Raw genomic sequence first — 448,160 nt, 5'->3', positions numbered from 1 at the left:
CTGACCGACGATCAGGTGTCCCAGCTGCGCGATTACATCGAAGGCAACCTCAAGGTTGAGGGTGACCTGCGCCGCGAGGTGCAGGCCGACATTCGCCGCAAGATCGAGATCGGCTGCTACCAGGGCCTGCGGCACCGCCGCGGTCTGCCGGTGCGTGGCCAGCGGACCAAGACCAACGCGCGCACCCGTAAGGGCCCGAAGCGCACCATCGCCGGCAAGAAGAAGGCTAGGTAACCCCGATGGCACCACCGAAGAAGGCCGCGGGCGCCAAGCGCGGCAAGACCACCCGTCGCCGGGAAAAGAAGAACGTCCCGCACGGCGCCGCGCACATCAAGAGCACGTTCAACAACACGATCGTCTCGATCACCGATCCCCAGGGCAACGTCATCGCCTGGGCATCCTCGGGTCATGTCGGCTTCAAGGGTTCGCGTAAGTCGACCCCGTTCGCCGCGCAGCTGGCCGCCGAGAACGCCGCCCGCAAGGCGCAGGAGCACGGCGTGAAGAAGGTCGACGTGTTCGTCAAGGGCCCGGGTTCGGGCCGTGAGACCGCCATCCGCTCGCTGCAGGCCGCAGGCCTCGAGGTGGGCGCGATTTCCGACGTCACTCCGCAGCCGCACAACGGCTGCCGTCCGCCCAAGCGGCGCCGGGTCTAGGGAGGATCTGAACAATGGCTCGTTATACCGGACCCGCCACTCGCAAGTCGCGCCGTCTCGGCGTCGACCTCATCGGCGGAGATCAGTCGTTCGAGAAGCGCCCCTACCCGCCCGGCCAGCACGGCCGCGCGCGGATCAAGGAGAGCGAATACCGCACGCAGCTGCAGGAGAAGCAGAAGGCTCGCTTCACCTACGGCGTGATGGAGAAGCAGTTCCGCAAGTACTACGAAGAGGCCAACCGCAAGGCCGGCAAGACGGGTGAGAACCTGCTCCAGATCCTGGAGAGCCGCCTGGACAACGTGGTGTACCGCGCCGGCCTGGCGCGTACCCGCCGGATGGCCCGTCAGCTGGTCAGCCACGGCCACTTCACCGTCAACGGTGTCAAGGTGAACGTCCCGAGCTTCCGGGTGTCGCAGTACGACATCATCGACGTCAAGGAGAAGTCGCTCAACACCCTGCCGTTCGAGGTTTCTCGGCAGACCGCGGGTGAGCGTCCGATCCCGTCGTGGCTGCAGGTCGTCGGCGAGCGTCAGCGCATCCTGGTGCACCAGCTGCCCGAGCGCGCGCAGATCCAGGTGCCGCTCGCCGAACAGCTCATCGTCGAGTTCTACTCGAAGTAATGACTTACCGGCCACCCGGCCGGTAAGTACCCAGACGGCATCAAATAGCGGGTGCCGAGAAGGAGAAGAACACAATGCTGATCTCTCAGCGACCCACACTGGCCGAGGAAACCCTCGCCGACAACCGCTCCAAGTTCGTCATCGAGCCGCTGGAGCCCGGTTTCGGTTACACGTTGGGTAACTCGCTGCGGCGCACGCTGCTGTCGTCCATCCCGGGCGCGGCGGTCACGAGCATCCGCATCGACGGTGTGCTGCACGAGTTCACCACCGTCCCCGGGGTGAAGGAAGATGTCACCGACATCATCCTGAACCTCAAGGGCCTGGTCGTGTCCTCCGAGGAGGACGAGCCGGTCACCATGTACCTGCGCAAGCAGGGCCCGGGTGCGGTCACCGCCGGTGACATCGTCCCGCCGGCCGGTGTCACGGTGCACAACCCGGACATGCACATCGCCACCCTCAACGACAAGGGCAAGCTGGAGGTCGAGCTCGTCGTCGAGCGCGGTCGCGGCTATGTCCCGGCCGTGCAGAACAAGGCGTCGGGCGCCGAGATCGGCCGTATCCCGGTCGATTCCATCTACTCGCCGGTCCTCAAGGTCACCTACAAGGTGGAGGCCACCCGTGTCGAGCAGCGCACCGACTTCGACAAGCTGATCCTGGACGTCGAGACCAAGAACTCGATCAGCCCGCGTGACGCCCTGGCGTCGGCCGGCAAGACCCTGGTCGAACTGTTCGGTCTGGCACGGGAACTCAACGTCGAGGCCGAGGGCATCGAGATCGGGCCGTCGCCGGCCGAGGCAGACCACATCGCCAGCTTCGCGCTGCCGATCGACGATCTGGACCTGACCGTCCGTTCGTACAACTGCCTCAAGCGCGAGGGTGTGCACACCGTGGGCGAGCTCGTCGCCCGCACGGAGTCCGACCTGCTGGACATCCGTAACTTCGGCCAGAAGTCCATCGACGAGGTGAAGATCAAGCTGCACCAGCTGGGTCTCTCGCTCAAGGACAGCCCGGCCACGTTCGATCCGTCCGAGGTCGCAGGTTACGACGCCGCTACCGGCACCTGGACCAGCGACGCCGGCTACGACCTGGACGACACCCAGGACTACGCCGAGACCGAGCAGCTCTAAAGAATTCCGTCCCGGTCCTACCTGATACGGGGACCGGCCCCAATTAGGAGATAGTCGCAATGCCCAAACCCACTAAGGGGCCCCGCCTCGGCGGGTCGTCCTCGCACCAGCAGGCGCTCCTGGCCAACCTGGCCACGTCGCTGTTCGAGCACGGCCGGATCAAGACGACCGAGCCCAAGGCCCGGGCGTTGCGTCCGTACGCCGAGAAGCTGATCACCCACGCCAGGAAGGGTGAACTGCACAACCGGCGCGAGGTCATGAAGAAGATCCGCGACAAGGACGTCGTGCACGCCCTGTTCGCCGAGATCGGTCCCTTCTTCGCAGATCGCGAGGGTGGCTACACCCGCATCATCAAGGTCGAGAACCGTAAGGGCGACAACGCCCCCATGGCGGTCATCGAGCTGGTGCGGGAGAAGACCGTGACCTCCGAGGCGGACCGCGCTCGTCGCGCCGCCGCCGCGCAGGCCAAGGCTGCCGAGGCCGAGGCTCCCAAGGCTGAAGAGGCCGAGGAAGCCGCCGAGGAGACCCCGGTTGCCGAGGTCGAGGCCGAGGACGCCGCCATCGCGGATGCCGAGACCGCTGAGGCTGCGGCTGAGGATGACTCTGCCAAGTCGTAGTGACAACATGAACATGCCCGCCACCGATTCCGGTGGCGGGCATGTTCGTTTGCGCCTGGACATCGCCTACGACGGCACGGATTTCGCGGGCTGGGCGGTGCAGGCGGGTCAGCGCACGGTTGCCGGCGTGATCGACGACGCGCTGTCGACGGTGTTCCGGACGCCGGTGGTGACGCGCACCGCGGGCCGTACCGACACCGGGGTGCATGCAACCGGCCAGGTCGCCCACGTCGACATCCCCACCGACGCACTTCCACACGTCTATCCGCGGACCACCCATGCGGGCGATGCCGAATTCACGCCGCTGGTTCGGCGATTGGCGCGGCTGCTGCCGACCGATGTCCGGGTCCGCGACATCGTGCGGGCGCCCGCGGGTTTCGATGCCAGATTCTCGGCACTGCGCCGGCACTACACCTACCGGCTGAGTCTGGCCCCCTACGGGGTCGAGCCGGCCGAAGCCCGGTTCATCACACCGTGGTCGAAACCCCTGGACCTCGACGCGATGGCGGCCGCATCGCGGGAGCTGGTGGGGCTCAACGATTTCGCGGCGTTCTGTCGCCACCGTCCCGGGGCCACGACGATTCGCGACCTACAGCGGTTGGAGTGGGTGCGCGACGGTTTCTACGTGACGGCGCACGTCACCTCGGATGCGTTCTGCTGGAACATGGTTCGCTCGCTGGTCGGCGCAATGCTGGCGGTGGGGGAGGGCAGGCGGTCAGCTGAGTGGACGGCCGGGCTGTTGAGTGAGACGAGCCGGTCCAGTGATTTCGCCGCCGCTCCTGCCCGCGGGCTCACGCTGGTGCAGGTCGATTACCCGGCCGATGACGAGCTTGAGGCCCGCAACTTGATTACCCGTGACGTGCGGACTGCCGACTGAGCGCTACAGCGCACGGTTTTCTACTCCTGGGTCGTAGGTGACGTGGTTTGGCGACCACAGGGTAGAAAGCGGTGCGCCGCCGCCAGGTTGGACTTCCGTTTGAGCCGTGGTGGTGCCCCGCAGGCCGTCTGGAGCCCCCGAAGGTTGTCCACTAGCCCTCAGAGTCGGGCGGAGACGAACCTGGCCGCCTGGGCCACCATGCCCGAGCGGATATAGCCGGGCGCCAGGTGATCCTGCCATCCGGCTTGCCATTTGTACGGGCTGCTCGGATTGCAGATCGGATCATCGGAGTGGCACAGGTCGATGGTGCGGTTCTGATAGGCCGGGTTCAACAGGGTGATCGGTGCGGCCCAGTTGGCGCCGTTACCGAACAGTGCCACCGCGGCGACGTGCCGGTCGGTGCCCTTGGGAAGCGGACTGTTGAAGGTGAACGCCGAGATCGGCATCGCCAGAATCAGATCGGTCGCAACGGCGCCGAGCGAGTATCCGCCCAGGACAAGCCGGGTGTTCGGACAGTTGCGGGTCATCCACTGCACGTGGCGGCTCATGTCGTTGGCGGCTACGTCGGCCTGGGTGTCGGCCGGGTACTTCACCGAATAGAGGGCGACATTCGGGCCGCGCAGGGCACGCAGTGCGTTGACGAAGGCGGCACCGACTTGTCCGGGTCCTTGGGGCTCCATACGGCCGCGGGCGAACACCACCTCCGCCGGTGGGCACGTGGCGGCCTTCGCGGCGCCAATCATGCTGGGCGCCACCGTCATTGGTACCACAACGGCAGTCAGAGCGGTGATCAGTGCGGCCGACATTCGACGGCCAATCACGCGTTAGATGGTATTTACGGTGCCGTCGAGAATAGGTGCCGGTCCGGCAACGATCCGGCGACGAAGTTGATCTCGGTGGTTGGTCAGGGCCAACTCAGAGGCGACCCGCGACGAAATCCGCGGCCTGGTTGACCATCCCGCCGTCGATGTAGGCGCCCGCCAGGTGATCTGGCCAGTTGTTCTTCCAGGTGTCCGGGTCGGCCGGGTTGCAGATCGGGTCGGCGCCGTGGCACAACTCGATGGTGCGGTCGGCATAGACCGGGCTGAAGCGCGTGATCGGACCGACCCACGCGGCGCCGTTGCCGAACAGGGCTACGGCGGCGATGTGCCCGTCGGCGCCCGCGGGAAGCGGAGTCTTGAAGCCGAAGCCGGTGAAGGGGACGGCCAGCACCACGTCGGCGACTGCCGCGCCCAGCGAGTACCCGCCGATCACCAACCGGGTATCCGGGCAGTTGTCCATCATGTACTGGATGTGGCCGCTCATGTCGTTGGCGCCGATGTCGACTTCGGTATCAGCGGGGTACTTGACGGCGTACGCGCCGATGTTCTTGTTGACCTTGGAGCGCAGGGAACTCACGAACGCGTTCCCGAGGGTGCCGACGCCGGCGGGTTCGGTGCGGCCGCGGGCAAAGACGACCTCGACCGGAGGACACGAAGCGGCGTTGGCCACCGCCGGCGAACCGGGCAGGACAGCCGAAGCGACCGGCAGGACAGCTACGGTTGCCGCGATGACGGCAGCCACCCCGATCCAGCGCCGGAGCAGCCGGGTTACACGGTTACCGCTAGGAAGTTCGACCACCTCAGCGATCGTAGCGGACAACGGCTACAACAGTCCGGCTACGAAGTTCGCGGCATCGTTGGCCGGGCCTTCGTATGCCCGGTGTGCCTGCACGCTGTCACCGTCGCCGCAGATCGGATCGCCCGGGTTGCACAGGTCGATGGCGCGGCCCCCGTACACCGGGCTGGAGGTCAGCGGCAAACCGAGCTTGGCTGACGGGTTGCCGAAGACCGCGACCGCGGCGACGTGCTCGGGGACATTCGGCGGCAGCGGTGCGTTGAAGCCGACGGCCGGGAACGGGACGGCGGCGATCACGTCGATCACCGCGGCACCCTGGGAGTACCCGCCGAGCACCAGGCGGGTGCCGGGGCAGTTGTCCACCATCCACTGGATGTGGCCGGAGGCGTCGTTGGCGCCGCCCGCCGCGGCCAGGAAGTCGAAGCTGGCCGGGTAGTTCACCGCATAGGCGCCGACCGAACGGCCGCCGACCTTGTTGCGCAGCGAACTGACGAACGCATTGCCGATCCGGCCGAGGCCGGCGGTGTCATTGGTGCCGCGGGCGAAGACCACCTCGATGTCGGGGCAGTCGGCCGCCGCCACCGGAAGTCCCGAGGAGGCGGCGGGCACCACAACCGGTGCGACGACGGCGGCGGCAGCGGTCAGCGCTGCCGCCACGAACAGGGTGCCGCGACGAACAAGATCAAAGGCCACACCAAATCCTAACGTCTGTGGTCGACTAAACGATTCCGGCGACGAAGTTGGCGGCCTGATCTGCCATACCCACGTAGTCGCTGTGCGCGAACGGGTTCCGGCCGCGAGAGCAGATCGGGTCCCCGTCCTTGCAGAGGTCGATCGCCTTGCCGCCGAAGATCGACGAGGTGAGCGGGATTCCGAATTTGGTCGAGGGGTTTCCGAAGACGACCGCTGCGGCGACCTGGGGGACCAGCTCGCCGGCCAGGGGCGGTGCCGATCCGACTTCCCCGACCTTGTTGCCGAGCGGCGGGATGCCGGCCAACATGTCCACGACCGCGGCGCCCTGTGAGTAGCCACCGAGCACGACCCGGGTTGACGGGCAGGAGGACGCGAGCGTGGCGATGCGGTTGGCGGCGTCGTTGGCGCCGTCGGCTGCGGCCAGGAAGTCATAGCTGGCGGGATAGTTCACCCCGTACGTGGACACTGTGCGGCCGCCGACCTGGGAACGCAGCGCGTCGGCGAAGGCCTGCCCGGGACGTCCCAGATCTGGGAGATCGTTGGTGCCACGGGCGAAGATGACCTCGATGTCGGAGCACGGTGCGGCCGCGGCGGGCGCGGCGAGCGCCAGCGGAAAAGCCGCGCTGGCCAGGGTTGAGACGATCGCGGCCACCCGGGCCGACTTCCGGAGGAGACTCACGGGGGACATAGTCACACAAATTGCTTAGCCGCGGCTAATCGATTGCGCGTTCGGACGTCTCCTGTATGGCCATGTCGGGCCAGGTCGCCAGCTCGACCTGAGTGGCTGTGTCGGGGTCCGCCTGCTCGCTGCGATCGCCCTGTCGGGCCACGGCCAGACCGACCAGTACGACTGCGCCGCCGATGGCCTGGCTCACCGACATGGCCTCGCCGAGCATGATCCAGGCGATCAGGACCGCGAAGAGTACTTCTGACAGCCCGACCAGGGAGGCGAAGCGCGGCTTGAGCCGGGCGATCCCGACGATGCCGAGGGTGTAGGCCAGGGCGGTGGGGATCAGGCCCAAGGCGATCACCGGCACCAGCCACGCGGTGGTGTGCCCCGCGATGGTGACGGCGTTGGTGGTGAAGATCAGCGGCATGACGCCGGTGACGCCGAGGAGCGTCACGGCCGCGGTGCCGACGACCAAGCCGCCGGCGGCCAGGCTGATCGGGCTCAGCCCCTCGCCGTCGGTGCTGGCCTGGTTGGACATCATGAAGTAGCAGGCGGCACACACGGCGGCCGCCAGGCCCCAGCTGACCCCGGCGAGGTTGATCTGGGCGCCGCTGAACACGTCGAGCACCAGGATGATGCCGGCGATGGCGACTGCCACGCCTGCGAAGGTCATCGCGCTGGGGCGGTGTCGCGTGGTGGCCCATACCCAGCCGACGACGAGGATCGGCGCGGTGTACTCCAGGAGTAGGGCCACGCCGACGGACAGGTGTGCGACGGCGTTGTAGTAGCAGAGTTGCGCGCCGGCGATCGGGATCAGGCCGTAGCCGACGACGGTCTTGGCGTGGCCGAGCACCTCACGGACCCAGCCGGGCCGGACGATGCTGGCGAAGACGGCCATCATGAGCGCGCCGCCGGCGAGCCGGGCCGTGACGGCCGCGGTCGGGCTCCAGCCGGATTCCATCAGGGCTTTGGCGAAGGGGCCCGATGAGCCGAACGCGAGCGCGGAGCTGACGGCGAACATTAGGCCGAGCCGGAAGTGGTTATCGGCGGTCGTGCGGTCGAGCTGGGCTTCGGCAGTCATCGGTACACCTCCCCTGGGGCATGTCATGAGTAAAGTTGACTATGGTAATGACAACGAGGTCGACGCTACGGTGACAAGGGGTCATGAGTCAAATGCTTTTTACCTATGACACGGAGCTCACGCTCCGGGCCGCGATGGTGCTGGTGAACACCGATCGGGTAGAAGGCGAACAACTGTCTGACCAGGCCGATTTGAACGCCTACCTGGACGGCTTCGGCTGGACCGGACGACGAGACCGCAACGACGCCGAACTGGAGGCCGTGCGCGCGCTGCGCGGGCGGCTCGGGGAGATCTGGGCGGTGGCCGATGACGAGGAGGAGACGGTCCGCCGAGTCAATGCCCTACTGAGCGATACCAAGGCATCGCCGTGGCTGACCCGGCATCCGGAGATGCCGGAATGGCACCTGCATCTGGCCTCGGTCGACGACCCGCTGGCACAGCGGATGGGCGCCGAGATGGCGATGGCGTTGGCCGACCTCATCCGCGGCGGCGAACTCCGCCGTCTCAAGAGCTGTGCGGCCCCGGACTGTGAGGCCGTCCTGACCGACCTGTCGCGCAACCGCTCGCGGATCTTCTGCGACACAGGCAATTGCGGTAACCGCCAGCACGTCGCGGCTTACCGGCAGCGCCAGCGCGAGGACTGAGGCGTTTCGGGCAAAGTCTTGGTCCCGTCGATGACCGCCCGTGCTCGATACAGTGCTCGGATGCTCATTTCCGCTGACGTGATCGACGTCCTGGACCCGATGTCGGGTCTTGTTGTTGCCGGCGAGGCGGGCGGGCGTCTTACTTTCGCGCTGTGGCGAGACGGTGCAGTGCGTCTTCTCGACGACAGACTCGCCGAGAATTCGCAGCGAGAGCTCCCTCTGGAGGACGACGTTCGCGTCCTTGCGGCGTCCGGCATCGATCTGGTGATACTCGCGTCCACCGGCGGGCTCGTCATCGTCGGAGACGAAGTGGTCACGGTGCCCGGAATACCCGCCGACGCGGCTGCGCTCCTGGGCGGTCTACTTGTCGTCGCTGCCCCGGACGGCGAGAGGCACCGGCTGCTGGTGCTCGATTCCGCGACTGGGGCGATCCTCGACGACCAGGCGATCGACGCGGATGATGCGCGCGCCTTCCTGCATCCTCATCCTGCCGAAGACACGGCGATTCTTGAGCTCGCCATGGGGCAGGATGGCGTTCTGGCCTTCCGCGTCGACGTCGAGGGAACGCGCCTACATCTGACCGAGATCCTCGCTGGAGATGATCCCGTGATCGCGGGCTTCAGTCCGTCGGGCGCGAGGCTACTTGTCGCCCCATATCCAAGCGATCCGGAGACCGTACGGGTGCTGTCGTGGCCGGATCTGAAGGAGATCTCACGGCTCGACGCGAGTGACGTCGACGCCGAGTACGGTTTCGGGCTGGCCGGATGCTGGATCAACGACGACCGGGCCGCCGTGTACGCGACTGAGGACGCATTGATCGTCGCCGACGAGAACTTCGAATCGTCCGAACGCGTCGTACTGCCGATCGACTTCGGTGACGAGGGAGAGATCGAGAGGCTCACGTATTTGGGTTCGGGGAACGTCGCCGTCGGCGCGTGGACGCCAGCCGGTCGACTCACCCTCGTCGTGCGCCTCATCGAAGGAGAGGGCTGTGACTGACAACGCCATAGTCCCGGCCGGCGACCAACAGGTGCGGTCACCGTCCCCGGTCCCGGGTTAGGGTTCTGCCCGGGGGATATATGGCACGGCGAACGGCCACTCGATTACAGCTCAACGGGCATCGATTTCTGTTGCGGCGCATGGCACACGCGCTGGTTCGCGGTGATGCCCGCATGCTCGACGATCCATTGCGCGCGCAAGCCGTGGCGTACGGAGCGGGCTGTGTGCTGGCGGCCATCGCGATCGCGGTGTGCGCGGTGCTTGCTCTCGTGCGTCCCGGCTCGGTGCCCGGCGACGCGCCGATCCTGGTGGCGCGCGACGCCGGTGCGCTGTACGTACGCATCGACGACACAGTGCATCCGGTGCCCAATCTCGCCTCGGCCCGACTCATCATCGGCGCCCCGGCGAATCCGGTTGTGGTCAACGATGCGGTGATTGCGAAGTTCCGGCGCGGGCCACTGGTCGGCATACCGGGCGCCCCGGCCCAGATCGGCCGGCCACTCAGTCTCGACGAGTCGGGCTGGGCGACCTGCGATGTCGCCGAACCCGCCGAGACGGTACTGCTGGCGGGCCGGGCCGACCGTGAGATCTCACCGTTGCGCGGCGGTCAAGCCCTGTTGGTGTCGGCGCGCGCAGTGGGAGCTCCGACCTATCTGCTCGCCGACGGCTGGCGCGCCCGGGTGGACCTTCGTGACATCGCCGTTGTTCGCGCGCTACATCTGGAAGGCATATCGGCCCAACCGGTTTCGCAGGCCCTGTTGGACTCGGTGCCCGAGGCTCCCGCGCTGCAGGCGCCTTTGATCGCCGGCGCGGGCCGTCCTGGACCGGCCGCGCTGGGAGGGCTCGCCGTAGGAACCGTGGTACGCGTGATGCGTGCCGGTCCCGCCGAGTTCTATGTGGTGCTTGCCGATGGGCTGCAACGCATCGGCAGGGTGGCGGCCGACGTCATCCGCTTCAGCGTGAAGCAGTCCGATGACGAACCTCCTGTCGTTCCCGCCGATGTGGTGGCCGACGTACCGGTCGCCGCCGGACTCGCGGTGGCCCGGTTCCCGGAGCGGGTACTGCCTCGTGGGCGGGCGGTGGTGTGCGCTCGCTGGGACCCGAGACAGTCCGGTCCTGATACGAATACGACTGTGGCGATTGCTGATTCACTCCCCGGCGACTCCGTGTCGTTGGCTCAGGCCGACGGTGCCGGGTCGGGTATCGACCGTGTGCACATCCCGGCAGGCCGCAGCGTTCTGCTACAGGCCGGCAGTGTCGTCCGCGGGGCGACGGTCGGTGGACCGCTGTATCTGTTGAACGATCTCGGTGTGCTGTTCGGGATCCGCGACGGGGCGACTGCTGAACACCTGGGACTGGGGACGAGCACTGTCCCCGCACCATGGCCCATGCTGGCCATGTTGCCGCGCGGGCCCGAACTCGACAGCGATGCGGCGTCAGTCGTGCGAGACGTGGTGGCCGCGCCGGCGTAACCGGTTGGCCGCCAGTGCCAACGCGGTCACCACCGTCATGGCGACACACACGGCTGCCCCGCCGAAGGCGATGCGCCGGGGCATGGGGTCGGTCGGCGTGGGGACCGTAGCTGCCACCGAAACCGGGGCCGCGGTCGCGGCTGCGGGCGCCGGGGTGCTGCCGCTGACCGCGGCCAGGGCGTCGATCACACCGTGTCCGACGTACGGATTCCAGCCGCCGGCCGGGTTGTGTGCGGTGTCTTCGATGCGGCGCATCACCTCGCGCGCGCTCATCTGCGGGAATCGGGAGCGTACGAGTGCAGCGACTCCGGCCACCACTGGTGCGGCATAGCTGGTTCCCGATATCGGGGCATCCCGTCCGATCGTGTCGATCAACTGCTCGCCGTCGGGATGCAGCGACACGAGGTTCTCCCCGGGTGCGGCTACATCCACCCAGGGGCCTGCCAAGCTGAAAACCGATGGGGTGCCGTCTGATCCGACCGACCCCACAGACAGCACCAGGTCGTCGTACCAGGCGGGGCTGGACACCGTGCGCACGCTGTTCCAGTCGGGTTCGCCGGATCGTCCGACAGGGCCGTCCTGCTGGGTGCAGCCCGCTCCGACGTTGCCGGCCGCGACGACCACCACGACGTTGCGCACGTCGACGGCGTAGCTCAACGCTGCGCCGAGGGTACGGTCGTCGGGTGCGGCGGCGACCGGCACGCAGGCTACCGACGAGATGTTGATGACGGTCGCACCGAGGTCGGCCGCGGTGCGCACCGCCGTGGCGAGGGTGTCGACGTCGCCGACACCGATCGCGCCACCGTCGACGGCGAACTTGTTGCTCGACTGCCGGATGGCCAGGACCGCGGCATCGGGGGCGACCCCCCTGAAGCCGGCGTTCGGTGCGGCAGCGGCGATTCCGGCGACGATGGTGCCGTGCCCGTCGCAATCTGCGGTGCCGTCACCGTGTGACACATAGTCGCCGCCGCCGATCAGGCGTGGCAGTAGCCGGTGCCGGGCCACCCCGGTGTCGATCACCGCGATCTTCTGGCCGTCGCCACGGGTGAGCGGCCACACGGCATCCAGACTCAGTGGCGTACCCGTCGCGCCGGTCGCACCGCTTGCGGACTGGTAGCAGGGCTGACGTTGCTCTGTGCGCGCGACGGGCGCAGGCGGCGCCGGGCGGGGCAGCAAGGTGGAATCCACCGCGGGCGGTACGACGACCGGTGGCACGACGGCCGGGGCCGGCGCGATGGCCAATAGCGGAAGCCCGGCGATCAGCGTCGCGGCCATCCGGCCTGACCGGTTCACCGCAGTCCCAGGTCCCGAAACAGATCGAAGGCACCGGCGAGCCAACATGCCAGCGGCACCACGGCGGCCAGCGCGAGGTACTCGATGGCGTCGGCGAGCCGCGCCGCCACCGGACTCTGGACGGTGACCGGCCAGATCACGGCGATCCCGGTCCCCACGGCGAGGATGCCGGTCCAGCTGCCGTGCGCGGGATTCCATGCCACCACGAGGATGAAAGTCGCTGTGAGCGAGAGAAATCCACAGACGGCGGGAACGGTCCGGCAGCGTCCGGGTGCGTAGGTACGTGAGCGGAACAGCAGCGCCACCCCGACGGCGGCGGCAAATGCGACCTCGATGACCGTGACCTGTCGAAGACCGGCGAGGGCGAGTACTGCGGTTCCCAGTGCGGCCGCGACCGCACCACCGGCCACCAGGCCGACCAGGTTCTGATGCCCGAGAAGCGCACGTGTGTCGGCGTCGAATGCGTTGTCGTCCAGAATCTCTTCGTCGCTATCGGGATACCCCGGTACCGCAGGTGTCAGGCCTGCCAGAGCGATGGACAACCGGGGGGTCAGCGGTAGCAATGCCATCCCGACCGCGCTCACCACCGCTCCCAATGCCGGTGTGGCCAAAGGCCACAGCACTGAGAACCCGGTCGCCACGGCCAGCACCCCGGCAACGGTCACGATCGCGAGCAGGACCTGTCTGCCGCACCCGGATGCCCGGATCAGCACCGCGCCCAACGAGCCCGTCGCGGTCACGGCCAGGAAGAAGTTCGCCGGTGCGGGTCCGGCCGGAACCACCAGGAATCCGAGAACCCCCGCGAATGCCACGGCGGCGACGTTGAGAGTGGCGATCACGGTCGGACCCAGACCCAGACGCGGCGCGGACACTGCGACAGCGGTGACGGTGACAGCCACCGCTCCGGCGGCGGCGATGCGGTCCCATCCGGCACTGCCCAGCCCGGCCCACGCCAATGCCACCAGGCCCAGCGCGCAGGCCCACAAGCAGGCGGCGACCCGCAGTCCGGTGGGGATGCCGTCATCGGGCGAGTCGACCGTCAGCGCGTCCATCAGCGCCCGCTCGGGTGTCGGCCGATCACAGGACCGGGTCAGGATCAGGAGATCGCCGTCACGAATATCGTTCTGCACCAGGGTTGCCGACTCATCCAGGCCGCGACCACCGAGGTGGGCGAGCTGCCACCGGCGTGGTGTGCCGTCCCCGGCGCCGAGCGCATCGATGATCCACGGCAACAACTCGCCCACGGTCATCGCAGCGGGCAAGGACAGATCGACCGTGGCACCGTGTCCCACCTCGGTCGGCGGTCCGCAGTGAACCGATACATGGCGTAAGGAATCCGGCATCGCATCACCCCCCGGTAGACGCCGACACATGTCACGCTAGCCGACCCGTCATGCACCCCCGCGCACCAAAATTCCGCTGCGGAACGGGAACCCGAAGGGCTCGGCGTGCGTCCAAATGTCGATGGAAACCCTCCGTACACCACACGTCACCCGTGGGCTCCCGACTGCGGAGCCGCCGCCCGGGGAGATGGTGATCGATGCGCCGCCCGCACTGCCTCGCCATATCCCGGGCGGCTCGCTGACCAGGTTGTTGCCGCTGGTGCTTGTGGTGGCGATGATCGGCATGATCGCGGTGTACGTCACCTCGGGCGCGGCTGCCACCCGCGGCCCGGCGTCGACGATGTTCCCGATCATGATGGCGATGTCGGCGATCGGCACGGCCGCTTACAGTTTGAAGAGCAACGGCCGGGCTCAGCAGCTCCACCGGGACCGCTGCGAGTACCTGCGCTATCTCGACGGGATCGACGCCGCGACCGGTGAAACGGGCCGCTCGCAGTGGTTGGGGCTGCACGCGGAACATCCCGCACCCGCACGATTGTGGACACTTGCCGGTAGCGCGCAGATGTGGAAGCTCCGCCCCGGTGACCCCGACTTCTGTGAGGTGCGGATCGGAGTGGGGGAGCGACCACTGTCCACGCGGCTGGTCGCCGGCGACACCGGCCAGGGACGCGATGTTGATCCGGTGACGGCATCGGCGCTGGCGCAACTGATCCGGCGTCGGTCGACGGTGGCCGACGTGCCGCTGACGCTGAACCTGGGCGGGCTCGACCATGTGACTGTGGGTGGGCCGGCCGATGCGGCCCGAGCGTTGCTGCGTGCCATGATCTGCCAGCTGGCCACGGCACACAGCCCGCGACATGTCCGCATCGCCGCCGTCGTCGACGGGTCGACCGGGCGTCACTGGGAGTGGCTGAAATGGCTTGCCCACCATGGGACTCCCGATGGCCGTGGCGGGGTCACCGCGTTGCGGTTGCGCACTCTGGCAGAGTTGCCGACCGCGACGCCTCCGATGCACACCGTGGTCATCGTCGACTCTGCTTCTGCCGCACTACCTGTGCCCGGCGCCGCTGTCACGCTGCTGGTCGTTGCCGGTCCGGGTGACATCGACACAACCGGAGCCGATCTGCATCTGGACCTGGGCCCTGAGGTGGTGCGCTGCGGTGGTGCCCCGATGCAACCCGACCAGATGAGCCAGGAGCAGGCCATCACCTGTGCCCGCAGGCTGGCGCGCTACCGTCCGGCGCGAGAACCCGATGACTGCGGCTGGCCGGCGCTGATCGGTATCGACGATCCGGCCGCGTTGGATCCGCTCGACACCTGGTCGGCAGCGGATCCGCAGCGGTTCCTTCGGGTTCCGGTCGGCCGGTGTGCCGACGGCACCCCGCTGCACCTCGACCTCAAGGAGGCCGCGCATGACGGGATGGGACCGCATGGGTTGTGCGTCGGGGCGACCGGGTCAGGGAAATCGGAGTTCCTGCGTACGTTGGTGCTGGGCCTGATCGCCACGCATCCGCCCGAGGCGCTCAACCTGGTCCTCGTCGACTTCAAAGGCGGGGCAACATTTCTCGGCCTGCACAAGGCGCATCACATCAGCGCGCTGATCACCAACCTCGCTGAGGAGGCGCCGCTGGTGGCCAGGATGGCCGATGCGCTGGCCGGGGAGATGACCCGTCGTCAGGAGTTGCTCCGGGCGGCCGGGAATCTGGCCGGCATCGCCGAGTACCGGTGCCGGGGCGATCTGCCTGCGTTGCCGGCCCTGCTGATCGTGGTGGACGAGTTCTCCGAACTGCTGCAGCAGCACCCGGATTTCGCCGAATTGTTCGTGGCGATCGGCCGGCTCGGGCGATCACTGGGCATGCACCTGCTGTTGGCCAGCCAGCGCCTCGACGAGGGCAGACTGCGCGGACTGGAGAGCCACCTGTCGTATCGGGTGTGCCTCAAGACGTTCTCGCCCAGCGAATCCCGATCAGTGCTCGGTATAGCCGATGCATACGAGCTGCCCAGCACCCCGGGCGCGGCCTATCTCAAGACTCCGTCCGGCGAGATCATCAGGTTTCAGACCGCATTCGTCTCAGCTGCGTGCCCAGTGCCGGAGCGGCTGCCGCGCATTACGCAGGAGGAGCTGCGGCCGCGACGATTCACCGGGGTCGGTGTGGAGACCGATCGCCGCCCGGCCGCACCGGCCACCACCACTGTGCTGCACGAGGTTGTCGGCCGGCTGGCCGGGTACGGCACCCCGGCACATCGGGTATGGCTGCCGCCGCTGCCGCCGGCCGTCCCGCTCAGCGACGTGTTGTTGTCCGATTCCGCGCCGCTGGCGGTAGCGATCGGGCTTGTCGACTGTCCGTTCGAGCAGCGTCGGGATCGACTGATGCTCGTCCTGGGCGCCGCTCAGGGCAACGTGGCGATCGTGGGCGGTCCCCAGTCTGGAAAGACCACGGCTGCCAAGACTTTGGCGGTGGCACTGGCTGCCACGCATCATCCCCGCGACGTGACGATCTACTGTCTGGACTTCGGCGGCGGAGCGTTGAGCGCACTACAGGTGCTGCCGCATGTCGGCGTGGTCGCCGGCCGCGCTGACACCGACCTGGTCCGGCGCACCGTGGCCGAGTTGCATGCCCTGGTCAACGCCCGCGACGCACGTTTCACCGCCCTCGGCATCGGTTCCGTGGCCGAATACCGGGAACGTCGTCGTGCGGGGGACATCGACGATCCGTTCGGCGATGTGTTCCTGATCATCGACGGCTGGTCGACATTCCGCGGAGAATTCGAATCTCTGGAGCCTTCGATCACCGCCCTTGCGGTGCAGGGGCTTTCGCTCGGTGTCCATGTGGTCGCGACGGCGTCGCGGTGGGCGGAGTTCCGGCCGGCGCTCAAGGACCAGCTCGGAACCCGCATCGAGTTGCGGCTCGGTGATCCGGCCGAATCCGAGATGGATCGCAAACGCGCCAGGCAACTTGCCCAGCAGGCACCGGGGCGGGGTCTGACCCGTGAGGGGCGCGAGCTGTTGATCGCACTGCCCCGGTTGGATGGCACCCCGAGCGATAGCGGGATCGGCACGGCGCTGGCAAGGATCGGGGACACCCTGCGCATCCAGTACGGGGATGCCCGAGCGCCGGCGGTCCGGCTGTTGCCCGCATGCGTGCGCGGGCACGAGCTGGCCCGGGCCCCGCGGGCCCGGGCCGCGACCGACGTACTGCTGGGCCTCGGTGAACGCGAACTGGCACCGGTGTTGGTCGATTTCGCCGCCCAGCCGGATCTACTGATCCTCGGTGACACCGGCTGCGGCAAGTCCACGGCGCTGCGCACCCTGTGCAGCGATCTGGTCGCCGGTAACGATCCGTCATGCGTGCAAGTGCTCATCGTGGACTTCCGGCGCGCCCTGCTGGGAGTCGTCGAATCGGAGCATCTGGCCGGGTACGCGCCCTCGACAGGGGCGCTGGACGCCGCGCTGCCGAGAGTCCTTGAGACACTGCGCGCTCGGTTGCCCGGTCCCGAGGTCACGCAGCGGCAGCTCCGCGACCGTTCGTGGTGGAGCGGCCCGGAACTCTACGTCGTGGTCGACGACTACGACCTGGTGGCCGGTGGCGCGACGAATCCGCTTTCGCCGCTGTTGCCTTACCTGCCCCATGCCCGAGACCTCGGACTGCACCTACTGCTGGCCCGGCGTTCCGGCGGCGCAGCGCGGGCGATGTTCGATCCGGTCCTGGCCGCCGTGAAGGACCTCGGCTGCATGGGCCTGATGATGAGTGCGAACCCGGACGACGGCGTGCTGCTGGGATCGGTACGCCCGGTTCGACTTCCGCCCGGGCGGGGCACTCTGATCACCCGTGGGGCACCCGACCAGCTGGTGCAGGTCGTGCTGTCCGGCGCGGCGGACGCGTGGTGACATCGACCATCGTCGAGGTGGGTCCGGTGACCGTGCGCGGACCCGGGCCGCGCTCGGACCTGGCCGGGGTCGCAGTGGCCGCCGTCGACGACGAGATCACCCTGGTGGACGACGAACCGGTTGCGGTGTCGGATCTGTGGGCCGATGTGCTTGCCGCCGCAGCGGCGGGGGCGCGGAACCTCACCCTGGTGTGCCCGACCTGGTGGACCGCCGATCGTTGTGACCGGGTGCGGGGGGCTGCCGCCGCTTCCGGTGCAGAAGTTGTTGTGATGCAGCGGGTTCAGGCCGTGAGCGCGACGCTGACAGGTGCATCTTGGGTCGTCGTGGAGATCGCCGACGAGGTCATCGTGGTGTCGGGCGCCCCTGCCGGAGGCGTGACACTCGCCCGCCACGCCGAGGGTGACGTGGATCCGGAGGCGGTGGTACGCGCAGTGATTGCGATCGCCGGGGCATCGGTTGAGGTTGCCGTCGATGCACCGGTGGATGTCGCCGGAGCGGTGACATTGGGTAACGCGGTGATGTCCGGACTACGCCGTCGCGGTGCGTTGGTCACCCTGGCCGACAGCCGGACGTGGCGTGACGCCCTCGTCGTCCCGGATCCCCCGGCCGCCGCCGTTTCGGTCGGCACGCGGGTGCGGCCGGGCCGGGTCGCGATCGGCGCGGCAGCGGTTCTGGCGGCGGTGCTGGGCGCAATCTCGTTCGTCGCTCGCGGCGGGCCGGCGGACGACGTGGCGTTGACGGTCCTCGCCGAGGGCCGGGTTGGCGTGCAGATCCCCACCGGATGGGATGTACAGCGGGTCACCGATGGGCCGGGATCGGCTCGGGTTCAGGTGGTTTCGCCGACCGACCCGCAGCTGATGATTCACCTGACCCAGTCCGGCATCGGGGACGGCGCGGTGGCGGACACTCTGCAGCGGGCTCTGCAGGAGCAGCCTGCAGGGATCTTCGTCGACTTCGATCCGTCAGCGGTCGTCGCGGCGCGTCCGGCGGTCAGCTACCGAGAGATCCGTGACGGCCGGGAGATCCGGTGGGCGGTGTTCGTCGACGGTGGGGTACGGATCGCGATCGGGTGCCAGAGTGCACCGGGGCAGGCCGAGGCCGTGCGGCCGGCGTGCGAGGCAGCCGTCCGTTCGGCGCACGCGGCGTTCTAGAAATCGGGTGGAACCGAACCGGCCCGTGCTGCGTCGAATTGTTATATCCCGCAAGACAAGACCGGAGGGGCAGGGAACATGTCACCAGGACTGACGGGGCCGTTGGGCACCGACTTCGAGGTAATGACGAGAGTTGCCGGCCGGATCGACGTCCTCAACGACGACGTCCGGGCCATGCTGCAGACGTTCATCGGGAAGATGGGCAGTGTGCCACCGTCGGTATGGGGCGGGGTGGCTGCTGTGCGCTTTCGCGACGTCGTTGACCGCTGGAACGGCGAATCGCTGACCCTGTACTCCACACTGGGCCGCATCGCCGAGACCATCAGGACCAATGAGCGCGCGTTGCGCGGCGCCGCCGACGCACACGCCCAGCGGCTCGGCACCATCGGCGACGGAATCTGATCGGCGTCGACGATGGATCACGTGCTGTCCTACGACTTCGGCGAGATCGAGTACTCGGTGCGCCAGGAGATCCACACCACCTCGAGCCGGTTCAACGCCGCCCTCGACGAATTGCGCTCGCAGATCGCGCCTCTGCAGCAGGTCTGGACCCGTGAGGCGGCGCAGGCCTATGCGGTTGAGCAGGCCCGGTGGAACCGGGCGGCTGCGGCACTCAACGAGATCCTGTTCTCCCTGGGCAATGCGGTGCGTGACGGTGCCGACGACGTGGCCGCGACCGACCGCAGTGCGGCCAACGCGTGGGGAGCCTGAGGCCGGCCACCCCAGAAGACATGTGCGGCCCCGCCCGGTGGAGAGGACCGGGCGGGGCCGCACACTTTCGTCTGGTTCGGGCTAGCGACTCGAGCCCGAGTCGCGACGGGGACGCCGGGGTCCGCCACCGCGCTGCTGTCCGCCGGCACCGGACCCGGCACCGGACCCGGACCGCGCCGACGGGGCACCGCCATTGCGGGAAGCGGAACCGTTGGGGCGGCTGCGGCGCTGCTGCTGACCCGTCTTGCCCGGCTGTCCGGACCTGTTGCCCTGGCGCCGCGGCGCCGGAGCGGCCTGGGCGACCGGCTCGGGACGGATCGGGTCACCGAAAACGCGGTCGCCGGGGGCGATCTCGCGAAGCACCGGATGATCGGTGCTGTTCACGCGGGTGATCGTGGGCTTGACCCCGGCCTTTTTGGTCAGGGTGCGTACATCGGAAACCTGCGCGTCGTGCATGAGGGTCACCACGGTGCCCTCGTTCCCGGCGCGGGCCGTGCGACCGGACCGGTGCAGGTAAGCCTTGTGCTCGACCGGCGGGTCGGCGTGCACCACGAGGCTGACGTCATCGACGTGGATGCCGCGGGCGGCGATGTCGGTGGCCACCAGAACTGCCGCCGATCCGTCGGAGAACGCCGTCAGGTTGCGGGTGCGGGCATTCTGAGACAGGTTGCCGTGCAGCTCAACTGCCGACACGCCACGCGAATTGAGCTGACGGGTCAGGTTTTTCGCGCCGTGCTTGGTGCGGGCGAAGACGATGGTGCGGCCCGGGGCGGCAGCCAGATCGGCAACCACGTTGACCCGTGCGGCGTTGTCCACGTGCAGCACGTGGTGCACCATCGCGGTCACCGGTGACTGTGCCGAATCGACACTGTGCACCACGGGGTCGTGCAGGTAGCGCTTGACCAGCACGTCGACCCCGGCATCGAGGGTGGCCGAGAACAGCAGGCGCTGGCAGTTTTTCGGGGTGCGGTCCAGCAGTCGCTTCACGCCGGGCAGGAAGCCGAGGTCGGCCATGTGGTCGGCCTCGTCGAGCACGGTGATCTCGACCGCGGACAGGTCGGCGTGGCCGGACCGCATGTGGTCTTCGAGCCGGCCCGGGCAGGCGATCACGATGTCCACGCCGCCCCGCAGCGCGGAGATCTGCGGGTTGGCGCCCACGCCACCGAAGATGTTGACCGACCGCAGACCGGTGGCCTTGGCCAGCGGGGCCAGCGAGGCTTCGATCTGGGTGACCAGTTCGCGGGTGGGAGCCAGGATCAGCGCGCGAGGCCGGTTCGGTGCCCGGCGGGTGCCGCTGGTCGCCAACCGTGCCACCAGGGGCAACAGGAACGCGTAGGTCTTGCCGGAGCCGGTCCGGCCGCGGCCGAGGACGTCACGGCCTTTGAGTGAATCAGGCAGGGTCGCGGCCTGGATCGGGAACGGGGTCTGGACCCCGCTCGAGGCCAGGGTCGCGACGATCTCGGCGGGCAGGCCGAGTTCGGCGAATGTGGGCACAGCGGTGCCAGGGGTTTCTTGGACAGACAAAATGAAAGCTCCGAAAATAGAGGGCGGTCGTCCTGCCCGGCGCGAGTGATATCTCGCGGCGCTCGGTGTGACGATCGAGAAGGCGGCAAAGGCAGAACAGACAAGCCGCCGTGCCCCAACTATACGGGTAGCGGGGTGGATTCCCCGATTTCTGCTGGTGGACCTACCGGTGGTATCCATCACAGGTCGGGCTGGTCAACTATCCTGGCGGTTACGCGTGAATGCCATGTCAATGGCCCGACGCCGGGAGAGATGATCGCCGTGGCCGCATCGAGGAACGCGGGAGGCCGGATGTCTGCCCGGGCACTGCCCGCGAAGGTGCGCGCTATCCATGACCTGTTCATCGAGGGCCAGGTGGACGCGGATTCCCTGGATTCCACCCCGGTGCGCCGCGTCATCATGGAGAGCTGGCAACGCAGCCTGGCCACTGGCGTCGACCCCGATCTGGGCACCCGGGCGGCCGCCGCGGCGGCGGCACTGACCGAATTGCGCAACACGCATCCGCTCGCGCCCACCCTGCCGCTGATCCGTCGCCTGCTGGTCGACGACGCCGTCGGTGCCGGGGTGGTGGTGGCGATCACCGCGGCCGACGGCACCCTGCTGTGGGTCGAGGGAGATCCGGGCGTACGCCGCAAGGCCGAGGCGATGAACTTCGTGCCCGGCTCGGACTGGAGCGAGCGGGCGGCCGGGACCAACGCGCCGGGCACCGCGCTGGCGCTGGACCGTGAACTGCAGATCCTCGGGTCCGAACACTTTTCCCGCACCGTGCACTCGTGGAGTTGCACCGCGGTGCCCGTCCACGACCCGGCGACCGGGGTGCTGCTGGGCGCCATCGACCTGACCGGCGGGTCCGCGGTCGCGACGCCGCAGACATTGGCGCTGGTCAGGGCTACCGCCGTCGCGGTCGAGAACCAGCTGGCCCTGCTGCGGCTGACCGGGCCCGTCGCACCGGCCGCCCCCGAGGGGGCACGGTTGACGGTGCTGGGCGCCGACCGCCCGCGCTGGCAGGTGACCGACGCGGCGGGCCGGCCCGAATCCAGCGGGCTGACCGGGCGGCACGCCGACATTCTGGTCCTGCTGATCCGGCACCCCGAGGGGCTCAGCGCCGATCACCTGGCCATGCTGCTCGACGACAAGGACCTCGATGTGGTCACCGTGCGGGCCGAGGTGTCACGGCTGCGCCGGGTCATCGGCAGCAGCTACCTCGAGTCGCGGCCGTACCGGCTGATGGCCCCGGTGGCCAGCGACATGGGCGACGTTTTCGACGCGCTGGAGGCCGGGAACGTCTCGGCCGCCCTGGACGCGTACACCGGGGCGCTGTTGCCGCAATCGGTCTCACCTGCCATCGCGCGGCTGCGCACCGAGCTGAGCGCCAGCCTGCGCGAAGCGGTGCTGGCCGGGGGCAGCCTGAGCCTGCTGCGGCGCTGGTTGGGGCTGCCCGACGGCCGTGACGACCGGCAGGGTTGGCGGGTGCTGCACGACCATGCCGAGGCCGACCCGCTGGCGCGGGCGCAGGCCCGCGGTCACCTGGCGGGAATCGACTCCGAACTGGCCTGATCCGGTCCACGGACGTGCTGAATTGTCGGCCCGCCGACGTGTGCAACGTTGCTTTTGATCAGTGCAACTGTGCTGCAACCTACTGCTGACTACCTTTAGTGATGACCGACACATCTGGTGTCCGATGCAGGAGATTGCCATGACTGTTTATGCACGTCCGGGCGCCGAAGGCGCCCTGATGTCGTTCGAGGCCCGCTACGACAACTACATCGGTGGCGAGTGGGTCGCACCCGCCGAGGGCCGCTACTTCGAGAACCCGACGCCGGTCACCGGTCAGGTGTTCTGCGAGGTGGCCCGCTCTTCTGCGGCCGACGTCGAGAAGGCGCTGGACGCCGCCCACGCCGCCGCGCCGGCATGGGGCAAGACCTCGCCGGCCGAGCGTGCCGTCGTCCTCAACAAGATCGCCGACCGGATCGAGGAGAACCTCGAATCCATCGCTCTGGCCGAGTCGTGGGACAACGGCAAGCCGATCCGCGAGACGCTGAACGCCGACATCCCGCTGGCGGTCGACCACTTCCGGTACTTCGCGGGTGTGCTGCGCGCCCAGGAAGGCTCGCTCTCGCAGATCGACGAGGACACCGTCGCCTACCACTTCCACGAGCCGCTCGGCGTGGTCGGCCAGATCATCCCCTGGAACTTCCCGATCCTCATGGCGGTGTGGAAGTTGGCCCCGGCGCTGGCCGCCGGCAACGCGGTGGTGCTCAAACCTGCTGAGCAGACCCCGGTTTCGGTGCTCTACCTGATGTCGTTGATCGGTGACCTGTTGCCCGCCGGTGTGATCAACGTCGTCAACGGCTTCGGTGTCGAGTGCGGCAAGCCGCTGGCTTCGAGCAACCGGATCGCCAAGATCGCCTTCACCGGTGAGACCACCACGGGCCGGCTGATCATGCAGTACGCCAGCCAGAACCTGATCCCGGTGACGCTCGAGCTGGGTGGCAAGAGCCCGAACATCTTCTTCTCCGATGTGTTGGCCGCTGCCGACGATTTCCAGGACAAGGCCCTGGAAGGGTTCACCATGTTCGCCCTGAACCAGGGTGAAGTGTGCACCTGCCCGTCGCGGTCGCTGATCCAGGCCGACATCTACGACGAGTTCCTCGAATTGGCCGCCATCCGCACCAAGGCGGTGCGTCAGGGTGACCCGCTGGACACCGAGACGATGATCGGCGCGCAGGCCTCCAACGATCAGCTGGAGAAGATCCTGTCCTACATCGAGATCGGGAAAACCGAAGGCGCCCAGCTGATCACCGGTGGTGAGCGGGCCGATCTGGGTGGCGACCTCAACGGCGGTTTCTATGTGGCGCCGACGATCTTCACCGGGCACAACAAGATGCGCCTGTTCCAGGAGGAGATCTTCGGTCCGGTCGTTGCGGTGACCTCGTTCAAGGACTACGACGACGCCATCTCGATCGCCAACGACACCCTCTACGGCCTGGGTGCCGGCGTGTGGAGCCGCAACGGCAACACCGCCTACCGGGCCGGCCGGGACATCAAGGCCGGCCGGGTGTGGACCAACTGCTACCACGCCTACCCCGCGCATGCGGCGTTCGGCGGCTACAAGCAGTCCGGTATCGGCCGGGAGAACCACAAGATGATGCTCGACCACTACCAGCAGACCAAGAACCTGCTGGTGAGCTACGCCAACAAGGCCCAGGGCTTCTTCTAGGCCGTCAGGTCGACGGGTCCGGCCCGGAAAGGTCGTCATGCTGCCGCGCTGGCAGCGCCGGTACGTGCCGGTGCTGCCAGCGGATCGGATAACCGAATAACAACAAAAAACGGCTGCCAGCAACACCTTTCAACGATGGGACCGACTCATGACCCAGACTCTCGACGACAGCGTCGGCGCCAACAGTGCCGGCCGGATGCGCGCGGCGGTGGTCACCGAATTCGGTGCACCGCTGCAGGTTTCCGAGCTCGACCTGCCGACGCCCGGACCGGGTGAGGCATTGGTCAAGCTGGAGACCTCCGGCGTGTGTCACACCGACCTCCATGCCGCACACGGCGATTGGCCGGTGAAGCCGAGCCCGCCGTTCGTACCGGGCCACGAAGGCTACGGCACCGTGGTGGCGCTGGGGCCCGGTGTGGCCGACCTGAAGGTCGGCGACAAGGTCGGCAACGCCTGGCTGTGGTCGGCCTGCGGTACCTGTGAGTACTGCCGCACCGGCTGGGAGACGCTGTGTGAGCAGCAGCGCAACGGCGGCTACAGCGTCGACGGCAGCTTCGGCTCCTACATGTTGGTCAACGCCGCCTACGCCGCCCGGATCCCGGACGGCGCCGACCCGGTCGAGGTGGCGCCCGTCCTGTGTGCCGGGGTGACGGTCTACAAGGGCCTGAAGGTGACCGACACCCGGCCCGGCCAATGGGTGGCGATCTCCGGGGTCGGGGGACTGGGGCACGTCGCGGTGCAGTATGCCCGCGCGATGGGTCTGCGGGTGGTCGCGATCGACATCGACGACGCCAAGCTGGAACTGGCCGGTCGCCTCGGCGCGGAGGTGACGGTGAACGCCCGGACGTCCGACGCCGTGGCCGAGGTGCAGAAAGCCACCGGCGGCGTGCACGGCGTGCTGGTGACGGCGGTCCATCCGCAGGCGTTCGGCCAGGCCATCGGGCTGGCCCGCCGCGGTGGCACGATCGTGTTCGTCGGGCTGCCGCCGGGAGACTTCCCGGCACCGATCTTCGACATCGTGCTCAAAGGGCTGACGATCCGCGGCTCGATCGTGGGTTCGCGGCAAGACATGGTGGAAGCCCTCGACTTCTACCACCGCGGCCTGATCCATCCGATCGTGGAGACAACCTCACTCGATCAGATCAACGACGTATTCGACCGGATGGAACGTGGGCAGATCGACGGTCGGATCGTCATCGACTATCGGTAGCCGATGACAGACGGACGATGGCGCGAGTGGCCGGACGGCCTCCTCGCGGCGTCGTCGTGTCGCCCTGTTTGTTAATAGCATTGGCGGACAACGTGATTCGGTCCAGCTGTGACGCTGGACAAATTTCGTCCGCAGGGTGATACTTCTTACTCAAAGGTTGGTTTACAGACCTTTAACGCGATTGGCCCGGCACGGAAGGCCGGCGTCGCCCAAGATAAAAGCGTTGCAAATGAAGGAGTTTGAAATGGCGGGTGTGGAAGAACACCTGGAGAGCGCTGACTACCTACAGAAACGTCAGCTCAAATCCGGAAGCGCGGGCTGGCTGCTGCTGGCCGGTCTGGGCGTCAGTTACGTGGTGTCGGGCGACTTTTCGGGCTGGAACTTCGGCCTCGAGCAGGGCGGCTTCGGCGGTCTGCTGATCGCCGTGGTGGTCATCGCCGCGATGTACTTCTGCATGGTGCTGGGTTTGGCCGAGCTGTCCTCGGCACTGCCCGCGGCCGGCGGCGGCTACACGTTCGCCCGTCGCGCGTTGGGCCCCTGGGGCGGTTTCGCCACCGGCACCGCGATCCTGATCGAGTACTCGATCGCGCCGGCCGCGATCGCCACCTTCATCGGCGGCTACGTCGAATCCCTTGGTCTGTTCGGCATTCACAAGGGCTGGTGGGTCTACCTGGCGGCGTTCGTCATCTTCATCGGCATCCACCTCGCCGGCGTCGGTGAGGCGTTGCGGCTGATGTTCGTCATCACCGCGATCGCGCTGCTGGGCCTGGTCATCTTCGCCGTGAGCGCCATCGGGAGCTTCGACGTCGCCAACCTGACCAACATCGCCCCCGACGCCGCCGCGGCCGGTGCTTCGAGCTTCCTGCCGCACGGCTACCTGGGCATCTGGGCGGCGATCCCGTTCGCCATCTGGTTCTTCCTGGCCGTCGAGGGCGTCCCGCTGGCCGCTGAGGAGACCGCCAACCCGGAGCGCAACGTGCCGCGCGGAATCATCGCCGCGATGACGGTCCTGATCCTCACCTGCGTCACGGTGCTGTTCCTGACCACGGGAGCCGGTGGCGTCGAAGCGATGTCGACTGTGGACGATCCGCTGGTGCAGGCCCTCGGCGGTACCGGTTTCGCCGCCAAGGCGGTCAACTACATCGGTCTGTTCGGGCTGATCGCGAGCTTCTTCTCGATCATCTACGCCTACTCGCGGCAGACCTTCGCGCTGTCGCGGGCCGGTTACCTGCCCACGAGGCTGTCGGTGACCAACAAGCGCAAGGCCCCGACGCTGGCGTTGATCGTCCCGGGTGTCGTCGCCTTCCTGCTGTCGCTGACCGGTCACGGTGATCTGATCCTGAACATGGCGGTCTTCGGTGCGGCCCTGAGCTACGTGCTGATGATGATCAGCCACATCGTGCTGCGGGTGCGCGAGCCCAACATGCCGCGGCCGTACCGCACCCCGGGCGGGATCGTCACCACGGGCTTCGCCCTGGTCATCGCGGTCGTGGCGCTGATCGCGACCTTCGTGGTCAGCCCGGTGGCCGCGGGTCTGTGCCTGGCTGTGTTCTGCGCGTTCATGCTCTACTTCGCGCTCTACAGCCGCCATCGTCTGGTGGCCAACTCGCCCGACGAGGAGTTCGCGATGCTCGCAGAAGCGGAGAGTGCCCTGAAATGAAGTACCACCAGCAGGTTTCGGGGGTGACCTACAGCTTCGACGGTCTGGTCGAGGTGATGGCCAAGGCCACCCCGCTGCGCTCCGGCGATCAGCTCGCCGGCTGCGCGGCCGAGCACGACGGTGAACGCGCCGCGGCCGCCTGGGTGCTCGCGGACCTGCCGCTGGAGGTTTTCCTCAACGAGGAACTGGTGCCCTACGACACCGACGAGGTCACCCGACTGATCATGGACAGCCATGACCGGCAAGCCTTTTCGGAGATCTCGCATCTGACCGTCGGCGGGCTCCGGGACTGGCTGATGGACACCGCGGCGCATGATCACAGCGCCGAGCGGCTGGCCGCCGTCGCACCGGGACTGACCCCGGAAATGGTTGCGGCGGTCAGCAAGATCATGCGCAACCAGGATCTGATCGCGGTGTCGGCCGCCGCGGAGGTGACCGCGGCGTTCCGGACCACCGTCGGTGCGCGCGGCACCCTGGCCACCCGGCTGCAGCCCAACCACCCGACCGATGACCCCCGCGGGATCGCCGCGGCGGTGCTCGACGGGCTGCTGCTGGGCTGCGGTGATGCGGTGATCGGGATCAACCCGGCCACCGACTCGCCGCAGGCCACCGCGGATCTGCTGTATCTGCTCGATTCGATCCGCACGCGCTACGACATTCCCGCCCAGTCCTGCGTGTTGTCCCATGTCACCACCACGATCGGGTTGGTCGAGGCCGGGGCGCCGGTGGACCTGATGTTCCAGTCCGTGGCGGGCACCGAGGGCGCCAACTCCGCATTCGGGGTGAACCTGCAGTTGCTCCGGGAGGGCAATGAGGCGGCGCGTAGTCTGCGCCGCGGAACCGTCGGCGACAACGTCATGTACCTCGAGACCGGGCAGGGCTCGGTGCTCAGTTCCGGCGCACATCTGGGTGTCGGCGGCAAGCCGGTGGATCAGCAGACGCTGGAGGCCCGTGCCTACGCGGTGGCCCGGGATCTGCAGCCGCTCCTGGTCAACACGGTTGTGGGGTTCATCGGGCCGGAGTACCTCTACGACGGCAAGCAGATCATCCGGGCGGGCCTGGAAGATCACTTCTGCGGCAAGTTGCTCGGCCTGCCGATGGGTGTCGACGTCTGCTACACCAACCACGCTGAGGCCGACCAGAACGACATGGACAACCTGCTGACGTTGTTGGCCGCGGCCGGAGTGGCCTTCGTCATTACCGTGCCGGGCGCCGACGACGTGATGCTCGGCTACCAGAGCTTGTCGTTCCATGACGTGCTGACCACCCGGCGCACCCTGGGGCTGCGGCCGGCCGCCGAGTTCGAGGCATGGCTGCGCAGCGTCGGGATGGTCGACGACTCCGGCAAGCTGACCCCGTTCGACCTGGAGCGTTCGGTGCTGCGGTCCCTGACTTCCGCGGAGACGTCATGAGTCCCAATGAGATTGCGGTTCAAGAGTTCTGGGACGAGCTGCGCAAGACCACCCAAGCCAGGATCGGGCTGGGCCGGGCCGGCAACGCACTGCCGACGCGCCGGGTGCTCGAACTGGCCGCGGCGCATGCCGCGGCCCGTGATGCCGTGCACGTGCCGTTGGACGTCGACAAACTCTCCGGCGAGGTCCGGGCGGTGGGGATCGGTGAGCCGACCGTGGTGACCAGCAAGGCCACCTCACGCGACGAGTATCTGCGCCGGCCCGATCTGGGCCGGGAACCCGCCGAGGACATGCAGGTGCCCGACACCCCGGCCGACATCGGCTTCGTCCTGGCCGACGGGTTGTCGCCGACCGCACTGGATCGTCACGGTGCGACGCTGCTGGCGGCGTTGGTTGCCGAGCTGCAGGATCGCTACACGCTGGCCCCGCCGGTGATCGCGACGCAGGCCCGCGTCGCCCTCGGTGACCATGTCGCGGCCCGGGCCCACATGCGGACGGTGCTCGTCGTGATCGGGGAGCGGCCCGGTCTGAGTGTGGCCGACAGCCTCGGCATCTACCTCACTCACCTGCCGATGCCCGGCCGTACCGACGCCGACCGCAACTGCATCTCCAACATCCACCCGCCCGACGGCCTGGGATATGCCGAAGCCGCGCGGGTGGCAGCCGGATTGGTCGACGGTGCGCTGGCGCTGGGCCGCTCCGGCGTCGACCTGAAGGACACCTCACGGACCTCGGCGCTCGGCACCCCGGGCCTCGCCGAATTGACCTAGTCGAACTCACCTGACAGGAACCCCCTTGATGACCTCACGCGCACCACTGTCCCTCCTTGTCGCTGCCGTGACGGCGGCGCTGACCGTCGCCGGGTGCGGCTCCGGCACCGAGTCGGCGCAGTCGTCGGGCACGTCCGAGATGGACCCGGCGACTCCCGCCGCCTCCTGTCGCACGCTGGCCGAGAACCCCGGTTGGTACGGCGACAACCGGGACCGGATCGACGCGATGCTCGCGGAGCTGGGGACCTGCGGGGCCAACGGCTCGGTGGCCGACGGTGCACCGCTAGCGCTGTTCGACTGGGACAACACGCTGGTCAAGAACGACATCGGCGACGCGACATTCTTCTGGATGGTGCGCAACGGCAAGGTGCGGGCACCGGCAGGCGGTGACTGGTCGACCACCAGTGAATTTCTGACCCCGCAGGCCACCGCGGCGCTGTCCAAGGCGTGCGCCGCGGCCACACCGGGCCAGCCGATGCCGACCAACACCGACCTCGGGTGTGCCGATGAACTGCTGTCGGTCTACACCGAGGCGAAGACGCGGGCGGATGAGCCGGCGTTCGCCGGGTTCAACGCCCGCCGGTTCGAACCGGCGTATGCATGGAACGCGCAGATGCTGGCCGGCTGGTCGGAGTCCGAGCTGACCGGTTTCGCCGAGGCCGCGCGCAAGGAGAACCTGGATGCGCCCGAGGGCACCGAGCAGAAGGTGGGCAGCGGCGAGGAGACCGGCTGGGTGCGCTACTACCCACAGATGCGGGATCTGGTGGAAACGTTGCGCGCCAACGGCTTCGACGTGCGAGTGATCTCGGCATCGCCGGAGCAGGTGGTCCGGGTGTGGGCGGCCGACCTCGGTTTCACCCCCGACAAGGTGATGGGGGTGCGGACCGAACTCGACGGCGGGGTGCTCACCTCGAAGATGGTGCCCTGCGGCGGCGAGACGGCCATCCCGTACATCGAGGGCAAGCGCTGCCGGGTCAATGAGGACGTTTTCGGAGTCAAGGGGCCCGCCGCGTTCGAGCAGCTGGCCGAGCCCAAGCGCGCGGCGTTCGGTGCCGGGGACTCCGACACCGACGTCACGTTCCTCACCGATGCCACCGCCCTGCGCCTGGTGCTCAACCGCAACAAGACCGAGTTGATGTGCTCGGCCTATGACAACGCCGACGGTCGCTGGTTGGTGAATCCGATGTTCATCGATCCGAAGAAGAAACAGGGCGACGCGTACGAGTGCGCGACCGAGGGCTACATCGAGCCCAGCGGTAAGGAAGCCCCGCTGCACCGTCCGGACGGAAGCGTGGTGCCCGACCAGCAGGACCGGGTGTCCTGACGCCGTGAGAATGCCGGCGTAAAGCTCGGAATTTCCCTCAGCAATTACACAGCCCGGTGACGGGGTGCCCTACAGAATTCGGGCGTCACATATGTGCCATGAGCGCAGATGAGGGGCAGTTGAAACTCAAGGGGCACAGCCGGATACAGGTAACAAGTCTGTTACTTGGCGTCGCCGCCATCTCGGCGATGGCGGCGTTCGCGTTCGGGCATCCCGAGGGATTGCCTGCGGGGCAGAGCACCCCGCTCGCCGGATCTGGTGATGCGCCGACGAATACCGTGTTCACCCAACCCGTGGTCGGCCCGATGAAACTCGGCAGCACGGTCACGGCGACCATCCCTCCGGTTGCGAAATAGGTTGTGGTGGAACGTATGTCAGCGCGCACTCGCGGAGTGGCGGTAGCCTTCGCGGCTCCGCTGGCGGCTCTCGCCATGAGCGGCGTCGCACACGCATCGTCGCCCGACGTCGTCGGCCAGAAGTACAGCGACGCATCGGGCGCTCTCAGCGGAGCCGGGTACTCACCGGTGGTGGAAACGACGGTCGGCGACCGCGAATCCTGGTCAGACTGCGTCGTCACCCGTCAACAGGACCGCACGGTGCAGCCGCCGCCCAACACCTCGGGCTCGGCGACCAAGCAGACGCTGGTGTCCCTCAACTGCGACAAGACAGTGGCATCGGCCACCGGACCTGGTAGCTCGGCGGCCAGCCCGGAGGGCCGCGCGGCGATCCAGGCTGCCCAACAGCAGGCCGCGCAGGACCAGGCGCAGGCCGAGAAGAAGCACTAGACCGGCCTCGGTGACGGCCGCCCCTCAGGGCAGGGCGGCCTCCTCTGACGGCAATGCCGCCGGGCCGGTGATGTTCGGATGCGCCTTCGCCGTCGCCATGGCCAGCGGCGCCCGTACACCCGTTGTCGTTGTGGCGCCCAATGTCATGGACGCCGAGGCCACGGTGGGGGGAGGCGGGGGCGAGTGGAAGGCCACCGGGGCGCTGTGGTCGGCCGGCGTCGCGCTCAACCACGCCAGCGTCGCCACGGCGCCTCCGCCGGCAATTGCTGCAATCCTTCGGATGCTGAAGTTCATTTCGGCAGTCACGGTGCTGAGCCCTTCGTTCCTCCAGTTGGGTGTTGTCAATGCCATCGGCCACCCCAGTGCACGCCTGGAATCTGGGAGTTGCGATGCGGCTGTGGTGTGAGTTCTCTAGGAGCGGCGTTGAACGCCGGGTGGCCTGAGGCGGGGCTTTGCGGCCCAGCCCTCGCGCGAGGCCTGCAAGGGCGTTTTGACCTGCCCCGACGCCGACCGGTAAGCTGCTCCGTTGGTGTGTGCTGCCCTTTGGGCGGTTCTCCCGGGTCAACGTCGGTCGCCGGGAGGGCTGAATGCATGCGCCGCGACCGGCACCCCGGGTCAGCCTGGGAATCAACCCGAGATAGAAGAGGTATGCGCTGTGCCTACGTACACGCCGAAGGCGGGTGACACCACGCATCAGTGGTACGTCATCGACGCCCAGGACGTGGTGCTCGGCCGGCTCGCCGTCGAAGCAGCCAAGTTGCTCCGCGGCAAGCACAAGCCGACATTCACGCCGAATGTCGATGGTGGCGATTTCGTCATCGTCATCAACGCCGAGAAGATCGCCGTCAGCGGCGACAAGCTCACCAAGAAGTTCGCTTACAGCCACTCGGGTTACCCGGGCGGTCTGCGCAAGCGCACCATCGGCCAGCTGCTGGAGAAGCACCCGACCCGCGTCGTCGAGAACGCGATCATCGGCATGTTGCCCCACACCAAGCTCGGTCGGCAGATTCAGAAGAAGCTCAAGGTCTACGCCGGTCCGGATCATCCGCACGCCGCGCAGCAGCCGGTTCCGTACGAGATCAAGCAGGTGGCCCAGTGACCGAAACGATTGAGAACGGCGACGTCGTCGAAGCCGTGACCGAAAGCGTCGAGGTGGTGGAGCAGGAGCACCGCGAGCCGGTCATCATCGACCGCCCGATCCAGACCGTCGGCCGCCGCAAGGAGGCCGTGGTGCGGGTTCGCCTGGTGCCCGGCACCGGCCAGTTCAACCTGGACGGCCGCACCCTGGAGAACTACTTCCCGAACAAGGTGCACCAGCAGCTGATCAAGGCCCCGCTGGTGACCGTCGACCGCCTCGAGCAGTTCGACATCTTCGCCCACCTCGATGGTGGCGGCCCCTCGGGCCAGGCAGGCGCCCTGCGCCTGGCGATCGCCCGTGCGCTGATCCTGGTGCAGCCGGAGGACCGGCCCGCCCTCAAGCGCGCCGGCTTCCTGACGCGTGACCCGCGTGCCATCGAGCGCAAGAAGTACGGCCTCAAGAAGGCCCGCAAGGCGCCTCAGTACAGCAAGCGCTGATCTGTCGCCTTACGGCCGAACGAACCCGCCGGGTGTGTCCTGTACACACCCGGCGGGTTTGTTTTGTGTGCCCCCGGGCCGTCGCCGGTTCGGGCGCCGCCGCTTTCTACGCCAGGGCTGTTCTCCTCGCTCTGCACGACCCTGAGGTAGAAACCGGCGTCATCGTCCGTGTGCCTGGCGACGAATTTCGGGCCGGTGACCTCGGCAGATGCTCACCTGAGGCAACTTTCTCGCAGATTCCGGTTTGAGGACCGCCGCGGAGTGGAAGACCACTGGGTGGAGAGCAGGGGGCTGCTTTGTGTCAGCAGGGTTGTGCCCGCAGGACCTTCCTGCCACCGGTAGACGTCGTACCGACGTCGGGGGACCGGATGCCGCTTTCCCACCGGAAGGAGTAATTGTGGGGAACTTCGTGAAGACGGCGACTGCGGGCGCGATGCTCGGCGGGTCGCTGCTGTTTACCGTCGGGCTGGGTATCGCGCACGCGGCGCCGAACACGGCCGGCGACGGCAAGGTGAATCTCACGCTCGGCACCGTCTCGGTTCTGGAGAATATCGACGACGCCGCAGCCGCCCAGATCGCGGCGGGGGTGTGTGAGAACACCGACACCGCATCGCTGACCACCGCCGTTCAGGGGGTCGACGCGAACGGTACCGACCATGTCGTCTGCACCAACAACCTCGGGACCATCTCGTTCAGCCAGAACGGCACCGCTGAGCTGCCGGGTAACGCCCCGCAGGGGACCGCGCCGCACAGCCTCGCGCCGACGACGGCACCCCCGATGGCGCCGGGAGGCACCCACTCGTCGTCAGGCACTGACGGCAGCTAACGATTTGTCGCCGATCCCCGCCCGCGAATCAGCCCGCGGGTGGGGACGCGGTGATGACACAGTCGAGTATCACGATGGCGTATCAATTGAGCCCCGGGATGGTCGCTGACCTCGTCGGTTGTGTTTCAGACAGCCAATTATGAGAAGTTTGAGGGCATGGGTCGACTGTTCGGCACCGATGGGGTGCGCGGAGTCGCCAATCGCGATCTGACTGCTGAACTGGCAGTTGCACTCGGTTCGGCGGCGGCACGGCGTCTCGGCAATTCGGCGGGACGCAGCCGGCGGGTCGCCGTGGTGGGTCGTGATCCGCGGGCCAGCGGCGAGATGCTGGAAGCCGCGGTGATCGCCGGTATCACCAGCGAGGGTGTCGATGTGCTTCGGGCCGGCGTGCTGCCGACACCTGCCGTGGCCTACCTGACCAGTGCGTATGACGCTGATTTCGGTGTGATGATCTCTGCGTCGCACAACCCGATGCCCGATAACGGCATCAAGATCTTCGGTCCCGGCGGGCACAAGCTCGACGACGCCGCAGAGGACCGCATCGAGGAACTCGTCAACGGTGGCCCGGGCCTGCGTCCGACGGGGGCAGGCATCGGCCGGGTACTCGACGCCGAGGACGCGATGGACCGCTACCTGCGCCACGCCGCCAAGGCCGTCACCACCCGGTTGGAAGGCCTCACCGTGGTCGTCGACTGCGCCCACGGTGCCGCCTCGACGGCCGGTCCGCGCGCCTACCGGGCCGCTGGAGCCAACGTCATCGCGATCAACGCCGAACCCAACGGGCTCAACATCAACGACGGCTGCGGATCGACCCACATGGAGGTCCTGCAGGCCGCCGTCGTCGAGCACGGCGCCGATCTGGGGCTGGCCCACGACGGCGATGCCGACCGGTGCCTGGCGGTGGACGCCGGAGGCCGGGTCATCGACGGCGACGCGATCATGGTCGTGCTCGCGCTGGCCATGCGGGAAGCCGGCGAGTTGGCCTCCGACACGTTGGTGGCCACGGTGATGAGCAATCTGGGATTGCACCTGGCCATGCGGGCGGCCGGTATCGAGGTCCGCACCACCGGTGTGGGGGACCGCTACGTGCTGGAGGAACTGCGGGCCGGCGAGTTCTCGCTCGGTGGTGAACAGTCCGGCCACATCGTGTTGCCCGGCCTGGGCACGACCGGTGACGGCATCGTCACCGGCCTGCGGCTGATGTCGCGGATGGCGCAGACCCGCACCACCTTGGCCGGCCTTGCCGAGCCGATGCGCACGCTGCCGCAGGTTCTGATCAACGTTGCGGTCGACGACAAGGCCGCGGTGGCAAAGGCACCGTCCGTGCAGTCCGCGGTCGCCCAGGCCGAGGCCGAACTCGGCGACACCGGCCGAATCCTGTTGCGGCCCTCGGGCACCGAGCAGGTGGTCCGGGTGATGGTCGAGGCCGCCGACGAGAACACGGCCCGACTGGTCGCGGTGCGGGTGGCCGAGTCGGTCAGCGGCCACTCAGCCTGAGGGAACCGAACAGCGCCCGGTTGCGTCTAAACCGGGCATGGGAGATGTAACTGCCGCGCGCGTCGACGCCGAGGCGCTTCTGCAGGTGGCACGACAATTCGGTGCTGCCGCCGAGATCATCGAGGCCGGCGCCCAGGTGCGGCTGCGGTTCGACGGCGCGACGGCCGGCCGGGTGCACACCGCGTCGGGTGAGTCGCTGCGGGCCGCGCTCGAAGCGCGGATCGCGCCACTTCTCCAGTGGGCCCGGGCGGCAGGCGAGGTTGCTGCGGTACTGCGGAACACCACTGACCGTTACCTCGCTGCAGATGCCGGCGCGGCCGCCCGGGTGGGCTGAGACGTGGCCCAAATCGGTGATGTCGCACGACGTTTGGATCAGGGGCAGCCTGCGGTCGAGACTTTTGCCGAGTTCGTGTCGGCCTGCGGCCTTGTGGGCTACCAGCATCCGGACCTCACCGCGCACGTCGGCCAGGTGCAGGACTGGTACGGCACGGAGGACGGCCTGGACCTGCGGACGCTGGACGCCGACTGCACGGCGCTGGCGGCGGTCGCGGAGTCGGCCGAACAGGCACTGCGGCTGCAGGACGATCAGCTGACCGCACTCGAGCAGGCATGGCAGGGACGCGGCGCACAGGCCGCGCGGGAGTTTCTGCACCGCCAGGGCGGCGCGGCCCAGCAGGCGGTCGCCGCCGTGCGCAGGGCCGCCGACACCCTGGCCGCACTGCATGAGCAGTTGTGGCGGGCAGTCGACACCAAGGTTGCCGTGACCGAGCGGATCGAGGCACGATGCGCGGCACAACGCCAGGACTGGTTGGCCGCGGCGCGCATCGTGCGGGCGGGGCTCGGAGATCGCGACGCAGCCAGTGAACTGATCGACGCGCAGGTGAAACCGTTTGTCGCCAACGACATCGGCGCCGACTGGGTGCCGGCGATGCGCTCGGCGACCGCCGCGGTGGCCGACGCCTACGCCGCGGCGATCGCGGCTCTCGCCGATGGCCCGGCTCCGGTGTTCGAGATACCCGGCGATCTCGGACCGTCGTTGACACCGCGGATCGGCGCGGTGGCTCTGGCGGATCCGCGGGTGGGCAGTGCCGGGTCGGTTCCCGCGGGATTCGTACCGTCGGCCGGTTCCGGCCCGACGTCGTGGACATCCCCGGCCGGCGCGGCGAGCCTGCCGCCGCCGGCCCCTCAGATGGCCTCTACGGCACCAACTCTCGCACCGCCGGCGACCGATCCGGTGACCCCTGCGATACCGCCGGCGACCAATCCCGCCGCAGCCGATCCGGCCGCCGGATGGGGCTCGCCGCCGGGTGGCGGACTGCCCGGGGCCGGGTTGTCAGGCATGGGATCCGGGGTGTCCGGCCTCGGTCAACAACTCGCCGACTTGTTCGGCGGGCTGATCGGATCAACCGCCCACGGATCGCTGGGGTCGAGCGCCGACACCTCGCTGCCCGGGCAGCTCGACACACCGGAGATCGCTGACCCGGCCGATGATGCCGATGATGCGGACAGCCTCGACGAAGCGAGCGACGAGGACGAAGACCGCGATGACGAGACCGCCGAAGATCCTGCTGAGGACACTGGCTCGGACGCGGCTGCTGATGATCAGACGGTCGAGGCGGATTCGACCGCCGTACCGGCGCCTGCCGACACCGCCGTCGAACCGCAGTCCGAACCGCGACCCGCCGCCGCGGTTGCTGCGCCCGGGGTCCCGACCCCGCCGGCCGCACAGACGGCGGCACCTGCAGGCGAGAGTCCGTGTGAGATCGCCGCCGACGAGCTACCGCAGGTCGGCGGCTAGATGTCTGCGTCAAAACGGATTTTGATCCCTGCCAGTGGGACTTTTGGCACCAGTGGGCCATCTCGGTGTTAGACCGTATTGAGACGTGAGTAACGGTCGCCGCGAAATTTCGGAGGGGGTCCCCGATGACGATGGAATCCGAGTGCGAGGTGCGCCAGATCGAAGCCGAAGCACCGCCGGGACGCTTCGCGCGGGGCTGGCACTGCCTCGGTTTGACCCGCGACCTCGGCGACGGGAAACCCCACGGAATCAACGTGTTCGGCAAGAAGCTCGTCATCTTCCGCGGCGGCGACGGCAAGATCAACGTGCTCGACGGATACTGCCGGCATATGGGCGGTGACCTGTCGCAAGGCCAGGTCAAGGGCGATGCGATCGCCTGTCCCTTCCATGACTGGCGGTGGGGCGGTGACGGTCGCTGCAAGAACGTGCCGTACGGCAGGCGCGCTCCGCGACTGGCCCGCACCGCGACCTGGACGACCCTTGAGCAGGACGGGATGCTGTTCGTCTGGAACGACCCGGAAGGCAATCCGCCGCCGGCCGACGTGACGATTCCGCGCATCGAAGGTGCCACCAGCGATCAGTGGACCGATTGGCATTGGTACACAACGGTCGTCAACGCCAACTGCCGTGAGCTCGTGGACAACGTGGTGGACATGGCGCACTTCTTCTACGTGCACGGATCACTGCCCACGCACTTCAAGAACATCTTCGAAGGCCACATCGCAACGCAGTACATGAATGCCAACACCCGTGCCGACCGCCACGATGTCGGGGGCGCGACGATGCTCGGCACCACCTCGGTGGCGTCGTACTACGGACCGGCCTTCATGATCGATGACCTGACGTACCACTACGTCGAGGCCGATCATCACAGCGTGCTGATCAATTGCCACTATCCGATCGACGCGAATTCGTTTGTCCTGCAATACGGCATCATCGTCAAGAAGGCCGAAGGGGTGTCCGACGAGCTGGCCATGCAGAGCGCCGTCGCGCTGGGAGACTGGGTCAAGATCGGTTTCGAACAAGACGTGGCGATCTGGAAAACCAAGGCCCGCATCGACAACCCGTTGCTGTGCGAGGAAGACGGGCCGGTGTACCAGCTGCGTCGATGGTACGAACAGTTCTACGTCGACGCTGCCGATGTGGCCGCCGACATGGTCGACCGGTTCGAATACGAGATCGACACCACGAGCGCCCAGCATGCCTGGACTCAGGAGATCGAAGAAAACATCGCTGCCGCCGCCACCACCCAGCCGGCACGATGACCGTCCGTCTCGACCCTCGGCTCGAAGAATTCCCGATGATGCCGGTGTCGTGTCGCAACTGCGGCGCGGTCGTCCTGGCGCGGAAGAGCAGTTGGCAGCAGACGAGCGTGCAATGGAATGCCACGGCGACCGGACTGTGCCGGCAGCGTCGCGACGCCGAGGCGCTCGCCGGCCACAGCGATCGTGGTCTGTTCCTTGGCTGCGATGCGATGGCTGCTTCGGTCGTGGTGGCCACCATCGACGGCGTGGCAGACGCGGATAGCAGGTCTGACGCCCCGTCGATCAGGTGAGGATCGACGCGAGCCGGCTGATGCTGTCGCGGATGGCGGTCTCGCCCAGTGCGCCGTATCCGATTACCAGGGCCGGCGGCGCTGAATCGGGGTCGGCCCAATTCCAGCGGGCGCCGTCCAGGCGCAGTCCCTGGTCCCGGGCGGTGGCGACGACGGTGTCCTCGTCCGAGTTGCCCGGCAGCCGAAGGCAGACGTGTAGGCCGGCGTCGATTCCCGTCGGCTGCGTCTGAGGCATCGACGCGCTGATCGCCGCGAGCATGGCATCGCGTCGCCGGCGATATATCGGGCGCACCCGCCGCAGGTGGCGAGTCAACCCGCCGGTGCCGATGAACCGGGACAGGGCCAGTTGCTCGAGCGCGGAGTTGCCCATGTCGTCGTACAGTTTTTCGGCCGCCACGGACTCCACCAGCCAGGGCGGCAGTGCCATCCAACCGAGTCGCAGGGCGGGAGTCAGCGTTTTGCTCACGCAGCCCGCATAGGCTACGTGATCCGGGTCGAGTCCCTGCAGGGCGCCGACAGGACTTCTGTCGTAACGGAATTCGGCGTCGTAGTCGTCTTCGATGATCAGCGTGTTCCGGTCGCGGGACCATTCGATCAGCGCTGCCCTGCGGTCCGCGGCGAGGACGACACCGGTCGGATACGAGTGGGCGGGAGTCACCAGCACGCCGTCGACGTCGAGTTCGGCCAATCTCGCGACCTCGAGCCCGTTCTCGTCGACCGGTACCGGCACTGCGCGCAGCCCGGCGCGTGCGATGGCGTCGCGGTGAAATCCGAAACATGGGTCCTCGACGGCAAGGGTGTGGCATCCCCGCGCCCGCAGTGCCCGGGCCAGCAGCACGATCCCCTGTGTGAGACCCGATGTGACGATCATCCGGTCGGGCGTGGTCGCAACTCCGCGTACCCGGGCCAGGTAATCGGAGAGGGCTTCGCGCAGCGGGCGAGTTCCGAGCGGGCCGGGGTAGCCGAGCTGGGCGTTGGGTACCTCGGTGAGAGCGTTGCGGTAGTGCCGCAGCCATTCGGTACGCGGAAACAATGCGGCGTCCGGCAGGCCGCCGCCCAACGGCGCGACCGGATCCCGCGCGCGACGTACGTGCGGAGATGGTTGTGGGGCAACCTGTTTGACCCTGGTTCCGGAACCTTGGCGTCCGGTCAGGTAGCCATCGGCGACCAGATGTTCGTAGGCGGCGACGACGACGCTGCGGGCCACGCCGAGCTGTGCTGCCAGCGCGCGGGACGGCGGTAGGAGTGACCCTGCCGCGAGCCGGCCCTGCTGTATTCCCACGCGGAGTTGATGTTGCAACTGCACCGCGAGCCCGTCGCGCGACGTCCGATCCAAGGCGACCAGAAGATCCGGGGGAAATCCGGCATCAGCAAAATTGGTCTGCTGAATGCCTCCACTATTGGACCCTGACATATACCAATACTAGGAGCGATCGTGATGGCATGTCTTCGATCAACAACCTCGCCTCAGCCGTCGTCCGACCGCTGATCGTCTCCTGGATGCCCGGGCCCGTCGCCGACGACGGGCCGGTCGTCGTAAGCGTGACTGAATATGCCGCGCATTCTCTGAGGCATCTGCCGGGTGTCGCCTACAACGGGATGCGGATGCGGGAAGGCTGGTATGCCATGCCGGGCGCGGTCGGGCTGTGGTTGTGGAGCCTGCCCGCTTCGGGTCTCAGCGGGTCGATCTCGGTCTGGACGAGCCGAGAAGCACTGCAACGGTTTATCGGTCTGCCGCACCACGTCGACATCATGCGCCGCTACGGAGACCGCGGCGACGTCCGGTCCACCACTTGGGAGGCCGACACGTTTGATCGGGCGGGCACCCTCGCGCGGGCCCGGGAGTGGATCGGGCAGTAGGCGCGGCGGTTGGTCGGGAGCGCGGTTGACAACTGACGTGGTCACCCCGGACCCCGTGTCTCTGCGTCAAGATGGTTCGATGAGCGCGCCCAAGACTGCCAGAACCGGACCGGGACGGCCCGCGGGCATCGACAGCGGCGACACCCGCCAACGGGTCATCGACGCCGCCTGCCACTGCTTCGCCGAGTTCGGCTACGGACCGGCCACCAACAACCAGATCGCCGAGGTGGCCGGCGTGACGGCGGGCTCGGTCTACTACCACTTCGGCACGAAAAACAAGTTGTTCGAAGCGGTTTGCGACGACGTTTACGGCAAGATCCTGGCCAGTGCCGCACCGGCGATGGCCGGGCCGCGTTCGATGCACGAACTGCTGCGTGCGGCGCTGGCCGAATCGATCCGGATCAACCGCGAGTATCCCGAACTCGCCGGTTTCGTCGCGACTGCACCGATCGACGCGCGTCGGCACCAGGAGCTGAGCGCGGGCTACGCGCGTCAGGGTGCCCGGATGACGGACGCGCTCGCGCGTTCGGTCGTCGAGGGGCAGCGGGGCGGGTTGATCTCCGCGGAGTACGACCCGGTTCAGGTGGCGCGGGTGATCGGCGCGATTGTCGACGGTTTCGCGCACGCGGCGGCTGTCACCGAACCAGAAGAGATGGACGGCGTTAATCGGCTGTTCGAATCACTGCTGCTGAATGCCGCACTCGGCAAACGTTCAGCTGCCAAGACACCTGGCTGATATCGGTCCGGCTGCCGCCCGCCCACCTCTTGAGGTTGTCTTCGTCAACCCGTTCTCAGGACGTCTGCGGTTTCCAGCCTTCGGGTATGGATCACCGGATACACCGCGGCGGCCAGCACCGACACCATCAGCGCTGTCAAGGCTGTGAGCAGCGGCGGACCCAGAACTGCCCAGTCGACCTTGATGCCGTAGTACACAGGCGATCCCAATGTCCACAGGTAGGTCATGCCGATGCCCCCGACCGTGCCGCACACGGCGAGGCCCCGGCTCTAGCTGGTGAGTGAGACGAGCTCCTCGCAGAACTTCACGGTCTCGGCGGTATCGGTGGCCAGCGGGTGCACCAGCATGGTCGTCACCCCGGCTTCGGCGTAGGCGGCGAGCCGCTCCTTGACGAATCCCTTCGGCCCGACCAGCGACACGTTGCGCACCAGGTCGTCGGGCACGGCCGCGATGGCCTCGGCCTTCTTGCCCGCCAGGAACAGGTCCTGGATGTGGTCGGCCACCTCGCCGTAGCCGTACCGGGTGGCCAGCTTGTGGTAGAAGTTCTGCCCGCGTGCGCCCATGCCACCGATATACAGCGCCAGTTGGGGTTTCGCCCAGGCGAGTCGGTCCTCGACGTCGTCGCCGATGGCCAGGCTGGCGCTGACCATGACGTCCAGTGGCCCGAGTGCCGGATCACGCTTGGCGGCCCCGGCCCGCAGGGCGTCGCCCCACACGTCGTCGGCCTTCTCCGGGAGGTAGAACACCGGTTGCCAGCCCTCGGCGATCTCGGCGGTCAGCTCGACGTTCTTGGGTCCCAGGGCCGCGATGGTGATCGGAATGCGCTCACGGACAGGGTGATTGATCAAATGCAGCGACTTGCCCAAGCCGGTGCCGCGGTCGGCGGGCAGCGGCAGCTGGTAGTACTTGCCGTCGTAATCCAGGTTCTCGCGGCGCCACACCTTGCGGCAGATCTCGACCACCTCACGGGTGCGGCCCAGCGGCGCGTCGAACGGTACGCCGTGGAAGCCTTCCATGACCTGCGGGCCGGAGGTGCCGATGCCGAGGCGGAACCGGCCGTCGGACACGTAGTCGACACCGGCCGCGCTCATGGCCATCAGGGCCGGCGTGCGGGTGTAGATCGGCACCACGCCGGTGCCGAGCTCCATGGTGGAGGTCTTGGCGGCCAGGTAGCCGAGCTGGCTGATCGCATCGTAGGAGTACGCCTCGGCGACCAGGGCGATGTCGATGCCCACCTTCTCCAGTTCGACGACTTGGTCGGCAGCCTCTTTGAAGCCGCCTGCATAACTCAGGAAGATGCCAGTGCGCATCGCAGGAGTGTAGCAACCCAACTGGTTGGTTGGGTCGTTGACTGGCACTTGTGGATCGGGATGAAGGGCCGTCGCGGTTGATGGCGGCGCGATGATTCACAAGCCGCCGCGCGATGGTTCAAATGATCATTTCAGCGGTTCTCACGTCCGTCTCGTCGATCAGATGGTTCTCAGCGCTGCGAGAGACGATTTCCGGGACCACCCGGGGCATCTCGCCTGTGACCACTGAGATGTCAGTTCGACGTAGCAGCAGGAAGTGTCACTTGCAGCCGTGCTCCGCCGGTGGGCGCGTCGCAGACCTCCACGGTGCCGGCATGTGCGCGGGCAATCTCGGCGACGATCGCCAAACCGAGTCCGGTGCCGCCGGCTGCGCGGGTGCGTGCATCGTCTAGGCGAAGAAACCGGTCGAACACACGCGTTCTCTGATCGGTTGGTATGCCGGGGCCGTCGTCGTCGACGTTCAGGCACACCTACCCGGACGATTCGCAGACGGTGAGCGTGACCGATTCCCGCGCGTGCCGCGCGGCGTTGTCTACGAGGTTTTGCAGCAGTCGGGTGAGTTGTATGGCCGAGCCCGCGATCTGAGCATTGGTGGCTGCGATGGCCACTGCTGATATTGACGGCCGAACCGACTGTTCGCCACGAGGCGACTACCCAGGATTCGTCAAGGTCCTCGACGAGCACACGCTGGCGATTCCGGACCGCCCCGGCAACAAGCTTGCCGACTCGTTGACCAACCTCGCCGGCAACGACGGTGTCGGGTTGTTGTTCGTTATACCGGGCATGCGAGGGGCGCTGCGCATCAACGCAAGTGGATACGTCACAGTCGACCAGAGCGTGCTGGTTCGAATGCGCACCGAAGCCAAGCAACCCGCTCTGGCGATTATCGTCGACGTTGTAGAGGCATACTTCCACTGTGGACGCGCTTTGATCCGTTCCCGGCCTGAGAAGCAATCTTTCGCCGTCACCGCAAGCCATTCCGCGTACTTGTTGGGTTCGGCGGCGATCACGAGTTCGTTTGGACGCTTGCCCAAGCACTACCCCGCTGCGCCGATGCGGCACTCTATCGCTGCGGTGACGACCTCGGATCAACGAGGCGAGCACCGCCAACGTGATCCTGCTGGCCCACTTTTCAACCTTCACTTGCATCGTCGGCGCGGGCCGGCCGACTGGCTGGGCGCTGTGGCCGAGTGGCGGGTTCTCATTGGGCCAAAACCGCGAGATCCTTGGCGGCATAACCGGTCAACCGTGGAGGGGATCGTGACGCCATGTGCCGTTTCCGTCGCGTCCAGCTGCTATCCGCGCTAACCCATCCACCAGCGCAGCCATGATAGGGGAGAAGATAGTGGTAGGCAGGCACGAAGTGCGGCGTTCAAACGTTGGCCGATTCGGCACGGGAGTTGCTTCGAGGAGAGGCATCGTCTACCGGGAGTCTAGCTTGCAAGACTGGCTGACAGCCGTTGTCTCGGTGTATGTGAAGGCTCTCATTGGTGTCGGTCTCGCTCTCGTGGTGGTATTCGCGAGTCCGCCTGTTGCACAGGCGGAGCTAGCACAGCAAATGATCGTCGTCAGCGCGCCGTCCGCAACTTCCACGACTGCCAGCCTTACTGCATATGAGCGCGCAGGTGAGGACTGGAGAACGGTGCTCGGTCCGACACCGGCGCAGCTCGGTGAACTCGGCGTGGGAGCGCCCCAGGACGACGTCTTTCGCACGCCCGTGGGCACCTTCCTCCTCGGGCAGGCTTTTGGGCGTGAACCCAACCCGGGCACACAAATGCCGTATTTCCAAGCGACCGAGGAGGACTGGTGGGACGAGGACGTCGACTCGCCGGCCTACAACACGCACGTCCACGCTGCCACGATCAACTCAGATGCTCATTCTTCTTGCCCACCAACGGTCCCGGACGCATCTGCTGGCTGAGCACGACGCATTCGGCCCACGGGAGCTTGTCGCCTACTGTAGTGCTGACGATCAGGTGAGGCCAGCTTGCTCCAACTGTTCTTTTGCGTCGGCGTAGGTCTGGCCCGATGAATCGGGAGTTGAGTCGGCAGCTGCAGTGGGTGCACACCCGAGCATCCGCCCAGGGTTATTCCGGTGAATACTGCTGCGGCAGTGAGTATTTTGATCATCAAGCGGCCTCCGCGGTTTGTGGTGTCGCGGTGCGATCATGCAATGTGGTGAAGGTACAGGGCTATCGGTCGCGTGGCTATTGGCCGCAGTCGGCTCGCCTGTTCAGCCAACCAACCGGCTGGCTGATGAGGTCAATGGACTGCCAAAATCACTTACGCCTGTAGAGGCAATTCGATGGACAGTTGGAATCCTCCGACCGCCGTGTTGCCGGTGTATAGCGAGCCGCCGAGAAGCTCTGCGCGTTCTCGTAAACCAAGTAGTCCGTTGTGATCGCTGGGTAAGGGATGGGCTGCTCGCGTGGATGTGGAGTTGGTCAGCGTAAGTCGGACCGCTCGCGCCTCGACGTGCAGCTGCAAGGTTGCTGTGGCTCCGGGCGCATGTTTCGCGATGTTCGTCAAACCCTCTTGCGCCGTGCGGTAGATGGCGCGCTGCACGGCGGCAGGTAGCTTTGACGTATCTACTGGGTCGTCGGACGTTGTCTCGATCGTCGTGATGATCCCCGATGCTGCCACCAGCGCGGGCAGATCCTCGATACCGCATTGTGGGGCGAGTGCGGCGGGGCCACTGCCTGATGCACGCAACACCGCAACCATAATGCGAAGCTCATCGAGGGTCTGCACGCTCAGCATTCGGATTACCCGTGCCTTATGCGCACTGGCGTCGTCGCTGGCCGTCACCTGAAGAGCGCCGGCCTGCACCGCGATCAGGCTGACCTGGTGCGATACCACATCGTGCATCTCCCTGGCCAGGTCGGCACGCTCGCGGGCCAACGCTTTGTCTATCAACAGTTCCTGCTCGTGACGGCGGGCCTGGTCGATTTCGGTGAGCTTGGTGGCCAAGTCGCCGCGGGTTCGCACGAGCAGGCCGAGGAGGACCGGGGCGCCGGCGAACATGATCGCGTATATCGCGTCGAGTACCGCACTGGCCTTCGACTCGGGCGTGTGCCAGTAGCCGGTGTAGAAAGCAAATACCGTAATGGCGCAGAGAACCAGCCGCACGCGGGCCGGGCGTAGCTCGGCGACGGTGTAGAGCGCAATCAGGGAGGGCAGGACCGCAGAACCGACCTCGAGTGATGGAAGCGTGGCAAGAAGCGCGAGGTAGGGCGCGCGGCGCCGAACGCACACTGCGGCCACCGCGATAACGGCAAGGGCAGTGTCCCGATGCGTCAACTCGTCGCTGGTGATCTCAAATACCGCATCAACGGTCGCCAGCGTGATCAGCGCTGCGTCCAGCAAATGGCTGCGGACCAGAGCGGTCATGCGCTTCGTCACGGCGTGGCTCCGTTGTCGAGCGCGCCTGCTCGCTGAGCAGTGATCGCCGCCTCCACTCGCGTTTTCACCCCCAGTTTCGCAAGGATTGAGCTGACCTGATCTTTGACGGTGCCGACACTCGAATACAACGCAGCGGCGATCTCACCATTGGAACGGCCTTGTGCAAGCAGCCGCAGCACCTGCGTCTCACGGTCACTCAGCGACTGAATCCGCGATTTGGCGGCCAGATCCACTCGGTCGTCGAGGTAGCCCGAAATAACCTTGCGGCTGACGGTGTTGGACAACACCAGCCCTCCGGCCGCCAACGTGCGCACGATATGGGGAAGCTGCACTGGATCGGTGTCTTTGAGCAGAAATCCGCAGGCGCCGAGCCGAAGCGCTGAGGCAACGTATTCATCGATGTCGAACGTGGTGAGCATGGCTACCGCTGGCGGTGAGGGCAACTGTTGTATCTCGGCCAACACTGCGAGGCCGTCTTTGCCGGGCATGCGCACATCGAGCAGGACCACGTCGGGTTGGCGTGCGCGGATCACCTCGGTGGCATGCGCACCGTCAGCCGTGGCGACCACGGCGATATCGTCGGCGGCGGACAAGATGAGCTCGAACCCAGACCGAATGAGTGCTTCGTCATCAACGATGACCACAGATGGCATGTTCTGACGGTAGCTAATCGTACCCATGAGGCAACCAATTCGTTTCGAGTGTGGTCCTGTGGCAATCCGAAACGGTCGCCTGCCCGCTCCTCCCGAACGAGCCAGTTGGTTTCGCCGCGATACCTCCGCCCGCATACCAGTTCGTGGAAAGGATCTCGCTGAGATGCAGCCAATTGGCTGGTGGATATCACCGATTGGCTGATAGCGCATAGGCGCGGACGGCGGCAACGATCGTCCGGTGAGTACACACCCGCGGGTTTCTCGGATCGCATGCAGGCTAACGGTCGTGATGACGGCAGTGGCCGCGATGCTGGCGCACCCCGCGTCGTCTCACGCAAGCTTGGACAACCAACTGTCGCTAGTCGACGGCAAGGATCGCACCTTGACGGTCCAACAATGGGACACTTTCCTCAATGGCGTTGCGCCTCTAGACCGCAACCGACTGACCCGCGAGTGGTACCACTCCGGCCGGGCCAAGTACCTCGTTGCAGGACCTGGCGCCGACGACTTCACCGGCACCTTGGAATTGGGCTATCAGATCGGCTTCCCTTGGTCGCTGGGCGTTGCCATCAAGTTCAGTTACACAACTCCGAACATCTTGCTCGACGATGCGAACATCAATCCGTTGAGCACCGGGTTCAACCCGCTGGGTAAAGTCATCACACCGAATTTGTTCCCGGGTGTGTCGATCGCCGCTGACCTGGGCAATGGCCCCGGCATTCAGGAAGTTGCGACCTTTAGCGTTGATGCCACCGGTCCTTCGGGTGGCGTAGCGGTCTCGAACGCGCACGGGACCGTCACGGGTGCGGCTGGCGGTGTGCTGCTGCGGCCGTTCGCCCGACTCGTCTCAAAGGACGGAGACAGCGTCACCACCTACGGTGAGCCATGGAACATGCAGTAGTCGCTCTCAATAGCGAACGAGCCGAGAAATTGCATCGAAGCGATTGACGCGTACCTGCTCGACCCGTTGCGGCCGTGGGCATATCGAGTTGACATATTAGTAGCAACGCGCTCACATCGGTACTTTGGCGGTCGGTCGACTGGAAGGGCCCCAGCACGGGCGACCTCCTGGATTCGCCTGACGGGTAGTGCAAGTCCTACCCTGCGCACTTCGCGCCGGTGATGAGGTCGGCGGTAATCGCACTCCTGAACGCATCTACTTCTGGTGTTGCATCGGTGTTCATCAGTACGGCGACGGCGTGGTGCTGATCTTGGGTCAGCACCACCATGTTGGTGGCGCCGGTATCGACGCCAGAATGGCCGATGAGAGCTGTTCCGTCGATCGTCTCTTCGGTCCAGCCGAGACCCTGATAGTGCGCGATGGATGGCTCGACCTGCCGGCGCAGCATTGCGGTCACGGCGCGTGGCGACAAGATTGCCGACCCGTCGCCACCTTGCATGGCGCGCAGCGACGTCGCAAGATCGTCCACCGAGCAGCGAAGCATTCCAGCGGGAACATCTCGATACCCTTCCTGCGGTAGCTCGACGAATTTGCCCTTGTCGAGGGCGTATGGCTTCGCAAGCACATCCGGTGCGAAATCCTTGAGGTACCAATGGGCATCGTGGATTCCGAGGGGGTTGAGCATGTGATGGTGGACGTACGACGAGAAGGGCTGTTCACTGACGCGCTCGACCACGTGGCCTGCCAACGCTATGGCGACGTTGCTGTAGGACCATTGGGTCCCCGGCTTCGCGCGGAGAAACGTGCCGGTAGGCGAATAGGTGACTCCATCTTCTGGCAGATAGTCACGCAAGAAGCTCGACAGGCTTTGTGTGGGATCTCCAGCTCCGGTTGTCTCGTACTGCTCCTCGTACCCGTCGTCGGAAATACTGGATGTGTGGGTGAGTAACTGGCGCGGGGTGATCGGGTCGCGTGGATGATGAGGGTTTCTCACGGAGAAGTCGATGAATTCGTTGACGTTGCTGTCCAGATTGTGGCCGCGCTCGTCGAACAACTGCACTAGGGCCGTGGCGGTGAACAGCTTGCTGACCGAGGCGAGATGCATGGGTGTGTCGACGGTCAATCGCCGGCCCTGATGCACGTCGGCGAAGCCAAATGCTGCCGAGTAGCGCGCGGTCGCGTCGTTGGGCACGATGGCCACCGCTACTCCGGCCACACCCGCTTGCTTCATGCGGGCCGATACGCCGGCTTCGAAATCACGGCGCCAGTCATCGAATGACCGGTTCGGCTGTTTGATGGTGCATGCCGACAAAGCTGCGGGGACGAGGAGCCCGGCCGGTAGCATTTTGAACATCGAGCGTCGCGTGAGATTCATGATCGAACATTCCTCGTGCGTAACGAATTTGACGGTATGTCGACTAGGTCACCAGTCGACGCGCAGACGGAAACGCCACGAGGTCGAATACGACTCCGCGGCGCAAGGCGCACGCTCAACGGTGCTCCACGGCGGTGCCGTCCACCATCGGCCGTATGGCGGCAATCTTCCGCCGACTAGATGCAATTTTCAGTCAGTCGGAGGATGAGTGTCTGTGGTGGTAATGATCGTCGCGGGGGGCGGGGATGGTCGTGATTCATCGGATGAAAACGGCGTACTTTACTGGTAACCCTGCATATTCGATCGCTGCATATTCACTGAACCTGAGTCGCCGCTGCCAGCCGCAACATGGCGGTGAACCAGGTGATCTCGGGTTGTTCGGCTAGTGGTGCAAGGACCAGCATGCTGCACGTCACGGCATCGACCTCAACCGGAAGGTCGAACAGTCCGAGTGAGCGGTGCTGAGCAATGCGCCGTGCGAGCCGTTCGGGTAGAACTCCGATGAGGTCGGACTCCTCGACGACATAGGGGAGTGCGTGAAAGCTGGGCACTGTCACCGCGATGCGTCGTTCGAGGCCCAGCGCGGAGAGCGCTTGATCCACGTCGCCGCGGGCAGGACCGCCGGCCGACATCAGCACGTGCGGCAGTGTCGTGAAGTCATCAAGTGACATCCGCCCGGCATGTACGCGTGGATGGTCGCGGCGTGCCACACCGACGAACCGATCCGAGAACAGCAGGGTCCGCGCCACCCGTTCGACGACGACATCGATGAAACCGCCTAGAGCGAAGTCGATCTCACCGCGGTCCAAGCCGTCGACAATTGCGGACGGACCGACACTGATGCACCGCAGATCGACCCCGGGAGCCTGCGCGCGGACGTCGGCGACCAGCGTGGGTGCGAGCACGGCGAGGGCGTAGTCATGCGCGGCTATCGTAAATGTGCGACGAAGTGTCTTCGGATCGAAGGGAGTCTGCGGACCGAGGATCTGGCGCACCTGCGCCAAGGCATCCGAGACGAGCGGTGCCAGCTCGCGCCCGCGTGGCGTGGGTTCGATGCCCCGGGGGTGTCGAACGAAGAGCGGATCGTCGAACATGGTGCGGAGGCGGCCCAGCGAATGACTGGTCGCAGACTGCGACAACGACAATCGCACCGCGGCTCGCCCGACGTGCCGCTCCCGCATCAGCGCGTCGAAGACCACGAGCAAGTTGAGGTCCAGCCGCGTCAAATCGATCTCATGCATCGACATGTTGCATGCATACCATTGGATCGATCGACACTGTCGGCGATACGTTGCCATCATGATTCATGACGTTGTGATCGTCGGCGCAGGGCCAGTCGGGTTGTTCCTGGCGTGCGAACTGCGATTGAGTGGCGTCTCCGTGCTTGTCCTCGAACGCGCGGACAACCCACGCTCGCCGCTCAAGGGCTTGCCGTTCGGGTTGCGCGGGCTGTCGGTCGCCACCGTCGAGTCTCTCTATCGGCGTGGGCTGCTGACTGATGTCCAAGCGGGAAGTCAGCCATCTCACGGAGTTGGACACTTCGCGGGGATCTCATGGGATGCGGCTCAGGTCGAAAACGGCTCCTGGTCGTATCGACTGGCCAGTCCAGCAGATGCCACCGTGGCGATCACGATGGAAGACCTCGAGACTGTGCTGACGGAGCGTGCGATTGAGCTCGGCGTCGAGATCCTCCGGGGCATAGCGGTCAAGGACGTGCGGCAGTCGGACGACGATGTCTGCGTCGATGCGGGGGACCGGTCATTTCGTGCGGGCTGGCTCGTCGGATGCGACGGTGGCCGCAGTGTTGTCCGCAAGGCAGTCGGATTCGAGTTCGTCGGCACCGAGCCCAGATTCACCGGTTACTCGGTTCAGGTTGACCTGGCCGAGGGAGAGTCAGTGCCGCTGGGGCGCCACTACACGCCGACGGGTATGTACGTGCAATCTCAACGCGGGACGTTTGCGCTGGCGGACTTCGACGGAGGCGCGTCGCATCGCGGCGCGCCGATCACCGTCGAACACATGCAGTCCGTGCTGCGACGCGTCGCCGGTGTCGAAGTCACCGTGACGTCGCTTCATGCGGCGACTACGTGGACCGATCGTGCGTATCAGGCCACGACGTACCGACGGGGACGCGTACTCCTGGCCGGTGATGCCGCGCACGTTCATTCGCCACTGGGAGGGCAGGGCCTCAATCTGGGTATCGGGGATGCAATGAACCTCGGCTGGAAGTTGGGCGCCGTCATCAGGGATGCAGCGCCGAGCGACCTGCTCGACGGGTACTGCAGGGAGCGGCATCCCGTGGGTGCCGAGGTGCTGAACTGGTCTCGTGCGCAGGTCGCACTCCTGGAGCCGGCTGCCAACGCACGTGCCATGGCAGGCATCGTGCGCGATCTCATCGCCACGCGCGACGGCGCTACGTACTTCGCGGAGCGCGCCCAGGGTCTGTCCGTGCGCTACGACCTCGGAGGTCGGCACCCGTTGATCGGTCGCAGCGCACCGGATTTCGAACTGCCCGATGGCACTCGGCTCGGTGTGCTTCTACGGGAGGGGGTCGGTGTCCTGATCGACTTCCAGCACGATGCCGGGCTCCGGTCGATCGGCGACCGATTTCGCAAGGGGCTGCGATACGTCGAAGGCGAGGTCAAGGATCCCCTGAGGCTGGGTGTGGTAATCGTCAGGCCCGACGGCGTGGTGGCGTGGGCGTGCGACGGCACGCCCGATACCGCGGACGTCATTGCGGTGCTCTCGCAGTGGATTTGGGCGCCATGAGCAAGCTCCTGCGCGCCATGTTCAACGCGGGGCGGCTAGAAGCGGTCGCCTTCGGTGCAGCGCCAACCGTGAGGGGCGCATGAAGCGCGAGTCCGGTTGATAGAGAACTTGATAGATACTTCCGTGGCACAACTGCTCAGACGGTCATCGGGGAGCTAGTTCAGTCAATAAGGCTGCCTTTGCCGCAGGTTTTCACCGGCGGCAGGGCGCTTCATTTAGGCGTCGTGTCGGTGTGTCCTGGACCGCCAGCTTGATCCCACGATGCTGACCGTGAGCACGCCGAGGATGCGGAGAGTCATCACTCACCCCCGGCGACGTTCCCCTTGTGCGACCGCGCTTCTCGGCACGCGACTGACAGTGTACGGACAAGCGCCAAAGAGCGAGCGGTCAGATACCGCCCAGGCCCTGGATCAGAAGTGACACTCCAGCCACAATGCACATGACTACCAGGATCTTTCGCCGGTGCGTCAACGCCCAGTCGTGCAGACGTTGTACGACGGCCTGGGTTCTCATCGGCGCGACGAGGTAGCTGATCAGGGTGAGTTCGACTATCGCGAGTACGCCGACGATGAATACGACGGCGACGAGGATTTGAGCCCCGATCGTGGCACCTGAGGTCACGATTATGGCGATCAGAAATAGGCCCGCATCGGGTTCAATCCCGCCGAGTAACAACCCGATCAGAAACGCGACCCACAGGGATCCGCTTTCCCACGCCTTTGCAGCGGGGCGGGCGAGACGGCCTACCACGGACCTGTCGGATCGGTGTCCGGCCCGATCCTCGTCGATGTTGCCGAACAGACGGGAGAGGGGATCCGGTGGATTTGGATCTGATGCCACGGTCGACGAGTTGCCAGCTGGGGCGGAAAGCGCCGTCCGCTGGCGCCGGCGCATCAGGGAATACACCATTGTCAGCGCTGCGATCGACAGCGCTACAATGCCCATGCCCAGCTGGATGTGCCGAATCGTAGGACTGCCGGCGAAGCCTTCGGCGAAGGAGCTGACCATCGGTGTGACATGCAGCAATGTCAAGGGAAGCAACACGGCCGGGATACAACCTATGAGACATCCTGTCCAGTAGACGAACAGATTTTGCACAGGCCTTGTTCTGGAGATCACCAGAAGCGTGATGCCCAGGCGTATCGGATTGAGAGCCACCAATACCACGAGAGCTAGTACTGATCCCCACATTTCGGCGTTGATCCTCTCGACAGATCTCGGTCAGACGCTTAGGAATCTCGGGTCAAGCGACTGAAAGTGGGGAATGCCAGGCATTTTCGGGAATAAGCGAGAAATCCTTGACGCTGACCTACGGAACATCTATGCCGCCCGCGCCCGAGTTCGTCACGCGTATGACCAAGCCGGCCCGAAAGCGTGATGGTCACCGCCGACCTTGTGGAGAGGTTCCGGGCCTCGGCAGGCGGTGACACTGCGGGGGTCATCGTTGCGGGCCGCATTCGGGCGAGTTGGGCGACCTGTGAACAGTGGCGGGGCACTGGGGACCTATTGACTCGACCGAGGGAGGCGCAGCTTCCCGGATCGCGCGAACATGGATCATCCCGCCTTTGTGCGGCACGAAGGTGACGTGCTTCGGCCTCTGCTTCTCGTCGGCTGCAGTGGTAGTGCCCAATTCGACCCTGCGCAGGATCTCACGTAGAACGAGTCGCATCTCGACCATGGCGAAGGTGGCACCGAGGCAACGGCGGTTTCCGCCGCCGAACGGCAGCCAGGTCGTCGGACTCACGGTGGTGCCGAGCATGCGTTCCGGGTCGAACCTATCCGGATCTGGGTACACCGTGGGGCTGGCATGCACGAGCCCGATCGCCGGGTCGACCATGATGCCGGACGGAAGCCGATATCCGCCAATTTCGGTCGGCTTCTTGAGGACCCGGCCCGAGCTGAACAGCACCGGACGGATCCGAAGCGTCTCCTTGATCACCGCGTCGAGGTATTCATCTCCGGCCGGATCGCCTGCCGCGCTGGCATCGGCGGCCTGCACGGCCTTTGCCAGCGAGTCGGGGTGGCGCGTCAGCCGCTCCAGAACCCAGGACAGTGCCGTCGCGGTGGTCTCATGTCCGGCTGCGATCGCAGTCAGCAGCTGGTCGCGCAGTTCGCTGTCGGACATGGTGCGTCCGTCGTCGTCGGTGGCGCGGACCAGCATGGCCAGCACGTCGGTGCGCTCGGCCAGGTTCGGGTCGGCGCGACGGTCGGCGATCTCGGCGTAGAGCAGGGCATCGGTTTCGGCGAATCGTCGTCCGACTCCGCGCCACGGCCGGTAGCGTCGCAGGCTCGGCTTCGTAATCGCCGGTGTTTCCCACGATTTCATGTAGAGCAGCCGTGGCACCACCTTACGCAGCGCGGCCAGCCGCGCCGGGTCGCTGGCGCCGATCACGGTCCGCAGGATCACCTCGAGCGTGATCTCTGTCGTCATGGGCGCTACCGGGAAGGTCTTGCCGACAGGCCAGCCCGCGATATTCGCGGCAGCGATCTCGGCCATCTGAGCAGACTGTTGTGCGACGGCGTCGCGGTGGAACGCCGGCATCGTCAGGCGACGCAAGGAGTGGTGTGCGTCCTCGTCGAGCACGAAGAGTGAGCTGTCTCCGAGAAGTCCACGAAAAAACCAATGTGCTTCACCGGAGTGAAAGACGCGGGGGTCACCGGCGTATACGGTCTTGATGTCGGCCGGGTCGGCAAGGTACACGACTGTGCCTGAGAGTGGAATACGCAACGTGAACATGTTTCCGTAGCGGCTCTGGCACCACCTCAGAAAGCGTAGACCGAAGCCCGCCATCAACGCGGACTGCACCACCATGGGAAGCGGAGGTCCAGGCGGCAGTGCAGTTTTCGCGGTGTCGCTCACTAATGATCCTGAGCTAATGGTCGGTGCGTGTGTTGGCATGACGGTCTCGGGCTGCCGCCGACACTGATCGTCGATCTCGGGAAGCACCTGCTCCGTTCCATCCACGGTCGTATCTCAGGGCTCTGTCGATAGTTCTCCACGGTACGAGTGTGGGTTGGATACGGGGAGCTTTCGGCGGGGACGACGCCCGCTCCGGGCGGCCTTGGCGCGCTGTGGCCCCTGTCGACGACGACAGCCGGGATCGACCCGGCGGCGCCGAACGGAGGCGGGATGCTGTGCTGGCGCTCAGCGCCTCTTGATCGGTTGAATTCGTTTCGCCGAAGTTTCGTAGGTCGACCCGGTCCTTGCCACTATATGCGGCCGAACGAGAGCCGCACTCCATCGGTTCGCTGGCGTCGGCGTAGTTCTGGCCCGATGAATCGAGGGGTGAGTCGGCAGCTGCAACAAGTAGACAGTCGAGTGTCCCTCCCAGGGATGATCCGGTGAATACTGCTGCTGCAGTGAGCATTTTGATCATTGATCGGCCTCCGCAGTAGGGGTGTCGCGGTGCGATCATGCAAGGTGATGAAGAAACTGCGCCATCGGTCGTGTGGCTATTGGTCCCCAGTCGACTGGCCTCATCAGCCAGCCATGTGGCTGGCTGATGAGGCCAACAGGCTGCCAGCACCACTCGCATTTGCAAAGGCAATTGGATGGACCTCCCTGACGATGGGGTTGGCTGACTCCTTTGATGTGCTGCCGGACGGCAAGTGCGCCGGTCGATCTGACAACCGCGGGATGAGTGATGGTGCACGGGTGCAACTTCGGAGCGACACCGACGGCGGCGCTGTCTGGTCGATTCTTCGGCGCAACTCGTGCATCACCCGGCACCGATGCGCAAGGGTGGACCGCTGTATGACGATGACGTCCTCTATTGCGTCGTCAAGGCGGTGTTTGCACCCACGAGGCCGGATCCAAACGGAAGCTACTCGATCAAGTTTGTCTGCGGCGATTGGCGAAGCGTTCCCAAGGTGGGCCGTGCGCCGTTTGGTCAGCGAGACAGACCTGGTTACGGCTCGGTGACCACCACCGTCATGACGTGTGACAGCCTTGCCGATCCCCCCCCGAAAAAGACTGCCCAGAGCGAGGTAACTGAGAGCATGACCGAAGTTGGTCCGTGCTACTCGGTCGGGCATGGCCATACTCAGGTATTTAGGCATCGCGACGCGTTTCGAGATCTCGAGCGGCGGTGGTTGTTTCAGATTGCCTACGGCCTGCACGACGAGCAGTTGGCAACGTTTGCCGCCGGGTCCGGCTGCCAGTTGCAGCTGATCGTTGTGGATCCTGATCTGGCTCACTGAACGAGAGCCGGTTCCTGGCCGGGCGTGAAGGAGTTACTGGCCGAACAGTCCGAAAGCAGGGCCGAGTCTCGGAGTGGAATCCGGGCTGAACTGGGATTTTGCAGCGAGTATTAACAAGCCTTCGCGACACGCCGAAGTTGTGTCAAAGTAGCCAGGCGCGTCTTGTCAATCTTCGTTGCATCTCGACATTGATCGATGTGGGGCTCACCTGAACACGCCACGCAGTCGTGAACGCGAAAGGCCTCCGGCCAACAGAATGGCCGGATCCTTGCGATATTGGGCAGAATGGCCACTGTTCATGCGGGTGCTGGTAGTCCAGGGTCAGTCATTGATGGATATGCACCGTATTGCAGTTGTGGCCCTTGACGGTGTCACGGCGTTGGACCTGGCGATTCCGCTGGATGTTTTCACGATCGACCCTGATGTCCCGTATGACTTGAGGATCTGTGGGATGTCGGATCGCGTCAGTACTGCATCGGGTCTGGTCTTGGCGGTCGGTCACGATCTTGATGTAGTGGGCGAGGCCGATACCGTGATTGTTCCTGGATATCAGCCGGTGGATCGGCCGGTTCCTGCCCCGGTGGTCGACGCGCTAGTAGCGAGTGTGGCGCGGGGTGCCAGGGTGGCGTCGATTTGCACCGGGGCGTTTGCTTTGGCGGCCGCTGGCGTCCTCGACGGTCGACGAGCCACCACACATTGGCAGCATCTCGAGGAGTTCGAGGCGCTGTTTCCGTCAGTGCAAATCGACCGGGACGTCCTTTACGTCGACAACGGCAATGTCCTTACTTCCGCCGGCATGTGCTGCGGGATAGACATGTGCCTACACATGGTGATGCGGGATCTCGGCGCCGCCACCGCGAATCGAGTGGCTCGCGCGTTGGTTGCCCCACCTCATCGCGATGGGGGGCAGGCGCAGTATGTTCCCGCAGCGGTTGCGATTGCCGGTGATGCTTCGTTGGCGGCTACGCGGGCCTGGGTATTGGGTCGTCTTGCCGATCCGATCACCGTCGCGGAGATGGCGCGGCACGCACGGATGTCGGTGCGGACCTTCATGCGCCGCTTCACCGACGAGACGGGTACGACTCCGTTGCAGTGGCTGGTGAACGCACGTATTACTTCTGCACGCGAAATACTTGAAACTACTGACTATTCGATCGACCGTGTCGCTCAGGACTCCGGGTTGGGGTCGGCTGCCAATCTCCGTCTTCATTTTCGTCGTAGTCTGGCCACAACTCCGACCGCGTACCGTCAAACCTTCTCGTGCAACTACCCCACGGCGACGGCCGTCTGAGCGGTCGAACCCAGCCGTCCAAAGTCGGTCCGACTGGTATCGGATCGCGGATTGGAAACTCAACTCAGAAGCGAGACCGCGGATCGTGTGGACGCCCATGCGTGAGAAGCAGGTGTGCTCAGGATCCGTCGGGATAGGCTGCGGTAGCGCGGATTTCGACAAGCAGCCCGGGGCTGGCGAGCCCGCTGACGCCGATCAGTGACCAAGTCGGGTAAGGAGGCTTGATCAGGCGTGCCTTAGCCTTGGTAAAGCCGGTCAGGTGCTGGTGGATGTCGACGTGGTAGCTGGTGACATCGACGAGCGCAGACAGATCGAGTCCTTCCAGACGGAGAATCTCCTGCAGCTTCCGGATGGCGATCTCGGTCTGTTCCTCAATGTCCTCAGGGATGGTGCTGTCGGGGCGCCGACCGATGGTGCCGGCAATGAATAGGTGCCCGTGTGAGCGCACTGCTGCGGAATAGCCAAAGCTCGCGAAAGCGCTCACGGTCTTGCCGAAGATCTCAGAGTCTTTGGGGACTTCAACAGTGTGGATGGTCATTGCGGTTTCCTTTCGTTGTGAGTGATGCGGGTCAGTTGTTCCAGCGAGACGAACGGCCGACGTGCTCCATCCTGGTGTGGCCGTAAGCCTCGCGTTCGCTGAGGAATTCGCCGGGAATCGTGTAGCGGGGCGCGTTCTTCGGGTTTTTCGCGGCGTGCGCGACGATGGCGTCGGTGAGCGACCGGATCATGTCTAATCGCGGGTACACGCGGTGGACGGCATCGGCTTGTTCATCGGTAACCGCTTCGATGTGGACCGATGGCATCGGGCCACCGAAGTCGACGGCGATGCCCTCCCGGACAAGCATGCACAAAGTGCCGCGACGCTCCGCAATCCCCGGCGAGGTGTGCAAAGCAATCGCCTCCCACACCTGGTCGGCGTCGGATGCGGATACCCCGTGCCCGACAAGGAATTCGGCGGCACGATCGGCGCCCTCAACTTCGAATCGTTGACTGTGCGGACCATCCCACGCAACACCGAGGTCGTGCATTGCGCACGCGAAGAACAACAGCCCGTCGTCGTAGTCGCTATTTGCTGACAGGCTGAGGCGCCTGGCCACCAGTCGGGCGAAAAGATAGCTCCGGAGGCTGTGGTTGAACACCGATGGTGTCTCCACTGGGCGGATGAAGCTGACCACGGCCTGGGCCAGCGTTGTGTCGGGCAGCGCGATCAGATCGACCGAGTCTTCGTATGCCGCTTTGTGGGTAGTTTCGGTCATGTCGTCAAGCTTGCCTGGAGCGGCCGTGAACATGCGATGGGCAAAAGTGAACGACTTCGACAGGATGCTGCCATGGCCGTTCATCGGATCGCCATCGTGGCGCTGGACGGAGTCATGCCTCTTGATCTGGCGTCACATCGGAATTCGATGAATCAACTGCCGCCGTGATCCCGGACTGATGATCCAGGATCGAACAGCTGGCCAAATGCTTTCGGACCCTGTCAATTACGCCACTCGTGTGATGTTTATCGGAAGGGCACTCTGGTCAGAGAAACATCAATCGTTCGAGAGGAAACGATGTCGGATCTGACGGGAAAGCGGGCTCTGGTCACCGGCGCCGCACGAGGGATAGGCGCGGCTATCGCCGTGGAGCTGGCCACTCGTGGCGCCGATGTGGCCATCACGTACCAGCGGTCGGCTGATTCAGCGGCGACGGTCACTGACAAGATCCGGTCGCTCGGGAGACGGGCCGCGGCGATTCAAGCTGACAGTGCCGACGCAGCCGCGGTGACGTGGTCGATCGGTGAAACCGTCTCGCAAATCGGGGGGCTGGACATCTTGGTCAACAACGCTGGTGTGTTGCATTCGGCGCCGCTGGCCGAGACCACACTTGAGCAGATCGACCACATGATCGCAGTGAACATTCGCTCGGTCGTGCTAGCTTCACAGGCTGCGATTGCCTATCTGCCCGACGGAGGCAGAATTGTCTCACTGGGATCCTGTCTGGCTGAGCGGGTCGCGATAAACTACGCAACAGTTTATTCGATGTCGAAATCTGCGTTGCTGTCGTTCACTCGCGGCCTGGCACGCGAACTCGGACCGCGCGGTATCACCGTCAACCTCGTTCATCCGGGACCGACGGATACCGATATGAATCCTGCAGACGGTGCGGGTGCCGACGGGTTGAAGGAGCTCATGGCACTCGGACGTTTTGCAGATGTGGCCGACATCGCATCCGCAGTTGGGTTTCTGGCGAGCCCGGCTGCCCGGAATATCACCGGCACTGGCATCACCGTTGACGGCGGAATGAACGCCTGAACCCGTGGGCTATCTGCCACGCCCAACAACCCAGCTGCGTTACCCCGGCCGCACGCCATGGATGGCCCTGCTTGCTCACCGCGCTGGTCAGATCACATCCAGTTCGACGGAAATCATCTCAACACCAACAACATTGAAGATTGAAGACCGAGGCTAGGTCCATGTAGCCGCGCGGAATGGCAGCGGCTCCATGTTGGTGTGCCCACTCAGTGCCACTAGCACACGGCGCGCAAAGGACCTCCGCCGACGCACTCTGTTCGGCGGAGGTTCCTTGTCCTACCGGCCTTTCAGGGCAGATCGACCACCTCGAACTCGAGCAGGTCGGCCCCGGTAGCGACCGGTTTGCGCCCCTCGGCGACGGGCCCGTGCTCAGCGGTCTTCGCCCGCCAGGCATCAAAAGACTCCTGGTTCTCCCATACCGTCATCACGAAGTACCGGTCGTCACCTTTGACCGGACGCAACAAGGTGAAACCTTCGAATCCCGGTTCGCCATCAACCATTCGCGCCCGGGCAGCAAAGCGACCTTCCAATTCACCGCCCTGGCCTGCCGGAACGTGCAGTGCATTGATCTTGACTACAGACATCGATCTCCTTGTGTCATTGATTGTCAGCGGCGGCACTGAGACAGCGGATGTCGCCGATCTTCGGTGAGGGCCCACGCGCGGACCAACGCTGTTCACCGAATGCCTTCTAACTATACTGAAGCTCCGCCGCCCGGGCGTGGCCACTCTCAGGCTTATCGCGACGAAAAGCGCTGTCGCACAGCGGTTAACGCGATGGCAGTAAACTGATGAAGGCTGGCACGATCACAGCTGGCGACGCAGTCAAGTGCCGACGATGATGAGCAAGCATGTCTCTGCGCGAGCGCGGGAAAGCTCGACTCCGCCCACGTCATCGCCCGATCGCGGGAGATGTGTCATGAATGACTATGTGGTCAGATGCTTTTCATCGAGTCCGAAAGGGGACCTCCCGTGACTACCCCGTCAGTGGCAGCGCCCGGCAGCGAAGTCAGCGTCAACACGTGACGACGCCACAGTCGCGACACGACGATCTGTCCCGCGCTGGGTTACCGCTGGAAGGCCGCCGGATCGGAGTGACTGCAGCCCGCAAGGCTCAAGAACAGATCGAGATGTTCCAGCGGCGTGGGGCCGATGTCGCTTGGGCGCCGGCGCTTTCATCTGCCCCGACCGTGATCGACGAACGCGAGCTGCGCCGCACCACAGAGGCTGTTTTGTCTGGGCCGGTGGATCTGTTTCTGGCGACAACCGGGACCGGTATCAACTGCTGGTTCGAAGCTGCCGACTCATGGGGGATGGGTCACGATCTGGCCCGAATCGTCTCCGGCGCCGAAGTATTGGCTCGGGGACCGAAGTCGACCGGGGCACTGGTTGGGCGAGGCGTGCGTGTGGACTGGTCACCGCAGGGTGAGTGCTTCGCAGATGTCTTGGCCCACCTTGGCCACAGAGACTTGGCAGGCAAGCACATTGTCTTGCAGGAGCATGGTCAGTCGCTGGATCACGCAGCCCAGGTCCTGCGCGAGCGGGGTGCCGAGGTGGTCGTCGCCTCGATCTACCGCGTTGATGGACCTGAATCGCCGGCCCTGCTTGGGGAGCTTCTCGATCTGGTCGTCGGTCACGCCCTCGATGCACTCACCTTTACCTCCGCGCCTGCCGTAGCCTCGCTCATGCGCGCGGCTGCGCTCACCGGTCGCGAATCGGCCGTCGTTAGTGCGTTACACGGCGACATCGTCGTCGCGTGCGTGGGGCCGGTGGCTGCAGACGCATTCTCGTCCTGGGATATTCCCGTCATCGTGCCTCGTCGCTATCGGCTGGGCGCTCTCGTCAAGCTCGTCGAGTCTCGCCTAGTGCAGCGCTTTGCGTGAGGCCAGACGGTCGGGGTGCGAGGAGCGCTCAGTTCTTTCCGTTGTCCCAGCACAGCAGTTAGTCGACTAAGTGAGAGTGAGGTCGCGGTATGAGCGGATCTTCATGAGCCAGGTAGGTACGCAGCACGCGCACTTGATTGAGTTGAAGCGCCCCCAAGTATCGAAGGTTGCTCTTTTTGTGAGCTTGGGAGCCCTCTGCGCGATGCTTGGCTCGGCCTGTGCGTCACCCATAGCTCCGCGTTCTGCGGCGCCATGGCCCGCGTCAGGTAGTGGCTCGCATATAGCACGTGATGTTGTTGATGCACTGAAGCGCAACGGGTTACAGCCAGGACGGCCTGTTGACACCAGCGCCACGAACTGTCCAACGATCGGGTGCGTTCAGTCGATCACAACCGAGCGCATGCAGGTCCTCTCATTTCGGACAAGTGGTGCTGCGCAGATATACGCAGCAGATCACAGCATGCGCCAGGTTATGACCGTGGTAGTCGCTTTCGCCCAGACCCTGCGCGCCGAGGAGTGTCAAACATACTGGGCCGCTATCACCCGGCTGATGAGCTGAGCGGGTCCGTGACGATGGATCTGACAGCCACACCCTTCAGAGTCTGATTGGTGATGTCGCCGGTCCCGAGTCGAGCGACCCCATCCACCCAGGGCCCGTTATGACAGACGTTCGAGGATCATCGCCATGCCCTGGCCACCCCCGACGCACATGGTCTCCAACCCGAATTGCTTGTCATGGAACACCATCGAGTTGATGAGGGTGCTGGTGATCCGGGCACCTGTCATGCCGAATGGGTGGCCGAGTGCAATGGCGCCGCCATTGATGTTGACCTTGTCTTCGTCGACGCGTAGCTCCCGCATGGAGGGGATGACCTGGGCGGCGAAGGCTTCGTTGATCTCGACCAGGTCGATGTCGTCGATGTCGAGGTTGGCTCGTTGCAGGGCCTGCTTGCTCGCCTCTACGGGCCCCAGGCCCATGATTTCTGGTGACAATCCGGTGACGCCGGTGCTGACGATGCGCGCCAGAGGAGTGATGCCGAGTGCGGCGGCCTTGGTGTCAGACATCACCACGAGTGCGGCGGCGCCATCGTTGAGTGGGCAACTGTTGCCGGCGGTGACTGTTCCATTTGTCCTGAACACGGGTTGCAGCGCGGAGACGGCTTCGAGGGTGACATCAGTGCGCGGACAGTCGTCGGTGCTTACATAGCTGCCATCGGGTAGGCGCACGGGAGCGATGTCGCGGGCCCAAAAGCCGTACTCGGTGGCGGCTTCGGCCCGATTTTGGCTGCGCACAGCGAAGGCATCCTGATCGGCACGGCTGACTCCCTTGAAGTGAGCCACGTTCTCCGCGGTCTGTCCCATCGCGATGTAGAGATCTGGTAGCAGATCGCCGGCTCGTGGATCAGTCCAACCGTAATTGTCCTGCGCGCGGGCGGCGGTGCGGGCCTGAGCTTCGGCGAAGACCGGGTTCTGCCCTTCGGGGTTGTCGGAGGCGCCGTTGAAGTATCGGCTGACTGTTTCTACGCCGGCGGAGATGAAGACGTCGCCTTCGCCAGCTCGGATGGCGTGCAGTGCCATTCGAGTTGTCTGCAGGCTGCTTGAGCAGTATCGATTGACGGTGACACCGGGGAGGTGGTCGAGGCCGGCCAATACGGCTGCTGCTCGCCCCAGGTTGTTTCCGGATTCACCGGCGGGTTGCCCTACGCCGAGCATCAGGTCGTCAATCTGGGTGGGATCGAGTTCGGGAACTTTGGCCAGTGCGGCGAGCACGGCATGTGCGGCGAGGTCGTCGGCACGTAGGTCTTTCAGGGATCCTTTGTTTGCGCGGCCGATCGGGGTTCGCGCAGTGGACACGATGACGGCTTCGGGCATGCGGGTACTCCTGTGATGTTGTTTGTGGCGGGTAGTGATACTCGTTGTTGGGGTTGGGGATTCAGTTCGCAGCGCCGCTGAATCCCCCGTCGACGGGTAGCACGGCTGCGGTGACGAACGCGCCGGCCGTTGAGGAGAGGAATCTGACTGCGCCGACGATGTCGTCGGGTTGGCCGTAGCGGCCGAGGGGAACGGTGTTGAGCAGTTCGTCTTCCTGCGCCGCATCGGCGGCGACGTGGCTGAGCATGTCGGTGAGGAACGGCCCGGGAGCGATGGCGTTGACTGTGATGCTTTCAGGTGCCAGGCGGCCGGCGAGATGGCGAGTGAGCATGTGCAGGCCCGCCTTGCTGGCGCTGTATGAGTAGTTCTCCCACCGCGGTGCGACCAGCCCGTCGACACTGCCGATGTTGATGATGCGGGCGGGACGCTGTGGGCTGGCGCCGGTTCGAAGTAGCGGGAGCAATCCGACGATGATGCCGAAAGGGGATACAAGGTTGGTGTTGAGGACCTTGCTCCAACCGGCGATCGGGTACTCCTCTAGTGGTGCTCCCCACGTGGTGCCGGCATTGTTGACCAGGATGTCGATGTGCTCGTGGCGATCTTTGACCGAGTTGACGAGATGTTCGATTCCGGTAGGCGTTGATAGATCGGCGCTGATGTAGCTGCAGCGGCCTGAGCTATCGAGAGTCTCTGCCTCGCTGTTGATCTGGTGGGCTGTGGCGCGGCATTGTTCGACTTTTCTGCTCGTGATGATCACATCGGCGCCGTCGGTGACCAGCCCGCGGGCGATCATGGCGCCGATACCTCGAGATCCTCCGGTTACTACGGCTATCCGACCGCTGACAGAGAATAGGGTGTCGTGGTCGGCGAGTGGGCGGGTGCCAAGTTCCATGCTTCGACGGTAAGAGATGTTCGGTCGTCCAGGCTTGGAGCCTTACGCACGTATGTTGTTGTGCGCGCCGTAGTTAACGGATACTGGCAGTGGATGTCAGCGGGGTGTGCGGGTGTCTGATGGTCGTTCGCCGAAGCTGCGGTGATACGCGTTGCTGAAGGTGCTCAGGTCGCCGAAACCTGAGGAGTAGGCGATCTGGGTGATGCTCTGTGTCCGCCAACCAGGATCTTGCAGGCGTAGTCGTGCCAGTGCGAGCCGTTCCTCGCGGATCAGATCTGACGGTGTCGTGCCCACCCGTTGCAGTTGGTTCTGGATGTGGCGCAGTGACCAACCCAGGCCGGCGGCGATGCCTGAGCCGGTCAGTGCCGGATCGTGAGCATTGCTGCGGACGTAGCGGCGGATCGATTCCACCAGTGCGTCGCCGGGAACACTGTCCAGTGGCGCGGTGAAGTCGTTGTATGCGATGGCGATGAGGTCGACGATCCGGTCCATGACTGCGTCGAACTCGAAACCGTCAAGCTGGTCGCGCTCGCCGCGGACGGTACGCAGCTGATCGACGACGATACGACCGAGCCCGCGTCTCCCGTCAAGGGAGACGGGGCGATTGTTGGTCGGTCGGGCCAGCCGAGAATCGAGGTGCTCTCGTGGAATGACCAGGGCGACCGCAGAAACGTTGTCGCCGTGTCGCATATCCATGGCGGCGTCCAGGGAGGTCAGGGTCATCGTGTGTGGAACGGCGACGATGTCGCGGTCGCCTTGTGCGAGCTGCAGGTGCCCATGGACTGGGATGAGCAGCTCGTAGGATTCATGCGGAGAGCGACGTATCTGGGTGGAATCTCGGGTAAGTGCTTCGGCGTCACCCCACCAGCGGACCAGTCGATAGCGACCTGACTGCTGATACTCGATCCGCCCGCAGTAGTCATCGGCCAGCGCGAACGACATCGGACAGTGAATCTCGGATACACGGTCTCGCCACCAGTCGCTGCGTTCCTGAGCGCCCAGATCCTGGGTGCTCAGAGTGTGCACGATGTAACTCACGTCGGAACGTCGCTTCCTGGTTTTGGCTGGCCGTGGTCTGTGATCGAGTGGGCTGCGCCGCATGTTGACGGCGCAGCGTTCACTGTAGAAATGTGATCTGAGACACGTCTTGGCTATATGCGCAGTGTACCTTTCACCGTGCGTAGGGCTTACGCTGCGACGGCTGTATTCGTGCAGGTGGGCGAGCTGGGTACGCCGTTGAACCGGTCGGCGATCCAGCCCATGCTTCGCTCACCGTCGACGAAGACGGGCAGCATGGAATTGATGTCCAGTTTGTTGAACAGCGGTGGCTGTTCGTTGGTCCACAGTGTGACGTCGGCGCCCATGGCGCACCAGTCGGCCGCGGTTTGTTCTACGGCGGAGTACGGATCGAAGGGATCCCACCGGTTGTGCGTCAGATAGACAGGGCCGGCGGGTTTGACGTTGCCGATCCGTTGGGCCCACAGGAGGGATTTGAAGGGTTCCGCGGCGGCGGTGGCGAAGATGTCCTGTTTGAACCAAAACTGGATATGGCGAAACATGTAGTCGATACCGGTCTGCAGGAGGCATTGACGTCCGGTGTTGGTCAGCATTTCCACTCCGCGCGGGGTGAGCGCGTCCCAGATGGGTTGCTCGGTAGCAGGATAGGACGCCATGATCCCTCGCAGGACATATCCGAGAATACCGGCCAGGAAGTTGCCGTCCATGGCGGGCAGGACTGCGGCGATATCCGTTGGTGCCGCGGCAGCGTAGGTGCCGACCACGTGCAACTCGGGACCGTAGCTTGCGGCTAATTCGGCCGCTGACAGCGCCGCGTGTGCTCCTGCGAGCCACCCCCAGAATGCGACAGGGCCGTGCGGATCCAGGGATGTGCCCGGTAAGTTCATCGCAGCGCGTGCGGCGTCGATGAGTGCAGCTCCGCCGGCGTTGCGGTTGAGGAACTGCGGAGACTCAGAGTCATGGATACCCATCCCGACACCGTCGGTGATGACGATGGCGAAGCCACGCGCCAGCAGGGTCGCGATCCAGCCCTCCTCCAGGTTGAACATGACATCAAAACCGGTGTCCAGAGAGGCGTGGATGCCCTGATTGAACAGGCGCGACGGTGCACACTGCTCACCCATGCCAAAGCCCATGACCGCATACGCGAGGAGGGGCCGTGGGCCGTTTCCCGGCCATGGGACGTGGGGCTCGATGTATGTGCCGGTCACTGCCACGGTTTGCCCTTGGGCGTCGGTGCTGCGGTACATGATCCGGGTTCCGGTGCCGACAAACGCTCCCAGTTGTCCGGAGGGCTCGAGCACCAGTCGCGACGGTTCGGTGCGGATGAGGTCGCCCGGCCGGCCGGGGGGAAGCGGATTGGGCGGGGTGTAGAACGGCAGATAGGCAGTCTCGTCGGCGTGCGCGAGAGGCGGCATTGCCGATCCGCTGGCGGCGAGCACCAATGCCGCGACGACCAACCCGAGCGCGCGCGTAAGCCGACTTGTCACGCGAGTGTGCTCGGAACCTGACGCCACGCAGGTCTGGGATCTGGAAAGGCATTTGGTGTTGCGTTCAGGAATGAGCTGAGTCATGTTGGCTGCTCCGACGATTGAGGTCTGGTCACGAAATTTGAGAAGAAGAACAGCCTGCTGTCGCATCTCTCGCCCTGCGGCGACAGCATCTGCTGCGATGGCAGGCGTGAATGAGTGATGCGGCGACACTTGTGAAAACCGCTGTGGCACAGAAATGTATAAGCGATTTCCGCCTAGGAGATGGCGGTGTTGCTCGTGTCTTTCAGCTGTTGCTTGAGGACCTTCCCCGTGGCGTTGAGTGGAAGCTCGTGGCAAAACTCAACTGCGCGTGGGCATTTATATACAGCCAGGCGGTCACGGCACCATGCGAGTACTTCCGATTCGGTAAGCGTCGTTCCTGGTCGCGTGATGACGAAAGCTTTGATCTCTTCACCGACCCGCTCGTCCGGAATCCCTACCACCGCAGCGAGACTGATATCGAAATGAGTCATCAGAGTCTCCTCGACCTCGCGGGGGTAGACGTTGAACCCGCCGCGCACGATGAGATCTTTGGCACGATCGACGATGTAGTAAAAGTTGTCCTCGTCACGAGTGGCGATATCACCGGTGTGAAACCAGCCGCCGGAATCGATGGCCTCATTCGTCGCGTCGGGGCGGCCGATGTATCCCTTCATGACGTTGTGCCCCCGGACGACGAGTTCACCGCGTTCGCCGGGGCCGCAGTGCTGGCCGTCGGCGCCGAGCAGGTCGAGTTCGACTCCCCAGACCGGCATCCCGATGGAGCCGGGTCGGCTCGGCCGGTCGAGACGATTGAAGGCCACCACCGGGCTCGTCTCGGACAAGCCGTATCCTTCGCGGATCCCCACACCGAAGACCGTTTCGAATCGCTTGAGAAGCTCTACCGGTAGCGCGGCGCCGCCCGACATGGCCACCTTGAGCTGCCTGCCGAGTTCGGTGATGTCATCGCGGTTGGCGGCTGCGCCTAGAAGTGCCCAATACATGGTGGGCACGCCGGCGAACACCGTGACCTGATGATCGCGCATGAGGTCCAATGCGATGCGGGCATCGAATCGGGGCAACAGCACCAGCGTTCCGCCTTGACTGAAACCGGCGTTCATCTGGACGGTTTGGGCGAACGAGTGAAACAGCGGCAATGTCACCAACTGCGACTCATCGACTATGTCGAAAAGGCGGTGACACGTCAGCGCATTCATCACAAGGTTGGCGTGTGTGAGTTCGGCACCCTTGGGTTTACCTGTGGTGCCGCTGGTGTAAAGGATGACCGCGGTATCGGACGCGTCGGTCGGGACCAACACGTCCTCGCGAGGGTGCTCGCCGAGGAGTTCGGCCAGATCACTGATGGCGATGGAAAATTCGCATGTGGGGACGTCGTCGAAGCCGCGCCATGCGTCCTCCGGCAGGTGGTCACCGGCGAAGAAGTAGGCGCGAGCGCCCGAGTCATGAAGATGGTAGGCGACTTCGGCGCGTTTCAGCATGGTGTTCATCGGAACCACCACTGCACCCGCCTTCAGGATCCCGTAATAGACGATGGGGAATTCGAGAACATTCGGGATACTCATAGCCACCCGATCGCCGGGGTTCACCCCACGACGAATCAACAGCGCTGCAATCTGGTTGGCCGCAGTGTTGACCTCGTGGTAAGTCATCCGGCGGGCACCTTCGAGCACCGCTGTCGTCGAGGGCTGTTCCCGGGCGGTGTCAGTGAGCATGACAGAGAGATTGAGCACGAGTTACTTTCTCTTTCTTATGTTCTGATGGCTTCGACGCAGCGTCTGTGCTATTTCCAGTCCCATAGATAGGGCGATCCCACCCGCTCAGCGATCGGCTTGAGGACCTTCTCGTCGTAGTACTGGAGGGTGTCCATCCCGTTGACCGGGCACTTGAACAGGATCTCGCCGAAAAGCTCATCAGAGAGGTCGGGTTTCGCGATGCCCGCGGCCACCGCATAGCGCTGCAGATGATTGCTGAATCCGTCTTGTACTGGCGGCATGCTGAAGTTCACCGGATGCTGCATAGCCTTCTCGAGACTGACGAACTGCACACCTCGCTGCTTATATGCCTCGACAATGCGCCCGATGGTGCGTGCAGCCAGGGGAGTGCCGTGCACCATCCAGATGTGTGGAACGTTGGCGCCGAACATGGCGCGGGCAGATGCGGCATGCTTCTCCAGGCCCTCGATGGCGCCCTGGACGTGGAGGTCCTCCAGCCTGGCTTGTGCCTCACCGTCGCCGGTAATGAGGGACCGCTGATACGGCACGATGTAGACGAAGTCACCGAACCAGCACGTGATGGGCGCGTTTCGGTATCCGTTGTCGCGCAGGAAGTCCTCGACGCGTCCGCGCTTGCTCTCCGAGCCTGAAGACATGTCCATCGGGTAGCGGAAGTAGCGTTCGGGGGCCAGGTCGACAAGCCGGCCGATGAGCTGCTCGGCCTGGTCGACATCACGGCAGAAGTCATCAGCGCTCATCCAGCGCAGTGGGGCGTGTTGATGGGTGTGGTTGCCCAGGTGGTGGCCGGCGTCCAGCCACGCGTCCCAGCACGCCAAGCTGGTCGGGTCCTTGGCGATGCTGTAGGTGTGTGCGAACCCGTAGATACCGTTCTGGCCGGAATCGGTAAGCGCCTTCGCGAGCGCGCGGGTCACATCGAGTGAGCTGTGTCCTTCGGGAAGTGGCGTACCGTCCCACAACACGAAATCATCGACAGTGATGGCCACTTGGACGTTGCTGAGCGAAGACTGGCCGACCATGGCAAAGTTCCTTCTGGCGATGTGGCGCTCCGACTGAACGCCGTGCGACATCGAACGTACGAATGTGATGGGGAGCACGTCTTGGGCTGAGGCGCACTTCCCCTTTCGCTCTGCGCAAGCTGTATCGATCTCATCGGCAGCGACATTCGACGCAGCGCTGAGATCGAACATGGTGCGCATCTGGCCAAGCCGCTGCGGTTCGGCGGGTTCTAGCGTGGCCGCAGACGGTCGCGATAGTCGGCCATGAGAGGAAGGTGCGCATGACGACAACCCTGCAATATGTGCTGGCCCGGCGCCCGAAAGGTCCTGTCGCAGAAAGCGATTTTCGCCTCGTGGAGACCGTGCTCCCAGACCTTGAAGATGGCGACGTAGCGTTCGAAACGCTCCTTGTCTCAATAGATCCGGCGATCCGCGGCTGGCTCGACGATCGCCCGAGCTACCTGCCACCGGTGCAGATCGGCGCTCCGGTTCGAGCGCTGGGCATTGCCCGCGTGGTCGCCACGCGCCACCCGAGCTTCTCGCCAGGAGATCTCGTGCGAGGGTTCGTCGGATGGCAAGAACGATTCGTGGTTACCGCTCCAGGATCTGATTGGGAACGCATCACCCAGAACTCGGCGGTACCACTGCAGCGTTGGCTCGGAATCCTTGGAATGACAGGCCTCACCGCCTGGGCCGGTGTGCGCGACATACTCAAACCGGAAGCGGGACATACGGTCCTGGTCTCAGGGGCCTCAGGCGCTGTCGGCAGCGTCGCGGTGCAGCTCGCCAAGCATGCGGGCGCCCGCGTTGTCGGCATCGCCGGCGGCCCAGAGAAGTGCCGCATGCTCGTCGAAGACCTTGGCGTGGATGACGTCGTCGACCGCAAAGCGAAGAACTGGGCAGAACAACTGGTTGAGGCCACACCGCAGGGGATCGACCGAGTCTTCGAGAACTCCGGAGGCCCAATGTTCGAAGCGACAATCGATCGACTCAACAACCACGCCCGCATCGCTTTATGCGGCCTGATCGACGGATACAACCTGGATCAAAGGCCCGCGGGACCCCGAAACTTCGGGCTGCTGCTTAGTAAGCGCACCCTTCTGCAGGGATTGATCGTTCTTGACTACTTCGACCGCGCGGCGGAGGCCCAGCGGGAACTCTCAGGGTTACTGCGAGCGGGGACTCTCAAGGAGATCGACACCGTGGTCCACGGTTTTCATGAGTTGCCGCATGCTTTCATCCGATCGTTCGATTCTGGAGCTCCAGGAAAGTTGGTCGTCGAGACCGTGCACGTGTAGGTACCGCGATACGTCGGACTTTCGAACAAGTGGCGTGAGATGCGCGAGGCCTGATGTGGTGGGTGTCCAGCCTCAGCTGTTGGTCACGATACGTCGAGCAGTCTGGAGCCGACGCTCGAGTAACGGCTTGCCTCGGGCGGTGACGGCTTGCAGGACATGCGGGGGCGCAGTTTCGGGGGTGCCGCTAGAGAACGGTGGCTGGGGTGCGTACTGGATGGAGAGTTGGACCGCTTGGGCTTCGTCGAGTCCTCGCAGTTCGGCCGCGACCATCAGGGCTGCGTCGATACCAGCGGTGACACCCGCGGCAAACACGAAGCGGCCGTCGGTGACCACACGCTCGGTGACGGAGGTTGCACCGAAGATCGGAAGGACTTCGAGCGATGCCCAGTGCGTGGTTGCGCGCCGTCCGTGCAGCAACCCTGCGGCACCCAGCAGCAGTGCGCCGGTACACACCGACAAAACACATCGAGCTCCAGATGCCTGCTGTTGCAGCCAATTCAAGAGCCGTTGGTTTTCCATGTGGGCTTGCTGACCGGGCCCACCAGGAACGTGTAGAACATCCAACTGGGGTGCGTCTTCAAGTATCGCTTCGGGTAGGAGTCTCAGTCCGCGCCAATCACGGACGGACTGTAGTGAAAGGCCGTATGTGGTGTACGTGACGTTGCTCAGCGATGCAAGCACCTCGTAGGGGCCGGTGAAATCGATCTGATCCATATCATCGAAGATGACGGATCCAATCTTCAGATTCTGCTGGTGATGCTTGGCCTCATCGAGATCGCGCATGCCCCCATTGTTGCTTCAAAAGAGATCCCTCGCGTCGCTCATTGCGGCCAGTTTCCGTCTGAATTCGGCCATATGGCGCTAGGCCGTCGGCCGTCTGATTGTGACCGGTTGATGCGGCCCCGTTGTGACGGTTCGAGTTGGCTCCATCTGCGACTCGTCGGGGTGGTTGCGGCGGTTTGATCTGGCCCCAGCCGAGGCTCGCTGTGAACAGCAGGTTTACGAGCCGGATCGGTGGTGGTCGGAGATGGAGTCACGGGTGGAGTTGTTCGCGCAGATCCGTCGGGATGCTCGGGTGGAGGGCCTGAGCATCCGAGCGTTGGCGCGCAAATATGGGTGCATCGACGGACGGTGCGGCAGGCCCTGGCTTCGGCGACACCGCCGCCGCGGAAGACCCCCATCCGTGCGTCCCGGCCCCCACTCCTATCGACTTGCCCACAGCCGACAGACGGTCAACCACTAAACCAGCTCCCGCCACGCCGCCACATCAGCGATGGAACTCGTAGGGAACCGTGTCCGTGACGTGTGCGAAACCATACCGCTCCAGGATTCGTCGAGAGTCCTGGGTCGAATCGCTATGGATGAGGGTCTTCCCACCTCGCAGAGCCGAACGCGCGCGCGCTGCAGTCAGGGCACGATAGATGCCCTTCCCACGCCAGGCCGGACGCGTCGCGCCACCCCAGATCCCGGCGAACACGGTGCCGGGGACCGGATTCAACCGTCCAGCGCTGATCACCTCTCCGGCGGCCTCCGCGATCCAATACTCCGCCCCGTGGTCGCCGGCGACCTCCGCAAGCAGCTCATCAAGGTGCGACGGTTCACCGAAGACCTCCGACTGCATCTGAGCCATGCGCCGTACGTCACACTCAGCAATGATCCGGCGCAGGAGAACTCCCTCGGGAACCGGAACCTCCACCGCCAGTGACTCCGCTGTGCCCACCATCACCGACTCCAGCACGCCGGACACGAAGCCGTGCTCAACCAGCGCCCCCTCCAGGCCGGGGGCGTCGTCATGACTTCTCGTCTTCCACTCCACCACCGCGACGTCAGGGTCGGATTCGAAGTGGGTGACCGCACGCGCTACCAGCGATCTGACCGAAGCGCTGTCGGCGCCGGAAAGATCACGATAGGAGACGAATCCACGTCCCCCAGCGAAAGTCGCCAACCACAACGGCCCGATCCGGGTCACCGTGTGGGCACCGAGCATCTCCGCCTCGGTACGCAGCGAGTCGTCATAGGCCAGGAGCAAGTCACCCGTCACCCACCGCAACCTACGGGCACGTCACTGGCATCACCAGACATTTACCGAGCTGCACATCCGGGGCCAACACAAACCGTCAGGGTGGCGCCAGCGGAGGTTGACACAACCAGCCGTCTGTGTGCGCGGCGGTGGCGTACTCAAAGATCCACCTGCAGCGAACCGCTCGGGATGGTGCCGGGCAGCGCTCCACACGGTGGGCGCACCCCAATCGTGGCCGACCCACGTGGCCTGATCAATTTCGAGCGCGTCTACCAATGCGATCAGGTCGCACGTGATGCCGCAACGCGTAGTCATCGAAGCGTTTGAAGACCGTTGATCCACCCGTCCCACGCAGGTCCGGTGCGATCACACGGTAGCCACGCGCCCCCAGTTCCGCGAGTTGGTGTCGCCAAGCCCATGACGTCTGCGGCCAACCATGTACCAACACGACAGGCTGTCCATCCAGCGGCCCAGATTCGCGATACGCGATCACCTGCGTGTCCACCTGAATCTGTTGCAGCGGAAAGTCTTCACTCATTCGTCTTTGCTTCCAGTCGTCGGTTTCAGTCGTGGATTCACCCGTCACTGGGCTGCGGGAGTGGTCCAGGCGGGACCAGAGGGACTCAGCCGCGATACGCGATCGCCGGTATCTCGAGGACTTGACCCGGCAGCAAGAAGCCCGGGACCTTGACAATGGACATGTTGGGAGCGTGGTCGCCGACCCACGGAACGTAGACCTGGGGGATGGCCTCCGCCAGTGCGGGCAGGTCCGATGCGTAGATCGTCAGGGACACGAGATTCGTTCGGTCCAGACCTTCAGTTTTCAAGAGGTCTTCGATCACCCGAAGGATGAATTCCAGCTGCTTGGCCGTGTCATCTGGATGGACAATCTGTAGATCCTCCAGGCCGCCGACATTCGCGACAACGCCAGCGAGATGGACGGTGTCACCGGCGCTCACGATCTGATTGAACCCGAAGCCCTTGAAGACTTCAGGGGTGATGAAGTGATCCACCTGCGGGGAGGTCCTGCGAATCATGATGTCCTTTCAATTAACGTGTCGCAATCCATCTGCAGGGGCGCCTGCCGACCGGCCAGCCCGTAATAAGGTTCTCGCCGACGAATCCGGAGGGATCGAAAGTCCTTGCGCGTAGTCGCGGTCGGTTCGCCGCGAACGAGATCTACTGAGGCAGAGCATGATCCGCACTATGGTGATCGCATGGTGGGCGCCGTGGCGATTACGCCAAGGCTGTTCCCGGCGCCGTCTCGCGCCGGGAACAGCCTTGGCGTGCGCGAGCTATTCGCTGTCAGATCCGATCAGAGCTACAGCCTCGACCTCGATATGCATCTCGGGCAGACCCAGCGCTTTCACACCCAGCGCGGTCCACAGTGGCAGGTGTTCTCCGGCTCGCTTGCGGAACTGATCAACGACCGCTGTCAGGTGATCCTCGCCGATGGAATCCTCACGGATGGGCTTGTGATACGTGTAAACCTTCACGACGTCATGCCACGTGGCCCCTGCCGCCGCGAGAGTCTTTTCGACATTGTCAAAGGCTTTCTCGATCTCTGCTTCCAGCGAGTCGACCGAGAAAGTCAGGTCATCGTCCCATCCGCCCTGACCGGAGATTTCCACGCGATCACCGATCCGAACGGCCTGACCGTAGCTGTACTGCGTGCGAAAAATCTCTCCGTATCCGGGGGTGTCGAAGAACTCAGGGTTAGACATGCGGGTACGTCCTTTCGTTGTCATTTCGTATCCACTTCGGCAAGTCGGCCGTCACGGAGTCTCGGTTCGATGGGTGTCTTGCGGTGCCTAGTTGTCCCACCGCGAACCGCCGTCCGCGATGAGTTGCTCGCCGTAGGTGACACCGAATTCGCGTCGCTCCCGCAGGACTTCGCCCGGAGGGCTATAGCGCGGGGCGTTGTTCGGATCACTTGCAGCGTGATCGGCGACCGCGTCGATGACTGACGTAGCCATATTGAAGCGAGGGTAGGCGGAGTGGATTACGGCTCCGATTTGTGCGGTTACCGCGTTCAGGTGTGTCTCCGGCAGGCCAAGAACGCCGCCGAAGTCGATGGCGACACCCTGGTAAGTCAGCGAGGTCAGCCCGCCCATTCGCTCGGGGATTACCGCAGTGTTGTGTAGCGCAATGGCTTCCCAGACGGCATCGACCTTATGAGCCCCCAGACCGTGGCCGCTCAGAAATTCGGCGGCGCGATCCGCGCCGTCGACCTCGAAGCGAGTGTTTCTCTTGGCGAGCGGTGACAGTCCAACGTCATGCAGGACGCACGCAAGATAAAGCAGCTCGTCGTCGAAATCCCGGCCAGGTACGAGCCCGATGTGCGGGGCGAGTAGCCGAGCGAACAAATAGCTGCGCACACTGTGATTCGCGATCGCCGGCGACTCTGCGCCTTGCACCAATTCGAGTGCGGCCACTGCTAGTGGTGTGCTCGGCAAGGTGACCAAATCGGCGTCGGCGTGGGGCTGTTCCTTCTCGGACAGTGAAGCTTCCGGCAATGTCATATGACGAGTGTGCGGTCATCTCACCGGGTCGGGCCAGAGGCAGAATTGCCGGTTGCCGTAAGGTTCCAGCCATTTTTTGAGCGTGATCGTGCTACCTCGACGATCTCGGTGACCTCTACGCCGCGACGTCCAGGCCGCCTTGGCTTCGACGTGATGTTGATCACGAGTCGAGTGGTTGAAATCCACAGGGCAGCAACTGAGTCCGCGGGATGCGACTGCGCGCAGCGGTACTTTCCTGAATACCCAGGATCGATGTCGTCGCGGCAAGGTCACCGCGTGATCGTCCTCGGTAGATGGCACCCAAGGTGCGAGACGACGAGTCCCGAGGCGGCCCAGCTCGACCAGTCGAACGGCTGCAGCGGACGGCGGCAGGATCCTTTTCGCCCTTGGTATCTCGGATGTCCCGTTGGCCACTGCTTGTGTGTTTAGTCGGGTGAACCGAATTGCTTGACGGTGCGGATCAGCTTCTTGTTCACGAACTCTCCGATGCCGAGCGTGCCGAGCTCGCGGCCGAAGCCGGACCGCTTGATACCGCCGAAGGGCAGTTCCACGCCATCGGCCTGAACTCCGTTGATGAACACCATGCCGGCATCGATCCTCGCGGCGACCCGCCTGGCTTGATCCGCGTCGGTGGTGAAGACATAGGAGCCCAGCCCGAATGGGGTGTCGTTGGCCAGCGCCAGCGCTTCATCCTCGGATCCGGCCCGGAATACCATCGCAATCGGCCCGAACAGTTCTTGGTAGTAGACGTCGTTGTCGGGCTTCACGTTGGTCAGCACGCCCGTCGGGAAGAACGCGCCGTCACGCTTTCCGGCGCTGGTCAGTGTCGCGCCCTGTTCGACGGCGCTGTCGACCTGCTCCTGCAACCGATCGGCGGCCAGGACCGAGGACAGCGGCGTGATGTCTTCGGCGGCGGCGAGCATTGCCGCGGTGAACTTCTCCAGGAACGCGTCGTAGAGTTCGTCGGCCACGATGAACCGCTTCGCCGCATTGCACGCCTGTCCGGTGTTGTCGAGGCGTGCCGCCGCGGCCTTGGTGACGGTGTCGTCGAGATCGTCGGTGGAAAGCAGGATGAACGGATCGGAACCGCCGAGCTCAAGGACGACCTTCTTCAGGTTGCGCCCCGCGATTTCCGCGACGGCCGCGCCGGCGCGCTCGGAACCGGTCAGCGAAACCCCGGCCACCCGTGGGTGTTCGATGAGCCTGGCCACCTGCTCGTTGGTGGCGTAGATGTTGACGTAGGCCCCGGCGGGGAAGCCGGCGTCGTCGAAGATCTGCTGGATCGCCGCGGCCGACTCCGGGCATTGCGGGGCGTGCTTGAGCAGGATCGTATTGCCGACACACAGGTTGGGCCCGGCGAACCTGGCGACCTGGTAGGCCGGGAAGTTCCACGGCATGATCCCGAGAAGGACGCCGTAGGGGCTGCTCGTGATCAGCGCTTCGCCAGTGCCGTCGAGCAAGTCGATCGGCTGGTCGCGCAGGAGCGCTTCGGCATTGTCGGCGTAGTACTCATAGATCGAGGCACTGAACTTGACTTCGCCGATCGCCGCGGCGAGCGGTTTACCCATCTCGCGCACGATGATCGCGCCGAGTTCATCTGCGCGCTCGGCGTGCAGCTCACCGACGCGACGGATCAGCGCCGCGCGCTCGGCGACTGTTGTCTCCTTGGCCCACGTCTTGGCCGCCGTCACGGCAGCAGACAGGGCATCGTCGATCTCGCCGTCGGTGTCCGTCGGGTACGTGCTGACGACCTCGCCGGTGGCCGGGTCGGTCACGAGGTACAGGTTCATTGTGTTCTCCAGTCCTGGTGTGATCAGTACAGTTCGATGACGAGTTTGTCGCTGAGAGAGCGGGATACGCAGAGCGCCATTTCCTCGTTGTTGGCCTTGACCGTTGCCGACAGGCAGTTGTCGCGGTGATCCGGAATGCCCTCGACGACACCGGAGACGCAGGAACCGCAGATGCCTTCCCCGCACGATCTGAACACGTCGCAACCGGCTTCCTCGAGCACGTCGAGAATCGAGCGGTCGGCCGGGATCTCGAACACCTCGCCACTGGCCAGCTCGACGGTGAACGCCGTGTCGCCGGATGTGTCGACTTCCTTCGGTGTGAACGCCTCGAGGTGGATATGGTCCGCGCCGACGGCGGGTGTGAATGCGGTAACCACTTGGTTCATGAATCCTTCTGGACCACAGGTGTATACGTGTGTGTCGGCCGAGATTTTCGCCGCCATCTGCTCGAACAGCGCGAGGTGCTCCGTGCGCGGCACGCCGACGTGCAGGGTGACGAAGTCGCGGTATTCGACTCGTTCCGTGAGGAAGTCGTCGAATGCCATCTCCTCCCGTGACCGAGCGAAATAGTGCAGCTCGAAATCGGCGCCCCAGCTGTACAGCTCGAATGCCATGCTCATCAACGGCGTGAGACCGATACCGCCGGCGATCAGAATGTGCTTGGCGGCCGCTGGGACGATACCGAGCATGTTTCGCGGCTTGCTGATCTTCAGGTGGTCGCCGACCTTTAGTTCGTGTATCGCGGCTGAACTGCCGTTGGGCCCTTCCTTTTTCACTGCGACCCACATCGACGAATCGTCTTTGGGCGAGCCGGCCAGCGAGTACTGGCGAAGCACCCCAGTGGGGCCGGTCACGTCGATGTGGGCGCCGGAACGCCACTCGCCGAAGGGGGAGCCGTCGAGCTGCTCCAGCCGGAGACCCCGGATCTCCGGTGTCTCCACCTGGATCTCGACGATGCGGACAACGATGGTGTTTTCCATCATTGGGCTCCCAGGCCAGGCTGGTTGGTTGGTGCTGAAGGCTGAACGGCGGCCGCAAGGAATTCGGCGAACAGCTTGTACAGCGGGTCCAGGGGCCCGTCGTCGTCCTCCGGGTGGAATTGCACGCCCAGCACCCAGTCCGTCGGATGTTCCACGCTTTCGACGATGCCGTCGAGGGCTCGGGCAGCGGCGACGAGCTCATCCGCCACGTGATCGACGGCCTGGTGGTGACCCGACCGCACGACGAGTGGCCCCGCGCCGAGGATCGCAGACAGCCGGGTCTCGGGTGCCACCTCGATCTTTTCGTCGATGAAGATCGGTTCGCCCGGCCCGCCGCGATGGAGCTGATAGTCGGTGATGTCAGCGATGATCGTGCCGCCGTAGCAGACGTTGATCAGCTGCGAACCGCGACAGATGCCCAGCACCGGCCGGTTGGCGTCGATGTAGGCCCGGATCATCCTCAGGCTGACGCGGTCCGCCTGCTCGTCGACACCGTAGGAGTTCGGCACCGGCCCGTCCGGTCCGCCGTAGCAGACCGCCGCGATGTCGCCGCCGCCGAGTACCAGCAGACCGTCGGCATCGACAACCACATCGACGGCACCGGGGTCGGAGGTGTCCACCAGCTCAAAGCTGGCGTCGAGGTCCGCGAGCGCGGTCAGCGCGGTGCGGGTGAAGCGCCGTTGCAGTGCCGCGACCGGCTCGGTGAGATCGGGGAAGTTGAGTGACAGCAACACCGCAATGTGCGGCCGTCCTGGCTCGCGGCTCCGCGCGTTGGATGGTTCGACTTCTGTGCGCAGGATGACGGGGTTGTTCATACAAGGGCCTCCACCCTGGACTTGGCGGCTCGTTCGGAAAGGTCGGCGAAGAGGGCCGCGTCGCTGGACGAGGATGCGTGGAGATCCTCGGGATGCCATTGCACGGCCAGCAGCGTCCCGGCAGTGTGTTCGAGAGCTTCGACGCAGCCGTCGTCGGCGGTTCCGACGACCCGCAGGTCCGCACCGATCACACCGACCGCCTGGTGGTGATACGACGACACCGGGATCCGCGTCGAGCCGACGACTTCGAAGAGTCGGCTGTCCTCGAGCACCTCCACACCGTGTACGCCGTTGCGGTGTGCGACGTTGCTCGACGGCAGATGCTGGACCAGATCGCCCCCCTGGATCACGTTGAGGATTTGCAGGCCGCGGCAGATCGCGAGGGTCGGGATGCCGGATTCGACGGCACAGGACATCACCGCCATGTCGAACGCATCCTGGTGGGCGACCGGATCCTCGGTCTCGGCTGCGGGCTCCTGGCCATAGTGCCGCGGGTCCATATCGGCGCCTCCCGGCATGCAGATGCCGTCGAACCGGGTGAGCCGGTCGGCCAGCTCATCGGCTGGATAGTCATCGGGACCATGCAGGACAACAGGTTCGCCGCCGCCGGCCCACACCGCCTCGCAGATGGCCTCTGCCGCCAGCGTCGCGCTGAAGCGCAGGATCGGTACGCGGGCGGCACGCCGGCCCGGCACCGCGATCAGTGGTCGCAAGTCAGCTCACCTCAAAGGGGTAGTTGAGCGTCGGCAGCCACTGCGCCCACGCGGACTTCAGCCGTCCGTCGGCGATGATCCGCTCCAGTGCACCATCAAGGGCCGCAAGGGTTTCGGGACGATCCTTGGCGACCGCGATACCCCACGGGTTGTTGGTCTTGACGACGAACGCGAGCTCGAAGTCCGGGTCGGAGTCGCCGAGCGGAACGAACACGACGTCGTCGTCACAGACGGCGTCGACCTCGCCCGAGCGCAAAGCGGCGAGCATGTCCTCGTAAACGTGTTCCGATTCGAACTCGATCACCTCAGCACCGGTGAACGAAGAGGCCAGGTTGTAGTTCGCTGATGCGCGGATGGCGGCGATCCGTTTGCCGGCCAGGCCCGCCGGGTCGGGAACAGCCTCGCCGCGGCGCATCAGGATGCCTTCGTGGAAGATCCCGTACGGGCGGGTGAAATCGGTCTGCTCCAGGCGGGCGGGAATGATGCCCTGGCCGCACAGGACGCCGTCCACCCGATGGTCGCGGGCGGCGGGCAGCATGTCGCCCCATGCCATGATGACCCACTCGAGTTCCCGGTCCAGTTCGGCCGCAAGGAGTTCGGCGACGGCCGGCTCGTATCCGGCCCGGCCGCCGGGGGACGACGCGAGCCCGAACAGCGGTGGTGCGTCGGCGTCGATGCAGGCGAGTCGCAGTGGCTCGGTCACGGGGTGTCCTCCCAGTACATCGTGCGTTCCCAGTCGGTGATCGAGCTGTTGAAGCGCGCCCACTCGTCGGTCTTGTACTCCAGCAACAGGTTCCCCAGCGGAGCGCCCAGCGCATTGATCAGATAGTCGTCGGCCTTGAACGCGGCCAGCGCATCGCCGAGGGTAAGCGGCAGTTCTCCGAACAACTCGGGTTCCGTGGACTCATAGCTCGAGCCGACAGTGGGTGCGCCGGGACTGATCTGGTTCTTCAGGCCGTCGTCGATGGAGGCCAGCATCGCCGCGTGGGTCAGGTACGGGTTGCATGCGGCATCGGGAAGCTTGTACTCGAGCCGGCCATTGGCCGACAGGCGCACCGTGCAGGTCTTGTTGTCCAGGCCCCAGTTGATCTTCGACGGGGCGAACTGACCTGCGTCCCAGTATCGCTTGTAGGAGTTGACCGTTGACCCCATGATCAGCATCGCGCCCGGGGTATGGGTGAGCAGCCCGCCGAGGGCGTACTGCCCCTCCTCGGTGAGGTGCAGGTCGTGGCGGCCGTCGTCGGCCAGGATGTTGACGTCGCCCCGCCACAGGCTGAAGTTGTGGTGGCAGCCGTTACCCATGTAACCCTGACCGGGTTTGGGCATGAAGCTCGCCTCGATGCCGAGCTCCCGGGCGACCTGCTTGCAGATCTGCCGGTAGGTCATCAGCCGGTCGGCCGTTGCGTCGCTGTGGTCGTACATCCAGTTCAGTTCGACCTGACCGGCGTCCTCGAAGTCACCTTCGACCATCTGGAAGCCCATGAACTTCGCGTAGGCGATCACCTTCTGGTAGATCGCGCGATATCGCTCGAGGTGCTCGATGTGGTAGGCGGGACTTGAGTCGGGGCGCGAAGTGGTGATGAAACCCGGCCCCTCCCAGGTCATCTCGGGCTCGGTCCCGGTGCGCAGCTCCAGCCCGGTGCGATCGTTGAACGCGGCGTGCAGTCGTTTCATCAGGCCGCGCGTGTCGGTCGGAAGAGGAGCGCCGGGATCGACCATAACGTGGTCGGGTTCGTAGAGACTGCAGAAGACGCGCGCGGTCTTGTGGTCCCAGGGCAGCACCGAGAAGGTGTCGAGGTCGGGCACCGCGCAGTACTCGGGTGCTCCCACGCCGCCGCCGAGCAATACACCCTCACGGGTCGTCTGCAGGTTGGCGATGGCGGTGCGGTGCTGCATGACGCCACGTGTCGCCAACCGCGCGAATTGGTCTGCGGGAACGACTTTTCCGACGACTCTTGCGGTGATCGTCACCGCCTGGAAGTAGACGAACTCCACACCGTATTCCTCGATCGCCGCGAGCGCGGCATCGAGGGCTCCGGGTGTGGAATTGGCGTCACGGTGTTGGTCGAGCGCTGATGTGCTCATGGACGCGGACCTTTCGGGATGAGTTTGGTGGGTGAGTAGTTGGTGGGGTGGATGGCCTGCTCAGGCCGGGGTGAAGCTGATCGGAAGCTTGTTCGCGCCGGTGTTGCCCGAGTCGGGCATCCACTCGGCGCCGTCGAGCATCTTCGGGTCCCGAAGCCGGCGGGCCAGCAGAGGTAGCGCCTCGGACATGTCGGCCCGGGCGACGAAGTGGCCCAGGCAGTGGTGCGCTCCACCACCGAAACCGAAGTGCGGCTTGCGTTCGGCGGCGATGTCGAAGCTGGGTTGCCCGAACGCCCGTGGATCGGTACCGGAGGACTCGCTGAACAGGTGGATGGTGGTTCCGGCGCTGATGGCCAGTCCCTTGTGTTCGAAGTCCTCGGTCGCCTCGCGGGTGACCCAGCGGACCGTCGGGTTGGTCCGCATCACCTCCTCGACCGCCTTGCCGCCCAGGGCCGGGTTCTCCGCGAGTAGATCCCACTGTGCGGGGTTGTCGATGAAGCTCTGCATCGCCAGGCCCAGTTGGTTGCGGGTGGTGTCATAGCCGCCGAAGATCATCAGGACGATGGCATCGCGCAGTTCGTCGGCGGACAGTCCGCCGTCGTTCTTCGCCTGCACGAGGGTCGTCGTGAAATCATCGCGAGGGTTGGCCTCACGGTCGGCGATCGCGGCGTCGGCGTACTCGAAAAGCGTGGCCAGGGCGGCCTCGATCCGCGGCAGCTCCTGTTTGAAGGTGATGCCCATCGCCAGTCCGATGGTGGCGGACTCCCGGGCGATGGTCCGCCACTCGGATTCGGGCAGGCCCAGCATGATGGCGATGACGCGAGCGGCATATGGGTCGGCGAACTCGGCGATGAACTCGCACTCACCCTTGTCGGCGAAGGCGTCGATGAGTTCGCTTGCCAGCGCCTGGAACCGGGGTACGAGGCCTTTGATCAGCCGCTTGGAGAACGCCGGGTTGAGCAGGGTACGCAGCCGTCGGTGCTCTTGGCCTTCTTTGTTCAGGATCCAGCTGTTCCACCAGTCCAGGAACGGGCCGTCTGTCACCCCGTTGTGGGCCGGCCAGTGCACACTGCCCTGACGCAGGCTCGGATGGTGCATGAGCTCGCTGACCTCGTCGTAACGCAGGACGGCGATCCCGTACTCGGTATGGGCGAACCAGCTGGCTTCCCGGGCCTCGTGGACCACGGCCGAGGTGATCGAGAACGAGGGATCGGTCACGTTCAGGCGCGGGGCCTCGGTGCCAGTGTTGGCGGTGATGGTGTTCGGAGTCATGGTGACTCTCCTTTGGAGATCGTAATCTGGCTGGTCGGCTAAACAGGCTGCGCCACAACGGGTTTATCCGGTGAGGTAGCCGGCCCCGGGATCGCATCGGCGTGCGGCGTGTTGCCGTTGGAATGGGAGCGGACGATGGCCATGTAGAGCAGACCCAGCCCGATGACGATGCCTGACATCAGCAACACGATGTAGTTGTCGTACCAAGGCGCTTCGGGCGTCCGGGGCCAACAGATGTTGATGATGGCTGCCACTCCGTAGACCAGGGCGCCAACGTTGACCAGCATTCCCCATCGGCCGAGGCGGTACTTCCCACTCGGGTTCCATCCTTTGATGCGTGCCCGCAAGGCGGCGAACACGACCATCTGGAAAGCGATGTAGATGCCGACCGAACCGAAGCTGATGAGCTTGGTCAGCGCGTCGGTGGAGACGATCGATCCGATGATGAGTGCAGCGGGGACGACCGCCGCGGCGAGCAACGCATACGGGGGCACGTGGCGTTTCTTGTCGAACCGGGCCCACAGCTTGGAGCCGACGATCATGCCGTCACGGCCGTACGAGTAGAGCAGTCGGCTGGCTGCGGCCTGCAGGCTCAGGGCGCAGGACACGAACGAAATCAGCACGATGCAGAGCACGATCTTGGATCCGACCGGGCCGAAGGCCGTGGCCAGCACGGTCGAGATCGGATCGACGTCCTCGCCGCGGATCACGGCGCCGATGTCCACGACCGACAGAACCAGGCTGAGGCAGACGAAAGTGGCTGCGGCGCCGCCGATGTAGATCGTTCGTCGCATCGACTTCGGGATCTGCACTCCGGGGTTGCGGACCTCCTCGGCGACGTCACCGCAGGCCTCGAATCCGTAGTACTGGAAGACGCCGATCAGGCTGGCCGCGAGAAACGCGTAGAGGAAGCTGTGCTCGCCCTGTGCTCCGAAGCTGTCGAACAGCACGCCCAACCCGTGGTGGCGTTGCGTGAGCAACAGCCACCCGCCGACGATCAGCGCGCCGATCAGCTCGGCGGTGAAGCCGAAGATCGCGAAGTAGCTCAGCATCTTGGTGCCGGTGAGATTGATGACGGTGGCCAGCAGCAGCACGATCAGTGCGCATACGACGGTGGTGTAAACCGTTGAGGTGAAACCGAAAACGGTCGCCACGAACGGGCCGGCGCCGTAGGCCACGCCGGCGATGGTGGCCAGCAGCGCGAAGATGTACACCCACCCGGTCATCCATGCCCATTTGCGGCCCCACAGTCTGCGGGCCCACGGGTACACGCCGCCGGCGACCGGGAATTGGGCGACGATCTCGCTGAACACCAGCGCGACCAGCAGCTGGCCGACGCCGGCGATCAACAGACTCCAGATCATCGGCGGGCCGGCCGCGGCGAGCGCGAATGCGAAGACGGTGTAGATGCCGACGACCGGCGAGAGATAGGTGAAGCCGAGCGAGAAGTTGGCCCAAAGGCTCATGTCTCGCTTGAACTCGGACTGGAAGCCGAGCGCGGCGAGTTGCGCGTGGTCCTCGTCGTGCGGGTCGGGAGATGTCGACATAGGCGGCCGGCTTTCTGTGTCAGGGGCCATGTTCAGGGGCGGGCTGTGAGGCAAGCCATAGAATTAAAACATAAAGGACCATAGTTCATAGTTCAAGACTTATCGCGTACTATCGTCGAAATTGCCCTGGCAGGAGGAACAGTGGCGGTCGAACAGTTGCGCGGCCTGACCGCGGTGGGGGCTGTGTTGTCGCCGCTGGCGGGCGGCGGCCCACGCACGGATGCCGTGGTGGCGCGGATCTCTGCCGCGATCGGCCTCGGGGTGATCTCGGACGGAGAACAACTTCCGAGCGAGATCGATCTGGCCACCCAACTGGGCGTATCGACCATGACTTTGCGGGAAGCGCTGGCCATCTTGCGGGAGCAGGGGCTGGTTGTGACGAAGCGAGGTCGCGGCGGCGGAAGCTTCGTGCGTGCCTCAGCTGAAGACGTGCACACTCGATCATTGGCACTGCTGCAGGAGCTGACCGTCGAGGGGTTGCGTGATCTCGGGGACGAGCACTTCGCGGTCGCCGGTGCCACTGCGGTTCTCGCGACGCGCCGTGCCGTCGCAGCCGATATCGCCCGCCTTCGGACGCTGGCCGATCGCCTGGCGAACAGCGAGGACGCGATCTCCAGCCGTCGTGCCGACAGTCGCTTCCAGATCGAGATCGCGGTGTGTTCGCAGTCCGCTCGCCTCACCCGCGCGGAGGTGAACATTCAGGCTGAGCTGGCGGCGATGGTCTGGTTGCCGCGGCTGGGGTTGGACCCCGCGGTTGAGGCGGCCACGCATCACCGTCTCGTCGACGCGATCGAGGCCGGGGATGAGGCCGCCGCGCGATCATTGGCAGAGGAGTACGGCGCGCTGACCATCCGACGGCTCATCGGCCTGCGGATGGAGCTCGCCAGAGCATGAGTCCGCAGATCGATCCGGCATCCTGCCGGGCGCCGGTGCCGAGGCTGACGCCGATACAGACGGAAGGGCATTCGAGATGATGGCGAACGGAACGGACAGGTCGTTTCGCGCCGAGAACGGCGATGCGGCGCTCGAGTTGGTGTCCGCGGCGGTGACCTCACTCGTCGAGGACATCTTCGCCTCGCTGAGCACGGTCGCAGTCGCAACCCGTGCACTGTGGGACCGCATCGAAGACTCGGGTGCCAGGCCGACCTCGACTGACCTCGCGGCGCTCCGCGACCCGGTGATCGCCGAATTGCATCGGCAAGCACATTTGGTGAATGGGGTCGGATTCGTCGTCGCAGACAGCGCGTTGGCCGACGTCCCTCGGTACCTCGAGTGGTGGCAGCCAAATCCCAAAACCGGTGGAGAGGCACAACGCCTCGAACTGGATCTCAATCCGGGCAGCGAGTACTTCTACGACTACTCCACGATGGAGTGGTATTCCGTGCCCCGCGATCGCGGCACCCGGTGGGTGTACGGGCCGTATCTCGACTACACCGGCGTCGATCTCTACGTTTGTACGTTTGCCGTCCCGGTGACCGCTGGGCGAGGGGAGTTCATCGGCGTCGCGGGGGCCGATGTGCCGGTAGCTCGGCTGGATGCCGCCCTGTTGCCGACATTCGCGGCGCACCGCACGCCGCTGGCGCTCACCAACTCGGAGGGCCGGGTGATCGTCGCCAACGACGCCGAGCACGTCGCTGGATCGAAGCTGGAGAACCCGAGTTCTGCCACGGCGCTGCCGGTTTCGGCGACGCCATGGTCGTTGGTGTCGCTGAGCGGCCACCAATAACTGGCCGGCTGATCGGTTGTGCCGGCTCAGTGGACCAGGCAGTCCGTATGGCGAAGGAGTAGCGCGAGTTCGGCGAGTACGGCCGCCCCTCGGGCAACGTCGATGACGCTGTCGCGGCCCAGTTCGGCGCGCATCTGGTCGAACCGCGCCAGCGCTGTCGCCGCGCCGTGACGCCACACGCGCAGTGCTTCCTCGGGGTCGGCGGCCAGACTCAGAACCGTGGCCGTCAGCTCGTGATGGGTATCGGCGAACTGGTCGCGTATGGCGCTGGCGCCCATGGCATCCCACCAGGTCGATGTGGTGTGGGCCTGCAGTCCGCGTTCGATCCAGTCCAGGTCGAGTTGGTCATCGATCGCCAGGAACACACCAGCCACCACAGTGATATCTACGCCCATTCTGGTGGCTGTGCGGCTGAGGTCGAATGAGTCCGGGCGCAGTCGCGGCCAACGGTCGTCGAAGTCATGGCGGTGGTGGTGCAGGGTGTCGACATGTCGCCGGTAGTCCTCGATGGTGGTGCCGATGTCGAGGTTCCCTCTGTGGCGGCGCAGCAAGCGTCCCGCGGTGTGCTCGATGAAGTGCTGCACCGAGTGAAGTGCAATCGTGCGCTGCCCGGCGCCACCGGCGGTCTGTTCCAGCGCCTCGCGCCACATCTCATCGACCCGGAAGAGATGCCGCACCACGGTGTAGGCCGCTGCAACCGTCGGTGTAGGTACCCCGAGGCGTTCGTCGAGTTGATAGATCAGGCCGGGACCGACGTGGTTGATCAGGTCGTCGGCGATCTGGGTGGCCACGATCTCCCGGGCAAGCCGATGGCAAGCGATGTCGGAGTCGAGGTTGATGCGGAACGGTGTGGGGAAGTAGTCGCGCAAGGCGGTGGAGAAGATCGGGTCGTCGGGTACCGCGGAGTCCAGCAGTTCGTCGCGCACGACATTCTTGGAATGAGCCAGCAGCACCGCGATCTCCGGACGCGTCAATCCACGGCCCGCGCGAGTACGTGAGACGAGTTCGGCTCTGGTGGGCAGCATTTCGGCGGTACGGCTGATACCGGAGACCTGCTCGAGATTCTCGATCAGGCGTTCGTGGCGGTTGAGCAGCTGAGCTGCCTGCGCTTCGGCCAGACTGATGGCCAGAACCTGGTTCTCGCAGCCGCTGAGGACCGCGGCGGCGACCTCGTCCTGGCAGTCGGCCAACAACTCGTCGCGCGCGGCAGCGCTGATGCGCTCCGAGCGTAGGGCCGACTGCAGTGCGACCTTGAGGTTGACCTCGCGGTCGGAGGAGGCCACTCCCGCGGCGTTGTCGATGAAATCGGCGTTGATGCGGCCCCCGGCCAAAGCGTATTCAATGCGGGCACGTTGCGTCAGCCCGAGGTTTCCGCCCTCGCCGATCACGGTCACCCGCAGCTGGTCGGCATTGATACGGATGGCGTCGTTCGCCGGATCTGCTGCATCGGTGTTGTTTTCGCGCGCGGACTTCACGTACGTGCCGATGCCGCCGTTCCACAGCAGATCCGCATCGGCGGTGAGGATGGCCCGGATGACTTCGTTGGGGGCGACGGTTTCGGCAGTGATGTCGAGTACCGCGCGGGCCGACGCGGGCAGATCGATTCGTTTGGCGTTGCGCGACCAGACCCCACCGCCCGGGGACAGGGCGGTGCGGTCGTAGTCGTCCCAGCTGCTCACTGGCATCGCGGCCAATCGTGTTCGCTCGGCGTAGCCGGCCCGTGGGTCGGGATCCGGGTCGATGAAGATGTGGCGGTGATCGAAGGCCGCCACCAGTTTGAGGTTGGGCGACAACAGCATTCCGTTGCCGAAGACGTCACCTGACATGTCGCCGATACCTACGACGGTGATGGGATCGACGTTGGCATCGCGGCCGAGGTCGGCGAAGTGCGCGCGGACCGACACCCATGCTCCGCGGGCGGTGATGCCCATCTTCTTGTGGTCGTATCCCGTAGAACCACCAGATGCGAACGCGTCTCCCAACCAGAATCCGCGGTTTACCGCCAGCTCGTTGGCGACATCAGAGAATCGGGCGGTGCCCTTGTCGGCAGCCACCACCAGGTAGGTGTCGTTTCCGCCGTAGGTGACGGTGTGTTCGGGCGGGCAGACACGATCCCCGAGGAGGTTGTCGGTGAGGTCGAGCAGGCCGGCGACGAAGGTGCGGTAGCACTGTTCGGCGCTGACCATCGGGTTCTTGCGCACGAATGCGCCCTTGGCGCCGACCGGCACGATCGGTGAATTTTTCACGGTCTGGGTCTTCATCAGCCCGAGGACTTCGGTGCGGTAGTCCTCAGGTCTGTCAGAGAGTCGAAGCCCTCCACGCGCGACCGGTCCACTGCGGGCGTGGATCCCTTCGACGTCCTCGCTGTCGACGAAGATCTCTCGGAACGGAACGATTGGTCCGCGCGGATGGAGCATCGAGGAGTCGATCAGAAACGAGGCGTAGCGTTTGGGCAGGCTATCGGGGCCACGCTGAAACCAGTTGGTGCGCAACGTCGCTGACACGAACGAGGCGAATGCCCGCAGAATCCGGTCCTCGTCCACCGACGTGGTCGCCTCGATCAGGCTTTCCAAGCGACGCTGCACGTCGGCCACCTGCGATTCCCGATCGCACAACTGCGGGTCGAACCGTGCCGCGAACAGGTCGACCAGGGTCGCAACGAAGTCGGTGTGATCCGTCAAGGTGTCGAGGACGTAGCTGTCCGACATGGCCAGCCCTGCTTGGCGCATGAACCGGCTGGCCGAGCGCACCAGGACGACCTCGCGCCACGTGATGCCCGCCGAAATGACCAGGCGCGCATAGTCATCGATCGGGAAACCATGGGCGCTGCGGGCAGCGAACGCGTCGGCCACCTTGTTCTCGGTACTGGCGCGCCACTTGTCCGGGGCAACGAAATCGAACACCGACACAGTCAACGGATAACCGGGGGCACCGACTGAATGCTGAGCCGCTACCTGCAGACCGAAATGCTCGAACAGTGCGCAGGCCTCGGTCAGCAACGGCGCCGGGTCCGCCCAGGCCACCACCGCGCGGGTTGTCTCTGCCACGCCAGAGTCGACGAAGAGCATCTGTTCGCGCGGCGGCATGCCCGACGACTGCATCCGGTTGAGCGCATCGGCGATCGCGTCGGTATCAAGTCGCCCGGCGGTGGCGACGTCACAACCCATCACAGTCTCTCCATTCGGCGTCCCGCTATTCGAGGCTCACAGTGTCGAGGACCCCGCCGGCGATCTGGAATCTCCAATATGGACAACCAGCCGCATGAATTTGTCCAAGCCGGCGATGGGTGCTCGCGCGAGGTGATTCATAGGCTGACGCCCACATCGACGGAAGGAACGAGCGAGATGACGATGCTCGACACGGTGGTCGGCGGTCCGGAACTGCGCCAGGAACGCCGACTGGTTACTGAGGTGCCCGGGCCGCGCTCCCGCGAACTGGCTGCGCGCCGCGCCGGCGCCCTGCCCGCGGGACTGGCCAGCAGCGCGCCGATCTACGCGGCCGGCGCCGGCGGCGGGGTGATCGTCGACGTTGACGGCAACTCGTTCATCGACATGGGCAGCGGCATTGCCGTCACCACCGTGGGCAACGCCGCGCCGGCTGTCGTCGCGCGCGCCGCCGATCAGCTGGCCCGCTATACCCACACCTGTTTCCTGGCCACCCCGTATGAGCCGTACATCGAGGTCGCCGAAAGGCTCAACCAACTCGCCCCCGGAGCGCACGAGAAGCGCACCGCACTGTTCAACACGGGCAGCGAAGCGGTGGAGAACGCCGTCAAGTACGCGCGCGCCGCCACGGGCAGGTCGGCGGTCGTGGTGTTCGACCACGCCTTCCATGGCCGTTCGCTGCTGACGATGACCATGACCGCGAAGAACCAGCCCTACAAGCACAGCTTCGGGCCGTTCGCCCCCGAGGTGTATCGCGCGCCGATGGCCTACCCGTACCGCTGGCCGTCCGGTCCGGACAATTGCGCCGCCGAGGCGTTCGGCCAGTTCGCCCAACTGATCGACGCCCAGATCGGCGCCGATGCGGTGGCCTGCGTCGTGGTGGAACCCATCCAGGGCGAAGGTGGATTCATCGTTCCCGCCGAGGGGTTCCTGCCCGCGGTGGCCGACTTCTGCCGCGACCGCGGCATCTTGTTGGTCGCCGACGAGGTGCAGACCGGAATCGCCCGCACCGGAACGTGGTTCGCCAGTGAGCATGACGGTTTGGTGCCCGACATGATCGTCACCGCCAAAGGCCTGGCCGGTGGCATGCCGCTGGCGGCGGTAACCGGGCGCGCCGACGTCATGGACGCCGCGCATCCCGGCGGGATCGGAGGCACTTACAGCGGCAATCCGGTGGCCTGCGCAGCCGCCCTGGGCGTCTTTGACGAGATCGAGGACCATCGATTGCTCGACCGCGCGCAAGCCATCGGCGACATTCTGGTGCGCGAACTGCGCGGAATCGCGGGCACGACAGACGTTCTCGGCGACATCCGCGGCCGCGGCGCCATGATCGCCGCCGAACTCGTCGTTTCCGGCACCCGCACCCCCAATCGCGATGCCGTGGCCGCGGTCAGCCGCCACTGCCTGGACAACGGCGTGCTCACGCTGACCGCCGGAACGTTCGGCAATGTACTGCGCTTCCTGCCGCCACTGTCGATCTCCGATGACCTGCTCATCGAGGCAATGGGGGTCGTACGCGACGCCTTTGCCGCGCTTTAACCTCACCCACCGAATCTCGCCTAGGAGTTCCCTCATGACGCTGACCGCCACCGCCGCTCCGGCTGCCAAGAAGTCCACCTACCGGCCGCTGGAGTTGTTCGACACCGACCGGCTGCTCGATGACGACGAGCGCGAGATCGCTGCGACGGTGCGCAAGTTTGTCGATACCCGGCTGCGGCCCGACGTCGGGCAGTGGTTCGAATCGGCCACCCTGCCCCGCGAGCTGGCCAAGGAGTTCGGCAAGCTCGGCGTGCTGGGCATGCATCTGCAGGGTTACGGCTGCGCGGGCACCAACGCGGTCAGCTACGGCCTGGCGTGTATGGAGCTGGAGGCCGGTGACAGCGGGTTCCGCAGTTTCGTCTCGGTGCAGGGCTCGTTGTCGATGTTCTCGATCTACCGCTATGGATCGGAGGAACAGAAGAACGAATGGCTGCCCCGGCTGGCCGCCGGTGAGGCGATCGGCTGCTTCGGCCTGACCGAGCCCGACTTCGGTTCCAACCCCGCGGGCATGCGCACCCGGGCACGCCGTGACGGCGCCGGAGAAAACGCCGACTGGGTGCTCAACGGCACCAAGATGTGGATCACCAACGGCAACCTCGCCGACGTGGCCACGGTGTGGGCGCAGACCGATGACGGCATCCGCGGGTTCCTGGTGCCCACCGACACCCCGGGATTCACCGCCAACGAGATTCATCGCAAGCTCTCCCTGCGCGCCTCGGTGACCTCCGAGCTGGTGCTCGACAATGTGCGGCTGCCGGCCTCGGCGCAACTGCCGCTGGCCCAGGGGCTGTCGGCTCCGCTGTCCTGCCTCAACGAGGCCCGGTTCGGCATCGTGTTCGGCTCGCTCGGTGCGGCCCGCGACAGCCTGGAGACCGCTATCGACTACGCGGGCTCACGCGAGGTGTTCGACAAGCCGCTGACCGGCTATCAGCTCACCCAGGAGAAGCTGGCCAACATGACCGTCGAGCTCGGCAAGGGAATGCTGCTGGCGATCCAGCTGGGCCGCATCAAGGACGCCGAGGGCGTTCGTCCCGAGCAGATCAGCCTGGGCAAGCTCAACAACGTCCGCGAAGCACTGGCCATCGCCCGGGAATGCCGGACCCTGTTGGGCGGCAGCGGAATCACCCTCGAATACTCACCGTTGCGCCACGCCAACAACCTCGAATCGGTCCTCACCTACGAAGGCACCTCCGAAATGCACCTGCTGTCCATCGGCAAGGCGCTGACCGGCCAGGCCGCATTCCGCTGAACCGCCGCAACCTGATTGGAGCAATCGGATGACCACGCACACACCTGCACGACTGCAGCACCTCGTTGCCGGGCAATGGATTGCCGGCGAGGGCGACGGGGTCCGTAGTGTCGATCCTTCGCGGCCAGAGTCGGTCGTCGCCGAAGGTGGCGCCGCGAGCGCGGACCATCTCGAGTCGGCGGTGGCCGCGGCCGGCGACTCGGTTCGCGCGTGGGCGGCCACCCCGATGGCCGCGCGCGGTGGCGTGCTGCTGGCCGCGGCCGAGATCCTCGACGACAACGCCGGCGAGTGGGGGCGCGACCTGTCGATAGAAGAAGGCAAGACGCTGGCCGAAGGCGTCGGTGAAGTGCGCCGTGCTGCCCAGATTCTCCGCTACTACGGCAACGAGGGGGATCGTCAGGCCGGCGAGATCTATGCGTCCCCGCGTGCCGGTGAACAGATCCTGGTCACCCGCAAGCCGGTTGGCGTCGTCGGGGTCATCACCCCGTTCAACTTCCCAATTGCCATCCCGGCGTGGAAGATCGCGCCCGCGCTGATCTACGGCAACACCGTGGTGTGGAAGCCCGCCAGCACCGTGCCGCTGCTCGCGATGCACCTGGCAAGTGCGCTCGACACCGCAGGTCTGCCGGCGGGTGTGCTCAATTTGCTCATCGGCGGCTCGGCCATCGGCGACGGGATCGTCAACCATCCCGACGTCGATGCTGTCACTTTCACCGGATCGACCGGCATCGGGCGGCGTATCGCGAGCATGGCTGCCGCCCGCGGGGTGCCGGCACAAGCCGAGATGGGCGGTAAGAACGCCGCCGTAGTGCTCGACGATGCAGATCTGGACCTGGCGGTCGAGCAGGTGATGCTGGGTGCGTTCCGTTCGACCGGTCAAAAGTGCACGGCCACATCCCGATTGATCCTCACTGAGAAGATCGCCGACCGCTTCCTGGACATGCTCGCTGACCGTGCCGGGGCACTCGTCGTGGGCGACCCGGTTGATGAGGCCACCCAGATGGGGCCGGTCGTCAGCGAGTCGGCGTACAAGACGATCACGACCGGTATCGAAACCGCGCGGACCCAGGGAGCGACAGTCCTGGCCGGCGGGCGGGCCTATGCCGACGAAATGCGGGCTCGCGGCTACTTCATCGCACCGACCATCATCGAACTCGGCGACCAGCCTGCCGACCTGTGGACCGATGAGTTGTTCGGCCCAGTTCTCGCGGTGCGCCGCGCCGACGACGCCGAGGAAGCGTTCGCGCTCGCCAATGACAGCGAATTCGGCCTCTCGGCAGCCGTTTTCACCCAGGACCTGACCCGGGCGCTGCAGGCGGTCGAACACGTCGACGTCGGGGTCCTGCACGTCAACTCCGAATCGGCCGGGGCTGATCCGCACGTGCCGTTCGGTGGTGCCAAGAAGAGCGGACTGGGCCCCAAAGAGCAGGGCGGCGCGGCCCGGGAATTCTTCACCCACACCACAACGGTGTACCTGCGCGGCGGAGCGCCGCGCTCATGATCGCCGGTGCGCTCGACGGAATCGCCGTCGTCGACTTCAGTCGCGTACTCGCCGGCCCGTACGCGACCATGATGCTCGGCGACTTCGGTGCGGACGTCATCAAAATTGAGCGGCCCGGCGTCGGGGACGACACCCGCGAGTGGGGACCGCCTTACGATGCCGACGGCGTCGCCACCTACTTCAATGCCGTCAACCGCAACAAGCGTTCTCTGGTGCTCGATCTCACCGATCCCGACGACGTCGCCCGTGCCCGCGAGTTGGTCAGCCGCGCCGACATCGTCGTCGAGAATTTCCGGCCCGGAACCATGGACAAACTCGGTCTCGGCTATGACACCCTCCGCGAGATCAAACCGGACCTGATCTACTGCGCCATCACCGGATTCGGCCGTGACGGCGGCGCCGAGTTGCCGGGCTATGACCTGCTGGTGCAGGCGGTCGGCGGGTTGATGAGCGTCACGGGAACCGAACCGGGCGATCCGACCAAGGCCGGCGTGGCACTGGTCGACGTACTGGCCGGCCTGCATGCCATCACGGGCATCCTGGTGGCACTGGCCCACCGCGACCGCACCGGGCAGGGGCAACGCGTCGACACCAACCTGCTGTCAGTGCTGTTGTCCTCCATGGTCAACCAGGCCTCGGGATTCCTGGGCGCCGGCAGCGTCCCGACGATCATGGGAAATCGCCACCCGAGCATCGCGCCCTATCAAACCTTCAACACCGCGGATCGGCCCATCGCGCTGGCAGTCGGCAACGACAAGCAGTTCCGGCTATTGGTCACGGCCCTCGGGCTCGACGCGCTCGCCGACGACGAACGATTCACCTCGAACGCGCTACGCGTGCGTCACCGAGATGAGCTGTGTGCTCTGTTGGAGGCCGAATTCAGCAATCACGGCGCCGATCACTGGTACGGCGTCCTCACTGCTGTGGGGGTGCCCGCCGGGCCCATCAACGACATGGCCGAGGCGTTCACCTTCGCCGAGAAGCTGGGCTTGGCCGTGACCGTCCCGGTTCCCGGGAGCAGCGCCCCTCAGGTCGCCAACCCCGTGTCGCTGTCGGCGACGCCGGTGCAATACCGCAGTGCACCGCCCCGACTGGGAGAGGACCTGCTCGGCGACCCCGCCGGCATCACGGCTTGAGCAGCGCGACGACCTTGTCCTCAAGGGCGACCGGATCGGCGTTCGGGTCGGCCGGTTCCGTGTGCGGCAGGTGGCCCTCGGGATCCGCGAAGTCGCGGTAGGTCTTGTCGCCGGCCAACGTGGCCAGCAGATACCCGGTGAGCAGGCCGCGAACGATCTTCTGGGTGTCCCGGTCGGCGCCGGGCAGCCCGATGAACCGGGCCAGTCGACGACCCTCGACCAGGCCACCGGCCTGCGCCTTGCTCACTGTCCGCAGCGTCGCGCCCTCCCAGGCCCGCGCCAGCTCCACGGCGTTCGAGCGCAGCGTCATCGGGTCGCCGGGGGCGGTCAGGACCAGGCCGGGCACCTTCAGCGTCGACGCCGGTTGCTCGGCCGGCGGCTTGGTCACCGTCGGGAACAGCGACACCACGGCCTTCGGGCGGTGCGGGTCGCCTCCCATGCCCGCGGCGGCGAACACGGCGGCCGACCCGCCGAAACCGTGCCCGACCACACCGCGCTTGCCCGGGTGCACGCTGATCTTGCCCGTCCCCAGCCGCACCCCGGTGATGATTTCGAGGGCCGCGCCCAGGTCGAAGGCGAAATTGAGCACCGACGGAGCCAACCCCGTCTCGGTGTTGGGTGCCGCCGCCACGATGCCCCAGGAGGCCAGGTGCTCCAACGTGCGCGTGTAGTTGTCCGCCTGAGTCATCCATTCGTGGCCGAACACCACACCGGGCAGATTCAGGCCGGACTCCGGCGTGTACACCACGCCCGGCATGCCGGCGAACGCCAGGTCACCGCGCAGAACCCGATGCGGTCCGCGGCGGGTCAACCCTGCGAAGAGCTTCTTTGTGCTGGCCACGCGTTGACCGTAGCGCAGGGCGCCGCGGCGCGTGAGCGCGCCAATTGAGCCTGAGGCGCGCCCGTGCTTTCGCGGTGATATGCGTCAAACGCCGTCGCGCAGAATCGGGCCACGGCTCCGTCTGCACTACCCTGGGACCTTATGTGTGGAATCGTCGGCTACGTCGGGGCGCGCCCGGCCCTCGGCATCGTGGTCGACGCGCTGCGCCGGATGGAATACCGGGGTTACGACTCCGCGGGAATCGCGCTGATCGACGGCAACGGCGGGTTGACGGTGCGTCGCCGCGCCGGCCGGCTGGCCAACCTGGAGTCCACCCTCGCCGAGACCGATGATGGCGTGCTGACCGGCACGACCGGACTCGGTCACACCCGGTGGGCCACCCACGGGCGGCCTACCGACCGCAACGCGCACCCGCACCGCGACGCGGCAGGCAAGATCGCCGTCGTCCACAACGGCATCATCGAGAACTTCGCCGGCCTGCGCGCCGAGCTGGAAGCCGACGGGGTCGAGTTCGCCAGCGACACCGACTCCGAGGTGGCCGTGCATCTGGTGGCCCGGCAGTACGCGAACGGCGACACCGCCGGAGATTTCCCGGCCTCCGTGCTGGCCGTGCTGCAGCGCCTGGAAGGCCACTTCACCCTGGTGTTCGCCAGCGCCGACGATCCGGGCACGATCGTGGCCGCTCGCCGGTCCACCCCGCTCGTCGTCGGCGTCGGTGAGGGCGAGATGTTCGTCGGCTCCGACGTGGCGGCGTTCATCGAGCACACCCGACAAGCTGTGGAGCTCGGCCAGGACCAGGCCGTGGTGCTGACCGCCGACGGCTACCGGATCACCGACTTCTTCGGCCGGGACGATCTGCAGGCCGGCCGGGACTACCGCGAATTCCACATCGACTGGGATCTCGACGCCGCCGAAAAGGGTGGCTACGACTACTTCATGCTCAAGGAGATCGCCGAGCAACCCGCCGCGGTCGCCGACACCCTGCTGGGGCATTTCGTCGACGGTCGCATCGTGCTCGACGAGCAGCGCCTCTCCGATCAGGAACTGCGCGAGATCGACAAGGTCTTCATCGTCGCGTGCGGCACCGCGTACCACTCCGGCCTGCTGGCCAAGTACGCCATCGAGCACTGGACCCGGCTGCCGGTCGAGGTCGAGCTCGCCAGCGAGTTCCGGTACCGCGACCCGGTGCTGGACCGCAGCACGTTGGTGATCGCCATCTCGCAGTCCGGCGAGACCGCCGACACGCTGGAGGCGGTGCGGCACGCCAAGACGCAGAAGGCCAAGGTGCTGGCGATCTGCAACACCAACGGCAGCCAGATCCCGCGCGAGGCCGACGCGGTGCTCTACACCCGGGCCGGGCCGGAGATCGGCGTGGCCGCCACCAAGACGTTCCTGGCCCAGATCGCAGCGAACTACCTGGTGGGGCTGGCCCTGGCGCAGGCCCGCGGGACCAAGTACCCCGATGAGGTCGAGCGCGAGTACCACGAGCTGGAGGCCATGCCGGAAATGGTCAGCCGGGTGCTGGCCGGCATCGAGCCGGTGGGGCAGTTGGCGCAGCGGTTCGCGAAGTCGCCCACGGTGTTGTTCCTGGGCCGGCACGTGGGCTACCCGGTGGCGCTGGAGGGTGCGCTCAAGCTCAAGGAGCTGGCCTACATGCACGCCGAGGGCTTCGCCGCCGGTGAGCTCAAGCACGGTCCGATCGCGCTGATCGACGAGGACCTGCCGGTGATCGTGGTGATGCCGTCACCCAAGAACGCGCAGATGCTGCACGCCAAGCTGCTGTCCAACATCCGCGAGATCCAGGCCCGCGGCGCGGTGACCATCGTGATCGCCGAGGAGGGTGACGACACGGTGCGGCCGTACGCCGACCACCTGATCGAGATCCCGGCGGTGTCAACGCTTTTCCAGCCGTTGCTGTCGACCATCCCACTGCAGGTGTTCGCGGCCGGGGTGGCCCGGGCACGTGGGTACGACGTCGACAAGCCCCGTAACCTGGCCAAGTCGGTCACCGTCGAGTAGTGGATCTGCGGGTTCCCAAGGTCAACGTCGCCCGACGCTGGGCCCGGGACGGGTTGGGTGCCTTCGTCTCCGACGCGGCGTTCAAGCACTTCCTGGGCACCTACCGGGCCGGGATGGCGGCCCTGCCGCCGTTCGAATTGTTCGACGTGCCAACCTCGTTCGGAACGGTACGGGCCTACCGGTTCGCGGGGCCGGACTCAGGTGCGCCGGTGGTGCTGCTGCCGGGCCGCAACGCGTCGACGCCGATGTACCAGGCCAACCTCGGGCCGTTGCTGCAACGGCGCACGGTGTATGGCATCGACCTGTTGGGCGAGGCAGGCCTCTCGGTGCAGCACAAGGCGATTCGTGGCGCCGCCGATCAGGCGCAGTGGCTCGATGAGGCGCTGGCGGGTCTCGGGCTGGATCTGGCGCATCTGCTCGGGGTGTCGATAGGCGGCTGGACGGCCGCGAACTCTGCAGTGCACCGGCCTCGGCGGATCGCGTCGCTGACGCTGCTCGATCCGGTGTTCACCTTCACCGGCATTCCGGCCAAGGCGATGCTCGCCTCGGTGGCACTCTTCGCGCCGGGTGTTCCGGAGAGCTGGCGCCGGCGGGTGCACAGCTGGATAGCCGGCGGCTCCGACATGGAGGCCGCCGAGCTCGAATCCGCGCTGATCGATGCCGGGGCAAAGGATTTCACGCTGCGCACACCGATGCCGAGACTGTTCAGCGATGAGCAACTGCGGAGTCTCGACGTGCCGGTGCTGGCGTTGATCGCGGGCCGCAGTGTCATGCTCGACCCGGAGCGCGCCGTCACCCGGGCGCGAGAGCTGCTGGCGCGCGGGGAAGTTGAGCTCTGGGTCGATGCATCTCATGCCGTCAACGGTGAATACCCGGACGAGATCGCACAACGTGCGGGGCGGTTCTGGGACGAGGTGTGAACCTCTGGGTCCTCAGGCCCGGATCACCGACGGCCCCAGGGCTTCATAGCGCTGTGCTTCCTCAGCGGGCAGCTCGGTGCCGGTGACGATCGACTCAATATCGGAGACGTGCGCGAACCGGCAGAAACTCGTCTCCCCGAACTTGGAATGCGCCGCCACCAGTACACACCGTTGCGCGACCTTCACCGCCGTCTGCTTCACCGCTGCCACCGCAGGATCCGGTGTGGTGAGGCCATGCTCGACAGTGATCCCGTTGGTGCCCAGGAAGGCGATATCGATTACCAGGCTGCTCAGTCGCTCTACCGCCCACTGGTCGACGGTGGCCAGGGTGCGTCCCCGCATTCGCCCGCCGATCATCAGGACGGTGACGGTCTCGCTGTGCGCCAGCGCTTCGGCGGCCAGCAGCGATGATGTCACCACGGTCAGTTCTTGATCGGCGAGCTGTTCGGCGATCAGCCGTGGCGTGAAACCCTCATCCAGGTAGACGGTTTCGGCGCCGTGCAACAGGCGTGCCGCCGCGGCAGCGATGCGGTGCTTCTGGGCCAGATCCACCTGGCTGCGGTATTCGACGGTGGATTCGAACGCTGCGGTCTCCAGTGGGATCGCGCCGCCGTGCACACGTTTGAGCAGTCGTCTCCCGGCCAGCGCCTTGAGGTCGCGGCGAATGGTCTCGGCCGCGACGTCGAGTTCCTCGGCCAGCGTCAGTACATCGACGCGGCCCCGGCTGCGCGCGAACTCGACGATGCGACTCTGGCGGGTATCTGAATCCACGCTTGCCATTCTGGGGCACCCGGGTGTGGCGTCGGTTATTTGCTGTCGGAAAGCACTGCGCGCACGTCGTCGGCGCTGGTCGCCGCCCGCAGCCGGGCCACCTCGTCCTTGTCGAGGAAGACGTGCGCGATCTTGGTCAGCAGTGCCATGTGGTCGTTGCCCAATCCCGCGATGCCGACGACGAACTCAGCGGGCTTGCCGTTCCAGTCGATCGGTTCGGGGTAGCGCACGAACGAGATCCCCGTGCGGCGGATCGCGGTCTTGGCCTCGTTGGTGCCGTGCGGGATGGCCAGACCGTTGCCCATGTAGGTCGACACCGACTTCTCACGCTCATGCATGGCATCCACGTAGGCCGGCTCGACGGCATCCGCCGCGACCAACAGGGCACCGGCCTCGTCGATGGCGGCGTCCGCCGAAGTGGCGGTGCCGGCCAGCACGATCGAATCGAGGGGCAACACGTCGTCTGCTTTGCTCACGCGCTGTTCCTCGGCAACCGCTGCGCCGCCGGCAGAGTTCGTGTCACCGAGCATCTCGACGATCTCGTCGTAGCGGGGTGAACTCATGAAGTCCTCCACCGAGACATGGACGGCCGAACCGGTTTTCAGGCGGGCGCGGTCGGTCAGGTCGCGGTGAGTGACCACCAGGTCGTAGGTGTCGGTGAGGTTCGCGATCGACTGATTGGTCACGGCAATGTCGCCGAAACCTGCGGAACGGATCTTCTTGCGCAGCACCGACGCTCCCATCGCCGAGGACCCCATACCGGCGTCGCATGCGAACACGATGCTGCGCACCGGACCCCGGGGTGCGCCGACCAGGGCGGAGGCCACGCTGGACTTCTTGCCCTTGAGTGCCTCCATCTCGGCGGTCGCCGCAGCCAGATCAGGTTCGTCGCCGGCACGGTCGGTCTTGAGCAGCAGTGAGGCGACGGCGAACGAGACGGCCGTGGCCCCGAGCACCGACAACGTCACTCCGAGGAAGCTGCCGCCGGCGGTCTGCGCGTAGATCGCGATGATCGAACCGGGCGCGGCCGGCGCGCGCAACCCGGAACCGAACAGCACGTTGATGAAGACGCCGGTCATGCCGCCGAGGACGGTGGCGGCGATCAGCTTGGGCTTCATCAGCACGTACGGGAAGTAGATCTCGTGGATACCGCCGAAGAACTGGATGATCGCGGCGCCCGGCGCCGAGGCGCGGGCGACGCCGCGGCCGAACACCATGAACGCCAACAGGACTCCCAGCCCGGGACCGGGATTGGTCTCGAGCAGGAACAGGATCGACTTGCCGGTCTCCAGCGCCTGGGTGGTGCCCAGCGGTGTCAGTACCCCGTGGTTGATGGCGTTGTTGAGGAACAGCACCTTCGCCGGTTCGATGAGCAGTGAGGTCAGGGGCAGCAGGTCGTTGCTGACCAGGAAGTCCACCGCGTTTCCGGCGGCACGGGTGAACGATGACACGATCGGTCCCACCCCGAAGAAGCCGAGGATGGCCAGCAGCATGCCGAGGATGCCCGCGGAGAAGTTGTCGACGAGCATCTCGAAGCCGGGCCGGATCTTGCCTTCCCAGAGCGCGTCGGCCTTCTTCATCGCCCAGCCGCCCAGTGGCCCCATGATCATCGCGCCCATGAACATCGGGACATCCGCGCCGGCGACCACCCCCATGGTGGCGATCGCCCCGACGACGGCGCCGCGGTTGCCGTGGATCATCCGGCCACCGGTGTACCCGATCAGGACCGGGAGCAGGTAGGTGATCATCGGGCCGACGATGCCGGCGCCGTCGTAGCTGCCCCAGCCGCCGATTCTGGCCACCCATCCGTCGGGGTCCTTGAGTCCGGAGAAGATGGCCTGCAGCCAGCCCTGCTCGATGAAAAGGGCCGTGATCAGGCCCCAGGCGATGAAGGCGCCGATGTTCGGCATCACCATGTTCGACAGCGAGGTGCCCAGCTTCTGCACGTGCACCCGGACTCCGGTGCGTGGCGCTTCGACAGTGGACATCTGACGACCTCCGATCTTGCCGGCTGCTGGGTGACGCCGGTCACATGCACCTCAGTACACCGCACAAGTGGGCATTAGTGCAAGCAATCGGGCGTAAATGGGCGCACAAAAATGTGGTTTTATGACCGCATCGGAGTTAGGGTGCTGATACCGAACCGGTTATCGCCAGTCCCTGTGTGAGTCGAGAGGACCGCCATGAAAGCCCTGCGTTACTACGCCCCCGAGGACGTCCGGTTGGAGGATGTGCCCGAGCCCCAATGCGGCCCAGATGAGGTGAAGATCCGGGTTCGCAACTGCTCCACCTGCGGCACCGACGTCAAGATCCTGCACAACGGGCACCAGAACCTGACCCCACCGCGCACCATCGGCCATGAGATCGCCGGTGACATCGTGGAGGTGGGTGCCGACGTGAATTCCACCTATGGCACCGATTGGGCCGAGGGGGACCGGGTTCAGGTGATCGCGGCGGTCCCGTGCGGGGAATGCCACGAGTGCCGCAAGGGCTGGATGGCTGTGTGCCAGAACCAGACATCGATGGGCTACCAGTACGACGGTGGGTTCGCCGAGTACATGATCGTTCCGCACCAGGTACTCAAAGTCGATGGGCTGAACCGGATTCCGGACAACGTCGGTTACGACGAGGCGTCGGCGGCCGAACCGTTCGCGTGCGCGATCAACGCGCAGGATCTGCTCGGTATCGAAGAAGGCGACACCGTCGTGGTGTTCGGCGCCGGCCCCATCGGCTGTATGCACATCCGCATCGCGCGCGGTGTGCACAGCTGCGGCCCGGTCTATCTCGTCGACGTGAACGAAGGCCGGCTCAAGATCTCGGCCGACGCCGTGCGTCCCGATGAGGTGATCAACGCGGCGGAGGTCGACGTCGTCGAGAAGGTGATGGAACTGACCGGCGGCCGCGGCGCGGACATCGTCATCACCGCCACCGCGGCCAACATCACCCAGGAGCAGGCCATCGCCATGGCGGCCCGCAACGGGCGCATCTCTTTCTTCGGTGGACTGCCCAAGACCAACCCGACCATCACCTGTGATTCGAATGTGGTGCACTACCGGCAGTTACACATCCACGGCGCCAACGGTTCCGCGCCGGAGCACAACAAGCGTGCGCTGCAGTACATCTCGACCGGTCAGGTGCCGGTGAAGGACCTCATCACGCGCCACATCCCGCTCGACGATGTGCTCGACGCGTTCTCGATCGTGCAGAACGGTGAGGCCATCAAGGTGACGGTCGAGCCTGCCGCTGCGACGGCAGCGGTCTGACGGCGCGGTCCTCGCTGAAGCCCAGCGCCAGCCCGCACGCGATCAGGCCGATCCCGGCCCAAACCGCCGTGCCGGGAATCGCCCCGGTGACGGGCATCCCGATCACGGCGGCGGCCACCGGCGCCACTCCCGTGAGCAGGCCGGCCCGCCCGGCGCCCAGCTGCCGCACGCAGGTGTACCAGAGGATGAAGGCGACCGCCGTCACGCAGACGGCCAGATAACCGATGGCCAGAATCTGGCCCGTGTCGAAATTGCTTGCTGCTCTCCACTCTTCGGCGCTCAGCGCGAGCACGCCGAACATCGCGGCGGCCATCCAGGTGGTGTGCACCGATATTCCCGCAGGCCCGTGTGAGCCGAGTACGGGCACCGCCAGCAGTGTGAAGCCGGCTTCACAGCCGAAAACGACTACGGCCCAGAGGAGTCCGATGGTATCGGCGCGGCCTAGTCCTTCGACGGCGACCGCCCCGATGCTGACCACGACAGCCGCGGCCAACACCCGCCTTCGCGGCTGGTGGCCTTCCAGCAGTGGCCCCATCGTCGCCAGTGCCACCGGTACACACGCCACTGCCACTGCCAGTACTGCCGGTTCGGCGTGCTGAGATCCACGCACCAGGGCGAGGTTGAACAGCACCAGGCCGGTGACGGTGACCCCCATCAGCCAGAGCCACTCGGTGCCTCGGGGGCGGCGCAGGGGTTGGCCGGTGAATCGGACCCATGCGAGCAGCAGCGCGCAGGCAATGGCGTAGCGCAGTGCCTGCGCGGTGTGCAGAGGCGCATCGGCGAGTGCACCTGAGACCGCCACGCTGCCGCCGACGAACGTCATGCCGAGTGCGCCGGACGGGCCGGCGCGGGTGGAGCTGGACATGCTCCCATGCTGGCGCCAATATGGTCCAACAAGTAGAACCAAGTTTGGATATCTGTCATGGACCAAGTTGCAGGCGCAGACTTTCTGCAGCTCGACCCGGCGTCCGCCCCGACCCGCGGACTCACCGACTGGCTCGCGGATGCGCTGCGCACCGCGATCGCAGACGGGAGGCTCGTCCCAGGCACCCGGTTCCCGGCGACCCGGGTGCTGGCCGGCGAACTCGCGGTGTCACGCGGTGTGGTTGTCGAGGCCTATCGGCGCCTTGCCGACGAAGGTCTGGTCAGCGGGCATGCGGGCGGTGGCACCCACGTACTCACGCAGCCGGTCCGGCCGCCCCGGGCAGGCGTTGGGGCGCCGGCGGTGGCACGGCTGCCGCGGCCCCGTTTGCCGGTCGGCGAAGGAATCGATCTCTCGCCGGGGGTGCCCGACCTGTCGGCATTCCCGCGCGGCACCTGGTTGCGCGCCGAGCGCGCGGTGCTGGCCGAGACCTCGCCGGAAGACCTCGGCTACGGAGATCCGCACGGCCATCCGCGGTTGCGGGCGGCGCTCGCCCCGTGGCTGGGCCGGGCCCGTGGGCTGCGGATCGAACCCGACGACATCCTGGTGGTCGCGGGTGTCGCCCAGGCCGTCGCATTGCTCGCGCAGCAGTTGCATGGCGAAGGCCTCGACACGATCGCCGTCGAAGATCCCGGTTCGCGCGGAGCCGTCGACGAACTCGAGTACTGGGGTCTGCGCCCGGTTCCCGTCCCCGTCGACGACGACGGCATCGTCGTCACGGAGCTGGCCGCCACCGGCGCACCCACCGTCTTCCTGACCCCGGCGCATCAGTTCCCGACGGGCGTGGTGCTCGGCCCGCATCGGCGCCGGGAGCTGCTCGAGTGGGACGGGGAGCTGATCATCGAAGACGACTACGACGCCGAATATCGCTATGACCGGGCACCCGTGCCGGCCTTGCACCCGTCGGCGCCCGATCGCATCGCGTATGCCGGCAGCACCTCGAAGAGCCTGGCACCCGCGCTGCGTCTGGGCTGGGTGGTCGCGCCCCCGCGGCGCCATCCGGACCTGGTGGCCGCCAAGCATGCCACCGACCTCGGCAGCCCGACCCTGCCGCAGCTGGTGCTCGCCCGGCTACTGGAATCAGGTGAGTACGACCGGCATGTCCGGCTGGTGCGCGCACGGCACCGGGCCCGGCGCGATGCGCTGCTGGACGTGTTGTCGGTCGCGATGCCCACCGCGAAGGTGAGCGGTGTCGCCGCCGGCCTGCACCTGCTCGTCACGCTGCCCGAGGGCATCGATGACGTCGCACTGGCCGACGATCTGCGTGCAGCCGGTGTCCTCGCGCATCCCGTGTCCTGGCACCGGCGGCTGCCCGGACCGCCCGGGCTGGTGCTCGGGTACGCCTCGCATCCACCGGACCGGTTACGCGAAGCCGCAGCCACCATCGCGCGGATCGCGCGAAAGTGACGCAACGGTCGTTCCTGCGCGTCGGCAGCAGCCATAGCGTCACTTTCGGTGACGTCCCGAGCAAACACACGTAACCTGTTGGCGCGCGGCAAAGTCGAACACATCTCGAGTGGAACGGGAGCTGATGCGGTACTACTACTCGGCCGATGCGATCCGTGCCGCCGAGGCCCCACTGCTGGCATCGCTGCCCGACGGTGTGCTGATGAGCCGTGCCGCCTATGGGCTGGCGACGGCGATCGCCACCGAACTGAAGCTGCGGACCGGTGGTGTTGCGGGCCGGCGGATCTGTGCGGTGGTGGGCTCCGGCGACAACGGCGGTGACGCCCTGTGGGCGGCGACGTACCTGCGCCGTCGCGGAGCGGCCGCCGATGCCGTCCTGCTCAATCCGGACAAAACTCACGCGAAAGCCTTGGCGGCGTTCCGGCGGGCCGGCGGCCGCGTGGTTTCCCGCATCGCCGCAGCAACCGATCTGGTGATCGACGGAGTAGTCGGCATCTCCGGGCGCGGCCCATTGCGCCCCAACGCCGCGGCGGTATTCGAGGCCAACACCGCCCCCGTCGTCGCCGTCGACATCCCCAGCGGGCTCGACGTACAGACCGGAGCCGCCGAAGGCCCACATGTGCGTGCCGCGCTGACCGTCACGTTCGGCGGTCTCAAACCCGTACACGCACTTGGGGAATGCGGCCGCGTCGAACTCATCGACATCGGCCTGGACCTGGCGCCGACCGACCTGGCCGGGTTCGAGGTGGCCGATGTACGGGCCCACTGGCCGATCCCGGGCCCGCACGACGACAAGTACACCCAAGGGGTGACGGGTGTGCTGTCCGGTTCGGCGACCTATCCCGGTGCAGCCGTTCTGAGCACCGGCGCCGCGGTGGCCGCGACCTCCGGTATGGTCCGCTATGCGGGAAGTGCTGCACCGCAGGTGCTTTCACATTGGCCCGAGGTGATCGCCGCGCCCAGCCCGCAGGAGACCGGCCGGGTCCAGGCGTGGGTGGTCGGGCCCGGGCTGGGCACCGATGACACGGCGAAGGCTGCGCTGCGGTTCGCGCTCGAATCCGACCTGCCGGTGATCGTCGACGCCGACGCTCTCACGCTGCTGGCCGCCGATCCCGGCCCGCTCGCCGGGCGCGGCGCACCCACTGTGCTCACCCCGCACGCCGGCGAATTCCAGCGGTTGGCCGGTGATCCACCCGGCGCCGATCGTGTCGCCGCCACCCGCGCCCTGGCCGAGCGACTCGGCGCCACCGTGCTGCTCAAGGGCAACGTCACCGTCATCGCCTCGCCTGGGGGAACGACATATCTCAACCCGGCGGGCCAATCCTGGGCCGCCACAGCCGGATCCGGCGATGTGCTGTCCGGAATCATCGGCGCCCTGCTGGCCGCCGGACTGCCCGCCGGCGAGGCCGCAGCCGCGGCAGCCTTCGTCCATGCCCGTGCCGCCAACCTGTCGGCGGCCGATCCCGGTCCCAACCCGGCGCCGACGTCGGCGTCACGCATCCTCGCCCATGTCCGCGCCGCAATCGCGGCGCTGTAACGAAAAGGATCTCCATGCCGCACAAGCACCCTCGCACCCCGCACATCTCACCGGCGTATACCGGCAGGTTGGCGATGGCCCCGGTTCCGTCGTTGCGTCTGCCCGATGACGCGATGGAACCCGGTGCGGCGTACCGCTTCATCCACGACGAGCTGATGCTCGACGGCAGCTCCCGGTTGAACCTCGCGACGTTCGTCACGACCTGGATGGACCCCGAGGCCGAGAAGCTCATGGCCGAGACGTTCGACAAGAACATGATCGACAAGGACGAGTACCCGGCCACCGCCGCGATCGAAGCGCGCTGCGTGAGCATGGTCGCCGAACTGTTCCACGCCGAAGACCTGAGCGACGAGGATTCGTCGGCCGCGTGCGGCGTCTCCACCATCGGCTCCAGCGAGGCGGTGATGCTGGGCGGCCTGGCCATGAAATGGCGGTGGCGCGAGAAGGTCGGTAAGGATTGGAAGGGGCGCACCCCGAACCTGGTGATGGGCTCCAATGTCCAGGTGGTGTGGGAGAAGTTCTGCCGCTACTTCGACGTCGAGCCTCGCTACCTGCCGATGGAGGAGGGGCGCTACGTGATCACCCCGGAGCAGGTGCTCGACGCGGTCGACGAGGACACCATCGGCGTCATCGGGATCCTGGGCACCACTTACACCGGGGAGTTGGAGCCGATCGCGGAGATCTGCGCGGCGCTGGACCAGCTCGCTCAAGACAAGGGCCTGGACATCCCCGTCCACGTCGACGCCGCGAGCGGCGGATTCGTCGTCCCGTTCCTGCACCCCGACCTGGAGTGGGATTTCCGGTTGCCGCGCGTGGTGTCGATCAACGTCAGCGGCCACAAGTACGGGCTGACCTACCCGGGCATCGGCTTCGTGGTGTGGCGCAGCAAGGAGTACCTGCCGGAGGACCTGGTGTTCCGGGTCAACTACCTCGGCGGCGACATGCCGACGTTCACCCTCAACTTCTCGCGGCCCGGCAATCAGGTGGTGGGCCAGTACTACAACTTCCTTCGGCTCGGCCGGGCCGGATACACCCAGGTGATGCAATGCCTGTCGCAGACGGCGCGCTGGCTGGGGGACGAACTGCGTGACAGTGAGCACTTCGAGCTGATCACCGATGGATCGGCCATCCCCGTCGTCAGCTTCCGCCTCAAAGGCAAACCGGGCTACACCGAGTTCGACGTGTCCGAGGGATTGCGCTCCTTCGGCTGGCAGGTGCCGGCCTACACCATGCCCGAGGGGGCCACCGACGTCGTGGTGCTGCGGGTCGTGGTGCGTGAGGGGTTCTCCGCGGACCTGGCCCGGGCGCTCAAGGACGACATGATCACGGTGCTTCAGCGACTCGACAAGCTGAAGCCGAGCGGAGCATTCAACGACCTGCAGCCGTTTGCGCACTAAACGGGGCCTATCGGTCCGCTGATCTGCCCCGATGAGTGCCTCTGGGACAATGGTCGGCGGTGATATGACATGCAGACGACTGAACTCCAGACATCGCTGACCCCGCACGCATCCCCGCAGGCAGTTGTGGACCTCGCCGCGATCGACCACAACGTCCGCCTGCTGCGTGAACACGCCGGCAGCGCCCGGGTGATGGCTGTGGTCAAGGCCGACGGCTACGGGCACGGTGCCGTCGAGGTGGGCCGGGCCGCCCTGGCGGCCGGGGCCGCCGAACTCGGGGTGGTGACGATCGCCGAGGCGTTGGCACTGCGGGCCGGCGGGATCACCGCTCCGGTGCTGTGCTGGCTGCACCCGCCGGGTACCGACTTCGCCCCCGCGCTCGAGGCGGATGTGCAGATCGCGGTGTCCTCGGTACGCCAGATCGACGATGTGGTGGCGGCCGTGCATCAGACCGGGCGAACGGCGACCGTCACGGTGAAGGTCGACACCGGCCTGAGCCGAAACGGTGTCAGCCCGGCTGATTTCCCCGAGGTGATCGCCGGGCTGGGCCGTGCCCAGGCCGCCGGGGCGATCCAGGTGCGCGGCATCATGAGTCACCTGGTGCACGGCGACGAGCCCGACAATCCGTTCAATGATCTGCAGGCCAAGCGGCTCACCACGATGCGGGAGCAGGCCGCGGCCCAAGGTGTGGTGTTCGAGCTGGCCCACCTGGCCAATTCGCCGGCGGCGATGACCCGTCCGGACCTGGCGTTCGACATGGTGCGGCCCGGGATCGCGGTCTACGGACTGAGCCCCATCCCGGAGCGTGGCGACATGGGGCTGATTCCTGCTATGACATTGAAATGCCCTGTCGCGCTGGTGCGTTCGGTGCATGCCGGCGACGGAGTGTCCTACGGTCACCGATGGATCGCCGACCGGGACACCACCCTGGCCCTGCTGCCGGTGGGCTACGCCGACGGCATCTTCCGCTCGTTGAGCGGGAAGATCGAGGTGCTGATCAATGGCCGGCGCTGCCCGGCCGTCGGGCGGATCTGTATGGACCAGTTCGTCGTCGACCTCGGCCCGGGCGCCACCGACGTCACCGAAGGCGATGACGCGATCCTGTTCGGCCCCGGTACGCAGGGGGAACAGACCGCCCAGGACTGGGCCGAACTGCTGGGCACCATCAACTATGAGGTGGTGACCAGCCCGCGCGGCCGGATCACCCGCACGTATCTGCAGGCGGGTCGCGCGCGTTGAGCCGCAATGCGCAGTGGCTGGCCGGCGCCGCCGGGCTGACCGCTGTGGGTACGGTCGCGGGCAGATCGGTGGCGCGGTCGCTGACCCGGCGCAGAGCCGGCGAGGATCCCTACCTGGGCGAGGATTTCGAACGCCTCGATGCTGACCGCAGCTCCGTGGTGACGACCGACGACGGGGTGCCGCTGGCGGTACGCGAAGTCGGCCCCAACGACGCACCGCTGACGGTGGTATTCGCTCATGGTTTCTGCCTGCGCATGGGGGCCTTCTACTTTCAGCGCACCCGGCTGGCCGAACAGTGGGGTCCGCAGGTGCGGATGGTGTTCTACGACCAGCGGGGCCACGGTCAGTCCGGGGCCGCGTCACCGGACACCTACACCGTTGAGCAACTCGGGCGTGATCTGGAAGCCGTTCTGGCCGTGACGGTTCCACGCGGACCCGCGGTTCTGGTCGGTCATTCGATGGGTGGCATGACGGTGTTGTCGCATGCGCGGCAGTTCCCGCACCGCTATCCAAAACAGATCGTCGGCGCCGCGGTGATCTCTTCGGCGGTCGAAGGTGTGTCCCGCTCGCCGTTGGGGGAGATTCTGCGTAACCCGGCCCTGGAGGCGGTGCGGTTCGTGGCCCGCTATGCCCCCGGCGCGGTGCACCGCACCCGCGGTGCGGCCCGGTCGGTGATCGGGCCGGTTCTGCGCGCGGCGTCCTACGGCGACGAGGCGGTCAGCCCCAGCGTGGTCGAGTTCTCCCAGCGGATGATGCACGGCACCTCGATCACCACGCTGGTCGAGTTCCTGCATGCCCTCGAGGTCCACGACGAGGCCGGGGCCCTGCAGGTGCTGGCGAAAGTGCCGACACTGATCGCCTGCGGTGACCGTGACCTGCTCACCCCAATGGAATACTCAAAGGCCATGGCCGCACAGCTACCCCGCTCCGAACTGGTGATCGTCGGGGGAGCGGGTCATCTGGTCCAGCTTGAGGAGCCCGTGGTGATCGACGACGCACTGGTCCGTCTGGTGGAGCGGGCCACGCCCTCCAAACTGGTCACCCTGACCCGCCGGGTCCGCGACCGGGTCCGGTTCCGTGGCTGAGCGCAGTGCCGGCACAGCCCAGCTGACCACCGCCGAGGACACGATTGCCCTGGGCGCGACGCTGGGCGCGGGGCTCAAGGCCGGTGACGTGGTGGTGTTGTCGGGCCCGCTGGGTGCGGGCAAGACGGTGATGGCCAAGGGCATCGCGCAGGCCATGGATGTGGACGGGCCGGTGGTCTCGCCGACGTTCGTGCTGGCCCGCGTGCATCGCGCCCGTCAGCCCGGCCGTCCGGCGATGGTGCACGTGGACATGTACCGCTTGCTCGACCACCCCGGCGTCGACCTGCTGGGGGAACTCGACGCACTCGACCTCGACACGGACCTGGACGACGCCGTGGTGGTCGTCGAATGGGGCGAGGGTCTGGCTGAACGTCTTTCCGAACATCACCTGGACATCCGGATCGAGCGGGACACCGAAACCGAGACGCGCACGGTGATCTGGCAGTGGAGCGCCCCATGAACGTGTTGACCATCGACACCGCGACCCCGGCGGTCAGCGCCGGCGTGGTCCGTCGCGCCGAGGACGGCACGGTGGAGGCCCTTGCCGAACGTGTGACCGTGGACGCCCGCGCCCACGCCGAACAGCTCACGCCGAACGTGCTGGGCGCCGTGTCCGATGCCGGGATCACGGTTGCCGATCTCGACGCCGTCGTCGTCGGGTGCGGACCCGGCCCGTTCACCGGGCTGCGGGTGGGGATGGCCAGCGCCGCGGCATTCGGTCATGCGCTCGGCGTCCCGGTGCACGGGGTGTGCAGCCTGGACGCCATCGGAATCCACACCGACGGCGACGTATTGGTGGTCACCGATGCGCGGCGGCGTGAGGTGTACTGGGCGCACTACCGCGACGGGGTCCGGGTCGACGGCCCCGCCGTCAACGCGCCCGGCGATGTCGCGGCCGTACTGCAGAGCTCAGTGGCCACCGTGGCCGGATCACCCGAGCACGCCGCAATGTTCACCCTGCCCCGGCTCGACGTGGTGTATCCGACGCCTGCGGGCCTGGTGCGCGCCGTCACCGATTGGGATGACCCGCAGCCGCTGGTTCCGCTGTATCTGCGCAGGCCGGACGCCAAACCCTCTGTGGCGGTGCGGAAATGACCGTATTCGACGCGCTGACCAGTGCCGATGCCACGCGGTGCGCGGAGCTGGAGGCCAAGCTGTTCGTCGGTGACGATCCCTGGCCGGCCCGGGCGTTCCTGGCCGAACTCGATGCCAAGCACAATCGCTACATCGCGGCCCGCAGCGACGGGCAGCTGGTCGGCTATGCCGGTATCTCCCGACTGGGCCGAATGCGCCCGTACGAGTACGAGATCCACACCATCGGCGTCGACCCCGACTTCCAGGGGCAGGGGATCGGGCGGCGGCTGCTCCACGATCTGCTCGACTTCGCCTCGGGCGGCACGGTTTTCCTGGAAGTGCGCACCGACAACGAAGCGGCCATCGCGCTGTATGAGAGCGCCGGATTCGTCAACATCGGCCTACGCAAGCGGTATTACCGCGTCAGCGGGGCCGACGCCTACACCATGCAACGCCTTCCCCAGGGGGACCCGACGTGATCATCCTGGCCATCGAAAGTTCTTGTGACGAAACCGGAGTCGGCATCGCCGACCTGGCGCAGGACGGGACCGTACGGCTGCTCGCCGACGAAGTCGCCTCCAGCGTCGACGAGCACGCCCGCTACGGTGGCGTCGTTCCCGAGATCGCCTCGCGCGCGCACCTGGAGGCATTGGGGCCGACCATGCGCCGGGCTCTCGACGTCGCCGGCATCGAGCGGCCCGACGTCGTCGCCGCGACCATCGGGCCCGGGCTGGCCGGAGCCTTGCTGGTCGGGGTGGCCGCCGCCAAGGCGTACGCGGCCGGCTGGAACGTCCCGTTCTACGGGGTCAACCACCTTGGCGGACACCTGGCCGCCGACGTGTACGACCACGGGCCGCTGCCCGAGAGCGTGGGCCTGCTCGTCTCGGGTGGGCACACCCACCTGCTGCACGTCCGGTCGCTGGGGGAGCCGATCATCGAGCTGGGCAGCACCGTCGACGACGCCGCCGGGGAGGCCTACGACAAGGTGGCCCGGCTGCTCGGGCTGGGCTATCCGGGCGGGCGGGTGCTCGATGAGCTGGCCCGCACCGGGGACCGTGACGCCATCGTGTTCCCCCGGGGGATGACCGGACCGCGGGACGACCCGTACGTGTTCAGCTTCTCCGGCCTCAAGACCGCGGTGGCCCGCTACGTCGAGGCCCACCCGGATGCCTCGCAGGCCAACGTGGCGGCCGGTTTCCAGGAGGCGGTCGCCGACGTGCTGACCGCCAAAGCCGTGCGTGCGGCCACCGACCTCGGAGTGTCCACCCTGCTGATCGCGGGCGGGGTGGCGGCCAACTCGCGGCTCCGTGAACTCGCCGAGGAACGCTGTGCGGCGGCCGGCCTGACGCTGCGGGTACCGCGGCCACGGTTGTGCACCGACAACGGCGCGATGATCGCCTCGTTCGCCGCGCACCTGATCGCGGCCGGCGCGGCGCCGTCGCCGCTGGATGTGGCCAGCGATCCGGGGCTGCCGGTGGTGAAGGGGCAGGTGGCATGAGCGTCGCTGACAAGCTTGAGGTCACCGAGCTGCTGTACCGCTATGCCGAGCTGATCGACGCCGGCGACTTCGACGGGGTCGGGGAGCTGCTCGGCCGCGGCGAGTTCATGGGGGTTGCGGGTGCGCCGGCCATCGCCAAGTTGTTCGCCGCCAGCACCCGGCGCTTTCCGGACCACGGCAACACCCCGCGGACCAGGCATTTGGTGCTCAACCCGATCGTCGACATCGACGGCGAGCGCGCAGCCGCTCGCTCGACGTTCTGCGTCGTGCAGAACACCGACACCGTGCCGCTGCAACCGATCGTGGTCGGCCGCTACGCCGACGTGTTCGCCCGTGACGAAAACGGCTGGTATTTCATCGAGCGCAAAGTCGACGTCGAGATGGTCGGGAATGTGTCTGACCACCTCATGATGGATCCGAGCGCTTTCAGCCGGTAATCAGAGGCCACCCTTGAGTGCTAGCACTCGCATGTATAGAGTGCTAGGTGGCATGCGGCCTAACCCAGCGCCGGCACCCGCGACGACGGAGCAAGGGCACGGACGCTTGCCGAACACCTGGTAACCGGCATCTGGGGATCCCCCCGGATCCACACCCCGAAAAGTGGAGGGCTTCCATCGTGGCAGTCAACATCAAGCCACTCGAGGACAAGATCCTCGTTCAGGCCAACGCGGCCGAGACCACGACCGCTTCCGGTCTGGTCATCCCGGACACCGCCAAGGAAAAGCCGCAGGAAGGCACCGTCGTCGCAGTTGGCCCCGGCCGCTGGGATGAGGATGGCGAGAAGCGGATCCCCCTGGACGTTGCCGAGGGCGACACCGTCATCTACAGCAAGTACGGCGGCACCGAGATCAAGTACAACGGCGAGGAGTACCTGATCCTGTCGGCACGCGACGTGCTGGCTGTCGTTGCAAAGTAGTTCCGTAAAGGACCTCGTGTAACCGCCCCGGAGATCCCCGTGTTCAGCACGGGCGGTTTCCGGGGCGGTATGCGTTAGGAGTCATGAAAGAGACTTATGAGCAAGCAGATTGAGTTCAACGAGACTGCGCGCCGGGCCATGGAGGCCGGCGTCGACAAGCTCGCCGATGCGGTCAAGGTGACGCTGGGTCCGCGCGGTCGGAACGTGGTGCTGGCCAAGGCCTTCGGTGGCCCGCAGGTCACCAACGACGGTGTCACGATCGCCCGGGAGATCGACCTGGAAGATCCGTTCGAGAACCTCGGCGCCCAGCTGGTGAAGTCGGTGGCCACCAAGACCAACGACGTCGCAGGCGACGGCACCACCACCGCCACCGTGCTGGCACAGGCCCTGGTCAAGGCCGGCCTGCGCAACGTGGCCGCCGGTGCCAACCCGATCGAGCTGGGCCTGGGTATCGGCAAGGCCGCCGACGCGGTGTCCGAGGCCCTGCTGGCCGCCGCCACCCCGGTGTCGGACAAGACCGCCATCGCCCAGGTCGCCACGGTGTCCTCGCGCGACGAGCAGATCGGTGAGCTGGTCGGCGAGGCCATGACCAAGGTCGGTCACGACGGTGTGGTCACCATCGAGGAGTCCTCGACGCTGAACACCGAGCTCGAGGTCACCGAGGGCGTCGGCTTCGACAAGGGCTTCATCTCGGCCTACTTCGTCAACGACTTCGACGCCCAGGAAGCGGTGCTCGAGGATGCCGTGGTGCTGCTGCACCGCGACAAGGTCAGCTCGCTGCCCGACCTGCTGCCGCTGCTGGAGAAGGTCGCCGAGGCCGGCAAGCCGCTGCTGATCATCGCCGAAGACGTCGAGGGCGAGGCCCTGTCCACACTGGTCGTCAACGCCATCCGTAAGACGCTCAAGGCCGTCGCCGTCAAGGCGCCGTTCTTCGGCGATCGTCGCAAGGCGTTCCTGGACGATCTCGCGATCGTCACCGGTGGCCAGGTCATCAACCCCGACGTGGGCCTCGTGCTGCGTGAGGCCGGCCTGGACGTGCTGGGCTCTGCCCGCCGCGTGGTGGTGTCCAAGGACAGCACCGTGATCGTCGACGGTGGCGGTTCCGCCGAGGCGGTCGCCGACCGGGTCAAGCAGCTCAAAGCCGAGATCGAGACCACCGATTCCGACTGGGATCGGGAGAAGCTGCAGGAGCGGCTGGCCAAGCTGTCCGGCGGTGTCGCGGTGATCAAGGTCGGCGCGGCCACCGAGACCGACCTGAAGAAGCGCAAGGAAGCAGTCGAGGACGCCGTCGCGGCGGCCAAGGCTGCCGTCGAGGAGGGCATCGTCACCGGTGGTGGCGCCGCACTCGTGCAGGCTCGTTCGGCTCTCGACAAGCTGCGCGGCGAGCTCAAGGGCGACGAGGCCCTCGGCGTCGACGTGTTCTCCTCCGCGCTGTCGGCCCCGCTGTACTGGATCGCCACCAACGCCGGCCTGGACGGCTCGGTCGTGGTGAACAAGGTCAGCGAGCAGTCCAACGGGCATGGCTTCAACGCCGCCACCCTGACCTACGGTGACCTGGTCGCCGAGGGCATCGTGGATCCGGTCAAGGTGACCCGCTCCGCGGTGCTCAACGCCGCATCCGTGGCACGCATGATCCTGACGACCGAGACGGCCGTCGTGGACAAGCCTGCCGAGGAAGAAGATCACGGGCACGGCCATCACGGCCACGCTCACTAGGTAGTCACGTGGAACACCCCCGGTCCTATTGGGCCGGGGGTGTTTTCGTCTCGCTGTAGGTGGGACGACGCGGCTAGCCCGTCAGACCGAATGCGAGCCGCCTCCGCACCGCTAGGCGGCGGGTTTGAGGTGACGCCGTTGGGTCGTGCGGCCGGAGGGAGGTGTAGTGCGTGAGTGAATGGAAACGAGTGAGCCGGTACGTACGACACCGATCGGACCGGGTCGAAGGAAACGTGCCACTTCAGTTGTGTGCAAGGCGAGCCCGGCGTTGGCTTGACGGTAACCGATCCGTACGCCGGCTGCCCCGAAGGAGAGTAAACCGCCGAGGCCGGGCAATGCCGCATAGAAGATCGACCATAGCGACAGCGCCACCACAATCGCCGCGACGGTGTCCTTGATAACCGTGGGCGCCGAGCGGTGCGGGGGCGCAGGAGCCGCGAGTGGTGCAGGCTCCAGTTGCTGCCGCTGTGCGGTCAGCAGTGTGATCCCCCCGTCCGCCTCGATACCGCTGCCATGGACCGCAAGGGGGCTGCTGCCGGGACCCGAAGCAGCCTGTGAGAGTGAGACCACCAACAGGTTCAAGAGCGCGACGTTTGGGGTGGACATCAGTGCGTGGTAATCGCCGACACTTGGTGTATTCCACGGAATGCCAAGCGCAGCACGGATTTCCGCCGGAAGGTGCATGATCGCGTCGACGAAATCTCTGGCCGATGCCAGTACCCGCAGGAAGTAGACAACGGCCTCTCGGAACGTCGGTGCCGCGACGGGAGCCTCCGGCGACGTCGCGGCTGGGGCCGCGGTGCTGGTGGTCCCGACGGATGGTGTCGACGTGTCCTCTGCCGTGGCTGTCGCCGAGGCGGTCACTGAAGAAGTCGCCGAGGAAGTCGCTGAGGTAGTCGCTGCGGAAGTCGAAGCCAGCGGGTGCGCAGATTCGGCGGTGTCCGTACTGCTCGTTGTCGCATCGGAGGCAGCCGAGTTGGCGGTCGAGTTGGCGGCAGATTCGCTCGGGGCGTCGGTGCCGGCCAGGATCTCGTCTACTAAAGGAGTCTGGATCTGCGAGCCGGCCGTGGGGGACGGATCCGCAATCACGGCTACCGCCGCTGTCGGTTCGGCTGCGGCCGTGCGGGACGTTTCGGGTGACGCCGGCAGTTTGGCGTCCGCGGTGCCTGCAGTGCCTGCGGTGCTCGCGGTGCCTGCGGTGCCTGCGGTGCCTGCGGTGCCTGCGGTGCCCGCGGTGCTCGCCGCTTCCGCGGTGCCCGAGGATGTGTTCGTCTGAGCGGAGACGGTCGAAGTGGGTTTGTCGGCGCCGGCCCCTGAAACTCCCGTGTTCTTGAGGGCACGTTCTGCGGCGGCCACCGGATCATCTGCAGAAGTACCGGTCTTCGCTGTCGAGGTGGTCGACAGGATCGAGGTCCTACCGCCCTCACTGGTGGAGCTATTGGTGCCCGGACTCGAATCCGACTTGGCATTGTTCTCGGAATCCGCGGATGCAATCGCCCCGCTCATGCAGCTCATCAGGAGTCCGGTCGTCAATAGGCACACGCCTGCTAGTTGGTGAATACGTGTGGCCATGGCATCTCCTCGCAGCGGAGCATTGTGTTTGCCACTGACACGAGGATCGAGCGTGACGTAACTAACAGCTGTGCTCAATATCCTGATGGGGGACAGATTTTGTCAAGACCCGGATAGGGCCATTTTCGGTTCGAAATTTGCGAAAACAACCAAGCGCCGCGCGGGCGAGTTGGCGCCCGCCTCCGCCCGCTTCGAGGAAGCGAGGTGCCGGGAAGGCAGTCGGTGTGTGGCTCTCGGTGTCCTTGGTCTCGCGGCGCTCGGATCGCTGGGTAATGACAAGGAAAAGTCGACTCGGGCGCACAGCTGGCTACGTTGTGCTCGGCGCCGGCCACAGCTGAAGCCGCCGCAGCGAAAGGTAGCCAGGCATCGACGCCCGGGTCACTCGGCGCCACCTTCCACCTACGCGCGGAAGGCCACGATCTGAACGCTCGCGACCGATGTGATGTGGGCACCTCTGCTCGGGGTCGTTGTCGGTGGGATCGCCGGGGCGACCGGCTGGCGACTGGTCCAGTACGCGATCGTCGGTGCCGCGTACGGCGCTGCCATCGGGGTGATCAATATGCACAGTTTCGTGGAGGGAGCGATACGGCCGGTGCGGACCGCCGTCGCCGGTGACAGCTGCCCGTGGTCCAGGACGTCGACCTCGGTGCGCTGTCGGCTTCGTTCAACCGGATGCAGGTGGGTTTGGCTGAGCGGCAACGGCTTCACGCCGTTTTGGCTTTGTGGACGTGCGCCCCGTGGCTAGCCCTCCGTCGGAGCATTGGGACGCGCTGCGGGTGAACGTGATTCGCAACGATGCAGAACGCTTGCTTGGTTGGATGTCGATCGACTCCTGGTTGGAGTACAGCCCTTGGGAATTCAGGTAGCGGACTACTCACGCCAATTCTTGGAGAAAGCTCAATAGTTGCTGTGGGGGTCACGGAACGGGTGAAGAGGATGAGTTAGCGGATGCTTCGGCCGCTCACCGACCTGCCTAAAACCAGTCGAGGTACAACCGGCAACGTTGGGAGCGCGAAATGTCCAAGAACGTCATCGTGACGCTGCACAGCATCAGGAATGTGCATAACGGATCCGATCCAGGGAACGCCCTTGAGATCTTCGGTCGATTTGATGTCTCACACAATATGTTCAACCCCGACATCGGGGAGATCGTGACGCTAGGCGCGGTCACTCTGTTCGACCACAACGGCGACAACGCCCTGGAGATCAGTCAGGGCACCGAATTCGTTCTCAACACCAGAGCCGAATTCCGGGTCAATGAAGGGGAATTCCTCAAGATCACAGGTCATCTGGGTGAGCAGGACGACTTCGGTCCGAATGATCAACTCGGCAGCTATGAGGAGCAGTTCTCGTTTGGCCAGCTCAGCACACGGCCACACGAGATCACGGATTTCGAGGACGACGGCCAGAACTGTTCAGTGAAGATGTCTTTCGTCGTCACCTAGGACGGCCGATACCCGGCAGCACCGAGGCGGCGAGCATCGCCAGGGCCACGCCCACGAGGTAGTCACGTGGAGCATCCCCGGTCCTTTTGGGCCGGGGGTGTTTTCGCTTTCTGCGAACTTGGTGGGCTGATGGCGTCTACCGTCGCGCCATGGACCGAATCTGGCAATGGGCGTGGGATCGGTACGGAGCACGGTACTTGTGGGCGGCTTGCGTGATTTCGCTTCTCGCGGTGCTGCTGCTGTACAGCTTTTCGGGCTCAACCCATAGTCCCACCGCGCCGAGACTGCGGTGAGATCGCGATTTTCGGCGACAAAGCGATCTGAGCGCAGGCTCGATGATCCACGCGCAGTCTCGATGAGTTTGTGACCCGTCGTCGGTCGGTAAGGGTATGACTGACGACATCATGAGCACCGCGTGCACCATCAACGCGCCGGCCGAAACCGTGTTCGCGGTGCTGGCCGACCCGACCACCCATCAGGCGATCGACGGCACCGGTTGGGTGCGGGAGTCGCTCGACGGCAAGCGGCTGACCGAAGCCGGCCAGATCTTCCGGATGGCGATGTACCACGACAACTACGGGGGCATGCATTACGAGATGGCCAACCGGATCGAGGTATTCGATCCGCCGCACGCGATCGCGTGGCTGCCGGGCCAAGGCACGGACGACGCCACCCTCGACTTCGGCGGCTGGATCTGGCGCTACGACCTCAAGCCACTCGGCGACGACCGGACGGACGTCACCCTGACGTATGACTGGTCGGCGGTGCCGGCGGCCACTCGCGAACACATCGAATTCCCGCCGTTCGACCGGCAGCATCTGGACAACTCGCTCAAACACCTGGCCGGGCTGGCGCAGGATCGGGCATAGCCCGTTTCGCCCTAGGCCGTCGGCTGAATCGACACCAGCCGGAACGTATCCGGCCGAGCGTCGTCCGGCGTGAACCGGACGACGAGGACGTCGGCGGGAAGCTTGGTCGCCAGGTCATTCAAGGTCCTGGGCAGGAACACCCTGGCCTTGGCGTTGCCGTACCAATTGGGGTCGGAGGGGGAGGTGTCGAGGTCACTGACCTTGTCGATCGAGGTGTCCCATTGTTGAACCGCATCTGGCGGTGTGTCGCCGAATCCCGTTGATTTCTGGTACGCATCTGCTGGTCCCGCAAGGGTAATCGCGGCACCGCCGCCAACCGGCGTCCCGGTGATTGTCCCGTCGACGACATCGGCTGTCACCGACGTCAGGCGCGCGCTGCAGACGTTGTCGACAACACTGGGCGGCACGCAAAAGCCAGGCAGCGGGTTCGCCTGGGCCGGGGCAACGTTCAGGACGGTCGGAATCACGAGTGCCGCTACTGCAGCACCGACGGCGGCCATCACACGGCGGCGATTGTTCGGCATCGGGCTTACCCCCTTCGGACGCGCTGAACTATATGTCGGCGCGTCCGCCACGGAAGTTACAGATCGTCAGCTGTCGATCGGGGCGTACCAGTCGGCGTTGGTGAGCAGCACCCGGGTGCCGAGGTCGCGGTTCCACTCCGGTTCGATGCCGTGGCGCCGCACGATGGGGAAGACGACCTCCTCGAGCATCCGGGCCACGTCGCTGAAGTACAGGTCCTCCTTCGCCTGATCGCTGAGCCGGTTGTACGCCTCCTCGTCGAAGTTCTCCGGCTCGAACGCTCCGTAGCCGACGTAGGTGGAGCCGTCCTCGACCAGGCGGTCGGTGTCCTGGCTGTGGAAGTAGATGAAGCCGCTCCAGTGGCGGCTGTCGTCGCGCTCGTCGCCGATTTCGGCCGAAGCGCAGGTACCGCAGCAGGAGAAGTCGGCACGGGCGATCACGCCGTTGGCGTTCAACTCGTCGAACGCCGCCCGGGTCCGTGACTGGTAGTCGCCGATCTCGGTCTGCTGGCGCAGTCTCGCCTCGCGCAGAGCGGCGAAGGCGTCGGTGAGCTGCTCCTCGGTGAGTTCGTAGTCCTCGGCGTAGATCTCGAGGAACTCTTCGACGTCGTCGTTGCCGGTGACCAGCATGCCCCAGATCTCGGAGGTGAGGGTGGCGCGGTCCTCATCGTCCAGTGGGAGGTTCGGGAGCGTGGCTTGGGTCGGGATCGCGTTCGGGTTCGACGGTGCGCTCACGCGCTGGCCTCCAGGTCTGCAGTCGGAGCCGGGCGGATCACCCGGCGGTGGCGATCGTAGCTTTGGACGGCGCTGATCTCATCGCCCCGGGGGCAGACGCCGAATCGGTATCGGACCGATACCTCGACACATCGCACGGTGCGGCGGATTTCGCCCCAGGTACCTCAAAATTCGGGCATGACGGAACCGCGGGAGTCACCGCGTGGTATCTCACGTCAGACGTTTCTGCGGGGTGCCGCTGGGGCGTTGGCCGTCGGGGCGGTGTTCGGAACGACCCGGGCCAGTGCCGATCCGGCAACCTCTGGCTGGGGCGATCTGGCTGCCGCCATCAGGGGGCAGGTGATACTGCCGGACAGCGGTGGGCAATTCGCCTCGGCCAAGGCGGTTTTCAACACCAACTTCAACGGCCTGGCTCCTGCGGCGGTCGTCGCCCCGAGTTCGACGGCGGACGTACAGAGGGCAATGGCCTTCGCTGCCAATCACAATCTCAAAGTCGCTCCGCGCGGCGGTGGGCACTCCTATGTGGGCGCATCGACGGCGAACGGCACCATGGTCCTTGACCTGCGCCAATTGCCCGGTGACATCAACTACGACGCCGGCACCGGGTATGTCACGGTGACCCCTGCCACCGGTCTGTATGCGATTCACCAGACGCTGGCCGGAGCCGGCCGGGGGATCCCGACAGGTACCTGTCCGTCGGTCGGCGCTGCCGGACACGCTCTGGGAGGCGGGTTGGGCGCCCAATCGCGGCATGCGGGCCTGATGTCCGATCAATTGGTGTCGGCGACGGTGGTGTTACCCGGCGGCGCGGCGGTCAACGCTTCGGCCAATGAGAACCCAGATCTGTTCTGGGCGTTGCGCGGCGGGGGCGGCGGCAACTTCGGGGTGACGACGGCGCTGACCTTCGCCACCTTCCCGACCAGCGATGTGGATGCGGTGAGTCTTCACTTCCCGCTGCAGTCATTCGCGCAGGTTCTGGTCGGTTGGCAGAACTGGCTGCGTACCGCCGACCGCAACAGTTGGGCGCTGGCGGACACGGTCACCGACCCGGGAGGCGCGCACTGTCGCATCCTTGCGACCTGCCCGGCAGGCTCAGGTGACGCAGTGGCGGCCGCGGTCTCCCAAGCGGTCGGGCTGCAACCGACCGGGGTGGACAAGCACACGTTCAATTACTTGGACCTGGTGCAATTCCTGGCCGTCAACAACCTCAACCCGTCGCCGCTCGGCTATGTCGGCGGATCCGATGTCTTCCAGTCGATCACCCCGGCTGTCGCCCAGGGGATCGCCGCGGCGTTCAACGCCTTTCCCAGTGGAGCCGGCCGTCCGTTGGTGATCATGCACGCGCTCGACGGCGCCCTCGCCACCGTGGGCCCGGGGGACACCGCCTTCCCGTGGCGGCGGCAGTCCGCACTGGTGCAGTGGTACGTCGAGAACTCCGGCTCTCCGGCGGCGGCGGCCCAGTGGCTCAACACCGCCCACCAAGCGGTGGCGGCGTATTCGGTGGGTGGTTACGTGAACTATCTCGAGGCGAACCAGCCGGCCTCGCGGTATTTCGGCGCCAACCTCGCCCGGCTGGCCGCCACCCGGCAGAAGTATGACCCCGGTCGGATCATGTTCTCGGGCTTGAACTTTTGACGGAGTACTGACAGCCGTCCAGATCGTGCGCGCGCAGCGTTATGTTGGTCATCAGCTCTTTGAGAGAAGGTGCGATGGACGAGATGGTTCCGCAGACACCGGCGGCTGCAGCAGCCCTTGCCGTCGCAACGCACTTCTATTCGCCTGCGTTGCTCAATCACTGCATCCGTTCGTATCTGTGGGGTTCGACGTACGCAGCGGCACACGGCATCACCTTCGACAACGAGCTCTACTACGTCTCGGCACTGCTGCACGACATCGGTCTGACCGGCCCGTTCGACAGTCACCGGGTGTCGTTCGAGGAGGCGGGTGGGGACCTGGCCTGGGTGTTCGGCGTGGCCGCCGGCTGGCCTGCCGACCGGGCAGCCAGGGCGACGGAGATCATCGTGCTGCACATGCGCGACGACGTTTCGGCGGCGGTCGATCCCGAGTCCCACCTCTTGCAGGTGGCCACCGGCTGGGACGTCGTCGGACGCCGGCCAGAGGAGTTCCCCACCGCGACGCGAGCCGACATACTCGCGCGCTATCCCAGGCAAGGGTTCGGCAGCGAATTCATTGCCTGCTTCGAGGATCAGGCGCGACGCAAACCGGGTGGCGCCGCTGCTGCGTCGGTGGCCAACAATGGTGCCGAACGCATCAGAGCCAATCCGTTGGACGCCTAGGCGAAGTCGCTTCAAGCCCGAGACGGAGCGCTCGAATTGCTTTCCGAGTCAAGAAGAGTGGCGACGAAATACCCGGCATGAGCGTCAATACTCCACATTGTCGCTGGTAGTGCGATATACATCCGTGCATAGACCCCGGCCGAACTGACAAAAGGGGGCGGGCGTGCGAACACCACAGCGCTACCTGATTTTGGGACTGCTACCGGCGATGCTCCCGTTCGGAGCCGTCACCACGATGGCACCTCCGGCGAGGGCGGACTGCACAAGTTCGGGCTATGCCACGGTCTGTGCGCAGGGCGACGTGCGCGGCGCAGATGGAGTGCCACGGGCAGCCACACCGGTAGTTCCCTATCCCTGTGCCAACGACTGGTACTGCGATACCGGATGGGATCTCGATGTCATCTGGGATCCGGGCCGCCCCGGCGGGCCCGGTGGTCCAGGAGGTCCTGGTGGTCCGGGAGGCCCCGGCCGTCCGGGTGGCGGTGGCGGCATCAGACCGCGTTGAGGAACTACGTCATGAACCGTGGACAACTTGCTGAAGGAGCCAACATGTCGTCCTCTCGTCTCACACACCGCGCCGCCGGCGCAGCGATCGGCGCCGGCGTGTTCGTCGGCCTGACACTTCTGAGTGCCGCGGCGGCCGCGGCGGATCCACCTGTCCCGCCCCCGTGCACGGCCGCCGAGATGGCGCGCGTGATGTCCGGCGTCTCTTTCGAGACCTCGAATTATCTGACCGCCCACCCCGACGTCAACGACTTCTTCACCAGCCTCAAGGGCCAGCCCAAGGACCAGATCGGGGAGAAGGTTCGCGGTTATCTCGATGCCAATCCCGCCGTTCGCGGGGATCTCGACCGCATCAGGCAACCGTCTTCTGACTTCCGGGAGCGCTGCGGACTTCCCGCGACTCCCTGATGGTTTGATGTCCATCGACCCAGAGCAGAGGTGAGCGATGGGCGGCTTGAGCCTGGCGGGCTTGGGGTTGTTTCTAGCGGGGGTCCTCGCAGCGTCAGCCTTGCTGGCTGTCGGGAGCGTGTGGATCGCCAACAAAACGGTGTACCGGTCCGGCGCCGAGAAACAAACGGGGACTCTGTCACCGTTTCTGACCACCGTGGCTCTCGTCTACGGCGCGCTGCTGGGTTTCACGGTCGTTGTCGCGTGGGAGCAGTTCTCCTCGGCTGAGGAGAACGTCACCAATGAGTCATCGACGCTGGCGACGATGTACCGGCAGACTGTGAGCCTGCCGGGGCCTGAGCAGGCGCGAATGCGGGAACTGCTGCGTACCTACACTGTCGCCGCACAGGCCGAGTGGGATGCGCGGCAACGCGATGTCGCGAGTGATTCGGCGCGAGGGGCGATCACCGACATGTACCGGGTACTGGGTCAGGAAGCGCCCACCGCCCACCCGGTCAACGCCGAGATCCGCGATCAGCTCAATGTCCTTACATCGCAACGGAACACGAGAGTCCTCGACGCGAAGCCCCGGATACCGGGTCTGCTGTGGAGCGGCCTGCTGTTCGGGGCTGTCCTTCTCATCGGGCTCATCGGCTTCACACATCTCAGCAATGTGGTGAGTCACATGATCCTGTCGAGCGCGATCGCCATCCTGCTCGGCCTTCTGCTGTTCCTCATCTTCTGGCTCGACCATCCGTTCGGGCAGCAGCTCGGCGTCACGCCGACATTGCTCGACTACGCCGTGCAGGTCTTCGACGGGGTCGATCAAGGAAAGTAGGCGGTGAGGTCACCACGTGACGGGCACTTCCTCAACGCCATAGATTTCCTGCTGGTTCTGAAACGGCAGCTCGTCGACAGGGACAGTCAGGGACAGTCCTGGCAGTCGACGGGCCAGCGTGGACAGTGCGACCTGCATTTCGACTCTGGCGAGGTTCTGCCCGATGCACTGATGCACGCCGAATCCGAAACCCAAATGCCCACGGGTGTTCCGGTCGATGTCGAGGAGGGTGGGATCGTCGACGAACGTGGGATCCCAGTTCCCGGCAGGCAGGTTCATCAACAGGAATTCCCCGGCGCGGACCAACTCGCCGCCGAGGGTGAGATCCTCGGTCGCCACCCGGTCCACCTGGCTGTGCACGATCGTGAGGTAGCGCATCAACTCTTCGACGATGTTGGCGACGACGGCGGTGTCGTCGGTCCGGCTGAGCACCTCGAAGACATCGGGATGTTGCAGCAGTGCAACGGTTCCCAGGGAGATCATGCTGGCTGTGGTCTCGTGTCCGGCCTGCAGGAGGATCAGTCCGTTCATGGCGGCCGTCTCACGGCTCAGTTCACCGGATGCGACGTGGTCGGTGATGAGCCGGCTCATCAGGTCATCACCGGGCTCGCGTTCCTTGCGTGCGACCAGGTCGAACATGTAGCCGAAGAGTGCCCCGATCGCCTGGGCCTTCTCGTCCTCGGACGACCGGGCATCCAGCCCGACCGTGCTGTGGTGTTGGAAGAACGCGTGATCGCTGTAGGGCACGCCCAGCAACAGCGAGATGACGAGCGACGGCACCGGCAACGCGAAGCCCCGTACGAGATCTGCCGGCGGTCCGGCCTCGATCACGGTGTCCAGGAATTGATCGACCAGTTCCTGGATCTGCGGCCGCATCGCCTCGGCCCGCCGCCAGGTGAAATCGCGAGTCATCATGCGGCGCAGCCGATTGTGTTCGGGATCGTCGATGCGTGCGAAGATCACCGGCAAGGCGTCGCCGGCGCCGACCTCGCGCAGACGCGGCTTGATCGTGTCCGCGCTGAGGCGAGGATCGACCAACGAAGCCCGGATGTCCTCGTACCGGCTGACCACCCACGTCGGCCGGCCCTGCCATATCACTCGTTGTGGTGCAGCCGATTCGCGCCACTCGGAGAATTCGGGTGGTGGTGCCAGCGGGCATCGTGCGGATCGCGGCCTCGGGATGGTGGGCAGGTCGACGTCGTCGCCGACGGTCCGGGTCATGAGTACGAACCTATCGGCCCTGTAGAACAAATGTTAGGTTTTCTCGCGATGCGGGTTCGCGCCCATGGGGGAGTCAACTCGAGTCGCACTTCACTCCCCAGGCCACGCACACCGGCCTAGCCTCGAGGCGTTGGGTCTCACCTGCCACCCGGACGAGTGAAGGAACTGAGCATGCGAGCAACCGTGATGTACGGCGCCGGCGACGTGCGTGTCGAGAATGTGCCCGACCCCATCGTGAAGGAGCCGACTGACGCCATCGTGCGCGTCACCCGTGCCTGTATCTGCGGCAGCGACCTGTGGCCGTACCAGTCGATGCCGCACAAGGATGGCGGCCGCCGGATGGGTCATGAGTTCATCGGCGTCGTCGAGGACGTCGGCTCGGATGTGTCCGGATTCCGGCGCGGCGATCTGGTGGTGGCCCCCTTCGTCTGGGCGGACAACACGTGTGACTTCTGCAAGGAGGGGCTGCAGACGTCGTGCCGCCATGGTGGCGGCTGGGGTGAGCGGGGTGTCGATGCCGGCCAGGGCGAGGCCGTGCGTGTCCCGCAGGCGCAGGGCACCTTGGTGAAGCTTCCGGTGGCCGAGGATTCTGCGCTCATGCCCTCCCTGCTGACCTTGTCGGACGTCTTCTGCACCGGCCATCACGGCGTGGTGACCGCCGGGGTGGGGCTGGGATCGTCGGTGACCGTCATCGGGGACGGCGCGGTGGGACTGTGCGCGGTGCTGGCCGCCAAGCGGCTGGGTGCCGAGCAGATCATCCTCAATGGACGGCACACCGTCCGGACCGACCTGGGTCGCGAGTTCGGCGCCACCGACGTCGTCGCCGAACGCGGCGACGAAGCCGTCGAGAAGATCCGCCAACTGACCGGCGGCGACGGTACCCACGCGGTGATCGAATGCGTCGGGACCGAGCCCTCGGTCGCCACCGCTCTCGACGCGGTACGCGCCGGCGGCCGCGTCAGCCGGCTCGGGGTATCTCAATACACTGAGGTGCCAATGGGTTTCGGCACGTTTTTCCGCAACGTCACCCTCACCGGCGGAGTCGCGCCGGCCCGCGCCTACATCGAGGAACTCATGCCCGACGTTCTCGACGGCGCCATCGAACCCGGACGGGTCTTCGACCGCACCATCGGTCTCGACGAAACCCCCGACGGCTACCGCGCGATGGCCGACCGCGAGGCCCTCAAGGTGTTGATCGAGCCATGACACTGCTGCTGCAAGATCGCGACGACCGTGGCGTCGTCACCTTGACACTGAACCGCCCGCAGGCGTTCAACGCGTTGTCCGAGGCGATGCTGACCGCGCTCGGTGACGCCTTCGACGCTCTGGCGCAGGACGACACGGTGCGTGCCGTCGTGCTCGGGGCATCCGGCAAGGCGTTCTGCGCCGGCCATGATCTCAAAGAGATGCGGGCTGAGCCGTCCCTGGAGTACTACCAGCGGTTGTTCGCCCAGTGCACCGCGATGATGCTGTCGGTCCAGCGGCTGCCGGTACCGGTGATCGCGCGGGTTCAAGGCCTCGCGACGGCGGCGGGCTGCCAGCTCGTCGCGATGTGCGATCTTGCGGTGGCCAGTGATGACGCGCGCTTCGCGGTCAGCGGCGTCAACGTCGGGTTGTTCTGTGCCACTCCGGGTGTGGCGCTGTCGCGCAACGTGCCCCGCAAGGCTGCCTTCGAGATGCTCGTGACCGGTGAATTCGTCTCTGCCGAGCAGGCCCGGGTCCTGGGTCTTCTCAACCGGGTAGTGGCAGCGGACGCCCTCGACGCCGAGGTCGAGGCGGTGGTCGCGAGCATCGTGGCGAAACCCCGCGTCGCCGTCGCGATGGGTAAGGCGTTGTTCTACCGGCAGATCGACGTCGACATCGAGTCCGCCTACGCGGACGCGGGCGCGACGATGGCCTGCAACATGATGGATCCGAGTGCACTCGAAGGAGTGCAGGCTTTCATCGACAAGCGCCCGCCGCGTTGGTCGGTGCCGCCGACATAGCAGCCGAGTCGTCCCGCATCAGGCGGCGCGGCGGTGGCCTGCCTGCGCTGATGACACTTCGACGGCATTCGATTCGTCGCCGCGAACCACGGCCATTGCCCGGTCCGCGGTGGCACCTTCTTCACTGTCACCGCGGTAGTTCCGCAGGTACCGGTCCATTTCATCCCGGCGCAGCGGCGTGGAGAAAATGCTCACGTTGTTGGTCGGGGCATCGGGTTGCCGGTCTCGGGCCAGATTGCGGGCGCCGGTGCGGAAGCCGGCAACGGCGCCGACCAGGCATGCGATCAGCGCGATGCCGGCGACCACCGCCAGGTCACTGCCCGATGCCAGGGCTGCGACGAAAAGCCCGAGCGAGACGAACCCGACCAGCAGCAGAACGTACGCAATGCCGGGAACCGGAATACGGCCCACGCCTTTGAACATGTGATCACCTCACGAGAACTCGAACCTACCGAATAACTACGCTACGCGTAGCGTATCGATTGCTACGTATAGCGTAGCGCATGGCGGGGCCGAAGTATTCCCGTCGACTGACGGACAGACCGGGTAGGGGACCGATGGCACAAGGGCGGATCGAAGACGGCATCGCTGAGTCGACGCTGTACCTGTTGCGCGCCGGAGGACCTCGGGCGGTGACCGTCGAAGCTGTTGCCGCGCACTCGGGAATTGCGAAGACGACGATCTACCGACGGCATCCCAACCGGCGGGACATGTTGGCCGGCGCGCTGTCGCGACTCGCCTCACCGGGGCCACTCGATCCCCGCGCCGGCGCCCCGGAACGGCTCCGGTGGCTCATCACCCACGCGATCGCAACGGTCGAGGGCGGCATCGGACTCGGCGGGCTCGCGGCATTGCTCACCGAGGATGACCCCGAATTCACCACGGTGTTCCGGCGGATCCTGATCGACCAGCGCGCGGCGCTGGCCGCCGTGATCGACGACGCCAAGGCCGATGGTTCGATCCGCGCGGACGTTGATTCCGAGACGCTGATAGACGGGGTGGTCGGTGCGTACATCGCCGAGAATGCCCGCATCGGTGACATCGAAGACGGTTGGGAGGAACGCTTGTTCAAGCTTTTCTGGCCCGCGGTGCGGGCGGGAAAATAGCCTGCTCCACGAAGCAGACAGGGGTTGAAGCAGTGCCGTTGATCGATGTGACGTGCGGGGCGTGGGCCACCGATGCCGTGCGATTGCGGCTGGCGGAAGTGCTACCGGCGGCGGTCTCGATCGCCGTCGAATGCGGCGACGAACCCTACGATGGCAACCTCCAGCCGGGGGATGTGCTGATCCGGTTCCACGACGTCGGACCGTTCGATCGGTTCGACCTCGATGTGCTGATCGAGGTCAAGTCGAAGTTCTTTCCAGATCGGGCTGAGGATCGGCAGGCCGGTGCCGACGCCATACTTGCCGCCGCGCAGACCGCGACCGGTGCGGGCTGCCGGATCGGTGTCTATCTGACCCTGCCTGTGGCGGCTTGGTCCCAGACGGAGGTCAGCTGACCGTGTCTGCTGAGCTCACCGGCGCTGCAGCTCGATGATCGGGATGACGCGGTCGGTCTTGGTTTGGTATTCGCCGAATCCCGGGGCCTGCTCGACGATGCGCGGATAAGCGGCGTCGCGCTCGGCCAGCGGCATCTCCCGCGCGTGCACGTCATAGGCGTCGGTGCCGATCTCGATGTGGGCATCGGGATGCGCGCGCAGGTTGTGTAACCACGCGGGGTCCACGTCGGCGCCCGCGTACGAACCGACGATGGCGAGCTTGCCGTCGAGGTCGAACGCCATCACCGGGTTGACGCGCTCCTTGCCGCTCTTGGCCCCGGTGGTGTGCAGCAGAAGCAGCGTCGCGCCCTCGAACGGTCCGCCGACCTTGCCGCCGTTGGCGCGGAACTCGGCGATGATGTTGTCATTCCAGTTGTCTGCCATGACTTCCTTCCTATCACCGCTCGGTAGTGGTGATGTGGACCGACGACGTCAGAGTCTCATGTACCGGGCAGCGTTCGGCGATGTCCATGAGCCGCTGCCGCTGAGTGTCGTCGAGTTCGCCGATCAACTCGATCTCGCGGTCGATATGGTCGATCATGCCTTTGGTGGTCTCGCAGTCGGCACAGTCTTTCGCATGAATGCGTGAGTGCCGCAACATCACTCGCACCTTATCGAGGGGCCAGCCCTTGCGGTTGGCGTACATCCGCACCGTCATCGACGTGCATGCGCCCAGACCGGCCAACACCAGGTCATAGGGATTCGGGCCGGCATCGTCGCCCACCGGGAGGGGTTCGTCAGCGATGAGTTGGTGGCGCCCGGCGGTGATCTGCTGGGTGTAGGTCCCTGCGCCTGTCTCGGCGACCGTCACGTCAGTGGTCATATTCACGAGTTTCCGCGAGCAGACGCAAAACTGCCTCGAAATGCTGATCTTTGGGCAGTTTTGTGACTGCTCGCCGAGCCTGTTGGTCGTTCATGTCGTCACCTTTCACGCGCGGCAATCGTCAACAAGGTGAACCCCTTGGCGGCCGGACATCGGAGGCGACAACCATGACCCTACAACTCGGCGTGATCGCGACGCTGATCGTCGCGATCACCATCGCGGCCAATGCGGCAATGGCGCTCGGGGACCTTGTCGGGGCCAGCTTCGTGCTGGCCAACTCGGCGGAGGTCGGCGTCCCGCGGACCTGGGTACCGGTGCTCGGGTTACTCAAGGGCGCGGCAGCCGTCGGACTGCTCGTGGGCCTGCTCGCGTTCCCACCGCTCGGCGTCGCGGCCGCGATCGGACTGATCGCGTTCTTCATCGGTGCCGTCATCACCCACATCCGCGCACAGGTGTTCTACAACATCGCTTTTCCCGCTACGTTCCTCGTGCTCGCGGTGTTGTCGCTGGGGGCCTTTGTCGCGGGTTGACGCAACTGGACCCAACTGGACACAACTGAAAAGGCTCCATCCCTTGCGGGATGGAGCCTTTCAACTCGGCGTGACGCTCAGGCGCTACAGCCGACGCCCTGCTTGAGCAAGAGCTCGCGCTCGGACTCGCCCAGGCCGCCCCAGATGCCGTACGACTCACCGATAGCCAGTGCGTGTGAACGGCATTGGGTGATCACCGGGCACCTGTGGCACATCTCCTTGGCGCGCACCTCACGTTGAGCCCGGGCCCGTCCGCGTTCACCATCGGGGTGGAAGAACATCGACGAATCGACACCACGGCAAAGTCCCTGCATCTGCCAATCCCAGATATCCGTATTGGATCCGGGAAGCTGTTGCGGATGTTGCATTTGGAAAACCGCCTCTCTGCTCGCCCATCTCGCCAAAGCGGGCGGGGTTTGAATTCGGTTGAACCCAACTGAGGATGTCGATGGGTTCGGTGGGCCCGATCAACTCAGGACAGCTCAGTCGAGGTCGTAGCAGGCCTCCAGGAATTCCATTTCCAGGTGGAGGATCTCGGACACCAGGGCGCCGAGGTGCTCGATCTCGTCGTCACTCACGACGAGGTTGTCGACCTCATGGGTGAGGAAGTCGACGGTGTCGATGTAGGGCAGCTCCGCATGCGAGGTAATCCATTCCTGCAGGGCCTCCGACCGCTGGGCCGGCACGGCGGCCGCTCGCGAACACCACAGCGCGTAGAGCCGTTCCGACGGGTACATGCAGGCGACGATCTCCGCATAGGTTCCGGTGTCGCAGATCTCCAGCACGCGTTCGCCGAGTTGCTCGGCGCGACGCCGGGCGTTCGGTCCGGGTTCGGCCGCGCCGCCCGCCGCCGATACCTGGTCGAAGAAGTCGTGCTGGTCACCGATGAACGAGGCCATGGTGGCCGCGTGTCCGCGAATCGCCGGCAGTCCCGGCGCTCGCAGGATGGCCGACCCGAGGGCGCGTGCCGCCACGGTGACGAACTCGGCCTCCAGCAGCATGTAGCGCGCCAGGACGTCTTCGGAGAGCGTGCCGTCGGTCGCCTCCCTGATGAACCGCGAGTCGAGCTTCGCCTCCCACGCCGAGGCGGCCGCCCCGATCAGGCGCTCGCTCACCGGGCTCACTGCCGTCGACTGCGAAGTCGTTCCGGTCTGCTGCACTGACATTGTCAGTTTTCCTTTCCGTTGATCAACCAGGTCACCAAGCCGCCCCAGAGCCGTGAGTAGTCCTGCGAATCGAGGTACTGCCGTGAAGCCCAGTGCTCGCTGCAGTCGCTGGCGTAGGCCAACGCCCTGCCCTCGCCGTACGGCCAGGTGACAAGAATCGGATCCGCCCCGACGTTGAGGAGCACGTCGCCGCCGTCGCGGGCCATCAGCCGGTTGTAGCCGAGAAGCGGGCCGAAAGTCTGGGCACCACCCAGGGCCGCGTGGTCCGGATGCGCGGTTGTCGGATCGACCCCCTGAGGCAGCTCGACGCGGTCATCGGCCGCGGCGATGGTCACCGGAAGGACCTCCGCGATCGGCGTATTCGCATAGGCGGCACGGTTTTCCAAGCCGGCAAACGAGAGGTACCCGCCGATCATGGCGAACCCGCCTCCGGCGCGCACGTAGTCGACGATCTGAGTCAACGGGTTGATGGTCGGGGTCGCCCGCTCCCAACACTGCGCGGTCAACATGAACGTGTTGGCGCCCACGTCACTGAGGAGCACGGCGTCGTACTTGTCCAGCTCCGGCCACTGGGTGTCCACCAAATGCGCCGGGAGGTGATGGAAGCGGTGTCCGGCCGAGGTGACCGCCCGCTCGATCCATTCGGTACCCACGCCGTACGAGCTGTAGGTGAAGGAGTCAAATCCTTTGACGTCCGTGGTGTTTCGGATCCAACTCTCTCCAATTAGCAGTATATCGCTCATGCGTTTTCTCCTTGTGTAGACATTGGTGCGAAAAGTCGAAGCGGTCAGATGCGAATGCGTGGGTCTGCCGCCGCCTGAAGTACGTCGATGATCGCGTTCACGGTCACGTATCCGACACCGACCACCAGCGTCACACCCGCGATCCCGGGGAAGTCGCCGGACGGAATGCTCTGGGCCACATACGCGCCCACTCCCGGCCAGCCGAAGATGACCTCGACCACCGCCAGGCTGGCGAAGATGCCGCCTACCTGAAGCCCGATCATCGAGAGCGTCGAGCCGATCGAGTTCCGAATGCCGTGCCGCGACAGGACTCTCCACTCGCCGAGGCCCTTTGACCGCGCGGTGCGGATGTAGTCCGAGTCCATCGTGTTGGTCAAGCTGCTGCGAAAGACGCGGGCGACGGCAACCGCGGGAGTCAGCGCAAGGACGGTGACCGGGAGAACCAGATGCAGGGCGGCATCTCCGGCCAGTGCGAAGTCGCCGGCAAGCAGAGAGTCGATGAAGACGACCCCGGTGGGGCTCTGGGGGACATCGAACGCCGCGGTCTGACCACTGGCCGGAAGCCACGCAAGTTGGGCGTAGAACACCACGACGGCGATCAGCCCCAGCAGAAACGGTGGGACCGAGGCCAGACCGATGAGTGTGTTGTTCAGCACCGAGGTGCCGCGGACACCGCGCCCGGCGAGCGCGCCCACCGTCAATCCGACGACAACAGCCAGCGTCAGCGCCAACGCGAGCAGGGTGAGACTGGCCGGCAGGTACTGGAGCACGTCCTCGCTGACCGGTCGCCGGGTGCGGATGGAGATACCCAGATCGCCGTGGAGCAGCCGATCGATGTAGTGGATGTACTGGGAGGGCAGCGATCGATCCAGCCACAACTCGTGACGCTTGGCCGCCAACGCCTCCGGCGATGCGCTGGCGCCGAGAATCTGCTTGGCGGGATCTCCCGGCGTGGCCTGGCGAAGCAGGAACAGGGTGCCGGTGAGGACGAGCAACACGGCGACGAGCGCGAGCAGTCGATTGACGACAAATCGAATCATTGAACTACCTCCTATCGATTGCCGAGCATGATGCGGAGGGCGTCCCCGGCCTTGTTGGCGATGAAGGCGGCCAGAAGAACCGTCATTGCAGGCGCGACGGAGATCCAGGCGGCGTTGAGCAGCATGGGAATACCGGCGGCGGCCATGCTTCCGAGCTCCGGTGCCGGTTGGGGTGCGCCCAGGCCGATGAACGACAACCCGGCCAGGGTGACGATCAGGCCGCCGACGTCCAGGCTCGCAGCGACCAGGATTGTGGGGATCGCACCGGGGAGCAGGTGCCGCCCCCAGAGCCGGAGTACTCCGACCCCAGCCACCCGAGCCGCCTCGACGTGAGGCCGCGCGGCGAGCTGGCGGATCTCCCCGCGGACGATCCGGGAGTAGTAGGGCCACCACACGACGGCGACGCCGATCAGGGTGTGGGTCAGCGAAGGCCCGAGGGCGGAGACGACCGCGATGGCGAGCACCGGCGCCGGCAAGGCAAGGAAGAGATCGGTCAGGCGCATGAGAAGCGTGTCGACCCAGCCGCCCACCGCTCCGGCAACCAGACCGATTCCGCCGCCGATGAGCAGGCCGGAGGCGATCACCGCCAAGGCAGCGAACCAACTCGTCCGCAGGCCCAACAGGCACCGGCTGAGGACATCCCGGCCGGCATCGTCCGTGCCGAACAGGAATGCGGAATCCGGTGGGGTGAGGGGAGTTCCGGCCGGAATCAGGGCACTGTGCGGCGCCAGCAATGGCGCGGCCAGCGCAACCAGGGTGAGCGCGATCAGGGCCCCCACCCAGAACCGCTCGGACCAGCCCGCGTGCGCGCCAGTGCGGATCGCCCGGCGGGGGATCAACCAACGGCCGGGGCGGACAGCGACCTCGGTCATTGCGGGGCCTCCTGATTGAAGCAAGCGACGCGCTGCCCGACCACGGGCGTGGCTGTCAACGTGGGTACTGCCGTGCACTCCGGCAGTGCGCGATCGCACCGCAGGCGGTAGGCACATCCGTCCTGGGGGAGTCCGGATTCATCGGTGGCAGCGGCGGTGACTTGCGGGTGGGGTTCCAACTTCGGTATCGCATCGAGCAGTGCCCTCGTGTAGGGATGCCGGGGCGCGGAGATGACTTCCTCGACCGGTCCTTCTTCCACGATCCGGCCCATGTACATGACGACGAGCCGATCGGCGACGATGCGCGCTGCGGCGATGTCGTGAGTGACGAAGAGCATTGCCATGTCGAGGTTCCGGCGCAGGTCGCCCAGCAGATTGAGTACCCCGGCGGCGCGCGAGACATCGAGCGCGCTCGTCGGTTCGTCCGCGAGAAGTAGGGCCGGGGGTTCGACGATCGCGCGAGCGAGCGCAAGGCGTTGCCGCTGACCGCCGGACAGCTGGCGGGGCTTGAGCGGCAGAGCGGACTGCGGCAACCCGACATTGGTACAGGCGACCCGGACCTTCTCCAGCCGGCTCGCCCGATCGAGTCCGGTACCCCGCAATCGCTCACCGATGAGTTCGGCGGCGGTCATCCACGGCGTCAGAGACGCGCCGGCATCCTGAAACACCATCTGAGGTCGTACCGAGCCGCCGAAGTTCAACTGGCCGGCCGACACCGACTGGAGCCCGGCCACCGCCCGCAGCAATGTCGACTTGCCCGAACCGCTCTCTCCGACGATGGCGACGCACTCCGTGTTCCCGACGGTGAGGTTCACTCCGTCCAGGGCGTGCAGGACGTGGCGGCGGCCCCAACCCGACCGCGACGTGAACGTGACGCTGACGTCGCGGACCTCGAGGGGGACGGTTGTCGCCGCCGCGGCGGCGATGACCTGCGAGTCGATCAGCTGCCCGACCGCCCCGGTGTCGGCGGTTGGCGCCGGCACGTCATCGAGGACACAGGCGGCCAGGTGCTCGGGCACGGGTCCACGGAACTGCGGGGTTCCGGCATCGCACGCGTCGTGGTGGTACTCGCACCGGGAGCTGAAGATGCACCCGCCCGGCTCACTCGTCGGCGCGGGAAGATCACCAGGCATCTGGGGGAGGCGGTGGGTGCGGTCGGTGGACAGACTCAGGCGTGACTGCAGAAGAGCCCGCGTGTAGGGATGCCGGGGCGTGTGGATGACCTCAGAAGTCGGCCCCACCTCAAGGAGGCGCCCGGCGTACATGACGGCGATCCGATCGGCGATCTGTGCTGCCACCCCGAGGTCGTGGGTGATGAAGAGCATGGACGCATCGGACTGGCCCCGCAGGTCATGCAGGAGCCGGAGGACACGCGCCTGAACCGTGACGTCGAGGGCCGTCGTCGGTTCGTCCAGAACGATCAGGCGCGGCCGCCGGACGATGGCCATCGCCAGCATGACGCGCTGTCTCTGGCCGCCGGACATCTGGTGCGGGTACCAGCTCATCCGCTCTTCCGGCTGGGGCACGCCGACTTCGGAGAGGATGCGGATCGCCTCGGCCCGATCGGCCGCAACCTCCAGGATCTGGTTGCCGATCGTCATCGTGGGGTTGAGCGAGGTCATCGGATCCTGGAAGACGGCTCCCAGCGAATTCCGTCGCAGCTCACGCATCTGCCCCGGCGAGGCCGAGATGACAGGTACACCGCACACTGCCATCTCGCCCTCGATGACGGGCCCGGCCTCGTCGGGCAGCAGGCCCAGCAGGCTCAGCCCCAGGACGGTCTTGCCCGACCCGGATTCGCCGACGAGACACACCACCTCGCCCGGCTGGATGTCCAGAGACACCCCACGCACGGCGCGGACTGTTCCGTCCCCGGTCGGGAAGGACACCCGCACGTCCTTCAGACCGGCGACCGGAGCCGGGGTCGCTTCTTCCGATCGATCCGCCTTCGCGGGCGACGGGCTCAGCATGGCTTGATCGATGGGAGGCGCAACGCCCACATCGTCGTGAAGTCGTGCTCCCACCCGCACAGACCGGAGCGCGCCACGATGACCGCCCGCTGATCCGCCAAGGGCAGGTAGTTCCCGCTGGTGGTGTAGAGGTCTGCCGCCGCCGCGTACTTCTGTGCAGCTGCTGCCTCGGACTCCGCCCGCAAGCCATCGACGATGAGCTGATCAGCGGCAGCCACGTTCGTCGGGGCGAAATAGCTCAGTCCGCCTGTGCGGGAGTAGAAGACCGTCGGAAACGCCGAGGGGTCCGCGTCGTCAGAGTTGGCCGGCAGGATGAGCATGTTGGGACGACCCTGATCCTGCGTCGGCCAGGCCCAGGTCGTCTCCTGAGTGACTCCGCGGGTGGTGACCTCGAGCCCGGCAGCGCTCAACTGGGTCTGCAGCAGCTGGGCGACCTGGGCGTTCAGCGCGTCGTCGGTGGTGTAGGCCAGATCGACTTTCTTCGAGGGCAGCGTCGCGACCAGAGCCTTCAGCTTGCTCGGATCGTAGGTCGGGTTGAAGACGCCCTTGCCCTCGGGGAGCACGCCGGCCGGGAGGATGCTCGTCGCCACCGAAGCGGTGTCTCCGTACACCTGATCGACGATGGCCTTGCGGTCCACTGCCTGCGCGATCGCCTGGCGTACCGGCTCGGAGTTGAACGGCTCCATGTCCGGGTTGATCCAGGCGTTGAGCCGAACGATGGACGGCAACATCTGGGTCTGGAATTTCGGCTCGGCGAACCGCTGCAGGTCGCGGAACGGCACCCCGTGGTAGATCAGGTCGAGTTGCCCCTGTTCGAGCATGAGCTGCTGGGTGGTGAAGTTCGGGACCATCGAGAACTGCATCGTCGGGAAGCCGGCCTTCTCACCCCAGTACCCGTCGAAGCGCTTGAGTTGATAGCTCTGCCCGGGGCTTACCGCCCCGAGTTGGTAGGCACCCGTGCCCGCCGAGTGTGTCGCAAGCCATTTCTGTGCGTGGTCCCCGTCGACAGTGTTGTCCGCCACCGCTTTTGAGCTCACAGCGCGAATTCCGTAGGGGGACGCGAGATAGTGCAGGAAGGCCGAATTGGGTTGTGACAGTTTCAGCACGAGAGTAAGCGGATCGGGCGTCTCGATGGTCTCGACATCCTTGACGAGGTACACCGTCGCGAGGTCGAGAGCCTTACGGCGTTCGATCTCGGCCTTCCAGGACGCGGAATCCATTGCCGTGCCGTCGTGGAACTTGACCCCGTCACGCAAGTGGAAGGTGTACGTCAGCCGGTCGGGTGAGACGTCCCAGGAGGTGGCCAGCAGCGGATCGATCTCCGTCGAGGAGTCCCCGCGGTACCGGACCAGGCCTTCGTAGGCCGCCTGGACCACACTCATCCCTTCGCCGTCCATGAAGACGTCCGGGTCCAGCGACCCGGGGTCGTACGAGAAGGCCAGGCGCAAGGCATCGCCGGGAGGCTGGCCGGCGACGTTGGAGCCACCGCAGCTGGCGACCGTGAATGCCAGGGCGATTGTGGCGAGCACCGTGGGAACGAGTCGTCGATTCATGGTCAGGGCACCATCCGATCGGGTGTGGGCGGTTGAGATTGTTCGATGAGGGAGGCAAGGGTTGGGCGACGTGCGGTTGTCGCCGGGTGTTGTCAGGCTTCGGTGAGGTAGCGGCGCACGACCGCAGCACCCGCTGGGTCGTGGTTGTCGAGAAATTGCACGACGTCGCCGACGGGCCCGATCCCGGCCTGAGGGCCGAACTCGGTGACGGTTCTGGCGGCAGCCGCATTGGCGAATACCAGTGCGGCCTGCAGGTCCCAGCCGGCAGTGAGGCCGTACATCAGCGAGCTGCCGAAGGCGTCGCCGGCGCCGGTGACATCCACGGCCGAGACGGGGATGCCGGCGATCGCGATCCGGGTGCCGTCGTCGGTGTGGGCCGTGGCGCCGCCGGCACCAAGGGTGACGACGACGGTCCTGATCCCCTTCGCGAGCAGAGCCTCGACTCCACTCCCTCCGGGTGAACGCGCATCGAGCCGGGCCATGCCCACCTCATTGACGAGAACGATGTCGACCGCGCTCAGCAAGTCGTCGTGTTCTTCACCTTCGGCGCAGACATCGAGGTCCACCGCCACGGTGACTCCCGCCGCGCGCACGTCCTGCAGCAGCTCGCGGCCCGAGACGTCACCGGGCGGCCGGAGCCGGTGCAGTTCCATCGGCGTGGAGTAGATGAACGGTGCCGTCGCGAGATCTCGCCCCAACTCAGGCGTTACGGGGACCTGGTATTCCCCGACCTCGGGAATGAACACCACATGCTCGTCCCCGACGAGGTAGATCATCGTCCGTGAGTCGTTCAATGCCGGATCGGTGAGCACGTGGCTCACCCCGACGCCGTTGTCCCCGAGACGGTGCAGCAACTGCTCTGCCACCGCCCCACCGTTGAGCGCCGTCACCAGTTCGCAGGAACCGGAATACCCGGCATACCGGCAGGCCGCGTTTGCGATCATCCCGCCCGTAACCGGAGGGAGCATCTGCACCATCGCCTTGTCGGGTGGAGTCGGCCACTTCTCCATGCGGTAGTACTCGTCGAGGGCAACATCGCCGATGAAGACGGCGGTGCGCCCGGCGGCAGGGACCGGCGCGCTCATCCGATCACCACGGGGCCGTCGAGCAGGTCCACCCACGCCGCGTCCGATTCGGGGACGCGGCCGGCGATCCACAGGTAGCTCGTCGCCGAGTCCCGGCCGCGGCAGGCGTCGTGCCAGACACCCGGCTCGAGAATGACGACATCACCACGTTCGAGAGTGAAAGCCTCGACCTGCGCGGCCATGGGCGCAGGCCCCTGGGTGGGCGGCGCGACAGCGAGCACGATCGGGGCGTTCGTGCACACGAGGACCTCTGTCGTGGTGCGGTGCCGCTCCATCTGCTTGCATTCCCACGGGCCTTGGGCGCATGACGTCATGCCCAATTGGGCTGAGCCCAAGGTCAATTCGCTTCGGGTGTGTACGTCGCTCCAACCGATACCCGCACCCCGCCCGACATCGTCTGAGTCCTCGGACAGGCGGAAGTGGGAACCGTAGGCCGCGAAGCCGGCCGAGGACACCGGCCGAGCGTCACACCGCATGGCTGACCTGTCGCCGTGCCGCCTCGAAGGCTGTCGCGAGTCTGGCGACGTGCTCGGTCTCCACCGGCTGGTCATCGCGGTGGAAGCGCTTGAAGTAGCTTCCGACGATCGCGCCATCAGTATCTGCGAGTTGCAGTGCCACGTTCTGCTCCGTCACCCCGGCACCCACGATCAGCGGGAAGTCGGGTCCGAGCAGATCCCGGAAACGTCCGATCTTGTTCATGTCCGTCACGCGTCCGGTCCCCGTACCCGTGACGACCACCGCATCGCACCGCTGTTCGGCCAGGGCGAGGTCGTCCCGCAGGGGCAATCCGGACAAGTACGGCTGGTACTTGAAGCGCACTCCGCCGAGTACGACGACGCCGGTGGATGAGCGCAACTCGGCCAGCCGGCTGCCCAATTCGGCGTCCTGGTCGGGGGGAAGGTGTCCGGCCACCGAGTCGAGCTGGACGAATCGCGCGTAATACTGGCTTGCCAGACGGAATCCCGCTTCCATGTCGCGCAGCGCATTGACGCCGTACACGACATCTGACCGGTGCGAGGCCAGGTAATCCAGGACTTCCTCGACGACCGGGAGGGTCGCGAAGTAGTCCTCGACGATGACAGCGTCAACCCCGTTGTCCAGGTACTGGTCGAGTTCCTCTTTCGCGATGGCGACCTTCTCGGCGTTGTCGTCTCCGCGAAGGTGCAGCATGCCGATCAGCGGTTGGTCGACGCCAAAGCACTCGCGAAATCTCACACGAGCAGTTCTCACTGTGGTTCTCCTGTTCTGACACCGGCGATGGCGCCGGCAAACTTGCTGGTCGTGACACGCCGACGACAGGCGTCGGGCGTCGGGTTCGAGGTGGGTGGCGGGTCTGTGCGCTCGCAGGCCTACGTATCGGTCCCGCCCACGGTGACCATGACCCGCACGGCGGCGGCCTGTGGTGAGTACTGGACCGTCGTGCGTTCCACGATCTCTCCGGCGGCGTCGTGCACCACGCCATTGACCTGGGTGAGGCAGCACACGGAGGGCTGCAGGTCGAGCCACTCCCGCGCCAGATCGGTCGGTGGCACCGCGCAGATTTCCAGTTCGGTGTGGTGCGGGGAGACGCCGTACTCCTCGCGGAGAACCTGATACAGCGATTCGACGGAGAAGTCGTGCTGGTCCAGGTTCGGGAAACGTTCCAGTGACAGTCGGGATTCGTCGATGTTGACGAAGACGGTTTTGGAGTCGGTCTTCAATCCTCGGACACGCACCAGATGCAGCATCGGCTCGCCGGTGCGGTGATCGACCTCGCACTTGATGACTTTGGTCGTCGGCCGTTGCTGCTGGCTGCGGGCGAATTCGGTGAAGCTGCCGAAGTTCCAGATGCTGTGGCGCACCGGCGCCATCCGGACGTAGGTCCCTTTACCCCGGACCTGCTGGACCATTCCCTCACTGACCAGGATGGCCAGGGCGTTGCGGATCGTCCCACGCGTGGTCCCGAACATGCGCTGCAGTTCGGACTCCGACGGGAGGAGGCTGTCGTCGGGGTACGCGCCCGACACGATCATGCGCTTGAGATAGGCGCCGATCTGGACGTACAGCGGTGAGCGATCCTGCTCGTCCAGCAGCGGTGAGCGATCCTGCTCGTCGTCCAACAGCGTCATCGGCGTCCTCTCCGGGGTAGTTGTCTACCTGTCTATACATCTATCCCAGTGAGCTCGATCACGTCAAGGGTTCAGTGGGACCGGAGTCACGTCCCACTGAAAAAGGCCCCATCCCTTGCGGGATGGGGCCTTGTCAGCTCGGCGTATGAAGTTTGCTGTGAAGCTCAGGCGCTGCGGCGGATGCCCCGCTTGAGCAAGAGCTCGCGCTCGGACTCGCTCAGGCCGCCCCAGATGCCGTACGGCTCGCCGACGGCCAGTGCGTGTGAACGGCATTGGGTGATCACCGGGCAGCTGCGGCACATCTCCTTGGCGCGCACCTCACGTTGAGCCCGGGCCCGTCCGCGTTCACCATCGGGGTGGAAGAACATCGATGAATCGACACCACGGCAAAGTCCTTGCATTTGCCAATCCCAGATATCCGCATTGGGTCCGGGAAGCTGCTGCGGCTGCGGCATTTGGAAAACCCCTCTCTGCTCGCCCATTTCGCCAACGCGGGCGGGTTTGAGTCGGTGGAACCGAACTGAGCTCATGTCGCCGATGACCGCTCGTGCACACAAACTAGGGGGACTGAATAAACCGCGTCAATAGCCTGCCGGTGTGCTAAAGGGCATAATCGCAGGTCGAGAATTTACATCACGTTCATCGTTGCGATGCCTTGACGGAGACATGAGTGTTAGGGCAGTGGCAACGGTCTTCAGGTTTCCCCTGTTCGGGCAGGCGGGAGCGTTGTGTGCAATTCCGGGCGGGCGATAGTTAGTTGACATGCCATTAACATTTGAGTCATTAATTGTTAACTAATGACCGGGGAGCAAAGTGAATTTCGGAGTATCCGCCGGCCCCGCGTTGCCCGGGGGTTTGCAAGGGCCTCGGGATTGATAGCGTCGCGAACCGATGACTGCAATCGCAGCGGCCGCTCCGGCCCTGGCTGACGCCGCCTTCGGGGCCGACCCCGGCCGGTGGCCGTTGCCCCCTGCAACCACCCCGCACGAGCGGTGGCTGCGGGCGGTCGCCGCCGGAGGGCAGGGGCGTTACGGCTGTGCCCTCACCGAACTCGACGCGATCCTGCGGTGCCGGGAGTCCGGTCCGCTGGTGTCGCTGGCGCACAGCACCCGGGCCTCGTTCCTTCGCCAGCTGGGTGGGCATGAGCGCGCTCGCGGCGCCGACGGTCAGGCGTGGGCTCACTGCGGCGACGATGACGAGGCTGCCGCCGACGCGCTCGTCGGGCTGGCCGCCGATGCCCTCGGGGTCGGGCGCTTCGGTGTATCGGCCCGGCTGCTCGACCGGGCGCGCGCCGTCGACACGCCCGGCGACTCACGTCAGCGGATCCGGCTGGCATGGGTGAGCGCCGAACTGGCGATGGTGCAGGGCGACGGTGCCACGGCGGTCGAACACGCCCGCCGCGGTGTGGCGGCGTCGGCCGGTCACCGTTCGACGCGCCACGCCGTGAAATCTGATGTCGTGCTCGCCGCAGCGCTGTGTAGTGCCGGCGAGGTGGACGCGGCGCGGGAGGTCGCCGACGCGGCACTGCCGGCCACCGAGAAATCTGGGTTGATCCCGCTGCGGTGGGCGGTGGCCTGCGTGCTGGCCGATATCGGGAGTGCCTCGCACGACGCCGCGCAAATCGGCCGGATCCGTGACCTCAGCGCCGATACAGTGCGTCGCAGAGGCGGGGTATGGGCCGGCGCCTAGAACCGGCACCGTCACGGTTCCGCCTGATTTGATCGTTATTGTTTAGCTGAGCCAATCGCCGCGAGTGTCGGTGCAACGTAACGCTGGAGAGATCGCCCACGATGACAAGTTCGGGAGACCGTCTCGACATTGTCGTTGCTGAGGCAGTGGCAGGTGATCGGAACGCGCTCTCGGAAGTGCTGGAGATCATTCGGCCGATCGTCGTTCGGTATGTCCGGGCGAGGGTGGGGGCGACCGAGCGCAGTGGTCTGTCAGCTGATGACGTTGCGCAGGAGGTGTGCTTGGCCGCCATAACGGCGCTGCCGCGCTACAAAGATCAGGGACGCCCGTTCCTGGCCTTTGTGTATGGCATCGCTGCGCACAAGGTTGCTGACGCGCACCGCGCGGCGGCCAGGAATCGTGCCGAGCCCACCGATGTGGTGCCCGAGCGGTTCTCCCTTGACGCGGGGCCCGAGCAGTCTGCGCTCGACACCGAATCTTCTGAACGGATGGCCAGGCTGCTGTCCGTGCTGCCCGAAAAGCAGCGCGAGATCCTGATCCTGCGTGTCGTGGTCGGCATGAGTGCCGAGGAGACCGCCGAGGCGGTCGGCAGCACCGCCGGTGCGGTGCGCGTCGCTCAGCACCGTGCCTTGGCCCGGCTGAAGAACGAGATCATGGCGACGGGGCGGGATCATGCCTGACTTCGGCCGCTGGACCTCAAACGGTGGTGATCCGTCCCTCAACGAGATCAACCGGTCCGAGAAATTCATCGAGGCCTTGTCCCTCGAGCGCCAGGTCTATGCCACCGACCGGGAGGAGGCCGAACTGGCCGTCCTGCTGGCCGGGTGGCGTGACGACGCACGGCGCACCCCGATGTCGGGCATCGCGACGCCCCGCGAGGCGGTGGCGGCGCTCGACAAGGCCACCGGGCAGGGGCGTGTGCGCATGCCGATGGCGCTGGTGGGGTCGATGGCCGCCGCGCTGCTGTGCCTCGGCGGGTTCGGCGCGGCCGTGTACGGCTCGGGCCCCGGCGACGCGCTCTACGGCGTGCGCGGACTGGTCTTCGGGTCGGCGCCGGTGACGCGCGATGTGGGCGTCGAGTTGGCGTCCAGTGAGCTCAAACAGGTTCAGCAGCTGATCGACGAAGGGCAGTGGGAGCAGGCGCAGCAGAAGCTGCAGACCCTCACCACCACGGTCGCCACCGTCGGTGACGAGCAGCGCAAGCAGGAACTCGTCGACCAGTGGCAGCAGCTGTCGGTGAAGGTGGAGAACCGCGATCCGAACGCGACCGTGCCGCCTGATGCGCCGCCGGTGGTGTTGCCTGAGGTGACCGTGACGACGACACCGTCGTCCCCGGCTGAGAGCACGTCCGAGCAGACCCCGACGACGACGCCGACAACCGGACCCTCGACTTCACCGACCGAGACCACACCCGGTTCGGAGACATCGAACCCGTCGGCGACATCGACGCCGTCGGAGACCTCGCAACCGACGACCACTGCGCCGTCGACGCCGCCGTCCTCGTCCGCGACACCGTCGCCGACGACCAGTGCCGAGCCAACGACGAGCGCGTCGGCCCCGGCGACCGCTCCGTCGTCGGCGACCTCACAGCCTTCGGCGACGCACACGACATCGGTACCGACCACCTCGGCCGCTCCGGCAGCTGAGCCACCGCCGGTGACCACCACGACCGTCGCGCCTGCGGTGGAACCCACGTCTGTGCCGTCGGCACCGCCGGTACGCGCCACGACGCCTGCGCCTGCCGAGAACGGCAGTGGCGCAGATCACGAGGGCCCGGCGGGCGGGCGAGGTGGGGGGTCGGCGTTGCCGACGGTCGAACTGCCCCTGTTGCCGGGGCTAGGCGGCAATCAGCGGTAGCCGTCGGTGTCCGAGGTGGCCTCGTTGAGGGAGGCGTCGGCGTAACCGCGGCAGTAGTCCCACGTCACGTAGGCATCAGGCTCGGGATCATAGGCCGGCTCGTGCGGGCGTACCGTGCCGTCGACAAGTAGCTGCAGCAGGTTGGCCCGCAGCATGTCCCAGTCGTGGTAGTGGTCCTGCTGGCATTCGTCGCAGCAGACGACGAGGCCACGAATTCCCTTGTGCGCCAACAACGCTTCGTACACCGCGAGATCGGCTAGATCAGCCTCGACAGCCGTCCGTTCCTGGGGGTCCAGAGGCTGGCCCGGCTCGATCGCGTCCAGCGCAGCCGACGGATCGCAAGGATCGTCGGCAAACGGATCGGGCGGCAAACCAGGGGGGAGGTGGTCACGCACGAGTCCCACACTACGCAGCCGTACTCCCATCGCGCCAGCCGTCCTGATGTGCGCCGTGAGGTGCAAGGAACGGCAACATCACTGTCAATATCCGAGCCGATAGAATCGGGTTACAAGCCCCACGCCTGCCACTGGAGGCCCCACCCATGTCGATCGCTGAAAGCAGCGTTCCCATTGCCGTACCCGTGCCGACCGGCGGCGATGATCCCACCAAGATCGCAATGCTCGGTCTCACCTTTGATGATGTGCTGCTGCTCCCGGCAGCCTCCGATGTGGTCCCGGCCACCGCTGACACCTCGAGCCAGCTGACCCGCAACATCCGTCTGCGGGTGCCGATGGTCAGCTCCGCGATGGACACTGTGACCGAATCGCGGATGGCCATCGCGATGGCCCGTGCAGGTGGCATGGGCGTACTGCACCGCAACCTGCCGGCGGCCGAACAGGCCGCCCAGGTGGAGACGGTGAAGCGGTCGGAGGCCGGCATGGTCACCGACCCGGTCACCTGTTCGCCGACCAACACCCTGGCCGAGGTCGACGCGATGTGCGCCCGGTTCCGGATCTCCGGCCTGCCGGTCGTCGACGATGCCGGCTCGCTCGTGGGGATCATCACCAACCGCGACATGCGCTTCGAGGTGGACGAGAACAAGCCCGTCGCGGAGGTGATGACCAAGCCGCCGCTGATCACCGCGCAGGAAGGCGTCTCGGCAGAGGCCGCGCTGGGCCTGCTGCGCCGTCACAAGATCGAGAAGCTGCCGATCGTCGACGGGCACGGAAAGCTGACCGGCCTGATCACGGTCAAGGATTTCGTCAAGACCGAGCAGTTCCCGTTGGCCACCAAGGACAGCGACGGCCGGCTGCTGGTCGGCGCCGCTGTCGGCGTCGGTGACGATGCGTGGGCCCGGGCCATGACGCTGGTCGACGCGGGGGTCGACGTGCTTGTCGTCGACACCGCCCACGCCCACAACCGGGGCGTGCTCGACATGGTGGCGCGCGTGAAGAAGACGGTGGGCGACCGCGTCGAGGTGATCGGCGGCAACGTCGCGACCCGCGCCGCGGCGGCCGCTCTGGTGCAGGCCGGTGCCGATGCGGTCAAGGTCGGTGTCGGCCCCGGCTCGATCTGCACCACCCGCGTGGTCGCCGGTGTCGGCGCCCCGCAGATCACCGCCATCCTGGAGGCCGTCGCGGCCTGCAAGCCCTACGGGGTTCCGGTGATCGCCGACGGCGGTCTGCAGTACTCCGGCGATATCGCCAAGGCGCTGGCCGCCGGCGCTTCGACGGCCATGCTGGGGTCGCTGCTGGCCGGCACTGCGGAGTCGCCCGGTGACCTGATCTTCGTCAACGGCAAGCAGTTCAAGAGTTACCGCGGCATGGGCTCACTGGGCGCCATGCAGGGACGCGGCGGTGGCAAGTCCTACTCCAAGGACCGCTACTTCCAGGACGATGTGCTCTCCGAGGACAAGTTGGTGCCGGAGGGTATCGAGGGCCGGGTGCCGTTCCGCGGTCCGCTGGGTTCGGTGATCCACCAGCTGACCGGCGGGTTGCGGGCAGCCATGGGCTACACCGGCTCGGGCACCATCGAGCAGCTGCAGCAGGCGCAGTTCGTCCAGATCACGGCGGCCGGGTTGAAGGAAAGCCACCCGCACGACATCACCATGACTGTCGAGGCCCCCAACTACTACACCCGCTGAATCGGTGGGGCAGGAGACTAAGAACAGTCATGCGCGACATGGTTGAGATCGGCATGGGCAGAACCGCCCGCCGTACCTATGAGCTCGACGACGTCACGATCGTGCCGTCGCGGCGCACCCGTTCGTCCAAGGACGTCTCGACGACCTGGCAACTCGATGCCTACCGCTTCGAGGTTCCGGTCGTCGCGCATCCCACCGACTCCCTGGTGTCGGTGGAGTTCGCGATCGAGATGGGTCGGCTCGGCGGGCTCGGCGTGCTCAACGGCGAGGGGCTGATCGGCCGGCACGCCGATGTCGAGGACAAGATCGCCCAGGTCCTGGACGTCGCGGCGACAGCCGACGATGATTCGGCCGCCATCCGGATGCTGCAGCAGCTGCATGCCGCACCCCTGGACCCCGAGCTCCTCGGTGCGGCGGTGACCCGCATCCGTGAGGCCGGCGTGACCACGGCCGTCCGCGTCAGCCCGCAGAACGCCCAGGCACTGACGCCGACACTGGTGGCTGCCGGGATCGACCTGCTGGTCATCCAGGGCACCATCATCTCGGCCGAACGTGTCGCATCCGACGGTGAGCCGCTGAACCTGAAGACGTTCATCTCCGAGCTCGACGTGCCCGTGGTGGCAGGCGGTGTACTCGACCATCGCACCGCACTGCACCTGATGCGTACCGGCGCGGCCGGCGTGATCGTCGGCTACGGCTCCACGGCCGGGGTCACCACGAGCGACGAGGTTCTGGGCATCAGCGTGCCGATGGCCACGGCGATCGCCGACGCGGCCGCCGCGCGCCGCGAGTACCTCGACGAGACCGGCGGACGCTACGTGCACGTGCTGGCCGACGGCGACATTCACTCCTCCGGAGACCTGGCCAAGGCGATCGCCTGCGGCGCCGACGCCGTCGTGTTGGGCACGCCGCTGGCGGTGGCCGCCGAGGCCCAGGGCGGGGGCTGGTTCTGGCCGACCGCGGCCGCGCACCCGTCGTTGCCGCGCGGTGCCCTGCTGCAGGTGGCGGTCGGGGAGCGGCCGGGCCTGGAGCAGGTGCTGACCGGGCCGTCCGATGATCCGTTCGGTTCGCTGAACCTGGTCGGTGGCCTGCGCCGGTCGATGGCCAAGGCCGGGTACTGCGATCTCAAGGAGTTCCAGAAGGTCGGCCTGACGGTCGGGTCTTAGCGCCGAGCGGGGGATCGCCTCGCCGATTTCTACACCACGGTAGTGATGGGCTCAGATCGCGACCCAGACGTAGAAATCGCCGCGGCATGACGGGACCCTTCTTTACAAGTTAGGGCTTCCTGTCTAGAAGTTACCTGGCGGTAGCGTCATACTGATCACATGAAGCCTGACTACGACGTCTTGGTGATCGGTTCGGGGTTCGGCGGCAGCGTCAGTGCGCTGCGGCTGACGGAGAAGGGCTATCGGGTCGGCGTACTCGAAGCCGGCCAGAGGTTCGCGGACGCGGACTTCGCCAAGACCTCGTGGGATCTGCGGAAGTTCCTGTGGGCTCCGCAGTTGGGCATGTACGGCATCCAGCGCATCCACCTGTTGCGCAACGTGATGATCCTGGCCGGTGCGGGTGTGGGCGGCGGATCGCTGAACTACGCCAACACCCTTTACGTGCCGCCGGCGCCGTTCTTCAACGACCCGCAGTGGAAGGACATCACCGACTGGCGGGCCGAGCTGATGCCGCATTACGACCAGGCCCAGCGGATGCTCGGCGTCGTGAAGAACCCGACCTTCACCGACGCGGACCGCATCGTCAAAGAGGTCGCCGACGATATGGGCTGCGGAGACACCTTCGTCGCCACGCCGGTGGGGGTGTTCTTCGGCCTCGATGGCGAGATGACACCGGGCAAGACCGTGCCCGACCCGTTCTTCGGCGGTGTCGGACCGGCCCGCACCGGGTGTATCGAGTGCGGGGAATGCATGACCGGTTGTCGCCACGGCGCCAAGAACACGCTCGTCAAGAACTACCTCGGGCTGGCGGAATCGGCTGGGGCGCAAGTGCATCCGATGACCACGGTGACGAGTTTCGAGCAGCGTGCCGACGGTCTGTGGGAGGTCAGCACCGTGCGTACCGGCAGCAAGCTGCGGCGCGGGCGCAAGACCTTCACCGCGACACACCTGATCCTGGCGGCCGGGACGTACAACACCCAGAAGCTGCTGTTCAAGATGCGCGATACCGGCAAGCTGAACAAGCTCTCGGCCAAACTCGGCGTGCTGACCCGCACCAACTCCGAGTCCATCGTCGGCGCCCAGACCCTCACGGTGAAACCCGGCATGGATCTGACCCACGGCGTGGCCATCACCTCCTCGGTGCATCCCACCGCCGACACTCACGTCGAGCCGGTGCGCTACGGCAAGGGCTCCAACGCGATGGGGCTGCTGCAGACGCTGATGACCGACGGCACCGGGCCGCAGGGCACCGACGTGCCCCGCTGGCGGCAGTTCCTCGAACAGGGTCGCCAGGATCCGGCCAAGCTGATCCGTCTGCTCAACCCGCAGCGGTGGAGTGAGCGCACGGTCATCGCCCTCGTGATGCAGCATCTGGACAACTCGATCACCACATTCACCAAGCGTGGGCCCGGCGGCAAGCGGGTCATGACGTCCAAACAGGGCCACGGCGAGCCGAACCCGACGTGGATCCCGGTTGGGAACGAGTTCACCAGGCGGATGGCGGAGAAGGTCGACGGGGTTGCGGGCGGCACCTGGGGCGAGCTGTTCAACATCCCGCTCACCGCGCATTTCCTGGGTGGGGCGGCCATCGGCGACAGCGCCGACCACGGTGTCATCGACCCGTATCAGCGCGTGTACAACTACCCCACGCTCTATGTCATGGACGGCGCCGCGATCTCGGCGAACCTCGGGGTGAACCCGTCGTTGTCGATCACGGCCCAAGCCGAACGCGCTGCGTCGTTGTGGCCGAACAAGGGCCAGGACGACCAGCGTCCGGAGCAGAATGAGCCGTACCGGAAACTGGCGCCGATCGCGCCCGAGCATCCCGTGGTGCCGGCCGAGGCGCCTGCCGGACTGCGGCGGCTGCCGATCGAACCCGTCAACTCGGGCGGTTAGTTCCCGCCCCGTTCCGGGTACCTAACCGTCGCCGGGCGGCGAGGTCCGGCCGGAAGGGGTGTGGCGCATGCGGAAGGCGTTCCACGACGAGTTGGCGGCACTGTCCACTCAACTCGCCGAGATGTGCGCGCTGGCGGTGAGTGCGATGCAGCGCGCCAATGCGGCCCTGCTCGACTCCGACCTGTCGTTGGCCGAGCAGGTCATCGCCGACTACGAACACATCGCCGCCTACGACTGTCGTATCGAGGAGTCGGCGTTTCGGCTGCTGGTCCTGCAGCAGCCGGTCGCCGGCGAACTGCGCGCGATCGTCGGTTCGATGCACATCGCCGCCGACCTCGACCGCATGGGAGCGCTTGCGGTGCACGTCGCCGACATCTCCCGGCTGCGCCATCCGGACTGCGCCCTGCCGGGGGAGGTGCGCGCCTGTTTTGCCGACATGGGAGACCAGGCGGTGGGCCTGGCGCGGGCCGCAGAAGAGGTGCTGGTTTCCCGCGACCCCGATGCCGCCGCACGTCTGCGCGACGAGGACGATGCCGTCGACGCCGCGCATCGACATCTATTTACTTTGCTGCTGGACCGCCCCTGGGATGACGGGGTGTGCTCGGCGGTCGACGTCGCACTGCTGGGCCGCTACTACGAGCGATTCGCCGATCATGCCGTCGAGATCGGCAAGCGGGTGATCTTCGAGGCGACCGGCGGGCGGCCGGTGCACAAGAAGCTGGCCTGAGCCGCTACCGGCCGGGAGCCGGGCTGGATTCGAGCAGCGCGGTGAACAGCTTGGTGAGCGTGTCGACATCGACAGTCCCGGGTTGCAGCACCTCCTCGGTGGCGATGCCGGAGATGATGGTGACCACCAGTTGGGCCAGTGCTGACAGTTGGTGACCGGGCAGGGCGGTACCGGCTTGTTCGACGATGTGCAGCGCTTGATCGGCGGCCGCGCGGCGGCGGGCCACCAGACGTTCGCGCAGCTCGGGATCTCGGACCGCGCGTAGCCAGTACTCGGTCAGCACGATCTGGTACTCGGTCTGATCGTGTATCGAATCCAGCGTTGACCGGCTCAATGCCGCGGCGATCGCGGCGGTGTCGCCGTGCCCACTGTCCAGAGCGGTCGCGATGAGGGCGCCGCGACTCTCGAACTGCCGGTCCAGCAGGGCCAGGAACAGCTCGTCCTTGGACTCGAAGTTGGAGTACACCGCGCCCTTGGTGAATCCCGCGGCGTGACCGATGGCGTCGATGGTGGCGCCGGCGAACCCTTCGGCCGCGAAAACCGTGAGTGCTGCATCCAGGATCCGGTCCCGCACCTCGTCGCGGGTGGGGCGGGTGCGGGTGGGTTTGACAGCCGTCATGACCAACACAATACTCGCTAGTATCGTATGGATACCGATGAGTATCGAAAGGTCGGAGATGGAAGACAACGACGACGCCGAGGACACCCGGGCGCCCGAAGCGGACGACGGGACGCCTGAGGTGGCTGAGACCGGCGACGCCCAGGACGCGCCGCAGATCATCGCGGCCGGACTGAGGGTCGACGGCGAGCACGGCCCGCTGTTCTCCGGCATCGACCTCGAGCTCACCCCGGGATTTCACGCCATCCAGATGCCCGGTGGTTGGGGCCAGACCGCGCTGCTGCTGACGCTGGCCGGACGGCTCAAACCCACCCGCGGCACCGTGACCGTCTGCGGCGAAACGGACCCACGGGCGATCCGACAACACTGCGCGATCGCGGCGTTCGCCGACATCGACGAGTTGGAGGACTCGGTCACCGTGCGGACGGTGCTCGCCGAGCAGCGCCGCTGGCTGGCCCCGTGGTATCGACGGGTTCCGATCGAGGCCGGCGAATCCGAACTGCGCGAGGTCTTCGGAGAGTTGACGCCGCCTGCAGCCGGGGCCTACATCAGCGAACTGTCCGATCTCGACCTGTTCCTGCTGAAGGTCACCCTGGCGCTTTTCTCAAATCGCCCGATCCTGGTGGTCGGCGACCTCGAACAGGTGAGGGACAACACGCGGCGGGCGATAGCGGTCGAACGACTCGGTGCCATCGCCACACAGCGCAGTGTCGTTGTCGGCGTGACCAATCCGCTCGGTGTTGAAGCCCCTGACCACGGTCTGCACGACCACCGCATCTTGACCGAAAAGGACGCATGATGCTGAATCGTCTTCGCGCAAGCGGCTCATCGGGGCTGAAGGGTCTTCGCGCAAGCGGCTCATCCCCACTCGCGGCCCTTGCCTTCGGCTCCGAGATCAAACGCTTCGGCCGCAGCCGGATGACCCGCGCCGCGATCGTGGTGCTTATGCTGCTGCCGCTGGTCTACGGCGCGTTGTACCTCTGGGCGTACTGGGACCCCTTCGGCCAGGTCGACAAGATGCCGGTGGCACTCGTCAATGCCGATCGGGGCGCGGTGGTTTCGGGACAGCACATCGATGTCGGTGCTGAGATCGCCAAGAGCCTGACCGACGATGCGAGCCTGAACTGGCACGTGGTGGATGACGACGAGGCGCGTAAAGGCGTTGACCACGGCAAGTACTACTTCATGTTGGAGCTTCCACCCGATTTCAGCGAGGCGATCGCATCGCCGCTGACCGGGAATCCCAAGCAGGCCAACCTGAATGCGGTCTATAACGACGCCAACAACTACATTTCGTCGAACATCGGCCGCACCGCGATCGATCAGGTGCTCAATGCGGTGTCGACGCGGATCTCGGGCCAGGCGGTCAACCAGGTGCTCTCGGTCGTGGTCAGCTCGGGAGCCGGGATCAAACAGGCCGCCGACGGTGCGGCCCAACTCGCCGACGGGGCAGTGAAAGTCGACGACGGCGCCGGCCAGTTGGCGGCCGGGCTGCACACGGCGCGGTCCGGTTCGGCCCAGCTTGCCACCGGTGCCAAGCAGCTGTCCGACGGGATCACCAAGGCCACCGATCCACTGGTGGCGGTGACCTCGGCGCTGTCGAAGGTCGGCGGCGACACTCAGAAACTGGAAGACGGCACCACCGCGTTGCGGCAGGCCAATGACCAGATCGGTGCCATCACCGGGGCGCAGGATTCCGCCGCGACGGCGCTGACCTCGGTGATCGATCAGCTCTCGGCCAGCCCGGATCCGATCGCCAACAATGCCGCCGGAACCCTGCGCGGGGTGGCGGATGATCTTCGGGCCCACCAATTCACCCCGCAGATCCGTCAACAGCTCACCGATGCGGAGAATGCGGCGATCTCGATGACGACGTCGCTGCGCAACCCCGGCAGCCCGCTGAACTCCGCGCTCGATCAGGTCGGCAGCAAGAACTCCGATCTCAACGCCAAGCTGAACCAGCTGCGCAGCGGAGCTCAGCAGCTGGCCTCGGGCAACGCCGAATTGGCGAGTGGCATAGCCAAACTCGACACCGGCGCCGGGCAGCTGAAATCCGGTACCACGCAGTTGCGGTCCGGATCGGCCGAGTTGGCGACCAAGCTCGCCGACGGCGCCGGCCAGGTACCCGATTGGACACCCGCGCAGAAGGAGGCGATCGCCGACACCATCGGCGGCCCGGTCCACCTGCAGAACTCGGCCGAGAACGCCGCGCCCAATTTCGGCACCGGGATGGCGCCGTTCTTCATCACCCTCGCCCTGTTCTTCGGCGCCCTCGTGCTGTGGATGGTCTTGCGGCCGTTGCAGAACCGCCCGATCGCCGCGGAGGTACTGGCGATCCGAGTGGCATTCGCCAGCTACCTGCCCGCCGCGGTGATCGGGATATTCCAGGCGATCATCCTGTATTGCGTGGTGCGGTTCGCCCTGGGCATGCAGGTGGCGCATCCGGTCGCGATGCTGGGCTTCATGATTCTGGTCTCGTGTACCTTCGTCGCCGCGACGCAGGCGATCAACGCATTCGTCGGCCCCGCGGTGGGTCGGGTGCTGCTGATGGCCCTGCTCATGCTTCAGTTGGTCAGCGCAGGCGGGATGTATCCGGTGGAAACCACGTCTCGGCCGTTCCAGGCATTCCACAACTACGATCCGATGACCTACGGCGTCAACGGATTACGTCAGCTCATCCTCGGTGGGATCGACCAGCGGCTCTGGCAGGCGATCATCACGCTGCTGGCGATCTGGGCGGGTGCCCTGACGATCTCCGCGTTGTCGGCCCGACGCAACCGGCTGTGGAACATGACCAGGCTGATGCCGGCGATCAAGATGTGAATCAGACCGCCTGGAGCAGAGCGGCATCCGCGAGCGGCCGGCTGGGCTGCCCGTGGATGTCGACGGGCACGTCACCGGAAAGCGTCACGCGGTGCATCACCCGGCGCTGGTTGTCGTAGTCGTCGACAGCGCGGTGCTGGGTGGCCCGGTTGTCCCAGATCGCGACGTCGCCGGGTGCCCAGTTCCAACGAATGGTGTTCTCCGGGACGGTGATCCGTCGCTGCAGCAACTCCAGTAGCGTCGCGGATTCGTGGCTGTCCAGGCCGAGGAAGCCGCGGGTGAAGTCGCCGGCCACCAGGGTGCGCTCGCCGGTCTCCGGATGCACCCGCACCACCGGGTGTTCGGTACGGAAATCGGGCTTCTCGAACGCGGCGCGCATCTGCTGTTGTTCGTCGGTGAGCGTGGCAACGGGTGCCGCTGCGTAATCGAAGCGGTTGCTGTGTAGGGCCCAGAGATTTTCGGTGAGGCGCTTGAGTGGCTCGGGCAGCGCGTCGTAGGCCGCCGCGGTCGATGCCCACAGGGTGGATCCGCCGTATTCGGGCAGTGTCACCGCGCGCAGGATCGAGATGGCGGGGTAGTCGGGGACGAACGTGACGTCGGTGTGCCAGCGGGTGGCCTTGGCGTACTCGGAGTCGAGCGGGGTGATGATCGGGGCATCCGCCTGCTTGAGTGCGTGGTGGCCGACAGGCTTGCCCAGCAGCCGTGCGAAGGCGTGGTGCTCCTCATCGGTGAGGTGGTGCTGGCCGCCGAAGAAGATCACCTTGTGCTCCAGCAGCGCGCGCCGGATCTCGGCGACCGTGCTCTTGTCTAGATCCCCGCCCAGCTGGACCCCGTCGATACGGGCGCCGATACGGCTGCCGAGCTTCTTGACGGTGAGGGGAGTGGTGGTGGAAGCGGTCATCGGATCAGTCCTTTGCGCTGGTGGGAACAACTGTAGTCAAGTGACTACACCTGCATGTGAGCTAGTGTAACCACGTGACTACACCGACGCCACCGGCGAAAGATCCGGCGAGCCCGGTGGGCCGTGACGAGGTGGTGGCCGCGGCGCTGTCCGCGGCGGCCGAACTGTTCGCCGAACACGGCCCGGCGGCCACGTCCATCCGTGACATCGCGGCCAGGTCCAAGGTCAACCACGGACTGATCTACCGGCACTTCGGTACCAAGGAGCAGTTGGTCGGCGCCGTACTCGATCATCTCGGTGGCCGGCTCACCATGCTGTTGGACGACGGGGGCCCAGCCGACGAGATCGACCGGACCATGGACCAACACATGCGGTTGATGGCCAGGGCGCTGCTCGACGGCTACCCCGTGGGCCGGCTGCAGACCCAGTTTCCGGGGGTCACGAGGCTGCTCGGACAGGTGCTGCCGCGTTTCGAGGATGAGCGCACCGGGCGGCTGGCCGTCGCCAACGCCGTTGCGCTGCAACTGGGGTGGCGCTTGTTCGAACCGTTCCTGAAGTCGGCGACCGGCCTGGACTCGATCAGCGACGACGACGTGCGCGCCACGGTGAGCGCGGAGATCGCACAGATCCTCACACCCGACGACTCTTCTGCGGGCTAGTCAGCCGCCGCTGCTGACCGCGGCTTCGACCTTCTCGCCGAGCTGTTTGTCGACGTTCTTCCAGTATTCGAAGGCCCGTTCCAGGACATGGTCGGAGACGCCCTTCGACAGGTGGCCGGCGATGTTGGAAACCAGCCGGGCCCGCGCCGCATCGTCGAGCACGTCGCGGACCATGGTTCCGGCCTGGCCCCAGTCGTCGTCCTCGGCGTGCAGCGTGTAGGCGGCGCGAACCATGTCACCGTCGGCACGCCACAGCGATTCACCCGTGCGGGCCGGATCGGCCTGCGGGCCGCCGTACGAATTCGGGGCGTACACCGGATCGGTCACATTCTCGATCCGCATCGAGCCGTCTTTCGAATAGCTGTTGACCTCGACCTTCGGCGCGTTCACCGGGATCTGCTTGTAGTTGGTCCCCAACCGGTGGCGATGGGCATCGGCATACGAGAAGTCGCGGGCCAACAGCATCTTGTCCGGGCTCAGCCCGGTGCCGGGCACGCGGTTGTTCGGTTCGAAGGCGGCCTGCTCGATCTCGGTGTGGTAATCGGTGACGTTGCGGTCCAGCCGCAGAGTGCCGACGTCGATCAGCGGATAGTCGCCGTGCGGCCACACCTTGGTCAGATCGAACGGGTTGAAGCGATAGTCCTTGGCCTCCTCGAACGGCATGATCTGGACCTTCAATGACCAGGTCGGGAACTCGCCGCGCTTTAGCGCCGAGTAGAGGTCGCGCTGGTGGGCGTCGCCGTCGATGCCGGCCATCTCGTCGCCTTCCTCCTGGGTGAGGAACTCGACGCCCTGGTCGGTCTTGAAGTGGTATTTGACCCAGAAGATCTCCCCGGCGGCATTGATCCAGCTGTAGGTGTGGCTGGAGTAGCCGTTCATGTGGCGCCAGTCGCGGGGGATGCCGCGATCGCCCATCAACCACGTCACCTGATGGGCCGATTCGGGGGACAGGGTCCAGAAATCCCACTGCATGTCGTGGTCGCGCAGATTGTCGGCCGCTCGCCGCTTCTGGGACCGGATGAAGTGCTGGAACTTCAACGGGTCGCGCATGAAGAACACCGGGGTGTTGTTGCCGACCATGTCGAAGTTGCCGTCGGTCGTGTAGAACTTCGTGGCGAACCCGCGTGGATCACGCCAGGTGTCTGGGCTGCCGCGCTCGCCGGCCACGGTCGAAAACCGGGTCAGGGTCTCGGTTTTGACGCCCGGCTGGAACAGCGCGGCCTTGGTGTAGGCGCTGACGTCGTTGGTCACCTCGAAGTGACCGAATGCGCCGCCGCCCTTGGCGTGCGGCTGGCGCTCCGGGATCCGCTCCCGGTTGAACATCGCCATCTGCTCGATCAGGTAGTGGTCCTGCAGCAGGATCGGTCCGTCCGGACCGATCGTCAGCGAATGTTCGTCGCTGTACACCGGAATTCCGGCGTCGGTGGTTGTCGGCTTGGGCTGGGTACCGGTCACCCCGTCGCTCCTCTCGCTGTGCAGCGGAAAGCGCCGCACAATGCGACGCCATCGCTGTGACGTACGAGCGCTGAGTACCCGGTGGCTTTCGAATCCACACCCGGCGAGCCGGGTCGTTACTGTTCGGCGTGGCCGGCGCGACGGCGCACCGGTTCCCGGCCGGGTGGCTGAGGCGGGGGTGGCAGTAGCGGATGGCGGGGAACGATCGCGACGGTGGTCGGTTCACTGGTGCTGAGCACCACGTCGCCCCCGGCGTGACGGATGGTCAGCGACCCGCCCGGCCCGTCGCGCAAGGTGTAGGTGACGGCGTCGTGATGCGTATCGACCGTCACCCGGAATCCTTTCCAGCGCAACCGGAAACGTAGGCACGAGATGCCGTCGGGCAGATGCGGGTCCAACGACAGGGCGCCCTCGTCGTCGCGCAGTCCGCCGAACCCGGCCACCAGCGCTGTCCAGGCACCGGCCAGCGAGGCCATGTGCAGGCCGTCGCGCGTGTTCTGCTGCAGATCACGCAGATCGATCAGCGCGGCCTCATAGGCGTAGTCGTGGGCCAGCTCGAGGTGGCCGACTTCGGCGCACATCACCGCCTGGGTACATGCCGACAGTGACGAGTCGCGGGTGGTGCGCCGCTCGTAGTAATCGACGTTGTGGGCCTTCTGTTCCGGGGTGAACGCGTGGCTCTGCCACTGCATGGCCAGCACCAGATCCGCCTGCTTGAGCACCTGGGCCGGGTAGAGCCGGACATACGGCTCGTTCAGCAACAGCGGATAGGTGGTGTTGGACGTGAAGTCCCATTCGGCCAGCGTGGTGAAGCCCTGGCACTGCGGGTGCACGCCCAGCTCGTCGTCGTACGGGATGTGGGCGGCGTCGGCGGCGTCTCGCCAGGCCGCGGTCTCCTCGGTGGTCACGCCCATCGAGTAGGACGCGTCCGGATGGCGGGTGCAGGCGTCGACGGCCACCCGTAGGTTGTGTGCGGCCATCAGGTTGGTGAAGACGTTGTCGCGCACCACCGCGGTGTATTCGTCGGGTCCGGTCACGCCGTCCAGGTGCCAGATCCCGTGGCGGTCATGGTGACCCAGCGACATCCACAGCCGGGCGGTGTCCACCAGGACCTCCAGGCCGCATTCCTGCTCCAGCGAATCATCGCCGGTGACAACGCGATAGCGCTCGAACGCGGCGGCGATGTCGGCGTTGATGTGCCATGCGGCGGTGCCCGCCGGCCAGTACGCCGAGCATTCTTCACCCCGGATCGTGCGCCACGGGAAACTGGCGCCCTTCAGATCGAGCTGTTGCGCACGGTCGCGGGCGAGGTCCAGCGTGGAGGCCCGCCACCGCAGTGCGTCGGCGGCCGCCTGGGGCTGGGTGTACGTCAGCACCGGCAGCACGAAACCCTCGGTGTCCCAGAAGGCATGACCGTCGTAACCCGTGCCGGTCAGCCCCTTGCCGGCGATGGCACGTCGCTCTGCACGGGCACTGGCCTGCAGCACGTGGAACAACCCGAATCGCACCGCCTGCTGGCAATCCGGGTCGCCTTCGACCTCGACGTCCGCGGAGTCCCAGAACTCGTCGAGGTAGGCGCGCTGGGAGTCCAGGAGCCCCTGCCACCCGCTGTAGCGGGCGCCGGTGATGGCGCCGGCAGCCTGATCGCGCAGAGCGGGGCGCGAACGCAGGCTGGACCATCCGTAGCCGAGATATTTGACGATGCGCAGCTTCTGTCCGGCCCTCAGCCCGCAGATGACGGTGGTCCGGGCCAGGTCGTCACGGGAGTCGGTGTTCACCTCTACCCGCCCCGGCACCTCGACGTCATGGTCCATCGCGGCCGCCATCATCAGTCCACTGCTTCTGGTGCGGTGCACCAGAAGCGCACCGCTGTAGGTGTTTTCGTGGTGCACGGCGTGCAGCGGGTGTTTGAGCACCGCCGATACCCGCGGGTCGCCGGCGGTCTCGGGTTGATCTTCGTTGGTGACGAGCTCGGATTGCACTGTCACCCGGGTGAATTCGCCGATCGCCTCCACTGTGTACTCGATGGCGGCCACGCCGCGGTGCGCGAAGGACACCAGCCGGGTGGAGACCACCCGGACCTGCTTTCCCGCCGGGGAGCGCCAGTGCGCGAGGCGTGTCAGGGTGCCGGCGCGCAGATCCAGAGTGCGCTCATGGTCGATCAGATCGCCGTAGCGCACGTCGAAGGGCTCGTCATCGACCAACAGCCGCAGCAGCTTGCCGTTGGTGACGTCGACGACGGTCTGCCCGGCCTCGGGGTAGCCGAATCCGGCTTCGGCGTAGGGCAGCGGGCGCACCTCGAAGAACCCGGCCAGGTACGTCCCGGGCAGGCCGTACGGCTCGCCCTCATCGAGGTTGCCGCGCAGGCCGATGTGACCGTTGGACAGCGCGAACAGCGATTCGGACTGAGCCAGCAGGTCGAGGTCCAAACGGGTTTCGCGCACCTGCCACGGTTCCACCGGGTACGCGTCGTGGGTGATCATCATGGCGCTACATCAATTCCGCGAGGTCGGTGACGACGATGTCGGCGCCGTCGCGGCGCAACTGCTCGGCTTGCCCGACCCGGTCCACGCCCACCACGAAACCGAACTTTCCGGCCCGGCCGGCTGCGACCCCGGCCAGCGCGTCCTCGAACACGGCGGCCTGCGCGGGGGAGACGCCGAGAAGTTCGGCGGCGCGCAGGAAGCTGTCCGGCGCCGGTTTGCCCGGCAGGTTCTCGTCGCGCATCGTCACCCCGTCCACCCGCTGCTCGATGAATGTGTCCAATCTCGTCAGCTTGAGTACTTCTTCGGTGTTGGCGCTGGAGGACACCACGGCCCGGCGCAGGCCGGCCTGCGCCACGGCCTGCAGGTAGCGCCGCGATCCTTCGAACACCTCGACTCCGTCGGACTGCAGGGTCTCGTGGAACATCGCGTTCTTGCGGTTGCCCAGACCCTCGACGGTATCGGCGTCGGTGCCGTCGTCCGGTGAGCCCTCGGGCAGCTCGATGCCGCGGCTGGCCAAGAACGACCGGACACCGTCCTGCCGGCGCTTGCCGTCGACGTAGTTCAGATAGTCGGCGTCGATGTCGAAGGCGACGAACGGTTCACCGGTGCGTTCGGCCCGTGCCTTCAGGTACTCGTCGAACATCGCCTTCCATGCCTTCTTGTGCACGCTGGCGGTATCGGTGAGCACGCCGTCGAGGTCGAACAGGCAGGCGGCGATCTGCTCGGGAAGACCCAGCACAGGCAACCTCGCTTCCGGATGCGTACAGGTACTACTTCAGCATGCCGAGTTCGGTGCGCGGGGGTACTTCGCGACGTTCCCAGCGTGGGACGTAGCGCCCTATGCTGAGCTGGTCGAGCGTTCCCTGTCCTGCGGGAAGGACGCGAATGACCCCAGCGCGAGTTGTCTGCACATCGTGCGGCTCGGCACCGTCCCGGGCCGGTGCCAAGTATTGCGACGCCTGCGGCGGCGCTCTGCCAGGGCTGGACGGCCACGCCGAGTACAAGCAAGTGACGGTGTTGTTCGCCGATGTGGTGCGGTCGATGGACATCGCGGCCACCGTGGATATGGAGAGACTTCGCGAGATCATCACCGAGTTGGTGGAGTGCTCGGCGGCGGTGGTGCGCCGATACGGGGGCACGGCGGAATACACCGGCGACGGGGTGATGGCGGTGTTCGGCGCCCCGGTTGCGTTGGAGGATCACGCTTTTCGGGCATGTTTGGCCGCGTTGTCGATTCAGGGCGAGGCTAGGCGTCTGGCTGCAGAGGTGGCCCACCGCGACGGTGTGGTGCTGCGGTTGCGGGTGGGCCTGAACTCAGGTCAGGTGATCGCCGGGGATATCGGTTCGGGGGCGTTGGGCTATGCCGCGATCGGCGCACAAGTGGGATTGGCGCAGCGGATGGAATCGGCGGCCCCGCCGGGCGGAGTGCTGCTGTCGGAGGCGACCGCGCGGCTGGTCGAGTACCTCGCGGTGCTGGGCGAACCGGAGTGGGTGCACATCAAGGGGGCCGACGAACCAGTTTCCGCGCGGCGGCTGGTCGCGCTCGGCCCGCGAGATGCCCTGGTTAGGAGCGCAGAAGCGAGCCTGGTCGGGCGGCGCTGGGAGATGGCTGCCATCGACGCCCTGCTGGACCGCATGATCGGTGGCAACGGTGGTGTGGTGAATGTGGCGGGACCGCCGGGCATCGGCAAGTCCCGGGTGGCCCGGGAGGCCGCCGCGGCCGCGGCGGGTCGTGGGGTCGAGGTGTTTTGGGCGTTTTGCGAGTCGCATGCTCGTGACGTCCCGTTCTATGCCGTGGCGCGGCTACTGCGGGCGGGCAGCGGCGTGGCCGGCCTTGACGGCGAAGCCGCTCGCGCTGGGTTGCGGGCGTATGTGACCGAGGTCGACCCGCAGGATCTGCTGCTACTCGATGATCTACTGGGAATCGCCGACCCCGAGGTGCCACTGCCCCAGATCGACCCGGATGCGCGACGGCGCCGGTTGACCGCGTTGGTGAACGCGACAACGCTGGCGCGCACCGAGCCGGCGCTGTTCATCATCGAGGATGTGCACTGGATCGACGCGGTCAGCGAGTCGCTGTTGGCCGACTTCCTCACCGTGGTTCCGCGCACCCCCACGATGGTGCTGATCACCTTCCGCCCCGAGTATGAGGGGGCGTTGTCGCGGGTGCGCGGCGCGCAGACGATAGCGCTTGGGCCGCTGGGGGATTCGGACACCGCAGCGCTAATGGGTGAGCTGCTGGGTTCGGATCCCTCGGTCGGTGAGTTGGCGGTGGTCGTCGCCGAGCGGGCCGCGGGGAATCCGTTTTTCGCCGAGGAGATGGTGCGCGATCTCGCCGAGCGCGGCGTGCTGGCCGGAGAGCGCGGTCGCTACGCCTGCCGTGCCGACGCGGCCGAGGTGGCAGTACCCGCAACTGTGCAGGCGGCCATCGAGGCGCGCATCGATCGGCTGAGCATCCCGGCCAAGCGAACGTTGAACGCGGCGTCGGTAATCGGAGCCCGCTTCGGGGCGGAGTTGCTCGCCACGCTTGAGGCAGATCCCGAGCTTGACGATCTGCTCGAGGCCGAGCTGATCGATGAGGTGCGGTTTACCCCCGAGTACGCATTCCGTCACCCGCTGATCCGCGCGGTCGCCTACGAATCACAGCTCAAATCGGATCGCGCCGAGCTGCATCGGCGCGTCGCGGCCGCAATCGAATCACGTGGCCCGGCAGCGGCTGATGAGAATGCCGCCATGATTGCCGAACACCTGGAGGCCGCCGGTGATCTGCACCCCGCATATCAGTGGCATATGCGCGCAGCGACCTGGGCGACCTACCGCGACATCGCCGCGGCGCGACAGAGTTGGGAGCGCGCCCGAGCGATCGCCGACGCAGTGCCTGCCGAGGACTCGAACCGGACAGCGATGCGCATCGCCCCTCGCACCATGTTGTGCGGGATCGCCTGGCGAACCCATATGAATGTTGCCGGTGACCGCTTTGAGGAATTACGGGAGTTGTGCACCGCCGCCGGGGACACGGCGTCGCTGGCCATCGCCATGGCCGGGCTGGTGCTGGATCACGGGTTCCGGGGCCAGATCCGCGAGGCGTCGCGGTTGGCATCGGAAGCCTGGGCGCTCATCGAGTCGATCGGCGATCCGACGTTGACCGTGGGGCTGTCCTTCCCGGTGATCTACGCCAGGGCTCATAACGGCGAGTGGGGTGACGTGCTGCAGTGGTCGCAGCGGACCATCGACTTGGCCGACGGTGATCCGTCGAAAGGCAACTTCATCATCGGGTCTCCGTTAGCGCTCGCCTTTACGACGCGGGCACTGGCCCGGTATTGCCTGGGTCGTCCCGGCTGGCGCGACGACCTGCGCCACGGCGTGGCCATGGCCCGCACCGCCGACCCGTTGTCCTACGCCGCGGTCGTCGCCTATGTCTACTTCCCGGGAATACCGTTTGGGGTGCTGTGGCCCGATGATTCGGTGATGCGCGAGATCGACGATGCGCTGCGGATTGCCGAACGATCCGGTGACGATATGGCGTTGGTATTCGCCCGGGCCATACTGGGCCTGGCGCTGGTGCACCGCTACACGGATGCGGAGCGTGACCGCGGGCAGAAGCTGCTGGGGGAGGTCGGCGATGTATTTGTGCGTCGCGGACACAACCTGAGCGAGTTACGGCTCATCAACGCGTACTCGGCACGTGAGAGGGCTCGACGTGGAGATCGCGATGAGGCGATACCGCTCATGTTCGCCGTCGTGGACCAACTGGTTCGCGAGGGACAGCTGCTGTCGTGGGGCATTCCTGCGACGGGTGTTCTGGTAGAGACACTGCTGGATCGCGGGGCCGAGGGTGACGTGGCCGAAGCCGAGGCCGCGATCGAGCGGTTGGCAGCGGAGCCTGTCCACGATGGTTTGGCGGTACGAGAGATCTGGCTGCTACGAATGCGTGCCCGACTGGCCCGAACCCACGGTGACGACGTGACCTACCGGGACTTGGTGGGGCGCTATCGCGCGATGGCGGAATCGCTTGGCTTCGAAGGACACATCGCCTGAGCCGTGGCGATGTGAGGGTCGGGTGGACAGCGCTACGCCCAGTTCAAGACCGTAGCCTAGGTAACCCCGCCCGCGTCCAGGCGAGATTGCAATGGCGCGCTACTGCGCTGGTCGCAACACACGGCAGCCGCCATTTCCGTTGTGGAGAGCCTCGGGAGTGGATACACGCAGGCGAGAATTTCGGTTTCCCGGTCGTATCCCTCGAGATGCCACATCACGGATGATCTACTCGCTGTAGCAACCGAGTTGATAGGTGAATGTCGGATCGAGGGTAACGGGCGCTTCGGCGAATTCGGCCAGCGCGTGTAGCGACCTGTCGTCCGGTATGTCGAAACAAAAGGGTTCGATCGGAATGCCTTCGGGCACATTCAAGATCTGGCGTATTGCTGCGGGAGTCAAGCGGGGCAGCGGGTAGTCGTGAACCAGTTGTTCGGTATCGGGGTGGAACCCTTCGAGAACCCACTGCAGTGACACTTGCTCTACCTCCCCCCCGGAAGATCGTCGACCCGAAGTATAGGACCCGCTCACAGGTGCCATCTGCCGAGATTTCCGGCGCCGCGAGCACGCTCTGACCTGCCCACTAGACTGTTGCGGTGACGTCTGCATCTCCCCGTCCTGTCCTCGTCGTCGACTTCGGCGCTCAGTACGCACAGCTGATCGCTCGCCGGGTCCGTGAGGCGCGGGTGTTTTCTGAGGTCATCCCGCACACCACCACGGTCGAGGAGATCAAGGCCAAGGATCCACGGGCCATCGTGCTGTCGGGCGGCCCGGCCAGTGTGTACGCCGAGGGCGCCCCTCGCCTGGACCCGGCGTTGTTCGATCTCGACGTTCCGGTGTTCGGCATCTGCTACGGCTTCCAGGCCATGGCCCAGGCGCTCGGCGGCACCGTCGAACACACCGGGACCAGCGAGTATGGACGCACCGAGCTGAATGTGTCGGGCGGTGACCTGCATGCCGAACTGCCGGGTACCCAGCCGGTGTGGATGAGCCACGGCGACGCGGTCACCGCGGCGCCGGATGGGTTCAACGTGATCGCCTCCAGCGCCGGCGCCCCTGTCGCCGGCTTCGAGAACCGGGCCCGTCGGCTTGCCGGCGTGCAGTACCACCCCGAGGTGCTGCATTCCCCGCACGGCCAGCAGGTGCTGAGCCGGTTCCTGCACGAATTCGCCGGCATCGGTGCGACGTGGACCGCCGCCAATATCGCCGATCAGCTGATCGAGGCAGTGCGGGAGCAGATCGGCGACGGCCAGGCCATCTGCGCACTGTCCGGTGGCGTCGACTCCGCGGTGGCGGCCGCGTTGGTGCAGCGTGCCATCGGGGATCGATTGACATGTGTGTTCGTCGACCACGGCCTGCTGCGGGCGGGAGAGCGCGCGCAGGTCGAGCGCGACTTCGTTGCGGCGACCGGTGCGAAACTGGTCACCCTCGACGTCGCCGATCGCTTCCTCGAGGCACTGTCCGGGGTGACCAACCCCGAGGGCAAGCGCAAGATCATCGGCCGTGAGTTCATCCGCGCGTTCGAGCGGGTGGTTCGCGACACCTTGGGCGCGAGCGAGGGCGAGATCGAGTTCCTGGTGCAGGGCACCCTGTACCCCGACGTCGTGGAATCCGGTGGCGGCACCGGCACGGCCAACATCAAGAGCCACCACAATGTCGGTGGGCTGCCCGACGATCTGAAGTTCAAGCTCGTCGAGCCGCTGCGGCTGTTGTTCAAGGACGAGGTGCGCGCGGTCGGCCGGGAACTGGGCCTGCCGGAGGAAATCGTTGGCCGCCAACCCTTCCCGGGCCCGGGTCTGGGCATCCGGATCGTGGGCGAGGTGACGGCCGACCGGCTCGACACGCTGCGCCGTGCCGATGCGATCGCCCGCGAGGAACTCACCGCGGCCGGCCTGGACCAGCAGATCTGGCAGTGCCCGGTGGTGCTGCTGGCCGACGTGCGATCGGTCGGTGTGCAGGGCGACGGGCGCACCTACGGTCACCCGATCGTGCTGCGCCCGGTGTCCAGTGAGGACGCCATGACCGCGGACTGGACCCGCGTGCCTTACGAAGTGCTGGAACGGATTTCGACCCGGATCACCAATGAGGTGCCCGAAGTCAACCGGGTGGTGCTGGATGTCACCAGCAAGCCGCCGGGCACCATCGAGTGGGAATGACGGGGCGCGCCGGGCATTGGTTAGCAACCCTTTGTCTGAGAACAACACCATCCCCGCGAAGATCAGAAAGAACCTCGAGGAAATACGCCTTGTCAAAGACGTGATCCGGTCTTGGCGGAGCCTGAATGACCAGGAATTGGCGACAGCTGTTGCAAAATATGACAGAGCGGTAAGAGCGGAAAGCTCGCAGTATTATCGCGAACTGTTCGAGGATGGCGAATTTGCGCGGTTGCTTCTGAGCATTCAGGAGGCTCGCCCGAATGACGACAAGCTGACGATTCTGGTCATCTCTGCGATCGGTAACATGCTTCAACGGTATGGCCTGCAGGAAACCTCCGAAATCTATGACTTGATGTTGTCGAATGCTCGCAGAAATAACGTCGGGCCGTACGTTGCGATCTTCCTTCCTCGCATGCGCACGTTTATGGCCAGTGAAGAGAATAAGTGGGATTACTTTATCGGCATAAAGAGCTTGTCTCCGAAGAAGGTTGCCGAACGATCATTCGAGGTGGTGCTTGACTTATATGGCGACGATATTCCGGAACAACACCGAGGCGCGGTGGTGCAGTATCTGGAAAAGAAGATGCAGTCCGCGAACAATGAGTACGGTCGTCAGTACTATGCGGACTTCAGGAACAAGGTGCGGCAAAACAACTGACAGGCCATAGGGCGTCATCCGCACGGCGGGCGTTTGATTTCCGCGGGTTTCGGGCTGCGGTCACGTCTGCTCGCCGGGGTTGGTGGCAGCGTTCTCGACGTACTCGGTCAGCATCTGACTGACGACCGATTCGATGGTCGACTCGATCGAGGCGGCCAGTGTCGCGCTGACCGCGGACACCGCCTGGGTCCGGAACTGGATCAGCATCGTGATCAGTTCGGCCACTTCGGTATCCGCCGGCAGCGACTCGCCGGGCTTGATCTTCTCGGACACCTGATCCACCCCGGCCCGCACCAGGATCGAGCTGATCTGGTCGAGGAGCGGCACCACCTGCTCGTGCACGTTGATCAATGTGTCGATCGGGACACCGTACTGCCGCACCTCGTTGAATGCCTCGATCAGCTTGGGCCGCACGATGATTGCCTCACCCGATGACTTCTCGAGCTTGATCACGCCGTTGCCGATCAGCCGGTCGAAGGCAGCGTCGTCATCGACCAGACGTTTCGCATCGGCGAGCGGCATGCGTTCGGGCTTCTCGGTCGCCCAGTTGCCGGCGATGGCGTCCTCCAGCCCGAGGACGTCCCCGATGTCCTTGCCCTGCTCCCACGCGCTGAGCATCTCGTGGACGTGCGCGATGTTGTAGCCCCGATCCAGCATCGAGGTGATCAGCCGCAGCCGGGTCAGGTGGGTGTCGTTGAACAACGCGATCCGGCCGACCCGCAGCGGTGGGTGCAGCAGTCCCCGGTCGCGGTACACCCGAATGTTTCGGGTGGTGGTGTCGGCCAGCCGCGCGAGTTCGTCGATCCGGTATTCGCCGGACGCCGCGACGCCGTGCGGCTGCACGGCGGCGTCGAAGAGCTGGGCCACCGCCGTTTCGATGACGTCGCGCGATCCGCGCCGGATCTGCCGTGGGGCCCGGCGCAGACCTGTGAGGATCGTCGAGATGGCACCCGCCGACTGCCGGGGCTGCTTGGCCGCCATCAGGCCGAGGAGCTGATCGCGACACGTGCGTCGCGTGCCACGTCGTAGTCACCGAGCCGGAATTCCCGCATCTGTCGAAGATACTGGGTGGCGGTTCCGGGATACATCGACGCGTTGAATCCGTCCGCGGTCAGGTACCAGCTGGTGCACCCTGACATCCAGGTGGTTTTCGTCAGTCGCCGCTGCAACCGGGTGTTGTGCCGCTCCTGGACGTCGGCGCGCACGTCGAGATATCGCAGATTCTTGCGCAGGATCGTGCGGATACCGGCGACGGCGTAGTCGATCTGGCCCTCGACGTAGACGAGCAGTGAGTTGTGGCCCGGCCCCGAGTTGGGGCCGGTCATCAGGAACAGGTTCGGGTACCCGTGGACGTTGATGCTCTTGTAGGCCTGGGCGCCGCCTGTCCATTCATCGGCCAGCGACCGGCCGCCGAGACCGGTGACGGGATACGGCGGACCGGTGAGATGGACGTCGAAGCCGGTGGCGAACACGATCGCGTCGAGGTGGTGTTCGATGCCGTCGCTGGTACGGATACCCACCGGGCTCATCGTGGCGATCGGCCAGTCGATCAGCTTGCAGTTGTCGCGCTGCAGCGCCGGGTAGTAATCGCTGGAGACCAGCATGCGTTTACAGCCGGGGGTGAAATCCGGGGTGAGCTGCCTGCGCAGCCACGGGTCGGAAACCTGCCGGCGTAGATGCGCCTTGCCGAGCCGCGCGACCAGGCCCGTCAGCGGGGTGTCCCACACCATCGCCGTCGCGCTCGCCTCATGACCCCAGAACAGGATCTGGCGGGCGAGCTGTTGTACGGCAGGTACTTTCGTGAACAATGTGCGCGCGGCCGGGGGAGTGGCGATGTCCAGACGCGGGATCACCCACCCCGGAGTGCGTTGGAACACCTTGACGAAGCCTGCGGTCTTCACCAGCTCCGGGATGATCTGTACGGCGCTGGCTCCGGTGCCGATGACGGCGACGCGCTTGCCGGTGAAGTCGTAGTCGTGATCCCAGTTCGCGCTGTGGATCTTGTGGCCCTGATAGGTGTCCAGTCCGCGGATGTCGGGCCACTTGTGGTCGGGCAGGGGACCGGAGGCCAGTACCACTGTCCGGGCCCGAAAACGCTTGCGGCCAGTTGTCTTGACCGTCCAGACGCCTTCGGCTTCATCGAACGACAGACCGTCGACCTCGATACCGAACTGGATCCGCCGGCGCAGGTCGAACGCGTCGACCATGTCCTCGATGTGCTGACGAATCTCGCCGGCCGGGGAGTAGGCCCGCGACCAGTCCGGGTTCTTGACGAACGAGAACGAGTACAGCAGCGACGGAATATCGCATGCCGCACCGGGATAGGTGTTGTCGCGCCACGTCCCGCCGACGCGGTCCGAACGGTCCAGGATGACGAAGTCGTCGACTCCGGCCTCGATGAGCTTGATCGCGGTGCCGATGCCGGTGAACCCGGCGCCGACGATCAGCGTGTCGTAAGTCCGATTCGCCATGTCAGGCCGCCGGCTCGTGGGTCAGTTCTTTGAACCAAGAGGGGATCGGCCGCAGCAGCGTCTTCGGATAGCGGTCGGAGGCCCACACCATGGGATTGGCGATCCAGTGATAGGGGTGGCGTGGGTTGGTGACCATCCGGCCGTGCAGCTTGAGCAGCTGGTAGGTCGGGACCCGCCTGGTGTACTCACCGCGGCCTCCGATCTCCTTGAAGCGCATCATCGCCTTGTACAGCTTCTCCGGTTGCAGGCCCATGTCGACGATGTTGTTGCGCATCCGGTTGAGCAGCGGCACGTACATCAACGTGCCGATGATCACCCCGGGAGATGCCACGTTGCCGACGAATTCGACCGCCAGTCTCCGCGCGGTGGAGTTGCCGATCATGTCGAGCACCTCGAAATCAACCGCGATATGGCGGGATTCGTCGTTGTTGATCTTCTCGAAGACCTGGTGACACACGGGGTCGTCGACCTCTTCGAGCAGGAACTTCAGCAGTGCTCCGTCGAGAGCCACTTCGAGCATCGGGATGACGGTACCGAGGACCGACAGAGACATGTTGTCCGAGAAGGTGTCCAGCCACTCGATGGCCAACCGGATGTTGACGTTCGGTTCGGGCATCTCGCCGTCCTCGAGCATGCCCCAGCGCTTCATCAGGGCTAGCTCGGCATTGGCGTGCCGCTGCTCCTCGGCGTGGAAGTAGCGGTAGATCTCGGCGATGGTCGGGGTCGGCGCCTTCTTGGCCAGCGCGGCGAACCCACGCGCACCGACATTCTCGATCCAGCACAGATCGGCCATGAAAGCCTTGAGTTTCGGCCGCATCTCGTCGGTGATGGTCTCGGCCCCCGGTGCATCCCAGTCGATGTCGGCCAGGGCCCACTGGCGGTCCTTGATCTTCGCCAGCATTCGTTCCATGTCCATCGTCATTACGAAACCTCCTCAGAACTGCTGATGCGGGTGGCAAGGCCGACCGTGCGGGTGTACACCGTCGGGGTGAGTCGTTTTATGCCCCAACCGATCCGGGCGTCCGGTTGCGGCATGCAGTACAGGCCGCCACGGTCGTTGGTGTCCAGGCACATGCGGGCGACGCGCTCGGGGGAGAACCCGGTCCAGCGCATCAGCCGGTCGGCCAGCTGCGTCGATTGGGCTGTGATCCGGCCGGCTTCGACGATGTTGGTCTTGACGAACGTCGGACACAGCACTGTGACGTTGATGCCGGTGCCGGACAGTTCTGCGGCCAGGGTCTCCGACAGCGACAGCGTCCCGGCCTTGCTGACGTTGTAGGCGGCCATTCCCGGGGCAGCGCCGAATGCCGCGGCGGAGGCGACATTGATGATGCCGCGTGGTTGGTCCGTGTCCGCGGCACGCAGGATCGGCGTGAACACGTGGCAACCGTGGATCGGCCCCCACAGGTTGATGCCGAGCACCCAGTTCCAGTCGTCGATGCTGGTGTCGCCGATGGGTTGTCCGCCGGCCCCGACGCCGGCGTTGTTGACGACGAGGGAGGGTGGTCCGCCGAACCAGGCTTGCGCGGCGTCGGCAAGGTGGGTGACTTCCTCGATCCGCGAGACGTCGCAGCGCACCGCGGTGGCCTGCCCTCCCTCGGCGGTGATGGCCTCGGCGGTGGCGCGGGCGGCGGCCTCGTCGATGTCGCTGCACACCACCCGACCACCGCGCGTAGCCAGTTCGCGTGCGAAGGCGGCGCCGATCCCGCTGCCCGCACCGGTGACAACCGCGTCGGCGTACCGGCTGCGCTTGCGGCTCGATCCGAAGATGTTCACCCGGCGACCTCGATGTTGTTCTCGATGGTGTTGCAGCGCAGGGATTCCGAGATGAATCCTGCGGCTTGTTGCACGGCTGGGGCGGCCTCCGGACTGAGCCGGGGTAGGGCCTGGAAGACGTGCACCTGGTCGGGCCACACCTGCAGTTCGGCATCGCCCCCGGCAGCGCGGATGTCCGCGTCGAGCGAGCGGGCGTCGGCAAGCAGCATCTCGGCGCCGCCGGCCTGGATCAGGGCTCGCGGTAACTGTCGCCCGCCCGCGACGTCCAATTTCAGTCTCGGATGGCTGACATCAACTCTCCCGCAATACAACTCGACCAGGCGGGCAGCATCGGCGACGCGAATCGCGGGGTCCGGGCGCAGGCTCTCGCGGCCACGCGCGAGGGCGAACGTCAGATCGATCAGCGGGGAGAGCAGCACCAGCCCGGCGGGGTGGACGACATCGGGTTGCAGCAGCAGATCCACGGCGAGGTGTCCGCCCGCGGAATCGCCCGCCATCACGATGCGGCCGGGATGGAGCCCGCGTTCGGTGCAGAGCCAGTCCCAGCCCGCGCGAACGTCGTTGGCGGCGGCGGGGAACCGGTGTTCGGGAGCCAGCCGGTAGTCGATACAGAACACGGGCAGTCCGGTCAGGCGCGACAGCCAGGCGGTGAGCCGACGGTGGGTCCGCGGCGAGCACAGCGCGAATCCGCTGCCGTGGAGGTAGTAGATGGCACGTTCACCTTCGGTCACTCCGGGGCCGCGCACCCATTCACCCACGACGCGTCGACCGTCGGCCATGCGTACGTCGACGTGTTCGACGCGGGTGCCCGACAGTGACGGCCCGAAGGTGGCCATGATCCGGGCGATCAGTCTGCGGGAAGTCCACAGGCCCCAGCCGGTGTCCGGCGGCAGGGCGGCGCTGACCTGGCGCAGGGTGAGGCTGCTCACTGTGGACGCGCTGCGGGATCGCAAGGATCCGCGTTGGGCCGGGGGAATTCCGGTGGTTCCGGACATGGGGCCTCCTCGTCGAAGCGTGCGAGGAGTACATCAGCAATTGATGACATTTGTCAATGTCACCAATTGGCGATGGTGATGTTTGATTCGGCTCAGCGGGCCGGGTCGCCGCGCCACCGAAAACTGTTGACGTACTTGCCCATATCTTGCGCCAGGTCCAAATCGGCACCGGACGGAATGCCGGGGCCGAAATCGGGGCCGAAGGCGTGATAGGGGCCGGTGGCGACGGCGATCAGTGCCAGGTCGTTCTTGACCGCGGCCACGATGACAACCCGTATCCGCATGTAGTCACCGGTGGCGTTTTGCGGCCAGTTGTCGAGGACCATCCCGTATCCGGGCTGATAGCCGACCATGGCATTCGGGATCTCGTAGTCGACGTCGGAATCGGGATACGTGTCATCGACCAGAGCGGTGGCGATCTCCTTCGGCGTTCGCCCGGTCGCGGGCTTGCCGATGAGTTGCATCGTGCCGCCGTCTCCGGCCAGGAAATCCGCCGTGACACCGTCGTCGGCGGTGGTGACCGAGTAGGCCGCACCGGCGGCCGGATACGCGACGGAGAACGCGCCGTCCGAGGCGGTGAAGCGGGGATTGGCCGCCACCGGTTCGGCCGTCGGCGGAGTGCCGCAGTCCGGCGGGCATGCGTAGAGCGCGGGTGCGTGGCTGACCAATGCCGACACCCCGACGAGGCCCGCTGCCACTGTTGCGACCCCGGCACCCCAGGCCCCCAGTAACCGGCGGTCGCCGGCCCCGTACACCGGTCGCGACAACGCCCGGACCGCGGACCCGCAGTTCGGGCAGAACGCCATGGCGGAATCGGGGTGGTCGCATTGTGGGCACGACAGGGGTCCGTCATCGGGAACGGCGTCGTGCGCTCCGTGGAGCAATGCGAGCTGCAGACCGACTCGCAGTGCCAGCATTGCCAACGCCATCACGACCAAATGCACTGCCAGCACCAAGATCTGTGACACCGGCGCGATGTCGATCAGACCGAGAATCGCATAGCAGGCTGGGACGGATGCGGCCGTCAGCAGCACGGCCGTGCGGACCCGCGCTTTGTCCGGCGCCGGACTGAACCACAGGGCGATGCCGACGAGGGCACCGGCGGCCGCGGCGGTCAACGGCACCGCCACCGCCTGGATGCCGGCCTGTACCAACAGCCCGCTGAGCGGCCGGTCGTGGTCCACCATCCCGTCGTCGAATTGCGGAGCCAATCGGCTCAGCGTGGCAGCCGCGGTGAACGCAAGGGCGCCGAGCGCACCGATGGCAAAGCCGCCCAACGGGTCTCGTGTTCGCCGCCCGAGCAGGCGGATCGCCACCACCGGGGTGAGCATCAACAGCATGGCGCCGAGCGGGATACCCAGACCGTCGCGCATGATCCGCAACTGCGGCACATCGACGCCCATCGGCATGTCGTACTCCCGGGCCACTGCGGCTCCGGTCGTCAATGTCCAGGCGGCGCCCAGCGCGGCTCCCAGGACGGCGGTCAGCAGCAGTGTGCGTATCGGAACATCCGGAGAGACAACGGATCTCCGTAGATACGCGACGAACAGCAGCGGCACGCCGAATGCGGCGAACGCGTTCATCGCCGCCGGCAGTCGTAGCAGTGCGCAAGCGACCACTGCGATCACCAGCGCACCCACTGCCAGCCGGAACGGTGCGCGCGAATGTTGCGGTAGCTGTGGGAACAGCGAACTGACCGCCGACGGCCGCAGCAGATGCTCGCGGCCCGCACAGTACGCCCGGATTCGTAACCACCCGGGTCTACCCCGTGACGGGTCCAGGTATGCACCGCACCGTCCGCAGAATGTGCCCGCCGGAACATCGGTTCGGCATGCTCGGCAATCGACGGTGCTCATGGCGTGAGTGGCCGCAGGGTCAGCGGCCGATTTCCGACGGTGCTACTGCCGGTGGGGGCTGCCGATCCCGTGACGCCCGGTGGGTGGCCCGGGCGGTTCCACGTGGGTGGGCGTGAAGCTGTTGGCGCCACCGGGGGTGACCTGCTTCTCGGTGGGGGCCACGGGCGGTGGGGCCGACGGCGTGGTCGTCGTCGTTGTCGTGGTGGTCGGGGTGGGGCTCGTGGTCTCGGGTGCTTTCTCGCCGGTACCGCAAGCACTGAGTCCGACCATCCCGATGATCGCGGCGGAGGCTGCGGCGACTGCGAGGCGACGAGTTGATGGGCGTGACCTCATGATTAGTCCTCACTGTCCCCCGCGGACGATACAGAAACAGGCCCCGAACAGGGTCTGCCAGCAAACCCTAGCCCAGTGCGCTCCGGCGCGGACGTCAATTGCGAGGTTTTCTGGTCGCGGCAGCGGGCGCGTCTACCGCGGGGGTCAGCGGTTGGGGTCCCCGCGCCAGCGGAAACTGTTGACGTATTTGCCCATGTCCAGGGCCAGCTGCAGGTTGGCGCCCGAGGGCTTGCTGGCCCCTGAGCCAGGGCCGAATTCCCGGTAGGGTCCTACGGCCGATGCGATCAGGGCGAGGTCGTCTTTGACCGCGACCAACACCAGCACCCGCATCCGCATGTAGTTACTCGTGGCGCCCTGTGGCCAGCAGTCGGCGACCAGGCCGAACCCGGGGTGGTAACCGACCATCGCGTTGGGGATGTCGTAGGCCGTCTTGGTATCCGGAAATGTCTTTTTGACAAGAGAATTGGCGATGTCCTCGGCGTTGCGTCCACCGGCCGGCTCACTGAACAACTGGAGCATGCCACCGTCACCGGCCTGGAATTCCGCGGTGACACCGGTGGGGTTGGTGGTGACCTTGTAGGCCGAGGACGCCACCGGGTAGGACACCGAAAAGCTGCCGTCGGGGGCGGTGAACACCGGATTGATCGCCACCGCCTGCCCGGTCGGGGGTTGTCCGCACTCGGGCGGGCACATGTATCGCACCGGTGGCTTGCTCGTCGCATGGGAGACCCAGGCCAGCGCGCCGGCAACCAGGGCGATTCCCGTACCCAGGACCGCCAGCACTTTCAGGGCCGACGTCTTGCGGATGGCCCGGGTGCGGCCGGTGGAAATAGGTACCGCATAGCCGGGAAAGAACGTGCTCATCCCGGGTCACGCACCGGCCGGTGCTCACGACGCTCTTCTCTGGACGTGCGTGACGAGGCATGGGTAGCCGCACCGCAGTGCGGGCAGAACGACATGTCGGGCACGACGTGGCCGCAGCGCGGGCAGAAGATGGGTTGGTCGGAGGCGATCTCGTCCTGTGCTTCGTGCAGCAGCGCCAGATGCAGACCGACGCGCAGCGCCAGTAGCGCAATCATCGCCACCGTGATGTGCACCGCCAGCTGGATCCACTGGGGGATACGGGCAACATCGACCAGACCCAGCCCGGTGTAGATGATCAGCACCGCAAACGCGCAGGAGAACATCACCAGCCGGACATAGCCGACATGTTTGTCGATCTTGGTGGCGGGGCGGGTGAACCACAGCGCCGCACCGATCAGACCGCCGATGGATGCTGCGGTCAAAGGCACGGCAACACCGCGTATCCCGGCCTCGACGATCAGGCCGGACATCGGGCGGTTACGCGCCACCATGCCGGCGGTGAGCTGCGGTGCCAGCCGGGTCAGGGTGGCGGCCGCGGTGAAGGCTGTCGCACCGAGCGCGCCGATCATGAAGCCGTCCAACGATTCCCGGCTGGCCGGTCGAGTGATCCGGACCACGACAGCGGGCACCAGCATCAGGACCGCACCGCCCAGCGGAATCCCCAAGCCGTTGCGCATGATCCGGAAACCGGTCACCCCGGCACCGAGCGGGACGCCGTAGGACTTGGCCATGACATGGCCGGTGAGAAGCACCCATCCGACTCCCAGTGCGATTCCCAGCACGATGGTCAGCACCAGATTGGCGCGGCGCAGGTCGCGGAAGGCGTCGGACTCATAGAGATAGATCAGGAACAGCAGTGGAAGGCCGAGCGCAGCGACCGCGATCAGGGCTGCGGGCAGCCGCAGCAGCGCGCACGCCACCAACCCGGCCAACAGGACCAGCATCGCGACGCGGAACGGGGTGCGGGATTGGTGCGACAGGTGGGGGAACAGCGAGCTGGTGATCGACGGGCGCAGCAGATGCTCGTCGGGGGCGACGCAGGATGCACTGAGGCGCAACCATTCCGGTCCGTCTCCTCGCTCCTTGTCGATCGGTACCCCGCACAGCCCACAGAATTTGCCGTCGGGCACGTCGACCTTGCAGACGCGGCACTCGGTGGTGGGGACGTCGGTGTCGTCAGGCGTGTCGGTCATCGGTTCGCCTTCTGCAGGACGAGCAGGTTCTTGACGAGGTTCTCCACGTCAGGCGAGCCCAGCCCGGTCACCAGGTCGTAGCCGGGTGCGGCGGTGGCCACCGCATTGCCGCCGAGATCGACATCACGGAAAGCCGGCAGCGGAGCTCCTTTGGCGATCTTGTACAGCTGGGGATTGAGATCGCCGAGGGCGCGGCCGCCGTTGGCGATCAGGTACTGATTCATCACCGCGGCCATCCCGGCCCACAACGGGGCGGACTGCGATGTGCCTCCGCCGACCAGAACCTGGCCGTTCAGAACGATTTTCACGCCCGTGAACGGGTCGGCCACGGCGGCCACATCCGGGGTCAGTCGCCGTTGCTCCCCGCGATCGCCGGGTGCGGACAGTCCGTGCTGCCACTCGGGGCGGTCGAACAGTGAGGACACCCCGCCGCCGGTGCCCTGCGACAGCGGGACGTCGAACCAGGCCTGCTCGGCCAGCCAGCCGCCGTCGGCGTCGGTGGACAGCGTCGTGCCGCCGACATCGGTGATCTCCGGCAGGGAGGCCACTGAGTCCAGGCCGATGTCATCTTCTTCGGGTGCGGACGACCAGTCTTGTCCGCCTTTGCATTCCAGGCCGGCCAGGTCACCGCTGGCGTTGAATGCCGTGGTGCCGTGGGTGTGTGCGGTGACCAGTGCCGAGCGGACGGGGGCGAGATCGGCTGCGGTGATCAACTTGTCGCAGCCCCAGCCGATCGAGAAACTCCACACTGCGCCGGGGAACTGCTGGTCCGCGGACTCCAGCATCTTCCCGATCTTTTCGTAGGCGCCGTCCCCCTGAACGGTCGGCCGGGCGTTGACCACGACCTTCTGCGCATCAGGGGCGATGGCGTGGGCGACCTGCAGGTCCATCGTGGTCTCACCGTGCGGGGCACTCGGTTGCCCGCCGACCACGGTGGGAGTGAACCTGGGCAGGCCGAAGGTGGTGGCGAACGTGTCCAGATCGGCCTGATCGAAACCGTCGAATGCGAAGAACACGATGGTGGTGCCCTTGCCGGTGAACCCCTGTTTCGCCAGGTTGGTGAGGTTGTAGGTGTTGAGCACCGCCTGCGGCGTCAACCCCTGGTCCGGAACATCGATAGGCAGGTTCCGCAGGTCCGGCAGCGACATCCGGTACGGCGTGTAGCCCAGGATGCGGCCGACTCCGGAGACCTCCCCGGTCAGTGGTTCGGGTACCGACGGCTGCTGCGGTGAGGCGTAGAACTCCTGACCGCGTAGGCCGCGGTAGTCGTGGATGTCCACGCCGAAAGCGGTTGCCATCGCGGCGGATCGGCCTTCGGCGATCGCCCAGGCATCACCGGGTCGCCACCGGACCGACAGCGAATGCTCCTCGGCCCACCCGAACAGCGCAGCCGGTCGGGTGATGCCGTGCAGCGTCATGGTCAGCTGTGCCGAGCCGCTCTCGGCGGGTCCGAGATCCGTTGAGGCAGAAAGCAGTTGGGCGTACGGTCCCGTAATTTGCGTGGGACCGTACGCCCGATCGCCTGTGGCGGGGCCGGCTCGCAGGTCGGAGACCAGCAGGGCGCTGAACAGGATCAGCGCCAGTAACGCCCGTCCGGGGGCGATGTTCATCCCCGCCATGGGCGAACGACCGACTTTCTGCGCTCCCGCGACCTAGCGGTGGGTGCCGGGGATGCCGGTCGGCGCCGGCGGTGCCTTCACGTCAGGCGTGAACAGATTGCCGCCGGTGGGGTTGATCGACTTCTCGGTCGGCTCGACCGAAGGCGGCGGGGCGGGAGCGGCCGGCGTGGTGGTGGTGGTCGTCGTCGTGGTGGTGGTTGGCGTGGTGGTCTCGGGACCCTTCTTCTCCTCGGTACCGCACGCCGCGGTGAACGAGATCATCCCGATGACTGCCGCACCGCCCACAATGACGGTGAGCCGACGAGTCAACTGCCCAGACTTCATGATGCTGTCCTCACTGTCCCCCGTGCTGTTACAGAACTTGGCCTTCGGCGAATCGCAGTGGATTCCCACTACCTGCAACGCAAGTTGTGGCCAGTCCCATCCCGAAGCGGGTTCTGGTGAACGGAACTCTAACTCAAGGTCCGCGCGGGTGCAGAGCCATTACGGGGGGCCTTGTCCTGGGGGGGTCGGTGGCCGGCTCTCGCAGCTTGACGCTGTCGGGGGGTGGGTGTTTACTCGAGCGATCGAACATATATTCGAAAATGGTGATGGGCAGATGGTGCGGGAGGTGTTGTTGTGACTGCTGCGGCAGAGCTCGATTTACGCCTGCTTACCCGCTCCGAACAGGTAGAACACCTCCGGCGCAAGATTGCCTCCGTGTCCGGGAAGGTCGGCCCGGTACATCGCGGTGTGCCCAGGTCGTCGGCGGTGGTCCCGGCTCCAGAATCTTTGCTGGAGCCGCCTGAGGCGCTGGTTGAGACGCTGCCCGAGGGCCTGCCGACGATGCTGCCACGCGGGTCCGTCGCGGTGGCCGCGGGTGCCCGGTCGCTGTCGCTGGGGATGGTGGCGGCGGTGACGGCTGCAGGTGGGCACGCGGTGATCATCGGTCAACCCGATGTCGGCCTGCTGGCCGCAGTGGAGATGGGCGCCGATCTGAGCCGGCTCGCGGTGATCCCCGACCCGGGCGCCGATCCCGTCGAGGTGGCCGCGGTGCTGATGGACGGGATGGATCTGGTGGTGCTCGGGTTGGGTGGGCGTTCGGTGCCGCCGAGCCGGGCCCGGGTGATGGTGGCGCGGGCCCGGCAGAAGGGCTGCACCCTGCTGGTCACCGATGGTGACTGGCAGGGCGCGTCGGCTCGGCTGGAGGCCCGGGTGTCCGGCTATGAGGTGGTCGGTGCCGGCCGGGGTGTCCCGGTGCCCGGGCGCGGTCGGATCAGCCGGGTCCGGCTGGCCATGCGGGCCCGTGGTCGAGGCGTCGGACCGGCTTGCGCGGCAGGCGGATAGCTCATGCCCGCGGATTCCAGGGTGCTGGCCCTCTGGTGTATGGACTGGCCCGCGGTGGCCGCGGCGACGGCGGCAGGCCTGACGTCGACGGTGCCGGTCGCGGTCACTTTGGCCAACCGGGTGATCGCCTGCTCGGCGTCGGCGCGTGCGGCCGGGGTCCGACGCGGGCTGCGCCGCCGCGAGGCGCAGGCCCGGTGCCCACAACTGCATGTCGTCACCGCCGACCCGGCCAGGGATGCCCGCCATTTCGAGAACGTGACGCTTGCCGTCGACGATCTGGTGCCGCGCGCCGAGGTGCTGCGTCCGGGACTGCTGGTGCTCTCGGTACGCGGCGCGGCACGGTACTTCGGGTCCGAACCGGTGGCGGCCGAACGATTGATCGACGCCGTCGCCGCGGCGGGGGCCGAATGCCAGGTCGGTATCGCCGATCAACTTTCCACCGCGGTCTTCGCCGCCCGGGCGGGTTGCATCGTCGAACCCGGTAACGACGCGCTGTTTCTTTCTGGCCTGTCGATCCGGCAGTTGGCCACCGAACCGGCCCTGGCCGCTCCCGGCCGTGAGGACTTGGCAGACCTGTTGTGGCGGATGGGTATCCGAACCCTTGGGCAGTTCGCCGAGTTGTCCCGTACCGATGTCGCCTCCCGGTTCGGCGCGGATGCGGTGACGGCGCACCGGTTCGCCTGTGGGGAGCCGGACCGTGGCCCCTCCGGACGGGATCCGGCCATCGAACTCGATGCGGTGATGAACTGTGACCCGCCGATCGAACGGGTGGATGCCGCAGCCTTCGCGGGACGGTCACTGGCCAGTGATCTGCATCGCCATCTGGAGGCGGCCGGGGTCGGCTGTACCCGGTTGGCCATCCATGCCGTCACCGCCAATGGTGAAGAGCTGGAACGGGTCTGGCGGTGCGCTGAACCGTTGACCGAGGATGCCACCGCCGACCGGGTGCGCTGGCAGCTGGACGGCTGGCTGAACCGCCGCACTTCCGAGCGGCCCACGGCCCCGGTCACGGTGCTGCGCCTGCGCCCGGTGGAGGTGGTGTCCGCCGCGGCGCTGCAGTTGCCGCTGTGGGGCGGGATCGGGGAGGAAGACCGGTTGCGGGCCCGGCGTGCGCTGCTGCGGGTCCAGGGTCTGCTCGGGCCGGAAGCGGTAAAGGTGCCGGTGCTCAGCGGCGGCCGCGGGCCTGCCGAGCGCATCACCTTCACGCCGTTGGGGGATGAGCAGGTACCGCGAGCCGATCCGCGGCAGCCCTGGCCCGGCCAGCTTCCCGAGCCCTCACCGACCGTACTGCTCGATGATCCAGTGGAACTTCTTGACGTACAAGGAAACCCGGTCCGGGTCACCAGCCGCGGGTTGTTCTCGTCCGACCCGGCGCAGCTGGCCGGCGCCGGCCAGCGTGACGGCAGGCTGCGCTGGTGGGCGGGGCCGTGGCCGGTCGACGAGCGGTGGTGGGATCCGGAGAACCGAGGGGCCGGGCGCACCGCGCGGGTCCAGGTGCTGCTGGGGGGTCACGAGGGGGCCGGCGAAGGAGACCTGGCTCTGCTGCTGTGTTACCGGCAGCGCCGGTGGTATCTGGAGGGTGCCTATGAATGAGGGTCTGGGCCGGATCAGCTCAGGCGTTGCGCGAACTCCCCGACCCGGCTGATGAACCGGTCGAAGAACACCGTCGGGTCGACCTCCGTGCCGACGAGCGCATTGGGCGGACGGCCCCAGTGTCCGCGCCAGTCGGCCACCGTCATACCGCGGGTCAGGGTGCCGCTCAGCTCTACATCGACCGTGGTTTCCCGGCAGCTCACCAATTCCGGATCCAGCGCGACCGCGGCGGCCAGGGGATCGTGCAGGTGCGCCAGGTACCCGTCGCCGGTGTCGAAGTGGAACTCGAAGTAGAACCGCATGGCGTCTTCGAGCACGCGGATCAACGGGTTGTCCGCCGTGGACCGGGTGCCCCGCTCGTCGAGCACACTCATCAGTGCCGACGGCGAGCCGGACGCGGCCGCCAGTCGGTTCAGCAGCGCGGGAGTCAACGCGATGTTCTCGGTGAGGTTGAGGCCCAGCACGATAGGGACATGTGTCGCCTCATCCAGACCCCAGGCGGCATTCCAACCGCGGAACACCTCGGCGGCGGACTCGGGATCCACGCTGATGTTCCACTCCGACACCGGCGTGGTGTTGCCTCGGTAGTCGAAGGCCCCGCCCATGATGACCAGCCGGCGCAGCAGCTTGGGCAGGGTGGGTTCGGCGCGCATGGCCAGGGCCAGGTTGGTCAGGGGGCCTGTGGCCAGCCCGATCAATTCACCCGGGTATGCACGTGCAGCGCGTACCCAGGCCTCGGCGGCGTCGTGTGCGGTCAGCAGCCGGTCGGTGTTCGGCAATTGCGCGTATCCCAGACCCTGTGGCCCGTGGGTGTCCTCGGCGGTGCGCAACGGTGCGCTCAACGGCTGCTCGGCTCCCTTGGAGACCGGTATCCCCGCCACCCCGCACAGTTCCAGCAGGCCCAGATTGTTGGCGCATACCTGTTGCACCGGAACATTTCCCGCGGTCGAGGCGATACCGACCAACTCGGCTTCAGGGCTGGCGAGCAGATATGCCAGCGCCATGGCGTCATCGACACCGGTATCGACATCGGCGAATACGGGTAGCGACGTCACGTCGCCAACCTTAAGCGTGGGCGGGCTCACTGCTCAACAAATCGCAGGCCGACCAGGCCCACCACGATCAACGCGATGAACGTCATCCGCAGCGGTGTCAGCGCATCACCGAACAGCACCACGCCCGCGATGGTGACCCCGACCGCGCCGATTCCGGCCCACACCGCGTACGCCGTGCCGACCGGAAGGTGTTTGACCACCAGGGCCAGGATCACGAAGCTGACCACCGCGGCGATCACGCACACCACGCTCGGCCACAGTCGGGTGAAGCCCTCGGACTGTTTGATGGCCAGCGCCCAGACGATCTCCAGCAGTCCGGCGAAGGCCAGCAGAACCCACGACATCGTTGCCTCCCGGGCGTCAGGCGTTGTAGCCGCCGTCGACGGTCAGGGTCGTGCCGTTCACGTATTGCGCATCCGGACCGGCGAGGTAGGCGACAGCGGCGGCGATTTCGTCGGCCTGCGCGAAGCGTCCCAGCGGAATGTTCGGGAGGTCGGCGATGGCCTCGGGACTGTCGGCCGGATTCATCTCAGTGTCGGTATTGCCCGGCTGTACCACGTTGGCGGTGATGCCACGTGGCCCGAGATCACGGGCCAGTCCCCGGGCGAGCGCGCCGACGGCCGCCTTGGTCGTCGAATACAGCGTCACGCCGGGAAAGGGGGTGCGGTCGGCCAGGTTGCTGCCGATCGTGATGATCCGGCCGCCCTCGCCCATGGCCGCCGCGGCAGCCTGACTGAACAGGAACGGCGCGCGGATGTGCAGGTTGATGGCCTGGTCGATATCGCCGGCGCTCACCCGGTCCAGCGGACCGTTGGGGAAGACTCCGGCGTTGTTCACCAGGATGTCCAGCCGGCCGAACGCGTCGAGGACGGCATCGACCGCGTGCGGTGCCGCGTCTGGCGCAGCACTGTCGAGTTGTAGTGCAAGGGCTTTCGCGCCGAACCCGGTGATCGCGTCGACCACTTCGGCCGCTCGCTCGGGCGATGAGTGGTAGGTGAAGGCCACGTCGGCGCCTTCGGCCGCGAGGCGGCGCGCGATTGCCGCACCGATTCCGCGGCTGCCACCGGTGATGAGTGCGGCCTTGGATGTCAATGCCTTCAACGCCATACGTGGCTCCAATCAATTTTGTAATAGACACTACAAATATAGACTGTCCGTATGCCCCGTCAACCCACCGCACGTCGCGGCCGGCCACGCGCGTTCGATCGAGACACCGCGCTGCAGGCCGCAACTGACGTGTTCTGGGAGCGTGGGTACGAAGGCACCCGGGTGAGTGACCTGACCGAGGCGATGGGACTCAACGCGCCGAGCCTGTATGCGACATTCGGCTCCAAGGAGGACCTGTTCCGCGAGGCGGTCGCGTACTACGGCGCCCCGGAACGCTCCCCGCTCATGATCGCGCTGCAACGCCCGGTTCCGATTCGAGACGCGGTCGAGGCCATGTTGCGCGACAGCGTGCACCAGTACGCTGACCCCGACAGCCCGCCTGGTTGCCTGATCGTGCTCGCCGGGATCGCCTATTCGACCGAGACCGAGGCGTTGCGGGATCTGCTCAAGGCGTACCGGGACGAGGACCGCGCGCAGTTGCAGGCCCGGATCCGGGCGGCCATCGCCGACGGTGAACTACCGGCTGATCTGGACTCGCAACGGCTCGCGTCGTTCCTGATCACCGTGCTCCACGGGTTGTCGATCCAGGCAAGAGACGGCGCGCCCCGGGCTGACATGGATGCCACCGTGGACCTGGCAATGCTGGCCTGGGACAGCGCGGCCGGAGGCGCCGGTACGAAAGCGGTTGGTACGCCGTGACTTACCAGTGCACCCCGGGCACCAATCGCACTGCCCGTTTGACCGGGCGCGACACCGCACGCGGGACCCGGATGTTTCGGGTGCTGCGGACCGGTCGCTTCGGCCGTCGTTGCGCCTCACCACCGGTCGTAACGTCGGTGCCGTCGCCGGCCTGCCCACGTGCGGCCGCCGAGTCCGGGTAGCCCAGATACAGCTGATGCAGAACGCGGCGAGACAGTTTCGGGGTCAGGTAGGTACCGAAATCCGCCACGGTGCCCAGTGGGGTGTCGATCCGGGCCGGCTTTTCCACCAGACCGCGCACCACCATGGCCGCGGCGTGCTCGGCGGAGATCGGGGGCACCGGGTTCAGCTTGCGCGACGGTGCGATCATCGGCGTCTTCACCAGCGGCATATGGATATTGGTGAAGGTGATGTGATCCGAGAGGGTCTCGGTGCCGACCACCTCGGAGAACGCGTCCAGCGCGGCCTTGGTCGGTAGGTAGGCGCTGTACTTCGGGCTGTTGGCCTGCACGCCGGCGCTCGACACGTTGACCACATGGCCGAACCGGCGTTCGCGCCAGTGCGGCAGCAGCGCCAGCACCATCCGGACCGAGCCGAAGTAGTTGACCGCCATCACCCGCTCGTAGTCGTGGAGGCGGTCCGTCGAATTCACCACGGATCGCCGGATGGACCGGCCGGCGTTGTTCACCAGGTAGTCGACGTGGCCGAACCGGCCGAGGATGTCCTTGACCGTGTGCTCGACCGACGCCGAATCGGTGACGTCACAAGTGAACGCATAGGCCTGACCTCCGGCCGAGCGGATCTCGTCGACCAGGTCGTCGAGTGCGTCGCCGTTGCGCGCCAGGGCGAAGACGCAGCCGCCGCGTTCGGCGACGGCGACTGCCGAGGCCCGGCCGATGCCGCTGGAAGCGCCGGTGATGATGACGTTCCTGCCGACCAGAGGGCCGGACGGGTCGTCGCGCCGCGCCCGGTCCGGATCGAGGTGCTGCGCCCAGTATCGCCAGAGTTTCGGTGCGTAAGAAGAGAATTCGGGAACCGCGATCCCGGTACCGCGTAGCGCGGCGGTGGCGTTGTCCGCGGTGAAGGTCGGCCGCAACTCGACGACGTCGAGCACCTCGCCCGGGATGCCCAGCTGGGTGGCGACGATGTTGCGCACTGCCTTGACCCGTCCCCGGGCCCGCAACACCGGAGCCGCGGTGGCCCGCGGCAGCGATCCGCGTAGTGGAGGCAGCCCCGCCTCGGCGGCGACCCCGCGGTAGATCTCGCGCAGCCCGATGGTCTTCGGCGCGGTGAGATGGAACGTCTCACCGTCCTTGCCTTCGACATGCATGAGCGCGACCATCGCGTCGACCACGTAGTCCACCGGCACGACGTTGGTCCGGCCGGAGTCGGGCAGCATCATCGGCGTGAACTTGGGAAGCGCGGCGAGACGTGCCAGTACACCGAAGAAGTAGTACGGGCCGTCGATCTTGTCCATCTCACCGGTCTGCGAATCGCCGACCACGACCGCCGGGCGGTACACCCGGTAGCGCAGGCCCGGTGTCGAGCGCACGAGCAGTTCCGCCTCGAACTTGGTCTGGTGATACGGCGTGGGCAGGTCCTGGGCGACGTCGAAATCGTCCTCGGTGAACACGCCCCGATGGTTTCCGGCCACCGCGATCGAGGACACGTGGTGCAACGTGGCGTCCAGGCGCCGGGCCAGCTCGATCACCGCACGGGTGCCGTCCACATTGGCGGCCCGTTGCTCGGACTCACCAACGGTCATGTCGTAGATGGCCGCACAGTGCACCACGTGCGAGATGTCGCCCAGCTCGGCGATATCGGTGTCGGTCAAGCCGAGGTCGGCCGCCGTCAGGTCGCCGACCAGCGGTTTCGCCCGCTCGTCCCAGCCTTGGGCGAGCCGCTCGAACCGGGTCAGCGACTCGCGGCGCACCAGCACCCACACCTCGGCGCCGGGCTCGCGGGACAGAATCCGGGTGATCACTCGGCGGCCAATAAACCCGGTACCGCCGGTAACGACATAACGCATGCGAGCCATCGTGGCCCCAGATCGGGCAAACGTCAACAAGGGCGGTCGACTCAACTATCGTCGGCACGCATGCCCCTCAACCCGGACGCCATTGGCGAGACGACCGATCCGATTCCGTTCGACTGGACCGACCGCGACACCCTGCTGTACGCCCTCGGCGTCGGCGCAGGCACCGATGACCTTGCCTTCACCACCGAGAACAGCCACGAGATCGAACAGCAGGTACTCCCGACGTATGCGGTGATCGCGTGCTCGCCCTTCCCGGCAGCGCTCAAGATCGGCACCTTCAACTTCGGCATGCTGCTGCACGGTTCCCAGGAGATCCGGCTGCATCGGCCGCTGCCCCCGTCCGGAAAGCTGACCGTGGTCTCCGAGGTCGCCGACATCCAGGACAAGGGCGAAGGCAAGAACGCGGTGGTCATGCTCAAGGGCATCGGTTCCGATCCGGCCAGCGGTGAGGTCGTCGCGGAAACCCTTACCACCGTGGTGATTCGGGGTGAAGGCGGATTCGGCGGGCAGCCCGGGCAGCGTCCGGTGGCGCCGCAGATCCCCGACCGTGAACCCGACGCTCAGGTGGTGCTGCCCACCCGCGAGGACCAGGCGCTGATCTACCGGCTCTCCGGGGACCGCAACCCGCTGCACAGCGATCCCTGGTTCGCGCAGAATCTCGCCGGTTTCCCGAAGCCGATCCTGCACGGGCTGTGCACCTACGGCGTGGCCGGACGGGCGCTGGTCGCCGCGCTCGGCGGCGGAGATGCCACGAAGGTTCATGCGGTGGCGGCGCGGTTCAGTTCGCCGGTGTTCCCGGGCGAGACGCTGACGACGTCGATCTGGCGTACCGAACCGGGACGCGCGGTGTTCCGCACCGAGGCCGCCGGGCCCGACGGTGCCGATGCCCGGCTCGTACTCGAGGACGGCGCCGCCGAGTATTCCGAGTGATCCAGCCGATCCGGCAATTTCGTAGAAGCCCTGCACACCGCGTGGTGGGTTGACAGGATCGACCCACTACGGTCGGACGGCGCGGTGCCGGGATGGGTGGTGGCAGATGACGCAGGTGAACCTGGTCGTTGGATATCTGGCCACTCCCGGTGGCGCCGATGCGTTGGCCCTGGCGGTCCGGTTCGCCCGAACACTGGGTGCCGAGGTCAACATCTGCATCGTGCTACCGCCCGACACCGCGCCGCCGGGTACCGTGCCCAAAGGCGGCGGCTACGAGGAAGTGCTGGCCGAGCAGGCGCAGGGCTGGTTGGACGACGCCCTGGCCTTGGTGCCCGACGACGTTGTGGCACACCCGCATCTGAGCTTCGACGAGTCGTTCACCGACGGCCTGATCCGCCAGGCGCTGCGGTTCGAGGCGATCGCCATCGTGGTCGGCGGTGCCGGCGGGGGACTGGTCGGCAGCTACTCGCTGGGGTCGGTGGTCAACGAGCTGTTGCACTCCTCGCCGGTTCCGGTCGCGGTGGCGCCGCGCGGAACCCGCGATTCGACGATCGAGCGGGTACACGAAATCACCTGTGCCATCGGTCAACGCCAGGGTTCGGATCTGTTGCTCGCCACCGCGGTACGGGCCAGTCGGGCCGCGGGCATCCCACTGCGGCTGGTGTCGCTGGTGGCGCTCGATCCGACCTTCGGCTCGCTGCGAGGTGACGCCGAGGCGGTCCGAGCACACGCACTCGCGCACGCGGAGCGGACGCTGGAAGCCGCCAAAGATGAACTGCCGGCCGATTTTCCGGTGACCTCCACGATCGTGAACGGTCCCAGCGTCGAGGCCGCCGTCGAACAGTTGGGCTGGGATGAAGGCGACATCATCATGGTCGGATCCAGTCGGCTCAGTGCACCGCGGCGGATCTTCCTCGGTTCCACCGCGGCCAAGATGTTGCGGGTGTTGGACGTGCCGATGGTGGTTGTGCCCCGGGACGAACTGAAAGACGGCGAGGACGCTCATGGCTGAGTCCGCATCGGAACACGAGTCCCACCAGAAGCTCGAGGACGCCGAACACTCCGCGGGGCTGGTGTCCAAGGGGCTGGCCGCAGGCAAGGTCGGCACGTTCTCGGGTGCGATCCTCGGGATCTCGTGTGTGGCACCGGGGTACACGCTGACGGCGAGCATCGGGTTGATCGTCGCGGCCGTCGGACTGAAGATGCCGGCGATCTTCATCGCCGGGTTCATCCCGATGTTCCTGACTGCCTACGCCTACCGCGAATTGAACTCGCGGGCGCCGGACTGCGGCGCGTCGTTCACGTGGTCCACCAAGGCATTTGGCCCGTATGTCGGCTGGATGTGCGGGTGGGGCATGGTGATGGCCTCGATCATCGTCCTGTCCAACCTCGCCGCGATCGCCGTCGAGTTCTTCTACCTGTTCATCGCCCGGGTCACCAACCACCACCCGATCGCCGAGCTCGCCGGCAACAAGGTCATCAACATCGCCACCACGCTGGTGTTCCTGGCCATTGCCACCGCCATTGCCAGTCGCGGTATCACCACCAGTGAACGGGTGCAGTACGTGCTGGTCGGGTTCCAGATGGTGGTGCTGCTGGCGTTCGCGGTGATGGCGCTGGTGCATGTGGGTCGCGGTGACGCGCCGGCCGGGCTGTCCTTCGACCTGGACTGGTTCAACCCACTCACCGGACTTACCTTCGGCGTCTTCGCCGTTGGTGTGACCGGGTCGATATTCGCGTTCTGGGGCTGGGACACCTGCCTGACGCTGGGGGAGGAGTCCAAGGACCCGACGAAGGTGCCGGGCCGCGCCGGGCTGTTGTGCGTGCTGTCCATCCTGGCGACGTATCTGCTCATCGCCGTCGCGGTGATGATGTACGCCGGGGTCGGTGAAACCGATCTGGGCCTGGGCAATCCCGACAATGCGGAGAACGTGTTCGCTGCGTTGGCCGACCCTGTGCTGGGCACCTATGCCGGGCCGCTGCTGTTCCTGGCGATCCTGGCCTCGTCGGTGGCGAGCCTGCAGACCACGTTCCTGCCCGCGGCGCGGGCCATGCTCGCCATGGGGGCCTACAAGGCTTTCCCGCCCAGATTCGCCGAGGTCAGCCCGCGTTATCTGGTGCCCACCTTCGCCACTGTCGTCGCCGGCGTGGTCACCGGGGTGTTCTATACCGTGGTGAGTCTGCTGTCCGAGAGTGCGCTACTGGATACCATTGCCGCCCTTGGCATCATGATCTGCTGGTACTACGGCATCACGGCGTTCGCCTGCGTCTGGTATTTCCGTCGGGAGTTGTTCACCAGCGCCCACAACGTGCTGTTCAAGTTCCTGTTCCCGTTGATCGGCGGCCTGGTGCTGGCCTGGGTGTTCGTCCTCGCGATCAAGGAGAGCATGGATCCGGAGAGCGGCAGCGGCGCCGCGATCGGCGGTATCGGACTGGTGTTCTTCATGGGCTTCGGCATCCTGCTGCTCGGCGTCGTGCTCATGTTCGTCTGGCGGTCGGTCAGCCCGGCATTCTTCAGGGGCGAGACATTGCGGCACGACACACCGTCGCTCGTGGAGTAGGCATACTCTCCTGTTCGGCGAATTCAGTGAAATAAGCGACAGTGCACGTCATTTAGATCCACATCGCGCTGTTTGCGCGGCACAGTGGCGGGGCCACGCTCACTTTCCGCGTACGTAACGTGGTGGCGCAATAAGACAACTCAAGAATCGCCACCACGCTACGTGCGCGAACTATCCGGCCGCGCCGCCGAGTCCGGAGTTGCCTTTGTTGTGCGCCAGCTCGAACGGATCGAGCAGATCCCACACCGTGGTGACGGCCTGCACCTTGAGGTCGGCGCCTTGGTCTTCCACGTTGAGCAGGTCGACGGCAATGTCGTACCCGTAGTACAGGAGCGATCCCGGCGGGGTGGTCTTGATCAGCTCGTTGATGATCGTCTGCCGTGCATCGCGGGCTGCGGCATCATCGCCGAGGGCGGGCGCCAGGCTTGGCAGAATCTTGCTGATCGGAATCACCGCGTTCACCCACGGCACGATTTGACTGCCCCGGTAGATCTGCTCGGTGGCTTCCCTGATGAACGGGTCGAGTTCGTCGGGAAGTGCGGTGTTCATCAATGCGTTCCGGAGATTCAGGATCGGCTCGGGGATGTCCGTCGGCTCCGGATCGTCGTCGCGGAACGGGTTGGGGTTCCACGGTGTATCCGCCCGTGCCTCAGCGGTATCGGCCTGGGTCCGCACCGCGCCGAGCTTCGGGGTGGCCAAGGTCCCGCTCTTCGGCTGCGCGACGGACTCGGTCTCCGGCTGGTCTGCCACCACGGGCGAAGGCTTGGGAGTCGCGGCCTGCTTGGGGTTGAACAGGTCCTTGAGCTTGGCGACCTGGCCGGCCTCGAACTCGTCGGCACTGAGCTTCGGCTTGGGCTTGACGGACACGGGCTTGGCGGGCTTGGCGGCCTGAACGGCCTTGTTGACGTGTGCCGCCGCTTTCTCGATCTTGTCGGCCTGCTTGTCGATGTTGTCCTTGAACGTGGACAGGGGCTTGGCCCGCTTGGTGTCACCAGCCTTGGCCTCACCGCGCTTGGGCCCGGCGTTGACGTGCTGCGATGTACTGCTGTTGGTCGATTCCTTGGACGCACCGTCCGTCGAATCAGCGTGTGCGGTGCCCTGGCCGGCCACGGCGATCGCCGCCCCGACTCCCGCCGCGACCGCGACACCACCGACATAGCCGATGTACTTCGTTGACGCCATTACCGTCCTTTCACAGCGGATCCCCAGCCCACGGGCATCGTAGGGGGCGGCGGCGTGATCGGCATCACGAGGTGACCTACATGTTCGGGCAGGATGGAAACACCCCACTGGATCTCGAACAAATGTTCGATACACTGACGTGGTGGGCTGGCATAACGGACCGCCGAGCTGGTCGGAGATGGAGCGGGTACTTACCGGCAAGCCCCGCCGTTCCGGACTGCCGTTGGAGCCCGCGGGCGACGGCGGGGACAGCCCGGCCTGGTCGCGTAAGCGCGGTAGTTATCAGCCGCCGGAACTCGACCGGCCGCGGACATCGGTCCGTTACGCCGAACTGCACGCACATTCGGCGTACAGCTTCCTCGACGGCGCGAGCACGCCGGAGGAGCTGGTCGAGGAGGCGGCCCGGCTGAACCTGCGGGCGATCGCGCTGACCGATCACGACGGGCTCTACGGCGTGGTCCGGTTCGCCGAGGCGGCCAGGGAGTTGGACGTGGCCACCGTCTTCGGCGCCGAGTTGTCGTTGGGGAACATTCCCCGCACCGAGGATCCCGACCCGCCCGGCCCGCATCTGCTGGTACTGGCCCGTGGGCCGGAGGGCTACCGGAGGTTGTCCCGCGAGATCGCAAAGGCGCACCTGGCCGGTGGTGAGAAGGGTAAGCCCCGCTATGACTTCGACGGGCTCACCGAGGCTGCCGGTGGGCACTGGCACATTCTCACCGGATGCCGTAAAGGCCATGTCCGCCAGGCACTTTCTCGCGGTGGGCCGGAAGCCGCCGCGGCCGCCCTGGCCGACCTGGTGGACCGATTCGGGGCCGGCCGGGTCAGTATCGAGCTCGCGCATCACGGCCATCCGTGTGACGACGAACGCAATGCCGTCCTGGCCGGGCTGGCCCCGCGGTTCGGCCTCGATGTGGTTGCCACCACGGGTGCGCACTTCGCCGCCCCTGACCGGGGCCGGCTGGCAATGGCGATGGCGGCGATCCGGGCCAGGAACTCGATGGACACCGCGGCGGGCTGGCTGGCCCCGCTGGGCGGGTCCCACCTGCGGTCGGGGGAGGAGATGGCCCGGCTGTTCGGTACCGAAATCGTGACGGCCGCAGCCGATCTCGGTGAGCAGTGCGCCTTCGGGCTGGCGCTCATCGCCCCGCAGCTGCCACCGTTCGACGTCCCGGCCGGGCATACCGAGGACAGCTGGCTGCGCGAGTTGGTGATGGCCGGGGCGGCCGAGCGGTACGGGCCCGTGGACAACGCGAGAAAGGCCTATGCGCAGATCGAACACGAGCTGTGCATCATCGAGCAGCTGAAGTTCCCCGGCTATTTCCTTGTGGTGCACGACATCACTCGGTTCTGCCGGGACAACGACATCCTGTGCCAGGGCAGGGGATCGGCGGCCAACTCGGCGGTCTGCTACGCACTGAAGGTCACCAACGTCGACCCGATCGCCAACGAGCTGTTGTTCGAACGGTTCCTGTCTCCGGCCCGCGACGGGCCGCCGGACATCGACATCGACATCGAATCGGACTTGCGCGAGAACGTCATTCAGTACGTCTACGAGCGTTACGGGCGTGACTACGCCGCACAGGTGGCCAACGTCATCACCTATCGCGGCCGCAGCGCGGTCCGCGACATGGCCCGGGCGCTGGGTTTCTCCCAGGGACAGCAGGACGCCTGGAGCAAGCAGCTCAGCCGGTGGAACGGTCGCCCGGACTCGCCGGAGGCCGAGGACATTCCGCAGCCGGTGATCGAGTTGGCCACCCAGATCGCCAACCTGCCGCGCCACCTCGGTATCCACTCGGGCGGCATGGTGATCTGTGACCGCCCGATCGCCGACGTGTGCCCGGTGGAGTGGGCCCGCATGGCCAACCGCAGCGTGCTGCAGTGGGACAAAGATGACTGTGCGGCAATCGGTTTGGTCAAGTTCGACCTGCTGGGCCTCGGTATGCTCTCGGCGCTGCACTATGCGATCGATCTGCTGGCCGAGCACAAGGGCATCACCGTCGACCTGGCCAAGCTGGATCTGTCCGAACCGGCGGTCTACGAGATGCTGCAGAAGGCCGACTCGGTCGGGGTGTTCCAGGTGGAGTCCCGCGCGCAGATGGCCACCCTGCCCCGGCTCAAGCCGAGGGAGTTCTACGACCTGGTGGTGGAGGTGGCGCTGATCCGGCCCGGCCCGATCCAGGGTGGCTCGGTGCATCCCTATATTCGTCGCCGCAACGGTCTGGAGGACGTCACCTACGACCATCCGTCCATGGAATCCGCACTGCGCAAGACGCTGGGCATCCCGCTGTTCCAGGAACAGCTCATGCAATTGGCGGTCGACTGTGCGGGTTTCACCGCGGCCGAGGCCGACCAGCTGCGCCGGGCGATGGGCTCCAAACGCTCCACCGAGAAGATGCGCAGGCTGCGCAGCCGGTTCTACGCCGGCATGGCCGAACTTCACGGCATCACCGGCGAGGTGGCCGAGCGGATTTACGAGAAGCTGGAGGCGTTCGCCAATTTCGGTTTCCCGGAAAGTCATTCGCTGAGTTTCGCGTCGCTCGTCTTCTATTCGTCGTGGTTCAAACTGCACCATCCGGCGGCGTTCTGCGCGGCACTGCTGCGGGCCCAGCCGATGGGGTTCTACTCGCCGCAGTCGCTGGTCGCAGACGCGCGCAGGCACGGGGTGGTGGTACACGGCCCCGATGTCAACGCCAGCCTGGCCTACGCGACATGCGAGAACCACGGCATGGACGTGCGGCTGGGGTTGGGCAGTGTCCGCCACATCGGTGACGAGTTGGCGGGGCGTCTGGTCGACGAACGAAATGCCAACGGGCCGTTCACCACCCTGATCGACCTGACCAACCGGGTGCAGCTGTCGGTATCCCAGACCGAGGCGCTGGCCACCGCCGGTGCGCTGGGTTGTTTCGGGGTAAGCCGGCGCGAGGCGCTGTGGGCCGCGGGTGCGGCGGCCACCCAGCGGCCGGACCGGCTGCCGGGGGTGGGCTCGTCCTCACATGTCCCGCCGCTGCCGGGGATGAGCGCGCTGGAGCTGTCGGCCGCCGACGTGTGGGCTACCGGTGTCTCGCCGGACAGCTATCCCACCCAGTACCTGCGCGCCGACCTCGACGCGCTGGGCGTGATCCCCGCCGACAGGTTGCTGGATGTCGTCGACGGAACCCGGATCCTGGTTGCCGGGGCGGTAACTCACCGGCAGCGTCCGGCGACCGCACAGGGGGTGACGTTCATGAACCTGGAAGACGAGACCGGGATGGTCAACGTGCTGTGTGCGCCCGGGGTGTGGGCGCGTTACCGCAAGCTGGCGCAGACGGCGCCGGCACTGGTGGTCCGCGGCATCGTGCAGAACGCCAGCGGTGCGGTCACCGTGATCGCCGACCGGATGAGCCCGGTCGAGCTGAGGGTCGGCTCCCGGTCGCGAGACTTCCGCTGAGGCCCCGGCGGTCAGCTCGGATCGGCGCTGGAGGCGATGGAGACGGTGGAGACGCTGGGCGGGCTCGCGCTGGTGCTGTCCTCAAGCCCGGTCCGCAGCAGCGACCACGCCAGCCGCCGCGCGGCGGTGGCCCGCTCGTGCAGCAGGCGTTGGACTGCCGGGATGGGGTTGGTTTCCGGGGCCCGTCCCTCGACCACGTCGGCGTGCAGGTCCTCGGCGACCTGGATGGCCAACAGCACCGCGTCGTTGACCCGGTTCAGCGCATCCTGCAGACGGTCGTCCTGGCTGAGCAGGTGGGCGTTGTCCAGCTCGACCGAAACGTCGCTGACGACTTGGCTGATCTGCTCGAAGAGCGCGTTCATCGCGGTTTCCCGCTCGTCGCGGTCCGGGTTGCGCAGTTGCGTCGCGCCTTCGGTCCACAACGTGGCGAGCATCCGGGTGTGTGCGCCGATCGCACGCGACACCTCGATCATCGCCTGCTTCTGAAGTTGTTCGAGCAGGTTGTTGCGCTCGATCCGGGCCAGTTCCCGCTGGGCCACCAGTTCGGCATCGTGCAGCTTCTGCTGCGACTCCATCTGGGCCCGATGCCATTTCTGGGTCAGGGCGAGTTCCAGCGCCGAGCGTTCGTCGGCGGCCGCGAGCTCGCGGCGCAGACGCTCGTCGGCCTGGGCGATGTCGTATTTGGCCTGACGCTGGACGGTGAGGGTCAGCCACATCGTCACCATCACGACGACGAAGACGACGGCACCGAAGAACCACTCGGCCTTGCTGCCGAGCTCGCCCGGGCTGAACAGCAGGTACCAGATGACGGCCAGGCTGCCCAGGCCGCCGCACACCAGCCAACCGATGCCGGCCTTGGTGTCGATCGACATGGCTTTGGGAGCCGGGTCTTGATCCACCGCAGCCACCCGCATCGGCTCGGTCGTTTCACCGCTCTGGCCGTAGTTCAACGGGGCACCCCCTGAAGACTCAGCGACCCTTGTCGATTCAGTTAGTCCGGCCATGTCGACCTCCCATCGGCCAAGCCTGCCACCGGGCCGGCGTTCAGAGTAGGGCCATCCTCGGCGGCAGGTGCTACCGGCCGGCGGCACCCGTGTTCGCATACCCTGTTTTTCGTCATTCTTCAAGTGCCCCTAGCGATGACGGGCCGCTCGGAAACCGCTAGTGTCATCGGCGTGCTCACCGCGAGCGGCGGTGAATCGGACCTACGGGGCCGGCAACCGGCCGCTCACTTTCTGTTGATCTTTTCGCTGGAGAATTGAGGGCCCATGGGACAAAACGCGACGCTGGAAGGTGATTCGGCGGTCATCGTCAGTCTGTCGGAGGCGGCGATGCACATGTATTCCGCCGCTATCGACGCACTGCCTTTCCCCGAGGACAAGAAGTTCCACAAGCGCGCCGACGTCGTCCTGTCCGGCCTGCGCAAGCTGCGTGCCTCCCTGGCTGAGGCGGCCAGCAGCAACCGGCCTTCTCCCGCGGTCATCGTGGCGCTCAGCGGAGTTCGTCAGCGGTACGACTCGCTGATGGCGCATGCCGCCGCGGCGCCGGGATCCTCTCTGGGGCAGCAGATCTACGTCACCCGAGTCCACGCGAAGCTGTCGGCCCAGGAAGTGGCCAACGGCGCCGGTCTGCGTGACGGACTGCTCGACGAGCTCGAGGCCGGCGCAACGCCGACCGACGCCGAGGCAACGAAGATCCGCGACACCATTGCCGCTCTGGGCGGGTTGCCGGGCGACGATCACGGCATCCATGCCGTGCCGAACGCGGTCGACTTCGGGTCGGCCGAAGAGTCGCAGGGCACCGGCTGGGACCCCGTGCTGGTCTCCGATAACGTCGGCTGATCGACCCGCGCGCCGTCGCCGATGAGGCGGCGGCCCGCAACCCTCATCTGTTAGCTGAGTTCCACTGCGGCGCACGATGATTGGCAGCTCCCCAGCAAACCGCTGGGGAGCTGCTCTGGTTTCGGTCCGCGGTTGTACTCTCGCGGGATGACAGCCGAACCAGCCCTGAATTTGACCGTCGATGAGCTCCTCACCACCACCCGCTCGGTGCGCAAACGTCTCGACTTCGATAAGCCGGTGCCGCGTGAGGTCATCACGGAGTGTCTCGACCTGGCACTACAGGCCCCCACGGGGTCGAATGCACAAGGCTGGCAATGGGTTTTCGTCGAGGACCCGGCAAAGAAGAAGGCCCTGGCCGACATCTACCGGGCCAACGCCTACCCGTACCTCGACCTGCCCGCGCCCGAGCGTGGCGACATCCGCGATCACCAGGCGGATGCCGTGATGAGCTCCGCCAGGTACCTCACCGACAACTTCGAGAAGGCGCCGGTGCTGATGGTGCCGTGCCTTGAGGGCCGCCCCGACGGCGCACCCGCCGGTATCGGTGCGTCCTACTGGGGGTCACTGCTGCCCGCGGTGTGGAGCTTCATGCTGGCGCTGCGGTCCCGCGGCCTGGGATCGGCCTGGACGACGTTGCACCTGCTCGGTGACGGCGAGAAGCAGGCCGCCGAACTGCTGGGCATTCCGTTCGATCGGTACGCGCAGGCGGGCCTGTTCCCGATCGCCTACACCTTGGGCACCGATTTCAAGAAGGCCAAGCGCCTTCCGGCCGAGCAGTTCTCGCACTGGGACAGTTGGTGAGCCCAGGGCGTCCTGGGGCGCCTGTTGCCCACCGGTGCAATTGTGAAGCCGCTGTATGAACTCTCTGTGAGATTCGGGCGTGGGTCGCGTGGCGGCCCACGCCCGCGGCGTAACTAGACGCCGCCGGCGAACCCGTGTTGGCGCCACGCCTCATAGGCGGCGACTGCCGCGGCATTGGACAGATTCAATGAGCGCCTGCCGGCGAGCATCGGAATGCGTACCTGTGCGGTGATATTCGGGTCGGCCAGAGTTTCTGCATCCAGTCCGGTGGGTTCCGGGCCGAACATCAACACGTCTCCCGGCTGGTAGGCGACATCGGTGAACGAGGTCGACGCGTGGGCGGTGAACGCGTACACGCGGGCCGGCATCAACGCCCGCCACGCGGCCGCCAGATCGGCATGCACGGTCACCGATGCCAGGTCGTGGTAGTCGAGGCCGGCCCGCCGCAGCTTGGGCTCGGACAGATCGAAGCCCAAGGGCTCGACCAGGTGCAGCTCGCACCCGGTGCCTGCCACCATCCGGATCGCATTGCCGGTGTTGGGTGCGATGCGGGGAGAAAAGAACAACACCCGGAACATCCGACGATGATCGTACGAATGCCCACCCGTGGGCGAATCGGGATGTAATTGAGGTCCGAATCGGCGCCCGGAATAGGGAGTGGAAATCGGCACGCGATTCGGCAAGGACAGCGCTGTTTGCTCGATTACCACACAACTGCGCTACGGCTCGGTCACGAACTCTGTCTGTTCAGTAAGAATTGTGGAAACGCTCGCGAGCTGCTGTCATACTCGTGCAATTGCCAAGGCGTTTGACGCCCGCCCGAGCGTGGGCGGAAACAGCAGGAAGTCCTATGAATCACGCCCCACGAGTTAATTGCGGCCACGCAGCCGGTACTACGGTTGGGCGCCGATGACTGCCTTTACGCAGCTGAAACAGGCTGACGGCACCCTCGTCGAATTCTCCCCAGCACCATCGGCTCCGGCCAAGCGCCCCTCGCGCTGGTCGCCGGCCAACTGGCCGGTCAATCGAAAAGTCCTTGCCATCGTCCTCGTGCCACTCATCCTGGCGGCGACGTTCGGTGGCCTGCGCATCTATGCCAGCGCCAGTGCGGCCGGAGATCTGCGGTTGGCGGCCGACCGGGCCGAAGTGATTCCCGACGTCGACAGGTACATGGCTGCGATGGAGGGCGTCCTCATCGCGGCTACCGAAGGCGGCGACGGTCAGTCGGCCGTGTCCACGTTCAATGAGCGCAAATCCGACTTGCAGCAACGAGTCGATGCCACCGATGTGTCTGAGGATGTCGGTCAGGCAGTGGCCGGCCTTCTCGGTAAGGGGCAGCAGCTTGTCGACGCGGTGATGTCCGAGTCGATCGATCTGCGTCAGCGCATCCTCGATTACGGCCCGCTGCTGCTGACCGGGGAAGCCGCCATCACGGGCTCGGTGCACAGCAACCAGCAGTCGGTTCAGGCTCAGGTTGAGGCGCTGGCCCGCGCGGTCGGCGCCCGCGGCCAGATGGCGATCCAGCGGATGCTGGTCAACCGGGGCGGGGACGAGCCGGAGCCGTTGTTGCGCACGTCGATGATCACGATGGCCGGTACCGAGCCGTCCACGGTCGCGGCACTGACGAAGGTGCTCGGCGGCGGTTCTGAGGCGGCGGCGACGCTTCGCGCCGAGATGGTCAAGCGCATGGCGATGATGTCGAATCCCGGCATCCCACTCGTCGGCAATCCGGACATGTTGGCCTCGCTGGAAGCGACCGACAAGATCGCCGGGCAGATCATCGAGGACACCACCACGGGCATTCCGGCCGCGGTGGAGGCCCAGGCCAACGATGCCCGCAACGACGCGATCCGCGACGCGATCCTGGTGGCGACCGCGATCGTCAGCGCCATGGTCATCGTGTTGCTGGTGGCCCGCTCACTGGTGCGCCCGTTGCGGATGCTTCGTGACAGCGCGCTCAAGGTCGCGCACCAGGACCTGGCCAAGGAGATCGAACGGGTCCGTGCGGGCGGAGAGTTGGTGCCGGTCACCCCGATCCCGGTGCAGACCACCGAAGAGGTCGGTCAGGTGGCCCATGCCGTCGACGAGCTGCACGAGCAGGCTGTGTTCCTCGCCGGGGAACAGGCTCAGCTGCAGTTGCAGGTCTCGGACATGTTCGAGACGCTGTCTCGCCGCAGCCGCTCGCTCGTCGACCAGCAGTTGTCGCTCATCGATCAGCTGGAGCGCAACGAGGACGACCCGGAACGTCTGGAGAGTCTGTTCCGGCTCGACCATCTGGCCGCCCGTATGCGCCGGAACGGCGCGAACCTGTTGGTGCTGTCCGGGTCCAAGCTGGCGCGCGAGCACAGCCGTCCGGTGCCGCTGGCCACCGTGATCAATGCCGCCGCCTCCGAAGTCGAGGACTACGCCCGCGTGGTCACCGCGTCGGTGGCCGACGTCGAGATCACCGGTTCGGCGGCCGGCGACCTGATTCACCTCCTGGCCGAGCTGCTCGACAACGCGCTGCGCTACTCGCCGCCGATCTCGCAGGTGCGGGTGTCTGCCGTGCACGCGGCCAAGGGCGCGTTGGTGATCGAGGTGAGCGATGTCGGCCTGGGCATGACCGAGGCCGATCTGCGGGTCGCGAACACCCGCCTGCAGTCCGGCGGTGAGGTCAACCCCTACACCGCGCGTCACATGGGTCTGTTCGTGGTCGGGCGACTGGCCACCCAGCACGGTCTGGTGGTGCGGCTGCGCAGCACCGTTGCCGAAGAGCCGAGTTCGGGTACCACGGCAGGGGTGTACATCCCGGCCACGCTTCTGGCCCGCGACGGCGGAGACTCGGTCGACGACCTTCCTTATGGCAGGCCCGTCGATGCCCACGCCGGGATCGCCACGGCCCTGTCGCTGGACGGCGATCCTGCCGATGCGTCGGCCTTGGGGTCCGGAGCCGAGCCTCATCTCAACGGTGCCGAGATGCCGTTCGACCTGCTGCCGCAGCGCAGTCCCGGGGCCAGTGGCATCTCGGAGCTGCCGGGCACGCTTGCCCCGCAACCGGAACCGGCTGCCGAGGCGCCGGTCGAGGAGCCCGCAGACGAGCCGGTTGGCGAGTGGCCCCAGCAGTGGCCGGTGCACACCGAAGAGAGTGCGGCCCTGGCCAAGGGAGCGGCCAAGGGTGACGTCGCGGGTGCGGCCGACCCGGCGGCTGCCGAAGAGGACGACGTGGAGGCCGGGCGTCAGGCACCGACCAACACCTCGTCGTTCTTCGCCTCCCGAGGGCAGGCCGCCACGAACGGTGTCAACGGAGCCGGCGCCCTCAACGGTCACAACGGCCTGAACGGCCACAGCGGCCTCAATGGCGTAAACGGCCTCAATGGCGTCAACGGTGCGGCTCACCAAGCCGAGCCCGCACCCGAGGAGCCGGTCGGATCCACCGCGGCCGAGGCCGAGAGCCCCGAGGTCCAGGGCGACTCGATCTATCAGTCGATGGTCTCGGAATTCGAGATCGACCCGACGACCCACGTGCGCAGCGCCGACCTGGACTGGAAGACGGTCTGGGAGAAGGGCTGGACGGTGGCGGCCGCGGCGCAGGATGCGCCCGTCGAGCAGCACACCGAGGAAGGCCTGCCCATGCGTACGCCGGGTGCCCGCCTGGTGCCGGGTGGCGTGGCCGCAGCCGTGGGCGCGGCCGGCGAGTCCAACGGCCGTCACCGCAACGGTGGAGTGCACCGTAACGACGACGGCTCGGAGACGGTAGCATCGGCAGACGAACCTGACAGCGGCATGTTCGCGGCGTTCAAACCGCGTGACCCCGAGGCTGTCCGTACGAGCACCAGCAACCTTTTCGGAGGCGTGCACGCCGGACGATCGCATGCCCGTGAGACCAGAGGAACCGATAACGAATGACCCGCCCGACGCAGCGCGACTCCCTGGACTGGCTCGTGTCCAAGTTCGCCCGCGAGGTATCCGGGGTGTCCCACGCGGTGCTGGTTTCGGCCGACGGACTGCTGATGGCTGCCAGCGAACACATGCCGGTCGAGCGGGCCGACCAGCTCGCCGCGGTCTCCTCCGGCCTGGCCAGCCTGGCCACCGGGGCGTCCCAGTTGTTCAACGGCGGCCACGTGATGCAGTCGGTGGTCGAGATGGAGAACGGGTACCTGCTGCTGATGCGGGTGGGTGACGGCTCCAACCTGGCCACGCTGACCGCCCCGTCATGTGACATCGGGCAGGTCGGCTACGAGATGGCGATCTTGGTCGAGCGGGTCGGCGCGGTGGTTCAGTCTTCGCGCCGTACCCCGCAGCCGTCCTGAGTCCTCTGTCCCCTTCTGCCTTCGCGAGGTGCCTGTGGGCGAACCAGAACCCACCGATCGACCGAGTTTGGTGCGGCCGTACACCCTGACGGCCGGTCGTACCGACTCGCGCGTCCACCTTCCGCTGGAAGCGCCGGTACAAAAAACCGACACGACACGTGAACCGCGCTGGACTGGGCACGATGTGCGCGCACAGATCGTAGAGTTGTGCACCGGCAGTCCTTCGGTTGCCGAAATTGCCGCTCATTTATCTCTCCCGCTCGGCGTGGCGCGCGTGCTGATCGGGGACTTGGTGACGCAGGGTTATCTACGGGTGGAAGCCACCCTTGATGATTCGGCTAGCTTCGACGAACGCCGCGAATTGATTGGAAGGACCCTGCGTGGCCTACGAGCACTCTGAACCCCGCTCGGCCTCCGCCGGTGGCGCCCCCCGACGTGGGGCCGCATCGACGAAGATCGTCATATCTGGCGGGTTCGGGGCAGGGAAGACAACATTCGTGGGCGCGGTCTCCGAGATCATGCCGCTGCGCACAGAAGCGTTGGTCACCAACGTGTCTGAGGGCGTCGACGCCCTGGACGGCACTCCGGACAAGCGCACCACCACGGTCGCGATGGACTTCGGCCGGATCACGCTGGACGAGGATCTGGTGCTGTACCTGTTCGGCACCCCCGGGCAGCGCCGGTTCTGGTTCATGTGGGACGACCTGGTGCGCGGCGCGATCGGTGCGATCATCCTGGTCGACGTGCGTCGCCTGCAGGACAGCTTCGCCGCGGTCGACTTCTTCGAGGCCCGCAAGCTGCCGTTCATCGTCGCGGTCAACGAGTTCGACGACGCGCCAAAGCATCCCACCCAGTCAGTGCGCAAGGCCCTGGCGCTGCCGGAACACATCCCGGTGGTGGCCGTGGACGCCCGCGACCGCAACTCGGCCAAGGCCGCGTTGATCGCGGTCACCGAGTACTCGCTGAGCACGCTTTCCGCGTTGCCTGGCTGAGGCGTGGTAGCTGACGAAACCGCCTGGGCGGACAGGGAATTCACCGGTCACGATTTCCGCGAGGAAGACCTGAGCCGGTTGCGCACCGAGCGCGTGGTGTTCACCGAGTGCGACTTCAGCGGTGTGGACATGTCCGAGTCGGAGCATTTCGGCTCGGCGTTCCGCAACTGCACGTTTCGTCGTGCCACGCTCTGGCACAGCACGTTCACCAACTGCAGTCTGTTGGGCTCGGTGTTCACCGAGTGCCGGCTGCGGCCCATCAAGATCGTGGAGTCGGATCTGACCCTGGCCGTTCTCGGCGGCTGCGACCTGCGCAGCGTTGACCTGTCGGGCTGCCGGTTGCGTGAGGCCAGCCTGGTCGGGGTGGACCTGCGCAAGGCGGTGCTACGGCAGGCGGACCTGACCGGCGCACGGGTGCAGGATGCCAAGTTCGACGAGGCCGATCTGCGCGGCGCCCGCGTCGACCCCACCTTCTGGACCACCGCGAAGCTGCGCGGCGCCAAGATCGACATCGCCCAGGCGCTGGCCTACTCAGCCGCCCATGGTCTCGACGTCCACGGCGGCTGACCCTTCCCGCCCAGCAGACACAAAACTGCCCCTTTTCCTGCGAAAAGGGGCAGTTTTCTTGAGGGCCCTCCCCTTGCGGGGGACTGCTCGTGGGAGGACTCAGCCGGCCTTGAGCCGGATCCGCCAGCGAACGAACCCCGTGTAGACGATGCACAGCAGCAACAGGATGCCGATGTTGATCAGCCACACCGTCGGGGTGTGCTTCCAGTGCGAATCGGCGGGCAGCAGCGGCGGCGGCACCAGGCGGGTCAGGTCGACGGTGGATGCGGAGGCCGCGAAGCCCCAGCGGGCCGGGGTGATCCAGGACAACTGATCGAGCACCACGCGGCCGGTCACCGGGATCATGCCGCCGGAGAACACCAGCTGACTCATCACGGTCACCACCAGCAGCGGCATGATCTGTTCGGCCGAGCGGGCCAGCGCCGACAGGGCCAGGCCCACCATCGCCGAGGCCACACACGTCATGGAGATGTCGATGAACAACTCCAGGTTGCGGCCGCCGATGAAGGCCCCGCTGTCGACTGAGCCCGGGCCCCAGCCCTTTCCGAGGATCGTGATCACCGTGACGATGGCCGACTGGATTACCGCGAACACCGCGAACACCGCGATCTTGGCCAGCAGGTAGGCCGTCGTCGACAGGCCGACCGCCTGCTCGCGGCGGAAGATCGCCTGCTCGCCGATCAGCGCCCGGATGGTCAGCGCGGTGCCCATGAAGATGGCGCCCACGTTGAGCATCACCAGGATCTGGCCCGGTTCATTGGGGGCCTCGCCGCCTTGGACGGCCGGGACCGGCAGGCCGAACCCGACGGTACCGGGCACCGACAGCGACAGCACTCCCATGATGAACGGCAGCATCAGCAGGAACGCGGTGTAACCGCGGTCGGACACGATCAGCCGGACTTGCCGGCGGGCGATCGTGGACAGCTGCCGGAACAGGCTGGTCTTGGCCGGCTCGCCCAGGTCGCCGGGCTGTGCCGACGACGGTTCGGCTGCCGGTGCCGGGCCGGTACGGGCCAGGTAGCGCCGGTTGGCCTCGACCGGATCGCCCGCGACGGTGCTGAAGATGTCGGCCCAGTTGGTGGTGCCGAGTTCGGGGCCGATCTGGTCGGGCGAGCCGCAGAACGCGGTCTTGCCGCCGGGGGCCAGCAGCAGCACCTGATCACACACGTCGAGGTAGGTCAGCGAGTGGGTGACGACCAGCACCACGCGGCCTGCGTCGGCCAGCTGGCGCAGCATCGTCATGACCTGGCGGTCGAGTGCCGGGTCCAGGCCTGAGGTGGGCTCGTCGAGGATCAGCAGTGACGGGCCGGTCAGCAGTTCGAGCGCGACCGAGGCACGCTTGCGCTGCCCGCCGGACAGCTTGTCGACGCGGGTGTCGAGGTGCTTGGTCATCTCGAGTTCCTCGAGCACCTGCATGACGACCTGTTCGCGGTCTTCCTTGGTGGTGTCCGGCGGCAGCCGCAGTTCGGCGGCGTACATCAGCGCCTGCCGGACGGTGAGCTGGCCGTGCACCACGTCGTCCTGCGGGACCATGCCGATCCGGGAACGCAGCGAGGCGTACTCGGCGTGGACGTCGTGGCCCTCGAAGGTGATGGTGCCGGTGGTCGGATGTGTGTAGCCGGCGACCTGTTTGGCGAACGTCGACTTGCCCGCACCCGACGGGCCGATCACCGCGGTGAGCGTGCCGGGCCGGGCGTCGACGGAGATGTTGTCGAGCAGCGTCTTGTTGCCCTCGATGGTCCACGTCAGACCGCGCACCTCAAGGCCGCCGGTGCGGGTGTCGGCCTCGGTCTCGCTGCGGCGGACCAGGGTGCCGCCGCTGAACACCAGGTCGACGTTGCCGATGGTGACCACGTCGCCGTCGTGCAATATCGCGCTGTCCACCCGCGCGCCGTTGACGAAGGTGCCGTTGATGCTGCGCTCGTCGCGGATCTCGGTGCCGCCGGTCAACGGGATCAACGTGGCGTGATGGCGTGAGGCCAGCACGTCGGGGATGACGATGTCGTTGTCGGTCGCGCGGCCGATCTTCACCGCACCTGCCGGCGCCGCGGCGGTGCGCCCGGGCCGCAGGATTTTCATCATGCTGGTCGCGATGTTGCCGCCGGCCTCGCTGCCGCCGCGGTCCGAGGCGGCGGCCGGCGCCATCGATGTCGCTGCCTGGGACGGGTTCGCCGGGGCCGGGGAGCGAACCGGTTGCGACTGGTACGCCTGGGGGCCGCTGGGATATCCCGACTGCGGTCCGCTCGGATAACCACCCTGGGGGCCGCTCGGATATCCGGTCGGCGGGGTCGGGTAGCGCGGCTGCGGGCCGGACGAGTATCCGGGGCGCTGGGGCGCCGGCGGCTGCCCGTACTGCTGACGCCCGGGGGCCGACGCCTGAGTGGGCCACGCCCCGCTGGGCCGGTTCCCGATGGGTACCGCCGCGGTCGGTGTCCGGCCGACGGAGCCCTGGTGCCGTCCGACCTCGAAGGTCACCTGGGGTCCGTCCGGGTTGCCGATGTTGACGACCTGGCCGTCGTGGATGTCGATCGAGGGCACCCGGCGGCCGTTGGCATACATGCCGTTGAGGCTGCCGTTGTCGATCGCGATCCACCGACCTTGGTCGAAACGCAGCACCAGGTGGGCGCGCGAGATCAGCGGGTGGGCGATGCGGACGTCGGCACGGAGGTCTCGGCCGATGACGACATCGTTGCCCGGGGCAAAGGTACGGGTCGATCCGTCGTAACGAACAGTCAGCGCAGGGCTCATCGCGCTCAACTCTATCGGTACTTTTCGCCGGGGCTGGGCCGTTGCGGAGGTGTCGCGGCGTGTGACTATGGCTCACATGGTTTCTGAAGGGGCGCAGAAGACGGCCGGCCGCGTGCTGAGCCTGCTGAGGGCGGTCGGCACGATGCTGGCCGGCGCGGCGGTGGTGTTGTTGGTGTGGGCCGCGGCGCTGGGTGCATGGGCGCGGTTGGTCGCACCGCGCAGCGCCGGGGAGAGTTCCTGGTACGTGCTGGGCCTGCACCGGTGGGGCGACGCCCTGCCGAACCGGATGGCGTTGGTGGTGGCGGTGATCGCGGTGGTGCTGATCGCGGCGATGGCCTACGGCGTCTGGCGCGGCCACACCGGCCGTGACCTGGCGGCCACCCCGGCCGGGGCGGCAGGCGTGGCGGCGCTGCTGGTCATCGCGTACATCACCCAGGGGATCCCGGCGTTCTACCGGACGGCGATGGACAACGCGCCGGTTACCGCGGCACTGCCCGCCGGGATGGCGTCGTGGTGGTTGTGTCTGGCCGGGGCGGCGGCGACTTTCCTGGCGGCACGGGCCTTCCCGCGGTTGGAGCGCGGCGCGGTGAAGTTGCTGGCAGTCGGTGCAGCGATCGCCGTCGTGGTTGCCGCGGTGGTGACCGTGGGTGCGTTGCGCGCCGGTGATGACGGGCGCTTCGTCGATGCGACGACGGCGGCAGCTAGTGATGTTCCGGCGATGCCCGGTGCGCTCGGGCAGCGAACGTTCACGGTGTCGGCGCCCGACGCGTTCACCGACAAAGATGTGCCGTTGTACGACATCGCTGCCGCCGGAGCCGGTTTCGCCGTCTATCAGAAGGGCCGCATCACGGCCTATGGCGCCGACGGCAAGGAGCGCTGGTACTACTCACGGACCGGGCCCGGGGAAGTGCGCGTCAACGGGATGCGCGTGGTCGACGATGGCGCCACGGTGCTGGCCTTCATCGACGCCGGGCTCGTCGGCCTCGACGCCGTCACCGGCGACCGGCTGTGGACCAGTGGCGATCCGGATCTGCTCGAGGCGGCCCGTGGGCGCTACCGATTCGCCACCGGACCGTTGGTGGTGGGCTGGAACGACGAGCAAATGTGGACCCGGTACGACAGCCGGACCGGCCGGCCGATGTGGAACGTACGTGCGCCGCATCCCGATTGCGGCATCGTCGAACCAACCGTGACCTCGTCGGGTGTGGTGTCCGCGGTGCAATGCCGGGACGGCAAAGTCTGGTTGACTGTGCTCGATCCCCAAACCGGGGAAATCGGTTGGGACACCACGCTGTTCGAGAGCCACATCGACCCGGCGGCGCCGATCGAACAGCGCTACCTCAAGCTCGGGGTGAGCGTCGGCAACCGCGTCGGAGTCTTCGTGTCGGCCGTCGGACCCGGTGCACCGGCCGGAGCGATGTACGCCAATATCGTCGACCGCACCGTCAGTACCCTGCCGCCTCGCGGACGCCCCAGTGAATCATCGGGCCTCAACGACGACTTCCTGGTGTGGTACCTCGAGGACGTGTCGACCCGCCTGACCCTGTTCGGCCCCGACGGACGCGAACGATGTGGCCTCCCCGGCGATATCGAGCCGGTCCGGTCGAACGTGCCGAGTCAGCCGGTCGATCAACCGGCCTACTTCACGGCGTCCGGTTCCCTCGTCGTCGCCGACCGCGGTCCGCGCGGCGGCGCGGCATCGTTGCGCACGTTCGATGCGAAGACATGCGCTCAGACCGCAGCGGTGCCCGTGAAATCGGTCGAAGGATTCGTCCCGGCGCCGGGCGCGGTGCTGGTGCTGTGGCGTGACGGGCAGACGCTGCAGATCGACGGGTACACGGACTAAGTGGGACTGTTGGCCAGCGTGGGCACGGCCTCTTCCGGGTAGCGGTCCTGGGCGTCCCAGACGTCCCAGGTCTGCACCGCCCAGAACACGGCGAACAGCACGATGAGGATGAGTTCGACGGTGAGCACACCGAAGTGCCATCCCAGGATCAGCAGCACGACGCCGGCCACGACCGTGATCAGCATCAGCCCGGCGATCGTCGCATAGAACCGGGCCAGGTGCGGGCGCACCGCGGCCCTGGCGTAGCACGCGTGGTAGACCGCCACGAGCGTGATGGCCAGGAACATCGCGACCGCCGCGATGGCGTGTGCGTGATCGGCAAACCAGTCCCAGAGCATGAGCGGCGCCCCGGCGATCGCGAGGATCACCAACACTGTGGGAAGCCATTTCTCGGATCGCAGCAACGCGGTGGCGACGGTCTTCCACAGGGAGGCGGCCTCGGCGCACGACAGCGGGGACGGCACGGGTGCATCCCTGGGGCGGCGCCAGTGGTCCAGCGTGTAGTACATGGTGGCGCCGACGGCCACGGCCACGAACAGCGCGGCGACGTTGTTGGCGACGCCGCCGAACGGGTCGGCCACGCTGGGAAGCCACGGCTGACACAGGTCGGCGGGACCGGTGGGCACCAGGGCGACGATGAAGGCCAGGAATCCGGCATAGTTCAGCAGCGCCTCTTCGCCCACCCGGCTGCCCTTGTAGGCGATCAGGCAGATGCCGATGGCGCACAGGGAGGCAAGGAACACCGCGTGGGTGCGGGTGTAGAAGAACGCGCTGATGGAACCCTGAGGGCAAGTGTGCGCCCAGGTCAACGCGAGAGAACACAACAGGAACACCACCAGCGCCACCAGACCGACCCGCACGTAGCGGTAGGTCACCATGGTGTCGCTGGGGTTGCCGACCATGGAGCTATTAGCTCACGAGTGAGTCCGGGGCTCCCGTCACCACGCAGTGAGTGTGGCTGTAGATCGTCGGCATGCACATGTTGCAATGCGTACACTTGGACAAGACACGGCCTTGACCGTCGTTGTCTTCCTCGGCCTTGATCCGGTTGAGCAGGTCCGGCTCGGCGAGCAGCGCGCGCCCCATCGCGACGAACTCGAAGCCCGCTGCCATCGCCCGGTCCATCGTCTCGCGGTTGGTGATGCCGCCCAGCAGGATGATCGGCATGCTCAGCTCGGCGCGGAACTTCTCGGCGTCGCGCATCAGATACGCCTCGTGGTACGGATACTCGCGGAAGAACTTGTTGCCGCTCATCCGGATGCCCCAGCTGATCGGGGGTTTGAAGTTCGCGGCGAACTCCTTGACCGGCGCGCCGCCGCGGAACAGGTACATCGGGTTGACCAAAGAGCTGCCCGCGGTGAGCTCGATGGCGTCCAGGCCGCCGTCCTCTTCGAGCCACTTCGCCGTCTGCAGGGACTCGTCGATCGGGATGCCGCCGCGGACACCGTCGCTCATGTTGAGTTTGGCGATGACGGCGATCTTCCGGTCGCCGTGCTTGTCGACGGCGTCGCGCACCGCGCGCACGACTCCACGGGCGACCTTGGCCCGGTTCTCCAGCGATCCGCCGAACTCGTCGGTGCGCCGGTTGATCAGCGGGGACAGGAACGAGCTGGCCAGGTAGTTGTGGCCGAGGTGAACCTCGACCGCGTCGAAGCCGGAGTCGATGGCCAGCCGTGCGGCGTTGGCATGCGCTTCGGTGACGTCGCGGATGTCGTCGATCGATGCCTTCTTGGCAAACCGCATCGACAGCGGGTTGAAGAACCGCACCGGCGCCAGCGCCTTGGCTTTGTTGGTCCGGGAGTTGGCCACCGGGCCGGCGTGGCCGATCTGGGCGCTGATTGCCGCGCCCTCGGCATGGATGGTCTCGGTCAGTTTGGTCAGTCCGGGTACGGCCTCGGGCCGCATCCAGATCTGCCAGCCGTCGGTACGGCCGCCGGGGGCCACCGCGCAGTAGGCGACGGTGGTCATGCCGACGCCGCCGGCCGCGGGCAACCGGTGATAGTTGATCAAATCCTCCGTGACCAGCGCATCAGGCGTGGACGCTTCGAAGGTGGCGGCCTTGATGATGCGGTTGCGCAGTGTCACCGGGCCGAGCTTGGCCTCACTGAAAACATCAGTGAACACATTGGGCTGGGTGTTCATATGCTGAGCCTGCCACGCGGCTGACACAATGGGGAGCGTGGGTTCCATTGTGTTGGACGGTAAGGCGACGCGCGACGAGATCTTCGTCGACCTCAAGCAGCGCGTAGCGAAGTTGACCGAAGCGGGACGGACGCCCGGCCTCGGAACCGTGCTGGTCGGTGACGACCCTGGCTCTCAGGCCTATGTGCGCGGCAAGCATGCTGACTGCGCAAAGGTCGGGATCAACTCGATCCGCCGCGACCTGCCCGCCGACATCACGCAGGCCCAGCTCGATGAGACGATCGACGAGCTCAACGCCAACCCGGACTGCACGGGCTACATCGTGCAGCTGCCGCTGCCCAAGCATCTGGATGAGAACGCCGCGCTGGAGCGCATCGACCCGGCCAAGGACGCCGACGGTCTGCATCCGACCAACCTGGGCCGACTTGTTCTCGGAAAAGATGCGCCGCTGCCGTGCACGCCGCGCGGCATCGTGCACCTGCTGCGCCGGTTCGATGTGCCGATCGCCGGCGCCCATGTCGTGGTGATCGGCCGTGGCGTCACCGTCGGCCGGCCGATGGGCCTGCTGCTGACCCGGCGCTCGGAGAATGCCACCGTGACGTTGTGCCACACCGGGACGCGGGATCTGCCCGCGCTGACCCGGCAGGCCGACATCATCATCGCCGCGGTCGGCGTGCCGCACATGGTCACCGCGGACATGGTCAAGCCGGGTGCGGCCGTCGTCGACGTCGGCGTGAGCCGGGTGGACGGCAAGCTGACCGGAGATGTGGCGCCGGACGTGTGGGACGTCGCCGGGCACGTGTCGCCCAACCCGGGCGGGGTGGGGCCGCTGACGCGGGCGTTCCTGCTGACCAACGTCGTCGAGCTCGAAGAGTCGAAACTGGCGTGACGGCAAAGGAGTTCGTCCAGAAGGTGGTCGCCGGGCAGTGGCCGATCCTCGTGGTCGGGCTGATCTTTATCGCGGCCTTCGCCTTGGTGGTGGCGGGCTATTGGCGCCGCGGCGCACTGGTGATCGGGATCGGCGTCGGTGCGGCGGCTGCGCTGCGGCTCGCGCTCACCGACGACCGGGCCGGCCTGCTTGTGGTGCGAAGCCGGACGATCGACTTCGCGACCACCGCGACCGTGAGCGCGGTGGTGCTCTACATCGCCTGGACCATCGACCCGCTGGGCACCAGCTAGTCCACCGCGGCGAACAGGGCCGCCCACTGCTGTGCGGACAAGTCCCGCGGCAGTGCCGATGGTTGAATTCCGTTGGCCTGCAACCACCGCCGATCTACGTGAGGTCGCAGGATCTGCGCCAGGCCGCGGCCCCGCGCGGTGAACACCTCGTGTGCCAGGGCCTGATATCGGCGCCGGTCGGCCGACGGGATCAGGGGTTCACCGCGGCGTTTGATGGTCAGCAGCCCGGCGTCCACACCGGGTCGTGGTCGAAACGCGTCCGCGGAAACCTTTCGTGCCAAACCGAATTCGAACCACGGCCACCACTGCGCCGTCATCATGGTGGCGCCGCCGACCGCGGCCCGCCGCCGGGCCACCTCCCACTGCATCAGCAGTACGGCGTCGGTCCAGCCCGGGCCGTGTAGCAGCCGCCGTAGGATCGCGGTGGTCAGGTGAAAGGGCAGGTTGCCCACCACCACGTGCGGCATTGCGGGTAGTCGGTACTGCAGAAAATCTGCACTTACCACCTCGGCCGAGGTTCGGTCCGCCAATCGTCGAGCCCGCCGCCGGTCGATCTCGATGGCGGTCAGCGGCCGGTCCAGCCGTTGCAGCGGCAGGGTGAGCGCGCCGTCGCCGGCGCCGATCTCGACGATGGGACCTGTTGTGTGCGAGACGATTCTGACGATGTCGGCGACCACGCGTCGGTCGCACAGGAAATTCTGGCCGTACTCGTGCCGGCCGTGATGAGTTGAAGACACGAATGCTCCGCGCTCGCAGGGACAAAGCTGCTGCGGCGGACGTTCCTGGAAAGTGAAGATCCGCCGGTTATGTGGTGCGCAAGCGGATGTAGGTCACTGACATGCCTGCCACGGTAGGCAGAGTGGCGGCCTGGCCTCAACTGATTTTCACAGGAAATGCCCAGGGGGCAATATTGCCCAACGGGCAGTATTTGGTCTACCGTGCAGACATGGCACCCGGACTGCGAGAACGCAAGAAGCTCGATACCCGCAGGGCGCTGAGCGATGCCGCGCTGAGCCTGGCGTTCGAACGTGGGTTGGAGAACGTCACCCGCGAGGACATCGCCAACCTGGCAGGCGTTTCGCTGCGCACGTTCACCAACTACTTCGCCGGCAAGTACGACGCGCTCGGATACCGGCAGCAGGAACGCATGCGCTGCAGCATCGACATGCTGCGCGAGCGCCCCGCCGACGAGCCGTTGTGGACCGCCATCACCGAATCGGTGATTAAACCGTTGGACGCCGACATGTCCGACGTCTACGGTGCGGAGAGCGCGCTGCCGACCCGTCAGCAGCTGGCCGAGGTTCGAAAACTGCTGATGATCCCGGAGATTCGCGACGCCACCTTTCGGGGGATGAACGACGAGTGGGTCGCGGCGATCGCCGAGCGGACCGGCACGGATGCCGAGCGCGATATGTACCCGCGGCTCGTGGCCGCCGTCGTCCGGGCGGTCGGCGATGTCGCGATGGACGAGTACGGGAACTCTGATCCGCCGGTGGCATTCACGTCACTGCTGCGCAAAGGGTTCGCGGCGGTGGCCGCGGGCCTGCCGGAACCGGGAGGGAAGAAATGAAACACACAACAGATCGGGTAGATGTCGTCATCTCGGGCGCGGGGCCCAACGGCCTGCTGGTGGCGGGGGAGTTGGCCCTGGCCGGTTTGCGGCCGGTGGTGCTCGAGCAGCTGGCTGAGCCCAGCCCGGAACTCAAGGCCAATGGCATTGTCGGACAGGCCAATCGCGTGCTCGACCTTCGCGGCTTGTATCAGACGCTGAGCGGGTCGGATGCGCCTCCGCAACCAATGGACGGCTACATCTTCGCGGGCATGCAGGTGCCGTTCACCGACGTCGTGGACAACCCCATGTACGGCATGCTGATTCAACAGCCCCGAGTGGTGCGCGAACTGGCGGACTGGGTTCGGGGCCTGGGGGCTGAGATCCGGTGGGGACATGAACTCACCGATTTCGAGCAGGGATCCGACGGCGTGGTTCTCGATGTCTCTTCGTCTGAGGGGAACTACCGGTTGCCGGCGACCTACCTCGTCGGGGCTGACGGTGGCCGCAGTCCGGTCAGGAAGAAGGCGGGCATCGACTTTCCCGGGCTGACCACCGATGTCATAGCGCGGGTGGCCCACATCAGCCTGCCGGACGAGTTGCGCACCGGTTACGGTGCGCTGAACGTCCCGGGTGTCGGGCAAATCCCGTTCGGTCACAACCGGTTCGAAGGCGGTGTGCTGATCTATGCCGAGTTCCAGGCGGGCCGCTCGATGCTCGGGACCATCGAATACGGTTCGGTCCTGCCCGACGACGCCCCTGAGTTGACCATCGACGAACTGCGCGAGAGCGTGAAGCGGGTGGTCGGCGCCGACCTGCCGATCCAACCACCGAGCGGGCCGGGGCCGCACGCCCTGCGGCGGATCAATGGTCAGAACACCCGTCAGGCCGCGCAGTACCGCGCCGGCAATGTCTTCCTGGTGGGCGATGCCGCCCATGTCCATTCGGCGATGGGCGGGCCCGGCCTGAACCTGGGCATGCAGGATGCGATGAACCTGGGCTGGAAACTCGCCGCCGCCGTGCAGGGGTGGGCGCCGGACGGTTTGCTGGACAGCTATCACAGTGAGCGCTGGCCGGCCGGGCAGCGGGTGATGATGCATTCGATGGCTCAGGCCGCCCTGATGGCTGCCGGTCCCGAAGTCACGGCGCTCCGAACGCTTTTCGGTGAGCTGCTGGCGACGCCGGACGGCTCATCCCATATCGCCGGCGTGCTTGCCGGTTCCGATGTCCGCTACGACGTCGGCGATGAGCACAGGCTGTCCGGGCGCTTCGTCCCGGCGTTGACGTTGTCCGACGGCCGCCGGATCGCGCAACTGTTGCACCGCGGACGTCCCGTACTGCTCGACCTGTCCGGCGGCGGCTGTGCCGACGCGGTCTCGGGCTGGCAGGATCGGGTGGACGTCGTCGAGGCGACCGTTGCCGATCGGCCTGCCGCGGCGTTGTTGATCCGACCCGATGGCTACGTCGCCTGGGCCACAGACGAATTCGACGGGGAAGGGCTGCGTGCGGCGCTGGAGCGCTGGTTCGGTGCGGAGACCGAGATGGCCGCGCTCAGCGCCTGAGAGCGCGGCGCAGGACGCCGGGATGGCGGACGAGTTTCGGTCCGAGCCGCATGGCGAACACCGTGGTCGCAAGCCACGGCCGCAGGTGCGGACGCAGGCGTCGGATCCGCCCGCTTCCATCGAGTTCGAACACCAGCGCATCGGTGATGGTGACGCCGCCAACCCGGCCCTCGCTTATCGCGACGCGGGTCGGGCCATCGCCGATCACTTCGTCCCAGGTGAGGTCTCGCAGGCCGCCGTACACCGCGCCGAGGAGCTGCCGAAGGTCGTCGTGTCCCCGGAACACCATTCGGCCGGAGAGCGGTGAGACCAGCTCTGCGTCGGGCGCGAGGGTCGCGACGAGCGCGTCGAGGTCGTTGGTGCGGGTGGCGTCGCAGAACGCGGTGACCGAATCGGTAGTCGTTGTCATGCCCTGTCCTCACCTCGATTGCGATTTGCAATCTACTCAACCGTAGTTCATTGCGAATTGCAATGGGCTACGGTTGAGGGGTGCCGAAACAGTCCTTCAGCGACATCTCGTGCTCGATCGCACGTGCTGTCGAGGTGGTGGGGCAGCGGTGGACGCCGCTGGTCCTGCGTGACCTGTTCGCAGGGATGACGCGGTTCGAGGACATCCGGCGCGATCTCGGTATCGCCTCGAACATCCTGGCCGCGCGTCTGGACGAACTCGAACGCCACGGGGTGGTGGAACGACGCCGGTACCAGAGTGCACCACCGCGCTACGAGTACCTGCTCACCGACAAAGGACGCGATCTGTACCCGGTGATCGCGACACTGCTCGCCTGGGGAGACAAATGGCTGGGTGACGCGGACGGACCACCGGCGCTGATCGTCCACAGCGAATGCGGTCGCGTCACTACGGCCAAGACCGTGTGTGCACAGTGCGGCGGCGAACTCGACGCGGCGACGGCAACGGCCGCCCCGGGCCCCGGGGCCCGCCCCGGCCCCGGCACCGCCGTCATTGGCGAGTTCATCCTCGGCCGCTCAACGGGCTAGGCCAGACTGGCCCGGATACCCACGGTGACGTAGGGCAGCGCCAGCCCCGAAGAGTTGGCCAGCGCGGGGTGAGTGGCGAGCAGCTCGCGAACCTGGTCCAGCGTCCTGGTGCGCACCTTCTCCGGTGAGGTGATGCAGTAGCTGCGGGAGGCCACCAGATCGATGAGGGCCTGGGGCGTCAGGTAACTCGTCCACTCCACCTGATGCCGTTCGATCTCGCCGAATGGCGCGGCCAGTGTCACCTCACTGTTGAACGGATCGTGCTCGGGGCCGATGATGCGGCCCAGATCCTTGACCCAGCCCAGCCGTTCGTCGCGGGTGTTCCAGACCAGGCCCAGCCGGCCGCCGGGGCGCAGCACCCGGCTGACCTCCTTGACGGCCCGCTCGGGGTCGAACCAGTGCCAGGCCTGGGCCACCAGAACCGCGTCGACGCTGTTGTCGGCCAACGGGATCTCCTCGGCCGTGCCCAGCAGTGCCGGCGTATCCGGCAGTGAGTTCGATAGCAGCTCAAGCATTTCCGGGATGGGATCGACGGCGATCACGTCCAGCCCGCGCTCGACGAGCCGGGTCGTCAACTTGCCGGTGCCTGCGCCCAGGTCCAGCACGTCGTGGGCTCCCTCGGGGAGCAGCCAGTCGATCGCTTCCGGCGGATACGACGGCCGGCCGCGTTCATATGCCGCGGCTTCTGAGCCGAAGGACAGGGAACGCTGTTTGGGCGAGCTCACCGCTGTGCCAACTCCAGTGTGCGGCGGATCAGCTTGCCCACCACTTCCGTCTCGACCAGGAAGCCGTCGTGACCGTACGCCGAGTCGACGACGTCCAGGCCGTTGCAGCCGGGCAGTAGCTCGGCCAGTTCCTGCTGTAGCCGGATGGGGTAGAGCCGGTCGGAGGTGATCCCGCCGACGATGACGGGCACCGGACAACTCCGCAGCGCACTGGAAACTCCGCCGCGGCCGCGGCCCACATCGTGGGTCGACAGCGCATCCGAGAGGGCCACATAGGTGCCCGGGTCGAATCGGCGGGCCAATTTACCGCCCTGGTATTCCAGGTAGCTCTGCACCCCGTAGCGCCCTCCGTTGGTCGGGTCCTCGTCACCCTGGGCGTCATTGGCGAACCGCTCGTCGAGTTCTTCCTCGCCGCGGTAGGTCAGGTGCGCGAAGCGCCGGGCGATCTCCATGCCGGCCAGCGGGGTCCGGCCGGTGTCGTGGTAGTCCCCGCCCTGCCAGTCCGGATCGGCCTTTATCGCGGCCACCTGGGCGCTCTGGGTGCCGATCTGATCGGCGGTGGCACGGGCGCCGACGGCCAGGACAAGGCCGGCCCGGACTTCCTCGGGATGCCCGACGAGCCATTCCAGCGCGCGGGCTCCACCCATCGACCCGCCGACCACCGCGGCCACCTCGGTGATGCCGAAGGCTGCCAGTGCGGCCCGGTCGGCCTCGACCTGGTCGCGGATCGTGATCTGGGGAAACCTTGAGCCCCAGGGCTTTCCGTCGGGGGCGATCGAGCCGGGGCCGGTGGACCCGCGGCAGCCGCCGAGCACGTTGGTCGAAATCGCGCACCACTGATCGGTGTCGATCGGGGCGCCCGGTCCGGCCACCCCGTCCCACCAGCCTGCGGTCGGGTGACCGTCGCCGGCCGGTCCCGTGACGTGGGAGTCGCCGGTCAGCGCGTGCAGCACCATCACCACGTTGTCGCGTGCGGGTGACAGCTCACCCCAGCGCTGCACGGCGATCGACACGTCGGGCAGGACGGTGCCGTTCTCGAGCGTGAGCGCACCGATGTGCACCACGCTGATCTCGCCTTCGGTAGGCAAAGGGAGGGTGGACACGGCTGGTTCTTCGGTGATCGTCATGCCGGTCTTCTCTCGCCGTCCTACACCGTCGCCGCAGTCTGCGGCACGCCGCTGAACGGACGGGCGGCGGCGAACCCCTGCTCCAGGTCGGCCAGGATGTCGTCGATTCCCTCGATGCCGACGGCCAACCGGACCAGGCCGGGCGTGACGCCGGTAGACAGCTGCTCCTCGGGGGAGAGCTGCGCGTGTGTGGTCGAGGCGGGGTGGATCACCAGGGAACGCACGTCACCGATGTTGGCGACGTGGCTGTGGAGGGTCAGGGCGTTGACGAACGCCTTTCCGGCCTCGATCCCGCCCTCCAGCTCGAACGCCAGCACCGCGCCCGTGCCCTTCGGGGCGATGGTCCGGCCCAGCTCGTACCAGGGTGAGGTGGGGAGTCCGGCGTAGTTCACCGAGGTGACGCCGGAGTGCCCGGCCAGGTACTCGGCGACTTTCTGCGCATTGGCCACGTGGCGTTCAACACGCAGGGACAGCGTTTCCAATCCCTGCGAGATCAAAAAGGCATTGAAGGGGGAGATGGAGCTGCCCAGGTCGCGCAGCAGCTGCACCCGGGCCTTCAGGGCGTAGGCGGGCGCACCGAGCTCGGCGAAGACCACGCCGTGGTAGCTGGGATCCGGTGTGGTGAAGCCGGGGTGGCGGCCCTGCGTCCAGTCGAAGTTGCCGCTGTCGACGATCACGCCGGCGATCGCCGAGCCGTGGCCGCCCAGGTATTTGGTCGCCGAGTGCACCACGATGTCGGCGCCGAGCGCGATCGGCTGGATCAGGTACGGGGTGGCGATGGTGTTGTCGACGATCAGCGGGACACCGTTCTCGTGTGCCACGGCGGACACATTCGGGATGTCGAGGATGTCGATTTGAGGGTTGGAGATGGTCTCGCCGAAGAAGGCCTTGGTGTTCGGCCGTACCGCAGCCCGCCAGCTGTCCAGGCTGTCGGGGTCGTCGACGAAGCTGACCTCGATGCCCAGCTTGGGCAGCGTGTAGTGGAACAGGTTGTATGTGCCGCCGTACAGGCGCGGGCTGGACACGATGTGGTCACCGGCGCCGGCCAGGTTGAGGATCGCGAACGTTTCGGCGGCCTGGCCCGAGGACAGGAGCAGGGCGGCGACGCCGCCTTCGAGTGCGGCGATGCGCTGCTCGACGACGTCGGTGGTGGGGTTCATGATCCGGGTGTAGATGTTGCCCGGCTCGGCCAGCCCGAACAGGGCGGCGGCGTGGTCGGTGCTGTCGAAGGTGTAGGACGTGGTCTGGTAGATCGGCAGGGCCCGGGCCTTCGTGGCGGTGTCAGGGCTCTGGCCGGCATGGACCTGCTTGGTCTCGAACGACCAGTTCGCGACGTTGTCTGGGGTTGTCATGGCTAGGTGTCTCCTCCGGTGACGGGATGAGGGTCACGAGATCGGGAAGGTAGAAATGTGGTCGGCTACTGGGAGTCGCGCCTGTCGTCAGCGACGACAGGCAGCAGACACCAACAATTCACGGACACATACATATGGGTGGCCTCCATCAGGTTTCCCTGTCTGTCTGGGGCCCGTACCTTCGGACCCGCGCTTGCCTTACAGCCGCGAACGACTGCTCAACCTGGTCATCACCCGGGGCACCCCACCGCGGTTGGAGGGTTGCCGGCCAGCAAGCCGGGGCTTGATGCTGACACTCATGACCGGTCTGCAGCTTATCGCAACGCGCTGAGGCCATGCCAGTCGGTTGTCCGGGGTGTTTGCCGGTTCTGCACGGGCGGGACTGAAACACGTTCAGTTCGGGGGGCGTGTGGGGCTGTTTGATGCCTGGACGCAAGCCGAAGTTACTGGTCAGTAATGAAAGCTGCTCCTTCGAGGTGCTGCCCGCCCTTGTAGTCTGGCCGCGATACAGAGCAGCGAATAACCACGAGTGACAACGAGTGATCCTCGTCGAACCGAGACTGACGCCGGGAGAGCAACCATGACTGCCCAGCAGCCGACCATCATCTACACGCTGACCGACGAGGCGCCGCTGCTTGCGACGTACTCCTTCTTGCCGATCGTCCGCGCCTTTGCAGAGCCGGCGGGTATCGATATCCAGACCAGTGACATCTCGGTGGCGGCCCGCATCCTGGCCGAATTCGGTGACTACCTGACCGACGACCAGAAGGTGCCCGACAACCTCGGCGAACTCGGTCGTCTCACCCAGCTGCCCGAGACCAACATCATCAAGCTGCCCAACATCAGCGCCTCGGTCCCGCAGCTCATGGCCGCGGTCAAGGAGCTGCAGGGGAAGGGCTACGCCATCCCGGACTACCCGGGTGACCCGAAGACCGACGAAGAGAAGGCGATCCGCGATCGCTACTCGAAGATCCTCGGCAGCGCGGTGAACCCCGTTCTGCGCGAAGGCAACTCGGACCGTCGTGCCCCGAAGGCGGTCAAGGAGTACGCGCGCAAGCACCCGCACAGCATGGGCAAGTGGTCGCAGGCCTCGCGGACCCACGTGGCCACCATGAAGGACGGCGACTTCTACCACGGTGAGAAGTCGATGACGCTGGACAAGGCGCGCAAGGTACGCATGGAGCTGGAGACCACCTCTGGCGAGACCATCGTCTTGAAGCCCGAGGTGAAGCTCGACGCGGGCGACGTCATCGACTCCATGTACATGAGCAAGAAGGCGCTGATCGAGTTCTACGAGGAGCAGATCGAGGACGCCTACAAGACCGGCGTGATGTTCTCGCTGCACGTCAAGGCGACCATGATGAAGGTCAGCCACCCGATCGTGTTCGGCCACGCCGTCAAGGTCTTCTACAAGGACGCCTTCGCCAAGCACGAGAAGCTCTTCGACGAGCTCGGCGTCAACGTGAACAACGGTCTGTCGGATCTCTACAGCAAGATCGAGGCCCTGCCCGCCTCGCAGCGTGAGGAGATCATCGAGGACCTGCACCGCTGCCACGAGCACCGGCCCGAGCTGGCCATGGTGGACTCGGCCAAGGGCATCTCGAACTTCCACTCGCCCAGCGATGTCATCGTCGATGCGTCGATGCCGGCGATGATCCGCCTCGGCGGCAAGATGTATGGCGCCGACGGCCGCACCAAGGACACCAAGGCCGTCAACCCCGAGTCGACGTTCTCCCGGATGTACCAGGAGATGATCAACTTCTGTAAGACCAACGGCCAGTTCGATCCGACCACGATGGGCACCGTTCCCAACGTCGGCCTGATGGCGCAGAAGGCCGAGGAGTACGGCAGCCACGACAAGACCTTCGAGATTCCCGAGGCAGGTGTCGCCAAGATCGTCGACATCGACTCCGGTGAGGTGCTGCTGAGCCAGGAGGTCGAAGAGGGCGACATCTGGCGGATGCCGATCGTCAAGGACGCCCCGATCCGCGACTGGGTCAAGCTGGCCGTCAACCGGGCCCGGTTATCCGGCATGACGTGTGTGTTCTGGCTCGACGACGAGCGCCCGCACGAGAACGAGCTGCGCAAGAAGGTCAAGGCGTACCTCAAGGAAGAGGACACCGAGGGCCTGGACATCACGATCCTGCCGCAGGTGTGGGCCATGCGGTACACGCTTGAGCGCGTGATTCGCGGGCAGGACACCATCGCCGCGACCGGCAACATCCTGCGTGACTACCTGACCGACCTGTTCCCGATCCTGGAGCTGGGCACCAGCGCCAAGATGCTCTCGATCGTGCCGCTGATGGCCGGCGGTGGTCTGTACGAGACCGGTGCCGGTGGTTCGGCGCCCAAGCACGTTCATCAGCTCGTCGAGGAGAACCACCTGCGCTGGGATTCGCTGGGCGAGTTCCTCGCGCTGGGTGCCAGCCTCGAGGACCTGGGCAACAAGCTGGACAACGACAAGGCCAAGGTGCTGGCCACCGCGCTGGACACCGCGACCGGGGAGTTGTTGGACGAGAACAAGTCCCCGTCGCGCAAGACCGGTGAGCTCGACAACCGCGGCAGCCAGTTCTACCTCGCGCTGTACTGGGCGCAGGCGCTGGCCGAGCAGACCGAGGACAAGGAGCTGGCCGCGCACTTCGCACCGCTGGCCAAGGCGCTCGGCGAGCAGGAGCAGGCCATCGTCGCCGAACTCAATGCGGCGCAGGGCAAGCCGGCCGACATCGGCGGCTACTACTACCCGGACCCCGAGAAGACCGCCGCCGTGATGCGTCCGAGCAAGACGCTCAACGACGTGCTGGCGGCTTCCGAGAAGGTCTAACCGCTGGGGCTCGGCGCGGCCATCATCCGCGCCGAGCCTGTACTCAGATCCCCGAGCCTGCGCTCAGATCGTCAAAACGCCCGAATTCTGGATCTGTACGCAGACTGGATGTCCTACGCGCATGGTCGATCACCCCGTCGCGCGCGTTTGACCGATGTTCCGGTCGACGAATTCGGTGATCACCCGGGTGATGGTGTCGGGCGCCTCGAACATCGGGACGTGCCCCACTCCCTTGAGTGTGGTCACCACCGCGTCCGGCGCCAGGCTCTTGGTGAAGTGCCGGGTGAATCGTGGTGCCGGCAGCACGCGGTCCTTCTCGCAGATCACCAGTTGGGTCGGAGTATGGGAATCCCCGATCTCCATCAGTCCGGCGGTGGTCAGTGCCTTGATCATGAGCTTGAAATACGCCGGGCAGTGCGCGACGTCGTCAATCAGATCGTGTCGGTCGCCGGCGTTGAGGACCTCGGGTGTCGCGCTGACCGCCAGGTATGAGATCTGCTTGGACAGAGGCAGTTTCAGCACCTGCTGGCGCAGCGCCGCGGTGGCGAGGACCACCGGCAGGGCCGCCAGGAACTTGCCGATGATCTCGTACTTGGCGGGCGTGAACATCGACCAGCCGCCCGCGGGGGCGATGCCGGTCAGCGTGCGGGCCCGGCCGCGCCGTTCCAGTTCGAAGGCCACCCAGCCGCCAAGCGAGTTCCCGACGATGTGTGCCGTGGTCCAGCCGAGCTCGTCGAGCCGGCGTTCGACGTCGTCGGCCAGCGTCGCGACGTCGAGGAGCATGGGTGCGTGCGCGCCGCCGTGGTGGCCGGCCATCGTCGGGGCGAACACGTCGTAGCGGCCGGTCTGCGCGAGTTGCGGTGCGACGTACTTCCACACGCTCTGCGACAACAGGAACGGATGCAGCAGCAGGATCGGATCACCGTCGGGGCTGCCGAGGTGGATGGGAGCACGTTCAGCCATGTCGCCCGACATTAAGGTGATACCGCCGGTACCGCAAGAGGGTGTCGGTGGGTGTCGGCGGGGGTCGGTAGGGTCTGGGCCGTGGCATCTCCGGGACCTCTGACCGTCAGCACCATCAACGTCAACGGCATTCGCGCAGCCGTCAAGCAGCGGTCCACCGACAACCTCGGCCTGCTGCCCTGGCTCAAGGAAACCGAGGCCGACGTGGTGTGTCTGCAGGAGACCCGGGCCGATGACGAGCAGCTCAACGATGCCTTGGCGCCGGCTTTGGCCGATGGCTGGAACTTGGCCTCAGCCGAACCGCATGTCAAGGGCCGCAACGGGGTTGCGGTGTTGTCCCGGCATCCCATCGAGGCGGCCCGGCTGCTGGTCTCCGACGAGTTCGAGGCCCACGGGCGCTACCTCGAGGCGGATACCGCGGGGGTGACGGTGGCCAGCTTGTATGTCCCGACCGGGGAGGCCGAGACGGACCGTCAGCTGGAGAAGGAACGGTTCATGGCCACCATCGCGGCGCGGATGGCGGAACTGCACGGCCGCGACGCGGTGCTGTGCGGTGACTGGAACATCGCGCACACCGAGAACGACATCAAGAACTGGAAGGGCAACGTCAAGAAGGCCGGCTTCCTGCCCAGCGAGCGGGCCTGGCTCACCGAGCTGTTGGGTACGGGTTGGGTAGACGTGGTGCGGGTGCTGCATCCCGATGTGGCCGGGCCGTACAGCTGGTGGTCCTGGCGCGGCAAGGCTTTCGACAACGACGCCGGCTGGCGCATCGACTATCACCTGGCCAGTCCCACGTTGGCGGTCAGGGCCACGTCGGCACAGGTGGACCGGGCCGAGCTGTACGCACTGCGGTGGTCGGATCACTCGCCGGTGACGGTCAGCTACAGCTGACGCCAGTTCGGGCGACGGCCCAGGTGGGCCAGAATCTTCTCGAAATCCGTTGTGGCCGAGGCGTTGACCGCCCGGTCGAACGGTGAGGCCGAACTGTCGCGGAAGTCGCCGTCCGGGATCGCCATGACCAGTGGCAGGACGGCGGCGACGACGTCGTCCGGCAGTTCGTAGGCCGCACCGAGGGCGGCCGCGACATCCCAGCCGTGCACGGCGTAGTCCACGAAATGGAATCCGATCGCCAGCGCGCCCGGGAACGTCGCATTCGGGCCGAACTCGGGTAAAGCGAACGTCGCCTCGGTGACCCCGTCGGCGGCGAAGGCGTCGAGCACGTCGTGCGCGGCCGCCGTGTATGCGCCGACCGGGTCGGCACGCACGGCATCGGCCACCGTCTCCACATTCCAGAGCGCTTCATCGGAGCCGTGTCCGCTGGCGGCCGCGGCGAACCCGCGATGCTGCACGGTCATGTGGGCCAGAAGATCGCCCAGGGTCCAGTCCGCACATGGGGTGGGACGGTCCAGGTCGGATGTGCGGACAGCATCGACGGCTTCGACGGAGCGCAGGACCGCGACGCGGTGCAACGGGCGCAGGTCGGTTTCAGTAGTAGGCATACGCATACGATAGGCGTAAGCGCATCATATGACAACGCCTACAGTGCTCGAATATCTACGATGAGCGAATGCCGAAGCGCCCCGACCTGGCGGCCATGCTCGCCCCGTTGTTGCGGGAGATGATCGCCGCCGAGCAGCCGGTGCTCGACGCTCACGGCCTGTCGATGTGGGGCTACGTCGTCCTGCTCGCGCTGGACCGGTCCTCGGTGCGGACGCAGGCTGCACTGGCCGACGCGATCGGCGCCGACAAGACCCGCATCATCCGCACCCTCGATGACCTGCAGCAGCAGGGCTTCATCGAGCGCGAGGCCGACCCTGACGACCGCCGGGTGCGGCTGCTGGCCATCACCGAGGCGGGCCGCGCGATCAAGGATGCGGTCCAACGGGACATCCAGCGCGGGGAGGAGCGCTGGCTGGGTGAACTGGCGGCCGATGATCGGAAAGTGTTCCTGCGGGTGCTGCAGCAGCTGACCCGCGAAGAATCCGGATGACGCCAGTGCGAAAATCAGATCATCATGAGTAGCGGAAGCAAACAGGTCGTATTCTCGGGCGCCCAGCCCACCTCTGACTCCCTGCACCTCGGCAATGCCCTGGGTGCCGTCACGCACTGGGCGCAGCTGCAGGACGGTTACGAGGCGTTCTTCTGCGTCGTCGACCAGCACGCCATCACCGTGCCGCAGGATCCCGAGACCCTGCGCCGGCGCACGCTGGTGACTGCCGCGCAGTACCTGGCGCTGGGCATCGACCCGGCGCGCAGCACCGTGTTCGTTCAGAGCCACGTCCCTGAGCACAGCCAATTGGCCTGGGTGCTGGGGTGTTTCACCGGTTTCGGTCAGGCGTCGCGGATGACGCAGTTCAAGGACAAGTCGCAGAAGCAGGGTGCGGACGCCACCACCGTGGGCCTGTTCACCTATCCGGTGTTGATGGCCGCCGACGTGCTGCTCTACGACACCGATCTGGTTCCGGTCGGGGAGGATCAGCGCCAGCATCTGGAGTTGGCCCGGGACCTGGCGCAGCGATTCAACGCCCGGTTCCCGGACACCTTCGTGGTGCCCGAGGCGATGATCCCCAAGGCCACCGCCAAGATCTACGACCTGCAGGACCCGTCGGCGAAGATGAGCAAATCGGCGGCCAGTGACGCCGGGCTGATCAGTCTGCTGGACGATCCGAAGGCCACGGCCAAGAAGATCCGCTCGGCGGTGACCGACAGTGAGCGGGAGATCCGGTTCGACCAGGAGAACAAGCCGGGCATCTCGAACCTGTTGACCATCCAGTCCGCGGTGACCGGTACCGATGTCGACAAGTTGGTCGAAGGCTATGCCGGCCGCGGCTACGGCGATCTCAAGAAGGAGACCGCCGAGGCCGTGGTGGAGTTCGTCACGCCGATCAAGACCCGCGTCGACGAATTGCTGGATGACCCGGCCGAGCTCCAGTCGGTTCTGGCCTCCGGAGCCGAACACGCCCGGGAGGTCGCAGGGAAGACCCTCGCCCGGGTTTACGACAGGATAGGGTTTCTCCAGCAAACACCATAAGCACCGGGGAGGGGTTGGCGGTGGACGAGCCGGAGAAACCGGGATTGATGGCGCGGGTACGCACGCGCTTTCCCTGGTTCGACCACGTGATGCGGGCGCAGGAGCGCTACAACGACTGCAACGGCAACTTCTATGCCGCTGGTATCACGTATTTCACCATCTTCGCGCTGTTCCCACTGTTGATGGTCGGTTTCGCCGGCGGCGGGTTCCTGCTGTCGCGGCGTCCGGACCTGCTCGAGGAAATCGAGCACCGGATCCGTCAAACGGTCTCAGGTGATCTCGGCCAGCAACTGGTCACCCTGATGGACTCGGCCATCGCCTCGCGCGGCACGGTCGGCGTGATCGGGCTGGCGACCGCGGCGTGGGCCGGCCTCGGCTGGATGGCGAACCTGCGCGAGGCACTCAGCCAGATGTGGAGTCAACACCGCGAGTCGAACTTCGTCGGCAACAAGCTGTCGGATCTGTTGGCCCTGGTGTCGGCCTTCCTCGCGATGGTCGTCACCATCGGCCTGACCGCACTCGGTGACCCCGCGCTGATGCGTAAGGTGTTGCGCTGGATCGGCCTCCACGATTTCGACGGACTCGGCGTCGGGTTGCGGATCGTGTCGATGCTCGTGTCAATCTCGATCTCGTGGCTGCTGTTCAGCTGGATCATTTCCCGATTGCCGCGCGAACCGGTGCCCTTCCGCAGTTCGATCCGGGCCGGCCTGCTGGCCGCGGTGGGCTTCGAGATCTTCAAGCAGGTGGCGTCGATCTATCTGCAGTCCGTGCTGGGCGGGCCCGCCGGGGCGACGTTCGGCCCGGTCCTCGGCTTGATGGTGTTCGCCTACGTCACCGCGCGACTGATCCTGTTCGCGACGGCCTGGGCGGCGACGTCCAGGGAGAGCCTGGCCGTCGCGCCGGTGCCACCGCCGAACCCCGCGCAGATCGTCACCAGGGTGCAGGTCCGCGAGGGGATCGGGGTGTCCGGCGCTTTGGCCGCGGCCGCCATGGGAGCCATTGGCGCCCTGGGGCTTTCGCGGTTACTGCGGCGCTAGTGGCTGACGGCCTTCAGGCCGACGATGCAGCCGACGACGCCGAGCATGAGCACTACCTTGATCACCGAAGCGGATTCGGCGCCGGTGATCATTGCGTAGCCGACGGTGAGCACCGCGCCGATGCCCACCCAGATCGCATAGCTGGTGCCGGGGGGCAGGCTCCGCATCGCGATGGCCAGTCCGACCATCGAGAACGCAAGCGCCACAAAGAACACGACTGACGGAACCAAGCGGGTGAAGCCGTCGGTCTTGCTCAGGGCAGTCGCCCATACGGCTTCGAGGACACCGGAAACGACGAGAATCAACCAGGCCATGGCACACCTCCAAACACCCCGTCTTGTCGCTGGCCGGGTACGGGTGCGCCTCGTCCGGTGCCATGTGCTGGCGCTACCCATTGTAACAACGACGTAACATTGCAGGCTGTGAGCTTGGCAACCATGTGGTCGCGGTCGATCGGCATCACTGTCCCCATCGTCAACGCACCGATGGGCGGCGCGGCCGGGGGGCGGCTGGCGTCGGCGGTCTCGGCCGCCGGCGGTCTGGGCATGGTCGGGATGGGCAGTGCGGCGACGGCTGAACAGTTGACCGCCGAACTGGCGCAACTCGATGGCCAGAGATTCGGAATTGGCCTGGTGCACTGGGTTACCCAGGATCGGCCGGACCTGCTCGACGTTGCGGTGGCCGCCCGTCCGGCGCTGCTCAGCGTGAGCTTCGGGCAGGACTGGGATTGGGTGCGCCGGGCGCACGACGCGGGCCTGACGGTGACGACCCAGGTGGCCACGGTCGATGCGGCCCGCCGTGCGGTCGATGCCGGCGTCGATGTGGTGGTGGCACGCGGAGCCGAGGGCGGCGGTCATGGTGAGCCGACGATGGGCACCCTGCCGCTGCTGGCCGAGGTGCTCGACGCCGTCGATGTGCCCGTGCTCGCGGCCGGTGGGATCTCGTCGCCACGGTCGGTGGCCGCGATCCTGGCGGCCGGGGCGGCAGCCGCCTGGGTCGGCACGGCATTCGCCACATGTGCCGAGGCGCTGACGCCGGTATCGGCGCGTGACGCCCTGCTGGCCGCCGAGGGTGAGGAGACCGAGCTGACCTCCGAATACGACGTCGCCGCCGGATATCGGTGGCCGACGACCATTCCCGAGCGTGTGCTGCGTGGGTCGCCGGTCAATGCGGGGCAGGGTGTGGGGCTGGTGCGACGGCAGGCCGGTGCGGCCGAGATCGTCCGATCGCTGTCTGACGGGGCGGAGCAGCTACTCGGGCGCTGGCATTGACCTGCCTGCCGAACCGCCGAGAGCGGCGGCGGATCGGCAGGCCCGAGATGCATTTAACTTGACCGGAAATTACTTGTCAGCGGAATCCGCGAATTGGCGGCCGGGTTTGCTGACACAGCTCACTGCGATCCGGCTGGCGGCGCCGACCTGGCCCTCAGTGCCTTCTCGACAGTTGTGAGTACCCGTTCCGAACCGTCCTCGGCGGCGATAGCTGCAGCCATCCTCGTTGCCCGGTCTCGGAAGCCGTTATCTGTCAGCACGTCGCGTATTGCCTGACTGAGGTTGTCGGTGGTGAGTCGACGTTGCGGGATCGGCCGGGGGCTGACTCCGAGGGCGAACAGCCTTCGCGCCCAGAACGGTTGGTCGCCGTAGGGGCTCGGGGTCGCGATCGCCGGCACACCGGCACGTAGCCCCGCCGCGGCAGTGCCTGCGCCGCAGTGGTGGACAACGGCCGCCGCCTTCGCGAACAGCCAGTCGTGAGGTACTTCGCCGACCGCGATCACGTCATTCCCGCAGAAGTCGAGCCCCGCCCAACCGGCCTGGATCACGGCACGGGCGCCCGCGTCCCGAACCGCCTGTGCGACAAGCGTGGACAGCCGTTGGGCCTCGGCGCCGCTGTTGACCGTGCTGCCGAAGCCGATGACGACCGGTGGCGGGCCGGCTTCGAGGAACTCAACCAGCTCGCTGGGAGGTTGCCATCCGGTTGCGCGCTCCGGCCACCAGTAGCCGACGACGTCGATACCCGGCCGCCAGTCCGCCGGCCGGGGCAGGACCGCTGGCGAGTAGCCGTGCAGGATCGGCCAACGAGCATCGGTGCGCCGGTGTCGCAGCACCCGGGCCGGAACCGTCGGTAGGCCGAGTTGCGCACGAAAGTGGTTGACGGCCCTGCCGTACAGCCCGTCGATCATCGCCTCGCCGATCCGCGCTGCCGCCCTGTTCCCGAACCGACCGGCAGTCCACGCTCCCAGCACCGCCGGTGGATAGTCGGCGGTTGCCGATAAGGGCTGCAACCGGACGCCGATGGCGGGAACGGCGAGCGCGTCGGCAAGCGGATGGCCGGCCAACTCCGCGAACGGTGACAGCAGCAGCGCATCGAGCGGTTCGTCACGGACAGCTGCCAACACGCGATCGCCCAGCACCCGCATGCCGCGTGGTGAGAGGAATGCCGCCATGGCCTTGGCGGCTTGGCGTGCTGATACGTCCGAGAGATCGGCTGAGGTGTCGTCGAGATCATCGGCGAGTCCGCGAAACTCCAGCCCGCATCCGGAGACGAGCTCGGCGAATGCCTGATAGGCCACCACGATGACGCGATGCCCGGCACGTTGTAACCGCGCACCGACCCCGGTCAGCGGTGCCACATCTCCGTGACTGCCGATGGCGATGATCGCGATGGTCGCCATCTATCCGCCCGGGGTGGCGAAGACGAACAACGCCATGAACGCGATGTTGATGAAGAACGTCGCCTCCACGAGGCTCACGGTGATGAAAAACGGTGTGTACAAGCGCGCTTGGGCTTCGGGCTGGCGCGCTACACCGGCGATGAACTGCGAGCCGGCGAGCCCGTCGCCGATGCCCGCGCCGATCGCTCCGCCCGCCAGCACGATTGCCCCGGCCAGCAGGGCGTTACCCATCAATGCGTCACTGGCCATGGTGTACCTCCTGTGATCGATCGAGCAGTTCGGTGATGCGGTGCGTTGCCGACCCCGCTTGCGGTGGCCTTCTCGAAGATCTCGACAAGCACTTCGCCATGGGCGATGACGTCGTAGTCCGGGTCTCGGGCATACTCCTGTGCGGCGCTGTCCAAACCGCCGCGCAGGATGTTCTTCATGAACAGCGGTGACAGTTCCCGGAACTCGCCGCTTTCCCGACCCTCGGCGAAGATGCTCTGCGGGTCGAGGGCGGCCAGGTCGCCGGTCGGGGGATTGTCCTGGACGGCTTTGGCCGCGGCTTGGTCGACCCGCAATCCGTCCGCGTCGCGGTATCCGGAGATCAGCTCGAGCATCGCTACGGCCGCCGACCGATTGGCTGCGACGAACGCAATGTTGGCCCGGATGTAGGCGGACAGCTTTGCCGCTGCAGTGGTTTCGGCGTTGACCACTGGGACGATCACCGCGGATCCACGGGCGAAGATCTCGGTGAAGACCGCCTCGACCACTTCGGATTTGCTGTTGAAGTGGTACAGCACAGCGCTTTTCGCGATACCGATGTGTTCGGCGATACGCGCCAGCGATGCCTGTGGATAGCCCTGTTCGGCGATCACCTCCAGCGCGCCGTCGACAATCTGCCGACGGCGGGCCTGTTCGGTAAACGTCTTCGTGCCGCCTGACCGCATGGTCTGAGATTAGACCGATCGGTCAGACTTCGGCAAGGGGTAGCCGCGGGTCGAGCGTGAGCTCCGGAATATCGGCTGGTTGGAGGCCTACCGGAAGGTGTAGGTCAGCGAATGGTGCGGCGGTTCAGTGACCGTGCGCCGATCATGAGCAGGAACACGATGACGGCACCGACGATGGCCACACCGACCCGCACCGGTAATGAATCGGCGGGTGGCAGAACCGACGCTGCCTGGGCCGCGGTTGCCTCGTCGGCCTTGGGTGTGATCAGTGACGGATCCGGGTCGACGAGGGTGCCGACCTTGGTTCCCGGTGGAGTGGAGAACGCGTAGTCGAGCAGGTGCGCTGCCTGTTCCCACGGCGCGATCGGTAACCGGGTGCCCTTCATCAGGATGGCAACGAGGCGGCGGCCGTCGCGGTTGGCGGCCCCGACGAAGGTCTGGCCCGCGTCATCGGTGTATCCGGTCTTGCCGCCCATCGCGCCCGGATAGTTGTAGAGCAGCTTGTTGTCGTTCTCCACCGGGTAGGACGGATTGCCGTCGCGCCCGGGGAAGTCGTAGGTCTGGGTGGCCACGATGTCGGCGAATGCCGGGTTCTGCCAGGCGTAGCGGTAGAACAGCCCGATGTCGTAGGCCGAGGTGCTCATGCCGGGGCCGTCCAGGCCAGAGGGGGTGGCGGCGCGGGTGTCGCGGCCGCCGAGTTTGCCGGCCAGGATGTTCAGCTTCTGCAGCGCGGGGTCCATCCCGCCCAACTGAGCCGCCAGAGCGTGTGCGGCGTCGTTGCCGGAGTGCATCAGCAGGCCGTGCAGCAGGTCGTTGATCGTGTACTGGCCACCGGGGCCGACGCCGACGCGGGTGCCCTCGGAGTTGGCATCATCCTGGGTGCCGGCGACCAACTTGTTGAGGTTGAGTTCATTGAGTGCGGCGGTGGCCACGAGCACCTTGATGATGCTGGCCGGACGGTGGCGTCCGTGCGGATCCTTGGCGGCGATGATGTCGCCGGTGTCCAGGTCCGCGACCAACCAGGCCTCGGCGGAGACATCATTGGGCAGTGGGGGAGTGTTCGCCGCGGTGATCACGCCGCAACCTGAAAGCGCTTCGCCGCCAATCGTCTTGGCGGGCACCGGCAGCGGTCCGGGCGCTACCTCGCCCGGCTTGGGTGCTTCCGACGCATCGACTGCCGGGGGCGTCGTCACCTTGTAGGGGCATTCGGGCGCCGGGTCGGCGGCGGCCGTGGGCATGCACAGCACGCTCGGCCCGGCGAGCATCGCCAGGGCCGCGAGTGCCGAGAGCCCGCGCGTCAACGCACGTGTCGGGAGCCTTCGCTGGATAGCCATCGTCTGCGCAGATTAGGCGAGCGACGACGCGATTCCGCGTAGCCACGCTGTGACTGATGTGGTTTCTGTGACAAATGTGATCTCGGAAAAGGGTGAGCCGGGATCGAGTTCAAGGCATGGGGCGGGGGACGGAACCAAGCCGTTAAGCGCGATTGTCCAAGATCACACCACCGAAGGAGCCGTCCCCCATCACAAACGATAAACCAACTGTCAACGGTCTGGCCGGGCGCATGCGTCGGCCATCGGTGATGCCAGGGGTGGCGAAAGCTGATTCTCCTGTTCGGTCGGGGGCCGCCTCCGCGGGTGTGATCTTGGACGCGCAAAACGTACCTGAGAGGACGCTGATGAAAGTGTATGAATTCACGGCAAACTTCCAACCCGTCGTCGGCTGACGCAGTTCAGCAATCGCCTCCATGCATCGAGCTCGCAGTTCAGTCGGCAATCGAAGGTGCCGTCAGCAATGTGAAGGCCGTTCGGGTGATATTTAAGATCGCAATTAGTTGCAGGCAGTTCTGTAACTGGTTCTATTGATGATAAATGTTTGCCATAATCCGCCGAATACCTGTTGAACTGTATCGCTGTGTGTTGATCGGTTCGCCAAATTTGCACGGATATGAGTGCCAGTCGTGTTTGAACCGGGTTAGCTGGGATGCCGGACCGGGACGGGTCGGGCAACCGTCGGTCACTTGCTGCCCGGCATACCTGATTCCCTGAGGCCGGTGCTGATCCGTCGGCAGCTGTCACCGATGGCGGTCAACTGCCGCCGTGACAGCGGATCCAGATAGCGGATCCGCACCCACCCCGCATATGTGCGCAGTGCGAGCCGCATTCGTGAGCGGCCGGCGGGAGTGATCTGGGCGAGCACGCTCCGCCGGTCACTCTCGCTGGTGGTGCGACGAAGAAGTCCTTGCGTCTCCAGCCGGCGGACCTGTTGGGTCACCCGGCCCGGCATCAACACCACGGCCTCAGCCAGCTCGCCCATGCGTGCAGCGCCGTCGGGGGACTTCATCAGAAAATCGAGCAGTATGACGTCCAGCAGTGACAGAGCGTGAGCGGTGTGCAACGTCCGGTTCAGCGCGTGGTACGCCTGGATCGCCGTGTCCAGATAGTCGTGCCAAGAACGGTTCTCGAGATCGTCCACCGACATTCCCCCACAAGACGCAGCAACTTCTGGCCGATTTCAAGATCAGAGGGCTAACACCCTAAGGCGTCTGTTCGTGAGCCGTCGGGCGAATCGCGTAACTCAAGCGTTCACGGAGAACGGCGCAGCCGGGTTTGCGACGGCAGCTCACCGAACAGGCTGCGGTACCTGCCGGACATCCGGCCGAGCTCGCTCATGCCCCACCGGTTGGACACATCGGCGATCGTGGACCCCGGTTGGCCGCCGGCGAGTAGATCGGACCGGATGCGATGAAGCCGCATCCGCGTGATGTACGACTGAGGTGACTCTCCGATTGTTTCGTCGAACGACCGGGCAAGGGTCCGCCGGGACACGCCCGCCAGCCGTGCGAGACCTTCGGTGTCCAGAGGTTGATCGAGGTTCTGGTCAATGTACATCCGGGTCAACTCGACGATCCTCTGGCGCTGTCTGAGCTGGCGAACCGGCATGGTCGTCGGCGCCCGCGTGAAATGGCCGATGAACGCCCCGACGATATCGGCGAATCCGCTGGGGTGAAGGTGGGTCTGGCTGCCATCCTGATGCAGGCGGGTCAGGAACGACGTGATCGTGGTGAGTTGTGCCCGCGCCATCGGCTGCGGGTGAATGCCGGTGCGTCGAAAAGTGGTGGGGGAAAGCCTCATTCCGTAGCGCTGGGCCTCACGCTCCAACGTCTCCGCGCTGAGGGAAACCACGGCGTACAGGGAGTTCACGTCGTGAAATGCCTCTTGCTCGTCACCCGGGCGAAAGACCGTCACGACCCCTGAATCGATTTCTCGCAGCAGGAGCCGATTGCGCGGTGGGATCTGCAGGCCGACCGCGATCGACAGTGCGTCCTCGGACAGTGGCCCACGGATCTGCACCCGACTGTCGAAGCGTCCCGAACTGAACGCGACACCGTCGTGGGCGGCATGGACCAGACTCCCGCTGGGCGCTTCACGCGACATCTGGAACGCGCTGAGGCCGGCGTCGGCGACCGCGTCGCTCAGATCCTCGAGTTGCGTGATCCGTGTCCGAACCACCGGCACGTACATGGACCAGGAGTGTAAGGCGCAACCGGCCTGTCCCAATCCGCATAGACCGCTTTCGTTGCCTGGGCTGTGATCTCGAGAGCGTCAGGCGAAGGAGAGGTTACGACTCAATGTTGGCATTCGAGGTTCCCGAGCCGACCCTTCCGCAAGATCCGCACGAGCTCAGCGACGACGAGTGGCGGAGCTGGAAGCGCTTCGGGGAATCGGCCGAACTGCTCTATCGGGAGATCAACGTCGCTCTGACCGTCAAATACGACCTCGCGGTTCCCGACGTGCACTTACTGAATCTGCTCAACTCCGGATCGCGTCGGTGGCTCCGAATGGGTGTGCTGGCAGAGGCTTTGGTCCTGTCACCCAGCCGGGTGACGTGGCAGGTCAGCCGCTTGGAGGAACGCGGTTTGGTTCGCCGGTTCCGGAGCCGCGAAGACGGGCGAGGGGTCGTCGTCGGGATCACCAGACAGGGGCGGGAGTACCTGTTGCCGGTGCTGCGTACGTACGCCGTGCTGGTACGACGGCACTATCTGGCGCCGCTCACACGAGACCAGATGACCGCGTTGGGTGCCGGGACCAGACGGATCGGCGAGGCCCTGAGAAGCGACGGACCGAGGCGCCCACCGGAGGGCTAATGCAGGCTGCCGATGTCGGTGTGGGCCAACGCGGGGAACTCGATGCTCGACATCCACAACCGGCCGCCCGCCTCGACGACACCGGTGACGACGCCAAAGTCCGGGTGCCGCATGTGGATACCGCTGACCGCGCGACCGGTGTCGGCGTCGAACGCGACCACCCACACCTGCGACTTGATCTTCGGCAGCAGGGGTTCCGGCAGCCGCCACACCAGTCGGCGCAGTGCGGGCGCCAGTGGTGCCAGCCGTTCGGCCGCGGCGACGATAGGGCTCACCATCGCTACCCAGATGCGCCCGTGCGACCCGGTGGAGATGTTGTCGGGCATGCCCGGAAGATTCACCGCGAGCGGCGTCACGGTGCCGGCGTGTGGTCCGGTCAGCCAGTACTTCGACAGCCGGCGAGCCTGCGTCTCGGCGAACACCAGTGCCGATCCGTCGGTGGTGACGGTGACCCCGTTGGCGAAGTACAGGCCTTCGACGAGCGTGGTCACCGTGCCGTCGGTGGCCAGCCGGTAGAGGCCACCGGTGCCCCGGGCCTCCATGATGGCGCCGTCGAAATGCTCGAAATGAAACCGGCTGGTCGACTCGGTGAAATAAATTGTCCCGTCAGATGTTTCGGTGACGTTCGAGCAGAACTTGAGTGGTCTTCCCTCGACCGACTCGGCGAGCGTCGTCAGCGTGCCGGTGCTCGGGTCCAGCGCCAGCAACCCGCGGTGGCTGTCGCAGATCAGCACCCGCCCGTCACGCGCGACATGCAAGCCCAGTGGGCGTCCGCCGGTGTCGGCGATGACGGCAGTGGCACCGTCGGGGGAGACACGCACGACCCGTCCGTCGACCAGCCCGGTCCACAGCTGTCCGGATTCGTCGGCGACGACGTCCTCCGGTCCGTCTCCGGGCATCGGCACAACCGTGAGCTCGGCAGGGCCGAACTCAGGCAATGGGTCGATGGGAGGCGGAGTCCAACGGACGGGATCGATGGGTGGCTTACGTGGCACGCCCTTGAGGGTAGATCGGATTCTCGGTCTCTGGATGAAAAGCGCTGCGTGAGAGTGGCATTCGAAATCCCGCACCCCCACTGTCGATCGTCGGGCCGGAATGAGATGCATTCCGGCTGCCGCCGACCCAGTCACGGATGGCCGAAGGTGTCTGTACCGGTCGGGGCCGATAAATGCGATAAACAGCTAACTTTCTGCGCCGGTAGAACACGTTTCAATCGTGTTGGACGGATAGTTGCGACCTTAAATTCATCGACCCGGACTCCGGGGTTGGCTGCATCGCCCAAAGGGGGGCGAATGACCAGGGGGGATGTTCACGCGGCCAGATTGCGCGCGGTTGGAGGCCTTGGCCCGAATCGTTGCGACATCGCGAAAAATATCGGAGTCCTCAGGTTCCTCTTAGTAGTTTTCTCACGTCCAAGATCACACCGGCGTCCAAGGGAAGGCCAAGTGCAAGTTTCAATTCGTTCGTATCTCACAGCGGGGGTTGCGCTCGGATGCGGCGGCACCGGCGAGCGTGGGCGCCGCACCGGTTTCCGCGTTGCGCGCGGCCGCGGATGAAACCGCGGGCGACGAGGTTGCCGCGGACTCGGATGCGGGCCCGGCTCAGGGGGCGGTCACCGCGAGCCCCAAGGCTCTGCCGGCCAGCCGGGTGAAGGCTGAGCTCGACAAGTTCTCAGATCGAACGGGGAAGGCGGCCAAGGAGGTCGGTGACCAATCCGCCTCGAACCTGAGGTCGAATCTGAGGAAGGTGGGCGACAACATCGCCAAGGCGATGAAGGCCAAGCCCGCCAAGCACCGGGTTGGTGCCAAGAACGGTTCCGGGGGCGACGCCGGCTCCGGGAGCGGTTCGAGTGTAGGTGCGGGCAGCGAAGGCTGACCCACCGTAACGACAATCGGCCCTCTCCAGAAATGGAGAGGGCCGATTGCGTCACCTATTCGCCGTTGCTACAACAGCTTTCCTGCCTCGGTCAGCACACCGTGCAGGATCTCGTAGATCGCGTCGAACTCGGCCTGCCCGCTGATCAGCGGCGGGGCCAGCTGGATCACTGGGTCGCCGCGGTCGTCGGCGCGGCAGTACAGCCCGGCCTCCCACAACGCCGGCGTCAGGAACCCGCGCAGCAGCCGCTCGGACTCTTCGTCGTTGAAGGTCTCCTTCGTCGTCTTGTCCTTGACGAGCTCGATGCCGTAGAAGAATCCCTCACCGCGGACATCGCCGACGATCGGCAGGTCGTACAGCTTCTCCAAGGTGGCCCGGAATGCCGGAGCGGATTCCTTGACGTGGGCATTGATGCCCTCGCGCTCGAAGATATCAAGGTTGGCCATCGCCACCGCAGCCGAAACCGGGTGTCCGCCAAAGGTGTAGCCGTGCCCGAACACCGTCTTGCCGTCGTTGAACGGTTCGAACAACCGGTCGCTGACCACCATCGCGCCCAGCGGTGAGTAGCCCGATGTCAGGCCTTTGGCACTGGTGATGATGTCCGGCACGTAGCCGAAATCGTCGCAGGCGAACATCGAACCGATGCGGCCGTACGCACAGATCACTTCGTCGGACACCAGCAGCACGTCGTACTCGTCGCAGATCTCACGGACCCGCTCGAAGTATCCGGGCGGCGGCGGGAAGCAGCCCCCGGCGTTCTGCACCGGCTCGAGGAACACCGCGGCCACGGTGTCGGGACCCTCGAATTCGATGGCCTCGGCGATGCGGTCGGCGCAGTAGCGGCCGAACGCCTTCTCGTCGTTACCGTATTCGGCGGGTGCCCGGTAGAAGTTGGTGTTGGGCACCCGGAAACCGCCGGGGGTCGGCGGATCGAACGGCGCCTTGAATGCCGGGATGCCGGTGATGGCGAGGGCTCCCTGCGGCGTGCCGTGATAGGCGATCGACCGCGAGATCACCTTGTACTTGCCCGGCTTGCCGGTCAGCTTGAAGTACTGCTTGGCCAGCTTCCATGCGCTCTCGACGGCCTCGCCGCCGCCGGTGGTGAAGAAGACCCGGTTCAGGTCACCCGGTGCGTAGTTGGCGACGCGCTCGGCCAGTTCGATGGCCGGCGGAGTGGCGTAGGACCACAGCGGGAAGAAGGACAGCTTCTCGGCCTGCTTGGCCGCGGCCTCGGCAAGTTCCTTGCGGCCGTGGCCGACCTGGACGACAAAGAGGCCGGACAGGCCGTCGATGTAGCTCTTGCCCCTGTCGTCGAAGATGTGGGCACCTTCGCCGCGCGTGATGATCGGTGGTGTGATGCCCTCCCCGTGGCGGGCGAAGTGCCCCCACAGGTGGCGGTTGGCTTTGGCTGCCAGATCGGATTTTTCAGTGACGCTCATCGAGTTCCCCAATTGTATTGCTGTTTGACGAGTTTCAGATAGACGAGGGTTTCGGTGGTTATCACTCCTGGCAATGAGCGGATCTGGGTGTTGAGAAGTTCCAGCAGGCTGTCGTCGTCCTCGCAGACCACCTCGCAGATGGCGTCGAAGGACCCGGCCGTCAGCACCACGTAGTCCACGGCCTCGATGGCAGACAACTTCTCGGCCAACTTGAGGGTGTCGCCGGTGCAGCGGATGCCGATCATCGCCTGCCGGGCGAACCCGAGCTGCAACGGATCGGTCACCGCGACGATCTGCATGACGCCGGCGTCGACCATGCGCTGCACGCGCTGGCGCACCGCCGCCTCGGACAGGCCCACGGCCTTACCGATTCCGGCATACGAACGTCGGCCGTCGGCCTGCAGCTTCTCGATGATCGCCTTCGACAGTTCGTCGAGCTGAAAGGCGGTGCGAGAATTGTGGTTCACCCGCAGAGGCACTGGCTGAAGGTCTTCACCCTCAGGGTTGGTCATGCACCGATTGTGCACGGAATCCGTCGTTTAGGGCAACCGAATCGATGAAATCCCTCGTTTAAACCGGGCCTAAGCGCGGGATTGCGTAGAGATCGGATGACCCATCGGTTACCGTGGGGCCCCATGAACGTGGCAGTGAATGTGACGAGCAGCTGGATAAACGGTGCGCCTGTGGCGACGGCCGGGGGCACCCACCAGATCATCGACCCCGCGACCGGCCGGCCTGTCGTCGACTACGCCCTGGCCACTCCGGCCGACGTGGACAACGCCGTCGATGCCGCCCGCAAGGCGTTCCCCGCCTGGTCGAAGGCGACGCCGGCCGAGCGGTCGGCGGTCCTGGCCAAGCTGGCCAAGCTCGCCGACGAGCACGCCGATCAGCTGGTGGCCGAGGAGGTCAGCCAGACCGGCAAGCCGGTACGCCTGGCCACTGAGTTCGATGTCCCCGGCAGCGTCGACAACATCGACTTCTTCGCGGGTGCGGCACGCCACCTGGAGGGAAAGGCCACCGCCGAGTACTCCGGTGACCACACCTCCAGCATCCGGCGTGAAGCCGTCGGCGTCGTCGCCACCATCACGCCGTGGAACTATCCCCTGCAGATGGCGGTGTGGAAGGTCATCCCGGCGCTGGCCGCGGGCTGTTCCGTCGTCATCAAGCCCGCCGAGATCACCCCGCTGACAACCCTCACCCTGGCCCGGCTGGCCACCGAGGCCGGCCTGCCCGACGGTGTGTTCAACGTCGTGACCGGCGGTGGCGCCGACGTCGGCACCGCCCTGGCCGGGCACCGCGACGTCGACGTCGTCACCTTCACCGGATCCACCGCGGTCGGCCGCAAGGTGATGACCGCCGCCGCGGCACACGGACACCGCACCCAACTCGAGTTGGGCGGCAAGGCGCCGTTCGTGGTGTTCGACGACGCCGACCTGGATGCCGCGATCCAGGGTGCGGTGGCCGGTGCCCTGATCAACACCGGCCAGGACTGCACCGCCGCCACCAGGGCGATCGTCGCCCGCGACCTGTACGACGACTTCGTCGCCGGCGTGGCCGAGGTGATGAGCAAGATCGTCGTCGGCGATCCGCACGATCCCGACACCGACCTGGGCCCGCTGATCTCGTTCGCGCACCGGGACAAGGTCGCCGCCATGGTGGCCCGCGCGCCCGAGCAGGGCGGCCGCGTCGTCACCGGAGGCGTGATCCCGGATCTGCCCGGCGCGTTCTACCGGCCTACCTTGATCGCCGATGTCGCGGAGACCTCTGAGGTGTACCGCGACGAGATCTTCGGTCCGGTGCTGACCGTGCGGGCGTTCACCGACGACGACGACGCGATCCGGCAGGCCAACGACACCGACTACGGCCTGGCCGCCTCGGCCTGGACCCGGGACGTGTACCGGGCGCAGCGGGCCTCCCGCGAGATCAATGCCGGGTGTGTGTGGGTCAACGACCACATCCCGATCATCAGCGAGATGCCGCACGGCGGCGTCGGTGCGTCGGGCTTCGGCAAGGACATGAGCGATTACTCGTTCGAGGAGTACCTCACCATCAAGCATGTGATGAGCGACATCACCGGTGTGGCCGAAAAAGAGTGGCACCGAACGATTTTCAGTAAGCGCTGAGCGTCTGGTCGAGAGGTCGCCCGCCGTGGCCATGACGTGCGTGGTGATCGGGGCGGGCGCGTGGGGGTTGCCCGCCGCGGCTGAGCTCGCCCGCCGTGGACACCGGGTGACGCTGATCGACCGCTACGGCCCGCTGAACGGACTGTCTTCCTCGGCGGGATCGACCCGGTTGTGGCGGCTCGCCGACCCTGACCCGATGCGGGTGCGGACGGCGCAGCGTGGTGTCGACGCGATGCACCGCCTTGCCGAGCGGGCGGGAACCCCGGTGTTCCTCACCCGTGGTCTGCTGTGGCGCGACGACGAGTCGCTGCCGGCCGTGGAGTCGACATTGGCGGCCCTTGGCGTCGCGTACGCGAATGTGCCTGCGGCGGACGTGGACCGGTTCTTTCCTGGTCTGCGCGGCGACGGGCGTGACGCCCTCTGGCAGCCGGTCGCCGGTGTCGTGCTCGCCGAAGCATCGCTGCTGGCTCAGTCGAAGATCTTTCAGAGTGCCCCCGGCACAACGCTTCTCGAGCGTGACGTGGCACGCGTCGAGAAAGCCGCCAACGGCGTCCGCGTGGTGCTGGCAGACGGCGACATCATCGATGCCGATGTCGCGGTGATCGCGGCCGGGCCGGGAGCGGCGCCGCTGCTGTCGCCGCTCGGGCTAGACCTGTCGCTACACCCGTATCTGGAACAGGTGGTGTACTTCGGCGATCCCGCGAATCCTGCTGCCACCGACGACTTTCCATGTCTGTTCGATGGACCGTCGGGTGACCGTCCGGGCATCTATGCCATGCCGTCGCCCGGTGCGGGCTACAAGATCGGTTTGGATGCCCCGTTGCGGGACTACCGGGCCGGCGATGTCGACCGGACCCCTGATGATGGGCGGTCCGCGGTGCTCCGTGACCGGGTGCAGACCGACATGCCCGCAGTGGTTCCGACCGTGCTCAATGCTCAGGTCTGCAGTTGGACCGACTCTCCCGACGGCAGGTTCATCGTCGACCGACTCGAGGGTGGAATTGTCGTGGCATGCGGCGACTCGGGGGAGGGTTTCAAGTACTCCGCACTGATGGGCGAGGTGCTCGCCGATCTGGCAGAGGGACGCACGCCGGACCCGGATGTCGCTCAGTGGTCGTTGGCGCGCTTCGCCACGGGGGTGCCTGAGCGCACGGGTCCACACGTGCTCGGCAGGCACTAGACCCCCGTCGGGGGGGGGCAACGAAATCCCTCGTAAAGGCCGACTATCGCAACGATAACCGTGGGTCTATCGCCAGGTCGCCGCCGATAACGCATGGGTGTGTCCTGCATCACAATTCTTGGGAGATGTGATGGAGGCCTTGCGGACCGTCTCGAACAAGACATAGGGTTTGGCGTCAGCGAACAAAGTGTTCGCTTAAAGCAATCCTCTTGCTCTTTTGAGACGAACGGATGTTTCGATATGAGTGCGACCGTCGAGCCGGATCCCGCTGAAGCGGCAGACACCGTGGTCGGAGCCCGGATCCGTCAGTTCCGGGCTGCGCGGAAGATGTCTCTGCGACAGTTGGCCGATCGTGCCGGTATCTCCCCGGGCTTTCTCAGCCAGGTGGAGCGCGGGCAGGTCAACGCGAGTGTCGGAACCCTGCGTCGGCTGGCTCAGTCGCTCGGCATCGTGCTGCCCGACTTGTTCACCGACGACGAGGTCACCGACGTCCGCATTCTCAGGAAGGCGGCCCGTCCGACCATCGAGGTATCAGAGCTGAGCTCGAAATACCTTCTGTCACAAAAGCCGCTGCGAAACCTCGAGGTCTACGCGGGTGAACTGTCGCCCGGGTCGAGCGCAGGCGAGGCCTACGTGCACGGTGACGCGCAGGAGATCCTGATCGTCATCGCCGGCACCCCCACCCTGGAACTCGACGGTGAGCGTTACGTGCTCGAACCGGGGGACAGCGCGGAGTACCGCACGTCCATGCCGCACACCGTGCACAACCTGAGCGACGCGCCAGTCGAGCTCATCTGGATCGTCAGCCCCCCGACCGACTGGCCGACTTGACGGGCCGCTCGCCCCGTTGCGGATGTGCCCACGTCCGCGAACACCTTTCCGCCCAGATCCAAAGGAGATCCCCAATGAAGATGTCGCCTGCCGCTCGTCGTGTGTCCGCCTTGATCGCTGCCGGGGCCCTCCTGGCCACCGCGTGTACGCCTGCGGGTCCCGGCCAAGCGGCCGACGTGGATCTGGGCAGCGGACCGCCGCAGGCCGGCACCGTCAAAGAAGGCGCACTCAAGGGCATGACCCTGACGTTCGTGTCGTACGGCGGCATCTTCCAGGACGGTCAGACGAAGGCGGCGATCGAGCCGTTCGCAGCGCAGTCCGGCGCAAAGGTGTTGCAGGACGGGCCTACTGAGAACTCGAAGATCAAGGCTCAGGTCGACTCCAAGAACGTGACCTGGGATGTGGTCGATAGCACCAACGTGTTCACCGCCAAGAATTGCGGCACGCTGTTCATGCCGCTGGACACCAGCATCGTCGACATCAGCAAGCTGCCCCCGGGCACCAAGACCGACGACTGTTCGGTCCCCGCAATGGGTTACGGACTGATCGTGGTCTACAACACCAAGAAGTACGGGGCGAACCCGCCGAAGACCTGGACCGACTTCTACGACACCGCGAAGTTCCCCGGTAAGCGGGCGATCGAAGGCGTGCCCGGTGAACTCGACCCCGGCGTCCTCGAGGGTGCGCTGCTCGCCGACGGTGTCGCCCCGGACGCGATGTACCCGATCGACATGGACCGGGCGCTGGCCAAGATGAACAGCATCCGCAAGGACACGGTCTTCTGGACCACCGGCGCGCAGTCCCAACAGCTCATCGAGTCCGGCCAGGTCGACATGGCGTTGGTGTGGAGCGGTCGCGCGTACTCGGCGGTCAAGAACGGGGCGCCGTTCGCTCCGATCTGGGACCAGTGGATGCCCGAGGCCGACACGATCGCCGTTCCCGTCGGCGCCAAGAACCCCAAGGCGTCGATGGCGCTCATCAACTTCTACCTCGGTGCCCAGCAGCAGGCCAAGCTTGCCGAACTGACGTCGTACAGCCCGATCAACGTCGATGCCAAGCCGCAACTCGACGACCTGGCCCGGTCGTACCTGACCACCACGCCGGAGCGGGAAAAGGACCGGTTCCCACTTGATCTCGGGTATTGGGCCGAACACCAGGAAGACATCGCCAACAAGTACACGTCCTGGCTCGCGGGCTAGGAGGTCTCGTTCCATGACGATGGTCGATGTTCTGGCGGGCGGAGCACCACCCAAGACCCAGACCACTCCCACCACCTCCGGTCGGAGGCTCGGCGACATCGGTTTGTTGGCGCCGTCGGTTCTGCTCGTCCTCGGGGTGTTCGGACTGCCGCTGGCCATCATGTTCTGGCAGGCGTTCAGCGACCCAGAACTCGGCTTCGGCAATTTCGCCTGGTATCTGGGCGATTCCGTGCAGCGCAGCGTCCTGTTGCGCACGTTCACGACGGGCCTCGAAGTCACGGTGATCTGCCTGGTGCTCGGCTATCCCTACGCCTACGCCATGGTCGCGTTCGGGCCCGCGGTCCGTATCGCACTGACCCTCATCGTGTTGGTTCCGTTCTGGACCAGCCTGATGGTGCGCACCTTCGCCTGGGTGATCCTGCTGGAGGACGGCGGGCCGCTCCAAACCCTGCTGTCGTTCGTCGGGCTGGGCAGTGTGCCGCTGCTGCGTACCAACCTGGGCGTGGTCATCGGCATGAGCCAGATCCTATTGCCGTTCATGGTCCTGCCGTTGTATGCCGTGATGTCGGGTATCGACCGGCGGCTGGTGCTCGCATCGTCGAGTCTTGGTGCGCGACCGGTCATCTCGTTCGCGAGAATCTGGGTTCCGCTGTCGCTGCCCGGCGTCGGGGCCGGCTGCCTGATGGTTTTCATCAGCAGCCTCGGCTTCTATGTCACACCTGCGCTGCTCGGCGCTCCCGACGACGCCCTGATCAGCCAGCAGATCTACGTACAGGTCACCAGCTTGCTGGCCTGGGGCAGGGGAGGGGCCATGGGTGTGGTCCTGCTACTCGTCACCGCTCTGGTGCTTGCCGCCCTGCTGTACCTGCTGCGCCGAAACCGCAAGGAGCGCACGGCATGACACGGTATGCAAAGACGTTCTGGAATGTCCTGCTCGGGTTGTTCTGTGCGGGGGTCGGTGTGTGGTTGGTCGCACCGTCGTTGATCGTGGTGCCGCTGAGCTTCACCGATCGGCCGTCGTTCGCCTTCCCGCCGAGCGGATGGTCGACGCGCTGGTATCGCACGTTCTTCGAAGATCCCGCGTGGATCGCCGCACTGAAGGCCAGCCTGGAGGTCGGGGTCCTGGTGGCCGTCTTCGCCACCTTGTTCGGCACCGCCGCGGCAGTGGCGCTCAGCCGTACCAGGCTGGCCGGTCGGCAGGGGATACGGGCATTCCTGTTGGCTCCCATGGTCGTTCCGGTGATCGTGGTCGCCGTTGGCCTGTACGCGTTGTTCCTGCGGCTGAACCTGCTCGGTACTTTGTTCGGTTTCGTCGTCGCGCACAGCGTGCTGGCACTGCCGTTCGTCATCGTGCCGGTGATGGCCAGCCTGCAGGGATTCGACCGGCGGCTGGAGGATGCGGCCGCGATCTGCGGTGCCGGCCGCTGGACCACGTTCCGAACCGTCACCCTGCCGCTGGTGGCGCCGGGGGTGCTCTCGGGCGCTCTGTTCGCGTTCGCGACGAGCTTCGACGAGGTCGTGCTGTCGCTGTTCATCCAGAACCCGTACCTGCAGACGCTGCCGGTCAAGATGTACGCCTCGGTGACGCGCGACACCGATCCCACGATCGCTGCGGCCGCCACTCTCATCCTCGCCCTCACGACAGGTCTGACCGTCGTCGCGGGCATCTACTCGCGCAGGAGGAATCGTGTCCACTGACAACACCCCGCACGGTGCGTCGATCACCTTGCGCGGCCTGACCAAGACCTATGGGTCGGAAAAGGCTGTCGACGCCATCGACCTCGATGCGCGGCCGGGCGAGTTCCTCACCCTGCTCGGCCCCAGCGGCTCGGGTAAGACCACCACCCTCAACATGATCGCCGGCTTCGTCGACGTCACCGAGGGGGAGCTGCTGATCGACGGCCGGCCCGTCGCTGATCTCCCGCCGTACCGCCGCAACATCGGCATGGTGTTCCAGCACTACGCGCTGTTCCCGCACATGACGGTGATCGACAACGTCGAATACCCGCTGCGCCAGCGCAAGATGGCCAAGGCGCAACGCCGCGAGAAGGTGGCGGCCGCGTTGCGCACGGTCGGCCTCGACGGGTACGGCAAGCGCATGCCCAAGGAACTGTCCGGCGGTCAGCAGCAGCGCGTCGCCTTTGCGCGGGCCATGGTCTACGAACCGCGCGTGCTGCTCATGGACGAACCGCTGGGCGCGCTGGACAAGAAACTGCGTGATTCGCTGCAACTCGAGATCAAGCGCATTCACGGTGAACTCGGCACCACGTTCGTCTACGTCACCCACGACCAGGACGAGGCGCTGGTGCTTTCGGACCGCATCGCGGTGTTCAACAAGGCGCGCATCGAGCAGATCGGTTCGCCCACCGACCTTTACGAACGCCCCAAGAGCATCTTCGTGGCCCGATTCCTCGGCGAGTCGTCGCTGTTCCAGGGAAAACTGGAGGATGGGCGGGTCGTCAATGCCTATGGCCGGCGGCTCGTGGCCGGCCGGGGTGAATCGAGGCGTGGCGACTCGGTGGCCGTCGTGGTGCGGCCGGAACGGCTTCGCATCGTCACCGGTGACACCGAACCGGACGTCGTCAATGCGGTGCCGGGCACCGTGATTCAGGAGATCTACCTCGGCAACTCACGCAAGGTCGAGGTCAGCCTGCCCGACGGCACCGTCGCGCTGGTCCGCGAGAGCGCGGACAGCATCACACCGACCCAGGCGGGGCAAAAGGTGTGGTTGACGTTCGATCCCGACGTCGCCACCATCCTGCCCGCCGACAACTGATCAACCGCCACAAGTACAGGAGAACCAAGATGTCCCCCGACGGTCGCACGACCAGCGGTCTTGCCAATGACTTCGTGAACGGCAGCGTGTCGTTCTGGTATCGCGCGGCGGGCTGGCCGGAATCAAGACCGGCTCTGCCGGGTTCGCTCGAAGCCGACGTCTGCATCGTCGGGGCGGGCCTGACCGGCTTGTGGGCCGCCTACTACCTCAAGCGCGAACAGCCAGACATCCGGATTGTCATGCTGGAGAAGGAGTTCGCCGGGTTCGGGGCGTCCGGCCGCAACGGCGGATGGCTCTCCGCCGAACTCGCAGGATCCCGCGATGCCTATGCCTCCACGCACGGCCACGACGGCGTCGTCGCACTCATGCGGGCCATGCGGGGCGCCGTGGACGAGGTCATCGACGTCACGAAGTCCGAAGGCATCGACGCCGACGTGGTCAAGGACGGCGTGCTGCATGTGGCCCGCAACCAGGCGCAGATGGGCCGGCTCCGCGAATCTCTCGACTACGAGCGGAGTTGGGGTGCCACCGAGGACGACTTCGTGGTCCTCACCGGCGACGAATCCAATGCCCGCATCCGGGTCGAGCGCGCCATGGGCGCTCTGTTCACCCCGCACTGCGCGCGCGTGCAGCCGGCCAAACTCGTTCAGGGGCTGGCCCGCGTGGTGGAGGGCATGGGCGTCGCCATCTACGAGCAGACCGAAGTGACCGACATCAAGGCCGGGCGTGCCATCACGGCCCGTGGCGATGTCCGGGCACCGGTGGTCCTGCGCTGCCTTGAGGGCTTCACCGCGACCATGCCGGGACAGCGCCGGGCGTGGCTGCCGATGAACTCCTCGATGGTGGTGACCGAACCCCTTCCGGATTCCGTTCTGCAGCAGGTCGGTTGGAACGGCGCCGAGCTCCTCGGCGACTACGCGCACGGCTACATGTATGCCCAGCGCACGGCTGACAATCGAATTGCGCTGGGCGGCCGGGGGATCCCCTACCGGTACGGTTCGGCACTCGATCATCGCGGAGCCACCCAGCAGTGGACCATCGATGCTCTGGGGGCCCTGGTTCGCGACATGTTCCCGGCGACCCGCGACGTTCCGATCGAGCACGCGTGGTGCGGGGTGCTCGGGGTGCCGCGCGACTGGACTGCCACCGTGGACTTCGACCGGGCGAGCGGGCTCGGCACCGCGGGTGGCTATGTCGGCAGCGGCCTGACCACCACCAACCTGGCCGGGCACACCCTTGCCGATCTCGTGCTCAAGCGCGACACCGCGCTCACCCGGCTGCCCTGGGTGGGTCGTCGGGTCCGAAAATGGGAGCCGGAGCCGTTGCGGTGGTTGGGAGTTCAGGCGATGTATGCGCTGTACCGGACCGCTGATCGTCGCGAGTCCACGCGTGGCCTGTCCGGCACGAGTGGGCTGGCACGTGTGGCGAACAAGATCACCGGGCGCTGACGCGATGGAGACGAGTGTGAACCTGCTTCATGTTGACGCGGACACGGTCGAAATGCCCGAGCCGCAACCGAAACCGACGAGCGTCAGCGGCCAGCTGGAGTCCTCGCTCGGTGTCTGGGCCGATGCGGTGACCGACACCGGGGTGTGGGAATGCGGCCCGGGTGAGTTCAGCGCGGACCGGTCGAGTGCGACCGAGGTGTGCCACATCATCTCGGGCTCCGGCACCGTCGTCGGTGAGGACGGAACGAGCGCCGACATCAGGCCCGGCAGCCTGCTGGTCCTGCCAAAGGGGTGGCGAGGAACGTGGTTCGTCAAGGAGGCGATCCGCAAGACCTACGTCATGGTGGGTGCCTGAGGGCGTCGTTCGTCTGATGCGCCCTAAACTGGGGCCATGACCGCGAGCGCTCGGGTCGGCGAGTTCGAGGAATTGCGGCCCCATCTGCTGGCCGTGGCCTACCGGCTCACCGGAACCTTCGCCGACGCCGAGGACATCGTCCAGGATGCGTGGATCCGCTGGGAAGCCAACCAGACCACGATCGCTGACCTGCGGGCCTGGCTGACCACCGTGGTGAGCAGGCTCGGCCTGGACCGGTTGCGCTCGGCGGCGCACCGGCGCGAGGCCTACTACGGGGAATGGCTGCCGGAGCCCGTGGTGACCGGGCTCGACGCGAACGACCCACTCAACGCGGTGGTGGCCGGGGAAGACGCCCGGTTCGCCGCGATGGTGGTGTTGGAGCGGCTCACCCCCGATCAGCGCGTGGCCTTCGTGTTGCACGACGGGTTCGGCCTACCGTTCACCGAAATCGCCGGTGTGCTCGGCGTCAGCGATGCTTCGGCCCGCCAGTTGGCCTCCCGGGCCCGTCGTGCGGTCGCGGACAATCCGCCTGCGTCGTCAGCCGACGATTTGCACAACCAGGTGGCGGGCGAGCTGATGGCCGCGCTGGCGTCGGGGGAGCTCGACGCCGTCGTGCGGTTGCTGCATCCCGACGTCACGTTCACCGGCGATTCGAACCGTCGTGCCCCGACCGCTGCCCGCGTCATCCACGGGCCGGACAAGGTGGCCCGGTTCATCCTCGGGCTGTCCAAGCGCTACGGGCCGAATTGGTTGGCGGGCAGTCAATTTGCGCTCGTCAACGGCCAGTTGGGCCTCTACACCACAGGGGCGCCGGCCGGTGACGGCTACCCCGAGATGATGCCCCGGGTCACGATCTTCACGGTGCGGGACGGCTTGGTCTGCGCGGTCTGGGACATCGCCAACCCCGACAAGTTCACCGGATCCCCGCTGAGAGGTGCACAGTGATGCCGAACGAGCCCGGAACCCTGGCGCACACGTTCAGCCGAATGATGTTCCGCGGCATGGACAAGATGCGCCACCGCGATGCCTTCGACATCGGACCGGCTACCGCGAGCACCTTCGCCGGGTTCGGGAACTACCGGCAGATCGTGTTGGTGACCTTCAAGAAATCGGGGGAGGCGGTGCCCAGCCCGATCAACCACGGCATCGCTGACGGCAAGCTCTACGTGCGCACCGATGCGTCGACCGGGAAGGTCAAACGCATCCGTAACAACCCGGATGTCCTTGTGGTGGCGAGCAGCCTGCGCGGCAAGCCCATCGGCCCCGTGGTGGCCGGCGTGGCGCGCATCCTGCCTGAGCCGGAACACGCGCATGCCAACGCGGTGATCGCCGCCAACTGGAGCTCACCCATGAAGCTGCTCGAGCGCAGCCTCGATGTGAGTAGTCAGACCCTGGGTGTGCCAATGGCTTTCATCGAGATCACGCCCGCCGAGGCGTGACAGCATCCGGCGTCACAAGACGTACGGGATCAACGCTTTGCGGTCGGTGGGGTACTCGGGAAACTTCTCCTGATACCAGTCGTGGGTGCCCAGCGCCCGGGGGATCAGGTTGCCCGCGGTGATCAACAGGATGGCAACCCCGGGCAAGGCCCAGGTCAGTATTGCGAAGCCGGACCAGGCGATGATCTCGCCCAGATAGGCCGGGCTGGTGACGAACCGGAAGCCGCCGCCGAACGGGATCCGGTATTCGGCAGCACCCGGGTTGTTCTTGTCGCGCAGGTTCCGCACGATCGATTCGGAATTGACCAGTAGCGTGAACCCGCCCAGGTAGATCACCAACCCCACCAGGAATCGCGGGTCGGTCAGCCACTCGGTGGTGTACTGCCCGAAGAAGTCCTGGCTGAACAGGGTTCCGTTGAGGTAGCCGTGCATGGAGGTGACGAGCATGCCCATCACGATCACCGAGACGTTGAACGTGCCGCGCTTGCCGGGCACCTGGCGGATCGCGAGCGGGAAGAACCAACCGCGGTTGGCGTAGTGCAGCAGCCAGATCCCGGCGAGCACCAGGGACGTCGGCTCGAATCGGTTCGGCCCGGCCAGGTAGCTGATCAAGAACACCACGGTGGCGGGGATCTCCATCAGCCACCAGCCGAGCTTCGGGTTGAGGTTCAAGCCGAGTTTCGTCGTCGAGAAGCGCCCGTAGGAACTCTGTGCGAAGAAACCGCCGATGATCACGAATGCCGCGAACGCGAAGGCCGCGGTCAGCACCGTGTCATAGAACGTGTTGCCGGTGTACCAGTGCATGGCTGATTCCTAGGTGAGCTGGCGGTTTCAGCGGCTGCCGCCGCTATTTCTGTAACGTGTTCTACCACCCTGGCTCAGCCTGATGCCAGCGACACGGTCACTGGGCCCACGGAACGCGGCATGCATCTCCGGAGTTGAAGCCCTGCTCGGTGATGCCCAGTGCCGAGTACATCCGGGACCGCATGTTCTCCACGCCGATCTGGTAGCTCAGCTCGATCACGCCGTCGTCGCCGAAACGCCGGCGTAGGTCGGCCACCTGCTCGTCGGTGACGGTGTGCGGGTCTGTCGTCATCGCATTGGCGTAGGCGATGGCGGCGCGCTCGTCATCGGTGAACAGTGGCGACGTGGCGTAATCGTCGATCGACTTGAGCCGTTCGACGTCGAGGTTCTCCAGCCGCATCAGCATGGAGCCGAAGTCCACACACCACGAGCAGCCGACGGTGCGGGCGGTCCAGAACACCGCGAGTTCGCGGACCGTGGCGGGCAGCTTCTTGGAGCCGCCCTGCAGCAGCATCTCGTGGACGCCGTTGGCGACCAGCAGACGCGGGTGGTTTGCGGCCACGGCGAACGGTTCAGGGACCTCGCCGAACTGGCGCTTGGCGTACCAGTACATGGCGCGGGTCAGCAGGCCGGCCTGTTTGGGGGTGACGGCGGGAATTCGTGTCTTCGTCTCGGTCATACGAGTTAGACGAGGCAGCCCCGCAATGTGTGACAGTGCAAAACGGGCGCCGACTCTGCGCTCAGATCGTGATTCCCCTCGAAAACACGATCTGAGCGCAGAATCGACGCCCGGTAAGCAGCGTCGGCGACAAGACCTAGCGCGCGAACATCAGCGCGCGCTTGACCTCCTGGATCGCCTGGGTCACCTGGATGCCACGCGGGCAGGCCTCGGTGCAGTTGAACGTGGTGCGGCAGCGCCACACACCGTCGACCTCGTTGAGGATGTCCAACCGCTCGGCGGCCGCCTCGTCACGCGAATCGAAGATGAACCGGTGTGCGTTGACGATCGCGGCCGGGCCGAAGTACGACCCCTCGCTCCAGTACACGGGGCAGCTGGTGGTGCAGCACGCGCACAGGATGCACTTGGTGGTGTCGTCGTAGCGGGCCCGGTCGGTGGCGCTCTGGATGCGCTCCTTGGTGGGCGGGTTGCCACTGGTGATCAGGTACGGCTTCACGGCGCGGTAGGCGTCGAAGAACGGCTCCATGTCCACCACGAGGTCCTTCTCCACGGGCAGGCCGCGGATCGGCTCGATGGTGATGGTGAGCTGCTTGCCCGCTTTCTTGGGCAGCAGGTCACGCATGAGCACCTTGCAGGCCAGCCGGTTCACGCCGTTGATCCGCATGGCATCCGAGCCGCACACGCCGTGGGCGCAGGAGCGCCGGAAGGTCAGCGTGCCGTCCAGGTAGCCCTTTACGTACAGCAGCAGGTTCAGCAGCCGGTCCGAGGGCAGGCAGGGAACCCGGAAGCTCTGCCAACCCGCGGCGTCGGGGTTCTCGGGGTTGAACCGGGCGATCTTGAGGGTGACCATGACCGCGCCCTCGGGGACGGGGGGCAGCTCCGGGTCGCCGGCTTCGGGCTTGTCGATGACTGGGGCGCTCATCAGTACTTCCGCTCCATCGGCTCGTAGCGGGTCTGGACCACGGGCTTGTAATCCAGGCGGATGTCGGAGAGCAGCTCGTTGCCCTCCTTGTAGGCCATGGTGTGCCGCATGTAGTTGGTGTCGTCGCGGTCGGGGTAGTCCTCACGCGCGTGTCCGCCGCGGGACTCCTTGCGGTTGAGCGCACCGACCACCGTCACCTCGGCCAGCTCCAGCAGGAAGCCCAGCTCGATGGCTTCGAGCAGGTCGCTGTTGTAGCGCTTGCCCTTGTCGTGCACCGTGATTCGGCTGTACCGCTCCTTGAGTGCGTGGATGTCGGTCAGCGCCTGCTTGAGCGTTTCCTCGGTGCGGAACACCGCGGCGTTGTTGTCCATCGACTGCTGTAGGGCAGTGCGGATGTCGGCGACGCGCTCGTGGCCGTGCTCGGACAGGATGTCGCCGACCCAGCCCACGACCATGTCGGCCGGGTTCTCCGGCAGGTCGACGTGATTGTGGTTGGCGGCGTACTCCGCGGCGGCGATACCGGCACGGCGGCCGAACACGTTGATGTCCAGCAGCGAGTTGGTGCCCAGACGGTTGGCGCCGTGCACCGACACACACGCACATTCACCGGCGGCGTACAGACCTGGGATGACGTTGGTGTTGTCGCGCAGCACCTGGCCGTGGATCGTGGTCGGGATACCGCCCATGACGTAGTGGCAGGTCGGGTAGACCGGCACCAGTTCGGTCACCGGGTCCACACCCAGGTAGGTGCGGGCGAACTCGGTGATGTCGGGCAGCTTGGCTTCCAGCACGTCCTCGCCGAGGTGACGCACGTCGATGTAGACGTAGTCCTTGTTCGGTCCGGCGCCGCGGCCTTCGAGCACCTCGAGCACCATCGACCGGGCGACGATGTCACGCGGCGCGAGGTCGACGATCGTGGGCGCGTAGCGCTCCATGAACCGCTCGCCCTCGCCGTTGAGCAACCGGCCGCCCTCGCCGCGAACGGCCTCGGAGATCAGGATGCCCAGGCCGGCCAGGCCTGTCGGGTGGAACTGGTGGAACTCCATGTCTTCCAAGGGAAGTCCCTTGCGGAAGATGATGCCCAGCCCGTCACCGGTCAGCGTGTGGGCGTTGGAGGTGGTCTTGTACATCCGGCCCGAACCGCCGGTGGCGAAGACGACCGCCTTGGCGTGGAAGATGTGGATGTCGCCGGTCGCCAGCTCGTAGGCGATGACGCCGGTGGCCACCGGGCCCGCCGGGGTGTCGGTCAGGGCGATGTCCAGCGCGTAGAACTCGTTGAAGAACTCCACGTCGTGCTTGACGCAGTTTTGGTACAGCGTCTGCAGGATCATGTGGCCGGTGCGGTCGGCGGCGTAACAGGCCCGGCGCACCGGAGCCTTGCCGTGGTCGCGGGTGTGCCCGCCGAAGCGACGCTGGTCGATGCGGCCCTCTGGCGTCCGGTTGAACGGCATGCCCATCTTCTCGAGGTCCAGCACCGCGTCGATGGCCTCTTTGGCCATGATCTCGACGGCGTCCTGGTCAGCGAGGTAGTCGCCACCCTTGACGGTGTCGAAGGTGTGCCACTCCCAGTTGTCCTCTTCGACGTTGGCCAGCGCGGCGCACATGCCGCCCTGTGCCGCGCCGGTGTGGGAGCGCGTCGGGTACAGCTTGGTCAGCACGGCGGTACGGACGCGCGGACCGGCCTCGACGGCCGCGCGCATGCCGGCGCCGCCGGCACCGACGATGACGACGTCGTAGCGATGTTCCTGAATCATTGGTTAGCCCCCAATATTCGGGTCGAAGGTGACCAGGACGTAGGTGCCCAGAACCAACGTGAACCCTGTCGCCAGCAGCAGCAGCGAATTCAGGTAGAACTTCGTGACGTTCTTACGGGCGTAGTCGCCGATGATGGTGCGCAGGCCGTTGGCCCCGTGGATCATCGCGAGCCACAGCAGTGCCATATCCCAGATCTGCCAGAACGGGGAGGCCCAGCGCTGTGCGACATAGTTGAAGTCGATGCGGTACACGCCGTCCTGCCACATCAGCATGATGAACAGGTGGCCGAGCGCCAGGAACACGAGTGCCAGACCCGAGAACCGCATGAACAGCCAGGCGTACTTCTCGAAGTACGGAATGCCGCGGGGACGACGGGGCGCGCGCGGGTGATCCAGCGCGGCCGGTCGGTCGTGTTCGCGTTCCAATACCGGTGCCGGACGGCCCAACCTCGACTCGCCCGCTCCTGGCGCGCTCACAGGAACCGCTCCGCCATGTGCATACCGAGAACTCCTAGTGCTGCGATGAGGACCACGGCAAAGACGCCGACGGCGACCGCGAGCATCTGCCGCTGGTAGCGGGGACCCTGCTGCCAGAAGTCGATGAGGATGACGCGGATGCCGTTCAGTGCGTGGAACAGCACTGCGGCGACCAGGCCCATCTCCATCAATCCGACGATGGGGGTCTTGTACGTCTCGATGACCTCGTTGTAGGCCTGCGGGCTCACCCGGACCAACGCGGTATCTAGGACGTGTACGAACAGGAAGAAGAAGATCGTGGCACCGGTAATACGGTGCAGCACCCAGGACCACATTCCCGGATCACCGCGATAAAGGGTGCGCCGTCGTGCTTTCCTGGGTTGCGGAGCCGGTACCTCCGTCTGAGTACTCATCGGGCCCTCCAACGCCATCGGTGGGACGTCTGGGACTGCCTGTTAATTAGCCCCAAACCTCGGGGCGACTCTAAACCCATTTGTAGTGGCGAACGAATTACGGTTGAGCAGTTCGGCCCGCCGAACACACAAAAGTTAGGCTTACCTATCTTAATGTACGGGTCGGGAATTGGGGTTTCGGAATGCATTCAGAACCTGGGTCCGGGGTTGTCGCATGACGATCGACATCGACTGGAATCTCTTGCATAACAAGGCAATCGAAGTTTCAACCCGCGCCTACGCGCCCTATTCGGGCTTTCCGGTGGGGGCGGCGGCCCTGGTTGACGACGGCCGGATCGTGGCCGGATGCAATGTGGAGAATGTCTCATATGGCCTAGGTCTCTGTGCCGAGTGCGCTGTGGCCTGCGCCCTGCATTCCGGGGGCGGCGGAAGGCTCGTCGCGCTGGTGTGTGTGGGCCCCGACGGCGGTCTGCTGATGCCTTGCGGGCGCTGCCGGCAGGTGCTGCTCGAACACGGTGGGCCGGAGCTGCTCATCGACCACCCGAACGGCGCGCGACCGCTGCGTGAGCTGCTTCCCGACGCCTTCGGGCCCGATGATCTGATGCGCGGGTAAGGCCAAGTGGTCCAACAACTCCGGGGACCCGCTAGTTACCGGCGAGTAGGTTGACGGCCATGCCTCATCTCGATGCGCCGACAGTCATCCGGACCAAGCGTGACGGCGGTGTGCTGTCCGACGCCGCAATCGACTGGGTGATCGACGGCTACACCCACGGCCGGGTCGCCGACGAGCAGATGTCGGCGCTGCTGATGGCGATCTTCCTGAAAGGCATGGCACCGGCCGAGATCGCCCGCTGGACGGCAGCCATGGTCGGCTCCGGAGAGCGGTTCGACTTCACCGATCTTCGTCGTGGCGGAAAGCCGCTTGCCCTGGTGGACAAGCACTCCACCGGTGGGGTGGGGGACAAGATCACCATTCCGCTGCTGCCGGTCGTGATGGCCTGCGGTGCCGCCGTTCCGCAGGCGGCCGGGCGCGGGCTCGGGCACACCGGGGGAACGCTCGACAAGCTGGAGGCGATCCCGGGATTCACCGCGGAGCTGTCGAAAGCCCAGATCCGGCAACAACTTCGGGACATCGGTGCGGCGGTGTTCGCGGCGGGCGAGCTGGCACCGGCAGACCGCAAGATCTACGCGCTGCGCGATGTCACCGGCACCACCGAATCGTTGCCGCTGATCGCGAGTTCGGTGATGAGCAAGAAACTGGCCGAGGGCGCGCGATCCCTGGTCCTGGACGTCAAGGTCGGTCGCGGTGCATTCCTCAAGGCCGAGGCCGAGTCGCGTGAGCTGGCGACCACCATGGTCGGCCTGGGCAATGCCAACGGAGTCCCGACCCGGGCCCTGCTCACCGACATGAACTGCCCGCTGGGCCGGACCGTCGGCAACTCGGTGGAGGTCACCGAATCGCTGGAGGTCCTGGCCGGCGGCGGGCCGTCCGACGTCGTCGCGCTGACGCTGGCGCTGGCGACGGAGATGCTCGACGCGGCCGGTATCGACGGCGCCGACCCGGCCGAGACCCTGCGGGACGGCAGCGCCATGGATTGCTTCCGTGCGCTGGTGGCGGCCCAGGGCGGGGACCTGAGCCGCCCGCTGCCCATCGGGGCGGCCAGCGAGACCGTGACGGCCCCGCACGGCGGCTTCATGGGCGATCTCGACGCCATGGGTGTGGCGCTGGCGGCCTGGAGGCTGGGTGCCGGCCGCGCTCAGCCGGGTGAACCGGTGCAGTTCGGTGCGGGCGTGCGGATCCACCGCAAGCCGGGGGAGCCGGTGGCCGCGGGGGAGGCGCTGTTCACTCTGTACACCGACACCGCCGAACGGCTGCCCGGCGCGCTCGCCGAACTCGACGGTGCCTGGACCGTCGGCGACGCCGCGCCGACACAGCGGGCATTGATCATCGACCGGATCGGCTGACGCCCCAGGATCGAGCCACGGGAACAACCGGGCAAGCCGAACGGGTTCTTCGTTGGACCATGAGAGCAGTCATCTATCGCCGCACCGGAAACGCCGACGAGGTTCTGGAACTGGTCGAGCGCGACCTGCCCGAGATCCGTCCCGGGCACGTGCTGGTCCGGGTCGCGGTATCCGGTGTGAATCCGACCGACTGCCGAAGCCGGTCGGGTGAATCGTCGGACATGAAGTTCGCCGAACAGGTACCCAACCAGGACGGGTCCGGTGTCGTCACCGCCGTCGCCGACGGCGTCACCAACGTCCGTGTCGGACAACGGGTGTGGTTGTGGGAGGTGGCTTTCGACCGGCCGGCGGGGACGGCGCAGGAATACGTTGCGGTGCCCGCGGGGCACGTGGTGGCGCTTCCCGACGGTGTGAGTCTGGACGTGGGCGCCTGCCTGGGCATCCCGGCTTTGACCGCCCACCGTGCGCTCACCTCGGCCGAACGCGGCCCACATGAGTTGGCGCCCGGGGCGCTCACCGGGGCCTCGGTTCTCGTTCACGGCGGAGCCGGCGCCGTCGGCCACGCCGCGATCCAACTGGCAGCCTGGGCGGGCGCCACCGTGATCGCCACGGTGAGCGGTCCGCAGAAGGCGCTACTGGCTCGCAATGCCGGTGCGGACCACGTCATCGACTATCGCGCCGGCGACGTCGTAGCCGAGGTTCTGGCGATATCGCCGGGCGGAGTGAGTCACATCGTCGAGGTGGACCTGGCCGCCAATCTGGATACTGACGTCAATGTCATTGCCCCGCACGGCAATATCAACGTCTACAGCTACCGTCCGGGCGACGTCGTGCCGCTTCCGTCGCCGGCCATCCTCAGGAAGAACGCCCAGATCGGTTTCACCTACACCTACGGCACCGACCCCGAGTACAAGGACGCCGCGTTGCGTGATGTCAACGCCGCGGTCGCCGCAGGCGCCATGGGGGTCGGTGCCGAGCACGGACTGCCGATCCATCGCTACGACCTCGGTCACACCGCGGATGCGCATGCCGCGGTAGAGCAGGGTCTGGTCGGAAAGGCCCTCATCGACGTGTGCGTGCATGGCAGACTCTGACGATGACCGTGGTGGTGAAAAACGACCTCATCGACGGGATCCTGGACCGCTTCGCGGTACCGCCGAACTATCGTAACCATGTCTACCGCGGACTGAACTACCAGCTGAAACTACTTGGTACTGAAGAGGTTCCGAACGACATTGCGCTGGCCTGGGCCCTGCACGACATCGGCCTGTTCACCGCCGGTTGGGACTATCTGGGACCTTCGGTGAAACTCGTCGACGAACTTGCCGGCGACTACGACGTCGACGACGTCGCACGGGTACGGCAAATGGTCGAGCAGCACCACAAGCTGCGGCCATGCCGGGACACCTGGGTGGAGAGTTTCCGCATCGCCGACCGGATCGACGTGACGCGGGGCGCGCTGGCCGGTGGTCTGGACCGGGCGGCCGTCGCAGAGGTCGTCGCGGCACATCCCTATGAGGGTTTCCACGGTTTTCTGCTGCGCACCGCCGCGGGCTGGGCGGCTCGCCACCCGCTTCGGCCCATGCCGATGATGCGCTGGTGACCTGACCGGCCGCTGTGCCGCCAACCCCTGGATGCGTGCGGGTGGGCCGGTATTGGCCTGATCGTCATCAGCAACGGCGTGGTTTCCTCGGCGCAGGTCTGCCGGCGTCGCGCATGATGGGGACATGAGTACGCCGCTGACTCTGGACAAGATCCAGCACGCTCCCAAGGCCCTGCTGCACGACCACCTCGACGGGGGACTGCGCCCCTCCACCGTGCTCGACCTGGCCGGTCAGCTCGGCTACGACGATCTGCCGGCCACCGAGGTCGACGAGCTCGCCACGTTCTTCCGCACGGCCGCCCACAGCGGCTCGTTGGTGCGCTACCTGGAGCCGTTCGCCCACACCGTCGGAGTCATGCAGACCCCCGAGGCGCTGCATCGCGTCGCGTTCGAATGCGTCGAGGATCTGGCCGCGGACAACGTCGTCTATGCGGAGGTCCGGTTCGCTCCCGAGTTGCACATCGATCGGGGTCTGTCGCTCGACGATGTGGTCGATGCCGTGCTGGCCGGTTTTGCCGACGGCGAGAAGGCGACCTCGGCCGAGGGGCGCACCATCACGGTGCGCTGCCTGGTCACCGCGATGCGCCACGCCGCACGCTCCCGTGAGATCGCCGAACTGGCAATCCGGTTCCGGGACAAAGGCGTTGTCGGCTTCGACATCGCCGGGGCCGAGGCCGGCTACCCGCCCACGCGTCACCTCGACGCGTTCGAGTACATGCGAGGAAACAACGCGCGCTTCACGATTCACGCCGGTGAGGCGTTCGGCCTGCCGTCGATCCACGAGGCGATCGCGTTCTGCGGGGCGGACCGGCTCGGGCACGGGGTGCGCATCGTCGACGACATCACCGAACTCGACGACGGATCGCAACAGTTGGGCCGGCTGGCATCCATCTTGCGCGACAAGCGAATTCCACTCGAGATGTGCCCGAGTAGCAACGTACAGACCGGGGCGGCGCCCAGCATCGCCGAGCATCCGTTCGACCGGCTGGCGCGGCTGCGATTCCGCGTGACGGTCAACACCGACAACCGGCTGATGAGCGACACCACCATGAGCCAGGAGATGCTGCGCCTGGTCGAGGCCTTCGGCTACGGCTGGAGTGACCTGGAGCGGTTCACCATCAACGCGATGAAGTCGGCCTTCATCCCGTTCGACGAACGGCTCGCACTGATCGACGAGGTGATCAAGCCCCGGTACGCAGTCCTGGTCGGCTGAGCGATTGGCGCGGGGCGGGCAGGAACGGCTGAACTAGACTCCGGCTGTGAGCCAGTGGGGGAGTTCGCCGTGGGGCGACAACGATGGTCAGCCCGGTTCCTCGCCGTTCGGTCCGCCGGTATTCGGCGCCGCCCCGGGGTTCGCGCCTCAGCCACCGGGGTACGGGTACCCGCCCCAGTTCACACCCCCGCCGCCGGAGGAGGATCGCCGACGCAGGGCGAAGTTGATCGGGATGATCGTCGCGGCGGTGGTGGTTGTTGTGGCGCTGGTGGTCGGCGGGGTCCTGGCCTGGACGTTCGGTTCGGGGCCGCAGCCGTTGTCGGAGGCCGATACCGCGGCCGGTCGGGCCGAGATCGCTGCGGAGGAGCGTCCGCCGGGCGCGGTGAAGGCCCCCACCCTGACCAGCGCGCCCACCACCCCGCTGTGGACCTATCCGCCAGGCGGGAACCCCATCCTTGTCCGCATCCTTGGCGGTGATGCCAAGACCGTCATCGTCACGGCGGACAACTCCATGATCGCGCTGGATGCCGCCAACGGCTCACCGCGATGGAAACAGCCGATGCAGTACGTGCTAACGGGTTGTGTCATCGGCACTTCGGGCCAGGTCGCCCTCTGCACCAACGGAGGGGAGGCCATCCTCATCGACATGGCGACTGGTGTGACTAAGGAATCGAAGCGGGCCAAGGGGGGCCCCGCCGAAATCTACGGCGGCGCCGGTGTGTTGGCCGCGAATCTGCAAGAAGAACTCACGGTGTTCGATGATCGGGGACGGCAGCTGTGGTCGAAGCCGTTAGCGGGGAGGACCTCCGTGTTCCTGGATCAAGGCATCGTGGCCGGCGCGGCCGGTACCACGACGACGTTCTACGACGCCAAGACCGGCGACCAGCTGTTCGCGGTCGATGAAAGCGACGGAGTAGTTGCCACCAGTCGCGGCATTGCTGTGTCGGTGTATACCAACGGTGTTTCGTCGGACAAGCGGCGACCCAAGCAGCATATCGACTTCTACTCGTTCACCGGCAAACTCGCCTGGCGGATTCCTGCAGATCGGGGCTATCGGCTTCCCTTCACCACGGAGACGGGCGGCTTCGAGTTTCGGAGATGGGCGAAGTATTCGACGTCGGGTGTCACATCGCCAATCGTGTACAACCAGGAGAAGAATGAGATCGCCGGGGTGGATGTCCTGACCGGGGAATTGACGTGGACACAGCAGATTTCGCTGCCTGCGGAGGCGGCGGTCAGCCTCGGCGGTTTTGGCAATCTGTGCGTTGTTTCGTACACGACTGGCACTGCCGGGGCAATGCGGGTGCGAGACTGCAGTGACGGTACCGGTGCGTTTCTGGACAGGTCGAAAATCGTCGTACTCATCGCCGCGAACGGCACCCAGATTCTGGGCAACGGTGACCCCGACCCGGCGAGCCGCAGTCGCTTCGGTCCGGCGACCGCCTTTGACTCCGCAACCGGCCGGCCGTTGTGGCAGTTGCCCAGCGAGCTGCAGGGGGTCACCTGGGTGGGTGAAGGGCTGTATTGCGACGGGTTCTACGGCATCCAGCGGCTGGCCTGAGCCGGTGCCGGAGGCCTGATAAATGTGACCTGACAGGAGGGTATCCATTCCCGCTACGTCTTGGACACCGGAACAGCGTGCCATGTATGAAACGGTGGGCTAGTCGTTGGCTAGTGCGGCAGACCAAGATTCAAATCTCGTCACGAATACACCGCATAGAACAGTTCGCATGCTGAATGAGCAGTGGTTCATGAGCGGCGAAGTGCCCCAGATCCCCTTCGGTACGGACCCAATCGGCACGACCTTCTCGGAAATAGTCGGATTTCCAGCGATCAGAGTTCACCTACCAATCCAAGACCCGCATGATCTTTCGGCGCGGCGACGGCCCGGCGGTCATCGTCATCGCCGAAATGCCCAGCATCACCCCCCAAAGTCCTCGACTTCGCCCGCAAGGTCAGCGGGATCGTTTGCACAGCAGTCCTTCCGCTTCTGTTCGGAGTCCCCGGCCGCGATCCGAACCCAGACGCGCACGGTCCGGCTGCCTTCGTGGCGAACGCAGTCAGCACCTCGTCGAGGCCTTCGGCTACGGCTGGAGCGACCTCGAGCGGTTCACCATCAACGCGATGAAGTCGGCCTTCATCCCGTTCGATGAACGGCTCGCCCTGATCGACGAGGTGATCAAACCCCGGTACGCGGTGCTGGTCGGCTGAGCGGCCGGCAAACCCAGCCCGGCGAAAAATATTCGACCGAAGTGTGTAACAGCTGCGCTTGCGGCTGCGACAATTCAGCAAGCGCGACAATGTTCGCGATCGGACAACGTCGCGACCTGCTCCACTCCGGTTGAACAAGGAGAACCCATGGCCAGACTCATCACCACCGTGTTGTCCGGAGCAGTACTGGCTACCGCCGCGGCGGTCCTCCCGCTGGTCGCCGTGCCCACCGCCGGTGCCGACGTATGCGCCGGTGCCGACGGGCGCCACTTCGCCGCAGGCGGGTGTACCAACGTCGCCGGCGATGTTGCCACCGGAGCTGCCATCGCGGCGGCACATGTCCCGTATGTTCCGGGCGAAGTCCCTTGCTACACAGTCGAAGGCGTGCCCTACTACACGCCTCCGGGCGACCCCTGCTGAGAATTTCCCTTCTGACTGGCGCGGCAGTGAACTGCCGCGCCAGTGACGTTCGCGATGAGGAGTGTGGATGAGGTATCTGGCGTACGGACTGACCGCCTTACTGCTTGCTTCGGTCGTCAGTTGTGGCGGGTCCGACCAGCCGCCGACCGCGGCGCCGACACCGGAGATGGTGCGCCAGATCGCCAAGGAGGCTTACATATACGGCTTCCCGATGGTCGACTCGTACCGCATCCAGCACGCCTACTTCGTCGACAAAGCCAATCCCCAGTACCGGGGCGACTGGAACCAGACGCACAGCATCGCGCGGGTGTTCACCCCCGAGGACACCACGATCCAGACGCCCAATTCCGATACGCCCTACACGATGCTGGGCGCTGATCTGCGAGCCGAACCGTTGGTGCTCACGGTGCCGCCGATCGAGGCCGGCCGGTACTACTCGCTGCAGTTCATCGACAGCTATACCTACAACTTCGCCTACGTGGGTAGCCGCACCACCGGAAACGGCGGCGGCAAGTACCTGTTGGCCGGCCCGGGTTGGAAGGGTGACAAGCCCGCAGGCATCACCGACGTGATCCGCTCCGACACCGATTTCGCGTTGGTCATCTACCGCACCCAGCTGTTCGATCCCGATGACATCGACAACGTCAAGAAGATCCAGGCCGGATACACCGTCGAGCCGCTCTCGGCGTTCGTCAAACAGCCCGCTGCGAGCGCCCCCGCGGTGGATTTCATCGCGCCACTGACTCCCGACGAGCAGAAGACCTCGCCCAGGTTTTTCCAGATCCTCAACTTCCTCCTGAAGTACGCGCCGGAAGTGCCGTCGGAGACGGACCTTCGGGCTCGCTTCGCGACCATCGGCATCGGCCCCGACGGAGACTTCAACCCCGACACGATGAGCAAGGAAACCCTGCAGGCCGTGCGGGACGGGATGGCCGACGCCTGGACCGAGCTCAACACCTTCAAGAAGGACAAGTTGGACACCGGGCAGGTGACCTCGAGTCAGCTGTTCGGTACCCGGGAAGCGCTGAAGGACAACTATGTGTACCGGATGGCCGGTGCGGTGCTCGGCATCTACGGCAACTCCAGCGCCGAGGCCATCTACCCGGTGCTGGCCGTCGACTCGACCGGGGCGCCGTTGACCGGGGCCGACAACTACACCGTGCGGTTCGCGCCGGGGCAGTTGCCGCCCGTCAACTCGTTCTGGTCGACCACCATGTACAAGATGCCGCAGAGCCTGCTGGTCACGAACCCGATCAACCGGTATCTGATCAATTCACCGATGTTGCCGAGTCTGATCAAAGACCCCGACGGCGGCGTCACGATCTACGTGCAGAACCAGTCGCCCGGCCAGGACAAGGAGGCGAACTGGCTGCCCGCGCCGGCCGGCCCGTTCCAGATGATCCTGCGGTTGTACTGGCCCAAGGAAGAGGCGCTCAACGGCACCTGGCACGCACCGAAAGTCCTCAAGAGCTGACCGGTGCGCGGTAGGTCAGCCGCGCAACGCCCTGCGGAGCACGTCGGCGAAAGCCCCTGGTGCGCCCATGAATCCACCATGGTCGCCCGGGAACATCACCGGACGTGCACCCAGCAGGTCGGCCAGGGCAACCGTGGTCCGCTGGGTCAGCAGATGTCCGGACTCCTCGCCGAGCCCCACCACGACCTGCCCGCGTTTCAATGCCTGGACGTCGGGCCGGAACCGGGTGGTGGACCGGAGTTCGTGGTTGAAGAAGTGCGCCGCGTCGCGCAGTTCCTGATCACTGGGCTCCGCCACTTCCGGCATCTGCGGCGCACCGGCCGGAACGTCGAAGCCGGCATTGGCCATGAACTTGCCCCACGCCGCGAACATCCCGTCCCGGTTGAAGGTGGCGATGATGTCCTCGGTGGCGGCGCGCTGCTCGGCGGCGTCGGGCAGCAACTCGAGTAGGGGAGGCTCGTGCGCCACGAGTGTGCCCACCCGGCTGGGGTGCCGGGCGATCAAGGCCAACCCCGTCACCGCGCCGCCGGACGAGCCGAAGACATCGGCTGAGGTGGCGCCCAGGTCATCGAGGATCGCCGCGGCGTCATCGGCCCTCAGCTCCGGGGTCGAGTCCTGGTCCGGATCGTCGACGGAACTTCCGGCGACGCCGCGTGGGTCGGCGGTAACCACGGTGTGGTTACCGGCCAGCGCGTGCGCCAGCGGCGCGAACTCGGCGGCCGCCATCGGGGCGCCGAGAATCAGCAACAGCGGGCCCGTACCCCGTACCTCGTAGTGCAGGCGGGCACCGGGAACCGAGACGGTGTGGGTGGAGAGGCTGGTCGATGCGGTCATGAGTGGTCTGACCGCATCCGCGGCCAGAACTCATCGCCGCAGCGGCTACTCCGCCCGCAGGCGCGACTCCACGAACCGCTCCAACGCGTCCCACTGCTCGACGGCCTTGGCGTACGGGGCCTCGGGCTTATGGGCGTTCTCGTCGCCGAGCACATAGGTCACGAACTTGCCGAGCGCCTTGGTGTCCGCCAACGTCTCGTCGACGGTCTTGTCCTCGGAGTAGTCGCTGACGTCGCGCAGCAGTTCGACTGCCAGCTCCAACTGGTCGTGGTCGACCGCGTCGGGTCCGTCGGCGATGTCGTCGGAGATGCCGGACAGGACGTAGACGTTCTCGTCGGCGACGTCCACCCGCAGGGAGCCGTCGGTGGCGGCGGTCCTGATGTCGTCGTAGGTGGCCAGGTCCGACAGGTCGTGGTCGTGTTCGTCAGCCAGGTAGCGGGCCAGTGCACGCTCGGAGCTGAACACGCTGATGCGACCGTTGCGGCCGAGGAAGACCGGATCGTCGTCGAGGTAGCAGCGCAGGGTGTAGACGGTGCCCGAGCCGGTCATGATGCGGACCGGGTCGATACCGACCTTCTGCCAGAAGTCCTCGTCGTCACCCAGGACAGCGGTGTCGGCAGCGCTGCGCACGGGTTCGCCCGCGTCTGCGGTGTCGTCTTCGTCGTCGCCCTCGGTGTCTTCGGCGTCAGCGTCGACAGCGAGGTCGTCCTCGTCCTCCTCGGGAGCGTCCTCCTCGAGCTCGGCCTCGGCCTTCTTGACCGCGTCGGCGTCGATGTCCTCAGGGATGGTCACGATCTCGTCGATGGCGTCGAGCACGCCGTCCCAGCCCCGGGCGATCACGGCTTCGATCTCGGCCCAACGCTTGCGCCCGGAGCGGCCGGTGAAGCCTTCCAGCCCGCCGCCGAGCGTGCCGAGCACGGGGTTGCCGTTGAAGAACTTGCTGATGGCCGCCAGTTCACACACCGAGCCGATCGACGACACCACCACCAGGGTGCGGTGCAGGCTCGCGACGGACTCCTCGGTCGGCTTGTCGGCGACCAGGTCGGGCACCCCGACGATGTCGTACTCGCGGTCCTCCGACGGCTGCAGCTTGTGCGCGTTGGCCGCGGCCAGCTTGTCCCACTTCGGGTGATCGGCGAGGTCGTTGTCGGTGTTGGTACGGACGAAGGCCGCCAGTTCGGCGACCGATTCGAACGCATACAGGGCGTCACCCTCACCCAGGAAGGCCTCCCACTCGTCGCCGGCATCGCGCCAACGCGGAGCCCACAGTGTGTAAAGGTCACCCTTGGTGAGCCCGAGCCGGACCGGCACGATGTCAGCAGCCATGCGGCACAGCCTAATGGGGTGCCTCCGACGCCAGTCAGGTTGTCTCCCGTTCGAGGTGGACACCAGGTGCGAGTACCGAGGACGCGATATCGGAGACATCTCTGACCTGCGGTGACACGATGGCGGTGTTCGGCGCACCGATCGCGGCCGAGGTCGCCCGTCGGGACGGGATCGATCTGCGCTTGCGTGTCGGCTTGACGGTGAGCACGTCGGGTTGGCGCAGCGGATGGAGTCGGTGCTATGGGCGCGGGGAGACGACGGCGCCTACCGAGACACTCGGGATCGCTACCGGGCGCTGGCAATGTCGCTGGGTTTCGACGGGCATCTGAAATGGGCCGACGTGCTGCCCTGACCGTTCACGCCGTGGGGCGCCAGAAACCCTGAAAACCCTGACCGGCGTTCGTGGTTCGGACGGGCGACAGTCTGACCGGATCCCCGGCCTCGATCATCGTATTCGCGCCGACGATCATCGCGACGTGCCCGTCCCATACCGCCAGATCACCCGGCCGCAGCGTTCCTGCCGACACCGCCTTGCCGATGTCCTGTTCCTGGGCCAGCCGTGGAATGTCCAGTCCGGCTTCGTGATAGGCCCATTGAGTCAATCCACTGCAGTCCAACCCGACGCCCGGCGTGGTGCCGCCCCACCGGTAGGGCACACCCACCTGGGTCAGCGCGTGCCGGACGGCGCTGGCCGCGACGGCATTGGGCGCCACCGCAGTGGTGCCGTCGGGCAACCGCACCGCCACGCCCTCGCCGAACATCCCGGGGTCACGCAGTCCGACCGGGGCTTCGGAGCGATCGGCCCCCGATGCCGCCGGAAGATCCGCGGCACCAGTCCAACCGCTCACCGGGGTGGCGGACGGCGCACCCCCGGAGAACCCCGGCGAGGCCGGTGCGACACCGCCGGCACCGGCCGAGAAACCTGCCGGGGCCGGGGCGTTGATGGCGCCGGTGACGGCACCGGCCTGATGGTCCAGTTCGGCGCGTAGTTCGTCGACGACGGCCGACGCCTCGGTGACGGCACGTCGCGCCTCGGCCTGCAACTCCTGGGCCACGCCGGGCTCATCAAGGTGCGGAGCCAGTGCGGCGGCGCGTTCCTCGAAGCGGTCGATGATCGCCTGCAGCCGCGACCTCGCTTCGGCCACCGCCGAGCCCGCACGGCGGGCAGCAGCGCTCAGTGCCTTCGCCTCCTGAGCCAGGCCGGTCACCTCGGCGGCGGTGCCCGTCGCGAAATCGGCGGCCGCGGTTGCGGCCGTACCCGACCAATCGGCAGCGGCGCGCTCCCACGATCGCCCGAGTGCGGCCGCGATATCCGACAGGGCCGAATGTGCGCCATCCAGGGCCGTCACGGTGGGACCGGCTTCCGGCCAGCCGCTGCCCACCAGGTCCCGCAGTTGGTATAGCGGCGCGGCCAGAGCGGTGGCGGATGCGGGCACGGCTACACCCGCGGCAACAACTGGGCGGCCCGCTGACCGGCGGCGTCGTAGCCGGTGGCGGTGTTTCCGGCGCTGACGGCCCCCGCGCCGGTGCGTGCGCTCAACGCCGCGACCGCAGCGCTGTGTGTGCTGACGGAGTCGGCGAAGGCGGTCGCGAACCGTTCGCCGATCGGACCGAGGGCGGCCTCCGGTGGCGGCATCGATCGGAGGGCGGTGGCCACGGCGGCGAGATCGGCGGCGTGTGCGTCGAGGGCGTCGCCAAGGGCGCGGATGGCCGCCATGTCGGCGCGAAGGGTGTCGGCGGGCATGTGGTTAGGACGCCCGCCGATCCCGATCGGTTCCCCTGAATCGTGACCTGTCTCAGATGGCGGTGCTCGCCGGTTTCTACCTCAGAGCTGCTCGTGCGCGAGGATGACTGCCCTACGGTAGAAATCGGCGCACATCACGCGAGAGGTGCGACATCAGAACACATCGAGCGCGCCGTCCCGTCGCCGGATCGATCTGCACGGCAGCGGTACCGACCGATAAGGTCAGCGCATGGATGTACGGGTCGTCGACCACCCCCTGGCCGCCGCACGGCTGACCACCCTGCGGGATGAGCGGACCGACAACGCCGGGTTCCGCTCCGCGCTGCGGGACCTGACCATGATGCTGGTCTACGAGGCCACCCGGGACGCGACATCCGAGCAGATCGCGGTGCGCACCCCGGTGACCGACACCACCGGCTCGCGATTGGCCAACCCGCCGTTGCTGGTGCCGGTGTTACGGGCCGGGCTGGGGATGGTCGACCAGGCGCATGCCCTCATTCCCGAGGCGCAGGTGGGTTTCGTCGGGATGGCGCGCGACGAGACGACGCATCAGCCGACGCCCTACCTGGCGTCGCTGCCAGACGACCTGAGTGCACGGTCGGTGTTCGTGCTCGACCCGATGCTGGCGACCGGCGGGTCGATGGCGTACACCATCGACCTGCTGCGGGAACGCAACGCCGTCGACATCACCGCGGTGTGTGTGGTGTGCGCGCCGCAGGGGATCGCCGCGATTGAGAAGGTCGCCCCCGAAATGCGGCTGATCACCGCGACCATCGACGAAGGCCTCAATGAAGCCGCCTACATCGTCCCGGGACTCGGGGACGCCGGGGACCGTCAGTTCGGCCCGCGCTGAGGCGCTCTGGCCGTCAGGTAGGGCCGGGACAACACCAGTGCCGCCGCGGTGGCGAGCACGAGTACGTACACCGGCAGCAGATGGATGAAGGTGGTATAGCCGATCGCGTAGTGCACGGCCAACGCCGGCAGTGTGCCCGTCACGAACCCGATCAACAGCGACCACCACACCCAGCGCTCGCCACGACGGAACCCCCACATCGCGATCATGGCGATCGCGAGCCCGGAGCCGATCAACGCGCCGCCGAATCCGGCCCGGTCGTGGGCGATGAAGCTGAGCAGCTGCGGGTCGGCGGACCGTAGTGCCGCACCGTGCGTGTGCATGTATCCCAGGTCGGTGGAGACGAATACGTCGGTCAGGCCGACGAACGAGATGGTCGCCCCCGCGACGGCGAGCCCGGCGCCCAGGCCGATGAACAGCAGCTGACCCCACAGCGCGCGCCGGCGCTGGGACTCCGGACCGTCGGGCAGTGACCGCCAGCGGGGCGGGTCCGGCTTGTTCCACACCGCGGCGAGCAGCATCGGGAACAGTGTCACCACCACCAGCGTGTGCAGCGGATCGACGAAACCTGTTCCGACGAAGTAGAACAGCGTGAGAAACGCGACCAGCCCCGAGATCAGCAGGGCATTGCGGGCCCACGCCAGGCCACGCCTGATCCCGCCCCAGCACAATCCGGTGTACAGCGCACCGAGGCCGATCATGTTGCCCGCCATGCTGATCCGGTCGTGCTGGATGAAATGCACCAGGTTGTCGTTGATCCGGCGCAGATCATCCACGCCGAGGCCGAGATAGGACCGGTCATAGCTCAACAACACCGGCCCGAGCGTGATGGCGCCCGCGCCGATACCGGCCACGATCAAGCCGAGTCCGGCCAGCACACCCCACAACCAGCCCGGCCAACGAAACGGGTTGAGCCCGGCATCGGCCAGGCTCGGCGGCCGCGTCGTCGTCCGGGAGGCCGCCTCGACGACCCGGTTGAACCAGCCCGGCCCGCTCGCCAGCAGCACGGAGGGCCGGGCCAGGACGACAGCGTCTGGATCCTGCAGCACCGCAACGGCGGCGGCGATATCCGGGTCGGTCAGATAGCAGTTCTCGCTCGTGTCACCGATGGCCACCTCGTCGACGTCATCGGCGAGCAGCTCGGCGACCTCGGCGGAATCCACCCGGGCGACGACACGGCAGCGCCGACCGGTGGCGGCCTGCCGCACGGTCTCGACATCGGCAGCCGTCACCGGTGCGATCTCGATGATGCCGGCGCCCTGGACCGGCAACACCCGCACGGCATCGCGCGCCACGGACGGCGGAACCACCGCTCCGAAGCGCTCGGCCCAGTCGGGCGGCACCGGCGGGTGATCGAATACCCGTGGAATCCATCGATACCCACCCGCCTCGACCAGCGTGGCCAAGAACCGTAGCGCCCAGCGCTGGGTACGACGTTCCCCGACGACCGCGGACGCAATGGGGCGAAGCGGTTGATATGTCCAGTCCGGCATCGCTGTTGCGGCTACCAGCGTGTTGCGGCGTCGGCCAGGTCCTGGCTGAGCTTCTGGGCGTGCGCCCGGGCGGTATTCAGGTCATCGGTCGGTGCGCAGCGGACTTCGGTGTAGGACTTGAGTTTCGGCTCGGTTCCCGACGGACGCACCACCACTCGGACCGAGGTGTCGGCGTCGCTGCCGGTGAAGATCAGTGCGTCGGTGCGCTGTTGTCCCACCCGCTCCAGCAGATCATCGACGGTGACGCCGATGCCGGCCAGTTCGGTCGGCGGGGCTCCGCGCAAACGGGTCATGGCCGCCTCGGCATCGTCGACGTGGCGCGTGACCGCCCCCGCCACGTGCACGCCGTGGACCTTGGCCAGATCGTCGAGGGCATCGAGCATGGTGCGACCCTGATCGCGCAGTGCGGCCACGAGGTCGGTAGCCAGGATCGCGGCGGTGATCCCGTCCTTGTCGCGAACTGAGGCCGGGTCGACGCAATGCCCGATGGCTTCCTCGTAGGCGTAGACCAGGGTGTTGCCGGGAGACTGGGCGCGGGCCAACCACTTGAATCCGGTGAGGGTTTCGGCGTGCTGGGCGCCGTGCGCCGCAGCGATCGACGCCAGCATCCGCGACGAGACCACGGTGCTGGCCACCAGGGCGGCTTCGCTGACCGGGCCCGGTTCGAGCTGAGACAGGATGTAATCGCCCAGCAGCCAACCGGTTTCGTCGCCGGTGAGCATGCGCCATCCATCGGGTCCGGGCACCCCGACGGCGCACCGGTCGGCATCGGGGTCCAGCGCGATCGCGATCTCTGCGTCGACGTCGTCGGCCAGGGCCAGGAGTGCGTCGACGGCGCCGGGTTCCTCGGGGTTGGGGAAGCTGACCGTGGGGAAGTCCGGGTCGGGGTTGAACTGTTCTTCGACCACGTGGACGTCGTCAAATCCGGCCAGGGCCAGTGCATCAAGGGCGTACTCGCCGCCGACACCGTGCAGCGGGGTAAGCGCCACCCGCACCGAACCGGTGGTGCGCCGTACTCGGGCGGCCCGCTCCAGGTAGCCGTAGACCTGATGGAGGCCACCGGTTTCCACTGCGGCCCGGCGTATCTCGTCGGCGTATGGGGCGCGGGCCACCGCGGCCTCGATCTCGTGATCGGCGGGGGAGATGATCTGCATGCCGCCGTCGAGAAACACCTTGTAGCCGTTGTCGGTGGGCGGATTGTGCGATGCGGTGATCTGGATTCCGGCCACGGCGGGAAGGTGCCGGACGGTATAGGCGACCACCGGTGTCGGGACCGAGGCCATCATGAGAAGGACCTGGAAGCCCTCGGCGGCAAGGACTTCGGCAGCAGCCAAGGCGAACTCGTCGGAGCGGTGTCGCGCGTCGCGGCCCACCACCACGTGCGACCCGCCCAGGCCTCTGTCCTTGAGGACCTGGGCCAGCGCCCATGTGGTGCGCATGACGACGGCCAGATTCATCGCGTCGGGCCCGCCCCGCAACGGTCCGCGCAACCCGGCGGTGCCGAAGGTCAGCGGATTGTTGAAACGGCGGTCGAGCTCATCCGGGCTGCAGGCGGACAATTCGGCCGCGGTCAGCGGGTCGGGGTCATGTGCGATCCAGTCCGCGGCGGCGGTCGCGATGGCAGTCATGACCCAAGTGTGCCCGCAGTGGCGTCGGAGTACGCCAGCTTGCGCAGGACCGGTGCCACCAGCATCAGCAGATCGAACTCCAGATCGGTCAGGTTCTCCCGCATGGTCGCGTGCAGCCAGGCGTCCCGTTCGGCGCGGTCGGCCTGCAGCAACGACGTCCCTGCCGCGGTGATCTCGATGAGCTGACGGCGACGGTCGTGGTCGTCGGGACGGCGGGCGATCAGGCCGCGGCGGACGAGTTCGTTGATGCTGTCGGTCAGCGACTGCGCCCGGACGTGCAGACGGGCGCCCATCTCGGCCGGCGTGGTGGTTCCGCTGCGACTGGCCTCGCCGAGCAGTTCCAGCTGGCTCAAGGTCAGGCCATGGTCTGGACGGTGCCGCCGCATCTGGCGGGTCACCGCCATCATCGACTCACGTAGTTCAGTCGCCGACGTCGCTGCCATAGAGAAGTTATACCTTGGCATTGATAGCAGTATGGGCTTTTAGAGCCCTGTAGGCCGTGAATAGTATGAAGACAGCTCTTACTATTTCGGTGGGAGGTGCGAGACGGCGATGGCGCGGATGCTGCGGTGGGCACTGCTGGCCATCGCGACTGCCGCCGTCACCGTCCCGCTCGACCTCGTCGGCGTTCCCTCGGCCGCGCTGTTCGCCGGGCTCGCGGTGGGCATCGTGCTGGCCCTGGCCGCGCTGGCCCCCGACCGGATGCCGCGCCCCGCCGGGGTCATAGCCCAAGGTGTGCTCGGTGTCTACATCGGCACGATGGTTCACCGAGACGCGGTCAGTGCGATCGGCTCGGACTGGGTGATCGTGCTGGCGATCACCGTGGCGACGTTGGTCCTGAGCATCGCGGCCGGCGGGCTGCTCGGATTGCACCGAGATGTCAGCCCGTTGACCGGGGCCCTGGCACTGGTGGCCGGCGGCGCGTCGGGTCTGGTGGCCATCGCCCGCGAACTCGGCGGTGACGATCGGGTCGTCTCCGTCGTCCAATACCTGCGGGTCGCTCTCGTCACCGCGACCATTCCGCTCGTGGTGACCCTGGTCTTTCACGCCGATCGGTCGCATCCCGCAGCAAGTGTGGCCGAATCCGATTCGGCGCCTTGGTATCTCAGCCTCGCGATGCTGGCCGTCATCGTCGCTGTCGGCGCCGTCGGCGGGCGAGGGGTCAAACTGCCCGGCGCCGGACTGCTGGGCCCCCTGGCCCTGACGGTGACATTGCAACTCACCGGTCTGTCCTTCGGGCTGGCTGTCCCGGCGCTGCTCGTGCAGGCGGCCTACATGGTGATCGGCTGGCAGGCCGGCATCGCCTTCACCCGGGAGTCGCTACGCGCCATCGGCCGGATCCTTCCGCTGGCGCTGACCCTGATCGTGGTGCTCGGCGCGGCCACCGCGGGCCTCGGCGTGGTGCTGGCCGACGTCACCGGGATGACCCAACTCGAGGGTTACCTCGCAACCAGTCCGGGCGGGGTCTACGCGGTGTTGGCCACCGCGGTGGAAACCGGCTCCAACGTCACCTTCATCATCGCCGCCCAGGTGCTCCGGGTCCTGCTGATGCTGTTCGCGGCGCCGCTGATGGCCAGGGTGATGGCCCGGATGGCGGGTCAGAGGCGTGCGATCACCGAAGCCAGCAGGGAACCCATCCGGGTCGCGGACTGACGTCCGGCCTCAAGCACCTCGGCGTGGCTGAGCGGTTCACCTGTCATCCCCGCTGCCAGGTTGGTCACCATCGAAACTCCCAATACCTGCAGGCCGGCGGCCCGGGCGGCGATCGTCTCGTGCACCGTCGACATGCCGACCAGGTCGGCGCCCAGGGTTCGCAACATCCGGATCTCGGCCGGGGTCTCGTAGTGCGGGCCGGGCAACCCGGCGTAGACGCCCTCGGCCAGGGACGGATCGATGTCCCGCGCCAGTGCCCGCAGCCGGGGGGAGTAGGCGTCGACCAGGTCGACGAACTGGGCCCCGACCAGCGGGGACCGGGCGGTGAGGTTGAGGTGGTCGCTGATCAGGACGGGCTGGCCGACCTGGTATTCGGCCCGCAGGCCGCCGGCGGCATTGGTCAGCACCACCGTCGACACGCCCGCAGCCGCCGCGGTCCGCACCGGATGCACCACATGCTGCAGGTCATGGCCCTCATACGCGTGGATGCGCCCGGCCAGCACCAGCACCCGATGGCCGCCGATGCGCACCGAGTGCACCTGGCCACCGTGGCCGTCCGCGCTCGGCGGGGTGAAGCCGGGGACATCGGCCATCGGCACGGTGGCGACCGGATCACCGAGCTCGGCCACCGCGGGTGCCCAACCCGAGCCGAGCACGACCGCGACATCGTGGCGATCGACGCCGGTGCGTTCGGCGATGGCGGCGGCGGCTGCCTGGCTGGATGCCTGGGGATCGGTCACGATAGGCGAGCTTAACGGCCCTGAACACGCAGTGAGATACTGCGAGCATGCCGTCTGCCACCGCCTCGCTGAGCGTCGAGGAAGCCGTCAACCGGCGTCGTGGCGACCTCATCGAGCTCTCTCATTCGATCCACGCCGAGCCCGAACTGGCCTTCGCCGAGCATCGCAGCTGCGCAAAGACACAGGCGCTGCCCGCCGAGTACGGATTTGAGATCACCGAGGCCGCAGGCGGGCTGGACACCGCGTTCCGGGCCTCCTACGGCAGCGGCCCGCTCGTCATCGGGATCTGTGCCGAGTACGACGCGCTTCCCGAGATCGGGCATGCCTGCGGGCACAACATCATCGCGGCCTCGGCGGTCGGCACCGCGCTGGCCCTGGCAGACGTGGCCGACGACCTGGGGCTGACGGTGGTGCTCGTCGGTACCCCGGCCGAGGAACTCGGCGGCGGAAAGGTGTTGCTGCTCAACGCCGGAGTTTTCGACGACATCGCCGCAGCGGTCATGCTGCACCCCGGGCCGGTGGACATCGCCGCCGCCCGTTCGCTCGCGCTCTCCGAGGTGACGGTCAATTACACCGGCCGGGAGTCCCATGCGGCCGTGGCGCCGTATCTGGGCGTCAATGCCGGTGACGCGGTCACGGTCGCGCAGGTGGCGATCGGCCTGCTGCGCCAGCAGCTCATGCCGGGGCAGATGGTGCACGGCATCGTCACCCATGGTGGGCAGGCCACCAACGTCATCCCCGGCCGGGCCGAGATGCGCTACACCATGCGCGCTACCGAGATGTCTGCGCTGCATGAGCTGGAAGACCGGATGGCGGGGTGTTTTTCAGCCGGAGCACTGGCGACGGGCTGCGAGCACCAGGTCACCGAGATCGCGCCGGCCTACGCCGAACTGGCGCCCGACCCGTGGCTATCGGAGACCATCCGTGCCGAGATGCTGCGACTGGGCCGTAACCCGTTGCCGGAGAACGTGGAGGCGAGTGTGCCGCTGGGCAGTACCGACATGGGCAACATCAGTCAGGTGATGCCCGGCATCCATCCGGTGATCGGGATCGACTCGGGCGGGGCCGCGATCCATCAACCGGCGTTCACTGCGGCAGCGGCCGGGCCAAGCGCCGACAAGGCCGTGCTGGAGGGTGCGATCATGTTGGCCCGCACCGTCGTTCGGCTGGCCGAGACGCCGGCAGAGCGAGACCGGGTGCTGGCGGCGCAGCAGAGGAGGCGCGCTTCATGAGCGTGTTGCAGCATGCCGCCGCCCGGTGGTTGTCGGCGAACTATGACGAGATGGTGTCGTGGCGGCGGCATCTGCATGCGCATCCGGAACTGGGCCGGCAAGAGTTCGCCACCACCGAGTTCGTCGCCCGCCATTTGGCCGAGGCCGGGCTGAACCCCAAGGTGCTACCCGGCGGCACCGGATTGACCTGTGATTTCGGCCCGGAGGACGGTCCGCGCATCGCGCTGCGTGCCGACATGGACGCGCTGCCGATGGTTGATCGGACCGGGGCGTCCTACGCCTCGACGGTGCCCAACGTCGCGCACGCCTGCGGGCACGATGCGCACACCGCGATACTGCTGGGCGCCGCGATGGCACTGTCGTCGGTTCCGGAGTTGCCGGTCGGGGTGAGGCTCCTGTTCCAGGCGGCCGAGGAGCTGATGCCCGGCGGCGCGATCGACGCGATCAACGCGGGCGTCCTGAACGGCGTGAGCCGGATCTTCGCCCTGCACTGCGATCCTCGGCTGGCCGTGGGGCAGGTGGCCACCAAACCCGGGCCGATCACCTCGGCGGCCGATTCCATCGAGATCACCTTGCACTCGCCGGGCGGGCACACCTCCCGGCCGCACCTGACCGGTGACCTGGTCTACGGGCTGGGCACGCTGATCACCGGGTTGCCCGGCGTGCTGTCCCGTCGCATCGACCCGCGCCACGACACCGTGATGGTGTGGGGTGCGGTCAACGCCGGGGTGGCCGCCAACGCCATCCCGCAGATCGGCACCCTGGCCGGGACGATCCGCACCGCCAGCCGCGACACCTGGCTGACCCTGGAATCGATTGTGGAAGACACGGTTTCCGCCTTGCTGGCCCCGCTCAACATTTCCCACAGCCTCAACTACCGGCGCGGGGTGCCGCCGGTGGTCAACGAAGAGGTGTCCACCCGCATCCTCACCCACGCGATCGAGGCGATCGGCCCCGAGGCGCTGGCCGACACCCATCAGTCCGGCGGTGGCGAGGACTTCTCCTGGTACCTCGAAGAGGTGCCCGGCGCCATGGGGCGACTCGGCGTGTGGAGTGGGCAGGGCCCACAGCTGGATCTGCACCAGCCCACGTTCGACATCGACGAGCGTGCACTCGGCGTCGGCGTGCGCACGATGGTCAACATCATCGCCGCGTCTGCCTAGCCGGCTACGGCCCGATGTTGCGGGCGGGACGGGTGCGTAGATCGTGCACATACTGGTCGGGCGCGCCGGCGATCTCGGCGGCGTCGGCCATCACCCCGAGATAGCGGGCCGAGGGCAGGCCGCCCTCCCAGGCGTCGACCACGTACAGCCAGGCCAGTACCGGATCGGTGTTGGTGTCCGACGAGGTCCGGTCCACGCGGCAGCGGATCTTCTTGTGGAATCCGAGCTCGGAGCCCTCCCAGTGGTCGAGGCTCTGCTCGTCGGCCGGCGTCATGTCGTAGAGCACGACGAACACCTTCGCCAGCGGGTCCTCGACGACGGTCGCCAGCGCGCCTTCCCAGCCGATGTCCTCACCGCCGAACGTCAACCGCCAGCCGTGCAGCCACCCGGTACCCGCCATCGGCGAGTGCGGAGCCCGCTCGAGCATTTGCTCCGGGTGCATATTCGATCCATACGCGGCGTAGAGCGGCACGGTAAGACAGCTTAATCGGCGAAGTTGGTTAGGTTAGTGCCGTGGCTACCCGCATCGTGATCATCGGCGGCGGACCCGCCGGATATGAGGCGGCCCTCGTCGCCGCTGCCCGCGGCCCGGAGGTCGCTCACGTCACCATCGTCGACTGCGACGGCATCGGCGGCGCGTGCGTGCTGTGGGATTGCGTGCCCTCCAAGACGTTCATCGCCTCCACGGGGGTGCGTACCGAACTGCGGCGTGCCCCCAACCTGGGATATTCGCTGGATTTCGAGCAGTCCAAGATCTCGCTGCCGCAGATCAACGAGCGGGTCAAGAACCTCGCGACGGCGCAGTCCGACGACATCGCCGAGCGGCTGCGTAACGAGGGCATCGAGTTGATCGCGGGGCGTGGCGAACTGATCGACGACGTCCCGGGCATGGCCCACCACCGGGTCAAGGTGACCGGCCCGGACGGCGCGGCGAGCCAGCTCACCGCCGATGTGGTGCTGATCGCCACCGGCGCCAGCCCACGCGTCCTGCCCAGTGCGGCACCCGACGGGGAACGCATCCTCAACTGGCGCCAGCTCTATGACCTCGAAGCGCTGCCCGAACACCTCGTGGTGGTGGGATCGGGTGTCACCGGCGCCGAGTTCGTCAACGCCTACACCGAACTCGGTGTGACCGTGACGGTGGTGGCCAGCCGCGACCAGATCCTGCCGCACGAGGATTCCGACGCCGCCGCGGTGCTGGAGGAGGTGTTCTCCGAACGCGGTGTCACGCTGATCAAGAACGCCCGCGCGGAGTCGGTCACCCGCACCGACACGGGCGTCCGCGTCACCATGGCCGACGGCCGTTCCGTCGACGGCAGCCACGCCCTGATGACGGTCGGATCGGTTCCCAACACGAGCGGTCTGGGTCTGGAGCGCGTCGGCATCGAACTCGGACCGGGCAACTATCTCAACGTCGACCGGGTGTCGCGGACCTCGGTGCCGGGCATCTACGCGGCAGGGGACTGCACCGGATTACTTCCGCTGGCCTCGGTGGCGGCCATGCAGGGACGCATCGCGATGTATCACGCGCTGGGCGAGGCGGTGGCCCCGATCCGGCTGCGAACCGTGGCCGCTGCGGTATTCACCCGCCCCGAGATCGCCGCGGTCGGCGTGCCGCAGGCGGCGATCGACGACGGGTCGGTGCCGGCGCGAACCCTGACGCTGCCGCTCAACACGAACGCCCGGGCCAAGATGTCCAGCCTGCGCCGCGGCTTCGTCAAGATCTTCTGCCGTCCGGCCACCGGTGTGGTGATCGGCGGTGTCGTGGTGGCGCCGATCGCCTCCGAACTGATCCTGCCCATCGCCCTGGCCGTGCAGAATGGCATCCCGGTCGATGAGCTGGCCCAGACCTTCTCGGTGTACCCGTCGTTGTCCGGCTCGATCACCGAGGCGGCGCGCCAGTTGATGAAACACGACGATCTGGACTAGCGGTCACACCGTGCGGCGCCTTCCGTTGCGGGTAACCGGGAACGTAACCCGGAAGCGGCGGGTACTGCTGGCCGGGCCATCCCGGGGGTGGAGTCGACACGACGGGAAACCTACCCATCAATGTGAGCGAATCGGCACTGCACCACGCGGGATCCGGCAAGACACAGGCCGGCGGCCTGCAGAATCGGGCGGATCCCACGTCGTCCACGTAGCCTGGGGATCGTGACTGACCCGATCTCAGCACCGGGCGACGGGCAAACCTTCCTCGGACCGGAGCAAAGGGCGCAAGCCTGGCAACGACTCGGCAGCGAACAATTCGACGTGGTGGTGATCGGCGGCGGTGTCGTGGGCGCCGGCGCTGCGTTGGACGCGGCCACCCGAGGATTGAAAGTCGCGCTGGTCGAGGCGCGGGACTTCGCCTCCGGCACCTCCAGCCGCAGCTCCAAGATGTTCCACGGCGGCCTGCGCTACCTCGAGCAGTTGGAGTTCGGGCTGGTGCGAGAGGCCCTGTACGAGCGTGAACTGAGCCTGACCACGCTCGCACCGCATCTGGTCAAACCGCTGCCGTTCCTGTTCCCGTTGACCAACCGCTGGTGGGAGCGGCCCTATGTGGCGGCCGGTATCTTCCTCTACGACCAGCTCGGCGGTGCGAAATCCGTTCCCGCGCAAAAGCATCTGACCAAGTCTGGGGCGCTGCGTCTGGCCCCGGGGCTCAAGCGCAGCTCGCTCATCGGCGGGATCCGTTACTACGACACGGTCGTCGACGACGCCCGGCACACCATGACCGTGGCCCGCACCGCCGCCCACTACGGCGCGGTGGTGCGCGCGTCGAGCCAGGTGGTTTCGCTGTTGCGCGAGGGCGATCGGGTGGTCGGTGTGACACTGCGCGATTCCGAGGACGGGGCCACCACAGAGGTGCGCGGCCATGTCGTGGTCAACGCCACCGGGGTGTGGACCGACGAGATCCAGGCCCTGTCCAAAGAGCGCGGCCGGTTCCGGGTACGCGCCTCCAAAGGTGTGCACATCGTGGTGCCGCGGGACCGGATCGTCAGCGAGGTGGCGATCATCCTGCGCACCGAGAAATCGGTGCTGTTCGTGATTCCGTGGGGCACGCACTGGATCATCGGCACCACCGACACCGACTGGAATCTGGACCTCGCGCATCCGGCCGCGACCAAGGCCGACATCGACTACATCCTGGGCCATGTCAACACCGTGCTGGCCACCCCGTTGACCCACGACGACATCGACGGCGTCTACGCCGGGCTGCGTCCGCTGCTGGCCGGTGAGAGCGAGGAAACCTCCAAGCTCTCGCGTGAGCACGCCGTCGCGGTGCCCTCGCCGGGCTTGGTGGCCATCGCGGGCGGGAAGTACACCACCTACCGGGTGATGGCGGCCGACGCGATCGACGCTGCCGCAGAGTTCGTCCCCGCCCGGGTGGCACCGTCGATCACCGAAAAGGTTCCGCTGATGGGCGCCGACGGGTATTTCGCGTTGATCAATCAGACCGAGTTCGTCGGGAAGCATTACGGGCTGCATCCCTACCGCGTCCGGCATCTGCTGGACCGCTACGGCTCGCTGATCGGCGAGGTGCTCAAGATGGCAGAGGGCCGGCCCGAACTGCTGGCCCCGATCACCGACGCGCCGGTGTACCTCAAGGTCGAGGCCTACTATGCCGCCGCGGCCGAAGGTGCTCTGCATCTGGAGGACATCCTGGCCCGGCGGATGCGGATCGCGATCGAATACCCGCACCGCGGAGTCAATTGCGCCCGCGAGGTCGCGGAAGTGGTTGCGCCCGTGCTGGGGTGGACCGCCGAGGACATCGACCGCGAGGTCGCCACGTACATCGCCCGGGTGGAGGCCGAGGTGCTTTCGCAGACCCAGCCCGACGATGAATCCGCCGATGCCCTGCGTCAGGCCGCACCCGAGGCCCGCGCCGAGATCCTCGAGCCCGTGCCGCTCAATTGAGAAAACGCCCGCCGCCGCTGCCGGTGCGTGACGGACTCGGCCCGGCGCGGCTGCGGTTGCTGGGCGGCAACGTGCACGACGAGTTGCAGGAGCGGTTCGGTATCGGCGCGAAAGTGCTTGCCGGAGAGGTTGTTACGCCGGACGGTGTGGCCATCGATGCCACGACGTCGCTGCCCGCCGGTGCGCATGTCTACTTCTACCGCGATCTGGCCGACGAGGTGGAAGTGCCGTTCGATATCCCGGTGCTGTATCGCGACGACGACATCGTCGTGGTCGACAAGCCACACTTTTTGGCCACCATGCCCCGCGGCGGGCACATCGCGCAGACCGCGCTGGTGCGGTTGCGCCGTGAACTGGATCTGCCAGAGTTGAGCCCCGCGCATCGGCTGGATCGGCTGACCGCGGGCGTGTTGCTGTTCACCGTGCGCCGCGAGGTCCGGGGCCGGTATCAGCGGCTGTTCGCCGAGGGCGGGGTGCGCAAGACGTATCTGGCCCACGCTGCCGGCACACTCACGGTGGCGCTGCCCACCACGTTGCGCAGCCGGATCATCAAGCACCGCGGGCAGTTACAGGCCTTCGAGGAGCCCGGGGAACCCAACGCCGAGACGTATGTCGAGGAGCTGGGAGAGGGGCTGTACCGGCTGTTGCCCCGAACCGGGCGGACGCATCAATTGCGGGTTCACATGGCCTCGATCGGGTTGCCGATCATCGGTGATTCCTTGTACCCCAACGTGATCGACGTCGCGCCCGATGATTTCGGCGACCCGCTGCAACTATTGGCCCACCGCCTGGAGTTCACCGATCCGATAACCGGTGAGGACCGCGAATTCGTCAGTGCCCGGATAGTGGGCCGAAGCCTTGCGTGACCGGACCGCGGTGATGTTCTACTGACGGGGTGAACCGTGAGACTTTTGACCATCTGTTCGACATGACCGACCGGACCGTGATCGTCACCGGCGGCACCCGTGGCATCGGATTGGCTCTCGCCGAGGGCTTTACGCTGGCCGGCGCCCGGGTGGTCGTCGCCAGCCGCAAGCCCGAGGCCTGCGAGCGGGCGGCCGAGCACCTGCGCTCGCTAGGGGGAGAGGCGATCGGGGTTCCCACACACAGCGGGAACGTCGACGACCTCGGCGCATTGGTGGACCGCACGGTCGCCGAGTTCGGCGGGATCGACGTGGTGGTCAACAACGCCGCCAACGCGCTGGCCCAGCCCCTGGGTGAGATGACGCCGGAGGCCTGGGCGAAGTCCTACGAGGTGAACCTGCGCGGGCCGGTGTTCCTGGTGCAACACGCGCTGCCGCATCTGAAGGCCAGCCCGAAGGCGGCCGTGCTGAACATGGTGTCGGTCGGGGCGTTCAACTTCGCCCCCGCACTGTCCATCTATGCCTCGGGCAAGGCCGCGCTGATGTCGGTCACCCGGTCGATGGCGGCTGAGTTCGCCCCGTTGGGTATTCGGGTGAATGCCCTGGCGCCGGGACCTGTCGACACCGACATGATGCGCAACAACCCGCAGGAGGCCATCGATCTCATGAAGGGCGGGACCTTGATGAAGCGGCTCGCCACCCCGGACGAGATGGTCGGCGCGGCCCTTCTCATGTGTTCGGACGCCGGCAGCTACATGACCGGGCAGGTGATCATCGTCGACGGTGGCGGGACACCTCGCTGACCTCGGCAAGGCTGCCGGTGCCGACGGACAGGATCTGGCTGCGGTTCTCCACATGCAGCGCCGTTTCCAGACAGCCGGCGTCGAGGTTGGCCCACAGCACCTGTTTGGTCGATTCCAGCCCGAATTTCCCGTAGCCGCACAGGGTTTCGGCGATTTCAAGGGCGGCGTCGAGCAAGTTCGCCGTGTCGTCGACGACGCGGGTGACCAGTCCGAGCCGCAGCGCCTCCGGCGCCTCGACCGCTCGCGCGGTGAGGATCAGGTCGAACGCCGGGCCCGCACCGATGATCCGGGGCAGGGTGTAGCTCACCCCGATGTCGCAGCCGCCGATGCCCAGCTTGATGAACTGCGTGCAGAACTTCGCCGACGGACCGGCGATGCGAATGTCGCTGGCCGCGGCCAGCGCGAAGCCGCCACCGTATGCCGCGCCGTTGACCGCGGCGATGACGGGTTGACGCAGCCGGTGCAGTTTGACCGTCAGGTTCGCGATGCGTTCCTGCCACCGCATGCCCGAGCGGGGGAATTCGGTGCCGCCGCCGGCCTCGGGCGGATTGGGATCGCTCAGATCCAGGCCCGAGCAGAAGCCACGTCCGGCGCCGGTGAGCACCACGACGCGGCACTCGTTGTTCGCCGCGATCGCGTCGAGGGTGGCGTGCAGGGCCTCGACCAGTTCGTAGGACAGCGCGTTGAGCTTTTCGGGGCGATTGAGCGTGATGACGGCGATTTCGGGCCGCGGGTAGGCGAGATCGAGTGGCTGTGCTGGGGGCATGAGCGGACCCTAGCCGGTGCTGTGCCACCCGTTGACGCCAACGGCGATCATCCGTAGTTGTTTGACCGCGGTGCGGTGGATGGCCTCGACGGCCGCCGCATCGCCCGCATCTTCGAGGCTCTCGGCTATCGAGATCATCGAGTTGACGAACAGGTTGGACAGGATGTTGAGATCCTCGCTGCTCCAGTCCTTGAGGCCGGGGAAGCGGGCCAGGTCGATCGCGAGCTCGGACGTGATCAACCGGATCTCGGTGCGAATCGCGTAGCGCAGCACCGACACACCGCTGGAACGTTCGCGGGCGATGAACCGCCAGTACTCGCGCCGGTCGTTGAAACTGCCGATCAGGATCTCGGCCGAGGATTCGATGACGTGGTGCGGGTCGAGCTTGCCGGCACGCGCACCGCGCAGCATGTCGCGCAGGGACCGGAACGACTCATCGATGAGCACCAGGCCGAGCGCATCCATCGAGTCGAAGTGCCGGTAGAACGCGGCGGGCACGATGCCGGCCTCCCGGGTGACCTCCCGGAGGGACAGCGCGCTGAAGCTGCGGTCTTCCAGCAGGGTCAACGCGGCCGTGATGATCGCGCGCCGGGTGGCCTCTTTGCGTTCTTCTCGGGACAGCGTGTCCCGCGACCGCGACGACGATTCGGATCGTCGCGTTCGTGAGCTCGATGTTCGTGAATTGGGCGTACGTGTGTTCACTGATGTGAACCCTACCACTTGCTGGGTTTTTATCGTTGACAGAGTCATGTGTGCACGCGCACTGTGTACACATGTTCACTCAAACTTTGGCTGAAGGTGTTGGCCGACGGCTACTGGCCGGCCCGCGAATGAGTGCTCTCGCGAACCTGCTTACCGGCCCCCACGGGGTCGACCGCTACACCGAGCTGGTCGAGCCGACATGGACCCGCGGCGACGCCCGGGCCAAGGTGGTGGCGGTGCGGCGCCAGACACCGCGCAGTGTCACGCTGACCCTGGAACCGAACGCGGCCTTCGCCGGATTTCGAGCCGGTCAGCACATCAACCTCTCCGTCGAGATCAACGGCCGGCGCCGTACCCGGTGCTACTCGCCGGCCAATGCCGAAGGGGCGGGCCACCTCGAGTTGACCATCGGCCGCCACGACGGCGGGCTGGTGTCGACCTACCTGTGTGACCACGCCTACCCGGACATGGTGCTGGGCCTCGACTCGGTCGGCGGAGATTTCGTCCTGCCCGAGGCACTGCCGCAGCGCATCCTCTTCGTCTCCGGCGGCAGTGGCATCACCCCGGTGCTGTCCATGCTGCGCACATTGCGTGCACAGGCGTTCACCGGGGAGGTCGTGTTCCTGCACTACGCACGCGGCGCCGACGAGGCCTGCTACCGCTCTGAGCTGGCGGCCATGCGTTCGGCCGGCGTCCGGGTGCTGCACGGTTACACCCGCGACGGGGCCGTCGGCGACCTCGACGGGTACTTCGGTCCCGCGCACCTCGCCGCGGCCTTCCCCGGCGCCCAGCCGGACGCGGTATTCGCCTGTGGCCCGCAGGCATTGGTCGACGCGGTGCGGGAGGTGCGTCCCGACGCGCAGTCGGAGAGCTTCGTCCCACCCGTGTTCGCCGTGCCGACGGGATCCACCGGAGGCACCGTCCGGTTCGCCAACAGCAACGTGGAGGTGACCGACGACGGTCAACCGCTGCTGGTGCAGGCCGAGGCCGCCGGACTCGCGCCGGAAAGCGGCTGCCGGATGGGCATCTGCCACACCTGCACCCGATTCAAGACCAGCGGCGTCGTCCGCAACCTGATCACCGGCGCGATCTCCAGCGCCGACTGCGAAGACATCGAAATCTGCGTCACCGCACCCGTCGGCGACGTCGTCATCGACCTCTGAGACCTATCGACCTCCGAAAGGCACAGACATGACCCACTACACCCTGACCCCCGAGCAGTTCGAAACCTTCGGCGCCGAACTCGACGCCATCCGTGAAAAGGCAATTGCCGATCTCGGTGAGCGCGACGCCACCTACATCCGCGACATCATCAAGATGCAGCGCAAGCTCGAGATCGGTGGCCGTGCGCTGCTGTTCCTACCGCCGGCCTGGCCGGTCGGCACGGTGATGCTCGGGCTGTCGAAGATCCTCGACAACATGGAGATCGGCCACAACGTCATGCACGGTCAGTACGACTGGATGGGCGATCCGGCGTTGCGCGGCCAGAACTTCGAATGGGATTCGGCCTGCCCGTCCAATCAGTGGCGGCACTCCCACAACTACATGCACCACACCTACACCAACATCGTCGACATGGACCGCGACATCGGCTACGGCGTCCTGCGGATGAGCGAGGACCAGAGATGGAGCCCGTACTACCTGGGCAACCCGCTGTACGCATTCCTGCTGATGGTGTTCTTCCAGTACGGCGTGGCTCTGCACGAACTGGAGACCGAGCGGATCCGCACCGGTGAGATCAAGCTGCGGGACAAGAAGGACATGCTGCGCGAGATGTGGGACAAGGTGCGCAAGCAGACCGTCAAGGACTATGTGGCCTTCCCGCTACTGGCGGGCCCGTTTGCGCCATTCGTGTTCGCGGGCAACATGACTGCCAATCTGATGCGCAACGTGTGGTCCTACACGATCATCTTCTGCGGGCACTTCCCGGAGGGCACTCACGAGTTCACCATCGAGGAGACCCAGGACGAGACGCGCGGCCAGTGGTACTTCCGCCAGCTGCTGGGTTCGGCAAACCTGACCGGCGGCAAGTGGTTCCACATCTTCAGCGGCAACCTGTCGTTCCAGATCGAACACCACCTGTTCCCGGATATCCCGGCGCACCGCTACGCCGAAATCTCCGGTGAGGTCAAGGAGATTTGCCAGCGCTACGGTCTGCCCTACAACACCGGCCCGATCCACACGCAGTTCGCCTCGGTGGTGCGCAAGATCGTGCGGCTGGCGTTCCCGTGGGGCAGCAAGCCCAAGGATCCCGAGCCGGCCGCTAAAGAGCCTGCACCGGAACCGGCTTCGCGGCCGATCTGTGAGCCGGAACTCGTCAACTGCTGACCGCCAGGCTGCACTGCAGCAGCACCGTGTCCAGCCATCGTCCGTGCTTATAGCCGACCGCGCGCAGTCGCCCGGCCTCGGTGAAACCGTGCTTGCGGTGCAGGGCAATGGATGCCGCTGCCTCGTCGGTGTCGACCACCACGGCGATGACCTCACGGATACCTGCCGCGGTGCAGCCGTCCAGAAGTCCTTGCAGCAGTAGCGTTCCGATCCCACGACCGGCGCACTGCGGCGTGAGATAGATCGAATTCTCCACGGTGTGCTGATAGGCCGGGCGCAGCTTCCACGGTGAGCAGTAGGCATAGCCCACGATCTCGTCGTCGAGTATCGCGGTGAGGAACGGCAATTCACTCATCCGGGCCGTCGCCACCCGACGTTCCCACTCCTCGCGGTGCGGTGGGATCAGTTCGAACGTGGCCACCCCGGTCTCGACATGGTGGGCGTAGATGACGCTGATCGCGTCAAGGTCATCCGGTGACGTAGGGCGGACGACGGCGTTGATCATGTTTTCAGCCTAAGGGGCGTTGACCCGGTCGGTTGTCTGACTTTCTCCTAAGCTGTCGCTCAGTTGAGGAAGGGATTCCGATGGCCTACGTCAAGGCAGCCGAGCGTCACGAACAGATCGTCGCGGCGGCGATCCGCGTGCTCAGTGAAGTCGGCGTACCGGGTACGACGCTGCGTGCCGTCGCGGCCGAGGCGGGCATCCCGTTGGGCACGTTGCATTACGTGTTCCCGTCCAAGGATCAGATGCTGCGCGCCGTCATCGCCGCGGTCATCGACGATGTCGTCGCCACCGTGCATGACAGCCTGCAGCTCGACCAGGGTCTGGCGCACGCGATGCGTCACGGCGTCATGGCGTTCTGGGACGCCTTGGTTGAAGGCGATGTCGGTGTGCAGGTCATGCAGTACGAGCTGGCGATGTACTCCGTGCGCAGCGAGGGATCGGGGGGATTGGCCCAGCTGCAGTACGACCGCTACACCGCACTGGTGACCGAGTTCTGTGAGCAGGCGGCGAACGCCGCCGGCGAGCGGTGCGCCGTCGATTTCGCCACCCTGGGCCGGTTGGCACTCGGGATGCTCGACGGGCTGATCATCCAGTACATCGCGTGCCGAGACGGCCGTCGCGCGCGCAGCGACCTCGAGCGCGCGATCCAGATGCTCGTGGCGCTCGCAGACCCCCAGCCAGTGGCGGGTATGCGCAGCTAGCCGTCGACGGCTGTTGCCCCTGGTCAGTCCCGTGCTTAAAAGTCGGACGGTTGACCGACTTAGAACCTGGAGGTCTCATGACGGCGCAGGGCAGCGCGAGGGACGCCACGGTGGTCGTGGTCGGCGCAGGTATGGCGGGGCTGACTGCGGCCCGCGAGCTTCATCGCCGCGGCATCGACGTGGTCGTGCTGGAAGCGGCCGACCGGCTCGGCGGACGGACGATGAGCGAGACCACCGCGCTGGGATCGACGGTTGACCTCGGTGGTCAGTGGATCGGCCACGATCACCGTCGTCTCATGGCGTTGGCCGACGAGCTCGGACTCACCCGGTATCGGATGCACACGGGTCCGATGCCGGGCCTGATCGACCGCTCGCGCCGGTTGTCGGCGGTCGCACCACCGGTTCTCGCCGCCATGGTGGTTCTTGCCGGCCTCGAAGTGCTGTCCCGTACCGGGGTGCCACAACGCTGGAACGACACGACGGTCGAGTCGTGGCTGCGCCGGGCGCCGGGCCGTACCGCACGCCGGCTGCTGGAAGTGATTGCCGCGGTGTCCTGGACGGCAGACCTGGACCGACACTCGGTCTACGCGATGATGCGGATGATCCGCCAGCAGGGCGGTGTGCGCACCATGTTGTCGACCAAAGGGGGCGCGCAAGACTCGTTGCTCGTCGAAGGTATGAAAGGACTCGCCGACGGTTTGGCTGTCGACCTGGGCTCCCGGATCCGCTTGGGGCATAAGGTCGTATCGATCCGTCGCGACAACTCCGGCGTGACCGTCGGAACGACCGCGGGCGACTTCCGGGCCGCCAAAGCCATCGTCACCGTTCCGGCGCCCATGGCTGGATCCATCGCCCATCAACCACCGCTGCCGCCGGAGCGGGCCCGGGTCGCGGACTGCACCTATATGGGATCGGTCTACAAGGCCATCGCGGTGTACGACCGGCCGTTCTGGAGGCAGCGCAAGGGCGGCGAGCTGATCGTCCTCGACGGACCGGGCAGCGGTGTCTTCGACACCAGCCCGCCGGATGGGCCGGGCCACCTGTGTGTGCTCATCGGTGGACCTGCGGCGCGTCAGCTCGATGGCCTCTCCATCGAGGAGCGGCGCAGGGCTGTGCTGGACCCGCTGATCGGCCACATCGGGCCGGAGGTGCTTGAGCCGGTCAGCTGGCATGAGAAGTCATGGCATACCGATGAATACGTCGGCGGTGGCTACATGGTCCTACCCATTGCGGGCACCCTGGAGGGGCTTCTCCCGTTGCCCTCCACGCCCGTCGGCGGCATCCACTGGGCGGGAACCGAAACCGCTGGCGATCACCCGGGTTACATCGAAGGCGCGATCGAATCCGGCCTCCGCGTGGCGCAGGAGGTCGCCCAGGCGCTGAGTGTGGCAGCGGACTAGAGGCTGAATGCCCCAGCGAAACGCCGTTCAGAAGGGTGGGGGTGGTCCGTATTCTTCGGCGAGCCAGGCTTGGTATTGGCGTTCGATTTCGAGGTCGTTGTTGAGTTCGGCGCGTAGGCGTCGTTCGGCGTTGATGCGGTCTCGGCGGTCTTGTTCGCGGGTTTGGCGGCGGGTGGGCATCATCGCGCCCCGGTTCGGGTGGTGGGCCGGGGGTTCGGGGAGGTTCAGTTCCCCGGTGGGTTGGGCCAGGGTGGGGAACATGCTGGCGCCGTGGGGTTCAGTGGTGTAGGTGTGCCCGGTGGGTGTGGTGAATTCGACGGTGCCATCGGGGAATTGACGGTCCGACCACCCGGCGCAGAAGGTCTTGACCAGGTGGTGGGCGCGGCAGTAGAGCTTGTTGTTGGACGGATGCGTCGGGCCCAGCGGGTAGGGCATCGTGTGGTCGATGTCGCAGCGCTCGACGGGGGCATCGCAGCCGGGGAAGCGACACGTCAGGTCTCGCCAGCGGATGAACTCCGAGAGCGCGACCGAAGGGCGATACCCGGGCTCAGACCCATCGGAGTCGGTGGGTTGGGGTGGCTCGGGCTCGGAGGCGGGCTCGGCGGCCTCGCCGGGTTCGGTTGGCCCGGCGGCCTCTACCGGTTCGCTGGGCTTGGCGGGTTCGGCAGGCACGTGCAGCGGCTTGATCCTCGCCGTGGCGGCCAGGTCACGCACCGACTCGGCGGGCAGGATCCCATGCCCCGGTAGATATCCCGGATCATCCGAGCTGCCATCGACGGTGGCCCGATCGGCCAGCACATGAACCACCGCCGCATCGGCGGCCGCACGCTTCCGCGCCGCGGGGCACTCGTCACGACCACACCGGCAGGCCAGTTGGGATTCCAACCGGGCCAACGGCCCCACCGCATCCGCGCGACGCTGCTCACGGGTCCGCGGATCATGCTCACACACCGTCGCCGCCAGGGCGTTGAGGCGTTGATCCAACGCTGTCCCTTCGGCGGCATCCAGGTTGGCCCACACCGATGCCATCCCGGGGCTGCCCGGCTCGATCTGCACGAACCGTTCCTCAGCCACATCCGGGGGCACCCGCACCCCATTCGGGTCGAGTTTGGCGATCCACTGATCCACCCGGTCCCGCAACTGCCGCTGCGAGAACCGCATCCATCTGTGTGCCCGCGCCGCCAGTTCGGCATCCAGCCCGGCCCAGACTGCTGGGTCGACGATGCCGGTGCGGGCAATGATGGTGCACACCACCCGATAGTCGATATCCCCGACAGCGAACCGTGCCGCCACCAACGGCAGCTTGTCCCGCAACACCCGGGCATGGTGAACCTGGGTACCGGCCCGCCCCCGGCTGATCCGCAACGCCGCCGACACCTCCGCGGCCACTTCTTCGAACGGATCAGTCCGCCACAAAATGGACTCGGCCAGCTCCTGTTCCCGCAGGGAGTCCAACGCCCCGATCGCCGCCAACCGGCCCGCGATCGCCACCGACTCCGCCCGCGCCGCACCACTGATCCTGTCGATCAGCTCCGCATCGGAATCGGTCTCGAACATGCGTTCGATTATGCCATGCGTGACCGACATTGACTCTGTTTTCGGGTACGAGTTCGGGTCCGGGTGAGGCTCGAACCGGGCCGTTCCTCGTCAACGCGCAGTGCGTCAATGACCCTGCCCCACGAGAGAATTCAGGATTGGCAGGTTGGGCACCAGTACGTCACCCGCTCGGTGCCGGCGTCGGTCTCGATCAAGGTCCCGCATCGGCGGCAGGGCTCACCGGCGCGGCCGTAGACCCACAATTGTCGGCCGGGCCGCGTGTCCCCGGTCGTTGTGCGATTCCATCGGGACCGGTTGAGCCACAGCATGTCCCGGGCGCGTTGCACGACGCGCAACGGGTCGGTCAGCGTGCTGACGGGTGAGGTCGGCAGCCGGCCGAAGACGAAACACAGTTCGTTGCAGTAGACGTTGCCGACGCCGGCCATCACCCGCTGATCGAGCAGGGCCTGCGCCAACGGACGCTCGGGATCGGTAGCCAGATTGGCAGCCGCGGTCCGTGGCTCCCAGTCAGGGCCGAGCAGGTCCGGACCGAGGTGGGCTACCGCTGCCATATCGGTGTCGCGGTCGAGCACTTCGAGAACGCCGAGGTCGATCCCGGTGGCCCGACTGTCGGCGGTCTCCAGCACGATCCGAATCCGGTGGGCCGCACCTTTGGACCACCCGATGCGCCAACTGCCCTCCATCTTCAGATGGGAGTGGATGCTGGCCGGACCAACTCGGATGAACAAGTGCTTACCGCGGCTGAGCACCTCGTCGACCACGTGCCCGGTGAGATCGACGGTGGCGTAGCGTGGAACGCGAATGTCGCATCGCGTCAAGGATTTTCCCGCCAGAGCGGTGCGCAGTGCCGTGGCGGTGTGGAAGACGGTATCTCCCTCTGGCATGTTTTCATTGAACCAGTTGTCATGGAAGTTGACGGTCGCTCGATGGCATAATCGGCCGATGATCAATTCTCGACCCGGCGGGAGGGGCGTTCCCGCCCTCCAGTGAGCGGCGCGGAGGCGCCGCACCCGGCGCCTCGCATTCGAACCCGTAAAGAGATCCACCGGCAGCGGCGCTCTGGCCGTCACCAGTGCTGGAACCACATCATCGTCGCGCCACTCTGGCCCAAGCACGGCGTGAATCTGGGCACGTTGCTCCGCACGTGCGACGCCGTGGGTGCATGTCTGGCCGTACCACGCCTGCCGTGGGCTTCCGAGGCTCTACGCAAGGGAAACACTCTGCGGCACAGGTCATGCGTCCACTGGATCTACGGCGACGTCGTCGGCTGGCTGGAGAAGCAACGGGAGCGGTCGCACATCATCGGTGTCGAACTCGCCGACGAGGCGATCCGGCTGGCGGATCTGCCCGCGGCGCGCACGCGCACGGTGTTGGTTCTCGGCAACGAGGGCACCGGTATGCCTGCCGAAGCAATGGAACTGCTCGACCTGGCGGTCGAGATTCCAATGGTGGGCACCGGTCACAGTCTCAACGTCGCTGTTGCGGGATCGCTCGTGCTGTACAAGGTCGCCGGCCTCCTGTGAGGCGGTTCACCGCAGCCACTGACCACGCGGCGTGCGGGCGAACCCCGACGCCGCCTCAGCGTCAACAACCTCGTACGGGCCGGTCATGCCACCACGTACCAGTCGTCGCCGATGACTGACCGCAGAAGCGCAATGTGTACATGAATCTGGAACAGGTGGGTGGCCTCCACAATTGCGGCGCCACCGATCAGCAGACCCGGCGCGAATCCGTACAGCTCATCGAACCGCAGGGCGCCGAGATGCTGGTAGACCCGTTCGAACGTAGGCGCTTCGTTGCGGTCGTAGAACTCGAACCGCTCCATCCCAGATGCGGTGAAGAAAGCGTGCAGCGAGCGCTCGAATCCACCCGGCGTCAGATCTCTGGCCGGCGGTTTGAGGAACAGAACTCCACGTACCGGATCAACAATGAGCGATATGCCGTACCCGGGCGTCCAGAACCACACCTTCCCGAAAGCGCTTCGGATGAAAGGAATGTACTGCGCGTACGTGCCCAGCCGCGGGTGCTGAACCTTATCGAGGAGGACCTGTTCGGTGGTGACCCTCCATTCGACCGGATCCACCAACCAGGCCGTCCCGTTGCCGAATCCGGAGAACCCGAACTCCTGCCAGTAGGAGATCAGGCAGTCCGGGACTAGCCCGGTGTAGGCGCGCACGTGCTCGTCAGTGCACGGGGGACCAGGGATCGAGAACGGAAGCTCTTCGAGGAAACACTCGAAGAATTCGTCGGGCATGCCGTCACCTCCCATCAAGCGCGTCTAGGCCTGCAGCCGGTCTCGGTTAGCCAGCGATGGGGCCCGCGAGCGATGCCATGCGCCACGCGGCCCCCAGGATGGCCCCCTGGGCGAGAATGCCGATCAGCGGCCACCAGAACCCAATTCGGTTGCGGGCCAGCTGAATGACGCCGACACAGAAAAACAGCCCAGCCGGCACCATCGTCGCGAGCGCGGTCCACATCGCGAAGTTGATCCACTTCTCATCGCCGCATTCCACGTAGGCGCAGTTGTCGATGCTCATCGGGAAAACCATGAAGCTCATCAGCGCGACGAAACCCAACCCGGCCTGGACTACGAACAGCAACACACAGACAGTGATGTCGGCGATCCGGACACCGCGGGGGAGTCGACGCACCTCGTAGTGCGCAACGTCGTTACCGAGCGTTGGCTGCACCTGTTCGGCCGGCTCGTTCATACCGCTCAGTATCCCGGTGCCGATCAGACCTCTGCGGTCACGGCGCGCCCCCGATCGACCAGTCATTCTTACTGTGACTTGTAAGAACTCATCCGATCATCGCAGCCGCAAACCGCGCGGGGTGCGGGAAAATCCGGCCCCGGTCAGCGCGTCCTGCACGGCGGCACGGTCCGCGTCGACGCCGGGATCGAGCACCGCGACCCCGTTGATCCGCTCCACCAATAACGACGGCATGCGCCCGGTGCTCACGAGTTCCGCCAGAGCCCCCGCCGCGGCCCGCTGCGTATCGGCGTCCGAGGTGAAGCTGAGCAGGGTCCGGCCACCGCGCTCCAGGAACCACACCAATTGCCCGTCGACCAGCGCGACCAGGGCTCCGGCTTTGCGGCCGGGCCGGTGCGTGTCGTCGCCGCCGCGTTCCGGCCAGGCCAGTGCCGCTCCGTAGGGATTGGCCGGATCCGTCGCCGCGAGAACGACGGCGTGGAACTCGGGTCGCTGTGGATCGACCCCGTCGAGATAGGACCGCAGCCGGTCGACTGTCGAGGCTGCCGCGAACTGTGCCCCGCCCAACGACTCCACGAAGTAGCCCCGCTGGCAGCGGCCGGCGTCCTCGAACGCGCTCAACACCTTGTACAGGGTGGCGAACCCGCCGGGCACCCCCTCGGCCGCTGCCGCCCCTTTGGTCAGCACTCCGTGCCGGTTGAGCAGCAGCTCGGCCTGGAAGTGCGCCCGTACCGTCGAATCCGGTTCTGCGCCAGGCAATGCCGACCACCGGCCGGACACCATCGGATCGGCCGCCCGGGTGTGCGGGCGCGCCACGCTGTAGCGGCTGAGCCGGGGCGGGCGCTGGCGCTGGCGGTGCGCCGGCGTCCCGGACCGCCGAGGACCCGTCAGCATGGCGCGCACCGGCGCGAACGTGTCCCCGGTGACCCATCCGGCCCAGATCAGTTCCCACAGAGCGGTTTTCAGCTCAGATTCGCCGGCAGTATCGGTGAGTTGCCGGAAGAAGTACGCCCCGCCGCGCCCGAGCGTCTCCATGATCGCCCGGTGGGTATCGGTGAACTCGATCTCGGCGGGCACCGGCAGCGTCAACGGCGCGGTCTCGGCAAGATGGAATGTCACCCAGCCGTCGCTGCCGCCGATCTGCCCGGCGCCCGACCACATCACCTCACCGGAAGCGAGCAGCTCGTCGAGCATGGCCGGTTGATAATCGCGGACCCGTTGACCGAAGACGAGCGACTCCACCGCCGATGCGGGAACGGGAACGCCGGCCAGCTGTTCGATCACCGCGGCCAGCCCGTCGATCCCCGCGCTGTGGCTCGATCCGACGTGTTGCCAGGCCGGCAGGAAGCGACCGTAGGCCGCGGTGCTGACCGGTTCGACCTGAGCGCGCAGCGCGGCCAGGGAACGGCGGCGCAGGATCCTCAGTACTTCGGCGTCGCACCACTGATCGCCGGGGAGATCGTCGACGAATTCACCGCGCACCAGCCGGCCGTCGACAGCCATGCGACCCAACACATCTGCGGTCACCCGCAGGCCCAACCCGAACCGGGCGGCCACCTCGGTGGTGGTGAACGGCCCGTGGGTGCGGGCATAGCGGCCGATCAGATCCCCGAGCGGGTCGTCGACGGATTCGGTGAATGCCGCGGGCACCCCGACCGGCACCGGCGCGCCGACCCCGTCGCGCAACAGGCCGATGTCTTCGACCGCCGCCCACCAGGTCTGGCCGCCATAGGTCACCGGCAGCGCACGCTTGGCGGCGTGCAGCCCGTCGAGCCAGCCGCCGATCGTGTCGGTGGTGGCGCGCGCGGCGATCTCGACCTCGGTGAGCGGACCGAGCATCCTCAGCAGATCTGCCACCGCCTCGGCGTCGCGCGCCGCGCGCTCCTCGGTCAGGTGTTGCAGTTGCGCGGACGTCGACGCGACCACCGCCGGGTCCAGCAGTTCGCGCAATTCGACGCGCCCCAGCAATTCGGACAGCAGCACGGTGTCCAGTGCCAGCGCCGCGGCCCGCCGCTCGGCCAGTGGGCTGTCGCCCTCGTACATGAACGCGCCCACATAGCCGAACAGCAGCGATGCGGCGAACGGTGACGGGGTGGCGGTTTCGACCTCGACCACCCGCACCCGACGCTGCGCCACCCGCCGCATCAGCTCGGTCAGGGCGGGCACGTCGTAGACGTCCTGCAGGCACTCCCGCACTGTTTCCAGCACGATCGGGAAGTCCGGGTACTTGCGGGCGATGTCGAGCAGTTGTGCGGCGCGCTGCCGTTGATGCCATAGCGGGGAACGTTTGCCCGGGTGCCGGCGTGGCAGCAGCAGGGCACGGGCGGCGCACTCACGGAACCGGGACGCGAACAATGCCGAGCCGCCCACCTCCGCGGTGACGATGGGCTCGACCTCGTCGGCATCGAACACGAACAGGTCTGCGCCCGGAGGGTTTTCGCCGCTGTCGGGCAGTCGCACGATGATGCCGTCGTCGGAGGCGGTCGGCTTCTCGTCGATGCCGTAGCGTTCCCGCAGCCGTCGGCCCACCGCGAGGGCGAGTGGTCCGTGGACCCGCAGCCCGTACGGGGAATGGAGGATCACCCGCCAGTCACCGAGCTCGTCCCGGAAGCGCTCCACCACGAAGGTGCTGTCGCTGGGGACCACACCGGTGGCCTCCCGCTGATCGTGCAGCAGCTGATACAGGTTGTCGGTGGCGAATCCGGCGAAACCCATTGCCTGGCAGCGCTCATCGAACTCAGCGCGGCCCAGTGCGGCGAGCTCGCCGGTGAACGCCCCGACGGCCGCGCCCAGCTCGGCGGGTCGGCCCACGCTGTCGCCGCGCCAGAACGGCAACCGGGCGGGCTGGCCCGGCGCCGGGATGACCAGCACCCGATCGTGGGTGATCTCCGTGATCCGCCAACTGGTGGCGCCAAGGGAGATGACATCACCCGGGCGTGACTCGTAAACCATCTCCTCGTCGAGTTCGCCTACCCGGGACGGTTTTTCGGAATCGGTGGCCAGGTAGACGGTGAACAGTCCGCGGTCGGGGATGGCCCCGCCGGAGGTGACGGCCAGGCGCTGCGCGCCCGGGCGGGCGGTGAGCGTTCCGTGGTCGCGGTCGTACACGAGCCGCGGCCGCAGCTCGGCGAACTCGGTGGACGGATACTTCCCGGACAGCAGGTCGAGGGTGGCCTCGAAGGCGCTGCGCGGCAACGTGGCGAACGGTGCGCTGCGCCGGACCGCGTCGAACCAGGCGTCGGCATCCACCGGCTCCAGGGCGGCGACGGCCACCGTGTGCTGGGCCAGCACGTCGAGCGGATTGGCCGGGACATGCATCGTCTCGATGTCACCGGAGCGCATGCGCTGCACCGTCACCGCACAGCCGATCAGATCGGTCCGGTGCTTGGGGAACAGCACGCCCTGGGAGATCTCGCCGACCTGATGCCCGGCACGTCCGATGCGTTGCAGCCCACTGGCCACCGACGGCGGTGACTCGACCTGGATCACCAGATCGACGGCACCCATGTCGATGCCCAACTCCAGGCTGGAGGTGGCGACCACGGCGCGCAGCCGACCGCTTTTGAGATCGTCCTCGACCTGGGCCCGCTGCTCCTTGCTGACCGAACCGTGGTGCGCCCGGGCCAGCAGTGGCGGCGCGCCGTTCGCCTGGCCGCTGGCCATGAGCTGAGCCGGGGCGCCGCCGCCGACCTGCGGGTTACGGTCCAGCGAGAGCTCGATTCCGGCACGTTCGGCATGAATCTCGTTGAGCCGTGAGGTCAGCCGCTCGGCCAGCCGGCGGGAATTGGCGAACACGATCGAGGACTTGTGCGCCTCGATCAGGTCCACGATGCGCTCCTCTACATCGGGCCAGATGCTGTTGTTGTCGAGGTTGGCCATGTCCGGAACCGGAACCTGGACCGAGAGGTCGAAGGTCTTCGCGGCAGGCGGGGCCACGATGGTGGTGGGCGCCTGCCCGGACAGGAACCGGGCCACCTCCTCGGGCGGCCGCACCGTCGCCGACAATCCGATCCGCTGGGCCGGCTTGTCGAGAAGCTGATCCAGCCGTTCCAGTGAGAGTGCCAGGTGCGCACCGCGTTTGGTGGCGGCTACGGCGTGAACCTCGTCGACGATCACGGTCCGCACCGATGCCAGCGTCTCGCGGGCCGCCGAGGTCAGCATCAGGAACAGTGACTCCGGGGTGGTGATCAGGATGTCTGGCGGCTTGCTCAGCATCGCGCGGCGTTGACTGGGCGTGGTGTCCCCGGAACGGACCCCGACGCTGATCGACGGGGCGGGCACTCCGTGGCGCTCGGCGACCCGCGTGATCCCGGTCAGCGGGGTGCGCAGGTTCCGCTCGACGTCGACGGCCAGCGCCTTGAGCGGTGACACGTACAGCACCGTCGTGCCCGACCGCGGGTCGGCGTGGGTCCGGGCCAACTCGTCGATGGCCCACAGGAACGCGGCGAGGGTCTTGCCCGAGCCGGTGGGGGCGATGACCAGGGTGTTGTGGCCCTCGGCGATGGCGGACCACGCCTGTGCCTGAGCGGCCGTCGGCGCCGGGAAGGCAGCCGTGAACCACTCCCGGGTCAGTGCACTGAACCGGGCCAGCGGATCGACCGGCGTGGTGGCCACCTAGCCATACTGCCGCGCGGTACCGACAAGTGGGCGTCAGCGGTGTTCAGGGGCGGCAGCGCAGAGCAGTTCGGCGGGCAGTCCGGGCACTCGGCCGATCGCATCGAGCAGGGCGTGCGCACAACTGTCGGCGACGAAGCCCGCGTCGATCGACGGATCCTTGAGCCGTTGCCGGCACATCTCGAAGGTCAGTGCCAGCCAGCCGTACACGGTGGCCCGCAGGTCGCGCTCGACCTTGGCGTCCAGCGGTTCGGACACCGCGTCGCCGATCCGGCCCATGATCCGGTCGGCCTGCCGGTCGTTGTCGACGTCGTCGACGCCGCGCAGCACGGGGTCGGTGCGGCCCAGGCCCATGTACGCCGCCCACGCACCGTGCGGATGCTCCTCGTCATAGCGCAGGTAGGCAAGCACGCCGGCGCGCAGCTGGCCGAACAGGCTCTGGCCAGGCTCGGGAGGGGTACTGGTGGCCTCGAACAGGCGCTCGCCCTCGGCCTGCACCACGGCGGCGAAGAAGGCCCGCTTGTCGGGGAAGTAGTGGTACATCAGGGCCCGGGACACCCCGGCGCGTTCGGCGATCTCGTCGATGCGGACCTCGTCGTACGGTCGTTGGCCGAACACTTCGGCTCCCAGCGCCAGCAGCTCGTTGCGTCTGTCGGCGGGGGACAGCCGGCGTCTCGACTCGGCACCCACGTCTGCAGCTTAACTTGCAGGGCCGCTCATCCCCGGCGAAGCGACTTCCTCGCGCCTCCTTACTTGACACATGTACAACAAGGGCGGAATCCTGGTGGCATGACCGTCTCGGGTGTGCGGACCTCACCTTCTGCGGGGGCGAAGTATCCGAGACTGCCCCACCCGCCGCGACGGGTGCCGCTGCTCGGCGACGTGCTCGGACTGCAGCCCGACTCGTCGATGCAGAACGCGATGGGGATGGCCGAGCTGGGGCCGATCTGCGAATTCCGGTTCCTGGGTGCCCGCTACGTGGTCGTCACCGGTGCCGACGCGGTCGCCGACCTCAACGACGAGGCCCGGTTCTGCAAGCATGTGGGACCCGACATCGAGGCACTGCGGATCGTCGGCGGCGACGGGCTGTTCACCGCGTACAACGACGAACCGAACTGGTACAAGGCCCATCAGCTCCTGATGCCGGCATTCAGCCAGGTCGCGATGCGCCGCTACCACGGCGTGATGTTCGACGTTGCCGGGCAGCTGACCGACCGCTGGGATCAGCGGGCCGCCGAGGGCGACACCGTCGATGTCTCGGCCGACACCACCAGGGTGACGTTGGAGACGATCGGGCGGTGTGCGGCCGGATATTCGTTCGGATGCTTCCAGGACGACGCGATGCACCCGTTCGTCGCGCACATGGTGTCCGCGCTTCTGGCGGCTGACCGCCTCGGGGTGCTCCGCGAAACCTTCCTCCCCGCCTTCGCCTACCGGCGCTACGAGCGCCGGGTCCGCAGCGATGCGAAGTACCTGCATGAGTTGGCCGACGACATCGTCGCCGGCCGGCGCGCGCAGCAGTCGGGCAGCCACGACGACCTGCTGCAGATCATGCTGGGGTCCGACCTCGACGCTGCGAACATCCGCTATCAGCTGATCAATTTTCTGATCGCCGGGCACGAGACCACATCTGGCGCATTGTCATTCGCGCTGTATTTCCTGTCGCAACATCCGGAGGTGTTCGCCCGCGCCCGCACCGAGGTGGACGAGGTGTGGGGCGATGAAGCGCGACCGGAGTTCGAGAAGATCGCCAAACTACGGTATGTCCGGCGGGTTCTCGACGAATCGCTGCGATTACAGCCGACGGTGCCGGCGTACTACCGCGCCGCTCGCCACGACACCGTGCTCGCCGGAATCCACCCGATGCGCGAGGGGGATTGGGCGCTGGCGCTGACCTCGACCCTGCACCGCGACCCCCGCTGGGGCCCCGACCCGGACGCATTCGATCCGGACCGGTTCACACCGGAACAGATGCGGGCCCGGCCCGCCGGCCTGTACAAGCCGTTCGGCACCGGTGAAAGATCATGCATCGGAAGGCAATTCGCACTGCACGAGGCGGTTCTGATGCTGGCGGTGCTGATCCGGCGCTATGACCTGACGGCTGATCCGGACTACACGCTGCAGGTACAGGAGCGCCTGACCATGATGCCGTCCAATTTCCGGCTGGGTCTGCGACGGCGCTAGCTCGCCGTACGAGGCGTGAATCGCCCCGAATCGGGGTACCGTCATCGTGGATAGACCCGCAACGTCGGCAGGTCCGCGTATGGAATGGTTCAACGCAGACGAATATTGGTTGGCCAGACAGGTGTTGCAGCGGGGGACCGCCGCGATCTACCTGATCGCGTTCATCGTGGCGGCCCGGCAGTTCCGCGGGCTCCTCGGTGCGCGGGGGCTGCTCCCGATACCCCGTTTTCTGGCCGCCAATTCGTTCCGGCGCGCCCCGAGCCTGTTCCAGTTCCACTACTCGGACCGCTTCTTCGCCGCGGTGTGCGCAACCGGCGCGGTGCTTTCGGCGGCACTGGTGGCCGGCGCCGGAGATCTGGTGCCGCTGTGGGCCGCGATGCTCGCCTGGCTACTGCTGTGGGTGCTGTACCTGTCGATCGTCAACGTCGGGCAGACGTGGTACTCGTTCGGGTGGGAATCCCTTCTGCTCGAAGCCGGGTTCCTGGTGATGTTCCTGGGCAACGACGACGTCGGGCCCCCGCTTCTGGTGATATGGCTGGCCCGCTGGCTGCTGTTCCGCGTCGAGTTCGGTGCGGGACTGATCAAGCTGCGCGGTGACCCGTGCTGGCGCAACCTGACCTGCCTGTACTACCACCACGAGACACAGCCCATGCCCGGGCCGCTGAGCTGGTTCTTCCACCACCTGCCCAAGCCGCTGCACCGAATCGAGGTGGCCGGCAACCACTTCGCCCAACTCGTCGTGCCGTTCGCCTTGTTCGCCCCGCAGCCCGTGGCCAGCGGGGCGGCGATCGTCGTGGTCATCACCCAACTGTGGCTGGTGGCATCGGGCAACTTCGCCTGGCTCAACTGGGTCACCATCGTCCTGGCGTTCAGCGCGCTCTCGGATTCCACTGCCGCGGTGGTATTCCCGGTCTCCGAACACCAATTCGGACCAACCCCAACATGGTTCGTCGTCGTGGTGGTCGGGTTCGCGGTCGCGGTGGCAGCTCTCAGCTACTGGCCCGCACGCAACCTCGTCTCCAAACGGCAGCGGATGAACGCCTCCTACAACCACTATCACCTGGTGAACTCCTACGGGGCGTTCGGCACCGTCGGCCGCACCCGCGATGAGGTGGTGTTGGAGGGCACCTCGGACCCGCGTTTGACGGATCACACCGTCTGGAAGGAGTACGAATTCAAGGGCAAGCCAGGCGATGTCCGTCGGTGGCCCCGCCAGTTCGCGCCGTACCATCTGCGGCTGGACTGGCTGATGTGGTTCGCTGCCATCTCGCCGGCATATGCCCACGGCTGGCTGCGCATGCTGCTGACCCGGCTCCTGGAGAATGACCGAGACACGCTGAAGCTGCTGCGGTGCAACCCATTCCCCGACGAACCGCCGCGCTATGTCCGGGCCAGGCTGTACCGGTACGAGTTCAGCACCTGGACCGAACTGCGCCGCGACCACGTCTGGTGGCACCGCATCTCGCTGGGCGTGTATGTCCCGCCGCAAACCTTGCCTTCTGCCGGGCGCTCATCGGCCGGCGCGCAGTGACCGCTGGTAACGGCGCATCCCCGCGATCCACCGGTCGTAGTCGGAGCCCTTGTGGCGGTACATGTCGAGCACCTGCGGGTGGGGGAGCACCAGAAAGGTGTCCGACCGCACCGCCGCCACGGTGGCCGCCGCGACATCATGGGCACTGATCACGTCGCCGGACTGCACGATCGACGCCGCGCCGGCCGCGGAATCCGGATCCGCCGAAGCGCGCACCGCGTCGAGCAGCGGGGTGGCGACCCCCAACGGGCATACACAGCTGACCCCGATGCCGTCATCGCCGTACGTGATGGCCAGCCATTCGGCGAATCCGACCGCGGCGTGCTTGGTGACGGCGTATCCGGCCGCGCCGATCTGGGACAGCAGACCGGCGGCCGAGGCGACCGACACGAAGTACCCGCCGCCGCGCGACCGCCATTGCGGGACAAGCACTTGCGCAGCTCGGACGTGGGAGCGCAGGTTGACGTCCAGGATCGAATCCCAATCCTCGTCGGTGCCGAGACCCGGCGCGCCGATGATTCCGGCGTTGGCGACGTAGATGTCGACGGGGCCGAACTCGGTGGCGGTCAGCGCCTCGATGTCGGCTGTGACACCGGCGTCGGCCCGGACTCCCAGCGCCTGCCCGCCCCCGGAACGGATCTGCGCGGCGGTCTGTTCGGCCGACTCCTGATTGAGGTCGGCGGCCACCACGCGGGCGCCTTCCGCGGCGAACGATTCGGCCAGTGCGCGGCCGATGCCTGATCCGGCGCCGGTGATGACCGCGACCGAGTTCTCAATCTGCATGCCTCCTGCTTACAGCCGATCCTCCTTGAGAGCCAGAGCCGAGGTGCCCCTGGTGTAGCTGACTTCCCGGATCCCCAGGACATCGTGCAGGCGGCCGGCCGGAAGGGTCACCGGTTTCGGTGCCGGCCCGTCGCCGGGATGCGGCAGCGGATAGGCCGTGGTGGTGCCGCTGTAGAACGTCACATTGCCCTCGGTTTTCGAGAACAGCTGGTGGACATGCCCGTTGAGGCAGGTGACCGAGGAGAACCGGCGCAGGTGGCTCAGGGCCTGGGCGGAGTCGTCGGTACCCCAGCCCCAATCCGGGTACATCGCGAACAACGGCATGTGGCTGAACACCACGATCGGGGTGTCCGAGGACAACGGGGCAACGTCCTTCTCGATGAAGTCGAGCTGATCGGCACCGAGGTGTCCGAGCTTCTTCAGATTCAGCGTGTTGACCAGTCCGATGACATGCACCCCGGCGATGTCGAAGCTGTACCAACCGTCGCCGCGGGTGCCTGCGCCGAACACCGACCGGTACTTCTGGCCCGCATCGTCGACGGAGTCGTGTTCACCCGGCACGGTGAAGACGTGCGGTGTGTTGAGTCCCTGCATCATCTGCTTGACCTGGTCGAACTGGGCGGGAGTGGACAGGTGGGTGAGATCGCCGGTGTGGATCACGAAATCCGGTGTGTAATCCAGCGAGTTGATCTGCGCGATGGCCCGGCCGAATGACCCGGCCACATCGGTGTTGGCCGCGCCGGTGAATCCGATGTGGCTGTCTGAGATCTGAGCGAAACGCACCGTCGGCCCCGCGACGCCGGCGGTGTGCGAGGTGGCCGCGTGAGAGACGACCTCGCCACCGACCACGACGAGACCGACCGCGGCACCGAACCAGGCGCCGTGCCGGATGAGCTGGCGCCGCGTCATGGTGTGGGGATCGGTCATGGTGTCACCACCACGGTGCCGTGCATGACGGGATGGATCGAGCAGATGTAGTCATAGCTGCCCGGATTGGTGAAGGTGAAGCTGAAGGTGGCGTTGGCGCCCATGCCGGGGGAGCGGAAGGAACCGTCCCCGGCGGCGACGGTGTGCGGTTCCTCATCGTGGTTGGTCCACGTCACCGTGTCGCCGCGGTGGACCGTCAGGGTGGCGGGGGCGAATGCGAAGTTGTCGATGCTCACCGCGGTGCCGGCGACCGGGGCGGGAGCTGTGCTCATCGGTGCTGCCGGGCTCATCGGCGCCATTTCGTGCATCGGGGCCATGCCGACCGATGTGCCACCGCCGAAGTCCACGGTCGGCGGTGCTGTGGGCGGCGTGCTCGAGCACGCGGACGCCGTCGCCACCAGGGCGGCGATAACGGCAGATGTCGGGAATCGTCGGACCATCGGGACCTCCGTTGTCTCTCAAAGCGGTGCAAACCGGTCACCAGGAGATAGCGCACCGGGTTACACGGGTGGATGCTGATGGGGTGCGAACGGCGTTCGCGTGTAACCGCCCGCCCTATCTAGGTGTGCGGAGCCCTGTGTCGGACTCCGCGCGACGAAAGGTGGGTGGCCGGTGATGGTCCGACGTGACCGCCCCGAGCTGAGGATCGTGCCCGAGGGGTGTTACCCCAGCTGGGAAGCCGTCTACGACGACAACGTGACGTGGGTGTACCGGCTGCTCTACGCGCGGCTCGGCAGCCGCTCCGACGCCGAGGACCTCACCTCCGAGGTGTTCCTGGCTGCGCTTCGGCCGCTGCGGCTCTCGGCGAGCGTGGCCGAGGTCCGGTCGTATCTGCGTGCCACCGCCCGCACCGTGCTCGCGGCGCATTGGCGGGCCACCATGGGACGCGAGATCACCGTCATCGACGACGATGTGGCCGCGCCTGACCCGGGCCCGGACGGCGAGACCAGTACCGCGCCGCAGCGCGTGGCCGCAGTGCTGGGGCAACTGCCGCCGCAGTACCGCCGGGTGCTGGAACTACGTTTTCTGCAGGGCCGTTCGGTGCGGGAGTCGGCGAATGACATGGGAGTAAGCGTCGCCAATGCGAAGGTGTTGCAGCACCGGGCGTTGCGATTGGCCGCTCAGATCAACGAGGGAGAGTCACGGTGACCAGGCGCGGGGTACGCAAATACGTCGACGATCTACTCGCCGGGCGACGACCGGGATCCTTCCCTGCCGACGATTTCGACGCCGCCCAGATCCGCACGGCAATCGAGCTGCGGGCCGCCCAGCCCGATGCCGACGAGCCTCGGCCCGAGTTCGTGGACGACCTCAAGGACCGTATCGCCCAACAGTTTTCCCCGGAGCAGCCGGATGAACCGGGCCCGACCCGCCAGGGTCCGTCGGCGACGCGGCGGCAGGTGATCGTCGGCACCGCTGCGGCGGCGACCGCAGCGGTGGCGGTCGTCTCGATCGAGCACGTGATGACCGGCCGGGGTGCGTCGCCGGGTTCCGAACAGGCCGGATCCGAACTGGTGCCCAGTGAAGGTGCATGGTTGCCGGTGGCGAAAAGCGCTGACCTGGTGGAGGGGTCGGTGTTGCCGTTCGACCTATCGACGGTGTCGGGATTCGTGCGCCGGGTAGCGGGCGGCAACGTGGAGGCGGTGTCCGGGGTGTGCACCCACCAGGGTTGCAAGCTGTGGTTCGACAACTCCGCCGACAGTCTGCGCTGCCCGTGCCACGTGACGTCCTTCTCGCCCGCCGGCCAGGTGCTCACGCATCAACTTCCGATCGCGCCGAAGCCCCTGCCGCACTTCGAAGTCCGGGAACGGGACGGGAATGTCGAGGTGCTGGCGCCGCAACCACCGGCCCGGCCGGCCTGAGCCGGTGTAACCACCGCGCATATCGATAGGTGAAACCTACGGATGCGGGAGGTCCACCAGATGAACAGATCGATATGGGCAATTGCGGTGGCAGCGGGGCTCGTCAGCGCCGCTGTGCCGGCCGGCCCGGCGTCGGCAGCACCCACCGGCGGCACCAAAGCCCCCGATGTGGTGCGAGAGCTGACCGCGGCCGGCTATGCCGTGCAGATCAACGGGGACAACGGAGTTCCGCTGTCACAATGCACGGTGACCGATGTGCACGGGGTGCCCGCGTCGCGTACCAGCGCGCTGCAGTTCACCACCGTGTACGTCGACGTCGAGTGCGAGCAAGAAGGCTGAGCCGCCTACCCGAAGTGCACGCCCTGGGCCAGCGGCAGCTCCGAGGAGTAGTTGACCGTGTTGGTCGCGCGGCGCATGTACGCCTTCCACGCATCCGACCCGGACTCGCGGCCTCCGCCGGTGTGTTTCTCACCGCCGAACGCGCCGCCGATCTCGGCGCCGGACGTCCCGATGTTGACGTTGGCGATCCCGCAGTCGGATCCGTCGGCTGCCATGAACCGCTCGGCTTCGCGCACGTCGGTGGTGAAGATCGCCGATGAAAGACCCTGCGGTACCGCGTTGTTCAGCGAGATCGCATCGTCGATGTCGTCGTAGGTCAGCACGTAGAGGATCGGGGCGAAGGTCTCGGTGTGCACGACCGCGGTCTGCGCGGGCATCCGGACCACCGCGGGGGCGGCATAGAACGCACCCTCGTCGCCGAGGTCGTGACGCTCACCGCCGAACACCTCGCCGCCGTCGGCACGGGCCTCCTCCAGCGCCCCGACCATGTCCCGGTAGGCGCGGGTGTGAATGAGCGGACCGACCAGGGTTCCGTCCACGCTCGGGTCACCGATGGGCAGGCTCTGATAGGCCGAGACGATCCGGGACACCAGGTCGTCGGCGACAGAGGAGTGCACGATCAACCGGCGCAGCGTCGTGCACCGTTGCCCGGCGGTGCCCGCGGCGGAGAATACGATGGCCCGCACCGCGAGGTCCAGATCGGCCGAGGGGGTCACGATCGCGGCGTTGTTGCCGCCGAGTTCGAGCAGTACCTTGCCGAACCGGGCGGCGACCCTTGGTCCGACCTGCTGGCCCATCCGCACCGAGCCCGTGGCGCTGACCAGGGCGACCCGTGGATCGTCGACCAGTCGCTCACCCAACTCGCGCCCGCCCAGGATGAGCCGGCTCACCGCCGCGGGCGCACCGACATCGGTCGCAGCTCTTTCGATCAGGGCCTGGCAGGCGATCGCGGTGAGCGGGGTCAGCTCCGAGGGTTTCCAGACCACGGTGTCGCCGCAGACCAGCGCGACCGCGGTGTTCCACGCCCACACCGCCACCGGGAAGTTGAACGCGGTGATCACGCCGACGACGCCCAGCGGATGCCAGGTCTCCATCAGCCGGTGTCCGGGACGTTCGGACGCGATGGTGCGGCCGTACAACTGGCGGGAGAGGCCGACGGCGAACTGGCAGATGTCGATCATCTCCTGCACCTCGCCAAGTGCCTCGGAGGTGATCTTGCCCGCCTCCACCGTCACCAGAGTCGCCAGATCTGACTTGTGTTCGACGAGCAGCTCGCCCAGGCGTGCCACCAATGCACCGCGCACCGGTGCCGGGGTCGTGCGCCAGGTCGAAAAAGCTTGTGCGGCATCGGCGATCGCGGAATCGACCTGTTCAGGACTGTCCTTGGACAGGGTGAACAACACATCGCCGCTGATCGGTGTGCTGGCATGCAGGCCGGGTCCCGGGGATGTCGGCTCGCCGAGTTCCGCCCGCGCACCGACAGCCTCCAAGGCCTGGCGCACCCGCCGGCGCAGCTCCTCTGCGGTAGGGAGATCGGTCCGTTCGGTGGTGGTCATCGTGTGCCTTTCTGGTTCGCTGCGGTGCCGGATACAGTGCGGGCCATGGGTGAAGCCGACGAATACGTGCTGGACGACACCGACCGGACCCTGGCCCGCGCGCTCGCCGCTGACGGCAGGGCCACGCTGGCGCAGCTGGCATCGGCGGCCGGGCTGTCGGTATCGGCGGTGCAGGCGCGGGTGCGCCGGTTGGAGTCGCGAGGTGTCGTGACCGGATACGCCGCACGACTCAACCCCGAGGCGTTGGGCAACATGCTCTCGGCGTTCGTCGCCATCACTCCTCTCGATCCGTCCCAACCCGATGATGCACCCGCGCGGTTGCAGCACATCCCCGAAATCGAATCGTGCCACTCGGTGGCGGGCGAGGAGAGCTACGTCCTGCTGGTCCGGGTTGCCTCGGCCCGGGGCTTGGAGGACCTGCTCCAGCGGATCAGGACCGCGGCCAACGTCCGAACGCGCAGCACCATCATTTTGCAGACATTTTACAGTGGTAGAGACTACATTCCGTAACAGTTCCTGCTGTAGAGGGTAATGGCCGTAAAGATTCCGTTAGTATGGCGGCATGACCGCAGTGCTGACGACTACTCCGCACGTAACGCCAGACCGGGTGCGAGCGGTCCTGGCGCGCAGCGTCCTGACCGACGGTTTCGACTTCGTCCTCGACCTGGACCGCTCCCGGGGGGCCTACCTGGTGGATGCGCGCACCGGCGCACGCTTCCTGGACATGTTCACGTTCTTCGCCTCGTCTGCACTCGGGATGAACCATCCGGCGCTGGCCGCGGATGAAGATTTCCGCGCCGAGTTGGGCCGGGTGGCGGTCAACAAGCCGAGCAATTCCGACATCTACAGCGTGCCGCTGGCCCGTTTCGTCGACACCTTCCGCCGCGTGCTCGGCGACCCGGACCTGCCGCATCTGTTCTTCGTCGACGGCGGAGCCCTGGCGGTCGAGAACGCGCTCAAGGTGGCATTCGACTGGAAGAGCCGGCACAACGAGGCCCGCGGGATCGACCCTGCACTGGGTACGAAGGTGCTGCACCTGCGCGGGGCGTTCCACGGCCGCAGCGGATACACCATGTCGCTGACCAACACCGATCCGGTCAAGGTGGCCCGCTTCCCGAAGTTCGACTGGCCCCGCATCGACGCCCCGTACGTGCGGCCCGGTCTGGATATCGCCGCACTCGAAGCTGATTCGCTGCGCGCGGCCAGGGCTGCGTTCGAGGCCAACCCGCACGACATCGCCTGCTTCATCGCCGAGCCGATCCAGGGTGAGGGCGGTGACCGGCACATGCGGCCGCAGTTCTTCGCCGCGATGCGTGAGCTGTGCGACGAGTTCGACGCTCTGCTGATCTTCGACGAGGTGCAGACCGGGTGCGGGATCACCGGAACTGCCTGGGCCTACCAGCAATTGGGGGTCACCCCGGATGTGGTCGCCTTCGGGAAGAAGACGCAGGTGTGTGGGGTGATGGCGGGTCGCCGAGTGGACGAGGTCGCCGACAACGTCTTCAGCGTGAGCTCGCGGATCAACTCCACCTGGGGCGGCAACCTGGTGGACATGGTGCGCTCACGACGAATCCTCGAAGTCATCGAGTCCGAGGAGCTGTTGCGCGCCGCCGCGGTGACCGGTGATTATCTGCTCGGTCAGTTAGCGGCGCTGGCAACGGATTTCTCTGACACAGTGCTCGCGCCACGTGGCCGAGGCCTGATGTGTGCGTTCAGCCTGCCCACCACTGCCGCACGTGACGAGCTGGTTCGGCGGTTGTGGGACCGTCGCGTCATCATGCTGCCGAGCGGCACCGATTCGGTACGGTTCCGGCCCGCGCTGACCGTCACGCGCAAGGAGATCGACGAATGCCTCGACGCCGTGCGGGAGGCGCTGCGATCACCGCTGGCGGGCTAGGGCTGGTCGGTGGCCGGTTCTGAAGATGCCGCGCGGCGCAGGATCGACTTGAGCCTGGGGAGGTCGGCTCCGCCCACCAACTCGCAACCGTGAAGTTCGGCGAGTTTACGTGCAGCCGGGGTGAATTCGTTGTTGGTGACCACCATGGTCCTGCTGCAATCCTGCATCGGCGCGCCTGCGACAACCTCCTGCACGGCGCCCGCGCCCACCGGCCGTGACAGTCGTTTGCATTGCACGGCGATCCGATTCGGCCGGTGTCCGACGATCAGATCCACGCCCCAGTCTCCGGTGAGCGGAGTCATGATCACCGGCAACCCGCAGGTTCGGGCGACATGGGCCACGTGGTCCTCGAATTCCAGCCCGGTCATCTCGGTCGTCGGCTGCTCACGGGCGCTGGGCGTGCTCGCGCCCCGGAATGCACCCAGCAGGAACCGCGGAGTCGCCGCCAAGGCCAGTGGCACCGCGACACCGATCGCCAGGCTCCATGCGGCGTCGACGCCGGCGATGTGACTCGCGATCGCGGCCGCCGCGCCGGCCGCGATGAAGAGCTTGATCCTGAGCCGTCTCACGGCGTCGAATGTAAATGTCACGTGTGACAAATACGGTGAGCCGGCGTCAGCTCCGCGCGATAATCTCAAGCTGTGACGAGTGAGCCCACCACGGGAAACGCCGAGTCGCCGATCGCGCACGCACTTGCCGGCGGCGAGCCGCAGCGTGTCGGTTGGTTCCGGTTCTACTTCGCCGATGAGCGCTGGGAGTGGTCACCCCAGGTGGAGCGGATGCACGGATATGAGCCGGGTACGGTGCAACCGACGACCGAGCTGGTGCTCTCCCACAAGCACCCCGAGGACTACGGACAGGTGGCGGCGACGCTGCTCGAGATCCGGCGCACCTCCGGCGCGTTCAGCACCCGGCACCGGATCATCGATACAGCCGGCGATGTCCACCATGTCGTCGTCGTGGGGGATCAGCTCTTCGACGATGCCGGCGCGGTCATCGGAACACATGGTTTCTATGTCGACGTCTCACCGTCGATCACGCAGGCACGGGAGGACGCCGTCAGCGAGGTGGTGGCCGAGATCGCGGAGGCCCGTGGTGCTATCGAGCAGGCCAAGGGCATGCTGATGCTGATCTACCGGATCAATGCGGATGCGGCGTTCGAACTGCTGAAGTGGCGGTCGCAGGAAACCAACACCAAGCTGCGGCTGTTGGCCGAACAGCTGGCAGAGGATTTCCTGAATCTCGATTACAGCGAGACGCTTCCCAGCCGCGCGGTCTTGGACCGGTTGCTGCTCACCACCCACCTGCGGGTCAGCCCGGAGGTTTAGCCCGACTCCGGGTGGTGGATCGCCAGCGCGCACCTACGCGTGCGGCGTATCGAAGAACGTTGGTACACAGAGCATCCCGACGTGATCAGGCATTCGAGATGGCCCAGCCAATGGCGGCTGGGCCATCTCTTCAAACAGGCCGGGGCTCGCGCTCCAATTAGGGGCGCTGGCTGGCCTGCTCGCGTTTCTCGGCGGCTTTGGCGCCCGCCCGGGCGGCTTCGGCTTCGGCTTCCTTCTTCGCTACGTCCTTCTGGGCGTCGGCCTTGTCCTGCTGGGCTTTACCCTCGCGGACCAGATCTTCGCGACCGGTTACGGTACCGACAGCTTCCTTGGCCTTGCCCTTCACGTCCTCGACGGCGCCCTTGACGGCTTCTTGAGGTCCTGAGTTCTTCTCGGTCATGCTTACCTTTCCGCTACTGGAGTGGATTGGTGATCACCGCACGGCTTCTCCGCGCATCCTCCTGGATTCCCGAATGGGCCCGTACTAAACGTGAGGTGACGAATCCGGTGTTGGTGCTGGATATTTCGCCTCGTGCGGAGACTCCCGTCGCAGCGGTGGTTTGGGTGCCGCTCCCGGTTTGTGAGCGTCCTTGTCCGGGTATTCCGAAGCAGAATGAGAATTGAGGTCAGTCATGTCCGGGGCAGCACAACCCGATCGGTGCGGGTTAGAGCTCGTCTTCGAGCGGATCGCCGAGGTTATCGATTGGCAACATAGGCGTGCTCTGATCGAGCAGGCCTATGTCGAACAGGTATGGCATCGCCCGGGTCGCGCGATAGCTGACCGCGCAGGGCCGGAGAGCGGCCACCGCGCAGCGTGATGTGACCGGATCAACCTTCGCGCTCGAACTCGTCGAGACCCGGATCCTCCGCGACCACTTCACGTTGTTCTTGCCAGTCCTGATCCGTCGCCTCCAGTGGCGGGCTGTCCAGATCGGAGACCGGGGCTTCGGCGTCCGCTGCCGGTTCACTCTGCTCACGCTGCTGCTCGAGCGCATCGGCCAGGGGCACCTCGTCGGGCACGTTGTTGCGTGTCATACGGCCGGAATACCCAGTGGGCCCTTGATCAAACGCTTCCCGTAGCCCGGCCCGCCGACGACGCTGCGGCGCAGCCTCATTGAGTCAGGCTCTTCGGTTTAGTCACCGGATGGCTGTGGGTACGCGACGAATATGTCATCGTCAGGCCGCGCACCGAGGCACCCGCTGACTCTGCTGCACGGTCAGCGAATTCCCCTCCGGGGATCTGGTCACATCAGCGGACCACGAGCGGTGGAACTCCGGGTGCCCGCCCGAACTGAGGCACTGGCCGTAGTGAGGGCAATGACGGGCTGCCTGGCCGACTACGAGGATCTGAGCGGCGACACGGCTGCCGACTTGGCCTTGGCGGTGGATGAAGCCTGCACCGTGCTGATCGGCCTGGCTTCGCCCGGAGCCACTCTCGCGCTGGTCGAAGACCCCCGCGCACGGGAGCTGAGTGTTCGGGTGTCGACCATCTGCGACAGTGTCGACAGCGACGCCGACAGCGTCTTGAGCGGTTTCAGTCGCCGGGTCCTCGAAGCGCTCACCGACGAGGTCGACACCTTCGTCGACGACGCTGACTTCAGGCGCCGGGCCAGCGGCCGGGTGGTCGGCATCTCGCTGACCATCCGGCGGGATTGGGCCTCAGCGAGCCGTTAGCGATGCACGTCCACCATCTGCAGCTGCCGTGGCTGATTGCGCAGCATCGACAGGGCGGTAGGCAGGCCGGTGGAGGTCGGAAGGGCGCAGGCGGGATCGCAGATGCCCAGCACCCGGGACACCGCGGTGCTGGGAATCAACACCCAGTCGATATTCTCCCCGGCGCAGCGCACATTGAGGGTATGCAGGCAGGCGAAACAACCTGCGCCGAAAAACTCGACCTCGGTCATGTCCAGGACGAGCTGTCCGCTCGGCCTGCTGTTCCGGATTCCGCATTCGGTCAGCTCAGCGGCATTGGACGCGTCCAGCTCACCGTGGACGCTGATCACGGCGGTGGCCGGCCACAGCCATTGGGCACAGAATTCCGCGCGGGTGTGATCGTTGGAACGTGGTGTGGCTCGTTTCGCCACGTTGATGGTAGACATTTGGGTTGACTCCTCAGTATGAAAACTGTGGTGACGTCACGTTTCGGGTTCTGTGGGCTCAAAACCCTGGGTGCGGGAGCCTCACGACCCTGCACCCGATGACGATTCCGGGGCGGCTGTGAACTCAACCTGCATTGGACTCTACGCCCCATCATGGTCGCGAACAATCGGTCCAGGGGCTTCATGTGACTCTCCCGTCGCGTTGGCCACATGCACCACACCGCTACCTCCGATATCCGGAAGGAGTTGGGGCGCAACGCGATCAACGTCGGGGTCAGAGGCGGCCGAGCAGGGTTCTCGCGCCGGTACCCGTGAGTTCCTCGGCGGCCTGCCGGCGGCCGGTCATGGCCAGCAGCAACGCCTCGCTGGTTCCGGTGACTTCGGGGCCGCTACCATGCTCCCACTCGATATCGTTGGCGTACAGTCGAAGTCCTCTGATTCGCCGGCCCGCCCCGAGCCGCGGGTTGCCCGGTACGAGGGGCAGGATTCGTCGCAGGCGCTGCGCCGGCACGGCGCGGGGGCGGTCGAGTGCACGGCGGATGTCCTGATGATGGACGGTGCCGTCGACCAATCCGATCATTCCGCCGAATCCCGCGGTCAGCCCCTGCGGCCGCAGATGCTGGTTGAGGAACTCGAGCAGTTCATCGGTGGACATCGTCGAGTATTCGGCGACACCGACCTCGTTGGCCCGCATGATCCGCCCCTTCGCGAATCGCTTGAGCAATCCCGCAGGACCCAGATCCTCGTAGCTGATGACGTGTGCCACAACGTCTTTCACTGTCCATCCCGCGCACAGCGATTCGGTCTGCCATTGCGCAGCGGTCAGGGTGGCGAGGAATTCGGCAAGGTCGGTTCGCTCGTCACGTGCCAGGTCCATGAGTGACGGCTCGTCGGCGTTCATCGCGATGCCTCCTGTGAACGCGAACTCTACGCTTGCCGTGGTCCCGGATTGGGGCGCGATGTCGGCCGCACGTTTGACCCACGCGTCAGCGGGGTACATCGCATGCCATGAGACTTGGTGGATTGTTCGGAACACTCGTGCTCATCTGGTTGATCATCGGCGTGGTGGCAGCCTGGCAGCGCGACTATTTCCATGGTGGATCAACTAACTGCGCGACCGCCGGGGCCATAGCGCTGACGGTCCTCGCCGGCCCGCTCAACTATGCGGGCGTCAATCCGAAGGTGGACGAGTGCCGTTTGCCGCAACCCAGCGCGATGGAATCCATCGCCGCCCTGAATTGAGGTCGCCATGATTGTTCTCGGGGCAATTCTGCTCATCCTCGGCTTGATCTTGAATGTTTACCTGCTCTGGGTGGTGGGCGTGATCCTGCTGGTCATCGGCGGGGTGTTCTGGCTGCTCGGCGCGGTCGGACGGCCGGTCGCCGGGCGGCGAAGCTGGTACTGACAGAGGAGGTAGCTCGATGCCGAATCCGTCGATCAAGGACGAGAAGCTCTACGAGGAGCTGCGGGACGAAGGCAATTCGAAGGAAAAGGCCGCGCGGATCTCCAACGCCGCTGCCGCCAGGGGTCGTTCGAGCGTTGGCCGCTCCGGCGGCAAGTCCGGTTCCTATGCCGACTGGACCGTCGACCATCTGCGCAGCCGGGCGAAAGAGCTTGGCATCAAAGGGTATTCCGACAAGAAGAAGCGCGAGCTGATCGGGATGCTCCGAAACCACTGATCCCTGGCCGGAGGGGAGGCCGGCCCACGGCCCCGCTGCACCGGAGCGGGGCCGTGGTGTTCGGCCTGAGGCCACCGGTGCCGTCTGTTCGGCGTATGACCTGCTCAGGGCGCTTTGTCTGGCCTCAGCCGGGGCCGTTGTAGACGATCATGGTGTTTTTCTCGCCAGACCTGCCCAGGCGATCTACCGTGGAGTCAGCCCATGCACGGCAGGTGGGGCAGGAATGGCGGGAAGGAGCAGCCATGCACGGCCCAAAAGATCCGGTTGATCACGCTCGGACAACCCGACCGCACGCCGGAGAGTCGATGAAGGACAACGTCATCTTGCCCGCGCTGGTATTGATCCTCGTGGGGCTGGTGCTGTTCGTCGGCACTTTGGCGGCTTTCGCCACTGGCCACTCCGATGTGGGCCTGACCGTAGGCACATTGTCTGCGGCCGGATTCGTCATCGGATCGATGTGGCTGGCGCTCGAACATATGCGGGTGCGGCGTATCGAGGATCGCTGGTACACAGATCATCCCGGCGTCATGCGGCAGCGGCCGAGCAGCTGACGTCCGCGCCGAGCGACCCGGCCGCGGTGCGGCCGGGTCCGTGTCTTGTGGTGCGGTGGGTGCTCAGAAGGTGAGTGCCAGTACGGCGAAATCGATCGCCAACAAAGCTAATCCGGCCAGTGGGACGAGAATGCCGTACCGAAGCCGGGAGGTGAAGATCGATACGGCGATCGTCACCACCGGCACCACGGGCGCGCCGTAGAACAGGATCCCGAACCAGAATTCTCCTGGACCCTTGGTCGCACAGCCCTCGCCGGTGCAGCCGGCCATGCTCATCACCGCAGCCATGCCGTACAGGTACACCGCGACGGCAGCGGGCACTGTCAACAGGACCAGTACCCAGGTCAGCGAAATCCGCATCCGGCGCTGGCCGTTGTGCTGTGTCTGCACAGTCTGTGATTCGGTCATGGCGTCCGCATACCCAGTTTCGGGGACTTCTGCACGGGTGGCAGCCCACGTTGATCACAGGTTTCGGGTTACGCAACGATGGGCATCCCTGGCGGGGGTCCCAGCTTGGGATACTGTCGATCCGAGATGTCGGGAGGTGAGATGGCCGACGAACAAGGCCAACCCAGGCCGCCGCACCGCACGGAGCGGGCGGTGGAGATTCGGGTCGCTGCCAGGTTGGAGAACCTGGCCGTAGTGCGCACACTGGTCGCTGCGGTAGCAGCATTCGAGGACCTTGATTTCGACGTCGTCGCCGACCTGCGGCTGGCCGTAGACGAGGCCTGCACCGCCCTGATCCGCGCCGCGGTCCCGGATTCGAGCCTGCAGCTGACCGTCGACCCGGGTGATGAGACGTTGGTCATCACCGCCGCCACCACCTGCACGGGCGCCGGGGTGGTCGAGCCGGGCAGCTTCAGCTGGCACGTGTTGAGTTCCCTGACCGACGAGGTCAAGACGTTCAACAACGGTGACGGGCCCGACACCGGCCACGTATTCGGCATCACCCTGACGACGAGGCGAGCGAGCCTGCTGCGGTGACGTCCGAATATGCGGATGTTCGCGACATGTTTCGTGAACTCAGCGGACTGTCCGAGGACTCGTCGGCCTACGAACGCCAACGTGAGCGGATTGTCGAGCGGTGCCTGCCGCTCGCCGATCACATCGCACGCCGATTCGACGGCCGCGGTGAACCGCGTGACGACCTGACCCAGGTGGCCAGGGTCGGCCTGGTCAACGCGGTAAACCGATTCGATGTCGAGGCCGGATCGGACTTCGTGTCGTTCGCGGTGCCGACGATCATGGGGGAGGTCCGGCGCCACTTCCGGGATAACAGCTGGTCGGTGAAGGTACCGCGGCGACTCAAGGAACTGCACCTGCGCCTGGGCGCGGCGACTGCGGAGCTGTCCCAGCGCTTGGGTCGGGCGCCGACGGCCTCCGAGCTTGCCGCGGAACTCGACATGGACCGCGAAGAGGTGATCGAAGGACTGGTCGCGGGCAGTTCGTACAACACACTGTCGATCGACAGCGGCGGCGGGGGCGACGAGGACGCGCCGGCGATAGTCGACACGCTCGGCGATGTGGATGACGGCCTGGATCAGATCGATGATCGAGAAACCTTGCGGCCGTTGCTCGCTCAATTACCTGAGCGGGAACGAACGGTACTGGTGCTGCGATTCTTCGAATCCATGACCCAGACGCAGATCGCCGAGCGTGTCGGTGTCTCGCAGATGCATGTATCGCGACTGCTGGCGAAATCGCTAGCGCGACTTCGTGACCAGCTGCAGTAGCGGAGTTTTGCCGTTCAGCATGGACAGTGCCGCGGCCACGCTGTAGCACGTGCGCAGCGCCGAATCCGGGTCGCAGATACGCAGCAGCCGGTTCACGGCCCTGCTGGGCACCAGCACCCAGTCGATATCGGTCGTCGAGCACTGCAATCCGATGGCCATGAGGGCGGAAAACCCTGCAGTGCCGAAGAATTCGACATCGGTGAGATCGATCACGACGCGCTCGGCCTTGGTGGTGTGCCGCAACGCGTAGTCGGCGAAATCAGCTGCGTTGACGGCGTCGATTTCGCCGTGGGCGCTGATCACCGCCGTTGACGGCGGCAGCCAGCGCGTGGCGAATGTGGCTGGCGATTCGTCGGTCTGGTCTATCAGTGCGCTCGTCGAAAAGACGGTCATTGGTAGCTCCATCAGTCGTAATACACGTATTCGTACTGTTGGTGCGGCGTCAATCGACAATGATGCGAGTTCCCGCGCGTATGTCGATGACGCTCGCTGCGGCTGTGAACTCAACCTGCCAACGACCCTACCGCGATCAAGGTCATCGAACAATTTGTCTGAGTGGATTCTTATAGTTCCAGGTCAGACTGTTTCGCATGCCGAACACCAACGCCATTGCCGGGGTGCTGCTGGCCGCCGGTGCGGGCACCCGCTTCGGAATGCCGAAAGTTCTTGCTGAAGAGGGTGATTGGCTGTCGCGGGCGGTGATCGCACTCGATGACGGCGGTTGCGATGACGTGATCGTGGTACTCGGTGCCGCCGTGGTCGAGGTGCCTGCGCCCGCCCGCACAGTGGTGGCCGCTCGCTGGGCCGATGGCATGAGCGCGTCGGTGCGCGAAGGACTGGAGGCCGTCGGCGACGCCGAATGGGTCGTCCTGCACACCGTCGACACCCCGGATGTCGGGGCCGGGGTCGTGGCCCGGGTCCTGGGCGCAGCGCGCGCCTCCGGCTCCGGCCTGGCACGCGCCAACTACGACGGTCGCCCCGGTCACCCCGTCGTCGTGTCCCGCAGGCATCTGGCGGCCCTCGCAGCCACGCTGCACGGCGACCAAGGGGCCCGTGCGTTCCTGGGCGGCCGCGACGACGTCATCGCCGTGGAATGCGGTGACCTGGCCACCGGACTCGACATCGACGAACGCTGACCGTTAGAGCAGGCCGAGCCGCTCGACCGCCTGGCGCTCGTCGAGCAGTTCGGCCACCGACGCGTCGATACGGGCCCGGGAGAAGCCGTTGATCTCCAGGCCCTCCACGATCTCCCAAACTCCGTCGACCGCGCGCACCGGCAGCGAGGCGACAACCCCCTCAGGGACCCCGTAGACACCGGGAGAAGGCAGTGCCACCGACGTCCAGTCATCGGGATCGGTGCCGTCCACCCAGTCCCGCACATGGTCGATGGCCGCGTTGGCCGCCGACGCCGCCGACGAGGTGCCCCGCGCCTCGATGATCGCGGTACCGCGGGTGGCGACGGTCGGGATGAAGTCGTTGGTCAGCCAGTCGGTGTCTGATGCGTAGTCGGAGCCCGGCCGCCCGTCGACCACCGCGTGGAAGATGTCGGGGTACATGGTCGGGGAGTGGTTGCCCCACACGGTCACCCGGGACACGTCGGTGACGTGCACACCCGCGTGGGTGGCCAGGGCGGCGACGGCCCGGTTGTGGTCGAGCCGGGTCAGCGCGGTGAAACGCTGCGCCGGGATGTCGGGGGCGTGCGCGGCGGCCACCAGTGCATTGGTGTTCGCCGGATTGCCGACCACGACGATGCGCACGTCATTGGCCGCGCCGGCGTTCAGGGCCTTGCCGGACTCGGCGAAGATCGCGGCGTTGGCCGCCAACAGGTCCGCACGTTCCATGCCTTTACTGCGCGGCCTGGCCCCGACCAGCAGCGCGACGTCGACACCGTCGAACGCCCGCACCGGGTCGTCGTGAATCTCGATGTCGACCAGCCCATCGAAGGCGCTGTCGACCAGTTCCATGACGACGCCTTCGGCCGCACGGACCGCTGAGGGCAGTTCCAGCAGGCGCAGCTTCACCGGGACGTCACGTCCCAGCAGGGCGCCCGCCCCGATGCGGAACAGCGCGGCATAGCCGATCTGGCCGGCCGCACCGGTCACCGTGACGACCTTGGGGTTCGCGGGCGTGCTCACGTGTGCACCTCCAGCCCGAGGATTTCCGTCGCGTACCGCCGCACGGTGTCCTCCGAGATCGCGGCGGCATCCTCGAAGCCGGGGCGGCCCCGACTGCTCAGGAATCCGGTGACGGGATCGAGGATGACCTCCGCGAGCAGCTCGCCGGTGGTCGGTTCACATACCGCCCAGGTGTACCGGGTGTCGTCGGCCCAGCCGTCCATGGCGTCGTGAACGTAGTCCAGGTCCTCCTCGCCCATGTCGGTGAGCGCGGGCCGGTCGTCGACCCGGTCGTCGGCACGCAGTCCGCGCAGATACCACTGGCCGTTGTTGATCTCCACAGGTTCCACAGGACCAGCGTTCCATAGGCGCCCGCCTGAAACGCAGCGAGGCCGTAGTCACCTGGTGACTACGGCCTCGACGGAAAGAACTGGGCGTTACTTGATCTCGGCGATCACGGTGCCCTGGGTGATGGCGGCACCGGCCTCAACGGACAGGCCGGTGATGACGCCGTCCTTGTGGGCGGTCACCGGGTTCTCCATCTTCATGGCCTCAAGCACCACCACGAGATCGCCTGCGGCGACTTCCTGACCCTCTTCGACGGCCACCTTGACCACGGTGCCCTGCATGGGTGCGGTCACCGAGTCACCCGAGGCTGCGGTGGCACCGCCGCCACCGCGCTTGCGGGCCTTGGGCTTCTTCCTGAGAACACCGCCGGCACCACCGCTTGCGCCGCCGCCACCGAGCGCCAGGTCACCGGGCAGCGACACCTCGAGGCGACGTCCGCCGACCTCGACGACCACGGTCTGGCGAGGAATGGTGTCCTCTTCCTCGATCGGATCGCCACCGGTGAACGGCTCGACGGTGTTGTCCCACTCGGTCTCGATCCAGCGGGTGTGCACGTCGAACTTCTCGCCGTCACCGATGAAGGCCGGGTCGGCGGTCACGGCGCGGTGGAACGGGATGACTGTGGCCAGGCCCTCGACGTTGAACTCAGCCAGGGCGCGACGTGAGCGGGCCAGGGCCTCTTCACGGGTGGCGCCGGTGACGATCAGCTTGGCCAGCATCGAGTCGAACTGGCCGCCGATGACCGAGCCGCTCTCCACACCGGAGTCCATGCGGACGCCCGGGCCGGTCGGTGCCTCGAACTTGGTGACCGGGCCGGGGGCGGGCAGGAAGCCGCGGCCGGCATCCTCACCGTTGATGCGGAACTCGAACGAGTGGCCGCGCGGGGTCGGATCCTCGGTGATGTCCAGGGCTTCGCCGTTGGCGATCTTGAACTGCTGCAGCACCAGGTCGATGCCCGAGGTCTCCTCGGTGACCGGGTGTTCCACCTGCAGACGGGTGTTGACCTCCAGGAAGGAGATCAGGCCGTCCTGGCCGACCAGGTACTCAACGGTGCCGGCACCGTAGTAGCCGGCCTCCTTGCAGATGCGCTTGGCGGACTCGTGGATCTCCTTGCGCTGCGCGTCGGTCAGGAAGGGGGCCGGGGCCTCCTCGACCAGCTTCTGGAAGCGGCGCTGCAGCGAGCAGTCGCGGGTGCCTGCGACCACGACGTTGCCGTGGGTGTCAGCGATGACCTGGGCCTCGACGTGGCGCGGCTTGTCCAGGTAGCGCTCGACGAAGCACTCACCACGGCCGAACGCGGCGACGGCCTCACGGGTCGCCGACTCGAACAGCTCGGGGATCTCTTCGAGGGTGCGGGCGACCTTCATGCCGCGACCGCCACCGCCGAAGGCGGCCTTGATCGCGACGGGGACGCCGTACTCCTCGGCGAACGCGACGACCTCGTCGGCATCCTTGACCGGGTCCGGGGTGCCCGGCACCAGCGGTGCCTGTGCCTTGGCCGCGATGTGGCGCGCGGTGACCTTGTCACCGAGATCGCGGATCGACTGCGGGCTCGGCCCGATCCAGATCAGTCCGGCATCGAGCACGGCCTGGGCGAAGTCGGCGTTCTCCGACAGGAAGCCGTAACCCGGGTGGATGGCGTTGGCGCCGGACTTCGCGGCGGCGTCCAGGATCTTCTCGAAGACCAGGTACGACTCGGCTGAGGTCTGACCCCCCAGGGCGAAAGCTTCATCGGCGAGCCGTACGTGCGGTGCATCGGCGTCCGGCTCGGCATACACGGCCACGCTGGCAAGTCCAGCGTCTTTGGCGGCCCGGATCACCCGGACCGCGATCTCCCCGCGATTGGCGACCAGCACCTTGGAGATCTTTGAGCTGGCGTGGTTGGCCACGGTGCCTCCTCGGCAGTTCTCTAAGAAACGTCTTTAAGAATCTATCGCGGGCAGTTTATGCGCCGCACCTTGAGGCTTCCCAATCCGGTATCGGTTACCGATGAGTAGGTTCTGGCTGAAATTCGTCCGCGGGCACATCGATCCTGCTGACGTGCGAAATTCCCGTCTGGCCGGACAGTCCGACGCTATTACCGTTGGCCCGTGGGTACGGGGATATTGGTCATTGTCGTGGGCGTGTTGGTGGGCGGGGCCATGGCGACCTCACCGAAGCGCATCTGGTGGGTCACCCAATCGTGGAAGTTCAAGGATCCGGAGGCGAACGAACCGAGCGACACTGCCTACGGGATGACCCGGGCGGGCGGGGTTTTCGTGATCCTTCTGGCGCTGTTTCTGGGTGCGTCGACCATTCACAGTCACTTCCAGCGGCAGAACCGCCGCGAAGCGAAGGAGCAGCGGCGCGCCGCTGAAATCGAGTTCGTGGCTCCGTCGCCCGAGAAGCGCGGGTTGTTGCCGGTGATCGGCTATTTCGCCGAGCAGCGGGAGCGCGGCGCGACGATCACGGTGTATTACCTGGCGCCTGGCGAATCGGTGCGTGAGGCGATAAGCCACATGAACGGTTACTCGTGCTACACCTCGGCGGGGCCGAGTCCGGCGTGGGACGCGCCACCGGTCGTGAACCCCGAATTGATCTGGGCGCCCAAAGAACTCGGCGACCTCGCGAAGTCCGACCGCTGCCGTCCGGGCGCGGGTCGTAAGGTCCACGAAACGTCACGGTTCGTCGACAGCTCGGTGGCACTGCCGGTCGTCACCGACTCGGCCATCGTCGATCGGAACGGAACCGAGATCCGGCCGGCGGCGCCGGGCAACGTCGTCCCCAAACTCTCCGAGGAACTCCGGACAGACCCCTGAGCGCGCGCTCAGGCCGCGCGCAGCCGCCGCTTGATCCGCGTCAGCATCGCCGACATTCCGCGCAGGCGCAGCGGGCTGATCAGCGCGGCCAGGCCCAGCGCGGTGTAGAAGTCGTCGGGCACCGCCAGGATGTCATCGGCGGACTGGCCGTCCAGGCCGGTGGCCAGGATCGCCGCGAACCCGCGTGTTGTGGGGGCCTCCGGGGGAGCGCTGAAGTAAAGCCGAACCTTCTCCCGGTCGGACGCGTCGACGTCCAGAAACAGCGGGGACTGACACTCCGGAACCGGCTCCATGGCCGCTTCCTCGAGGTGAGTCGGCAAGGGTGGCAACTCGTTGGCGAACTCCAACAACAGCTGCAACTTGTCCTGGCCGGTCACCTCCTGGAAGTCGGAGACAACCTCCGCCAGGGAGTCCGGCATCGAACTCATGAGGCGCTCGGGGCGTCACCTGGATCCGGGCCGACGGCCACGGGGACCCGAACCGCGTTGCCCCATTCGGTCCATGAGCCGTCGTAGTTGCGCACACCGGGCAGCCCGAGCAGGTGGGTCAGCACGAACCAGGTGTGGCTGGAGCGCTCACCGATCCGGCAGTACACCACCGTCTCGTCGTCAGGGTTGAGGAAGCTGTAGAGCTCCTCGAGTTCGGCGCGGGTGCGGAACTGACCGCTGTCCTTGGCTGCCTTGGCCCACGGGATCGACTTCGCGGTGGGGATGTGCCCGCCGCGAAGCGCGCCCTCCTCCGGGTAGTCGGGCATGTGGGTGCGTTCGCCCGTGTATTCCTGGGGTGAGCGGACGTCGATCAACGGCTGCTTCCCGAGGATGTCGAGCACGTCGTTCCGGTAGGCGCGGATCGGGGCGTCGTTGCGCTCCACCACCGGGTAGCCGCTGGACTGCCGGGTGGGCACCTCAAGGGTGGTGTCACGACCGTGGGAAACCCACAGGTCGCGCCCGCCGTCGAGAAGGCGCACGTCAGGGTGGCCGAACAGGGTGAACACCCACAGTGCGTAGGCCGCCCACCAGTTGCTCTTGTCGCCGTAGATGACGACGGTGTCGTCGCGGCTGATGCCCTTGCGGTCCATCAGCTCGGCGAACTGCTCACCGTTGATGTAGTCGCGCACATTGGGGTCATTGAGGTCGAGATGCCAGTCGATCTTGACCGCGCCCGGGATGTGGCCGGTGTCGTAGAGAAGGACATCCTCGTCGGACTCGACGATGGCCAAACCGGGCCGACCCAGATTGCTGGCCAGCCAATCGGCAGTGACCAGGCGCTCCGGATGGGCGTACTCGGCAAGGGTGGGGCTGGGATCAGCAGGCAGCGGCACACCAAGAGCGTACCGTCGGTCCGGATATTGGCGCCGTGGCACTGTCGACGGGTCGACGGTCGGTGCTGATCGACACCTAGGCGGTGAATGCCACCTCGTAGGCCACGGCGAAGCGGCGGGCGCCATTGTTGGCGCGGAACAGCGAGCCGCCGTTCTGAGACCAGGTCACCACACGCAGCAGTCGCTTACCCGGCGACAGGCGCTTGGAGATGATGTCGGCGAATGCGGCGCGCAGCCGCTCCAGATCGCATGTCTCGAAGTCGCGTGCTACGCGAACATCCCACATTGTTTCTTCGACTGGCATCGGCCCAGTGTCAACCCGTAGTTGAGACTATTCGGGACGTCGGCGCGGCGTGCCGCCTCGGAGAAGGTTGCAATTTGGTCACTGTGCGCCGGTGGAATTCACCACGGTCGTGCCGACATCGAGTCGGCCGGCCGGAGGTGATCAGAATCGGCGCTCTGGAAGACGTTGTGAGAATGAACTTTTCGGGTGCTTCTACGGTGCTCGCAGGCCGGTGAGCTGATCGAAGCGGTACCCGACCAGAGCGTCACCGACCTGGAAAACCCCGTTGTAGTCGACGGGCTGCCGCCACAGGACCCGACAGGTGGCCATATCGGTGGCTACGAGACTGATCCCGTTGGGGCTGTCCGTGGTTGTCAGGACGACCGATGCCTTGCCTGCGACGTAGTCTGCGAGGTCCACACCGCAGGTCTGACCGCTCGCCCCGGTGGCCAGATCCCAACGCTGCCAGCGATGGTCATTCGGCTTGTCCGAGATCGGTACGTACAGCTGCGAACCCACGTTGCGGAACGACGATGGAGTGTTGCGCGTGACCGGGATCGTCGCGACTTCTCCTCCGTCCGGCTGGAAAACCCGAAAGACGTCCCGGTCCATCGCGATCAGCACGGAATCGATGGCGTAGACGCCGTAACCCGTGAGTTCTCGACGGGCCAGCAATCGGCCGGTGTTGTCGTAGAACAGCACCCCGGCCGTCGGACCGCTCTCGAATTGGTAGGCAAAGCCGGCCGGGTAGGTAACCGCGCGCTTGAGTGCGGTGCCGGGAGGTGGCGTCGGGGTGAGTTCGTGACCGTCGGACACCGAGAACACGCGGTATGCCGGGTCTTTCGTACTCGCCAGCTGTACCGCCACTGTCGCCGAGGTGCCGCTCGATTGCGGCTTGTTGGGTTCCGCTCCATCGCCTGGCACGAACCACGTCAACTCGGCGTGCTCCCCGATGCCACGCAGTCCCTCGCCGGGAGCGCTCGCGGCAAGCCAGATGGGGTGTCCGCCCACGGCGGCCGTCGCCACCACACCGTCGAAGCCACCATCGAATTCGGCATCGCCGGTGAAGCTGACCGCACCCCGGTCAAGATCGACCACTGTCACTCCGGTCTTGCCGTCACGGCCTTGTCCGTACGGCAGGCACAGGGCCCTCGCCGGACCGTTGCGCATGCAGGTCCCGAACCTGCTGCCGGGAAAATCTGGCAATTCCACTGGCGCGAAAAGCGCTTCGCCCGAGTGGGTATCGATCCCGAACAGCCAGGTTTTGGCAGTGCAGTTCTCGGCGCAGTCCGCGAGGAAGTACGCGAAATGCCCACGGGTGGCGAATGGGCGGCCACCGATCGAGGTGTCTGCGGGCAGGCCCAGTGATCCGGCGGTGACCTGCCATCCGGGAACCAGCGCGCGATCGAGCCCGAAGGCCACGAGTTGACCCGGCTCGTCCGCGGGCGCAGCCCGCGAAACCTTCGGTACATCATTGGTTTTCGTGGGAGGGGTGGTGATGATCGAGTCGGTGTGTCCCCGGATTTTCGGTACGGCGAGGCCGGCCGCAATGGCCACGACCACCACGGCCACGAACGTGCCGACGACCAGCCACAACCCGCGCCGCCGGGACATCAGAACGTCCAGCTTCCCGCCGGGGTCAACATGAACCCACGGTTGACGACCGGATCGATACATGCGGTCACATTGCCCTCTGCGACCGCACACGTGATGTTCGACGAGGTCAGTTTCTGGCCTGGCTTGAGCACGGTGGATGGCCGGGCGACATCCGCTTTCGGGCAACTGCCACTGCTCGCATAGCTGTGGAGAAATCCGTACGTGTCGGCCCCACCTACCCAGTCGCCCTGGAATCGCACTTCGGTGCATCCTGGTTCGTCGCGGTCGACGACATGAGAAGGAACACCGGGGACATTGCCGATGCAGTTGATTTCCGGGTGCTTGACGACATCGTTCGACTGCTGCCAATTGCAGTACACCCCATCGGGAGTGCCGAACGACACGGTGCTGCCCTTGCCGCCCCGGCCGTAGTCATAGCTGTGCGTGAACGGCCCGGCATCGACTGCCACGAACTTGTCGAGGTCAGGAAACCCGGGGGGATACGCGTGGGCCGCGGGAATGCCGATTGTCATCACCGCAGCGGCGATCACAGAGACCAGCCCACGTCGCGCGGTCCCCACCCAAGCTGGCACGACTGCCATCGTAAGTGGGCGAACGATCAGTCTTGCGCAGAACTTTTCCACAGATCGGCGATCGACACCCCGGCCGCGGCAAGCATCCGGCGCAGCAGTGGCAGGCTCAGGCCGATCACATTGGACGGATCGCCGTCGATGCCGTCGATGAACCAGCCACCCAGCCCGTCGATCGTGAAACCGCCTGCGACACCGAGCGGTTCGCCGCTTTCGAGATACGCGTCCAGGTCGGCGTCGGTCGGTGAGCCGAAATGCACTGCGGTGATACCGGTATCGGCGATGCGATGGGTGACGGCTCCGTCACGCACGACAAGCACCGCGTGGCCCGAATGTAGCTGAGCAGTCCGGCCCGACATCGCCTGCCATTGCCGCCGTGCGGTATCGACGTCTTTTGGCTTGCCGCACAGCTGCCCGTCGAGAAGCAGCATCGAGTCGCAGCCGATGACGACACAGTCTCCGGCGATCGCCTGGGGCAGATGGGTGAACACCTCGTCGGCCTTGGCGGCGGCCAGTGCGCTCACCACCTGCTCGGGTGGGGCGTCGGCCAACGACGCGAGGACGGCGTCCTCGTCGACACCGGACACCACCACCAACGGATCGAGGCCGGCCTGGCGTAGAACGCCAAGCCGGCCCGTCGATGCCGAACCCAGAACGACCCGGGTCATTCAGTGCTGTCTCTTCTTCGCGCGAGCGCTCATCAGCGCCGCATGTGGGTGCGCTCCCACAGCGTGATGCGCTGCCAGCTGAAGATCGCGTAGCGCAGCTTGTCCACCGGATGCCCCCACAGGTTGCGGTCGCGCACCACGGGGCCTTCGACGCCGCCACCGGCGGTGCCGAGGATGGCCATCAGCGCGGCCATCTCCTCGTCGGTGGGCTGACCGCGCAGCACCTTGATGTGTGCCTGGTGGTCCGCCTTGACCTCGTCGGCGGCGACGTCGGCCTGGTCCGCCACGGTTCCCTCGCTCGCCCCGCTCACAGTGGGATGTTCCCGTGCTTCTTCGGCGGCATCTGGATGATCTTGCGCTCCAGCAGCCGCAGGGCGTTGGCCACGTAGCCACGGGTGTGCGACGGGGGGATGACCGCGTCGACGTATCCACGCTCAGCGGCGATGTAGGGGTTGACCAGAGTGTCCTCGTAGGTCTGCTGCAGCTCCAGGCGCAGCGCGTCGACATCCTCGCCGTTCTTGGCTGCGTCCCGCAGTTCGGAGCGGTACACGAAGCCCACCGCGCCCGAGGCGCCCATCACGGCGATCTGAGCCGTCGGCCAGGCCACCACGACATCGGCGCCCATGTCCTTGGAACCCATCACGCAGTACGCGCCGCCGTAGGACTTGCGGGTGATGACGGTGACCTTGGCGACCGTGGCCTCACCGTAGGCGTAGAGCAGCTTGGCGCCGCGCCGGATGATGCCGTTGTACTCCTGGTCGGTGCCGGGCAGGAAGCCGGGAACGTCGACCAGCAGGACGATCGGGATGTTGAAGCAATCGCAGGTCCGGATGAACCGGGCGGCCTTCTCCGAGGCGTTGATGTCGAGGCAGCCGGCGAACTGGGTCGGCTGGTTGGCCACGATGCCCACCGGGCGGCCGTCGACCCGGCCGAAACCGATCAGGATGTTGCCGGCATACCCGGCCTGCACCTCGAGGAACTCATCGTCATCGAGGAGGCGGGTGATGACCTCGTGCATGTCGTACGGCTGATTCGGGGAATCCGGGATCAGCGTGTCGAGCTCGATGTCCTCGTCGGTCAGGGTCTCCTCGATCGAGCCCTGCGCCGCGGCCACCGGGTAATGCGGCGGCTCGGCGTAGTTGTTCGGGGGCAGGAAGCTCAGGAGATCGCGGACGTACTCGAAGGCGTCCTGCTCGCCGGAGGCGACGTAGTGCGCGGTGCCGGACTTGGCCATGTGGGTGTGGGCGCCGCCCAGCTCCTCCATGGTGACGTCCTCGCCGGTGACCGTCTTGATGACGTCAGGCCCGGTGATGAACATCTGACTGGTCTGGTCGACCATGACGATGAAGTCGGTCAGCGCGGGGGAGTACACGTGGCCACCGGCCGCGGCGCCCATGATCAGCGAGATCTGCGGGATGACACCCGAGGCCTTGATGTTGTTGTGGAAGATCCGGCTGTACAGGCCGAGGGAGACCACACCCTCCTGGATGCGGGCGCCGGCGCCGTCGTTGATGCCGATCAGCGGACGGCCGGTCTTGATGGCCAGCTCCTGGACCTTGACGATCTTCTCGCCGTAGACCTCACCGAGGCTGCCGCCGAACACGGTGGCGTCCTGGCTGAAGATGCAGACGTCGCGGCCGTCGATGGTGCCGTAGCCGGTGATCACGCCGTCGCCCAGCGGCCGGTTGCTCTCCAGGCCGAAGTTGGTGCTGCGATGCTTGGCGAGCGCGTCGAGTTCGACGAACGACCCCTCATCGAGCAGGGCAAGAATGCGCTCGCGGGCGGTCAGCTTGCCCTTGGCGTGCACCTTGTCCACGGCAGCTTCGCCGACGGGATGCAGCGTCTCCTCGGCCCGCCTCTTCAGATCGGCCAGCTTGCCTGCAGTGGTGTGGATGTCCACCTGGTGCTCGGCGGACGGCTCGGTAACGCTCGTCATGAGTCACGATGTTATCGGTAACCCTAAGACTGGTCTAAGAGAGGTGGACGTGGCGCGCGTCACTGCGGTGGGCGTTGTGTGCTGTGGCCTGCCGCCGCAGCGGGCCGTGGGCCTACGCTCTCGACCATGACCACCGGGCCGCTTGTGCTGTCCGAACTGGGCACCGATCCCGCATCGGTGCTGCGGCTCGTCGCGCAGTTCGACGCGCTGGAGGAGCAAGAGGCCAATGCCGACGCGGCCATACGGTTTGCCGCACTGATCGCCGGGTGCCCCGTGGGTGTCCGTTGGCCGGGCGGCACCGTCGTCCGTTATGACGCGTCCGGACACCTCGATCCGATCGAAGACGGGGCCGCGGGGGCATCGGATCAGCACGAGACGGTCGTCTGGGTGGAACGCGACGGATCCGGGCACCCGTTGGACGAGGTGCTGCTCGACCGGCTGCGACGACTGGTGGGCCGGGTCGCGGTGCGGACCGGGGTGAGCGGGACTCCGCATCTGGGTGATCCCGCGCTGCTCGAGGTCGTGCTGTCGGCCAAGGAACATCGCGAGGACCGTGCCCGGGCGATCCGGTTGTTGGGGCTCGACGAGACCAGGCCGACGTGCGTGCTGGCGGCATCGGGGCATTCGCCGCGGGAGACGGTGCGCCTCATTACCGGTGAACTGGCCGCGCCGACGGTGCGGTCGGCGGTGATCGGCAATGCGACGGCCATCGTGTGCCAGGGATCGTTCGACATGAGGGAGCTCTCGGATCGTCTGGAGCGCCTCATCGTCGAACAGTTTCCGGCCGTGGTGAACATCGGCACGGCGTCGGGCCCTTGGATCGGAATCGGATCGGTGGGCAGCGCATTCAGTGCCTCGACCTCATGGCACGAGGCCGTACGCGCACTGCGGTTCGCGTCGTCGACCGGATTCGGCAGGCGCGTGGTGGCCTATGAGCGGCTGAGCTCGCTGGAGCTGCTGGCCGACCTCCCTATCGACCGGGTGCGACGTAATCGAGATGTGGCCCGTATCAACGAGATTGCGTCAACGCCTGCCGGGGATCTCGATGTGCAGACCACCGAGGCGTTCTTCGTCTACGGCTCGCTGCGGCGGACGGCCGCCGAAATGCACGTGCACCACAGCACGGTCGCGGCCCGGCTGGCGCGGGTGCAGGCCGCGATGGGGTGGGATTTCGAGGATCCCGTCGACCGCTTTCTGGGCACCCTGGTCCTCATGGTCCGGCGGATCGCGATCTCGTCGGCGGAACTGGCCGATGCGGACCTGCTCTAGTGGCCGCATCGAAACTGAAGCCAGGGACAGATGTGGGCCCTTTTTTGTCCCTCAGTTCAGTCTCGGCGTCCGGTGCCCGCACCCGACCGACAACTGTCGGATGAATTGGCGAAATCGGCCGACGTATGGCGGGTGACGGGCATCACGGCATTGGCCAAGATTGCGATGCAGCCCAAACAAGCAAGGAGGCCGATATGGCCATCATCGATCCGACCAAGACCTGGGTCCCCGTGGAAGAACGTCTCGCCGTCACCACCAACGAGCGGCACCGTCAGGTGCTCAGCGTCGTTCTCGAGCACATGAAGGCCGAGGCCGAGCCCGATATGGAACGGCTCATGGCGACTCTGAGCCCCAATCCGGACTACCACTTCTGGTACGCCAATGCCGATATGGGCCCCAAGACCACTGAGGGGGTCCGCGCCTATTACGAGGCATTCGTGGCCAGCGGCGCCAACCACCTCGTTTTCGAGATCGATCGCCTTGCCGTCGACGATGATCTGGTGATGACCGAAGGCTGGATGAAGATGATCTATCCGGGCGCGGCCGCCCAGGCGATCGGCGTCGAGGTGGACGATCCGGACGGCGACTACCTGCTGCTGTTCCGTCAGCTGATCAACTGGCCGATCGACGCCGACGGCCTGATCGTCGGTGAGGACGCCTACCAGACCGGCCCGGTCAGCGTGACCAGGCTGAGCCAGGAAGACTTGCCGCAGAAGTACATCGACCAGAAGCGCGCCGCCGCCGAAGCTCATGCCTGACCCAGTGCGTGACTCGATCGGCCAGATGCTGCTCGACCGGGTCGGCGATCAGCATCTCGGCCTGCGCACCCGCGACCGCGACTGGACCTGGGACGAAGTGGTCGCGGAGTCCGCCGCGCGCGGGGCGTACGCGACGGAGCTCCGCGGCTCATGCCCAATTGAAGGCCCCTTTCACATCGGCGTCCTGCTGGACAACGTGCCGGACTTCCTGTTCTGGTTGGGCGGTGCCGCACTCGTCGGCGCGACCATCGTGGGGATCAACCCGACCCGTGGCGCCGCTGAGATGGCGGCCGAAATCCGCCATGCCGATTGCCAATTGATTGTCACCGATACCGCAGGTGCCGAGCGACTGCGTGGCCTGGACCTCGGCCTGGAACCCGATCGGTTCCTCGTGGTCGACTCTCCCGGGTACCGCGAGGCGGTCGACGCGCTTCGGGTCACCCCGGCGTTGGCACCGGGCGTCGGCGAGGACTCGCAGATGCTGCTGCTGTTCACCTCGGGGACGACGGGTGCCTCCAAGGCCGTCATCTGCAGCCAGGGCCGGTTGGCCCGGATCGCCTACGCGGCCGCGGAGAAGTTCGGCCACGTGCGCGACGACGTGGAGTACTGCTGCATGCCGCTGTTCCACGGCAACGCCATCATGGCGCTGTGGGCGCCGGCGCTGTCGGTCGGCGCGACGGTGTGCCTCACGCCCGCGTTCTCGGCCTCCGGATTCCTACCGGACGTGCGGTATTTCGGCGCGACGTTCTTCACCTACGTGGGCAAGGCGCTCGGCTACCTGATGGCCACCGCCGAACAATCCGACGATGCCGAGAACCCGTTGGTCCGCGGTTTCGGCACCGAGGCATCGCCCGATGACCAGAACGAGTTCCGTCGTCGCTTCGGTGCCGAACTGTTCGAGGGCTACGGATCGAGCGAAGGTGGCGGGGCAGTGGTACTCGCCCCCGACATGCCTGCCGGCGCGCTCGGCCGGCCCGCGCATCAAGGGGTGGCGATCGTCGACCCCGAATCGCTCAAAGACTGTGTCCCAGCGGTTGTCGACGAGCACGGCCGCGTCCTCAACCCCGACGACGCCGTAGGGGAGATCGTCGACAAGTTCGGCACCCGCACGTTCGAGGGCTACTACAAGAACGACGAGGCCAACGCCGAACGCATCCGCAACGGCTGGTACTGGACAGGGGATCTCGGCTACCTCGACGAAGACGGGTTCATCTACTTCGCCGGCAGGCGCGGCGACTGGATCCGGGTGGACGGTGAGAACACCTCGGCGCTCAACATCGAGCGGGTCCTGCGCCGCCACCCGGAGGTGGTGGCAGCCGGTGTATACGCGGTGCCCGATCCGCGTTCGGGCGATCAGGTGATGGCCGCGATCGAGGTGGCCGACCCCGACGACTTCGACGCCTCGACATTCGTTTCCTACCTGGCCGACCAGGATGACCTGGGAACCAAGGGAATTCCGCGGTTCCTGCGGGTGTCGAAGAACCTGCCGGTCACCGGGTCCAACAAGGTGCTCAAACGTGAACTGCAGCAGGAGCGCTGGCACACCGACGAGGTGGTGTACCGGTGGGCGGGACGCGGAATGCCCCGATATCAGGCCATGGGCGACGATGACAAACAGTCGCTGGACGCAGAGTTCGCGCAGTACGGGAGGCAGCGTTACCTATGAAATGGGCCGACGAGTGTGACGTCCTGATCGCCGGGTCCGGCGGTGGCGGCGTGGCCGGCGCCTACACCGCAGCGCGCGAAGGACTGTCGGTGATCCTGGTTGAGGCCAGCGATAAATTCGGCGGCACCACAGCGTATTCCGGTGGCGGCGGGGTGTGGTTCCCGTGCAACCCGGTGCTCAAGCGGGCCGGCACCGACGACACCATCGAGGACGCGCTCGAGTACTACCACGCCGTCGTCGGCGACCGGACCCCGCGGGAGCTGCAGGACACCTATGTCCGCGGCGGCGCCGGACTGATCGAATACCTCGAGGCCGATGACAATCTGAAGTTCGCGCCGATGCCGTGGCCCGACTATTTCGGCAAGGCGCCCAAGGCCAGGACCGACGGTCAACGCCACATCGCGGCCCGGCCCCTCAAGGTGGAGAAGGCCCCGCACCTGCGCGAGCTGGTGCGCGGCCCGCTCGACGCCGACCGCCTCGGCGCCGAGCAGCCCGATGACTACTTCATCGGCGGCCGGGCCCTGATCGCCCGGTTCCTGAAAGCCATTGAGCAGTACCCGAATGCCTCGCTTCGACTCAATGCCCCGCTGGTGGAGTTGGTCGTCGAGGATGGGACCGTGACCGGCGCGATCGTCGAAACCGACGGTGAGCGACAGGCCATCCGGGCCCGCCGCGGCGTGCTGCTCGCCGCCGGCGGCTTCGAAGGCAACGACGAACTGCGCCGTGAACACGGTGTACCGGGTGTCGCCCGCGACACCATGGGACCGCCGGCGAATGTGGGCCACGCGCATCGGGCCGCGATGGCCGTCGGCGCCGACGTCGACCTGATGGAGCAGGCCTGGTGGTCGCCGGGCCTGACGCATCCCGACGGACGCTCGGCGTTCGCGCTCTGGTTCACCGGCGGCATCTTCGTCGACCAGAACGGACAGCGCTTCGTCAACGAGTCGGCGGCCTACGACCGCATCGGCCGCGCGATCCTGCCGCGACTGGCCGACGGTTCGATGACGTTGCCGTACTGGATGATCTACGACGACCGGGAAGGCGAGGTTCCCCCGGTGAAGGCCACGAATGTCTCGATGGTCGACACCCAGCGCTACGTCGAGGCCGGGTTGTGGCACACCGCCGACACCCTCGAGGAGCTGGCCGCCGAGATCGGCGTCCCCGCCGAGAACCTGGCCGCCACCGTGGCGCGCTTCAACACCTTCGTCGCCGCCGGATCGGACGAGGATTTCGGCCGCGGCGACGAGGCGTACGACCGGGCCTTCTCCGGCGGCGCGTCACCGTTGGTCGCGATCGAGAAGGGGCCCTTCCACGCCGCCGCGTTCGGCATCTCCGATCTCGGCACCAAAGGCGGGTTGCGTACCGACACCGCGGCCCGGGTACTCGACACCGACGGTCAGGTCATCGCCGGTCTGTATGCCGCGGGCAACACCATGGCCGCCCCCAGCGGCACGGCCTATCCGGGCGGCGGAAATCCGATCGGAACCAGCATGCTGTTCAGCCACCTTGCGGTCAAAGACATGCTAGGCAGGGACGTGGGAGGCTCTCATGAGTGACATCCGGGAAATCGATGCCGGCGCGGAGATGACGCGGTTCGCCCGCGGCTGGCACTGCGTCGGGCTCGCTGAAACGTTCCGTGACGGGCAGCCGCACGGCATCGAAGCCTTCGGCACCAAGCTCGTCGTCTATGCCGACTCCGCCGGCGAACTGCACGTGCTCGATTCCTACTGCCGGCACATGGGCGGCGACCTGTCCATGGGATCGGTCAAGGACGACAACCTGGCCTGCCCGTTCCACGACTGGCGCTGGGGCGGCGACGGAAAGTGCAAGCTAGTGCCCTACGCGAAGCGCACCCCGCGGCTGGCGCGCACCCGCAAATGGGACACCCGTGAGGTCAACGGTCAGCTGCTGGTCTGGCACGACCCGGAAGGCTCGACCGGGTCCGCTGAGCTGATCCCGCCCACGATCGAGGGCTACGAGGACGGCATCTGGTCGCCGTGGCAATGGAATTCGATCCTGATCGAGGGGTCGCACTGCCGCGAGATCGTCGACAACAACGTCGACATGGCCCACTTCTTCTACATCCACCACGCCTACCCGACGTACTTCAAGAACGTCATCGAGGGCCACACCGCGAGCCAGTTCATGGAGTCCAAGCCGCGTCCGGACTACGCCACCAGGGAACTCTGGGACGGCACCTACCTGCGTTCGGAGGCAACGTATTTCGGCCCGGCGTACATGATCAACTGGCTGCACAACGATCTTGCCCCGGACTTCACCGTCGAGATCGCCCTGATCAACTGCCACTACCCGGTCACGCACAACTCTTTCGTGCTGCAGTGGGGTGTCGCGGTCCAGCAGAATCCCGCGCTGTCGGCGGACAAGGCCGAGAAGCTCGCAGCCACGATGAGCCGGACCTTCGGCGACGGCTTCATGGAGGACGTCGAGATCTGGAAGCACAAGGCCCGGATCGACAATCCGTTGCTGACCGAGGAGGACGGTCCGGTGTACCACCATCGCCGGTGGTATGAGCAGTTCTACGTCGACGTCGCCGATGTCACGCCCGACATGACCGATCGCTTCGAGCAAGAGGTCGACACCACACACGCCAATGAACTCTGGCATCAGGAGGTTGCCGAGAATATGGCCAAGCGGTAGCCCGTCACCGATGCGAATAAGCTGACGGCCCATGGATGATCGTCAGCCGAACCGCCCACCGCTCGATGTCGCCGCCTTGCGGGGATCGTTGGGCGCGCCCTGGCACCGACTCGACATCGTCGACGAAACCGGATCCACCAACGCCGACCTCCTGGCACGCGCGGCCGCCGGTGAACAGATCGCCGGCGCGGTGTTGTTGGCCGAGTACCAGAACGCCGGGCGCGGCAGGCATGGCAGGCAGTGGTCGGCGCCGCCGCGGTCGCAGTTGGCGTTGTCGGTCGGGGTCGACGCGTCAGGGGCACCCGCGGATATCTGGGGATGGCTGCCTCTGGCCACCGGTGTCGCCGTCGTCGACGCCGTTGCCGAGGTCACGGGCGTGCGCGTCGGCCTGAAATGGCCGAACGACGTCCTGGTCGGCCCCGGTGGGGGAAAGCTGGCCGGCATCCTCGCAGAGGTGGCATCGCCGGCGCCGGTCGTCGTCGTCGGGCTCGGCCTGAACGTGACCATGACCTCGGACGAGGCCCCGGACCCGCGTGCCACCTCACTGTCGCAGCTCGGCGCGGGCACAGTGGACCGCAACCCGCTGGCTCAGGCGTTGCTCCGGCATCTGGCCGCCCGATTCGCCGGCTGGCGCAATTCCGATCCGAAGCTGGCCGCCGATTACCGCGCACGCAGTGTCACCATCGGCAGTAGGGTCCGCGCGATCCTGCCGGGGGACAACACGTTGGTGGGCACGGCCGTCGACGTCGACGAGCTCGGGCGGCTGATCATCGACACCGGGACCGAACGGGTCACGGTGTCGGCAGGCGACATCACGCACCTGCGCCCCGACGAGCCGTAGAGTGCTGCCGTGGGCTACCCGGAAAATGTGCTGGCCAACGACGAGCAGGTGGTGCTGCATCGGCATCCGCACTGGAAACGTCTGATCGGTGCGGTACTCGTCCTGATCCTGATCACCGCGGCAGCTGCGTTCGTCGCCGCCGTTGTCAACACCATGGACTGGCAGGCAACGGCCAAGAACGTACTGTTCATCGTGATCGGCGCGATCTGGCTCATCGTGGTCGGCTGGCTGACGGTCTGGCCGTTCCTGAACTGGTTGACCACGCACTTCGTCATCACCGACCGGCGGGTGATGTTCCGGCACGGCCTACTGACCCGCTCGGGCATCGACATCCCGCTCGCACGGATCAACAGCGTCGAGTTCCGCCATGGGCTGACCGACCGGATGTTGCGCACCGGCACCCTGATTATCGAATCGGCGTCGCAGGATCCCCTGGAATTCCACGACATTCCGCGCGTGGAACAGGTGCATTCACTGCTGTATCACGAAGTCTTCGACACCCTGGGGTCCGAAGAGTCACCGAGCTGACGCGCCTTCGCGTGGCCGGGTGTGAAATCCGGCGAAAATGGCTACCTATCAGCCATGACCGCACGGGTGAACCAATTGGCGACCGCTTTCGATCAGGCAATCGTCGTCATTCCGGCCCACAACGAAGCCGCGCTTCTGCCCCGCTGCCTGCGTGCGGTGATCACCGCCGCGGCCTGTTGCCCGATGCCGGTGCTGACCGTCGTCGTCCTCGATTCCTGTGACGACGGGAGCACCGAGCTGGCGGGCGAGTTCGGTCACGACCTCCACTTCGTCAGCGTGGAGGCGGGCAACGTCGGCGCGAGCCGGGCCGCCGGTTTCGCCTATGCACATGCGCTGTGCAACCACGTCGAAGACTCCCGCGCCTGGTACGCCACTACCGACGCGGACAGCCAGGTGGACCCCGACTGGCTGCTGCGTCAGACCGCGTCGGCGGCCGCCATGGTGCTGGGCGTCGTGCGGGTGGCGGACTGGCGGCATCACCCCGCGGAGTTGGTCCGGCGCTACGTGCATTCCTACGAGTCGAGAGCGCGGGGCACCAAGTGGCACAGCCACATCCATGGCGCGAATATGGGTTTTCGTGCCGACGCATACTGGGCACTCGGGGGCTTCCGGCCTCTGGCCACCGGCGAGGACGTCGAATTGGTCGAAAGGTTCGAGACCGCCGGCTACCGGATAGAACGGGACTCGACCCTGTCGGTGACCACGTCAGCGCGCCGAAACGGCCGGGCGCCAGGCGGCTTCGCCGGTTACCTCCGTGATGTGTCGCGGTCGGTATTTCGTTCGGCCGAAAGGGGTTCCGCATGACGGCCGGTTTGGTTCGGAGCTGGCTGGAGTCAGGCCGTTTGGACCTGCCGCTGCCGGGTTCCGGTGCGACGGAGCGGCGTTGGCAACGGCTTGCGGAGCTGACGGAGATCGACGTCGTCGCCGGACGACTCGCGGAGGCTCACGTCGATGCCGTCGCGATCCTCGACGAGCTGGGTGCGAAACCGCCTGCGGCAGGCGAGCTGTGGGCGGTGTGGGCTGCCGAAGATCCGGACGCGGTGCTCAATGCGCACATCGCCGGAGACGGTGAAACAGACACGGTGAAGCTGTCGGGCACCAAAGCGTGGTGCTCGGGGGCGGGCCTCTGTACACACGCGTTGGTGACGGCCCGCCGCGACGACGGCCGACGCGCGCTGTACGCGGTGACGACGAGCAGCGAAGGGGTGCGTCCGTTGCCCAGCACCTGGAGGAATCCCGGCATGGCGGCCAGCGACACCCGCTCGGTCCAATTCAGCGACGCGCGTGCGATGCCCGTCGGTGATCCCGGCGACTATCTGGATCGCCCCGGCTTCTGGCACGGTGCAATCGGTGTCGCGGCGTGTTGGGTCGGTGCTGCCCGCGCGGTCGCCGCGCCCCTATACGAACGCGTCGCCCGCGGAGCTGCTGATACCCACGTGCTGGCCCACCTCGGGGCTGTCGACGCCGCGATCGCTGCGGCCGAAGCGATGCTGGTCGCGGCGGCCGAGGCGACCGATGCTGACCCTTTCGACCGGTCCGGGTCCGCTCAGTTACTGGCCCGGCGAACCCGCGCTGTCGCTGAAACCGCTGTGGATGAGGCGATTACCCGCACTGGCCGCGCACTCGGGCCCGCGCCGCTGTGCCAGGATGCCCAGCACGCACGTCGCGTCGCGGATCTGACGATCTATGTGCGGCAGAGCCACGCTGAGCGTGACCTCGCCGCGCTCGGGAAGCTGGCGGGGGCGCGCCGATGACAGCCGCAGAGCCCGCTGAACAGTGCGGCAATGCCGCGAGGTTCGGGTCACGGCCGCTGAGCTGTGGTGGCACCCCGGGTCACGCCTGGACGACCTGGGACCGCTCCTTCAGGGAGCTGGACCTCGCGACATGCCCTGCCCTGGTGGTGGTCGCACCGCATCCCGACGACGAGACCCTTGGCTTCGGGGCGACGATGGCGCTGCTGGCGGAGCGGGGTATCGATGTACGGGTGGTGTCCGTCAGTGACGGCGGGGCCGCCGATGAGGATCTCAGCCCATTCGACCGTATCCGGCTGGAGCGCACCAGAAGCACCGAGTTGAGAAAGGCCGCAAGGATTCTCGGGGTGGGGGAGCCGGTCAACCTCGCATTGCCCGACGGTGAACTCACCGGCCACCAAGACTCACTTGCCGATCTGCTGACCGGGATACTCGAGGCGTGCCCGCCGGGCACCTGGTGTGCAACGACGTGGCGCGGTGACGGGCACCCCGATCACGAGGCGGTTGGACGGGCTGCTGCCACGGCCGTGCACCGCACCGCGGCGGTTCTGTTGGAGTACCCGGTCTGGATGTGGCACTGGGCCACGCCCGGTGACTCCGCAGTGCCGTGGGATCGGGCACTCATGGTGCCGTTGACGGCCTCCGCCGTGGGGCGTAAACAAGCTGCGGCGCAATGCTTTCGAAGCCAGTTCCTCCCGCAGGCACCGGGCGCGGGCCCGGTGCTGCCGCCGTTCGTGCTGCCTCGGCTGCTCGCGGTCGGGGAGATGGTGTTCCGATGACGGAGCGCCTGCCCGATTCGTACTTCGACCGCATGTACGCGACCTCGGCGGACCCGTGGCGACTGGCCACCCGCTGGTATGAGCAACGCAAGTACGCGATCACGCTGGCGATGCTGCCGCAGCGGCGCTATCGGCATGCCTTCGAGCCGGGTTGCTCGATCGGCACTCTCACGGCGTTGCTCGCCGAGCGCTGCGATCACGTCACCGCGATGGACGTGGCTGGAGCCGCCCTGGACATCGCCGACGCGCGACTACGTGCCGATGGCGGCCGGGACGGGCTGCGGGATCGTGTCACCCTGTCGCGAGGCTCGCTCGACGATCGTTGGCCGCCAGGATCTTTCGACCTGTTGGTGCTCTCGGAGGTGGCGTACTACCTGGAGGAGGAGTCGCTGGCCGGGCTGCTCCGCCGCGAGTGTCCGCAGTTGGCCCGTGGTGCGACCGTGATAGCGGCACACTGGCGTCACGAGGTGGCCGACTATCCGCTCACCGGTGATCAGGCCAACAGGGTCATCGCGGCGACGCCGGGACTCAATTCGATCGCCAGCTACCGCGACCGCGATGTCGTCATCGAGGTTTTCGATACCCATAGCGCAGCATCCGTTGCCGAACGCGACGGTGTGCCCGGCGTCGGTTGACCAAGGCGGATAGGGCTGTCCCCCAATGCACTCGGGTATGCCGCCGGGGTGGCGGTCTAGTAGTAATGACTGCGGCCGCCGATGGCATGTCCTGCCCTTCCCATGACCATCAGCACCAGGCCGATGATCAGGAGGACGACCCCGATCGTCCACAGCAGAGAGATTTTCAGCAGAAATCCTGCGATGAGAAGGATGACTCCGAGAACGATCATGGTGTTCACCTGGTTTCGATGTAGATGGAAGAGTCCGGGCAAGATCAATTCGTCGTCGCCATCAGCTCAACTTTGTGTGGCCCTGATATACCCGCATTGACCAGTCGCGAAACCGCGATGGTCATCGCCGATCTCCCGAGGGTGTGGTTAGACATTGCCGGGATGGGTATCCCGTGGTGGCAGCGTGACGAATATCGTTCGCACGCTGCGTCATTCCGTGTCGCGAATCCGCGGCATGGCCAGCGCAACAAATCGGGAGAAACACATGAGCGCCGTCGACAAGGCCAAGAACAAGGTCGAAGAGTTGGCTGGGAAGGCCAAGGAAAAGGTCGGGGAGGCAACCGGCGACAGGGAAACCCAGGCCGAGGGACATAAGGATCAGGCCAAGGGCAACCTCAAGCAGGCCGGCGAGAAGGTCAAGGACGCCTTCAAGAACTGACCGCAACGAGATGCGGGACTGAGCGCGCACTTCGCCAAGGTGCTGGAGGTTCCGATGGTTGAACCTGAAAACGATTCGCCGCCAACGGCTGTGGGTCCGGCGGCGCACAACAACGCCGTCGGGCAACCCCACACCGAGGCCGAGGGTCAGGCGATCGTCGCCGCAGAGCAAGACGCGGCGCGGATCAGCTCACCCGCCCATCCGTTGGGTGAGGCTGGTCCCAGGTTCAACCGCAAGTCGCCATTCATGATCGGCATGGTCGCCGCGGCAGGGGTGGCCATCACCTACGGCGGGATCCAGTTGCTGATCACCGCCCGCGGGGTTCTGGTCCTCATCGTCATCGCCGCATTTCTCGCGATCGGTCTCGAACCCGCCGTGTCCTGGTTGGTGCGACACCGTATTCCTCGCTGGGCAGCTGTGGGCCTGGTCTTTTTGGTGGCCTTCGGCATGCTCGCGGGGTTTCTGGCTGCTGCGATTCCGCCGATGGTTGCCCAGGGAACCGCACTCGTCCACAACAGCCCGGACTATTTGCACCACCTCCAGCAGAGTTACCCCGCCATCGACCAGCTCAATAGTCGATTCCACCTCCAGGACAAGCTCCAGGAGGCGCTCGGTGGCGGAAACGTTCCCAACGTCGTCGGCGGGATCGTCGGTGCCGGGGAGTTCGTGTTCAGCGCCGTCAGCGGAGCCATGATCGTGCTGGTCCTCACCGCCTACTTCCTCGCCAACTTCGCCCGGATCCGCGCGTCGCTCTATCGGCTGGCACCCAATTCCCGGCGTCCCCGCACGATCCTGATCGGTGATGAAATTCTCGCCAAGGTAGGCGGATATGTACTGGGAAACATCCTGATCTCGGTGATCACCGCAGTCCTCACCTTCATCTGGCTGATCGCCTTTGGGGTGCCCTACCCGCTGCTGCTCGCCGTGCTGGTCGCGGTGCTGGACCTGATCCCGATTGTCGGATCGACGATCGCCGGCATCGTCGTCGCACTGGTGGCTTTGACGGTGTCGGTGCCCGTTTCACTCGCCACAGTCGTGTTCTTCGTTGCGCTGCGACTCGTCGAGGACTACCTGCTGGTGCCACGGATCATCGGGCGGACCGTGCAGGTGCCGCCCTTGGTGACCGTCGTCGCTGTCCTGCTCGGTGCGGCGTTGCTCGGAATCGTCGGTGCACTACTGGCAATTCCGATCGCCGCGGCCATCTTGCTGTTGGCGCGGGAGACACTCTTCCCGCAGCTCGACCGGCGATGAACCGGCGCATCGTTTCGTGTGGGGTCACCCCCGCGGTATCACGAAGTCTTCGACACCCTGGGGTCCGAAGAGTCACCGAGCTGACGCGCCTTCGCGCGGCGACTCGGCCGGCGCAGCGGCGTCACGGTGGCGGACTTGTGTTCGGCATGATCCTCGAACGCCTCGGCGAAGCCGCCGCCGGTGAGCGTGGATTCCAGCGCCAGGTCGGGCTTGTCGACGAACTCGTCGGGGAACACCCAGCGGCGGAATGCCCAGAACCGGAACGCCATCTGCAGCAGGTTGCCCACGATGTAGGCCGAGATGAAGTCGGCGATGTTCTCCACCGTCAGCGACACCTCGGGAACCCGAAGGCCCAGGACGTAGCTGGAGAAGTACAGCGGCAGCATCGACAGCAGCACACCCACGCCACTGAACGCGAAGAACAGCAGGGCCTCGTGGTGGCGCTCGCGGCCGCCGCGGTTCTGGAAGCTCCATTCCCGATTGAGGATGTAGGACGCGATGACCGCGACGACGCCGGCGATGATCTTGGCGGTCACCGGCTTGGGCTCAAGAACCGTGAGCTTGAGGGTGAAGAAGATCGCCGAATCGATGACAAACGTCGTCGCGCCGACGATCGCGAACTTGATCAGTTCGTGATGCCGCTCGGCATAGGGACGGACGAATCGCGGCAATCGAGCGATTGTCGCATCGGCGAAGGACACAGCTAGGCAGTGTACGTAAATGCGTCGTTCGATGCCGCATCGCTGCGGATGCCGGACCTTAACCGCAGGTCAATGCACCGGTCACGACGAGGACATGAATCCGCGCATGACACCATAGAGGGCGTGCCGACAACTCCCAAGAAACCACCTGTGGTGGCGATGATCGGCGGTGGCCAGCTCGCGAGGATGACGCACCAGGCGGCCATCGCACTCGGGCAGACCCTGCGGGTGCTGTCCGCCGGGCCGGACGAATCCGCCGCGCAGGTCACTCCCGACGTCGTCATCGGCTCCCACACCGACCTGGATGCGCTGCGCCGGGCGGCGGACGGGGCGACGGCAATAACGTTCGACCACGAGCACGTGCCGACCGAACACCTGGAGACGCTCGTGGCCGAAGGGGTCACGGTCAACCCGCCGCCGCAGGCGCTGGTGCATGCCCAGGACAAGCTGCTCATGCGGCGCAAGCTGCAGAGCCTGGGTGCCCCGGTGCCGCGCTTCGCCGAGATCACCTCGGTCGCCGACGTCGAGGAATTCGTGCGGCAGATCGACGGTCCGGTGGTGATCAAGACCGTGCGCGGCGGGTATGACGGCAAGGGCGTGGTGATGGCCGACGACCTGGCTGCCGCGCGCGAGGTGGTGGCCGGTTACCTGGCCGACGGGGTGGCCGTGCTGGCTGAGGAGCGCGTCGCGATGCGCCGGGAACTCGCCGCGCTGGTGGCCCGATCGCCGTTCGGGCAGGGTGCGGCCTGGCCGGTGGTGGAAACCGTGCAGCGCGACGGCGTCTGCGTCGAGGTGTACGCCCCGGCGCCCGGCCTGTCCGACGAACTCGGTTCGGCCGCAGAGGAACTCGGCCTACGGGTGGCGAACGAGCTGGGCGTGGTCGGGGTGCTCGCGGTGGAGTTGTTCGAGACGGTCGACGGCACGCTGCTGGTCAACGAGCTGGCCATGCGTCCGCACAATTCCGGGCACTGGACCATGGACGGCGCGGTCACCAGCCAGTTCGAGCAGCATCTGCGGGCGGTCCTGGACTACCCGCTGGGCGACACCTCGGCGATCGCGCCCGCTGCGGTGATGGCCAACGTGCTCGGGGCGCCGCAGACGCCGACGATGTCGATGGACGAGCGGATGCACCACCTCTTCGCGCGGATCCCCGACGCAAAGGTGCACCTGTACGGCAAGGGCGAACGGGCCGGCCGCAAGCTCGGGCACGTCAACATCATCGGCACGGACATGGACGAACTTCGTGAGCGTGCGGTGCGGGCAGCGCACTGGTTGTCACACGGCGAGTGGACTGACGGATGGGATGAACATGCCGGAAAGTAATGGCCCCAGGGTCGGACTCATCATGGGCAGCGACAGCGACTGGTCGGTGATGTCCGACGCGGCCACCGCGCTCGCCGAGTTCGAGGTGCCGTTCGAGGTCGGTGTGGTGTCCGCACACCGCACCCCGCAACGGATGCTCGACTACGCCACGACCGCGGCGGACCGGGGTGTCGAGGTGATCATCGCCGGAGCGGGAGGAGCCGCCCACCTGCCCGGCATGGTGGCGTCTGCAACACCGCTTCCCGTGATCGGAGTTCCGGTGCCACTGGCCCGCCTCGACGGCATGGATTCCTTGCTGTCCATCGTGCAGATGCCGGCCGGAGTGCCGGTGGCCACGGTTTCCATTGGCGGAGCACGTAATGCGGGCCTGCTGGCCGTGCGGATCCTCGGGTCATCCGATACCGCGCTGCGGGACCGGATGGTGAAATTCCAGGCTGACCTGGAAACCATGGTGTTGGCCAAGGACGCCGCGTTGCGCGATCGCCTATTGGGCGAAGGCTGAGCGAAGCGCGCGGGTAGCAGCCCGCGCGTGCACTCAATCGCCGATCAGCCCGCGAATGCGGGGGGTCAGGGACTCGATCGGCTCATCGGTGGACATCACCACCACCGCGGTGCGGCCGCCACCGCCCCGGTAGATCGGCCATGTCGCGGCCAGCGCCTCGGCCAGGTCCGACCGCGGGTTGGCCGAGTCGCCGCGCAGCCATCGGCGCAGAACATGGTTGTGTGCAGCGACCACGGCGTTGGCGAATAGCTCGGCGCGCAGGTCCGCCGTCCAATCCGCGGTCAGTGCGGTCCGCAGGTGTTTGGTGAACAGCCGGACGTAGCGCGACACCACGGCCGTTTCGAAGTCGCGCAGGGCAGGTACCGAGCGGGTGAGCCGATAGCGCGTGCGGGCGCGCTCGCCCTCGGCGAGATAGTTCTCGAATACCGAGGTTGTCGCCACCGCGATGACTTCGGCGGGGAGCGATTCGGCCGGCGCCGCCGACAACCTCTCGTCGGCGCGGCGCAGCAACGCTTCGTGGTCGGGAAAGATCAACGCCTCTTTCGATCCGAACTGACGAAACGCGGTGGTGCGTCCCACCCCCGCCCGTGTCGCGATGTCATCGACGCTGGTGGCCTCGTACCCACGTTCCTCGAACAGGTCGAATGCTGCGCTCACCAGGCGCTCCCGGGTGCTTGGCAGGTCGGGCATGAGTGCACCTTTCATGGTACTGAGTGCCGATGCTATGGTACTGGGTACCAAAAGTAGCAGGACGATGTACTCGATGTGCAGTCCGCGCAACGATTGATCCAACAGAGCCGAGAGCTGAAAGCTAGGGAGAAGATCATGGCCGGCTGGGGCGGTAACCCATCTTTCGATTTGTTTCAGTTGCCTGAGGAGCACCAGGAGCTTCGGGCGGCGATCCGGGCGCTGGCGGAGAAGGAAATCGCCCCGCACGCTGCCGACGTCGACGAGAATGCGCGCTTCCCGGAGGAGGCCCTGCGGGCGCTGAACGCCTCGGGTTTCAGCGCGGTTCACGTGCCCGAGGAGTACGGCGGTCAGGGCGCCGACTCGGTCGCGGCCTGCATCGTGATCGAGGAAGTGGCCCGGGTGGACTGCTCGGCGTCGCTGATCCCCGCCGTCAACAAGCTGGGCACGATGGGCCTGATCCTGCGCGGCTCCGACGAGCTGAAGAAGCAGGTGCTGCCGTCGCTCGCCTCCGGTGAGGCGATGGCCTCCTACGCGCTGTCCGAGCGCGAGGCCGGTAGCGACGCAGCGGGCATGCGTACCCGCGCCAAGGCCGACGGTGATGACTGGATCCTCAACGGCACCAAGTGCTGGATCACCAACGGCGGCAAGTCGACCTGGTACACCGTGATGGCCGTGACCGATCCGGACAAGGGCGCCAACGGCATCTCGGCGTTCGTCGTGCACAAGGACGACGAGGGCTTCAGCGTCGGCCCCAAGGAGCGCAAGCTCGGCATCAAGGGCAGCCCGACCACCGAGCTGTACTTCGAGAACTGCCGCATCCCGGGCGACCGGATCATCGGCGAGCCGGGCACCGGTTTCAAGACCGCACTGGCGACCCTGGATCACACCCGCCCGACGATCGGTGCGCAGGCCGTGGGTATCGCCCAGGGCGCGCTGGACGCGGCGATCGCTTACACCAAGGACCGCAAGCAGTTCGGTAGCGCCATCGCCGATTTCCAGGCCGTGCAGTTCATGCTGGCCGATATGGCGATGAAGCTGGAGGCCGCGCGCCTCATGGTTTACCACGCTGCCGCGCGCGCCGAGCGTGGCGAGACCAACCTCGGGTTCATCTCCGCGGCGAGCAAGTGCTTCGCCTCCGACGTGGCCATGGAGGTCACCACCGATGCGGTGCAGCTGTTCGGCGGCGCCGGCTACACCGTGGACTTCCCGGTCGAGCGGATGATGCGGGACGCCAAGATCACCCAGATCTACGAGGGCACCAACCAGATTCAGCGCGTGGTCATGAGCCGCGCCCTGCTCAAGTAATCCAACACCGCCCAGTGGCCAGTTAACGCACAGTTTCGCCGAAAGGCCGTGCAATAACTGGCCATTGGGCATTTGGTCGGCGAAAGAAGCTAGCCGCGGGTGACCTTCTCCGTCGTGCGACGCCGTTCCTGTGCGCCCGCATCGGGATTGGCCACCTGCACGAGTGACGCCCCGGCGGCGAAGACTGCGACCAGATTCGCGATCAGCTCATCCGGGGTGGCCCACGATGCGGTGGACAGCACCCGGTCGCGGTCGGTGAAACCCTGTGTGGCCGCGGCATTCCGGGCCGCGTCCAGTACCTCGGCGACCGATTTTCCGGCCAGGGCCGGACCGGGAACGCGCTCGGGCACGATCTGGTCGCCGTGCACGCGCACCGCGGTGGCGTAGTCGGTCACCCCGATGGGCAGATCCGGGGCGGGCTTGCCGAACGGGTCGAGCGACAGCACCGCGACCTCGCCACCGGAGACCGCGTCGTCGGCGTCATCGAGTAGATCCCGGGTGCACAGCGCCATGTCGGCTTCGCCGTCGAGCACGACTTCACCTCCGATCCACCAGATCCCGAACAACACCGCTGCGGTCTGCCAGTGTGCGGGCAGAAGCACCGCCACCCGCGTGCCCGGGCCGGCCCCCATCTCGTCGCGCAACAGGTTGGCGGTCTTGGCGGCCCAGTTGGCCATGGTTACCGTCGACAGCTCGATCCGCTCACCGGTGGCGTCGTCGTAATAGGTGATCCGTGGCCCCGCCGGATCCGCTGCCAACAACGGATCCAGCACCGCGGCGCTGACTGTGCTCATAACCCCTGGTTTTACTCGAGGACGATCAGTTCACGCACTTGGGATCGTCCGAACCCGCGTTGAGGATCGGCGACGGTGGTGGTGGCGGGCTCTGTTCGCCGGTGTCGCTGTAGGTGTCGGTGGCCGCGGCCGGATCCACGATGCCCGCGGACGGATCCATGCCATCGGAGCCGGGTCCGGTGTAATCCGCTGCGAGCACCACCCGCACCGCGCCCGGCGGCAACGACGAATCTTCGTTCACGGGCAACCCACCGAGATCCTTCGACACCGCCTGGGCACCGAGATCGTCGGCCTTGGCGGCCAGCACCTGGCTGGACGCGGGCGCGACACCTTCGTGATTGCCGGTCGCGCCCGGAACGAATCCCTTGTTGCTCAGCACCTGTGACACCGCGGCGGCCAGGCCGTTGATGTCGGTGCCGTTGACCACCTCGACAGTGGTGCTGTCCGGCGAGTAGCTGAGTTGTTCGGTCTTGCCCGCGTCCTGATCCTGCAAGAGGCCCGACACCCACTGGCGGACATCGGCGGGATCCACCCGGACCACGCTCTGCATGCCGTCGTCGCTCCAGCCGTCCTCACGCAGGATCGGGATGGTGGCGAACGCCACGCTGCCGCCCGCCAGCTTCTGCAGCTGTTCGACGAAATCCATGATGTCCCAGCCGTCGGAGATCACCATCGACCGCTGCACGGCTTCCTTCAACCGGCTCAGCGTGCCCGGGCTGGACAGCGTCTTGCTGGAGATCACATCGTGGGCCAGCGACGCCATCACCGACTGCTGCCGGGTCACCCGGTCGAGGTCGCCGCGCGGCAGATCATGGCGCTGGCGGACGAAGCTCAGCGCCTGCGGGCCGTCGAGCTTCTGCCAGCCGGCGGGAAAATCGGCACCCGAAAGCGGTTCGTAGACAGCATCTTTGAGGCAGACGTTGACGCCGCCCAGGGCGTCGGTGATCAATGCGAAGCCGAGCAGCCCGATTTCGGCGTAATGGTCGACCGTGACACCGGTCAATGAGGCGACGGTCTTGATCAGCTCCTCGCGGCCGGCCTCGGTGGCCTTGGGCTCGGCGACGGCCGGATCTTCACCCTCGACCTCGACGAGTTGCTTCATCCGGTCCAGCTTGACGTCGCCGAACACGCCGTTGATCTTCATCTTTCCCCAGCCCGGCGCTTCGACGTAGGAGTCGCGGGGGATGGAGATGGCGGTGGCCGACTTCCCGTTGTTCGGGATACGCACCAGGATGATGGTGTCGGTGTTGGTCGAGACGTCGTCACCGGCGCGCAGCGTCTGCAGCTCCTCGGCCGACAGCGGGTTGCCGTGTGCATCGGTACGGCTGTCCATACCGACCAGCAGGATGTCGATGGCGCCGTCGTCGCCGCCCCCGCCGAGCGCCGCCGAGCTGATGTGGTTGATACCGGATTCGAACGAGCGGATCTGGGTCCAGGCCACCCCCGTTCCGAGCACCACGGCCGACGCCGTGGCGACAGCGATGGAGCGAAGCAGGGGGATAGGCACCTGCCCAGGCTACTTGCGGCGCAGGCGTGAGCCGGGTAACGGCGACCGGCGTGCCAGACTCGGCGCATGGCGCAACGGATTGTGATCACCGGGGCCGGCGGCATGGTCGGCCGGGTATTGGCTGATCAGGGACGCGGCGAGGGTCGTGACGTGCTGGCCCTGACCTCTGCCGAATGTGACATCACCAACGTTGACACGGTGCGAGGGTTCGTCGAGCCCGGCGATGTGGTGATCAACTGCGCGGCATACACGCAGGTGGATACCGCCGAGACCGACCAGGTCAGGGCCTACGCCGTCAACGCCACCGGTCCGGGCAACCTCGCCACGGTGTGTGCACAGGCCGGCGCTGACCTGGTGCACATCTCCACGGATTACGTGTTCGGCGCGTCCGCGCAGCGTCGCACCCCGTATGAGGTGGACGACCAGACCGGACCGGTCAACGTCTACGGCCAGACCAAACTGGCCGGGGAACACGCGGTGCTGGCCGCCAAACCCGATGCCTACGTCGTCCGCACCGCCTGGGTGTACCGCGGGGGCGACGGAGCCGACTTCGTGGCGACCATGCGCCGGCTGGCGGCCGGGGACGGCCCGGTCGATGTGGTCGCCGACCAGATCGGGTCGCCCACCTACACCGGTGACCTGGTCGCGGCGTTGCTGCAGATCGCCGACGGTGGTGTGCGGCCCGGCGTGCTGCACGCCGCCAACGCCGGACCGGCCAGCCGGTTCGACCAGGCGCGGGAGACCTTCGCGGCCGTCGGTGCCGATCCGCAGCGGGTCCGGCCGGTCGACAGCAGCCGCCACCCGCGGCCCGCGCTGCGGCCGGCCTACACGGTGTTGTCCGCGCTCCGGTCCGCCGAGGCGGGCCTGACCCCGCTGAGGGATTGGCGGGAAGCCCTGGTGGCCGCGGTTGGAAAAGAGTGCCCGTCCGGCCCGCTACCCTCTACGCCGTGACTGAGGATGCGGCCCGCCCGCTCGTGGTGGTGACGGTGACGTACTCGCCGGGCCCGCACCTGGACCGTTTCCTGGCCTCGCTTGCGTTGGCAACCGATCGGCCGGTGACCGTCATCATGGCTGACAACGGCTCGACCGACGGTGCACCCGAGCAGGCCGAAAAGCGTTACCCGAACGTGCGCCTGCTCCGTACCGGCAGCAACCTGGGTTACGGCCGCGCGGTCAACCGCGGCGCCGAGGAGATATCGGATGCGGAGTGCTCGGAGTTTTTTATCGTCGCCAACCCGGACGTGCAGTGGGGGCCCCACTCGATCGATCTGCTGCTCGACGCGGCCCGGCGCTGGCCGCAGGCCGGGGCGCTCGGGCCGTTGGTCCGTGACCCCGACGGCTCGGTCTACCCGTCGGCGCGGCACCAGCCCAGCCTGGTTCGCGGCGGCATGCATGCCGTGGTCGGCCCGTTCTGGAAGTCGAATCCGTGGACGGCGGCCTACCGCCAGGACCGCCAGGATCCCACTGAGCGCGAAGTCGGTTGGCTTTCCGGTTCGTGCCTGTTGATGCGCCGGGCGGCCTTCGACGCCGTCGGCGGGTTCGACGAGCGCTATTTCATGTATATGGAGGACGTCGACCTCGGTGACCGGATCGCCCGGGCCGGGTGGCAGAACGTCTATGTGCCGTCGGCCGAGGTGCTGCACGACAAGGGCCACTCCACCGGCCGTGACCCGGCGCGCAACTTGGCCGCCCACCACCGCAGTACCTACACTTTTTTGGCTGATCGGTATCCGGCGCCCTGGCAGGCGCCGTTACGGTGGACGATTCGGGGCGCGCTGGCAGCACGTGCGGGCCTGGTGGTCGGTAGTTCGCGACGTAAACATGCGAAAGGGCACTGACGTGATCAATCCCGCGGAGGTGGACGCTGTCGTCCTCGTCGGTGGACGAGGCACCCGGCTTCGGCCCCTGACGCTCTCGGCGCCCAAGCCGATGCTGCCGACGGCCGGAGTTCCGTTCCTCACCCATCTGCTGGCGCGGATCTCCGCGGCCGGGATCAATCATGTGGTGATGGGCACCTCGTACAAGGCCGAGGTTTTCGAGGAGGCGTTCGGTGACGGCTCCGATCTCGGGCTCGAGATCGAATACGTCACCGAGACAGAGGCTCTCGGCACCGGTGGTGGCATCGCCAACGTGGCGGACAAGCTGCGCTACGACACGGCCATGGTGTTCAACGGTGACGTGCTGTCGGCGGCCGACCTCGGTGCGCTGCTGGAGTCACATGACACCCACCAGGCCGACCTCACGCTGCATCTGGTGCGCGTCAGTGACCCGCGTGCGTTCGGTTGTGTGCCCACCGATGCCGACGGCCGCGTGACGGCATTCCTGGAGAAGACCCAGGATCCGCCGACCGACCAGATCAACGCCGGCTGCTATGTGTTCAAAAAGCATGTCATCGACCAGATCCCGAAGGGCCGGCCGGTATCGGTCGAACGCGAGGTGTTCCCGGGCCTTCTCGCCGACGGGCTGAAGGTGTGCGGGTACGTCGACACCTCCTACTGGCGCGATATGGGCACACCCGAGGATTTCGTGCGCGGATCGGCCGATCTGGTCCGTGGCATCGCGCCTTCGCCGGCGCTCAACGGCCAGCGCGGTGAATCCCTGGTCCATGAAGGTGCGGCGGTCGCTCCCGGCGCCTTGTTGATCGGCGGCACCGTGGTGGGCCGCGGAGCCGAGATCGGTGCAGGCGCACGGCTCGACGGCGCGGTGATCTTCGATGGTGTGCGCGTGGAAGCCGGTGCGGTGATTGAACGTTCGATCATCGGCTTCGGTGCCCGCATCGGCCCGCGGGCACTGATCCGCGACGGCGTGATCGGCGACGGGGCCGACATCGGTGCCCGCTGCGAACTGTTGCGCGGTGCCAGGGTGTGGCCCGGGGTGAACATCCCGGACGGCGGCATCCGGTACTCCACCGACGTCTGAACTGCGCCGAAACCACGCTTTCTGACGAGAATTGGCGGCACCGCATCCCAGGCCGTCGTCTCGGCGTTGACACAAGAAGTGTATTTGCCGACCTCTGCCGCGCCTTAAGATTCGATGGGCGAAAGGGGAGGGCCATGTTGAACGGACTGGGACGTAAGGCGGTGGCGCCGCTCGCGGCGGCGTTGGTGCTCGGAGGGGTTTTCGGAGCCACCGCGCCGGAGGCAGCGGCCTGGCCGATACCGCTGACCGGTGAAGACAACGCCTATCTCAAGGCCACACGAGGTGTCTTTCCCGGCGATGACGACCAGTTGCTGCTGGTGGGCCGGGAGATGTGCCGTCTGCTCTACACCGGTCAGCCCGCATCTGCGGTGATCGACCAGATGGCAGGACAGTATGCGGCCACGCCGGAGCAGGCCGCGGTTGCGTTGCGTGCCGCCCGCCGGGCGTACTGCACGCAGGCGCCCGGCTAGACGCCGACCATCTCCGCGCTGCGGTCCCAGAGCTGTTGTGCCAGAACAGGATCGTTGGCCTGCTTGTTCGGCCGACCGGGCTTGCGCCGGGCGTAGTACTGTCCGGACGTCCAGTCGGAGCCCGGGGGCGACGTGGCCAGCCATACCAACTGATCTGCCCCCTTGTCCGGGCTGACCAGGAGGAGCTTCTTCAGCGGTGTGCGGTAGAGCAGTTCCAAGGCCGGGTTGTTGGCCTCCGCGCCGAAGTTCGAGGCCACCGAGCCCGGGTGGAACGAGGCCGTGGAGATCCCAGCAGAGTGGTAGCGGCGGTGCAGTTCCTTGGTGAACAGGATGTTGGCCAGCTTTGCATCGCCGTAGGCCTTCTGCGCCTTGAAACCGCGTTCGTGGTTCAGGTCGGTGATGTCTATGTGGCCGAACAGCCGGTTACCGACGCTGGAGGTGTTGATCACCGATGCCTTGGCGTCGATCAGGCGATCCAGCAGCAGGGTGGTCAGCAGGAACGGGGCCAGGTGGTTGACCTGGAAGGTTTTCTCGAAGCCGTCGACGGTCGCCTGCCGGGTTCCGCTCATGATGCCGCCGGCGTTGTTGGCCAGCACGTCGATGCGCGGATACCGATCCACCAACTGGGCGGCCAGATCGCGGACCTGGCTGAGTTCGGCGAAGTCGGCAACGAGGTGGTCGGCGCCGAGCGCGCCGGCCACCGCCGCAGTCTTACCAGGTGACCGGCCCACCACCACGACGTTGTCGCCACGCCGGCTCAACTGGCGGGCGGCCGCGGCACCGACGCCGTCGCTGGCGCCGGTGATGACGATGGTCCTGCGCTCCGGGTTCACCGGCCCAGACTAGACCGTTCCGGTGACAGAGTCGGTGAGTTGTTGAAGGCCGAAGTCGGTGCTCTCCGGCAGCGCGTCCAACGGCCACCAGCGCAGGTCCAGAGACTCGTCGCTGCAGGCGATCTCGGCGCCTTCCGGTGCCCGCACCACGAACTGCATGTCGAGGTGGCGGGTCGGCACGCCCAGCGAGCAGGTCACCGGATGCACGTGTAGCGCGGCCAACTGCGGGTCGATGGTCAGCCCGGTGATGCCGGACTCCTCGGTGGCCTCGCGCAGTGCGGCGGAGCGAATGTCGGAATCTGTTTCCTCACAGTGCCCGCCGAGCTGCAACCAGCGGCCGAAGCGGGGATGCAAGGTGAGCAACGTCTGGGTTCCGGTGTGATCGACCACCAGTGCCGAGGCGGTGATGTGGCCGGGTACGCACGCGCGCAGGCAGGCATCGGGCCGGGCGGCCAGAAACGACAGCACCGCGTACCGCAGGGTGTCCTGGCCGGGATCGGCTGTCTGCCAATGCGTCAGCATCTCGACGGCGGAGGCGTGCAGGCTCTCGGCGCTCACTTCACGACCAGCAGGCCGTCGGTGGGCACCGGGTCGCGCGGCGGTTGCGGATCGGCGGCGTGACCGATCGCGATGGCGCCCAACGGCTCCCAGTCCGCGGGCAGATCGAGCTCGGCACGCACCAGGTCACCGGCGAAGATGGTCGAGCCGATCCAGCAGCTGCCCACGTCGCGTACCGCCAGCGCCACCAGCAGGGCCTGCACCGCCGCACCCACGGCGACGGTGAACATCGTGTGCTCGGCCTGGGTGCGGGCCTCGTCGGGATAGCTGTGGGCGCCGTCGGGAACCAAGAACGGAATCACCAGTTCCGGGGCGTCGTACAGGATCTGACCGCGGTTCACACGGCGCTCGACGGACTCCGGGTCCCGGCCGTCCCCGGTGAGATCGGCCCGCCACCGGTCCTTCATCCGGTCCAGCAGCCGGGTCCGCACGGCACCGTCCTGCACCCAGACGAAGCGCACCGGGCGGGTGTGATGCGGGGCGGGCGCGGTGAGTGCATCGCTGACGGCGGCTTCGATGAGTGCGTGGTCGACCGGTTCGTCGGAGAACGTGCGCACTGAGCGACGCAGTAGCTGAGCTTGGTTGCGCCCCATCTCGATTGCCTCGGCGGTACCGAGCCAGAACAAATCGTCCTCGCCGGACCGCAGCAGCGTGCGGGCGTTCGATCCGTCGTCGGTCAGCTCCAGCCCACGCACCACCGCGACGGGGATCGCAGTGAGCTTGCCCTTCACCAGATCGGCTGCCGCAGCGATCTCGTCGGCCACCGCCACCTCGGTGACCAGAAGTTCGTTACCGTGCCGATCGCGTGCGCCCGCATAACCGTGCAGCACGGTGAGCCCGGATGCGCCGATGGCGAAATCGGCCTGGCCGTTGCGCCAGGCGCGGCCCATGGTGTCGGTGATCACGACGGCGACGGTGACGCCGAGTCGCTCACGCAGGTTTTCGCGAAGCGCCTGTGCGCTGCCGTCGGGATCGACCGGCAGCAGGGCCAATTCGTTCGAGTCGACATTGGAGCCGTCGACTCCGGCGGCGGCCTGGACCAGTCCGATGGCGTTCTCGGTGATCAGGGTCCGGCCCTTGCGTGCCAGCACGCGGACCGCCTCGGCGTCGATGAGCTTGCGCCGCAGGGTGTCCCGCTCGTCTGGGTCGGAAGGGGCGGTGACGATGCGGCCTTCACACTTGGACACGATCTTGCTGGTGATGACCAGCACGTCCCCATCACGCAGCCACGGCGTCGCCTCGGCGAGGGCGGCGGCCAGATCATCCCCGGGTCGGAACTCGGGAAGCCCTGGCACCGGCAGAATCTCGACCCGGTCGGCAGACCCGTGCTCGGTGTTCACCCCGGTGGTCACAGCGCAACGCCTGCCACATCCAGACCGGCCCGCACCATCTCTGCGGTGGTCGGCGGGTCGGTCATCAGCAGCGGTACCGTGCGCACAGCCACGCCCTCGATCTCGGCGTCATCGCCCTCGTGTACCAGCCAGCCGTCCAGGATCCCGGTGCCCGACCGGGCGCCGAAGTGCTGGCCGACGGCCTGCGAGGTGGATTCCACGCCGATGATGGACAGACACTCATCTGCCATGCCGCGCAACGGTTTTCCGTCGATGATGGGGGAGTAGCCGACCACGGGTGCCTTCGTCGAACGCAGCGCGCCGCGGACACCGGGGATCTGCAGGATCGGCCCGATGCTCACGACGGGATTCGACGGTGCCAGCAACACCACGTCGGCCTCGGCGATCGCGTCGGTGACGCCCGGCGCGGCGGTTGCCTGTTCTGCACCGACGAACGCGAAGCTGTGTGAGGGCACCTGTGCGCGGTAGCGCACCCACCACTCCTGGAAGTGGATGGCCCGTCGTTCGCCGTCCTCGGGGTCGGTGATCACCACGTGGGTCTCGCTGCGGTCGTCGGTGACCGGCAACAGCCGCGCACCCGGTGACCAGCGCTTGCACAGCGCCTCGGTGACCTGCGACAGCGGGTAGCCGGCGCGCAGCATCTGGGTGCGGACCAGATGGGTGGCCAGGTCCCGGTCGCCCAGGCCGAACCAGTCAGGTTGCACGCCGTACGCGGCAAGTTCTTCCTTGGCGTGCCAGGTCTCATCCTTGTGACCCCAGCCGCGCTCGGGATCGATGCCCCCACCCAGGGTGTACATACAGGTGTCGAGGTCCGGGCAGATCCGGACGCCGTGCATCCACGCGTCGTCGCCCACGTTCACGATCGCGGTGAGTTCATGCTTGCTGTCGCTCCCGGCGAACTGGCCGAGGCACAACAGGTGCTGTACCCCCAGCAAAAACCGGGCGCCTCCGACGCCGCCGACCAGAACGGTGATCTTCACAACGTCCGACCCTAAGCTCTGAGGGCGCGCGGATGGAAACGACGTCGTCACGGGCAGGACACGCCGATGTCGCGACGCGCCGATTTGACATTACGAGATGGTATGAATTCGCGTCCCGGCGCTTGACCCTGGCAGCTAACACGTGTGTAATCACATATGTGTCATTTCCCGGTCGGTGACCGATTCCGGTGTCGCGGACCGAGATTCGATCAACTGTTCGAATGGGGTGACCGCACATCGCAATAGTGGGGCTCCACTTAGGATCTATGAGACCGAGTGAGGAGGCGGGGGATAATGTCTTATGAGAGCGGCGATTTCGATCATGTGGTCCGGTTCGACAACCGGCTACTCGGCTCGGTAGACAACGCACCGCACATCAACGCCGGGCCGACACCGCTGGGGATGCCCGCACGTCCTCAGCTGAGTTTGGTACCCGAACACATTGATGTTGATCCGGAAAACGAAGACGACCAATGGCAGGAACGTGCGCTGTGCGCACAGACCGACCCGGAGGCGTTCTTCCCGGAGAAGGGCGGGTCTACCCGCGAGGCCAAGCGCATCTGCCAGGGATGCGAAGTGAAGGACGCATGCCTGGAATATGCGCTCGCGCATGACGAGCGTTTCGGAATTTGGGGAGGGCTGTCCGAGCGGGAGCGTCGCCGGCTCAAACGCGGCATCATCTGACGCTCTTCCCGGCAGGGCGCTTCATCGCAGGGGTGCGGCGCTCGATGTCAGTCGTCGTCGATCGTTGGGTCGATGACTGACGGTTCAACTCCCAGATAAGTGGCCACTTGGGCCACCAGGATTTCATGCAGCAGATCGGCAAGCTCATCGGATCCTTTGACCCGGCGCTCGATGGGCTTGCGGAACAAGACAATTCGAGCCCGGGTCGCGTTCCCTCTGACGTCGACCCCAGCAGGTATCAGCCGTGCCAGCGCGATCGGCCCATCGGCGATGACCTCGGGTGGCCATTGCACACTGTCCGGGTCTTTCGGGGACATCCGCGGAATCTCATCGACGGCGACGTCCAGTTCTCGCAGCCGCGACGCCCACCGGCGTTCGATCGGTTCGTAAGCCTCCAGCACCGCCATGTCGAACCGCTCGGCCCGGCTGCGCCAGCCGGGAACCGAGCGCGGAAGTAGCGGCCCGCGCATATCGCGGCCGCGGCGCGATCGCCATGGGTTGCGCTGGGCCACGGCGATGATCGTAACGGTTCGGGATCGGGGCCCCGACGGCTGCGCGTGTCCGGCGGCCCACAGCGATCGTCCAAAGTAATCTCTGGGGCGTGAATGTTCCCCGTCGCTGCTGCCGGCCCGGGTGCCCGCACTATGCCGTGGCGACGCTGACTTTTGTCTACTCCGACTCCACGGCGGTAGTCGGACCACTGGCCACGGTGTCTGAGCCCCATTCCTGGGATTTGTGCGTCGGCCATGCCGGCCGCATCACTGCGCCGCGCGGTTGGGAGCTGGTCCGTCACGCCGGGCCGCTGCCCACCCATCCCGACGAGGACGATCTGGTGGCGCTGGCCGATGCGGTCCGCGAAGGTCAACCCGGTGCGGTTTCCCGGGGCGGGGTGGTGGCCGGATTCTCCGATCCCTCCACCGGTCTGGGCACCAGCGCGGTGATGGTGCCACCGGCGCGTCCCGCGGAGACCAACGGACGTCGTCGCGGCCACCTGCGGGTGTTGCCGGATCCCACTGACTAGACAGCGGTCGGGCCAAGAGTAGTGAACGTATCGACGCCGCCCGACGGTTAGGCTGGCGCCAACGATTCCGTTTCACAAGGAGCTATATGTCTAGGCCAGCGGCGGCTGTTCACGATGTCATCAAGGCCTATGACGTCCGGGGACTGGTCGGCAGCCAGATCGACGAGGCGTTCGTGTCCGAGGTCGGCGGTGCATTCGCTCGGCTGGTCCGCGCCGAAGGTGCGGGACAGGTGGTGATCGGTTACGACATGCGGGCCAGTTCGCCGACGCTGGCCTCAGCGTTCGCCGACGGTGTCACCGCCCAGGGCTTGGATGTGGTCAGAATCGGCCTCGCCTCCACCGATCAGCTGTATTTCGCGTCGGGCCTGCTGGACTGCCCGGGGGCGATGTTCACCGCCAGCCACAATCCCGCTGCCTACAACGGGATCAAACTATGCCGCGCCGGGGCCAAACCGGTCGGCAAGGACACCGGCCTTTCGATCATCTCCGACGAGGTGATCGCCGGCGTGCCGGCGAACGACGGCCCGGCAGGCGTCACCTCCGATCGCGATGTGCTGTCCGACTACGGCAGCTTCCTGCGGTCCCTGGTCGATCTCAGCGCGCTGCGGCCGCTGCGCATCGCGGTCGATGCGGGCAACGGCATGGCCGGTCACACCACACCGGCGGTCCTCGGGCCGATCCCGGGTGTCACCGTGCTCCCGATGTTCTTCGAACTCGACGGCAGCTTCCCCAATCACGAGGCCAACCCGCTGAATCCGGCCAATCTCGTCGACCTGCAGGCCCACGTGTTGGCCTCCGGCGCCGACATCGGCCTGGCGTTCGACGGGGACGCGGACCGTTGCTTCGTGGTCGATGAACTCGGCCGGCCGGTGTCACCGTCGGCGGTGACCGCACTGGTGGCAGCCCGTGAGCTCAAACGCGAGATCGGCGCCACCGTGATCCACAACCTGATCACCTCGCGCGCCGTTCCCGAATTGGTCATCGAGCGCGGCGGCACGCCCGTACGGTCCCGGGTCGGGCACTCCTACATCAAGGGTCTGATGGCCGAGACGGGCGCCATCTTCGGTGGGGAACACTCGGCCCACTACTACTTCCGGGACTTCTGGGGTGCCGATTCCGGCATGCTCGCGGCCCTGCACGTGCTGGCCGCACTGGGCGAGCAGGAGCGTCCGCTGTCGGAGTTCATGGCGGACTACCAGCGGTACGAGGCGTCCGGCGAGATCAACTTCACCGTCGGCGATGCCCCGGCGTGCGTCGACGCCGTGCTCAAATCCTTTGCCGGCTCGATCCACTCCATCGATCACCTCGACGGTGTCACAGTCGATCTCGGTGACGGCAGCTGGTTCAACCTACGCACGTCGAACACCGAACCGCTGCTCCGGCTGAACGTGGAAGCGCGTGCCGCCGAGGACGTCGCCGCGCTCGTCGACAGAGTTTCGGCACAGATCCGTGAGGTGAGCGAGCCGGTGCCGTGAACGCCGTGGACGCCACGGTCGACTTAGGCGACGGTGACGGACTTCTCGCCGCCGATCGCAACGGTCTGCTGCGGGCCGCGGCAATGGCGGGCGCCCAGGTTCGGGCCACCGCCGCGGCGTCGGCAGAGGGTCTGCTCGACCCGCTGCGTGCCGATCAACCACCGCGCACGGTGATTTGGGTTGCCGGCCGCGGTACGGCCGAGAGTGCCGGCGCCATGCTGGCCGCCGTGCTCGGCGCGTCGATCTCGGCGCCCATCGTGGTGGCCGCCGAGGCCCCGCCGTGGCTCGGCGCACTGGACGTGGTGATCGTCGCCGGTGACGACCCGGGCGATCCGGCCCTGGTGAATGCGGCGGCCACCGGTGTGCGCCGCGGTGCCCGGGTCCTGATCGTGGCGCCCCATGAGGGGCCGCTGCGTGACATCGCGGCCGGGCGCGCGGTAGTGCTCGCGCCCCGGCTGTGGGTGCCCGACGACTTCGGGCTGGCCCGGTACCTGGCCGCAGGTCTGGCCGCGCTACACGTTGTGGATCCGGGTATGCGTGTGGATCTGGCCGCACTGGCCGACGAACTCGACGCCGAGGCGCTGCGCAACAGCGCCGGGCGAGAGCTGTTCACCAATCCGGCTAAGACGCTGGCCGAGCGGATGTCGGACAGCGCGGTCGTGCTGGCCGGCGACAATCCGGCCACCCTGGCGCTGGCCCGGCACGGGGCGGCCGCGATGCTGCGCCTGGCCGGGGAAGTGGTGGCGGCCGCCGGGCTGAGTGATGTGCTTGCGGCGATGGGCAGCGGGGCAGTGGGGGTGCCTGCGGCCCGATCGTTGTTCCATGACGAAGAGATCGACGGACCGCTGCCACGCCGCATGCGTACATTCGCGTTGATCACCGACACCGAACGACAAGCGGTGGGGGCACGGGTCAGCGGCTTCGACGACATCGCCGTGATCGGTGCCGAGGACGTACCGGAAGCGGCTGGGACGACCCTGCCGGTCGGGCGCCCGGAACAACAACTGGCGATTCTGGCTGTCCGTGTGGAGATGACGGCCGTATATTTGAAACTGGTTCGAGGATAAGAAGTGCATCTGCTACGGGGCGCGGTGCGGACCTATGCCTGGGGTTCGCGCACGGCAATCGCTGATTTCACCGGAAGGCCCAGTCCGACAATCCATCCGGAGGCTGAACTCTGGCTCGGGGCGCATCCGGGCGACCCGGCCTGGCTGCAGACCGAACACGGTGAAGAGTCGTTGCTGCAGGCGATCAATGACGACCCCGAGGGGCAATTGGGCAGTGTGGCGATCGGCCGATTCGGCGACGCACTGCCGTTCCTCGTCAAGGTGCTGGCCGCCGATGAGCCGTTGTCGTTGCAGGCGCACCCCAGCGCCGCTCAGGCCCGGGAGGGCTTCGACCGTGAGGACCGGCTCGACATCCCGGTGTCCTCGCCTGTCCGCAACTACCGCGACCGGAGCCACAAGCCCGAGTTGCTGGTTGCCCTTGGACAATTCGATGCGCTTGCCGGATTCCGCCCGGTCGACCGCACGGTCGAGCTGATGCGCGCACTGGCGGTCTCGGACCTCGACCCGTTCATCAACCTGCTGTCCGATCAATCCGGTGCCGACGGGTTGCGGGCCTTGTTCACCACCTGGATCACCGCTCCGCAGCCCGACCTCGACGTGCTGGTGCCGGCGGTTCTCGATGGAGCGGTCCACTACATCCGGTCCGGGGCAAGGAAATTCGCTGCCGAGGTCAAGACCGTGCTGGAGCTCGGTGAGCGTTATCCGGGTGACGCCGGTGTGCTGGCCTCCCTGCTGCTCAACCGAATCAGCCTGCGGCCGGGGGAAGGCATCTACCTTCCGGCCGGAAACTTGCACGCATATCTGCACGGTGTCGGTGTCGAGGTGATGGCCAACTCCGACAACGTGCTGCGTGGTGGGCTGACCCCGAAGCACGTGGATGTCCCCGAACTCCTGAGGGTGCTGGATTTCACTCCGACCCCTGACGAGCGGCTGCGTCCGGAAACCGTCACGGAAGGGCCGGAGACCATCTACCGGACGCCGGCGCAGGAGTTCGCGGTATCGGTGTTGTCGGTCGAAGGTGACCGCCTCGGTGACGAGATCGACGTGCACTCCCACCACGACGGGCCGCAGCTGCTGCTGTGCACGGAGGGCGCCGCGGTGATCTACGCCGACGACGACAAGCTGACCTTGGAGCGGGGCGCGGCAGCGTGGGTGGCGGCCGAGGACGGCCCCATCCGGCTGACTGCCGCCGAGCCGACGAAACTGTTCCGCGTCACCATCGGGATCTAGCCGGAATCCGTCACGCCGAGGGGGCGACGACCTCGGGCTCACGGTCGCTGCGCTCGGCGAGCCATTGCTTGATGTTGTTGCGCATGGCACGGCCGACCAGGCGGGGCGGCGGCACCAGATAGAGGCTGTCGATCAGGCTGGTCCTGCTCAGAAACCATTCGGCCACAAAGGGATCGGTCTCGGCTGCTGCGACAAATTGATTGAACAGCTCGTACGCCGGGCGGTACCACCAGGGGCGGTCGCCCACCGCCCCGTGCTCGGTATGGTCCGCTGCGGCGTTCATCAGCCACACGGGCCAAATCGTCTTGGCGTTGCTGAACGCCAGTCGCCACATCACGTTGTCCATTCCGCCGGCCAGCGCCCGGCGCAGGTTGTCGGCCTGCAGTGCCGCCATCGTCACGCCCTGCCCGAACGTGGGGTTGAGGCTGGCGATGGCGTCACCGAACGGCAGGATCCCCGTGGGAAATCTGCCGATCCGTTCGTAGCGCCGCCACTTGCTCGTCGGGTACCGGTGAAGGTTCATTTCGCCGACGGGCGTACCGGCTCGCAACGCGGCACTGATCTCGGCCGGCAGCAGCTCGTCGGCCAGCGCGCAAACCCCCGCGAAGTCACGGGGCGGTTCGGCCTTGGCCACCCCGAATGCCGTCACCATCCAGATGCCGTCCTCGTGGAAAAGCATGCCCATCCCCAACGGGCGGTTTCGGGTGGCGCCGACAATGATCATCTTCTGCGGCATCATCCCCTCGGGGATCTTCACGCGGTGCGAGGCGTAGGTGACGCCCACCTGTACCGAATCCTCGCGTGGGCGCTCGAATCCCCACTGTTGCAGCCACGCCGGAAGCCGGCTGCCGCGGCCTGACGCGTCGATGACCAGATCGGTCGGCGTGACATCGCCGTCATCGAGGACGACGCCGGTCACCCGCTCGGTCGCCGGGTCGTACTGCGGATGCGCGACGGCTCGGTGCGCAATCTCAACCCTGGCCAATGCGCTGACCCGCTTGCGGATCTGCCATTCGAGGTGACCACGGCTGGGAACGTAGGCGGTGTATTTGTCGTCCAGTCCGGTTTCCAGGACGTGGCCGGCCGCGTCGAAGTGGATCAACTCGCGGCGGTTGCGTATCACCGGGACGCCGGAGGCCGCCATGTCGTGGAGCAATCCGGGAAACAGCGCTTCCAGTTCCTGACCGCCACGGGCCATCAGCAGATGGACGTGCTGGCCCTGCGGGATGGCGCTGCGATTGACCGGCTGGTCCGGAAGCTCGTCGCGTTCGTAGACGGTGACGTGGTCGAAATGGTCGGCGAGTACCCGGGCCGCGCACAGCCCGGCGATGCTCCCTCCAACGACAACGGCTCGATTCGGCGAAAGTTCGTGAGTCCTGCGCATATGACGGCTACGGTACTGCGACCACGGCGTGAACCGGATCGGAATGAGAGGTGGCGTCAATTTTGTCTGCCTTTCGGTCGTCGCCGCGAGCGCATCTGTCGGCTGCGGGGGCGGATGCAGCCCACGTCATCGTCAGTGCTGGTACCGGCCGCCTAACGGGCTTGCAACAACTCGTGGCACAATCCCGTGGCTGAAGACGTGATACGGCTCTCAGATTGATACCCTCTGCAAGAAACTTCACACATCAACGGATGGGGCGATGACAACGGTCAGCGACGCGGACGGCACAGCAACTGGGGACCTCTATTTCGACAGGGTGGAGGCCCTCTCTCGTGCGACTGTCCGTCGACGCTTCGATCCCCATGTCGACATCGACTGGGACGCCCCCGAGAATGCGTTGCAGGACGACGATCCGCGGTGGCAGTTGGACCCGGAGAGCGCTCCGCTCGCGGCGACGGACTGGTATGCCGAACAGCCGTTGCAGCGCCGCATCGACATGGGCCGCTGGGTCACCGCGAACACGCTCAAGGTGACGCTGCAATTCGAGATGATGCTGATTCGCGGTGTGGTGCACTACGCCGGCAAGTTGCCGAATCGGTCGCCGGTGTTCCAATATCTGCTGCACGAGCTGATCGACGAATGTAATCACATCCAGATGTTCCAGGAATTCGTCAACCGCACCGGCGAGGATGTGCCCGGAATGCGACGCGGCTCGCGGGTGATCGGGCCGATCCTCGGCTTTATCGGCGGCTATGCCAACATCATCCATTTCATCGGAGTGCTGTGCGGTGAACAGCCGCTGCACTTCCAGCAGACTCTGCAGCATCGTGGCGCGGCTCATGTGCCGCCGTTGCTGAACAAGATCACCTACATTCACCTGGCGGAGGAAGCGCGGCACATTTCGTTTGCCGACGACCTTCTGGCTCAGCGAATGCAAAAGGTCACCCGCCTGAAGAAGGCGTGGTACGCCATTCTGTTCCCGTTCTTTCTCCGGTGGTTGATCGGGGAGATGATCGGGCCGCCGCGCACCTTTGCCCGGGAGTTCGGGGTTCCGCGACGGGTCTTCAAGTCTGCGTTCTGGCGGAGTGCCCGGTCGCGCCAGATGATGGCGGAATCGGCCGCCGACGTCCGGCGGGTGGCCGAGGACCTTGGCCTGCGGACGGCATGGTCGCGGTGGATCTGGCGAATGTTGGGTATCGAGGGACGGCTACCGCGGTACCGCGGTGAGCCTGACCGGAGCCCTGCGGTCGCGCGGGTGGCCGAGCTCCGCACCGCCCTGACGGCACGCCTCGCGGCAGTGGCGGTCATGGCGAGCGTTGCCCTGCTGGCGACACCGGACGGTGTGCGGATCATCGCGTGCGCCGCCGCTGGGGCCGGCGTATGGGCGGCCTATCACACCCTCCGGGAACGTCGCGGCGGTGTGGTGGGGAACCAACCGTTCGAATGGCCGCGGCTTTTCGTGTGGGTTGTGGTGTGCGTGGCCATGATTCCCGCGGGTGGGCTGATCGGGCTTGCACTGGTGGTGTTCATGATCCTGGCGCTCGCCGAGTTCATGCCCACCCTCTGAACCGGACCCGAATCATTCGCGGCACGCCTGCCGCCTGACTGCACGAACGACGAAGCGGCGCCCCGAGGGGCGCCGCTGGTCAAGGTGCTTCAGGTCGAACGGGCTGCTGTCAGGCGGGCTTGTGGTACGTGTAAACCCGGTACTGGATGAGGCCGAGCTTGGACAGCCACTTCATCCAGCGGGTGCCGACGATCATCGTCTTCTGGGCATCCGCTGAACCCTGCTCGCGGAAGAACTTGAGCAGGAAGGGATACGTCGGCAACGTGTTCTTCCGGATGTTGCGCTTTGCCGTGAGTTCGAGGCCCGCACGCTTGCCCATGGACTTGTAGCCCCGCAGGGGCACATTGCCGAGCGTTCCGTAGGACTTCGCGATCCGGGGGCGGATCGCCATCCAGATCGGTGTCTTACCGAAGAACATCAGGGTCGGCACGAAGTCGGACACCGCCAGGTAACCGCCCGGCTTGAGCACCCGCGCCGCTTCCGCGAGGAACTTCTCACGGGACGGGAAATGGAAGATGCACTCGACGGCCAGGACACGGTCGAACGAGTTGTCCTCGAACGGCAGCTGACAGGCGTCGGCCTCGATCCAGCCGATCTTGTTGCCGTTGACCGGCTTGGTCTGGGCACCGGCGGCCGCGAGCTGGCGCGGATCGATGTTCAGGCCCGTGAGATCCATGTTGGAGTAGGTGCCGTTGATCTGCTGGATGGTTCCGCCGAATCCGCAGCCGGCATCCAGCAGCTTCTGTCCGTCGGCAACCTTTCCCGCCGCGAACAGCACATGGTCCATCTGCTCCATGGCGGCCTTGTAGTCGGCCCGGGTGCCCGTGGCGGTCTTGGGATTCTCCCAGTAGCCCCAGTGCACCTGGTTATCCCACAGCTGGCCGGTTTCGCCGCCGTCCTGCCTCTCATCGATCAGCAGGTCAAAGTAGGGGAGCTCAGCCATGCGCGGGACCGTATCACGATCGGAGCCGAGTGTGACGTAGACCCCACTGGGCGGCGAGGGCACGGTTCGGCGAAGTTTGAGAGTCCTACCTGTTTCGCCGCCACCGTGGTGGGAACATTGCGTGACCTAGGTCAGGATGAGAGGCCACACCACATATGTCTGCCCTTCGGCGAACCAAATCTGTCGAGCAGTCGATAGCCGACACCGACGAGCCGTCGACGCGGCTCCGCAAGGACCTCACGTGGTGGGACCTGACGGTGTTCGGGGTGTCGGTCGTGATCGGCGCGGGCATCTTCACCATCACCGCGTCCACAGCGGGCAATCTGACCGGGCCCGCGATCTCGATCGCCTTCGTGATCGCCGCCGTGGCATGCGGTCTGGCCGCCTTGTGTTACGCCGAGTTCGCTTCGACCGTGCCCGTCGCCGGCAGCGCGTACACCTTTTCCTATGCCACGTTCGGTGAATTCGCGGCGTGGATCATCGGGTGGGATCTGATCTTGGAGTTCGCCGTCGCCGCCGCGGTGGTGGCCAAGGGATGGTCGAGCTACCTGGGCACGGTGTTCGGGTTCGGCGGCGGAATAGCGGATTTCGGTGGCCTGGCGGTCGACTGGGGCGCGTTGGTGATCATCGCGCTGGTGACGGTCCTGCTGGTGGTCGGCACCAAGTTGTCCGCGCACTTCAGTCTGGTGATCACCATCATCAAGGTGTCGGTCGTGCTGTTGGTGGTGATCGTCGGCGCGTTCTATATCAAGGCCGCGAACTACACCCCGTTCATCCCGCCGAACGAGGCCGGCAAGGGGGCCAGCGGGGCTGACCAGTCGTTGTTCTCGTTGTTGACCGGGGCTGCCGGCAGCCACTACGGCTGGTACGGCGTGCTGGCCGGCGCCTCGATCGTGTTCTTCGCGTTCATCGGGTTCGACGTCGTCGCGACCACCGCCGAGGAGACCCGCGATCCGCAGCGCGACGTGCCCCGCGGCATCCTGGCCTCACTCGGCATCGTCACGGTCCTCTATGTCGCGGTGTCGGTGGTGCTCTCGGGCATGGTGTCCTACACCGTGCTGCGGGATGCGCCTGACGGCCACGCGAACCTGGCCACGGCATTCGAAGCCAACGGTGTGCACTGGGCGGCGAAGGTCATCTCGATCGGAGCGCTAGCGGGCCTCACGACTGTGGTGATCGTGCTGATGCTCGGACAGACCCGGGTGCTGTTCGCGATGTCGCGCGACGGTCTGTTGCCGCGCAAACTGGCCGTGACCGGCAGCCATGGGACGCCCGTCCGAATCACCGTGATCGTCGGTGTGCTCGTGGCGATCGCCGCCTCGGTGTTCCCGATGGGACGGCTCGAGGAGATGGTCAACATCGGCACGCTGTTCGCCTTCGTGCTGGTCTCGGCCGGTGTCATCGTGCTGCGCCGGACTCGCCCCGACCTGCCGCGCGGATTCCGCGTGCCGTGGGTGCCGGTGTTGCCGATCGCCGCGATCCTGGCGTGCCTGTGGTTGATGCTCAACCTCACCGGATTGACCTGGATCCGGTTTCTGCTCTGGATGGTGATCGGCGTGGTGGTGTACTTCGCGTACGGCCGGCGGCATTCGGTCCTGGCCAGCCGGGACGTCGCCACAGTTTGAGCGGCACGGCCTAGGAGCCACCGAAACTGAAGCCAGGGACAAATCCAGCGCCGATCTTGTCCCTGGCTTCAGTTTCGAGCTGCAGCCAGAAACCCCACCTGCCCGGTTTGTGACGCCGCACACCCGCAGCACTTTACAAAAGATAGCTCTATGTCTAGACAGACGACAGCACGCGCCATATAGTCAAGCCATTGCAGTGATAGCTCTCACAACAGGAGGCTCATCGTGGTGGCGGAACTCTCGAACGGACCGGACGTCGCAGACGTCGGGCAGTGGCGGGACAAGAAGCGGCATCTGTGGCTCATGGGTTTGATCGCCCCGACGGCGATCTTCGTGATGCTGCCGGTGGTCTGGGCGCTCAATCGGGCCGGCTGGCATGTCGCGGCGCAGGTGCCGCTCTGGATCGGCCCGATCCTGCTCTACGTCCTGCTGCCGCTGCTGGATCTGCGGTTCGGACCCGACGGACAGAACCCGCCCGATGAGGTCATGGAGCAGCTGGAGAACGACAAGTACTACCGGTACTGCACCTACCTCTACATCCCGTTCCAGTACGCGAGCGTCGTGATGGGCGCGTACCTGTTCACCGCGTCCGACCTGCACTGGCTCGGGTTCGACGGTGGGCTGGGCTGGCCGGCCAAGATCGGCATCGCACTGTCGGTGGGTGTGCTCGGCGGGGTGGGTATCAACACCGCGCACGAGATGGGGCACAAGCGCGACTCGCTGGAGCGCTGGCTGTCCAAGATCACGCTGGCCCAGACCTGGTACGGCCACTTCTACATCGAGCACAACCGTGGGCACCACGTGCGGGTGGCGACTCCCGAGGATCCCGCTTCGGCGCGTTTCGGCGAGACCTTCTGGGAGTTCTTGCCGCGCAGCGTGTTCGGCAGCCTGCGCTCGTCGTGGGAGTTGGAGGCCCAGCGGCTGCGCCGGCAGGACAAATCGCCATGGCACTGGTCCAATGACGTCCTCAACGCGTGGGCGATGTCGGTCGTGTTCTGGGGCGTACTGATCGCGATCTTCGGCGTCGGCCTGGTCCCGTTCATGGTGATTCAGGCGATCTACGGCTTCAGCCTGCTGGAGTCGGTGAACTACCTGGAGCACTACGGACTGCTGCGACAGAAGATGTCCAGCGGCCGCTACGAGCGCTGCGCACCCGTGCACAGCTGGAACTCCGACCACATCGTGACCAACCTGTTCCTGTATCACCTGCAGCGCCACAGCGATCACCACGCCAACCCGACACGCCGGTACCAGACCCTGCGGAGCATCGATGGCGCACCCAATCTGCCCAGCGGGTACGCCTCGCTGATCGGGCTCACCTATCTACCGCCGTTGTGGCGCAAGCTGATGGACCACCGGGTGCTGGAGCATTACGACGGCGACATCACCAAGGTCAACATCCAGCCGCGGCTGCGGGAGAAGGTCTTGGCCCGGTACGGGGCCTCCGGCACTGGTGCTGCGGCATGAGCGCCTACCGGTGCCCCGGGTGTGGCTACATCTACGACGAAGCCAAAGGTGCTCCGCGCGAAGGCTTTCCGGCCGGAACTCCGTGGGACGAGGTGCCCGACGACTGGTGCTGCCCCGACTGTGCCGTCCGGGAGAAGATCGATTTCGAGGCGATAGGAGTAGTGACGTGAGCGAGCCATACAAGCTGTTCCTCTGCGTGCAGTGCGGTTTCGAGTACGACGAGGCCAAGGGCTGGCCCGAGGACGGCATCGCCCCGGGCACGCGGTGGGACGACATCCCCGAGGACTGGAGCTGCCCGGACTGCGGCGCGGCGAAAGCCGATTTCGACATGGTCGAGGTCGTACGGCCTTGACGGCTTCGTGCGACGCGCTCGATAGCGGCCCGGAAAGCGATATTGTCGCCCGTGTGAGTCGGCCGCGAGAAAAGCAGCGCATTCCGTACGCGGAGGCATCGCGAGTGCTGTTGCGGGATTCGATCCTCGACGGCATGCGCGAGCTGCTGCTGACCCGTGACTGGTCGGCCATCACGCTGTCGCACGTGGCGCAGGTCGCCGGTATCAGCCGTCAGACGATCTACAACGAGTTCGGTTCACGCCAGGGCTTGGCCGAGGGATACGCCATGCGCCTGGCGGACCGCCTCGTCGACGCGGTCGACGGGGCCATCACCAACAACGTCGGCGAAGTGCACGCGGCGTTTCTGGAGGGCTTCCGCGCGTTCTTCCTCGAGTCCGCCGCCGATCCGCTGGTGATCTCGTTGCTCACCGGTGCGTCCAAGCCCGACCTACTGCAGATCATCACCACCGGCAGCGGGCCGATCATCTCCCGCTGCTCGCAACGGCTGACCGGAACCTTCCAGAACAGCTGGATGAAAGCCAGCGACGAGGACGCCGGGGTGCTGGCCCGGGCGATCGTGCGGCTGGCGATGAGTTACGTGTCGATGCCGCCCGAAGCGGACCACGATGTGGCCGGTGACCTGGCCCGACTGATGACGCCCTTCGCCGAGCGCTACGGTGTCATAGATACCCCCTAGCTGTCAGAGCGCCGCCGCTGTCAAAAACACATTGAGCGCCTGTCCCGCGAGCCCGCAGGCTAGAGGTATCTGCACGTGGCGTCGCTTTTCGGCGTGCCCGTGCGCTGGCAAGCAATCACGAATGGAAGAGGGCTCTACATGACTGAGTTGAAGGCTGACAGCCGGGGCGGCATCGACTTCAAGGTCGCCGACCTGTCGCTGGCCGATTTCGGCCGCAAGGAGATCCGCCTGGCCGAACACGAGATGCCAGGCCTGATGGCACTGCGTCGTGAGTACCACGACGTGCAGCCGCTCAAGGGCGCACGCATCTCCGGCTCGCTGCACATGACCGTGCAGACCGCGGTGCTGATCGAGACGCTGGTGGCTCTCGGCGCCGAGGTTCGCTGGGCCTCCTGCAACATCTTCTCCACCCAGGATCACGCGGCCGCCGCAGTGGTGGTCGGGCCGCACGGCACCCCCGAAGATCCCAAGGGCACCCCGGTCTTCGCGTGGAAGGGCGAGACGCTGGAGGAGTACTGGTGGGCCGCCGAGCAGATGCTCACCTGGGAGGGTGAGCCGGCGAACATGATCCTCGACGACGGTGGCGACGCCACCATGCTCGTGCTGCGCGGCGCGGAGTACGAGAAGGCCGGCGTGGTCCCGCCTGCCGAGGAAGAGGACTCGGCCGAGTGGAAGGTCTTCCTGTCCCTGGTGCGCAAGCGCTTTGAGACGGAGAAGGACAAGTGGACCAAGATCGCGGCGTCGGTCAAGGGTGTCACCGAGGAGACCACGACCGGCGTGCTGCGGCTGTACCAGTTCGCCGCCGCGGGTGAGCTGGCGTTCCCGGCCATCAACGTCAACGACTCGGTCACCAAGAGCAAGTTCGACAACAAGTACGGCACCCGCCACTCGCTGGTCGACGGCATCAACCGCGGCACCGACGCGCTGATCGGCGGCAAGAAGGTGCTGATCTGCGGCTACGGCGACGTGGGCAAGGGCTGTGCCGAATCGCTGGCCGGTCAGGGTGCGCGCGTGCAGGTCACCGAGATCGACCCCATCAACGCCCTGCAGGCGCTGATGGACGGTTACGACGTGGTGACCGTCGAGGAGGCGATCGGCAACGCCGACATCGTGGTGACCGCGACCGGCAACTTCGACATCATTCTGCTCGACCATATGAAGGCGATGAAGGACCACGCGATCCTGGGCAACATCGGCCACTTCGACAACGAGATCGACATGGCGGCCCTGGAGAAGTCGGGTGCGGTGCGGCTGAACATCAAGCCGCAGGTCGACCAGTGGACCTTCGGCGACTCGGGCAAGTCGATCATCGTGCTGAGCGAGGGCCGGCTGCTCAACCTCGGAAACGCCACGGGCCACCCGTCGTTCGTGATGAGCAACAGCTTCTCGAACCAGGTGATCGCCCAGATCGAGCTGTGGACCAAGAACGACGAGTACGACAACGAGGTCTACCGCCTGGCCAAGCACCTCGATGAGAAGGTGGCGCGCATCCACGTCGAGGCGCTGGGTGGCTCGCTGACCAAGCTCACCAAGGAGCAGGCTGAGTACATCGGCGTCGACGTCGAGGGTCCGTACAAGCCGGAGCACTACCGGTACTGATTTCCCTTTCTGCGCGAGCAGATGCGAAAGTCCCCGTCATCCAAGGATTTCGGGGACTTTTGCATTGGGGCACCTCCCTGACGCCCAGGGTGGTGGTGGCGGTCCCAGGTTGACTGAGCCCTTTTCGGCTCGGCGATCGCGCGGCACGGTGGAGGCATGAAGTTCGGTGTCAGCACATTCCTCACTGACCGGGGCCTGGCGCCCACGAAACTGGCGATAGCCCTTGAGGACCGGGGATTCGACTCACTTTTCGTTGCCGAGCACACTCATCTGCCGGTGGCCGGGCCGGTACCGCCCGAAGGTGACCTGCCCCCGCACGATTACTACCGGTCGTTGGACCCCTTCGTGGCACTGGCGGCGGCGGCCGTCGTCACCGAACGACTGCTCCTCGGTACCGGGATCGCATTGGTGGTGCAACGTGATCCGATCACGCTCGCCAAGGAAGCGGCGAGTGTGGACCAGCTCTCCGGCGGTCGGTTCCAGCTCGGTGTCGGCGCCGGTTGGTTGCGTGAGGAGATGCGCAATCACGGCACCGAACCGAGGACCCGACTGGCCTTGATGCGCGAGCGGGTGCTGGCGATGAAGGAGATCTGGACCGCCGAGAAGGCCGAGTTTCACGGCGAGTTCGTAGATTTCCACCCGATCTACTCATGGCCCAAGCCCATCCAGCGGCCTCATGTACCGGTGCTCGTCGGCGGCAACGGTCCCACCGTATTGCAACGGGTACTCGAATACGGTGACCAGTGGGCGCCGAATCTGGTTGGCACACCTGAGGGGTTCGTGACCCGGGTGCAGGAACTTCGGCGGCGGGGTGACGAGCGGGGACGCGACCGGATTCCGGTGACGCTGATCGGTGCCGACCAACGTGGCTACCTGGGGCCCGACCGGCAGAGCACGATCACGCCGTTGACCCGACGCGAGCTCGAGGTGTTGGCCGAGGGCGGCGTCGACCATTGCGTCTTCTTTCGCGACGCCGCCGCCGCGGAGACCGAGGCGTTGCGCTACCTCGACGAACTTGCCGAATTGACCAGGCCGTTCCGCGATTGAGCCCGCACCAGGGTGTCGAGCCGTTCGTCGGTACCGGTCCCGGGTCGCGGGTTGTACAGCACCAGGTGCCAGCCCGGAAGATCGGTGACGGCCAGGGTTGTCTTGTCGAACACCAGCTCGCCAGCCCGAGGATGCAGCACGGCCTTGACCGCCTGTGAATGGCGACCCACGTCGTGCCGTCCCCACAGCTCGACGAACTCGGGGCTGACCGCGCCGAGATCATCGACGATCTCGGCGAACCGGACATCGTCCGGATACCGTGCCGCGTCGGCGCGGAACGCGGACACCACACCCGGCGCGGCCGCTGCCCAGTGGACGTACATGTCGCGGTACCGGCTGTTGGTGAAGAACGTGACGAGGCAGTTGCGATCGGTGTCGCCGTAGCCGAACACCCGCCGAGTCGCTTCGTTGACCGCGAGCAGATTCCAGTACCGGTCCTGCAGGATCGCCGGTCGCGGCGACCACGCCTCGAGCAGATGGAGAAGCTCGGGCGTGACTTCGGTCGCGTGCTCCCCGGCCGGAGGGGGATTCATCCCCGACAGCGAATACAGGTGCGAGCGTTCGGGTTGCGAGAGCTGCAGGGCCGCGCTGATCGCGTCCAGCACGCTCGATGACACGTTGATGTCGCGGCCCTGCTCCAGCCACGTGTACCAGGAGGTTCCGACACCGGCCAGCAGGGCGACCTCCTCGCGGCGCAGTCCCGGGGTCCGTCGCCTGCCGCCGACCACCAACCCGACGTCGGCCGGCTTGAGCCGGGCACGGCGAGTCCGCAGGAAATCGGTGAGCTGCTCGCGCTTCATAAGGCGATGGTAGAAGTGCCGCCAGGGCCGGCGCACACGTCGGATTGGTGATGTCACCCCCTGGATTGGCGTGACTCCGGCGTGGTTACTTCTTGTTGTCGTGCTTGCTCTTGCTGTCGGCGTCCCTTCCTGGCCGGGCTGTCCGAGCCCGCCCGTGCCGAACCGGACGTGCTGGAGCCGTACGCACCGGCGCTGGAACTGCTTGAGCTGGAAGTGGATTCGGTCGACTGGCGGGTGCGGTCCATTGAATCCGTTGCGGACGTTCTTGACCGCGTCCTTGATATCCTTGACCAGCTTGGGCTGCGTGTTGAGCGACGTGCCGGTCCGGACCGTAGGAGCCTTCGCACCGGTCTGAGACTTCGGCTTCGTCGCATCGGCATCGCCGACCGATTCCGTTTGTGCCCCGGCCTTTTCGTCGGTTCCGGTGACCTCGCCTGCGGGGCTGGTCTGGTCGGCCGGACTCGGCAGTGGCACCGCCACCGTCTTGTTCGAGGTGGTGTGGATCAGTTCGGTGGCCGCGGCGCCCGCGTCGGAAGCTGCATTGTCGACGGTCGTGGCTGTGGCTGCCCTGTCGGCAACGGTCTCGGTTTCCGGGGCGATGCCTTGCAGCTTCTTCACGATGTCGTTGACGGCGGCGGTCTTCAAGGCCTTGCAGGGCCCCGATCGGGCCTACCGCCTCGCCCTTGACCGAGATGCCGATGGCGCCGAGTTTGACGTCCAGACCGAGGCTGTTGAAGATCGATTCGCCGACCGAGGGGATCGTGACCTTGTTGCCGTCTTCATCGGTGTACTCGTACGTGCTCCGGTCGGTGGAGCCGGGGGTGAGCAGATCGCCGGGCGATCTCGGGCACCGAGCGACGGCACCGGACAAAAATGCTAAGCATGGCTATCTTTACGGAAGGAGCTCAGGGCAATGAAGGAAGTGACCATCGCCTTCGATATCGACGGAACACTGCGTGACAACACCATCACCGATGCCTACGTTGCCAATGAGCGCATCCGCACACTGCTGATCGCCCTGGCGAGCATGAAGAACACGCGGATCATGCTCTGGTCCGGCGGTGGTGAGGGATATGCGCGTCGGGCCGCCGACGCGATGGGCATCGTGAAGTACGTCGACGTCTACGCCGACAAGGGCTACGGCGGCTACGACGCCGAGGGGCGTCCCATCTTCCGCACCGACCTGAAACCGGACATCGCCTTCGACGACATCGAGGAGTGCTCGCTCGGCGGCCTGAACCTCATCGTGCAGGAACGAGGGTTTACACCGGGTTACGTTCCGCCGCAGCAGCGGCCGAATTAGTCGGCCTCAGATGACGTCGCGGCCGAGAATGATCCAGTCGTCGGCATCGTTGACGATCTGAACTCCCGGGATTTCCGCTGTGCCCCTTGTCATGTCGACAAGGCTTTCCCAGGTGATGCCGCCGTACGTGATACCCGTGGCGGGTGCGGGTTGTGTAAGCCAAGATCCAACCGCTTCGCCCAGCCGCCGAAGAAGTGTGCATCGTCTGTTGCGCGCCGGGCGACGCATTGCCTCGCAGATGGAGGTAAAGCTCGCGTCCGCGCAATACGGCCAGCGCAGATTCAAACCAATCTTCGGGTCTGGCATCAACCGCGCAGGAGATGGCCATTTCAAGCTCGTCACCCCTCAGATCGGCGATGACAGCGGGCATGTGCTCACGCGAAATGGCAACTGTCTCGTTCTTGAGATTGGTGATCACGAGCCAGTCTGCCTGGAGCGATTCATGCGCAATTTCGAGCAGCGTCGGCCAGTGCGCACCGGCGAAATGTTGCGGTAGCTCAGGGTGCCTCTTCGACGAGTAGACGAGCATGGCAAGACTGCCGTCATCGAGTCTGCGAAGCGGGGTTGAAAACTTGCGTCCGCCGTCCACTTCGACGGCGGTTGCCGCGTAGTACATCTCCTTCCCGGCCAACGCCCGGAAGAGTTGCGCCCGCGGTAGAGGGCCACCGTCTTGTGCGGCGATCGTGAACAACTGCGCTGTCTGGTCGCTGGACATCCTGACGCCCCCATTTTCCGAATTCGACCGGCAGCAGCCTCCGCCTCAGCAGCCTAACCGTGGCAAAACCTGACCCGCCGCACCGATTACGCTGCCACTGTGCTCATAGCGATCGAGGGCGTCGACGGCGCGGGTAAACGTACGTTGACCAACGGCCTGCGAGCGGCGTTCGAGGCCGATCACCGCTCCGTCGGCAGCCTGGCGTTTCCGCGCTATCACCATTCGGTGCCCGCTGACCTGGCCGCCGAGGCGCTGCACGGGGCGCACGGGGACCTGGCCGATTCGATCTACGCGATGGCCACCCTGTTCGCGCTCGACCGGGCCGGCGCGCGCGAGGAGATCGAACACCTGCAGGGCGCCTACGACGTCGTCATCCTGGACCGCTATGTCGCCTCGAACGCCGCTTACAGTGCGGCCCGGCTGCACCAGGGGGCCGACGGTGAGGCGGTGGCCTGGGTGCGCGAGCTCGAGTTCGACCGCCTCAGACTTCCCAGGCCGGATTGGCAGGTACTGCTCGACGTCCCGACGGAGCTGGCCGCACAGCGGGCCGAGCACCGGGCCAACACCGAGGCCGACCGCGCCAAGGATGCCTATGAACGCGACGGTGGACTGCAGCAGCGCACCGGCGAGGTATACGCCGCCCTGGCCGCCACCGACTGGTGCGGTCGATGGGCCACCGCGGGCCCGGATGTGGACCCGGCAGCCCTCGCGGGTCGGCTAAGCAGCAGATAAAGCCGAGAAACCCGCGTGTGGTACCCCGGTTTTATCGCGATTGGGTGACACCATGGACACCATGAGGCAAAGGATCCTTGTCGTCGACGACGACCCATCGCTGGCCGAGATGCTCACCATCGTCTTGCGTGGTGAGGGATTCGACACCGCGGTCATCGGCGATGGCAGTCAGGCGCTCACCGCGGTCCGCGAACTGCGGCCCGATCTGGTCCTGCTGGACCTGATGTTGCCCGGCATGAACGGGATCGACGTGTGCCGGGTGCTCCGTGCCGACTCCGGCGTGCCGATCGTCATGCTGACCGCCAAGACCGACACCGTCGACGTGGTGCTGGGCCTGGAATCCGGCGCCGACGACTACGTGATGAAGCCGTTCAAGCCGAAGGAGCTCGTCGCCCGCGTGCGCGCGCGGTTGCGCCGCAACGAGGACGAGCCCGCCGAGCTGCTGTCGATCAACGATGTCGAGATCGATGTGCCGGCCCACAAGGTGACCCGTCAGGGTGAGCAGATTTCGCTGACACCTCTGGAGTTCGACCTGCTCGTGGCGCTGGCACGCAAACCGCGCCAGGTGTTTACTCGTGATGTGCTGCTCGAACAGGTGTGGGGATATCGCCACCCCGCTGACACCCGTTTGGTGAACGTGCATGTCCAGCGGTTGCGGGCCAAGGTCGAGAAAGACCCGGAGAACCCGCAGGTGGTGTTGACCGTTCGAGGAGTGGGATACAAGGCCGGACCCCCGTGATCTTCAGCTCCAGACGGCGCATCCGTGGTCGCTGGGGAAGCTCCGGCCCACTGTTGCGCGGATTGGGGACGCTCGGCAGAGCGCTGAGCATGGTGTGGCGTCGATCGCTGCAGCTGCGGGTGGTCACCCTGACATTGGGGCTCTCGCTCGCCGTCATCCTGGTTCTCGGTTTTGTGCTGACGAGCCAGATCACCGACCGGATTCTCGAGGTCAAGGTCAAGGCCGCCACCGAGGAGGTCGAGCGCGCCCGCATCACGGTCGGCGGCATCGTCGGCGGTGAGGAGAGCCGCTCGCTCGACAGCAGCCTGCAGCTGGCCCGGAACACCCTGATCGATCGCAAGGCCGATGCCCGCGCGGATATGGCCGGGGCGTTCGACGCGGTGCTCATGGTTCCCGGCGACGGTCCGCGCGAAGCCGCTGCGGCCGGGCCGGTGCAGCAGGTGCCGAAGGCGCTGCGGGACTTCGTCAAAGCCGGGCAGGTCAGTTACCAGTACGCCACGGTGCAGACCGATGCGTTCTCCGGACCGGCGTTGATCGTCGGCAGCCCGGCGTCCTCGTCGGTACCCAATCTTGAGCTGTACCTGATCTTTCCGCTGAACAACGAGGAAAGCACCATCTCGCTGGTGCGCGGCACCATGGCGACCGGTGGTGTGGTGTTGTTGGGTCTGCTGGCCGCGATCGCCCTGGTGGTGGCGCGGCAGATCGTGCAGCCGGTGCGTTCGGCTTCGCGGATCGCCGAGCGGTTCGCCGAAGGCCACCTCACCGAGCGGATGCCGGTGCGGGGTGAGGACGACATGGCCCGGTTGGCGGTGTCGTTCAACGACATGGCCGAGAGCCTGTCGCGCCAGATCCAGCAGCTCGAGGAATTCGGTAACCTGCAGCGCCGCTTCACCTCTGACGTCAGCCACGAGCTGCGCACCCCGCTGACCACGGTGCGCATGGCGGCCGACCTGATCCACGACCACAGTGAGGACCTGGACCCGGCGTTGCGCCGGTCCACCGAACTGATGGTCAACGAACTGGACCGTTTCGAGACGCTGCTGGCCGATCTGCTGGAGATCTCCCGCCACGATGCCGGTGTGGCCGAGCTGTCGGTGGAGTCGGTCGATCTGCGGTCCACGGTGCAGAGCGCACTGGACAACGTGGGGCACCTGGCGGCCGACGCCGAGGTCGAACTCGACGTCAACATGCCAGGTGACGAGGTGATCGCCGAGGTGGATCCGCGCCGGGTGGAACGGATCCTGCGCAATCTCATCGCCAACGCCATCGACCACGCCGAACGCAAACCGGTGCGAATCCGCATGGCCGCCGACGAGGACACCGTCGCGGTCACCGTCCGCGACTACGGCGTCGGCCTACGTCCCGGCGAGGAGAAACTGGTGTTCAGCCGCTTCTGGCGATCGGATCCGTCGCGGGTCCGGCGCTCCGGTGGAACCGGGCTCGGCCTCGCCATCAGCATCGAGGACGCGCGACTGCACCAGGGCCGGTTGGAGGCCTGGGGTGAACCGGGCAAGGGGGCCTGCTTCCGCCTGACGCTGCCGCTGGTACGTGGCCACAAGGTGACCGCCAGCCCGCTGCCGCTCAAACCAGCTACGCCCCAGCAGAAGTCGCGGCAGAGTCCCAACCGGGACCGGGAACATGCTGAGGAGAACGTGTGAAGCGCCTGCTGACGGTGGTGATCGTCGGTCTGGTAGTTCTGGTGTCCGGGTGCGCGGGAATTCCGAATTCATCGTCCCCGCAGGCCATCGGCACGGTCGACAGACCGGCGCCACCGAATCTGCCCAAACCGGCGCCGGGGATGGACCCCGACGTGCTCCTGCGTGAATTCCTCAAGGCCACTGCCGATCCCGCGAACCGGCATCTGGCAGCCCGGCAGTTTCTGACCGAGTCGGCCTCCAGCTCATGGGACGACGCCGGCAGCGCGCTGCTGCTCGATCGGGTGGTGTTCGTCGAAACGCGTGGCTCGGACCGGGTTTCGGTGAATATGCGGGCGGACATCCTCGGATCCCTGTCCGATATGGGAGTGTTCGAGACAGGGGAGGGGGCACTGCCGGACCCTGGTCCGATCGAACTCGTCCAGACTCCGGGCGGCTGGCGGATCGACAAGCTGCCCAACGGCGTTTTCCTTGACTGGCAACAGTTTCAGTCGACGTACAAGCGCAACACCCTCTACTTCGTCGACCCGACCGGAACCACGGTCGTGCCCGATCCGCGCTACGTCGCGGTCTCCGATCCCGACCAGTTGGCCACCGAGCTCATCTCCAAACTGGTGGCCGGGCCACGTCCGGAGATGGCCAGGACGGTGCGCAACCTGCTCGAAGCGCCACTGCAGCTGCGCGGTCCGGTAACCCGGGCCGACGGTGGCAAGACCGGGGTGGGCCGCGGATACGGCGGTGCCCGGATCGACCTCCAGAACCTCTCGACCACCGATCCGCACAGTCGTCAACTGCTTGCCGCACAGGTCATCTGGACCCTGTCGCGGGCCGGGATCAGCGGGCCTTATGTGATCAACGCGGACGGTGCACCGCTGGACGACCGGTTCACCGACGGATGGGAGACCTCCGACGTCGCGGCCGCCGACCCGGGGGCGGTGCCCGGTGCCGCCGCCGGCCTGCATGCGCTGGTGGGCGGCTCACTGGTGGCGCTGGACGGGCAGAGCACCAGCCGGGTTCCCGGGGCGTTCGGCTCGGCGCCAAATCAGATGTCGGCCTCGGTGTCGCGCAACGGTCAGGACGCGGCCTCGGTCGTGGTGCTGCCGGATGCGCCGGAGGCCACCGCCGCCTCGCTGTGGATGGGGCCGCTGGGCGGGCCCACCGCCATGGCCATCGAAGGCCGCACCCTGACCCGGCCCAGCTGGTCGCTCGACCAGGCCGTGTGGGTGGTGGTCGACAATGCCAACGTGGTGCGTGCCATCCGTGACGCATCCGGTGTGCCGGCGCGCATTCCGGTCGATGTGGCCGCGGTATCCACCCGCTATCCGGGTCCGATCACCGAATTGCAGCTCTCTCGCGACGGCACCCGCGCGGCGATGGTGATAGGTGGACAGGTGATCCTGGCCGGGATCGAGCGAACGCCCGAGGGACAATTCCTGCTCACCTATCCGCGGCGCCTCGGCTTCGGTCTGGGCAACAGCGTGGTGTCGCTGTCCTGGCGTACCGGCGACGACATCGTGGTAAGCCGGACCGACCCGACCCACCCCGTCTCGTATGTGAACCTCGACGGGGTGAACTCGGACGGGCCCAGCAGCAACCTGGTGGCCCCGGTGTCCACGGTGGCCGCCAATCCGTCGACGGTGTACGTCGCCGACCAACGCGGCGTGATGCAGCTTTCCGCGTCGGCCAGTGAGGGCAACCCCGGCTGGGTCGAGGTGCGCCCGCTGATGGTTCCCGGCTCGCTGCCGGTGCTGCCCGGCTGAGCCGCTGCCGCGCCGGTTTCTGCACCCGGGCTGTGCACCCGCCGGGATCCATGACCCAGGTGTGGAAAGCGGCGAAGTGGAAACCGGCGATGTCGGTGCCGGCGCGCAGACTGCCGGCATGCTCGACCTCATCCTGCCGCTGGAGTGTGGCGGCTGCGGGGCGCCGTCGACCCGGTGGTGTGCGTCGTGTGCCGCACAACTCGGCGTCGCTGACGACGAGCCGCACCTGTTGACTCCGCGGACCGATCCGGGAGTCCCGGTCTTCGCGCTGGGACGCCACGCCGGTGTCCGCAGGCGCGCCATCGTGGCGGTCAAGGAGCACGGCCGTACCGACCTGATCACCCCGCTGGCCGGCACGCTGAGTACCGGCCTTCAGCACCTGCTGACCTGGGGCATCGTCGGCACTCCGGTGACCGTCGTACCCGCGCCCACCCGGCGTGCGGCAGCGCGTCGCCGCGGAGGTGATCCGGTCGGCCGGATCGCGACGTCGGCGGCGTCCGGTCTGCCAGATGTGCGCGTCGTACCGGCGCTGCGCCTGCGGCCGTGGGTGCGTGATTCGGTGGGCCTGTCGAGCGCCGCACGTCAGCGCAACATCGCCGGCCGGGTGCGTCTGATCCGACCGGTTGCAGGTGAGGTGGTGTTGGTCGACGACATCGTCACCACCGGGGCGACGGCCGCCGAATCGGTGCGGATGCTCACGCGCGCCGGGGCTCAGGTGTCCGCTGTGCTGGCGATTTCGCATGCCTGACGCACCCGTCATTTCGCTGCGATCAAACCCACATGAAGAACTGAAAACACGTATTTGAAATTGGTGGCACGAGTGGGTGAACACGGACTACCGTCGGCAGCAACCACCCGTGAATGACTCACGGCGGCGCTCCCGTAACGCAGCGCCACTTCACCGCTGAACGGTAGGAGGTGAGTACCCGACACCTTTCGCCGATGGGTGGAGCAAATTTTCCGGCCCGTCGGCACGATCACGATTCGTTGAGAAGTAGGGCACGCGTGAGCGTGTGACAACTGAGAGAAACGAGTTGCCGAGTATGTCAACCCATTCCCCGGAAACAAGCGCCACCATGGTGGTCGACCCCGACGAGCAGGTCGGCGACACCACCCCGGAGCCGAACGCAGAAGTTGTGGTCAAGGGTCGAAACGTCGAAGTTCCAGACCATTTCCGTATCTACGTCTCGGAGAAGTTGTCGCGCCTGGAGCGGTTTGACCGCACCATCTACCTGTTCGACGTCGAGCTCGACCACGAACGTAACCGCCGTCAGCGCAAGAACTGCCAGCACGTCGAGATCACGGCCCGCGGCCGTGGCCCGGTGGTGCGCGGCGAGGCCTGCGCTGACAGCTTCTATGCCGCTTTGGAGTCAGCGGCCGGCAAACTCGAGAGCAGACTGCGCCGCAGCAAGGACCGGCGCAAGATCCACTACGGCGACAAGACCCCGGTCTCGCTTGCCGAAGCGACCGCGCACGAGGCGGTGTTCGAAGCCCAACCGACGTCGACGGCCGACGCCGGATTGGCGGATGGCCTCGACGACCACGAGCCTGGCCGGATCGTGCGGACCAAGGAACACCCGGCGAGGCCGATGACGGTCGACGACGCCCTCTATGAAATGGAGCTGGTAGGCCACGATTTCTTCCTGTTCCACGACAAGGAGAGCGACCGGCCGTCGGTGGTCTATCGCCGCCATGCCTACGACTACGGGCTGATCCGCCTGGCGTAGTGCGTCTCGGGTAGACACGAAGAAACGAAATCGCACCTCGGAGCAATCCGGGGTGCGATTTTGTTTCTTCGCGCCAGCAGAACCAGCGACTTCGACCGGTCACCTACGATGGAGGCCAACTAAGCCCGAGCGATCCCGCCCATGGGATCCATCGAACCCACAGGGGAAATAGCGTGCTGTCGAAGTTGCTCCGTCTCGGTGAAGGCCGCATGGTCAAGCGCCTCAAGAAGGTGGCCGATTATGTCGACACCTTGTCCGACGACATGGAGAAGCTCTCGGACGCCGAGCTGCGAGCCAAGACCGACGAGTTCAAGAAGCGGATCGCCGACGGCGAGGACCTCGACGACCTGCTGCCCGAGGCGTTCGCCGTGGCCCGTGAAGCCGCCTGGCGGGTGCTGAGCCAGAAGCACTTCGAGGTCCAGATCATGGGCGGCGCGGCCCTGCACTTCGGCAACGTGGCCGAGATGAAGACCGGTGAGGGCAAGACCCTGACCGCGGTGCTGCCCGCCTACCTCAACGCGCTGGGCGGCGAGGGCGTGCACGTCGTCACGGTCAACGACTACCTGGCCAAACGCGACAGCGAGTGGATGGGTCGCGTGCACCGGTTCCTGGGTCTCGACGTGGGTGTCATCCTCTCGGGCCTGACCCCGGAGGAACGCCGGACGGCCTATGCCGCCGACATCACCTACGGCACCAACAACGAGTTCGGCTTCGACTACCTGCGCGACAACATGGCGCACTCGACCGACGACATGGTCCAGCGTGGCCACAACTTCGCGATCGTGGACGAGGTCGACTCGATCCTCATCGACGAGGCACGTACCCCGCTGATCATCTCGGGCCCCGCCGACGGCGCCTCCAACTGGTACAGCGAGTTCGCCCGGCTGGCCCCGTTGATGGAGAAGGACACCCACTACGAGGTCGACATCCGCAAGCGCACCATCGGTGTGCACGAGCTGGGTGTGGAGTTCGTCGAGGACCAGCTGGGCATCGAAAACCTCTACGAGGCCGCCAACTCGCCGCTGGTCAGCTACTTGAACAATGCCATCAAGGCCAAGGAGCTGTTCCAGCGCGACAAGGACTACATCGTCCGCGACGGCGAGGTGCTCATCGTCGACGAGTTCACCGGCCGTGTGCTGCTGGGACGCCGCTACAACGAGGGCATGCACCAGGCGATCGAGGCCAAGGAGCACGTCGAGATCAAGGCCGAGAACCAGACACTGGCCACCATCACGCTGCAGAACTACTTCCGCCTCTACGACAAGCTGTCCGGCATGACCGGCACGGCCGAGACCGAGGCCGCCGAGCTGCACGAGATCTACAAGCTGGGTGTGGTGCCGATCCCGACCAACAGGCCGATGGTCCGTCAGGATCAGGGCGACCTGATCTACAAGACCGAGGAAGCCAAGTACATCGCCGTCGTCGACGACGTGTCCGAGCGCTACGAAAAGGGTCAGCCGGTGCTGATCGGTACCACCAGCGTCGAGCGCTCCGAGTACCTGTCGCGGCAATTCACCAAGCGCAAGATTCCGCACAACGTCCTGAACGCGAAGTACCACGAGCAAGAGGCCAACATCATCGCCGAGGCCGGCCGGCTCGGCGCGATCACCGTCGCCACCAACATGGCCGGTCGCGGTACCGACATCGTGCTCGGCGGCAACGCCGACTTCCTGGCCGACAAGCGGCTGCGCGAAAAGGGCCTGGACCCGGTGGAGACCCCGGAGGAGTACGAGGCCGCCTGGGACGACACCCTGACGGCCATCAAGGAAGAGGCCGGCAAGGAGGCCGAGAAGGTCACCGACGCCGGTGGGCTGTACGTGCTGGGCACCGAGCGCCACGAGTCCCGGCGTATCGACAACCAGCTGCGCGGCCGCTCGGGCCGCCAGGGCGACCCGGGCGAGTCCCGGTTCTACCTGTCGCTGGGTGACGAGTTGATGCGACGGTTCAATGGCGCAACGCTGGAGTCGTTGCTGACCAGGCTGAACCTGCCCGACGATGTGCCGATCGAGGCCAAGATGGTGACCCGCGCCATCAAGAGCGCCCAGACGCAGGTCGAGCAGCAGAACTTCGAGGTCCGCAAGAACGTCCTCAAGTACGACGAGGTGATGAACCAGCAGCGCAAGGTCATCTACAAGGAACGGCGGATGCTGCTGGAGGGCGAGAACCTCCAGCAGCAGGCCCACGACATGCTCGTCGACGTGATCACCGCCTACGTCGACGGTGCCACCGCCGAGGGCTACGCCGAGGACTGGGATCTGGCCAAGCTGTGGGACGCGCTGAAGACGCTGTACCCGGTCGGCATCGACCACCACGATCTGGTCGACTCCGACGCGGTCGGTGAGCCCGGTGAGCTGACCCGCGAGGAGCTCCTCGAGGCGTTGATCGCCGACGCCGACCGCGCCTACGCCGAGCGCGAGAAGCAGCTCGAAGAGCTGGCCGGCGAGGGCGCCATGCGTCAGTTGGAGCGCAACGTCCTGCTGAACGTGATCGACCGCAAGTGGCGCGAACACCTCTACGAGATGGACTACCTCAAGGAGGGCATCGGCCTGCGGGCGATGGCCCAGCGCGACCCGCTGGTCGAGTACCAGCGCGAGGGTTACGACATGTTCGTCGGCATGCTCGACGCGCTCAAGGAGGAGTCCGTCGGATTCCTGTTCAACGTTCAGGTCGAGGCCGCGCCGGCTCCCCCCAGCGCTCAAGTCGCACCCGTGGCTGCGCCCAGCGGGCTGGCTGAGTTCGCTGCGGCCGCCGCGGCGAAGGCCGGGGAGGCCACGGCCGCTGATCCGGAGTCGGGTGCGGTGGCCACCAAGGAGCGCCCCGCGCCGGCGTTGCGTGCGAAGGGGATCGAGACCGAAGCACCGCCCCTGACCTACACCGGACCGTCCGAGGACGGCACCGCGGAAGTGCAGCGCTCGGGCGGCGGACGGCATTCCGCGCCGACCGGTGGTGGCACCCGGCGTGAGCGTCGTGAAGCGGCCCGCAAGCAGGCCAAGACCGGCCGGCCGGCGAAGTCGCACCGCAAGAGCTAACCCAACTGCAGCGCAGTGAGTTGCCAACGGCCACTGCGTAATTCGATACGGCCGGCGATGGCGCGCACCCGCGCCCCGCGGGTGTAGGTGGCGAACAGCTCGGCGGCCTCTGATGAGGCTGCCGGGCGCAGCCCCACCCGGCGCAGGCTCGCTGTGGTCGGGTGGCGGGACTTGGCGGCGGCGATGACTGCATCGAGCACGAGTTGGCTCATCAACGACCTCAGCTGAGCCGGCGGCCTGCGCCGATCGAGGACTTCGAGGACCCGGCGCAGTGCCATGTCGGTGAACTGCGCGGCGCCGGGCTGCAGTCGCCGTTCCGGCTCGGGAATGGCCAGCCGCAACCGGCGCGGGGTAGGCCCGTGCAGCACGGTCGGCGCCGTGCACGCCGGTGCGGCTCCCAGCGGCAGCGCGGGCGGCTCGCAGTCGATCACCGGGGCGGTCAGCGCGGTGAGTTTCGGGATGGGCACAGGCAACCTCCAGCGGTCGGCATCATGGACGACATCTGCTGGAGAGGTGCAGACCTCCCCATGATCGCATGCGTTCGGCGTGCCGAAAGCACGGATCATGGGGCCATCGGTTTCGCCGGATAACGTGACGGTGACGCACACCTCGGGCACTGACCAGGGGGACAGATGGTTGAGCCCAGTATCGATTGGCCGGCCGAGCCGCTGCGCTCGCTGATATGGACGTTGCAGGCGTGGGTGATCACCTTCGTGGTGTTCCTTGCAGTCGCGCTGCTCATCGCGAGGTTCACCCGGTGGGGACGACAGTTCTGGCGGGTCAACGCCCCGTTCTTCCGCGGCCGGGGCAGTTGGCGCACCTGGGCGCTGCTGGCGTTCATCCTGTGGCACACCGTGTATTCGGCCCGGGTGGTGGTGATCTTCACCTATCAGTACGCGGATCTGATGAATGCGATCCAGGCCGGTTCGGAGGCACTGGCCACCCACGACGCCGACAAACTGGATGCCGCGCGCCAGGCGTTCATGACGTCGTTTGCGATCAGCGGGATTCTGGTGGCGCTCACGGTGATCTACACGGTGGTCGACCTGTTTCTGCGCCGGGTCTTCTCCATCCATTGGCGCATCTGGCTCAACACCCGCCTGGTCGACGACTGGATGACCGGTGATGCGTTCTACCGCAACCGCTTCCTGGATCCTCCGGTGGAGAACCCCGACCAGCGCATCCAGAACGATGTCGAGACTGTCACCACCAAGTCGGTCGACATGAGTGTCGGGGCGGTCAACAAGTCGCTGCTGATCGTCATGTTCACCGGCGTGCTGTGGCAACTGTCGGGGCCGTTGCAGTTGGGCGGCTGGGTGATTCCGCGGGCGATGGTCTTCGTGGCATTCATCTTCTCGATCACGGTGACGGTCATCGCGTTCTGGATCGGCCGCCCGCTGGTGCGGCTGAACTTCCTCAACGAACGGTTCAGCGCCAGTTTCCGGTACGCGTTGGTGCGGTTGCGGGACAGTGCCGAGCGCGTGGCCTTCTACCGGGGCTCCGAGCGCGAACGGCGGTTGCTGCACTCCCGGTTCGCCGAGATCATCGCCAACATGTGGCGCATCGTGTTCGCCCAACTCCGGCTCAACGGTTGGAACCGCGGCGTCGGCGATGTGACGACCGGCATGATCCCCTACATCGTGCAGGCACCCCGGTTTTTCGCCGGTCAGATCACTCTGGGTGGTCTGCTGCAGACCGTCGCGGCATTCGGAAACGTCTGTGCCGCAATGGCGTTCTTCCGGGACAGCTATGACGAGTTCACCGTGTACCGGGCCGCGCTGATGCGGATCGACCAGATGCTCGACAGCGATCGCCGGGCTCGGGAGTTGCCCAGGATCGCCGTCGGTCCGACGGCGGAATCGCTGGCACTGACCGATGTGGAGGTCGGTGACCTGCAGGGGCGTCCGCTGATCACCGATCTGACGATGGTGTTGAACCCGGGGGACAGCGTGGTGGTGAAGGGACCGTCCGGGTGCGGTAAGACCACCCTGCTGCGCAGCCTGGCCGAGTTGTGGCCGCGGACAGCCGGACTGGTGGAATACCCGTCGGGATGGGCGACGCTGTTCCTGCCCCAACTGCCGTATCTGCCGCTGGGCGATCTCCGGGCCGCGGTCGTGTACCCGCTTCCGATTGCCGATGTGAGCGACAGCGAATTGCGGGACACGTTGTGCGCGGTGGCCCTCGGGCACCTGGCCGAACGCCTGGAGGAAGAAGCCGACTGGGCGTCGGTGCTGTCGCTGGGCGAACAACAGCGCGTCTCGATCGCACGGGTGTTGCTGGTGCGCCCGCGGGTGGTGTTTCTCGACGAGTCGACATCGGCGTTGGACGAGGGGCTCGAAGACGCCATGTATGGGTTGGTGCGGAAACGGTTACCCGATTGCGTGGTGGTCAGTGTGGGGCACCGGTCCACGGTCGATCGTCATCACCGGTCCCGGTTGAGCCTGGAGGGCGACGGGAGATGGGAGCTTTCGGTGATTTCGGTCTGAACTCCGGGTGGCGCCGGCGTGACCAGGAGGATGAAATTGACGGGCGGCAGTACCCGTGATGCGCGGGGACAGAATCGCCGGTTAACGTGACGGGGTTCGAGCGGAGCGAGATGGGGGAGGTTGGCGCCGCATGGTGAGCAGGCTGTCGGCTTCCGACGCAGCGTTCTACCACTTGGAGAACACCGCCACGCCCATGTACGTCGGATCCTTGTCGATCCTGCGGAAGCCGCGTGCCGGCTTGAGTTACGAGACCCTGCTGGAGACCGTCGAGCACCGTTTGCCGCAGATTCCGCGCTACCGGCAGAAGGTGCGTGAGGTGACGTTGGGCCTGGCCCGGCCGGTGTGGGTGGACGACCGGGATTTCGACATCACCTACCACATCCGGCGCTCGGCGCTGCCTTCTCCGGGCAGCGACGCTCAGCTGCATGACCTGATCGCCCGGCTGGGTTCGCGGCCGTTGGACCGGACCCGGCCGCTGTGGGAGATGTACCTGGTCGAAGGGTTGACCAAGAACCGCATCGCGATCTACACCAAGACGCACCAGGCGCTGGTCAACGGTATGACCGCACTCGAGATCGGGCACGTGATCGCCGACCGCGCGCAGAAGCCGCCGGAGTTCGGCGAGGACATCTGGATTCCGGCCCGCGAGCCCAGCGACCGCCAGTTGATGCTCGGTGCGATCGGGGAGTGGGTCACCCGGCCGACCAGCCAGCTGGCCGCCTTGCGGGACACCGTGACCGAGGTGGCAACCAGTGCCACCGAATTGGCCGCGGTGGGTCGCCGGGTTGCCGACGTGGCTCGCACGGTGGCGCGTGGCACCGCGCCCAACAGCCCGCTGAACACGACGGTCTCGCGCAACCGCCGGTTCTCGGTGGATCAGCATCGGTTGGAGGACTACCGGCTGGTGCGGGCCCGCTACAACTGCGACATCAACGACGTCGTCCTGGCCGTGGTGGCCGGCGCGCTGCGCAACTGGCTGCTGTCGCGCGGGGAGCCGGTGACCCCGAGCACCACGGTGCGGGCGATGGCGCCGATGTCGGTGTATCCGGACGCCGAACTGGACTCGTCGGGGCCGGGGCAGGCGATCAGCGAGGTCTCGCCGTTCCTGGTCGATCTCCCGGTCGGTGAGGGCAACCCGGTGGTGCGGCTCTCTCAGATCGCCCATGCCACCGAGTCGCATTCCACCGCGGCCAGCCTGGTCGACGCGCGCACGATCGTGACCCTGTCCGGGTTCGCGCCGCCGACGTTGCACGCCATGGGTATTCGTGTGGCGACGGGGTTCTCGGCGCGGCTGTTCAACCTGCTGATCACCAACGTGCCCGGGGCCCAGAAGCAGATGTATGTCGCGGGCACGAAGCTGCTGGAGACCTATGCCGTGCCGCCATTGCTGCAGAATCAGGTTCTGGCCATCGGGGTCACCTCGTACGACGGCATGTTGTATTTCGGGATCAACGCCGACCGTGACGCGATGAGCGACGTCGACGTCCTGCCGAGCCTGTTCCGTGAATCTCTTGACGAGTTGCTCGAGGCCGCCAAGTAAATCTGGCAAAACGCATGACGTGTTTGACCTGAGCTGCAATTCGCGGTCTGATGAATTGATCATGCCAGCTGAGATACGAAAAAGTAGATCCGACAAGCACACGCAAGAAGCCGACGAAACCGCAGTAAAGAAAACGCAAGGCACGCTCAAGTCGCGCGTCACCGATGTGGTGCCGCACCATCCGGCGCTCGATGTTCCGGTGGAGCAGAAGGCCTATACCCGGCGAGCCGGGGTGGACTGGGTGGTCTTCGGCGTCACCGCCGCCATCGCTCTCGCTTTCCTGGTCTGGGGATTCGTCAGCACGGATTCGCTTGCCGCGGCGTCGTCGAACGCGCTCAGTTGGGTGATGGCAGATGTCGGTTGGCTTTTCGTCCTGACCGCGTCGGGGTTCGTGGTCTTTGTGATCTGGCTGGCCATGAGCCGTTACGGCAACATCCCGTTGGGCCGTGACGACGATGAGCCGGAGTTCCGCACGGTGTCCTGGGTGGCAATGATGTTCAGCGCCGGTATGGGGATCGGTCTGATGTTCTTCGGAGTCTCCGAGCCGTTGTCGCATTTCGCCTCCCCGCCGCCGGGCACCGGCGCACCCGGCAATCCCGAGGCCGCGCAGACCGCGATGGCGACGACGATGTTCCACTGGACGCTGCATCCGTGGGCGATCTATGCGGTCGTCGGCCTGACCATCGCCTACGGCGTGTATCGCAAGGGCAGGCTGCAGCTGGTCAGTGCGGCGTTCGAGCCCCTGCTGGGCAAACGTGCCAACGGGCCGTGGGGCAAGGTGATCGACATGCTGGCGATCTTCGCCACGCTGTTCGGGTCGGCCGCCTCACTGGGGCTCGGCGCGCTGCAGATCCGCAGCGGGTTGCACATCGTCACGGGGATCGGTGAGACCGGCAATGCCATCCTGATCATCATCATCACGGTCCTGACCATCGCGTTCGTCCTGTCGGCGGTGTCCGGGGTCGCGCGCGGGATTCAATGGCTGTCCAACACCAACATGGTGCTGGCGGTGGCGATGGCCCTGTTCATCTTCGTGGTCGGTCCCACGATGTTCATGCTGGACATGATTCCGACGGCGATCGGCAGTTACCTGGGAGACCTCCCGCAGATGGCAGCCCGTACCGGGGCCGAGGGCCCCGCGGTCAGCGCCTGGCTCCAGGACTGGACCATCTTCTACTGGGCGTGGTGGATCTCCTGGACCCCGTTCGTCGGCATGTTCATCGCCCGGATCTCGCGGGGCCGCACCATCCGGCAATTCGTGACCGGGGTGCTGCTGGTGCCCAGCGTGGTGTCGCTGGTCTGGTTCTGTGTGTTCGGCGGTGCGGCCATCTTCGAGCAGCAGAACGGTGTGGACCTCGCAGGTATGGGCAGCCAGGAGCGGCAGTTGTTCAGCCTGCTCGGTGAATATCCGATCGCTACTGTCACCAGCGTCGTGGTGATGGTGCTGGTCGCCATCTTCTTCGTGTCGGGCGCTGACGCCGCGTCGATCGTGATGGGTTCGCTGTCCGAGCGCGGCACCATCAAACCGACCCGCCCGACGGTGATCTTCTGGGGTGTCGCCACCGGTGCGGTCGCCGCGGTGATGCTGCTGGTAGGTGGTGCCGATGCCCTCAACGGTCTGCAGTCGATCACCATCGTCGTCGCGGTGCCGTTCGTGCTGGTGATGATCGGTCTCGCGGTGGCACTTGTGCGCGACCTTCGCCAGGATCCGTTGGTGGTTCGTCGTCAGTACGCGGTGGAGGCGGTGAGTAGCGCCGTGGTCAGCGGTGTCACCCAGCATGGCGACGACTTCGTGATTTCGGTGGAGAAGGACCCGCAAGCCGCGGATCGAAAGGACGCCGAGGACGGCTAGGGTCGCGGTGTGCGCGTCTACATCCCGACGACTCTGGTCGCCTTGCAGCAGCTTGTCGCCGACCGCCACCTGCTCGTCGTGAACGGAACCGCCTTCGCGGTCACCCCGACGCTGCGGGAGGCCTACGCCGAGGGCGACGACGACGAACTCGCCGAGGTGGCGTTGCGGGAGGCCGCGTTGGCCTCGCTGCGGTTGCTCGCGGGTGCGGATTCGCGGCCGGACTCGGGCCTGCCGCCGCGCCGTGCCGTGGTGGTGGCGGATACGGGGGCCGATGTGGAGGTGACGATCCGGCCCGACCTCGACGACGCCGTCGTGCGGTTGTCCGGGCCGTTGCCGATCGACGCCGTCGTCGCGGTGTACGTCGACAACGCCGATGCGGAGCCGGCGGTGCTGGCCGCCGTGGACGCCATCGACGATGCGGATCTGGGGGATGAGGACGCCGAACTCACGGTGGGAGACGCCCAGGATCACGACCTCGCGTGGTACGCCCCGCAAGAATTGCCGTTCCTGCTCGAACTGCTCTGACCGACGAGGCAAGGATCTTCATGCGCGCATTCGGGCTGTTGGCGTCGATGGCGGTGATCTTGGCCAGTGTGTCGTGTTCGGCCGGTGACGGCGACACCTCATCGGCCGGATCTTCCGAGCCCGACCGACCGGCAGAGTCCGCGCCGGCGCCGCCGCCTCCGGCACCTTCTGCCGCCGGGATGGCCATCACGGACTTCCGGAACGTCAAAATCTTTGACGGCCACAGTGATCGGCTGTCCGCGCCGTCGAACGTGCGGGTCAAGGGCAACCGGATCGAGCGGATCTCCACCGAGGCGCTGCCGGAAGAGTCGGGGGCCACGGTGATCGACGGCGGCGGCCGGACGTTGATGCCGGGGCTGATCGACAACCACTGGCACACGATGCTCGTGAGGCCGCCGGTGACCCAGTTGACGACCTTGGATCCGGGGTACCTCAACCTGTTGGCCGGCGCCGAGGCCAACGACACTCTGATGCGCGGGTTCACCACGGTCCGTGATCTCGGCGGCCCGAGCTTCGGTCTCAAGCAGGCCATCGACGAAGGGGTCATCGACGGACCACGCATCTACCCGTCCGGCGCGATCATCACGGTGACCAGCGGCCACGGTGATTTCCGTACGCCCGCGGACCTTCCGCGTAATCCGGGTGGCCCGCTGTCGCGCCAGGAGGAACTCGGCGCCGCCATGGTCGCCGACAGTCCCGACGAGGTGCGGATGCGCGCCCGTGAGCAGTTGTTCCAGGGCGCGTCGCAGATCAAGCTGACCGCCGGGGGCGGGGTGTCCTCGCCGCACAGCCCGCTCGACGTCACCACCTTCACCGAACCCGAACTGCGGGCGGCCACCGAGGCGGGCGGCAACTGGGGCACGTACGTGACGGTGCATGCCTATACCCCGCAGACCATCCAGCAGGCGATCCGTGCCGGCGTCACGTGCATCGAGCACGCCCACCTGATGGATGAGGCGACGGCAAAGGAGATGGCGGACAAGAACATCTGGCTGAGCACGCAGCCCATCCCGGCCGAGATGATCGGTGCGTTCCCGCCGGGCTCCGACGAGGCCGCCAAGGCCAAGGAGATCGTCGACGGTGTCAACAACGTCTACCAGTTGGCCCGCAAGTACAAGCTCAAGACGGCCTTCGGCACGGACATCTTGTTCTCGCCGCAGCTGGCGCCGAAACAGGGTGCGCTGCTGGCCGGTCTCGGTAAGTGGTTCTCGCCCGCCGAGACGCTGACGATGGCCACCGGAACCAACGCCGAACTGCTGGCGATGTCGGGCAAGCGCAGCCCCTACGCCGGCAAGCTGGGCGTGGTTCAGGAGGGTGCACTGGCGGATCTGTTGCTGGTCGACGGCGACCCGTTGGCACGCCTGGACCTGGTGGCCGATCCGGAACGCAACTTCAAGGTGATCATGAAGGACGGGAAAACGTACAAGAACACTTTGGTGTCCTGACCTGCAACAGCAGTCGTGCGACTAGCTACGTGGCAGTAACCTACGGTACCGTAGGTTCATGGCCAAGAACTCCATCAAAGTCTCGGCCAATGTGGCCGACACGGTCCGTCCCACGATTGCCGGCGCTGCGCGGCGTCCCGGCTGGAATGCTCTCCGCCGCATCGTCGGTCAGGTGACCACCCCGCTGCTGCCCGACGATTACCTCAAGCTGGCCAACCCGTTGTGGTCGGCGCGGGAGTTGCGTGGCCGGGTCGTCGAGGTGCGGCGGGAAACGGCTGATTCCGCGACATTGGTGATCAAACCGGGTTGGGGATTCTCGTTCGACTACGAGGCCGGCCAGTTTGTGGGCATCGGTGTGCTGATCGACGGGCGGTGGCGCTGGCGGTCGTATTCGCTCACCTCGACGCCGGAGAAATCCCCTGCGGCAGGTGCGCGCACCATCACGATCACCGTCAAGGCGATGCCCGAAGGCTTCTTGTCGACTCATCTGGTCGACGGCCTGCGTCCCGGAACCGTGGTGCGGTTGGCCGCGCCACAGGGCAACTTCGTCTTGCCCGATCCGGCGCCGGCAACGGTGTTGTTCGTGACGGCGGGCTCGGGCATCACCCCGGTGATGTCGATGCTGCGCACCCTGGAGCGCCGCGACCAGATCACCGACATCGTGCATGTGCATTCCGCGCCAACGGAATCCGACGTGATGTTCGGCCAGGAGTTGGCGGCGCTGCACGATGCGCATCCCGGCTACCGGCTGCTGTTGCGCAGTACGCGGACCGAGGGCAGGCTTGATCTGGCGCAGATCGGCGACGTGGTTCCCGATTGGCGTGAGCGTCAAGCGTGGGCATGCGGGCCGGAAGGCATGCTCAACGACGCCGAGCGGGTGTGGGCGGCGGCCGGTATCGCTGACAGCCTGCACCTGGAACGGTTCGCGGTATCGCGGGCGGCTCCGCATGGCGCCGGGGGCACGGTGACGTTCGAGCGCACCGGCAAGCAGGTCACCGTTGACGGGGCGACGCCGTTGATGGATGCGGGGGAGCAGGTCGGTATCCAGATGCCGTTCGGCTGCCGGATGGGGATCTGCCAGTCGTGCGTGGTGGGTCTGGTCGACGGGCATGTGCGCGATCTGCGCACCGGTGTCGAGCATGACCCGGGCACCCGGATCCAGACGTGTGTTTCGGCTGCTTCCGGCGACTGTGTTCTGGACGTCTAGACTTTACTGGCTAGTAACCTACGGAATCGTAGGTTACGCTACCGTAGGTAATTGAGAGGAGGCTGACGATGGCAGTTACCGACGTTCCCGCATTCGCGCATCTGACCGATGCCGACATCGAGAACCTGGGCATAGAACTCGACGCGATCCGGCAGGACATCGAAGACTCCCGCGGTGAGCGCGATGCGCGCTATATCCGCCGCACCATCGCGGCACAGCGTGCGCTCGACGTCGCCGGCCGCGTCATGCTCGCGGCGAGCTCCAAGCGTTCGGCGTGGTGGGCGGGCACCGTAACCCTGGGCGTGGCCAAGATCATCGAGAACATGGAGATCGGCCACAACGTCATGCACGGCCAGTGGGATTGGATGAACGATCCCGAGATTCACTCCTCGTCGTGGGAGTGGGACATGAGCGGGGCGTCCAAGCACTGGCGGTTCACCCACAACTTCATGCACCACAAGTACACGAACATCCTCGGCATGGACGATGACGTGGGCTACGGCGTCATCCGCGTGACCCGGGATGCCAGGTGGAAGCCGTTCAACCTCTACGGCAACCTGCTGTTCAACACCCTCCTCGCGATCGGCTTCGAGTGGGGCGTGGGGCTGCAGCACCTGGAGCTCGGCAAGATCTTCAAGGGCCGCGACAATCGCAACGCCACGTTGGTCCGGGTCCGCGAGTTCGGCGTCAAGGCCGGCCATCAGCTGGCCAAGGACTATGTGGTGTGGCCGGCGCTGACGTCGCTGTCGCCCGGCGCGACCTTCAAGTCCACCTTGAAGGCCAATGCGGTGGCCAACGTCATCCGCAACGTGTGGGCCAACGCGGTGATCTTCTGCGGCCATTTCCCCGATGGCGCAGAGAAATTCACCAAGACCGACATGGTCGGTGAGAGCCGCGGGCAGTGGTACCTACGGCAGATGCTGGGCAGTGCCAACTTCGACTCGGGTCGGGCGCTGGCCTTCATGAGCGGCAACCTGAGCTACCAGATCGAGCATCACCTGTTCCCGGATCTGCCGAGCAATCGGTACGCCGAGATCGCGGTCCGGGTGCGGGCGCTGTGCGACAAGTACGACCTGCCTTACACCACGGGACCGTTCCTGGTGCAGTACGGCAAGACCTGGCGCACCATCGCCAAGCTGTCGCTGCCGGACCGGTTCCTGAAGGACACGGCCGACAACGCCCCGGAAACTCGTAGTGAGCGGATGTTCACGGAGCTCGAAGGCTACGGCGTCACCGATCCCGACACCGGACGCCGTCGTGGCCTGAAGACGGCCATCGAGACGGTGCGGGGCTGGCGCCGCAAGTAGCTTCATCCAGTTTCTTCATCGAATGTGGGCTTGTGTTCGAAGATCCGTCGGGATCGGAGAGCGCAAGCCCACATTCGTGTCTGACCGGATGCCATATTCCAAGCAATCGCCCTACGTACTCCCAGGTTCCTCGCAGCCGTCGCTCATACTCTGTCGCTCGTGAAGAGGAAGCTCGGCGCGGCTGCCATGGTGCTCTGTGCCTCGGTCGTCCCCATGGGTGCGCTGGCCACCGGTGTCGCCGCGGCCGACGATTACGCGGGCCAGAAGTACTCTGACGTGCAGTCGGCGCTGGCCGGTTCCGGCATGAAGGGTGTCATCGCGACCCGCTCCGGTGATTCGGAATCCGACGACGACTGCGTGGTCACCAGTTCGGAAAAGGCGTCCTGGCACAAGGGTGACAATTTCGCACCGGTCACCGACACCGTGCTGCTAAACCTCAACTGCAATGCCGGGGTGGCGTCGGCGAAGACGCCGGGCAACTCGGCCGCCAGCCCGGAGGGACGCGCCGCCATCGCGGCGGCCAAGCAGCAGGCCGAACAGCAGCAGCAGCAGGCAGCGGCCGACGAGGCCAAGACCAAGCACTGAGCTGGCTTGACCTCGCCGGGGCGCGTCACATATTCAGCTCCCAGACCTTCGGCCAGTCTTTCCCGCGGAACGCGGCATCGGTACCGCCGTCGATGAAGATGACCGACCCGACGAAGTAACCCGCCTCGGGGCCGAGGAGGAACGCCACCAGTGCGGCCACCTCTTCGGGCCGCCCGCCGCGTCCGGCCGGGATGGTCTTGAGGAACTGCTCCATCGCCTCGCCGGTCAGTGGGTCCTTGCGCCCCTCCTGGGTCATCGGCGTATCGATGAGCCCGGGTGCGATCGCGTTGAGCCGGATGCCTTCGGCGATGTACTCCGCGGACTTGGTGCGCGCGTAGTACGCCAGTGCGGCCTTGGTGGCCGGGTAGGCCTGCAGCGCCGCGAAATCGCCATAGGTGGAGGCGACGGTGTTGGCGCCCGCCTCGTCGCCGGCGAGGCAGGCCTCGGCCATCTCGACCGGCCAATTTGGTTGGCTGGTAGTCGAATTCGAGCTGATCAGTACCACCGAAGCGTTCTCGCGGTTGGCCAGCAGCGGGCGCAGACCTTCCAGCAGCTCGACCGCCGCGAAGTAGTTGACGGCGATCAGCAGGTGCGCCGGACGGCCGGCTGCGGCGGCCAGCCCGGCGAACGGGACGAAACCGTCGATACCGTCGCCGGCCAGCTCGGTGACCTTCGCGATCGCTTCCGCGCGCCCGTCCGGGGTGCTCAGGTCGACGTTCACGTCGGCATCGCGCAGGTCGACGCCGATCACCCGATGTCCGTCGGACTCCAGCCGTTTCTTGGTCGCAGCGCCAAGTCCCGAGGCGCTGCCGGTGAGAACATAAGTAGCCACAATCAGCGACCCTAGTGCGCCGCGGCGGTGGATTTGCGCGATGTGCCGGCCAGCGGTACGCGAGAAGCGATCAGGCTTCCTTCAGAACCGCCAACAGGCGACGAGCGGCCGCGACGCGGCCGGCCGCCGGGCCGGACAAATTGTCCAGGGCGCACTCCGGGTCGGCGGGCGGGCCCATGTGGCCGCACCCGCGCGGACAGTCGTCGATGGTCTCCGCCAGGTCAGAGAACGCCAAGATCACGTCATCGGGTTGGATGTGGGCCAGGCCGAACGAGCGGATCCCCGGGGTATCGATCACCCAACCGGTTCCATCGAGCGGCAGCGCCACCGACTGGGTGGAGGTGTGCTTGCCCTTGCCCACCCCGGATACCTCGCCGGTTGCCCGGTCTGCCTCTGGGACAAGACGATTCACCAGGGTGGATTTGCCGACCCCGGAGTGGCCGAGGAACACCGTGACCTGATCGATCAGCAGCGGGGCGACTGCCTCCAGGGGATCTTCTCGGCCGGCGTTGACGATGGTCAGGTCCAGGTCGGCAAACTGTGCAGCGAAGGGTTCCGGCGGGGCCAGGTCCGACTTCGTCAGGCACAGAATGGGTTTCAGCCCTCCGGCGTAGGCGGCGATCAGTGTTCGTTCGACGAACCCGGTGCGCGGGGGCGGGTCGGCCAGCGCCACCACGATCAGCAGCTGATCGGCATTGGCGACCACGACACGTTCGGTCGGATCGGTGTCATCGGCGGTGCGGCGCAACACTGTTCGGCGCTCACCGCGGCGCACGATGCGGGCCAGGGTGTCGGGCCGCCCGGACAGGTCGCCGACGATGTCGACGTCGTCGCCGACCACGATCGGGGTGCGGCCCAGTTCACGGGCCCGCATGGCGACCACGCGGTGATGCGGGTCGCGGTCGAGCGCACAGCCCCACCGGCCACGGTCGACGGTGACCACCATCGCCGACTGGGCATCGGCGTGGTCCGGCCGGGTCTTGGTGCGCGGACGCGAGCCTTTACCCGGCCTGATCCGGACATCGGACTCGTCGTAATCCCGCGCTCCCAAGGTGGCTTACTTCCCCCTCACAGGCGGGTCGCCCGCCAGCATCTGCGCCCACATCGACGGGAAGTCCGGCAGGGTCTTGGCCGTGGTCGCGATGTTCTCCACCTCCACACCGGGCACCCGCAGGCCGATGATCGCGCCGGCCGTGGCCATCCGATGGTCGGCATAGGAGCGCCAGGTACCGCCGTGCAGCGGCCGCGCCGTGATGAGCAGGCCATCCTCGGTCTCGCGGCAGTCGCCGCCGAGCCCGTTGATCTCGGTGGTCAGTGCCGCCAGCCGGTCGGTCTCGTGCCCGCGCAGATGCGCGATGCCCCGCAGCTGCGACGTCGCGCCGTCACGGGCCAGTGCGGCCAGTGCGGCGACGGTGGGGGCCAGCTCGCCCACATCGTGCAGGTCGGCCTCAAATCCGGGGTACCCGTCACCGTTCTGCGTCCCACTGACGTCCAGATGTGAATCACGCTGGTGAACAGTCGCATTCACCTTCGTGAGCAGGTCGAGGATCGTGTCGGCAGGCTGGATGCTCACCGACGGCCAGCCGGCGATCCGCACCGTTCCGCCGGTGACGATCGCGGCGGCCAGAAACGGCGTGGAGTTGGACAGGTCAGGCTCGATGCTCCAGTCCCGTGCGGCGACCGGGCCGGGGGACACCCGCCACCGGTTGGGGACGGAGTCGTCGACCAGCACGCCGGCGTCACGCAACATCGCCACCGTCATCGACACATGCGGGGCCGAGGGCACCGAGGTGCCGGTGTGCACGATGGTGAGCCCGTCGGCGAACGTCGCACCGGACAGCAACAGCCCGGAGACGAACTGCGAGGAGCCCGAGGCGTCGATCTCGACCGTGCCGCCGGCCACGGCGCCACGGCCGCGCACCGCGAACGGCAGCGCGTCACCATCGACATCCACCCCCAGACCGCGCAGCGCGTCGAGCAGTGGGGCGATGGGCCGGGACCGGGCCTGCTCATCGCCGTCGAACGTCACCGAGGTGGTACTCAGCGCTGCGACCGGCGGCACGAACCGCAGCACAGTGCCGGCCAGTCCGCAGTCGACCCGGGCATCGGTGGCCGGCGCGATACCGCCGCTGACCGTCAACTCGGTGTCGTCGTGTTCGGCCGGTTGCACGGTGACACCCAAGGTGCGGATGGCGTCGATCATCAGATCGGTGTCGCGGCTACGCAGCGCGCCGCGGACCGTCGAGGGGCCCTGTGCGGTGGCCAGCGCGGCCAGCACGAGCGCGCGGTTGGTCAGAGACTTCGAACCGGGCACCGTCACCGTGGCATCGACCGGGGTTGTCGTCGACGGAGCCGGCCAGTGCTCCCACCGTTCCTCACGCGCGCTCACGCACTACATCCTGCCTTGTCCGCCGATTCTGCAACCATGGGCACTATGTGTGGACGTTTCGCGGTGACCACCGATCCCGCGCTGCTGGCGCAGAAAATCCAGGCCATCGACGAGAGCGCGTCGAGCACGGCGAGCTCGGGGGACAAGGATGTCGCGGGCGCGAACTACAACGTCGCGCCCACCACGACCATCAGCAGCGTGGTCAAACGGCACAGCGAACCCACCGACGAGTCGACGCGCCGCGTCCGCTCGATGCGCTGGGGACTGATCCCGCCGTGGGTGAAAACCGCCGAGGGCGGCGGCCCCGACACCAAGGGCCCGTTGTTGATCAACGCGCGCGCCGACAAGGTCACCAGCTCACCGGCATTCCGCAACTCCGCCAAGAACAAGCGCTGCCTGATCCCGATGGACGGCTGGTACGAGTGGAAGCCGAATCCGGACGCAAACAAGAAAGCCAAGACGCCGTACTACATGTACGGCGCCGACGGTGAGCTGCTGTTCATGGCGGGGCTGTGGACCACGTGGCGCCCCCAAGGGGCCCCCAGGGACGCGCCGCCCCTGCTCAGTTGCACGATCATCACCACCGATGCGGCCGGTCCGCTCGCCGAGATCCACGATCGGATGCCGCTGACCATCAGTGCGACTGACTGGGACCGCTGGATGGATCCCGACGCGCCGATCGACGAGGGGCTGCTGCGCGGCCACGGGGATCTGGACCGGATCGCGGTTCGCGAGGTGTCGCGACTGGTCAACAGTGTCCGCAACAACGGCCCGGAGCTCATCGAGCCGGCGGGGCCCGAAGAAGAGATGGGGTTGTTTTGAGCGGTTTCGGGGGTGGCGGCGTTGATGTAGACGTCGTCGACGCGATCGGTGCCGACCTCCGCTCGGCCGGGTTCACCACCGACGGCGTGGCCGATCTGCTGGGCGCCGACGCCAACGCCGCGCTGAGCCGGGGCGTGTGGTGGCCCGCCCTGCGTGTCACCCATGCCGTGCCGGCCGACCGTCAGCGCCTGGGCGTAATGGTGCGTCTTCTGCTGTTGGGCACCGAGGAGACGCCGCCGTCGGTCGAGGCGGCGTTCCCGTCCGTCAGCCTGCAGACGTTGGCCGCCAATGGCGTTCTGGAGATCAACGGTGACATGGTGCGGGCGGCCCTGGACATCCGGCCGCACAGTGACGGCGAGCGGGACTTCTACGTGGTGTCGGATCAGGACGCTGCGGTGCGGCGTGGGCCGTTGCGCCACGACCATGTGCTGGGCATCGGTGGGGCGTCGGTGTCACTGGCCCGTGCGGTGACGCGCAACCCCGCCGGCCGCGCGCTCGATCTCGGCACCGGATGCGGTATCCAGGCTCTGCATCTGAACGCGCACTGCGACGAGATCGTCGCAACCGACACCAACGAGCGGGCTCTGGCCCTGGCGGCGATGACCGCGCGGCTCAACGGTATGGCGTGGGATCTGCGGCACGGCAGCCTGTTCGAGCCGGTGGCCGGCGAACGTTTCGACCTGATCGTGTCGAATCCGCCGTTCGTGGTGGGCTCCGGTGCCCGCGACTACATCTACCGGGACTCCGGTCTGGCCGGAGATGCGTTGTGCCAGAGCCTCATCGAACAGGTAGGCGACCATCTGCTGCCGGGCGGTACCGCGCACATCATGGCCAACTGGATCGTGCGCGACGGTAAAGAAGGCGAGACCTGGCGCCAACGTGTTTCTGGCTGGCTGGCCGGAACCGGCCTGCATGCCTGGGCGGTGCAGCGTGAACTGGCCGATCCGGTCAGCTATGTGTCGCTGTGGCTGGCCGACGCCGGCGAGGACCTCGACCAGCAGGCGCAGCGTGGCGGGCGATGGCTCGACTGGTTCGCCGAACAGGGCATCGCCGGAATCGGGATGGGCATGATCTCGTTGCGGGTCCCGCGTGACGGGGCAACACCCGAGCAGATCCTCGAGGAGATCACCGGGGCCGACGAGGCGCTCACCGGCCCGGAAGTGGATGCGTTCTTCGCCCGGCGGGCCTACCTGCGCGACACTTCCGACGACGCGTTGCTGGCGGCGCGGCTCTCCACGGCGCCGGTGTTCCTGGAGGAACAGTCGCTTCCCGGACCGGACGGGTGGCAGCAGGTCGGCGCCGCGGTGCGCCGCCCCGGCGGCCCGGCCGCGGTGATCGGAGTCGACGAGGTACTGCGGGCGCTGCTGGCAGGTTGCCGCGGTGAGGTGCCCCTGGGCACCTTGATCCAGCTGCTCGCCGCCCATCACGGGGTGGATGCCGATGCACTGGCGCAGGCCGCACTGCCGGAGGTGCGTGCGGCGATCGGTCGCGGAATCCTCTATCAGGCAGAGTGACGGGGTTCTAGAGGATTCCTCGGTTTTGTTAGAGTGTTTCTCGTGCCACCGTCCAGGGCCAAAGGTGCGCGAGACCGATTGATATCGGTTGCGCGTCGTCGTTTCGCGGCCGAGGGGACCATTGCCCCGACACTGGACGAGGTGCGGCGCGAGGCCGAGGTGAGCGTCGGATCGCTCTACCATCACTTCCCCGACAAACCCGCGTTGGCGGCGGCGGTCTACGCACAGCTCATGACCGAGTACCAGGTGGGTTTCCTGGCCATGCTGCGCGAACAAGCCACCGCCGAAGACGGGATCCGTGGCGGTGTCCGCAACCATCTGAACTGGGTGGCGGCCCACCGCGGTGAGGCGGCGCTTCTGCTGGGCGATCGGCTGGACAGCCCGGAGCTGCGTGTCGCCAACCAGAACTTCTTCGCGACCATCCGGGACTGGTGGCGCCCGCACCACGCCTACGGGGCGCTCGTCGACATGCGGCCGGGTATCACCGCCGCACTGTGGCTCGGTCCCGCACAGGAGTACGCCCGCTACTGGGTAGCCGGCGACACCGCCGACATGGACGGCGATGTCGTCGAGACATTCGCCGATGCGGCATGGAAAGCACTGCAGGCCAGACCAGTTGAGGAGGTCTCGTGATGGACAAACCCTTGTATCGCAGCATGGTGGCCGACGGGGACGACCCGGACGCTCCACAACGGATTCTCGTCGACCGCAGCGGTGATCGCGCCGTGGTGACTCTTGATGAACCCGACCGGCTGAACGTCCTGTCCGCACCGCTGGTCCGGCAGTTACGCCGGGCGCTGGAAGATCTGGCCGCCGACAACAACATTCGCGCCGTGGTGCTGACGGGCGCCGATCCGGGCTTCAGCGCGGGCGGCGACTTGCGCATGATGCGCGCAGCCATCGAGAGTCGGTATCAGGGCGAGGGAACCGCGGACGTATGGCGCTGGATACGACGCGAATTCGGTGGCATCGCTCGGCTCATCGCGGGTTCGGACACCATCTTCGTGGCTGCCCTCAACGGGCCCGCGGCCGGCGTCGGGCTGGCCTGGGCGCTGACCTGCGATCTGACCATCGCCAGTGAGAAGGCCGTCATCGTGCCCGCCTTCGCGCGCCTCGGATTGATCCCGGAGGTCGGCACCAGCTGGGCGCTGACCCGGCGGCTCGGCTATCAGGGCGCGCTTGCCTACTACCTGAAAGGTGAGCACATCGACGCCGAAACCGCGCAGCGGCTGGGGCTGGTGCACGAGGTCGTCGCTCACGAGAAGCTGCTCGAAACCGCAGATGCGTGGTGCTCGCGTGTCGTTGCGCTGCCGCCGCACGCGGTCGCGATGGCCAAACCCCTGTTGCGCGCCGCGGCCGACGCCAGTTGGAACGATGCGCTCACGCTCGAAGAGTTCGCCGAACCGACCTGCTTCACCACCGCGGCCTTCGCCGACAGTGTCGAGACCATGTTGTCCGGTAAGACACGTCCCCGCTAGACAGCTACGGCTTTTCGGTCGAAAGCTGTTGCAGGACAGCGTGGGCCGCGGTGACGCGCGCGGCGATCGGATAGTTCTTGTTCGCGAGCATCACCAGGCCGATCCGTTTGTCGGGTACAAACACGACATAGGCGCCGAAACCATCTGTAGAGCCGGTTTTGTTGAACAGCGCCGGGGTCGAGGTGGGTTGGGGCGTGAGCGGAGTAGCCGGATTCGGCTGCATGGCCATGGTGTTTGAGTTGCCTGCCAGCAGCCGGTCGAGGGTGACCGGGTAGGAATACTGTTCCCAGCCGAGCCCTTGGATCATGTCGCCTGTCTTGAAATATCCGACGTGCGTTCCTTGGACAGCATCGCGCATCGGTGCCTCAAGATCGTTCGGCTCGATGTTGGTTTCGACGAAACGGAGCAAGTCAGCCGCAGAGGACTTGACGCCGTAGGCTTCGGCATCGAAAACGCCTGGGTTCACCCGGATTGGCTCGTTGTCGGCGTTGTAGCCCCAGGCGTAGTCGGCCATCTGGGATTGCGGCACTCGGATGTAGCTGTGGTGCAACTGCAGCTTCGGGAAGATCTCCCCTTCAATAAGGTCGCTGAAGTCACGGTTCATCGCCAGTGCGGTGAGGTGGCCGAGCAGGCCGATGCTCGGGTTGGAGTATCGCCGCTGCTGCCCGGGGGTGGCATCGGGTTCCCACTGCTGAAAGTAGGTCTGCATCTGGGCGTCATCTGTGACGTCCGACGGAAACTGCAGGGGCAATCCACCCGCGGTAAAGGTGCCGAGGTTGAGCAGGTCGGCTTTGTCGATGGCGCTGCCCGTCAACTGCGGCATGTAGGTGCTGGGGTGATCAGTCAGCGAGATTCGCCCGAGTGCTTGCGCGTAGGACGCCAGTGTCCCGGTGAACGTCTTACTGACCGAACCGATCTCAAAGAGGGTATGCGGGGTCACCGGCATCCCGCTCTGTCTGTTGGCCACGCCGAGATTGAAGTAGCGCTGTTGACCGTTGGCCGTCACCGCTATGGACATGCCCGGTATGTCGTACTGGGCCATGAGCGGTCGGAACGCACGGTCCACGGTGGTCGCGAGCGCATCGGGACTTCCGGCAGCAGTCGGGCCGGCCAGTGTGCCGAGAATCATGATGACGATGAGCAATGGCGTGACCGCTTTGGTGCTGCTCCGCAACTGGCATTCCTTCTTCTCTGGAATTATCTGTCAGACAACGTGATTCATGTTTTACGGCGCGCGGTGACCACGGCATAGGGTGCGTCGAAGGCTACCCGGCCCTCCTTGTCGGCCTGTGCGCTCAGCGCGGCGTTGAACGCGTCGAGCAGGCGGCCCCGCATCGGCTCGTCCAGCCGGCTCAGCAGGTCCACATGCATCGGTGATTCGTCGGCGATGAAGCCCGCCGCGGACTCGACCGAGTCGAATTGCCAGGTATGTGAACCGGTTTCGAACTGCACCTCGTCGAACCCCGCGGCCAGCCGGGACTGCACGACGTCGAGGTCGCCCCACTGATCGGGCGAATACACCGAGGCCGGCGGCCGGCCCAGGGTCTCGACGATCGGGGTGAAGAACGGGTTGCCCGCCTCATCGCGGACCCAGGTGGAGAACGCGAACACCCCGCCGGGTTTCAGCAGTCGGGTGACCTCGGCGACCAGGCTCGTGGGCTCGACGAAGATGATGCCCATGTTCGACACCACCGTGCCGAACCCGCCGTCGGGCAGGCCGGTGTGCGCAGCGTCGGCGACCACCCACTGCACCGCATCGGCACGCGGGCGCTCGGCGGCGATGGCGATCAACTCGGCGGTGAGATCCACGCCGGTGACCTGGGCGCCGGCTTCGGCGGCTGCCAGCGCCGCGCTTCCGGTACCGCAGGCCAGATCAACAAGCTCGGTGTCACGCACCGGCCGCAACCCATCGGCTGCGGAGACGACCTCATCGGCGATGACGGCGATGCGTTCGGCGACGGCCTGGTAGCGGCCGGCGGCCCAGTTGGTGGGTCGCGGGTCAGTGAGTTGTGGGTCAGGCATGCAGACGAGCCTAGCGACGCGACGGTACCGCCTCGATCAGATCAACGAAGCCATCGAGTTCGATTAGTAAGGCGGAGGTTTGTCGAGCTCGGTGTTGAGGCGGCGTTCAGCGTTGATGCGTTGGGTGCGGGTTTGTCGGCGCGTGCGTTGGCGGACCGGCATTTTCATGTGCCGGTCGATGGTGGCCGTGGGGGCCGACTTCGCGGATGGGGCCGGGGTGCGGGTGGCCCAGTCGGGGAACAGGATCTGGCTGAAGGGTGTGGTCTGGTAGGTGTGGCCGGTCGGCGCGGTCCAGGTGTGGCTGCCGTCTGGGTGCTGGATGTCGGTCCAGCCGTTCTGGCCGGTCTCAAAGGTTTTGATCAGGTGGTGGGTTCGGCATTTGGGTCCGAGGTTGCCGGGGTGGGTGGCACCGGCGGGCCAGGGCGTGGTGTGGTCGAGGTCGCAATTGTGGGCTGCTACTCCGCAGCCGGGGAACATGCACACGAGGTCGCGCATTCGGACGAATGTGGCCAGTCTTGTTGAGGGCCGGTAGCTGGCTTGAGCCGTGAGATCGTCGGAGTTGGTGACGTGTTTGACGGTGGCGCCGGTGACGATCAGCTCCGCGAGCAGCGGTGCGGGCACGACCCCGCCGCCGAGAATGATTGCGGGAGAGCCGGTTACGGCCGGTACGCGGTCGGCGCCGTATTCGCTGAGGTCGGGTTCGCCGTGGATGCGTGGGTCCCGGGGAAGCTGCGCCGGGTCCCGGAGTGCATGTGCGGGTGGCCCGACCCCTGTGTCGGAACCGGCACCGGCATCAGTCTCGTCTTCGCCTGTGTCACCGTGCTTCTCGTCACCGTGTGTGGCCCACTCGGGCAGCATTTGTGCGAGGAGATGGATGACAACGGCACGGGAGCGGGGGTCGATGCCGGTGGCTTGGCAGTCGGGGTTGCCGCATTGGCAGGTGAGGTGGTCGGCTCCGGCGCCGAGGGCGCCCAGTGCGTCGGACCGGCGTTGCCCGATGGTGCGCGGGTCGTTGTCGCAGACTCCTCGGACCATGGTGTTGAGCAGGTTTTTGATCAGGGCTGCGTCGGTGGCCAGGAGTCGTCCCCAGATGGAGACGGTGCCGTTGGGATCGTCGGGGTCACCGAAGTGGATGTCGCGCTCTCGTGCGGCGGTGCGGGTCTTGCGCACGGCGGCGGGGTCGAATTTTTCCACCCACACATCGATGGCGTGTTCTGTTTTGGTGGCGGTCAGCGCGCCATAGGTGGTGGCGGCGCCGGCCAGGGCGGTGTCGATCAGTGCCAATGCGTCATCGTCGGTGACGAGTTGGGTGCGCCAGGTGATGGTGGAGATCACTTTGGCCGAGATGTCTCCGCGGGCGAATACGGCGGCGACCTTGGGGAGCCGTTCGCGCAATGCCTCGGCGATGCGCATCTGGGCGGAGGCGGCACCGCGGCTGAGGTTGCAGGCGGCGCCGACTGCAGCTGTGGCGGTTTCCCAGCCGTCGATCGCGCGGTAGGCGGATGCGTCGTCTTCGTCGTCGCAGTGGCGGGCCACGATCTCGGCGATGACGGCCAGGCGCCCGGCGGCTTCAACGGCTTCAGCGCGGGTGCGGTGGTCGAGGGTGTCGATCAGCGCGGCGTCAGTGAGTGCACTGAGCGCCGGCCGATCGAGCAATTCGAACACATGTTCGATGGTAGTCGTGAATTTGCACGGCGGCAATGTTTTTCAGGTTGTCGCTGAAGGTCGCCGCGCCCGGCTACGGCTGGACGTATCCCGGCGGGTTGGGGGTGTCCACCCACAGGTCCACGCCGAGGTCCGATCCGGGCACACAGTCGTACACGGACAGATCGGTGACACCGTTGTCGAGTAGGACGTCCTCGCACAGCAGGCTCTGCCCGGTGTACTCCCGCGCCGGCTTGTTGAAGATCGTGTACGCCGCATCGGCATACACCGAAGGCTTGCGGGCGCGACCCATCGCCTCGTCACCGCCGAGCAGGTTCTGCACCGCTGCGGTGGCCACCAGGGTGCGCGGCCACAGTGTGTTCGAAGCGATGCCCGCCTCCCGCATCTCTTCGGCGATACCCAACGCGCACAACGTCATTCCGAACTTCGCCATCATGTACGCGGTCGGCTTGAGCCACTCGGATTCCAGCCGGATCGGCGGGGAGAGGGTGAGGATGTGCGGGTTTTCGCGACCCTTCATGTGCGGAATGCAGGCCTGCGACACGGCATAGGTGCCGCGGATCTGGATCCCGTTCATCAGATCGAAGCGCTTCAGCGGCACCTCCTCGATGGAGCCGAGATTGATCGCCGAGGCGTTGTTGACGCAGAGGTCGATGCCGCCGAACTGCTCGACGGCCTTGGCGACCGCGGCTGCCACCGAGTCGCCGTCGCGGACGTCACCGACGATCGGCAGGGCCTGCCCGCCGGCCTCCTCGATCTCCTTGGCCGCGGTGTAAACGGTGCCTTCGAGCTTGGGATGCGGTTCGGCGGTCTTGGCGACCAGCGCGATGTTGGCGCCGTCGGCGGCGGCCTTCTTGGCGATCGCCAGGCCGATACCGCGGCTGGCGCCGGAGATGAACATGGTCTTCCCGGACAGAGTCATAGGGACACGATAAGCGCCTCTAGGTCGCCAGTTTCTACGCCTGGGCTGTTGGTCGACGTTTTCCACAACCCTCAGGTAGAAATCGGCGCGGTTCAGCCCGCGGCGTCGGCCTGCAGCGGGGGACAGTTGCCCGCCGGGTCGGCGACGAGTTCGAAGTGCCACAGCTCATTGGCATAGATCTGGCACAGCCCGAAGCGCCCACCGTTGGCGATCAGCCAGCGATCGGCCTGCGGACCGCCGACATCGACCGCCTCCCCGGTGACATGCCGGGACGCGGTCGGCGTCTGCACGTACTGGCGTGCGGCGGCGAGGCTTCCGTAGGTCTGCACCGCCTGGTCGAGCAGTGACTGCTGGAAGTCAGCGGACCGCCAGCCCGAGTTGATCGTCATGGTCACGCCGTCGGCGGCCGCGGCATTGGCGGCGTTCTGGATGGCGGCCAGCAGCCGAGGATCCAGCCGGCCGATCGCCGGGTTCTGCACGTCGAACGGGGTCAGGACCTGCCCGTCGGACAGTGATCCGTCACCTTGGGTCATCGGGACGGTGTCGTCGACCAGACGGATCTGTGGTGCGGGTGCGGACGTGCCGAGCAGGGCCGCCAGTGCGGCGACGCTCGAGACCACACTTGCCCCCACCATCATCGGCATCACCGGAAACACATTACTGCGCCCGCGCGCGGGCCAGTACCAACGCCAACTCGGCCACCAGCGCCTCGATCTCCGCCGGGTTCTTCAGTCGATCGGGCACCCAGGCCAAGGCGATCCGGGCCGGTGACCAGGTGCTCTCGTCGATGGGCACCAGCGTGAACTCCGGCGGGGAGAAGATCTTGCCGATCAGCGATTCGGGTGCGTAGGGCACCAGCGCGACGAGGTGGCGGTTGGACACCTGGGCAGCCATCTCCAGTTCGCCGCCGAACTGGTTGGTGGTGCGCACGATGCGCGTCACCCCGCGTGCGTTCAGCGCTCGGGTCAGGCCGGCCAGCATGACCGGATTGGGCCGGGCGAAGTCGATCACCACGTCGCGATCGCGTAATTCCTCGATCGACACCAGGTCCTCGGTCGCCAGCGGATCGTCGAAACGCACCGCGACCGCGCCCTGGAAGGTGGCCACCACGCGGTATTGCAACCGCTTGTCGGAGGTGGGCAGATGGATCAGCCCGAGGTCGAGGTGGCCGGACACGAGCTTGGCCGTCACCTCCGCAGCCGACCCGGGAACACTGAACTCGGTCGGCACGGCCAGGTTGGCGACGGCGGTCCGGACCTGAGCCACGAAATCTGATGGCGCATAAGCGGTTGCGCCGACCCGGACCGTCGCGGCTCCCTCGGTGAGCCGTACCGCGGTGGCCTTCAACTCATCGACCTGGCGCAGGATCTCGCGGGCGGGACCGAGCAGCTTGGCGCCCAGCGGCGTCAGGCGGACCTCGTGGTAGTTGCGCTCGAAGAGCGGCCCGCCGAGCTCCTTCTCCAGCAGCTTGATCTGCTTGCTCAGCGGCGGAGGCGTGATCCTCAGCCGGTCGGCGGCCCGCTTGAAGTGCAGTTCCTCCGCGACCGCCACGAAGTAGGAGAGTCTGGTGAAGTCCATGCGGTCATTTCCGGCTGTGCGAGGGCGGTATTCGGGGTGTGATCCCCGAATCGTACGAGATGCGTGATCAGCGTCCGGTCGCTTGCACGGTCTGTGGAACTTCGAGCACCCCGGCGCTGATCAGCCCGTCGATGTCGGCATCGTCCATGCCGAGCAGTTCGGCGGCGATCTCCCGGGTCTGCTCGCCGAGCAGTGGCGCCTGTAGCAGTGGTGGATCAGCGATGCGATCCGAATGGATCTGCACGTTCTCCATCGTGAACGGCTCGTCGGCGTGGGGGTGCAGTTCCTCGCGGAAAGCGCGGCGCTGCACGTAGTAGTCCCAGTCGGCGACCTCGGCGGCGCGCAGCGCTGCGCCGGCCGGAACACCTGCCGCCTGCAGCAGATTCATCGCCTCGGTCGCCGGGCGCTGCGACGTCCAGGCACGCACGGCCTCGTCGACGCGGTTGCGGTGGGCGTCCCGTCCGGTGCGGGTCCGCAACTGTTCATCCACGCCGAGATCCGGACGATCGATCACCCCGCACAGCGCGTGCCAATCGGCGTCGTCGCGCACGGTCACGGCGAGCCAGCGATCCTCGCCTGCGGCCGGAAACAGGCCCCAGGGGGCGTCGTGGACGGGTTCGACCGTGGGTTCGTGCCCGCGCCGCACCAGGACGTCGGCGGCGATCTCGCCGGCCAGGTGGCTCAGCATCACCTCCGATTGCGCGACGCTGACAGACCCGCCGGTGCCCGTGCGTTCGCGGCGCAGCAGCAGAGTCAGCGCGCCGAGGGCACCGATCCGGGCCGCCACGTGATCGGGGTAGACGGTGACCGTGTCGCAGAACGACTCCGGTTCGTCGGGGTACACCCACAGGTCGGTAAAGCCTGCGGCCGCCCGCACCAGTGGGCCGTAGCCCATCCGTTCCGCCCACGGCCCGCTGGGTCCGAACGCCGAACTGTCGACCACCACGATGCCCGGGTTCAGTTCCCGCAAGCTCCGGTAGTCCATTCCGAGGGTCTCGGCCACGCCCGGTTTGAAGTTCGTCAGCACGACGTCGGAATGGGTGACCAGTCGGTGCGCAAGCGCCCGGCCCTGCGGCGTCCGCAGATCGATGCCGATCGAGCGTTTGTTGCGGTGGCCGGCGGCGTAGGTCTGCGACATGGAGGTCAGATTGCCGCGCAGTCCGTCCGGGAAGGCCGAGTTCTCGATCTTGATGACGTCGGCGCCGAGGTCGCCGAACAGTCGTCCGGTGTCGGATCCGACGACGATCACGCCGAGATCCAGTACGCGCACCCCCTCCAGCGGCAGGCCCTCGTCGCGGCGCCGGCGACCGGCGAGCAGCGGCGCGACATCAAGGCGGCGCGGGTGGCCGGCCCCCGCGGGCTCGGACACGTTCACCGTGTTGGCCCGGTGCCCGTCGATCTCGACGACACCTGCCGGCACCGGCGCCGACATTCCGGGGGACAGATCGACCTCGTGGAAGTACCCGCGGCTCTTGACCTGTTCGGTGCCGAGGGTTTCGGCCAGGGTCAGCACCGCCGCCGTCGGCACCCCGTGCCGCTGGCCGGCGACCTCCAGCTCGGCCCGAGTCTGCCCGGCGCAAAATCGCCCGATCGCCGACATCAGTTCCGGTGAGCTGAACCGCACCCGCAGCCGGTCGAACGACGGATCGGCGAACTGAACAGGGCGGCCCATCCACTCGAACATGCCGTGCCACTGGCGTTTTGCCAGCAGACAGATCCGCACGTGCCCGTCCTTGCACGCGATGATCGGGTACCGCAGCCGTTCGGCGTTCCAGTCACGTTGTTGCGCGCTCAATGCGACCCCGGCCGAGGCCGTGCCTGCCGTCCCGTACGGCGGGTCGAGTGTCTGCATGGCGCCGTCGAGGATCGAGAAATCGATGAAATCGCCTTCACCGGTACGCAATCGGTCCAGGTACACGCTGATGGTCATCACCGCGGCCTGCGCCGCCGCCACGTGATAGGGCAGTTGCGCGGCAGGCGGCACGAGGGGCTCGCGTCCCGGGATGCCTGACCGGGACAGCTCACTGGTCAGTGCGTGCAGCACCGGGGTGGTGGCCTGCCAGTCGTGGTAGCTGGTGTCACGGCCGAAATCGCTGATGGACAGGACCACCAGGCCCGGGTGTTCAGTGTGAATGTTGCGTGCCGCCAAGGCACTTTCGGCATCCGACCCGGGGCGGGTGCCCTCGATCAGGATGTCCGCCCCGGCCAGCAGTTGAATCCATCGGCGTTGGTCATCGGGGATCGAGGGATCGATGACGACGGTGTCCACCCCGTGTCGGTTGATCGCGATGCCAACCGAGTCGGGATCGACTCCGGCGCCCTCGGCGATGGGCCCGACGGGTTCTTCGGTGACACCGTGCAGGTGCACCTCGGTCACCGCGGCACCGAGGTCGGCCAGCAGGCGTCCCACCGCCGTCATCGGTCCGCGCGACAGGTCGAGGATGCGAACTCCGGCCAATGGCGGGTCGTAGCCGTCCGGGTCGGCCATCGGTGTCAACTCCGGCGGGCCTGGCGGAACGGGATGTCGCGATCGACCTCGGGCTCCTTGGCCAGTCCGAGGACGCGCTCGCCGATGATGTTGCGCTGGATCTGGTCGGTGCCGCCGCCGATCGAGGTGAAGAACGCGTTGAGGGTCAGGAAGTTGATGTCGTCGGCCTCGGGGTTGTCGGGGCCGGCCAAAAGTGCTTCTGCGCCGATGATCTCGGTCTTGAGGCGCGCCTCCGCATGCAGGATGTTCGACATCGCCAGCTTGCCCAGCGACATGATCGAGCTGGATGTGCCCTGTGCCGCAGCGGCTTTGGCGCGAGCGTTGTTGAGGGAGTTGAGTTCCCGCAACGCCAGCACGTTCGCCAGTTCCCTGCGGACGGCCGGATCCTCCAGGCGGCCGTGCTCGCGGGCCAGGCCGATGAGGTCGTCGGCCCGGGTCCGGTTGCGTGAGCCGCGCCCGCCGTCGCCCATGATGGACCGCTCGTAGGCCAGCGCGGTCTGCAGCACCCGCCACCCGTTGCCCTCGCCGCCCAGGAGGTAGGCATCGGACACCCGAGCGTCGGTGATGAACACCTCGTTGAAGTGCGATTCGCCGGTGATCTGGACCAGCGGACGGACCTCGATGCCGGGCTGACGCATCGGAATCATGAAGAAGCTCAAGCCTTTGTGCTTGGGCACGTCCCAGTCGGTGCGGGCGATCAGCAGCGCGTACTCGGACGTCGTGGCGCCCGACGTCCACACTTTCTGGCCGTTGATCACCCACTCGTCACCGTCGCGGACCGCGGTGGTGCGCACCGCGGCCAGATCGGACCCCGCGCCCGGTTCGCTGTACAGCAGGCAGGTGCGGATCCGTTCGGTCAGGAAGTCACGCACCAGGTCGTTCTTGAGTTGGTCGGTGCCGAACTTGAGTGCCGTGTTGGCCGGGATGCTGTATTTGTCCTGGCGCGCACCGGGGGCCTTGACCGCCCGGAATTCCTGCTCGATCACCGCGGCCAGCGCATTCGGGTACGCCCGCCCGAACCATTCGGTGGGGTACGTCGGCACGGCGTAGCCCGCGTCGAGCACCTTCTGCAGCCAGGCCACCCGCTCGGGCGAGCTGACCCACGGATCGGTGGATTTCGGTAACCCGGCCCAATTCTGGGCGAGCCAGTCGCGCACCTCGGCGCGCAGTTGATCGGCGCTGGGCAGGTCGTTGGCCGTCATCTTCAGGCGCCTTTCGACGAGAGGTAGCGCTCGCGGTGCAGCCCCGAACCGCCGAGCAGTTGCAGGCCGGTGCGCGCGCGGCGCAGGAACAGGTGTGCCGGATGTTCCCAGGTGAACCCGATACCGCCGTGCATCTGGATCGCCGACATGGTGGTGGTGCGGTAGGCCTCCGCGCACGTGAAACCAGCCAGAGCGATTGCGCCACTGGCCTTTTCGCTTCGCGCGTCATGTTCGGCCGCGGCGTGCTGGGCGGCTGACGTGGCTGATTCCACCTGCACCAGCAGGTCGGCGGCCATGTGTTTGAGGGCCTGGAAGCTGCCGATGGGGCGGCCGAACTGAATCCGGGTCTTGAGGTAATCGACGGTGATGTCGAAGATTCGCCGGGTCCCGCCGACCTGTTCGCCGGCCAGCGCGATCAACGCGAGGTCGAGGGCCTCCTGCACCGCGTCCCATCCGGTGGTGCCGATGCGGCGGGCCGGGGTGGCGTCGAACGTGTACGTCGACAGTGGGACGGTCGGATCGAAAACCGTTGCGGCCGTGCGCTCGAAGCCGTCGGCGCCGGGAGCGATCTGGAAGATGCCGAAGTCTCCGTTGACGCGGGCCACGACCAGGATCACGTCGGCCACCTGACCGTGGATGACGTAGTGCGCGTTGCCGGTCAGTGTGTGGTCGGCGTCGCCCGGGGCGTCGGCGGCCGCGGCGCGTACGGCGACGCCCTCCGGCGCCCAGGTCCCGCGGGAGCCGGTCACCGCGACGGTCCCCACCGAGGTCCCTTCGACCAGGCCGGGCAGCAGTCGTCGCTTGTCGTCTTCGGTACCGGCCGCACCGATCAGCGCCGACGCCAGCACCGCGCTGGACAGGAACGGAGCCGGCAGCAGCGCGGCCCCGGTCGCTTCGGCGACGGCCTCGAGCTCGAGGGCGCCGAGCCCGACGCCTCCGTACTCGCTGTCGACCAGCAGGCCGGTGACGCCCTGGGCGGCGAGTTTGCGCCACAACCGGCGATCGAACCCGTCGTCGGTGCCCATCACCCGGCGCACGTCCTGCTCGGTGCATTCGTCGTGCAGCAACCCGGAGACCGCGGCGGCCAGTTCCGCTCGCTCGGACACGCTGATCGTCATGTGCACCCGCCTTCCTCGTCGGGTCCATGCAATCTGGCCTCAGCCGTGGTGTAAATCACGCATTCGCACACCCACACGTTTCCGATTGCGACATGCCGGTGTCGCCGTCTTACCGGAATTCAGGCGGGAACGCCGATATCGGCTGTCACCGCCGATGTCGCGCGGATCAGGTCCTCGGGTGACAGCGCGATGTCCAAGCCGCGTTTGCCGGCGCTGCAGAGCACCTTGTCGAAGGCCAGCGCCGAGGTGTCGACAACCGTCGGCAGGCGCTTGCGCTGGCCCAACGGGGAGATCCCGCCCAAGACGTACCCGGTGGACCGCTGCGCTGCCGCCGGATCCGCCATTTCTGCCTTCGGAACGCCCAACGCGGCCGCCGCGGCCTTGAGCGACAGCTTGGTCGGTACCGGCAGCACCGCCACCGCCAGTCCCTTGGGCAACGCGATGACCAACGTCTTGAACACCTGCTCGGCGACGATGCCGCCGGCCGCCAGCTGGGCCACGGCCTCGTCGCCGAACGACTCGTTGCGGGAGTCGTGCTGGTAGGCCACCACTTCGTGGTCGATACCGGCCGCCACCAGAGCTGCGATCGCGGGTGTTGCTGCGCGTGCCACGGCGCTCAGCGTAGCCGGGAACATCGGGGCCCCCGCATGCTGTTATTGCTCTCGACACCTGCTCAGCGCTACTTGTCGGTAGCACGCTCTAGGATCTGTAAGGAGGATTCTGGTGCCAACCGTATGCCTGGAACGGCCGCCGGATACCTACTGGTATTCCGGACCTCTTGGTGGCGCCGTGACAGAAGGGAAGGTGTTTCCCACGATGACTGACGTCGAGCAGGCTGAGCCTGACACGCCGCAGCCGACTGCCGAAACTGATGCCGAGCTGACCGCCCGGTTCGAACGTGATGCCATCCCGCTGCTGGACCAGCTCTACGGCGGCGCTCTGCGGATGACCCGCAACCCCGCCGACGCCGAGGACCTGCTGCAGGAAACCATGGTCAAGGCCTACGCCGGCTTCCGGTCATTCCGCGAGGGGACCAACCTCAAGGCGTGGCTGTACCGCATTCTGACCAACACCTACATCAACAGCTACCGCAAGAAGCAGCGCCAACCCGCTGAGTACCCGACCGACGAGATCACCGACTGGCAGCTGGCCGCGAATGCCGAGCATTCTTCAACCGGGCTGCGATCAGCGGAGGTCGAGGCACTGGAGGCGCTGCCCGACACCGAGATCAAGGCAGCGCTGCAGGCGTTGCCCGAGGAATTCCGGATGGCGGTGTACTACGCCGACGTCGAGGGCTTCCCCTACAAGGAGATCGCCGAGATCATGGATACTCCCATCGGGACTGTGATGTCCCGACTGCACCGCGGCCGCAAGCAGCTGCGCGAACTGCTGGCGGATGTGGCCAGGGATCGCGGCTTCATCCGAGGTCAGCAGCTTGGTGAGCCGGAGGAGGTCTCGTCATGAGTGACAAGCGCGATGAGGACGAGCGCTGGACTCCGCCGGTCGGTCCCGTTGATCCCGAGCACCCGGACTGCGCCGCGGTGATCGCCGAGGTATGGACGCTGCTCGACGGTGAATGCACGGCCGAAAGCCGTGACAAGCTCAAGCACCACCTCGAGGAATGCCCGGCCTGCCTGCGTCACTACGGGGTCGAGGAGCGGGTCAAGCGGCTCATCGCGGCCAAGTGCAGCGGTGAGAAGGCCCCGGAGGGCCTACGGGAGCGGCTGCGCATCCAGATCAGCCGGACCACGATCATCCAGGGCTGACGGGGCAGCCGGCTCCGAGTGGCCCGACGACAAACCGCCCGATCTCCGAAGGGAGTCGGGCGGTCACAGTCAGCCGAAGTGGCTAGCGCACTGACTTCGAACCGGCGTTGGGGCGCTTGCCGTGGTTCGCCTTCGAGTGCTTGCGGTCCCGCTTCTTGCGGCCACGCTTGGCCATGATGATCCTCCAGATGGTGTAAGAGCTTGCTCCCTAGTGTCTCATGACCCGGGGGCGGCGCTCACCACCCGGTGTTGTGGTTCGATGTAGGCCGCAGAAGTAGTCGCGTAGCAGCCGGAGTGAAGTGGGGTGAAGATGGCCGAGGACGTTCGCGCCGAAATCGTGGCCAGTGTGCTGGAGGTCGTCGTTCACGAGGGCGATCAGATCGGTGCGGGGGACACCCTGGTGCTGCTCGAGTCGATGAAGATGGAGATCCCGGTCCTCGCCGAGGTCGCGGGCACCGTGACCAAGGTCAACGTGGCCGAGGGCGACGTGATCCAGGCCGGCGATCTCATCGCGGTGATCGAATAGACGCCGCAGGGCCCCGGTAAAGGCGCTGACTGATGTCCACCCTCGGTGACCTGCTCGCCGAGCACACCGTGCTGCCCGGCAGCGCGGTGGACCATCTGCATGCGGTGGTCGGGGAGTGGCAACTGTTGGCTGACCTGTCGTTCGCCGACTACCTGATGTGGGTGCGTCGCGACGACGGCGTGCTGGTGTGCGTCGCGCAGGTGCGCCCGAACACCGCCCCGACGGTATTGCTCGCCGACTCGGTGGGCACGCTGGCGGCCGCCGCGGATCAGCACATCATCACCACGGCCTTCGAGTCCGGGGCGATCGGGCGGGGAAACGGTGGTACGCAACGACATTCGGCAGACCTGCCCGGGCTGAACGTGGAAGCGGTGCCGGTGCGGCACCGCGATCACGTGGTCGCGGTGCTGACGCACCAGACCGCGCTGGCCGCCCGCCGGATGGCCAGCCCGCTGGAGGGCGCCTACCTGGACTGTGCCAGCGATCTGCTGCACATGCTGTCCGAGGGCACCTTCCCCAATGTCGGCGATCTGGCCATGTCGCGTTCCAGCCCGCGGGTGGGTGACGGGTTCATCCGGCTGGACGAGGTCGGCGACGTGGTGTTCGCCAGCCCCAACGCCATCTCGGCCTATCACCGCATGGGACTGGCCTCCGAAATCGACGGGCACAATCTGGTCACCGTGACCCGGCCGTTGATCTCCGACCCGTTCGAGGCCCAGGAACTGGCCAACCACGTGCGCGACTCGCTCGCGGGTGGCTCCAGCATGCGCATGGAGGTCGACGCCGGCGGTGCGGCGGTGCTGTTGCGGACGCTGCCGCTGGTCGTGCACGGCGCCGCGGTCGGCGCTGCCGTTCTGATCCGCGACGTCACCGAGGTCAAACGACGTGACCGTGCATTGCTGAGCAAGGACGCCACCATCCGGGAGATCCACCACCGGGTGAAGAACAATCTGCAGACCGTGGCGGCCCTGCTGCGGCTGCAGGCGCGCCGCACCAACAATCTGGAGGCCCGGGAGGCGCTGATCGAGTCGGTGCGGCGGGTGTCCTCGATCGCGCTGGTGCACGACGCGTTATCGATGTCGGTCGACGAGGAGGTCAACCTCGACGAGGTGATCGACCGGATCCTGCCGATCATGAACGATGTCGCCTCGGTGGACACCCCGATCCGGATCAACCGCGAGGGCGCCCTCGGCGTGCTCGACGCCGATCGCGCGACGGCGCTGATCATGGTGATCACCGAATTGGTGCAGAACGCGATCGAGCACGCCTTCGACGCGAATACACCCCAGGGTTGCGTGACGATCCGGTCCGAGCGCTCGGCCCGCTGGCTCGATGTCGTGGTGCACGACGACGGGCGTGGGTTGCCCGACGGGTTCAGCTTGGAGAAGGCCGACCGGTTGGGTCTGCAGATCGTCCGGACGCTGGTCACCGCGGAGTTGGACGGGTCGCTGGGCATGCATGACGTCGCCTCGGGCGGAACCGATGTGGTGCTGCGGGTGCCGATCGGTCGTCGCAGTCGCGGGATCCAGTGAGGCCCGCCGTCAGGGTTCACAGGGCGTCCACAGTGGGACGTCAGTACCAATGAAGTAATTACGCAGTTGCGTCAAAAACGAAATGTGACGACCATTACGCAATTTGCCATCGATAATTGCCACAAAAATAAGCTATGGCCCCGACATTCGTCGGGGCCATAGCTTGCGTCGGGGTCTGGACTGAAGGTCAGACTCCGGTGCGGGCCTTGGTGCGGGCGTTGCGACGCTTGAGCGCACGACGCTCATCCTCGCTCATCCCGCCCCACACGCCGGCGTCCTGGCCGGAGTCCAAGGCCCAGGTGAGGCACTCAGTGGTTACGGGGCAACGGTTGCACACCAGCTTCGCGTCGGCGATCTGAGCAAGCGCCGGGCCACTGTTTCCCACGGGGAAGAACAGCTCCGGATCTTCGTCGCGACAGACGGCCTTGTGGCGCCAATCCATAAGATCAAACTCCTTGTTAGACATGTCATGCGTGCGCGGCGAAGCGCACTAGATTTTCTTCGGCTGTTAACGCGTGCACACGAATGTTTCTGCACTGTTGCATTGATGCTTTCACAGGCTGAACAGATGTCAATAGCATTGAGTTAACACGTGGGCAAAGTCACTGGGTGGGTCGGTGACCGGACCGCTCACTCCTGTGTACTACACTTCAGAACTAGCTGCGCCCTAATTCCACCTTAACCGGTGCGTTTGTGCAGGTCAATCACTTTTCTTTGTCGGTGCGACGACGCTCAGCGCCTCGGGAACCGACGTGAACGTCATGGTTTCGCGCTTGCCGATGTAATCTCCGTCAATCTGGCATGCGACAGGCGTGTTACTCGTCACGGTGACTGCTGACACATTGTCGTCACGGATCAGGTGCTTGGCTTCGAGGCGCGGATTGCGGGCCACCATCTGGCGGACCACCCGCAGATTCGCCCAGACGTTCATGCTCGTGATGGCGAACACGCCCAAGCCGGTATCGAACGTGGTTTCGGGGTTCGTCCACACGGGGCGGCTGTTCGCATACGTCCACGGACTGGAGTTCGACACGAAGGCGAAGTGCACTCCGTCGACGGGGTCGGTGCCCGGCAGCTGAAGCGTCAGGCTCGGGTGCTTGCGTGCGCTGGCCAGCATCTCGCGCACCGCCACCCGGATGTAGCGCGATGCGGTGACCTTGCGGCCCTTCTCGCGCTGGGCCTCGACGGCCGCCACCACGTCACCGTCCACCCCCATCCCCGCGGTGAACACGCCCCAGCGCTCGCCGCAGTCCATCAGGCCGATGCGGCGCCACGGACGCCCCATCCGATAGCCGCCGAGCAGGTCGACGAGCTGATTGGTGGCCTCGATGGGGTCGGGGCTGATGCCGAGTGCCCTGGCAAAGACGTTGGCAGATCCTCCCGGGACGACCGCCACAGCGGGGGCCAGGGCGGGATCGGGGCGGGTGCCACAGTCCCCGAGCACGCCGTTGACCACCTCGTTGACCGTGCCGTCGCCGCCGTGAACGATCAGCACGTCCACACCGTCACGGGTGGCGTCTCGGGCGATTTCGATGGCGTGACCACGGTGGTTGGTGTGTTCCACGGTCAGCGTCACCCGGCTTTCCAGCGCATGGGCGAGCAGGTCGCGACCCGCGGGGGTGGTCGAAGTGGCGTTCGGGTTGACGATCAGCACGGCACGCACGGGGCATGAGCCTAACCGGGCAAGGTGTCCCGCCGTTATTCGTAGAGCTCCCCGTCGAGGTAGCGCCACTCGCTCTTCACCCGTTCGAAACGACTGCGTTCATGAAGGATGTGCCGGCCGCCGCCGTGGACGTACTGGGCGCGGAATTCGACCACGCCGCTGTCGTCGGCCTCACCGCCCGCGTCGGTGTCGACGATCTGCAACCGGCGCCAGGTGATGGCCTCGTCGAGGGTCAGGTCGGCGGGGCGGGTGTCGGGATGCCAGGACGCCAGCAGGTAGCCGACGTCACCGACGGCGAAGGCGCTGAACCGCGATCGCATCAGTGCGACGGCCGTGGGGGCCCGGCGGGCGCCGGTGTGCAGCGGCCCGCAGCAGTCGGTGTAGCGGCGGCCGGTACCGCACGGACAGAGGTTGACGCTCGACACGCGGTCAGTGTGGCAGGCCGGCGTCTTGCCTGCCGGGACCCCTGCGCCGGTACCGTACGGAGGTGACCGAACGCCCTGTGAAGCCTTGTCTGTTGCTCGTCAACGGGCCGAATCTCAACATGCTCGGCACCCGGCAGCCCGAAATCTACGGATCCACCACCCTGGCTCAGATCGAGCAGCGGGTGGCAGAGGTGGCCGCCGGGTTCGGCTTCGAGGTACGCGCGGTGCAGAGCAATCATGAGGGCGTGCTGGTCGACGCCATCCAGGCGGCCCGCGTGGACTGCACGGGCATCGTGATCAATCCCGCGGCCTACAGCCACACCTCGGTGGCGATTCGCGACGCGCTGAGCGCCGCCGAACTGCCGGTGGTGGAGGTGCACCTGAGCAACATCCACACCCGGGAATCGTTCCGGCACCACTCGTATGTGTCGGCCGTCGCCGAGGTGGTGATCGCCGGCGCCGGACCGGCCGGATACGAGTACGCGGTGCGCTACCTGGCGGAGCGGCAGTCATGACCCAGCCGCCTGCCATCCGGTACGCAGGTTTTCTGACCGCAGCCGAAGGGGTGGCCCTGTTGGTCTGGGCGGTCGTGCTGCTGGTGCGGGCGGTGGCCGGCGCCGACCAGCACATCGTCAGCGGTTACGGCACCGCGATCTGGGGTGCGCTGATCGGTGGCGGCGTCCTGGCCGGTGGCTGGGCGCTGATCACCGGACGCCGTTGGGGCAGGGGCATCGCAGTGACGGCCAACCTGTTGTTGCTACCGGTGGCCTGGTACGTCGTGACCTCGCACCACATCGTGTACGGCCTACTGATCGGACTGCTCGGCCTGGTGACGTTGGGCCTGTTGTTCAGCCCGTCTGCGGTGGACTGGATCGCCGGACGCGGCTAACCGCTGCGCTCGGCGGCCAGCGCCGAAAGCTCGGGGCCCGACACCCGGTAGGTGGTCCACTCGGTCTGTGGCTTGCCGCCGACGGCGTCATACAGCGCGATGGCGTTGACATTCCAGTTCAGCACCGCCCAGGTCATCCGGGTGTAGCCCTGCTCGACGCATTCACCGGCCAACGTGGACAGCAGTTTCCGGGCCAGACCGCGGCGCCGGAACGCCGGACGCACGTAGAGGTCCTCCAGGTAGAGCCCGGCGACGCCGTCCCAGGTGGAGAAGTTCAGGAACCACACCGCGGTCGCGGCGACCTGCCCGTCGATCTCCACCATGTGCGCATATGCCACCGGCCGGTCACCGAAAAGCGCTGTGTGCATCTGCTTTTCGGTCACCGTGCACTCGTCTGCGGCCCGTTCGAACTCGGCCAACTCGCGAATCATCGCGGTGATCTCGACCTCGTCGCCCGGCCGTGCCCGGCGGATCAACTCGCTCATGTCGCCCCTAGTCCAGTCAGGATGGTTCTGAATTTCGTGGTGGTCTCGTCGACTTCGTCATCTGGATCGGATTCGGCGACAATACCGCCGCCGGCGCTGGCCAGTGCCGTGTATCGATCCGCGGACAGCACCGCGCACCGGATCGAGACCACCCAGCGTCCGTCGCCGTGACTGTCGCACCAGCCGACGGCGCCGGCGTAGAACCCGCGATCGCCCTCCAGCTCGGAGATCAGTGCCGCGGCGCGATCGGTGGGAACTCCGCCGACCGCCGGGGTGGGATGCAGGGCAAGCGCCAGATCGATTGCCGTGGTCTTTTTTTCGCGCAACCGGCCCACAACCGGGGTGCTCAGGTGCCACAGTGCGTCGGTGCCGTGCAACTCGGGTTCCTCGGCGATCTGCAGATCCGCGCACAACGGGTCCAACGCCTGGCGCATGACGTCGACCACGAGCTGATGCTCGTGACGGTTCTTCGCCGATGCGGCCAGCGCGGCGGCGTTGGCCGCATCGATCTGGGGATCGGCCGATCGTGGTGCCGATCCGGCGAACGGCTGGCAGATCACCATCTCGCCCTCGCGCGCCACCAACAACTCGGGGCTCGCGCCCACCAGGGCGGTACCGGTGTGCGCTTCGCCTGCCGCGGAGAGATCCGCCAGGTAGACCGTGGCGGCCGGGTCGGCGTCGGCCAGCCTGCGCAGCACACTTCGAACGTCCCACGGGGAATCCGCGGTCAGCCGCAACGAGCGGGCCAGGACCACCTTGTCGATCGGGACCTGTGGGTCGCGCAGTCGCCGGATCGCCTCGGCCACCCGTCCACGATGCACCGGACCGGGCGGCAGGGTTTCGCGATCCAGTACCGCCGGGGGCGGGCTCGCGTGCCAGCCCGGCAGTGCGTCGGTGAACTGAACTGTGTCGGGTTCGTACAGGGCGGCGGGCGCCGATAGATCGAATGGCAACGCGCCCAACACAATTGGTGTTCCAGAACGCAATGCTGCCTGGGCGTCGGCGATGTCGGCATATCCGGCGCGGCTGCCTTCGGCCAGGACGGCGCCGGTCGGGCCGGCCAATACGAACGACGGATTCACTGCGACAGGCACGGGTTGGGGTGACCGGTCAGGCCGAGCGCGGTGATCTGGCGCACGCCGTGCTCGAATCCGCACACCGCGAGAGAGGCGGGCACCATCGATACCCGGATGCCTTCGGCCACCGGCAGTTCGGTCCAGCGGGTCAGCATCGCGCGGGAGAAATGCCCGTGCCCGACGAACACCACATCCCGGGCGGGCACATGCGCCAGCGCCAGTGCCACGGCCCGATCGGCCCGGGCACTGACCTGCGCGACGGTCTCCCCGCCGGGGCAACCATGCGTCCACACCAGCCAATCGGGCACGGTCTGGCGGATCTGTGGGGTGGTCAGTCCCTCGTAGTCGCCGTAGTCCCACTCGGACAGCACAGGGTTGACCTCATCGACGTGCAGGCCGGCCAGTTCGGCGGTGGCCAGCGCGCGGCGCCGCGGGCTGCTGATCACCAGCGGATCGCTCAGCTGCAGTTCGGCGAGCGCGGGGCGGGCCAGTACGGCCTGCTCGCGTCCGGCCTCGGTGAGTTCCAGCTCGGTGCGGCCGGTGTGCCTGCCGGTCGCCGACCACTCGGTCTCTCCGTGGCGGAGCAGGATCAGGCGGTGCAGGCGGTCGCTCACAACGGCGATTCTGCCCCACGTTCCGGCAATGCCGCCGAGAGCGTGCTTGGATAACAGTGTGACGCGAGTATTAGCGGTCGCCAATCAAAAGGGTGGGGTAGCCAAGACGACGACGGTGGCATCGCTGGGTGCGGCGATGGCCGAGCAGGGGCGGCGCGTTCTGCTGGTCGACCTGGATCCGCAAGGCTGTCTGACGTTTTCATTGGGACATGACCCGGACAAGCTGCCGGTGTCGGTACACGAGGTATTGCTCGGCGACGTCGAGCCGGGGGCGGCTCTGGTCGAGACGGCCGAGGGGATGACGCTGCTGCCGGCCAACATCGATCTGGCGGGCTCTGAAGCCATGCTGCTGATGCGGGCCGGGCGGGAATATGCGCTCAAGCGGGCCCTGGCCAAGGTCGAATCCGATTTCGACGTGGTGATCATCGACTGTCCGCCATCGCTGGGGGTGTTGACGCTCAACGGTCTGACCGCGGCGAACGAGGTGATCGTGCCGTTGCAGTGCGAGACCCTGGCGCACCGCGGCGTGGGCCAGTTCCTGCGCACGATCTCCGACGTGCAACAGATCACCAATCCCGAACTGGCACTGCTGGGCGCGCTGCCCACGCTCTACGATTCGCGCACCACCCACAGTCGTGACGTGCTGCTCGACGTTGCCGACCGGTACGAGCTGCCGGTGTTGGCCCCGCCGATTCCGCGTACCGTCCGGTTCGCCGAGGCCAGCGCGTCGGGATGCTCGGTACTGGCCGGCCGCAAGAGCAAGGGAGGCCTGGCCTATCGCGAGCTGGCCCAGGCCCTGCTCAAGCACTGGAAGTCCGGCAAGAAGCTGCCGACGTTCACGCCTGAGGCGGTCTAGGGCGCTACTTGACCTTCTCCTACGGGCAGACCCGATGCTGACGACATGAACGAAGATCTGCTGAGCATCGGTGAGTTCGCGGCCCGGACCGGGTTGTCGGCCAAGATGTTGCGTTCGTATGCGGCATCGGGGGCATTGGTGCCGGCCGCTGTCGATGAACTCACGGGTTACCGGTACTACTCGCGGGGCCAGATTGCTCAGGCTCGGACGGTGGGGTTGCTCCGGGGAGCCCAGGTACCGGTCGCCGAGATCGCTGAATTCCTGCGGGACCCGACCGAGCAGCAACTGGCTGCCTGGCGGACAGCGCTTGATGATGAATATGCGCACCGCCGTGAGGCGCTCGTGATGGTCCGCGGCGCGCTGCTCGCTCAATTTTCTCCGGTGGCAGGGGGTCGCCGGAGTGACGAGAGGACGATCTGGATGGCTTCGGTGTTACGGTCCGCGACGGCCACTGATCAGGGTCCGGTGCGGGAGAGCAACCAGGATTCACTGCTCGCGGACGGCATCCTGTACGCGGTCGCCGACGGCTTCGGGCCCGGCGGTGAACACGCCAGCCGGATCGCGGTCGAGGTGCTGGCCGCCGGATTCGCCGCCGCACCTGACCGCGACGGGCTCATCGGCGCGGTGCAGGCCGCCAACGAGCAGGTCTTCGCACATGTCAGCGCATCGGGTACCAGCTCGGGGGCCACGCTGACGGTGGTGGCGATGTTCGGCGACGAGCAGGGCGGCCCCATGGCCATCAACATCGGGGATTCGCCGTTGAACCGGATCCGCGACGGAGTCATGTGTCAGCTCACCGACGATCACAGTGTCTCGGGGGAGCTGGTGCGGGCCGGTGAGATCACCCGGGAGGAGGCCCGTTTCCACCCGCACCGGCACCTGCTGACCCGGGCGCTGGGCATCGGCCCCTTCATCCGGCCGGATCTGTTCGATCTCGACTGCCGTCCCGGCGACCGGTTCCTGATCAGCAGTGACGGACTGTTCGCCGGAGCCGAGGATGCCGACATCGCGGGCGCCGCCGCGGATGACGAACCCGAGGTCGCGGCGCAGCGGCTGGTTCAGGTGGCCAACGATGCCGGCGGCAGCGACAACACCACCGTGATCGTTATCGACATCGGCTGAGCCTGACCAGGCCGGGTCACGCTGGGCCCAGCGCCACCAATTGCGTGCCGCGCTGTTCGAGCAGGGTGTCTCCGGCCACCACCGGCACCACCGGCGACACGCTGGGTGTCCGTGGCAGCGCGATGTGCCGCTGCCCGGCACCGGTCTGCTGATCGAAGACGTCGTAACCGTCGTTGACCGGAACCAGGAGCTGCCCGGCCATCACCGTGGCGGGTCCGACGGGCATATGACGTCCGGACTCGTCCACGGTGGGCGTCACGGTGAACTTGTACTGAAGGCCGGCGGTTCCGGTGGTGCTGAATACCAGCACCGAGTCCCCGGTCCACCAGCTGATCAGATCCCCGGTGCGGGTGGTGGTCGACTGCGGTGCGGCCGGCTTGGCCAGCGGCAGGCTGGCAAGAGTCTTTCCGGTCTCGTCGATGACGTTCACCATCGGCTTCGGGGAGGGCAGGTATACCGCGGTCGTGGTGCCCGATACCGCGACCACCTGGGCCCCGGATTCGTCGGTGATGTCCTGCAGTTCGACGTACCGCACGTCGGGGGTGTCCTCTTCGTCGGCCGGGCGCAGCAGCGTCAGCCGGATGAACTTGCTCTTCGGGCAGGATTCCAGCACCGACACCGCCGAGGAACTCGCCGCCGCCGACAGCTGGCGGCACACCGGTGAGGCCGGTACGTCCGGTTTGATGCGGGCGTCCAGGGCGCCGTAGGAGAGCATCCGGACCATGTCCGAGCGCCACAGCTCGAGGCGACTGTCCCCGGCCGAGAGCACCGTGGAGCCGTCGGAGGACAGCCGGACCTCGGGGTCGGCGTAGGCGGTGCGGGCCGGCCCGCGCCTGCCGGTCTTGCCGTCGACGGTGCTGACCTGTCCGCAGCCGCGGACATCCGGATACACCGCGACGGCGTACTGGTACACCGACGTCACACCGCACAGTTCGAGGTCGCGGGCGTAGCTCCACAACACCGCACCGGTGACCGGATCACGGCCTTCGACGGTGGATGCGTCGCCGGTCACCACCGACCCGCCGGCGAGCACGGGTTCGGTGGTCTTCGGGCTGTCGGTGGTCCACAGCTCCTGCAGACCGGCCGGCACCTCGCGCGCCGGAGTCAGGTAGGGGACCGGTGACGCGGCGGGCCGGCTGATGGTGGCCCGGGCGTCACTGGTCCACCAGATCAGGCCGGCCGCCAGCGCGACGATCGCGACGATTGCCGCCGCGGCAGCGATGTCGCCGCGGGTGCGGCGTTCGGGTTTGACCACTGACAGGTCTTGTCTGGCGTTCGCCGGTCAGCCGGCCGTAGCGGTCTCGGTCTTCCGGGGACGACGCCGGCGGCGGCGACGTCCGGCGCTCGACCCGTCGCCCGCGGCGGTGTCCTCCGACTCGATCACCGGTGCGGCATCGGGGCCGTCCTGCGCCGGAGTCGAGGCGCCCTCGGGATGACCGGTGCCTGACTCGCCGCCGCGGGTACGCCGACGGCTGCGGGTCCTGGTCTTAGCCGGCCGATCCTCGTCCGCCGAAGAGATGCGCTTCTCGTCGGGGCTGCGCTTGGCCTTCGCCTTGCGCGGTTCGCCGATCCGGCCGGCGGCATCGGTCGGGATGCCCAGTTCCTCGTAGATATGTGGTGAGCTGGAATAGGTTTCGGCGGGATCGGGACACCCGAGCTCCAGCGCCTTGTCGATCATCTCCCAGCGGGCGAGTTCATCCCAGTCGACCAGGGTGATCGCGACACCGGTCTTGCCGGCGCGGCCGGTGCGACCGATGCGGTGCACGTAGGCCTGCTCATCTTCGGGGCACTGGTAGTTGATGACGTGCGTGACGTCGTCGATATCGATGCCGCGCGCCGCCACATCGGTGGCCACCAGCACGTCGACGGCGCCGGTACGGAACGACTTCAAGGCTTTCTCGCGCGCGCCCTGGCCCAGGTCGCCGTGCACCGCGTCGACCTTGAACCCGCGCTCGGCGAGTTCGTCGGACACCTTCTGCGCAGTGCGCTTGGTGCGGGTGAAGATCATTGTGGCGCCGCGGCCCTCGGCCTGCAGGATCCGGCTCACGAGCTCGGACTTGTCCAGCGCGTGGGCCCGATAGGCGAACTGTTCGGTGGTGTCGTGGGTGGCCGCCGAGTGCGGGGCCTCGGCCCGGATGTGGGTCGGCTGGTTCATGAACGTGCGAGCCAGCGTGATGATCGGGTCGGGCATGGTGGCCGAGAACAGCATCGACTGCCGGTCGTCGGGGGTCAGCCGCAGGATGCGCTCGATATCGGGCAGGAAGCCCAGATCCAGCATCTCGTCGGCCTCGTCGAGCACCAGCACGGACAGTCCGCCCAGCTGCAGGTGGCCCTGCTGGGCCAGGTCGAGCAGCCGGCCCGGGGTGCCGACGACGACGTCGACGCCCTTGCGCAGCGCCTCGATCTGGGGCTCGTAGGGACGGCCGCCGTAGATCGAGGTCACGGAGAACTTGCGGTCGGCGGTGGTGAGGTACTTGGCCGCTCCGGCGAGGTCGTCGTAGACCTGCAGACACAGCTCGCGGGTGGGCACCACGATCAGGGCCCGGGGGGTCCCGTTGAGCGGGCGGGTCTCGTCGCTGGAGACCCGGTGCAACAGCGGGACACCGAAGGCGTAGGTCTTGCCCATACCGGTGCGGGCCTGACCGATCAGGTCGTCCCCGGCCAGCGCCAACGGGAGGGTCAGTTCTTGGATGGCAAACGGGTGGTGAATGCCGTTCTCGGCCAGTGCGCGCACAATTTCGTCGCGGACGCCGAGCTCGGCAAACGTCTTATTCAGATGAGTCATGGTTGGAGGAGGTGGCCTTTCACTGTCAAACCTCATGGGCATCCAGCGCACACGAGTTTGACGGTGAAACGGTCGGGTTCGCCGGGATACAGGTCGTATCCCTCGGCGCTGCCGATCCGTTGGGCCCAGCTCCACGGGGCGGGCCAACTGCGTGCACGCACATTTCCTGGTAGCGGTTCGGGCGCCGAAATTGTCGGCTCGAAGCCGTTACCACATGCCATTGTAGCTGGTCGCGGGATCTGGGCCGATTTGCCAGCCGATCACGGTGGCCCGGCGGCGTCTAGAGTTGGCCTCATGAATTCGCCTCAGCCTGCCGCGGAACAGATCGCCGAACCGGTCGATTCGGGCGTGACGGCGGACCATCCGGGCGTCAACGAATTGTTCGCGGTGCTGGCCTACGGTGAGGTCGCGGCGTTCTACCGGCTCACCGAAGAGGCGCGCATGGCGCCGAACCTGCGCGGCCGGATCAACATGGCGAGTATGGCCGCTGCGGAGATGGGCCATTACGAGCTCTTGCGGGATGCGTTGGAGCACAGGGGAGTTGACGTTGTTCCGGCGATGACGAAATATGCGTCCGCCTTGGAGAACTACCACCGGATGACCACTCCCAGCACGTGGCTGGAGGCGTTGGTCAAGACCTACATCGGCGATGCGCTCGCCGCGGACTTCTACCTGGAGATCACCGACGCGCTGCCCGAGGCGGTGGCCACGGTGGTGCGAGCGGTGCTGTCCGAAACCGGGCATTCACAGTTCGTGGTCGCCGAAGTGCGCGCGGCGGTGACGGCCAGCGATCGCCAGCGTCACCGGCTGGCGCTGTGGGCGCGTCGCCTGCTCGGAGAGGCCGTCACCCAGGCCCAGTTCGTGCTGGCCGATCACGACGAGCTCGTCGACTTGGTGATGTCCAGCGGTGAGGGCCTGACCCAGTTGGCCGAGTTCTTCGGCCGGCTGCAGAACACCCACCAGTCCCGGATGCAGGAACTGGGGCTGGCGTAGTACCCGCCAGACCCAGTCCGCACTTCTCGGTTCGGTCCGCTACTGCGTGCAGGTGGTGATCATCGTGTTGTTGGCCTGCGCGACCAGCACGGCGCCCGACGCATCGGTGATCGAGCAGTTGAGCTGCCCGGCGACGCTCGTCGCGGTCACCGACTTCAGCGTGACACCCGGGTTGAGCACCACGGTCTTGGCCCAGGGCAACGCGACGTTGATGTCGGTCTGCAGTGCGCCCTGCTCGTCGGTGTAGACGATGGTCACCAGGTCGATGAGCTGGCGGTTGCCGGTCACACGGTAGGTGACGGCGGTCGGGGTCGCAATACCCGCGGGCGGTTCCGCTGCGGCGGGCGGTGCGGGCGCGGGTGTCGCGGTGGCGCTGGGTGCCGGCGTCAGTGTGGTGACGGTCTCGGGTGACAGCGGAGCGGTCGGCGCCGCGCGCGGCGGAACCGGCTTCGACGTGGCGTCCTGCGCGGGCTGGGTGGTCTGTGTCGGCTGCGCAGAGGGGGAGGTCAGGGTGGCCGACACCGACCCGCTGTCGCCGCCGCCCAGGATCACCACGGTGCAGATGACCGCGATCAGCAGGATGGCGCCGGCCACGGCGGCCACCCAGATCCAGCGCCGGTCGATGGGGTCCTCGTAGAACGTGACCTCGTCGTCGTAGTCGGCGTCGTAGCCGTAGTCCGACTCGGCGTCGGTCGAGTAGTCCGTCGTGTAGTCGGAGTACCCGCCCGGCTCATGCGAGTGGTCCCCGAAGCGCTCGGTCGGGGTGGTGTCATACGGCGAATAGTGCCTGGTCATGCGGCTGCCCCAGTCGTCTCGTCCAATGTCGGCACTGATGCTATCGAGGCAGAAGTGACAGATGAGGTTGAGCTTGGGGCGTGTCGGTCACGGTCCGGCGTCGGTTCGGTATCTGCGTTTCGCGGACGGCGTAGCTCGGTCGGCACCCGCTGGCGGCGGTGGGGTCCGGCTGTCCACTAGCCTGCTCAGGGAAGTCGACAAACGACGTGAGAAAGAAAGAAGGGTCCAGCGTGGAGGTCAAAATCGGTGTCACGGACAGCCCGCGCGAGCTGACCTTCAACAGCGCGCAGACACCCTCCGAGGTGGAGCAGCAGGTCACCGAGGCAATCGCCAAGGATTCGGGTGTGCTGGCGCTGACCGATGAGAAGGGTCGGCGATTTTTGGTGCAGAACAGCCGGATCGCCTATGTCGAGATCGGCGCCGCCGACGTGCGCCGGGTCGGTTTCGGTGTGGGAGCGGAAAGCGCCTGAGATCAGGACCGGGTGAGTGGCACGTGTGACAGTCCGCCCCAGGCGAACTGCACCGTGCCATCCACGGCCGTATTCCGGTCGATCGGCCGGTCATTGGTCAGCCAGTACCGCGCCGAGTCGACGCTGACGGCCACCAATCCGACCGCGATCATCCTGGCGCGGTGCGCCTCGAGTCCGGAATCGCGGCTGATCAGATCGAACACCGCATCGGTGCAGGCCTCGGTGGCAACCTTCACCTGCGCCGCCACCTGCGGCTCGCTGACATAGTCATTCTCGAAGATCAGCCGGTAGCCCTGGCTGTCGTGCTCGATGAAATCGAAGAACGCCTCGACTGCCGCGCGCAACCGCTGCCGGTTGTCGGTCGTGGTGCGCAGAGCCTGACGCACGCCGGACACGAGGTTGTCCACGTGGCGTTGCAGCACCGCCAGGTACAGCTCGAGCTTCGATGAAAAGTGTTGATACAGAACAGGCTTGCTCACACCTGCGCGTTCGGCGATCTCATCCATGCCCGCCGCGTGGTAGCCGCGTTCGACGAATACCTCGCTGGCGGCCGCCAACAGCTGTCCGCGCCGCTCATCACGAGGCAGGCGGTTGCCGCGTCGACCAGTGGTCGCAGGCTTGTCGCCTCTCCTCTCGGCGGTGTTGGCGAGATCGCTCATCAGGTCCTCAATCTGTATTGCTCTGGCGCACTTGGACATGTTCATCGAAGCCGCTGATCGCACCGACACTACTACCGTGGGACGCCACTTCCGTCGCGCGGTCGTCGCGAAACGGGCGCGGGTTTCGAAATGACACCAGCGCGGTCACGGCATAGCTGCGCTGAGAACCGATCCACAGGAGTCTGTGCAATCCTGGTCCGGTGACCTACGACCCGGGACGTCGCGGGGGTGGCCGTGTCCCGGCGCTGCGCAACGAGTGGCGGGAGCCGCTACGCGCTCAGCGGGATCCGATTGCCGCTGATTCAGGACGAGCCAGATCCAATCGGGACGACCATCAGCAGTGGCGCAAGCAGACGTGGATCGGCCATTTCGTATCCACCTACGGCTGGCGCGCGTATGCGCTGCCGGTGCTCGTCGTGCTGACCGTCGTGGTGATGTACCAGACCATCACCGGCACCAGCGCGCCGCACACCGCCCAGGAAGAGGAGGGCCCGGTGCAGGGCCCGCCCACCATCGACGTGGCCAGCACCTCGATCATCGGCGCGCCGCCCAAAGGCCTGACCCAGTTCGACGCGAACCTGCCCACCGGGATCCTGCCGGCAGGCGGTCAGTTCACCGAGGCCGGTACACGGACCTGGCGGGTCGTGCCGGGCACCGCGCCCAAGATCGGTGAAGGCACCACCAAGTCCTTCAACTACACCGTCGAGGTCGAGGACGGTGTGGACACCACTTCCTTCGGCGGCGACGACGGTTTCGCGCGGATGGTCAGCGAGACCCTGGCCAATCCGAAGAGCTGGACGCACAACGGGCTGTTCGCCTTCACCCGGGTGGATGAGACCAGTGGTATCGAACCCGATTTCCGGGTGTCGCTGACGTCGCCGATGACGGTGCGCGAGGGCTGCGGCTACGACATCCAGCTGGAGGCCTCCTGCTACAACCCGTCTTTCGACGGGCATCAGCCCCGGGTGTTCGTCAACGAGGCCCGGTGGGTTCGCGGCGCGGTGCCGTTCCAAGGGGACATCGGCTCCTACCGGCAGTACCTGATCAACCATGAGGTTGGTCACGCCATCGGGTATCAGCGGCACGAGGCATGTGAGGCCAACGGACAGCTGGCGCCGATCATGATGCAGCAGACGTTCTCCACCTCGAATGACGACGCGGCCAAGTTCGACCCCGAAACCGTCAAGGCCGACGGACTGACCTGCAAATTCAACCCCTGGCCGTACCCGATCGCCTGACCATCGGAGCTGTGGTCGGATTCGTGACGCCGTGCCGGCATCGTGAGCCGGAGCTGAATCGTCATGTATGCGGTCGTGGTGGCCGGACGGCGGGAAGCATCGGCACCGGATTACCGTTGTGTGTACGAGCAGCTGGGACGATGAAGTGACCCAAAAAACTGAGGAGACATGCGGTGTCCGCGAATTTGGACGTGTCGTTACCGCCGTTGGTTGAACCGGCCGCCGAGCTGACGCGCGACGAGGTGACGCGCTACAGCCGGCACCTGATCATTCCGGACGTCGGCGTGATCGGGCAGAAACGGCTGAAGAACGCCAAGGTGCTGGTGATCGGGGCCGGCGGGCTGGGGTCGCCGACCTTGCTGTACCTGGCCGCCGCCGGGGTGGGCACCATCGGCATCGTCGAGTTCGACGTGGTCGATGAGTCCAACCTGCAGCGGCAGATCATCCACGGTCAGTCCGACATCGGCCGGTCCAAGGCGCAGAGCGCCAAGGATTCGGTTCTGGAGATCAACCCGCTGGTGACGGTGAACCTGCATGAGTTCCGCCTGGAACCCGACAATGCGGTGGAGCTGTTCAGCCAGTACGACCTGATCCTGGACGGCACCGACAACTTCGCCACCCGCTACCTGGTCAACGATGCTGCGGTGCTGGCCGGCAAGCCCTACGTGTGGGGCTCGATCTACCGGTTCGAAGGCCAGGTGTCGGTGTTCTGGGAGGACGCCCCCGACGGTCTGGGCCTCAACTACCGCGACCTCTATCCCGAGCCGCCGCCACCGGGCATGGTGCCCTCGTGTGCCGAGGGCGGGGTGCTGGGCATCCTGTGCGCGTCGATCGCGTCGGTCATGGGTACCGAGGCCATCAAGCTCATCACCGGCATCGGCGAACCGCTGCTCGGCCGGCTCATGGTGTACGACGCCTTGGAGATGTCGTACCGGACCATCCGGATCCGCAAGGATCCGACCACGCCGAAGATCACCGAGCTCATCGACTACGAGGCCTTCTGCGGTGTCGTTTCGGAAGCCGCTACCGACGCCGCCGCGGGCTCGACGGTCACCCCGCTGGAGCTCAAGGAGCTCATCGACTCCGGGAAACCGTTGGCGTTGATCGATGTCCGCGAACCCGTCGAGTGGGATATCAATCACATCGAGGGTGCCGAGCTCATCCCGAAGCCGTCGTTCGAGTCGGGTGATGCGCTGGCCAAACTCCCGGTGGACCGGACACCGGTGCTGTACTGCAAGACCGGGATCCGCTCGGCCGAGGTGCTCGCCATCGTCAAGAAGGCCGGTTTTTCCGACGCGCTGCATCTGCAGGGCGGAATTGTGGCCTGGGCCAAGCAACTCGAGCCCGACATGGTGATGTACTGACCGCTGGTTTGCCGGTCAACACCTTAGGCTGAGGTTGTGAGTGTGGAACGGCCGCCGGAACATGTGCTGGCGGCGTTCGGCCTGTCCGGGGAGCGCCCGGTACCGCTCGGCGAAGGCTGGGAGGGTGGCTGGCGCTGCGGCGAAGTGGTGATGTCGATGGTGCCCGAGCACGCCCGTGCGGCGTGGTCGGCCAAGGTGCGTGAATCGCTGTTCATCGACGGGGTGCGGCTTGCCCGCCCGGTCCGTTCGACGGACGGCCGTTATGTGGTGGCCGGGTGGCGGGCTGACACCTTCGTCGCCGGCACGCCCGAACCCCGTCACGACGAGGTGGTCTCGGCGGCAGTGCGATTACACGAGGCCACCGCGAAGCTGGAACGGCCACGCTTCCTCACCCAGCCGCCGGTTGCGCCGTGGGCCGATGTCGACGTGTTCATCGCCGCTGACCGGGCGGCCTGGGAGGACCGGCCGCTGCACTCATTGCCGCCCGGCGCCAGGGTGTCGCCCGGCTCGTCGGACGGCCAACGCTCCGTGGAGCTGATCAATCAGTTGGCCGGCCTTCGCAGACCGACCAGGAGCGCGAGCCAACTGGTTCACGGTGACCTTTACGGCACAGTGCTTTTCGCCGGAACGGCGGCGCCGGGGATCACGGATATCACCCCGTACTGGCGCCCGGCGCCATGGGCTGCCGGTGTGGTGGTGGTCGACGCGCTGTCCTGGGGCGACGCCGATGACGGCTTGATCGAGCGGTGGGGCTCCCTGCCGGAATGGCCGCAGATGTTGTTGCGGGCGTTGATGTTCCGGCTGGCCGTGCACGCGCTGCACCCGCGATCCACCGCGGCCGCGTTCCCGGGCCTGGCGCGCACCGCCTCGCTCGTTCGGCTGATCCTCTAGCTCACCTGCTCGCGGTCAGAACTGGTGCCGGTACTCGGCCAGCCGCACCCGCCCGTCGACGGCCAGCACCCCCTCGGCGCGGAGCCGTTCCAGCTGGCGGGTGGCCAGGTGCGGGGCGGGCCGACCCGATGCCGTGATCACCCGGTGCCAGGGCAGGTCCGAAGAATCGGTCCGCATGATCCAGGCGACGATCCGTGGGCTGGAAAGGTCTGCGGCATCGGCGATGTCGCCATAGGTCGACACCTTGCCGGACGGGATCGCGGAGACCAGCGCCCGCACGGTCTCCACCTGTTCCTCGGTGACGGCAGCCATGTCAGCCCAGTTGCTCGAGGATCAACTTCGCGGTCTCGGCGGGTTTGGCCTGGGCCACCATGTGGTCGCAATCCCAATCCAGCAGCGTGAAATCCGGGCCGAGATGCGCACTCAGCGCGCTGATGAGACCGTCACGGGCGTACGGCGGGCTGGTGCGGGTGGCGCGGACCAGAACCGTGGGAGTGCCCTTGCCCGGCAGGGCAACCGGGCGGGCCAGCTCGCTCCAGTAGGACATCATCGCCGGGATGCTGATCCGCCACCCGAAGCGGCCGCCGGGCAGTTCGACGAGGTGCTCGTCGAGGTCACGGTCCAACTCCTCCGGTGCCACCTCGCCCCACGAACCGTTCGCTTTCTCGGCGCGCGCCTCGGCGCGGTCGGGATAGTCGGGCGAGGCCATCATGCTGTCGGCGATCTCACGCATCCATTCGCCGTCGAGTTCCACCGCGGGGTCCAACAGAACCAGCCCACTGACCAGATCCGGATGTGCGGCAGCGAGATTGAGGGCCACCGCACCGCCGAACGAATGCCCGGCGACCAGAGTCGGGCCATCCAGCAGCGAGGCCAGGGCCTCGACGTTGGCATCGAGCGTCCACGGGGCGGCCCACGATGTGCGGCCATGCCCGAGCAGATCGGGAGCGAGCACCGCCAGCTCGGGCAGGTGCTGCTCGGCCAGTGTCTTCCAGCGTTCACCATGTCCGGTCAACCCGTGGATCAGCAACAGCTTCGGGGGCTGGTCGGGGCCGTAGCGGTAGACGTGCAACTTCTCGGCTGACATCCGTTCATGCTGCCAGAGCAGCTACTTGCGGGCTATTCGCTCCAATCCGCTCCGCTACTTGCGGGCTATTCGCTCCAATCCGCTCCGCTACTTGTCGGTCCCTTCTGGTGTCATTCCCCTCATGACCGCACAACACGTCCAGCCCGCCCTGACCGGCACCGAGCTGCTGGCACCGGGGCGCAGCGGTGTGGTGCGGGTGCTTGGCGGTGCGGGCACCGGCAAGAGCTCGCTGTTGATCGGCACTGCGGTCGAGCACATCGCCTCGGGCACCGATCCCGAGTCGGTGTTGTTGTTGACCGGTTCGGCCCGGTTGCGCTCGGAGGCCAGGGCCGCCATCACCGCGCGACTGCTCGGGGCGGGCACCCATGGCGTGGTTCGCGAACCTCTGGTGCGCACCGTGCACTCCTATGCCTTCGCGCTGCTGCGGCTGGCGGCCCAGCGCAACGGTGATCCGCCGCCGCGGCTGATCACCACCGCCGAGCAGGACGGCATCATCCGCGAGTTGCTGGCCGGCGACCTGGAGGACGGTGCCGATTCACCCGTGGGCTGGCCCGAGCAGCTGTGGCCCGCGCTGAGCACCGCGGGTTTCGCCACCGAGCTGCGTGATCTGCTGGCCCGCTGCACCGAGCGCGGTGTGGATCCGCGTGCCCTGCAGCGGCTGGGCCGCTCGGCGGGACGCCCGGAATGGTTGGCGGCGGGCCGGTTTGCGCAGGCCTATGAGCAGATCATGCTTTTGCGGTCGGCGGTCGGTATGGCCGCACCTCAGGCCACGGTGCCGGCACTGGGGGCGGCCGAACTCGTCGGGGCGGCGTTGGACGCGCTCGGGACCGACGCCGACCTGCTGGCCGGCGAGCGCGCGCGGATCAGCCTGCTGCTGGTCGACGATGCACAGCACCTCGACCCGCAGGCCGCCCTGTTGGTCCGGGTGTTGGCTGCCCGGGCGGGGCTGACGGTCATCGCCGGCGATCCCGATCAGGCGGTGTTCGGTTACCGCGGCGCCGATCCGGCGTTGTTGCGCGATCACGGCGACGAGGACGCCCCGGCCCTCACCCTCACCCGGTCGCACCGCTGCGCCCCCGCCGTGGCATCGGCGATCTCGGGTATCGCGCGCCGGCTGCCAGGAGTCGGGCCCGGCCGCGTGCTGGAGGGCAACCCGGAGCACGGACAGGGCGAAGTGACCCTGCGGATGGCGGCCACGCCGCACGCCGAGAACGCGTTCATCGCCGATGCCCTGCGGCGCGCCCATCTGGTGGACGGGGTGCCGTGGTCCGAGATGGCTGTGGTCGTGCGCTCGATTCCGCGGGTGGGGGCGGCGCTGGCGCGGGCACTGAGCGGCGCCGGCGTGCCTGTGCAGGCCGCGGGCCCTGATCTGGGGCTCGCGCAGCAGCCCGCGGTCGCCGCCCTGCTCACCGTGTTGGAGGTGACGGCGACCAGGCACCTGGACGGTGACAGCGCGATCAGCCTGCTCACCGGCCCGATCGGCCGGGTCGACCCGGTGACCTTGCGGCAGTTGCGCCGGGCGCTGCGCCGTGCCGACGGCTCCACGCCGCCACGGGATTTCACCGACCTTCTGGTCGCAGCGATCGATGCAGAGCCGGCTGGGCTGTCGGCCGAACACGCCAAGCCGCTGCGTCGGCTTCGGTCGGTGCTGGCCGCCGCCCGCCGCAGCGAGCGTGACGGTTCCGATCCGCGCTACACCCTGTGGCAGGCCTGGAACGCCTGCCGGTTGCAGCCGCGCTGGCTGGCGGCCAGTGAGCGGGGCGGCACCATCGGGGCGCAGGCCGATCGGGACCTGGACGCGGTGACGGCGGTGTTCGATGTGGCCGACCAATATGTGAGCCGCACGGCGGGGGCGTCGCTGCGGGGGCTCGTGGACCACGTGACGACCCTGGGCACGTCGATGTCGGCATCGGATGCGAGCCCGCAGACCGAGGCGGTGGCGGTGCTCAGCGCGCACGCCGCGCTCGGTCGCGAATGGGATTTCGTGGTGATCGCCGGGGTGCAGGAAGGGTTGTGGCCCAACACTGTTCCTCGTGGCGGCATCCTGGGTACGCAGAATCTGGTGGATGTGCTCGACGGGGTGGCCGCTCCGGACGACCGTGCGGTATCGACCCGGGCACCGCTGCTGGCCGAGGAGCGTCGGTTGTTGATGGCCGCCATGGGCCGGGCCCGGACGCGGCTGTTGGTGACCGCGGTCGACAGCGATGGTGGCGACGAATCGCTGCTGCCCTCGCCGTTCTGTGCCGAACTGGCCGAGGTGGCAACTGAATCCGTGCCGCTGCCGCCATTGGCCGCGCCGCGGGTGCTGCTGCCCTCGGCGGTGGTCGGTCGGCTGCGGGCCGTCGTGTGCGCGCCCGAAGGTGCCGTCGATGACGAGTCTCGGTCTTGTGCGGCAACTCAATTGGCCAGGCTGGCCGCCGCAGGGGTGCCCGGGGCCGACCCGTCGCAGTGGCACACCATGACCGCACTGTCCACCGAGGATCCGCTGTGGTCGGATCCCGAACACGTGGTGAAGCTGTCGCCGTCGACGCTGCAGATGCTCACCGACTGCCCGCTGCGGTGGCTGCTGGAGCGGCACGGCGGCAGCGACGGGCGCGATGTGCGCTCGACGGTCGGGTCGCTGTTGCATGCGCTCGTCTCCGACTCCGGCAAGACCGAGAGCCAGCTGATCAACGACCTGGAGAAGGTCTGGGAAGATCTGCCTTTCGAGGCGAAGTGGTATTCGGACAATGAGCTGTCGCGGCACCGGGAGATGCTGGAGACCTTCACCCGCTGGCGCGCGGACTCCCGGGGCCAGTTGACCGAGGTAGCCACCGAGATCGACGTCGATGGCGTGATCATCGAACCGGGACCTGATGGGCCGGGCGTTCAGGTACGGGGCCGGCTGGACCGCCTCGAGCGCGACCAGGCGGATCGGCTCGTCGTCGTCGACCTCAAGACGGGCAAGAGCCCGGTCACCAAGGACGACGCGCAGAAGCACGCCCAGTTGGCCACCTATCAGCTCGCGGTGGCCGCGGGGTTGTTGCCCCACGGTGATGAGCCGGGCGGGGGACGGTTGGTATACCTGGGCAAGGCGGGGGCGGCCGGCGCCACCGAACGCGAACAGGATCCGATGACACCCGACACTCGTGCCGACTGGTTGGGCACTGTCAGCACCGCCGCTGCTGCCACGGCCGGGCCGCAGTTCGCGGCCCGGGTCAACGATGGTTGCGCGAACTGCCCGGTGCGTACATCGTGCCCGGCCCAGGCCGTCGGGGACCGGTCATGACGGAAACCGCCCCGGCCGGCGTGCGGTACAGCCCGGCCGAGTTGTCCACCGCGCTGGGCCTGTTCCCGCCGACCGAGGAGCAGGCCGCGGTGATCGCCGCGCCGCCCGGGCCTGTTGTGGTGATCGCCGGGGCGGGCGCCGGTAAGACCGAGACCATGGCGGCCCGGGTGGTCTGGCTGGTGGCCAACGGCTATGCCACGCCATCGCAGGTGCTGGGGCTGACCTTCACACGTAAGGCCGCCGGCCAGTTGCTGCGCCGGGTCCGCACCCGGCTGGCCAGGCTCGCCGGTGCCGGTCTGGCTCCGGTCGCCGGTGGCGCCGACGAGGTCGCCACGGTCAGCACCTATCACGCGTTCGCCGGCACGCTGCTGCGTGAGCACGGGCTGCTGCTCCCGGTCGAGCCGGACACCCGGCTGCTCAGCGAAACGGAGCTGTGGCAGTTGGCTTTCGACGTGGTCTGTGCACACCCGGGGGAGCTGGCGATCGAGAAGACTCCGGCCGCCGTCACGGACATGGTGCTGCGCCTGGCCGGTGCGCTCGCCGAGCATCTGGTGGACACCGACCAGCTGCGCGACACCCATGTGGAGTTGGAGCGCCTGGTGCTCACCTTGCCCGCCGGTCCATATCAACGTGACCGTGGACCCAGCCAGTGGCTGCTGAAAATGCTGGCCACCCAGACCGAGCGCACCGAACTGGTGCCGTTGATCGATGCGCTGCACCAGCGGATGCGTGCCGACAAGGTGATGGACTTCGGGATGCAGATGTCCGCGGCGGCGCGGCTCGCGTCGAGATTCCCTCAGGTCGGTGAGCAACTGCGCCAACGTTTCCGGGTGGTACTCCTCGACGAGTACCAGGACACCGGGCATGCGCAACGGGTGGCGTTGTCCTCGCTGTTCGGCGGCGGCGTCGACGAGGGCCTGGCACTCACCGCGGTGGGTGATCCAATCCAGTCGATCTACGGTTGGCGGGGCGCCTCGGCGACGAACCTGCCCCGGTTCACCACGGACTTTCCGCTCGCCGACGGCACGCCGGCCCCCACGCTGGAACTGCAGACCAGCTGGCGCAACCCGCCGAGCGCCCTGCATCTGGCCAACGCGGTGTCGGCCGAGGCGCGCCGCCGCTCGGTGACGGTGCACGAGCTGCGGCCCCGGCCTGACGCCGAGCCGGGCACCATCCGGTGTGCGCTGTTGTCCGATGTCGAGACCGAACGTGATTGGGTGGCAGACCATCTGGCCCGGATGTATCACGGCGCGGTGGCCCAGGGGGCGGCCACGCCGACCGCCGCGGTGCTGGTGCGGCGCAACGCCGATGCCGCGCCGATGGCCGAGGCGCTGAGCACGCGCGGTGTGCCGGTCGAGGTGGTCGGGGTGGCCGGACTACTGGCCGTGCCCGAGGTGGCCGATCTGGTCGCGATGCTGCGGCTGGTGGCCGATCCCGCCGCGGGGTCGGCGGTGATGCGGGTGCTGACCGGACCGCGATGGCGGTTCGGCGCCCGGGACATCGCCGCGTTGTGGCGGCGTGCCAGGGAACTGGACGACCGGTCAGTGGGGGAGCCCAGCCCCGCCGAGATCGTGGCACAGGCCGCCCCGGATGCCGATGCGGCTTGCCTGGCCGACGCGATCTGCGATCCTGGTGCCGCCGAACACTATTCGCCGGCCGGCTATCAGCGGATCGAGGCCCTCGGGCGCGAGCTGACCATGCTGCGTGCGCATTTGAGCCACCCGCTGCCCGAGCTGGTGGCCGAGGTGCGGCGCGTCGCCGGCCTGGATGCCGAGGCGCGTGCCGCCCGCCCGGTTGCCGCGGGCTGGACGGGGACCGAGAATCTCGACACGTTCTGCGATATCGTGGCCGACTTCGCCGGGCGTCCGGGCGGATCGGTGCTCGCACTGCTGGCCTACCTGGACGTGGCGGCCGACGTGGAGAATGGGCTGGCCCCTGCCGAATTGACGGTCTCGCACGACCGGGTGCAGATCCTCACCGTGCACGCCGCCAAGGGGTTGGAATGGCAGGTGGTGGCGGTTCCGCACCTGAGTGGCCGGGTGTTCCCGTCGACTGCCTCGGCGCGCACCTGGCTCACGGATCCGTCGGATCTACCTCCGTTGCTGCGCGGCGACCGCGCGACCGAATCGGAGCTGGGTGTTCCGGTGTTGGATACCTCCGACATCAACGACCGGAAGATCTTGTCGGACAAGATCTCCGATCACAAGCGCAGCTTGGAGCAGCGTCGCGTCGACGAGGAGCGCCGGCTGCTCTACGTCGCGATCACCCGGTCCGAGGACACCTTGCTCATCTCCGGGCATCATTGGGGTGCCACCGAGAGCAAGCCCCGCGGGCCGTCGGAATTCCTGTGTGAGATCAAGGAGATCGTCGAGGATGCCGCCGCACAGGGCCATCCCTGTGGGGAGATCGAGCAATGGGCGCTCGATCCGCCGGCCGGTGAGGTAAACCCATTGCGGGACAAGGCTGTCGAGGCGATCTGGCCGGCGGTTCCGGCCAGGGCTTCTGATGTCGACCGGGGCGCGCAGCTGGTGGCACAGGCGCTGGCGGGCGACGGTGCCCGAGAAGGCAGCGCGCAAGAAGGCGACGCCGCCGACGAGGAGGGCTGGGCCGCCGACGTCGATGCCCTACTGGCCGAACGCGATCGTGCACCGCGGGTCACCCCGGTCGAACTGCCCGGCCAATTGTCGGTCAGCACACTGGTCGAACTCAGCCGTGATCGGCAGGCCGCGTTGCAGCGTCTGCACCGGAGGCTGCCGCAGCGTCCGGATCCGCATGCCCTGTTGGGCACCGCATTCCACGAGTGGGTGCAGCGGTTCTTCCACTCCGAGCGGTTGTTCGACCTCGACGATCTGCCCGGCGCGGTGGACAGTGACAGCGGCCGTGCCAATGCCGCCGAACTGTCCGAGCTGCAGGATGCGTTCGTCATGTCGCCATGGGCCGCGCGCACCCCGATCGAGGTGGAGGTGCCGTTCGACATGGCGATCGGACGGACGCGGACCACCGTCGTGCGTGGCCGCATCGATGCGGTGTTCGCGCAGGAGGACGGCACCACGACCGTGGTGGACTGGAAGACCGGCGAGCCTCCGGCTACGCCGGAAGCGCTGGCGCAGGCGGCGGTTCAGCTCGCGGTGTACCGGCTGGCCTGGGCGTCTCTTCGGGGGTGTCCACCGGAGTCGGTGCGTGCCGCGTTCCACTACGTGCGGTCGGGGCAGACCGTCAGCCCCGAATCGTTGCCCGGGGAGGATGAACTCGTCGCATTGCTGACCGACCCCACGACCGCCTCCGCGGACCTGGCGCAGGAGTCCTAGCCGTCGCCGGCAGACGTCAGGTTCGCGATTTCGGATCCCCAGACGGCCCGTGCTCCGAGATCACCGACGCGGTAGATCTGAATGATCGAGGCCGCGCCCACCAGGACGGCGACCACCGCGACAACGCCGTTGTAGATCAGCCGCCGGCTGCTGTCGCGCCGTTCGGCGAAATGCAGTGCCACCAAGGCCAGTGCGACGACCAGTAGGGCGAGCGAGAAGTAGATCATGGTGTCGCCGCGCTCGGCGTGCTCTTCCAGCACGGCATCGTGAGCGGGTCGCAGGTCGTAGAGCCATTCGCCGGCGTACGTCGTGAGCGGCGTCAAAACCGTTGTCACGACGGCCAGGATGAGTGTCAGCCACAACAGATGGCCTCGGCGGGCGGAGGGCCACAGCGCACAGAGCATCTCCAGTGCCGCGGTCAGCGGCACGAGTACCACCAGAGCGTGGACGAGCAGAACGTGGGCAGGCAGGCCGTTGACGACGGTCACGGGACTCCTTGGCTGGTCGGGATGATGCGAGGCGGTCAGGTGATGGTGGTCCCCACCACAAGGCCGATCAGATAGGTGATTGCCAGGGCCAGGCCGCCACCGATCACGTTGCGCAGCACCGCGCGGCCCTGCGGTGCCCCGCCCAGCCCGGCCGACACCGCCCCGGTGAGCATCAGCGACACCAGCACCGCCACCACGGTCACCGGGATCCGCCATGTCGTCGGCGGGACCAGGATCGCGATCAACGGCAACAGCGCACCGATGGTGAACGACAGCGCAGAAGACGCGGCGGCCTGCCACGGGTTCGTCAGGTCCTTGGGATCGATGCCCAATTCGACCTCGGCGTGCGCGGCGAACGCATCGTGGTCGGTGAGTTCCTCGGCCACGGTGCGCGCGGTCGCTGTCGACAGGCCCTTCGCTTCGTAGAGCGCGGACAACTCGTCCAGTTCGGCGTCCGGGTCGTCACGCAACTCGCGGCGTTCCTTGCGCAGCAATGCGCGTTCGGTGTCACGTTGCGTGCTCACCGAGACGTACTCACCCAACGCCATCGACACCGCTCCTGCGACAAGGCCGGCGATACCGGCGGTCAGAATCGGCGCCGTCTCCACGGTGGCGGCTGCCACGCCCACGACGATGCCGGCCGTGGAGACGATGCCGTCGTTCGCGCCCAAAACCCCCGCACGAAGCCAGTTCAGTCTCGACGACAGTGAACCCACGTGCGGCTCGGACGGATGGCTGGGATTCGTCACGGTCCGACGATATCGGCCAAAACCACATGCCACCAGCAACGATAGCCTTGCCAAACTTGGCTCTGTGCGGGGTTCAGGCCGAGTCGGGCAACGAAACAGGCTGCCGCCCAGGAGTTCTGGTCAGCCGGTGAGACCAGGAGTATGCGACTACGAGTTGCGATACACCCGCAGGGCCCAGGTGATCATCGGGATCTGCAGTGGCAGCCGGGCGATGGCGACGATCCGCATGGGCCATGGCTTGTCCCACCACAGCCGGACCATGTTCAGGTTCCCGGGGAACACGGCGATGAACAACGCCACGGCGGCCAGCGCGCCGAGCCGCCGGGTGCGGGGCACGGCCAGCAAGGCGCCGGTGGCCAGCTCGCCCACCCCCGAGGCGTAGGTGTAGAAGCGGGCGCTGCCGGGCAGCTCGGTGGGGATGATCGAGTCGAAGGGCTTGGGTGCGACGAAGTGCAGCGTGCCCATGCCCAGAAGCAGGGCCGCCATGCGTTGGGCGGCGGGTGCGGCGGAGATCCGCTGAGGCTGGGGTGCGGTCATGGTTACATTGTGGCGTGCGTCTGATCAGATTGATCCCGGCGCGTCCCGGGGAGCTTTGCTCGATGATGGGGTCGCGTGGCTAAAGGCAGGCTGCGGCGCAGCCTCGCCGCGATCGACTCGAACCTGACTTCCCGCCCGGATGCCGCGCTCGTCGATGTGTTGCGCATCCCCGAACCGTTCGTCAGTCCGGCGCGCAAGATCTTCATGCGGGTGCTGTACGCGCTGGGGGCGCTGTTCGCCGCGGTGCTCATCGTCTACGCGGATCGCTACGGCTATCGGGACAACGACAGCGCCCCGGATGCCAACAACCCGCTGTCGTTCCTGGACTGCCTGTACTACGCGACGGTGTCACTGTCGACGACCGGGTACGGCGACATCACGCCGTACACGGATTCGGCGCGTCTGGTCAACGTCGTGGTCATCACGCCGCTGCGGGTGGCCTTCCTGATCGTTCTCATCGGTACCACCGTGGAGACCCTGACCACCCAATCCCGGCAGGCGCTGAAGATTCAGCGATGGAGGAACAAAGTGCGTAACCACACCGTCGTCGTCGGATACGGCACCAAGGGGCGGACGGCGGTCGCCGCGATGGTCGGCGATGAAGTCTCCCCGGCCGACATCGTCGTCGTCGACGAGAACGCGGCCGCACTGGAACGCGCCAAGGCCGCCGGCTTGGTGACTGTGCACGGCGACGCCACCAATTCCGGTGTCCTGCGACTGGCCGGTGCCCAGCACGCCAAGTCGATTGTCGTCGCAGCCGACAACGACGCCAGCGCGGTGCTGGTGACGCTGACGGCCCGGGAGCTGGCGCCCAAGGCCAAGATCATCGCGGCGGTGCGGGAATCCGACAACCTGCATCTGCTCAAACAGTCCGGTGCGGACTCCACCGTGGTGTCTTCGGAGACTGCCGGCCGGCTGCTCGGCATTGCGACGCAGACCCCCAGCGTGGTGGAGATGATGGAGGATCTGCTGACCCCCGATGCCGGCTTCGCCATCGCCGAGCGTGAGGTGACGCCCAAGGAGGAGGGCGGCTCACCCCGGCATCTGCACGACATCGTGCTGGGCGTGGTGCGTGAAGGCCGGTTGGTGCGGGTCGACGCGCCGGAGGTGGATGCTCTGGAGGCCGGGGACCGGCTGCTCTACATCCGCAGCGCGGACACTGAGCGATGACCGAACGCCTCACCTTCGGACTGCGCAACGTCCCGCTGCTCTCGCGGGTCGGTGCCGATCGTGCCGATGCGCTGCGTACCGATATCGACGCCGCGACCGAGGGCTGGCAGGACGCGCTGTTGCTGCGGGTCGACCGACGCAACCAGGTGTTGATCTCGGGTGGCCAGGTGGTGCTCGGCAAGGCCTCGAGCCTGGGCACCGACAAGCCACCGGAGCACGCGGTGTTCCTGGGCCGGCTGGGCGACGGTAGGCACGTGTGGGGCGTCCGCAGCGCGCTGGAGGCGCCCGAGGATCCCGAGGCACCCGCCGAGGTGCTCGATCTACGCCGGGCCGGCGAGGTCTTCGACGACGTCAGCGCCCAGCTGGTGGCGACGGCCACCGCGTTGCTGAACTGGCATGACAGAGCCCGGTTCAATGCGGTGGACGGCGCGGCAACGCGGTCGGCGAAAGGCGGTTGGTCGCGGGTCGATCCGGTCAGCGGTCATGAGGAGTTCCCGCGCATCGATCCGGCGGTGATCTGTCTGGTCCATGACGGCCATGACCGCGCGGTGCTGGCCCGGCAGACCGCGTGGCCTGAGCGGTTGTTCTCGATCCTGGCCGGATTCGTCGAGGCCGGTGAATCCTTCGAGACCTGTGTGGTGCGGGAGATCGCCGAGGAGGTTGGCCTCACGGTCACCGACGTGCAGTACCTGGGCAGCCAGCCGTGGCCGTTCCCTCGGTCGCTCATGGTCGGATTCCATGCCATCGGCGACCCGGAGCAGCCGTTCTCGTTCAACGACGGCGAGATCGCCGAGGCAGACTGGTTCACCCGGGCGGAGGTCCGCGAGGCACTGGATCAGGGTGACTGGAGTGCGGCCGACGGCGATTCGCGGTCGAGGCTGCTGCTGCCCGGTTCGATCTCGATTGCCCGCGAGATCATCGAGTCCTGGGCGGCCCTGGACTGACGGTCCGCGCCTGATCTGGCTGTGGAGCGCTCAGTTGAGCTTGGCCTTGACCTGCTTGATGGTGGGGTTGGTCAGCGTCGACCCGTCGGCGAACTTCAGGGTCGGGACCACGTGGTTTCCGCCGTTGACGGAACCGACGAACTCGGCTGCGGCCGGATCCTGCTCGATGTCGACCTCAGTCCACGAGATGCCCTCTGACTTGAGCGCCATCTTGAGCCGCGAGCAGTAGCCGCACCACGTGGTGGTGTACATCGTCACAGTCGGTGTAGCAGTCATAGTGCACATAACGTAGCTGAACCGCCGCCTCATGCCCGCAGTGACGCAGGTCTCCGGCCTGCACCGGTAAGTTGCTAATCCGCAGTGGACGGAGCTGAACATGACCAGGTTGGTGCCGCCGGTGGCCGGCGACCCGCATGCGCTCGACGAGTTGCGGTTGCAGGTGCGGCAGTTTGTCAGCGAGCAACAGGAGGCCGGCACGATCGGCCGGTACGCCGACAGCTGGCTGACCGGTTGGGACGAGGACTTCAGCCGGGCGCTGGCCGCCCGCGGGTGGCTGGGTATGACGGTGCCCGTCTCCTACGGCGGGCACGGGCGCAGTCACCAGGAGCGATTCGTGGTCACCGAGGAACTGCTGGCCGCCGGGGCTCCGGTGGGGGCGCACTGGATCGCCGACCGCCAGATCGTTCCGTCGTTGCTCAAGTACGGCACCGAGGAGCAGCGGCGAAAGTTCTTGCCCGCCATAGCCAAAGGTGAATGCTATTTCGGAATCGGCATGAGCGAGCCGGATTCCGGATCCGATCTGGCCAGCGTGCGCACGAAGGCTGTGCAGGTCGATGGAGGCTGGGCGATCACCGGCGCCAAGGTGTGGACGTCAGGGGCGCACCTGGCGCACGCGTTCATCTGCCTGGCCCGCAGCGCGCCCGTGGATCCGGCGCACCGTCACGACGGCCTGAGCCAGTTCATCGTCGATCTGCGCGCACCCGGCGTCGACATCCGGCCGATCATCTCGATGAACGGCAAACATCATTTCAACGAAGTGATCCTCGATGAGGTGTTCGTGCCGGACGCCATGGTGTTCGGCACCATCGGCAACGGCTGGCAACAGGTGACCTCCGAGCTGAGCTTCGAACGCAGTGGGCCCGAGCGCTTCCTGTCGACGTTCCCGCTGCTCGCCGACATGGCTACGCACATGGGTGACGGATCTCTGCCCCGTCACACCGATCTGGGGCGCTACCTGGGCCGCATCACCGGCCTGCACCAGATGTCGATGGCGGTCGCCGGTGCGCTGGAGCGGCACGAACCGGCCGATACCGCGGCCGCCGTGGTCAAGGTGCTGGGCACCGCCACTGAAGGTGACATCGCCGATTTCGCCGATGTCCTCGGTGAGACCGATGACGAGGATTACCGCTCGATGCTGGCCGACGCGGTGGTCCAGCGCCCGGGGTTCACGCTGCGTGGCGGTACCAACGAGGTTTTGCGTGGTGTCATTGCGCGGGGATTGGGGATGCGCTAGTGGACGCTGTCGACGCCGAACTGGTCGAGATGATGTCGGCGGTCTTCGCCGCACACCGCGAGCAGCACCCAACAGGTGAGGTCACCACCGAGTTGTGGGACCGGCTGGTCGAACTCGGCCTGGTCCGGCTGACCGGGTCCGAGGAATCCGGTGGTAGTGGCGCCGGCTGGGCCGAGGCCGTCGAGCTGCTGCGCGCCGCCGCCTGGCACGGAGTGAGAATCCCTCTGGCCGAACATGATCTGCTGGCCTGCTGGTTGTTGGAGACGGCGGGGTTGGGGGTCGATGACGCGCGACGCACCGCATGTCTGCTCGACGACGACGGTGTCGCGCGTGGCGTGCCATGGGCGGCCGGCTCGGAGCGGGTGGTCCTGCTCTGGCGCGACGGCACCGGTTACCTCGTGGCCGATGTGGACACCGCGTCGCTGTCGATCACCGCAGGGCGCAACAATGCGGGGGAGCCGCGCGACGAGGTCCGCGCGGACCTCGCGTCTTTGACCGGAAACCCGGTGCCCGACAACGTGGTCGAACAGATCAGGCGGCGGGCCGCCCTGGTGCGCGCCGTTCAGGTGTGCGCCGCGCTGGACCGGATCCTGGCGCTGTCGGTGGCGCACACCGGCGAACGCACCCAGTTCGGCCGGCCGTTGGCCAAGTTTCAGGCCGTGCAGAATCTGGTGGCCGACATCGCCGCCGAGTCTGCGCTGGCCCGGGCGGCCACCGACGGTGCACTGGCCGAGGCTCTGCGATCGGACTGGTCCTCGGCGCACCTCGATTTCTTTGTCGCCGTGGCACGTTCGTGCGTCGGGCACGCCACCTCGGTGGTGGTGCGCAACGCCCACCAGGTGCATGGTGCGATCGGCACCACCCTTGAGCACCGGTTGCACGAGTTCACCATGCCCGCGTTGTCCTGGCGTTCGGAGTACGGCTCGGTTGCGCACTGGGATCAGGTCCTCACCGAATACGCCATCGCTGCCGGCGCGGACGGACTGTGGGCCCTGGTCACTGCCGCCGGTGTCTGAGCGGCTCGCCGTCGACGATTCGGAATGTCGACGATATGACACTTGCTGTCCTATGGGACCATGTATGCGGAGCGTGCGTTGTGATCAGGAGGTGTCATGAGTGCTCTGTTGCGTGCTGTGCGTCAACAGCGGGGCATGACCCTTGAGGAGCTCGCCGAAGCGACCGGATTGACCAAGAGTTACCTGTCCAAGGTCGAACGTCAGCGTTCCACGCCGTCGATCGCGGTGGCGATGAAGCTGGCGCGTGCGCTCGAGGTCGATGTCGCACAATTGTTTTCCGAGGATCCAGCGGTCACGACGTTGTCGATTGACCGCGCGGGCGAGCGCGGCAACAACCGCTATCAAGCCGTGGCGGCGGGGATGCTCGGGAAGTCGATGTCGCCGTTCATCGTTCGGCCGACCCTCAAGTTCGCCGAGCATCCGCATCCGGAGCACGCCGGGCAGGAGTTGGTGTTCGTCCATGCGGGCGTGGTGGAGCTGCGCTACCAGGATGATTTGGTCACCCTGGAGACCGGAGATTGCGCGTATTTCGACGCCTCGTTGCCGCACCAGCTGCGGCAGCGGGGGAGTACGCCCAGTGAGGTTCTGGTGATCACCCACACCGAGTACGGCCGCAATCGTTGACTTGCGCTCCGGTGCCCCACGGGCCGTCAGCATTTCAGGTTGACGTGCACTGTGGGGATGGGTTCGAAATCCGGTAGGCCGTGAATGGTGACGGTCTTCGCTTGCGGGCGCACGACGACCGTGTGGACATTGGTCACCGTGCACTGACTGAGCGGACCGCTGCCGACTTTGTTGATGATCACCCGTTTGCCGTCGGCTTGTAGGCGCGCGATGGTTTCTGCTGCCGACGGGCCGGTGGGGGCCGCCGCGGCAACTGCGGCTCCCGCGGTGAGCCAGCTGATGACGGCGCCAATAGAAAACGCCGTGGACATTGCGATGTGCTTCATGGCTTCTCACTCCTTCTTCGATGATTCGATCAGTGCACCTCCAATCCTATGACACAAAGTGTCCTAATGGAAACCTAATTAGCGCGGGCTCGAGCCTTCCCTAGGTCGACGTCCTCGACTGCGCGCCGGCGACGTTGCGTCGGTACCAGGGTCGGCCGTGCCAGCGCTGGTAGTGCCAGACTGCGCTGGGTAGGAGGCCCCGCTTGTGCAGCCAGTAGCCGGCGGGGGCGTGGAGCTCGGCGTCCTGCCGGCCGGTGGTGATTTCGCCGAGCACCACACCCTCTCCTTCGTCTGCACGCCGCTCGGCGACGATCTCGCCGGATGCGGTGGTGATCATGGTTGCGCCTTCAAACCGGCCGCGATATTCCATCGGCAGCCAGGGCATCGCGCAACGGAGATCGCCTGCGTGGCCGGCGTGGACGCACGGGGCGCCCACGTACCTGGAGAACGAGGCTGCCGCGGTGTGCGCGTTAATCCGGTTGTTGTGTTCGGGGCGGTCGAACAGGGCGTGCGGCCGCCACCGGGGAATCGACCACCACCCCGATCCGGCCATCACCAGATCGACGCGACCTCGTAGTCGTCGGACGGTCTGCGTGCGCATCAGTTCCCAGCACACCGCGGCTCCGACCTGGTAGTCGCCGGCGGCGATGACTCCGTCGTCGCCGCCTCCCACGTAGAAAGCGTTCTCCCACATGGTGGGGAGATCCTTGTTGTGCCGTCCGATCACTCCGTTCGGGTCGGCGAGCAGGTAGGCGTTGCGCACGTGTCCGTCGGGATCGCGGCACAGGAACGAACCGCCGACAAGGGCGGCGTGTCGACGGGCGAGTGTTGTGAGGAGTTCTGTCGCGGGACCGTCGGGAGGTAGCGCCGCCGCGGCCAGCGAGTCCGCGAATCCGATTCCGGTGGAGAAGAACTCCGGTAACGCGATGATGCGCGCACCCGCATGTCCTGCCTCATCGCCGAGCCGTTCGCAGGCCGCGAGGTTGGTCGGAACATCGGCGAGTACCGCGTCCAGTTGGATGGCAGCTGCCAGAACCATGATCGAGCCCTTCCTGATGGTGGACACCGAGTGTCATTCGGTAGAGAGCGTAGCGCGCACCGCAAGACGCCGGTTCTCACACGATCGGCTCACCTATGTTGACGGAAGGACACAATGTGTCCTATGGTTCGAGTTGTGTCGCCGACCCCTCAACACGGAAAGGTGGGCCGAGATGACCACCACGCTTGGTGATTCGAAGCAGGTTCTGATGCAGCGTGCCCTGGATGGGCTGTCTGTCCACATCGAGGAGTCCACGCTGACGACGCGGCAGAAGTTGGCCCTGACGTGCCGGGCGCTGTTCGATGCGGGCCACGACTCGGGTCTGGCGGGCCAGATCACCGCGCGGGCCGAGAAGCCGGGTACGTACTACACCCAACGGCTCGGGTTGGGCTTTGACGAGATCACCGAAGGCAATCTGCTGCTCGTCGACGAGGACCTCAATGTCCTCGAAGGCGGGGGAATGGCAAACCCCGCCAATCGATTCCATAGTTGGATCTATCGAGCGCGCCCCGACGTGCAGTGCATCGTGCACACTCACCCCTTCCACGTAGCGGCGCTTTCGATGCTGGAAGTTCCGTTGCAGGTGTCGCAGATGGACATCGCGCCGTTGTATGACGACTGCGCCTTCCTGGCCGACTGGCCGGGCGTTCCGGTCGGCAACGAGGAGGGCGAGATCATCAGTGCCGCGCTGGGGGGCAAGAAGGCCATCCTGCTGGCCCACCATGGCCACGTGATCGCCGGAGCCAGCATCGAGGAGTCGTGCTCGTTGGCGATGCTGATCGAACGCGGCGCCGAACTGCAACTGGCCGCCATGGCGGCGGGAACGATCGCCGAACTGCCTCCGCGACTGGCGCGCGAGGCCCATGACTGGACGTTACGGCCCAAACGCAGCCAGGCCAACTTCGCCTACTACGCCCGGCGTGCGCTCCGTAACCATCCCGATGCCCTGACCAGCTGACCTCTCGAACCGGCCCTCAATCCGCACCGAAAGAAGGACAACGAAACATGCCGTCCAACACTGAGATCCACGGAATTCTCGCCTATCCGGTGACACCCTTCACCGAAGACCACCAGATCGACACGGGCAAGCTTGCCGCCCTGGTCGACCGGTTGGTGAGCGGCGGTGCGCACGGGATCGTCCCGCTCGGCAGTACCGGTGAGTCGGCCTATCTCACCGAGGCCGAGTTCGACGCCGTCATCGACACCACGATCGGCGTGGTCGACCGTCGGGTGCCCGTCATCATCGGCGCGTCAGACCTGACCACTGCCAACACCATTCGCCGGGCGCAGTACGCCGAGCGGTCCGGCGCGGATGCGGTGATGGTGCTGCCCATCTCCTACTGGAAACTCTCCGAACGGGAGATCGTCCAGCACTACGCGGCGATCGGCGCCGCGATCGGCATTCCGATCATGGTGTACAACAATCCGGCTACCAGTGGCATCGACATGCGGCCCGAACTGCTGGTTCAGATGTTCGAGGACATCGACAACGTCACCATGGTCAAGGAATCCACCGGCGACATCACCCGTATGGAGCGCCTGTCCGCGCTTACCGACGGCCGACTGCCGTTCTACAACGGCAGTAACCCCATGATTCTCAAGGCCTTCAAGGCAGGGGCCAAGGGCTGGTGCACCGCGGCGCCGAACCTGTTACCGCGGCCGTGCCTGGATCTCTACGCAGCGGCACAGGTCGGAGACTGGACGAAGGCCGAGGCCATCTACGCCGAAGTCAAGCCCTTCCTGGAGTTCATCGTGGCCGGCGGCCTGCCCACGACGATCAAGGGCGGACTTGAGCTGCTCGGCCAGGGTGTCGGGGTGCCGCGGCTCCCGTTGCTTCCCCTCGACGACAGCGGCCGCGAGGAGCTGCGCCGGCTCCTCGCCGTGTCCTGAAGGAGGCGAGATGGATTGCAACACGCAGGTTCTGGAAACCGCCACCGCGACGACGTTGCTCGCGGCCGGGTTGATCTTCCTGCTGGCTCTGGCGCTCGGAGTGTGGAAATACCGGCAGATGGTCACCTCCGAACACCATGTCGCGCATCCTTATGTCGACATCGCTCACCGCGCATCGTTGCTCTACGCGTTCGCCACGTTGCTGACGGCCGTGTTCGTCGAGCTCAGTGCCTGGCCGAGCTGGGTCAATCTGACCGCGGCGTTGGTCCTGGTGTTCTTCTTCCTGGCGGCGATCCTGAGCTACATGGTCCACGGCGCCCGGCGGGATACCGCCAATCAATTCGAATTCCCGAGTCCGGGGCTGCACATCTCGATGGCGCTGCTCATCGCGGCGGAAATCGGCGGATTCGCGGTTCTGCTCGTCGGCTTCGCGGTCGGGCAGTGGGGCTGAGCCGCGGTGCGGCTGATCCGTTCGAGGCCCTCACCTACCCAACAACTTCCGGGTGCGCGCCGGCGCCGCGACGGGCAGATCGGCGAGGATGCCGGCGAGGGTGACGCCGTCGAGGCTGGCTCGCCAGGCCTGGTGTGCGTCAGCCATTTTCACGGCCAGGATGCACTCGTGCCGGCACCAGCTGTCAGGTAGTGCGCCACGGCCCTGCCGGCGGATCTCGCGGCATTCGTACGGCGGGGACGCACCGTCGACGGCCTCGACGATCTGCAGCAGTGTGATATCGGCGGGTGCCCGTCCGAGTCGGAAGCCGCCGCGCGGGCCGGTCGTGGCGGCCAGCACACCCGCGCGGGTGAGCGCCTGCAACTGCTTGGCCAGATAAGGGGCGGGCAGGCCGAAATGCTCCGCGAGGTCGGCGGCCGATGCGGT

448 protein-coding genes, 3 pseudogenes and 2 riboswitches (2 of these 453 cut by a window edge) are annotated in these 448,160 nt (G+C 66.5%); of the genes and pseudogenes, 244 read left to right on the top strand and 207 right to left on the bottom strand.

Annotation, left to right across the window (positions count from 1 at the left end; all coding sequences use genetic code 11):
- From rpsM to truA, 6 genes are all read left to right on the top strand, one after another.
- Positions 1-234: the 3' portion of a 30S ribosomal protein S13 gene (gene rpsM / locus ACZYZ7_RS20835; protein ID WP_135452939.1), read on the top strand. It extends 141 nt beyond the left edge of the window; 234 of the gene's 375 nt are visible here — the last part of the coding sequence; the start codon falls outside the window, past its left edge; the stop codon is at positions 232-234.
- Positions 235-239: 5 nt separating this feature from the next.
- On the top strand, positions 240-653 hold the full coding sequence (rpsK, locus tag ACZYZ7_RS20830; RefSeq protein WP_004571524.1) for a 30S ribosomal protein S11: 414 nt from the start codon (positions 240-242) through the stop codon (positions 651-653).
- 14 nt (positions 654-667) lie between these two features.
- Positions 668-1,273 (top strand): 30S ribosomal protein S4, encoded by a 606-nt coding sequence (gene rpsD / locus ACZYZ7_RS20825; RefSeq protein WP_135452940.1) that lies wholly within the window; start codon positions 668-670, stop codon positions 1,271-1,273.
- Between the two features lie 74 nt (positions 1,274-1,347).
- Positions 1,348-2,400 carry a DNA-directed RNA polymerase subunit alpha gene (locus tag ACZYZ7_RS20820; RefSeq protein WP_450070486.1) on the top strand — a complete coding sequence of 351 codons (1,053 nt, stop codon included), beginning with the start codon at positions 1,348-1,350 and terminating at the stop codon, positions 2,398-2,400.
- A gap of 59 nt (positions 2,401-2,459) precedes the next feature.
- A complete protein-coding gene (gene rplQ / locus ACZYZ7_RS20815) occupies positions 2,460-3,017 on the top strand; it encodes a 50S ribosomal protein L17 (protein WP_135452942.1) in 558 nt (185 codons plus the stop codon).
- Positions 3,018-3,024: 7 nt separating this feature from the next.
- On the top strand, positions 3,025-3,894 hold the full coding sequence (gene truA, locus ACZYZ7_RS20810; protein WP_450070485.1) for a tRNA pseudouridine(38-40) synthase TruA: 870 nt from the start codon (positions 3,025-3,027) through the stop codon (positions 3,892-3,894).
- A gap of 158 nt (positions 3,895-4,052) precedes the next feature.
- On the opposite strand, the gene ACZYZ7_RS20805 is transcribed toward truA, so the two are convergent.
- The 5 genes from ACZYZ7_RS20805 to ACZYZ7_RS20785 all read right to left on the bottom strand — a co-directional run bounded on the left by ACZYZ7_RS20805 (position 4,053) and on the right by ACZYZ7_RS20785 (position 7,955).
- Positions 4,053-4,700: a cutinase family protein gene (locus tag ACZYZ7_RS20805; RefSeq protein ID WP_450070514.1), complete on the bottom strand. Its 648-nt coding sequence runs from the start codon at positions 4,698-4,700 to the stop codon at positions 4,053-4,055.
- A 109-nt stretch (positions 4,701-4,809) separates the two neighbouring features.
- Positions 4,810-5,514 (bottom strand): cutinase family protein, encoded by a 705-nt coding sequence (locus ACZYZ7_RS20800; RefSeq protein ID WP_450070484.1) that lies wholly within the window; start codon positions 5,512-5,514, stop codon positions 4,810-4,812.
- A gap of 24 nt (positions 5,515-5,538) precedes the next feature.
- The gene (locus ACZYZ7_RS20795; RefSeq protein ID WP_450070483.1) at positions 5,539-6,204 is read right to left on the bottom strand and encodes a cutinase family protein; all 666 of its coding nucleotides are present in this window, start codon (positions 6,202-6,204) and stop codon (positions 5,539-5,541) included.
- A gap of 25 nt (positions 6,205-6,229) precedes the next feature.
- The gene (locus ACZYZ7_RS20790; RefSeq protein WP_135459882.1) at positions 6,230-6,892 is read right to left on the bottom strand and encodes a cutinase family protein; all 663 of its coding nucleotides are present in this window, start codon (positions 6,890-6,892) and stop codon (positions 6,230-6,232) included.
- Between the two features lie 25 nt (positions 6,893-6,917).
- Positions 6,918-7,955 carry an EamA family transporter gene (locus tag ACZYZ7_RS20785; RefSeq protein WP_450070482.1) on the bottom strand — a complete coding sequence of 346 codons (1,038 nt, stop codon included), beginning with the start codon at positions 7,953-7,955 and terminating at the stop codon, positions 6,918-6,920.
- Between the two features lie 92 nt (positions 7,956-8,047).
- Here ACZYZ7_RS20785 and ACZYZ7_RS20780 point away from each other — a divergent pair, with 92 nt between their 5' ends.
- From ACZYZ7_RS20780 to eccB, 3 genes are all read left to right on the top strand, one after another.
- Positions 8,048-8,599, top strand: coding sequence for a CGNR zinc finger domain-containing protein (locus ACZYZ7_RS20780; RefSeq protein WP_450070513.1), 552 nt, complete (start codon positions 8,048-8,050; stop codon positions 8,597-8,599).
- 60 nt (positions 8,600-8,659) lie between these two features.
- Positions 8,660-9,598 (top strand): hypothetical protein, encoded by a 939-nt coding sequence (locus tag ACZYZ7_RS20775; RefSeq protein ID WP_450070481.1) that lies wholly within the window; start codon positions 8,660-8,662, stop codon positions 9,596-9,598.
- An 80-nt stretch (positions 9,599-9,678) separates the two neighbouring features.
- Positions 9,679-11,070: a type VII secretion protein EccB gene (eccB, locus tag ACZYZ7_RS20770; protein ID WP_450070480.1), complete on the top strand. Its 1,392-nt coding sequence runs from the start codon at positions 9,679-9,681 to the stop codon at positions 11,068-11,070.
- Here eccB and mycP read toward each other — a convergent pair.
- Both mycP and eccD read right to left on the bottom strand, forming a co-directional pair.
- Positions 11,035-12,345: a type VII secretion-associated serine protease mycosin gene (gene mycP, locus ACZYZ7_RS20765; protein ID WP_463741719.1), complete on the bottom strand. Its 1,311-nt coding sequence runs from the start codon at positions 12,343-12,345 to the stop codon at positions 11,035-11,037. The genes eccB and mycP overlap by 36 nt on opposite strands.
- A 14-nt stretch (positions 12,346-12,359) precedes the next feature.
- Complete coding sequence (gene eccD / locus ACZYZ7_RS20760) at positions 12,360-13,706, bottom strand: type VII secretion integral membrane protein EccD (RefSeq protein WP_450070479.1); 1,347 nt, start codon at positions 13,704-13,706, stop codon at positions 12,360-12,362.
- 115 nt (positions 13,707-13,821) lie between these two features.
- Here eccD and eccCa point away from each other — a divergent pair, with 115 nt between their 5' ends.
- The 4 genes from eccCa to ACZYZ7_RS20740 all read left to right on the top strand — a co-directional run bounded on the left by eccCa (position 13,822) and on the right by ACZYZ7_RS20740 (position 19,457).
- On the top strand, positions 13,822-17,595 hold the full coding sequence (gene eccCa, locus ACZYZ7_RS20755; RefSeq protein WP_450070478.1) for a type VII secretion protein EccCa: 3,774 nt from the start codon (positions 13,822-13,824) through the stop codon (positions 17,593-17,595).
- A complete protein-coding gene (locus tag ACZYZ7_RS20750) occupies positions 17,592-18,746 on the top strand; it encodes a type VII secretion-associated protein (protein WP_450070477.1) in 1,155 nt (384 codons plus the stop codon). The genes eccCa and ACZYZ7_RS20750 overlap by 4 nt, the downstream gene beginning before the upstream one ends.
- A gap of 78 nt (positions 18,747-18,824) precedes the next feature.
- The gene (locus ACZYZ7_RS20745; protein ID WP_450070476.1) at positions 18,825-19,148 is read left to right on the top strand and encodes a WXG100 family type VII secretion target; all 324 of its coding nucleotides are present in this window, start codon (positions 18,825-18,827) and stop codon (positions 19,146-19,148) included.
- A 12-nt stretch (positions 19,149-19,160) separates the two neighbouring features.
- Complete coding sequence (locus ACZYZ7_RS20740; protein WP_463741696.1) at positions 19,161-19,457, top strand: WXG100 family type VII secretion target; 297 nt, start codon at positions 19,161-19,163, stop codon at positions 19,455-19,457.
- A gap of 81 nt (positions 19,458-19,538) precedes the next feature.
- Here ACZYZ7_RS20740 and ACZYZ7_RS20735 read toward each other — a convergent pair whose 3' ends face one another.
- A complete protein-coding gene (locus ACZYZ7_RS20735; RefSeq protein ID WP_463741718.1) occupies positions 19,539-20,951 on the bottom strand; it encodes a DEAD/DEAH box helicase in 1,413 nt (470 codons plus the stop codon).
- 282 nt (positions 20,952-21,233) lie between these two features.
- On the opposite strand from ACZYZ7_RS20735, the gene ACZYZ7_RS20730 reads away from it, so the two are divergent.
- The 18 genes from ACZYZ7_RS20730 to ACZYZ7_RS20645 all read left to right on the top strand — a co-directional run bounded on the left by ACZYZ7_RS20730 (position 21,234) and on the right by ACZYZ7_RS20645 (position 38,613).
- Positions 21,234-22,538 (top strand): GAF domain-containing protein, encoded by a 1,305-nt coding sequence (locus ACZYZ7_RS20730; protein ID WP_463741695.1) that lies wholly within the window; start codon positions 21,234-21,236, stop codon positions 22,536-22,538.
- A gap of 139 nt (positions 22,539-22,677) precedes the next feature.
- Complete coding sequence (gene adh / locus ACZYZ7_RS20725) at positions 22,678-24,201, top strand: aldehyde dehydrogenase (RefSeq protein ID WP_463741694.1); 1,524 nt, start codon at positions 22,678-22,680, stop codon at positions 24,199-24,201.
- Between the two features lie 148 nt (positions 24,202-24,349).
- Positions 24,350-25,411, top strand: coding sequence for an alcohol dehydrogenase AdhP (gene adhP, locus ACZYZ7_RS20720; RefSeq protein ID WP_286174681.1), 1,062 nt, complete (start codon positions 24,350-24,352; stop codon positions 25,409-25,411).
- Positions 25,412-25,655: 244 nt separating this feature from the next.
- Positions 25,656-27,071, top strand: a complete 1,416-nt coding sequence (gene eat, locus ACZYZ7_RS20715; RefSeq protein WP_463741693.1) for an ethanolamine permease — start codon at positions 25,656-25,658, stop codon at positions 27,069-27,071.
- A complete protein-coding gene (locus ACZYZ7_RS20710; RefSeq protein ID WP_135452954.1) occupies positions 27,068-28,483 on the top strand; it encodes an ethanolamine ammonia-lyase subunit EutB in 1,416 nt (471 codons plus the stop codon). The genes eat and ACZYZ7_RS20710 overlap by 4 nt, the downstream gene beginning before the upstream one ends.
- The gene (eutC, locus tag ACZYZ7_RS20705) at positions 28,480-29,253 is read left to right on the top strand and encodes an ethanolamine ammonia-lyase subunit EutC (RefSeq protein ID WP_463741692.1); all 774 of its coding nucleotides are present in this window, start codon (positions 28,480-28,482) and stop codon (positions 29,251-29,253) included. The genes ACZYZ7_RS20710 and eutC overlap by 4 nt, the downstream gene beginning before the upstream one ends.
- Positions 29,254-29,281: 28 nt before the next feature.
- On the top strand, positions 29,282-30,577 hold the full coding sequence (locus tag ACZYZ7_RS20700; protein WP_463741691.1) for an HAD family hydrolase: 1,296 nt from the start codon (positions 29,282-29,284) through the stop codon (positions 30,575-30,577).
- A gap of 98 nt (positions 30,578-30,675) precedes the next feature.
- The gene (locus ACZYZ7_RS20695; protein WP_135452957.1) at positions 30,676-30,933 is read left to right on the top strand and encodes a hypothetical protein; all 258 of its coding nucleotides are present in this window, start codon (positions 30,676-30,678) and stop codon (positions 30,931-30,933) included.
- A gap of 15 nt (positions 30,934-30,948) precedes the next feature.
- Entirely contained in the window at positions 30,949-31,362 is a 414-nt protein-coding gene (locus ACZYZ7_RS20690; protein WP_135452958.1) for a hypothetical protein, read from the top strand.
- Between the two features lie 10 nt (positions 31,363-31,372).
- The gene (locus ACZYZ7_RS20685) at positions 31,373-31,768 is read left to right on the top strand and encodes a hypothetical protein (RefSeq protein WP_450070470.1); all 396 of its coding nucleotides are present in this window, start codon (positions 31,373-31,375) and stop codon (positions 31,766-31,768) included.
- A gap of 249 nt (positions 31,769-32,017) precedes the next feature.
- Positions 32,018-32,461 (top strand): 50S ribosomal protein L13, encoded by a 444-nt coding sequence (rplM, locus tag ACZYZ7_RS20680; RefSeq protein WP_135452960.1) that lies wholly within the window; start codon positions 32,018-32,020, stop codon positions 32,459-32,461.
- 35 nt (positions 32,462-32,496) lie between these two features.
- On the top strand, positions 32,497-32,937 hold the full coding sequence (gene rpsI, locus ACZYZ7_RS20675; protein WP_135459887.1) for a 30S ribosomal protein S9: 441 nt from the start codon (positions 32,497-32,499) through the stop codon (positions 32,935-32,937).
- A gap of 397 nt (positions 32,938-33,334) precedes the next feature.
- A complete protein-coding gene (locus ACZYZ7_RS20670; RefSeq protein WP_463741690.1) occupies positions 33,335-33,763 on the top strand; it encodes a hypothetical protein in 429 nt (142 codons plus the stop codon).
- A gap of 156 nt (positions 33,764-33,919) precedes the next feature.
- The gene (gene glmM, locus ACZYZ7_RS20665) at positions 33,920-35,260 is read left to right on the top strand and encodes a phosphoglucosamine mutase (RefSeq protein ID WP_135452962.1); all 1,341 of its coding nucleotides are present in this window, start codon (positions 33,920-33,922) and stop codon (positions 35,258-35,260) included.
- Between the two features lie 37 nt (positions 35,261-35,297).
- Positions 35,298-35,594, top strand: a complete 297-nt coding sequence (locus ACZYZ7_RS20660) for a type VII secretion target (RefSeq protein WP_463741689.1) — start codon at positions 35,298-35,300, stop codon at positions 35,592-35,594.
- Positions 35,595-35,597: 3 nt separating this feature from the next.
- Positions 35,598-37,058, top strand: a complete 1,461-nt coding sequence (locus ACZYZ7_RS20655) for a hypothetical protein (RefSeq protein WP_463741688.1) — start codon at positions 35,598-35,600, stop codon at positions 37,056-37,058.
- 125 nt (positions 37,059-37,183) lie between these two features.
- Positions 37,184-38,323, top strand: coding sequence for a Rieske 2Fe-2S domain-containing protein (locus ACZYZ7_RS20650; protein WP_463741687.1), 1,140 nt, complete (start codon positions 37,184-37,186; stop codon positions 38,321-38,323).
- Positions 38,320-38,613 (top strand): ferredoxin, encoded by a 294-nt coding sequence (locus ACZYZ7_RS20645; RefSeq protein WP_463741686.1) that lies wholly within the window; start codon positions 38,320-38,322, stop codon positions 38,611-38,613. The genes ACZYZ7_RS20650 and ACZYZ7_RS20645 overlap by 4 nt, the downstream gene beginning before the upstream one ends.
- Here ACZYZ7_RS20645 and pdxR (ACZYZ7_RS20640) read toward each other — a convergent pair.
- On the bottom strand, positions 38,606-40,027 hold the full coding sequence (pdxR, locus tag ACZYZ7_RS20640) for a MocR-like pyridoxine biosynthesis transcription factor PdxR (protein ID WP_463741685.1): 1,422 nt from the start codon (positions 40,025-40,027) through the stop codon (positions 38,606-38,608). The genes ACZYZ7_RS20645 and pdxR (ACZYZ7_RS20640) overlap by 8 nt on opposite strands.
- Before the next feature lie 29 nt (positions 40,028-40,056).
- Here pdxR (ACZYZ7_RS20640) and ACZYZ7_RS20635 point away from each other — a divergent pair, with 29 nt between their 5' ends.
- Together ACZYZ7_RS20635 and ACZYZ7_RS20630 are read left to right on the top strand one after the other, a co-directional pair.
- A complete protein-coding gene (locus tag ACZYZ7_RS20635) occupies positions 40,057-40,473 on the top strand; it encodes a hypothetical protein (RefSeq protein WP_463741684.1) in 417 nt (138 codons plus the stop codon).
- 79 nt (positions 40,474-40,552) lie between these two features.
- A complete protein-coding gene (locus ACZYZ7_RS20630) occupies positions 40,553-41,209 on the top strand; it encodes a TetR/AcrR family transcriptional regulator (RefSeq protein ID WP_463741683.1) in 657 nt (218 codons plus the stop codon).
- Between the two features lie 44 nt (positions 41,210-41,253).
- On the opposite strand, the gene ACZYZ7_RS20625 is transcribed toward ACZYZ7_RS20630, so the two are convergent.
- The 3 genes from ACZYZ7_RS20625 to ACZYZ7_RS20615 form a co-directional block, all read right to left on the bottom strand.
- Entirely contained in the window at positions 41,254-41,436 is a 183-nt protein-coding gene (locus ACZYZ7_RS20625) for a hypothetical protein (RefSeq protein ID WP_463741682.1), read from the bottom strand.
- Between the two features lie 42 nt (positions 41,437-41,478).
- Positions 41,479-42,519 (bottom strand): LLM class F420-dependent oxidoreductase, encoded by a 1,041-nt coding sequence (locus ACZYZ7_RS20620; RefSeq protein WP_463741681.1) that lies wholly within the window; start codon positions 42,517-42,519, stop codon positions 41,479-41,481.
- A gap of 233 nt (positions 42,520-42,752) precedes the next feature.
- Positions 42,753-42,989, bottom strand: a complete 237-nt coding sequence (locus ACZYZ7_RS20615) for an ATP-binding protein (RefSeq protein WP_463741680.1) — start codon at positions 42,987-42,989, stop codon at positions 42,753-42,755.
- 130 nt (positions 42,990-43,119) lie between these two features.
- On the opposite strand from ACZYZ7_RS20615, the gene ACZYZ7_RS20610 reads away from it, so the two are divergent.
- Entirely contained in the window at positions 43,120-43,827 is a 708-nt protein-coding gene (locus ACZYZ7_RS20610; RefSeq protein WP_463741679.1) for a pyridoxamine 5'-phosphate oxidase family protein, read from the top strand.
- 130 nt (positions 43,828-43,957) lie between these two features.
- Positions 43,958-44,440, top strand: coding sequence for a hypothetical protein (locus ACZYZ7_RS20605; protein WP_463741678.1), 483 nt, complete (start codon positions 43,958-43,960; stop codon positions 44,438-44,440).
- 362 nt (positions 44,441-44,802) lie between these two features.
- Here the strand turns inward: ACZYZ7_RS20605 and ACZYZ7_RS20600 are convergent, their stop codons facing one another.
- Both ACZYZ7_RS20600 and ACZYZ7_RS20595 read right to left on the bottom strand, forming a co-directional pair.
- The gene (locus ACZYZ7_RS20600) at positions 44,803-45,921 is read right to left on the bottom strand and encodes a sensor histidine kinase (RefSeq protein WP_463741677.1); all 1,119 of its coding nucleotides are present in this window, start codon (positions 45,919-45,921) and stop codon (positions 44,803-44,805) included.
- Positions 45,918-46,574, bottom strand: a complete 657-nt coding sequence (locus tag ACZYZ7_RS20595; protein WP_463741676.1) for a response regulator — start codon at positions 46,572-46,574, stop codon at positions 45,918-45,920. Before ACZYZ7_RS20595 ends, ACZYZ7_RS20600 begins: the two co-directional genes overlap by 4 nt.
- Positions 46,575-46,863: 289 nt before the next feature.
- Between ACZYZ7_RS20595 and ACZYZ7_RS20590 the strand changes: the two genes are divergently transcribed.
- Positions 46,864-47,475, top strand: coding sequence for an MspA family porin (locus ACZYZ7_RS20590; RefSeq protein ID WP_463741717.1), 612 nt, complete (start codon positions 46,864-46,866; stop codon positions 47,473-47,475).
- Positions 47,476-47,671: 196 nt separating this feature from the next.
- On the opposite strand, the gene ACZYZ7_RS20585 is transcribed toward ACZYZ7_RS20590, so the two are convergent.
- Together ACZYZ7_RS20585 and ACZYZ7_RS20580 are read right to left on the bottom strand one after the other, a co-directional pair.
- Entirely contained in the window at positions 47,672-48,850 is a 1,179-nt protein-coding gene (locus ACZYZ7_RS20585) for a serine hydrolase domain-containing protein (protein ID WP_463741675.1), read from the bottom strand.
- A 314-nt stretch (positions 48,851-49,164) separates the two neighbouring features.
- Positions 49,165-50,097, bottom strand: a complete 933-nt coding sequence (locus ACZYZ7_RS20580; protein WP_463741674.1) for a LysR family transcriptional regulator — start codon at positions 50,095-50,097, stop codon at positions 49,165-49,167.
- Between the two features lie 52 nt (positions 50,098-50,149).
- Here ACZYZ7_RS20580 and ACZYZ7_RS20575 point away from each other — a divergent pair, with 52 nt between their 5' ends.
- Complete coding sequence (locus ACZYZ7_RS20575) at positions 50,150-51,619, top strand: FAD-dependent monooxygenase (protein WP_463741673.1); 1,470 nt, start codon at positions 50,150-50,152, stop codon at positions 51,617-51,619.
- Positions 51,620-52,006: 387 nt separating this feature from the next.
- Here ACZYZ7_RS20575 and ACZYZ7_RS20570 read toward each other — a convergent pair whose 3' ends face one another.
- On the bottom strand, positions 52,007-52,810 hold the full coding sequence (locus ACZYZ7_RS20570) for a GAP family protein (RefSeq protein ID WP_463741672.1): 804 nt from the start codon (positions 52,808-52,810) through the stop codon (positions 52,007-52,009).
- 247 nt (positions 52,811-53,057) lie between these two features.
- Positions 53,058-54,479, bottom strand: coding sequence for a cytochrome P450 (locus ACZYZ7_RS20565; RefSeq protein ID WP_463741671.1), 1,422 nt, complete (start codon positions 54,477-54,479; stop codon positions 53,058-53,060).
- Positions 54,480-55,333: 854 nt separating this feature from the next.
- On the opposite strand from ACZYZ7_RS20565, the gene ACZYZ7_RS20560 reads away from it, so the two are divergent.
- The gene (locus ACZYZ7_RS20560) at positions 55,334-55,819 is read left to right on the top strand and encodes a hypothetical protein (RefSeq protein WP_463741670.1); all 486 of its coding nucleotides are present in this window, start codon (positions 55,334-55,336) and stop codon (positions 55,817-55,819) included.
- Between the two features lie 298 nt (positions 55,820-56,117).
- Positions 56,118-57,110 (top strand): GlxA family transcriptional regulator, encoded by a 993-nt coding sequence (locus tag ACZYZ7_RS20555; protein WP_463741669.1) that lies wholly within the window; start codon positions 56,118-56,120, stop codon positions 57,108-57,110.
- Positions 57,111-57,228: 118 nt separating this feature from the next.
- Here the strand turns inward: ACZYZ7_RS20555 and ACZYZ7_RS20550 are convergent, their stop codons facing one another.
- Positions 57,229-57,648 (bottom strand): Rid family hydrolase, encoded by a 420-nt coding sequence (locus ACZYZ7_RS20550; RefSeq protein ID WP_463741668.1) that lies wholly within the window; start codon positions 57,646-57,648, stop codon positions 57,229-57,231.
- 31 nt (positions 57,649-57,679) lie between these two features.
- Complete coding sequence (locus ACZYZ7_RS20545) at positions 57,680-58,450, bottom strand: HD domain-containing protein (protein WP_463741667.1); 771 nt, start codon at positions 58,448-58,450, stop codon at positions 57,680-57,682.
- 213 nt (positions 58,451-58,663) lie between these two features.
- Here ACZYZ7_RS20545 and ACZYZ7_RS20540 point away from each other — a divergent pair, with 213 nt between their 5' ends.
- A complete protein-coding gene (locus ACZYZ7_RS20540) occupies positions 58,664-59,404 on the top strand; it encodes an SDR family NAD(P)-dependent oxidoreductase (protein ID WP_463741666.1) in 741 nt (246 codons plus the stop codon).
- Positions 59,405-59,691: 287 nt separating this feature from the next.
- Here the strand turns inward: ACZYZ7_RS20540 and ACZYZ7_RS20535 are convergent, their stop codons facing one another.
- A complete protein-coding gene (locus ACZYZ7_RS20535) occupies positions 59,692-59,988 on the bottom strand; it encodes an antibiotic biosynthesis monooxygenase family protein (RefSeq protein ID WP_463741665.1) in 297 nt (98 codons plus the stop codon).
- A gap of 437 nt (positions 59,989-60,425) precedes the next feature.
- Here ACZYZ7_RS20535 and ACZYZ7_RS20530 point away from each other — a divergent pair, with 437 nt between their 5' ends.
- Positions 60,426-61,286, top strand: coding sequence for a uroporphyrinogen-III synthase (locus ACZYZ7_RS20530; RefSeq protein ID WP_463741664.1), 861 nt, complete (start codon positions 60,426-60,428; stop codon positions 61,284-61,286).
- 657 nt (positions 61,287-61,943) lie between these two features.
- On the opposite strand, the gene ACZYZ7_RS20525 is transcribed toward ACZYZ7_RS20530, so the two are convergent.
- The 6 genes from ACZYZ7_RS20525 to ACZYZ7_RS20500 form a co-directional block, all read right to left on the bottom strand.
- Positions 61,944-63,158 carry an acetyl-CoA C-acetyltransferase gene (locus tag ACZYZ7_RS20525; protein ID WP_463741663.1) on the bottom strand — a complete coding sequence of 405 codons (1,215 nt, stop codon included), beginning with the start codon at positions 63,156-63,158 and terminating at the stop codon, positions 61,944-61,946.
- A 61-nt stretch (positions 63,159-63,219) separates the two neighbouring features.
- Positions 63,220-64,050: an SDR family oxidoreductase gene (locus tag ACZYZ7_RS20520; protein WP_463741662.1), complete on the bottom strand. Its 831-nt coding sequence runs from the start codon at positions 64,048-64,050 to the stop codon at positions 63,220-63,222.
- A 96-nt stretch (positions 64,051-64,146) separates the two neighbouring features.
- Positions 64,147-65,088 carry an AraC-like ligand-binding domain-containing protein gene (locus ACZYZ7_RS20515; protein ID WP_463741661.1) on the bottom strand — a complete coding sequence of 314 codons (942 nt, stop codon included), beginning with the start codon at positions 65,086-65,088 and terminating at the stop codon, positions 64,147-64,149.
- Between the two features lie 149 nt (positions 65,089-65,237).
- A complete protein-coding gene (locus ACZYZ7_RS20510) occupies positions 65,238-66,485 on the bottom strand; it encodes a lipase family protein (protein ID WP_463741716.1) in 1,248 nt (415 codons plus the stop codon).
- A 329-nt stretch (positions 66,486-66,814) separates the two neighbouring features.
- Positions 66,815-68,329: a long-chain-fatty-acid--CoA ligase gene (locus tag ACZYZ7_RS20505; RefSeq protein ID WP_463741660.1), complete on the bottom strand. Its 1,515-nt coding sequence runs from the start codon at positions 68,327-68,329 to the stop codon at positions 66,815-66,817.
- A 50-nt stretch (positions 68,330-68,379) separates the two neighbouring features.
- Positions 68,380-69,348 (bottom strand): polysaccharide deacetylase family protein, encoded by a 969-nt coding sequence (locus ACZYZ7_RS20500; RefSeq protein WP_463741659.1) that lies wholly within the window; start codon positions 69,346-69,348, stop codon positions 68,380-68,382.
- A 260-nt stretch (positions 69,349-69,608) separates the two neighbouring features.
- Between ACZYZ7_RS20500 and ACZYZ7_RS20495 the strand changes: the two genes are divergently transcribed.
- The gene (locus ACZYZ7_RS20495; RefSeq protein ID WP_463741658.1) at positions 69,609-70,625 is read left to right on the top strand and encodes an NADP-dependent oxidoreductase; all 1,017 of its coding nucleotides are present in this window, start codon (positions 69,609-69,611) and stop codon (positions 70,623-70,625) included.
- A 72-nt stretch (positions 70,626-70,697) separates the two neighbouring features.
- Here ACZYZ7_RS20495 and ACZYZ7_RS20490 read toward each other — a convergent pair whose 3' ends face one another.
- Positions 70,698-71,408 (bottom strand): DJ-1/PfpI family protein, encoded by a 711-nt coding sequence (locus ACZYZ7_RS20490; protein ID WP_463741657.1) that lies wholly within the window; start codon positions 71,406-71,408, stop codon positions 70,698-70,700.
- Between the two features lie 244 nt (positions 71,409-71,652).
- Between ACZYZ7_RS20490 and ACZYZ7_RS20485 the strand changes: the two are divergent.
- Positions 71,653-71,816, top strand: a pseudogene (locus ACZYZ7_RS20485) (IS21 family transposase); the annotation flags it as partial.
- A 76-nt stretch (positions 71,817-71,892) separates the two neighbouring features.
- On the opposite strand, the gene ACZYZ7_RS20480 reads toward ACZYZ7_RS20485, so the two are convergent.
- From ACZYZ7_RS20480 to ACZYZ7_RS20415, 14 genes are all read right to left on the bottom strand, one after another.
- Complete coding sequence (locus tag ACZYZ7_RS20480; RefSeq protein ID WP_463741656.1) at positions 71,893-72,666, bottom strand: GNAT family N-acetyltransferase; 774 nt, start codon at positions 72,664-72,666, stop codon at positions 71,893-71,895.
- A 30-nt stretch (positions 72,667-72,696) separates the two neighbouring features.
- Positions 72,697-72,960: an alpha/beta fold hydrolase gene (locus ACZYZ7_RS20475; RefSeq protein WP_463741655.1), complete on the bottom strand. Its 264-nt coding sequence runs from the start codon at positions 72,958-72,960 to the stop codon at positions 72,697-72,699.
- Positions 72,899-73,183, bottom strand: coding sequence for an alpha/beta fold hydrolase (locus tag ACZYZ7_RS20470; RefSeq protein WP_463741654.1), 285 nt, complete (start codon positions 73,181-73,183; stop codon positions 72,899-72,901). Before ACZYZ7_RS20470 ends, ACZYZ7_RS20475 begins: the two co-directional genes overlap by 62 nt.
- An 85-nt stretch (positions 73,184-73,268) precedes the next feature.
- Entirely contained in the window at positions 73,269-73,658 is a 390-nt protein-coding gene (locus ACZYZ7_RS20465; RefSeq protein WP_463741653.1) for a RidA family protein, read from the bottom strand.
- 282 nt (positions 73,659-73,940) lie between these two features.
- Positions 73,941-74,369, bottom strand: a complete 429-nt coding sequence (locus ACZYZ7_RS20460; RefSeq protein WP_463741652.1) for a Rid family hydrolase — start codon at positions 74,367-74,369, stop codon at positions 73,941-73,943.
- 87 nt (positions 74,370-74,456) lie between these two features.
- Entirely contained in the window at positions 74,457-75,167 is a 711-nt protein-coding gene (locus tag ACZYZ7_RS20455) for an HD domain-containing protein (protein ID WP_463741651.1), read from the bottom strand.
- A gap of 425 nt (positions 75,168-75,592) precedes the next feature.
- On the bottom strand, positions 75,593-76,957 hold the full coding sequence (locus ACZYZ7_RS20450; protein WP_463741650.1) for an NAD-dependent succinate-semialdehyde dehydrogenase: 1,365 nt from the start codon (positions 76,955-76,957) through the stop codon (positions 75,593-75,595).
- 23 nt (positions 76,958-76,980) lie between these two features.
- Positions 76,981-77,937 carry a PDR/VanB family oxidoreductase gene (locus tag ACZYZ7_RS20445; RefSeq protein ID WP_463741649.1) on the bottom strand — a complete coding sequence of 319 codons (957 nt, stop codon included), beginning with the start codon at positions 77,935-77,937 and terminating at the stop codon, positions 76,981-76,983.
- The gene (locus tag ACZYZ7_RS20440) at positions 77,937-78,752 is read right to left on the bottom strand and encodes a gamma-glutamyl-gamma-aminobutyrate hydrolase family protein (RefSeq protein ID WP_463741648.1); all 816 of its coding nucleotides are present in this window, start codon (positions 78,750-78,752) and stop codon (positions 77,937-77,939) included. Before ACZYZ7_RS20440 ends, ACZYZ7_RS20445 begins: the two co-directional genes overlap by 1 nt.
- Entirely contained in the window at positions 78,749-79,465 is a 717-nt protein-coding gene (locus tag ACZYZ7_RS20435; protein WP_450070448.1) for a gamma-glutamyl-gamma-aminobutyrate hydrolase family protein, read from the bottom strand. The genes ACZYZ7_RS20440 and ACZYZ7_RS20435 overlap by 4 nt, the downstream gene beginning before the upstream one ends.
- A gap of 1 nt (position 79,466) precedes the next feature.
- Positions 79,467-80,168, bottom strand: a complete 702-nt coding sequence (locus ACZYZ7_RS20430) for a substrate-binding periplasmic protein (RefSeq protein WP_463741647.1) — start codon at positions 80,166-80,168, stop codon at positions 79,467-79,469.
- Entirely contained in the window at positions 80,165-81,550 is a 1,386-nt protein-coding gene (locus tag ACZYZ7_RS20425; RefSeq protein ID WP_463741646.1) for a glutamine synthetase family protein, read from the bottom strand. Before ACZYZ7_RS20425 ends, ACZYZ7_RS20430 begins: the two co-directional genes overlap by 4 nt.
- Positions 81,551-81,610: 60 nt before the next feature.
- Positions 81,611-82,822, bottom strand: coding sequence for a cytochrome P450 (locus ACZYZ7_RS20420; RefSeq protein ID WP_450070445.1), 1,212 nt, complete (start codon positions 82,820-82,822; stop codon positions 81,611-81,613).
- 38 nt (positions 82,823-82,860) lie between these two features.
- Positions 82,861-84,369, bottom strand: coding sequence for an APC family permease (locus ACZYZ7_RS20415; protein ID WP_450070444.1), 1,509 nt, complete (start codon positions 84,367-84,369; stop codon positions 82,861-82,863).
- Positions 84,370-84,510: 141 nt separating this feature from the next.
- Between ACZYZ7_RS20415 and ACZYZ7_RS20410 the strand changes: the two genes are divergently transcribed.
- A complete protein-coding gene (locus ACZYZ7_RS20410) occupies positions 84,511-85,263 on the top strand; it encodes a FadR/GntR family transcriptional regulator (protein WP_463741645.1) in 753 nt (250 codons plus the stop codon).
- 79 nt (positions 85,264-85,342) lie between these two features.
- Positions 85,343-86,095, top strand: a complete 753-nt coding sequence (locus ACZYZ7_RS20405; RefSeq protein WP_463741644.1) for a cache domain-containing protein — start codon at positions 85,343-85,345, stop codon at positions 86,093-86,095.
- A 26-nt stretch (positions 86,096-86,121) separates the two neighbouring features.
- Here ACZYZ7_RS20405 and ACZYZ7_RS20400 read toward each other — a convergent pair whose 3' ends face one another.
- Complete coding sequence (locus tag ACZYZ7_RS20400; protein ID WP_463741643.1) at positions 86,122-89,262, bottom strand: NAD-glutamate dehydrogenase domain-containing protein; 3,141 nt, start codon at positions 89,260-89,262, stop codon at positions 86,122-86,124.
- Positions 89,263-89,445: 183 nt separating this feature from the next.
- On the opposite strand from ACZYZ7_RS20400, the gene gabT reads away from it, so the two are divergent.
- From gabT to ACZYZ7_RS20380, 4 genes are read left to right on the top strand one after another with little or no spacing between them, the layout of a single operon-like run.
- On the top strand, positions 89,446-90,798 hold the full coding sequence (gene gabT, locus ACZYZ7_RS20395) for a 4-aminobutyrate--2-oxoglutarate transaminase (protein ID WP_463741715.1): 1,353 nt from the start codon (positions 89,446-89,448) through the stop codon (positions 90,796-90,798).
- Between the two features lie 34 nt (positions 90,799-90,832).
- On the top strand, positions 90,833-92,047 hold the full coding sequence (locus ACZYZ7_RS20390) for an acyl-CoA dehydrogenase family protein (protein ID WP_463741642.1): 1,215 nt from the start codon (positions 90,833-90,835) through the stop codon (positions 92,045-92,047).
- Between the two features lie 28 nt (positions 92,048-92,075).
- On the top strand, positions 92,076-93,548 hold the full coding sequence (locus ACZYZ7_RS20385; protein WP_463741641.1) for an aldehyde dehydrogenase family protein: 1,473 nt from the start codon (positions 92,076-92,078) through the stop codon (positions 93,546-93,548).
- Entirely contained in the window at positions 93,545-94,684 is a 1,140-nt protein-coding gene (locus ACZYZ7_RS20380; RefSeq protein WP_463741640.1) for a CaiB/BaiF CoA transferase family protein, read from the top strand. Before ACZYZ7_RS20385 ends, ACZYZ7_RS20380 begins: the two co-directional genes overlap by 4 nt.
- Here the strand turns inward: ACZYZ7_RS20380 and ACZYZ7_RS20375 are convergent.
- Positions 94,674-95,525, bottom strand: coding sequence for a dienelactone hydrolase family protein (locus ACZYZ7_RS20375; protein WP_463741639.1), 852 nt, complete (start codon positions 95,523-95,525; stop codon positions 94,674-94,676). The two genes, ACZYZ7_RS20380 and ACZYZ7_RS20375, sit on opposite strands and share 11 nt — an antisense overlap.
- Before the next feature lie 141 nt (positions 95,526-95,666).
- On the opposite strand from ACZYZ7_RS20375, the gene glmS reads away from it, so the two are divergent.
- Both glmS and ACZYZ7_RS20365 read left to right on the top strand, forming a co-directional pair.
- Complete coding sequence (glmS, locus tag ACZYZ7_RS20370) at positions 95,667-97,544, top strand: glutamine--fructose-6-phosphate transaminase (isomerizing) (protein WP_463741638.1); 1,878 nt, start codon at positions 95,667-95,669, stop codon at positions 97,542-97,544.
- A complete protein-coding gene (locus ACZYZ7_RS20365) occupies positions 97,544-98,464 on the top strand; it encodes an alpha/beta fold hydrolase (protein ID WP_463741637.1) in 921 nt (306 codons plus the stop codon). The genes glmS and ACZYZ7_RS20365 overlap by 1 nt, the downstream gene beginning before the upstream one ends.
- Before the next feature lie 12 nt (positions 98,465-98,476).
- On the opposite strand, the gene ACZYZ7_RS20360 is transcribed toward ACZYZ7_RS20365, so the two are convergent.
- Positions 98,477-99,235 (bottom strand): DeoR/GlpR family DNA-binding transcription regulator, encoded by a 759-nt coding sequence (locus tag ACZYZ7_RS20360; RefSeq protein WP_463741636.1) that lies wholly within the window; start codon positions 99,233-99,235, stop codon positions 98,477-98,479.
- Positions 99,236-99,270: 35 nt separating this feature from the next.
- Entirely contained in the window at positions 99,271-101,223 is a 1,953-nt protein-coding gene (locus tag ACZYZ7_RS20355) for a PTS mannitol transporter subunit IICBA (RefSeq protein WP_463741635.1), read from the bottom strand.
- Positions 101,224-101,418: 195 nt separating this feature from the next.
- Here ACZYZ7_RS20355 and ACZYZ7_RS20350 point away from each other — a divergent pair, with 195 nt between their 5' ends.
- Entirely contained in the window at positions 101,419-102,498 is a 1,080-nt protein-coding gene (locus ACZYZ7_RS20350; RefSeq protein WP_463741634.1) for a zinc-dependent dehydrogenase, read from the top strand.
- On the opposite strand, the gene ACZYZ7_RS20345 is transcribed toward ACZYZ7_RS20350, so the two are convergent.
- Positions 102,455-103,363: a DMT family transporter gene (locus ACZYZ7_RS20345; protein ID WP_463741633.1), complete on the bottom strand. Its 909-nt coding sequence runs from the start codon at positions 103,361-103,363 to the stop codon at positions 102,455-102,457. The genes ACZYZ7_RS20350 and ACZYZ7_RS20345 overlap by 44 nt on opposite strands.
- 57 nt (positions 103,364-103,420) lie before the next feature.
- Here ACZYZ7_RS20345 and pdxR (ACZYZ7_RS20340) point away from each other — a divergent pair, with 57 nt between their 5' ends.
- The 12 genes from pdxR (ACZYZ7_RS20340) to groL all read left to right on the top strand — a co-directional run bounded on the left by pdxR (ACZYZ7_RS20340) (position 103,421) and on the right by groL (position 115,289).
- Positions 103,421-104,827 (top strand): MocR-like pyridoxine biosynthesis transcription factor PdxR, encoded by a 1,407-nt coding sequence (gene pdxR / locus ACZYZ7_RS20340; protein ID WP_450070430.1) that lies wholly within the window; start codon positions 103,421-103,423, stop codon positions 104,825-104,827.
- A gap of 124 nt (positions 104,828-104,951) precedes the next feature.
- The gene (locus tag ACZYZ7_RS20335; protein WP_450070510.1) at positions 104,952-106,364 is read left to right on the top strand and encodes an NAD(P)H-hydrate dehydratase; all 1,413 of its coding nucleotides are present in this window, start codon (positions 104,952-104,954) and stop codon (positions 106,362-106,364) included.
- A 14-nt stretch (positions 106,365-106,378) separates the two neighbouring features.
- Positions 106,379-107,761 (top strand): glutamate decarboxylase, encoded by a 1,383-nt coding sequence (locus ACZYZ7_RS20330; protein WP_135453000.1) that lies wholly within the window; start codon positions 106,379-106,381, stop codon positions 107,759-107,761.
- Between the two features lie 69 nt (positions 107,762-107,830).
- Positions 107,831-109,000, top strand: coding sequence for an alanine racemase (gene alr, locus ACZYZ7_RS20325; protein ID WP_135453001.1), 1,170 nt, complete (start codon positions 107,831-107,833; stop codon positions 108,998-109,000).
- Positions 108,997-110,085, top strand: coding sequence for an alpha/beta fold hydrolase (locus tag ACZYZ7_RS20320; RefSeq protein ID WP_450070429.1), 1,089 nt, complete (start codon positions 108,997-108,999; stop codon positions 110,083-110,085). Before alr ends, ACZYZ7_RS20320 begins: the two co-directional genes overlap by 4 nt.
- Positions 110,078-110,545 carry a tRNA (adenosine(37)-N6)-threonylcarbamoyltransferase complex ATPase subunit type 1 TsaE gene (gene tsaE, locus ACZYZ7_RS20315; RefSeq protein WP_450070428.1) on the top strand — a complete coding sequence of 156 codons (468 nt, stop codon included), beginning with the start codon at positions 110,078-110,080 and terminating at the stop codon, positions 110,543-110,545. Before ACZYZ7_RS20320 ends, tsaE begins: the two co-directional genes overlap by 8 nt.
- Positions 110,542-111,180 (top strand): tRNA (adenosine(37)-N6)-threonylcarbamoyltransferase complex dimerization subunit type 1 TsaB, encoded by a 639-nt coding sequence (tsaB, locus tag ACZYZ7_RS20310; protein WP_135453003.1) that lies wholly within the window; start codon positions 110,542-110,544, stop codon positions 111,178-111,180. The genes tsaE and tsaB overlap by 4 nt, the downstream gene beginning before the upstream one ends.
- Positions 111,177-111,638 (top strand): ribosomal protein S18-alanine N-acetyltransferase, encoded by a 462-nt coding sequence (gene rimI, locus ACZYZ7_RS20305; RefSeq protein ID WP_135453004.1) that lies wholly within the window; start codon positions 111,177-111,179, stop codon positions 111,636-111,638. Before tsaB ends, rimI begins: the two co-directional genes overlap by 4 nt.
- Positions 111,635-112,657 (top strand): tRNA (adenosine(37)-N6)-threonylcarbamoyltransferase complex transferase subunit TsaD, encoded by a 1,023-nt coding sequence (gene tsaD, locus ACZYZ7_RS20300; protein WP_450070427.1) that lies wholly within the window; start codon positions 111,635-111,637, stop codon positions 112,655-112,657. The genes rimI and tsaD overlap by 4 nt, the downstream gene beginning before the upstream one ends.
- Positions 112,654-113,094, top strand: a complete 441-nt coding sequence (locus ACZYZ7_RS20295; RefSeq protein ID WP_450070426.1) for a nuclear transport factor 2 family protein — start codon at positions 112,654-112,656, stop codon at positions 113,092-113,094. The genes tsaD and ACZYZ7_RS20295 overlap by 4 nt, the downstream gene beginning before the upstream one ends.
- 176 nt (positions 113,095-113,270) lie before the next feature.
- Positions 113,271-113,573 (top strand): co-chaperone GroES, encoded by a 303-nt coding sequence (gene groES / locus ACZYZ7_RS20290; RefSeq protein ID WP_036390082.1) that lies wholly within the window; start codon positions 113,271-113,273, stop codon positions 113,571-113,573.
- Positions 113,574-113,669: 96 nt separating this feature from the next.
- The gene (groL, locus tag ACZYZ7_RS20285; protein ID WP_135453007.1) at positions 113,670-115,289 is read left to right on the top strand and encodes a chaperonin GroEL; all 1,620 of its coding nucleotides are present in this window, start codon (positions 113,670-113,672) and stop codon (positions 115,287-115,289) included.
- 111 nt (positions 115,290-115,400) lie between these two features.
- Here the strand turns inward: groL and ACZYZ7_RS20280 are convergent, their stop codons facing one another.
- On the bottom strand, positions 115,401-116,153 hold the full coding sequence (locus tag ACZYZ7_RS20280; protein ID WP_463741632.1) for a hypothetical protein: 753 nt from the start codon (positions 116,151-116,153) through the stop codon (positions 115,401-115,403).
- On the opposite strand from ACZYZ7_RS20280, the gene ACZYZ7_RS20275 reads away from it, so the two are divergent.
- Positions 116,119-116,565, top strand: a complete 447-nt coding sequence (locus tag ACZYZ7_RS20275; RefSeq protein ID WP_463741631.1) for a hypothetical protein — start codon at positions 116,119-116,121, stop codon at positions 116,563-116,565. The genes ACZYZ7_RS20280 and ACZYZ7_RS20275 overlap by 35 nt on opposite strands.
- A gap of 695 nt (positions 116,566-117,260) precedes the next feature.
- Here ACZYZ7_RS20275 and ACZYZ7_RS20270 read toward each other — a convergent pair.
- A complete protein-coding gene (locus tag ACZYZ7_RS20270; protein WP_463741630.1) occupies positions 117,261-117,569 on the bottom strand; it encodes a hypothetical protein in 309 nt (102 codons plus the stop codon).
- Positions 117,570-117,877: 308 nt separating this feature from the next.
- Here ACZYZ7_RS20270 and ACZYZ7_RS20265 point away from each other — a divergent pair, with 308 nt between their 5' ends.
- Both ACZYZ7_RS20265 and ACZYZ7_RS20260 read left to right on the top strand, forming a co-directional pair.
- Complete coding sequence (locus ACZYZ7_RS20265; protein WP_135453011.1) at positions 117,878-118,306, top strand: hypothetical protein; 429 nt, start codon at positions 117,878-117,880, stop codon at positions 118,304-118,306.
- A gap of 389 nt (positions 118,307-118,695) precedes the next feature.
- A complete protein-coding gene (locus ACZYZ7_RS20260; protein ID WP_463741629.1) occupies positions 118,696-119,175 on the top strand; it encodes an SRPBCC family protein in 480 nt (159 codons plus the stop codon).
- An 11-nt stretch (positions 119,176-119,186) separates the two neighbouring features.
- On the opposite strand, the gene ACZYZ7_RS20255 is transcribed toward ACZYZ7_RS20260, so the two are convergent.
- Positions 119,187-119,675, bottom strand: a complete 489-nt coding sequence (locus ACZYZ7_RS20255) for a hypothetical protein (protein ID WP_463741628.1) — start codon at positions 119,673-119,675, stop codon at positions 119,187-119,189.
- 90 nt (positions 119,676-119,765) lie between these two features.
- Complete coding sequence (locus tag ACZYZ7_RS20250) at positions 119,766-120,431, bottom strand: DUF6891 domain-containing protein (RefSeq protein WP_463741627.1); 666 nt, start codon at positions 120,429-120,431, stop codon at positions 119,766-119,768.
- A gap of 177 nt (positions 120,432-120,608) precedes the next feature.
- Here ACZYZ7_RS20250 and ACZYZ7_RS20245 point away from each other — a divergent pair, with 177 nt between their 5' ends.
- From ACZYZ7_RS20245 to ACZYZ7_RS20230, 4 genes are all read left to right on the top strand, one after another.
- Positions 120,609-122,066, top strand: a complete 1,458-nt coding sequence (locus ACZYZ7_RS20245) for an FAD-binding oxidoreductase (protein ID WP_463741626.1) — start codon at positions 120,609-120,611, stop codon at positions 122,064-122,066.
- 74 nt (positions 122,067-122,140) lie between these two features.
- Complete coding sequence (locus tag ACZYZ7_RS20240; protein WP_463741625.1) at positions 122,141-122,728, top strand: HD domain-containing protein; 588 nt, start codon at positions 122,141-122,143, stop codon at positions 122,726-122,728.
- A 549-nt stretch (positions 122,729-123,277) separates the two neighbouring features.
- Complete coding sequence (locus ACZYZ7_RS20235) at positions 123,278-123,640, top strand: heme-binding protein (RefSeq protein WP_463741624.1); 363 nt, start codon at positions 123,278-123,280, stop codon at positions 123,638-123,640.
- A gap of 37 nt (positions 123,641-123,677) precedes the next feature.
- Positions 123,678-124,457 (top strand): bestrophin-like domain, encoded by a 780-nt coding sequence (locus ACZYZ7_RS20230; protein ID WP_463741623.1) that lies wholly within the window; start codon positions 123,678-123,680, stop codon positions 124,455-124,457.
- A 9-nt stretch (positions 124,458-124,466) separates the two neighbouring features.
- Here ACZYZ7_RS20230 and ACZYZ7_RS20225 read toward each other — a convergent pair whose 3' ends face one another.
- Complete coding sequence (locus ACZYZ7_RS20225; protein WP_463741622.1) at positions 124,467-125,678, bottom strand: cytochrome P450; 1,212 nt, start codon at positions 125,676-125,678, stop codon at positions 124,467-124,469.
- Between the two features lie 171 nt (positions 125,679-125,849).
- On the opposite strand from ACZYZ7_RS20225, the gene ACZYZ7_RS20220 reads away from it, so the two are divergent.
- Both ACZYZ7_RS20220 and ACZYZ7_RS20215 read left to right on the top strand, forming a co-directional pair.
- A complete protein-coding gene (locus ACZYZ7_RS20220) occupies positions 125,850-126,884 on the top strand; it encodes a zinc-binding dehydrogenase (RefSeq protein ID WP_463741621.1) in 1,035 nt (344 codons plus the stop codon).
- Entirely contained in the window at positions 126,881-127,663 is a 783-nt protein-coding gene (locus ACZYZ7_RS20215) for an enoyl-CoA hydratase (protein ID WP_463741620.1), read from the top strand. Before ACZYZ7_RS20220 ends, ACZYZ7_RS20215 begins: the two co-directional genes overlap by 4 nt.
- Positions 127,664-127,681: 18 nt before the next feature.
- On the opposite strand, the gene ACZYZ7_RS20210 is transcribed toward ACZYZ7_RS20215, so the two are convergent.
- Complete coding sequence (locus ACZYZ7_RS20210) at positions 127,682-128,086, bottom strand: hypothetical protein (protein WP_450070415.1); 405 nt, start codon at positions 128,084-128,086, stop codon at positions 127,682-127,684.
- Positions 128,087-128,220: 134 nt separating this feature from the next.
- On the opposite strand from ACZYZ7_RS20210, the gene ACZYZ7_RS20205 reads away from it, so the two are divergent.
- Both ACZYZ7_RS20205 and ACZYZ7_RS20200 read left to right on the top strand, forming a co-directional pair.
- A complete protein-coding gene (locus ACZYZ7_RS20205; protein ID WP_463741619.1) occupies positions 128,221-128,769 on the top strand; it encodes a TetR/AcrR family transcriptional regulator in 549 nt (182 codons plus the stop codon).
- A gap of 32 nt (positions 128,770-128,801) precedes the next feature.
- On the top strand, positions 128,802-129,161 hold the full coding sequence (locus ACZYZ7_RS20200; RefSeq protein ID WP_463741618.1) for a hypothetical protein: 360 nt from the start codon (positions 128,802-128,804) through the stop codon (positions 129,159-129,161).
- A 15-nt stretch (positions 129,162-129,176) separates the two neighbouring features.
- Here ACZYZ7_RS20200 and ACZYZ7_RS20195 read toward each other — a convergent pair whose 3' ends face one another.
- Both ACZYZ7_RS20195 and ACZYZ7_RS20190 read right to left on the bottom strand, forming a co-directional pair.
- Positions 129,177-129,584: a nitroreductase family deazaflavin-dependent oxidoreductase gene (locus ACZYZ7_RS20195; RefSeq protein ID WP_463741617.1), complete on the bottom strand. Its 408-nt coding sequence runs from the start codon at positions 129,582-129,584 to the stop codon at positions 129,177-129,179.
- 13 nt (positions 129,585-129,597) lie between these two features.
- A complete protein-coding gene (locus ACZYZ7_RS20190; protein WP_135453023.1) occupies positions 129,598-130,023 on the bottom strand; it encodes an OsmC family protein in 426 nt (141 codons plus the stop codon).
- Between the two features lie 167 nt (positions 130,024-130,190).
- Here ACZYZ7_RS20190 and ACZYZ7_RS20185 point away from each other — a divergent pair, with 167 nt between their 5' ends.
- Positions 130,191-130,553 carry a DoxX family protein gene (locus ACZYZ7_RS20185; protein ID WP_450070412.1) on the top strand — a complete coding sequence of 121 codons (363 nt, stop codon included), beginning with the start codon at positions 130,191-130,193 and terminating at the stop codon, positions 130,551-130,553.
- Between the two features lie 77 nt (positions 130,554-130,630).
- Here ACZYZ7_RS20185 and ACZYZ7_RS20180 read toward each other — a convergent pair whose 3' ends face one another.
- The 12 genes from ACZYZ7_RS20180 to ACZYZ7_RS20125 all read right to left on the bottom strand — a co-directional run bounded on the left by ACZYZ7_RS20180 (position 130,631) and on the right by ACZYZ7_RS20125 (position 141,545).
- Positions 130,631-130,921: a WhiB family transcriptional regulator gene (locus tag ACZYZ7_RS20180; RefSeq protein ID WP_463741616.1), complete on the bottom strand. Its 291-nt coding sequence runs from the start codon at positions 130,919-130,921 to the stop codon at positions 130,631-130,633.
- A gap of 114 nt (positions 130,922-131,035) precedes the next feature.
- Positions 131,036-131,719 carry a TenA family protein gene (locus ACZYZ7_RS20175; RefSeq protein WP_463741615.1) on the bottom strand — a complete coding sequence of 228 codons (684 nt, stop codon included), beginning with the start codon at positions 131,717-131,719 and terminating at the stop codon, positions 131,036-131,038.
- A gap of 2 nt (positions 131,720-131,721) precedes the next feature.
- Positions 131,722-132,462 (bottom strand): glutamine amidotransferase, encoded by a 741-nt coding sequence (locus tag ACZYZ7_RS20170; RefSeq protein ID WP_463741614.1) that lies wholly within the window; start codon positions 132,460-132,462, stop codon positions 131,722-131,724.
- 44 nt (positions 132,463-132,506) lie between these two features.
- Positions 132,507-133,502 carry an ABC transporter permease gene (locus ACZYZ7_RS20165; protein ID WP_463741613.1) on the bottom strand — a complete coding sequence of 332 codons (996 nt, stop codon included), beginning with the start codon at positions 133,500-133,502 and terminating at the stop codon, positions 132,507-132,509.
- A gap of 11 nt (positions 133,503-133,513) precedes the next feature.
- Positions 133,514-134,374, bottom strand: coding sequence for an ABC transporter permease (locus ACZYZ7_RS20160; protein WP_463741612.1), 861 nt, complete (start codon positions 134,372-134,374; stop codon positions 133,514-133,516).
- Positions 134,371-136,344, bottom strand: coding sequence for an ABC transporter ATP-binding protein (locus ACZYZ7_RS20155; RefSeq protein WP_463741611.1), 1,974 nt, complete (start codon positions 136,342-136,344; stop codon positions 134,371-134,373). Before ACZYZ7_RS20155 ends, ACZYZ7_RS20160 begins: the two co-directional genes overlap by 4 nt.
- The gene (locus tag ACZYZ7_RS20150; protein WP_463741610.1) at positions 136,338-137,897 is read right to left on the bottom strand and encodes an ABC transporter substrate-binding protein; all 1,560 of its coding nucleotides are present in this window, start codon (positions 137,895-137,897) and stop codon (positions 136,338-136,340) included. Before ACZYZ7_RS20150 ends, ACZYZ7_RS20155 begins: the two co-directional genes overlap by 7 nt.
- Positions 137,898-137,989: 92 nt before the next feature.
- Positions 137,990-138,982: a carbohydrate kinase family protein gene (locus ACZYZ7_RS20145; protein WP_135453032.1), complete on the bottom strand. Its 993-nt coding sequence runs from the start codon at positions 138,980-138,982 to the stop codon at positions 137,990-137,992.
- Positions 138,979-139,437 (bottom strand): ureidoglycolate lyase, encoded by a 459-nt coding sequence (locus ACZYZ7_RS20140; RefSeq protein WP_167857753.1) that lies wholly within the window; start codon positions 139,435-139,437, stop codon positions 138,979-138,981. The genes ACZYZ7_RS20145 and ACZYZ7_RS20140 overlap by 4 nt, the downstream gene beginning before the upstream one ends.
- Positions 139,438-139,447: 10 nt before the next feature.
- Positions 139,448-140,212: a BtpA/SgcQ family protein gene (locus ACZYZ7_RS20135; RefSeq protein WP_463741609.1), complete on the bottom strand. Its 765-nt coding sequence runs from the start codon at positions 140,210-140,212 to the stop codon at positions 139,448-139,450.
- 119 nt (positions 140,213-140,331) lie between these two features.
- On the bottom strand, positions 140,332-141,090 hold the full coding sequence (locus ACZYZ7_RS20130) for a GntR family transcriptional regulator (RefSeq protein ID WP_463741608.1): 759 nt from the start codon (positions 141,088-141,090) through the stop codon (positions 140,332-140,334).
- A gap of 164 nt (positions 141,091-141,254) precedes the next feature.
- Positions 141,255-141,545 carry a WhiB family transcriptional regulator gene (locus ACZYZ7_RS20125; protein ID WP_029107049.1) on the bottom strand — a complete coding sequence of 97 codons (291 nt, stop codon included), beginning with the start codon at positions 141,543-141,545 and terminating at the stop codon, positions 141,255-141,257.
- 436 nt (positions 141,546-141,981) lie between these two features.
- Here ACZYZ7_RS20125 and ACZYZ7_RS20120 point away from each other — a divergent pair, with 436 nt between their 5' ends.
- The 3 genes from ACZYZ7_RS20120 to ACZYZ7_RS20110 all read left to right on the top strand — a co-directional run bounded on the left by ACZYZ7_RS20120 (position 141,982) and on the right by ACZYZ7_RS20110 (position 144,636).
- Complete coding sequence (locus ACZYZ7_RS20120) at positions 141,982-142,779, top strand: hypothetical protein (RefSeq protein WP_463741607.1); 798 nt, start codon at positions 141,982-141,984, stop codon at positions 142,777-142,779.
- A 101-nt stretch (positions 142,780-142,880) separates the two neighbouring features.
- Positions 142,881-143,459, top strand: coding sequence for a sigma-70 family RNA polymerase sigma factor (locus ACZYZ7_RS20115; protein ID WP_135453036.1), 579 nt, complete (start codon positions 142,881-142,883; stop codon positions 143,457-143,459).
- Entirely contained in the window at positions 143,452-144,636 is a 1,185-nt protein-coding gene (locus tag ACZYZ7_RS20110; protein ID WP_463741606.1) for an anti-sigma-D factor RsdA, read from the top strand. The genes ACZYZ7_RS20115 and ACZYZ7_RS20110 overlap by 8 nt, the downstream gene beginning before the upstream one ends.
- Here ACZYZ7_RS20110 and ACZYZ7_RS20105 read toward each other — a convergent pair.
- The gene (locus ACZYZ7_RS20105) at positions 144,627-145,031 is read right to left on the bottom strand and encodes a DUF5319 domain-containing protein (protein ID WP_003882245.1); all 405 of its coding nucleotides are present in this window, start codon (positions 145,029-145,031) and stop codon (positions 144,627-144,629) included. The genes ACZYZ7_RS20110 and ACZYZ7_RS20105 overlap by 10 nt on opposite strands.
- Positions 145,032-145,177: 146 nt before the next feature.
- Here ACZYZ7_RS20105 and guaB point away from each other — a divergent pair, with 146 nt between their 5' ends.
- From guaB to phoU, 4 genes are all read left to right on the top strand, one after another.
- Positions 145,178-146,719: an IMP dehydrogenase gene (gene guaB, locus ACZYZ7_RS20100; protein WP_135453038.1), complete on the top strand. Its 1,542-nt coding sequence runs from the start codon at positions 145,178-145,180 to the stop codon at positions 146,717-146,719.
- A 38-nt stretch (positions 146,720-146,757) separates the two neighbouring features.
- Complete coding sequence (locus ACZYZ7_RS20095) at positions 146,758-147,885, top strand: GuaB3 family IMP dehydrogenase-related protein (RefSeq protein WP_210115633.1); 1,128 nt, start codon at positions 146,758-146,760, stop codon at positions 147,883-147,885.
- A 159-nt stretch (positions 147,886-148,044) separates the two neighbouring features.
- Positions 148,045-149,781, top strand: a complete 1,737-nt coding sequence (locus ACZYZ7_RS20090; RefSeq protein ID WP_463741605.1) for a GMC oxidoreductase — start codon at positions 148,045-148,047, stop codon at positions 149,779-149,781.
- A 67-nt stretch (positions 149,782-149,848) separates the two neighbouring features.
- Positions 149,849-150,508 (top strand): phosphate signaling complex protein PhoU, encoded by a 660-nt coding sequence (gene phoU / locus ACZYZ7_RS20085; protein ID WP_463741604.1) that lies wholly within the window; start codon positions 149,849-149,851, stop codon positions 150,506-150,508.
- Positions 150,509-150,512: 4 nt separating this feature from the next.
- Here the strand turns inward: phoU and ACZYZ7_RS20080 are convergent, their stop codons facing one another.
- Entirely contained in the window at positions 150,513-151,127 is a 615-nt protein-coding gene (locus ACZYZ7_RS20080; protein ID WP_463741603.1) for a TetR/AcrR family transcriptional regulator, read from the bottom strand.
- Positions 151,128-151,164: 37 nt separating this feature from the next.
- Here ACZYZ7_RS20080 and ACZYZ7_RS20075 point away from each other — a divergent pair, with 37 nt between their 5' ends.
- Positions 151,165-151,926, top strand: coding sequence for a hypothetical protein (locus ACZYZ7_RS20075; protein ID WP_463741602.1), 762 nt, complete (start codon positions 151,165-151,167; stop codon positions 151,924-151,926).
- Entirely contained in the window at positions 151,926-153,950 is a 2,025-nt protein-coding gene (locus tag ACZYZ7_RS20070) for a YhgE/Pip family protein (protein ID WP_463741601.1), read from the top strand. The genes ACZYZ7_RS20075 and ACZYZ7_RS20070 overlap by 1 nt, the downstream gene beginning before the upstream one ends.
- 1 nt (position 153,951) lies before the next feature.
- Here the strand turns inward: ACZYZ7_RS20070 and ACZYZ7_RS20065 are convergent, their stop codons facing one another.
- Complete coding sequence (locus tag ACZYZ7_RS20065; protein ID WP_463741600.1) at positions 153,952-154,851, bottom strand: TauD/TfdA dioxygenase family protein; 900 nt, start codon at positions 154,849-154,851, stop codon at positions 153,952-153,954.
- Between the two features lie 74 nt (positions 154,852-154,925).
- Between ACZYZ7_RS20065 and ACZYZ7_RS20060 the strand changes: the two genes are divergently transcribed.
- The gene (locus ACZYZ7_RS20060; RefSeq protein WP_463741599.1) at positions 154,926-155,510 is read left to right on the top strand and encodes a TetR/AcrR family transcriptional regulator; all 585 of its coding nucleotides are present in this window, start codon (positions 154,926-154,928) and stop codon (positions 155,508-155,510) included.
- On the opposite strand, the gene ACZYZ7_RS20055 is transcribed toward ACZYZ7_RS20060, so the two are convergent.
- The 3 genes from ACZYZ7_RS20055 to ACZYZ7_RS20045 all read right to left on the bottom strand — a co-directional run bounded on the left by ACZYZ7_RS20055 (position 155,511) and on the right by ACZYZ7_RS20045 (position 160,190).
- Positions 155,511-156,965, bottom strand: a complete 1,455-nt coding sequence (locus ACZYZ7_RS20055) for a catalase (protein WP_463741598.1) — start codon at positions 156,963-156,965, stop codon at positions 155,511-155,513. It abuts the gene before it with no gap.
- A gap of 116 nt (positions 156,966-157,081) precedes the next feature.
- Positions 157,082-159,448 carry a glycoside hydrolase family 65 protein gene (locus ACZYZ7_RS20050; RefSeq protein ID WP_463741714.1) on the bottom strand — a complete coding sequence of 789 codons (2,367 nt, stop codon included), beginning with the start codon at positions 159,446-159,448 and terminating at the stop codon, positions 157,082-157,084.
- 7 nt (positions 159,449-159,455) lie between these two features.
- Positions 159,456-160,190 (bottom strand): beta-phosphoglucomutase family hydrolase, encoded by a 735-nt coding sequence (locus ACZYZ7_RS20045; protein WP_463741597.1) that lies wholly within the window; start codon positions 160,188-160,190, stop codon positions 159,456-159,458.
- A 146-nt stretch (positions 160,191-160,336) separates the two neighbouring features.
- On the opposite strand from ACZYZ7_RS20045, the gene ACZYZ7_RS20040 reads away from it, so the two are divergent.
- On the top strand, positions 160,337-163,489 hold the full coding sequence (locus tag ACZYZ7_RS20040; RefSeq protein WP_463741596.1) for an ATP-binding protein: 3,153 nt from the start codon (positions 160,337-160,339) through the stop codon (positions 163,487-163,489).
- A 225-nt stretch (positions 163,490-163,714) separates the two neighbouring features.
- Here ACZYZ7_RS20040 and ACZYZ7_RS20035 read toward each other — a convergent pair whose 3' ends face one another.
- Positions 163,715-163,963, bottom strand: coding sequence for a DUF7683 domain-containing protein (locus tag ACZYZ7_RS20035; RefSeq protein WP_463741595.1), 249 nt, complete (start codon positions 163,961-163,963; stop codon positions 163,715-163,717).
- A gap of 119 nt (positions 163,964-164,082) precedes the next feature.
- Between ACZYZ7_RS20035 and guaA the strand changes: the two genes are divergently transcribed.
- A complete protein-coding gene (gene guaA, locus ACZYZ7_RS20030; RefSeq protein ID WP_463741594.1) occupies positions 164,083-165,642 on the top strand; it encodes a glutamine-hydrolyzing GMP synthase in 1,560 nt (519 codons plus the stop codon).
- Positions 165,602-166,300: a hypothetical protein gene (locus ACZYZ7_RS20025; RefSeq protein ID WP_463741721.1), complete on the top strand. Its 699-nt coding sequence runs from the start codon at positions 165,602-165,604 to the stop codon at positions 166,298-166,300. The genes guaA and ACZYZ7_RS20025 overlap by 41 nt, the downstream gene beginning before the upstream one ends.
- Before the next feature lie 60 nt (positions 166,301-166,360).
- On the opposite strand, the gene ACZYZ7_RS20020 is transcribed toward ACZYZ7_RS20025, so the two are convergent.
- The 11 genes from ACZYZ7_RS20020 to ACZYZ7_RS19970 all read right to left on the bottom strand — a co-directional run bounded on the left by ACZYZ7_RS20020 (position 166,361) and on the right by ACZYZ7_RS19970 (position 177,731).
- Positions 166,361-167,284, bottom strand: a complete 924-nt coding sequence (locus tag ACZYZ7_RS20020) for a MerR family transcriptional regulator (RefSeq protein WP_463741713.1) — start codon at positions 167,282-167,284, stop codon at positions 166,361-166,363.
- Positions 167,281-168,771, bottom strand: a complete 1,491-nt coding sequence (locus tag ACZYZ7_RS20015) for a flavin-containing monooxygenase (protein ID WP_463741593.1) — start codon at positions 168,769-168,771, stop codon at positions 167,281-167,283. The genes ACZYZ7_RS20020 and ACZYZ7_RS20015 overlap by 4 nt, the downstream gene beginning before the upstream one ends.
- Position 168,772: 1 nt before the next feature.
- A complete protein-coding gene (locus ACZYZ7_RS20010) occupies positions 168,773-169,693 on the bottom strand; it encodes a ferritin-like domain-containing protein (RefSeq protein ID WP_463741592.1) in 921 nt (306 codons plus the stop codon).
- Positions 169,693-170,547 (bottom strand): SDR family NAD(P)-dependent oxidoreductase, encoded by an 855-nt coding sequence (locus ACZYZ7_RS20005; protein ID WP_463741591.1) that lies wholly within the window; start codon positions 170,545-170,547, stop codon positions 169,693-169,695. Before ACZYZ7_RS20005 ends, ACZYZ7_RS20010 begins: the two co-directional genes overlap by 1 nt.
- Entirely contained in the window at positions 170,544-171,542 is a 999-nt protein-coding gene (locus tag ACZYZ7_RS20000) for an alpha/beta hydrolase (protein ID WP_463741590.1), read from the bottom strand. Before ACZYZ7_RS20000 ends, ACZYZ7_RS20005 begins: the two co-directional genes overlap by 4 nt.
- A 92-nt stretch (positions 171,543-171,634) precedes the next feature.
- Positions 171,635-173,170 (bottom strand): zinc ribbon domain-containing protein, encoded by a 1,536-nt coding sequence (locus ACZYZ7_RS19995; RefSeq protein ID WP_463741589.1) that lies wholly within the window; start codon positions 173,168-173,170, stop codon positions 171,635-171,637.
- A 270-nt stretch (positions 173,171-173,440) separates the two neighbouring features.
- Positions 173,441-173,731 carry a hypothetical protein gene (locus tag ACZYZ7_RS19990; RefSeq protein ID WP_463741588.1) on the bottom strand — a complete coding sequence of 97 codons (291 nt, stop codon included), beginning with the start codon at positions 173,729-173,731 and terminating at the stop codon, positions 173,441-173,443.
- Between the two features lie 144 nt (positions 173,732-173,875).
- The gene (locus tag ACZYZ7_RS19985; RefSeq protein ID WP_463741587.1) at positions 173,876-174,595 is read right to left on the bottom strand and encodes a hypothetical protein; all 720 of its coding nucleotides are present in this window, start codon (positions 174,593-174,595) and stop codon (positions 173,876-173,878) included.
- A complete protein-coding gene (locus ACZYZ7_RS19980; RefSeq protein WP_463741586.1) occupies positions 174,592-175,788 on the bottom strand; it encodes a zinc ribbon domain-containing protein in 1,197 nt (398 codons plus the stop codon). Before ACZYZ7_RS19980 ends, ACZYZ7_RS19985 begins: the two co-directional genes overlap by 4 nt.
- A complete protein-coding gene (locus ACZYZ7_RS19975; protein WP_450070398.1) occupies positions 175,785-177,398 on the bottom strand; it encodes a S53 family peptidase in 1,614 nt (537 codons plus the stop codon). The genes ACZYZ7_RS19980 and ACZYZ7_RS19975 overlap by 4 nt, the downstream gene beginning before the upstream one ends.
- Before the next feature lie 42 nt (positions 177,399-177,440).
- Positions 177,441-177,731 (bottom strand): hypothetical protein, encoded by a 291-nt coding sequence (locus tag ACZYZ7_RS19970; RefSeq protein ID WP_450070397.1) that lies wholly within the window; start codon positions 177,729-177,731, stop codon positions 177,441-177,443.
- A gap of 294 nt (positions 177,732-178,025) precedes the next feature.
- On the opposite strand from ACZYZ7_RS19970, the gene ACZYZ7_RS19965 reads away from it, so the two are divergent.
- Positions 178,026-178,733, top strand: a complete 708-nt coding sequence (locus tag ACZYZ7_RS19965) for a hypothetical protein (RefSeq protein ID WP_463741585.1) — start codon at positions 178,026-178,028, stop codon at positions 178,731-178,733.
- Positions 178,734-178,736: 3 nt separating this feature from the next.
- Positions 178,737-180,326 (top strand): DNA polymerase Y family protein, encoded by a 1,590-nt coding sequence (locus ACZYZ7_RS19960; protein ID WP_135453061.1) that lies wholly within the window; start codon positions 178,737-178,739, stop codon positions 180,324-180,326.
- 14 nt (positions 180,327-180,340) lie between these two features.
- On the opposite strand, the gene ACZYZ7_RS19955 is transcribed toward ACZYZ7_RS19960, so the two are convergent.
- Genes ACZYZ7_RS19955 through ACZYZ7_RS19945 form a run of 3 tightly spaced genes read right to left on the bottom strand, consistent with a single transcriptional unit; the run spans position 180,341 to position 182,488 of the window.
- On the bottom strand, positions 180,341-181,381 hold the full coding sequence (locus ACZYZ7_RS19955) for a nucleoside hydrolase (protein ID WP_463741584.1): 1,041 nt from the start codon (positions 181,379-181,381) through the stop codon (positions 180,341-180,343).
- 26 nt (positions 181,382-181,407) lie between these two features.
- A complete protein-coding gene (locus ACZYZ7_RS19950; RefSeq protein WP_463741583.1) occupies positions 181,408-181,725 on the bottom strand; it encodes a DMT family transporter in 318 nt (105 codons plus the stop codon).
- Positions 181,726-181,741: 16 nt separating this feature from the next.
- The gene (locus tag ACZYZ7_RS19945) at positions 181,742-182,488 is read right to left on the bottom strand and encodes an SDR family NAD(P)-dependent oxidoreductase (protein ID WP_135453064.1); all 747 of its coding nucleotides are present in this window, start codon (positions 182,486-182,488) and stop codon (positions 181,742-181,744) included.
- 51 nt (positions 182,489-182,539) lie between these two features.
- On the opposite strand from ACZYZ7_RS19945, the gene ACZYZ7_RS19940 reads away from it, so the two are divergent.
- Positions 182,540-183,187, top strand: a complete 648-nt coding sequence (locus ACZYZ7_RS19940) for a TetR/AcrR family transcriptional regulator (protein WP_135453065.1) — start codon at positions 182,540-182,542, stop codon at positions 183,185-183,187.
- 1 nt (position 183,188) lies between these two features.
- Here ACZYZ7_RS19940 and ACZYZ7_RS19935 read toward each other — a convergent pair whose 3' ends face one another.
- Entirely contained in the window at positions 183,189-185,216 is a 2,028-nt protein-coding gene (locus ACZYZ7_RS19935) for an SDR family oxidoreductase (protein ID WP_463741582.1), read from the bottom strand.
- A 69-nt stretch (positions 185,217-185,285) separates the two neighbouring features.
- On the opposite strand from ACZYZ7_RS19935, the gene ACZYZ7_RS19930 reads away from it, so the two are divergent.
- The 3 genes from ACZYZ7_RS19930 (at position 185,286) to ACZYZ7_RS19920 (ending at position 188,716) form a co-directional block, all read left to right on the top strand.
- Complete coding sequence (locus ACZYZ7_RS19930; protein ID WP_135453067.1) at positions 185,286-186,155, top strand: MaoC family dehydratase; 870 nt, start codon at positions 185,286-185,288, stop codon at positions 186,153-186,155.
- 115 nt (positions 186,156-186,270) lie between these two features.
- Positions 186,271-187,167, top strand: a complete 897-nt coding sequence (locus tag ACZYZ7_RS19925) for a universal stress protein (RefSeq protein WP_463741712.1) — start codon at positions 186,271-186,273, stop codon at positions 187,165-187,167.
- A complete protein-coding gene (locus ACZYZ7_RS19920; RefSeq protein WP_463741581.1) occupies positions 187,160-188,716 on the top strand; it encodes an APC family permease in 1,557 nt (518 codons plus the stop codon). Before ACZYZ7_RS19925 ends, ACZYZ7_RS19920 begins: the two co-directional genes overlap by 8 nt.
- A gap of 171 nt (positions 188,717-188,887) precedes the next feature.
- Here the strand turns inward: ACZYZ7_RS19920 and ACZYZ7_RS19915 are convergent, their stop codons facing one another.
- Positions 188,888-189,898, bottom strand: a complete 1,011-nt coding sequence (locus ACZYZ7_RS19915; RefSeq protein WP_463741580.1) for a hypothetical protein — start codon at positions 189,896-189,898, stop codon at positions 188,888-188,890.
- Positions 189,899-190,040: 142 nt separating this feature from the next.
- Here ACZYZ7_RS19915 and ACZYZ7_RS19910 point away from each other — a divergent pair, with 142 nt between their 5' ends.
- Positions 190,041-193,325, top strand: a complete 3,285-nt coding sequence (locus tag ACZYZ7_RS19910; protein ID WP_463741579.1) for an error-prone DNA polymerase — start codon at positions 190,041-190,043, stop codon at positions 193,323-193,325.
- A gap of 11 nt (positions 193,326-193,336) precedes the next feature.
- Here ACZYZ7_RS19910 and ACZYZ7_RS19905 read toward each other — a convergent pair whose 3' ends face one another.
- Positions 193,337-194,275 (bottom strand): hypothetical protein, encoded by a 939-nt coding sequence (locus ACZYZ7_RS19905; protein WP_450070392.1) that lies wholly within the window; start codon positions 194,273-194,275, stop codon positions 193,337-193,339.
- Positions 194,276-194,593: 318 nt separating this feature from the next.
- Between ACZYZ7_RS19905 and ACZYZ7_RS19900 the strand changes: the two genes are divergently transcribed.
- Together ACZYZ7_RS19900 and ACZYZ7_RS19895 are read left to right on the top strand one after the other, a co-directional pair.
- Positions 194,594-195,166, top strand: a complete 573-nt coding sequence (locus ACZYZ7_RS19900; RefSeq protein WP_135453072.1) for an XRE family transcriptional regulator — start codon at positions 194,594-194,596, stop codon at positions 195,164-195,166.
- 147 nt (positions 195,167-195,313) lie between these two features.
- On the top strand, positions 195,314-195,967 hold the full coding sequence (locus ACZYZ7_RS19895) for a nitroreductase family protein (RefSeq protein WP_135453073.1): 654 nt from the start codon (positions 195,314-195,316) through the stop codon (positions 195,965-195,967).
- Between the two features lie 113 nt (positions 195,968-196,080).
- Here the strand turns inward: ACZYZ7_RS19895 and ACZYZ7_RS19890 are convergent, their stop codons facing one another.
- Positions 196,081-196,545: a tRNA (cytidine(34)-2'-O)-methyltransferase gene (locus tag ACZYZ7_RS19890; RefSeq protein WP_135453074.1), complete on the bottom strand. Its 465-nt coding sequence runs from the start codon at positions 196,543-196,545 to the stop codon at positions 196,081-196,083.
- Positions 196,546-196,876: 331 nt separating this feature from the next.
- On the opposite strand from ACZYZ7_RS19890, the gene ACZYZ7_RS19885 reads away from it, so the two are divergent.
- The 5 genes from ACZYZ7_RS19885 to ACZYZ7_RS19865 are packed head-to-tail and all read left to right on the top strand — an operon-like array spanning position 196,877 to position 201,815.
- The gene (locus ACZYZ7_RS19885) at positions 196,877-199,852 is read left to right on the top strand and encodes a HAMP domain-containing sensor histidine kinase (RefSeq protein ID WP_463741578.1); all 2,976 of its coding nucleotides are present in this window, start codon (positions 196,877-196,879) and stop codon (positions 199,850-199,852) included.
- Positions 199,849-200,256, top strand: a complete 408-nt coding sequence (locus ACZYZ7_RS19880) for a roadblock/LC7 domain-containing protein (RefSeq protein WP_019346515.1) — start codon at positions 199,849-199,851, stop codon at positions 200,254-200,256. Before ACZYZ7_RS19885 ends, ACZYZ7_RS19880 begins: the two co-directional genes overlap by 4 nt.
- A gap of 34 nt (positions 200,257-200,290) precedes the next feature.
- Positions 200,291-200,656 (top strand): DUF742 domain-containing protein, encoded by a 366-nt coding sequence (locus ACZYZ7_RS19875; protein WP_135453076.1) that lies wholly within the window; start codon positions 200,291-200,293, stop codon positions 200,654-200,656.
- Positions 200,637-201,248 carry a GTP-binding protein gene (locus ACZYZ7_RS19870; RefSeq protein WP_450070391.1) on the top strand — a complete coding sequence of 204 codons (612 nt, stop codon included), beginning with the start codon at positions 200,637-200,639 and terminating at the stop codon, positions 201,246-201,248. Before ACZYZ7_RS19875 ends, ACZYZ7_RS19870 begins: the two co-directional genes overlap by 20 nt.
- Before the next feature lie 3 nt (positions 201,249-201,251).
- Positions 201,252-201,815 (top strand): pentapeptide repeat-containing protein, encoded by a 564-nt coding sequence (locus tag ACZYZ7_RS19865; protein ID WP_463741577.1) that lies wholly within the window; start codon positions 201,252-201,254, stop codon positions 201,813-201,815.
- A gap of 99 nt (positions 201,816-201,914) precedes the next feature.
- Here ACZYZ7_RS19865 and ACZYZ7_RS19860 read toward each other — a convergent pair whose 3' ends face one another.
- The gene (locus ACZYZ7_RS19860; protein ID WP_463741576.1) at positions 201,915-204,563 is read right to left on the bottom strand and encodes an FHA domain-containing protein; all 2,649 of its coding nucleotides are present in this window, start codon (positions 204,561-204,563) and stop codon (positions 201,915-201,917) included.
- A 76-nt stretch (positions 204,564-204,639) separates the two neighbouring features.
- Here ACZYZ7_RS19860 and ACZYZ7_RS19855 point away from each other — a divergent pair, with 76 nt between their 5' ends.
- Positions 204,640-206,409: an outer membrane protein assembly factor BamB family protein gene (locus tag ACZYZ7_RS19855; protein WP_463741575.1), complete on the top strand. Its 1,770-nt coding sequence runs from the start codon at positions 204,640-204,642 to the stop codon at positions 206,407-206,409.
- Here the strand turns inward: ACZYZ7_RS19855 and ACZYZ7_RS19850 are convergent.
- Together ACZYZ7_RS19850 and ACZYZ7_RS19845 are read right to left on the bottom strand one after the other, a co-directional pair.
- The gene (locus ACZYZ7_RS19850) at positions 206,406-207,311 is read right to left on the bottom strand and encodes a diphosphate--fructose-6-phosphate 1-phosphotransferase (RefSeq protein ID WP_463741574.1); all 906 of its coding nucleotides are present in this window, start codon (positions 207,309-207,311) and stop codon (positions 206,406-206,408) included. The two genes, ACZYZ7_RS19855 and ACZYZ7_RS19850, sit on opposite strands and share 4 nt — an antisense overlap.
- A gap of 7 nt (positions 207,312-207,318) precedes the next feature.
- On the bottom strand, positions 207,319-208,551 hold the full coding sequence (locus ACZYZ7_RS19845; protein ID WP_450070388.1) for an NADH:flavin oxidoreductase: 1,233 nt from the start codon (positions 208,549-208,551) through the stop codon (positions 207,319-207,321).
- A gap of 37 nt (positions 208,552-208,588) precedes the next feature.
- Here ACZYZ7_RS19845 and ACZYZ7_RS19840 point away from each other — a divergent pair, with 37 nt between their 5' ends.
- Both ACZYZ7_RS19840 and ACZYZ7_RS19835 read left to right on the top strand, forming a co-directional pair.
- Positions 208,589-209,440 carry a bifunctional methylenetetrahydrofolate dehydrogenase/methenyltetrahydrofolate cyclohydrolase gene (locus tag ACZYZ7_RS19840; RefSeq protein ID WP_036445663.1) on the top strand — a complete coding sequence of 284 codons (852 nt, stop codon included), beginning with the start codon at positions 208,589-208,591 and terminating at the stop codon, positions 209,438-209,440.
- Complete coding sequence (locus ACZYZ7_RS19835) at positions 209,437-209,730, top strand: DUF3017 domain-containing protein (RefSeq protein WP_036440671.1); 294 nt, start codon at positions 209,437-209,439, stop codon at positions 209,728-209,730. The genes ACZYZ7_RS19840 and ACZYZ7_RS19835 overlap by 4 nt, the downstream gene beginning before the upstream one ends.
- Here the strand turns inward: ACZYZ7_RS19835 and erm are convergent.
- Positions 209,727-210,467, bottom strand: coding sequence for a 23S ribosomal RNA methyltransferase Erm (erm, locus tag ACZYZ7_RS19830; RefSeq protein ID WP_450070387.1), 741 nt, complete (start codon positions 210,465-210,467; stop codon positions 209,727-209,729). The two genes, ACZYZ7_RS19835 and erm, sit on opposite strands and share 4 nt — an antisense overlap.
- A gap of 209 nt (positions 210,468-210,676) precedes the next feature.
- Here erm and ACZYZ7_RS19825 point away from each other — a divergent pair, with 209 nt between their 5' ends.
- Positions 210,677-211,300 carry a TetR/AcrR family transcriptional regulator gene (locus tag ACZYZ7_RS19825; protein ID WP_450070386.1) on the top strand — a complete coding sequence of 208 codons (624 nt, stop codon included), beginning with the start codon at positions 210,677-210,679 and terminating at the stop codon, positions 211,298-211,300.
- On the top strand, positions 211,297-212,841 hold the full coding sequence (locus ACZYZ7_RS19820; protein ID WP_450070385.1) for an FAD-dependent monooxygenase: 1,545 nt from the start codon (positions 211,297-211,299) through the stop codon (positions 212,839-212,841). Before ACZYZ7_RS19825 ends, ACZYZ7_RS19820 begins: the two co-directional genes overlap by 4 nt.
- Here ACZYZ7_RS19820 and ACZYZ7_RS19815 read toward each other — a convergent pair.
- On the bottom strand, positions 212,831-213,250 hold the full coding sequence (locus tag ACZYZ7_RS19815) for a nuclear transport factor 2 family protein (protein ID WP_450070384.1): 420 nt from the start codon (positions 213,248-213,250) through the stop codon (positions 212,831-212,833). The two genes, ACZYZ7_RS19820 and ACZYZ7_RS19815, sit on opposite strands and share 11 nt — an antisense overlap.
- A gap of 80 nt (positions 213,251-213,330) precedes the next feature.
- Here ACZYZ7_RS19815 and ACZYZ7_RS19810 point away from each other — a divergent pair, with 80 nt between their 5' ends.
- Positions 213,331-213,837, top strand: a complete 507-nt coding sequence (locus ACZYZ7_RS19810; RefSeq protein ID WP_135453086.1) for a winged helix-turn-helix transcriptional regulator — start codon at positions 213,331-213,333, stop codon at positions 213,835-213,837.
- Here ACZYZ7_RS19810 and ACZYZ7_RS19805 read toward each other — a convergent pair.
- From ACZYZ7_RS19805 to ACZYZ7_RS19795, 3 genes are read right to left on the bottom strand one after another with little or no spacing between them, the layout of a single operon-like run.
- On the bottom strand, positions 213,834-214,562 hold the full coding sequence (locus ACZYZ7_RS19805; protein WP_450070383.1) for a class I SAM-dependent methyltransferase: 729 nt from the start codon (positions 214,560-214,562) through the stop codon (positions 213,834-213,836). The two genes, ACZYZ7_RS19810 and ACZYZ7_RS19805, sit on opposite strands and share 4 nt — an antisense overlap.
- On the bottom strand, positions 214,559-215,689 hold the full coding sequence (gene metX, locus ACZYZ7_RS19800; protein ID WP_450070382.1) for a homoserine O-acetyltransferase MetX: 1,131 nt from the start codon (positions 215,687-215,689) through the stop codon (positions 214,559-214,561). Before metX ends, ACZYZ7_RS19805 begins: the two co-directional genes overlap by 4 nt.
- Positions 215,690-215,709: 20 nt before the next feature.
- A complete protein-coding gene (locus tag ACZYZ7_RS19795) occupies positions 215,710-217,041 on the bottom strand; it encodes a bifunctional o-acetylhomoserine/o-acetylserine sulfhydrylase (protein ID WP_450070381.1) in 1,332 nt (443 codons plus the stop codon).
- Positions 217,042-217,225: 184 nt separating this feature from the next.
- Positions 217,226-217,345, bottom strand: a riboswitch (SAM riboswitch).
- 276 nt (positions 217,346-217,621) lie between these two features.
- Between ACZYZ7_RS19795 and ACZYZ7_RS19790 the strand changes: the two genes are divergently transcribed.
- Positions 217,622-219,862, top strand: a complete 2,241-nt coding sequence (locus tag ACZYZ7_RS19790) for an NADP-dependent isocitrate dehydrogenase (RefSeq protein WP_450070380.1) — start codon at positions 217,622-217,624, stop codon at positions 219,860-219,862.
- Positions 219,863-219,991: 129 nt separating this feature from the next.
- On the opposite strand, the gene ACZYZ7_RS19785 is transcribed toward ACZYZ7_RS19790, so the two are convergent.
- On the bottom strand, positions 219,992-220,825 hold the full coding sequence (locus tag ACZYZ7_RS19785) for an alpha/beta fold hydrolase (RefSeq protein WP_463741573.1): 834 nt from the start codon (positions 220,823-220,825) through the stop codon (positions 219,992-219,994).
- A 99-nt stretch (positions 220,826-220,924) separates the two neighbouring features.
- Here ACZYZ7_RS19785 and ACZYZ7_RS19780 point away from each other — a divergent pair, with 99 nt between their 5' ends.
- Entirely contained in the window at positions 220,925-221,716 is a 792-nt protein-coding gene (locus ACZYZ7_RS19780) for an exodeoxyribonuclease III (protein WP_450070509.1), read from the top strand.
- Here the strand turns inward: ACZYZ7_RS19780 and ACZYZ7_RS19775 are convergent.
- Positions 221,707-222,324 carry a TIGR03086 family metal-binding protein gene (locus tag ACZYZ7_RS19775; RefSeq protein ID WP_463741572.1) on the bottom strand — a complete coding sequence of 206 codons (618 nt, stop codon included), beginning with the start codon at positions 222,322-222,324 and terminating at the stop codon, positions 221,707-221,709. The genes ACZYZ7_RS19780 and ACZYZ7_RS19775 overlap by 10 nt on opposite strands.
- Before the next feature lie 68 nt (positions 222,325-222,392).
- Between ACZYZ7_RS19775 and ACZYZ7_RS19770 the strand changes: the two genes are divergently transcribed.
- From ACZYZ7_RS19770 to yhjD, 3 genes are read left to right on the top strand one after another with little or no spacing between them, the layout of a single operon-like run.
- Entirely contained in the window at positions 222,393-222,815 is a 423-nt protein-coding gene (locus tag ACZYZ7_RS19770; RefSeq protein WP_450070377.1) for a MarR family winged helix-turn-helix transcriptional regulator, read from the top strand.
- Positions 222,816-222,839: 24 nt separating this feature from the next.
- On the top strand, positions 222,840-223,856 hold the full coding sequence (gene trpS / locus ACZYZ7_RS19765; protein WP_135453094.1) for a tryptophan--tRNA ligase: 1,017 nt from the start codon (positions 222,840-222,842) through the stop codon (positions 223,854-223,856).
- 20 nt (positions 223,857-223,876) lie between these two features.
- Positions 223,877-224,893: an inner membrane protein YhjD gene (yhjD, locus tag ACZYZ7_RS19760; protein ID WP_450070376.1), complete on the top strand. Its 1,017-nt coding sequence runs from the start codon at positions 223,877-223,879 to the stop codon at positions 224,891-224,893.
- Here yhjD and ACZYZ7_RS19755 read toward each other — a convergent pair.
- Positions 224,890-225,207, bottom strand: a complete 318-nt coding sequence (locus tag ACZYZ7_RS19755; protein ID WP_450070375.1) for a DMT family transporter — start codon at positions 225,205-225,207, stop codon at positions 224,890-224,892. The two genes, yhjD and ACZYZ7_RS19755, sit on opposite strands and share 4 nt — an antisense overlap.
- Before the next feature lie 12 nt (positions 225,208-225,219).
- Positions 225,220-225,284, bottom strand: a riboswitch (guanidine-III (ykkC-III) riboswitch).
- Positions 225,285-225,315: 31 nt separating this feature from the next.
- On the opposite strand from ACZYZ7_RS19755, the gene ACZYZ7_RS19750 reads away from it, so the two are divergent.
- Positions 225,316-226,164, top strand: a complete 849-nt coding sequence (locus ACZYZ7_RS19750) for an NAD(P)H-dependent flavin oxidoreductase (RefSeq protein WP_463741571.1) — start codon at positions 225,316-225,318, stop codon at positions 226,162-226,164.
- Positions 226,165-226,283: 119 nt separating this feature from the next.
- Here ACZYZ7_RS19750 and ACZYZ7_RS19745 read toward each other — a convergent pair whose 3' ends face one another.
- From ACZYZ7_RS19745 to ACZYZ7_RS19720, 6 genes are all read right to left on the bottom strand, one after another.
- Entirely contained in the window at positions 226,284-227,564 is a 1,281-nt protein-coding gene (locus tag ACZYZ7_RS19745; RefSeq protein ID WP_463741570.1) for a glycosyltransferase, read from the bottom strand.
- Positions 227,565-227,795: a F0F1 ATP synthase subunit C gene (locus tag ACZYZ7_RS19740; RefSeq protein ID WP_122975218.1), complete on the bottom strand. Its 231-nt coding sequence runs from the start codon at positions 227,793-227,795 to the stop codon at positions 227,565-227,567.
- On the bottom strand, positions 227,795-228,496 hold the full coding sequence (locus tag ACZYZ7_RS19735) for a TetR/AcrR family transcriptional regulator (protein ID WP_463741569.1): 702 nt from the start codon (positions 228,494-228,496) through the stop codon (positions 227,795-227,797). Before ACZYZ7_RS19735 ends, ACZYZ7_RS19740 begins: the two co-directional genes overlap by 1 nt.
- A 104-nt stretch (positions 228,497-228,600) precedes the next feature.
- On the bottom strand, positions 228,601-229,830 hold the full coding sequence (locus tag ACZYZ7_RS19730; RefSeq protein ID WP_450070371.1) for a D-alanyl-D-alanine carboxypeptidase family protein: 1,230 nt from the start codon (positions 229,828-229,830) through the stop codon (positions 228,601-228,603).
- A 682-nt stretch (positions 229,831-230,512) separates the two neighbouring features.
- Entirely contained in the window at positions 230,513-230,971 is a 459-nt protein-coding gene (locus tag ACZYZ7_RS19725) for a MarR family winged helix-turn-helix transcriptional regulator (RefSeq protein WP_463741568.1), read from the bottom strand.
- Positions 230,972-231,081: 110 nt separating this feature from the next.
- Positions 231,082-232,020, bottom strand: coding sequence for a helix-turn-helix transcriptional regulator (locus ACZYZ7_RS19720; RefSeq protein WP_463741567.1), 939 nt, complete (start codon positions 232,018-232,020; stop codon positions 231,082-231,084).
- 107 nt (positions 232,021-232,127) lie between these two features.
- Between ACZYZ7_RS19720 and ACZYZ7_RS19715 the strand changes: the two genes are divergently transcribed.
- The gene (locus ACZYZ7_RS19715; RefSeq protein ID WP_463741566.1) at positions 232,128-232,643 is read left to right on the top strand and encodes a MarR family winged helix-turn-helix transcriptional regulator; all 516 of its coding nucleotides are present in this window, start codon (positions 232,128-232,130) and stop codon (positions 232,641-232,643) included.
- Here ACZYZ7_RS19715 and ACZYZ7_RS19710 read toward each other — a convergent pair.
- Positions 232,640-233,638 carry an SMP-30/gluconolactonase/LRE family protein gene (locus tag ACZYZ7_RS19710; RefSeq protein WP_463741565.1) on the bottom strand — a complete coding sequence of 333 codons (999 nt, stop codon included), beginning with the start codon at positions 233,636-233,638 and terminating at the stop codon, positions 232,640-232,642. The genes ACZYZ7_RS19715 and ACZYZ7_RS19710 overlap by 4 nt on opposite strands.
- A gap of 517 nt (positions 233,639-234,155) precedes the next feature.
- On the opposite strand from ACZYZ7_RS19710, the gene ACZYZ7_RS19705 reads away from it, so the two are divergent.
- Entirely contained in the window at positions 234,156-234,518 is a 363-nt protein-coding gene (locus tag ACZYZ7_RS19705; RefSeq protein ID WP_463741564.1) for a hypothetical protein, read from the top strand.
- Between the two features lie 68 nt (positions 234,519-234,586).
- On the opposite strand, the gene ACZYZ7_RS19700 is transcribed toward ACZYZ7_RS19705, so the two are convergent.
- Together ACZYZ7_RS19700 and ACZYZ7_RS19695 are read right to left on the bottom strand one after the other, a co-directional pair.
- Positions 234,587-235,957, bottom strand: coding sequence for an aspartate aminotransferase family protein (locus tag ACZYZ7_RS19700; RefSeq protein ID WP_463741563.1), 1,371 nt, complete (start codon positions 235,955-235,957; stop codon positions 234,587-234,589).
- Positions 235,954-236,469, bottom strand: coding sequence for an Lrp/AsnC family transcriptional regulator (locus tag ACZYZ7_RS19695; RefSeq protein ID WP_450070364.1), 516 nt, complete (start codon positions 236,467-236,469; stop codon positions 235,954-235,956). Before ACZYZ7_RS19695 ends, ACZYZ7_RS19700 begins: the two co-directional genes overlap by 4 nt.
- 123 nt (positions 236,470-236,592) lie before the next feature.
- Between ACZYZ7_RS19695 and ACZYZ7_RS19690 the strand changes: the two genes are divergently transcribed.
- From ACZYZ7_RS19690 to ACZYZ7_RS19640, 11 genes are all read left to right on the top strand, one after another.
- On the top strand, positions 236,593-238,080 hold the full coding sequence (locus ACZYZ7_RS19690) for a gamma-aminobutyraldehyde dehydrogenase (RefSeq protein ID WP_463741562.1): 1,488 nt from the start codon (positions 236,593-236,595) through the stop codon (positions 238,078-238,080).
- Positions 238,081-238,111: 31 nt separating this feature from the next.
- Positions 238,112-239,260 carry an FAD-dependent oxidoreductase gene (locus ACZYZ7_RS19685; RefSeq protein WP_463741711.1) on the top strand — a complete coding sequence of 383 codons (1,149 nt, stop codon included), beginning with the start codon at positions 238,112-238,114 and terminating at the stop codon, positions 239,258-239,260.
- 240 nt (positions 239,261-239,500) lie between these two features.
- Positions 239,501-240,091, top strand: a complete 591-nt coding sequence (locus ACZYZ7_RS19680) for a helix-turn-helix domain-containing protein (RefSeq protein WP_276126588.1) — start codon at positions 239,501-239,503, stop codon at positions 240,089-240,091.
- A gap of 74 nt (positions 240,092-240,165) precedes the next feature.
- Positions 240,166-241,290 (top strand): ABC transporter substrate-binding protein, encoded by a 1,125-nt coding sequence (locus tag ACZYZ7_RS19675; protein ID WP_463741561.1) that lies wholly within the window; start codon positions 240,166-240,168, stop codon positions 241,288-241,290.
- A 13-nt stretch (positions 241,291-241,303) separates the two neighbouring features.
- Positions 241,304-242,191 (top strand): ABC transporter permease, encoded by an 888-nt coding sequence (locus ACZYZ7_RS19670; RefSeq protein WP_463741560.1) that lies wholly within the window; start codon positions 241,304-241,306, stop codon positions 242,189-242,191.
- Positions 242,188-242,988: an ABC transporter permease gene (locus ACZYZ7_RS19665; RefSeq protein ID WP_463741559.1), complete on the top strand. Its 801-nt coding sequence runs from the start codon at positions 242,188-242,190 to the stop codon at positions 242,986-242,988. Before ACZYZ7_RS19670 ends, ACZYZ7_RS19665 begins: the two co-directional genes overlap by 4 nt.
- Complete coding sequence (locus tag ACZYZ7_RS19660) at positions 242,978-244,066, top strand: ABC transporter ATP-binding protein (protein WP_463741558.1); 1,089 nt, start codon at positions 242,978-242,980, stop codon at positions 244,064-244,066. Before ACZYZ7_RS19665 ends, ACZYZ7_RS19660 begins: the two co-directional genes overlap by 11 nt.
- A 29-nt stretch (positions 244,067-244,095) precedes the next feature.
- Entirely contained in the window at positions 244,096-245,514 is a 1,419-nt protein-coding gene (locus ACZYZ7_RS19655; protein ID WP_463741557.1) for an NAD(P)/FAD-dependent oxidoreductase, read from the top strand.
- Between the two features lie 16 nt (positions 245,515-245,530).
- Positions 245,531-245,869 (top strand): cupin domain-containing protein, encoded by a 339-nt coding sequence (locus ACZYZ7_RS19650; protein ID WP_210115490.1) that lies wholly within the window; start codon positions 245,531-245,533, stop codon positions 245,867-245,869.
- 36 nt (positions 245,870-245,905) lie between these two features.
- On the top strand, positions 245,906-246,814 hold the full coding sequence (locus ACZYZ7_RS19645) for a sigma-70 family RNA polymerase sigma factor (protein ID WP_463741556.1): 909 nt from the start codon (positions 245,906-245,908) through the stop codon (positions 246,812-246,814).
- The gene (locus ACZYZ7_RS19640) at positions 246,814-247,308 is read left to right on the top strand and encodes a PPOX class F420-dependent oxidoreductase (protein WP_463741555.1); all 495 of its coding nucleotides are present in this window, start codon (positions 246,814-246,816) and stop codon (positions 247,306-247,308) included. Before ACZYZ7_RS19645 ends, ACZYZ7_RS19640 begins: the two co-directional genes overlap by 1 nt.
- Before the next feature lie 12 nt (positions 247,309-247,320).
- On the opposite strand, the gene ACZYZ7_RS19635 is transcribed toward ACZYZ7_RS19640, so the two are convergent.
- The 6 genes and pseudogenes from ACZYZ7_RS19635 to sdhC form a co-directional block, all read right to left on the bottom strand.
- Positions 247,321-248,112 (bottom strand): phosphatidylethanolamine N-methyltransferase family domain-containing protein, encoded by a 792-nt coding sequence (locus tag ACZYZ7_RS19635; protein WP_463741554.1) that lies wholly within the window; start codon positions 248,110-248,112, stop codon positions 247,321-247,323.
- Between the two features lie 97 nt (positions 248,113-248,209).
- Positions 248,210-248,815, bottom strand: a pseudogene (locus ACZYZ7_RS19630) (carboxymuconolactone decarboxylase family protein); the annotation flags it as partial.
- A 112-nt stretch (positions 248,816-248,927) separates the two neighbouring features.
- The gene (locus ACZYZ7_RS19625; RefSeq protein WP_135453118.1) at positions 248,928-249,713 is read right to left on the bottom strand and encodes a succinate dehydrogenase iron-sulfur subunit; all 786 of its coding nucleotides are present in this window, start codon (positions 249,711-249,713) and stop codon (positions 248,928-248,930) included.
- A complete protein-coding gene (sdhA, locus tag ACZYZ7_RS19620; protein WP_135453119.1) occupies positions 249,713-251,467 on the bottom strand; it encodes a succinate dehydrogenase flavoprotein subunit in 1,755 nt (584 codons plus the stop codon). The genes ACZYZ7_RS19625 and sdhA overlap by 1 nt, the downstream gene beginning before the upstream one ends.
- Positions 251,468-251,470: 3 nt before the next feature.
- A complete protein-coding gene (locus ACZYZ7_RS19615) occupies positions 251,471-251,944 on the bottom strand; it encodes a succinate dehydrogenase hydrophobic membrane anchor subunit (RefSeq protein ID WP_135453120.1) in 474 nt (157 codons plus the stop codon).
- On the bottom strand, positions 251,941-252,357 hold the full coding sequence (gene sdhC, locus ACZYZ7_RS19610) for a succinate dehydrogenase, cytochrome b556 subunit (RefSeq protein WP_084621995.1): 417 nt from the start codon (positions 252,355-252,357) through the stop codon (positions 251,941-251,943). The genes ACZYZ7_RS19615 and sdhC overlap by 4 nt, the downstream gene beginning before the upstream one ends.
- A gap of 214 nt (positions 252,358-252,571) precedes the next feature.
- On the opposite strand from sdhC, the gene ACZYZ7_RS19605 reads away from it, so the two are divergent.
- The 5 genes from ACZYZ7_RS19605 (at position 252,572) to ACZYZ7_RS19585 (ending at position 257,138) form a co-directional block, all read left to right on the top strand.
- Positions 252,572-252,970 carry a cytidine deaminase gene (locus tag ACZYZ7_RS19605; RefSeq protein WP_463741553.1) on the top strand — a complete coding sequence of 133 codons (399 nt, stop codon included), beginning with the start codon at positions 252,572-252,574 and terminating at the stop codon, positions 252,968-252,970.
- Positions 252,971-253,029: 59 nt separating this feature from the next.
- Positions 253,030-254,322, top strand: a complete 1,293-nt coding sequence (locus ACZYZ7_RS19600) for a thymidine phosphorylase (RefSeq protein WP_463741552.1) — start codon at positions 253,030-253,032, stop codon at positions 254,320-254,322.
- A 59-nt stretch (positions 254,323-254,381) separates the two neighbouring features.
- Positions 254,382-255,416: an NADPH:quinone reductase gene (locus ACZYZ7_RS19595; protein WP_463741551.1), complete on the top strand. Its 1,035-nt coding sequence runs from the start codon at positions 254,382-254,384 to the stop codon at positions 255,414-255,416.
- 2 nt (positions 255,417-255,418) lie between these two features.
- Positions 255,419-255,925: a hypothetical protein gene (locus ACZYZ7_RS19590; RefSeq protein ID WP_463741550.1), complete on the top strand. Its 507-nt coding sequence runs from the start codon at positions 255,419-255,421 to the stop codon at positions 255,923-255,925.
- Positions 255,926-256,049: 124 nt separating this feature from the next.
- On the top strand, positions 256,050-257,138 hold the full coding sequence (locus tag ACZYZ7_RS19585; RefSeq protein ID WP_463741549.1) for an adenosine deaminase: 1,089 nt from the start codon (positions 256,050-256,052) through the stop codon (positions 257,136-257,138).
- Positions 257,139-257,285: 147 nt separating this feature from the next.
- Here ACZYZ7_RS19585 and ACZYZ7_RS19580 read toward each other — a convergent pair whose 3' ends face one another.
- On the bottom strand, positions 257,286-257,534 hold the full coding sequence (locus ACZYZ7_RS19580) for a hypothetical protein (RefSeq protein WP_463741548.1): 249 nt from the start codon (positions 257,532-257,534) through the stop codon (positions 257,286-257,288).
- Here ACZYZ7_RS19580 and ACZYZ7_RS19575 point away from each other — a divergent pair.
- From ACZYZ7_RS19575 to ACZYZ7_RS19560, 4 genes and pseudogenes are all read left to right on the top strand, one after another.
- On the top strand, positions 257,521-258,699 hold the full coding sequence (locus ACZYZ7_RS19575) for an outer membrane protein assembly factor BamB family protein (protein ID WP_463741547.1): 1,179 nt from the start codon (positions 257,521-257,523) through the stop codon (positions 258,697-258,699). The two genes, ACZYZ7_RS19580 and ACZYZ7_RS19575, sit on opposite strands and share 14 nt — an antisense overlap.
- A gap of 506 nt (positions 258,700-259,205) precedes the next feature.
- Positions 259,206-259,349: pseudogene (locus ACZYZ7_RS19570) on the top strand (adenosine deaminase); the annotation flags it as partial.
- A gap of 147 nt (positions 259,350-259,496) precedes the next feature.
- Entirely contained in the window at positions 259,497-259,769 is a 273-nt protein-coding gene (locus ACZYZ7_RS19565; protein ID WP_450070349.1) for a hypothetical protein, read from the top strand.
- Positions 259,770-259,836: 67 nt separating this feature from the next.
- On the top strand, positions 259,837-261,243 hold the full coding sequence (locus ACZYZ7_RS19560) for a DUF1254 domain-containing protein (RefSeq protein ID WP_450070348.1): 1,407 nt from the start codon (positions 259,837-259,839) through the stop codon (positions 261,241-261,243).
- 15 nt (positions 261,244-261,258) lie between these two features.
- Here ACZYZ7_RS19560 and ACZYZ7_RS19555 read toward each other — a convergent pair whose 3' ends face one another.
- Entirely contained in the window at positions 261,259-262,077 is an 819-nt protein-coding gene (locus tag ACZYZ7_RS19555; RefSeq protein ID WP_450070347.1) for an alpha/beta fold hydrolase, read from the bottom strand.
- A gap of 45 nt (positions 262,078-262,122) precedes the next feature.
- Positions 262,123-263,403, bottom strand: coding sequence for a protein export chaperone SatS (satS, locus tag ACZYZ7_RS19550; RefSeq protein ID WP_463741546.1), 1,281 nt, complete (start codon positions 263,401-263,403; stop codon positions 262,123-262,125).
- A gap of 214 nt (positions 263,404-263,617) precedes the next feature.
- Between satS and ACZYZ7_RS19545 the strand changes: the two genes are divergently transcribed.
- The gene (locus ACZYZ7_RS19545) at positions 263,618-263,755 is read left to right on the top strand and encodes a hypothetical protein (RefSeq protein ID WP_463741545.1); all 138 of its coding nucleotides are present in this window, start codon (positions 263,618-263,620) and stop codon (positions 263,753-263,755) included.
- A 4-nt stretch (positions 263,756-263,759) separates the two neighbouring features.
- On the opposite strand, the gene ACZYZ7_RS19540 is transcribed toward ACZYZ7_RS19545, so the two are convergent.
- Both ACZYZ7_RS19540 and ACZYZ7_RS19535 read right to left on the bottom strand, forming a co-directional pair.
- Positions 263,760-264,839, bottom strand: coding sequence for an NlpC/P60 family protein (locus ACZYZ7_RS19540; RefSeq protein ID WP_463741544.1), 1,080 nt, complete (start codon positions 264,837-264,839; stop codon positions 263,760-263,762).
- Positions 264,840-264,841: 2 nt separating this feature from the next.
- A complete protein-coding gene (locus ACZYZ7_RS19535; RefSeq protein WP_463741543.1) occupies positions 264,842-265,147 on the bottom strand; it encodes a hypothetical protein in 306 nt (101 codons plus the stop codon).
- A 229-nt stretch (positions 265,148-265,376) separates the two neighbouring features.
- Between ACZYZ7_RS19535 and upp the strand changes: the two genes are divergently transcribed.
- Positions 265,377-266,000: a uracil phosphoribosyltransferase gene (gene upp, locus ACZYZ7_RS19530; RefSeq protein WP_135453132.1), complete on the top strand. Its 624-nt coding sequence runs from the start codon at positions 265,377-265,379 to the stop codon at positions 265,998-266,000.
- On the opposite strand, the gene ACZYZ7_RS19525 is transcribed toward upp, so the two are convergent.
- The 3 genes from ACZYZ7_RS19525 to ACZYZ7_RS19515 are packed head-to-tail and all read right to left on the bottom strand — an operon-like array spanning position 265,982 to position 269,564.
- Complete coding sequence (locus ACZYZ7_RS19525; protein ID WP_463741542.1) at positions 265,982-267,493, bottom strand: hypothetical protein; 1,512 nt, start codon at positions 267,491-267,493, stop codon at positions 265,982-265,984. The two genes, upp and ACZYZ7_RS19525, sit on opposite strands and share 19 nt — an antisense overlap.
- An 11-nt stretch (positions 267,494-267,504) precedes the next feature.
- Entirely contained in the window at positions 267,505-269,121 is a 1,617-nt protein-coding gene (locus ACZYZ7_RS19520) for a phospho-sugar mutase (protein WP_463741541.1), read from the bottom strand.
- A complete protein-coding gene (locus ACZYZ7_RS19515) occupies positions 269,118-269,564 on the bottom strand; it encodes a MarR family winged helix-turn-helix transcriptional regulator (RefSeq protein ID WP_450070340.1) in 447 nt (148 codons plus the stop codon). Before ACZYZ7_RS19515 ends, ACZYZ7_RS19520 begins: the two co-directional genes overlap by 4 nt.
- 109 nt (positions 269,565-269,673) lie before the next feature.
- Between ACZYZ7_RS19515 and ACZYZ7_RS19510 the strand changes: the two genes are divergently transcribed.
- Positions 269,674-270,774, top strand: a complete 1,101-nt coding sequence (locus ACZYZ7_RS19510) for an AbrB family transcriptional regulator (protein WP_463741540.1) — start codon at positions 269,674-269,676, stop codon at positions 270,772-270,774.
- On the opposite strand, the gene ACZYZ7_RS19505 is transcribed toward ACZYZ7_RS19510, so the two are convergent.
- The gene (locus tag ACZYZ7_RS19505) at positions 270,720-271,514 is read right to left on the bottom strand and encodes a purine-nucleoside phosphorylase (protein WP_463741539.1); all 795 of its coding nucleotides are present in this window, start codon (positions 271,512-271,514) and stop codon (positions 270,720-270,722) included. The two genes, ACZYZ7_RS19510 and ACZYZ7_RS19505, sit on opposite strands and share 55 nt — an antisense overlap.
- Before the next feature lie 47 nt (positions 271,515-271,561).
- Between ACZYZ7_RS19505 and ACZYZ7_RS19500 the strand changes: the two genes are divergently transcribed.
- The gene (locus ACZYZ7_RS19500) at positions 271,562-272,746 is read left to right on the top strand and encodes a M20 family metallopeptidase (RefSeq protein ID WP_463741538.1); all 1,185 of its coding nucleotides are present in this window, start codon (positions 271,562-271,564) and stop codon (positions 272,744-272,746) included.
- The gene (locus ACZYZ7_RS19495; RefSeq protein WP_135453141.1) at positions 272,743-273,909 is read left to right on the top strand and encodes a M20 family metallopeptidase; all 1,167 of its coding nucleotides are present in this window, start codon (positions 272,743-272,745) and stop codon (positions 273,907-273,909) included. The genes ACZYZ7_RS19500 and ACZYZ7_RS19495 overlap by 4 nt, the downstream gene beginning before the upstream one ends.
- Positions 273,910-273,913: 4 nt before the next feature.
- On the opposite strand, the gene ACZYZ7_RS19490 is transcribed toward ACZYZ7_RS19495, so the two are convergent.
- Positions 273,914-274,381, bottom strand: coding sequence for a gamma-glutamylcyclotransferase (locus ACZYZ7_RS19490; RefSeq protein WP_135453142.1), 468 nt, complete (start codon positions 274,379-274,381; stop codon positions 273,914-273,916).
- A 41-nt stretch (positions 274,382-274,422) separates the two neighbouring features.
- On the opposite strand from ACZYZ7_RS19490, the gene ACZYZ7_RS19485 reads away from it, so the two are divergent.
- The 4 genes from ACZYZ7_RS19485 (at position 274,423) to ACZYZ7_RS19470 (ending at position 279,472) form a co-directional block, all read left to right on the top strand.
- Positions 274,423-275,838: an NAD(P)H-quinone dehydrogenase gene (locus ACZYZ7_RS19485; RefSeq protein ID WP_463741537.1), complete on the top strand. Its 1,416-nt coding sequence runs from the start codon at positions 274,423-274,425 to the stop codon at positions 275,836-275,838.
- A gap of 222 nt (positions 275,839-276,060) precedes the next feature.
- Positions 276,061-277,806, top strand: a complete 1,746-nt coding sequence (locus ACZYZ7_RS19480; RefSeq protein WP_463741536.1) for a glycerol-3-phosphate dehydrogenase/oxidase — start codon at positions 276,061-276,063, stop codon at positions 277,804-277,806.
- The gene (locus ACZYZ7_RS19475) at positions 277,803-278,672 is read left to right on the top strand and encodes a pseudouridine synthase (RefSeq protein ID WP_463741535.1); all 870 of its coding nucleotides are present in this window, start codon (positions 277,803-277,805) and stop codon (positions 278,670-278,672) included. The genes ACZYZ7_RS19480 and ACZYZ7_RS19475 overlap by 4 nt, the downstream gene beginning before the upstream one ends.
- Positions 278,673-278,701: 29 nt before the next feature.
- Positions 278,702-279,472 carry an SDR family NAD(P)-dependent oxidoreductase gene (locus ACZYZ7_RS19470; RefSeq protein ID WP_450070333.1) on the top strand — a complete coding sequence of 257 codons (771 nt, stop codon included), beginning with the start codon at positions 278,702-278,704 and terminating at the stop codon, positions 279,470-279,472.
- Here the strand turns inward: ACZYZ7_RS19470 and ACZYZ7_RS19465 are convergent.
- Together ACZYZ7_RS19465 and ACZYZ7_RS19460 are read right to left on the bottom strand one after the other, a co-directional pair.
- Positions 279,441-280,238 carry an enoyl-CoA hydratase/isomerase family protein gene (locus ACZYZ7_RS19465; RefSeq protein ID WP_463741534.1) on the bottom strand — a complete coding sequence of 266 codons (798 nt, stop codon included), beginning with the start codon at positions 280,236-280,238 and terminating at the stop codon, positions 279,441-279,443. The genes ACZYZ7_RS19470 and ACZYZ7_RS19465 overlap by 32 nt on opposite strands.
- 9 nt (positions 280,239-280,247) lie before the next feature.
- Positions 280,248-280,940: a TetR family transcriptional regulator gene (locus ACZYZ7_RS19460; protein ID WP_463741533.1), complete on the bottom strand. Its 693-nt coding sequence runs from the start codon at positions 280,938-280,940 to the stop codon at positions 280,248-280,250.
- 71 nt (positions 280,941-281,011) lie between these two features.
- Here ACZYZ7_RS19460 and ACZYZ7_RS19455 point away from each other — a divergent pair, with 71 nt between their 5' ends.
- Entirely contained in the window at positions 281,012-282,103 is a 1,092-nt protein-coding gene (locus ACZYZ7_RS19455; RefSeq protein WP_463741532.1) for a ferredoxin reductase, read from the top strand.
- Between the two features lie 28 nt (positions 282,104-282,131).
- Positions 282,132-283,268: a fatty acid desaturase family protein gene (locus ACZYZ7_RS19450; protein ID WP_135453151.1), complete on the top strand. Its 1,137-nt coding sequence runs from the start codon at positions 282,132-282,134 to the stop codon at positions 283,266-283,268.
- On the opposite strand, the gene ACZYZ7_RS19445 is transcribed toward ACZYZ7_RS19450, so the two are convergent.
- Positions 283,258-283,773, bottom strand: coding sequence for a GNAT family N-acetyltransferase (locus ACZYZ7_RS19445; RefSeq protein ID WP_450070328.1), 516 nt, complete (start codon positions 283,771-283,773; stop codon positions 283,258-283,260). The two genes, ACZYZ7_RS19450 and ACZYZ7_RS19445, sit on opposite strands and share 11 nt — an antisense overlap.
- 80 nt (positions 283,774-283,853) lie before the next feature.
- On the opposite strand from ACZYZ7_RS19445, the gene ACZYZ7_RS19440 reads away from it, so the two are divergent.
- Together ACZYZ7_RS19440 and ACZYZ7_RS19435 are read left to right on the top strand one after the other, a co-directional pair.
- A complete protein-coding gene (locus ACZYZ7_RS19440) occupies positions 283,854-284,474 on the top strand; it encodes a TetR/AcrR family transcriptional regulator (protein WP_463741531.1) in 621 nt (206 codons plus the stop codon).
- A 77-nt stretch (positions 284,475-284,551) separates the two neighbouring features.
- Positions 284,552-285,874: a flavin monoamine oxidase family protein gene (locus ACZYZ7_RS19435; protein WP_463741530.1), complete on the top strand. Its 1,323-nt coding sequence runs from the start codon at positions 284,552-284,554 to the stop codon at positions 285,872-285,874.
- 27 nt (positions 285,875-285,901) lie between these two features.
- Here ACZYZ7_RS19435 and ACZYZ7_RS19430 read toward each other — a convergent pair whose 3' ends face one another.
- Positions 285,902-287,431, bottom strand: a complete 1,530-nt coding sequence (locus ACZYZ7_RS19430) for an HNH endonuclease signature motif containing protein (protein ID WP_463741529.1) — start codon at positions 287,429-287,431, stop codon at positions 285,902-285,904.
- A gap of 131 nt (positions 287,432-287,562) precedes the next feature.
- Complete coding sequence (nei2, locus tag ACZYZ7_RS19425) at positions 287,563-288,315, bottom strand: endonuclease VIII Nei2 (RefSeq protein WP_463741528.1); 753 nt, start codon at positions 288,313-288,315, stop codon at positions 287,563-287,565.
- Between the two features lie 234 nt (positions 288,316-288,549).
- On the opposite strand from nei2, the gene ACZYZ7_RS19420 reads away from it, so the two are divergent.
- Positions 288,550-288,954, top strand: coding sequence for a TrmH family RNA methyltransferase (locus ACZYZ7_RS19420; protein ID WP_463741527.1), 405 nt, complete (start codon positions 288,550-288,552; stop codon positions 288,952-288,954).
- 83 nt (positions 288,955-289,037) lie between these two features.
- Here ACZYZ7_RS19420 and ACZYZ7_RS19415 read toward each other — a convergent pair whose 3' ends face one another.
- The 4 genes from ACZYZ7_RS19415 to ACZYZ7_RS19400 form a co-directional block, all read right to left on the bottom strand.
- On the bottom strand, positions 289,038-289,685 hold the full coding sequence (locus ACZYZ7_RS19415; RefSeq protein WP_463741526.1) for a GAD-like domain-containing protein: 648 nt from the start codon (positions 289,683-289,685) through the stop codon (positions 289,038-289,040).
- A gap of 46 nt (positions 289,686-289,731) precedes the next feature.
- Positions 289,732-290,142 carry a hypothetical protein gene (locus ACZYZ7_RS19410; RefSeq protein WP_463741525.1) on the bottom strand — a complete coding sequence of 137 codons (411 nt, stop codon included), beginning with the start codon at positions 290,140-290,142 and terminating at the stop codon, positions 289,732-289,734.
- A 96-nt stretch (positions 290,143-290,238) separates the two neighbouring features.
- Positions 290,239-294,756: an ATP-dependent helicase gene (locus ACZYZ7_RS19405; protein WP_450070321.1), complete on the bottom strand. Its 4,518-nt coding sequence runs from the start codon at positions 294,754-294,756 to the stop codon at positions 290,239-290,241.
- Positions 294,757-294,792: 36 nt separating this feature from the next.
- Positions 294,793-295,446 carry a TetR/AcrR family transcriptional regulator gene (locus tag ACZYZ7_RS19400; protein ID WP_135453161.1) on the bottom strand — a complete coding sequence of 218 codons (654 nt, stop codon included), beginning with the start codon at positions 295,444-295,446 and terminating at the stop codon, positions 294,793-294,795.
- 99 nt (positions 295,447-295,545) lie between these two features.
- On the opposite strand from ACZYZ7_RS19400, the gene ACZYZ7_RS19395 reads away from it, so the two are divergent.
- Entirely contained in the window at positions 295,546-296,940 is a 1,395-nt protein-coding gene (locus ACZYZ7_RS19395; RefSeq protein WP_463741524.1) for a cytochrome P450, read from the top strand.
- 79 nt (positions 296,941-297,019) lie between these two features.
- Positions 297,020-298,471, top strand: a complete 1,452-nt coding sequence (locus ACZYZ7_RS19390; protein WP_463741523.1) for a lipase maturation factor family protein — start codon at positions 297,020-297,022, stop codon at positions 298,469-298,471.
- On the opposite strand, the gene ACZYZ7_RS19385 is transcribed toward ACZYZ7_RS19390, so the two are convergent.
- From ACZYZ7_RS19385 to ACZYZ7_RS19375, 3 genes are read right to left on the bottom strand one after another with little or no spacing between them, the layout of a single operon-like run.
- A complete protein-coding gene (locus ACZYZ7_RS19385) occupies positions 298,451-299,254 on the bottom strand; it encodes an SDR family NAD(P)-dependent oxidoreductase (RefSeq protein WP_450070318.1) in 804 nt (267 codons plus the stop codon). The two genes, ACZYZ7_RS19390 and ACZYZ7_RS19385, sit on opposite strands and share 21 nt — an antisense overlap.
- A gap of 9 nt (positions 299,255-299,263) precedes the next feature.
- Complete coding sequence (locus tag ACZYZ7_RS19380) at positions 299,264-300,181, bottom strand: metallophosphoesterase family protein (protein ID WP_450070317.1); 918 nt, start codon at positions 300,179-300,181, stop codon at positions 299,264-299,266.
- Positions 300,178-300,621: a cupredoxin domain-containing protein gene (locus tag ACZYZ7_RS19375; RefSeq protein WP_135453166.1), complete on the bottom strand. Its 444-nt coding sequence runs from the start codon at positions 300,619-300,621 to the stop codon at positions 300,178-300,180. Before ACZYZ7_RS19375 ends, ACZYZ7_RS19380 begins: the two co-directional genes overlap by 4 nt.
- Before the next feature lie 175 nt (positions 300,622-300,796).
- Here ACZYZ7_RS19375 and ACZYZ7_RS19370 point away from each other — a divergent pair, with 175 nt between their 5' ends.
- From ACZYZ7_RS19370 to ACZYZ7_RS19360, 3 genes are read left to right on the top strand one after another with little or no spacing between them, the layout of a single operon-like run.
- Positions 300,797-301,330 (top strand): RNA polymerase sigma factor, encoded by a 534-nt coding sequence (locus ACZYZ7_RS19370; protein WP_135453167.1) that lies wholly within the window; start codon positions 300,797-300,799, stop codon positions 301,328-301,330.
- Positions 301,327-302,043 (top strand): Rieske (2Fe-2S) protein, encoded by a 717-nt coding sequence (locus ACZYZ7_RS19365; RefSeq protein WP_463741522.1) that lies wholly within the window; start codon positions 301,327-301,329, stop codon positions 302,041-302,043. Before ACZYZ7_RS19370 ends, ACZYZ7_RS19365 begins: the two co-directional genes overlap by 4 nt.
- 60 nt (positions 302,044-302,103) lie before the next feature.
- Positions 302,104-302,382 carry a hypothetical protein gene (locus ACZYZ7_RS19360; protein ID WP_135453169.1) on the top strand — a complete coding sequence of 93 codons (279 nt, stop codon included), beginning with the start codon at positions 302,104-302,106 and terminating at the stop codon, positions 302,380-302,382.
- Positions 302,383-302,387: 5 nt separating this feature from the next.
- On the opposite strand, the gene amaB is transcribed toward ACZYZ7_RS19360, so the two are convergent.
- Positions 302,388-303,938, bottom strand: a complete 1,551-nt coding sequence (gene amaB, locus ACZYZ7_RS19355; RefSeq protein WP_463741521.1) for an L-piperidine-6-carboxylate dehydrogenase — start codon at positions 303,936-303,938, stop codon at positions 302,388-302,390.
- A gap of 45 nt (positions 303,939-303,983) precedes the next feature.
- Here amaB and ACZYZ7_RS19350 point away from each other — a divergent pair, with 45 nt between their 5' ends.
- Both ACZYZ7_RS19350 and lat read left to right on the top strand, forming a co-directional pair.
- Positions 303,984-304,448, top strand: coding sequence for an Lrp/AsnC family transcriptional regulator (locus ACZYZ7_RS19350; protein ID WP_167857760.1), 465 nt, complete (start codon positions 303,984-303,986; stop codon positions 304,446-304,448).
- Between the two features lie 52 nt (positions 304,449-304,500).
- Complete coding sequence (lat, locus tag ACZYZ7_RS19345; RefSeq protein WP_463741520.1) at positions 304,501-305,835, top strand: L-lysine 6-transaminase; 1,335 nt, start codon at positions 304,501-304,503, stop codon at positions 305,833-305,835.
- Here the strand turns inward: lat and ACZYZ7_RS19340 are convergent.
- Complete coding sequence (locus tag ACZYZ7_RS19340) at positions 305,832-306,404, bottom strand: restriction endonuclease (protein ID WP_450070313.1); 573 nt, start codon at positions 306,402-306,404, stop codon at positions 305,832-305,834. The two genes, lat and ACZYZ7_RS19340, sit on opposite strands and share 4 nt — an antisense overlap.
- A gap of 72 nt (positions 306,405-306,476) precedes the next feature.
- On the opposite strand from ACZYZ7_RS19340, the gene ACZYZ7_RS19335 reads away from it, so the two are divergent.
- Positions 306,477-307,163, top strand: a complete 687-nt coding sequence (locus ACZYZ7_RS19335; RefSeq protein WP_135453173.1) for a PAS and ANTAR domain-containing protein — start codon at positions 306,477-306,479, stop codon at positions 307,161-307,163.
- A 157-nt stretch (positions 307,164-307,320) separates the two neighbouring features.
- Here ACZYZ7_RS19335 and mbp1 read toward each other — a convergent pair whose 3' ends face one another.
- A complete protein-coding gene (mbp1, locus tag ACZYZ7_RS19330) occupies positions 307,321-307,563 on the bottom strand; it encodes a microaggregate-binding protein 1 (protein WP_135453174.1) in 243 nt (80 codons plus the stop codon).
- A gap of 428 nt (positions 307,564-307,991) precedes the next feature.
- Positions 307,992-308,198 carry a hypothetical protein gene (locus tag ACZYZ7_RS19325; protein WP_450070312.1) on the bottom strand — a complete coding sequence of 69 codons (207 nt, stop codon included), beginning with the start codon at positions 308,196-308,198 and terminating at the stop codon, positions 307,992-307,994.
- Positions 308,199-308,480: 282 nt separating this feature from the next.
- On the opposite strand from ACZYZ7_RS19325, the gene ACZYZ7_RS19320 reads away from it, so the two are divergent.
- Positions 308,481-308,837, top strand: a complete 357-nt coding sequence (locus tag ACZYZ7_RS19320; protein ID WP_463741519.1) for an anti-sigma factor — start codon at positions 308,481-308,483, stop codon at positions 308,835-308,837.
- On the opposite strand, the gene ACZYZ7_RS19315 is transcribed toward ACZYZ7_RS19320, so the two are convergent.
- Together ACZYZ7_RS19315 and ACZYZ7_RS19310 are read right to left on the bottom strand one after the other, a co-directional pair.
- Entirely contained in the window at positions 308,834-309,262 is a 429-nt protein-coding gene (locus tag ACZYZ7_RS19315) for an STAS domain-containing protein (protein WP_450070310.1), read from the bottom strand. The two genes, ACZYZ7_RS19320 and ACZYZ7_RS19315, sit on opposite strands and share 4 nt — an antisense overlap.
- Positions 309,263-309,536: 274 nt before the next feature.
- On the bottom strand, positions 309,537-310,163 hold the full coding sequence (locus ACZYZ7_RS19310; RefSeq protein WP_450070507.1) for a maleylpyruvate isomerase family mycothiol-dependent enzyme: 627 nt from the start codon (positions 310,161-310,163) through the stop codon (positions 309,537-309,539).
- A gap of 107 nt (positions 310,164-310,270) precedes the next feature.
- On the opposite strand from ACZYZ7_RS19310, the gene ACZYZ7_RS19305 reads away from it, so the two are divergent.
- From ACZYZ7_RS19305 to usfY, 4 genes are all read left to right on the top strand, one after another.
- The gene (locus ACZYZ7_RS19305; protein ID WP_135453178.1) at positions 310,271-310,504 is read left to right on the top strand and encodes a hypothetical protein; all 234 of its coding nucleotides are present in this window, start codon (positions 310,271-310,273) and stop codon (positions 310,502-310,504) included.
- Positions 310,505-310,511: 7 nt separating this feature from the next.
- A complete protein-coding gene (locus tag ACZYZ7_RS19300; RefSeq protein ID WP_090432618.1) occupies positions 310,512-310,667 on the top strand; it encodes a DUF6131 family protein in 156 nt (51 codons plus the stop codon).
- Positions 310,668-310,683: 16 nt separating this feature from the next.
- The gene (locus ACZYZ7_RS19295) at positions 310,684-310,941 is read left to right on the top strand and encodes a DUF7218 family protein (RefSeq protein WP_450070309.1); all 258 of its coding nucleotides are present in this window, start codon (positions 310,684-310,686) and stop codon (positions 310,939-310,941) included.
- Positions 310,942-311,183: 242 nt separating this feature from the next.
- Positions 311,184-311,492 carry a protein UsfY gene (gene usfY, locus ACZYZ7_RS19290; protein WP_135453180.1) on the top strand — a complete coding sequence of 103 codons (309 nt, stop codon included), beginning with the start codon at positions 311,184-311,186 and terminating at the stop codon, positions 311,490-311,492.
- A gap of 63 nt (positions 311,493-311,555) precedes the next feature.
- On the opposite strand, the gene ACZYZ7_RS19285 is transcribed toward usfY, so the two are convergent.
- Positions 311,556-311,900 (bottom strand): hypothetical protein, encoded by a 345-nt coding sequence (locus ACZYZ7_RS19285; protein WP_135453181.1) that lies wholly within the window; start codon positions 311,898-311,900, stop codon positions 311,556-311,558.
- A gap of 141 nt (positions 311,901-312,041) precedes the next feature.
- Here ACZYZ7_RS19285 and ACZYZ7_RS19280 point away from each other — a divergent pair, with 141 nt between their 5' ends.
- Entirely contained in the window at positions 312,042-312,476 is a 435-nt protein-coding gene (locus tag ACZYZ7_RS19280) for an ATP-binding protein (RefSeq protein WP_450070308.1), read from the top strand.
- A gap of 26 nt (positions 312,477-312,502) precedes the next feature.
- Positions 312,503-313,225 carry an RNA polymerase sigma factor SigF gene (locus tag ACZYZ7_RS19275; RefSeq protein ID WP_286175270.1) on the top strand — a complete coding sequence of 241 codons (723 nt, stop codon included), beginning with the start codon at positions 312,503-312,505 and terminating at the stop codon, positions 313,223-313,225.
- Here the strand turns inward: ACZYZ7_RS19275 and ACZYZ7_RS19270 are convergent.
- A complete protein-coding gene (locus ACZYZ7_RS19270; protein ID WP_463741518.1) occupies positions 313,196-313,618 on the bottom strand; it encodes an STAS domain-containing protein in 423 nt (140 codons plus the stop codon). The two genes, ACZYZ7_RS19275 and ACZYZ7_RS19270, sit on opposite strands and share 30 nt — an antisense overlap.
- A gap of 197 nt (positions 313,619-313,815) precedes the next feature.
- Here ACZYZ7_RS19270 and ACZYZ7_RS19265 point away from each other — a divergent pair, with 197 nt between their 5' ends.
- Complete coding sequence (locus tag ACZYZ7_RS19265) at positions 313,816-314,361, top strand: nucleotidyltransferase family protein (RefSeq protein ID WP_450070306.1); 546 nt, start codon at positions 313,816-313,818, stop codon at positions 314,359-314,361.
- A 3-nt stretch (positions 314,362-314,364) separates the two neighbouring features.
- Here the strand turns inward: ACZYZ7_RS19265 and ACZYZ7_RS19260 are convergent, their stop codons facing one another.
- The 3 genes from ACZYZ7_RS19260 to ACZYZ7_RS19250 form a co-directional block, all read right to left on the bottom strand.
- A complete protein-coding gene (locus ACZYZ7_RS19260; RefSeq protein ID WP_450070305.1) occupies positions 314,365-315,360 on the bottom strand; it encodes a malate dehydrogenase in 996 nt (331 codons plus the stop codon).
- Positions 315,357-315,689 carry a hypothetical protein gene (locus ACZYZ7_RS19255; protein ID WP_450070304.1) on the bottom strand — a complete coding sequence of 111 codons (333 nt, stop codon included), beginning with the start codon at positions 315,687-315,689 and terminating at the stop codon, positions 315,357-315,359. Before ACZYZ7_RS19255 ends, ACZYZ7_RS19260 begins: the two co-directional genes overlap by 4 nt.
- A gap of 87 nt (positions 315,690-315,776) precedes the next feature.
- Complete coding sequence (locus tag ACZYZ7_RS19250; RefSeq protein WP_450070303.1) at positions 315,777-317,576, bottom strand: acetyl/propionyl/methylcrotonyl-CoA carboxylase subunit alpha; 1,800 nt, start codon at positions 317,574-317,576, stop codon at positions 315,777-315,779.
- Positions 317,577-317,777: 201 nt separating this feature from the next.
- Between ACZYZ7_RS19250 and ACZYZ7_RS19245 the strand changes: the two genes are divergently transcribed.
- A complete protein-coding gene (locus ACZYZ7_RS19245) occupies positions 317,778-318,485 on the top strand; it encodes a DUF6199 family natural product biosynthesis protein (protein ID WP_450070302.1) in 708 nt (235 codons plus the stop codon).
- An 8-nt stretch (positions 318,486-318,493) separates the two neighbouring features.
- On the opposite strand, the gene ACZYZ7_RS19240 is transcribed toward ACZYZ7_RS19245, so the two are convergent.
- From ACZYZ7_RS19240 to ACZYZ7_RS19205, 8 genes are all read right to left on the bottom strand, one after another.
- Positions 318,494-318,913, bottom strand: coding sequence for a SufE family protein (locus ACZYZ7_RS19240; protein ID WP_450070301.1), 420 nt, complete (start codon positions 318,911-318,913; stop codon positions 318,494-318,496).
- Positions 318,910-319,806, bottom strand: a complete 897-nt coding sequence (locus ACZYZ7_RS19235) for a sulfurtransferase (protein WP_135453190.1) — start codon at positions 319,804-319,806, stop codon at positions 318,910-318,912. Before ACZYZ7_RS19235 ends, ACZYZ7_RS19240 begins: the two co-directional genes overlap by 4 nt.
- Before the next feature lie 76 nt (positions 319,807-319,882).
- A complete protein-coding gene (locus ACZYZ7_RS19230) occupies positions 319,883-320,110 on the bottom strand; it encodes a hypothetical protein (protein ID WP_234927067.1) in 228 nt (75 codons plus the stop codon).
- 192 nt (positions 320,111-320,302) lie between these two features.
- A complete protein-coding gene (locus ACZYZ7_RS19225) occupies positions 320,303-321,703 on the bottom strand; it encodes a hypothetical protein (protein ID WP_450070300.1) in 1,401 nt (466 codons plus the stop codon).
- Positions 321,703-322,278 carry a hypothetical protein gene (locus ACZYZ7_RS19220; protein WP_450070299.1) on the bottom strand — a complete coding sequence of 192 codons (576 nt, stop codon included), beginning with the start codon at positions 322,276-322,278 and terminating at the stop codon, positions 321,703-321,705. The genes ACZYZ7_RS19225 and ACZYZ7_RS19220 overlap by 1 nt, the downstream gene beginning before the upstream one ends.
- Before the next feature lie 26 nt (positions 322,279-322,304).
- Positions 322,305-322,943 carry a Maf family protein gene (locus tag ACZYZ7_RS19215; protein ID WP_463741517.1) on the bottom strand — a complete coding sequence of 213 codons (639 nt, stop codon included), beginning with the start codon at positions 322,941-322,943 and terminating at the stop codon, positions 322,305-322,307.
- 32 nt (positions 322,944-322,975) lie between these two features.
- Positions 322,976-323,254 carry an acyl-CoA carboxylase subunit epsilon gene (locus tag ACZYZ7_RS19210; RefSeq protein WP_450070297.1) on the bottom strand — a complete coding sequence of 93 codons (279 nt, stop codon included), beginning with the start codon at positions 323,252-323,254 and terminating at the stop codon, positions 322,976-322,978.
- Positions 323,251-324,879, bottom strand: coding sequence for an acyl-CoA carboxylase subunit beta (locus ACZYZ7_RS19205; protein ID WP_135453195.1), 1,629 nt, complete (start codon positions 324,877-324,879; stop codon positions 323,251-323,253). The genes ACZYZ7_RS19210 and ACZYZ7_RS19205 overlap by 4 nt, the downstream gene beginning before the upstream one ends.
- A gap of 126 nt (positions 324,880-325,005) precedes the next feature.
- On the opposite strand from ACZYZ7_RS19205, the gene ACZYZ7_RS19200 reads away from it, so the two are divergent.
- The 11 genes from ACZYZ7_RS19200 to ACZYZ7_RS19150 all read left to right on the top strand — a co-directional run bounded on the left by ACZYZ7_RS19200 (position 325,006) and on the right by ACZYZ7_RS19150 (position 335,764).
- On the top strand, positions 325,006-326,148 hold the full coding sequence (locus ACZYZ7_RS19200) for a PucR family transcriptional regulator (RefSeq protein WP_450070296.1): 1,143 nt from the start codon (positions 325,006-325,008) through the stop codon (positions 326,146-326,148).
- Positions 326,149-326,342: 194 nt separating this feature from the next.
- Positions 326,343-326,906 carry a nuclear transport factor 2 family protein gene (locus tag ACZYZ7_RS19195; RefSeq protein ID WP_450070295.1) on the top strand — a complete coding sequence of 188 codons (564 nt, stop codon included), beginning with the start codon at positions 326,343-326,345 and terminating at the stop codon, positions 326,904-326,906.
- The gene (gene casI / locus ACZYZ7_RS19190) at positions 326,899-328,572 is read left to right on the top strand and encodes a steroid-22-oyl-CoA synthetase (protein WP_450070294.1); all 1,674 of its coding nucleotides are present in this window, start codon (positions 326,899-326,901) and stop codon (positions 328,570-328,572) included. The genes ACZYZ7_RS19195 and casI overlap by 8 nt, the downstream gene beginning before the upstream one ends.
- Entirely contained in the window at positions 328,569-330,128 is a 1,560-nt protein-coding gene (locus ACZYZ7_RS19185) for an FAD-binding protein (RefSeq protein ID WP_450070293.1), read from the top strand. The genes casI and ACZYZ7_RS19185 overlap by 4 nt, the downstream gene beginning before the upstream one ends.
- The gene (locus tag ACZYZ7_RS19180; protein WP_450070292.1) at positions 330,121-331,230 is read left to right on the top strand and encodes a Rieske 2Fe-2S domain-containing protein; all 1,110 of its coding nucleotides are present in this window, start codon (positions 330,121-330,123) and stop codon (positions 331,228-331,230) included. Before ACZYZ7_RS19185 ends, ACZYZ7_RS19180 begins: the two co-directional genes overlap by 8 nt.
- Positions 331,231-331,261: 31 nt before the next feature.
- Positions 331,262-332,071: a biotin--[acetyl-CoA-carboxylase] ligase gene (locus tag ACZYZ7_RS19175; protein ID WP_135453201.1), complete on the top strand. Its 810-nt coding sequence runs from the start codon at positions 331,262-331,264 to the stop codon at positions 332,069-332,071.
- 9 nt (positions 332,072-332,080) lie between these two features.
- Positions 332,081-332,599 carry a PH domain-containing protein gene (locus tag ACZYZ7_RS19170; RefSeq protein WP_135453202.1) on the top strand — a complete coding sequence of 173 codons (519 nt, stop codon included), beginning with the start codon at positions 332,081-332,083 and terminating at the stop codon, positions 332,597-332,599.
- 54 nt (positions 332,600-332,653) lie between these two features.
- A complete protein-coding gene (locus ACZYZ7_RS19165) occupies positions 332,654-333,403 on the top strand; it encodes a glycosyltransferase family 2 protein (protein ID WP_450070291.1) in 750 nt (249 codons plus the stop codon).
- Positions 333,400-334,353, top strand: a complete 954-nt coding sequence (locus ACZYZ7_RS19160; protein ID WP_450070290.1) for an acyl-CoA dehydrogenase family protein — start codon at positions 333,400-333,402, stop codon at positions 334,351-334,353. Before ACZYZ7_RS19165 ends, ACZYZ7_RS19160 begins: the two co-directional genes overlap by 4 nt.
- A complete protein-coding gene (locus tag ACZYZ7_RS19155; protein WP_450070289.1) occupies positions 334,350-335,129 on the top strand; it encodes a PIG-L deacetylase family protein in 780 nt (259 codons plus the stop codon). Before ACZYZ7_RS19160 ends, ACZYZ7_RS19155 begins: the two co-directional genes overlap by 4 nt.
- The gene (locus tag ACZYZ7_RS19150) at positions 335,126-335,764 is read left to right on the top strand and encodes an SAM-dependent methyltransferase (RefSeq protein WP_450070288.1); all 639 of its coding nucleotides are present in this window, start codon (positions 335,126-335,128) and stop codon (positions 335,762-335,764) included. Before ACZYZ7_RS19155 ends, ACZYZ7_RS19150 begins: the two co-directional genes overlap by 4 nt.
- 56 nt (positions 335,765-335,820) lie before the next feature.
- On the opposite strand, the gene ACZYZ7_RS19145 is transcribed toward ACZYZ7_RS19150, so the two are convergent.
- Positions 335,821-335,976, bottom strand: a complete 156-nt coding sequence (locus ACZYZ7_RS19145; protein WP_450070287.1) for a DUF6131 family protein — start codon at positions 335,974-335,976, stop codon at positions 335,821-335,823.
- A gap of 265 nt (positions 335,977-336,241) precedes the next feature.
- On the opposite strand from ACZYZ7_RS19145, the gene ACZYZ7_RS19140 reads away from it, so the two are divergent.
- The gene (locus tag ACZYZ7_RS19140; protein ID WP_135459913.1) at positions 336,242-336,415 is read left to right on the top strand and encodes a CsbD family protein; all 174 of its coding nucleotides are present in this window, start codon (positions 336,242-336,244) and stop codon (positions 336,413-336,415) included.
- Positions 336,416-336,469: 54 nt separating this feature from the next.
- Positions 336,470-337,666, top strand: a complete 1,197-nt coding sequence (locus tag ACZYZ7_RS19135) for an AI-2E family transporter (protein WP_463741516.1) — start codon at positions 336,470-336,472, stop codon at positions 337,664-337,666.
- A gap of 38 nt (positions 337,667-337,704) precedes the next feature.
- On the opposite strand, the gene ACZYZ7_RS19130 is transcribed toward ACZYZ7_RS19135, so the two are convergent.
- Positions 337,705-338,367: a GtrA family protein gene (locus ACZYZ7_RS19130; protein ID WP_135453208.1), complete on the bottom strand. Its 663-nt coding sequence runs from the start codon at positions 338,365-338,367 to the stop codon at positions 337,705-337,707.
- Between the two features lie 72 nt (positions 338,368-338,439).
- Between ACZYZ7_RS19130 and ACZYZ7_RS19125 the strand changes: the two genes are divergently transcribed.
- Positions 338,440-339,690 carry a 5-(carboxyamino)imidazole ribonucleotide synthase gene (locus ACZYZ7_RS19125; protein WP_450070285.1) on the top strand — a complete coding sequence of 417 codons (1,251 nt, stop codon included), beginning with the start codon at positions 338,440-338,442 and terminating at the stop codon, positions 339,688-339,690.
- Positions 339,677-340,192, top strand: coding sequence for a 5-(carboxyamino)imidazole ribonucleotide mutase (purE, locus tag ACZYZ7_RS19120; protein ID WP_167857763.1), 516 nt, complete (start codon positions 339,677-339,679; stop codon positions 340,190-340,192). Before ACZYZ7_RS19125 ends, purE begins: the two co-directional genes overlap by 14 nt.
- A gap of 33 nt (positions 340,193-340,225) precedes the next feature.
- Here the strand turns inward: purE and ACZYZ7_RS19115 are convergent, their stop codons facing one another.
- A complete protein-coding gene (locus ACZYZ7_RS19115; protein ID WP_450070284.1) occupies positions 340,226-340,882 on the bottom strand; it encodes a TetR/AcrR family transcriptional regulator in 657 nt (218 codons plus the stop codon).
- Between the two features lie 135 nt (positions 340,883-341,017).
- On the opposite strand from ACZYZ7_RS19115, the gene ACZYZ7_RS19110 reads away from it, so the two are divergent.
- Positions 341,018-342,187: an acyl-CoA dehydrogenase gene (locus tag ACZYZ7_RS19110; protein ID WP_463741515.1), complete on the top strand. Its 1,170-nt coding sequence runs from the start codon at positions 341,018-341,020 to the stop codon at positions 342,185-342,187.
- Positions 342,188-342,276: 89 nt separating this feature from the next.
- Here the strand turns inward: ACZYZ7_RS19110 and ACZYZ7_RS19105 are convergent, their stop codons facing one another.
- Together ACZYZ7_RS19105 and ACZYZ7_RS19100 are read right to left on the bottom strand one after the other, a co-directional pair.
- The gene (locus ACZYZ7_RS19105; protein WP_463741514.1) at positions 342,277-342,981 is read right to left on the bottom strand and encodes a TIGR03089 family protein; all 705 of its coding nucleotides are present in this window, start codon (positions 342,979-342,981) and stop codon (positions 342,277-342,279) included.
- Positions 342,982-343,006: 25 nt separating this feature from the next.
- Positions 343,007-344,488 carry an LCP family protein gene (locus tag ACZYZ7_RS19100; RefSeq protein WP_167857764.1) on the bottom strand — a complete coding sequence of 494 codons (1,482 nt, stop codon included), beginning with the start codon at positions 344,486-344,488 and terminating at the stop codon, positions 343,007-343,009.
- Between the two features lie 66 nt (positions 344,489-344,554).
- On the opposite strand from ACZYZ7_RS19100, the gene rfbD reads away from it, so the two are divergent.
- The 4 genes from rfbD (at position 344,555) to ACZYZ7_RS19080 (ending at position 347,877) form a co-directional block, all read left to right on the top strand.
- Entirely contained in the window at positions 344,555-345,439 is an 885-nt protein-coding gene (gene rfbD / locus ACZYZ7_RS19095; protein WP_450070281.1) for a dTDP-4-dehydrorhamnose reductase, read from the top strand.
- Positions 345,436-346,326 carry a glycosyltransferase family 2 protein gene (locus tag ACZYZ7_RS19090; RefSeq protein ID WP_167857765.1) on the top strand — a complete coding sequence of 297 codons (891 nt, stop codon included), beginning with the start codon at positions 345,436-345,438 and terminating at the stop codon, positions 346,324-346,326. Before rfbD ends, ACZYZ7_RS19090 begins: the two co-directional genes overlap by 4 nt.
- Position 346,327: 1 nt before the next feature.
- Complete coding sequence (manB, locus tag ACZYZ7_RS19085; RefSeq protein ID WP_135453215.1) at positions 346,328-347,407, top strand: mannose-1-phosphate guanylyltransferase; 1,080 nt, start codon at positions 346,328-346,330, stop codon at positions 347,405-347,407.
- Between the two features lie 134 nt (positions 347,408-347,541).
- Complete coding sequence (locus ACZYZ7_RS19080) at positions 347,542-347,877, top strand: DUF732 domain-containing protein (protein ID WP_450070280.1); 336 nt, start codon at positions 347,542-347,544, stop codon at positions 347,875-347,877.
- On the opposite strand, the gene ACZYZ7_RS19075 is transcribed toward ACZYZ7_RS19080, so the two are convergent.
- From ACZYZ7_RS19075 to cofD, 4 genes are read right to left on the bottom strand one after another with little or no spacing between them, the layout of a single operon-like run.
- The gene (locus ACZYZ7_RS19075) at positions 347,874-348,710 is read right to left on the bottom strand and encodes an SDR family NAD(P)-dependent oxidoreductase (protein WP_463741513.1); all 837 of its coding nucleotides are present in this window, start codon (positions 348,708-348,710) and stop codon (positions 347,874-347,876) included. The two genes, ACZYZ7_RS19080 and ACZYZ7_RS19075, sit on opposite strands and share 4 nt — an antisense overlap.
- 9 nt (positions 348,711-348,719) lie before the next feature.
- Positions 348,720-349,232 carry an NUDIX hydrolase gene (locus ACZYZ7_RS19070; RefSeq protein ID WP_135459916.1) on the bottom strand — a complete coding sequence of 171 codons (513 nt, stop codon included), beginning with the start codon at positions 349,230-349,232 and terminating at the stop codon, positions 348,720-348,722.
- A 32-nt stretch (positions 349,233-349,264) separates the two neighbouring features.
- Positions 349,265-350,608 carry a coenzyme F420-0:L-glutamate ligase gene (locus tag ACZYZ7_RS19065; RefSeq protein ID WP_463741710.1) on the bottom strand — a complete coding sequence of 448 codons (1,344 nt, stop codon included), beginning with the start codon at positions 350,606-350,608 and terminating at the stop codon, positions 349,265-349,267.
- A gap of 8 nt (positions 350,609-350,616) precedes the next feature.
- Positions 350,617-351,600 carry a 2-phospho-L-lactate transferase gene (gene cofD / locus ACZYZ7_RS19060; protein ID WP_463741512.1) on the bottom strand — a complete coding sequence of 328 codons (984 nt, stop codon included), beginning with the start codon at positions 351,598-351,600 and terminating at the stop codon, positions 350,617-350,619.
- A gap of 294 nt (positions 351,601-351,894) precedes the next feature.
- Between cofD and ACZYZ7_RS19055 the strand changes: the two genes are divergently transcribed.
- The gene (locus ACZYZ7_RS19055; RefSeq protein ID WP_135453220.1) at positions 351,895-352,284 is read left to right on the top strand and encodes a WhiB family transcriptional regulator; all 390 of its coding nucleotides are present in this window, start codon (positions 351,895-351,897) and stop codon (positions 352,282-352,284) included.
- 47 nt (positions 352,285-352,331) lie between these two features.
- On the opposite strand, the gene ACZYZ7_RS19050 is transcribed toward ACZYZ7_RS19055, so the two are convergent.
- The gene (locus ACZYZ7_RS19050; RefSeq protein ID WP_036388738.1) at positions 352,332-352,754 is read right to left on the bottom strand and encodes a metallopeptidase family protein; all 423 of its coding nucleotides are present in this window, start codon (positions 352,752-352,754) and stop codon (positions 352,332-352,334) included.
- Positions 352,755-352,885: 131 nt separating this feature from the next.
- Here ACZYZ7_RS19050 and ACZYZ7_RS19045 point away from each other — a divergent pair, with 131 nt between their 5' ends.
- The 4 genes from ACZYZ7_RS19045 (at position 352,886) to manA (ending at position 357,077) form a co-directional block, all read left to right on the top strand.
- Positions 352,886-353,305, top strand: a complete 420-nt coding sequence (locus tag ACZYZ7_RS19045) for a DUF3499 domain-containing protein (protein ID WP_450070276.1) — start codon at positions 352,886-352,888, stop codon at positions 353,303-353,305.
- Between the two features lie 86 nt (positions 353,306-353,391).
- Positions 353,392-354,780: a phosphomannomutase/phosphoglucomutase gene (locus ACZYZ7_RS19040; protein WP_463741511.1), complete on the top strand. Its 1,389-nt coding sequence runs from the start codon at positions 353,392-353,394 to the stop codon at positions 354,778-354,780.
- Positions 354,777-355,847, top strand: a complete 1,071-nt coding sequence (locus ACZYZ7_RS19035; RefSeq protein ID WP_135453223.1) for a TobH protein — start codon at positions 354,777-354,779, stop codon at positions 355,845-355,847. The genes ACZYZ7_RS19040 and ACZYZ7_RS19035 overlap by 4 nt, the downstream gene beginning before the upstream one ends.
- Before the next feature lie 3 nt (positions 355,848-355,850).
- Entirely contained in the window at positions 355,851-357,077 is a 1,227-nt protein-coding gene (gene manA, locus ACZYZ7_RS19030; RefSeq protein ID WP_463741510.1) for a mannose-6-phosphate isomerase, class I, read from the top strand.
- A gap of 10 nt (positions 357,078-357,087) precedes the next feature.
- Here manA and ACZYZ7_RS19025 read toward each other — a convergent pair whose 3' ends face one another.
- Positions 357,088-358,461: an FAD-dependent oxidoreductase gene (locus tag ACZYZ7_RS19025; protein WP_463741509.1), complete on the bottom strand. Its 1,374-nt coding sequence runs from the start codon at positions 358,459-358,461 to the stop codon at positions 357,088-357,090.
- A gap of 259 nt (positions 358,462-358,720) precedes the next feature.
- On the opposite strand from ACZYZ7_RS19025, the gene ACZYZ7_RS19020 reads away from it, so the two are divergent.
- Positions 358,721-360,028 carry an AurF N-oxygenase family protein gene (locus tag ACZYZ7_RS19020; protein WP_450070271.1) on the top strand — a complete coding sequence of 436 codons (1,308 nt, stop codon included), beginning with the start codon at positions 358,721-358,723 and terminating at the stop codon, positions 360,026-360,028.
- Positions 360,029-360,137: 109 nt separating this feature from the next.
- On the opposite strand, the gene ACZYZ7_RS19015 is transcribed toward ACZYZ7_RS19020, so the two are convergent.
- The gene (locus ACZYZ7_RS19015; RefSeq protein WP_450070270.1) at positions 360,138-360,971 is read right to left on the bottom strand and encodes a class I SAM-dependent methyltransferase; all 834 of its coding nucleotides are present in this window, start codon (positions 360,969-360,971) and stop codon (positions 360,138-360,140) included.
- 155 nt (positions 360,972-361,126) lie between these two features.
- On the opposite strand from ACZYZ7_RS19015, the gene ACZYZ7_RS19010 reads away from it, so the two are divergent.
- From ACZYZ7_RS19010 to ACZYZ7_RS18980, 7 genes are all read left to right on the top strand, one after another.
- Positions 361,127-362,596, top strand: coding sequence for an amino acid permease (locus ACZYZ7_RS19010; RefSeq protein ID WP_135453228.1), 1,470 nt, complete (start codon positions 361,127-361,129; stop codon positions 362,594-362,596).
- Positions 362,597-362,899: 303 nt separating this feature from the next.
- Complete coding sequence (locus ACZYZ7_RS19005) at positions 362,900-364,063, top strand: alkane 1-monooxygenase (RefSeq protein WP_286175272.1); 1,164 nt, start codon at positions 362,900-362,902, stop codon at positions 364,061-364,063.
- The gene (locus ACZYZ7_RS19000; RefSeq protein WP_463741508.1) at positions 364,060-364,233 is read left to right on the top strand and encodes a rubredoxin; all 174 of its coding nucleotides are present in this window, start codon (positions 364,060-364,062) and stop codon (positions 364,231-364,233) included. Before ACZYZ7_RS19005 ends, ACZYZ7_RS19000 begins: the two co-directional genes overlap by 4 nt.
- Positions 364,230-364,415 carry a rubredoxin gene (locus tag ACZYZ7_RS18995; protein ID WP_135453231.1) on the top strand — a complete coding sequence of 62 codons (186 nt, stop codon included), beginning with the start codon at positions 364,230-364,232 and terminating at the stop codon, positions 364,413-364,415. The genes ACZYZ7_RS19000 and ACZYZ7_RS18995 overlap by 4 nt, the downstream gene beginning before the upstream one ends.
- 53 nt (positions 364,416-364,468) lie before the next feature.
- Positions 364,469-365,092, top strand: coding sequence for a TetR family transcriptional regulator AlkX (gene alkX / locus ACZYZ7_RS18990; protein WP_135453232.1), 624 nt, complete (start codon positions 364,469-364,471; stop codon positions 365,090-365,092).
- Positions 365,093-365,230: 138 nt separating this feature from the next.
- Complete coding sequence (ahcY, locus tag ACZYZ7_RS18985; RefSeq protein WP_135453233.1) at positions 365,231-366,691, top strand: adenosylhomocysteinase; 1,461 nt, start codon at positions 365,231-365,233, stop codon at positions 366,689-366,691.
- 156 nt (positions 366,692-366,847) lie between these two features.
- Complete coding sequence (locus ACZYZ7_RS18980; RefSeq protein WP_463741507.1) at positions 366,848-367,738, top strand: LLM class F420-dependent oxidoreductase; 891 nt, start codon at positions 366,848-366,850, stop codon at positions 367,736-367,738.
- Here ACZYZ7_RS18980 and ACZYZ7_RS18975 read toward each other — a convergent pair.
- Positions 367,693-369,183 (bottom strand): helix-turn-helix transcriptional regulator, encoded by a 1,491-nt coding sequence (locus ACZYZ7_RS18975; protein WP_463741506.1) that lies wholly within the window; start codon positions 369,181-369,183, stop codon positions 367,693-367,695. The genes ACZYZ7_RS18980 and ACZYZ7_RS18975 overlap by 46 nt on opposite strands.
- A 268-nt stretch (positions 369,184-369,451) precedes the next feature.
- On the opposite strand from ACZYZ7_RS18975, the gene ACZYZ7_RS18970 reads away from it, so the two are divergent.
- On the top strand, positions 369,452-369,841 hold the full coding sequence (locus ACZYZ7_RS18970) for an HAD family hydrolase (protein ID WP_463741505.1): 390 nt from the start codon (positions 369,452-369,454) through the stop codon (positions 369,839-369,841).
- Here the strand turns inward: ACZYZ7_RS18970 and ACZYZ7_RS18965 are convergent.
- Positions 369,801-370,556 (bottom strand): hypothetical protein, encoded by a 756-nt coding sequence (locus ACZYZ7_RS18965; RefSeq protein WP_463741504.1) that lies wholly within the window; start codon positions 370,554-370,556, stop codon positions 369,801-369,803. The genes ACZYZ7_RS18970 and ACZYZ7_RS18965 overlap by 41 nt on opposite strands.
- Before the next feature lie 99 nt (positions 370,557-370,655).
- Here ACZYZ7_RS18965 and ACZYZ7_RS18960 point away from each other — a divergent pair, with 99 nt between their 5' ends.
- From ACZYZ7_RS18960 to secA, 7 genes are all read left to right on the top strand, one after another.
- Entirely contained in the window at positions 370,656-371,288 is a 633-nt protein-coding gene (locus tag ACZYZ7_RS18960) for a dTMP kinase (RefSeq protein WP_450070264.1), read from the top strand.
- Between the two features lie 52 nt (positions 371,289-371,340).
- Complete coding sequence (mtrA, locus tag ACZYZ7_RS18955; RefSeq protein ID WP_019343547.1) at positions 371,341-372,027, top strand: two-component system response regulator MtrA; 687 nt, start codon at positions 371,341-371,343, stop codon at positions 372,025-372,027.
- Positions 372,024-373,685, top strand: coding sequence for an MtrAB system histidine kinase MtrB (mtrB, locus tag ACZYZ7_RS18950; protein WP_463741503.1), 1,662 nt, complete (start codon positions 372,024-372,026; stop codon positions 373,683-373,685). The genes mtrA and mtrB overlap by 4 nt, the downstream gene beginning before the upstream one ends.
- On the top strand, positions 373,682-375,442 hold the full coding sequence (lpqB, locus tag ACZYZ7_RS18945; protein ID WP_450070263.1) for an MtrAB system accessory lipoprotein LpqB: 1,761 nt from the start codon (positions 373,682-373,684) through the stop codon (positions 375,440-375,442). The genes mtrB and lpqB overlap by 4 nt, the downstream gene beginning before the upstream one ends.
- Before the next feature lie 118 nt (positions 375,443-375,560).
- Positions 375,561-376,190, top strand: a complete 630-nt coding sequence (locus ACZYZ7_RS18940) for a ComF family protein (RefSeq protein ID WP_463741709.1) — start codon at positions 375,561-375,563, stop codon at positions 376,188-376,190.
- A 328-nt stretch (positions 376,191-376,518) separates the two neighbouring features.
- Complete coding sequence (hpf, locus tag ACZYZ7_RS18935; RefSeq protein ID WP_167858091.1) at positions 376,519-377,169, top strand: ribosome hibernation-promoting factor, HPF/YfiA family; 651 nt, start codon at positions 376,519-376,521, stop codon at positions 377,167-377,169.
- A 173-nt stretch (positions 377,170-377,342) separates the two neighbouring features.
- Positions 377,343-380,198 (top strand): preprotein translocase subunit SecA, encoded by a 2,856-nt coding sequence (gene secA / locus ACZYZ7_RS18930; protein WP_463741502.1) that lies wholly within the window; start codon positions 377,343-377,345, stop codon positions 380,196-380,198.
- Here the strand turns inward: secA and ACZYZ7_RS18925 are convergent.
- Positions 380,195-380,665, bottom strand: a complete 471-nt coding sequence (locus tag ACZYZ7_RS18925) for an Rv3235 family protein (RefSeq protein WP_135453244.1) — start codon at positions 380,663-380,665, stop codon at positions 380,195-380,197. The two genes, secA and ACZYZ7_RS18925, sit on opposite strands and share 4 nt — an antisense overlap.
- A gap of 165 nt (positions 380,666-380,830) precedes the next feature.
- On the opposite strand from ACZYZ7_RS18925, the gene ACZYZ7_RS18920 reads away from it, so the two are divergent.
- The 8 genes from ACZYZ7_RS18920 to ACZYZ7_RS18885 all read left to right on the top strand — a co-directional run bounded on the left by ACZYZ7_RS18920 (position 380,831) and on the right by ACZYZ7_RS18885 (position 391,145).
- Positions 380,831-382,684 (top strand): ABC transporter ATP-binding protein/permease, encoded by a 1,854-nt coding sequence (locus ACZYZ7_RS18920; protein ID WP_463741501.1) that lies wholly within the window; start codon positions 380,831-380,833, stop codon positions 382,682-382,684.
- Between the two features lie 130 nt (positions 382,685-382,814).
- Positions 382,815-384,224, top strand: a complete 1,410-nt coding sequence (locus tag ACZYZ7_RS18915; protein WP_463741500.1) for a WS/DGAT/MGAT family O-acyltransferase — start codon at positions 382,815-382,817, stop codon at positions 384,222-384,224.
- A 61-nt stretch (positions 384,225-384,285) separates the two neighbouring features.
- A complete protein-coding gene (locus tag ACZYZ7_RS18910; protein WP_463741499.1) occupies positions 384,286-386,076 on the top strand; it encodes a BCCT family transporter in 1,791 nt (596 codons plus the stop codon).
- 9 nt (positions 386,077-386,085) lie between these two features.
- The gene (locus tag ACZYZ7_RS18905; RefSeq protein ID WP_135453248.1) at positions 386,086-386,601 is read left to right on the top strand and encodes a DUF6912 family protein; all 516 of its coding nucleotides are present in this window, start codon (positions 386,086-386,088) and stop codon (positions 386,599-386,601) included.
- 20 nt (positions 386,602-386,621) lie between these two features.
- Positions 386,622-388,046 carry a metal-dependent hydrolase family protein gene (locus ACZYZ7_RS18900; RefSeq protein ID WP_463741498.1) on the top strand — a complete coding sequence of 475 codons (1,425 nt, stop codon included), beginning with the start codon at positions 386,622-386,624 and terminating at the stop codon, positions 388,044-388,046.
- Between the two features lie 58 nt (positions 388,047-388,104).
- Positions 388,105-389,253, top strand: a complete 1,149-nt coding sequence (locus tag ACZYZ7_RS18895; RefSeq protein WP_450070257.1) for a ferredoxin reductase — start codon at positions 388,105-388,107, stop codon at positions 389,251-389,253.
- 68 nt (positions 389,254-389,321) lie between these two features.
- Positions 389,322-390,560: a fatty acid desaturase family protein gene (locus ACZYZ7_RS18890; protein WP_135453250.1), complete on the top strand. Its 1,239-nt coding sequence runs from the start codon at positions 389,322-389,324 to the stop codon at positions 390,558-390,560.
- A 186-nt stretch (positions 390,561-390,746) separates the two neighbouring features.
- Positions 390,747-391,145, top strand: a complete 399-nt coding sequence (locus tag ACZYZ7_RS18885; RefSeq protein ID WP_135459919.1) for a hypothetical protein — start codon at positions 390,747-390,749, stop codon at positions 391,143-391,145.
- A 25-nt stretch (positions 391,146-391,170) separates the two neighbouring features.
- Here ACZYZ7_RS18885 and ACZYZ7_RS18880 read toward each other — a convergent pair whose 3' ends face one another.
- The 3 genes from ACZYZ7_RS18880 to aroA all read right to left on the bottom strand — a co-directional run bounded on the left by ACZYZ7_RS18880 (position 391,171) and on the right by aroA (position 394,366).
- Complete coding sequence (locus tag ACZYZ7_RS18880) at positions 391,171-391,977, bottom strand: SDR family oxidoreductase (RefSeq protein WP_450070256.1); 807 nt, start codon at positions 391,975-391,977, stop codon at positions 391,171-391,173.
- Positions 391,978-392,047: 70 nt separating this feature from the next.
- Complete coding sequence (gene rsgA, locus ACZYZ7_RS18875) at positions 392,048-393,028, bottom strand: ribosome small subunit-dependent GTPase A (RefSeq protein ID WP_135453252.1); 981 nt, start codon at positions 393,026-393,028, stop codon at positions 392,048-392,050.
- A 6-nt stretch (positions 393,029-393,034) separates the two neighbouring features.
- Positions 393,035-394,366 (bottom strand): 3-phosphoshikimate 1-carboxyvinyltransferase, encoded by a 1,332-nt coding sequence (gene aroA, locus ACZYZ7_RS18870; RefSeq protein ID WP_450070255.1) that lies wholly within the window; start codon positions 394,364-394,366, stop codon positions 393,035-393,037.
- A gap of 45 nt (positions 394,367-394,411) precedes the next feature.
- Here aroA and ACZYZ7_RS18865 point away from each other — a divergent pair, with 45 nt between their 5' ends.
- Genes ACZYZ7_RS18865 through ACZYZ7_RS18850 form a run of 4 tightly spaced genes read left to right on the top strand, consistent with a single transcriptional unit; the run spans position 394,412 to position 398,180 of the window.
- The gene (locus ACZYZ7_RS18865) at positions 394,412-395,188 is read left to right on the top strand and encodes an SOS response-associated peptidase (RefSeq protein ID WP_450070254.1); all 777 of its coding nucleotides are present in this window, start codon (positions 394,412-394,414) and stop codon (positions 395,186-395,188) included.
- A complete protein-coding gene (locus ACZYZ7_RS18860) occupies positions 395,185-396,702 on the top strand; it encodes a DUF7782 domain-containing protein (RefSeq protein ID WP_450070253.1) in 1,518 nt (505 codons plus the stop codon). The genes ACZYZ7_RS18865 and ACZYZ7_RS18860 overlap by 4 nt, the downstream gene beginning before the upstream one ends.
- Before the next feature lie 42 nt (positions 396,703-396,744).
- Positions 396,745-397,335: a TetR/AcrR family transcriptional regulator gene (locus tag ACZYZ7_RS18855; RefSeq protein WP_450070252.1), complete on the top strand. Its 591-nt coding sequence runs from the start codon at positions 396,745-396,747 to the stop codon at positions 397,333-397,335.
- A complete protein-coding gene (locus ACZYZ7_RS18850) occupies positions 397,335-398,180 on the top strand; it encodes an enoyl-CoA hydratase/isomerase family protein (RefSeq protein ID WP_450070251.1) in 846 nt (281 codons plus the stop codon). Before ACZYZ7_RS18855 ends, ACZYZ7_RS18850 begins: the two co-directional genes overlap by 1 nt.
- 4 nt (positions 398,181-398,184) lie before the next feature.
- Here the strand turns inward: ACZYZ7_RS18850 and ampC are convergent, their stop codons facing one another.
- The 10 genes from ampC to ybaK all read right to left on the bottom strand — a co-directional run bounded on the left by ampC (position 398,185) and on the right by ybaK (position 409,786).
- A complete protein-coding gene (ampC, locus tag ACZYZ7_RS18845) occupies positions 398,185-399,309 on the bottom strand; it encodes a class C beta-lactamase (RefSeq protein ID WP_450070505.1) in 1,125 nt (374 codons plus the stop codon).
- Between the two features lie 89 nt (positions 399,310-399,398).
- A complete protein-coding gene (locus ACZYZ7_RS18840) occupies positions 399,399-400,202 on the bottom strand; it encodes a class I SAM-dependent methyltransferase (protein ID WP_450070250.1) in 804 nt (267 codons plus the stop codon).
- 63 nt (positions 400,203-400,265) lie between these two features.
- On the bottom strand, positions 400,266-401,867 hold the full coding sequence (locus tag ACZYZ7_RS18835) for an HNH endonuclease signature motif containing protein (RefSeq protein WP_463741497.1): 1,602 nt from the start codon (positions 401,865-401,867) through the stop codon (positions 400,266-400,268).
- Positions 401,868-401,940: 73 nt separating this feature from the next.
- Positions 401,941-402,789, bottom strand: a complete 849-nt coding sequence (locus ACZYZ7_RS18830) for an SDR family oxidoreductase (protein WP_135453260.1) — start codon at positions 402,787-402,789, stop codon at positions 401,941-401,943.
- 92 nt (positions 402,790-402,881) lie between these two features.
- On the bottom strand, positions 402,882-403,427 hold the full coding sequence (locus ACZYZ7_RS18825) for a M15 family metallopeptidase (protein ID WP_463741708.1): 546 nt from the start codon (positions 403,425-403,427) through the stop codon (positions 402,882-402,884).
- A 19-nt stretch (positions 403,428-403,446) separates the two neighbouring features.
- Positions 403,447-404,367, bottom strand: coding sequence for a LysR family transcriptional regulator (locus tag ACZYZ7_RS18820; protein WP_450070248.1), 921 nt, complete (start codon positions 404,365-404,367; stop codon positions 403,447-403,449).
- Between the two features lie 67 nt (positions 404,368-404,434).
- Positions 404,435-406,855 carry a CaiB/BaiF CoA-transferase family protein gene (locus tag ACZYZ7_RS18815; protein WP_450070247.1) on the bottom strand — a complete coding sequence of 807 codons (2,421 nt, stop codon included), beginning with the start codon at positions 406,853-406,855 and terminating at the stop codon, positions 404,435-404,437.
- 5 nt (positions 406,856-406,860) lie between these two features.
- On the bottom strand, positions 406,861-408,057 hold the full coding sequence (locus ACZYZ7_RS18810; RefSeq protein WP_450070246.1) for an acyl-CoA dehydrogenase family protein: 1,197 nt from the start codon (positions 408,055-408,057) through the stop codon (positions 406,861-406,863).
- 2 nt (positions 408,058-408,059) lie between these two features.
- Entirely contained in the window at positions 408,060-409,175 is a 1,116-nt protein-coding gene (locus tag ACZYZ7_RS18805) for an acyl-CoA dehydrogenase family protein (RefSeq protein ID WP_450070245.1), read from the bottom strand.
- 119 nt (positions 409,176-409,294) lie between these two features.
- Positions 409,295-409,786 (bottom strand): Cys-tRNA(Pro) deacylase, encoded by a 492-nt coding sequence (ybaK, locus tag ACZYZ7_RS18800; protein ID WP_135453265.1) that lies wholly within the window; start codon positions 409,784-409,786, stop codon positions 409,295-409,297.
- A 205-nt stretch (positions 409,787-409,991) separates the two neighbouring features.
- Between ybaK and ACZYZ7_RS18795 the strand changes: the two genes are divergently transcribed.
- Both ACZYZ7_RS18795 and rsrA read left to right on the top strand, forming a co-directional pair.
- Positions 409,992-410,639, top strand: a complete 648-nt coding sequence (locus ACZYZ7_RS18795) for a sigma-70 family RNA polymerase sigma factor (protein WP_167857768.1) — start codon at positions 409,992-409,994, stop codon at positions 410,637-410,639.
- A complete protein-coding gene (gene rsrA / locus ACZYZ7_RS18790; protein WP_135453266.1) occupies positions 410,636-410,941 on the top strand; it encodes a mycothiol system anti-sigma-R factor in 306 nt (101 codons plus the stop codon). The genes ACZYZ7_RS18795 and rsrA overlap by 4 nt, the downstream gene beginning before the upstream one ends.
- 82 nt (positions 410,942-411,023) lie before the next feature.
- Here rsrA and ACZYZ7_RS18785 read toward each other — a convergent pair whose 3' ends face one another.
- Positions 411,024-411,116, bottom strand: coding sequence for a 50S ribosomal protein bL37 (locus tag ACZYZ7_RS18785; RefSeq protein WP_003882799.1), 93 nt, complete (start codon positions 411,114-411,116; stop codon positions 411,024-411,026).
- A gap of 135 nt (positions 411,117-411,251) precedes the next feature.
- On the opposite strand from ACZYZ7_RS18785, the gene ACZYZ7_RS18780 reads away from it, so the two are divergent.
- Complete coding sequence (locus ACZYZ7_RS18780) at positions 411,252-411,467, top strand: biotin/lipoyl-binding carrier protein (protein WP_135453267.1); 216 nt, start codon at positions 411,252-411,254, stop codon at positions 411,465-411,467.
- A gap of 32 nt (positions 411,468-411,499) precedes the next feature.
- Complete coding sequence (locus ACZYZ7_RS18775; RefSeq protein WP_450070244.1) at positions 411,500-412,999, top strand: sensor histidine kinase; 1,500 nt, start codon at positions 411,500-411,502, stop codon at positions 412,997-412,999.
- Positions 413,000-413,186: 187 nt separating this feature from the next.
- Here ACZYZ7_RS18775 and whiB1 read toward each other — a convergent pair whose 3' ends face one another.
- The 3 genes from whiB1 to ACZYZ7_RS18760 form a co-directional block, all read right to left on the bottom strand.
- Positions 413,187-413,441: a transcriptional regulator WhiB1 gene (gene whiB1, locus ACZYZ7_RS18770; RefSeq protein ID WP_003882795.1), complete on the bottom strand. Its 255-nt coding sequence runs from the start codon at positions 413,439-413,441 to the stop codon at positions 413,187-413,189.
- 258 nt (positions 413,442-413,699) lie between these two features.
- Positions 413,700-414,662 carry a diacylglycerol/lipid kinase family protein gene (locus ACZYZ7_RS18765; RefSeq protein WP_135453269.1) on the bottom strand — a complete coding sequence of 321 codons (963 nt, stop codon included), beginning with the start codon at positions 414,660-414,662 and terminating at the stop codon, positions 413,700-413,702.
- A gap of 35 nt (positions 414,663-414,697) precedes the next feature.
- Complete coding sequence (locus tag ACZYZ7_RS18760) at positions 414,698-415,087, bottom strand: YchJ family protein (protein ID WP_135453270.1); 390 nt, start codon at positions 415,085-415,087, stop codon at positions 414,698-414,700.
- A 62-nt stretch (positions 415,088-415,149) separates the two neighbouring features.
- Here ACZYZ7_RS18760 and aroQ point away from each other — a divergent pair, with 62 nt between their 5' ends.
- Together aroQ and ACZYZ7_RS18750 are read left to right on the top strand one after the other, a co-directional pair.
- The gene (gene aroQ, locus ACZYZ7_RS18755; RefSeq protein ID WP_286174718.1) at positions 415,150-415,602 is read left to right on the top strand and encodes a type II 3-dehydroquinate dehydratase; all 453 of its coding nucleotides are present in this window, start codon (positions 415,150-415,152) and stop codon (positions 415,600-415,602) included.
- On the top strand, positions 415,599-415,976 hold the full coding sequence (locus ACZYZ7_RS18750; RefSeq protein ID WP_450070243.1) for a hypothetical protein: 378 nt from the start codon (positions 415,599-415,601) through the stop codon (positions 415,974-415,976). Before aroQ ends, ACZYZ7_RS18750 begins: the two co-directional genes overlap by 4 nt.
- Here the strand turns inward: ACZYZ7_RS18750 and ACZYZ7_RS18745 are convergent.
- The 3 genes from ACZYZ7_RS18745 to ACZYZ7_RS18735 are packed head-to-tail and all read right to left on the bottom strand — an operon-like array spanning position 415,973 to position 418,151.
- Positions 415,973-416,461, bottom strand: a complete 489-nt coding sequence (locus tag ACZYZ7_RS18745; RefSeq protein WP_450070242.1) for a GNAT family N-acetyltransferase — start codon at positions 416,459-416,461, stop codon at positions 415,973-415,975. The genes ACZYZ7_RS18750 and ACZYZ7_RS18745 overlap by 4 nt on opposite strands.
- Positions 416,458-417,555, bottom strand: a complete 1,098-nt coding sequence (locus ACZYZ7_RS18740) for an isochorismate synthase (protein WP_450070241.1) — start codon at positions 417,553-417,555, stop codon at positions 416,458-416,460. The genes ACZYZ7_RS18745 and ACZYZ7_RS18740 overlap by 4 nt, the downstream gene beginning before the upstream one ends.
- Positions 417,540-418,151 carry an acid phosphatase gene (locus tag ACZYZ7_RS18735; protein WP_450070240.1) on the bottom strand — a complete coding sequence of 204 codons (612 nt, stop codon included), beginning with the start codon at positions 418,149-418,151 and terminating at the stop codon, positions 417,540-417,542. Before ACZYZ7_RS18735 ends, ACZYZ7_RS18740 begins: the two co-directional genes overlap by 16 nt.
- Before the next feature lie 28 nt (positions 418,152-418,179).
- Between ACZYZ7_RS18735 and ACZYZ7_RS18730 the strand changes: the two genes are divergently transcribed.
- A complete protein-coding gene (locus ACZYZ7_RS18730) occupies positions 418,180-419,007 on the top strand; it encodes a ParA family protein (protein ID WP_450070239.1) in 828 nt (275 codons plus the stop codon).
- 45 nt (positions 419,008-419,052) lie between these two features.
- A complete protein-coding gene (locus tag ACZYZ7_RS18725) occupies positions 419,053-420,129 on the top strand; it encodes a MerR family transcriptional regulator (RefSeq protein ID WP_450070238.1) in 1,077 nt (358 codons plus the stop codon).
- A 16-nt stretch (positions 420,130-420,145) separates the two neighbouring features.
- Here ACZYZ7_RS18725 and ACZYZ7_RS18720 read toward each other — a convergent pair whose 3' ends face one another.
- Entirely contained in the window at positions 420,146-421,384 is a 1,239-nt protein-coding gene (locus ACZYZ7_RS18720; RefSeq protein ID WP_135453282.1) for an Rv3212 family protein, read from the bottom strand.
- Positions 421,385-421,411: 27 nt separating this feature from the next.
- Positions 421,412-422,914 (bottom strand): DEAD/DEAH box helicase, encoded by a 1,503-nt coding sequence (locus ACZYZ7_RS18715; protein ID WP_450070237.1) that lies wholly within the window; start codon positions 422,912-422,914, stop codon positions 421,412-421,414.
- A 294-nt stretch (positions 422,915-423,208) separates the two neighbouring features.
- On the opposite strand from ACZYZ7_RS18715, the gene ACZYZ7_RS18710 reads away from it, so the two are divergent.
- On the top strand, positions 423,209-423,907 hold the full coding sequence (locus ACZYZ7_RS18710) for a ferritin-like fold-containing protein (RefSeq protein ID WP_135453284.1): 699 nt from the start codon (positions 423,209-423,211) through the stop codon (positions 423,905-423,907).
- A 39-nt stretch (positions 423,908-423,946) separates the two neighbouring features.
- Here the strand turns inward: ACZYZ7_RS18710 and ACZYZ7_RS18705 are convergent, their stop codons facing one another.
- Entirely contained in the window at positions 423,947-424,702 is a 756-nt protein-coding gene (locus ACZYZ7_RS18705; protein ID WP_450070236.1) for a hypothetical protein, read from the bottom strand.
- 230 nt (positions 424,703-424,932) lie between these two features.
- On the opposite strand from ACZYZ7_RS18705, the gene ACZYZ7_RS18700 reads away from it, so the two are divergent.
- On the top strand, positions 424,933-425,172 hold the full coding sequence (locus tag ACZYZ7_RS18700; RefSeq protein ID WP_135453286.1) for a DUF3107 domain-containing protein: 240 nt from the start codon (positions 424,933-424,935) through the stop codon (positions 425,170-425,172).
- 2 nt (positions 425,173-425,174) lie between these two features.
- Here ACZYZ7_RS18700 and ACZYZ7_RS18695 read toward each other — a convergent pair whose 3' ends face one another.
- Positions 425,175-425,831 carry a TetR/AcrR family transcriptional regulator gene (locus ACZYZ7_RS18695; protein WP_135453287.1) on the bottom strand — a complete coding sequence of 219 codons (657 nt, stop codon included), beginning with the start codon at positions 425,829-425,831 and terminating at the stop codon, positions 425,175-425,177.
- Between the two features lie 200 nt (positions 425,832-426,031).
- On the opposite strand from ACZYZ7_RS18695, the gene ACZYZ7_RS18690 reads away from it, so the two are divergent.
- From ACZYZ7_RS18690 to ACZYZ7_RS18680, 3 genes are all read left to right on the top strand, one after another.
- Positions 426,032-427,069: a DUF3152 domain-containing protein gene (locus tag ACZYZ7_RS18690; RefSeq protein ID WP_135453288.1), complete on the top strand. Its 1,038-nt coding sequence runs from the start codon at positions 426,032-426,034 to the stop codon at positions 427,067-427,069.
- A 185-nt stretch (positions 427,070-427,254) separates the two neighbouring features.
- Positions 427,255-428,433 (top strand): adenylyltransferase/sulfurtransferase MoeZ, encoded by a 1,179-nt coding sequence (moeZ, locus tag ACZYZ7_RS18685; protein ID WP_135459924.1) that lies wholly within the window; start codon positions 427,255-427,257, stop codon positions 428,431-428,433.
- 36 nt (positions 428,434-428,469) lie between these two features.
- On the top strand, positions 428,470-429,324 hold the full coding sequence (locus tag ACZYZ7_RS18680; protein ID WP_135453289.1) for a TIGR02569 family protein: 855 nt from the start codon (positions 428,470-428,472) through the stop codon (positions 429,322-429,324).
- 15 nt (positions 429,325-429,339) lie between these two features.
- Here the strand turns inward: ACZYZ7_RS18680 and ACZYZ7_RS18675 are convergent, their stop codons facing one another.
- Positions 429,340-429,636, bottom strand: coding sequence for an MGMT family protein (locus ACZYZ7_RS18675; RefSeq protein WP_135453290.1), 297 nt, complete (start codon positions 429,634-429,636; stop codon positions 429,340-429,342).
- A gap of 1 nt (position 429,637) precedes the next feature.
- Positions 429,638-430,411 carry an alpha/beta hydrolase gene (locus ACZYZ7_RS18670; RefSeq protein ID WP_450070235.1) on the bottom strand — a complete coding sequence of 258 codons (774 nt, stop codon included), beginning with the start codon at positions 430,409-430,411 and terminating at the stop codon, positions 429,638-429,640.
- A 121-nt stretch (positions 430,412-430,532) separates the two neighbouring features.
- Between ACZYZ7_RS18670 and ACZYZ7_RS18665 the strand changes: the two genes are divergently transcribed.
- Both ACZYZ7_RS18665 and ACZYZ7_RS18660 read left to right on the top strand, forming a co-directional pair.
- On the top strand, positions 430,533-433,679 hold the full coding sequence (locus ACZYZ7_RS18665) for an ATP-dependent helicase (RefSeq protein WP_450070234.1): 3,147 nt from the start codon (positions 430,533-430,535) through the stop codon (positions 433,677-433,679).
- Entirely contained in the window at positions 433,676-436,987 is a 3,312-nt protein-coding gene (locus tag ACZYZ7_RS18660; protein WP_450070233.1) for a UvrD-helicase domain-containing protein, read from the top strand. The genes ACZYZ7_RS18665 and ACZYZ7_RS18660 overlap by 4 nt, the downstream gene beginning before the upstream one ends.
- Here ACZYZ7_RS18660 and ACZYZ7_RS18655 read toward each other — a convergent pair.
- The 3 genes from ACZYZ7_RS18655 to ACZYZ7_RS18645 form a co-directional block, all read right to left on the bottom strand.
- Positions 436,984-437,475, bottom strand: a complete 492-nt coding sequence (locus tag ACZYZ7_RS18655; RefSeq protein WP_450070232.1) for a DUF2231 domain-containing protein — start codon at positions 437,473-437,475, stop codon at positions 436,984-436,986. The genes ACZYZ7_RS18660 and ACZYZ7_RS18655 overlap by 4 nt on opposite strands.
- 35 nt (positions 437,476-437,510) lie before the next feature.
- The gene (locus tag ACZYZ7_RS18650) at positions 437,511-438,224 is read right to left on the bottom strand and encodes a VIT1/CCC1 transporter family protein (protein WP_450070231.1); all 714 of its coding nucleotides are present in this window, start codon (positions 438,222-438,224) and stop codon (positions 437,511-437,513) included.
- Between the two features lie 147 nt (positions 438,225-438,371).
- Complete coding sequence (locus ACZYZ7_RS18645; protein WP_450070230.1) at positions 438,372-438,761, bottom strand: DoxX family protein; 390 nt, start codon at positions 438,759-438,761, stop codon at positions 438,372-438,374.
- 75 nt (positions 438,762-438,836) lie between these two features.
- Here ACZYZ7_RS18645 and ACZYZ7_RS18640 point away from each other — a divergent pair, with 75 nt between their 5' ends.
- Positions 438,837-439,931, top strand: a complete 1,095-nt coding sequence (locus tag ACZYZ7_RS18640) for a potassium channel family protein (RefSeq protein ID WP_135453297.1) — start codon at positions 438,837-438,839, stop codon at positions 439,929-439,931.
- Complete coding sequence (gene nudC, locus ACZYZ7_RS18635) at positions 439,928-440,875, top strand: NAD(+) diphosphatase (protein WP_135453298.1); 948 nt, start codon at positions 439,928-439,930, stop codon at positions 440,873-440,875. Before ACZYZ7_RS18640 ends, nudC begins: the two co-directional genes overlap by 4 nt.
- Before the next feature lie 30 nt (positions 440,876-440,905).
- Here the strand turns inward: nudC and ACZYZ7_RS18630 are convergent, their stop codons facing one another.
- Positions 440,906-441,151, bottom strand: a complete 246-nt coding sequence (locus ACZYZ7_RS18630) for a mycoredoxin (protein ID WP_135453299.1) — start codon at positions 441,149-441,151, stop codon at positions 440,906-440,908.
- A 94-nt stretch (positions 441,152-441,245) separates the two neighbouring features.
- Here ACZYZ7_RS18630 and ACZYZ7_RS18625 point away from each other — a divergent pair, with 94 nt between their 5' ends.
- The 3 genes from ACZYZ7_RS18625 (at position 441,246) to ACZYZ7_RS18615 (ending at position 444,028) form a co-directional block, all read left to right on the top strand.
- Entirely contained in the window at positions 441,246-442,388 is a 1,143-nt protein-coding gene (locus tag ACZYZ7_RS18625) for an acyl-CoA dehydrogenase family protein (RefSeq protein WP_450070503.1), read from the top strand.
- Between the two features lie 29 nt (positions 442,389-442,417).
- The gene (locus ACZYZ7_RS18620) at positions 442,418-443,404 is read left to right on the top strand and encodes an acyl-CoA dehydrogenase family protein (RefSeq protein WP_450070502.1); all 987 of its coding nucleotides are present in this window, start codon (positions 442,418-442,420) and stop codon (positions 443,402-443,404) included.
- A 96-nt stretch (positions 443,405-443,500) separates the two neighbouring features.
- The gene (locus ACZYZ7_RS18615; protein WP_135453301.1) at positions 443,501-444,028 is read left to right on the top strand and encodes a helix-turn-helix domain-containing protein; all 528 of its coding nucleotides are present in this window, start codon (positions 443,501-443,503) and stop codon (positions 444,026-444,028) included.
- A gap of 26 nt (positions 444,029-444,054) precedes the next feature.
- Here ACZYZ7_RS18615 and ACZYZ7_RS18610 read toward each other — a convergent pair whose 3' ends face one another.
- Together ACZYZ7_RS18610 and ACZYZ7_RS18605 are read right to left on the bottom strand one after the other, a co-directional pair.
- Positions 444,055-444,354, bottom strand: coding sequence for a hypothetical protein (locus tag ACZYZ7_RS18610; protein WP_135453302.1), 300 nt, complete (start codon positions 444,352-444,354; stop codon positions 444,055-444,057).
- Positions 444,355-444,454: 100 nt separating this feature from the next.
- A complete protein-coding gene (locus ACZYZ7_RS18605; RefSeq protein WP_450070501.1) occupies positions 444,455-445,393 on the bottom strand; it encodes a carbon-nitrogen hydrolase family protein in 939 nt (312 codons plus the stop codon).
- A 172-nt stretch (positions 445,394-445,565) separates the two neighbouring features.
- Between ACZYZ7_RS18605 and ACZYZ7_RS18600 the strand changes: the two genes are divergently transcribed.
- Genes ACZYZ7_RS18600 through ACZYZ7_RS18590 form a run of 3 tightly spaced genes read left to right on the top strand, consistent with a single transcriptional unit; the run spans position 445,566 to position 447,734 of the window.
- Positions 445,566-446,351: an aldolase gene (locus ACZYZ7_RS18600; RefSeq protein WP_450070229.1), complete on the top strand. Its 786-nt coding sequence runs from the start codon at positions 445,566-445,568 to the stop codon at positions 446,349-446,351.
- A gap of 47 nt (positions 446,352-446,398) precedes the next feature.
- Positions 446,399-447,283 (top strand): dihydrodipicolinate synthase family protein, encoded by an 885-nt coding sequence (locus tag ACZYZ7_RS18595; RefSeq protein ID WP_450070228.1) that lies wholly within the window; start codon positions 446,399-446,401, stop codon positions 447,281-447,283.
- Between the two features lie 10 nt (positions 447,284-447,293).
- Positions 447,294-447,734 carry a hypothetical protein gene (locus ACZYZ7_RS18590; protein WP_450070227.1) on the top strand — a complete coding sequence of 147 codons (441 nt, stop codon included), beginning with the start codon at positions 447,294-447,296 and terminating at the stop codon, positions 447,732-447,734.
- Between the two features lie 30 nt (positions 447,735-447,764).
- Here the strand turns inward: ACZYZ7_RS18590 and ACZYZ7_RS18585 are convergent, their stop codons facing one another.
- Positions 447,765-448,160 carry the 3' portion of an RrF2 family transcriptional regulator gene (locus tag ACZYZ7_RS18585; RefSeq protein ID WP_135453306.1) on the bottom strand. It continues 72 nt past the right edge of the window, so only the last 396 of its 468 coding nucleotides appear in the window; the start codon falls outside the window, past its right edge; the stop codon is at positions 447,765-447,767.

This window comes from Mycobacterium sp. IDUB_17, assembly GCF_055419465.1.
The sequence above is the reverse complement of the archived record's forward strand: the minus strand, read 5'-3'. Positions and strand labels throughout refer to the sequence as shown.

What these genes read in the sequence shown, in the direction of transcription:
- rpsK (WP_004571524.1), top strand. Translation starts at nt 240, where the DNA reads ATGGCACCACCGAAGAAGGCCGCGGGCGCCAAGCGCGGCAAGACCACC.
- rpsD (WP_135452940.1), top strand. Translation starts at nt 668, where the DNA reads ATGGCTCGTTATACCGGACCCGCCACTCGCAAGTCGCGCCGTCTCGGC.
- ACZYZ7_RS20820 (WP_450070486.1), top strand. Translation starts at nt 1,348, where the DNA reads ATGCTGATCTCTCAGCGACCCACACTGGCCGAGGAAACCCTCGCCGAC.
- rplQ (WP_135452942.1), top strand. Translation starts at nt 2,460, where the DNA reads ATGCCCAAACCCACTAAGGGGCCCCGCCTCGGCGGGTCGTCCTCGCAC.
- truA (WP_450070485.1), top strand. Translation starts at nt 3,025, where the DNA reads ATGAACATGCCCGCCACCGATTCCGGTGGCGGGCATGTTCGTTTGCGC.
- ACZYZ7_RS20805 (WP_450070514.1), bottom strand. Translation starts at nt 4,700, where the DNA reads ATGTCGGCCGCACTGATCACCGCTCTGACTGCCGTTGTGGTACCAATG.
- ACZYZ7_RS20790 (WP_135459882.1), bottom strand. Translation starts at nt 6,892, where the DNA reads ATGTCCCCCGTGAGTCTCCTCCGGAAGTCGGCCCGGGTGGCCGCGATC.
- ACZYZ7_RS20785 (WP_450070482.1), bottom strand. Translation starts at nt 7,955, where the DNA reads ATGACTGCCGAAGCCCAGCTCGACCGCACGACCGCCGATAACCACTTC.
- ACZYZ7_RS20780 (WP_450070513.1), top strand. Translation starts at nt 8,048, where the DNA reads ATGCTTTTTACCTATGACACGGAGCTCACGCTCCGGGCCGCGATGGTG.
- ACZYZ7_RS20775 (WP_450070481.1), top strand. Translation starts at nt 8,660, where the DNA reads ATGCTCATTTCCGCTGACGTGATCGACGTCCTGGACCCGATGTCGGGT.
- eccB (WP_450070480.1), top strand. Translation starts at nt 9,679, where the DNA reads ATGGCACGGCGAACGGCCACTCGATTACAGCTCAACGGGCATCGATTT.
- mycP (WP_463741719.1), bottom strand. Translation starts at nt 12,345, where the DNA reads ATGGCCGCGACGCTGATCGCCGGGCTTCCGCTATTGGCCATCGCGCCG.
- eccD (WP_450070479.1), bottom strand. Translation starts at nt 13,706, where the DNA reads ATGCCGGATTCCTTACGCCATGTATCGGTTCACTGCGGACCGCCGACC.
- eccCa (WP_450070478.1), top strand. Translation starts at nt 13,822, where the DNA reads ATGTCGATGGAAACCCTCCGTACACCACACGTCACCCGTGGGCTCCCG.
- ACZYZ7_RS20745 (WP_450070476.1), top strand. Translation starts at nt 18,825, where the DNA reads ATGTCACCAGGACTGACGGGGCCGTTGGGCACCGACTTCGAGGTAATG.
- ACZYZ7_RS20740 (WP_463741696.1), top strand. Translation starts at nt 19,161, where the DNA reads ATGGATCACGTGCTGTCCTACGACTTCGGCGAGATCGAGTACTCGGTG.
- ACZYZ7_RS20730 (WP_463741695.1), top strand. Translation starts at nt 21,234, where the DNA reads ATGATCGCCGTGGCCGCATCGAGGAACGCGGGAGGCCGGATGTCTGCC.
- adh (WP_463741694.1), top strand. Translation starts at nt 22,678, where the DNA reads ATGACTGTTTATGCACGTCCGGGCGCCGAAGGCGCCCTGATGTCGTTC.
- adhP (WP_286174681.1), top strand. Translation starts at nt 24,350, where the DNA reads ATGACCCAGACTCTCGACGACAGCGTCGGCGCCAACAGTGCCGGCCGG.
- eat (WP_463741693.1), top strand. Translation starts at nt 25,656, where the DNA reads ATGGCGGGTGTGGAAGAACACCTGGAGAGCGCTGACTACCTACAGAAA.
- ACZYZ7_RS20710 (WP_135452954.1), top strand. Translation starts at nt 27,068, where the DNA reads ATGAAGTACCACCAGCAGGTTTCGGGGGTGACCTACAGCTTCGACGGT.
- eutC (WP_463741692.1), top strand. Translation starts at nt 28,480, where the DNA reads ATGAGTCCCAATGAGATTGCGGTTCAAGAGTTCTGGGACGAGCTGCGC.
- ACZYZ7_RS20700 (WP_463741691.1), top strand. Translation starts at nt 29,282, where the DNA reads ATGACCTCACGCGCACCACTGTCCCTCCTTGTCGCTGCCGTGACGGCG.
- ACZYZ7_RS20695 (WP_135452957.1), top strand. Translation starts at nt 30,676, where the DNA reads ATGAGCGCAGATGAGGGGCAGTTGAAACTCAAGGGGCACAGCCGGATA.
- ACZYZ7_RS20690 (WP_135452958.1), top strand. Translation starts at nt 30,949, where the DNA reads ATGTCAGCGCGCACTCGCGGAGTGGCGGTAGCCTTCGCGGCTCCGCTG.
- glmM (WP_135452962.1), top strand. Translation starts at nt 33,920, where the DNA reads ATGGGTCGACTGTTCGGCACCGATGGGGTGCGCGGAGTCGCCAATCGC.
- ACZYZ7_RS20660 (WP_463741689.1), top strand. Translation starts at nt 35,298, where the DNA reads ATGGGAGATGTAACTGCCGCGCGCGTCGACGCCGAGGCGCTTCTGCAG.
- ACZYZ7_RS20650 (WP_463741687.1), top strand. Translation starts at nt 37,184, where the DNA reads ATGACGATGGAATCCGAGTGCGAGGTGCGCCAGATCGAAGCCGAAGCA.
- ACZYZ7_RS20645 (WP_463741686.1), top strand. Translation starts at nt 38,320, where the DNA reads ATGACCGTCCGTCTCGACCCTCGGCTCGAAGAATTCCCGATGATGCCG.
- pdxR (WP_463741685.1), bottom strand. Translation starts at nt 40,027, where the DNA reads ATGTCAGGGTCCAATAGTGGAGGCATTCAGCAGACCAATTTTGCTGAT.
- ACZYZ7_RS20635 (WP_463741684.1), top strand. Translation starts at nt 40,057, where the DNA reads ATGTCTTCGATCAACAACCTCGCCTCAGCCGTCGTCCGACCGCTGATC.
- ACZYZ7_RS20630 (WP_463741683.1), top strand. Translation starts at nt 40,553, where the DNA reads ATGAGCGCGCCCAAGACTGCCAGAACCGGACCGGGACGGCCCGCGGGC.
- ACZYZ7_RS20625 (WP_463741682.1), bottom strand. Translation starts at nt 41,436, where the DNA reads ATGACCTACCTGTGGACATTGGGATCGCCTGTGTACTACGGCATCAAG.
- ACZYZ7_RS20620 (WP_463741681.1), bottom strand. Translation starts at nt 42,519, where the DNA reads ATGCGCACTGGCATCTTCCTGAGTTATGCAGGCGGCTTCAAAGAGGCT.
- ACZYZ7_RS20610 (WP_463741679.1), top strand. Translation starts at nt 43,120, where the DNA reads ATGGCCACTGCTGATATTGACGGCCGAACCGACTGTTCGCCACGAGGC.
- ACZYZ7_RS20595 (WP_463741676.1), bottom strand. Translation starts at nt 46,574, where the DNA reads ATGCCATCTGTGGTCATCGTTGATGACGAAGCACTCATTCGGTCTGGG.
- ACZYZ7_RS20590 (WP_463741717.1), top strand. Translation starts at nt 46,864, where the DNA reads ATGACGGCAGTGGCCGCGATGCTGGCGCACCCCGCGTCGTCTCACGCA.
- ACZYZ7_RS20585 (WP_463741675.1), bottom strand. Translation starts at nt 48,850, where the DNA reads ATGAATCTCACGCGACGCTCGATGTTCAAAATGCTACCGGCCGGGCTC.
- ACZYZ7_RS20580 (WP_463741674.1), bottom strand. Translation starts at nt 50,097, where the DNA reads ATGTCGATGCATGAGATCGATTTGACGCGGCTGGACCTCAACTTGCTC.
- ACZYZ7_RS20575 (WP_463741673.1), top strand. Translation starts at nt 50,150, where the DNA reads ATGATTCATGACGTTGTGATCGTCGGCGCAGGGCCAGTCGGGTTGTTC.
- ACZYZ7_RS20570 (WP_463741672.1), bottom strand. Translation starts at nt 52,810, where the DNA reads ATGTGGGGATCAGTACTAGCTCTCGTGGTATTGGTGGCTCTCAATCCG.
- ACZYZ7_RS20555 (WP_463741669.1), top strand. Translation starts at nt 56,118, where the DNA reads ATGCGGGTGCTGGTAGTCCAGGGTCAGTCATTGATGGATATGCACCGT.
- ACZYZ7_RS20550 (WP_463741668.1), bottom strand. Translation starts at nt 57,648, where the DNA reads ATGACCATCCACACTGTTGAAGTCCCCAAAGACTCTGAGATCTTCGGC.
- ACZYZ7_RS20545 (WP_463741667.1), bottom strand. Translation starts at nt 58,450, where the DNA reads ATGAACGGCCATGGCAGCATCCTGTCGAAGTCGTTCACTTTTGCCCAT.
- ACZYZ7_RS20540 (WP_463741666.1), top strand. Translation starts at nt 58,664, where the DNA reads ATGTCGGATCTGACGGGAAAGCGGGCTCTGGTCACCGGCGCCGCACGA.
- ACZYZ7_RS20535 (WP_463741665.1), bottom strand. Translation starts at nt 59,988, where the DNA reads ATGTCTGTAGTCAAGATCAATGCACTGCACGTTCCGGCAGGCCAGGGC.
- ACZYZ7_RS20525 (WP_463741663.1), bottom strand. Translation starts at nt 63,158, where the DNA reads ATGCCCGAAGCCGTCATCGTGTCCACTGCGCGAACCCCGATCGGCCGC.
- ACZYZ7_RS20520 (WP_463741662.1), bottom strand. Translation starts at nt 64,050, where the DNA reads ATGGAACTTGGCACCCGCCCACTCGCCGACCACGACACCCTATTCTCT.
- ACZYZ7_RS20510 (WP_463741716.1), bottom strand. Translation starts at nt 66,485, where the DNA reads ATGCCGCCTCTCGCGCACGCCGACGAGACTGCCTATCTGCCGTTCTAC.
- ACZYZ7_RS20500 (WP_463741659.1), bottom strand. Translation starts at nt 69,348, where the DNA reads ATGGTCGGCCAGTCTTCGCTCAGCAACGTCCAAGTGGCCATCACTGTC.
- ACZYZ7_RS20495 (WP_463741658.1), top strand. Translation starts at nt 69,609, where the DNA reads ATGACGACAACCCTGCAATATGTGCTGGCCCGGCGCCCGAAAGGTCCT.
- ACZYZ7_RS20490 (WP_463741657.1), bottom strand. Translation starts at nt 71,408, where the DNA reads ATGCGCGATCTCGATGAGGCCAAGCATCACCAGCAGAATCTGAAGATT.
- ACZYZ7_RS20475 (WP_463741655.1), bottom strand. Translation starts at nt 72,960, where the DNA reads ATGACTACGCGTTGCGGCATCACGTGCGACCTGATCGCATTGGTAGAC.
- ACZYZ7_RS20470 (WP_463741654.1), bottom strand. Translation starts at nt 73,183, where the DNA reads ATGAGTGAAGACTTTCCGCTGCAACAGATTCAGGTGGACACGCAGGTG.
- ACZYZ7_RS20460 (WP_463741652.1), bottom strand. Translation starts at nt 74,369, where the DNA reads ATGTCTAACCCTGAGTTCTTCGACACCCCCGGATACGGAGAGATTTTT.
- ACZYZ7_RS20455 (WP_463741651.1), bottom strand. Translation starts at nt 75,167, where the DNA reads ATGACATTGCCGGAAGCTTCACTGTCCGAGAAGGAACAGCCCCACGCC.
- ACZYZ7_RS20450 (WP_463741650.1), bottom strand. Translation starts at nt 76,957, where the DNA reads ATGAACCTGTACCTCGTGACCGACCCGGCCACCGGCGAGGTCGTCAGC.
- ACZYZ7_RS20445 (WP_463741649.1), bottom strand. Translation starts at nt 77,937, where the DNA reads ATGGAAAACACCATCGTTGTCCGCATCGTCGAGATCCAGGTGGAGACA.
- ACZYZ7_RS20440 (WP_463741648.1), bottom strand. Translation starts at nt 78,752, where the DNA reads ATGAACAACCCCGTCATCCTGCGCACAGAAGTCGAACCATCCAACGCG.
- ACZYZ7_RS20425 (WP_463741646.1), bottom strand. Translation starts at nt 81,550, where the DNA reads ATGAGCACATCAGCGCTCGACCAACACCGTGACGCCAATTCCACACCC.
- ACZYZ7_RS20420 (WP_450070445.1), bottom strand. Translation starts at nt 82,822, where the DNA reads ATGACTCCGAACACCATCACCGCCAACACTGGCACCGAGGCCCCGCGC.
- ACZYZ7_RS20415 (WP_450070444.1), bottom strand. Translation starts at nt 84,369, where the DNA reads ATGTCGACATCTCCCGACCCGCACGACGAGGACCACGCGCAACTCGCC.
- ACZYZ7_RS20405 (WP_463741644.1), top strand. Translation starts at nt 85,343, where the DNA reads ATGGCGAACGGAACGGACAGGTCGTTTCGCGCCGAGAACGGCGATGCG.
- ACZYZ7_RS20400 (WP_463741643.1), bottom strand. Translation starts at nt 89,262, where the DNA reads ATGGGTTGTGACGTCGCCACCGCCGGGCGACTTGATACCGACGCGATC.
- gabT (WP_463741715.1), top strand. Translation starts at nt 89,446, where the DNA reads ATGCTCGACACGGTGGTCGGCGGTCCGGAACTGCGCCAGGAACGCCGA.
- ACZYZ7_RS20390 (WP_463741642.1), top strand. Translation starts at nt 90,833, where the DNA reads ATGACGCTGACCGCCACCGCCGCTCCGGCTGCCAAGAAGTCCACCTAC.
- ACZYZ7_RS20385 (WP_463741641.1), top strand. Translation starts at nt 92,076, where the DNA reads ATGACCACGCACACACCTGCACGACTGCAGCACCTCGTTGCCGGGCAA.
- ACZYZ7_RS20380 (WP_463741640.1), top strand. Translation starts at nt 93,545, where the DNA reads ATGATCGCCGGTGCGCTCGACGGAATCGCCGTCGTCGACTTCAGTCGC.
- glmS (WP_463741638.1), top strand. Translation starts at nt 95,667, where the DNA reads ATGTGTGGAATCGTCGGCTACGTCGGGGCGCGCCCGGCCCTCGGCATC.
- ACZYZ7_RS20355 (WP_463741635.1), bottom strand. Translation starts at nt 101,223, where the DNA reads ATGTCCACTGTCGAAGCGCCACGCACCGGAGTCCGGGTGCACGTGCAG.
- ACZYZ7_RS20350 (WP_463741634.1), top strand. Translation starts at nt 101,419, where the DNA reads ATGAAAGCCCTGCGTTACTACGCCCCCGAGGACGTCCGGTTGGAGGAT.
- ACZYZ7_RS20345 (WP_463741633.1), bottom strand. Translation starts at nt 103,363, where the DNA reads ATGTCCAGCTCCACCCGCGCCGGCCCGTCCGGCGCACTCGGCATGACG.
- pdxR (WP_450070430.1), top strand. Translation starts at nt 103,421, where the DNA reads ATGGACCAAGTTGCAGGCGCAGACTTTCTGCAGCTCGACCCGGCGTCC.
- ACZYZ7_RS20335 (WP_450070510.1), top strand. Translation starts at nt 104,952, where the DNA reads ATGCGGTACTACTACTCGGCCGATGCGATCCGTGCCGCCGAGGCCCCA.
- ACZYZ7_RS20330 (WP_135453000.1), top strand. Translation starts at nt 106,379, where the DNA reads ATGCCGCACAAGCACCCTCGCACCCCGCACATCTCACCGGCGTATACC.
- alr (WP_135453001.1), top strand. Translation starts at nt 107,831, where the DNA reads ATGCAGACGACTGAACTCCAGACATCGCTGACCCCGCACGCATCCCCG.
- tsaB (WP_135453003.1), top strand. Translation starts at nt 110,542, where the DNA reads ATGAACGTGTTGACCATCGACACCGCGACCCCGGCGGTCAGCGCCGGC.
- rimI (WP_135453004.1), top strand. Translation starts at nt 111,177, where the DNA reads ATGACCGTATTCGACGCGCTGACCAGTGCCGATGCCACGCGGTGCGCG.
- ACZYZ7_RS20295 (WP_450070426.1), top strand. Translation starts at nt 112,654, where the DNA reads ATGAGCGTCGCTGACAAGCTTGAGGTCACCGAGCTGCTGTACCGCTAT.
- groL (WP_135453007.1), top strand. Translation starts at nt 113,670, where the DNA reads ATGAGCAAGCAGATTGAGTTCAACGAGACTGCGCGCCGGGCCATGGAG.
- ACZYZ7_RS20265 (WP_135453011.1), top strand. Translation starts at nt 117,878, where the DNA reads ATGTCCAAGAACGTCATCGTGACGCTGCACAGCATCAGGAATGTGCAT.
- ACZYZ7_RS20260 (WP_463741629.1), top strand. Translation starts at nt 118,696, where the DNA reads ATGACTGACGACATCATGAGCACCGCGTGCACCATCAACGCGCCGGCC.
- ACZYZ7_RS20255 (WP_463741628.1), bottom strand. Translation starts at nt 119,675, where the DNA reads ATGGCCGCCGTCGGTGCTGCAGTAGCGGCACTCGTGATTCCGACCGTC.
- ACZYZ7_RS20245 (WP_463741626.1), top strand. Translation starts at nt 120,609, where the DNA reads ATGACGGAACCGCGGGAGTCACCGCGTGGTATCTCACGTCAGACGTTT.
- ACZYZ7_RS20240 (WP_463741625.1), top strand. Translation starts at nt 122,141, where the DNA reads ATGGACGAGATGGTTCCGCAGACACCGGCGGCTGCAGCAGCCCTTGCC.
- ACZYZ7_RS20235 (WP_463741624.1), top strand. Translation starts at nt 123,278, where the DNA reads ATGTCGTCCTCTCGTCTCACACACCGCGCCGCCGGCGCAGCGATCGGC.
- ACZYZ7_RS20230 (WP_463741623.1), top strand. Translation starts at nt 123,678, where the DNA reads ATGGGCGGCTTGAGCCTGGCGGGCTTGGGGTTGTTTCTAGCGGGGGTC.
- ACZYZ7_RS20225 (WP_463741622.1), bottom strand. Translation starts at nt 125,678, where the DNA reads ATGACCCGGACCGTCGGCGACGACGTCGACCTGCCCACCATCCCGAGG.
- ACZYZ7_RS20220 (WP_463741621.1), top strand. Translation starts at nt 125,850, where the DNA reads ATGCGAGCAACCGTGATGTACGGCGCCGGCGACGTGCGTGTCGAGAAT.
- ACZYZ7_RS20215 (WP_463741620.1), top strand. Translation starts at nt 126,881, where the DNA reads ATGACACTGCTGCTGCAAGATCGCGACGACCGTGGCGTCGTCACCTTG.
- ACZYZ7_RS20210 (WP_450070415.1), bottom strand. Translation starts at nt 128,086, where the DNA reads ATGTTCAAAGGCGTGGGCCGTATTCCGGTTCCCGGCATTGCGTACGTT.
- ACZYZ7_RS20205 (WP_463741619.1), top strand. Translation starts at nt 128,221, where the DNA reads ATGGCACAAGGGCGGATCGAAGACGGCATCGCTGAGTCGACGCTGTAC.
- ACZYZ7_RS20195 (WP_463741617.1), bottom strand. Translation starts at nt 129,584, where the DNA reads ATGGCAGACAACTGGAATGACAACATCATCGCCGAGTTCCGCGCCAAC.
- ACZYZ7_RS20190 (WP_135453023.1), bottom strand. Translation starts at nt 130,023, where the DNA reads ATGACCACTGACGTGACGGTCGCCGAGACAGGCGCAGGGACCTACACC.
- ACZYZ7_RS20185 (WP_450070412.1), top strand. Translation starts at nt 130,191, where the DNA reads ATGACCCTACAACTCGGCGTGATCGCGACGCTGATCGTCGCGATCACC.
- ACZYZ7_RS20180 (WP_463741616.1), bottom strand. Translation starts at nt 130,921, where the DNA reads ATGCAACATCCGCAACAGCTTCCCGGATCCAATACGGATATCTGGGAT.
- ACZYZ7_RS20175 (WP_463741615.1), bottom strand. Translation starts at nt 131,719, where the DNA reads ATGTCAGTGCAGCAGACCGGAACGACTTCGCAGTCGACGGCAGTGAGC.
- ACZYZ7_RS20170 (WP_463741614.1), bottom strand. Translation starts at nt 132,462, where the DNA reads ATGAGCGATATACTGCTAATTGGAGAGAGTTGGATCCGAAACACCACG.
- ACZYZ7_RS20165 (WP_463741613.1), bottom strand. Translation starts at nt 133,502, where the DNA reads ATGATTCGATTTGTCGTCAATCGACTGCTCGCGCTCGTCGCCGTGTTG.
- ACZYZ7_RS20160 (WP_463741612.1), bottom strand. Translation starts at nt 134,374, where the DNA reads ATGACCGAGGTCGCTGTCCGCCCCGGCCGTTGGTTGATCCCCCGCCGG.
- ACZYZ7_RS20155 (WP_463741611.1), bottom strand. Translation starts at nt 136,344, where the DNA reads ATGCTGAGCCCGTCGCCCGCGAAGGCGGATCGATCGGAAGAAGCGACC.
- ACZYZ7_RS20150 (WP_463741610.1), bottom strand. Translation starts at nt 137,897, where the DNA reads ATGAATCGACGACTCGTTCCCACGGTGCTCGCCACAATCGCCCTGGCA.
- ACZYZ7_RS20145 (WP_135453032.1), bottom strand. Translation starts at nt 138,982, where the DNA reads ATGAGCGCGCCGGTCCCTGCCGCCGGGCGCACCGCCGTCTTCATCGGC.
- ACZYZ7_RS20130 (WP_463741608.1), bottom strand. Translation starts at nt 141,090, where the DNA reads ATGACGCTGTTGGACGACGAGCAGGATCGCTCACCGCTGCTGGACGAG.
- ACZYZ7_RS20125 (WP_029107049.1), bottom strand. Translation starts at nt 141,545, where the DNA reads ATGCCGCAGCCGCAGCAGCTTCCCGGACCCAATGCGGATATCTGGGAT.
- ACZYZ7_RS20120 (WP_463741607.1), top strand. Translation starts at nt 141,982, where the DNA reads ATGACTGCAATCGCAGCGGCCGCTCCGGCCCTGGCTGACGCCGCCTTC.
- ACZYZ7_RS20115 (WP_135453036.1), top strand. Translation starts at nt 142,881, where the DNA reads ATGACAAGTTCGGGAGACCGTCTCGACATTGTCGTTGCTGAGGCAGTG.
- ACZYZ7_RS20110 (WP_463741606.1), top strand. Translation starts at nt 143,452, where the DNA reads ATGCCTGACTTCGGCCGCTGGACCTCAAACGGTGGTGATCCGTCCCTC.
- guaB (WP_135453038.1), top strand. Translation starts at nt 145,178, where the DNA reads ATGTCGATCGCTGAAAGCAGCGTTCCCATTGCCGTACCCGTGCCGACC.
- ACZYZ7_RS20095 (WP_210115633.1), top strand. Translation starts at nt 146,758, where the DNA reads ATGGTTGAGATCGGCATGGGCAGAACCGCCCGCCGTACCTATGAGCTC.
- ACZYZ7_RS20090 (WP_463741605.1), top strand. Translation starts at nt 148,045, where the DNA reads ATGAAGCCTGACTACGACGTCTTGGTGATCGGTTCGGGGTTCGGCGGC.
- phoU (WP_463741604.1), top strand. Translation starts at nt 149,849, where the DNA reads ATGCGGAAGGCGTTCCACGACGAGTTGGCGGCACTGTCCACTCAACTC.
- ACZYZ7_RS20080 (WP_463741603.1), bottom strand. Translation starts at nt 151,127, where the DNA reads ATGACGGCTGTCAAACCCACCCGCACCCGCCCCACCCGCGACGAGGTG.
- ACZYZ7_RS20075 (WP_463741602.1), top strand. Translation starts at nt 151,165, where the DNA reads ATGAGTATCGAAAGGTCGGAGATGGAAGACAACGACGACGCCGAGGAC.
- ACZYZ7_RS20070 (WP_463741601.1), top strand. Translation starts at nt 151,926, where the DNA reads ATGCTGAATCGTCTTCGCGCAAGCGGCTCATCGGGGCTGAAGGGTCTT.
- ACZYZ7_RS20065 (WP_463741600.1), bottom strand. Translation starts at nt 154,851, where the DNA reads ATGACCGCTTCCACCACCACTCCCCTCACCGTCAAGAAGCTCGGCAGC.
- ACZYZ7_RS20050 (WP_463741714.1), bottom strand. Translation starts at nt 159,448, where the DNA reads ATGATCACCCACGACGCGTACCCGGTGGAACCGTGGCAGGTGCGCGAA.
- ACZYZ7_RS20040 (WP_463741596.1), top strand. Translation starts at nt 160,337, where the DNA reads ATGACCCCAGCGCGAGTTGTCTGCACATCGTGCGGCTCGGCACCGTCC.
- ACZYZ7_RS20025 (WP_463741721.1), top strand. Translation starts at nt 165,602, where the DNA reads ATGTCACCAGCAAGCCGCCGGGCACCATCGAGTGGGAATGACGGGGCG.
- ACZYZ7_RS20015 (WP_463741593.1), bottom strand. Translation starts at nt 168,771, where the DNA reads ATGGCGAATCGGACTTACGACACGCTGATCGTCGGCGCCGGGTTCACC.
- ACZYZ7_RS20010 (WP_463741592.1), bottom strand. Translation starts at nt 169,693, where the DNA reads ATGACGATGGACATGGAACGAATGCTGGCGAAGATCAAGGACCGCCAG.
- ACZYZ7_RS20000 (WP_463741590.1), bottom strand. Translation starts at nt 171,542, where the DNA reads ATGTCCGGAACCACCGGAATTCCCCCGGCCCAACGCGGATCCTTGCGA.
- ACZYZ7_RS19990 (WP_463741588.1), bottom strand. Translation starts at nt 173,731, where the DNA reads ATGAGGTCACGCCCATCAACTCGTCGCCTCGCAGTCGCCGCAGCCTCC.
- ACZYZ7_RS19985 (WP_463741587.1), bottom strand. Translation starts at nt 174,595, where the DNA reads ATGAGCACGTTCTTTCCCGGCTATGCGGTACCTATTTCCACCGGCCGC.
- ACZYZ7_RS19980 (WP_463741586.1), bottom strand. Translation starts at nt 175,788, where the DNA reads ATGACCGACACGCCTGACGACACCGACGTCCCCACCACCGAGTGCCGC.
- ACZYZ7_RS19975 (WP_450070398.1), bottom strand. Translation starts at nt 177,398, where the DNA reads ATGAACATCGCCCCCGGACGGGCGTTACTGGCGCTGATCCTGTTCAGC.
- ACZYZ7_RS19970 (WP_450070397.1), bottom strand. Translation starts at nt 177,731, where the DNA reads ATGAAGTCTGGGCAGTTGACTCGTCGGCTCACCGTCATTGTGGGCGGT.
- ACZYZ7_RS19960 (WP_135453061.1), top strand. Translation starts at nt 178,737, where the DNA reads ATGCCCGCGGATTCCAGGGTGCTGGCCCTCTGGTGTATGGACTGGCCC.
- ACZYZ7_RS19950 (WP_463741583.1), bottom strand. Translation starts at nt 181,725, where the DNA reads ATGTCGTGGGTTCTGCTGGCCTTCGCCGGACTGCTGGAGATCGTCTGG.
- ACZYZ7_RS19945 (WP_135453064.1), bottom strand. Translation starts at nt 182,488, where the DNA reads ATGGCGTTGAAGGCATTGACATCCAAGGCCGCACTCATCACCGGTGGC.
- ACZYZ7_RS19940 (WP_135453065.1), top strand. Translation starts at nt 182,540, where the DNA reads ATGCCCCGTCAACCCACCGCACGTCGCGGCCGGCCACGCGCGTTCGAT.
- ACZYZ7_RS19935 (WP_463741582.1), bottom strand. Translation starts at nt 185,216, where the DNA reads ATGCGTTATGTCGTTACCGGCGGTACCGGGTTTATTGGCCGCCGAGTG.
- ACZYZ7_RS19930 (WP_135453067.1), top strand. Translation starts at nt 185,286, where the DNA reads ATGCCCCTCAACCCGGACGCCATTGGCGAGACGACCGATCCGATTCCG.
- ACZYZ7_RS19920 (WP_463741581.1), top strand. Translation starts at nt 187,160, where the DNA reads ATGGCTGAGTCCGCATCGGAACACGAGTCCCACCAGAAGCTCGAGGAC.
- ACZYZ7_RS19915 (WP_463741580.1), bottom strand. Translation starts at nt 189,898, where the DNA reads ATGGCGTCAACGAAGTACATCGGCTATGTCGGTGGTGTCGCGGTCGCG.
- ACZYZ7_RS19900 (WP_135453072.1), top strand. Translation starts at nt 194,594, where the DNA reads ATGGGACAAAACGCGACGCTGGAAGGTGATTCGGCGGTCATCGTCAGT.
- ACZYZ7_RS19895 (WP_135453073.1), top strand. Translation starts at nt 195,314, where the DNA reads ATGACAGCCGAACCAGCCCTGAATTTGACCGTCGATGAGCTCCTCACC.
- ACZYZ7_RS19890 (WP_135453074.1), bottom strand. Translation starts at nt 196,545, where the DNA reads ATGTTCCGGGTGTTGTTCTTTTCTCCCCGCATCGCACCCAACACCGGC.
- ACZYZ7_RS19885 (WP_463741578.1), top strand. Translation starts at nt 196,877, where the DNA reads ATGACTGCCTTTACGCAGCTGAAACAGGCTGACGGCACCCTCGTCGAA.
- ACZYZ7_RS19880 (WP_019346515.1), top strand. Translation starts at nt 199,849, where the DNA reads ATGACCCGCCCGACGCAGCGCGACTCCCTGGACTGGCTCGTGTCCAAG.
- ACZYZ7_RS19860 (WP_463741576.1), bottom strand. Translation starts at nt 204,563, where the DNA reads ATGAGCCCTGCGCTGACTGTTCGTTACGACGGATCGACCCGTACCTTT.
- ACZYZ7_RS19855 (WP_463741575.1), top strand. Translation starts at nt 204,640, where the DNA reads ATGGTTTCTGAAGGGGCGCAGAAGACGGCCGGCCGCGTGCTGAGCCTG.
- ACZYZ7_RS19850 (WP_463741574.1), bottom strand. Translation starts at nt 207,311, where the DNA reads ATGGTCGGCAACCCCAGCGACACCATGGTGACCTACCGCTACGTGCGG.
- ACZYZ7_RS19845 (WP_450070388.1), bottom strand. Translation starts at nt 208,551, where the DNA reads ATGAACACCCAGCCCAATGTGTTCACTGATGTTTTCAGTGAGGCCAAG.
- ACZYZ7_RS19825 (WP_450070386.1), top strand. Translation starts at nt 210,677, where the DNA reads ATGGCACCCGGACTGCGAGAACGCAAGAAGCTCGATACCCGCAGGGCG.
- ACZYZ7_RS19820 (WP_450070385.1), top strand. Translation starts at nt 211,297, where the DNA reads ATGAAACACACAACAGATCGGGTAGATGTCGTCATCTCGGGCGCGGGG.
- ACZYZ7_RS19815 (WP_450070384.1), bottom strand. Translation starts at nt 213,250, where the DNA reads ATGACAACGACTACCGATTCGGTCACCGCGTTCTGCGACGCCACCCGC.
- metX (WP_450070382.1), bottom strand. Translation starts at nt 215,689, where the DNA reads ATGACGATCACCGAAGAACCAGCCGTGTCCACCCTCCCTTTGCCTACC.
- ACZYZ7_RS19795 (WP_450070381.1), bottom strand. Translation starts at nt 217,041, where the DNA reads ATGACAACCCCAGACAACGTCGCGAACTGGTCGTTCGAGACCAAGCAG.
- ACZYZ7_RS19790 (WP_450070380.1), top strand. Translation starts at nt 217,622, where the DNA reads ATGACTGCCCAGCAGCCGACCATCATCTACACGCTGACCGACGAGGCG.
- ACZYZ7_RS19785 (WP_463741573.1), bottom strand. Translation starts at nt 220,825, where the DNA reads ATGGCTGAACGTGCTCCCATCCACCTCGGCAGCCCCGACGGTGATCCG.
- ACZYZ7_RS19775 (WP_463741572.1), bottom strand. Translation starts at nt 222,324, where the DNA reads ATGCCTACTACTGAAACCGACCTGCGCCCGTTGCACCGCGTCGCGGTC.
- ACZYZ7_RS19770 (WP_450070377.1), top strand. Translation starts at nt 222,393, where the DNA reads ATGCCGAAGCGCCCCGACCTGGCGGCCATGCTCGCCCCGTTGTTGCGG.
- trpS (WP_135453094.1), top strand. Translation starts at nt 222,840, where the DNA reads ATGAGTAGCGGAAGCAAACAGGTCGTATTCTCGGGCGCCCAGCCCACC.
- ACZYZ7_RS19755 (WP_450070375.1), bottom strand. Translation starts at nt 225,207, where the DNA reads ATGGCCTGGTTGATTCTCGTCGTTTCCGGTGTCCTCGAAGCCGTATGG.
- ACZYZ7_RS19745 (WP_463741570.1), bottom strand. Translation starts at nt 227,564, where the DNA reads ATGGCGACCATCGCGATCATCGCCATCGGCAGTCACGGAGATGTGGCA.
- ACZYZ7_RS19740 (WP_122975218.1), bottom strand. Translation starts at nt 227,795, where the DNA reads ATGGGTAACGCCCTGCTGGCCGGGGCAATCGTGCTGGCGGGCGGAGCG.
- ACZYZ7_RS19735 (WP_463741569.1), bottom strand. Translation starts at nt 228,496, where the DNA reads ATGCGGTCAGGCGGCACGAAGACGTTTACCGAACAGGCCCGCCGTCGG.
- ACZYZ7_RS19730 (WP_450070371.1), bottom strand. Translation starts at nt 229,830, where the DNA reads ATGGCTATCCAGCGAAGGCTCCCGACACGTGCGTTGACGCGCGGGCTC.
- ACZYZ7_RS19720 (WP_463741567.1), bottom strand. Translation starts at nt 232,020, where the DNA reads ATGTACGTGCCGGTGGTTCGGACACGGATCACGCAACTCGAGGATCTG.
- ACZYZ7_RS19715 (WP_463741566.1), top strand. Translation starts at nt 232,128, where the DNA reads ATGTTGGCATTCGAGGTTCCCGAGCCGACCCTTCCGCAAGATCCGCAC.
- ACZYZ7_RS19700 (WP_463741563.1), bottom strand. Translation starts at nt 235,957, where the DNA reads ATGAGCGTCACTGAAAAATCCGATCTGGCAGCCAAAGCCAACCGCCAC.
- ACZYZ7_RS19695 (WP_450070364.1), bottom strand. Translation starts at nt 236,469, where the DNA reads ATGACCAACCCTGAGGGTGAAGACCTTCAGCCAGTGCCTCTGCGGGTG.
- ACZYZ7_RS19690 (WP_463741562.1), top strand. Translation starts at nt 236,593, where the DNA reads ATGAACGTGGCAGTGAATGTGACGAGCAGCTGGATAAACGGTGCGCCT.
- ACZYZ7_RS19685 (WP_463741711.1), top strand. Translation starts at nt 238,112, where the DNA reads ATGACGTGCGTGGTGATCGGGGCGGGCGCGTGGGGGTTGCCCGCCGCG.
- ACZYZ7_RS19680 (WP_276126588.1), top strand. Translation starts at nt 239,501, where the DNA reads ATGAGTGCGACCGTCGAGCCGGATCCCGCTGAAGCGGCAGACACCGTG.
- ACZYZ7_RS19675 (WP_463741561.1), top strand. Translation starts at nt 240,166, where the DNA reads ATGAAGATGTCGCCTGCCGCTCGTCGTGTGTCCGCCTTGATCGCTGCC.
- ACZYZ7_RS19670 (WP_463741560.1), top strand. Translation starts at nt 241,304, where the DNA reads ATGACGATGGTCGATGTTCTGGCGGGCGGAGCACCACCCAAGACCCAG.
- ACZYZ7_RS19665 (WP_463741559.1), top strand. Translation starts at nt 242,188, where the DNA reads ATGACACGGTATGCAAAGACGTTCTGGAATGTCCTGCTCGGGTTGTTC.
- ACZYZ7_RS19655 (WP_463741557.1), top strand. Translation starts at nt 244,096, where the DNA reads ATGTCCCCCGACGGTCGCACGACCAGCGGTCTTGCCAATGACTTCGTG.
- ACZYZ7_RS19645 (WP_463741556.1), top strand. Translation starts at nt 245,906, where the DNA reads ATGACCGCGAGCGCTCGGGTCGGCGAGTTCGAGGAATTGCGGCCCCAT.
- ACZYZ7_RS19640 (WP_463741555.1), top strand. Translation starts at nt 246,814, where the DNA reads ATGCCGAACGAGCCCGGAACCCTGGCGCACACGTTCAGCCGAATGATG.
- ACZYZ7_RS19635 (WP_463741554.1), bottom strand. Translation starts at nt 248,112, where the DNA reads ATGCACTGGTACACCGGCAACACGTTCTATGACACGGTGCTGACCGCG.
- ACZYZ7_RS19625 (WP_135453118.1), bottom strand. Translation starts at nt 249,713, where the DNA reads ATGAGCGCCCCAGTCATCGACAAGCCCGAAGCCGGCGACCCGGAGCTG.
- sdhA (WP_135453119.1), bottom strand. Translation starts at nt 251,467, where the DNA reads ATGATTCAGGAACATCGCTACGACGTCGTCATCGTCGGTGCCGGCGGC.
- sdhC (WP_084621995.1), bottom strand. Translation starts at nt 252,357, where the DNA reads ATGAGTACTCAGACGGAGGTACCGGCTCCGCAACCCAGGAAAGCACGA.
- ACZYZ7_RS19605 (WP_463741553.1), top strand. Translation starts at nt 252,572, where the DNA reads ATGACGATCGACATCGACTGGAATCTCTTGCATAACAAGGCAATCGAA.
- ACZYZ7_RS19600 (WP_463741552.1), top strand. Translation starts at nt 253,030, where the DNA reads ATGCCTCATCTCGATGCGCCGACAGTCATCCGGACCAAGCGTGACGGC.
- ACZYZ7_RS19595 (WP_463741551.1), top strand. Translation starts at nt 254,382, where the DNA reads ATGAGAGCAGTCATCTATCGCCGCACCGGAAACGCCGACGAGGTTCTG.
- ACZYZ7_RS19590 (WP_463741550.1), top strand. Translation starts at nt 255,419, where the DNA reads ATGACCGTGGTGGTGAAAAACGACCTCATCGACGGGATCCTGGACCGC.
- ACZYZ7_RS19585 (WP_463741549.1), top strand. Translation starts at nt 256,050, where the DNA reads ATGAGTACGCCGCTGACTCTGGACAAGATCCAGCACGCTCCCAAGGCC.
- ACZYZ7_RS19565 (WP_450070349.1), top strand. Translation starts at nt 259,497, where the DNA reads ATGGCCAGACTCATCACCACCGTGTTGTCCGGAGCAGTACTGGCTACC.
- ACZYZ7_RS19560 (WP_450070348.1), top strand. Translation starts at nt 259,837, where the DNA reads ATGAGGTATCTGGCGTACGGACTGACCGCCTTACTGCTTGCTTCGGTC.
- ACZYZ7_RS19555 (WP_450070347.1), bottom strand. Translation starts at nt 262,077, where the DNA reads ATGACCGCATCGACCAGCCTCTCCACCCACACCGTCTCGGTTCCCGGT.
- satS (WP_463741546.1), bottom strand. Translation starts at nt 263,403, where the DNA reads ATGGCTGCTGACATCGTGCCGGTCCGGCTCGGGCTCACCAAGGGTGAC.
- ACZYZ7_RS19535 (WP_463741543.1), bottom strand. Translation starts at nt 265,147, where the DNA reads ATGCCCGCCGACACCCTTCGCGCCGACATGGCGGCCATCCGCGCCCTT.
- upp (WP_135453132.1), top strand. Translation starts at nt 265,377, where the DNA reads ATGGATGTACGGGTCGTCGACCACCCCCTGGCCGCCGCACGGCTGACC.
- ACZYZ7_RS19525 (WP_463741542.1), bottom strand. Translation starts at nt 267,493, where the DNA reads ATGCCGGACTGGACATATCAACCGCTTCGCCCCATTGCGTCCGCGGTC.
- ACZYZ7_RS19520 (WP_463741541.1), bottom strand. Translation starts at nt 269,121, where the DNA reads ATGACTGCCATCGCGACCGCCGCCGCGGACTGGATCGCACATGACCCC.
- ACZYZ7_RS19515 (WP_450070340.1), bottom strand. Translation starts at nt 269,564, where the DNA reads ATGGCAGCGACGTCGGCGACTGAACTACGTGAGTCGATGATGGCGGTG.
- ACZYZ7_RS19510 (WP_463741540.1), top strand. Translation starts at nt 269,674, where the DNA reads ATGGCGCGGATGCTGCGGTGGGCACTGCTGGCCATCGCGACTGCCGCC.
- ACZYZ7_RS19500 (WP_463741538.1), top strand. Translation starts at nt 271,562, where the DNA reads ATGCCGTCTGCCACCGCCTCGCTGAGCGTCGAGGAAGCCGTCAACCGG.
- ACZYZ7_RS19495 (WP_135453141.1), top strand. Translation starts at nt 272,743, where the DNA reads ATGAGCGTGTTGCAGCATGCCGCCGCCCGGTGGTTGTCGGCGAACTAT.
- ACZYZ7_RS19465 (WP_463741534.1), bottom strand. Translation starts at nt 280,238, where the DNA reads ATGCCCCCAGCACAGCCACTCGATCTCGCCTACCCGCGGCCCGAAATC.
- ACZYZ7_RS19455 (WP_463741532.1), top strand. Translation starts at nt 281,012, where the DNA reads ATGTTCACTCAAACTTTGGCTGAAGGTGTTGGCCGACGGCTACTGGCC.
- ACZYZ7_RS19450 (WP_135453151.1), top strand. Translation starts at nt 282,132, where the DNA reads ATGACCCACTACACCCTGACCCCCGAGCAGTTCGAAACCTTCGGCGCC.
- ACZYZ7_RS19445 (WP_450070328.1), bottom strand. Translation starts at nt 283,773, where the DNA reads ATGATCAACGCCGTCGTCCGCCCTACGTCACCGGATGACCTTGACGCG.
- ACZYZ7_RS19440 (WP_463741531.1), top strand. Translation starts at nt 283,854, where the DNA reads ATGGCCTACGTCAAGGCAGCCGAGCGTCACGAACAGATCGTCGCGGCG.
- ACZYZ7_RS19435 (WP_463741530.1), top strand. Translation starts at nt 284,552, where the DNA reads ATGACGGCGCAGGGCAGCGCGAGGGACGCCACGGTGGTCGTGGTCGGC.
- ACZYZ7_RS19430 (WP_463741529.1), bottom strand. Translation starts at nt 287,431, where the DNA reads ATGTTCGAGACCGATTCCGATGCGGAGCTGATCGACAGGATCAGTGGT.
- nei2 (WP_463741528.1), bottom strand. Translation starts at nt 288,315, where the DNA reads ATGCCAGAGGGAGATACCGTCTTCCACACCGCCACGGCACTGCGCACC.
- ACZYZ7_RS19415 (WP_463741526.1), bottom strand. Translation starts at nt 289,685, where the DNA reads ATGCCCGACGAATTCTTCGAGTGTTTCCTCGAAGAGCTTCCGTTCTCG.
- ACZYZ7_RS19410 (WP_463741525.1), bottom strand. Translation starts at nt 290,142, where the DNA reads ATGAACGAGCCGGCCGAACAGGTGCAGCCAACGCTCGGTAACGACGTT.
- ACZYZ7_RS19395 (WP_463741524.1), top strand. Translation starts at nt 295,546, where the DNA reads ATGACCGTCTCGGGTGTGCGGACCTCACCTTCTGCGGGGGCGAAGTAT.
- ACZYZ7_RS19390 (WP_463741523.1), top strand. Translation starts at nt 297,020, where the DNA reads ATGGAATGGTTCAACGCAGACGAATATTGGTTGGCCAGACAGGTGTTG.
- ACZYZ7_RS19385 (WP_450070318.1), bottom strand. Translation starts at nt 299,254, where the DNA reads ATGCAGATTGAGAACTCGGTCGCGGTCATCACCGGCGCCGGATCAGGC.
- ACZYZ7_RS19380 (WP_450070317.1), bottom strand. Translation starts at nt 300,181, where the DNA reads ATGACCGATCCCCACACCATGACGCGGCGCCAGCTCATCCGGCACGGC.
- ACZYZ7_RS19375 (WP_135453166.1), bottom strand. Translation starts at nt 300,621, where the DNA reads ATGGTCCGACGATTCCCGACATCTGCCGTTATCGCCGCCCTGGTGGCG.
- ACZYZ7_RS19370 (WP_135453167.1), top strand. Translation starts at nt 300,797, where the DNA reads ATGGTCCGACGTGACCGCCCCGAGCTGAGGATCGTGCCCGAGGGGTGT.
- ACZYZ7_RS19360 (WP_135453169.1), top strand. Translation starts at nt 302,104, where the DNA reads ATGAACAGATCGATATGGGCAATTGCGGTGGCAGCGGGGCTCGTCAGC.
- amaB (WP_463741521.1), bottom strand. Translation starts at nt 303,938, where the DNA reads ATGACCACCACCGAACGGACCGATCTCCCTACCGCAGAGGAGCTGCGC.
- ACZYZ7_RS19350 (WP_167857760.1), top strand. Translation starts at nt 303,984, where the DNA reads ATGGGTGAAGCCGACGAATACGTGCTGGACGACACCGACCGGACCCTG.
- lat (WP_463741520.1), top strand. Translation starts at nt 304,501, where the DNA reads ATGACCGCAGTGCTGACGACTACTCCGCACGTAACGCCAGACCGGGTG.
- mbp1 (WP_135453174.1), bottom strand. Translation starts at nt 307,563, where the DNA reads ATGACCGAGAAGAACTCAGGACCTCAAGAAGCCGTCAAGGGCGCCGTC.
- ACZYZ7_RS19325 (WP_450070312.1), bottom strand. Translation starts at nt 308,198, where the DNA reads ATGACACGCAACAACGTGCCCGACGAGGTGCCCCTGGCCGATGCGCTC.
- ACZYZ7_RS19320 (WP_463741519.1), top strand. Translation starts at nt 308,481, where the DNA reads ATGACGGGCTGCCTGGCCGACTACGAGGATCTGAGCGGCGACACGGCT.
- ACZYZ7_RS19315 (WP_450070310.1), bottom strand. Translation starts at nt 309,262, where the DNA reads ATGTCTACCATCAACGTGGCGAAACGAGCCACACCACGTTCCAACGAT.
- ACZYZ7_RS19310 (WP_450070507.1), bottom strand. Translation starts at nt 310,163, where the DNA reads ATGAACGCCGACGAGCCGTCACTCATGGACCTGGCACGTGACGAGCGA.
- ACZYZ7_RS19305 (WP_135453178.1), top strand. Translation starts at nt 310,271, where the DNA reads ATGAGACTTGGTGGATTGTTCGGAACACTCGTGCTCATCTGGTTGATC.
- ACZYZ7_RS19300 (WP_090432618.1), top strand. Translation starts at nt 310,512, where the DNA reads ATGATTGTTCTCGGGGCAATTCTGCTCATCCTCGGCTTGATCTTGAAT.
- ACZYZ7_RS19295 (WP_450070309.1), top strand. Translation starts at nt 310,684, where the DNA reads ATGCCGAATCCGTCGATCAAGGACGAGAAGCTCTACGAGGAGCTGCGG.
- usfY (WP_135453180.1), top strand. Translation starts at nt 311,184, where the DNA reads ATGCACGGCCCAAAAGATCCGGTTGATCACGCTCGGACAACCCGACCG.
- ACZYZ7_RS19285 (WP_135453181.1), bottom strand. Translation starts at nt 311,900, where the DNA reads ATGACCGAATCACAGACTGTGCAGACACAGCACAACGGCCAGCGCCGG.
- ACZYZ7_RS19280 (WP_450070308.1), top strand. Translation starts at nt 312,042, where the DNA reads ATGGCCGACGAACAAGGCCAACCCAGGCCGCCGCACCGCACGGAGCGG.
- ACZYZ7_RS19275 (WP_286175270.1), top strand. Translation starts at nt 312,503, where the DNA reads ATGTTTCGTGAACTCAGCGGACTGTCCGAGGACTCGTCGGCCTACGAA.
- ACZYZ7_RS19270 (WP_463741518.1), bottom strand. Translation starts at nt 313,618, where the DNA reads ATGACCGTCTTTTCGACGAGCGCACTGATAGACCAGACCGACGAATCG.
- ACZYZ7_RS19265 (WP_450070306.1), top strand. Translation starts at nt 313,816, where the DNA reads ATGCCGAACACCAACGCCATTGCCGGGGTGCTGCTGGCCGCCGGTGCG.
- ACZYZ7_RS19240 (WP_450070301.1), bottom strand. Translation starts at nt 318,913, where the DNA reads ATGAGTTCGATGCCGGACTCCCTGGCGGAGGTTGTCTCCGACTTCCAG.
- ACZYZ7_RS19230 (WP_234927067.1), bottom strand. Translation starts at nt 320,110, where the DNA reads ATGCCAGTCGAAGAAACAATGTGGGATGTTCGCGTAGCACGCGACTTC.
- ACZYZ7_RS19225 (WP_450070300.1), bottom strand. Translation starts at nt 321,703, where the DNA reads ATGTCCCGGCGGCGCGGGTTGTGGCTGGTCGTCGGCACGTTCGTGGCC.
- ACZYZ7_RS19215 (WP_463741517.1), bottom strand. Translation starts at nt 322,943, where the DNA reads ATGACCCGGGTCGTTCTGGGTTCGGCATCGACGGGCCGGCTTGGCGTT.
- ACZYZ7_RS19205 (WP_135453195.1), bottom strand. Translation starts at nt 324,879, where the DNA reads ATGACGAGCGTTACCGAGCCGTCCGCCGAGCACCAGGTGGACATCCAC.
- ACZYZ7_RS19200 (WP_450070296.1), top strand. Translation starts at nt 325,006, where the DNA reads ATGACCACCGGGCCGCTTGTGCTGTCCGAACTGGGCACCGATCCCGCA.
- ACZYZ7_RS19195 (WP_450070295.1), top strand. Translation starts at nt 326,343, where the DNA reads ATGGCCATCATCGATCCGACCAAGACCTGGGTCCCCGTGGAAGAACGT.
- casI (WP_450070294.1), top strand. Translation starts at nt 326,899, where the DNA reads ATGCCTGACCCAGTGCGTGACTCGATCGGCCAGATGCTGCTCGACCGG.
- ACZYZ7_RS19185 (WP_450070293.1), top strand. Translation starts at nt 328,569, where the DNA reads ATGAAATGGGCCGACGAGTGTGACGTCCTGATCGCCGGGTCCGGCGGT.
- ACZYZ7_RS19180 (WP_450070292.1), top strand. Translation starts at nt 330,121, where the DNA reads ATGAGTGACATCCGGGAAATCGATGCCGGCGCGGAGATGACGCGGTTC.
- ACZYZ7_RS19175 (WP_135453201.1), top strand. Translation starts at nt 331,262, where the DNA reads ATGGATGATCGTCAGCCGAACCGCCCACCGCTCGATGTCGCCGCCTTG.
- ACZYZ7_RS19165 (WP_450070291.1), top strand. Translation starts at nt 332,654, where the DNA reads ATGACCGCACGGGTGAACCAATTGGCGACCGCTTTCGATCAGGCAATC.
- ACZYZ7_RS19160 (WP_450070290.1), top strand. Translation starts at nt 333,400, where the DNA reads ATGACGGCCGGTTTGGTTCGGAGCTGGCTGGAGTCAGGCCGTTTGGAC.
- ACZYZ7_RS19155 (WP_450070289.1), top strand. Translation starts at nt 334,350, where the DNA reads ATGACAGCCGCAGAGCCCGCTGAACAGTGCGGCAATGCCGCGAGGTTC.
- ACZYZ7_RS19150 (WP_450070288.1), top strand. Translation starts at nt 335,126, where the DNA reads ATGACGGAGCGCCTGCCCGATTCGTACTTCGACCGCATGTACGCGACC.
- ACZYZ7_RS19145 (WP_450070287.1), bottom strand. Translation starts at nt 335,976, where the DNA reads ATGATCGTTCTCGGAGTCATCCTTCTCATCGCAGGATTTCTGCTGAAA.
- ACZYZ7_RS19140 (WP_135459913.1), top strand. Translation starts at nt 336,242, where the DNA reads ATGAGCGCCGTCGACAAGGCCAAGAACAAGGTCGAAGAGTTGGCTGGG.
- ACZYZ7_RS19135 (WP_463741516.1), top strand. Translation starts at nt 336,470, where the DNA reads ATGGTTGAACCTGAAAACGATTCGCCGCCAACGGCTGTGGGTCCGGCG.
- ACZYZ7_RS19125 (WP_450070285.1), top strand. Translation starts at nt 338,440, where the DNA reads ATGCACCGGTCACGACGAGGACATGAATCCGCGCATGACACCATAGAG.
- purE (WP_167857763.1), top strand. Translation starts at nt 339,677, where the DNA reads ATGCCGGAAAGTAATGGCCCCAGGGTCGGACTCATCATGGGCAGCGAC.
- ACZYZ7_RS19115 (WP_450070284.1), bottom strand. Translation starts at nt 340,882, where the DNA reads ATGCCCGACCTGCCAAGCACCCGGGAGCGCCTGGTGAGCGCAGCATTC.
- ACZYZ7_RS19110 (WP_463741515.1), top strand. Translation starts at nt 341,018, where the DNA reads ATGGCCGGCTGGGGCGGTAACCCATCTTTCGATTTGTTTCAGTTGCCT.
- ACZYZ7_RS19105 (WP_463741514.1), bottom strand. Translation starts at nt 342,981, where the DNA reads ATGAGCACAGTCAGCGCCGCGGTGCTGGATCCGTTGTTGGCAGCGGAT.
- rfbD (WP_450070281.1), top strand. Translation starts at nt 344,555, where the DNA reads ATGGCGCAACGGATTGTGATCACCGGGGCCGGCGGCATGGTCGGCCGG.
- ACZYZ7_RS19080 (WP_450070280.1), top strand. Translation starts at nt 347,542, where the DNA reads ATGTTGAACGGACTGGGACGTAAGGCGGTGGCGCCGCTCGCGGCGGCG.
- ACZYZ7_RS19070 (WP_135459916.1), bottom strand. Translation starts at nt 349,232, where the DNA reads ATGCTGACGCATTGGCAGACAGCCGATCCCGGCCAGGACACCCTGCGG.
- ACZYZ7_RS19055 (WP_135453220.1), top strand. Translation starts at nt 351,895, where the DNA reads ATGTCTTATGAGAGCGGCGATTTCGATCATGTGGTCCGGTTCGACAAC.
- ACZYZ7_RS19050 (WP_036388738.1), bottom strand. Translation starts at nt 352,754, where the DNA reads ATGCGCGGGCCGCTACTTCCGCGCTCGGTTCCCGGCTGGCGCAGCCGG.
- ACZYZ7_RS19040 (WP_463741511.1), top strand. Translation starts at nt 353,392, where the DNA reads ATGTCTAGGCCAGCGGCGGCTGTTCACGATGTCATCAAGGCCTATGAC.
- ACZYZ7_RS19025 (WP_463741509.1), bottom strand. Translation starts at nt 358,461, where the DNA reads ATGCGCAGGACTCACGAACTTTCGCCGAATCGAGCCGTTGTCGTTGGA.
- ACZYZ7_RS19020 (WP_450070271.1), top strand. Translation starts at nt 358,721, where the DNA reads ATGACAACGGTCAGCGACGCGGACGGCACAGCAACTGGGGACCTCTAT.
- ACZYZ7_RS19015 (WP_450070270.1), bottom strand. Translation starts at nt 360,971, where the DNA reads ATGGCTGAGCTCCCCTACTTTGACCTGCTGATCGATGAGAGGCAGGAC.
- ACZYZ7_RS19010 (WP_135453228.1), top strand. Translation starts at nt 361,127, where the DNA reads ATGTCTGCCCTTCGGCGAACCAAATCTGTCGAGCAGTCGATAGCCGAC.
- ACZYZ7_RS19005 (WP_286175272.1), top strand. Translation starts at nt 362,900, where the DNA reads ATGGGTTTGATCGCCCCGACGGCGATCTTCGTGATGCTGCCGGTGGTC.
- ACZYZ7_RS19000 (WP_463741508.1), top strand. Translation starts at nt 364,060, where the DNA reads ATGAGCGCCTACCGGTGCCCCGGGTGTGGCTACATCTACGACGAAGCC.
- ahcY (WP_135453233.1), top strand. Translation starts at nt 365,231, where the DNA reads ATGACTGAGTTGAAGGCTGACAGCCGGGGCGGCATCGACTTCAAGGTC.
- ACZYZ7_RS18980 (WP_463741507.1), top strand. Translation starts at nt 366,848, where the DNA reads ATGAAGTTCGGTGTCAGCACATTCCTCACTGACCGGGGCCTGGCGCCC.
- ACZYZ7_RS18970 (WP_463741505.1), top strand. Translation starts at nt 369,452, where the DNA reads ATGAAGGAAGTGACCATCGCCTTCGATATCGACGGAACACTGCGTGAC.
- ACZYZ7_RS18965 (WP_463741504.1), bottom strand. Translation starts at nt 370,556, where the DNA reads ATGTCCAGCGACCAGACAGCGCAGTTGTTCACGATCGCCGCACAAGAC.
- mtrA (WP_019343547.1), top strand. Translation starts at nt 371,341, where the DNA reads ATGGACACCATGAGGCAAAGGATCCTTGTCGTCGACGACGACCCATCG.
- ACZYZ7_RS18940 (WP_463741709.1), top strand. Translation starts at nt 375,561, where the DNA reads ATGCTCGACCTCATCCTGCCGCTGGAGTGTGGCGGCTGCGGGGCGCCG.
- hpf (WP_167858091.1), top strand. Translation starts at nt 376,519, where the DNA reads ATGGTGGTCGACCCCGACGAGCAGGTCGGCGACACCACCCCGGAGCCG.
- ACZYZ7_RS18920 (WP_463741501.1), top strand. Translation starts at nt 380,831, where the DNA reads ATGGTTGAGCCCAGTATCGATTGGCCGGCCGAGCCGCTGCGCTCGCTG.
- ACZYZ7_RS18915 (WP_463741500.1), top strand. Translation starts at nt 382,815, where the DNA reads ATGGTGAGCAGGCTGTCGGCTTCCGACGCAGCGTTCTACCACTTGGAG.
- ACZYZ7_RS18910 (WP_463741499.1), top strand. Translation starts at nt 384,286, where the DNA reads ATGCCAGCTGAGATACGAAAAAGTAGATCCGACAAGCACACGCAAGAA.
- ACZYZ7_RS18900 (WP_463741498.1), top strand. Translation starts at nt 386,622, where the DNA reads ATGCGCGCATTCGGGCTGTTGGCGTCGATGGCGGTGATCTTGGCCAGT.
- ACZYZ7_RS18895 (WP_450070257.1), top strand. Translation starts at nt 388,105, where the DNA reads ATGGCCAAGAACTCCATCAAAGTCTCGGCCAATGTGGCCGACACGGTC.
- ACZYZ7_RS18890 (WP_135453250.1), top strand. Translation starts at nt 389,322, where the DNA reads ATGGCAGTTACCGACGTTCCCGCATTCGCGCATCTGACCGATGCCGAC.
- ACZYZ7_RS18885 (WP_135459919.1), top strand. Translation starts at nt 390,747, where the DNA reads ATGGTGCTCTGTGCCTCGGTCGTCCCCATGGGTGCGCTGGCCACCGGT.
- ACZYZ7_RS18865 (WP_450070254.1), top strand. Translation starts at nt 394,412, where the DNA reads ATGTGTGGACGTTTCGCGGTGACCACCGATCCCGCGCTGCTGGCGCAG.
- ACZYZ7_RS18850 (WP_450070251.1), top strand. Translation starts at nt 397,335, where the DNA reads ATGGACAAACCCTTGTATCGCAGCATGGTGGCCGACGGGGACGACCCG.
- ampC (WP_450070505.1), bottom strand. Translation starts at nt 399,309, where the DNA reads ATGATTCTCGGCACACTGGCCGGCCCGACTGCTGCCGGAAGTCCCGAT.
- ACZYZ7_RS18840 (WP_450070250.1), bottom strand. Translation starts at nt 400,202, where the DNA reads ATGCCTGACCCACAACTCACTGACCCGCGACCCACCAACTGGGCCGCC.
- ACZYZ7_RS18830 (WP_135453260.1), bottom strand. Translation starts at nt 402,789, where the DNA reads ATGACTCTGTCCGGGAAGACCATGTTCATCTCCGGCGCCAGCCGCGGT.
- ACZYZ7_RS18825 (WP_463741708.1), bottom strand. Translation starts at nt 403,427, where the DNA reads ATGATGGTGGGGGCAAGTGTGGTCTCGAGCGTCGCCGCACTGGCGGCC.
- ACZYZ7_RS18820 (WP_450070248.1), bottom strand. Translation starts at nt 404,367, where the DNA reads ATGGACTTCACCAGACTCTCCTACTTCGTGGCGGTCGCGGAGGAACTG.
- ACZYZ7_RS18815 (WP_450070247.1), bottom strand. Translation starts at nt 406,855, where the DNA reads ATGGCCGACCCGGACGGCTACGACCCGCCATTGGCCGGAGTTCGCATC.
- ACZYZ7_RS18810 (WP_450070246.1), bottom strand. Translation starts at nt 408,057, where the DNA reads ATGACGGCCAACGACCTGCCCAGCGCCGATCAACTGCGCGCCGAGGTG.
- ACZYZ7_RS18805 (WP_450070245.1), bottom strand. Translation starts at nt 409,175, where the DNA reads ATGACGATCAGCGTGTCCGAGCGAGCGGAACTGGCCGCCGCGGTCTCC.
- ACZYZ7_RS18795 (WP_167857768.1), top strand. Translation starts at nt 409,992, where the DNA reads ATGACTGACGTCGAGCAGGCTGAGCCTGACACGCCGCAGCCGACTGCC.
- rsrA (WP_135453266.1), top strand. Translation starts at nt 410,636, where the DNA reads ATGAGTGACAAGCGCGATGAGGACGAGCGCTGGACTCCGCCGGTCGGT.
- ACZYZ7_RS18785 (WP_003882799.1), bottom strand. Translation starts at nt 411,116, where the DNA reads ATGGCCAAGCGTGGCCGCAAGAAGCGGGACCGCAAGCACTCGAAGGCG.
- ACZYZ7_RS18780 (WP_135453267.1), top strand. Translation starts at nt 411,252, where the DNA reads ATGGCCGAGGACGTTCGCGCCGAAATCGTGGCCAGTGTGCTGGAGGTC.
- ACZYZ7_RS18775 (WP_450070244.1), top strand. Translation starts at nt 411,500, where the DNA reads ATGTCCACCCTCGGTGACCTGCTCGCCGAGCACACCGTGCTGCCCGGC.
- whiB1 (WP_003882795.1), bottom strand. Translation starts at nt 413,441, where the DNA reads ATGGATTGGCGCCACAAGGCCGTCTGTCGCGACGAAGATCCGGAGCTG.
- ACZYZ7_RS18750 (WP_450070243.1), top strand. Translation starts at nt 415,599, where the DNA reads ATGACCCAGCCGCCTGCCATCCGGTACGCAGGTTTTCTGACCGCAGCC.
- ACZYZ7_RS18745 (WP_450070242.1), bottom strand. Translation starts at nt 416,461, where the DNA reads ATGAGCGAGTTGATCCGCCGGGCACGGCCGGGCGACGAGGTCGAGATC.
- ACZYZ7_RS18730 (WP_450070239.1), top strand. Translation starts at nt 418,180, where the DNA reads ATGCCGCCGAGAGCGTGCTTGGATAACAGTGTGACGCGAGTATTAGCG.
- ACZYZ7_RS18725 (WP_450070238.1), top strand. Translation starts at nt 419,053, where the DNA reads ATGAACGAAGATCTGCTGAGCATCGGTGAGTTCGCGGCCCGGACCGGG.
- ACZYZ7_RS18715 (WP_450070237.1), bottom strand. Translation starts at nt 422,914, where the DNA reads ATGACTCATCTGAATAAGACGTTTGCCGAGCTCGGCGTCCGCGACGAA.
- ACZYZ7_RS18710 (WP_135453284.1), top strand. Translation starts at nt 423,209, where the DNA reads ATGAATTCGCCTCAGCCTGCCGCGGAACAGATCGCCGAACCGGTCGAT.
- ACZYZ7_RS18705 (WP_450070236.1), bottom strand. Translation starts at nt 424,702, where the DNA reads ATGACCAGGCACTATTCGCCGTATGACACCACCCCGACCGAGCGCTTC.
- ACZYZ7_RS18695 (WP_135453287.1), bottom strand. Translation starts at nt 425,831, where the DNA reads ATGAGCGATCTCGCCAACACCGCCGAGAGGAGAGGCGACAAGCCTGCG.
- ACZYZ7_RS18675 (WP_135453290.1), bottom strand. Translation starts at nt 429,636, where the DNA reads ATGGCTGCCGTCACCGAGGAACAGGTGGAGACCGTGCGGGCGCTGGTC.
- ACZYZ7_RS18670 (WP_450070235.1), bottom strand. Translation starts at nt 430,411, where the DNA reads ATGTCAGCCGAGAAGTTGCACGTCTACCGCTACGGCCCCGACCAGCCC.
- ACZYZ7_RS18665 (WP_450070234.1), top strand. Translation starts at nt 430,533, where the DNA reads ATGACCGCACAACACGTCCAGCCCGCCCTGACCGGCACCGAGCTGCTG.
- ACZYZ7_RS18660 (WP_450070233.1), top strand. Translation starts at nt 433,676, where the DNA reads ATGACGGAAACCGCCCCGGCCGGCGTGCGGTACAGCCCGGCCGAGTTG.
- ACZYZ7_RS18645 (WP_450070230.1), bottom strand. Translation starts at nt 438,761, where the DNA reads ATGACCGCACCCCAGCCTCAGCGGATCTCCGCCGCACCCGCCGCCCAA.
- nudC (WP_135453298.1), top strand. Translation starts at nt 439,928, where the DNA reads ATGACCGAACGCCTCACCTTCGGACTGCGCAACGTCCCGCTGCTCTCG.
- ACZYZ7_RS18630 (WP_135453299.1), bottom strand. Translation starts at nt 441,151, where the DNA reads ATGACTGCTACACCGACTGTGACGATGTACACCACCACGTGGTGCGGC.
- ACZYZ7_RS18620 (WP_450070502.1), top strand. Translation starts at nt 442,418, where the DNA reads ATGATGTCGGCGGTCTTCGCCGCACACCGCGAGCAGCACCCAACAGGT.
- ACZYZ7_RS18615 (WP_135453301.1), top strand. Translation starts at nt 443,501, where the DNA reads ATGAGTGCTCTGTTGCGTGCTGTGCGTCAACAGCGGGGCATGACCCTT.
- ACZYZ7_RS18610 (WP_135453302.1), bottom strand. Translation starts at nt 444,354, where the DNA reads ATGAAGCACATCGCAATGTCCACGGCGTTTTCTATTGGCGCCGTCATC.
- ACZYZ7_RS18605 (WP_450070501.1), bottom strand. Translation starts at nt 445,393, where the DNA reads ATGGTTCTGGCAGCTGCCATCCAACTGGACGCGGTACTCGCCGATGTT.
- ACZYZ7_RS18600 (WP_450070229.1), top strand. Translation starts at nt 445,566, where the DNA reads ATGACCACCACGCTTGGTGATTCGAAGCAGGTTCTGATGCAGCGTGCC.
- ACZYZ7_RS18595 (WP_450070228.1), top strand. Translation starts at nt 446,399, where the DNA reads ATGCCGTCCAACACTGAGATCCACGGAATTCTCGCCTATCCGGTGACA.
- ACZYZ7_RS18590 (WP_450070227.1), top strand. Translation starts at nt 447,294, where the DNA reads ATGGATTGCAACACGCAGGTTCTGGAAACCGCCACCGCGACGACGTTG.